The following is a 461,373-nucleotide window of genomic DNA, read 5'->3' on the forward strand; positions in this document are numbered from 1 at the left end:
AGGGCTATGGTATTCAAGACGATCCTGATGCTATCGCTCTATTTTATACCGCTTGCGCTGATCAGCTTTGGCGGCATTGATCAGGTATGGCAACTATTTTCGCTCTTTATATTAAGTGGCTTCGGAATGGCCGGCATCGGCATGGGCATTATGCACGATGCTCTGCATGGTTCTTACTCCAAACATAAGCGTGTCAATAAATGGATGGGATACACCATGAACCTCATTGGTGCCAGCGATGAAGTCTGGAAGCTGCAGCATAATGTATTGCACCACAGTTTTACCAATATCGATGAGCACGACGATGATATCAATGCGCCTTTCTTTCTGAGGTTTTCGCCCCACGCCAGGAAAAACCGGCTGCATTCCTTTCAGCATTATTATGTATGGTTCTTTTACGGTCTTTCGACCATTTCCTGGATCACCAGCAAAGATTTTATCCGGCTGAACCGGTATAAAAAAATGGGGCTCATCAAAGACAGCGCCACTTATCGCCGTCTGCTGTGGAAAGTCATCTTCTGGAAGCTCGTATATTTTTCCTATGTGCTCGTGTTGCCCCTGCTGCTCACGGCTTTTCCGGCATGGATCACTATTCTTGCATTTTTAAGTATGCATTTTGTGACGGGTCTTTGCATCTCACTGATATTCCAGACGGCCCACGTGATGCCCGATACCTCTTATCCGTTGCCCGACGGTGGCGGACACCTGGAGCATGAGCGATTGGTACATCAATTGTCTACGACCTGTAATTTTGCACCTCGGAGCAGGCTGTTTTCCTGGCTGATCGGAGGATTGAACTACCAGGTAGAACACCATCTCTTTCCACATATTTCTCATGTACACTACCGGCATCTGGCGCCGATTGTCAGACAAACCACAGAGGAGTTTGGTATTCCATACTACAGCTACCCAAGTTTCTTCTCCGCTTTGAAAAGCCATGGACTGATGCTACGCAAACTCGGTAAAATGGCCTGATCCAACAGGCCGGCGATTTACGTGAAGCGGCTCAACCATAGCGCTTCGCCTTACAACAATTCAAAACATTTAAAAAATTAACTGATGACATACATCATAAAAAAACAAAGACAAAACAGAGCGCCCCGACCATCGGGCAAAAAGAAAATGACCACCATTGATCCACGCTTACTGCCTTTTCGATCTGCCATCGAAAAGCCGGAAGCCTTTCAACCATCAGTGGCTTTTAGCGACATGAATATTCATCCGTTGCTCAAAAAAAATGTAATGCGGAAGGGATACACTTATCCCACGGAAATACAGGAACAAGCGATACAGGCCTTGATCGAAGGCCGCGATGTGATCGGCATTGCTGCTACGGGAACCGGTAAGACAGGCGCCTTCCTGCTGCCTTTTATTGAGCAGTTATTGGAAGACGGTCGTCAGACGGGACTCGTATTAGTGCCCACTAGGGAGTTGGCGCAACAGGTGGCGGAAGAATTCAGGTTACTCACTGCAGGCATGAATTTCCGTTCGGCTTGTTTCATCGGGGGCACCAGCATCAACCGGGATATGAGCCAGCTTTCAAAAAAGAATCAGTTGCTCATCGCCACACCTGGCCGTTTGATCGACCTGGTGAACAGAAGGGCCTTGTACCTGGATACGATCGATGTATTGATACTCGACGAGTTTGACAGGATGCTCGATATGGGATTTATCCACGATGTTAAAACCATTGTAGCACATACCTCACAGCGCCGCCAGACCTTGTTGTTCTCGGCTACCATGAACGCTTCACAACAAAAACTCATCAGCGATATCGTTACCGATCCGCTCGTGATCAACACCAATAGTGGTTCCGGCGCCAGCAACAATGTCGAGCAGAATATCCTGACACTGGCTCCTCATGAAGATAAAATGGATGTCCTTGTGAAGCTCCTGAACAGCGGCGATTTTGACAAGGTGATGCTGTTTGCCGAAACAAAAAGAACGGTTGATAAGATCAATAAGCAATTAACGGGAAGAGGTGTCAAATCCGATGTGATCCATGGCAACAAGTCCCAGAATTACCGTACCAAAGCCATTCAGCAATTCAAGACCGGCCAAACCCGCGTCCTGATTGCAACAGATGTGGCGTCGAGAGGGATCGATGTGCAGGATGTGACGCATGTGATCAACTTTCAGCTGCCGCAAACCATTGAAGCTTATGTGCACCGCATCGGTCGCACCGGCCGGGCAGGCAAGAAGGGCGTGGCTTATACCTTCGTCAATTAAAATTAAAAATATCTTGATATATTAAATAAAACTGATATTTTTGATGTATAGGTAAATTTTCTCATAAGTGTTAGTTTTGAAAAAGGGTTCCCGTTTTAACGGGAACCAATTTTTTTTACGCCGTTCTCAAACCCGGTAAGATCTGCTACGATGTGTGATGCCGGTCCCAGCCTGGCCGCAGCCTCAGAAACAGGTAAGCGCCGACCATCAGTACAATCAGGACAGCGACGCCCACCAGCTTGTAAAATATCGTGGCAGGTTCGCCATGCTCATCCAGTACCAGCAAAGGTAGGCGCGTAAAGATCTCAGCGGCAAACGCACTGTATAAGCCCACCACGCTCCAAAACATGAAGCTATAATGGGTAACGATCTTTTTGTTCCTTCGAAACATAGGCAGCATGCCCGCGGTGACTGTGGCCAGACTGATGAGCGCGAACACGTGAAAGACACCAAAGCCTCCAAATAATCCGAATAGTTTAAACGAAGTCACGTTGACGACCACCATACTCGCAAGGTATAAATACCCTAAAACCCGGTGCGATCGGGTACCTTTTCTTTTCACGAGCACGATAACGCCCAATACCAGAGAAAGGATGGCAGCGATCAGATGGACCTGCCCGATCGTGCTGTGAACAATTGGCGGGACAAAAGAAAGGGCAGCATCCTGGTCAAGCAAATGTGCAGCTAAGTGTATAGTTTCCATTAGCTGCTAAGATACTTAAAATTAAATAAAAATTTAATGTGATTTTGGTGGGGTGAGAGCCAGCTGATGCCCAAAAAGTCAACTGTTGATGCCTTATGATTTTTATCAGGAGATCAGTCGGAATCAAATTGATCTCGCTAGGCTTATTCTAGTGCCTTTACGTCAGATCGGGGATGCCCCGCCTGTACCCGCCGCGCCGCTACGGACGGGATCAGGCGCGGCAGGGTTCTTCATACACCAATAATGGGTTGGGCGTACCTACTTTCTAAGGTGTTTGCCGATAAATTCCGAAGGGACCATGCCGAACTGCTTTTCAAAGTTCTTGCTAAAGATCTTTGGCGAGTTGTAGCCCACGATTTCTGAAACCTCGTTGATATTATGTCCTTCGCCCATCAGCTTTGCAGCTTTCTTCAATCGCGTCAGGTTGATCAGGTCGTTCGGCGTCAGATCCGAAATGGCGCTGATCTTCCGGTAGAAGGTCGTGCGGCTCATGTTGAGGTAGCGGGCCAGCCGGTCTACATCCAGCTCCTGTTCCTGCAGGTGTTCTTCGATGATCTGGTTGACGGTTTCCAGGAATTTTTCATCGGCCTTTGTGTGAGCAATTGACTTCAGTTGTGCCACCGGCGAATTAGCAAAGTAATCTTTGATCTTGTTGCGGTTCGCCAGTAAGCTCGCGATCTGCATCTTCAGATGCTTAGGAGAGAAGGGCTTTTCAATATACACATCCGCGCCCAGCTCCAGTCCCTGCAACCTTGCTTTCAGCGTATTTTTTGCCGTCAGCAGCACGCAGGGAAGGTGACTCAGCTCCACATCCGACTTGATGATCCGGCAGAGTTCAAAGCCGTCCATCACCGGCATCATTACGTCGCTCACGATCAGGTCAATCACCTCCCTTCGCAACACTTCAAGCGCCGCCTGCCCGTTCACGGTTTTCTTAACCTCATACGTATCGCAAAGATTACTTTCTATAAAATCCAGGATTTCCCTGTTGTCTTCAACTAATAATATCACGGGTTTCACGGAGATTTGGTTTTAGGGTTTAAAGGAAGCAGCAGCCGGAATACGTTTTTGTCGGTCTCCAGCGGATCCACAGTGAGGCTGCCGTTATGCATTTCGGCCAGCGTACGGCTCAGCACCAGCCCGATGCCCGTGCCCGCCTGGCCTGACGTGTCTTTGATCCGGTAGAAGCTTTCAAATATCTTGTCGCGGTCTTCCGCCGGAATAATGAATCCATCGTTGACAAACCGCACCAGGTAGTAGTTTTCATCTTCCGCATCAGTCAAAGTAATTGTTACAAAGCTTTGTGCATACTTCACCGCATTATCGATCAGGTTATTGAATATTTTGTTCAGGGCTTCTTCGTCTGCCAGCGCCACAATGTCGTCTGCCAGGTCCACGGTATAGTTCAGCTGATGATGATCCGCAATCGGCTTGAACCGGGAAGTAATATCGCCGAGTAGCTCGGAAATATGCACCCGGTCAAAGTTGACGTGAAAGCCGTGCATTTCTATTTTCCTGAAATCAAGTATCTGGTTAGCCAGGTGCATGAGCCGGTCTGCGTTACGGCTCATCAGGTGGAGGTTTTTCGTGATCGGGGCCGATTCATCCACTTCGTCCATAATATTTTCCATCGGGCCCTTGATCAGCGTCAGTGGTGTTTTGATCTCATGCGCTACGTTGGTGAAGAAATCGATCTTGTCTTCATAATGTTCCTTCTCCTTTTCGAAAGCCATTTTCTCCAGTCTTCTTTTCTGGCGTTCTTTAGCCCGGTTAGAAAAAAAGCGGATCACCAGGAAGGTCACCAGCAGCAAGAACAATGTATAAGCCACATAGGCTTGCCATGTCAGCCACAGAGGAGGCAGTATTTCTATGTTTAAACGCGCGAGGTTGCCCGCAACGTCATCCGTATCCATCATGATCTTCACGATGAAGGTGTACTTGCCGGGAGGCAGTTCCGTATAATACGCTTTGCGGTTGCTCAGCAGGTAGTTCCAGTTGTTATCCAGTCCGATCATTTTATAAGCGTACCGGATGCTCGAAGGCGCGTTGTAATCCAGTGCGGCAAAATCAATGCTGAACGTGGATTGATTATAGTTGAGCTGTATATCTTTTGTATAGAGGATAGAAGCCGTAAGTGGTGAATGGTTTTGATTGATGGGAAGCTCTTCATTGTAGATCTGGAATCCGGTAATGTAGATGGGAGGGGAGTAGCTGGGCAGCGGAATCGAATCCGGGTGAAAGCTGATCAGCCCTTTTACACTGCCAAAATACATGTAGCCTCTGTTGTCTCTAAATGCCGAACGGTAATTGAACTGATCGGTCAGCAAACCCCGCGACCTCGTGAAGATCTTTACCTGGTTATTGGCGGGTGTAAAGCGAACCAGGCCTTTCGAGGTGCTCAGCCAAAGGTTCTTCTCATCATCTTCCAGGATCGTATAGATCACATTGGCCGGAAGGTTGTCCTTTGTCGTAAAGATCCTGACCGTGCTGTTGCGGGTGTTCAGCCGGCAAAGACCGCCTTCCGTAGCGAACCATACCAGGTGATCGGTGGTGTGAATGTAATTAATGGTATTGCATGCAATGCTCCGGTTGTTATGGATCGAAAAAAAATATTGCCTGGCTGTATGCCGTTCCGGATCATATTTAAAAAAACCGTTGCCATAAGTGCCGCACCAGATATAGCCGTTGGCATCCTGGCGCAGGGCGCGGTAAAAAGTCTTTGGAAGTGCCTGGATCTGTTCGAAAGCGTTTCGCCGCGGGGAATACATAAAAGCCCCTTTATCGGTACCGGCAATGATCTTTCCCTTTTGGGTATAAATGAGTGCGTCTACATAGTTGCTGCCTATCGAGCTTTCCAGGGTATTGTAGTTGTGCAATCGCCGGCCATCCAGGTTCAGCAGGTCCAGGCCATGGAGATAAGTGCCCGCCCACAAAGAGTCGCCGTGCACCAGCAAGCTTTGCACATTCGAATAAGAGATCGTTTCCTTTTTATCCGCCGGGTTAAAGTTGGTAAACGAGCCGGTAGAAAGATTGAGTTTGTTAAGGCCTGCATTTTCAGTAGCGATCCAGAGCATGTCATGCTGATCCTGCCTGATCTCGCCTACCGCGTAGCCGCTGATAGAACTGCCGCTGGTTTTAGGAAAGTATTTCTTAAACGCCATTTGCTGCTGTGAAAAATAATTGATGCCTCCAAAATAAGTACTGGCCCAGATCCCTCCCTGGCTATCCATAAACAGCGACTGCACAATGTTATCAGACAGCGAGTAGGGGTCTTCATATTTTTTGCCGACATAGTTATAACGGCCGGTAGATAGATCAATGATGTAGATACCGGTCTGGCTGGCGATCCAGTATTCATTCGGTGCGGTTTTCAGGATGTCCATCACGGTGATGTCCGTCCCGTCCGCGTTGTGGGTAAGCATGTTTTTGTAAGTCGAGTGGCGGCTGTCCAGCCATTTAAGTCCTTCATTCGAAGTGCCTACCAGGAACCGGCCGTCGCCGGTTTCGCAGATCGATTGGATGGACCGGGACACAATGGCTTTGGACTGACTGAACAGGTCATATACGTGATCAAAATTCCGGCTCATCTTATTGTAGCGCGCGACCAGCCCCGTTGCTGTGGCGATCCACAGCTCATTGTTCTTAGATAACGTAAAAGCGGTGACTTCTTTAGGGAAATCATAATGACCGAGTTGCCGGGTTTTCATGTTGTAACTATACACCACATACATGTTGATGTAGAAAACGTTGTCGCCCGAAATCGTTACGGCCTGGATGGCGCCGTTTCCCGCCAGCTCCAACTGGCTGAATTTTTCAGTGAGCTCATCAAATATGTACAACCCTTTTTCTGTACCGACCCATATTTTTTTATCGTCAGCTTCGGCCAACGCCACTACCGCATTACTGCCAATCGTAGTCGAGTCCATCGGGTCGTTCCGGAAGATCTTATAAGAAAGGCCGTCAAAGCGATTCAACCCATCCCTGGTGCCGAACCACATAAAGCCCAGTTTATCCTGCATCATACAGAGGACGGCATTATTCGAAAGCCCGTCTTCGACCTGGTAGTGCGTGAAATAATAAGATTGTGAAGAGGCGCTCCCGATACTGCACAACGAGAGGAGGATCCATGCCAAAAGCTTTGCTCTCATATGACTTAATCTGGCAGACAAAATACATAAATAATCACGCATTGTCTTCATCCCGCCACTGGAAAAAAGGGAAAATGAAACAATTAAGGAGATTAATGAAACAAAAAAGTCATGTTATGTTCAGCAAGAGAGGGAACATTGTACCTGGAAAAAAATAACGATTGTTTCGACCCACTAAATCGATTGCTATGATTAAAATTGATAATTACTACCATCAGTTGCCTGATGAAGAACTGTTCCTATTGGTAAAGAAGGACGACAATAAGGCGTTCAATGAATTGTACGAGCGGTATCGCCTCGTGTTAAAAGATAAAGCAGAGAAAATGCTTGAGTCACAGCAGGTGGCCGAAGACATCGTACAGGAGCTGTTTCTGAACCTGTATCACCGGCGCTACCAGATCGATATACAGGTGTCTCTTCGCAGTTACCTGTCAAAAGCGATCAAATTCAGGATCCTTAACGAATTTAGGTCCTGGGGCGTCAGGAGCAGCTATCGCAGGGAAATGAATAGTTTCTATGCGTCAGCTACTGCAGATAATAACTGCTACGACCTGGAGATGAAAGACCTCAATTACAGCATCCAGTCGACCATAGACACATTGCCGGACAAATGTAAAACGGCGTTCCTCTTAAGCCGTAGTGAGGAACTTTCTTACAAGGACATCTCCGGTCATATGGGTATATCCGTGAGCACGGTCGAAAAACATATCAGTAAAGCGCTGAAGATCTTAAAAAGCAACCTGCCTGTTTCTGACTTTTCAATCAATTAAAATATGAGGAATTTATTCAAGAACGCCTTACCCTTGTTGTGTATGGCTTTCAGCCTGTCTGCGGCCGCGCAGAAGCAATTGGTTGACTATGTAAGCACCTTGCAGGGCACCAATTCAAATTGGGGATTGTCCTACGGAAATGTCTATCCCACGATCGCTTTGCCGTTCCCGGTGCATTCCTGGTCGCCCCAAACCGGCAAGAACGGCGACGGCTGGAAGTATACTTACGACGCCACTACTATGAGGGGATTTCAGCAGGTGCATCAGTGCAGCCCCTGGATGGGGGATTATGGCGTATTCTCGCTGATGCCCGTAACCGGAACCCTGAAAGTTAAAGAAGAGGAGCGGGCTTCGGCGTTTCGTCATGAAAACGAAGTGGCGAAACCTTCTTATTATAAAGTCACTTTTCAGAATGGGATCACGACAGAGATCGCTCCCACGGAGCGGGCCGCGCACATGAGGTTTAGCTTCCCGGATGACAAAGCTTTCCTTGTGTTTGACGGCTACACCAAATTCTGCGACGTGACCGTCCTGCCTGAGCAACGCATGCTGACGGGCTATGTTACGAACGGGACTTTCATTCCCCAAGAGTTTAAGAATTACTTTGTGATACAGTTTGATCAGCCTTTTTCCGCATTCGGTACCTGGAGCGGAGCCGGAGACACCGTGTCCGCCGGGCGTTTGTCGCAGCAGGGTGAAAAATGCGGCGCCTACCTCCAGTTCAAAAAAGGAAGTAAAGTGCAGGTGCGGGTCGCCTCATCCTATATCAGCCCGGAGCAGGCCATTCGAAACCTGCAACGGGAGCTTGGCGGTTTTAAAAACTTTAATGATACAAAGCTGGCAGCCGATCGGGTATGGAATGAATTGTTGGGCCGCGTGAAGGTAGAAGGGGGATCAGAAGAAGATAAAGCCACTTTTTACTCGTGTTTATTCCGCGCCAATTTGTTCAGCCATAAATTTTATGATCTTAAAGAAGATGGGCAACCGTATTATTTCAGTCCCTACGACGGTACCATACATGATGGGTATATGTACACGGACAACGGCTTCTGGGACACGTTTCGCGCGCAGTTTCCATTAACCAATATCCTGCATCCCACCATGCAGGGGCGTTACATGCAGTCTTTGCTGGATGCCCAGCAACAATCCGGTTTTTTTCCGACCTGGTCAAATCCGGGTATGTCAGGCGTGATGATCGGTAATCATGCAATATCGCTGCTCACCGATGCGTGGATGAAAGGCATCCGCAACTTCGACCCTGAAGCAGTGCTCAAAGCCTATCTCCACGAGGTCACGAACAAAGGACCCTGGGGTGGTTCCAACGGCAGGGAAGGGCATCAGTATTGGTTCAGCCTCGGTTATATTCCTTTCAAGGAAGTTTCTGAGAGCGGCGCCAAATCGCTGGAGTATGCGTATGATGACTGGTGTGCCTATCAATTGGCAAAGGTAACCGGGCATCAGTTTTATGAAGATATTTTCAAAAGGCAGATCTACAATTACCAGTATGTTTTTGATACGTCAGTAGGCTTTGTAAGAGGCCGCGATAAAGAAGGCAATTGGGTGCCGGAAGATTTTGATCCGGTGGAATGGGGTGATCCGTTCACCGAAGGCAATCCCTGGCAGTGGAGCTGGTCCGTATTTCACGACATCAACGGCCTCATGCGCCTGATGGGTGGCAAAGACCGGTTCAATGCCAAACTGGATAGTTTGTTCAAGGCGCCCAATACCGTAAAATATGGGTCTTACAAACAGGAGATCCACGAGATGAAAGAAATGGTCCTGCAAGGCTTGGGTCAGTATGCGCATGGTAATGAGCCCGTGCAACATGCTGCTTATCTTTACAACTACTCAGGCCAGCCCTGGAAGTCGCAGCGGCAGTTAAGAACCATTATGAAGAAGATCTACAATGCTACGCCCAATGGGTTTCCCGGCGATGAAGACCAGGGCGAAACCTCTTCGTGGTATGTGTTAAGTGCGTTGGGATTATATGCCGTGTGTCCGGGAACTGATCAGTATGTGATCGGAAGTCCGATGTTCAAAAAGATAACCATCACGCTCGAAAATGGAAAGCAGTTTGAGATCCGCGCAAACAACAACAGTGATTCCAATGTATATATCCAATCCGCTAAACTGAATAACCAGGTTTATAACAAGAACTGGATCCGGTACAGCGACATTGCCAATGGCGGCGTGCTGGAGCTGGAAATGAGTGCGCAGCCCAACAAACAAAGAGGTATTGACGCCGATGCAGCGCCGTTCTCGGTATCGTTGGAGGATTAGAGGATGGTTGTTTATATCCACGTTTCCGTAGTTCCGAATTGCCCCGCGACCCGGTCTGACGGTCCACGTCTGACCGTTAGAAACGGAACTCATTTCTGCAATTTGTTCCGACGAAGCACAGCGCAGCCCCCGCCGGGAAGGTACGGACGGTTAGGAATCTCTTTGTGGGAGATTGCTCCGCTCACTCCATTTTATTTCGTTCGGTCGCAATGACGGAGTATAAGAATCTCTCTGCCCGCCGTCGTTCCGAATTGCCCCGCGACCCGGTCTGACGGTCCCCGTCTGACCGTTAAAAACGGAACTCATTTCTGCAATTTGTTCCGACGAAGCACAGCGCAGCCCCCGCCGGGAAGGTACAGACGGTTAGGAATCTCTTTTCGGGAGATTGCTCCGCTCACTCCATTTTATTTCGTTCGGTCGCAATGACGGAGTATAAGAATCCCTCTGCTCGCCGTCGTTCCGAGCGAAGTGAAACGGAGTCGAGGAATCTCGTTTTATAACGTTTCGAGCTACCCATTATCAGGGTTCAAATTGATAGGTCTTGCCGGTTGTCAGGCCTTTAAATTGATCCGTCCTGAAAGGCGCTAAAGGAAGCCCCGAGGGATGGTACAGATCCACTGATACCGGTTGACCGCACCAGAGATAACGTACTGCCAGCGGTGCGGACACCCCGGAACAGCGCACGACCAGCGTGCGTGCATCTTTCAGCTGCGCATCAGCCCAGTGGAAAACACTATCCTGTCCGGCCATCGCAAATCCTTTGATCACGCCATCCTTACTATTACATAACAGATCATTGTCAAAGCGGAGAATAACGCTGTCGCCCACAACCTGTATGGCTTTAAAACAAGGGCTGGTCGTGAACGAGTCCATGTGGTACGCCTTACTTAATGCGGTTATCGCAAGGCGTTCGCCCACCGCCAGCTTGTTGCGCGGGTGAAGATTATCCGATTCCCCGAGGTCTATCGTTACCGCCAGGCCTGTATTAGGCAACTGCAGTGCGGTGGCCTGCGCTTCACGTAGTTCCGCCCACTCGTTGTTTTCCGGCTCACCCGGTGCTTTACCCAGGTTAGGCAACTGTACGACGAGGAAGGGCAGATCTCCCTGTTGAAACGTCTTTCGCCAATCTGTGATCATCAGTGGCAGGAGCTGCGCGTATTCAGCGGCACGGCCGGTATTGGCCTCGCCCTGGTACCAGATAAATCCTTTAACCCCGAAACGGGCCAGCGGTGCAATGTTGGCATTATATAAAATCGTAGGCGTGCCGAATATATAAGCATTAGGAACAAGCGGCTTTTTAAATGTCGATGCATTAACGCTCACGCCTTTGCAGTATTTCCATTCGCCCGCAAAGAACGGGCTCCAGAACATATTATACATGCCGCCTTTTCTACCTGCATCAAACACGCGCACCACAACGATATTATCGCGCGGTTTCAGTATGCTGTCAGGCACAGTGTAGGTGTACATATTCATGTTGCCAAAGCCTTCACCAACCTGGTGGCCATTCACCCAACATATATTATAATCATCCACCTGCCCCAGGCTGACGGTAGCCCGGCCTGAAAAATCTCTTGGCAGGGAATCGAAGCTTCTCCTGAACCATACCGATCCGTCAAAATCCTTCAACTCATGATCCTCCCAATGAGAAGGCTGGTGCATGGTCTGCCAGTGGCTGATATCAGTGTCAGGCCGATACCATTGCTGTTCCAGTCCGGGATCATCCTTCAGATAATAATCCCGGCTCCAGGCTTCGCGGATGTTTTCAAAATCGTCCTTCATGGCCTGCATGCTTTTAGACGGTTTCAGATAGCGGTTGTAAAATGATTCAAACTGCGGCAGAGTCTTTACTGACTGATTGCTCATCCACTCTTCAATAGCGGTAGCGCCCAGGTTGCTGCTGATCAGGCCGACAGGCACGCCCAGGTGGGATTGCAGGTAACTTCCAAAATAAAAGCCAACCGCGCTGAATCCGTTCACCTGCTCGCGGGTAGCCACTTTCCAGCTGCCACCTTTCAGGTCTTCCTGTGGCACAAAATCGGTTCCGATGTCGACGCTGAACAGGCGGATCATGGCATTGTTAAAAGTGGCGGTATCAGGTTGAGGCTTTGACTCTTTTACAGAGAACTGCATGTTACTTTGCCCGCCGCAGATCCATACATCGCCAAATAGTATGTTGTTCAGCTCGATCGTATTTTTTCCGGAGACTAATATATTAAAAGGACCGCCGGCTGGTTGCGCAGGTAATGCGATCTTCCACCTTCCGTTTTTCGCCATGGTACGATACGTTTTGCCTTTAAATGTGACGGTAACCTTTTCCTGCTCATCGGCATAGCCCCAGACACTGCAGGGCTTATCGCGCTGCAGCACCATGTTATCTTGAAACAATACAGGAAGCTTTACATTGGCGTTTACAGAAAGGCAGGAAAGAAGAAAAGCAAGGGCAATCGTATATTTTAAGTTCATCTAAGTACTTTTGAAATATTAACTCGGTATCTGGTAATAAGGTACAGCAACACCGGATTTACCTCTATGCCCCTTTATATTTTTAACACCTGCGCAGGGAGATGGCGGTAACAATCAACTGGCGTGTCATGTACATTGCGGTTGCTGCCTTACAGATGCGTAGGTGTCTACCACAACCTCTAATAGTATGAAGAAAAGAAACGGTTTATTCAGCCTCGTCCTGGCCATCAGCATGAGCGCCTCCGCGCAGCTCCAACTGCCCGCGATCATAAGCGATAGCATGGTGCTGCAGCAACAGTCCGATGCTCCGTTATGGGGCTGGGCTTCGCCCGGGCAACGCGTTGAAGTCACCGGAAGCTGGTCAGGAAAAAAAGTGACCGGTATCGCAGATCAAAATGGTAAATGGATGGTAAAACTGGAAACGCCCAAAGCAGGAGGACCTTATCATATCAATATCAAAACAAACGAAACAAAAACAATCAACGGTGTATTGATTGGTGAAGTATGGATCTGTTCCGGTCAATCCAACATGGAAATGCCGGTCGAAGGCTGGGCTACTGATCCCATTAAAAATTCAGCTATTGAAATTGCCAACGCAGCTTATCCGGATATCCGGCTGTTCACCGTGCAGAAAGCGGTTGCTTTCAGTCCGAAACAAGATGTCACCGGCAACTGGTCTTCCTGTAATCCTTCGTCCGTCCGGTCGTTCAGCGCTACCGCCTATTTCTTCGCCCGAGAATTATACAAACGCCTCAAAGTGCCTGTAGCGCTGATACACACCAGTTGGGGCGGAACCATCGCCGAAGCCTGGACCAGCAAATCTGCCCTGCAAACGATGGGCGATTTCAACAAAGAGCTCGCGCAGATCGATTCTGTAAACGCTAATATGACCTCTATTCTCAGAAGCGACAGCATCGGCAACTTGTCCTGGAAAAAAGCCTTGTCCGACCTGCATCGGAAAGAGATAAGTCTGGATGATAACGCCGGCTGGAAGCCGATGCAATTGCCTACATTCTGGGAGAACGCAGGTCTGCCTGATCTTGATGCCATTGTGTGGTTCAAGCGAACGATTGATATTCCGCAGGAGTGGGCCGGCAAAGAGCTGAAGCTGGATCTGGGCCCGATCGACGACCGCGATATCACCTATTTCAATGGGATGCTGGTCGATAGTACCACCGGTGGTTTTGCCTGGGCAACCGAGCGTCAATACACCATTCCCGGCCACCTCGTGAAAGGGGGTACCAATACGATCAGCATCTGCGTCATCGATGATGGTGGCACGGGAGGCTTATACGGACATAAAGAGAAGCTGAAGATATATCCCGCCACGCAGGCTGCCGAAACCGGTAAAAGCCTCAGTGGTGAGTGGCTGTACAAAGTGGCTGCTGTAAAACCCGCACAGGTACTGAATACCTGGCCCAACCAGCCTTCCGTGTTATACAACGGCATGATCGCCCCGCTGATTCCCTATGCCATCAGGGGCGCCATCTGGTACCAGGGTGAGTCCAACGTGGGCAGGGCAAAACAATACGCAAGCCTGTTTCCGTTGATGATATCAGACTGGAGGCAACGTTGGGGTCAGCCATTTCCTTTTTATTATGTACAGATCGCACCGTTCAATTACGCCGGTGATCATACGCAAGCCGGCGCTTTAAGAGACGCACAAAGGCGGACGCTTGCTTCAAGTCCTCACACAGGAATGGCGGTGACGCTTGATATCGGAACAGCAGATAATATTCATCCTCCCAATAAACAGGATGTAGGCAAACGCTTGTCGCTTTGGGCACTGCATCATACCTACGGATTAAAAGACATTATATACTCAGGCCCTTTATATAAAAGCATGCAGGTGAAAGGTAACCAGGTTCTTATCTCGTTTAGCAACGCGGATAAAGGCTTGCGGTATGATGGCGAATCGCTGAAAGGTTTCGAGCTGAAAGATGCCAACGGATCCTGGAAGCCGGCGATCGCCGTGATAGAGCAGGGCAACGTTGTTCTTTCCAACCCTGAGATCGAAAAACCGGTAGCGGCCAGATATGCTTTTTACGACGACTCGCCGGGCACGCTGTTCAATGGCAGTGGTTTACCGGCCTCTTCTTTCACAACAGAGGCATTGTAACACAAACCGCGACTGACATTTTATAAAATAATCGGATGAAACTTTTCAACATTATTGCTTGCACCTGCCTGATCGGTAGTTGTTTCTCTGCTGCGGCGCAGCGCATTCCCGCTTTCCAACAGGGCGACCGGGTTGTATTTGTCGGTAACAGCATCACCCACGGTGGCCGTTATCATCAGTACATCTGGCTGTATTATATGACGCGTTTTCCGGAACGGCGTATTAAGATCATGAATGCCGGTATCGGCGGGGAAGTGGCCGGGCAGATGTACAAGCGGCTTGAAACTGATGTGTATGCTAAAAAGCCTTCCGTCATTGCATTGACCTTTGGCATGAATGACACGGGCTATTTCGAGTTTCTGCAATCGGACAGCACCAAAAAATCCAGAGAAAGACTGGATCAATCGTATCAATCCTACCTGCGGATCGACTCTTCCTTTAAAAAGCATCCTGAAAGCAAAAAGATCATTATTGCCGGTTCCCCTTATGATGAAACCAGCAAATTCGGACCTGATAATCTGTTCCCCGGTAAAAGTAAAGCCATGCTGGCGACGGCTGAGTTCCAGGAAGCCATTGCCAAAAAGGGCGGCTGGGGCTTTGTCGATTTCACGCGTCCTATGACGACCATCAATCAGCGTGAGCAGGCCAAAGATTCCACTTATACGCTGATCGGGAATGACAGGATCCACCCCGGTGTGGATGGCCATCTGATCATGGCTTACCTGTTCCTCAAAGCACAGGGGCTGCAAGGCCAGCCGGTAGCTGCTATGACCATCAATGTCGCTACATCCAAAACAGAAAAGGCGGATAACTGTACGGTAACGAATATCCGTACAGAAAGCGATGTCCTCCGATTTGATTACCTGGCCCGTGCGTTGCCCTATCCCGTGGACACAATGGCGACAGGCGAATGGAATGCCATGCCAAGGCGCGAAAGTGATGCCATGAAACTCGTGCCCTTTAATGAAGAGCTCAACCAGGAGCTGCTGCAGGTGAAGGGTTTGAGTACCAGCAAGCGCTATGCACTCGATATCGATGGGCAACGCATCGGTGTATGGAGTGGCAGCGATCTGGCATCGGGCATCAACCTCGCCACAGAACGCCGCACACCTCAATATGAGCAGGCAATGATCATCAAAAAACTAAATGAAGAGCGCTGGCAGATCGAGCGACGTTTAAGAGACTATGCCTGGATGCAATATGATTTTTTAGGCGACAAGGGATTGTTGCTGAAAGACGGTTTCGCCTCGATCGACACCATTTACGCGCATATCGACAATCCTTTTGTGAGAGGCAATTTTGATAATTACCTGAAAGCCCGATATCCCCAGGTGCGGGAAGCCTGGCAGCGCGAGATGGACCTGTTGACCGACCACATATACCAGATCAATCAACCCCGCAAACACGAGTTTTACATTCACGCTTTGTAAAGCGGATCGATATTCCGCTGCTGTTTTAAAAGATCATATCAATGACCCGAAACAGGATTATCTTATTTTTTATCGGAAGCATGCTGGCGCAGACCATTGCCGCGCAGGATGCGGGTCCGGCCCGTTACGTGAATCCATTTATCGGCGCCAGTACCAGCGCTGGCAAGGCAGGTATCTATCATGGCTTAGGCAAAACCTTTCCCGGCGCCACTACGCCTTTCGGAATGGTGCAGGTGAGTCCCAACACCATCACCGGGGGTGACAACGGATCGGGATATAGTTATGAGCACACGACCATTGAAGGATTTGCTTTCACACAAATGAGCGGTATTGGCTGGTTTGGCGACCTCGGCAACTTTTTAGTAATGCCCGCCACCGGACCGCTCCGAACGGCCGCAGGAAAACCGGGAGACCCGCCGGGCACCGGCTATCGTTCGGCCTATGACAAAACCAGCGAAAAGGCTTCGGCAGGTTATTACAGTGTCAGGCTTTCTGATCATAATATTCAGGTGGAAGCGACTGCCGCCGCGCATAGCGGCATGTTACGGTTTACTTTTCCGGCCAGCCCCACATCCCGCATCCAGATTGACCTGGCGCGGAGAGTGGGCGGCACTGCTACAAGGCAGTATGTAAAAGTGGTGGATGATCACACCATCCAGGGCTGGATGGAATGCACGCCGCAAGGCGGGGGCTGGGGCAATGGAGATGGCAAAGCCAACTACACGGTATACTTCCATGCCCGGTTTAGCAAACCACTGAACCATACAGGAGTTTGGAGCGCTGATATCCCGGACACGGCCAACCGGAAACGCGAAGCCGTGGAAAGTGATTATTATCAGCAAAGGATTGCCCATGCGGCTATCACTAAAAATATCCGGGAGCAGGAAGGCAAACATCTCGACGTCTACACAGCGTTTCCCACAGCGGCCGGCGAAGAAGTGATCATGAAAGCGGGGATCTCTTTTGTCAGCATGGAAGGGGCGAGAAAGAACCTGGACGCGGAGATCAGTGGTTGGGACTTTGAAGCCACGCGTCAAAAAGCCGTGGCGGCATGGAACAAGGCCTTGAGCGTGATCGATATTGAAGGCGCTTCAGCAGAACAAAAACATGTATTCTATACGGCGTTATATCACACCATGATCGATCCACGTATCGTCACGGATGTGGACGACAATTACAGGGGAGGAGATCAGCAGATCCACCGGTCGGAAGGTTTTAACAAACGTACAATCTTCAGTGGCTGGGATGTGTTCCGCAGCCAGTTTCCACTGCAAACGGTGATCAACCCCGGCCTGGTCAATGATATGATCAACTCGCTCGTGACGCTCGCCGATGAAACGGACAGCGCTTACCTGGAAAGATGGGAGCTGCTCAATGCTTACAGCGGTTGTATGTTGGGCAACCCCGCGGTTGTGGTGCTGGCGGATGCTTATGCGAAAGGTATACGCGGCTATGACCTGGAAAAAGCTTACCGCTATGCTGTCAATACCAATGAAAAATTTGGCAATGCCCGGCTGGGCTATGATCCCGGCAGCATCGCAAAGACACTGGAGTATGCCCATGCGGACTGGTGCCTGGCGCAATTAGCCAGAGGCCTTGGTAAAACAGCAGATGCAGCGCAATTTCAAAGGCGCTCGGGTTACTATAAAAACATTTGGGATTCCAGCCATCAGTGGTTTCGCCCGCGAATGGAATCCGGCGCCTGGGAGCCCTGGCCCGAAACCGGCCGCCTGACCGATTGGTACGGCACTTTCGAAACCAACCCTTATCAACAGGGTTGGTTTGTGCCGCATGATATTCCAGGCATGGTTAGCCTGATGGGCGGCCGGGATAAAGTGATAGCAGATCTTGAAGACTTCTTCAACAAGACACCACGTAACTTCATGTGGAATAGTTATTACAATCACGCCAATGAACCGGTGCATCATGTGCCTTTCCTGTTCAACCGCCTGGGCGTGCCCTGGCTCACACAAAAGTGGACACGTATCATTTGCGACAGCGCGTATCATAATTCCGTTGAGGGATTGGTAGGGAATGAAGACGTGGGGCAGATGAGCGCCTGGTATGTTTTAGCGTCAATCGGGATACATCCGGTATGTCCGGGCAGTACCGCGTTCGAGATCACCAGTCCCTTATTCAGCAAAAGCACGATCCGGCTTCCTGATGGAAAATCGTTTTCTATTATAGCGAAAGACAATAGTGCTTCGAATGTATATATTCAAAGTATGACCTTGAACGGAAGGCCTTATAAAAAAACAAGCATTGATTATTTCGATATTATGAAAGGCGGCCGCCTGGAACTCACCATGGCGGACCAACCTCCTAAATCATCTTCAAACCGTGGCAAATAAAAGAATAGGATTAGGAGTAGATGTGGGCGGATCCCACATCACTTCTGCGTTAGTGGATCTTAACACCAACGAGCTCGTACCGGGCTCCCGTTTTCGGGGTATGGTCAATGCCAAAGGATCGCTTGATGAAATCGTAGCGGCGTGGATAGGGGTGCTGAATCAATCCATCGCGATCAGTGAGCATCCCGTTGCAAAAGTGGGCATCGCCATGCCGGGACCTTTTGATTATGAAAACGGGATCAGTCTTATCAGGGGTAATGACAAGTATGATGCGTTGTACGGCGTCAACATCAAGCACCTGATATCCGATCTCTTGTCGCTGTCACCCGAAGCCATTTGCTTTTCCAATGATGCCGGTTGTTTTTTAAAAGGAGAGATCAGCTCTCAGCAAGGTGCTGCCTACAACCGTGTGATCGGGTTGACGCTGGGCACCGGACTGGGTACGGCTTTGTTTAAAGACAACCGGGCGGCAGATGCCAATCGCTGGTGTATGCCGTTTATAGACGGCATTGCCGAAGAATATATTTCCACTCGCTGGTTCACCAACCGGTTTTATGAGCTCACGAGTAAGCAGATCGCAGGAGTAAAAGAACTCACCGACCTGTATAATGCGGATGCATGTATCCCGGGGATCTTTGAAGAGTTCGCACAAAACCTGAGCCTGTTCCTTTCGATATGCGTCAAAGAAGACGAGCCTGAACTTATTGTATTGGGCGGCAATATTGCAAAGGCGAACCAGTTCTTTTTGCCCCGGCTGCAGGCCTTACTGCAGTTGAACGGCATCTATATCCCGCTGCAGCTGGCGACGAGGGGAGAAGACGCTCCGATCATCGGGGCGTTGGTATAGCAGATGGGCATTTGCCGGATTGGAAGCAGGTCGGACCGTTTATCCTATGGTCTGGCGGTTCCCTAAACGACCGTCATGGTGAGCGCCTGCCCGGCCCGCAAGGACGGGTAGCGTAGCGGAGTCCCCGCCGGGATGAATCCGTTCGGACGGGGAACCATCTCTTGTTGTTCCGGAGATTCCCCGACTCCGTTTCACTTCGCTCGGAACGACGGCGAGCAGAGAGATTCTTATACTCCGTCATTGCGACCGAACGAAATAAAATCGAGTGAGCGGAGCAATCTCCCACAAAGAGATTCCGCCCCGTCTGGGCGGGGCGCTTTGCTGCTTTACGGTGCTAATGACGTATTATTTAAGAGCATATAAATCAATTTTTATCTATCAATCGCTCCATCATTGATTTTGCAGAACTTTAGCAGGACAGGCGGCAGCAGACCCTTAACTCAAAAAGAAAGGACATTTTACCGCTGCGAATTATTGCCGCAGGCAACTTTGCGAACTTAACAGGTAAGAACAGGCAACATTCTTCGCGCTCTTTGCGGTAAAATTCGCAGCTTTGATTCACACGTCATGCCCCAATGATTTTGCTAGCAAGTACTTTAGTCGGAACAACGGAAAACAAGGTTTCGTTTTCAGCGGTCAGACGGGGACCGTCAGACCGGGTCGCGGAGTTTCCCCTCATCCAATTATCATAGCAACCCAATTTATCTTCCTGAAAGGTTCTTTACCTACCGCCCTGGCGGATGCTATAATTTGAAGGTATTAGTCCCGGGTTGAAGCGGGTAGGTCTTTTGTTTCCATATCAATGTACCGGTCGTGTTTGGCGGCAGCTGGATTGAGATCTGCCATTTACCCTTTTTTAGCTGGTACGATGTGGCCACTTTGCCTTCAGGGTGCGGTATCGAACCGCTGATATCAGTTATGTCGCCCAGGTGTGGCTCCACTTTTACTTTTTTAAATCCCGGTGCATCGCTGTCGATGCCTAACACGATCCGGAAAAATTCTATGTTCGGACTGCTACCCCACGCATGGCAATCAGAGCGGGTTTTATAAAGGTCCGGCTCTTCGGCCCAGGTCGTCAATCCCATCCTGATATTGTCGCGCCAGGTATCCAGCCATTTCACATAATCATTTCCAAGACCGCCTTTCACCAGGGCCTGGTGCAGATAATACTTGAAGTAGATTGTGCATTGCGTCAACGTCGAATCCTGCAGCAACCGTCGGCTGAACGCCGGTCGATCGTTTTCCTGAACCATATTTGTCAGCAAAGCCAGCGAATTGGCATGTTGAGAGAAATGACGCTTCTCTTCTGTATCCCCATATAATTGCCGTTGACTGTCCCAGTACTTTTTCCGGATGGTTTCCTGCAGCCGCTGTGCTTTTGCCGCATAGATCCGCGCCTGCTCCTGCGAACCGATAGCCGCTTCCATAGTGCCGGCCCATTGATAAGCGCTCAGCAATTGAAAATCAAAGACCGCTGAATTGCCGCCGGGGCCTTTGGGTGGTGCGCCCATGGACCAGTCTACACCGGGAGACCAGTCTACAAAGGTCCAGTAGGGCATATGTCCCAATGATCCGTCGGCCATTTCATATTTACTGAAGAAATCAAGGATCGCTCGGGCGCCCGTCAGTTTTCCTTTGAGAAAATCAGGGTCGTTCCGATACATCCAATAATCATACAACAGGCCGATATACCAGAGCGAGAATGTAGAGATGACCTGCGTGGTGCGGGTAGGATACCGGCTCAGGGTCACACCTTCCGGCAAGCGGGATTGGTCCATCAGGTCAAGCGCATAGCGGGCCAGGCGGTCATCACCGCTGTAGTAATAAGAGATCATCGCCTGGATCCGTGTATCACCGATATATTGCAGCTGCTCGTAATAAGGGCAATCCGTGTATGTTTCATAAGCATTGAGGCGCGCCGTGCGCCAGCCGATATCCAGTATCTGCCTGATCTCGCGATCCCCTGTATTCAATCGCGCCACCTGTTCAAAAGGATAAGCCGTAAAGGTGCCGTAGAGGCTGTCAATCGTTAAAGGCTCATCTTCCGTGCGCACCACCAGGCGCAGGTAACGAAAGGTTCTGAAGTTAAAAGGTGTAAAGGCCTGATGCGGCTGACCGTTAGATACCAGCGTATCTTTCAGTCCGCGGAATTCTTTTCCCTTCACTTCGTCGCGGTGTCCTTTTCCGGAACCCTTGCTATCAGAATGGGTATAAAGTGCTTCGGCATAACTCATGGACAAACCTGCTTTTTGTCCGCCACTAAAGACCAGTGTAGGGTAGGCATTCGTTTCATAGGTCTGGTCCAATAAAATAGTCACCTGCTGATGCGCCGGGATGGTGAGCGGGAAAACGGATTTGGAAGCGCCCGGTGCCTGCTTCATGCCCGAGATCTCGCGCACGACTGTGATGGGTTGGTAGGTCATCTCCCGTGGCGGAAGCGGTGACGGCACCAGCATATAACCAAACCCGTCTGAAAGTCCTTTCGGCTGACCGCCAAACAGGTGAACCGCCGCTTCCCATTTTTGATCGTCAAAACCAGGTCGGGACCATCCTGTTACCTGTTTGTTCATGTCGACAAACTGCCCGTTGACCGCTACAAAGCCGCCCCAGACGGGCTCATAAGAAAGATCGCGGGTACTTTTCCAGGAGTTGTTGGTGTTGATCATGTATTCTTTTTCAGTTGCTCCCTGCATGATGAAAGCGGCCCGCAGCGAGAGCTTCCATTCCGGCCGGTAATTCGATTCGTTCCAAACTACGGCGGCGATGCAATTGCGACCTTGTTTTAAGTAATGTGCGAGATCGATGGTCTCATAATTCCAGTTGTAAAAAGTACCCCGCGCAGGGCCCACGGATACCAGCTGATCGTTGACATATAACTTGTAACCGTTATCGGCTGACACATATACGGGAAAAGAGCTGCGGGCATCTTCCAGTATGATTTCTTTTCTGAAATAATATACCCCGTACCCGTCGCCGTTACCCGGCGTGTTCGCCGTGCCGATCCATTGGGCATTCCAAGGCTTTGTGGTACCATTAGCGCCGGGCTGACTAAATACAGTTAAGCTCGTAAATAAAAGGCTGATGATAGCCGGGAATAAATATTTCATATGTGAAAATCGTTTAATCGTAATGCGATCTGTCAGGGTCTATTTCAGGATGACCCTGAGTGTCTTCAGGCCGAAAGCCGGCATGGTGGTCGTAATCGTACGACCGGTCAGGGGGGCCGATGTCTCTTTGCTGCCGTCCAGTGCAATCCAGTCGGCTGATTGCACCGGAAGGTTAAGCCGTATCTTCTTTGTTCCTTCTTCTCCGCGGGCATTGTAAAACCTGGCAGTGAGCGTATCTCCATGAAGATTGCAGGAAGTAAGCTCCAGTCCTGTTCCTGATACGTCGATAAGCGATGTGATAGCCGACGACTGCTGTCCTTTCATCACCAGCAGCGGCTCGCCGATTCTCATTGCCTCCTTGTTCAGATCCTGCTGCCGCCAATCGCCTTCATGCGGAAGAATGGCATAACGTATCCTGCTCACGCCCTGAAGCTGGTAGGTGCCATCCCATAAGCCTTTGCCACTGTAGGCCATGGTAAGGGACAGCGGATAATCCGGTCCGTAGGAATAGCTGCTGGTATGGTCGGTAAAGAGCGCTACACCACTGTTGCTGCTGCTATCGTACAGATCTGCCCAACGGTAAATAATGTTGTTTTTAATGTCGTCCCAGCGATGGAAGAAGGTATGTTCGAGGCCGCTTTTAGTCACGTCAAAAGGCGCGTCTTTATAGAGTTGTGCCTTATTCAAAGACACCGGAAAAGACAGGTTCAGCTTGGCAGTATCGACATAAAACGCTTTGTAAGGGTCTTTGCTGTTGTAACCGCCGTGTTGCGCATGGGCGTCGCCGATTCCCTCGTTGTTCGTCCAATGGACGGCTGTTTCAAAATCGATACGCGGCTCGCCATTCGTCAGGGTGATGTATTGCACAAAATGATGTGCGCCCAGCTGGCCGGCTATTTTAATTTTTTTTCTGATCGGACCGTTCTCTACAACCGTGATCTCATTCTTTTGATCAGCAGAGGAAATCATTTTTCCCTGGTCATAGAAAAAGCCTTTGATCTCATTGAATTTCCTGGTGGAAGCCTTGTCAATGATATCTTTATCAGTTCGTTTAGCGACCAGGCTTTTGATGGTGCCGGTGACCGGGTCGAGCGTCAACGTGTACAGGTCCGTTTCGAACGAATGGGTTTTGTCGGCATTGGCGGCGGGTTGACGATCGGGCGCGTCGGTTGGCGTAGTTTGAATACGATAGGTGCGGGCGCTGGTTGCGGGTATATCTGCCGGAAAGAGCCATTCCACTGAGTCCGATCCGGCGCTTTGAATGATTTGAACCGGAACCTGCCGGCCTCCGCTCGTCAGGCTGATGTTGCCTTTGGCGGCACCCGAAGCTAACCGGATACTGACTATTTCTTTGCGATGAACGCCGGAAGTGTTAATAACCGTAATGCTTTTTTCGTCCGGGCGCACTAATTGCTGTTGGCTTTCCCGGATGATCGCATCCGCCAGCCGGTTGCTGGTTTCCAGCCATCGCATGGCGCGTCCATACCAATACAGCGGAACGATCCAGCAGTCATGATGTTGTGCCAGCAGCAGGTTGCGCCAGGCTTCATCTATCCGTTGGGCGGGTCTTTGATAACCCGCATATCGTTGTGCCAGCGCGCTCAGCTTTTCTGCCTGGATCAATTTCTGTTCCGTGGCGCGGACGCCCTGCGCGATCTGTTGCAGCCGCTGCGAGCCCCACATCAGGCTCACCTGTATGTCTTCCTGGCTCACGCGCCAATCCTCTTGCGGCTGACCGGCTACCTGGCTGAAATATTGATACCAGGTCATGTATTTCGTTGTTCCCTGATGTTTGCCCAGCCAGGGACCTGTTTTCCAGCCGGCGTCCTGTAGACACATGCCTACGGGGTTTTCAATGCCTTGCCTTTTGCTTGCTGAAAAGAACGCTGCTGAATTGGTCCAGGCGGCCGTCTGCCAGGTAGAAAAATCCACCAGCTCTTCCGACGTGTAGCGCGGCACTGTCGGAATACTGGTGCCATCGGGGCCCACCCAGTTCAACAGCTCACCGCCAAAGGCCCTGGTGTAGCCACCCCAGCAGGTATTGGGATTTTTCAATGACGCATATTTAAAACCGAATGATTTCAGGATCATCGGCAAGGCACTTGTGAAGCAAGGTTCTTCGGAAGAATAGGTGTCAAACCGGGCAGCCGGAAAATGTTCCCTGGTCTTTTTGATACCATATTCAAAATGACGGATGATACTTTCACCAGACACGTTGAAAAAATAGCTTTGCCCGTAAGCGGGGTTGACAAATTCGATCCTGCTGTTCATCGGAGATTGCTGTTCGTAAAAGGCTTTAAACCGCCGGTAGGCCTCGGGGTATCTGGCCTTCACGCTATCCCAGGTTTCCGGCTCTATTTCCAGGTTGATATTCCAGTCTTTTTTTTGATCCAGTTGCTGTAGGATAAAATCCGTAAAATTTTTAGGATAATGACCATAAATACCGCCATGATAGCCGTCGACAAAATAGGTGTTTTGCGCCCTCATATCTGTCGCAGCGCAAAAAAGCAGGATCACTGTTTGAAGTAACAGCCGTGCAAAGGTTTTCAGCCATGTACTGTTTTGCTTGAAGCCCGTCCGGTGGCTATCAGTCGGGAAAGGATAGGAGGCAGTGATAAAGAGAGAATGATAATTCGTACTTCGTTTCATATGAAGGTATACTCTTGAATACGGTCACGCTCATGCTTTGATCCCTCTATTTCCCGGGGCATTTTTTCGGGAAAATGAACGGAGTTCCGTCCTTAAAAGAAAAATACCGGAAGAGTAGCAGTAAAGATAAAAGAACGTGGCCTGGTTATGCACCGCCGCATCCTGTTTTTTGAGGATCCCGGGAGAAGTGGCCGGCTTACAGGTGAAGACGGCCCTGTAGCAATCCATGGTGTATGGGATATATCCCATCGCTAAAGGTTAGGCGCGTTGCGGTCGCAGAGATCGGGTAAGGAGGATGAATCCCGCGATAAGCATGCCCACGCTGACCAACTGTGCCTGTGTAAGGCCAACGGAAGGGATCACCGGATTGATCCGCACTGCTTCAACCAGGAATCTTTCGATACCGGCCATGAAGAGGTAAACGGCAAACAGTAGTCCCGGGCGCTTCGACAATCCGCGCCACTTCCAGAGCAACAGGAAGAGCAGGAAACAAACGATCGCCTCCCATAAGGAAGTGGTGTACACCGGCTGATCCAGCTGGTAGCAGTAGTTGCCCCAATCACATCGTTCCATGATACTCCCTTCCCGCGCCAGGTTGTGCGGGTACGTCGAAGCCCAGGCGCCATCCGGTATCCAGGAAACCGGCGGAGGTAGTTGTGCCATCCGGCCCCAGTCGCCATCACCGGAAACGTGGCAGCCAAGCCGGCCAATACAGTAAGCGATCATAAAGCCCGGTGCTACTGCATCCAGGATATAGATGGGGCGGATGTTGTGCACATGAAAGAATATATAGATGACAATAAACGCCGCTATCAAAGAGCCGTAAAAATTGATACCGGCCAGGGAAACTACATCGCTGATCGTAAGTGGTCTTGACGCATTTTCCAGCAGGTACAGGATCTTGCCGCCCACAATACCTGCGACCACGCAGAGCAACGAACAGGTACCGGTGTCACTGGCGGGCCGGATGCCTGCCGGTTTCCGGGGATTGATGAGGCTGGCTGAATGATCGTCAAAAGTACCCGCCGCCTCCTGTTCGGCCAGGTATCTTTTCAAAAAGTACCAGCCCGCGCCGAAAGACAGCGCAATAGACAACCCGAAAGTGGTCACATGATCGAGCAGACCCATCTCCAGGCCGGTCAGTTCGCGCAGCAGGTAATACAGCGTTGGATACAATCGTATTTGGTTTTTAGGGTGATCAGTTTTGTTATTGGTTTATTTTAACATTGCCTTGATGCGGACTTATGTTTGCTCATTGTCCATTGCCTATTGCTCATTGCCTATTGCCCATTGCTCATTGCCCATTGTTCACTGCCTACCACGCGCCGGAAACCACTTCCAATAAAAAATCAGCAATAAAAATAGATCAAATGGAGGTAACGCGGTTCAGAGGTTACTTACAAGAAGGAACAACGATAAACGATTCTTTTATATGAAAGTATTTAACCATGCAAAGCTGTGGGCAAAACTGGCTGTTTTGATGGTTGTCGCGTGGATCACCGTGGCAAGCTGCTCCAAAAGCAGGTTCCTGGAAGAGACCACGACTACCAATCTGAACGAGCAAACCGTCTTTAAAGATAGTGCCTATTCAGTCAGCTTCCTCAACAATATCTATTCCAATGTGGGATTTAGTTTTAGTCCCACCCGCTTTAATGATAACGGCGGACTGGATGCTGCTTCCTCCGAAGCCGATGTGCCCCGCGTAGGTGTGGCAGCCACTTCCAGGGGATTTGCAGACGGCTCTCTTACGCCGGCAACGGTTACCGATGATGCCTGGAGAATCTGTTACTCGCAAATCCGCGCGGTTAATATTTACCTGAAACATGCGCCCACTCTGCCCTTTGACGATTACCTGCGGAAAAGAACCGCTGCCGAAGCGCGCTTCTTAAGAGCGTGGTTTTATTTCACCCTGTTGAAGCATTACGGAGGGGTGCCGCTGATCGGCGATACAATATTCACCGATCAGGACAGGATCGCGGCCAGCCGGAACAGTTTTGAAGAATGCGTGAATTATATCGTGTCCGAATGCGACCAGGCAGCCGCCCAGTTGCCCGTGAGGCAACAGGGACTGGAATATGGACGCGCCGGCGCGGGCTCCTGCCTGGCTTTGAAAGCCCGGGTGTTGCTGTATGCCGCCAGTCCTTTATTCAACGGGGACAATGCCTTTAATTCAGGTGTGAGCGATCCGCTTAGATCTGCCATCGCGTATAAGACGGCAGTGAACGAGCGATGGAAGCAGGCAGCCGATGCCGCCCGGGTAGTATTGTCGATCGGGACGTTCCAGCTGTACAACACGACCAGCCAGGTGGCCGGTGTGACGATAGAACCTTTCAGAGATCTGTTTTACCGCCGCGTCAACAATGAATATCTTTTTGCCAGGATGCAAAGCGGCACCCGTGATTTCGAAAGCTGCTGGATGCCGCCCAGCAGGGGCGGAAACGGCTTTGGAGCTTATCCCTACCAGGAGCTGGTAGACGCTTTTCTGACCCGATCGGGCAAGCCTATCACCGCGCCCAATTCGGGATATAATGCCAGCCGCCCTTATGACAACCGGGATCCGCGCCTGGAACATACCATCATGCATGATTCTTCCCTGATCGTGCTCTATACTGATTTTATCCAGCCGATCATGGGGCAGCCACTGAAGCTGTATGTAGATGCCGGTGCTGATGCGGTGTTCAAACGCACGACGACGGGATATTATGTCAACAAAATGCTGAAGCCAGACATCGCCGGCAACTGTATCCATAGCACCGAAAGGTGCTGGCCTTTGATCCGGTTGGGAGAGATGTACCTCAATTTCGCCGAAGCAGAAAACGAATACCTCGGGCCCACACAGGATGTGTATGATGCGATCATCGCCCTGCGCAAACGTGCCGGCATCCTGCCTGGAACGGATAACCTGTATGGACTGACCGCGGGAATGTCTAAAGATGAGATGAGGACCGTGATCCGCAACGAAAGAAGGATCGAACTGGCTTTTGAGGAACATTGGTTCTGGGATGTCCGCCGCTGGATGATTGCGGCCGATACCGAAAATAAAACGATGCACGGCATGAAGGTGACCCGCAATGCCGGAGTGCCTGCCTTGTTCGAAACGTTCAACGTGCGCACGCGCAATTTCAGGAATGCCATGTATTTATTCCCGATCCCGCAAGGCGAGGTGGCCAAGTCTGCTTTGCTGCTCCAGAACCCTTATTGGAGCACCACGGGCAATTAGTACGTGGCCCGGGATTTTTAGCACAGACAAGATGCGGATCTGTGTATGTGATTTTCGAAGTTCTTTAAATAGCAATCCAAAGTCTCGTCGTTCCGAGCGGAGCGCAGCCACTTTCCCGTCGTTCCGAGCGCAGTGAAACGGAGCCCCCGCCCGGACGGTACGGACGGGGAGGAATCTCTTTACTGATCTGAGATTTCTCCACTCATTTTGCTTGGGCAAAATTCGGTCGAAACGACGTTCAGGGTTGGCAAACGGGAGTCTCGTCTTTCCGAGCGGAGTGAAACGGAGCCCCCGCCCGGACGGTACGGACGGGGAGGAATCTCTTTACTGATCCGGGATTTCTCCCCGTCCTTGCCAGGAATGAATCTTTCGGACTGGCGAATGGCTTCAGCCGGGCGGGCGCTCATTTTGCTTAGGCAAAATTCGGTCGAAACGAGGTTCGGGGCTAAATAATAATAATAACGCAGTATCATTTTTATCATACAAAAGTTTACAACCATCGATGAAATACGTTCAATCATTTTTGTTAGTCACTGCCGTTGTAGCATTGAGCTGGCTGATCCACTCCTGTACTAAGGAGTCTACCCGGCAGGTAGCAGAGTCCAATAAAAATATTTCAGGCACCTGGAAGATCGTGGGCGTAGTGCGGAACGGGGTCGATATCACCGCCTTTTTCGACTTCACCCGGTTCAACATCCAGTTTAAAGACGACGGCACTTATGCCATCACCAACCCGGTTCCTTTCGTGGTGTCGAAGAACGGTTCCTGGTCACTGGACGATCCCACACATCCGCTGCGTATCTCTTTCAGCCAGAGCGGTACTTCCGAAACTTTTACCAACGAATTCAACTACCCGGTGGTCAGCGGTAAGCGACGGATCATTCTCACGGGAGCTCCCGGCTGCACATCCAATACCTACCAGTATTCACTGGAACAAACACAATAACGATCAACCTTTTCAATTCCTTATATGAGCGTCCAATTGTTCAAAAAGAAAAATTCCTGGAAGTTTATCGTCATAGCGGTATTGCTGGGCCTTATTGTTGCCTGCAGCACCGATATCGTGACCATCGATCAGCCCTCAACGATCGATGCCGGCGAAACCCTGACCACGGTGGTGCATTGCAAAGTAGATGCCGCAGGGACCAACCTGGCTAAAACACTGGTGGTCGGATTCCTGGTACCTAAATCCTGGAACGCTGCCCGCAATACTTCAGTATTCTACACCTGCACGGCCCTGAGCGCCAATAACGAAAAGATGAGCCTGATGCCCGCATCTGAGCGCGAAACGAAAACCCAGTTGCCATGGGCTGAAGCGTTGATGCAGGACAAACGATATGCGCTGATGGGCAACCTGATCAACGACCTGGAGTGGGTCGTGTTCCGTTCTACTAAAACTTATGACGTAAATCAGAGCATTACGTTTGAAGTGAGGGTGGAGACCAAAGTGGGCGGGGCCAACATGCTGGTCAACCTGGGCTACTTTGTAGGCAACACTTCCAACGGACTGGAAGCACCCGGCAGTGACAAATATCACGATGGTAAATATGCACGGCTCACCGTGGAGAACGGCACGGGCGACCTGATCGATTTTGTCAATCCGCAGATCGCCATGATCGAATTATCCAAATCCACTGATAACGACATTCAGACGATATTCTATGACGGGGATCTGTTGACTACACCACTGAGTGACGAAACAGATATTTTTATCTGTGCCAAAGGATATACAACTACAGGACAAGTGATCGAGCGCTGCTCTGCTGGTAGCGAAAATGCCTTCAAGCCTGCGCCGGGCATCAAAAAATACCGTTTCGATTTCTGGCCGCGTGCCTTCTTCGGATTGCAGGAAAATCAAACACTCGAACGGATGGAATACTTTCTCATGAATACCGCAGGGACGGTAAAGGTAGGGTACGGAGGAAGCATCTCCCCGTCGGATCCGTTCAAATACACTTTTAATTGTCAATAAGCGGCGGACGGTCGATTTAACTATCAATACACAACTGAATACATTTATGCTGCAGTTAAAGTCTTATTATAAACAACTGGCTGTTTCTTTTCTGACCCTCCTGGTTTATCATGTCAGTACAGCCCAGGCACAGGAAGTTTTAAGGGGCAAGGTGGTCGACGAGTATGGCCACGGACTTGCCGGGATAGAAGTGCGCGAGCAATCGACCGCGAACCGCGTGGTAAGCGATGAAAACGGAAGTTTTGATATTGGCCTGACTGCCAACCGGACGTTGATCTTTTCGGGCCAGGGGTACAATACTGTTTTTTATACAGCTAAGATCCGGGAGCAGGAACTCATCGTCAGGATGGAACTGCAGTTTCTGCGCAAGGTCGATACCGTCGATGTGCTCTACGATAACATCAGGAAGGAGCTGTCGATCGGGGCGATATCTACCATTTATACGCCTCAGTTAGCTACTACGCCTGCCAACTTGTATGCCTACGCATTGCCCGGACGACTGCCCGGCCTGTATACACAGCACTACCAGGGCTTCCGGTCGTTTTCATCCACCAATGAGGCCAACTCTGTCAGCGATCTGGCGGGCGTATTGGCCAGGACCGGCCTGAACGCCTTCAGCGACAACAATGAAATAGGATTGAGACTGCGCGGACAGGCGCCGGTGGTAGTGGTAGACGGCATTCAGCGGAATATTTTTTCTCTGGATCCCGAAAGTATTGAAAGCATTTCCGTTTTGAAAGACGGTCTGTCTTCCATTGCCCTGGGTCAACGCAGCTCAAGAGGCGTGATGTTGGTAACGACCAAAAAGCCACAGATAGGCCCGCCGCAGCTGTCATTCTCTGCCCAGGTGGCCATGCAGGAGCCGGTAAAACGACCGAAGCCCGTAAGTGCCTTTGATTATGCTTACCTGGTAAACGAAGCCTTGCAAAATGAAGGACGCAAGACATTATACAGCACCGCCGATCTGGAAGCCTACAAGAGAGGGGATAATCCTTACCGGTATCCGGATGTGAACTGGTACGATGAGGTGATGAAAGAACGCGCGCCGATGTACCGGTATAACCTGAACCTCGGCGGAGGCGGCAGGGTAGCTCGTTACATGGTTTCGCTTAACTATATGAACCAGGAAGGATTGTTGAACACCTCAAATGCGGATGCCACCCTTCAGCAGGAGCGTTACCTGATCAATTCCAAAGTGGATGTGGATGTGACTAAATATTTCCAGGTGGGCGTGCAATTGTTCGGAAGAATACAGGATGGTAATCAGCCGGGCGCCACGTTGAGCGGCATCCTGGACAACCTGTTGCGGACACCGAACAATGCTTACCCGGTGTACAACCCGGACGGGTCTTTTGGGGGGAACAATTCTTTTCAGACCAACCTCAAAGCCTCACTTGATCATTCAGGTTACCAGATGAGCAACGAGCGCGATATCATGGCGAATGTGGATCTGAAATACAACTTCGATGCCTGGGTGAAAGGCCTTTGGGCAAAATTCAACGGGAACCTTTCCGTGCAGTCGGCCACGCTGACTGACCGGAGCCTCCGGGTGCCGGTATTCCTGATGCAGGTAAGCGATGGGGCAGACACGACCTACGCCCGGTACGGCAGTTCGAATGCACAGGTTAATAGTTTTTACGCGATCTCCAATGCAAGATACTGGTATGCCCAGGGGCAGATCGGTTACTCGAAGTCATTACCGGCGGGCCATTCCTTCACCGGTTCCTTCATGGCGGATATGAGAAGGTCTACGCTCAACTTCGACCTGCCCGGTACCGCTACCAACTATTTATTAAAAGGCAATTATAACTATCAGGAAAAATACCTGTTCGAAGCGGCGGTGAACTATAGCGGTTATGACCGGTACCCGCCCGGCAGGCAGCACGGCTGGTTCTATGCGGCAGGGGCCGGATGGAATATTGCCAAAGAAGATTTTATAAAAGACCGGATCGACTGGCTGAACCAATTGAAGTTGCGGGCCAATTATGCGCGTACGGGTAATGGTGTCGACAATTCCGGTTACTTTATATGGCGCCAGACATTTTCCCAGAATAACGATCAGACGGGCATTGCAGGCATAGACCACGTAAGAGCGCAGATCGCCATGGTGGAAAATGGTTTGGCCAACACGACCATCAGCTGGGAACAAGCCAATAAATTCAATGTCGGACTGGATATCGGTTTGTTCCAGGACCACCTGTTGCTGAACGCAGATTTTTATCGCGATGTGTATTTTGATCTGCTGCAGGTAAGGGGCGGAAACATTGCTTTGCTCGGCACCGCTTATCCTTCAGAAAATATTGGCAAGAACCGCTACTCCGGATCAGAGCTTTCTGTCACCTATCAGAATAATATCCGTTCGTTCAATTATTTCGTGACGGCTAATGCTTCTCTCGAACAAAGCAAGGCACTATTCATGGATGAGCAGCGCCGCGAATATCCATGGAATGAAAGAACCGGCTTCCCGGTGGCGCAGCGCTTCGGCTATATCGCCGACGGGTTTTTCCAGACCCAGGAAGAAGTGGACAACAGCGCGATCATTGCCGGCTATACAGTGGCACCGGGCGATATCAAATACCGCGACCTCAACAATGACGGTGTCATCGACCAGTTTGACATGACTGCGATCGGAACCACCAAACCCTTGCTATACTATGGTCTTAACACGGGCTTCAGCTACAAAGGCATTGGCTTCAGCATCTTGTTTCAGGGTGTGAAAAACAGGAACCTTTACATAGATAACTGGGATACGGAGATACTGAGGGCCAACGGGCAGGTATACGGGCAGATGTATGAGCAACTGTTGAACCGGTGGACCCCGGAGACTGCGACCACTGCCACTTATCCGCGCCTCAAAGCCAACGGTGGTTTTGGAGATGCCTATACACTCAGCAGCAGCACATTCTGGATGCACTCCGGCGACTACTGGCGGATCAAGAACCTGAACCTGCAATACACGCTTCCTTTCAGATGGACATCTGCTTTCAAAGTTGCCGGTATCACGGCCTTCGCCAACGCCCAAAACCTGTTTACCTGGGCGGCTTACGACCGCGTGGATCCCGAGGTAGGGTATGGCGCTTATCCGTTGCAAAGAGTGTACAACCTGGGTGTTAACGTAAAATTTTAGATCAGCTCATTAAAATATAAGTATATGATGAAGGACATGTTCAGTAAAGCGTTGATCGGGGGGGTGATATTACTGTGTTCCTGCGCTAAAAATATTGAAAAGGTTCCGCTGGAACTGACGACGATAGATTACATCTTTGATACCGGCGATTCACTGGGTGTGAACGCAGAGCGGTACCTCAGCGGTGTGTACAATACGCTGCCAAAGGGTTTTAACCGCGTCAGCTCAGACCTGCTCGATGCGGCTTCCGACGATGCCATATCTTCCGTTACGGGTAGCTCCGATGTGTTTAAGCTGGCCACCGGAGGATACAACTCATTCACGTTGCCGGAAGCGGAAAACGTATGGGCGAAATGCTATGCAGGCATCAGGAAGGCCAATATATTCATCAACAATATAGACCGGGTGCCGCTGAATAAAATGGTGGTGCCGGGCTTTCCGAAGAAACATGCTTATAAGGCAGAGGCACGGTTTATCCGGGCATTATTATATTTTGAATTGCTCAAACGCTACGGCGGGGTGCCGATCACCGGCGATAATGTGTGGGTATTGGGAGATGATGTGAAGATTCCGCGCAACAGTTTCGCGGAATGCGTCGATTATATCGTGGGCGAATGCAATACCATTGATGACAGCCTGCGCACGATCGCTCAGACCAAAGCGACAGCGGAATATCATTCCATCACGCGGGGCGCCTGCCTGGCCCTGAAGGCACGCGTGCTCTTGTATGCCGCCAGCCCGCTGTTCAACGGTGGCAATATCGCTTCCGGAAATGATAAGTCGGGCTATACCAATAATGATATCAATCGCTGGAAGCTCGCTGCTGATGCGGCTAAAGAGCTGATGAACCGCAACGAATATGCCCTGGAGCCGGCGCTATTTTCGGACATATTTATTACGGTAGACGGCGTGAACGGCAAGACCAATAAAGAAGTGATCCTGGCCAGGCTTGAAGGGCGCAGCACTGCGCTGGAAGTGGCGAACGGGCCGGTAGGTTACTCGCCCGGAACGGCAACCGGTTTTACCAGCCCCACGCAGGAACTGGTCGATGCCTTCCCCATGAAAAACGGGCTGGCGATCGATGATCCGGCATCAGGGTATGACATTGGCAATCCCTATGCAAACCGGGATCCCCGCTTCGATATGACGATTTTGTACAACGGCCACGCATGGCTCAATACCAGTCTCGAAACCTTTGAAGGCGGCAGAAGCCGCCCCGGCAACCTGAACGTAGAAACCCGTACAGGATATTATATGAGAAAGTTTCTCGGGCCTTTTGAGGCTACCAATAATTTCTCCGATCAGTTTCATGATTTTATCCTGTTCCGCTACGCCGAAGTGCTGCTCAATTTTGCGGAGGCGCGAAACGAATTCTCCGGCCCTGATGATGAAGTGTACCAGGTGTTGATCGACCTGCGCCAAAGAGCCGGTATTGACGCGGGTGCTGATGGGCGCTACGGGATAGGAACGGGTATGACCCAGGCGGAGCTGCGCGAAGCCATCAGGAACGAACGCCGGATAGAGCTGGCTTTTGAAGAGCATCGCTATTGGGACCTGCGCAGGTGGAAGATCGCTGAAACAGCCGTCAATACACCGCTGCATGGCATGAGCATCATTCGCGGTTCATCAGGACGACTGTCTTACACCGTTACGGAAGTCTTTAAGCCCGTCTTTGCCACCCGGCAGTACCTGTATCCAATTCCTTACGACGAAGTGGTGAAAAACCCCGGCATGGTACAAAACCCCGGTTGGTAAGCAAGCATCAAAACAAAACATTAAAACTGGTTAATAGCTTTATTATGCATCGTATTTATTTGTTGGCGATATACCTGTTCATTTCCGGGTCACTTTTTGCGCAGCAGAGAGAGATTTCGGGGATCGTAAAAGATAATATGGGACCATTATCCGGCGTGTCGGTTACTATCAAAGAAGGGACCGGAGGAACGACGACGGATGAGAAAGGCGCCTTTTCGATCCAGGCCGATATCAACAACACGCTGATGTTTACCCTGGTGGGCTATCTCACTTTTGAGATCCAGCCGGAACAGGACTCAACGCTGGAGATCACCATGCAATCCAACTCGCAGGGGATGGACGAAGTAGTGGTTGTGGGCTATGGCACCAAGAAACGTGTGACCAACACGGGAGCGACCAGCGCCATATCAGCCGAGGCCATCAGGACCGTGCCCACCGCTAACGTGCAAAACGCATTGACCGGAAGACTGCCTGGTTTCTTTTCGCAACAGCGGTCGGGCCAGCCGGGGAGGGATGCATCCGATTTCTTTATCCGTGGTATCAGCTCATTGAACCCGGATGGTAACAAACCATTGATCATTGTGGATGATATCGAATATACGTATGAACAATTATCACAGATCAACGTCAATGAAATTGAGAATATCACGATCCTGAAAGATGCTTCCACCACCGCTGTGTATGGGATCAAAGGAGCCAACGGCGTATTGATCGTTACAACCCGCCGCGGCGCCAGTGGCCGGCCCAAGATCAACGCGAGGGTAGAAGGGGGCTTACAAAGCCCGGTGCGAAAACTGAACTTCCTGAATGCTTACAACAGCGCCCTGCTTGAAAATGAAGCGTATACCAATGACGGACTCAACCCTCCCTTTACGCAGGAAGACCTGGAGCATTTCAGAACGGGCGACGATCCTTACGGCCACCCTGATGTGAACTGGTATACTGCTATTTTTAAACCGTTTTCTCTTCAAACCAATAACAACGTAGATGTTTCAGGAGGTAACGATATCATCAAGTACTTTGTTTCCGGCGGTGCATTGGTGCAGAACGGCGCTTTGAAAGACTTTTCCGATCCGCGCAATGAAGTGAATAATAATTATTATTTCCGGCGGTATAATTTCAGGAGCAACCTGGACATCAAAGCTTCCAAAAGCCTGTCTGTGCGCCTCGACGTAACGACCCGCTTTGGAGATGTCAACCAGCCGCACGCACAAAACATTGTTTCGGAGATCTACAATTTTCAAAAGATAAGACCTTATTCGGCGCCGTTCCTCAATCCCAACGGCAGCTATGCCTATGACCGGTACAATCCCGGTAACCTCGCGACTTTGAATGCGCGGCTGGCCAACAGCGGCTATCAGCGGGATAAACGAAGCGACTTCAACGTGCTGTTTGGTATTATCGAAAAGCTCGACATGATCACACAAGGCCTGTCGTTCAATGGCAGGATTGCTTATGCAAGTACAGAGCTGGCTTCACGGCAACTGTTCAGGGGCGGCGTATTCGAAGGGTATTCACCACCTTCTTATTACTATAATCCCGAGGACGGTAGTTATACGCTTGATCCAAGGGGCCAGTATCAGCTTTCCGGTTATACACTGGTTGGCGTCACGGATGCCTATAACAAGAATGTGAATCTGCAGGGTTTCCTGAATTATGACCGCACCTTCCAGGCGCATCATTTCTCGTCTTTATTGCTCTTCAACCGTCAGAGCTTTACCGATCAGAAGAACGCATCTGTGCCTAACAAGTTTCAGGGCTATAGTTTTAAAATAGGATACGATTACCTGCAAAAATATTTGCTGGACTTTAACCTGGGCTACAACGGTTCCGACAGGTTTAAGTCAGGAGAACGCTATGGCCTGTTCCCCGCGCTGGGCCTGGGCTGGAACATCAGCAACGAAAAGTTCTTTACGGTCAAAGCAATCAACCTGCTGAAGTTAAGAGGTTCTTATGGAGTTGTCGGATCGGATGTAGTATTCGGAAACCGTTACCTGTACAACCAGCAGTATCTCCAGGGCGGAGGTTATCCTTTCGGAGAAAGCAGCGTGGTGCAGTACCCCTCCGTGTACGAAGGCGATTTGGGCAATAACAACGTCACCTGGGAGAAAGCCAAAAAGCTTGACATCGGTATCGATCTGAATATGCTCAACGATAAGGTATCTATGACGATCGATTACTTCCGTGATATCCGTTATGATCAGCTGATCACGCGCGGGTCTATTTCGCAGATCCTTGGTGTGGGAACCGCCCGGTTCAACATGGGAGAGGTGCTCAATACCGGTTTTGACGGACAGATATCTTACCGGAACAATATCCGCGATTTCCAGTATAATATAACCGGGGTATTTTCTTATGCAAAAAACCGCATCCTCTTCCAGGATGAAGCCACACCGGCATTCCCCTGGCTGTTAAGGACGGGGCACCCTATCAACCAGACATTTGGTTACACCTTCCTTGGTTTTTATCGCGATCAGAACGACATCGACAACAGCGCCAGACCCCTGATCCCTGTGCAGCCCGGCGATCTGAAATACCAGGATCTCAATGGCGACAACGTCATTGACGAGAATGATATGGGACCGATCGGTAAACCCAATCTGCCCAATACCACCGCGGGCCTGACATTAGGTGCCAGCTATAAAGGTTTTAGTTTGAGCGTGCTGTTCCAGGGATCGTTCGGTTATAGTTTCTACGTAACCGGAACAGGCATAGAGCCTTTACAAAGCCAGTTCCAGCCCATTCACCAACTGCGCTGGACGCCGGACAACCCGGACGCCGCTAAGTTTCCGCGACTGACCACAAATTCCAGTTCGATCAACAGTCCGGCCGCCTATCCTTCCACCTTCTGGATGATCGACGCGCGGTATGTTCGTTTAAAGACGGTAGACCTCGGCTACCAGCTTCCTGCCAGGCTGCTGCCCTTCAGGATCAACAATGCCCGTTTCTACCTGAGCGCCTACAACCTGCTCACCTTTAACAACTATAATTTGTACCAACAAGACCCCGAGGTCACCAGCAACACGGCCGGCGACGCCTACATGAACCAGCGGGTAGTGAACCTGGGTTTGCAGGTAGGCTTTTAAAACCAGCGAACAAGAAATTTCTTTGCAACATCCACTTATGCAGGTAGTGGTTTATATTTACACGACCAGGCTTTATGCCTGGTCGTTTTGGTTGCAGGTATTAATGCGTGGTTGAAAAGCGGACTATATAGATTATAATGATTGACGTTTTATTCAGGTATCAATGCTTATGATGGGGTCGTATTTTAAAAATATGTTTAAGAGGGACGGATTAACATCCACCCGGGAGATCATTCGGTGGTGGAACAAAGGCAGAGGATTTCTAAACCTGATCTTATTTGCGGCTACCATTGTATATCTTGTGATTGTAATGTTTGTTTTTAAGAATGGTTGGATGTTTTTTCTACTGCCCCTGATTCTATTGATCTGGGGCGTTGCTAATATTCTTTTTTCAGCAGGGCTGGTTTATGAAATAATGGCTGCAAAGTTTTTTAATTCAACAAAAGACTTTGATCGGCTATCTCTCGAAATAAAGAAAACTACCTTAATAATTCTGATATTCACTATCATCATCCTTTTAGGGTGGGACTTATCGCTGCAATGAGATGTGCGATGTTTTCGTATATATGTACATATGACAATAATCGGGGGTTCGTGAATGGATTTACGACGAATCCGAAGCAGTGGGTATCAAAGACCCTTTTATTTATGGGACTAATTAAGAAATTGATAGGATTATACACTTTTCTCGGTGGTCTATTCTGTTTTGTAGCGTTGTTTACGACCTATTCGTGGCATGATCTATATATAGCTCTTGTTCCATTTATTATCGCAATAAGCGTTTTATTGTTTTATACACTCACCGGGGCGAACTACTTTTTGAATGACAAGTCTATTGTCGCGAAAAAATTGATGAGTATAACTTTGATGTTCCAAACCATACAGCTTTCTGTAAGTGGGTTTGTATTCAGGAATTATTACAGTGTGCCATACATCGCTATATATATGAATAGGGAAGGCGCCAACGCTGATTTTAAATGGTTTTCTTATCTGTTTGCAAATGGATATCAGGCACCGGATCAGAACTTTTCCATTTCGTTAAATGTAATGTCTTTTCTTATGCTGCTTATGTTTATAAGAAGAAATCAGATACAATAGCAGACAGTCAAGCCGCTCAAAGACGCTTCCCAAACGAATAAATAGATCTTTAACGCGCGCTATAAATCGCATTCACAACACCCGCGCAAACGATTGCACGAGGCTATTATCAAAATAATGTTATTTTTACCGTAATGTGGTAGCTACTATACTTATAGTAGCTACGTCAACTGCTTTGTAATAATCAAAAATGAGAGTCAGAAGGTCAATTACGGCTTGCCGTTAGTCATTGACCTTTTAGGTATATCCGTCTAACCTCATTATTCCGGCAGTTATCATTGAAAATTCATCCGACAGCCTCCCGTATGAGTAGTATATTGATACGCTTGAGGTCCACAATATCACATTGTCTTTCGTCGATAACAAGATAATGCACCTATGTTGAATGCTCATTATTCCTACCAACGGATAGGGTTCATTAAAACTAACTAACGATGACAACCATCACTACCTATTACAGTCAATACCGGGCCAAATTGATGGCCATTGCTTATCATTATGGCTATACCACCCAGGAAGCCGAAGACCTGGTCCACCAGCTCTTCCTTGATCTGATGCAGAAAGAGGTTGCGGATGACATCCGTAATCCCGAGGCCTTTTTAGTAACAGCTTTCAAACGCAGGCTGATAGACCATTTTAGGGCTCATGATAAAAGAAAAGTACATCATCTCTACGAAGAGATAGAAGTGCCTTCTACACAGGAAGTATTGGAGCGCCTGGAAACCGATGAACTGTTGATTGAACGGCTGACCGAGGCCTATAAAAAGCTGCCTGGCCGTTGCCGCCGCGTGATCTACCTTAAATATTACGGTGGATATTCCACCCGGGAGATCGTTGACAAAACAGGCCTCAGTCAGCAGAATGTTTATAATAACCTTTCCAAGGGGATTACCCTGCTGCGCAAATCACTCGGCGCCGGCGTAGAGCCTGCCAAGGTTGGATCGTTATTGTCCTTAATGTTCTGAAACTTTAGTCCGCAAGCCTCTGTTGGAGCCAGTCAAAAAAATCTCCAAAAAAGTTGTTAGGTTTTTCCTGCAACTCCGTCTTTACTGATAGTAGTTTCAAATGCTTATGATCTTTTCGGTGGAACAACTTGCTATTGATGATTCTTTTATTTCCTATTGCATGGAAAAGGATGACATGTCCATTCACCGGTGGAACGATTATCTGTTGCAACATCCCGAGCAACTTCAAACGATGCAGGAAGCTAAGGAGGTCGTGTTGGGTTTGAAGACCATGCTTCGGAAAAAACAAAACGAATTGTCAGCGCATGAATCAGACAGGTCACATGCACTGTATGTGCCGGACTACCAGGTTCCGGTAACTGAAGATAACACCGGCAAAAGCCGGATTAAAAGATGGATTGCTGCGGCTGTTGTTATCTCTTTCCTGGCATTGCCTGTGATTTTTTTTATGAGGGAAGAAAGCAGTCGGATGACAGATGACATGGCACTTACGCAAAAAATAAAGGGTCCCGCCGCCGCTCACAAAATGATCATATTGCCCGATGGTACTCAGGTGCGTTTGAATGCTCACAGTGAGCTCTCCGTCTCCCCGGAGTTTGGAAGCAAAGACAGAAATGTTTATCTGAAGGGAGAAGCCCTGTTTGATGTTGTTCATTTAAAAGCGCTTCCTTTTATTGTTCATGTGAAAAACTACAAGATCAAAGCGCTGGGTACTAAGTTCAACGTGAAAGATTACGATGACGAGCCTTTTAGTGAAACATCACTGCTGGAGGGGAAGGTGCAGATTGTGTTTGACAAAGGAGATAAGGAAGAAGTATATGAAACGCTTGCGGTCAATGAAAAGTTCGTCCTGAAGAAAGAAGAGGGTACATCCCCGGAAATAGAGAAGTTGGCTGCTATTGAGCCGATGGCCTATGATGATGCCAACAGGAACATCGAAACCGCCTGGACGAAAGGACTGTTGATTTTCGAAAATCAATCGCTTCATGAAATAAAAACCGTACTGGAACGCCAATTTAACGTTGTTATCAATATCCGGGACGAGGAAGTGGGTCATTACAGGTACACGGTCACTTTTGAAGATGAAGATCTGCAAACGATGATGGACATACTGCAAATGTCTTATCCCTTCCATTATACACGGACGGAAAACATCATCGTCATTACGAAATAGGCAAAAAAATGGGAAGAGATGGTGACCGCCACTCTTCCCGGTGAACATAAAACAGGAGTTGGTGAACTCCCACTTTCTTAATCAAACTAAAAGTATGAAAAAAAAGGCTTGTCCCCAAAAGCGGCCATTGCGGTTGCTTAAATCCCTGCTGTTTATGAAACTATTAATCGCGTTCACCCTATTATCAGGCATGCAGGCGCTGGCGTTTACCGGTGCCGGCCAGGAACATGTGAGCCTGGATGTTGAAAACGTTCGGCTGTCGAAAGTCCTGAGAGCGGTACAGAAGCAGACGACCTATCGCTTTGCCTTTAGTAACAAGGTGGTAGACGATTTTGGTACCGTTAATGTCAGAGTCGCCAATATGCCTGTGCTGGAATTATTGCCGCGGTTATTGAAAGGTACCGGGCTGGAATATGTGCAGAAGGGCAAAACGCTTATTGTCCTGAGAGAGAAAGATCTCGGCCAGGGCGCCACTTTCAACGGCAATCCGCTCGCAGGTGGGTATACGATTCATCAGCAAGCCGACATCGAAGTGAGCGGTTTGGTGACTGACAGTACCGGGGGTATTCTCAGCGGGGTTTCAGTATCGTTAAAATCAAAACCCAGTGTAGGTACGACAACCGATCTGAACGGACGCTATATATTAAAGGTGCCCGCCAATAGTGTGCTGGTATTTACTATGAGCGGCTATATGACCCAGGAAGTGGCAACAGGCGACAAAAACAGTCTGAGTTTGGACATTGTGATGAAAAAGGATGTGCAGTTAATGGAAGAGACAGTGGTAGTAGCTTTTGGTAATAAAGCCAAAAAGAGAGATTTGGTGGGTTCTGTAACCTCAATATCTCCCAGCGAGTTAAAAATTCCTGCAAGCAATCTCACTACTGCTTTACAGGGCAGGATTGCCGGAATGGTTTCATTTCAGCGCAGCGGTGAACCGGGCGCAGATAATGCAGACTTCTTTGTAAGAGGTGTAGGTACTTTTGGTACTAACCAACGTCCGCTGATTTTAGTGGATAACCTGGAGGTGTCGGCAGACGATCTAGCCAGAATACCATGGGACGACCTGGAAAGTTTTAGCGTTTTGAGAGATGCAACAGCCTCGGCCGTGTATGGTTCGAGAGGCGCTAATGGTGTTATTTTAGTCACTACTAAAATGGGTCAGGAGGGGCCAGCGAAAATTAATCTCAGAGCAGAGCAGCGCGTTTCAATGCCCACACAAAACTTAGAAATTGCCGATCCGGTAACTTTTATGATCATGAACCGTGAGGCTATTTTAACACGCGATCCTTTGGATAAAGACAACCAAAATGTGTATTCCCTGGAAAAAATTGATAGAACCAGGGCGGGAGACGATCCTATTTTATATCCTGCTGTAAACTGGCTGGATTTCATTACCAAAAGAGTCACAACAACAAGAAATTATAACCTGGGTATTTCCGGAGGAGGACAGGTAGCCACTTATAATGTAAGCGGAAATCTTACTACTGATAATGGCCTTTTGAAAATTGAACCAATTAATGATTTCAATAGCAACGTACGTTTTAATGTTTATAATTTACGTACCAATATCAATGTTAACTTAACAAAGTCTACCCGGATGGTAGCCCGCGCTTTGGCCAATATCCAAGATTACAATGGCCCGCCTTCATCAGGATCTGCAGCGTATGGTAATGCCTTGCGGTCAAACCCGGTCTTATTTCAACCTATTTATACTCCGCCGCCAAGTTTATCATATTTAGAACATCCAATGTTTGGAAATTTTCAGGAGGGTGGCTATTTAAATGCTTATGCAGAAATAGTACGCGGTTATTCGGAAAGAAGAAGAAGTAATTTATCTTTTCAGACAGAACTTTATCAGGATTTATCATTTATCACCAAAGGGTTAAAATACCGAGGGCTTTTAAATATTACTCGAAACGCCTATTTTGCTCAATCGAGAGTTTATAATCCTTTTTATTATACTCCTTTGTTAAATCCTTTTACCGGAGTAGTAGACAGTTTTCATGTTATTAATCAGGATGGAGGTACAGAGTATTTAGACTTTAACGCCGGAGATAGAAGCGTTGCTTCTATACTTTATGCTGAAAGCCAGTTTACCTATAACCGAACGTTTGGAAAACACAATATTTCCGGAATGGGCATAGGTACAATAAGAAGCAATGTGTCGACACCTACCAGCTCGGTAACGCTCATCAATACCTTGCCGTATAGAAATGTCAGCCTTTCTGGTAATGCTACTTATTCATACGATGACAAATATTATGCTCAATTTACATTTGGCTATAATGCGTCAGAAAGATTTGCCGAAAACTACCGATGGGGCTTTTTCCCATCTTTTGGCTTGGCATGGACGGCAGATAAAGAAAATTTTATGCAAGCGCTCAAACCTACAATTAACAGGCTTCGATTCAGGTTTACGCATGGTTTAGTTGGAAATGATAATATAAGCAATACACGGTTTTTTTATTTATCCGATGTGGATCTTTCTGCCGGAAACGGATACGCTTTTGGTTTACCAACCACAGGAACAGAATCTATTTCAGGTGTGTCTATCAGAAGGTATGAAAATCCTTTTGTACAATGGGAAATTTCAAGGCAAACGAATTTCGGAATTGACTTAAGCCTGTTCAACAGCGCCCTGTCTTTCACCGGAGATTATTATCGACAGTATAGATATAACATTGTTCAGACAAGGTCGATCCCTGCTTCCAATGGCCTGCAGGCTCCTGTATTAGCCAACCTTGGAAAGTATAAAAGTAACGGATTTGATGCTGAATTAACATATAATAAAAGTATAGGAAAAGACTTATGGCTTCAGGGGCGTGGAACGTTTACCTATGCTACAGGTGAATATGTCTTTTATGAAGAGCCGTCATATAAATATGATTACCTAAGTAGAATTGGACTAAATGCAAATCAGGTAAGGGGCTACATTGCTGAACGGCTTTTTATCGATGATGCAGAAGTAGAAAACAGCCCTGCTCAGCAATTTGGTGGAGAAGCTGTTTTAGGCGGAGATATTAAATATGTAGATGTAAATAAAGACGGAGTGGTGAATGCTGACGACATTGTACCCATTGGCCACCCCACCGTTCCGGAAATCAACTATGGTTTCGGGTTAAGCACAGGGTATAAAAATTTTGATATTTCATTCTTCTTCGCTGGTAATGCCCGGACCTCTTTGTTTATAAGGCCTTATTATAAAAGTGGTGACAATTATGGCGTTGCTCCTTTTGGTAGCGTTTCGGCTCCTAATTCAGTTTTGCAGGTATGGGCAGACAGCTATTGGTCAGAAGAAAATCAGGATATTTATGCACGCTGGCCACGGTTAAGCCAGACGCCAACACCAAACAATACACAAACCAGTACTTTCTGGATGAGAGACGGAAGTTTTTTAAGGTTAAAGCAGGCCGAGCTAGGATATAATATTAAAAAACTCACTTTAAACAAATATAAAGTAAAAAACCTGAGGCTCTACATAAGTGGAACCAACCTGTTCAAATGGAGTGCGTTCAAATTGTGGGATCCGGAAATGGGTGGAAATGGTTTAGCATACCCACTTCAACGCGTGTTCAATTTCGGAATCAATATTAACCTATAAAGTTTGTTTCGAACATCACCCGTCAACAGACGGATAAGTTCTCACAATAAAAAAGAAAGAAATGAAGCAGAAGAATATATATATACTATTAATATGGGCTGTACCTTTTCTATCAACAGTAGGCGCCTGCAAAAAGTTTTTAGATGTAGTTCCAGACAATGTACCAGTAATAGACCATGCTTTTAATCGCCGGACAGTTGCAGAGCGATTTTTAGCTACCTGTTACAATGATTTGCCTTCGAGTACATCAATAGGCTCTAATATTGGCTTTTTGGGAGCAGATGAATTTTGGCTAAGTTCAACAACCAACTATTCTTCATCATCGTATCCGGCATGGTATATAGCCATGGGCCAGCAAAACTCTAATTCTCCGCTTTTAAACTGGTGGGGCAGTAATGGTTCGGGCCAGTATTGGCAGGCAATATCAAATTGTAATATTTTTATAGAGCGTGTTCTCTCTGTGCCCGACATGCCTTTTGAAGAAAAACTTACCTGGGCAGCAGAAGCCAAAGTTTTAAAAGCGTATTATCACTTCTTGCTGGTAAGAGCTTATGGGCCTGTTATTATCAAAGACCAAAATATACCAGTATATTCAGAACCAAAGGAGTCGCAAATTCCAAGGTCTTCTGTAGATGAGTGTTTTGCCTATATTGTAAAAACAATTGATGAAGCTATGCCCGACCTGATGCCGGTGGAACAGCGGGGTAACCTGGATATAGGAAGAATTAATCAAATGGTAGCCAAGGCTATTAAAGCGCAGGTGCTTATTGAGGCCGCAAGCCCTTTGTTTAATGGGAATACAGATATGGTCGACTTGAAGGATAACCAAGGCAAGAGCTTATTCAATCAGGTATATGATGAAGCGAAATGGGCCGCTGCGGCAACTGCCTGTAAAGAAGCTATTGATTTTGCATTAGCTAATGGGAAAGTACTGAATCTTTGGACGCCGCCGGTAAACGTAAAAGTAAATTCACCATCCACCTACTACCAAATGAACTTACGTTCAGCAATCAGTGAGTCTGACCTTAATTCAGAAGCTGTGTGGTTCGATACAAGAAGCGTTGCTGGCGGAAGTTTTCAGGCCGCATTTACGCCAAGAGGATTTCATCCTCAAACATCGTCTAATGCTTCTATTTCTAGTTTTATGGGCGCAACGCTTAACATGGCATCAAAGTTCTATTCTAAAAACGGCGTGCCTATTGAAGAAGATGTAACCTATCCTTATTCATCAAGATATGACTTAGTAACTGTTCCAAATACAGACGAGTACAGGTATGATTTGCAAACAGGTTATAGAACTGTAAAATTCCATCTTGACAGAGAGCCAAGGTTTTACGGAACCCTCTCCATGGACGGTGGCCGTTACTTTATGATGTCTGAAGGCGATGACAATAGCGCACTTAACACTAATTATAAGCAAACAGGTAATATTAAACCTTTTAATGTGCAGAGCTATGGTGCCACCGGATATATGGTGAAAAAGTACGTCAACTATCAAAACTCTTACGGTGCAAACGCAGCTTACACCGCAAGGTCTTATGCTATTCCTTTTATTCGGCTTGCAGATTTGTATCTTTTGTATGCAGAAGCTTTAAATGAAAGCCAGGGGCCATCTGAAGAAGTATACACTTATGTTGACAGTGTAAGAGCAAGATCGGGACTGAAAGGAGTAGTAGAATCATGGGCCAACTTTTCTTCAATACCCAATAAACCGCTTAGTAAGGAAGGAATGAGAGAAATTATAAAAAGAGAGCGGACTGTTGAGTTTGCATTCGAAGGAAAGCGTTTTTGGGACTTAAGAAGATGGAAAGATGCTTTGTCGGAGCTTAACACATTAATAGAAGGATGGGATATTGCTCAAAAAGAGCCAGCTGCTTTTTACCGGCCTCGTCTGTTTTTCAACCGCATCTTTACAGTTAAGGATTACTTCTGGCCTATAAGTATTGAGGAATTGAGACGAAATTCAGAGTTGGATCAAACTCCTAGATGGTAATTGCTTACATAAAAGTGCGTAAAAACAAGAGGACTTATAAAAAACTAAAAATAAATACAATGCAAACTGATTTTTTAAGCAAAAAACAAATAAGCTATTTGCTGTTTTTGTTTTTTGTCTGCACATTTTTAGGGTGTAAAGAAGATATTGGTATAACGGTGAACCGAATTGGAGAAAAGCCACAACCGGTTGCTAATACACAGGTGACACCCATATCAGGAGGAGCTATTATTAAATACGACCTCCCCCTTTCCGAGGACTTGAGGTACGTGAAAGCTACGTATTTGTTGGACAATGGCATTAAACGAGAGACCAAGTCATCAATATACAAAAATGAAGTTTTGGTAGATGGATTTGGGGAAGAAGGAACTTATGATATTGAATTACGTTCGGTAAGTGTGGGTGAGGTAGAGTCTGATCCTATCACTGTGAAAGCAACTGTGCTTACTCCTCCACATCAATTGGTTCTCCAAAAGCTGTCTGAAGCAGGAAATATTATAAGTACATTTGGCGGCTTCAATCTTAAATATTTTAACGAAACAAAAGCCAATCTGATTATCAGAGTTATGAAAAAGGACTCTGTAGGCAACTGGGTACCTATACAATCCAAGTATACCAATTTTGAAACAGAAACAATTCGAATAAGGGGACAGGAAGCCGAACCAACAGAGTTTGGAGTATATATTGAAGATCGTTGGGATCATTTTTCGGACACATTTACCGTAAACTTAACTCCAATTGCAGAAGTGTTTATTAGTCCTCAGAATAATTTCAAGCGTCTTCCACTTCCTGGCGATGCTGGTGATCGCGGGGGAAGTTTCAGTTTTGCTGGTATATGGGATGGCTCGGCCACTAGCGGTTATCTATCAACAAATAGTGGTACCACACCCGTCGATCCATACTCTTCTGCTATCACTATTGACTTGGGTAGGCCTGCGTTACTCAGCCGTATGCAAATATGGGCTACTCGCTACACCAATATCTCAGACTGCTATGGTCCGGCGCATATATATGATTTTGAGATATATGGAAGCAATAGCCCCAACCCTTCGGGAGCTTGGGATAGTACCTGGACCAAGCTGGATCGGTTTGTAAGTGTGAGGCCTACCGGCTATGGGTTTGGAGTGCCAGCGACAACTGAAGAACAAAATGAATTAAGCAAAGGAGAAACTTATGAATTTACGGATCCTGTTGCATTTGAAAAGTTTAGATACATAAGGTTTAGGGTTTATGCCGGCTGGAACGGTGTTTATGAAAGTGTACCCACCTTCTTTTTGTACGAACTGTTATTATATGGCCAACTTTAAATATTTACAATAAATATGAAATGTGCATAAAATCAGCAAGCTAAATTATACTCCCGTCCGAACGGCATTCAGCTGGGCGGGCAAAGCGATGCCAATTTTCATGCGAATTCCATACGCCAGCTGGCGGACAAGTTCTGATTAAAGAAAAAAATAAAAAATAAACAGATGAACAAAATATTTTTTCTTATAAGTATTATAATCACCGCCGTGCTATTTACGGAATGTAAAAAGCCGGGAGACTATTACTATGCGCAATATTTAGAAGAAGCAGAAATCGCCCAACCAGGCAAGGTAGATTCTCTTCAGATTATGCCCGGGTATAACAGGGCTATATTGAGATTCCGGATACCACCGGACCGCAGGGTAAAACAATTTAAAATACAGTATAGCACCTCATTAAGTGCGGAAATAAAAACAACTACAACAAACGTGCTTTCGGCCGACTATGGGGAATACAAGGAAGTAGTGATCAACGACATTCCTGAAGCTACTTTGTTTGTGAAAGTTATATCGTTCGATGAAAAAGGTGACAGCTCTAATGTTGTAGAGTCTGTTGGTACCATTTATGGAGCGAGATATGAATCCTCGTTGGCTAATAGGATTTACAGAAATGTAACTATCGAAGAAGGCGTTAGAACAATCAATTTTCTGTCAGAGTCGGGTAGACCTATAGATACTTCTGGTGCCGTTTTTTATCCATTACAGAGAACATATATTAGCTACCCAACTCGCTCCGGAGGCCAGTCTACGGTAGAAATATCACCATACACAAACTCTGTTGCCGTACCTGATATTGCAGGTAAAGGTACCATTGCGTATCGTTCAGTATACAAACCAGTAGAAAATTCGATTGATGTTTTTAATACGAAAGAAGTGTCAAAGAATTATGAGTACGATCCTGTTGTTACAGTACTTTCTGTAAGTTCGCCAGCACAGCAGGGGTCAGTAGAGAGTTTAATTGATAACAATCCCAATACATTTTATCATTCCAAGTGGTCGTCTCCTACAGCCGCAGAAACATACCCTTTTACTTTTGTTTTTGGTATCGACAGAGCCATACCGCTAAGGGGAATGTATTTTAATGGCCGGCTTGGCAACAACAGGTTAGGTGATGCTAAGGATATTGAAGTGTTTACCAGCCTTGATAACGTAAACTATATTAGCCAGGGTACAACAACTTTACAGAGCACGGCCAACCGCATAGAATATACTTTTCCCAACGGGCCTGTAACGGCACAATATATAAAGGTGATTGTGAAGAATGGACATAGTGGAAACGCCTATGTAGTGTTTGGTGAAATGAATATACTGCAATAAGCAGGGGAGTGTTGCAAAGTTTGATAGTATGGCGATGAGGTTGGGTCGTTTACCGGTCTGCCGGTAAGGAAGAGCAAGCCAATAGAGACCATTTAAGCGTGAGATTCTTTTTCTCTCATAGTATCAAGCCGGGGGTGGCGTCCCGGTTTTTTATTTTAGCCCGCGGCAAAGAATCTATTTCGTTTCATAAGAGATGCTCAATAGAATCCGCGACCCGGTCTGACGGTCCCCGTCTGACCGCTTACTTTTCGATGCGCGTCCCGATAATAAGACTGGGCTCATTCCAACCAGCTCAATAGCCTTCCCCGACCCGGTTTAGCCGTCTCCATCTGACCGTTTAGAATTCCGCGATCCGGTCTGACGGTCCCCGTCTGACCGCTTAGAATTCCGGCGACCCGGTCTAACCGTCTCCATCTGACCGCTTAAAATCCCTCGACCCGGTCTGATGGTCTCCGTCTGACCGCTTAGAATTCCGTCACCCGGTCTGACGGTCCCCGTCTGACCGCTTTGTTGTACTTGGTGTTGCTCCCGCCCCTTCACGCCGGGCAGGCCCGCCTATGCTATTCGGGCAGGCCCGCCTGTACCATTCGGGCAGGCCCGCCTGTACCATTCGGGCAGGCGTTCGCCATGAAGAAAAGCACCCAATCGCCTTAGTTCGCCAATATCTTGCCCATGGCCGCTTCAAACTTTTGCGTCTTCTTTTTTTGAGCCTCGCTCAGTTGGTGCCGGTCAACCGGAGTTTTTTCGTCAGGGTCTTTCGAAAGGTCAAAGACTTCCCCTGTCCGGTACACCTTCCATTCCGTATCATGTATAAAAGTGCGGGGTTGTGCTTTTCCCCATCGCGGGTCATACGCACAAAAAACCCATTCCCGTCCCGGTACATTTTGTCCTTTCAGTTGAGGCAGAAAGCTCATGCCGTCCAATAGCAGCGAGTCCGGCCGGCCCGCTCCGCTGATGTCCAGCAGCGTTGGCAGGAAGTCGGTGAAATCCACCAGCTGGTGGTTTACGGACCCTTTTTTAGTAATGCCCGCCCAGTTCACGATCATCGGCACGTGCGTGCCGCGCCGCGTGGTCTGGCCTTTTCCGCCGCGGTAAGCGCTTCCCTGGAAATTTGAAGTGATCTTCGGACTGGTGCCGTTGTCTCCGATAAATAGAATGATGGTATGATCGTCAATCTTCAGCTCTTTCGTTTTATCCGATATGCGGCCCACGATATGGTCCATATACCGCACCATGTCTTTGAAATAACTGTTAGGCTGATCCGCCTCATTCACCGTTTGGGTCCAGGGTGTCCGTACAAAAGGGTCGTGCGTTAACACCATCGGGTAATAAATAAAGAAGGGAGCATCTGCATTGTTCTGCATGAACTGTTCGATATGATTCACGAAGATATCAGGGCCATATTTTTTATCCAGCTTCCTGGAAACGCCGGGCGCCGTGTATACGGTGGGACTGGCATAGCGCGACCCCAGCTCATCCACCTGCCAGAGACAATAATCATCAAAACCCGCATTTTGCGGCAGCGTCCCGATCTTACCGCCGGCCAGTTCGCGCTGGCCCTCGTTACCATAGAGCTGCCACTTTCCCGCAATGCAGGTGCGGTAGCCCTGCTGCTTCATCAATGTTCCGAATGTGGTTTCCTTCGGATCCAGCAAGCCAAAGCCAATATAGTTGCGGTGGTTGTATTTACCCGTCATCAATTGGTTGCGCGACGGCGTACATAAAGGAGTGGAGTAGCAGTTGTCAAATCGCATACCGGCCTGCGCCAGCGCGTCCAGCCTTGGCGTCATGCGGTCATCGTTGCCATTACATCCCAATGTTTCATAGCCCAGGTCATCCGCCAGGATCAAAATGATATTCGGCTTCTTCTGTGCTGTAGCCAGCAGAGAATACAGGCTCATGCAGATCAGGATACCTGCGTTCAGAAGAAATTTCTTTTTGTTGGAAAGAGCGGTCGTCATCAGACGATCCCCGGGGCGATCATCAAAAGCGTTTTGAGTGGGAACAGGTCCGGCGGACGGTTCAATGCAAGGGGGCATAGCTGACAATTAAGTATAGTTTTCTTTCAAGTTGTTTAGAGGCGCAGTTCTCAAAGTTACAAAGAACCACTTTCCTGTATCGGGCTTTTTCATAGACACGGGCAACGGCCTTAAGTTTATTCGGGCCACCAAAATATATTACATGATGATTTTTATTTATACTAAATTTTTATTATATTTATATTCTTTTGCTTGTTATTCAGCATTGTCACCCTTAAACGTATTAAAACATGAGAATCTTATCATTTATTTACCTCAGCATGGCACTGATGGTGATATGGTCCTGTCAGAAAACGGATCGTATGCCTTCGACTGATCATCAAAACCTGATCAGCAAACAAATTATCGGCGATACTATTATTCACCGACTGATGATTGAAGGACACCCCACTTATATCAATGAAGTCCGCGGCGAATACTACTTTTCGGACGATATCACCATTACCGGCGAGCAGTTTGCCCGGTTGAAAGCGCTTGCCGGTGGCACCTCCACCCAGGCGAGAGCCACCATTATGCAATCCCTGGTCAATATATGGCCCGATGGGGTGGTGTATTACGAGTTACCCGATCCGCTGGAACCTACTATCGCCAACGCTCAGAAAATAGCGAAATTTCCTGCTCTTCTGGCCTCTATTCACGCGGCGATGCATCTGATCTCATCCCAGACACCGGTCCGGTTTGAGTTAAGAAACGGTCAGCCGGAATATATCAAATTCGTTTCGTCCAGCGTAGACCGGTCGCCTTTGGGATTTACAAAAGGAAAAGTCAATTATGTGCGCATCTCTAATGCCCATCATGTGATCATCATCGCTCACGAGATCATGCATTCACTTGGTATCGCGCATGAGCAGTCCCGCTACGACAGGAACGATTACATAACCGTTCATGAAAACAACATACAGTCCGGTTATAAGCACAATTTCAATATTTACTGGGGCTGCGCTCCCCACGGAAGTTTCGACTTTGGGTCGATCATGATGTACGATTCCTATTCCCTTAGCAATGGAAACGGACCTTCCATGACCAAAAAGAGCGGTGCCACCTTTGGGTCTCAGAGAAACGAGTTGTCTGATGGGGACATCGCAGGGATTACCCATTTGTATAGCCCGTTCGATATAGAAGGCGCCCACCGGATCACCTCTCTTCTTCCCGGCGACAAATGCCTGGGGGTAGATGCCACCACGTCCGGCACGCCCGTGGTATTGCAGTCCAGGAGCACCAGTAGCAACCAATTGTTTTTCTTAAGAAAATCAGGCGAGCATGGATATTACCTGATCAGCCCGGCGAGCGATACCACCCAGGTCGTAACGCTGCAGGCGTCAGGGGATGCAGTCGAGCTGCAAAATTATACCGGCACCGATGCTCAAAAATGGCAAGTATTGAATTTGGGTAAGGACGGCTTCGCCTTTAGTCTCAGGGCACAGGGTGGTAGCCGCCTCGGAGTAAAGGATGGATCGACCACCGACGGTACATCTATCGTGGTGGGCCCGAACCTGTTTACCGACCGGCCGCACGATCAGCAGCGTTTCCGGTTAGTAAAACAAGAATAAGCCTTGTGGTGTCAACGAACATCCCATGCTGGCTTAAACCGGCTTAAAGACGGGGCTGTCCCGAAGGCAAAAGTTTTCACGCAAAGCGCGCAACGCATTCGAAGCAACGGCAATGATCCATAGCCTGACTTGCTTCGAATGCTTTGTTATCGTTGAGTGGAACGACGCTTTAGAGACAGCCTTGTTTTGTTGATAGAGGGACCGCGCGTTTACCATCCGCTCAGCAGGGTAGGGAACTATTGGGGCGCGGCAAAGACCTGTGTCCAATAGGCGCCTGATTTCGCGGCGCCCATTTCCGTCGCATTCTTATTCATGATATTGCGGCAGTGTCCGGCACTGTTGATCCAGCTATACATTACATCAGCTACCGAGCGCTGGCCCATCGCAATGTTTTCGGCATAGAAGCGCCAGCGGTAACCGGTGGCCGAGATGCGCGTGCCCGGGTTCGAACCCCGGCTGCCCGTATGGCTGAGGCGGTTCTGGCGGCTCATATAGGCGCTATGTCCTTCCGCGGCTTTTTCCAGCAGGTTGCTCCATTTTAAAGGCTTCACCGGTGGCATATAAGTGCCGCCACATTTACAACCTTTACTCCTGACCCGGTTGACAGCTTGCAGCAGGTCGCCGAGGTCGGCGGAGGAGCTACCGGCAGGCATCTGTCCGGAAGAGCAGCCTTGCAACAACAGCAGGGCAAAAACCAGGAGCGGGGCGAACCATTTCATATTTTACGTTTTAGGGAGGATTTTTGATCTTGTATGAAAATTCAATGCCAAAGATGAGGTCAGGCAGATGAACGGCGACATACGAGGAACCGTCATGGTGAGCGCCTGCCGGGCCCGCAGGGACGGGGAACGCTGTGCCCGCCCGGATGAATCCATTCGGACGGGGAGTCGAACCATCTCGCTGAGTAGGATGAGATTCCTCGGCTTCGCTGCGCTGCGCTCGGAACGACGGGAAAAAGTGACTGCGCCGCGCTTGGAACGCGGGAAAACTGGCTGCGCTCGTAACGACGACATACTAAAGGACCGCCGTGGCATCCGTAGCCATGCAACCGCATCTCTTATCAGTGCGCAAAGTCCAGCTCGTAATTGCCTTTGATCCGCTCCATCGGAGGATTAAAGTAGCCATATTTCAGGTCGGGAAACTCATCGCGAATTTCCTGCAGCAGCTGCTTCACACCCATGAATTCGCCGGTGTCGGCCACGCCGATCTTACCCAGGTACCAATCCGGATCGATGTTGAAATTGCGCCACTGGATCATCTTCAGGTTCGTGTCGCGGATCAGGCGGCGCAGGGCTTCATACTCCGCGATGCTGTCCGTCATTCCCGGGAACACGAAATAATTGATCGAGGTCCAGCCCCCAAAGCTGTCCACCACTTTCAGGCTTTCGATGATATCTTCAAACTGGTAGTTGTTCGGCCGGTAGTAGGGCATATAGATTTCGCTGCGCGCGCTGTTCGTGCTCACGCGGATCGAATTCAGGCCCGCCTCGCAGAGTCGTTTTACCGCATCGGGTTTAGACCCGTTGGTATTGATATTGATGCTGCCTTTATCCGTATGCTTACGGATCTCGATGATCGCTTTTTCAATCGTTTCCCACATCAGCAGCGGCTCGCCTTCACAGCCCTGTCCAAAGCTGATCAGCGGGAACGGTGCGGTTTCCAGGTGCGGCACGGTAAACTCGACGATCTCTTCAACCGAAGGTTTAAACTTCAGGCGATCCTGGGTCGATACGATTGTTTCCTCGTCCGGCTGAAGGGAGATACAGCCTACGCAATTGGCATTGCAGGCAGGCGACGCCGGCACGGGGCATTCCCACCGGCCCATAAAATAGTTTCTTGCTGCCGGGCAGTGATAGGTCAGCGCACAGTTCTCCGCCAGGTGTTTGACCAGCCGGTTGTGCGGGTAGGCTTTCATCAGCGAACTCACCCCGGTCTCCACTTTCTCTGTATTGAAGCCGCGGCATTCCTGCCGGATGTCCTGCTCAATACGCATGGCCGGCACATAAAATTTTTCGTTGAACCAACCCACCGCCGTGTAGCAAAACAGCGGAAGGGTGGGCGCATCGGGAGTTGTTTCAAAAGCGGCAATATAGAAACCGGTATGCGCGGGCGGAATAAAAGCCGCGACGGCCCATCCTTTCTCACAAAGCCGCATCTCGCCCGTCTTCACATCAATGCCGATACCGCGGCGACCGGGCAACTCGTACAGTGAACCACCTTCGGGCAGCTCGATCCATTCGTCCTCCGGAACCGGCAGCGCATCCCAGCCGGTGCGGCCTGTAACATACAGGGAAGTATCTTCAAAAATGTTTCCCTTTCCGTCAGAATATAAAATGTAAGGCGATTGATGTAAATGCATGAATGAATAGTATTATCGGGAGATGATGAGTAGCTGTCTTATGACCGTTGTCTAGGGTCTGCGAAGCTGCTCACTGCAAAATTCGTTAAATTCTGCTTCATTGACCGGATTATCCGGGTATTTGATGAGATGTTGATAGATCTTATTGTTCCGGAGGTCAATGGTGAGGATGTCATCCTTCAGGATCACCTGCTGCAGTTCGTCCCAGGAGATGCGTTTTTTAGGAAAAGAAGGATAGTTGACGCCTTCCATATCCACCTCTACCAACAAGCGTCTGCGGGACACCGCATATAATAACCAAAGCAGCAGATCAGCAAAGAACAACTGCGTCATACCGTGCCTCAGCCAAAAAATACCACTCGCCAGGATCAGGGTGCCTGCAAACTGCAATCTCCTGGAAGGCGACAAAAAACAGATCACCACAGCCAACGCAGCAATGATCGCCAGCGACAAGAGCAGCGCATTGGACGCGACAGCCGCACGCGCCGTCTGGTACGTCGCCAAACCCAGGATATTCAATAAGACGATACCCAGCGCAAAGGCAAAGTAGATCTTCAGTTTTTTATTAGGTATGATAAATCGGAACGGGGTCAATCACTACAATTATGTAATTCAAATATTTAGGTAAAAAATTATGAATTACTGGTTACTAATATATTGCAAAGTTTAAATAAAGCTCTTGCTCCTACGTTGGCGTTCCATTCCGTCTCGCCGACGCCCACTTCTACCAGGTCAAAGCCGATGATCTTCCGGCCGCTTTTCAACACTTCATGGAACAGGTAAAAGATCCGGTCCAGCTCGAAGCCGCCCGGCACCGGTGTGCCTGTATTGGGGCAAAGCTTCGGATCCAGTCCGTCGATATCAAAGCTGATATGCACTTTTTCCGGCAGCTTTCTTACGATCTCCTGTACAATAATGCGGAAGGTCTGTCCGCTAAACTGGCGCTCTTTAATATCTTGGTCAAAATAAGGAATCACTTTTTCAGGATATTGCTGGATATACTCCCATTCGTCCTGGCTGATATCGCGAACGCCCACCTGGATGATATTTTTGATCTGGGGGATTTCGTTCAGCGCATTGTACATGATGCTCGCGTGCGAGTAGGTGAAGCCTTCATAGCCCTGTTTCAGATCGCAGTGCGCATCGATCTGGAGAATCCCGTAGTCACCGTGCTTTTCAGCGAGCGCCTTGTACAGGCCCAGCGGTGTGCTGTGATCTCCGCCTACAAGCCCCACCAATTTATTTTTATCGAGTCGTTTTTTCGCTTGCTGATAAACCCAGTCGTTCAGGAAGATGCCACCTTCATTGACTTCACGGATCGTTTTACACATGAACTGGTTGGCCTCCAGTTCTTCACCGCGGGAGATATAGTCGATATACAACTCCGCCTCCCTTCTCAGGTAGGCGCTTCTCAGCTGCAGCTGCTTATCGACGGGAGTAACGTAGAAGCCCTTCTTCCAGGCATCAGGAAACAGCGGATCATACAGGTCCACCTGGAGGCTCGCCTTGCAGATCGCTTCGGGTGCCTTTGCGGTCCCCGAGCCGTAACTTACGGTCACTTCCCAGGGCACGCTTAATATGATCAGTTCGGAATTGTCTTCGGTACTGGGAAGTCCAAAGATGTTGTTTTCCGGGTTGCTTACTGCGTTTTGATCGAAATTCTTTAAATCTAACATCGCTCAAAATTCTTTTAAGGGGGTGCAAGATACATTGTTTAGCTCAATAAGCGAGCCTAAAACTCGGCGCCGCCGAAGGACGCGGTGGTGAAACTTAAATGAAGCGGGGATTCCAAAAGCAGGTAAGTTGGCTCTGGTCGCAAATAACAGCAGTTTTATAAAAAACCTCACAGGCATTCAATGTGCTGTGAGGTCTTTATTGTCCTTCTTGCTCCGTATCTTTATTTGATACAAAAACCGGGCCTATTTGCTTTTCAGCTTGTCTTTAAAGGCCATGCGAAATTTATCCACTTTCGGGCGGATCACAATTTTGCAATATGGGTTCTTGTTTTCATTGTTATTGAAATAGCTCTGGTGATAATCTTCGGCGGCGTAAAACCCGGAGAACGGCTTGATCTCTGTCACGATCGGGTTGTCAAACGCCCCGCTGCTATCTAAAGCTTTTTTATAGTATTCCGCTTTTTCTTTCTGATTATCATCATGATAATATACGCCGCTTCTGTACTGGGTGCCTACATCATTTCCCTGGCGGTTCAGGGTAGTAGGGTCATGCGTCTTCCAGAAAATTTCAAGCAGCTCGTCATACGACACCACCGCTGGATCGTATACGATCTGTAAGGCCTCTGCAAAGCCGGTATTGCCCGAGCTCACTTCTTCGTAAGTCGGATTTTTTGTGTGACCATCGGTATAACCGCTGGTTACTTTTTCAACGCCTTTTACGTCCTGGAAAATGGCTTCTGTGCACCAGAAACAGCCATTCGCAAAGGTGGCGGTATCTTTTTTATTGTCCATAGTTGAATTTTTGTGGTTAGGTCCGGCAAAGGTAACAGCTTCCAGCTTCGGATCCTTTTTTTGTGCGCAGGCGCCGAAAGCAGATAACACGATCAACAGGGTAGGGAGAAATAATCTTGACATCTTCGGGTTATTTTTAATATAACAATGAGGGGATCAAAAGGTTGATGGAGGAAATGTTAAGAAGTGGAGGGTCAGCCATGTCGATCTTTCCCGGTCCGGCGCATCGATGCAATCAGTGCAATCAATTCACGAATCGTATAAGGCCGAACGATCTCGTGTTAACTACCGCGTCCGACCCTGCCCGAATGGTACAGGCGGGCGTCCCTGTCTGACGCATCGATGCAATCAAAGCCACCAATTCACGAATCATATAAGGCTGAACCTTCTCCTCGAATAACAATGAGATTTCTCCCCGTCCGTACCGTCCGGGCGGGGACTTCGCTTCGCTACGCTCGAAACGACGATCCTAAGGTGCTTTTGGATAACGTGTGTCTTATATAATCCGTCATGGTGAGCGCCTGTCCGGCGCAGAAAGGACGGAAGCACGCATCAAACTTTTACTGTAGCGTTTCCCCCCTCCTTTGCCCGCCCGGCCATACCGTTCGGACGGGGAGAGGGGGCTAGGGGGCAAGGTCACCGGAAAAACCGCTACATCCCGCGAGCAAACAACTGTTTTAAATCGTATTTTTGCGGGTTTCTAGGAGTTTTACGTATGATGAAGTTATATCCGGAATCAGCAGTGGTGCAACTGGAGTTTGACAAGATCAAGGACCTGCTGGTTGCCCATTGTCAAAGTCATTTCGCGCAGGAGAAAGCCCGGCAGTTGCGCATCCACACCCATAAAAAATTTGTCGACACCGACCTGAGGCAAACGCATGAATTCAGGCAGCTGCTGACCAATGGCATTTATTTTCCCAATGATTATATCCTCAACCTCGCCCGCGAGCTGAAGCTGCTGTCCATTTCCGGCGCTGTGCTGCAGGGCGAAGACCTGGTGCAGATCCGCAAACTGGCCGAGAGCATCGAAAAGATCTTCCGCTGGTTCAACGAGGAAAGAAAGGTCGCTTATCCCGGTCTGCTCGAGCTGATCGATCATACTTATTATGAAAAAGCGATCATCGCGCTGATCGACGAGATCGTGGACGAACAGGGCCAGGTCAAAGACTCGGCTTCCGAAGCGTTGAAAGAGATCCGCCTCAGCCTGTACCGCAAAAGAACCGAACTGCGTCGCGTGTTTGATCGGATCATTTCTAAACTGAACAAGCAGGGATACCTGGCCGAGATCGAAGAGAGCTTTATGAACGGAAGGCGCGTAGTCGCCATCTTTGCCGAGTTTAAACGCGCGGTCAAAGGTGTGCTGCACGGCGAAAGCGACAGCCGCAAAACCACCTTTATCGAGCCGGAAGAGACGATGCACCTCAACAACGAGATCAGTGACCTCGAAAACCAGGAGCGCAAGGAAGTGTACCGCATCCTGCGGCAACTCACCGGCCGCCTGTCCGAGCATTCGGCGTTGCTTAATGTCTATCATGCAGTGTTGGGCGAATATGATTTTGCGCGCGCGAAAGCGAAATTTGCAGTCGATATCAATGGTGAATACCCGATCGTTCACGACAAGGCATTCGTGCACCTGGTCAATGCCTGCCATCCTTTATTATATCTCTATAATAAAAAAGCGGGCAAGCCTACCATCCCGGTATCGATCAGCCTCGACGAAAACCGCCGCATCCTGGTGATCAGCGGACCGAACGCGGGGGGAAAGACCGTGACCATGAAGACCATCGGTCTCCTGCAAATGATGCTGCAAAGCGGGCTGCTGGTGCCGGTGCACCCGTCCAGCGAATTCGGGATCTTCAGACAACTGATGATTCATATCGGGGACACGCAGAGCCTTGAGTTTGAGCTGAGTACTTATAGTAGTCACCTCATCCATATGAAACATTTTATGGAGAACGCCAATGGCAAGACCCTGTTCTTTATCGATGAGCTGGGAAGCGGAAGTGATCCGAACCTGGGTGGAGCCTTTGCGGAAGTGATCTTATTAGAACTGCTCCGAAAACATTCATTTGGAGTAGTTACGACGCATTACCTCAACTTAAAAGTGATGGCGGGCAAGACGTCCGGCGTGGTGAACGGGGCGATGGCATTTGACGAAAAAAACCTGCAGCCGCAATACCAGCTGATCGTGGGCAAGCCGGGCAGCTCCTATACTTTTTCAATCGCCGAAAGGATCGGGCTGGATAAGCGCCTGATCGAAAGGGCGCGCAGCCTGGTGGAGGAAGATCAGTACCGGCTGGATAAATTACTGAACCGGACAGAGCAGGACCTCCGCGATATTGCCAAGAAAGACAAGGAGCTGGAGCGCCTGATCCGCGAAAATGAACGGCTGCAAAAGGAAATGCAGCAGGTGATGGATAAGGAGCGCCACAAACAACAGGTGGAAGTGCTGCGCGAACAGAACAAGATCAGTGAACAGCGCATCGCCTACCTGAAGGATATGGAGCGGAAGCTGAAACAGATCACGATGGAGTGGAAGAAGGAAGACGACAAGGCAAAGCTGATCAAACAGATGACGGCCCTGCTCTTCAACCGCCCGGAAAGCAAGAAGGCCAGCAAAATGCAGAAGAAGATCGAAAGCAAATACAGCGAAGTGGGAGGGGAGATCTTCGTAGGCTCGAAGGTGAAGATGAAACGCAACCACCAGGTAGGAGAAGTGTTGGAGATCAAAAGTAAGCGCGCCGTTGTCAAGATCGGGCTGCTGCCGATGCAGGTGGAACTGAGCGACCTCGTGGTGGTCAGGGAAAATGCGGGGGATTGATTATCTTTCATTCAGACAACAAAAAGCCTGGGAAATCCGCATAGCCGCTGAACTTAAAAATTCTGAAGAATGATTGCCTGACATTTTCTAAATTTATGAAGCTTTTTACCGCAGCGTACGCAAAGAATACACAGCTTACGCAACGGGGAAAAGGAAAATATAATACATCCGGACAATGCCTCAACCCATTAAAAAAAATTCCCGCCGTAATTTTATCCAACGGGCCGCGGTGCTGGCCGCAGCAACGCCTGCGTTAACGACCCATATGGAAGCTAAAAAGCCCCAAATCATCCATCATGTATTTTTCTGGCTCAAAACGCCCGGCGAGGAAGCTCAACAAGAGCTGATGACCGGATTGGCCACTTTAAAAGCCGTCCCCCAGGTAAAAAAGTTGCTGATCGGGAAGCCCGCTTCCACCGAAAAAAGGGATGTGGTAGACAACAGTTTTCATGTGTCGGAGCTGATGTATTTCGACAGCGTGCAGGACCAGGACGCCTACCAGGTACATCCCATCCACAAAGCCTTCGTCGATCAATATAGCCATCTCTGGGAAAGGGTAGTGGTGTATGATATGGTGGTGGAGTAGGGCGCCGGCTTGGTACGTTTTTCTCAATAATTTTTAGATCAGCCTGTCTTGCCGTCTGCTGGCTTCTGTCAGCCAGGGTGAAACTCCTGTGTATATATGATAACAGGCGTTCCCGCCTGTCAGGCAATCAGACCTGTCCCGATCTTACGTCACATCGTTTAACAATATCTTATTAACGGCAGCTGCCGCCGTCTTCAAAATAGTGATAATTTTATTAGGACTACCGAACTGACTACACGGGGGTGCATAACATTTTTTTCTTTTTATGTGATTTTTTACCGCAGAGTGCGGAAAGATTTGTTCGCAAAGCTCGCAGAGTAGGACAAAAAGGTTATGCACCCCTACACGGAACACTGCTATAAAAGACCCGGATTTGACAATTTTTTATTCATAATCGGAGCCATCCGCCTGGCCATTGGCCGGTGAGCTTTTTTGGCACCGGATAAGAAATTGATTCTCAACCGGAGTTGTGACAAAATTTTTGTGACAATTTGAAACTGTCACAAAAAAATTGTCACAGAATTTTTTGAACAAAGCAAACTGTGCACAGATGAAAGACATCAGAAACACACTCAAATTGTCGCAGCAGGAGCTGGCCTTGCTGCTGAATGTATCGCGCAGCACCGTCGCCATGTACGAAAAAGGACAGCGCGACCTTCCCGCCCATGCCGTGGAAAAATGGCTGCAGGTGCAGCAGCTCTGCCGTGCCGGGTGCCACAAAAAACAGCTTCCCGATGAATCTGCGGAACCGGTGGTGAAGCAAGAGCAGCAACGCGGCCTCGCCAGCCTCGAAGCCCGTCTGCAAAGGGCTACAGCCGCTAAGATTGCGTTGCTGCAGCGGTTGTCCCGCCTCGAAAAACGCCACGGGCAACTCGTTCAACAGTTGCTGGTGCTCCGGTCGCTGATGCGCGAAGCCGTACCCGGATCCAGGCAGATGCAACTACTCAAAAACAGGGAAGAAGCGGCCATGTGGCAGATGTCTAAATGTTGCGCCGCACAGCAACAGATGGTCAGCTTCAAGTTGCAGACTTTAACCGCTCAGCAAAAGGCCGCCCTGGCCGGCAAGGTCATTTTACAATATGGGTGAACGTTAATGATTCTTGAAAACAGGCAGGTGCTGTTGGAAACGGCTATCCCGCGCAGTTAGTTTTGGATCATTGTTCACCATTTAAATTTTTTAAAAATGTTCAATTATTCTGTTACCCAATTGACAACCACCAACGACTGCGATGCAGTGTTAACCCTGGCTGACAACGAGAAAAAAGACCTGGAATGGAAAAAGTTCTCCATCGAGCGGCAAAAAGACCAGTATGCCCGCAACGCCATCAACATTGAGGCCGACCTCATCGCCCGGCGTGCGGAAAAGGACGCACTGGACACCGTGATCGCCAACCTCCCGGACGGCCCCACCAAAACGGAAAACATGACCAAGCGCACGAAAGTGGAGTACAGCATCTTCCTCCTCGAAAACCGCAAAACCAATTACGGCAACGTGGCCCTGCTCGAAAAGGAGTATGACCTGCAACGCATCCTCAGCGAGCTGGAGGAAACGGACGCCTTCATCCAGCAGGTAGAAGCGCGCAAAGCCACTTTATGAACACTTTCTCATCCCCACGAGCTGCCGGAAACGGCGGCTCTTTTTTGTTGGTGGTGGTGGTGGTGCGAGTGCGTTATATTATCCATTTGTAATGTTAAGGCATCATTCAGATTTTTGCGGACATTTTAGTTTTAGAGAAAGTATTCCTATTGATAACGAAAGCACTACTGAATCATGCTCTCTATCAAGCAGCATGACCTGTAACTTTTTGAATAATGGGAGGGTTAACTGAACCGGTTCGCGTTTTTTCTTTCTTTTTTCAGCATATCGGGAAATTCACCAAACGCCATAGATAATAGCATCTTGAAAAAGGGCAATGAGTAGGGCTTTGCTGAGATAAAACAACAAAGGCATTTAAAATTGAATATATTAAGTTATTTTAGAGGGCATATGCCATTACAGTCCGCAAAATGACTTCTATTGTCTTTTTTGATATTGAGCTAAGCACTACAGGCAAACAGTTGCTTGACATTGGGTGTATTTCATCAGATGAATCGGGTTTCCATAAAAACCAACCGCGCGAGTTTGAGCAATTTATAGCTTCATCTGATTTTATCTGCGGCCACAATATTATTGCGCACGATCTGGTTTTTTTGCAAACGTATTTTGGTAATGCTGGGTGGGGCCTAGACAGGGCTATTGATACTTTATTGCTTTCACCTTTATTATTTCCTAAGCAGCCCTATCATCACCTGCTGAAAGATGACAAGATCCAGACAGAGGAATTGAACAATCCTCTTAACGATGCTAAAAAAGCCAGGGATCTGTTTTATGATGAGGTAGCAGCTTTCGAGGCGCTGGACGATGCGTTTAAAGCTATTCTTTATGGACTTTTGCATGATCAGCGCGGCTTTAACAATTTCTTCAGGTATCTCCATTATAGCAATCCCCCAAACAAGGAGCAGCTACGGGACAGCATCGGCAATCGGTTCCAGGATAAAATCTGTAGGGAAAGCGATATCGGCTCGTTTATCAATACATCCCCTGCTGCCTTAGCCTATACACTATCGTTGCTGAATTGTGACGATCGTTTTTCCATCACACCTCCCTGGGTACTGAAGAACCACCCCGATGTAGAAAGATTACTTTTCCTGATGCGGAACAACCCCTGTGTCCAGGGGTGCGGGTATTGCAAATTGGCCCTTGATCCTGTACGTGCATTAAAAAAGTATTTCGGCTTTCCTGCTTTCCGCAAGTATGGCGATGAGCCGCTACAGGAACATGCCGTTGCGGCTGCTATCCGTGGGCGATCCATCCTCGCGGTATTTCCTACAGGGGGCGGCAAGTCCATCACCTTCCAGGTGCCTGCACTAATGAGTGGTGAAAATGCAAAAGCCCTTACGGTGGTGATCGCTCCCTTGCAGTCGTTAATGAAAGACCAGGTAGATAATCTGGAGAAAAAAGGTATTACGGAAGCTGTTACTATTAATGGCCTGCTCGATCCTATAGATCGGGGTAAGGCTATTGAAAGAATTGAACAAGGGTTTGCCAGTCTGCTGTATATTTCGCCCGAGTCGCTCCGCTCGGTTACTATCGAGCGATTATTGCTGAAAAGAAAGATTGCCAGATTTGTTATTGATGAGGCCCATTGCTTCTCTTCCTGGGGGCAGGACTTCAGGGTGGACTACCTATATATCGGGGATTTTATCAAAAATTTGCAAAAGAAGAAAGGGCTTGATCATATTATACCCGTATCCTGCTTCACGGCTACCGCCAAGCAAAAAGTAATAGAAGATATCAGGGCTTATTTCAAAGAGAAACTAAATCTGAGTTTAAACGTTTTTCGGGCCAATGCGTCCAGAACCAATCTCCATTACAGAGTTTATCGTAAAGACAACGAAGAAGAAAAGTACAACCAATTAAGAAGCATCATTGAGGCGAACGACTGTCCTGCGATTGTATATGTATCCCGGACAAAAAGAGCGTATAAGCTGGCAAAGAGGCTAGCTGACGATGGTTTTGTGGCCAGGCCCTATCACGGCAAAATGGACAAAGATGAAAAATCTGAAAACCAAAATGCCTTCATGTCCGGAGAAGTTAACATCATGGTCGCTACTTCGGCATTTGGCATGGGAGTCGACAAAAGCGATATCGGCACTGTAATCCATTATGACATTTCCGACTCCTTAGAAAACTATGTGCAGGAGGCTGGCAGGGCCGGCCGCGATGAAAACATTAACGCCGATTGTCATGTACTATTCAACGAGGAAGATTTAAACAAACACTTCATTTTGCTGAACCAGACAAAGATCAGCAGCAAAGAAATCAACCAGGTATGGAAAGCCATAAAAGAGTTGACAAGAAGCAGGGATAAAGCTTCCAATTCGGCACTGGAAATTGCCCGGAAGGCAGGCTGGGATGATGGCATCAAGGAAATTGAAACAAGGGTAATTACGGCCATTGCTGCCCTGGAAGATGCCGGTTATCTGAAACGGGGACAAAACATGCCCAGGGTTTTTGCTAACAGCATCCTCAGCAAAAATGCGCAGGAAGCTATTGATAAAATCAATTCCTCAGAAAAGTTCTCAGAAGCGCAGAAAGTGCACGCTGTGCGGGTCATTAAAAAATTGTTTTCTAGTAAAAGTAAAAGACTCTCCACCGAAGAAGGCGCGGAATCAAGAATTGATTATATCTCAGATCAGTTAGGAATAAGAAAAGAGGAGGTGATCCGGGTTGTCGAACTGATGAGAGAAGAAAACATACTGGCCCATACGAAAGACTTGACGGCCTTTATTAAGAGAACAGAGTCTGTCAACAAATCACTATCCGTCGTCGAAAACTTTAGAAAACAGGAAGATCTCCTATTGGCGCAACTAAAAGAGGGCGAAGCGGCATATCATCTGAAAGAGATTATCGAGCTGTTTATCCAGGCCGACATCAAAGACAGCTCGCTTAATAAGCTGAAAACGATCCTCAACTTCTGGGCGATCAAAAACTGGATCAAGCGCCAGAATCTCGAATACTCCAGGAATCATGTACAGATAGGGTTATTGATTGACAAAGCAGTATTTCGGCAAAAGCAGGAAAAGCGACATTGGATGGCCAAACTCATTACGGAATATCTGCATGAAAAAGCAGCAGCAATAGCGGGAGCTGATAAAATGCGGGAAGAAGTATTAATTGAGTTTTCAATACAAGAGCTAAAAGAGATGATAGAAAAAGGGCAGGGGATGTTTGCAGAAAAAGCCGAGATTGAGGACATCGAAGATAGCTTGTTTTACTTGTTGCGGATAGAAGCCATTAAAATTGAAGGCGGTTTCTTGGTGGTGCATAACAAACTCACCATCGAGCGGATCGAAAAGAACAACCGTATACAATATAAAGAAAATGATTATGAAAAACTAAAACAGTTTTACCAGCAAAAAGTACAGCAGATTCATATCGTAGGGGAGTATGCCAAAAAGATGATCCGCAACTATGAGGAAGCTTTGCAGTTTGTGGACGATTATTTCAGATTGAATTACACGTCTTTTTTATCCAAGTATTTTCCAGGCAGCAGACAAAACGAAATCAAAAGAACTCTTACACCTGAAAAATTTATGAGATTATTCGGGACACTCTCACCTGCTCAATTACAAATTATTAATGACTCAGTCAATCAGTATTTAGTAGTAGCCGCTGGGCCAGGGAGTGGAAAAACAAAATTATTGGTGCACAAGCTGGCTTCGCTGCTCTTAGCCGAAGATGTGAAACATGAGCAGTTGTTGATGCTTACTTTTTCCCGTGCTGCGGCCACAGAATTTAAAAAACGCCTAATAGAATTGATTGGTAATGCGGCCAGTTTTATAGAAATAAAAACCTTTCACTCTTATTGCTTCGATTTGTTGGGTAGGATTGGTAGCCTGCTGGAGTCTGACAACATTATACAAACAGCAGTAGCAAAAATAAGAGCCGGGGAAATGGAGCCTTTCCGTATTACAAAAGCGGTATTGGTTGTAGATGAGGCCCAGGATATGAACCAGGCAGAATACGAACTGGTAAAGGCTTTGATGGAGCACAATCAAGACATGCGGGTAATACTAGTGGGCGATGATGATCAGAATATTTACGGGTTCAGGGGTGCAGATGCAGCGCACATGCAAAACCTGATTACTGAAAAAGGGGCCGTTAAGTATGAACTAACCGAGAACTACCGGAGCAAAGACAATATCGTATCGTTGGCTAACCGCTGGGCCGCAACCATCAGCAAGCGGCTCAAGACGGAGCCTTGTTTTGCCAGCCAGCAACAACAGGGTCATATTCATTTTAGGCAGTATATCCATGATAATATCATTGTTCCGCTTGCCGGTAGCATCAGCTATGCAGCCCTATCAGGATCTACCTGCGTGCTCACGCAAACCAACGACGAGGCAATGCTACTCTCCGGCTTGCTATTGCAACAGGGCGTTCCCGCAAAACTTATCCAATCGAATGACGGGTTTAACCTGGGCAACTTATATGAGCTTCGTTATTTTTCGGACATGATTTACCTCAACGCCGATAGCCCGCTGATAACAGATGAGGATTGGGAAAATTCAAAACGCCGGTTAAATGTGCATATCACTAAGAGTGCCAGGAAGGAGCTGGCAAGCACCATCATTAAAACATTTGAAGAAGCAAATACCGCCAAAAAATACAAAAGCGACTGGAAGGCCTTCCTCTTCGAATCTAAAGTGGAAGACTTTGTGAGTATAGATACAGAAGTGGTGTATGTTTCCACCATTCACAAAGCCAAGGGGAAAGAATTTGATAACGTGTACCTGTTATTAAATCATTTTTTGCCTGGTACAGATGAGCATAAGCGGCAATTCTATGTGGCCATCACCAGGGCCAAGTCCAACTTATTCATACACTACAATGGCAACTATTTACAACAATTTTACATAGATGGGCTTGTGTCTGATGAAGATAGCAACGAATACCCTGAACCGCAGCAAATAGTGATATACCTTACGCTTAAGGACGTTCAACTATGGTATTTTGCGCAGGTTCAGCATCATATAAACAACCTTTTCAGCGGAGCATCGCTTCACCTGCTGGAGGGTGGATTGGCAAATTCCAACGGAGCGCAAATACTTAAATATGCACAAAAAATCAGGGATGTTTTGAGCAAGCATGCTGAAAGAGGGTTCAGGGTTGCAGCCGCCAAAGTGAACTTCGTCGTGTATTGGAAAGATGAGGCTAAAGGCGTGGAATCCAGAATAATATTGCCCAAATTACTGCTGAAAAAAGTTTAAATACTTTTTTTGTGTAGACATATACCCGACATGTGCTGGTGTAGTCTTCCGTGTTTTAGTCCGCTAAATTACGAAAATCAATGCCCTCCATCTATTTCCCTCAATCACTATCTCAAACCTCGCCTTTATTTCGTTTTTCATATCTGACAGTTTAAAATTAAATTATTCATTCTAATTCTTAACTGTTCTAAAAACACGGAAGGCTACAAAAATGATAAGGCTTCACGCGGGGCGTCACACAGATGCAACTGGAAAATCAGGATACCTATCAAGGCTATTGTAGAACTGGACCGGTATGCCTTGTACTAAAGCATCACATGCCATGAAGAACACAGATGCGCTGGCCGGTCGTTGGCAAGAAAAATAAAAGACAGCGAGCCGTATTTAATATTCATCAACACCTTAGTTGCAGCGTTGTAGCTGATGTCTGTGAGAAAGCTTTATAAATTTCTTCCGGATGCTTCGGAAATAAAAACATTTTTCTTATAATGTTCTCGCATTATGTTAAATATGCCGCCCTTTAAAAATTTGCCTTTTGTGTGGTGGGCAAAAACGCGCGAAGGATAGCAGCGGAAAGCCCGCAACGAAGCGCAGCGGAGTTAGGACTTGCAGCGGATAGCCTGACCCCGGTTAAAAAAACAAGGCGAGGCACAAGCCGCAGTTTTTTCTTGCCGGGGGCGCGCCCAAACACACAATAATGTGCGCCGCAATATGCCCGTAATGTGGCTTATAACCCAATCCTATAAGATCCCTGGGTGCTGCCGGTTAGCGGCGAAGCCGCGTTATTCTTTTAGCCTCTATTATTTTTTTAAAAGCAGGGGAAAGGCGCTAACCTGTAAACGGCCATAATGGATAGACGACCCTGTTCTATATTAGCGGCGCAGCCGCGCAAAGTTCTTTATTTATAAAATCAATAATGAGCTTTAGTTTTGTTTTCAATCTTTAATCTTTTAAGGTTTAACTAAAAATATTTCATTCGCATCTAATCCCTCCTTTACAAACAATTCGGGAGTATTTTCTTCGGTAATACCTTCAAGCATTAGTAAGGCTTTAGCCTGCTGAAATGCAGTTTTCACAGAGTTACCGAAACTAATTGAAGAATAAAATTGTGATGAAAATACTCTTGCTGCTTCATCACCGATAGAGGTATTCATGCCCACCGTCGCTTCTACAAATTGGGATACCGCCTCAGCTTGATTTTTGGAATAGCAAGTATTGAAAAATACCAGCCTAATACCATCACATGATGCCATCATTGTTTGCACGATTGCCTCCTTACTCACCAGCTTAGATTTACCGTCATGCGTCTGAAACACAATTTCATCTGCGTCTGAGCCGTGGCCACTAAAATGAACAACAGTTGGTCTGTATTCATTTAAAGCCTGCAGTAGATCCATTGGTTGAACAGCCCAGCAAGATTCCAATTTTACAGAATCTCTGTGTTTCGCTTTTTTTATCATTTCAGAAATAGCCCTTGCTTCTTCGTCAAGTCTAAGTTGTTGTTGATCTACAGGATTTGAGGCTAAGAACAGAACAATTATTTTCTCTGGTAACTTTTTCAATTCCTCTATTTCCCATCGAGTATTCAAATGTAATTGGTTATGCCGGGTTAAAGTAGAATTTATGTTTCTAAAGCTTCGTTGTTGCTCTTGCAATATTCGATCAGCTTCATTCTTCCTCTTTTTGTCAATCAAAATTTGTTCTTTGTCTATTTTATTTTGATAGTCAATTATTTCCTTACTTCTACTGGCAATTTTCGTTTCAATATCTGCTATTTTCTTTGTTACAGTTGCTACTTCCTTATGGTACCTATCTATTTCTCTTAGCTTAGAACTAATTGTGCTTTGCGAAGTGCTTCTCCTAACAGCGTCTGACGCTGCATTTATTTTTCTATTTAAATCAGATAATTTTACTTGTTCTTTAGCTTTGTCACCGGTCAGTTTTGCCAGGTCTTTTTGCTTAGTAACAAGAGTATTTCTGTAAGAGTCTATAATAGCCATGATGTAATCTTATTTGTTGCTTCTACAAAAGCCGCAAGAGTAGGGAGGCAACCCTTACCGGTCGTACTTTTCTCTTAGCTCCAGCTTTTTATTCTCGATTCTATGGCCCCTTCATTACGTGCAAAAATGGAGGTTAGCTCCTTTACTGTTTTGCCTTCGCAAAAAAGCAGCTCCAGCCGTTCATCGTCTTCCTGTGTCCAACGTTCGTAAGCGTTTTTATGCGCCTGTTGTTTTTGGGCTTTGGTATAAGTTTTCTTGCCTGTGCTCACCTTTTCCAAAATTCGCTCTTGCAATTCTTTTCTTCCTAAATCTACCATTAGGTACAATAGCTTTAATGTTTGGCAACAACCTCTTGCAATAGCATGCCCATATCATCATCAATACTTTTGCCGCTTGCCAACTTTATCATTAGCGCATTTAAATTCTTTGTTTCTCCTACATGTACAATTACGCCATCTTCTCTAAAATGTATACTGCCGCTTCATTAGCAAATTGATTAACCCATGAAGTATTTACCCCAATAGTTATTTGCTCCGATTCATTTATAAGCCGGTTTTCCAGTTCGTTCAAATATTGGTTAATTGCCTCTTTTGTCATTTCTGTTTTTTACTCCTTGGCTTCACTGATCCGTTTGTCGTAATACAACTGCACATTATCCGTAATAAAAACCTTCTTTGTTTCCTTAAGGTCAAAGCGGAACATCTCAACACTCTTAATTCTACTTATATCTTCAAGTGCAAAGGCTGGAAACAGCTCAAGCCTCAAACTGTTTTGGTTTTTATGCTCTGCCATGTTTTTACTTGATATAGGTAAGAAAAACTGGAAAACAATATTTGCAAAATGTATGAGCATTATGTATTCTGGTAGCTCTACATTTTCTTTCAGCGTACTTTTTGCTTTATATAAACTAACTGAAGGTGTAGTATAATATTTTGTTCGCAGCATATACCTGAAGGCTGTCCAAAACTGTCTTCCATCATCAATTGGCTTTTCCGAATTTAAGAAATCCAAATAATGCTCGTTAGATTTTAATTCTTCATTAGTTAAAAGGCAAATACCCATCTTTAGAAAAACCTTGTAAATAGAAAACGGCCGAAAGCTTCTTGTCCTAAAATTTATAGACATTGATCCTTCTTCATCATTGAATTCAAAGTCTTTTAAATTCATTCCAAAATCAAACCTACGTTCATTTCCTTGCGACCTGAGAATCGTAGATCGCTCAGCGGGAGTTTTAAAAGATTGAAAAACGGGTACTCCATTTTTTGTTTTTATATTAAGCAATGCGAGGTAGTGTTGAACCATTATGGCCGCATCGCTTTCAAATTTTTGAAACTTCTTATTGCATTCGTCACATTCGAAATTTGAGGTTAAATTATTCCTGCCAAACAATTCCGGAACTATGTGCGGTATTGTGTTAAAAGAGACGATGGGGTAGCCCTTATTGCAAAGTCTACATATCTTATCCGTTGGAGATTTTACAAATTTTACTGAAACATCACTAGCCTGTTTGTGTAAGTCATAGTGATTGAGGAAACTTTCCATTTTTATTCTTTTAGCTAAGCTTTAATTTATCAAATTGACGACTTTCAGGGACGCTTACATTATCACTCTTAAGATTAAGATTTTCTATTTCCTGAATTGCTTTTTCAATTTTTTTCATAAGATTACTAATTTACCAAACATCAATTATGAAGCCTTATCAAGATTGGTTTAGGTCGATGATTTCATATCGCATACCAGTCAAATCTGGTTTTAGAGATTCAATATTTATTTATGTTTGTGTTAAGTAGTTCTAGCTATGAATTCTGTTACACCATTAAGCGTTAATTGAACTTGTTGAATATTATAGTCTTGATATTTTCCGTGTGCTGCTTTATTGCGTAAATCGAGCCAGGCAGTCACATTTTTTTGGTCTAATTTATTGTAAACTTCCTTTTTTGCAAGCTCAGCATTTAATGTGTCTGCTTTTTTAGGAATATCTTTCCCATTCTTATTTTCAGATACATTTATATTTACTTTCTTGCATAAATTCCTTAAATGCTCTTCAAGTACACTTCCAATCATCACGGCAGCTGGATGTTCATATTTTTCATCTAATAGATGTTCAGCCATTTCAAGAAAATCTGTAAAAAGTTCTGCACTAATCAGATTCCTAATTGATCTAATCCAGCCTTTGTCTATTTCAATTTTTATTGAACTTAACAATCCTTTTCCTGCCTCAACACATTGCACAGAATTTTTTTTAACGGAGCTTTTGAAACTTTCATAATACGGATGTTTTTCTGAATAGGTAGATACAATAAAAGAAAGAGAAAATGTTTCAAATTTTTTATATAATTCAGGACTTACCCAATAGTAAACAAAAAAAGAGTCTTCGGTTTTGTATTCTGTTTTTAACGCTTCATCTGCTAAACTAATTGCATAATTTACCTTTTCAATCAAAATATTATTTAAGTTCATTGTCTTTTGTTTAAATTCTGCTAGACCGTAAATTTATCTACCATTCTTTTTACATATCGTCTTTCTCCTTTAACATTCTTGCGTATAGCAGACGGTGAAAGTAATCGCCAATACTTTTAATTATAACGCAATGTTGAATGCGAGTAATCATAATACATCTTTTCCATCCAATAGATGAGTTGAAGAAGCTACATGATGAAAAGATTGCTCCACATAAAAATTCTGAAATCGCTTCCACCGGTACTTTTAGTATAGCAGAAATTCACTGGGGTAGGGGAATGTCAATCATTCTTTTTGTTCCCCCGATATTTTTTGAAGGTTCCATTTGAAATTTGAACAGTACCTTGGTGGTAATCTCATACAATTGTTCACTATGGTCAATTCGATATGGCGTTCAGCATTTTAATCTGCTATAAATTTAATTGATTTTTACTTATTCAATTACGGAATTCCGTAAAAGCGCAAAAAAATCTAATGACAGTTAAAAGAATAATTACCGAGAATATCTTCTCATTTATCTAACAGGTGCCTCGGTTGGGGAAAGACAAAGTGCCATCATGGAAGTAGCCACGTTTATCGCAGGTAAAAGTCAATTCCCAGTAATGGATTTTTCGCAAAGTATTTTTTCTGCTCGTGCACTTCGAAAGCGGACTCAAAGACCTGATTGGCTCTTTCAAGTTCCGTTGGTGAGGGCTGGGTGAAATAGGAAATTGCCTTCTTTCGCCATTGCTCCAGATGATCAACACTTAAGCGCCTGATATTTTCGTTTTCATCAATCGTTCCGATCATAATATCTGCAATAGTCGTCCATTTCCCCACTTTGCTAAATAACCTCAACATGGATCTTTTTAAAGGGTAGGGGCCCTGAGCATAGATGTCCCTAGCTCTTTGCAGCACTTCTGCTGTCGCGGCATTGGCTAAATAATCAATAACTATATTTCGTATGCCTAAATATTCACTGCCCAGGTTTTCTAAAGCGAAGTCATAGGATTTGCTATTGGCTAGGTGTTTAAGTGCTAAAAATGCTGCCTTTCTTACTTTTATTTTATCGTCATTCAAAAAAGGTACAATCGTTGGTGCGAAGATTTTTCCTTTTGTTTCAGCCAGTCCGTTTAAAGAACCAATGATATTCGTCCTCTTTAAGAGGTTGTCATTGTAGATCGTGGCAAAGTCGGAGATTTTGTTCTTTAACTCATAGCGTGCAAAGTCGCGGATGGACGCAGCATTGTCCGATACAAACGGTAACACGACTTCCAAAAAGTCTGCTCTGCTTTTTAACTTGTAAAGAGTGTTTATTCTCACCCTGGCGGATGGGTCCATTAAAAGATGACCAATCTCAGTCTCTGCTAATTTATCGAAATGAACTAATGCAAAACTGCGGACCAGGAAGTGTTTGTCGTCTAAAAGTATTTTTAAGTCGCCGTGTGGGACATCATCGGCATTTACAATGTGCTTTGCAATTAAAATTCTTGTTTTACTGTTAAACGTTTTAAAGTCCTGGGTTACATACGATCTGTTTTCTACCAAGAGAAAGTGCATTATTTCGGCATGTATGGAGCTTAAATCGGCTCTTTCAACTGTTTGCAACCATTCAAAAATGGTCAAATGTTCAACGAGCGCTTTTATGAATGCTCGCTTTTTGAAATTTTTAATTTTTTCCAGTGCAACCTTCCTGACAGCCGGAACCCAGTCAGCTAGTCTATAAATAATAAATGCCATGCCATTTTCACTGTTAGTTTCGGCGAGCTTTTTTATCGCTTGTTCTCTAACATATCCGTTGCTATTCAGTGTAGCGATGGAATAGAGGTTTACACAATCTTCGGCTGAAAAGTTTTGATCATAGAAATCAAGGTCTGACATCGAAATGTCGCAATGTTTCAATGTATCATAATAACCGTTTTTAGTCTCTATTCTTTCTAACAGGCGGATTATTACTTTATAGGTGGTCTGCTGAATTTCTTTGCTATCATCCCCCAAAAATGGGATTAAATATTGAATGGCGCTCGGTTGTCGCAATTCTAAAATTTCATGCAAAGCTAGAAGTCGTTCTTCAAGGTTACCTTTTGTAAAAAGCCAACCTTGTTTCTTTTGTCCTACTATTTGTATGTAATTCCAAAGTTCCATTCAGTAGTTTTAGTTTTAAATTGCAGGTTCGTTCCGTTGTTAAGATTGACGCAGTTCCAGCGGTTCATCATCTTCGGATGTCCAGCGTTCGTAAGCGTTTTTATGCGCCTGTTGTTTTTCCGCTTTGGTATAGCTTTTTGTAGCAGTCTTTATCTTTTCCAAAATCCTTTCCTCCAATTCCTTCCTCCCCAAATCCACCAACAGGTACGATAGCTTTAAATGTTTGGCAACAACCTCTTGCAACAGCATGCCCATATCATCATCCATACTTTTGCTGCTTACCAACTTTATCATCAGCGCATTTAAATTCTTTGTTTCTCCCACATGCACAATTACGCCATCTTCTCTAAAAATGTATACTGCCGCTTCATTAGCAAATTGATTAACCCATGAAGCATTTACCCCAATAGTTATTTGCTCCGATTCATTTATAAGCCGGTGTTCCAGCTCGTCCAAATATTGATTGATGGCCGCCTTTGTCATCGTTTACATATTTTTTATGAGGGCGTGTCCCCGGTAAGGGGCGGCACTCCGCGCAGAATAAAAAGGACAACCACCAACCGCCCCATACCGGGGCCGGGCTATCCGCTTGTAGTCCTCGCCCCGGCTAAGGCCGTGGCTGTGGGCTACCGCTGCTATCCCTCACGCGGCGCTTCGTAGGCAAGCTTACCGGTAGATATTAATTCCGAAATACTATTGACAATAATGCAAGGGAAAAATATACTCAATAAGTAGCATTTTAATACAGCTTACAAGATTGGAGTATTTTTAAACTCTACCTTCTCTAGCTTTTTTTATTACCAAGTTCATATCTATTTCTATTAATCTTAGAGCTTCATTTTGCCTATTTAAAGAATCACTCATAGACAACAATGTTGGTTTGGGTATTTTACCTTTCTTGGCAAATTCATATAGTTCTTCCGAAAGATTTGCCTTATATTCTTCCGACATCATTTCAAGCCAAGTACCGTAAGTTACGTTTCGTTCTGGAAAAGCAATAGCATTTGAAGCATCAAATTCTTCTATAAATCCTCTTAGTTTTTCCTGTATTTTTTTTGAAAGAGATTGGTTTGACTTAAATAAAACTAAAAGATGCTTCCTTTCAGCTTTGATACTCTTGTCTACAAAATAAATTATTAGTGTTATAGCAACTGGAATAAAGAAATACCAAAACTCCCTCGTCTGTAAAATTTCCATAATCGTCAATATTGATGGTTTAACATCTTCTGTTGTCCAGCATTTAGCGTTTTTATACACCTATTGTTTCTCGGTTTTGCTATAAGTTTTCTTATCTGTGCCTATGTTTTTCAAAATTAGTTCGGCAATTTCTTGCTCCCAAACCTAGGAAACGCGACAAAAGTTCTCTCTTTTTTAAGCTGCTTGAATCACCTCTGCAATCTCATTTGCAATTTCCTCAACTGTGTAAGAGGCCGTATTTCTTGCTACCTTATCAGCCAATGATGGACTAAAATCTATAACTTCTTTTTTCGTGATGTCATGCCAAATAGGTAAAACAATTTGTTCCCCGCTCACAGACTTAGTAATGATTCCGTCAAGCTCATAATTTGTCCATCCCTTTTTTATAAAATTCTTTGATAGCACAACTATACCAAATTTACTATTTGCAAGTCCTTTGTCAATCTTTCTTCTTAAGCTATCACCTATTTTCAATTCAAATTCATCAAACCATACTTTTAAGCCTTGTTGCCGTAACGCATGAGCTAACGGTCTAACAACATCATCTTTATCTTCAGAAGCATGAGAAATAAATACATCATACTCCTTTTCATAATTATCATCAGTATCACCCGGCAAATAGTCATTCTTATGTACTAACGAAGGAACAGTTGACAAGGCAGGTTGCTTTAATTCGGGCAAAGCTCCCGGTAATATTCTTATTCCTGTCCGTACAGTTCCACGTAAGCCTTGCATATCAATTGTAACATGCCAATGTCCAGAGTTCGGAATTTGTAGTCGAACAGGTGATTGTTTTGCCAAACCGCCAAAGTATCTATGTTGCCTGCCATTGCGGTAATTTTGAAAATTTGAACTATCCATTAATCGAACATTGGCCGCACTTCCTGATAGTGTAATTTCAACAACTTGACCACGTTGTTTTTGGCCTAAATCATAATGAGTAAATTTCATTGCTAAACTATTTGACAATAAAATTACTACTAATATTAGTACGGTTATTAAGTATTAAATCGCTGTGGATAAATTGCAACGATTTCTCTTTATAGAAGTAAATGTTGATATAGATAAGTAAGAGGAAGAGGGCGGATTAGCCGACCTCGCTATTGTTTTCGATTATATTTTGAGTTTATCCAAGTATCAATAATTTGCTTATCAAGAAATTTGTTTGCTAGTTCATCCTTGGTTTCTGGTAGCTCTAATATTTCTATCGTGATTTGTATTCTGGACAATAAATCTTGATAAGCATCATCAGGTAAATTCAGTCCTGGTTTTTCCCGTAAGTCGTAAAGATATTTTTGAAATTTACCAGTGTATTCGTTATCTGTATAATCCTCATAACTTATGTTGTGCCATACCCAAACAGACCAGTCACACAATCCCTTAAATAACTTTTCATGAATATTTACAGGGAGCCAATTACTATTATCGGATAAGAGCCAAATCAGGCAATCAATTAAATCATATAATCTCGTTGACGGCCCTACGCCGCCACCATCTCCTGTAAAATAAAAACTCGAAATGGTAGAGGCTCTATATCTTCCAAAGTGTTCATCCCGCAATGCTACTTCTTCTAAGCAATTATGCCGGTTGTCATTACTTCCTTTTAAATATAATTGCTCAAAAATTCGCTCCATAAAATCTCCCATTCCTTTTATGGTTAATTGTGGAAAGTATAGAGCAGTATTACGTGGCTGTGCTATGCAAATTTCTTTTAAGCCGGGTTGGGAATTTATAAAGTTTATTACTTCATCAGGACGGGACAACTGGCTTATATCAAAAAGTTTTGCGTTTTCTCTCCATGACATTTGAAGTGCATTTTGTCCAATAAACTTTCCTCTATTAAAAGGTTCAAATCCCAGCCATGGAATAGTAAAGTTTAAATAATCATTTTCAAAAACTGTAGCGCCAGGATATTCGAGTACATCCAACCACCAATCATCAGTTAATATAGGGGGATTAAATCCTTTCGATATCAAATAATCTCTCGCAACAATTAATGTTGATCCTTTGGGATTGACTATTTTATCTATTTTTTGAATAACTTTCTCAATACCAATGCTTGATTGAATAGCAAGTTTATCAGCAAGGGAGGGGGAGTAGCTTAGTATATCCTGCTTTTCAATATTATGCCAAATTGGTATAATTAAATTATTTGAACTGTTTAGTTGCCTTTGAACAAGTCCATCCAATTCCCAATTTGTCCATTGCTTACTAAAAAAGTGTTTGCTTAAAATGACAATCCCAAACCTTGATTTAGATAGGCCAAAATCTATAGATTGTCGCAAGCTGTCACCTATTTGCAAAGAATGTTCGTCATACCATACTTCAATTCTTTGCGCTTGTAATTTTTCTGCCAGCTCTCTTACAAAATCGTCTTTGTCTTCCGATGCATGGGATATAAATACGTCAAAGTTCATTATGTTAAATCGTTAATCGATGTTACGCCAAGTTGTGCCAAACATTCTTTTTCATGCCGCTCAATTTCGTTTAACTTAAATTCCTCTTCCTCGCCAGTCAACGTTACCATAGCATCGTTTCCCACAACTGTATGGTCTTTCAATTTGTAAATTGAACATTCGCCAGCTACATGTAGTTTCAATTTTTTTGTGGCATCTGGAGTAATTGCAATGTTAAAGCCTTTTCCGTCAACTCTAACACTAGGATAAAGTACACCATCAAGTCCATGTTGGGTGGCTAATTCTGAAAATAAAGCAGAAATTAAATAATCATAATCTCCATTAATTTCCTGTTTGGAAAATTCATCTGCAAGAAACGCAGTAAATGCAAGTGACCGATCTGCAATTTCCCTCGGTGTTGATTGAATAAATTGTTTATAAGCTTCTGCTAGTTCTTTAGTGTAACTACTTTCCAATGCATACTTATCCTTCTGAATTATTGCAAGCAAATTAATATCTTCGTAAACCTGCCATCTACCAAACGATATTTTCTGATACCCGGATTTTGTTTTATCACGAAGCATAGGAATAGTTTCTGCTACACCGATTACTCTCATATTATCCAATTCGCCATCCGGTATTTTATCCGGAACAGTAGTTGCATAAAACATGGTCTGATTAGGTGTGCTGGCTCTTTGATAAGTGTTATTATATTCTTTAGGTTTAAAGGAATAATCACTTTTCTTTTCAAAACGTTCGCCATTATAATTTGGTCTTGCTCTCATAAGCGGTTTACCCTTATGGAAGGTTACAATAATATAACCTACTTTGCCCACTTGCTTAAAAAGTTCCAGAATATCTTCTTTTGGATAAGAGGATAAATCTAATTTCTGAAGTCGTTCAATTATTTCTTTAATCTCCATAGGTACCTGCAATTCTTTATTTCCCCTCAATCACTTTCTCCAACCTTGCCATTATTTCGGTATGCCCGCGTGAGGGATAGCAGCGGCATCCTTTTGTGGAGCCCTTCGGCAGGACTCAGGGCAGGCTGGGCGAAGCAAAAGATATAGCGGATAGCCCGACCCCGGCCCTGTGCTGATCTTGTGCGCGGGCAGGGCTGGGGGCACGCCCTAATATCATTTATTAATCAACTTCTTCAACTCCGCCATCATTTCATCCTTCTCCTTAATCATACGTTCATACAATGCAATTTTCTCTTCGTGCAGTTGAACTAATTTATCAATAGGATGAAAGGTACAATTGTAGTTCATCCCAACAGGGTTAGCCACTGCATTATCTTTAAAGTCGCTGAAAGTATTTGTAACAATACTAATCGCGTTCTCTTCATCAAAATTCTGAATCGCTTCTACCGGTACTTTCAGTATGGCAGAGATCTGTTGCAGTAGGGGAGTGTCGATGGTTTCTTTTTGCTCCAGCAGGGATACGCGTTGCTGGTTCCAGTCATCGCCCAGGTCGGCAGCAAGGGCATCCTGTTTTATACCCAGCATTTCGCGGAAACGTTTCACATTGCGGCCTTCGTGTATTTTATTGTTTGGCATAGTTTTATAAGTTGTCATAGGGCAAATTTACTTTATTCGTATCATAAACAGCGGCCTAAAGTTAGGTAAAAAACATATCAATTCTTGTGAAATGCATCTGTGCAGTTGTAGGAAACGGCTAAGGGGCAACCTTGCTTTGTATAAAAAAACAGACTATATGAAAACACCAAAACAATTGCCCCCATACATCCGCATCATAAAGCGCATGATGGTATGCAGCGAAACATTTCAATGCTGGAACGGCGGCACTGCCGAAGCGCCCATTATCTGGCTGGCCGGAGATACGCTTACAGACTTCGGCTTCAGGGATCGTGATGTGGTTGAAATTGATTGCCGGCAAGGCCGGCTTGTCATCACCAAATGCGAAGAACTAAAATCCTGACAAAAAAACATTTCCTATGACAACAACACCCAAAAATCCAAAGAAAACAAACCCCACACGGCGGCTTACCATTTGCCGCAAAGCATTTCCGCGCGAACTGCAATACATCAATCTCCCAAGCCTTAACCTCAGCGGTAAATGGTTGCAGGAAAATGGTTTTAAAATTGGTCATGTAGTAGATATTGCCTGTGAGAGTGGCAAACTTACCATCACCATTGCCCGCGAGCAAAAGTACGAGCAGCTGCAGGCGCTGTTTGAAAAAGAAAAAATCGGGATCGTTTAGAGGCTGTGATATTATGTTAAGTAATGCCAATGCCAACCTATGAGAACGCCGGTTCTCCTCAAACCAACCTGCCGAACGGGGCGGGTTGGCTTTTTGGCTTTAAGCTGCTACGGAGCCGTAAAGGGCCTTGAAAAAATGGCGTTAAAAAAATTACGCAGGAAGCCGTTAAGAAGCCGCCACTGTTTGAGCCTGCAGGCATCAAGCTTTATAACGCAGTCCTGCGGCGAGTTTGGCGGCTTTAGGCTTACCAGTAATTTTTAGCCAATTTTTTCACAGCCTTGATTTTTTGGTTCTTTTGCATCAAGGCAAAAGAACACATAGAAAAACTACGCGCAGCGCCAGCCTGGAAAAATGCAAATAAGAAAGCCGGCGAAGCGGCGCACATTGCATTTTTTACAGGCCAGCGTAGCGACCATGTTTTTAAAAGAAGCGTGGGCAAAAAAGGCAAAAATTTTAAAGACATAAACACGCTGTAGCGAAGTTGGCGCCCGTAAAATTTTCTGCGTAAGTTTTCCATTCAGCGCAGAAAAATTTTACCAGCCAACGCAGCTACACCAACGGCTATTTAGGCGCAACCCGGAGCGCAGCGGAGACATAATGTCAAATTAGCAGACATAATATAAATTATAGCTGACAAACGGCAGCCGTAAAGCCTCAACCTATTGCCGGACAAAACCACCGTTTTGTCCTATAATTTATATTATGTTAAATATATTTTTCGAAGGATCACTCCCTTTGCGCTCCCTACATTAGTTGGAATAGTTATTGCTTTTATCAAAACGTAACCATTTTGTAAAACCTTTAAACCCTACGATTATGCTCAGATGGTCTATTATTTTTCTGATTGTGGCGATTGTGGCTGCGGTCTTTGGTTTTGGTGGCGTCGCCTCCACAGCAGCGGGTATCGCAAAAGTTTTGTTCTTTGTGTTCCTCGTGTTATTTGTAATCTCATTAATATTCGGTAGACGAAGCGTTTAAATCGCTACAACTACCAACCAGTTACATGATTTGATTTAAAAGTTTAAGAGCCCCCTCCGGGTGGCCTTAAACTTTTTTGTGTTTTAAGGAAGATGCCCGGACTACCAGGTCTGAGTGAATCACAATTTGCCGGGCGGGCTCTGAATGACTCTTGTCCCTGATCTGCCCGATCAGCGTCCGCGCGGCGATCTCGCCCATCTCCACGCCGGGATAATTGATCGTGGTGAGCGACGGCTCTACCAAATGCGCAATCGCATCATTGTTGAAACCTACCACGGCCACGTCTTCCGGAACCCGGACGGATTGCTGCTTCAGCGTCCTGATGAACGATGCTGCTACAAAATCATTGGTGATAAAAGCGCCGTCGGGCGGCTCGGGTAATTGCAGCAGTCGCTGGGCCGCATCAATACCGGCCTGCTCGGAAAGGTTGTCTACTATCAATAACTGATCATCGGGCGACAGGCCTTTGGCCCTGAGTGCATCCTGGTAACCCCGGTGGCGCTCGGCATAGACATTGCGTTGCAGGCTGGACGTCACATGCGCAATGCGCCGGCAGCCCTGGCCGATGAGGTGTTGCGTGGCTTCGTAGCCGGATTGATAATTGTCGATGATCACGACCGTGTGATCTTCATTGGCTTCCACGCGGTCGAAGAACACGACGGGAACGCCTTTATCGCGGAACGGCAGAAAATGATCGTACTGGCGGGTGTCGAAGGATAAGGAAGCGATCAACCCGTCAACTCTTTTGTTGAACAGGTTCCTGGCGTTGGCCACTTCTTTCTCGTAGCTTTCGGCGGAATGGGCAATGATCAGATCGTACCCCGCTTCGGTGGTGATCTTTTCCACGCCGAGCAGTACGGAATTGGCGAAGTTGCTGTTGAGCTCGTGGATCATAAAGCCGATGGTCCGCGTTTCCTGCGTGCGCAGGTTGCGCGCAAAATGGTTGGTGCGGTAACCCATCTTTTCGGCAAGATCGAAGATCTTTTTGCGAGTTTTTTCGCTGACGAGCGGATTATTTTTTAGGGCGCGGCTGACGGTGGCGACAGAGATATTGAGCTCCCTGGCGAGGTCGTAAATCGTTACTTCTTTTCCTTGTTTCACGGAGGTGATGTAATTTTTGTCTAAAGTAACGAATTTCTTCCCGTCCCCCGCCAGAATGCGCGCCTGTATCCAGTCGGGCAGGCCGTGGCACCAGAAGATAATGATCGGTGGTTTCCCTTATTTTCCGTAAAGGGTTAGTAGGATCCACGGATCGGAAAGCGGTCAGACGGAGACCGTCAGACCGGGTCGCGAAATTTCTACAATATAAAAATGTTTGGCGGCGGTTCCCTCCTCTCCCTTTGGAGAGGGGGTTAGGGGGTGAGGTGGAGATTCCTCTCCCGTCCGGGCAGGCGCTCGGAACGACGGTGTCTGGGGCAGACAAATCAAACGAGATTCCTCGACTTCGCTCGGAACGACGAATACAAAAAATATTTACGAATCCCTTAGTTGCCGCTCGAGCAACGCCTTCCATTCCTGGTAGAGCGCTTCATACTGGTCGATATGCGCTGGCTCGCGGTAGCCGATCCGCTGCCGCTGTTCAAAAGCTTCGGACGCCTGCCTGAAGTAGCCCACGCCAATACCCGCGCCCAGTGCGCCTCCCACACTCCCGTCTGCATCGTAAAGCTCAACGGGCACCTGGGTAGCATTGACAAAAGCTTCGCTGAACAGGTCGCTCAGGAACATATTGGCCTTACCCGCCCGGATGACGGCGGGCTCCATCCCATTGCTGCGCATGATGTCGAGACCATAGCGAAAGGCAAAGGCGATTCCCTCCTGTGCAGCCCGGATCACGTGGGCATCGCGGTGTTGGTTGAGGTCGATCTGATGCAGATGAGCACCCACTATTTTATTGTTCAACATACGTTCTGCGCCGTTACCGAAGGGCAATACGCGCAGTCCTTCACTGCCTGTGGGAACAGTGGCGGCCAGTTGATTGAGTTGCGGATAATCGTGCTGACCGGTGAGGTTTTTGACCCACTTGTTGAGGATCCCGGTGCCGTTGATACAAAGCAGCACGCCGATGCGCGTCTGTTCCCCGTTATGATTGACATGAGCAAAACTGTTGACCCGGCTTTGCGGATCATAGGTAAGCGTATCGCTGACGCCATAGATCACCCCGGAAGTGCCGGCTGTGGCGGCTACTTCTCCCGGTTGTAGCACGTTGAGAGAAAGTGCGTTGTTGGGCTGATCACCGGCTTTGTAGGTCACGGGAATGCCGGGTGTAAGCCCCAGTTCTGCTGCCACGGATGCGGATAGTTGCCCGTGCGCTGAAAATACATCGCGTATCTCCGGAATGATGCTGCGATCGAAACCGAAATAATTCATCACCTGCTCTGACAATTGCTGCCGCGTGAAATCCCAGAAAATACCCTCTGATAAAGCGGAAGGCGTTGTGGTAGCAGTGCCCGTAAGCTGGTAAGCGATAAAGTCGCCGGGTAACATGATCTGCCCGATCCGCTCAAACAGTTCCGGCTCGTTGTCTTTGACCCAGGCCAGCTTGGCGGCCGTGAAGTTGCCGGGCGCATTCAACAAATGTTGCAGGCAATACTCGTTGCCGAGTGCATCGGTTGCCCGGTCTCCGTAAGGCACGGCGCGGCTGTCGCACCATATGATGCCGGGGCGCAGCACCTCCCCTGCGGCATCCAGCACCACGAGGCCATGCATCTGGTAAGAAATGCCAATGGCCCCAATATCTTTTTTGTCAAATGCTCCGCTGTGCGTCACCTTGCGGATCGCCTGCTTTACGTCACTCCACCATTGTTGAGGTGACTGCTCTGCCCAGCCGGGCTGCAAGGACAGGATATCGCGTTCAGCATCGGGGAACTGTGCTGTGGCAAATGTTTGCCGCGTTGCCCCGTCTACGACCGCAACCTTTATGGATGAAGTGCCTACATCAATGCCGAGTAGTAACATGGATGATGAATAAGTAACGAAATGTTGAGTTGGAAGTAGTCGATGGACCATAGACCGTGGCCATCGACTAACACGCTAAATAAATCGATTGATGATATTCTCCAGGTACTCCTGTCTGCCGCTGGTGACGGCGGGTTCGCCGGAGGCTACCGCGAGGTCGCGCAGCGCTTCGAGTGACAGCTCCCCTTCTTCAAAAGCCTTTCCATTGCCGCTGTCAAACGAGCGGTATCGATCGGAGCGTAATTGCTTGAAATCGGATTTAGCCAGGATCGCATCGGCCGTGACGAGCGCTCTGGCAAAAGTGTCCATGCCGCCGATATGCGCGTAGAACAAATCCGCCGGATCAGTGGAAGAGCGCCGGATCTTGGCGTCGAAGTTGATGCCTCCCCCCTGCAACCCTCCTGCCTGCAGGAAGATGAGCATGGCTTCGGTGAGCTCGTTGATATTATTGGGGAACTGATCGGTATCCCAGCCGTTCTGGTAGTCGCCGCGGTTGGCATCTAACGAGCCGAGCACACCTGCATCGGCAGCCACCTGGAGTTCGTGTTGAAAAGTATGTCCGGCCAGCGTCGCGTGGTTCACTTCTATATTGATCTTGAAATCGTCGAGCAGGTCCCACTGGCGCAGGAAGCCGATAACGGTTTCACAGTCGAAATCATACTGATGTTTGGTCGGTTCCATCGGTTTGGGTTCGATCAGGAACGTGCCTTTGAAACCATTCTTACGCGCATAGTCTTTGGCCGTATGCAGGAAGCGCGCGAGGTGTTCTTTTTCCCGCTTCATGTCGGTATTGAGCAGGGTCATGTAGCCTTCTCTCCCACCCCAGAAAACATATCCTTCGCCGCCCAGTTGGATGGTTGCGTCGATAGCGCCTTTGACCTGTGCCGCCGCGTGGGTCAGCACCTGGAAATCCGGGTTGGTGGCCGCGCCGTTCATGTAGCGCGGGTTGGAAAACACATTGGCAGTGCCCCAAAGGAGCCTGACGCCGCTGGCTTCCTGCTTCTGGCGGGCATAATCTACCAACGCCTGTAACCGCTGCTCGTTTTCCCGCACATCGCTGCCGAAGTCAACCAGGTCCACATCATGAAAACAGTAAAAAGGCAGGCCGAGCTTGGTGATAAATTCGAAAGCCGCATCCATCTTGTCTTTGCCGCGGGTTACCGGATCGCTTTGATGATTCCAGGGGAATACATGCGTGCCGGGACCAAACGGGTCGTTACCATCATTGCAGAAGGAATGCCAGTAGGCACAGGCAAACCTGAAATGATCTTTGAGCGTTTTGCCCGCTACCACGCGGTTTTCATCGTACCAGCGAAAGGCCAGCGGGTTGTCGCTTTCAGGGCCTTCATACGGTATGGGGCCAATTCCTTTGAAATATTCTGTTTGTCCTGATATTACCTTCATAATGATGAATTATACGTTTTAATAAGTAGATTTTGAGTATGGGCTTTTATCGAGCTTGCCTGAATTTATAATCACATAGATTCCCGAAATGGCAGCATACACCCTCATCCTTTCCATTTTTAATGAAAGCAAGAAAACGCCATTACTACCCCGCGAAATGCTAAATAGGGTCCTATGTTTTTGAATTAAATATAAGCAACCTTATCGTTAGAAAAAGCTGGAATGCAATATTAATGAATTATTGTAATCGGTTGCATTTTTAATTGTTTTATTTTGTTTGGTCTTGTTTTCTCAAAAAGACAGGGCCGTCTGTACCACATAAAAAAAGCCGCTCCATGCGGAGCGGCTATAATATCAATAATTGATTTTTTATCTCAACTTGCTGAAGGTATCATCCCATTTTTTCTCGAGAGCCGCAAATTTATCGCGGTCAGCGCCTTTGGCATCTTCGATCTTGATGGAATAATATTCGGCCAGGTTACCAGCGATGGCGCGGTAACTACGCTTTTGGTTGGCATCCAGGTTCGGCATTTTGGCGAACATGTCAGCTGCCTTTTCGTAGTTGTTCTTAGCCAGTTCGTAAGTATCGATATAGGCCTTTTTAGCGTCCGCATATTTTTGCTTATCTGCAGCGGTTGCTTTAGCACCTTTCTTAGTTACGTCGGTTTCTGCAGCAATCATATCATCTCTTAATTTTTCAGATTTCAGCAGGTAATGGTCGCCCATCAACAGGTAAGGCTGCATTTCTTCTGGCTTTAAGGAAGATGCTTTGTTCAACGCGGCCAGCATTTTAGTTTCTAATTCTGCTGCGTTACCCGGCATTACAGCACCCGCTTTCCTGGAATCCAGGGTATCGTAGATGATCTCGGCCAAAGTGATATTGGCTTTGTAATCTTCCGGATTGGCTGCTACGTGCTTCTCGAGGCTCGCTAAGCGCTCGGTGAAGTTGGAGCTGCTTCCTACCGCAAAATCCAGCATGGAATACGTGAAGAATTCACTTTGCGGATATAACTCTTTACCTAAAGCTTTATATTTTTCGAAGTTGGCATTATCGCTTTTCGTAGCGTAGTAACGCACAAGACCCTGGTATACGCTTTCGTAAGAAGCGTCATTGTAATTTTTGATCTTAGCGTCTGCTATACGGGTATAATACTTTAACGCATCATCGTCGTGCTTGGTATTTTCAGCCAACAAACCAGCGTAGTAAATAGCGGCAGTGTCCATTTGTTTGTTCATGATCTTTTTGCTGATCAATAACTCGGAATAGTCTACTGTCTTTTTGAATTTGTCGTAAGCTGTTTCGTATGCTTTGTTGTTGATGTCGTTGATACCCGCATTGAAGTAGGCGGCATACAGGTTGTACGGCGCATTTTTGTAAATAGGATCTTCGAGCAATTTCATATCCGGCTCCAGCTCTTTGTACTTAGCTAAAGCTGCATCAGCCTCTGCCCTGTTTTTTTCTGCTTCAGCTGCTTTGCTGCTGTCTACTGCCAGGCTCGCATATACTGCGGCTTTGAGAATATGGCCTTCCGGCTTGTTGAAAAACTTTTCGTTGGTGGAGTTCTTGTCAAACGACTCCTTTGCCTTATCTACCTGCCCTAAGGTTAAAGCGCCTTTAATATCATCATATTTCTGCGCAAAAACCCCCGTTGTAGAAAAGGCAGCAATTGTAGCAAGTAAAATCACTTTTTTCATGTATATATTTTTTTATTCTTTTTATTGCCTGCCCGGATGAACACCAGTCAGACGGGTTTTCTATTGATCACCTAAAATAGGCTGAAATAATCGTTTTATGCACGGGCAACCTTCCTGTCGCCATTTCATCCCTGAACGTTTTATTTTTCGAAGCAGGGTCAATGCGATCGGATGTTCTTGCACCACCACACAATGACTTGCTCTTCTGCGAAAGAAACGAAAACAGGACCATCGCGGTTGTCGGCTACGTATTTTTTATGTTTTTGTTGACAGTCGGCGGGTAAAGCTACCGTTATACCCTCTCATGTACCTATCTGTCTCTTTTACTGTACCATAAACGAAAATATGCCCCGCTTATTGTTTACGCCTCCGGCTCCGGTTCGCCGGGTTCTGCCTCCGGACTTTCAGGAGCTGCTGCTTCCGGTTGATCATCCGGTGCGGGCGTATCGCCGTTTTCGTCGGCCGGCAGGTCTTCATCTTCCAATTCCTGCTCATCGACCGTAGTGATGGCAGCGATCTCATCCCCGTCGTCGACCCGGATCAGCTTCACGCCTTGTGTAGCACGTCCTAATTCGCTAATTCCAGCCACCGGCATGCGAATCGTGATACCACTGCGGCAAGTAATCAGCAGGTCTTCATTCTCCGACACGTCTAACAGCCCCACTAATTTACCGGTTTTTTCGGTCACATTCAGCGTTTTCACACCTTTTCCTCCCCTGTTGGTAAAACGGTACTCGTCTACCGCTGTCCGCTTTCCGTATCCCTTCTCGCTGACAACCAGTACTCCCGGCGTATTTTCCGCGTTTGTTGGTACACAAATCATGCCTATTACTTCGTCATTTTCATCGTCTACTTCGATGCCGGCTACGCCGATAGCACCCCGTCCGGTGGACCGTACTTTCTCTTCTGAGAACCGGATCGCACGGCCGCTTTTCACAGCCATCATCACATCGCAGGTGCCATCAGTGAGTTTGGCTTCGAGCAGCTGGTCGCCTTCGACAATGGTAATCGCATTGACACCGGTCTGGCGGGGTCTGCTGAAGTCGCTCAGGCTCGTCTTCTTGATGATGCCTTTCTTGGTACACAACAGGATATTGTGTGCCTTTACGAATTCTTCATCCTTCAAATCTTTGATATCGATGATCGCGCGGATCTTATCATCCGGCGGCAATTGCATCAGGTTTTGTATCGCACGACCCTTACCGGTTTTCTCCCCTTCGGGAATTTCATACACATTGAGCCAGTAGCACCTTCCCTTTTCGGTGAAGAATAATAGCGTGTGGTGGGTAGAAGCGACGAATAAATGTTCGATATAATCCTCTTCCCTGGTTTTACCGCCGCGCACGCCACGTCCGCCGCGCTTTTGTGCGCGATATTCATCTGCGGAGGTCCGCTTGATATAACCCAGATGAGAAATGGTGATCACCACATCTTCTTCCTTGATCAGGTCCTTGATGCTTACTTCGTCGTTGAGGTAAGTGATCTCGGTGCGGCGCTCGTCTCCAAATTTTTGTTTGATCTCGAGCAGCTCTGTTTTGATGATGTCGAAACGCATGCTGGCGTTGGACAGGATCTCTTTGAGGTGCGCGATCAGTTTCATCAGGGATTCATACTCTTCCTTGATCTTATCGCGCTCCATGCCGGTGAGGCGTTGCAGGCGCAATTCCAGTATCGCTTTGGCCTGGATCTCATCGAGTCCCCAGCCTGCATTGATCAGGTTGTCTTTGGCTACTTCAGGAGTGGCAGAACTTCTGATCAGGCGGATCACTTCGTCGAGGTGATCCAGTGCGATCAGGTATCCCTGTAAGATATGCGCGCGTTTTTCGGCTTCTTTTAATTCATATTGTGTGCGGCGTACCACCACTTCATGCCTGAATTCTACGAACTCGGCGATCATGTCTTTAACGCTCAGCACGCGGGGACGACCCTTTACAATCGCCACATTGTTGATACCGAAAGAGGTCTGCAGATCCGTATGCTTGTAGAGCTGGTTGATCACCACGTTGGCGATTGCTTCGCGTTTCAGATCGAGCACCACCCGGGTACCGTCTTTATTGGATTCGTTGTTGACATGGACGATTCCTTCGATAACCTTATTGTTCACCAGTTCGCCAATGCGGTTGGTAAGCGCATCACGGTTCACCTGGTAAGGTACTTCTGTGATCACGATCTGTTCGCGGCCACTGGGTTTGGTATCGACCTGTACCCTGCCGCGTACTACGACCCTGCCGCGGCCGGTGTGCATACCGGCTTTGATGCCTTCCATACCGTAGATGATACCGCCGGTAGGGAAATCGGGCGCTTTGACATGCTGCATCAGTTCATCGATCGTGATGTCGTTGTTGTCAATATAGGCTACGCAGCCATCGATCACTTCGCTCAGGTTGTGGGGCATGATGCTGGTAGCCATACCCACGGCAATACCGCTGGATCCGTTAACCATGAGGCTGGGAATACGGGTCGGAAGGATGGTTGGCTCTTTTTCAGAGTCATCAAAGTTTAGCTGGAAATCGACCGTGTCTTTTTCAATATCGTCGAGCATGTGCTCGGCGAGCTTTTCGAGCCGCACCTCGGTGTAACGCATGGCCGCCGGTCCGTCACCATCCTGGTTCCCGAAGTTACCCTGGCCGTCGACCATCGTGTAGCGCATGCTCCATTCCTGGGCCATACGCACCATGGCATCGTATACCGAGCTGTCACCGTGCGGGTGGTACTTACCTAATACTTCCCCTACCACACGGGCTGATTTTTTGTAGGATTTGTTGGCATTTAATCCCAACTCATTCATCGCGTATAAGATCCTGCGATGTACCGGTTTGAGACCATCCCGTACATCCGGTAAGGCACGACCTACGATCACACTCATCGAGTAATCGATGTAGGCCGTTTTCATTTGCTCTTCTATGTTTACGGGAATAATCCGGTTATTATCCTGCGTTTCCTGTGGCTCCTGATTCTCTTCCATCTAATTAGTTCTAATCTTTAAGAAATTACAATAAAAATGGCGTTAACAACGCTCGCAAATTTACTCTTTTTAGCGCTGAAAACCGCTTATTGGATGAGGATTTTTCACCAGTTTATGCACCAAAACAAGACTTCAGAAAACCATGCAAACATGACCGGCGACTTGCCGGACCGATCTTGTAAAATGTGAAAGATAATGCTGCTAATTGACGGATGTTTTTTTGATATACAGAAGGACTGATCTGACCGTCCCGGTCTGATCAACAAATAGAACGCTCTGGCGGGGTGGGTACTTTGATCCGTCGTACGAGGGGCGTCCTTGCCTTTTGGCCTTATGGTTTCGTGACCGTAAAGGTGGATTCAGCCGTTACAAACAGAAGGATTGATCTGACCGTCCCGGTCTGATCAACCAGGCTGTGTGAAGCGTCCCCTTGTACGACCATGGTATTGCCTCCGGGCGACATAAATCACGGGTCGATTCTTCTATTTTACATCGTTACAAGCGAAAGTACTGATCAAGACCAGGTCGTCAGGTCAATCAGTGCCTGGGCGGCTTAATCCATAAAAAAAGCCGCTCCGGTATCGAAGCGGCTTGTATATTTTCTTTTTCGGAATTATTTAAGCTTGAAAGCTTTTTTAACTTTCGCTACGTGATCTAATTTTTCCCAGGTAAACAGCTCTACTTTCTTGGTCACCTTCTTTCCATCAGGAGACATGAATACTTTCTCGATGGTTTGAGGTTCCCGGCCCATGTGGCCATAGGCAGCCGTTTCGCTATAGATGGGGTTGCGCAATTTTAATCTTTGCTCGATGAAGTAAGGACGCATATCAAAGATATTCTCCACGATATTGCTGATCTCACCATCGGTCAGCTCCACTTTCGCTGTGCCGTAAGTGTTGACGTTGATGCTGGTGGGTTTGGCTACGCCGATGGCGTAAGATACCTGCACCAATACTTCGTCGCACAGACCGGCGGCTACCAGGTTTTTAGCGATATGGCGTGTTGCATAGGCTCCGCTCCTGTCCACTTTGCTGGGATCTTTACCGCTGAACGCACCGCCACCGTGCGCACCTTTACCTCCGTAAGTATCTACGATGATCTTGCGGCCTGTCAGACCGGTATCTCCGTGTGGCCCGCCAATAACAAACTTGCCGGTCGGGTTGATATGATATTTGATTTGGCTATTGAACAGGCCTTTGTATTGAGGATATTTTTTGATCACCCGTGGAATGAGGATGTTCTTGACATCTTCGCTGATCTTTACCAGCATGCGCTCTTCGGTATCAAAGTCGTCATGTTGGGTTGAAATCACGATAGCGTCAATTCGTACGGGTTTGTTATTGTCGTCATATTCCAGGGTTACCTGGCTTTTAGAATCGGGACGCAGGTATTTGATCTGCTTGTTCTCTTTTCTAAGTCCGGCCAATTCGATCAGCAAGGTATGGGACAGGTCCAACGCCAGCGGCATGTAGTTGGCTGTTTCGTTGGTGGCATAGCCAAACATCATTCCCTGGTCACCGGCGCCCTGCTCTTCTTTCTTCTTCCTGTCAACCCCCTGGTTGATATCGGAAGACTGTTCGTGGATCGCAGACAACACACCACAGGAATTGGCTTCGAACATGTATTCGCTTTTAGTATAGCCAATCCTGGCGATCACTTTACGCGCAATATCCTGAACATCCAGATACGCCTTTGACTTTACTTCTCCGGCCAACACTACCTGGCCGGTGGTTACCAGCGTTTCGCAGGCCACTTTTGATTGGGGATCAAAAGCCAGAAAATTATCAATCAGCGCGTCAGAAATCTGATCGGCTACTTTATCGGGGTGCCCTTCGGAAACACTTTCGGAAGTAAATAAGTAAGGCATGTGGGAGTAATGGGTTTATAGTCTATAAAATAAATCGGGTGCAAATATAGTGTCTGCACCCGTTTAAATAAAAAATTATAGTAAGAACGTTACTTGAGTTTCGAGTAAACGATCCTGAGCTTCATTCTCTGCGTCGGATGATTTCCTCCTCCGATGCGGGTGCGGCCAATACCGGCATAACCATAGAAACCCGACTGCGGTATCCGGAATCCAGCGTCAAGGACAGGTGTCTGGTCTCCCAGCTTCAACATGGTCGCCGCCGGCGCGTACAGCCGCATCATGTAATAAGGTACTTTGTCGGCCACCAGGTGCTGTACATAGCGGGTCAGATTGAAGCGCCATTGACGCACCCTGTTGCCATAAGGATCATTTTTATTAAAAAACGTTTGGATCGATGAGGTAGTGCTATAAAAGCTTTCATATCCTGTCAGTACATAACCGCCACTCTGGCCTTGCGAAACTCCAAACACGGAAGGCACTAATTTAAAGCGTCCTGCGGTAGAATCATAAACATCCAGGAACACATTCGGCGGTGCGTAAAATAAGGAATCGGACACGTCGTAAATACTTTCCATCTGAAGCTCGGCGAGATGCACGATGCTGTTGGGGAAATTGGGTAGTTGCGGGATCTTTACATTGGCGTAAGTACCGGGCGAGTTTTGAATATATACCACCTCATCCTGCATCTGATCATTGGCACCTGACGTCACTTGCGTGCCGCTGTAGTCCCGGTTGATATAGTTGGCACTTGCATTGCCCTGGTAGAAGGCAAGCGTGGCAACCGCTGTATCGATATCTGTCGAAGTAGTCGTGTTATTGTAACGATAGTAGACCGCTAGCCGGGTGTTAGATGAAGTCAGGTTCATCAACATGAGCGCGTTGCCCCCACCTACAGACTGCAACGCGAAGCCTTTGAATTTGGTACGGAACAAGGAATCTGAACTGTAAGCGTCATTGGCGCCGGTTGAATCGTAAGCCAGCAATCGCTGGCCAAAACTATTGTCCAGTTTGATGCGCAACTGATTCGCCACTTTGCCGGTATCAGGATAGTTGGGCTGATTCACCACTAAAATAGAATCGCTTAACGTTCTCGGAACAAAGGTCTTACTTCCTAAAATAGTGGAGGCGCTAAACTGACTGGTGGTCTTGTAGACGGAGTCCGCGCGAAATTCTGAAGATGCATCGATCTCAGATACCTGGATCGTCTGCGGGGTCAGGCTATCACCATAAGTATCGATATGATCAATCACCAGCACCACAGAATCCAGATACAAAGATCCGGGGCGGTTCTTGAACGGAAACACGCCACCGTTGGAAACCTGGAAGTAAATGCGGGCGTCGGTTTTTCCAAATACAGGGTCATTACTTATTGTACCCAGCAATTTGGGAAATGATGGATAGGCTCTGAAAGAATCAGCTTCTGCTGAGAAAATACCATTGTAAGTTTCTACAGTCAGTGTAGTATCAAACGTATTGATATTGTCCACCGGAGGGATCAGATCGGTACCCAGCTCCGTTGGAAGATTAATCTTGTTACAGGAAAAAAGAACAGCAATAGCGGAAACCCCTACCGCGAGCATCAATACTAAATGTTTCTTCACACAAATGATTTTGAAAGAGTTGATCCCGGTCGCTACCGGGAGGTAAGTTTTGCCAATTTATTCCGCAAGATCGTTATACAGTTGTAAATACTCTGTTAAATCAGAATCTTCTTTAAACTGTAAGGTCTTTTTACCCCTCACTTTGGTGAACTCAGCCAGTAACTTTTTGTCCACGTTGGGCGCCCCGAAAGTGATCGCGTCTGCATAAGTGGCCCCGCCACGCATTAACGCTACATTGGTTCCCTCTTTAAATGGTTCCAGGTCCTTCTCTTTGATCGAGGGATGGATCAGCGCTTTCGGTATAAAGCCTTTACCCAGCTTTTCCTTGAACGTGTTCTCACCTATAGTAAATACGATTTTGCTGTGCGCAAAAACAGGTTCTTTTTTATAGATCGTCTTTAAATAGGCGGGAATGAGTCCCGTCATCCAGCCGCTGCAATGGATAACATCCGGGCTCCAGCCAAATTTTTTTACGGTTTCCAGCGCTCCCTTACAATAAAAGACGGTTCTCAGGTCATTGTCCGCAAACCATTTGTCCTCATCATCGTGGAACAAGGTCTTTCTTTTGAACAGTTCCTCGTTTTCCAGGAAATATACCTGCAGGCGTGCGCTGGGCAGGGAAGCCACCTTAATCTGCAAAGGCATGTCATCATTATCGACCGTAACGTTGATGCCCGAAAGTCTTACCACTTCGTGAAGCCTGTGCCTGCGTTCATTGATCACGCCAAAACGCGGCATGATGCAGCGTACTTCAAAACCATTATCATTAGCTTTGATGGCGAGCTTATTCACAATTTCAGAAAACTCAGTCAACTCTAAATATGGGGACATTTCATTGGCTATAAATAAAATTCTTTTCTTTGTTGACATGCTTTAGCAATTTTTAAAGTGTGCAAAGTTACACATTTATGGGCAAACGGCCCTATATCCAAAAATTACGAATGAAACCGACCTGATAAAAGATTTCTGTTTTGATGCCAAAGGCAATGAAGATTTTAGTCATCAAAGGCCTGTTCTGTAGCGATCCCAACGATCGCTATGGGATTGTTCCCCATCCATACACATATACGAATGAAAGTATTTAAAAAGATCACCGATATCCGAAACTATCTGAGCGCCCGGCGACATGAAGGCCGCACCATAGGTTTCGTGCCCACTATGGGCGCACTTCACCGCGGGCACCTGCGGTTGCTCGAAGTGGCTAAAGAAGCATGCGACGTGGCAGTCGTCAGCATTTTCGTTAACCCTACCCAATTTAACGATCCGAAGGATCTTGATAAATACCCGCGCACAATCGACGCGGATATGATGGCGCTGACCCAGGCGGGTTGTGATGTGTTGTTTTACCCGGAAGTGAGTGAAATGTACCCTGCTTCTGAGGCTTCGAGGCATTATGAATTGGGGGCACTGGAAACGCTCTACGAGGGCGCCTACCGCCCGGGACATTTCCAGGGTGTTTGCCAGGTGGTCGATAAGCTGTTTGCTGTCGTTGAGCCCAACCAGGTGTTTTTCGGGCAGAAGGATTACCAGCAATGTATGGTGATCAAAAAGCTGATCGGGCTGACACCGGCGTTTGCGCAGATCCATATGGAAGTAGTACCTACTATGCGGGAAGCCGACGGACTGGCCATGAGCAGCCGCAACCTGCGTTTGTCGGGTGACGAGCGAAAGGTAGCGCCAACAATTTATGAGGCTTTGTTGTTGATGAAGCAGCACTTATCCGGCAGCCCGGTGACAGCAGTGATCAGGGAGGCGGCGCAGTTACTGGAAGAAAAAGGATTCGAAGTGGACTATGTGGCAATAGCCCATGCGGATACCCTGCAACCGGTTGAAGACGGAAATGGCCGACAACCGTTGATTGCCCTGGTGGCAGCACATATCGGTAGTGTACGCCTGATCGATAATCTTCCACTGTAACTTGTGAGGTTTTAAACAACCCCACAGGTCATGAGCTCTGACCGGTTGTTGGAAAGCTGCCTGAATTAAAATACTTTTGCGCATCAAAAAAAAGATCAGTCATGAATACAGTAAAATTAAAGCGGGTTAGCGGGGAATATGGTTTTGATACCATTAACGAAAACGGAACGGTTGTTAAAACAGATACCAATCCGCAAATGGGCGGACAGGAATATGGTGCCCGTCCGATGCAGCTTTTACTGAACGCGCTGGCCGCTTGTTCCAGCATTGACGTGATCAGCATTCTGAAAAAACAAAGGCAGGAAGTAACTGATTATGAAGTGACCGTGAATGGCGAGCGCGAACCCAACGTTGAACCCTCCCTTTGGAAAAATATTGAGATGATCTTCGAGATCACGGGCAACGTGGATGAAGACAAAGCAAAACGCGCTGTGGAAATTTCCATTACCAAGTATTGCTCCGTGGCGATCACGCTCGCGAAAGCCGGCGCCGTGATCAATACCCAGGTGATCATTCATCCGGCGAAGTAGCAGCCATTGCTCCTGCTCGCGCTTCCGTAAGCCGTACCGGTCTTACGCTAACAAAGTTCATCAGTTTTAAAAGTATTGATTTGAAAAAACAACTTCACCCATCTACCATAGCCGTACGCACGCAAACCGCACGCACCCAGCAAATGGAGCATTCGACGCCGGTTTTCCTGACCAGTAGTTTCACTTTCGACACAGCTGAAGCCATGCGCGCCGCATTTGCGGACGAGTCGGATGATAATATTTACAGCCGTTACAGCAATCCCACCGTGGATGAGTTTGCTCACAAGATCGCCTTGCTGGAGAAATGTGAAGCCGGATTCGCAGTGGCCAGCGGCATGGCAGCCGTTTTCAATTCCTTCATGGCTTTGTTGCAGGCGGGAGATCACCTGCTGTGCTGCCGCTCCATGTTTGGCGGAACAAATACGGTGGTAACCAAATTCCTGGGACGGTTCGGTATCGAATATACGCTGGTGGACGCAGCCGATATAGATAACTGGGAAGCGGCCATTCGACCCAATACAAAAATGCTGTATCTCGAAACGCCGACCAATCCTCAACTGGAGCTGATCGACCTGGAGAAAGCCGGTCAACTGGCGAAAAAGCATCAGCTGATCTTCAATGTAGACAATTGTTTCGCCACCCCGTTTTTACAAACGCCCGCTGATTTTGGCGCAGACCTGGTGATCCATTCGGCTACCAAATGGATCGACGGACAAGGCCGTGTGCTGGGCGGTGTGATTGCGGGTAAAAAAGAATTGATCGACCAGGTGTATTTGTTTTGCCGCAACTCCGGTCCTACCCTTTCCGCGTTTAATGCCTGGATACTGACCAAGAGCCTGGAAACCCTTGAAGTGCGCATCACGCGTCATTCCGAAAACGCGCTCAAAGTAGCGCAGGCGCTTGAAAAAAACAGCCAGTTAGAGTGGGTGAAATATCCGTTTCTCCCTTCGCATCCCCAGCACGACATTGCTAAGAAGCAGATGAGCGCAGGAGGCGGCATCGTTTGCTTTGAATTGAAGGGCGGCGTTGAAGCGGGACGAAAATTTATGGACAAACTGGAACTGCTGTCGCTCACGCCCAACCTGGGTGATTCCAGGAGCATTGCTTCGCATCCGGCCAGTACCACGCATTCCAAGCTGACAGACGAAGATCGTGCGAAAGTGGGTATCTCTCCCGGCCTGATCCGTATTTCAGTAGGATTGGAACATCCGGATGATGTGATCGCAGATATCGAGCAGGCATTAGCTCAATTGTAGGTTGGTCAGACAGGTGCCTTTACCGGTAATTTCCTGAAACATACATCCAGCTGTTGCCTTTCACATCGGTAACCTTCACGCACACTTTTACATCGGGGCGGATGGGAATCGAAGGTGAAGTGCTGATCAGTTGCTGGTGACCGAGATCAGGCGCCATGGTCCACCATTGATAGGCCACTTTGGCTTTCTGCTCCGGCAACTTTCCATTGTATTTATAAGTGGCGTACAGCTTGCCGCCCTTTTCGGTGATGTTCACCTGGCTGGCATAGGGAAGTTCCGGCATTGTGCCGATCTTATAGGCGGCTTTTACCGCTTTAAAATAAGCGTTTCTTTCCGGTGCCGACATGCTGCGCTCGATGAACATCGTTGCTTTCCAGTTAAAATCGGTGGAATTGGTTTCAATACCTACGCCATAGCCCAGGCGACGGCTCCAACCCCTGTTCGGTGTAGCCACCTCGCCGCAATACTCACCATTTAACCAGACCTGGGCGCGTCCCACGCCATCTTCTTCTTCAAAACGAACATGCAGAAACGCCAGCTCAAAGTAACGCAGCGGCACTTTTTGCTTCACGTAGGCATCTGCCTGCAAAGCCCGGATATCATTGATGCCTCCAAAACCAAGGTAATAATTACCCCAGCCGCTGATCAGCGCCTCCCAATCGGTTCCGGGTAATTTACGAAACACGATGGTTTGCTCTTCCGGGACGGGAAAGGGATTGTGATTATTCCGCGTCAGGATCTTATAATTGGCATTGGGCTGGTTCGAAAACACCAGTTCTTCATTTACAAGATAAGGCCGTGCAATGGTTGGCTGCGGAAGGCCCACGTAGGGCATGTCCGGACCTTTTAGTGCCTTGAGAAGGGTTACGTTTCCGTTACTATCCACAGACACACTCTTCGAGCTGTAATAGGCATCTACATAGTCGATGATCGGTTTATCAGTGGTGTCAGTCGCTGAACCGCTAATGACATTCAAACCGGGATACGATGAGATCCGGTCATTTGCGACCACATAACAGGCGGTCCAGAGTCCGGCGGCGAGGGCGGCGACGCGCAGCGTTTGTTGAATCATGAGTGAGGTCAAAGGTGATAAAAAAAATGGAATTCAGTGTAAACGAAATGACGTCTCCCCCTCGACCCGGTTTGACGGTCTCCGTCTGACCGTTCGGTAATCGATAAGATCATACCTAATGAATTTTAACCGTCACGCAATAGACGGGAACAGTTACCCTGTCGATTGGCTATGAAGGGTAGCTCGTTTGTTTTCTTCCTTAGCTTCGACCGTGCGAAATGCCGTGACGTGAGCGGCCTTCCCGCCCCATTGGCCGCTCAGGAGGCGTTACGACGATGACGCACGCTACCACTACTGCGTCTTCGTTATTGCTGTATGCGCGCCGAAATACGAAATTACCCCCGCATATATCCGCAAAAATCACCGTTTCCTGACGGGTATTTAGCTAAATTGCAGGGAATCTGTAGCCCGATGTTTGCCTTTTTAAACCGTTTTTGCTATGCAGCAGCTGTCTTGATCGTCTTGCTCCTTACGGAGATGCAGCCGGCATGGGCACAGGGCAACGCCAATCTTTCTTACAAACAATTATCTGTCAACCAGGGGTTATCTCACAGTGATGTGACCTCGATGGCGCAGGATCTCTCCGGACATCTCTGGCTGGGCACCCACAATGGCCTCAACCGGTACGATGGCCAGCGGATAACCGTTTACAAAAATAACCCTCTCGACGCCGGCAGCCTGCCGGACAACCGGATCACCGTTTTATTTGCCGACCGCTCGGGCAATATCTGGATTGGCACAGAACGGAAAGGCCTTTGCCGCTATGACAGCCGGTTGGAAACCTTCAGCAGGATCGACGCAGGCGGGACGCCGTTGTCGCAGGCCTGGATCACCGATATCAGGCAGGATAAAAAAGGAATGATCTGGGTGACGTCCAAGCGGGGACTGCTGTTAGGAATTACGCCCGGTGCCGAGCCGGAGATCTCGCATAAGATCCAGGTGCCCCAGTCTGACAAGCCGCTCAGTGTGTCCTCCATGCTGATCGAGGACAACAACAAGCTGTATCTCGCTACAGACAAGGGTCTTTACACCTGTTATCTGTCAGAAAGAACCATTAACAAAAGCAATTTCATTAACAATGACGCGGGTGTAATCAAACTCCTGAAGGATAACGCCGGAACGATATGGGTTGCGCGTCGTGACGGGCTTTACCGGATTGAAGGGCTTGAAAATGGTACGCTGGTGCAGCCGGAAATCAAAAAAGCGCCGCTCGAGGAGCCGATCGAAAAGATCGAATCCATCTTCCAGGATAAAAACGGCAGCCTTTGGATCGGTACGCTCAAAAGCGGGGTCTACCGGCTGCGCCCTCCCGCGGTGTCAACAGATTACAGCGTCCCCTGGAAGGTAGAGCATCCGCTAACTCATATAAATAATAATGAATTTACGGGTAGCTTCTTCAATATCAAGTGTTTCTTTGAAGATAAGTATGGGTTGCTTTGGGTGGGTACGGCCGGTGGCGGAGCCATTTATTCCAATTTGAAAAGCAAAATGTTCTACACCATTTCAACCCGGCTCTTCAATGGCAACAACCTGATCAACGATACCTATATCGGGTCGGTTTATTTTGAAAACGGGTCGTTGTGGATGGGCACGCGGAAAGGGCTTTGCGTGCTGGATGTGGCTTCAGGCCGCTCGCAGGTATTTCTGAAAGACCGCACCGTCAATGTAATCTACAAAGACCGCCGGGGCGTGTTCTGGGTCGGTTTGGCGGGAAGAAGCGATGGCCTGTGGCGGATCGACAGGACCGGCCCCGGATCTTACCGCCCTGTCGAATTCGGTACGAACGGACCGGTAAGGCTGAGCGCACAAAACGTGACTTCCATCACCGAAGATGATGCGGGTCAGCTCTGGGTATCGACCATCAACAGCGGGATCAATATTATTTCCGCTGATCGTAGCAAAGTGTTATACCTGCAAACGGCGCGACACAAAGGACTGCTCTCCAATAACATCAACAACGTTTATAATGATCCGCTGTTTCCCTACATGTGGATCTCCTATCGTGATAAAGGCCTGGCGAAAGTATCGGTGACAAACGGCTCATATATGATCACCAATTACCGGAACCAGGCGGGCAACGGCAGCAGCCTCAGCTCCAACTTTGCCTGGTCGGTGAAGCGCACCCGCGACTCCTCGCTCTGGATCGCTACGCTCGGAGGCGGCCTGAATAAAATGATTGAAACGCCGAAAGGCACGGTGTTCAAGCATTTCACGGTGGCCAATGGGTTAAAGGATAACGACATTGAAGCCATGGAAGAGGATGCGTATGGCAACCTTTGGCTGGCCGGTTATGGGTTGACGCATTTCAATACGAAGAACTATAGCACTACGTTCTATGATTATACAGATGGATTGCAAAGCAATGCCTTCAAAGTGGGATCGAGTTTCAAGGATCAGTTTGGACGCCTGTACTTCGGTGGTATCAACGGCCTGAATTACTTTGATCCCACGCGTATCGACAATGGCAGCACCGCACCCGATCTTGCTTTTACAGGATTGAGATTATTCAGCAAACCGGTTAACGTCGGTGAAGAAAAGAATGCGTCTGTTGTTTTACCGCGTGCGCTCAACTTTCTGGATACAGTCCACCTCACTTATGCGCAGAACGACTTTTCCCTGGACTTTGTAGGCATCCAGTTTGCCAATGCGCTCAAGATCCGTTACCGGTATAAGCTTTCCAACTACAATGAGGACTGGATCGAAAGCAGCTTTCCGTCCGCCAGCTTTGCTAAGTTAGAACCGGGCCGTTATGAGTTTTCGGTCTATGCGATCACGGGTAACAATGTGTCCAGCGCCGAGAAAAAACTGGTGATCATCGTTGAAGCGCCCTGGTGGTTATCCTGGTGGGCCTATGCCTTGTACGTGATAGCTGCCGCGGTTGCGCTTTATATTACTTTCCGGATTGTGAGAAGGGAAAATAAAATGAAGCGGGAACTGGCCATCGCGGAGAAAGAAAAGGAACTACAACAGGGCAAGCTGGAGTTCTTTACAAATATTTCTCATGAGTTAAGAACGCCCATGACATTAATCTATAGTCCGCTGACCGAGTTTCTTGAAAAAGGCTTCGACGCGAACTACAAAGAGAAGCTTTGGCAGATGTACCGCAATGCGCAACGGATCCTGTCTCTCACCAATCAGCTGCTCGATTTCAGGAAGATGGAGTCCGGGCACATGCAGCTTAGCGCGGTAGAAACCGATATTACGCGGGTCATTAACGAAATTTTCCTGGTGTTCAAAAGCAAGGCAGCTGAAAAAGGCATCCACTATTCTTTACAAATCGATCAGCCCGCACGGGTCTATTGCGACCGCGAAAAGATCGAGATTGTTTTCACCAACCTGCTCTCCAACGCTTTCAAATACACACCGGAAGGCGGACAAGTCAAGATGGAAGTGACCCTGGCCGGCGACCCGTTCCGGGATGCGGTGTACACGCAGGCTAAGGGCGTCAGCCTGTTGAAAGATCATTATCTCGAGGTCACTGTCAGCGACAATGGTTCGGGCATCGCCCCGCAGGAAATTTCGCGGATCTTCAACAGCTATTACCAGGCTTCGCAGGCGCAATCGCTTTCCACTACCGGAACAGGACTGGGCTTGTCCATTACCAAAGGCATTGTAGACATGCATCGGGGATGGATCGCCGTGCATAGTGTTAAAAACAAAGGTTCGCGGTTTACCGTGCGGTTACCTTTTGGTAAAGCGCATCTGCGCGATACAGAAATCGCCGGTCATCGTTTCAATCCTGATGACGTAGGCCGGTATGAAGACACCGGGATTTTGGAAGAGACAGACTTTGTGCGGGGGCAACCAGACCCCGGATCTGCCCGGGATTCGCTCCCCTGGCTTATTCCCGACGATAGCAGCGAGGGGCTCGCTGCCGTGGAAGTCAATAGCAGCGGTGATATTACACCCCTGTACCGGCTGCTGATCGTGGAGGACAACGTCGAGCTGCTGCATTACCTGCAGCAGACGCTGTCGGCGCAATACAAGATCGTTACAGCCAGGGATGGCAAAGAAGGCCTGCTCAAAGCGCGTCAATACCTGCCCGATATCATTCTCAGCGATGTGATGATGCCCGTCATGGACGGCATTGAAATGTGCCGGTTATTGAAAGCAGATCCCGAACTGAATTACATCCCGGTGATCCTGCTGACCGCACGGACCGCAGCGGTGTATGAAATTGAAGGGATCGAGACCGGCGCGGATGATTATCTCACCAAACCTTTCAACTTCCGGCTCTTAAAGGCCAAGCTCCAGAATTTTTTAACACAGCGGGCCCACGTGAAAGCCTATTTCAAAAGCCTGATGACCCTGCAGCCGTCGGATGTCCCGATCAATGTGGCCGACGAACAGTTTCTCAATAAACTCATGCAGCAAATCGAAGCCTCATTAACTGAAGAGCAGTTCAGCGTAAAAAAGCTCTCACAGGAAATGGCCATGAGCCAGTCGGCGTTATACAAGCGCATCAAAGACCTGACCGGCAACAGCATTGTGGACCTGGTCAAAAGTGTGCGCATCCGGAAGGCCGCGCAACTGCTGAAAGAACAAAACATGAAGGTCAACGAAGTGGCCCTCGAAGTGGGCATCACCGATCAAAAATATTTCAGAGAACAGTTCAGAAAATACTTCGGACAAACCCCTTCTGAATATATCCGGAAGTTCAAAGCAGACAATTCCCGGTAAAGCAGCTAAATCAACACGTTTTTACCGGAAAGTCCCTGTATTGATACGAATATTCCCCCTGCCTTGCGACACACCACCCGCTATTTTTGTGTCTTACTTACAAGTAAACTAACGATTCTATGCCTGAAAAATTTTCGAAAGCCCTTTTTGTAATGGTACTATTACAACTGGCTGCTATAACAGTGATGGCTCAAAGTAGCCTGGTCAGAGGATTAATCACCAATACCAGCGAGGAGCCTCTTCCCAACGTGACCGTTTCATTGCCGCGCACCGGCGCGACGGTGATCTCCACCGCCTCCGGACAATTTGAGATCGCCGCTAGGCCCGGCGACTCCCTGCAGTTTTCTTCCGTAGGGTACGAGAACCTGGTGTTCGTAGTGAAGAATACCGATGGATTACGTATCGAAATGGTGCCGCTGGCCAATTCCATGGAAGATGTGGTCGTAGTAGGCTACGGCACCCAAAAAAAATCAGACCTGACCGGTTCTATCGCAGGATTGAAAGCTACCGACATTGATCAATCGCGAAGCACGGACCTGATCACAGCGCTGCAGGGGAAGATCCCGGGCGCCCGTATCTTTTCCCAGTCCGGCGAGCCCGGCGCCGCCATGAATATCCAGATCCGCGGGATCAGTTCCCTGTATGGGTCATCCTCCCCTCTTTTTGTTATTGACGGGATACAATACGATATCAATTCCAACGAAATTTCCAGCTCCGGAAATGCCAATCTCGGCAGTAACGCCAACCCCTTGTCCATGCTCAACCCGGCGGATATCGAATCGATCGAAGTGTTGAAGGATGCTTCGGCCACGGCGATCTATGGATCGCGGGGTGCCAATGGTGTGGTGATCGTTACCACGAAATCCGGCAGGGCCGGGCAGTCCGTCACCAGCTACGACGGCTACCTGAGCTTCTCCAAAGCTGCTAACAAATTGGAGATGCTGAATGCCAGTGATTTTATCGATTACCAGCGGCTCGTCAATCCTCAATCCTCCCTGTTTTACAATGACGATGAAAACGGGGAGATCGACCTCAACAATCCTAAAGATCCATATGCCCTCCCTCAACATGACTGGCAGGACGAGATGATGCAACCCAGCCTCACGCAAAACCATAATGTCAGCCTCAGTGGCGGCAGCGGCAGAACGACCTACGCAGGCGGCGCCGGTTACCTGTATGAAGAAGGGATCATCAGGAATAATACGCAAAAACGATACACCATGCGCTTAAAGGTGGATCACGAAGCCAGCAAGAAAATCAAGGTCGGCATCAACATGAACACATCTTACACGGATCTTGACGGATCGATCAATACGGGACAGGCCAACGCCTGGAACGGTGTGCTGCAACAGCTGGTTACGGCAAAGCCGATCGATTATTTTGATTCTGATTTCGACGAAACGATCGGGTATGTGACACCCCTATCGATCATCGACAACCTGTATAAGAATACGGGAACCTTCAAATCGATCGGGAACGGCTATGTGGACGCCGAAATATTGAAAGGCCTGAAGTTGAACATTTCCGGCGGCGGTATCATCTCCAGCTCCAAAGGAAAAGAATTCTACTCCCGCCTCACCACCCTGGGTAACGCCAATAACGGTGTCGGTATCATCCAGGACCGCCGGAGCTTTAACTGGTACAACACCAACCGCCTGACCTACGACAAGAATATCAACGACAACAACCGGATCAATGTAATGGCTGCCTACGAGGTCAACGGTTACCTGTTCGAAAGAAGCATGATGAGAAACAATGAATACCCCGACGAGATCACCGGTATTGATGATATCAGCAAGGGAGCGATCGTAACGGGTCTGGCTTCAGAAAAATGGGTCAACAACCGCGTGTCCTGGCTGAGCCGGATCAACTATACGCTTCTAGACCGCTATCTCTTTACCGCCAGCTTCCGGGCAGACGGGTCAGACAAATTCGGTGAGGGCAATAAATATGGTTATTTCCCGTCCTTCGCATTTGCGTGGAAGATGGACCAGGAAAATTTCCTGAAAGAGGTGTCCCAGATCAGTGATCTTAAATTAAGATTAAGCTATGGAGCTACCGGTAACGAGCGGATCCCACCCTACTCTTACGCAGGCCGCATGGTGAATGCTTACTACGCCGAAGAAGGTATTTCTGCTTACGGACTGGCGCCTTCGACGTTGGCCAACCCGGCTTTGAAGTGGGAAACCACTACTCAATATAACGCAGGGCTAGACCTGGGCTTGTGGAATAACAGGCTGACGCTTACTGCTGATTTTTACCTGAAACAAACCAGGGATATGTTGCTGCCGGTACTGATCCCCTCTCAATCGGGCTACAAACAACAGTGGCAAAACATTGGCAAGATCGATAACAAGGGTATGGAGTTTCAGGTGACCTCGCAAAATATACAGCGTAAGGATTTGCAGTGGACCTCCAATTTCAACATCAGCTTCAACACGAATCAAATCCGCAGCCTTGGCTCGCTCGATTATATACCTGTTGTGATGGACAACGGCGTGATCACCAACCTGGGTCGTGTCAGCGTCGGGCAACAGCTGGGAACTGCCTATGGATACGAGTTTGACGGCGTGTACCAGATCTCCCAGTTCAACTGGCAGAACAACAGCGATCCCGCTATTCCTCACGGCGAGCGGACCTATACTTTAAAACCAGGCGAGGTAAACGTAGCGGGAACAGCAGTGTTACCGGGCTCTTTCAAGTTCAAAGACTTGAACGGGGACGGCATCGTCGACGAAAATAATGACCGCACTTTCATCTCCAATAGCCTGCCTAAACATTTCGGCGGCTTGAACAATACATTGAACTATAAAAATTTCGAACTGAATGTATTCTTCGAATGGTCTTACGGCGGAGAGATCTTCAACCTGGGAAAAGTGGCGCTCGAAGGACTGAGCAACAACAACAACATCTCGAAAGAATTTTATGAAAACCGCTGGACACCCGACAATCCCACCAATGAATACGGCGATTTCAGATCGAGCAACGGCTTGCCGGGCGGTAATACCACTTTCAGACTGTCCTCTTCCTATTACGTAGAAGATGCGTCCTACCTGCGTTTGAGGAACCTCACATTGGGCTATCAGTTGCCGAAAGACTGGATCGGACAGATCGGCGTGAAGATGGCAAGGATCTACGTGACCGGCAACAACCTCTGGTTGCTGACGCGCTATTCCGGCTATGACCCGGACATCAGCTACAGCGATCCGCTCTTTTCAGGATTCGACCGGATCTCTTACCCACGGGTCAAATCGTTCATTATTGGCGCCAGTATTAATTTCTAAATCAGCTATCATGAAGACTATATTATATATTATTTTGATCATTGCATTTTGTGGAGTGAGTTCCTGCAAAAAGAGCTTTCTCGAAGCAAAACCTTATTCTTTTATCGAAACAGAAAAGTTTTACAAAACCGCAGCAGATGCGGAATCCGCGCTGGTGGGCTGTTACAACATGATGAACAGTTCAGACTATGGAAGGATGTTTGGCGAAACCGTATTGTACCTGCTCAATGGAAGCAATGATGAATGTGTGACCCGCGCAGGAGTGGCCAATTCCATATCTGCTTTTGGCAACGGCTCCTACACGGCAGCAGAAACCGAATTAAAAAGTGTGTGGGAGGCTTTATATGCCGGCGTGAACCGGTGCAATCACCTTATCGCCAAGATCGATGCCATTGACATGAACGCCGGAAGAAAAACCGAGATCAAAGGAGAAGCTATTTTCCTGCGGGGATTTTACCAGATGTATCTCGCCCTGATGTTCGGCGCTGTACCGGTGAACACAACACCCGATCCGGACTTTTTCACGGCCAGGGCAAGTTTGCAGGAAGTATACCAGCAAATCATTGCTGATTTCACTATGGCGGCCGGTATGTTGCCCCCGAGAGCTGCCATTTCCGGGCGTGCCAACCGCTGGACAGCAGAAGGCATGCGCGCTAAGGTATATGCCTACCTGGCGGCCTGCAAGACCCATAACGTGGGCGCCGATCTCGATCTCGCACTGAATCATTTTACCTGGGTGGATGCAGACCTGATGTATGACAGCGTGTTGCAGGTAACCAACCGGATCATCAATGAAAGCGGTTATCAATTGACCGATCAATACAATTATTTATTTCGTGAAACGACCCGCCCCTGGCAATACGAAGAGTGTTTATTTACCGTGGAAGGCTCTTCCACGGCCACGAACAGCGTGGGCAACCGGCTCAACCAGGCATGGCTGCCCCAGGGCAACGTGAACACCCGCGGCGGCAGCGGATCCAAATGGTTTGTGCCAACCGCCGAAGTATATAACCGTTACAATGCAGCTGATGTGCGGAGAAAACAGAATCTCACCGGGAGCATCGCGGGCGGAGATAATGCACCGGTGGAAATGATTGAGGGTATCCGGTATTTTGTCCCTGCCGCCGCGGGCGTTAACAGTAACACCTATGGTATCGGTAAATACCGTTACAGGGATCCGGCTTTGAAAGCTATTCCGCCGTTCTTAAGTGATGGCGCTGTTCCTTTGCTGCGTTTTGCAGATATATTACTGCTCAACGCAGAAGCTTTATTCTACAACGGAGACGAGGCGGGTGCAAGAGCCATGTTGCTTCCCATTCGCGAGCGGGCGGTGTTCGGAACAACCACACCGGCGGCTACCTTAACGGCTGCTTACCTGAGAGCCAATTTTATTGATGAGCTGATCGAAGAGCGTTCGCGCGAACTTTGTTTTGAAGTGGGCATCAGGAGGTTCGACCTGATCCGTTTTGGCAGGCTGAATGAGGTCATCGAAGCGCTGCCGATAACCGGCGGGTTTCACAACATCAATTCCGTTCCGGTATTGAAAACAAACTGGCTGCCCTACAAGATATGGTTCCCGATTCCTACCGCCGAGCTGGATCTGAATAAAAACCTGGTGCAGAACTCCGGTTATTAACCAGAAGACAGACAAAGCATGTTATTTTTTCAGTTCACAATAAACGAATAAGGTTTTGCGGAGTCTAAGAGGCGGTGAATACCTGGACTGCAAACGCTGTTATAAGAAGCACATATGCGAAAACTGATAATCATAACGATGGGGCTGCTCCTGGAAGCGGGATTTTCATACGGACAAAAGACCAATGTGATCCTGATCGTGGCAGATGATCTGGGTTGGACCGACCTGGCTTGTTACGGGAGTGATTTTTATGAAACGCCGCGCCTGGACGCCTTAGCCAAAGGAGGCCTTCAAATGACCCAGGCTTATGCCGCCTGCACGGTTTGTTCTCCTACCCGCGCGGCCATTATGTCTGGTAAATACCCTGCACGCACACATATCACTGATTGGATCAAGGGCTACCAACGTCCCTATGCAAAGTTATCGCCGCCGGACTGGACCATGTACCTGCCCCTGGAAACAACCACCATCGCCGAGCTGCTGAAGACGAAAGGTTACGCCACGGCTTCGATTGGTAAATGGCACCTGGGACATGATGAGCAATATTATCCCGAACACCAGGGCTTTGACCTGAACATTGGCGGGTATTCCAAGGGTTCTCCCAATAGCTATTTTGCGCCGTATAAAAATCCGCGTTTGAAAGAAGGCCCCACCGGTGAACAACTGACCGACCGGCTTACAAATGAAGCGATCACCTTTATCCAATCACATAAGGATCAGCCGTTCTTTGTGTACCTTCCTTTTTATGCAGTGCATACGCCGTTAAATGCGAAAGAAGAGGATCTTGCTTATTTCAAAAGCCGCATCGATCACCAAAAAAATCACCAGAACCCGGTGTATGCGGGACTGATCAGGAACATGGACCGAAATGTCGGTAAGCTGATGGACCAGCTTCGCGAGATGGATCTGACCGATCGTACCCTGGTCATATTTACCAGCGACAACGGCGGGCTGATCGGCAACCGGGAAAACCGGGCCAGGCAGATCACATCTAACCTGCCATTGAGAGAAGGCAAAGGAACGGCTTACGAAGGCGGCACGCGCATTCCCGCGATCTTTTACTGGGATGGCCATATCCAGGCCGGAAAAAGCGATCAGCCCATCATCAGCATGGACCTCTATCCTACTATTGCAGCTGTTGCAGGCGTAGCGAAAGAAGACATGCCCCAACATGATGGCGTAGATCTGACACCATTCCTGTCAAACCGCAAAGGGCTGGTAAAAAGAAATCTGTATTGGCACTACCCGCATTACCATAGCCAGGGAGCCACGCCGTACAGCGCGATCCGCGAGGGCAATAAAAAACTCATCTATTATTACGAAACGGGAAAAAAGGAACTATACGATCTGGGCAAAGACCCCGGTGAACAACAAGATCTCAGCGCCCGGCAACCGGCCGAAACAGATAGATTATATTTGAACCTGCAGCAGTGGCTGAAACAAACTAAGGCGCAGCTGCCTGTGGCGAATGCCCGGTTTGATGCCAAAAGGCAATTTGAAAAAGGGCAAAGCCCGGAATAATATGACAACCCATAAAAGATAGTAATGACGCACAAGATCGCTACCAGATTAAAGACGACAATTATCCTGACCGGCCTTTTGGCCTTGAACGCACCTGCATCGCTGGCACAGACGGCTAAGAAGCCTAATATCATTTTCATCCTTGTAGATGACCTGGGTTATGGCGATGTCGGCGTATTTTTTCAAAACCAGAGAAAACAAAAAGGCGATAAAAGCGAGCCCTGGTTAGTAACGCCTCAATTGGATGAAATGGCCCGTGAAGGAGCCATGTTAACGGCTCATTATTGCGCCGCTCCGGTGTGCGCACCGTCCAGGGCTTCGCTGCTGACGGGCATGAGCCAGGGACATGCCAATGTACGCGACAATCAATTTGATAAAGCATTAGAAGACAATTACACCATGGGCAACGTGCTGCAGCTATCGGGCTACAGCACGGCAGCCATTGGTAAATGGGGCCTGCAGGGTAAATCCAAAAAGGTAGCGCCCGACTGGCCGGCCCATCCGCTGAAGCGCGGCTTTGACTACTATTTCGGTTATATCGCTCACGGCGATGGCCACGAGCATTATCCTAAAGAAGGCCTTTACCGGAGTCCTAAAAAAGTATGGGAAAATTACAATGAGATCAGTGATCAGTTAGATAAATGTTATACAGGAGATCTGTTCACAGCGGCCGCAAAAAAATATATCATCGATCATCGTAAAAGTAAAGATGCGTCCAAACCATTTTTCATTTACCTGGCTTATGATACGCCACATGCCGTGCTGGAACTTCCCACGCAAAAATACCCCGCCGGTGGTGGTCTTAAAGGCGGTGTGCAATGGTTGGGCAAGCCCGGCGAGATGATCAACACGGCTTCAGGGACCATCGATTCTTACATGTATCCTGAGTATGCAAATGCTACTTACGATCATGATAAGGATCAGGCTACGCCTGAAGTTCCCTGGCCAGACACCTACAAAAGGTATGCTTCTGTGACCCACCGTATAGATGACCAGGTGGGTGACCTGATGCAATTGCTGAAAGATCTCAAAATCGATGATAATACCCTGGTAGTGTTTACGTCGGATAATGGTCCGTCGCAGGAATCTTATCTCCCTAAAGAATATGTTTCTTACGAAGCTGACTTTTTCAACAACTTCGGCCCGTTCGATGGCATCAAAAGAGATGTTTATGACGGCGGACTGCGCGCCGCAACCATCGCCAGGTGGCCGGCCGCTATTCAACCCGGAACGGTTGTATCATCGCCTAATATATCTTATGACTGGCTGCCGACTTTTGTCGCAGCTACAGGGCAGCCCGCACCTGTAAGATGTGATGGAGTGTCCCTCTTACCGGCACTTACCGGCAAAGGCGCTGCGAACACCAGCCTGGTGTACTCAGAATATTTTCATCCGTCTAAAACGCCCGACTATACTGACTTTGCAGCAGCACACCGCGGCAGGAAAAGACAACAGATGCAAATGATCCGCATGGGAGACACCGTAGCGATCCGGTATAACGTGAAAACCGCCGGTGATGATTTTGAGATGTACCAGATCAATGAAGATCCGCAGCAGGCGAAAAATATCGCCGCGCAAAACCCGGCGCTGCAGGCCTATGTAAAAGAGCGGGTGCTTCAGATCCGCATGCCAGACAGCAGCGCTGCGCGTCCGTATGACAATGCTACCATACCGGCCGTTAAAGTATCCGGAGCGCTGAAGAACGGGGTGATGCTGAGCAGTTACGCCTGCAATACCCCCTGGATCCCGGATGTGAAGGGGTTGAAAAGAAGCGCGCAGATGACAGCCGCAACGCCGGGTGTATCCCGCGGAAGTCAGCCGTTGACCGTATCTGAAGGATATATTCATGTAAGTGAAGCGGGAAGCTATACTTTCAGGCTAACGGGCGCCGGTAAAGCTTTTCTGAAGATACACGATATTAAAGCGATCGACCAGGATTATACGCGTCATGATGGTGCAGCCGGAACAGTGACGCTGAAGCTGGCAAAGGGATACCATCCTTTCAGCTTTTATCATCTTGTTAAAAAAGGAACGAAGGGACAACAGCCCCAAATCCAATGGCGACGCGATAGCGGATCCTTTGAAACAATCTCTTCGAAATTATATTTCTATTAATTCCTGACACCTGATTGACCGGCCATTCCGGAAATGGAGGCTGTTAAAATTTAAACTGATCGAGCCGATAGTCCTCGTTTCGGCCTCATAAAAAAAGTAACAAAATGCGCATGAAAAAGACGCTCTACCTCTTATTACTCTTTGTAACCACCACCAGCTTAGCCCAACAAAAGCCCAATATAGTCTACATACTTGCAGATGATATGGGTTGGAAAGATGCCGGGTTTACGGGCAGTGACTTTTATCTCACGCCGAACCTCGACAAGTTAGCTTCGCAAGGCATGGTATTTACCAATGCCTATGCAGCTGCTGGCAACTGTGCGCCCAGTCGCGCCTGTTTTATCTCAGGTCAGTACACCCCCCGGCATGGCGTATATGCCGTATCCAGCACCAAACGCGGACCGGTGAAGCAAATGAGACTGGAGCCTATCCCCAATTCCGAGGAGGTGGCGCCATCTGTTTATACGGTTGCAGAAGGACTCCACGATGCGGGTTACAAGACGGCGATCTTCGGCAAGTGGCATTTGGGCAAGCGTGCAGGAACTTTGCCGCGTGATCAGGGTTTCGATGTAGACAGTTCCTTCAATCCGCCTACTGACGAGGATTTCAAGGAGACCAATGATCCCAAAGGCATTTACAAGATCACCAATGGCGCCTGTGAGTTTATGGAAAAGAATAAGGACCGTCCCTTCTTCATATACGTATCTCATCATGCTACGCACATGTCCATACAGGCCAGGAAGAACATGCTGGATCGGTTTAGCGAGCGGGAAGGACATCTTCAAAAGAATAAAAGATTTGCCGCAATGAACGCACAGATGGATGACGGCATCGGTATCTTGTTACAAAAAATTAAAGACCTCGGCTTAGAAGAAAACACGCTGGTGATCTTTACCTCAGACAATGGTGGTCTGCCCCAATCGCCGCAGGATCCGCTGAGAGGGTACAAAGGCATGTATTATGAAGGCGGCATCAGGGTGCCTTTCATTGCCAAATGGCCGAAGATAATCAAGGCCGGCACCCAACAAGCGACGCCGATCATCAATGTAGATATGTTCGCCACATTCATGGATATTACGAAGCAACCATTGCCCGCCGGGAAAATACTCGACGGAAAGCCATTGCTGCCTTTGTTTCAGCAACAAAACGCACTTACCGATCGTGCGATCTTCTGGCATTTCCCGGGATACCTGGACAAGCCGAACCCGGGGGCAAGGGACCAGGAATTCAGAAGCCGTCCCGTGTCCACGATCCGCAAAGGCGACTGGAAGCTCCTGTTACATCATGAAGAATGGGTACTGGACGGCGGACGTGCCAACGTGGCTAAAAATAACAGCATTGAATTGTACCATCTGAAAGACGATCTGTCAGAAACAAAGAACCTCGTCAATGCGAATCCTGCAAAACGGGATGAACTGTTGGATGAGCTGATGAAGATCATGGATCACACAGGCGCCAAAATGCCCGATCAGAAAAATCCTTTGTATAAGAAATAAACCGCGGCGTTTCATATCGCTCAGCTTCTCTGTTCGCAGCAGGTGCGATGACCCGGCTCAGAGATGATGCGTGTGTTTCTATGCAGTAGCCATTAAATATAAAACAGCTTCATCTTACGGACTTTCCGCATAAGACCGGAACAACCTCTAATACCAGACATGAGAGCGATCATTATTCTTTTATGTGCCCTGTGGCATGCCCATGCCGTTACCGGACAAACAGCGCCGGTCGAGGTCACGATCGATACAAAGCAAAAGCTTCATCGTATCAGTCCCGGCTTTTGGGGCACCAACTTTCTGTATTGGATCGATGATGATGCGTCGCTGGCTGATGGCCAGCTGGTCAAAGGCATCAAAGAAGCCGGTGTGAAGTTGCTTCGTTATCCCGGTGGCACCATCGCCGATAATTTTCACTGGCAGACAGCCACGCTCGACAATGTGCACATGTTCCCGTTTCAAAGCGGAGCCGCTGAAACCAACTTCGAAGAGTTTATTAAGGTATGCCGTCAAACGGGCGCTGAGCCTATGTGCGTTTTAAATACCGAAAGCTGGGCCATCAAAAAAGATATCAGTGGTGGTGCGCATGAAGCCGCAGAATGGCTGCGGTATTGCAGAAGCAAGGAGTACCGCGTAAAGTATTGGGAGATCGGTAATGAAACCTATTGGCACCCGGTGATGTCAGCGAGCGAATATGCAGACCTTGTAAACGTCTACGCCGACTCGTTAAAGAAGATCGATCCGGAAGTGGTGCTTGGGATCAATGGCCACTGGGATGTGAATTTTGTCGGCACCAAAGAACGGATCAAAAAAGGAATGCTCGACCAGGTGTTGCAAAATCGCAGGAATATCAGCGACATGAAGACATTTAAAAAGTATGAGTCATTCACCAAAGAACAAACTGAACTGCCCGTCACTAAAGGCGACGAAAAATGGTGGCATACGCTCGCAACCCGATGTGGCGCCAAGATCGATATGATCATTGTGCATTGGTATTTTGCGCCGTCGCAACTGGATATGGTTGCCGGTAAACTGAAAGAACTAAGAGGGTTATTAAGCAGCATCCATCCCAATAAGCACTACTTGTACAACATGTCTGAATTCAACGTCACGACGCGAACGCCCGAATCGTTCATGCATTTGACAGAGATGATGGGCCTGATGTTGCAATCAGGTTTCGATATCAGTACGGTCTGGCCGATGCGGATGGAATATAAAAAGCCTACCCTCTTTGATTTCCGCACCCACCAGCCTTCCATCTTCAACCAGATATTCCGCCGGCTTTCAGAAGATCTTACAGGGAGTCTCGTGAAGACCAATACGCCCGCGAACGTGCCGGCCTTTGCTGCCTGTGATGATCAGCAGACCACCCTTGTCCTGACCGGGAAGCGTATACAACAACCTACCGAGGTGACCGTGGACATACAAAGCGCGAAGGCGCCCGCCAATGCCAGCATCTGGCGGATCAGCGGAGCCGAATTCGATTATCAAATGAAGGAGACAACAACAAAAGTAGTATCAGGCAAGGCCCGCGTTACCCTCCACCCTTCCGAAGTCATTATCGCGGTATTTCAATAATATTAATAAAAAGCTGACATCATGTTACGATATAATTTGATCTCGTTATTTCTTTTGTTCCAACTACTGACCCATGCACAGGAACGGCCTAATGTGTTGTGGATGGTGTGTGAAGACATGAGCCCTTATCTGAGTTGTTACGGTAACAAATCCGTCAAAACCCCGCGGCTGGATGCGCTCGCGGCTAAGGGTATCCGCTTCACACGTGCGCATTCGAATGGCACGCAATGCTCGCCGTCCCGCTCTACGCTGATCTCGGGCATTTACGCGGTAAGCCTCGGCACCGACGTGCATCGCGAGAAGCGGCCCGTGCCTGCCGCCTTTTATTTTCCTAAATACTTAAGAGACGCAGGATACTATACCAGCAACAATAACAAGCAGGATTATAACAACCAGAAAACGCCGGCCAATGTGTGGAGCGAATCGAGTAAAACCGCCACTTACCTAAACCGCCCTGATAAGAAGCAACCGTTCTTCTCTGTGTTTAATTGCGGCATCACGCATATGTCGCGGGTTGCTACGCCTATTGCCGAAAGGAGCCCAAGAAAGGTCAAACCGAAAGATGTGAGCGTGCCGCCTTATATTTCCGATTTGCCCGAAGTGCGCGATGATATTGCCTGGAACATGGACGCCGTGGCACTGATGGACCAATGGATGGGTAAAAAGCTGGATGAGCTGGAAAAAAGTGGTGAGGCGGATAACACGATCATCTTTTTCTATTCTGATCATGGTGGAACGGTGCCGCGCGGAAAAGCTTATGTATACGAGACCGGCACCCAGGTGCCCCTGATCGTCTATTTTCCTCCGAAGTGGAAGCACCTGGCCGGTACGGCCCAGCCCGCCGTCAGTGACCGGCTGGTATCGTTCATCGATTTTGCGCCTACGGTTTTGGATCTGACGAAGACGCCACAACCGGGCTTTATGGTGGGAGCGCCGTTCCTGGGAGCAAAAGCAAAGGACGATCAGCCCGAATATTTGTTTACTTTCCGGGCCAACCAGGGGGATAGCTATTGTCCTTCGCGCGCCATCACGGACGGCCACTACAAGCTGATCTGGAATTATCAAAGCGCCTATCCCAACGGCACCCGCCAGGACTATCAATGGCAGATGCCCGCACAACAAGCATGGGACGTGGCCCATATCAAAAATCAAATCACCCATCCGCTCGAGAAAAGATTCTGGCTGCCTGTGCCCGCTTTTGAGCTGTATGATATTCAGAAGGACTCTTTAGAAACCCGTAACCTGGCCGAAACGAATGCTTATAAGCCGGTGCTCGACCGGCTGAAAGCACAGCTGAGCAGCACCGTAAGAAAGCAGAAAGATCTGGGTTTTATTCCAAGAGAATATCGTCACGATCTGCAGGAAGGCGGACCGCTGTATGAAGTCGTGAGAAAAAAGAATATCGATGTGGATCAGCAAATCACTGCGGCTGAAACGGCGTCGCTTAAAGATCCGGCGAAGTTGCCCGTGTTGCTGAATTATTTGAAACATAAAGATCCGGTCGTGCAATACTGGGGTGCCAGCGGTATCTGTGGCCTCGCTAAAACCGGCGGCATCAAGACCGTTCCGCAGGAAGCAGCCATGTTGCTTCAGTCGGGCAACAGCATCCCTGAGGTCAAATGCATGATCGCCGAATCACTGGTCTATACCGGCAAGGAGCAGCAGGGCCTGGCTTATTTATATGATCAGTTAAGTGCAGGGTTTGGTCCGGCGGCTGCCGCGCTCCAAAATGTTGGCGACAAAGCGGCGCCCTTAGTGGATGATCTTAAAAGCCTGTTATCAGCTAAAACAAAAAATCGGCATCGCTTCTATATCCGCTCCGTACTGATCAACTGCGGCGCCCTCCCCTACAGTGCTTTGTATGATCCTTCCGAGAAAGTCGCTGATTAAAATGCATGAATATGTTCTCATTAAAAATAATGACCCGACTGTTGGCCGTCTTGATGTGGTTCATGTTTTTCGTTACGGCGGCTCATGCCCGGCCCATCAACGGCCGGTCGGAGTTTGACCGTAACTGGTACTTCCATCTCGGTGACATCCCCAAGGCTTCCGCTGCGGGCTACGATCACAAAAAATGGCGCCTGCTTGACCTGCCTCACGATTGGAGCATCGAGCAACCCTTTGACCTGAACAGTCCCGCAGGCTGGCAGGGAGGCTATCTTCCCGGCGGTATCGGCTGGTATCGCAAAACTTTTGACTGGAAAAGAGATCCTGAGCAGCTGGTGTCCATCCAGTTTGACGGCGTCTATATGAACAGCGAGGTTTGGATCAATGGTCAGTACCTGGGTAAGCGTCCTTATGGTTATATCAGCTTTGAATATGAACTGACGCGGCATCTGAAGCAGGGAAAAAATGTGATTGCCGTGAAAGTAGATAACAGCCGGTTACCCAGCGGTCGCTGGTACACGGGCTCCGGCATCTACCGGCACGTGTGGATCAGGACTACACGCAAGGTACATGTTCCCCAATGGGGCATGTATGTTACAACACCCAAGGTAACAGCGGGCTATGCCGAAGTGGCGATCCGGACAGAATTGAAGAATGACGCCCGGCAGAAAAAGCCGATCCGTTTACGTACGACTATTCTTGCGCCCAACGGCGCTAAAGTGGCGGAGCAAACCAACCGGATGACGCTGGACACAGCGATCACCGCCTACCAGCAACAGATAAAGATCAGCGATCCGGAATTATGGTCGCCTGCCACACCGGTTCGTTATCAGATCCTTCAAACGATCATCGGCGAAGACCATACTGAAGAAACCTATGTAGATCACTTCGGGATCAGGACGATCCGGGTGAATGCCACCGAGGGGTTTGTGCTGAACGATCAGCGGTTAAAGCTGAACGGTGTGTGCAATCATCATGATGGAGGTCCGGTAGGTGCGGCTGTTCCGGAGGATGTGTTGTATCGCCGCCTGAAACTATTGAAAGATGTGGGGTGTAACGCCATAAGGACAACGCATAACCCTGCCGCGCCTGAGTTGTACACCATGTGCGACACGCTGGGCCTGATGGTGCTGGACGAAGCATTCGACGGATGGAATCAACCGAAAGCCGCCCATGATTATGGTCTTTACTTTAACGAGTGGTGGCAACAAGACCTGACTGATTTTATCAAGCGCGACCGCAATCATCCCTCAGTCGTGATGTGGAGCATCGGCAACGAGGTGCCTCAATTTAAAGCGGCTCTTCAAAAGCAGCTGGCAGAACACCTCAAGAGGTTGGATTCGACCCGACCCGTGACACAAGCACGCAGTGCGGAGGGAGATCATGTGGATGTGGTAGGTCTGAATGGAGAAGGCGAAATGCCGGGCGTATTGGAAGCCTTCCATAAAGAGCATCCTGACAAGCCGCTGCTGGGAACAGAGATCACGCATACGCTGCAAACCCGTGGTGTTTACGCTACTAAAACGGCTTACCGCACCCGCGATTTTCCCGCGCCCTGGGAAGCCGGCGTGAGCTGGGACCGGTTCAGGGATAAGGTCTTCCCTATTCCTGATCTCACACCTGATGAAGTATTTGATCACAACGCAAAATTCTATCAGTCGTCTTATGACAATGCTATTGTGAGGATCGGCGTCCGGGATCAGCACAACCGCACGATGCAGCTTCCCTACCTGATCGGCACCTTTCGCTGGACGGGCTTCGATTACCTGGGAGAAGCTACGATACAACCTGCGCGAACCGCAAACTTCGGTATCCTGGATCTCTGCGGATTTCCGAAAGATCATTATTACCTGTACCAGAGTTTGTGGTCGGAACGCCCGATGATCCATCTCTTGCCGCATTGGACCCATCCCGGCAAAGAAGGTCAGATCATCCCGGTGGTTGTCTACACCAATGCGGCGCAGGCCGAATTGTTTCTGAATGGGAAATCATTAGGCAGGAAGACCATGGGCGCTGAACACCAACTGGTATGGCTGGTGCCTTATCAGCAAGGCAAGCTCGAAGCAAAAGCGACGAACAATAACCGCGTCGTCGCTACGACTTCTGTCGCCACTGCGGCAGCCGCTACTTTGGTGAAGTTGCAAGCCGATAAACACAGGATCCGCGCCAACAATAAGGACGTAGTACATGTTGAAGTGGATATTACGGACGGGAACGGCACACTGGTACCGGAAGCAGATCACCTGGTAGTATTCGACATAGAGGGCCCTGGCCGGATCATTGGCGTTGAGAACGGCGACATCACGGATTTTTCGCCGATGAAAGCCAACCGGCGAAAAGCTTTTAAAGGCAAGTGCCTGGTGATGATCCAGGCTATGGATCAGCCGGGAACGATCCGCCTGAAAGCCAGTGCTGACGGCCTTTCTGCGCAACCATTGGAAATTGTATCAATGGGAAAAGCTGATTCCCCTAAACATTAAATGTGTTATCGGATCTGTCAATATCGTTGCAAGATTTAAACAAGCTCGTTCAACTAAACATAAACTGATGAAAAAGCTTCTTTTATTGCTTTGGATAAGCGCATTGTATATCCTGCCTGTGGCAGCTCAAAGTCAACCGGTCGAGATCGTTTACAAAAAGGTGGATACAACCGTCTTAAAAATGAAATTGTATTATCCGCCCGATTATCAAAAAGGAAAAGCCTACCCTGCTATTGTGCTCTTTTTTGGAGGCGGATGGAATAGCGGCAATATGGATCAGTTTGAAAATCAGGCGATATACCTGGCTTCGAAAGGGATGATTGCGATCACCCCCGACTATCGCGTGAAGAAACGGCAGAACACTACGCCGTTTGAAAGCGTTAAAGATGGTCGCTCAGCGATCCGGTATGTGAGAAGCCATGCGAAGGAATTGGGTGTCGATCCCGGTAAAATAGCGGCGGGTGGCGGTTCTGCAGGAGGTCATGTAGCCGCCGCAACCGACCTGGTGTCTATTGACGAATCCTCTGATGATCTCAATGTCAGTCCGCGTCCGAATGCACTGGTATTGTTTAACCCCGTATTTAACAACGGCCCGGACAATTATGGCTACGACCGTTTGGGTGAACGGTATCGAGAAATTTCTCCCTATCATAATATTAAAAAAGGTGCGGCACCCACCATTGTATTCCTCGGTACCAAAGACCACCTGATCCCCGTTAAAACAGCAAAAGACTACCAGGACAAGATGAAAAGCGTGGGCAGTCGCTGCGAGCTGATCCTGTATGAAGGCCAGGGGCATGGCTTCTTCAACTATAATAAAGGCAAGCCTTATTATGAGCAAACGCTGAAAGAAGCGGAAAGATTTTTGAAAGAGTTGGCCTATATACAATAAGAACTGTGGTGACCTAACGCGAACCGTGTCGATACGGATAAGAATCGCCGGACCGAAGTTCTTCGATGGAAGGTGGTTGGTTTACGCTCTTCCATCGTTCCGGGTTAAAAATTTGTGCTGCAAGAATCATTGGGGGGATGGCGTGTGATTCATAGCTGCGCATTTCAACGCAAAGCGAGCGAAGCATCTTGCCTGGCGTGCATAACATTTTTTCTTTTTATGTTATTTTTTACCGCGAAGTGCGCAAAGATTTGTTCGCAAAGCACGCAGAGTAGGAAGTTGTTTAACCTTTGAATGTTATTCAGCAGAACATTTAAAAATAATATCCTCATTCAAATTGAACCGAAGCGCCCGCCCGTGCCAGGACGGACGGGAAGAAATCCCACCTAACCCGGTCTGACGGTCTCCGTCTGACCGTTTCTGTACGCAAGCACCAATCCAATCATCGGATCAGAAAGCACCACCAGCTCCAGGAATGAGTGCGGGGCCGCTGAAGCCATAAAGACCGGCATGAAATATCGCTTTTATGGGCACACATGATCCGCCTCCATGCCTTTCGCAGCATGAAAAAAGTTGAAACAACGCCCAGCATAAAATGTTATGCACCCCTTGCCCGTTCTTATCCATTAAGTTCGCCAAAGTGGCCTTCGGCAAATATTTCGCAGCGATAAAAGCCGAAGAATCCTTCACCGCTAAGATCGCTCCACTCTGCTTCATTTTATTGCGCTCGGTCGCAACAACGATAACACAAAGCCATCTTACTTCCGCAGGTGAGAGATCTTTTGTCTTCTTCATAATCAAGCGATCTTCCCGTACTAAAACGAGTAGGTCCCCGATTGCAACTCATACACTTTATACCCCCCTTCATCCGGTAGCGAACGCACATGCGGCGTGTTCGCGGGAACAGACAATTGTTCACCGGCCGACAATTTCAGCAACGCCGTGGTGTTGGGCGGGACGACGATGTCCATGCTTAAGCGTTGATGACTGTCTCTCTTCCAGGCTGTCTGGATCAGGCCCGACGGCGCTCTGAAGCTGGCTTTCGCCCACTGTACCTTCGTTTGTCCCGGCGCTGGCGGCTGAATTATGAACCGGCTAAAACCGGGAGCGCCGGGTTGGATACCAGCAAGCCCTTCGACCATCCAGGCGCCGGGAAACAGGAAGGAACTGTGAAGCAGCGAATGCCCCGGCAGATCTTTCTCCCACATTTCCCAGATGGTCGTCGCGTCATTAGCTTTCATATAACCCCAGCCCGGATAATCTGTTTTAGAGATCATGCTATAGATCAGGTCATTCCTGTGCTCCTGTCTCAGCAATCGGAACAGCATGGCGCCGCCGGTGATACCGGCATGAATATGTCCTTTTCTTTTGTCCATGATCTCCTTTTCCAGGGAAGCCATCACGGCCGTCCTGAGCGCGTCGGGCACTACGCCTGCCAATAAGGCGATCGCCAGGTTGCCCATGGAGCCGTCAGAATAGGTATTATCCGCACGGTTAAAAAATTGCCGGTGAATCGAAGCGGCGGCGGCATCTGCCTTCTGCTGCCATTTTCGCGCATCCTCCGTTTTGCCCAATACATTGGCCACCTGGCAAAAAGTACGGAGGTTGAATACCCGGTAGCAATTGTTGAAGAACAATGTTTCGGGTTGGTCATTGTTCATTCCCTCGGCCGTAGCGCCCGGCCAGAGCCAGTCTCCAAGGAAATCCCATTCTCCGCCGAACCGTTGTAGTATATGATCTTTCACATGCGTTTCCAGGAATAGCAGCCAGTTGTGCATTAAGTCGTAATTATCAGACAACACTTTCTTGTCGCCATAAAATTCGTACATGAACCAGGGCAATGTAACGACGATGCCACCCCACCCGGGTCCGCCCCCGCCCCAATATGTCGGTGCTGTATGAGGCAATACGCCATTGTTAAAGATCCTTCCACTGGTGATTTTTTTCCGGGCATAGCTGGTATCATTCATATCGCCTACCATCGGTTCAGTGCCCTGCACGTCCCGCCAATCCTGCATCCACTTGGTGTAAAAAGCGCCTAATCCGTAATGATACATTCCTGTCTCGCTGGTCGCATGCGCATCGCCGCCATAGCCCATGCGTTCCCGCTGAGGGCAATCCACTACGTATCCGCCCAGGGAAAGGTTCTCAAAGGTCCATCGCACACGGTCGTATATCCAGTTTACCAAAGTATCGGAACATTCAAACTGCGTCACGTCGTCGTAAGCCGTTGTGATCATCCAGCCTGTGATGTCCGTCAGACGCGGCTCTGCGGTCACTCCGCGAATGGTGAGCCACCGGCCAGAGCTGTAATTAAAACGGTTCCGGAAGGTGCTTTTCCCATTCTTCCCCACGATCAATGCGTTTCTCATGTCGAACGTTCGATCCATATCTTTTCTTTCAGAAAAGGACATGTGCACCGTATCGCCGGGACGGGCCTGAAGCCGGAGCTCCGTCCAGCCCGCGAAGTTGGTTCCGAAGTCGACGCGGTAACTGCCATCATTTCTTTTTTCAATCGAGCGGGGTCGGATGATCTTTTTCCGTTGATTGGTCTCCACCATTTGCGCGGTAATCAACAGATCCGGCTCATATTCCACTGCGGCTTTCCAGGCGATTGGATTGTCAGACAATTGATTCCAAGTGGTGTCGGCGCGGGTATCATCCCATAACTCCCCGCCCATCTTACCAAACGACCATACGCCTAATAGTTTATTCGGACTGGGAGAAGTGCTCCAGGAGCGGTCGGTGACCAGTGAAGAGAACGGGGTGGCGTTAGGACCGGGATGCGCGTCTTTATAAAAGAAAGCCTGTGCATTCACCAGGGGCGTTGCAGGTCTGTCCCGATCGAGGAAGTAAGGTGCAAAAATCGACCACGACGCGCCGAGCCAAAGGCCGATAACGTTTTGGCCCGGCCTCAGGTAGGGCGCAATATCGTAGGCAATATAACGCGCTCTTTTCGTGTGATCGGAAGTCGCGGGCGCCAACACATCGGTGTGCACCTGCTTTCCATTGACATACAATTGATGATAACCAATAGAAGCAACATAGATAAAGGCGCGGCCCGGCCGTTCGGCCAGGCTGAATGTTCTGCGAAACCACGGATCCCAGATATTGCAGTCCTTATTATTGTTCACAAAGCGCTGCCCGTCGCCGATCCATTTTCCTTTCCAAAGCTGACCCGGCAGGACACCGGTAGTGAACAACGCCGGTTCGCTCCAGGCGGAAACCGCGCCGGACGCATCTTTCACCCGCACTTTCCAATAGTAGGTCCGGTCAGAAATCAGCGCCCGCCCTTTGTAAGCTACCTGCTGCGTTTGATGGCTTTCGATCCATCCGGAGTTCCAGACATCGGTTTTTTCCGGAGAAAGATGGCGCGGAGAGGACGCAACCACCACCTGCCAGGCTTGCTGACGGAACCCGAAAGCCATCGGGCCGCTCGCCTTTAATAACCAGCCGAGACGAGGCTGCTGCAGGTCAATCCCCTTCGGATCTTGGAGGTATTCGCAGGTGAGGTTATACGGCCGCAAAGGACCGGATGAATGCTCCGTTCCCACTGCGCATACAGTGTGAAGCAGGAGCGTCAGCCCCATGAATAGTAGTCGTTTTCGGGTGTGTAAAAAAGAGGATCCGGGCATTAGCCAACGTTTTTTTGGGTAAAGGGAACTCTAATTTACTTGATCAGGTTCAAATGCTTTACAGAAAGCGCGCGCCGGACGAGATATTTCAATGAATCAGACATCTTTATGCATATTATTTTCAGGATTTGCGCGGTTTTTTTTTATTTTCGAACGTTGGACTTACTAAACTAAGGTTCGCCCTTGCAGACCAGGTACTATTGGTAGCCCTCAAACTTTGAAATTAAACATTCATGATTTTAATTGTTGACGATCAGATAGAAAATATATATTCATTAAAAAGGTTACTGGAGTCAAAGAATTTTGAAGTAGATACGGCCTCTTCAGGAGAGGAAGCACTGAAAAAAGTGCTCAAACAGGATTACGCGCTGATTATTTTAGACGTGCAGATGCCCGGAATTGACGGATTTGAAGTGGCCGAAACCTTATCTGGTTATAGCAAAACGAAAGAAGTTCCCATCATTTTCCTGTCCGCAGTCAATACAGAAAAAAAGTTTATCACAAAGGGATACGCCTCAGGAGGTATTGATTACATCACCAAACCGGTGGACCCCGATATCCTGATGCTGAAAGTCAAAACGTTTCATCGCCTCTACGAACAAACCCTGGCCCTGAACGAGACGCAACGGAACCTGTTGCTTGAAGTGGAATCCCGCAAAAAGGCACAGCAGGAGCTGCACGATAAAGTAGAACATTTACATACCACCCTTGAAAGCCTGCCGCAGATCGCCTTCAGAGCGGATGCGTTCGGGCGGGTCAACTTTGTCAATAAAAGATGGTTCCAGTATTCTCCCTGTCCCGAAACCTTTCCTGAAACGCATCCTGATGATACATCGATGGAAACCGTGTGGAAAGACTGCATGAACAAAAGCCAGCCCCTGGAGCTGGAAGTGCGTATCAAAGAAGTAAAATCCGGTTTGTTCAGGTACCATCTTCTGCGCATGATCCCTGTTAAAAACAAAACAGGCATTAAAAGCTGGGTGGGCACTTTCACTGACATTGATGAACAAAAACAGGAAGAGCGGAAAAAAGATGAGTTCCTGAGTATCGCCAGTCATGAGCTGAAGACACCCCTGACGAGCATCAAGGCCTACATCCAATTGCTGCAGCGCATGGAGAGCAAGCAGCCGCAAAACCTGATGTCGGCTTATATCAGCCGTGCACATGACCAGGTAGGCAAGCTGGACAGCCTCATCGCAGATCTGCTCGACATTTCGAAGATCGATAACGGCAAACTGAAGATGAATAAACAGCCGTTTGACATGGAGCAGCTCATCCAAAGCGTTGTTGAAACGATCGGTTATACCACGAATCATCCGGAACTGGAAATAGAGCGAAAAGGGAGCGAGATCACGACACCGGTGGTAGGCGACGCGATCCGGATCGAGCAGGTGCTGATCAACTTCTTTACCAACGCGGTGAAATATTCGCCGGGCTCGAATAAGATCGTACTGCATACAGAAACCAGGGACCAGGAGGTCTACATTGGCGTTCAGGACTTTGGCATCGGTATTCCTGAACATAAAAAAGAACGCGTGTTCTCCAAGTTCTACCGCGTCGAAGAATCTTCCGTTCAGTTCCAGGGCCTGGGCATCGGCCTCTACATCTGCGCCGACATTATCAAGCAACACCATGGCACTTATGGGGTGGATAGCACCCTCGGCAAAGGCACCACCTTTTATTTTACCTTACCCATCAGCTAAAGGATCATGTCAAAAAAATTAATTCGGAAACTACAGGTCGGCTTCGGCATTTCGCTGTTGATCTTACTGTTAAGCTCGTCCGCCTCTTATATCAGTATCAAAAACCAGATGAACAACCGTACGCGGGTGATTCATACGCAGCAGACCATCAAATCGATTAACCAGATACTGATCGACCTTCAGAACGGGGAAACCGGTCAACGAGGATTCCTGCTCACAGGGAAAGAAAGTTTCCTCGAACCTTATTATCTCAGCGTACAGTCGCTCCCCCGCTCCATCGCTGCTGTCAAGGCGCTTACAAAAGACGATGCCCTGCAATCACGCCGGCTCGACAGCATTGAGCACCTCGTTAAGAAGCAGCTGGTTGCTTTGAATCTTCGCATCAGCCTGAAGAAAAACGGCGACGTGATCCGCGTAGATCAGTTAGAACAGGGCAAAGCCAATATGGATAGCTGCCGGTCACTCATCAACAATTTTATTGCAGATGAAACGGTGACGTTGGAAAAAAGCAGTGTCAAAATGCATAACAACTCCAACATCACGTCGATGTTTATTTTGTTTGCTGCTGCTGTATCCCTGTTTATCACGATCTATTTTTATATGCAGATCAGGGATGAATTCAGGAAGCGCGAGCGCATGCAGCAGGCACTGAAGGAAAAGGACGAAGATGTGACGCGGCGACTCAATATCATTCAGCACCTGGCTCAGAAAATAGCCAAAGGCGATTACTCGGTCAGGGTCAAAGACAAGGAACAGGACGACCTCGGCAGCCTGTCTGCTTCTTTGAATGACATGGCGGCCTCGCTGCAGTTATCATTCGAGCGCATTAATAATAACGAGTGGAAACAGTCTGGTCTGGCCATGCTCAACGAGATCATGGCGGGTAATAAAACCGAAGAGCTGATTGCGCGCGATACGCTGGATCACCTGGTGAAATATGGAGATTGTATGAACGGCGCGTTTTATCTTCTCGACAAGGGCGTGCTTGAATTACAAAGCGCTTATGCCCTCGAAGGACATATGAAGCAACAATATGCTTCTGGTGAAGGGATCGTGGGCCAGGTGTTCAAAACAAGGGAAATCAAAGTACTGAAAAATATACCGGAAGCGGACTTTGTTACCAGCTTCTCAGCCGGCCAGATCAAAGTAAGTAACCTCGTATGGTTACCGCTGCTGGTGAAAGGGCAATGCCTGGGTGTTATTGAATTAGGATCGTCAACACCCTTCGAATCGCTGGAGCTGGACTTCTACCAGGAGGCTGCACGCATCATCACACTCGAAGTGATCGCGGCGAAAGGAAGAAAGCAGGTACAGACCCTGCTCGAAGAAACACAAGCGCAGGCCGAAGAGTTGCAAACGCAACACTCAGAACTGGAAAACCTGAATACCGAGCTGGAAGCGCAGACACAGAAACTACAGGCTTCCGAAGAAGAGCTGCGTGTGCAGCAGGAAGAGCTGTTGCAATCCAACCAGGAGCTGGAAGAGCGGTCTAAACTGTTGGAGGAAAAAAACCTGCTGATTGCGCACCGCAATTCAGAGATACAGAAAAAAGCAGAAGAGCTTGCGTTGAGCACAAAATATAAATCAGAGTTTCTGGCCAATATGTCGCACGAGCTGCGCACACCGCTGAACTCGATCTTGTTGTTGTCGAGGTTGATGGTGGAAAACGCGGATGAAAACCTGAATGAGGACCAGATCGAATCGGCCAAAGTCATTCAGAGCTCCGGCTCAAGCCTGCTGAGTCTGATCGACGAAATACTGGATCTGTCCAAGATCGAAGCGGGCAAGATGGAGCTGGAATACAAACCACTGGAGCTATCAGAACTGAGAAGTGACCTCATGAATATGTTTGCGCCGATTGCGGAAGACAAAGGCCTGGATTTTAATATTCATATTGATCCCATTGCCGGCAGTAACCTGGTGACTGATAAGCTGCGTCTCGAGCAGATCCTGCGCAACCTGTTATCCAATGCGATCAAATTTACCGGCGAGGGTGCGGTGACACTTGATATCCTTCCTGATACGGAGGAACCCGATGTCATCCGGTTTGCTGTGACCGATACAGGAATCGGCATCTCTGATGAGAATCAAAAGATCATTTTCGAAGCGTTTCAGCAAGCGGATGGCTCCACCCGCCGCAAATTCGGCGGCACCGGGTTGGGTCTTTCCATCAGCAGGGAACTCGCGAGACTCCTGGGCGGAGAGATCAGCGTGCAGAGCGATCTTGGGAAAGGTAGTACGTTTACACTGATACTCCCCAAAGACCAACAGTCACGCCCGGCACAGAGAGCAAGCCGTCCGGCATCCGAGCCCGTTGAGGAATACATTAAGGAACCTGAGGTATCCTCTCAATCTGCTGAAGAAAATATTCTAACCGCGCTTGAGATCCCTGAAGATGTCAACGACGACCGCTATAATATCCGTCCCGGCGACAAAGTGATCCTGATCGTGGAAGACGATACCAATTTTGCCAAAGCGTTGCTCACCTATACGCATCGCCAAAACTATAAAGGAGTGATCGTGGTGAGAGGCGATCTCGCTGGCCAGGCCGCAGAGACCTATCAGCCGCTGGCGATCTTACTCGATATCCAGTTGCCCGTGAAGAATGGGTGGCAGGTAATGGACGAGATCAAGAAGAATCCCAAAACCCGTCACATTCCGGTGCATATCATGTCATCGATGAAAGTGAAAAAGGAAAGCCTGCTCAAAGGGGCGATCGACTTTATCAACAAGCCCATTGCACTGGACCAGATGGGACAGATCTTTACCAGGATCGAAGATGCGCTGAGCCGTAACCCGAAAAAAGTACTGATCGTAGAAGAGAATCCGAAACACGCGACGGCACTCTCCTACTTCCTGAGCAACTTTAATATCGTATCAGAAATTAAGAATAACGTGGATGACAGTATCCGGGCGCTGATGTCAGACAAGGTCAACTGCGTCATCCTGGATATGGGTGTTCCTGATAAAACCGGCTACGAAACGCTGGAAGCGATCAAGAGCAAGAACGGGCTGGAAGATGTGCCGATCATCATATTCACCGGAAAGAATCTTTCTCATGCCGAGGAAATGAAGATCAAGCAATATGCTGATTCGATCGTGATCAAGACCGCCCATTCCTTCCAGCGCATCCTGGACGAAGTGGGGCTGTTCCTGCACCTCGTGGAAGAAAGCAATATAGAGCCCGAGAAAAGAAATGTCAACCGGTTGGGGTCGCTCAACGAAGTGTTGAAAGACCGGACAGTCTTGATTGCCGATGATGATGTGCGCAATATTTTCTCGCTCACCAAGACCCTGGAAAATTACCAGATGAAGGTGATATCGGCTATCGACGGTAAGGAAGCGCTGCAGCAACTGAAAGATCATCCGGATACCTCGATCATTCTCATGGATATGATGATGCCGGAGATGGATGGCTATGAAACGATCGAACGCATCCGGAAGATGCCGGCTCATGCCAAACTGCCGATCATAGCGGTAACAGCAAAGGCCATGACGGGCGACCGGGAGAAATGTATCCGTGCCGGTGCATCAGATTATATTTCCAAACCAGTGGATAAAGACCAGCTTTTATCACTGCTGCGGGTATGGTTGTATGAAAATTAAAGACGAACGGAATGACGACGCAAAAGGGAAAATCCATTTTAATTATAGATGATGACAGCCGCAACATCTTTGCGCTGCAACTAACGCTTAAAGCGCGGGGTTACCGGTTCCGCTCCTGTCAGAGTGCAGCAGAAGGCCTGAAGTTCTTGCAGGACGATCCTTCGATCGGGTTGGTATTAATGGACATGATGATGGCTGAAATGGACGGGTATGAGGCCATCCGGATCATCCGGTCATCTGCAGGCTACAGCGATGTGCCTGTGATCGCGGTGACGGCCAATGCCATGAGCGGCGACAGAGAAAAATGTATGGAAGCCGGTGCCAGTGGCTATATATCCAAACCCATCGATGTGGACCGATTATTGGATATGATCAAAAAATGGTTATAAATGATCGACCCGGATATTGTCAAGGATGAGGAAATGGAAATACTTCTGAGAGACGTCTTTAGCCTTTATAATTATGATTTTACACAGTATAGCAAGGCATCTCTCAGGCGGCGGCTCAACCGCATTTGTATGATTGATAAGCTGACCAGCTTTGCGGAGCTGCGGTACAAGCTGAATAATGAGCCAGAATACCTTCCGAGGTTTATTGAAGAGATCACCGTGAACGTCACCGAAATGTTCCGGGATCCTCACTTCTATAAAACCTTGCGGGATCATATCCTGCCGACTTTGGGAACCTACCCGTTTATCAGGATCTGGGTCGCCGGTTGCTCCACAGGTGAAGAAGCTTATTCGCTGGCCATCTTGCTGAAGGAAGCCAACTTATATCATAAGTCGCTCATTTATGCCACCGATATCAACCCGGGCGTACTTGAAAAGGCATCGAAGGGCATCTTCTCGCGGAGAACCCTGGAGCAATACACGGAAAATTATACCCTTTCCGGAGGGAAGAAAGACCTGTCGTCTTATTATGTGTCACGTTATGATATGGTAAAATTCAATTCTGACCTGAGCGAAAAGATGATCTTCTCGACACACAACCTGGCGTCTGACTCTTCTTTTAATGAATTCCAGCTGATACTGTGCAGAAACGTATTGATCTACTTTGATAAAAATCTTCAGAATAAAGTGTTTAATTTATTTGACGATAGCCTTCAGTCCTTCGGATACCTGGCGTTGGGCGCTAAAGAGACGCTCCGGTTCTCTTCGATCGAACACCGTTACCGGCAATGTCACGATGAGAAGATCTGGAGGAAGGTCAGTTAATTAGGGGATATGATCAACCAAAATCAAACAGAGATCTTATTGATCGGCGGTTCTGCGGGAAGCATTACGGTCCTCCTGGAAATTCTTCCACGCCTGAATGACGCGCTTTCCTTTCCTGTGGTGATCATCCTGCACCGCAAAGCGTACCGGGAAAGTGCGATGGATGCTTTATTGGGTTTTTACAGCGCCCTGCCGGTAAGCGAAGCCTACGATAAATTGCTCATGGAAAAGGGATCTATTTATGTGGCACCGGCTGATTACCACCTTTTATTTGACAATAAGGAACAAGTGTCTTTGGATGTGTCTGAGAAAGTAAATTATTCGCGGCCCTCTATCGACATCAGTTTTCAATCGGCTGCACAGGTATTCCGGGAGCATACTACGGCCTTGTTGCTGTCGGGCGCGAACAATGACGGGATGGAAGGCCTGCGCTTCATTGCCGCAAAAGGAGGAACCATTCTCGTGCAAGACCCTACTACCGCCGAGTTTGACTATATGCCGCGGCAGGGCTTGTTGAACACCAATGTCAACGAGATCCTGCGGCCGAAGGATATGGCCCGGTTTATTAATCAGCTCAATTAGGTGTGTTTTGCGACTGAACACATTACCTGACGTTCTCCTCACCCTGACTGTTGAAGAGGCTTGTTCCTCTTCGTCGTTCCGACCGAGCGTAGCATAGTGGAGCGAGCGGAGGAAGCTTGTTATCAGGCACGAGATTTCTCCCCGTCCGTTCCGGCACGGGCGGGCGCTCATTTTGCTTAGGCAAATTCGGTCGAAACGACGTTTAGGGTCAGCCACCACTCGGAGTCTCGTCATTCCGACCGAGCGTAACACAGTGGAGCGAGTGGAGGAAGCTCAACCTCACCCCCTAACCCCCTCTCCGGGAGAAAGGGGGAACTGCCACGCTACAAATTGTCCAGGGAGGAATCTCGTTATGTTAAGAGATGGTTCGGCTCCCCGTCCGAATGGATGCATCCGGGCGGGCACTGCGTTTCGCTCACCATGACGGTCGCTTGGTCTAGTCGAAAGGACGATGTTGTCGGACTGCTTTCGACCATTTAACACCCTCTTTTGGCAACGGATCGGAGCGTAGTGTTCCCGTTCTTTTGGGGACAGGGAGGCATCTCGCTCACTACATCAACGAATCAACTCGTCAGGCCAGGCAACAGCTTTGCCAGTGGCTTTCCACACCGGCATTTGCGCGCCGCGGCGCTTCAGCTCATCCGTCCAAAGACGGGCCAGCTCTGCCACCTTTCGAGGTTGACTTCCGGACAGATCGTTGCGTTCGCTTAAATCGTTTTCAAGGTCATATAATTCCAGCTTGCGCTGTTTCATCAGGTAGATCATTTTCCATTTTCCATATCTCATGCCGCTCGACCATGCATATCCCTCGTCGTCCTGAGTCGTCCAGCGGTTTGGATAATGAAAGAGCAGGATGCGATCCTTCTGTTTAGTCGACGGGTTTAAAAGCACCGGCAGATAACTATTTCCATCAACAGCGGTTTTCTGCGCTACGCCTGCTACATCAAGTATGGTTGGGAAAAAGTCTTCAGCTGCTACATAGTTTTGAGTCCTTGCTCCCGGCCTGATCTTTCCCGGCCATTTCACGATCATTGGTATCCGGACGCCCCCTTCATAGGGAGAACCTTTACCTGCGCGCAAGGGAAGATTATGCGTGTTGCGCGCACCTCCCCTGCTGCTGTGCGTAAGTCCGCCATTATCTGACATAAACACGATCATCGTGTTCTTATCGATCTTTTGCTGCTTCAAAAAATCCATGATATCGCCGAGGCTTTTATCCATGCCTTCGATCAGTGAAGCGTAAGCTGCTTCAGTAGAATCAAGGCCCCTGGCCAGGTATCGATCCACAAATCTTTTATCGGGCTGAATGGGTGTGTGCACCGCATAATGGCCCAGGTAGAGAAAGAAAGGCTGATGGGTTTGAATGGGAAACTGCAGGGCCGCAATCGCTTTTTGTGTGAGCGCTTCTGTAAGAAACGTATCTTTTCCATAGAAGGCTTGCAAACCAGGGACCGCATTGTAAGTCATTTTGCCCGGCAGGTTACCGTAATGCTGCTCCCCGTAATAACTTTGCGGATGGCCCAATGAGGCGCCTGCAATATTGACTACGAACCCGAGGTTATAAGGATCACTGCCTGTCGTGCCAAGGCTACCCCAGTGTCCTTTTCCCACATGAATGGTAAAATAACCGGCATCCTTCAGCAACTGGGGCAAGGGCTTTTCGCAATAATAACTATTGGCTTCCTGCCGGACGCTCAATCCGTTAATATTCCAACCCGGGGGCGCCAGTGCTTCGTCCTTGAAGTCGCTCGGCTGGTTAGGTGTGATCGATGTCCAGTTAGTGATATGGGTACGCGCCGAGCTCATGCCGCTGATCAGGGAGGTTCTTGTTGGTGTGCACACGGAGTTCACATAGGCCTGGCTGAAAAGTAAACCTTCCTTTGCCATGCGCTTCATCCGGGGCGTGTAAAATTTCCGGTTGACCGGCATCAGCGAATCTCCAAAGGGCTGAGAGGTATCCATCCAACCCATATCATCCACCAGGAACAATATGATATTCGGTCGGGAAGACGGTTTGCTTTGCGAATGGGTAATAGTAAAGCTCAGGATCAGCAAAAGCGTTAGCGTACATCGAATCATCAGGTATTACTTTTTAGTAATATAAAAATACTCATCTTTTACCTAAAATTCCGGCGCAAACGATTGCTCAATGTCACAGGGTCTTCATGAATAAGGAAATGCTATCATTTGAAGATGATTCACCAGCGATTACATCGTGGCAAAGATCGTATTCATAGCATGGGGTGTTAGCGGCTTATCAAAGTAGTCTTTTATCAGGGCACAATCTTTAGCGCGTCTCTTGTCCCGGTCATCACAGGAAGAGGTAACCATATAAATATCGATACCTTTCACCTGGTCCGCGGGAAGCTGCCGGAATTCGCTCATAAACGACCATCCATCCATCACCGGCATCTTAATATCCAACAGGATTACATCAGGCAATAGCTCAGCCGGGTCTGTCAGCGCACTTCTTAGCTGCTGGATAGCGGCATATCCATTTTCAGTAACACTGACGTCCAGGTTGAACGGACTTAATTCGCACATTCTCCTGGCGATGATCTGCGCTATAGCATCGTCGTCGACAATTAATACTTTCTTTGAATTGATCATCTGGAGTCTGTTTTATATTGACGGCTGTTAGAGAATAATAGTTCTTTCGGCTTTTCGTAATGATAAATATATTTAAAAAGATTGGAAATGGAGTAAAAGGCTGTGAATCTTCTTTATCTCAGCCTGCTCTTTTCGTGACAAAGGCATACAAGCAGAAAAAGCTTATGTTCTTTGTATTGTTTACTCACAGGCAATACAGGTCTGCGGTTCAGGCGCGGCTAAAGAATGAACTCATGCCATGAGTGGGTTCATTATATTTCCTTTTGCTTACCAGGAAGGATGCTTCAAAGCATTGCTTTTCTTTTACCACAAACTTGGCGTTTGCCCTTTACTCGTTTTTTGAACATTCTATCAAAAATTGATATCATCAAAAAAATACTTTGACGTCCATCAATGTGATAGGATTGTCATTTTAACCTATCATAGAATCATCGCTTCTTGGCCCTGGATTTCTATTGTCGTTGAGGCATATAGCACATATTCATAGTCGTTTTTTGTCTTGTCAAACGATGCTGTTGACATGCTGATCTTTCGATCAAAAATGCGGCCTCATCAAAATAAACCCAGCCGGGATAGCAATACAGATGGCATATATGTTGTATATGTTTTTTCTTTAACTTTTTAAAAACCCAATTTATGAAATCAAACGTTTTGCTGCTTTTGCTTGCAGCCGGTACGATTGTCGGCTGCCAGGAAAAAGACCTGCTAGACGCAGAAGTCCATTCCAAACCAACTGCTGCCCGCAGTGCGGCCACCTCTGCTACAACCGGAACTGTCAGCGATGCAGACCTGGTCGCATACAAGCAGAGTGACCATAAAAAGGCCACCGGCTGGTATCTTGGTATTAACAGCGGGGACATCGCTACGATTCCGGACAGTATGGATATCGTTAATTTCTTCGGAGCCTTGTCCGGAACTGCGGAACAGAAAGCCATTGCTGTCGAGAAAATTAAAAGAATGCAGGCAAAGGGAACTAAATTCGTGTCAACCTTCTGGTTGAAGTGGAGTTCCGCTGCGCCTCCGGCTTCTACCTACAACGATCCTGAAGCCCTGGCAAAGAGAGTAAAAGGAATGTATGACGCGGTGAAAAGCTGGTCGCTAAACGGTATCTGTCTCAGCTTTGAAAACGGCATCATGTATGACATTCCCACGATGGAAAAATTCTTATTCGAGTTTGCAAAATACAGAAGTGATGATTTTTACCTGACGATCGAGACCAATCAATCGAATCTGGGCCTATCAGATGCCGCGTTGGACGTGATTGATATGATCTTTATTCAGGATTATTTCGGATCGATGTCGTCAAGCCATGCGAAGGTCGATCAGTTTTTAAAACGTGGCTTCCCGGGTAAAGACATCTTTCATATAGCCGCCGATTTTCAGGCAAGCTACAACAGCACGTCTACTTACAACGGGCCAAAACGTCTCGAAATATACTATAAAGACACTGCATTTGCCGCCAAGGTCGGAGGCTTCGGCGTGTATGGTATGCAATACGATGCAGGCTATAAATATTACCGGGACATGATCAGATACCTGAACCCCTATTGCTACGAGATTCCGAGTTGGGTAGACTATTCCCCGGGTGCCTGGACCAATAAGGATGCTTTAAGCTACGCCGGTTATCACAAATCAGAAGGCTTTCGCGTGGCAGGTTATAAAGATAATGGTAGCGAAATATTCTCGTTTTTACTTAGGAATGCTATACCTGGACAAAGCAATACGCTTACTTACCGGTTTTACTCATTGATTCCGCAAAACCCGGAATCGAACGAGGTGAAAGTGTATGTGGATGGCGTGCTGCTGCATCAGTTTAATACGGAGTATGGGAAACCGACGAATACAAGCCTTACGATTGATCACGGGTATAAAACCATTTCATTCACTCCTTTGACATCCACACCGGCAGTCAAAATTATCTGGACGACACCAACAGCTCCCGCTGCCGCCAGTGATGGCAAACTGGCAGAGTTTGTTTTGAATGGTGCTACAGAAAAAATATGTATTTAGACCAGTGTCAAATATCTCCGTTAAAGCCTTGCCTGTGCAAGGCTTTACTTTTGGTATCCTTTACCCAAAAAAATGAGTTGAATGATGTTAAACGCCCCATATCTTCAATAGCGGTCCTTCGCTTCCATAGAGGGGATCTTTTCCAGGCAGCGGTACTGAGCTGATCTGTTGATCCGCTTTGGGCCGCTCTTCGGGATGACCATAGTTCATATCAAAGTTGCGGCCGTCGGGATATCCGCCTACACATTTGATCATATCTTCTTTGCCCAGGTTTTTATGGGCCACTCCGGCCGGAATGACAAGCACATCACCCGCCACCACCGGCACTTGCTGACCATTGTCTCCGCCCAACAAAAGTGTGGTGTGCCCTTTCACGATACCCAACACCTCATGTGTGATACTATGATAATGATGAAAAGTGTGAATGCTGTCGCGCCAGTTATTGGTCCAGCCATTTTGCCGGAATAGTTTTTCAACATGCCGCGCTGCAAACAGTGAAGGAAGATCCATCGCTTTTTTATAAACCAATACCGGAAGCACGCTATTAGGAAAAATTCCCGTATCCTTCAGGAAATAGGTCTTGGGCTGTATCATAATTTTTGACATGTTGATAATAACAATTAGATATGGGCTGATGGGAACGTCCCATTTAAGTTACGATATTTATTCCGTATGCTCAATTTGAGCAGATAAAAATTTTTTCGCGTTGGCGCGGATGCCCTGCACCGGAACAATACCTTTATTCCGCATGTTGAAAACCGTTACGCGATGGTCAATTTTTTGAAACCGTTATACTTTGCTCACCCAAGCCCGGGCTTGAAAAGGTCACAGTCGCCTTGCCGGGTTGCCTTGTTGTAATATAAGCCGTTAAGCGTCCTCTAAAAGCACGCTGTCGGCCGTCGGTATAGTCGCCCATATCCGCGTTATTCGCGCTTTCCAGGCCCAATAGCCGGCCATTGCCTCCTACGCTGCAGGTAATCTCATTTTCGCCGTTCAACACCGGCCGGCCGTTTTTGTCCACAACTTCCAGCAGGATCTGCTGCACAGAACCCTCCTCCCCTTTTTCTTTCAGCGCGGTCACTTTCAGGGCCGCAGCCTTACCATGCGTCCGGACCGTGTAGTCTGCAGTGGTCTTGTCAGCTGCTCCTATTCCCTGCACTTTCAGCGTTCCGGCCTCGAAAGGAATATCCCAATAAATGATGCCAGTAGCGGGATCATACGGCTTTTCCTGACCTACCACTTTATCATTTAACAGCAACCGCGCTTTGGGTTGATTCGTATAGCACACCACGCGGATCAGCTGCCCTTCTTCATAGTTCCAGGATGACCAGGCGTCCATAGAAAGCTTTTCCGGGGCCTTTGCCTCGTTAGCCGTCAATACATCGCCGCTCGGGCTGGTGCTTGCTTTTCCCGCCTGCGGCGCGGGATACGTGCCGATATAAGCCATGGGCTGCCCGCTCCACAAAGATTGGCGGAAGTAGCCTCTCGGCTTAATGAAGCCGGCAAAATCGAGCAAACCGGAATAGAACCCGCGAGAAGGCCATTTGCCCGACTCGCCGAGGTAGTCGATCCCTGTCCAAAGAAACTGACCGAAAATATGCTCATGATCGGTCACGGCTTTCCAGGCTTTCAGATCATGCCGGTTTTCGCTGCCATAGATGACCCGCTTCGGATATTTTTTATGATCGCTGACATACCTGCTTTCCGTGTAGTTATAACCGGCGATGTCCAATGCAAAAGGATATTCCGTTTCGTTAGACATAGCAACGCCTGCAAGCCCTGCGGTCACGGGTCGCGAACGGTCATATCGCTTCACCACGCCGACCAGCTTCTTAGCAATGGTGCCCAGGCGCATCGCATCCGGTGCATCCTTTTTATATCCGCCAAAGATCTTTTGAGTGAAGCCGCTTTCTGAAGATCCGTTTAAGATCGGGTGCGAGTAAGGGTCATTGGGATAGTCTACCTCGTTCCCGATGCTCCAGGCAAAAATCGAAGGATGGTTACGATCCCGGCGTACCATGTCTGCCAGGTCCTGTTCGCCCCACTCTTTAAAAAAGTCATACGTACCCTGATAACCAGGCTTGCCTACATTCCAGCCTTCGATCCATTTGCGCTTGGGAAACTCCCACTCATCGAAGGCTTCGTTCAATACTAATATTCCCAGCTCATCGCAGAGCTCATACAAAGCAGTAGCCTGAGGATTGTGACTGGTGCGGATCGCATTGCAACCGATCTCTTTCAGGTTGATCAGCCTCCTGCGCCAGACATCTTTATACATAGCCGCTCCCAACACGCCCGCATCATGGTGCAGGCACACACCTTTCACTTTCATCCACTGGCCGTTGAGAGCAAAGCCTCTGTCTGCATCAAATGTAAATGTCCGGAAGGCTGATTGGATCCTGCCCGAATCCACGATCTTATGATCTTTTAACACTGTTGTCTTTACTGTGTATAACGAGGGATCGGACAAGCTCCAGAGCTTCGGATCCTGAACGGAGAGATCAGTCTTCAAAGTCTGCGCACTATTGGCTTTCACGGTGATCGTTTTCTTTTCAACAGCGATGCGGTTTCCACGATTGCCGAGCAGTTCGCTTTGAACGGTTACGCGCTGCGCATGTTTTGAATCGTTCTTTACAGTGGTCTCCACATGGAGAATGCCTTGATGAGCCTGCACTTCGGGATAGGCATAAACACCCCAGGCATCAAGGTGAACGGGGTTGGCCAGCACCAGCCATACATCCCTGTAGATGCCGGACCCGGTGTACCAACGGGAGTCTGCGCTCCGGTGATGATCCACTTTTACGAGGATCTCATTGTCCTGTCCGAACTTCACATAGGGTGTGATGTCGTAAATAAAAGATACATAGCCATTGGGCCGCTTACCTACGGATGCCCCGTTTATAAATACTTCACTACGGTTATACACTCCTTCAAAATAGAGATAGACCTTATCACGCTGCCGGGGAATGGACAGCTTCTTTTTGTACCACCCGATCCCACCCGGAAGATAGCCCATACAACTCGCGTTATCCGGAGACAACGGTTGCGCAACGCTCCAGTCATGAGGCAATGAAACCGATTGCCATTGGGCATCGGACCCGGGCCTGACCCCGGAAGTATCATCAGCATTCAGAACGAAGGTCCATCCGTCATTGAGTTTTTGAGAAGTTCCGAAGCCCGGTTGAGCATATGTTATCGCATTCAGGCAGCATAAAAAGAAGAAAGTTAAAAGGCGGGCAATCATATTTTATAGTTTGGAGAACAAAAAATTGACACCGAAAATAGGCATCCTTGGTTGAATGTTATCAAGAAAGATGAATTAATATATCTATACTGATTGAGAGAGGCCCCTGTCTTGTCGATTCTGCCAATGGCAACGGGCGGCGATCTATCTACTTCATGATCCTGATATGATATCTCATTTGATTAATGAGCGCATCATATGTTGATATCCGGAATCCATTAGGACCTGCTTAACAAATAATTAATCTGAATTGACTGTAACATTTTTCAATCCTTCGCGATTATAAAGTAGAAACGTCAGTAATCGCATTGATGATATTGTGATCAGGTTCATTAGAAGGAGTTGCACCGGCATGACGTTCACCATTGAAATCCTGCTATTCACCGACATTGTCCGTTGAATGAACCCATTGCTTATTGACGTGCGTAAAGAACCGGTATATGTTTGCAATATCAGAATAAACAACCCCGTCTGAACGCGGTTCATCCGGGCAAACAATAAAACATACAAATTAAAATCTTCTGAAATGAAAAACTTTATTCTCTCCGCCGCATTGTTATTGACTTTAAGCGCCGGCGCTTCCAATATGCCGGTAGACCCCGTAAGCGAAAAAGTGAAGCAGACCTTCAACCAGATCTTTAAGGATGCTGATAATGTTAGCTGGACCAACTCCGGTGCCTATAGTGAAGCCTTTTTTACAGTAGACGGTATCAAAACACGCGCTACCCTGGACGCCAAAGGCAACCTGATCCAGACGATCCGCTATTATAATGAAAGTAAGTTGCCCGCAAATGTATTGTACAACCTCAAAAAAGAATATCGCTCTAAAGAGATCTTTGGTGTTACTGAAGTGGCCAATACTCACGGCGTAAATTACCGTATCGTGCTTAAAGATGACAAACACTACACCCACGTCAACGTAAACAGCGCAGGCGATAGTGAAGTGGTTAAGAAATATAAAAGAGGTGATAAATAAGAAGCGCTGCGAACTGCTGTTAACGGCTGCAGAACGTTGGCAGGTTACACCCCTTCGGCCTTCAACGGCAAAGTGAAATAAAACCGGCTTCCTTTCGGATCCACACTTTCTACGCCGATGGTGCCATGGTGACCTTTGATAATTTCGCTGCACAAGTAAAGGCCGATACCAAAGCCCGATACCCTGGTCGTGTCTTTGTTATCGGCTCGGAAAAAGCGTTCAAAGATCTGTGCCGCGTCTTTCTCTGGTATGCCCGGCCCTTCGTCGGTGACACTAACCCTTACATAATCCTCGTATTTCTTACAGGCAACAGTAATGAAAGTGCCGTGTGGCGAATACTTTGCTGCGTTACTGATCAGGTTTTGGATCACCTGGAATATTTTTTCTCTGTCTGCCTCGATCAGGCAGGACGCCACCAGCTCAAAGTGCAGCTTGTGATTCACGATGGTCGCCCTTGCCTCTTCCTGCATCTCCGTCAGCAACAGCGCCATATCAAAATGCTGAAAGTTCATCGGCAATTTGCCCGATTCCAGCCTCGATACATCCAGGAAGCTTTTGATCAGGTTGGTCATCTTGTTCAACTGTCGATCTGTTCGCAGTAATATGTTACCGGTAAAATTATCTTCGTCTTTTTCTGCTTTTGTCTGCAGGATCTGTATGTAGCCGGTTGCAGAAGTTAAAGGTGTTTTCAGCTCATGACTCACCATGCTGATAAAATCATTCTTGCGTTGCTCATTCTCTTTGATCTCGGTAATATCTACCCCTGAAAACATATAACCGGCGAAAGTCTGGTTGGAGTTGAACCGTGGCACACCGCTCGCCATGACCCAATGCTCGCGGAGATCAGCTTTGCGAATGCGGAATTCACAACGCCAGTGCTCCTGCCGCTGGATGGCACTGAATAATGAGTGCCTCACCCTGTTTCTGTCTTCCGGATAAATAAGTTCCAGCCATCCTTTGTTAGCCAGTGCTGCCAATGGCTTCCCGGTGATTGTTGTCCAGCGCTGGTTAAAATAGATACCGTCAGCGAATTCGTCGGTGACGGCGATCAATACATCCACGCCCTCTGCCAGAGCCCTGAAGCGATGCTCACTTTCTGCCAGCGCCGCTTCTGCGTTCCGGATATCCGTGATATCGCGCGTCGTACCGGCTACTGCTTCCACTTCTCCATCGCCGTCAAGAACAGGTACAAAAATATAGTCGTAAATCCTGCGACCGAACACCGCATGCGGAAAGGACACTTCTCCGCGGATGGATTGCTTTGTTTCTTTCACCTGGTCAATTTCACGTTCGTGCATTTCAGCATGCCAGGGCTCGTATCCGTTTTCGAGTAATTTCTTTCCAATAGCATCATCCCAGCTTTTACCCCACATATCGAGCAGTGCCTGGTTAGCATAAATGAACCGGTAGTCCAGGTCGAATACATACATCAGGTCCGGCGTGCTCGAAGCAATCGTTTCATAAATTCTTTTCTGCTGTTCTGATTGCACTTTCGCGGTATGGAGGGCTTCCTCTGTTCTCCGGCGTTCTGTAGTTTCTGTGGCAGCGCCGAACCATTCCGTAACAATGCCATCTGTATTACTAATGGGAACGGCGCTTGTCAATAAACAACCTGTAGTACCGTCTGCCTTATTAAACGGGTGTTCTAACTGAAACGTCTTTTTTTCATTGATAGCTTCTGCAACCGTCTTTTTGAAAGCTGCCTGATCAGCTGCCGGTATGTATTGATCCAGCCATCCCGAACCGGGTTGATTTGTTCCTGGCAATAGGTCCCCTCCCTCTAACACCGTCATCACCGACCAATCGGCGCTCATGTTGAAAACGAGATCCGTTGTGGCAGAAATCAGTGCTTGCAGATGACTTTTCACTTCTGTCATGGGTATAGGGCTGTTGGGTTTACCGGTTCTTAATATATGATGCCGCCGATAAAAGTAACGTTATTTTGAACAAAAAATCGCACGGGGGCGAAAGGCTTTTTAGGAGCACCAGTGGCAGTGAATGCATCATTGGTAAGCAGCACCGCAGCTTATCAAAAGCAGCCGGCAAAGAAAGATGAAGCCGGTTACAAGAACGGTTTTTCTGTCTTCCGGGGAGAAGTCCAAACAGCTTCTATCAAACTGAATGGTAAAGCAGCAGCCTTGGATCAGGCAAACGAGCGCGTTGTAGCCGGTCGCAATACCGGAGCGTTCAGTTGCCTTAAATTAACAATAGTCTTTACTTCATTTCCTCTTTATTGTTATCAACATTTTTTGGTGCCCGGTTGACAAAGAAGAGAATCAGTATGATCAGTACAATAATAGTAGCAAGAATAATAACAAACATGATCTGAGTTTTATTGAACAGTTATGCAGTTGTCAGTTAAGTAATATTAATAAGCCTGCCTTAAAAGCACTTCGTTGAAGTCATTCCTTTAAGACAGGCTTAATATCGTTCTTAATCCGAACCCTGGGTTTTCACTATTTTATTATAGATACCCAGCAATAAAAACGGTGCAGCCCACTGGCCCACAAATAGTGCGCGGTGGTCCTGTTTCATGATCTTCAACGACAATGAGGCGGCCATGGAAGCCAAAGAGGCCCACAAATAAACGTCTGACGGTATTTTCGCAGTTTTATTTTCAATAGCTTCTGCTACTTTTCCTTCGGAATGATTAGACATAAGAATAGTGTTTTAAGTTAAAAAAAGAATATTTCGATGGTGATATAATGCTGAACCGGTCCTGTTTCAATCCTACGCCAGGACAAGAACGCAGGTCCAAACAGGGTGCCACCTTTGCCTGTCCCTTCCTGATAGATCATAATAATGCGCTTAAAGCAACCGGTTAAAAAGTGATCTTTCCTTACTGTTCGCCACGCCAATCGACCCTTTAAAACCTGCATAACTCCTTGTTTTCAATGCTTCATCAGCGGTCAGACAACTTGAGCGATGTATTCTGATAGATTCACGAAAGCGTAGGTACATTCAGCAATGAATAAGATTCGCACGGGTATTGGATCCATGATTATCGAAAGGTCGTGTGGAAATTCCCCAGTTCCGTATGGAGCTGTACAACTAATTACACATAATCGCTCCAAAGGAAAAGCAGTTCTCACGGGAGGTTCAGACAATCCCTTGTATACTAAGCATTAGAAAGACCGGAAAGGTAAATGGCACCAGCTTTGGAATGATCTGTTTACCCCGGACCTTATCTCCGGTTGGCTCTAAAGAGCAGACGACGCTTCAGACACAAGAACGATTATCAGGACAAAAAAATAAAAGATTATGTTTCATCATGTAAAAGACCTACAATTTAACGCCCGTGTTTCCAAACCGGATCCCAAGTTTGCCCGCATACTACTGGAGCAATTCGGAGGACCCAACGGAGAGCTGAAAGCGGCTATGCAATATTTCGTTCAGGCATTTCCCTGCAGGCAGGCGCATCCCGACAAGTACGATATGTTGATGGATATTGCGACGGAGGAGTTTAGTCACCTCGAGATCGTAGGCGCTACTATCCAGATGCTACTGGCCGGCGTAAGCGGAGAGCTGAAGCAGGCAGCCGACGAATCAGAGATTATGCAAACCATGAATACAACTTCCAAAGAAAGCTATATCCATGAAGCGATGATCAACCCTCAGTTTGGCGTGCTTTCCGGTGGCGGACCGATTCTTTCAGACAGTAACGGCAATCCATGGACGGCAGCCTACGTGACTGCCAATGGCGATCTTACCGTAGACCTGAGGTCCAACATGGCTGCTGAATCGAGAGCCAAGATCGTATACGAATACCTTATGCAATTCACCGATGATCCTTATGTGAAGGAAACCCTTAGCTTCTTAATGACCCGCGAGGTGGCGCATTTCCAGATGTTTGAAGCAGCGCTTGGCACCATACAGCCGAATTTCCCACCTGGCGTATTGCAAGGCGATCCACGCTACAGCAACCGGTATTATAGCCTATCCGCGGGCGAAAAAGCAAGCGGCCCCTGGAACGAAGGTCCGAGCACGCAGCTGAGCGAGGAATGGCAGTTTGAAGCCAATCCTATACAAAAAGTGCAAAGCACGGAAGGGCTTACTTCAGAAGGTATTGAAGGCACGGATCGTACGCCGGAGGAAGTAGCAGACCTTGAACAGGCGCTCGGCAAAAAGCGAAGCGAAGAGATCAATCAGGCAACTCCGACAGACTTTAATCAGTGGAGTACCTATTCAACAGATCAGGGCGATATGTCTTCTTTTTAATCACAGTCAAAATCGGTTGGATCAATTTAATCTATGTACGCCGGCGGTTCTTTCTCAAACATTTTTCAAGGATGTATCACGTGCAATAAATCCGTACGCCAGGGAATCATGGACAGCCTGTCCTACCCTACAGGTTTGTTATTGGCGATCAGTTTCGCATTCCTGGCGCTGGTGTGGTACTTATTATACAGGATAGCTACCCATCGCCGATCATCGGCCGACGCTCATCATCGACGCGTGGATCATGCTATAAAGCTCTTTTCCGCTTCCATCGCGCTGGGCATGGGGCTGGGCGGCTTCTTCGACGGTATCGTGTTTCATGAATTATTACAGTGGCACCAGATGGTATCGGTGAAGATAAAGCCCCTCTCGCTCACCGCGAAAAGCGTTAACATGTTCTGGGATGGCGTCTTTCATCTCTTTTGCTGGCTGGCTATCCTCGGCGGATTAAAATTGCTTTGGTCGTTAATGTCGGAGAAGGAGACGAACGGCGAAAGCACTTCCCTGGTTGCCGGGCTCTTGGGTGGGTGGGGATTGTTTAACGTAGCGGAAGGCCTCATCAATCACTACATCTTCAGGCTGCATCACGTGCGGGACAACAGTACTTCTCCCGGCGCCTGGAACGCGCTTTTTCTGGGATTCGGTTTATTGTTGATGGTATATGCGCATTTTATGTTCAGACAACAATTTGTCAACCGTACGAATTTGTTTCCGGGAAATATATCTTTCCGGAAGAGAACCTGAAGATGATCACTACCCCTTCCGTATCGACCTACTTGCTTCTGTTTCATTGATAAATTCCTAATACGGCAATTGTATACATGTTGCCGCTCCGACCCGTGACGGCCGGGCCTATGCTGTCATGCATCTTTCTCACTATCTAAAAAAACAAACGTTTACTATGGCTCAACAACCAGCGTTATTAGTGTTTTCGCACCTCAGGTGGAATTTTGTCTACCAACGGCCTCAACATTTGATCAGCAGATTTTCAAATGTATATGATGTGTTTTACGTCGAAGAGCCTTTGTACACCAGTGGCAGAGACCATATAGAGACTTATCGCGACGGAAACGTAACGGTAGTCGTACCGCATATTGATGAACACGCAGCGACGAGCGAAGCCTCCCGTCTTCAGCAATACATTACGCGCCTGATAAAGGAACATAATATAGACTCTTATATTTTCTGGTACTACACGCCTATGGCGCTGGAGTTTACCAGAAACTTCAATCCCGAACTCGTGATCTATGATTGCATGGATGAGTTATCCGCTTTTAAAAATGCGCCGCCACTTTTGCTGACGCTCGAACAAGAGCTGTTGAACCGCGCATCCATCGTGTTCACAGGCGGCAGAAGCCTTTTTCGTGCCAAGCAGCACCGGCACCCGAATGTACATTGCTTTCCCAGCAGTATTGACCGGGCGCATTTTCACAAGGCACGCGCGCCGCAGCCGGATCCCGCCGGTCAGGCGCCGATCGCGCATCCGCGCTTTGGCTTCTTCGGTGTGATCGATGAAAGGTTTGATACGCAGCTGATCGGTCAGCTGGCGCAACAAAGACCGTCCTGGCAATTTGTACTGATCGGACCGGTGGTTAAGATCGATCCGGAGCAGTTACCGAAACGCGACAATATTCATTATCTCGGTATGAAGAAGTATGACGAACTGCCCGCTTATATCAGCGGCTGGGATGTCGCCATTTTACCTTTTGCTTTAAACGAGTCAACGAAATATATCAGCCCTACCAAAACGCCGGAATACCTGGCCGCGGGTAAAGCAGTTATCTCTACGGCAATCGAAGATGTGGCGGATCCGTATGGCAAAATGGGCCTGGTGCATATTTCACACAGCGTGGAAGATTTCATTGCGCAAGCCGAAAAGGAACTGAACACTACTAATAAAGACAGAGACAGGCAAAGAGATGAATTCCTTGCCACGCAGTCCTGGGACCTGACATGGGAGGCCATGAATGCGGAGATTTCGAAATCCTTAACCCCATACAAAACCTCTACCATTTATGTTTGATTTTATCATCGTCGGGTGCGGATTCGCCGGAAGCGTGCTGGCCGAAAGACTGGCATCACAACTAGACAAAAAAGTCCTGATCATCGATCAAAGAAATCACGTCGGAGGTAACACTTACGACTACTATGATGAAGCAGGGATTCTGGTTCACAAATACGGACCACATATCTTTCATACGAATTCGAAACAGGTATTTACTTACCTGAGCAAATTCACCGAGTGGCGTCCCTACGAGCACCGCGTGTTAGCCAGCGTCGATGGCCAGCTGGTGCCCATCCCGATCAACCTTACTACTATTAATCAATTGTATGGACTGGACCTTTGCGCAGCAGATATGCCGGAGTTCCTGAGTAAGCACGCGGAAAAGATCAGCCCGGTACTCACTTCAGAGGATGTGGTGCTGAACAGCGTTGGACGTGAATTGTATGAAAAATTTTTTAAAGGGTACACCAAAAAACAATGGGATTTGGATCCTTCTGAACTGGACGCTTCTGTAACAGCGCGAGTACCGACGCGTATGAATAAGGACGACCGCTATTTTACAGATACGTTCCAGGCCATGCCCCGCCGGGGATACACGCACCTGTTCAATAATATGCTGTCGCATCCGAACATCCATATCATGTTGAATACAGATTTCCGGCAAATCAAAGATATCATACCACATAAGAAAGTGATCTACACGGGTCCTATTGATTGCTTTTTTGATTACCGGTTTGGCAAGCTGCCCTACCGGTCAATTGACTTTAAGTTTGAAACCCTGGACCAGACTGAGTTTCAGCCTACCGGTACTGTTAATTATCCTTTATCGAATATGTATACGCGGATCACGGAGTTCAAAAAGCTGACGGGTCAGAAGCACGACAAGACCACGATCGTATATGAGTACCCCGTGGATGAAGGAGATCCCTACTACCCTGTTCCGAGAAAGGAAAATCAGGCCTTATATATGAAGTATAAAAACCTTGCGGAGACAGTACCCAACGTTTACTTCACCGGGCGCCTGGGCACTTATAAATATTACAATATGGACCAGGTTGTGGCGCAATCGCTGGCACTGTTCAAGAGGATACAGGAGTTTAACTTCCTGCTGCCTTCTAACGGTAACGGTTCTGCGAATGGCAATGGCAATGGTAATGGTCTTGCTGCAACTTATGTACCTGAAAATGGTAAATATGAATAGAGACAACCCTTTCGGGAGTTTTTGGATGGGCGGTTTTGAATGTAGCGATCTTTTGAATATTCATGGAGAGCGGGTCGATATGCTGGCGTTGACGGGACACCTGGAACGTCTGGAAGAAGACTATACGCGGCTAAAGGATTTTAATATCCGTACGATCAGGGAGGGCATCCGGTGGAGCCAGGTGGAACGGCAGCCTTACACCTATCATTGGGATGAGGTGGAGCGGATGATCCGGGCCGCTAAGCAGCACGGTTTGCAGATCATCTATGATCTTTGTCACTTCGGTTTCCCGGATGACCTGACGCCGCTACATCCTCATTTTCCAAAACGGTTTGTAAGACTCTGCGAAGCTTTTATGGAGTTTTACCGGTCACGCTGGCCTGACGACACATTGATCATCACACCCCTCAACGAAGTAGGCTTCTTTTCCTGGCTGGCAGGAGAAGTGGCCGCCAGTTCGCCTTATACCATCCGCCACGGATGGGAAGTGAAGTACCACCTGATGAAAGCATACATCGCCGGGATGAGGGCAATCAAAGCGATCGACCCCACCGTGCGGTTTTTATGTGTTGAACCTATCATCCATGTCGTGCCTGATTCAGATGACGCCGTGTGGGTGCGGCAGGTGCAGGCGATCAATGAGGATCAGTTTCAATGTCTGGATATATTGTCGGGAAGGATCTGCCCGGAATTAGGCGGATCACCGGATTACCTGGATGTGATCGGCTTTGATTACTATTACGACAGCCAGTGGTTTCATCCCAGCAGAACCATCGCCCCCTGGAAAAATATCACGAGTGCCGCGGGATGCCGGCCGCTGAGCGACCTGCTCATCGCAGCTTATCACAAGTATCAACGGCCGGTTGTACTAAGTGAAACGAGCCACCCATTAGAAGACCGCCCGGAATGGGTAGAGATGGTGACAGAAGAATGTCGAAAGGTAATGACTGCCGGCATCCCGTTTTGGGGCATCTGCATTTACCCGCTGATTGATCGTCCGGACTGGAACCTGCCTAATCTCTGGCATCGCTCAGGTATCTGGGATATGGAGATTCGCGATACTTCGCTAACCCGCGTGCTGTATGAACCGTATGCTCAGGCCATAAAGGACTGTCAGAAAATATTGCCACTGAAAAATGTAGATACGGAACCAAAACCGACACAGGTGATTTCTATGTCGGTGGAAACTTTTTCAGGTATTAACGAGGACGATGCGGCAGAGAGCCTCGCTATCTGATCAACATTACCTGTTTTCCCTGCGTTGCCTGCGTTCCTCTTTCATTCGCTCACGGATGCCTCCTTCCACGCCCGGTGTCGGCATCGGCTTGTAGAGGTTGCCTGATGTGTCGGGTACCGGCGGCGTAATCTGCGCCTGGTATTTATGAACAATATCAGAGCCGGATCGTTCGACCAGGCGGGGGAAGATCCGGTGTGCGGTCACGATGAAGCTGGCTTTACCACCCACATGCCGCTCTCTTTTCAGGCTGAAACAGGCGCGTAAGATCGTGTTAATAGCTTTCTTTGGCGGATCCATAGCGATCATGCGCGGCGCATGGCCTGTATAAACACCTGCATGATCCCAGAGAGGCGTATCCAGCGCGTAAGGAAGAATGGTCACCACCCTGATGTTCCGATAGCCGCTTAAGCGCAGTTCCTGATAAAGCGTATTGCCAAGGGTTCGCACACCCGCCTTGGACATAGAGTAGGCTGCCTGGTAAGCGGTGGGAATTTCAGCTTCCACCGATGATATATTGATAAGCACTCCATAACCTTGTTGTTTGAACTGCTGTAAAGCCCGATAGCTGCCGTGCATTACCCCCTTTAGATTCACGTCTATCACGCGAAGCTGATCTTCCATAGGTGTTTCCCAGTAACGTCCCAGGACTGCAATGCCGGCATTGTTGATCCAGTAATCAATATGGCCATAGGTCTTTACAGCTGTGTCGAGCACTGACTGCATCGCTTTTTCATTACTCACATCGGCAACCGCAACAATGGCTTCACTGCCCCTGGCCAGGACTTCCTGTCTCACTTCTTCCAACGTAGCCTGGTTGCGGGCCACTAATACCAGCTTTACCTGATGACGGGCGGCTTCCAGCGCCACACCCCGACCTACACCACTCGAAGCTCCGGTGATTACCAAAACTTTCCCCGATAACTTTTTTTGTTTGGAGACGCCGAGCGGTCGCGTTGCGCAGGAATAGAATGCAATTCCTAAAAACAGGATCATAGTCCACCGGATGAGGCTTTTCATGTAAATCTTTTTATGCTTTATTGAGACTGAGGCGTTGATAAATAGAGTTGACTATCAGAACAGATCGCTTCAGAGAGCGACAGGCGTTGCAGGTTACGTCGATCTGCTGATGGTCCGGCAACGCGGGCCGGCATGAGATGACTCACAACAAGCATGCCTCAACTACAAGTCAACCGCCTTAGTGACGGATATTTCAAGGCTTTTTAATGCCTGTGTGTCTCTGAAACAAAAGTGTCGGGTCCAGACTGGTCTATCGAAAAGATTTTTGCGCTCTTTTTAAAAGATCGTTATGGCAAAGGCAAATCGTCCATCCGATTTTTTTCAATTGGTTGTCAAAAATTGATATACAAATCGGGCGGGTTAGATGGCTTAGTTTTTGACGCGCATAAGAACCGGTGGGACAGCAATAAATTGATCCAATGCCCTATCTAAACTCATGCGTATGAAACGCCCGATCCGTATCATTCCTTTATTGCAGGGATTGTATTATGTGGCCACAGCAGTGTGGCCGTTGTTACACATCGAAAGCTTTGCACTTGTTACCGGCGATAAAACAGATCTATGGCTGGTCAAGACGGTGGCTGTATTGTTGATACCTTATGGGGTACTCTTTCTATGGTGTGCAAAGCATTCTGCGTACCCGCGGATCGTTTCTGCAATAGCAATTGCATGCTCCCTGTTGCTGGCGGCTGTCGAGATTTACTATTATTTCGCGGGTGTGATCAGATGGGTATACCTGGCCGATGCGCTGTTGCAGCTACTGTTTACTGTCTGGTGGTTGTTTGATTGGATCCGGCGAGACCGGCCTCAAAAATGAATCCCGCTGCGTCGGTAAGACAAAGTAAAAAGAGGACCCTTGCCCTTCTTTTGACCGGACCGCAATATACCCCCCATGTTTCTTCAGGATCTGCGCGGTGATATACAATCCCAAGCCCATTCCCGGCCTGGCGTCCGACTCACTTACCGATACCCGGAAAAAACGGTCAAACACTTTTTCAAGATCGCCGGCTGGTATTCCCTGCCCCTGGTCGCTGATGGTTACGCGGACGCCCGACGCCTCCAGTTCCGTGCTTACCGTGATGGTAGATCTGATCGATGAATACTTGATCGCGTTGGACAACAGGTTGGTGATCACCTGTCCGATGCGCTCCCGGTCTGCAACGATAACGGGTAACTCATCAATACGCACATCAAACCGGTGACTGGTGATCCTCCTGATCTCTTCCACTCTTTCGATGATCAACTCGTTTAAATCTGTTGGTTCGAGCGAGAGCTGTAACTGTCCGTCCGAAATATTCGTTGCATCAAGCAAATGCCTTACCAGCGAAGTGAGCCGCGTGATCTGCGCATTCAATTGTTTGATCAGGTAACTGTTTTCCTGGTCTCCGGCTTCTTCCAGGCTTTCCAGGACAATCTCCGCATAAGCTTTCATGCTGGTGATCGGCGTCTTCAGTTCGTGACTGGCAATGCCGATAAACTCATCTTTTTGTTTAAGCGATTCTCTCAGCTGGAGCTCACTAAGCTGCAAGGCTTCCGTCAGTCGCTTCAGTTTATCGATGTCCGTGATCACGGATACCGATCCGACAACATCATCCTTTTCATCCCTGATGGGTATAGAGGCGACACGGGTCCAGATCTTATCTCCGTTATCGCCTACGAACTGCATTTCCTGGAAAGGATTCACGGGTTCTCCGCGCAACGCCCGGTTGCTCGGGTATTCGCTTTGTTCCAGCAAATTACCTGATGCATCATAAGCGATCCAGCGGTCGTGTTGCTGTTCATCGGCGGAATGCATTAAGCCTGTCGGGAAGAAACGTTTCATTTCTTCGTTCAGTAGCAAGAACCGGCCTTGCCGATCCGTAAATCCCAGGCCCACCGGAGATACGCGAAAAACACTGGTGAGCAATGCTTCGCTTTTTTGCAGTGCTTCTTCCACATTTTTTCTCCGGGTAATATCTACGATCACGGCCACGATCGACTTGATCTTATCATGCCCGTCCTTAATGCCAGACACGCTCACATTGGCCCAGAATTCGGTGCCGTCCTTCCGCATCATTCGCTTTTCAGATTCAAATGCAACGCCCTTTTCAATCAGCCGTTCAAACTTTTTCAGGGTCGCCGCTTTGTATTCGGCTACCGTCATATCAAGTACGTTGACACCCGTTCCTTCACCTTTTCGAAACCCGAACAGCCGCCTGGCCTTGTCGTTCAGAAAAGTGATATTACCTGTGAGATCCGAACGGAAAATACCCACACTCGTTTGTGATACAATCGCTCTGTTCTGGTCCTCGCTCTCGCGAAGTGCCTCTTCGGCTTGTGCCCGTTCTATGGCGGCGCAGGTTCTTTCCGCCGTTTCCTCTACGGTAGAGATATCATTCATTGTCCAGCGATAAGGAATGGCTTTCGCTACGCTAAGGCTGGCGACAGTCCGGCCCTGCTTCACCAGCGGAGCGCAGATCAGCGCACGAATGTCGAGTTTCTTATAATGCTCCAGGTGCTCACCTGTTTTCAATGATTCTTCCTCCATGTCGTTCACTACGATCATTTGTCCCGTCGCATAGGCTCGTGCCACTATCGGAAAGTCTGCAAAAGCGTGACGCCCCTTCATTCCGGTGGTGCTGCCAAAAACAAAATCACGTTCGATTACAAACTCCTTACTATCGCCTGGTATATACGTGTAGTAAGACCGGTCGGTCTGCAGGAATTGTCCTAACATGGCCGTTGCCACTTCCTGTATTTCCAGGGTGTGGCTCAACGACCGTAGCGCATCGCTCAATTTCAGCAGAAACGATTTTTTTTCATCGCTCTGACGGATGGCTATTTCGGCTTTACGGCGTTCGGTTACATCGCTAAAAATAATCGCTACCTGGTTATTATAATTTGTATCATTAGCCGGAAAAGCAATGACATCATACCAGGCACCACCCATCAGGGCCGTGGCGTAGTTCTCAAAATGCATCGCCTTGCCGGTTCTCGCTACTTCTCCATAAAGCTGAAACCAGCTGTCTTCATGGCTTGGCTGTAACTCCCGCATCATTCTCCCTACCGCGTTTTTGAGCCCGGTCTGCTTTTCGAACACCGCATTGGTTTCTAAAAACCTGTAATCAAATGCCTCGTCGTGTTCATCAAACAGCACATCGATGATACAAAAGCCCTGATCCATATTTTTCAATACCGCGAGGTACTTATCTGTAGCTCTTCGGGCCATTTCTTCCTTCAACCGGAGCACTTCGTCTTCTGCCTTTTTTTGCTCTGTGATATCATAGTAAGTGGTCAGTAAATAATTTCCTGCCTTGCGCGCGTGGATCTGCAGCTGAACGGAGACGCCGTTCTGAAGCATATCAGTCGCAAATTGGCGGTCAAGGTCCGATTCCATCACTTCTTTATAACATTGGAACAGTCCCGAACGAAATTGAAGGGGAAATGCTTCACTCAACCGTTGCCCCATCAGGGTTCGCCTGCCCAGGAAATTGAGCGCCTGATCACTGGCAAACAGGAATTCAAAATCCTGAATCTGGCCATGCTCATCCTTCACGCCTTTCAGCAACAGGATGTTGCTGGCTGTGTTGTTGATTACCGTTTCCATCAATTCCTGGCTTTCAGCAAGATGTGCCTCACAATCGCTGTCACCAGACCGGTCGCGCATGATCAGCAATACTTCCGCCACGCTTCCGTCCGCATCGCGGCGAAAGACCTGGGCGGCGACTGCCAGCAATGACCATTGCCCGCTCATAGTTTTGAAACGGTAAGTAATGGTTCGTTCTTCGTTGTCTTTCAGAGAAGAAAAATTGTGGTAGAATTGTTGCACGCGAGATAGATCCTCAGGATGCAAGAGGCGCAGGTATTGATCAAATGATACATCCCGCAGCTTTCCCGGAGGTAAAGCCCAGCGATTTAAACTGCTGCTGCTTGTATACATGAAACATAGAGAAGGAAGCGCAATGATCGTTACAATGACTGGTACGCCATGGGCTGCCCCATTCAGTAAAGAGGCTTGTCGGGTCTGGTTCACCTGGAACACCCCGTTGTGTTGATCATCAGCTTTATGCAGGTGCATGAAGTACATAATTGTCAGCTGCAGCACCTGTACAAGAAATATAGAGGGCGCATATACCAGTGCTATCAGCCAGTAGAATAATCACCTGGTCACGCCTGCTTTTGCAATCAGTCGATCCTTTATGGAATGACCGTGGTAACCGGGTGTGAATGACTATTCATGGCAAAAATGATGCTAAAACCACTGATTATTAGGGAACCGGAGGGCCATCAAACCAAGTGCGGCTGTTAGCGGGTCTGAAATGAGCGAGATAAATGGAAGGGTTGATCAGCAATTAGGCCGTGTATTCAACGGATTGAACCATATCAGATATAAAATCGATCTTAAATATTGGATCACCCGAAGATCAGAACAATAAATATTTTTTAACAGAACTCGTTTAGGAAATGTAGCTTTCCACCATGGATTTGAAGGAACGCGTATTGAATGGTTTTGAGATAAAGGCATCTGCTCCGCTATCAGTGACAGGATCCAGTGTGTGAGCCGACATCAGCAAGACAGGAATATCACTGATCGCTGCATCGGTTTTGATATTGCGGCACACATCCAGACCGCTGCCGTCGGGAAGCATAATGTCCAACACGATGACATCGGGCTTTTGCTTACTGATCACTGATACAAAATCAGCAAGCGTTGCACATAACGTTAATTGATAAAAGCTTCCCGTCAGGATCAGCCGGATCACTTCTCTGATATCTTCATCATCCTCAACAACTACTACTTGTTTCATTTCGTTTCTTTTACGCGGGTCTTGATACGGATTGAAATACTGCGGGCGCCTGACTTCCGCAAGAGATACGCCTTCTTTTAACAGGGACGAAAATAAATGCACGAACGTTGCTGTTTTTTCTTTTGACATTACCGGGGTTTAACCTTTTTGTAAGACTCCGGGAGTGAACTGACTGAAACAAGGAGCGGATATCGATCATCGTTAGGTGAACACCTGCTGCATGTTACTATTATTATCCGGTTAAGTATTAATGATTTCTCCACCATTGGGATGCAGCACCTGTCCCGTCATGTAGCTGTTATCATCGCTTGCAAGAAACAGGTAGCTCGGAGCTACTTCGTTAGGCTGACCGGGCCGCTTCATCGGCGTATCGCTGCCAAAGCTGGCCACTTTGTCTTCATCAAAAGACCCCACGATCAGCGGTGTCCAGATAGGGCCCGGTGCCACGGCGTTCACACGGATGCTTCTCTGTACCAGGTTTCCGGCCAGGCTCCTGGTGAAGGCTACAATAGCGCCCTTGGTAGCCGCGTAATCCATCAATGTCGTGCTACCACGGTAGGCGGTCACGGAAGTCGTATTGATGATACAAGCGCCTTCCTGCATCGAATCAACTGCGTACTTAGACATCCAGAAGCAGGAGAAGAAATTGGTCGAGAAGGTTTTATACAACTGCTCGGTGGAGATATGGGCCAGGTCCGGCTGCTCGGTTTGCGTAGCGGCATTATTGACCAGGATATCTAAACCGCCAAAGCTGGAGACAACGATCTCTATAACTTCTTTGCACGATTCTTCCCTGGAGATATCCGCTGGTATCAGGATACATCGCGCACCGGTTGCTTCGATCTCGCTCTTAGTGGCATCCGCGTCATCATCTTCATTTAAATAACAGATCGCCAGGTCGGCACCTTCGCTGGCAAACAGTAAGGCAACGGCTTTTCCGATACCACTATCCCCACCGGTGATAAGCACTCTTTTTCCTTCCAGCTTCCTTTCTTTTTTGACGGGTGTGGATTCGGGAACCGGTGTCATTGCCTGTTCCGTTCCGGGCATCGGCTGTTCCTGTGGTGGATTTACTTCTAATTTTGATTGGCTTTTAGACATAATGTATACTTTTTATGATTCAATTTATTTTTTGTCCGGCAAGAGAAAAGAGGCGGACACCTGTAAAAAGTCCGCCCCTCCTTGACCCATTCCAATTGTGTCAACCTTTGCCTGTTGTGGATGAACTGCTTGTTTAAACCATCCAATCAGCATCACAGCTGGTTGTAACCCGCTTTCATCTGCCTCCCCATCCGGCTGGACGACTAACACTGCTGATTGTTTTAGATGTGAAAACAACTAACCATCCAAGGTCATGCCTTTTATGATTTTATCAATATTTTTTTTCTGGTTTCCTGATGATTAAGAAGTTGCATCGATCTTAAAGGCCGGCGGTGTGACGCTCTTCCCCTTCCAGACCGCGCTTTGGGCAATTGCTTTTTCATTGATGGGCAAAAGATGCTTCACAGGTTCTACGGTCTTTAAAGGAAACAAGGCACCTGCTCCGGCAGTGGATTACAATCGTCTTGTGCCATAAATTCCACGTTTGTCGCATTTATTTCCCATCCCGCAACCGTTTCAGTGACCCCACAAGCAACAGGAAGCGTTGGCGAACTATTTGTTCGACTAAGACACTAAATCACTTCTATGTACAACATTGGTATTAATGCAGCGTTTCACGATAGTGCTGCCTGTTTATTGAAAGACGGTGTGCTCGTGGCGGCCGCAGAGGAAGAACGCTTCACCCATATCAAGCACGGTAAGCGGCCGGTGCCGTTTTCCACTTATGAATTGCCATTTCATGCCATTGATTATTGTTTGAAAACAGCGGGTATTCACCTGAAGGATATAGACGATTTCTCTTATTCTTTTGATCCGAACCTTTTACTGGAGGACACAAGGACACTGACGCTGCCTGATCAGACCGGACCGGATAACAGGCAGGCAGGGACACCGCCTTCATGGGACGCCCTGTTCCTGACCTACATTTATCACGGGCCGCGCTTTCTGATGGATGGATATCCGCATCATATCCGGTCGCGCTTCGAGGGCGCCATTATTCGCAGCGAGCAATGGAAATTTGTAGAGCACCATTTATCCCATGCCGCCAGCGCTTTTCTTCCTTCTCCATTCCAGGAAGCAGCGATCCTGGTTATTGATGGCCGCGGAGAAAAAGCAACAACCTCCTACAGCATCGGAAGAGGCAATGATATCGAAAGATTGTCCCAGGTGGATATGCCACATTCGCTGGGCATTCTGTACGAAAAGATCACTACCCATCTGGGATTTCTTCATTCCTCGGATGAATACCGGGTGATGGCGCTGGCCTCTTTCGGCCGCCCTGTTTTCCTATCTGAATTCCGAAACATGATCGAGATCCTGGAGGACGGCCGTTACCTGATCCATGAAAAAGACCTGAATACTTTCCTTGGGCCGCGGAGACAACACGGCGATCCGTTTACAGAACATCATTTTAATATAGCCCGTTCGCTGCAGGAAGTGTTGCAGGAAAAGGTGCTGGAACTTTGTAAATGGTTGCGGCAAACCACTGGTCTGAAAAAGCTGACCATGGCCGGTGGCGTTGCCCTCAATTGTGTGTTGAACTCATATATCCGGGACAGCGGCGTATTTGAAGACGTGTGGGTGCAGCCCGCTGCCGGCGATGCCGGAACAGCGCTGGGCGCCGCGATGTGGACCGCATCGCGCGAACAACCTGAGACTTCCCGTCCTTTTGAGATGAACCACGCATATTGGGGTCCCGAATTTAACGACGCAGAAATAGAACAGTTTTTAGAGCTCAATAAGATCCCTTATAAAAAGTTGGATCACGTGGCCCGGGATACGGCCGCACTGCTGGCCCAAAACCGCATCATCGGCTGGTTCCAGGGCCGCATGGAATACGGTCCGCGGGCCCTGGGCTCGCGCTCGATCCTGGCGTCGCCCATTGATCCAAACATGCAGAACCGCCTGAATATCCTGAAAGACCGGGAAGATTTCCGGCCCGTGGCGCCGGTGGTATTGGAAGCGCATGCGTCGGAATGGTTTGAGAACGCAAGGACCTCGCCCTACATGCTGTTTACCTTCCGGGTCAAAGACGATAAAAAGAGCCTGATCCCCGCTGTTACGCACGTAGACGGAACGGCAAGGATACAAACCATCAACCGCGCCCAGCATGCGGATTATCACGATGTATTGTCAGCGTTTAATGAGCTGACCGGCGTGCCGATACTGGTCAATACTTCCTTCAATTCATTGGGTAAGCCGATCGTGTGCCAGCCGAGGGATGCGATAGAATGCTTCTGGTCGACCCCGTTTGATGACCTGATCATTGGCCGTTATCACATCAGTAAGTCACCATTATAAACCTTCGTACCCATTCAATACTTTACCTTTTCACGTTCAAACACCGGCGCTATGAAAGAAGCAGACATCCTGGTTTCAGTTGTCATTCCGACCTATAACAGATCGGCCTATTTAACGCGATGCCTCGAAGCGCTCAGCGTTCAAAGCCTCGATAAGCGTTTGTACGAGGTCATCGTCGTCAATGACGGCCCTTTCCTGCCCTTGTCGCAGTATATCACGTCAATGCAGAAGCAGCAATTGATGAACCTTCATTACACCTGTCTGTCCCGGCATGCGGGTCCGGCGGCTGCGCGTAATGTAGGCTGGCAACGGGCGCGTGGCCCGATCATCGCTTTTACGGATGATGATTGTATACCTGACAGGGATTGGCTGACTCATGTTGTTAAGGCATTTCAGCATTCGCATTGTGATGTGGCGTATGGCCGTATTATGGTTCCGATCTCTGAACGGCCTACCGATTTCGAACGGGTTACGGCACGCCTGGAGGAGCATGTCTTTGTAACCGCCAACCTGGCTTGTAAGAGAGCCGCATTGGAAGCTATTGATGGTTTTGACGAACGCTACAAAATGGCCTGGCGCGAAGACAGTGACCTCGAGTTCGCATTTAGAACGGCCGGCATGGAGCCTCATTACCTGTCTCACGCCCTGGTGGTTCATCCAGTGCGCAATGCCAAATGGGGCGTTTGCATCAAAGAGCAAAGGAAGTCGATGTATAACGCATTGCTCTATAAAAAATATCCTTCTTATTATAAATTGTATATCCGGGACCGGATTCCCCTTACCTACTATTTCATCGCCTTCGGAGTTCTGGCGGCGCTGATCTTTGCACTGCTGCAACTGCCGGTGTTTAGTATGGTTTCGCTTGGCATTTCGCTGGTGATGCTGATCTGGCTGAGCTATAAGCGGCTGGCAGATACCAGTCACCGGTTGAGCCATGTGTCTGAAATGGTCGTGACTTCCGCCATCATTCCTTTCCTGTCGATCTACTGGAACTGGTATGGCCGGTTGAAGTTTAAAAATATCAAAGCACCGAATTAGGATTATGAATATCGTTATTTTCAGAGCGCTGAAGCTGGGGGACCTGCTTTGCAGTGTGCCGGCCTTCCGGGCATTGAGAAGATCTTTTCCAAAAGCGCATATTTCCCTGCTCGGTTTACCCTGGGCTTCAGGGTTTGTGGCGCGGTATCATGAATATTTTGACGAGTTCATCCACTTTCCGGGTTACCAGGGGCTGCCAGAACAGCCCTATGTGCCTGAACTCAGCGAACGTTTTGCAGGCGATATGCGACGCAGAAAGATCGATCTGCTTTTACAAATGCAGGGCAACGGCACCATTGTAAATGAAATGCTGGATCAATACCATCCGCGGTACCTGGCTGGTTTTTATCTGAAGGAAAACGGCACGGCCTATTCTAAAAATTTTCTCGAATACCCTGACCAACTGCACGAGATTCACCGGCACCTGACTTTGCTCAACTTCCTGAATGTTCCCCACGATGGAGATCATATCGATTTCCCTGTAACATCCGCCGATCAGGAGGAATTCGAGGCGCTCACCGGGATACCGGAAACGCCCTTCATTTGTATCCATCCCGGTTCTGCAGATAGCAGCCGGCAATGGCCCGTCACCCATTTTTCCCGGATAGCAACACACTTTGCAGAACGCGGATTTCATATTGTATTGACGGGGACCGGCCAGGAATCCGTCCTCACAGGAAAGATCAACGCAGTTTTAAAAAATAAGGCAACAGACCTTGCAGGTAGAACCACTTTGGGCAGCCTGGCCCTTCTTCTGCGGCGGTCTTCCGGCCTGATCTGTAATTGCACGGGTGTTTCGCATCTGAGCGCTGCATTGGGTACGAAAAGCGTTATCATTAGTATGGATGGTGAGCCACACCGGTGGGGACCCTTGAATCGGGAGCTGCACCATACTATTGACTGGCTGAAAACGAATGACTATCAGGCGGTACTTTCGGCAGCAAATGAACTTTTTCTGTAGGTGATCATTTCCTCACAAGCCTGAATTACATTGGCCACGCTGGCCGCCTCTCCCTCCCATTGATAGCGTTGTAAAAGCTCGGTGAGTATCCGGTTTTGACTGTGGAGCCGGCCGGGAACATCAAAGTACAGAACGCGTGCAGGGCTTCGCCAGGGCGTATGTTGCGGGTTGGTTTTGGCATAGGTCACTACTACTTTTTTCTGTAGCGCAGCTGCGAGGTGGATCGGAACGGAGTTCACACTGATGAGCAGCGCCGCCTCGTCGAGCAAGGCGATAAACTCGCCCAGCTCCAGATGGCCTGCTACGGATATGCATCGGTCATCATCGATCATTTCTGCAATCGTATTGGTGTAGGCCTGCTCTGCTTTGCTGCCGGAAATCAACAGTGTAATATCCCATTTTTTTAATGCTTCCTTCCCGATGGAGATCCAGTCGGCTGTGGCATATCTTCTTTTTTTATCGGCTGTTGCAGGATGCATCACCCAAATGGGTCGACGAGCCGATATACCGGCTTTCTTTAATTTTTCCTGCGATGATCTTTTTGAAGCAGCGGGATAAGATACGATTAACGAAGGGTCATGGTTATGAGCGCCCACCATCTTTACCAGGTCGAGGTCACGCTCTACCTGGTGGCGCACGAGGCTGAACGGTTCATCTTCCGGGAGCCAGTGGGTCAGCAGGTCATAGGGGTTCTCCCTGCAATAGGCCAATCTTACCGGTATACCTGCCATAAACGCCAGAAGGGCCGCGGGGAGCGGGTTCTGGCTGAACACCGTGAAGATGACTGCCATATCAAACTGCCGGGCGCGCAAGGTCGCTGCCAAAGCTTCCATAGAACAAGCGGTACCGGTATGTTTCACCCACGGCACATTGGCGGTGATCGTTTCGTCTATATCGAGAATAAACGGAGCAATGGGTGCCCCTTCGGAGGAGGCCAGCAATGTCACTGTCGCATTGAAGGTGGTCTTGAGGGCCCTGATGGCCGGCGTGTTCATGATAATGTCACCCATATTGTCGGGCCGGATACATAAGATGCGTTTGATTTTATCAGGACAAATCATGGTTGATCGTTTTCGTGGCAGCGCTGAGAATGATCTCCTGCGCTTCTTCAAAATCCGTTATCTCGAAGTCTGGTATTCTGAAAGGGCCCAGTTCCCATTGCGTCTCACCACCGCTGTTAAAGAGGATCGTTTGACAACCCGCCCTGGCGCCGGCTTCTATATCATCGAGGATATCGCCGATCATCCAGGACTGATCCAAGTCGATGTCATGTTCGCGGGCCGCATCGAGCAAAAGACCAGGTTGTGGCTTTCTGCAGGCGCAATGCGGATGCGATCTGTCACCGGCCTGGTGTGGGCAATAGTATACGCCGTCAAGGGATAGCCCCAACTCATCCATGTGTTGGCATACTTTCAGAAAATCCTGCTCCTGGTAATAACCCAGTGCGAGACCTGGTTGGTTGGACACGAGGATCAGTTTGTAACCCAGCTGTTTCATGGATTGCGCAAACGCTGCTACGCCGTGATTGAATTCAACCTTTTGTATATCGACATTATAGGGCACGTCTTTCAGGATCGTCCCATCTTTATCTAAAAATATGGCCGGATGTGTTCCCATGATTACATACTACTGGTTCCGAGACGGGGTAAAAAAATGGCTTTTTTCTTTTCCAGGGGAATCGTTCTTACAGGCACCTGCAGCACGGACTCCCTGTGACAGGTGGCGTCGTACAGGGCCGTTACACGTTCCGCAACGCGATCCCAGGTGAACAAAGTGCGCACGCGGGCCAAGCCGTTTTTGCCCATGCGCATGCGGGTGGAAGGGTCTTTGGCCAGTCGTAATATGGCCGCGGCTAAAGCTTCGGGATCTTCGGGAGGTACCAGCAAGCCGGTTTCTTTTTCTTTAACGCTGTATTGAATGCCGCCTACACGAGCACCGATCACGGCGGTTTCACAAGCCATAGCTTCCAGGGGCGTGATGCCGAAAGGTTCGTACCAGGGTGTGGTGACAAAAACGTCGGCAGCTGAGTAATAATACCGGAGCTCGTTCTGGCTCTTCAATCCTGTGAAGGTTACCGAACTGCTGAAATGATGATTGCGGCAGAGCTGCTGAAGACGGCGCAATTCAGGATTACTATCTTTCTCCCCGCCAACCACAACGAGGTGGCATCTAAGCCCGGTGGCGGCGGCGATCTTTACGGCACGAATGACGTTCTCGATCCCCTTCCTCGGCACGATCCGTCCGAGTTGCAATATCACGAAATCGTTGACCGAAATGTTTAAACGTTCGCGGCTCGCAGCTTTCCCCGCATTAAAAAAGCTACGGGTGTCTACGCCGCAGGGAACAATGGTGATCTTATGCCGGGGCGCTGAATAATGCGCCACCAGGTCTTTTTCATCCTGAGGGCATTCCGCAATAATGGCGTCGGCCTCATCGACTATTTGCTGTTCAATGGCGATCCGCTCTTTCGGAAAACCATCGCTGGCGCCCTGGTGCAATTGGCGAATCTTCCCCAACGCATGGAAGGTGATCACGAAAGGAATACCAAGTGCAGACTTCAGCTTCGTGGCGACATGGCCACTCATGAAAAAGTTGGCGTGTACGATGTCATACTCAATATTTTTTTCCGTTACATAGCTGATCATGTTATTGGCAAACTCGTCCATAAAGGGCAACAGTTGCTCCTTGGGCACGTATTTTTTGGGGCCTGCAGGCATATGGATCAAACGGATATGCTCACCCATCCGCAAGGTAAATGGCATAGACGGATCGTCCCAGCGGGTGTATACATCTACCTCCCATCCTGACCTGGCCAGTTCTTTTATTAATTCTTTTACATACACATTCTGCCCGCCACAATCCACCTGTCCCAACGATGCCAGAGGTGAAGCGTGGTCACTAATAAAAGCTACTCTTTTTTTCATGTGTTGATTTTTTTATGTTGTTTTTTAAGGTCACTTGAGCCCTGAGGCGCCCGGTCATTCATGAGCCAGCGATAAGTATTTATCGGGAATTAATGATTCAGCAGTGCTGCTTCATATTTATTGTTGATGCTGCGACAATGCTCGAACGCCTGTTCCCAATTACGGACAAACTGGTCCATGTTCCACAGGCTGCTGGCCGTTTCCCGGGCGGAACGGCCTATTTGCGCGGCATACCGGCGATCTTCCAGCAACTGTTGCATATGTGTGATCAATGCGTCTATGTCGGTGCTGATAAACCCGTTGCGTCCGTTTTCGATCGCCATCACCAGCTCGGTGGTTGCCAGCCCGACAACGGGCATGCCGGCCATCATGGCTTCGCACACCGCAAGCGCGAGGCTGGTGTGGCGCACGGGATGAAACAGGAACCGATACCGGTTGCGCACTTCCGGAAGCCGGGGATGCAATACTTCGCCTATGCCATGGCCCTCATTGCCCATTCCTGCCAGATCGATCGGCACGGACCGGGTCACCTGGCGAAACACATCCCACCCCAACACGCGTCCGCGCGACGGAAGGTGATTGATCGCCACAAAGCCTTTAGCCAGTTCCCCTGTATAAGGAATACTGGTTTCGGGAACGCCATGGGGTATCACCATGGTGGGTGTAGCATGATTATCCCACATGAGGCGGTTATATTGCGTGACATGCACAAGCAATATTTGCGGGTCGTTCACGTAATGAGGTGTGGTAGCCGCTCCGAGATGCGGCGTGTTATGTTCCAGGTAGATGCGGGGCAAGGTGCGCTGTCGTGAAGACAACACCTCAAACTGATCCTGCTGATAATTTTTAAATGACTGGTATAAGATGACATCAAAGTCCAGATCTTTCACACTGTCTGCGTCTACTTCGATGACATTGTCCCGGAAAGGAAAGGTTTCACCACGACCATAATAGCCTTCAGAGCGCTCCTCTTTTACCGGGATATAGATTTCTAAAGGGCCGAGAGAAAGATAATACAGGTAGCTTCCATGCACGTGCCAGGTAAAGATTTTGATCCTTCTGTGGTTCTGCAAATTCATGTAAGAGGGGCTTCAAAGATGAAGCCATGTCTTTAAAGCGCTTCAACGCATAGTTTGAACGCGTTTATTGTAGTCGAATTTGCCCAACTATGGTACTTTTTTTCTACGGATACAGGGCTCCCGTTGATCCGTTCAACATCGTCTCTCTGCGGAAAAACACAATCTTATCGCTTATAAAGCTATGTTTAATAGGGAAACCGGGTCTTTTGTGGTCACACTTACTAAAAGTAGTGAGGGACCGTTTTGTTTCGGCATAACTCTTGAAAATGATGAGAAAGCACGATGCGGGGTAACGTGAACGGAAGCAAGGTAAAGCGTCGGAGGGTGAGCCACAGCAGTATTAATGTCAATTAGTTCTACAGCATAGTTTTCGAAAAAACGGCTAGTTTCTACTAGCCGTTTTCATTTAAAACAAATGCCCATCACCGTTCAATGGCTACCGCCTATCGGGAAAGTGCTTTTGTGCAAAATGATTGAAATGAGTCCGATCAAAAGATCGTTTTGACTAAACGCTTCCCAAAAACGAGCGTCCACCCGTCAAGACGGACGGGGACAGGAACTCCGCTTCACTCCGTTCGTAATGACGGTGACTTAATGATGTCGTATTCCCATTAACGGTGCAACGCAAATTATTAACCCGGCATAACGGTTTTCTGTATCAAATAAAAACCAATACTCCGGTTATTTATACGGTGGAAATATATTTCGCGGTGATCAGCAGGTAGAGTGTACGTTCGGCCTTGGCATCATCGTAATTTTTTTTGATCAGCGTCTTAATCCGGTCATTTTTTAACTTAACAGCCAGCATCTGGAGAATCTGGAAAGAAGCCATTTCTATACTTTCTATATTTTGCAGATAGAATAAAATAGACATGTCCCTGAGCTCGTCATTATGACTGTGGAATTTAATGTCATGAAAAGAGTCTTCGATCAACCCTTTGAGTCCGCCTGCATCAGCTTTAGCGCTATTTACTTCAAGCAGCTGATAGATTTCGTCCATCCTTCCTATCTGCTTTTTCACCATCTCGATGGTTTCCTGGATGGCGTTTTTAAGATCCAGGAAATGAGCATGGTCCTGGATTTCGGGAAGCTCATCTACCAGGAGCGATTTTGCAGAATACACTTTATTAAGGTGCTGTATGAAAAATAATTCCAGTTCGTCGATATTGACGTTGATTTTTGGTTGCGGGGTCATGTAGTGCTATAATTTTATGCAATATACCGTTTTACTTCAGACAACAGGTTAAGAACATTAAACGGTTTGCTGATATAATTGTCTGCCTTACAGCCGTCTGCAATCGTTTTGAGATCATGTTCGGAAGACAAGAGGATGACGGGAACGCCTGAAGTACGCTGGTCGGCTTTCAGTTGTTTACACATCTCGGCACCGCCCCGCTTCACGCCGTTAATCCTGACGTCGAGCAAAATGAGGTCGGGGTGCAGCACGGAAATATATTCGGTGTCCAACGTCACCAGCGACAATACTACTTCATAACCCGAATCCTGAAAAATGATTTGCAGCAGTTCTAGGATATCAGCATCGTCATCGATCACCAGTATTTTTTTCATTTGCATAAAATTACACTTTATCGTCTAATTTGGCGGGTTAACAGTGAAAAATTAATGCTTCCTCAGTGACACGATCATCCGGCCCCTTCTTCATTCTGTGCTGACCAGCTGATCGATCATGGAATTAAAGACAAAAAAATGAAACGGGTACACGGCGTACCAGTAAAGTCTTCCGGCGATGCCGCTGGGCCTGAAGGTAGCTGTCTGCACAAGACGCTGTTGCTCATCAATCTTGAACTCCAGCCATGCTTCCCCGGGCATTTTCATTTCTGCAAATAACAGCAGCCGCTTTTCTTCCCTGCCGGAGTATAGCACCCTCCAGAAATCGACGGAATCGCCGGCTTCGAGCGCCTTTTTGCTCCGGCGGCCCCTGCTGATACCCACGCCGCCAAACAACTTGTCCAGCAAACCCCTGAGCCGCCACAATACGGAGGGCGAATACCAACCCGTTGCCCCTCCTATGCCGAAGATCTTATCCAAGGTTATATTTTCATCCGTGATCTTGCGGGTTTTCGTGTCCTTGAAACAGCCTTTATCGGGAACCTCGAGATATTGCCACACATTCCGGTCGTGAAAGGCATTAGAAAACGAATCGTACCAGCTGGAAGAGACGTCATCCTGCTCGATCTTGTCAAAAGCCAACCGGATGGCCGTTTCATAACTGATCAGCTCAATACCAAGCTGCTCTGCCAGCTGATTGGGGCGGGCTACTACATCCACCTTCATGCTTTCTACCAGGTTCTTTGCAAGGGTGTAACTGGTCGAAGTGATGAAGTAGAGCCAGTAAGAAGATAAACGCGGCGTGAAAACCGGAACGGTGATAATCCTTCTGCTAAGACCACGCACTTTGCCGTAGGTAAGTAACATTTGCTTATAGGTCAGGACCTGTTTCCCGGCAATGTCGAAATTTTTGTGGAAGGTAGACGGGTCGCCTTTTACGCGCGTTAAAAACTCAATAACGTTCCGGATGGCGATGGGCTGACACCGGGTCTCGATCCATTTGGGTGCGATCATAACCGGCAGCTTTTCGACCAGGTCCCGAATGATCTCGAAAGAAGCGCTTCCTGATCCCACAATGATGCCTGCCCGTAATGCGGTCAATGCATAGCGTTCACTGCTCAAAGCTTCTTCAACATCCTTCCTGGATTGAAGATGCCTGGACAATTTCTCTTCGTTGACAATGCCTGTCAGGTAAATCACCTGTTTCGCCTCCGTGGCTTCCAACGCCTTTCTGAAGTTCTCAGCACTTTGTTTTTCCGTTTTGCTGAAATCCCCGCCTTCGGCCAGCGAATGAATCATGTAATAGGCTACTTCAATATCCCGCGGGATGCTGCGAAGCGTTTCTGGCTTCAGGAAGTCGCATTCGATGACGGTAATATTCCCTTTAGCATTTTCGTACCGATCCGTATGTAAGCGCCGCTTGTCTCTCACAGCGCAGACAACCTGGTGCCCTTCTTTGAGCAACTGAATCAATAGTCTTTTTCCAATATAACCCGTGGCTCCGGTTAAAAGTATGGTCATTTATAGTATTAGTCAAAATCCCTGCCATCAAACGACCCGATCCAAGAGCTCTAACAAAGAGGTTTGTGCCCAGCCTAGTTGGAACCTGATCAATGTTGACCCTCAGCCGCTTTGGGTTTGGATTGCAGGGTTTGCAAAGCCTGGGTCAATTGATTCAGTCGTTCATGATAATTTCTGATTTGTTTGTCTTGCTCAATGATATACAGTGTGAGCTCTTCTATTTTCTTAAGCAGAAGCGCCTGGTTGTTTCCAAGTTCTATGCCTTTTTCGCCAACTTCTTTAGCGGATGGAATGCCAGGCAAATGCTTGTGATCTTTGATGAATTCAGCGGTCTCTGTTAAGGGTGCCAGTTGATAGGTGGAATCGAAGACGTAGTCGGGCCAACCCGATGATTGCAACTTCACTTTAATTTCCTCGGCGATAGCCTTACCACCCACTGCCAATTTGTATTGAGAAGGAATCGTTGTGGTCCCTACGCCAAGCGTCGACACATAACCGGAAGCGCCGGTTCCCTGAGAAACCCCGAGTAATGTTGCCACCGAGGGTTCGTTGCCATTGACCATCTCGAGGCGGGGGCCATAAAAATATTGGTGGTTCGTGGTGCTGTTATCATAGAATAAATAACTCCTATGAAAGATGGCTGTCGTTGTTGACTTAAATTTAAAATCGGTAGCGTTTAGCACTTTTACTCCGGTAGCGCCGTCGTAGATACCTCCCAGACTTACGGTGGACGTGTCACCGGAACCATGTATATAACCTACAAGCAGGTACCAGTGATTAAGTTTGGGTAAACCTCCAAACCAAAAATAAGGGTTACCCTGCGATACCCCTGCCAGGTTATTGACTAAAGCGGTGCCGCTGGAGCATCCGAAATAAGTTGTTCCCGAAGCTGACATCTTTTTTATCCATACGCTGAAACGATACATGGACTCGTGATTTATGCTAACCGGTGCTGCATTCCAGCCGCCGTCAGCGTTACCATCGCCTGAGGGAGCGGCTTTCCATAAAACAGCCCGGGATCCGTCAGAGGCAATGCCCCATTCCCGCGAATTCTCGCTTGCCAGGCCATTTACGTTAAATGATGTAGTTCCGCCGCTCCCGGGCACCCACTCCCCCACATTTAATAAATTTTGCGCGTTCGTGTCCATTGAAATGCAGAGACACAACAGGCCTATGGCCAAGAATGTTTTTGTAGTCATAATTTGTTGTTTAATGTATAAGGGTATTTTTTGATAGTGGTATCTTTAAGATCAGCCAATTCCTTTCTTACTTCCGTCAACGCGTCCCGGTAGCTGTTCATCTTCTTATCCTGCTCAATGATATACAGTGTGAGCTCCTCAATTTTCTTGAGCAGGAGCGCCTGGTTTTGTCCCAGCTCCAGGCCCTCCGCGGCCACTTCCTTTGCTGTCGGCACGCCGGGTAAGTGTTTGTTTGTTTTAATAAATTGTTCCGTTTCAGATAATGCAGGGAGTTCGTAGCTGGAGTCGAATACATAATCGGGCCAGGCACTTCCCGGGGCTTCCACTTTCAGTTCCTGCGCTCTTATTTTTCCTTTGACGGAAAGTTTTTCTGTCGGGGTATTCGTACCTATGCCTACATTGCCATTTGACTTAAATACAACCTTCTTATTGTCTACGTAAGCCGGAGTACCTAAATAAAAGCCTATTTCGGTCCCCCAGCTACCTTCGTCCGCCATGATACTAATGCCAGCACCACCTTTTCCTTCCTGGACATGTTTCCAGGAGGCGGTGAAGTCGTCGTACAGATTAGCACCAATAAAAACGCGATGTCTATTGTCAGTAGTTTGCAAGAAGCCGCCATACCCGCCAACCGGATCTCCTAATATGATGGTTGAATGATTTCCCTTGCTTATTTGTAATCCTATATTATTGGTGCCGGTCATTGGAGTTGTGGTGCCTATACCAATATTTCCGTTGTGGTTTATTCTCAATCTTTCTACACCAGAGGTTCCCATGGTAATGTTTTGATACCGATCTCCGGTGGTAGTCGTTGTCGTATAGCCCGAAAAATCAATAAAACTCTTGGTTCCGGCATTTGTGCCTCCTCCGGCGCTCAATCGTAAAAAACCATCATCGTAACTCGCCGCTGTCTTACTGATGCCGCGCAATTCACCAGGAATAGTACCGGCTGAAACGGCAGGACGCTCGTCAGTATTAGTCACCTCTGATTGAATTGAAACGCCGCCTTTAACGCTTAAATTTGTATTAGGGGCATTTGTTCCTATACCAACATTCCCTGACGCAGGGAACGTATTCGTTTGACCTATTACAATACTAGTAAGTAGACTTAAATAGCAGGTAGAAATTGTTTTTTTCATGGTTGCCTAACGATTACTATTTCTAATACGTTTTTGAGTTTTGTATTGTCGTTTTTTTGTCTTTCCGTTTTGTTTAGCTTCCAGCTCCTGCACCTGTTTCTTCAGATCGATAAGATGTAATGTCAGCTGCTCAATCTTTTTCAGCACTCTTGAGGCTTCTTACCTCTTCAGTCAGGCTTTCTAATTTCTTATCTTGCTCGATAATGTATAAAGTGAGCTCTTCAATCTTCTTCAATAAAAGCGCCTGGTTACTGCCCACCGAAATCCCCTGTTTACTGACCTCTTCGGCTGTAGGAACCTCAGGTAAATGACCCTTTTCCTCAATATATTGCGCCACCTGCTTTAACGGCATCAGGTGATAAGATGGTTGGAATACATAATCCGGCCAACCCGATGATTGGAGCTTAACCTTTAACTCTTCGGCAATGGCTTTGCCTGCTACAGCCAGCCTGTATCCCTCTGGAATGGATGCAGTGCCAATACCGACGCTTCCTCCACTCTGATTAGATTTAATGATCATCGTAAGAGAAGGTACATGAGTGTAGTTATTTCCATCCCAGTTTTTTGCCGTGTAAAACTGTATGTCAGATGTTCTGACATTTTCAGCATAACCGTAGGTCCCGGGTCGATCAACGAAGCGGATTTCCGAGGTTGGCACCGCAGATCTGATAGCATTTACGGTTGAATAGAAACTTAACGCCGGGAAATTATAAGAAACGGATTGCCCTGAGTAATTTCCTCCCATTATTTCAATACTGTTTTTATTGACACCAGCATTGATTGACAATCTCGATGTTGGTGCGCTCGTACCGATACCCACATCGCCCGTGGCATTTTCCATTATCAATTTTTGCCACGACTCCCATGAAGGTTGCCCGTATAAGCCTTGCCTGTAGTGAATCCCGGAGCCATTGAAAAATAGCTGGTAGTGCTTCCCTCCTGTTGCATCGGTCCAGGGTGCAACGGTGAGAAGTCCGCCAAACCTGCTGCTCACGGAGGGGCCACCGATGCTATCCCGCTCTTTGAATTCCGCTGTGACGCCTCTCTGATAGGCTCCCGGAAGCGCATTGGTCCCCCTCGTATCCTGCATCACCAGTCTCGTTGCATTTTGGCCTTGAGCAATAAAACCGGCCATCAACAATGTGAGGCACATAATCAGGGAAACAGTTTTTTTCATATTTTTTAGTTTTGGTTTCTCTTTCAACAACATTTATCCACCTATGCCGATGATCATCCGCTCACCCTTGAAGCTCACTACCAGCTGTATATCGTCGATCTTCACGATCCTGGTTTTGTCGTCCAGCTTGTCTGCAACACCCACGACCATGGTCTGGCCATTAAAAGTAATTAAGGCCGTTTTTTTTCTGGTGACAGGATTATAAATGTACCCGTTGTACTTGATCGAAGGAGGTGGCTCCTGCGGTGGTGGCGGAACATAAGCAGGCGGCGGCTGAGATTCAACAGCTGCGCTGTTAGCAGCCTGGTCCATAACCGTATCCTCTTCAATGATCATATCATTAGCAAAAGGGTCGCTGTATTCGGCAGTAAGTATATGGTAGGTGCTGTCCGCATCGGGCTTAACCACCGGTTTTGCGGTGGTTACCGGGACAGTGATATCATCGCCGCTCAGCCCTTTGATCACTTTATAAATAATCACCCCCCAGATCAGCGCTACCAATCCGAGTAATACATATTTTGTATTGGGGTTATTCTTCACTTGATGTTAATAATTTTATTGAATCGTCAATGTCCTCGGATTACTGTAAGGACTACCGGAACTACTGTTGATCGCCCTAACGCGCCATTGGTATTGCCGTCCGTTCTGCAGCTTTACTTTCAGCAAATTATCCGAAAGGATCGTATCCTCCACCAACACGGCAATCGAATCAAATCGCGGATGTACGATCTGTACCTGGTAATCTGCCAGGGAGGCGGTATGTTCCCAGGCAAACTGCTGTGTCGTATCAGCACTAACAGCATGATCCGTAGGCGCCACCAATATGATCCTTTCACGTGACAGGTCTTTCACCAGGACCTCTTCACAGCTGCACCAGCCCAGAGCTATCGAACAGAACAGACTAAACATTTTTATACGATCCCACATAACAGACTATTTTTTGATGGCGCCTGATCATCGAACAGGCGTTGCTTTTATTATTTTTTGCCAAAGGCAAACTTTGCGCTCCTGATTTGCGAAGCATATGACTCAACCTTTGCGACCTATCCGTGATCATCTGTCACTTTTTGAAATAACAAATGATTATTCTATTTTTTTATTACGTTCTGGATATATAAACTACACGTCAGCAAACCCTCTTCGTCCTGCGCAGCTTTTTGTTTCTGAAAGTTGATGGATGCGATCCTGCAGATCTTGTCTACCTGTTCCAATTGATGGATCAGCTGCAACATGCTTTTGAAATTCCCTTCAACCGTCATCATCCTCGTCCACACCCCCTGGCTACTCGACCCAAGCGGCTTGTATTCATTGAAATTCAGCCCGAGCTCATCACAGTTTAAATTAACCCTTGCAATGATATTGGCATCCATCACCCCGCTATCCAGTAAATACTGCGTTTTCCAGCTGTTGATCACGCTTAGCTTGGCATCATATACTGAAGCACTATCCTGCCTCAGGCTGCTTTGCTGCGCCAGAACGACATTCTTATTGTAAGTACTGATGGTGCTAAAAGTCTTTTTAAATGCCAGCAGGTAACAGACAAGAAACAAAGGCAATAACGACCAGAGCAATAACCTTAGTTTGCTCCGGTAGTCGTTCTTTTGCAGTATGTCAAACTTTTTCAACATATTATGATGTTAGCCTTCTGTCGTGATCTCGATGGTAAATGTCGCTGCCATCAGTTCAGCTTTATATAAATAGCTTTTCATCGCAGCGGCCTGGACTCCCGGAATATTTTTGATCGCACGGCTAAAAGTTTCTAATTCTGTCGGATCCATAGATATGCCTGATACCAATAGTTTACCCGTATTGAAAATAAAGTCGTTTACCCCCACGCTTTCCTGCAAAGGCGCCACCTGCAGATTAGTGAGGCTGACAGACGGCGGCACTAGAGCAGCTACACGGTCGATATAGAACCCGTTCCTGGATGCTTTATTCCAGCCAGACTTCATAAAAAAAGTATACGAAGAATCCAGCCGCGCATTTTCAGCCAGGTCATGATCCGCCCTGGCATTGGTCAAATCGTTCGTTTGTACCAGCTCTTTATTTTTATTGAAATAACTATTAAACACAAAAAAGTTGATCAGTAATAAAGCGAGGGTCGTGGTCAATACCGCCCAACCGCTAAATTGAAACAATTTATAATAAACAAAGTCCTTTTGCAGGTAGCTGATCTCATGGGTGGCGATATCACTGTGCACCCGGTCGGCCGGCGCAGATAATATTCCCAGTGCATTGCCCAGGGCCAGAATATGGTTGGTCCGGTAGCGGTCCTCTCCTATTTCCAGCTCATTGTAAGTGGCTTGCCCGTATTGCTGTTGCTTTACGGAAAGGATCGTCCGGTCGTTAACGCCCATATGAAGTGTGGGCGTATCTATTTCAATGCTCCATTTGTTGAGAAACGGAAGCACGGTATCGAGCGAACCGGTACCCAGGCTCAATGAGATCAACCGGATGCCGCAGGATGCCAGATCTTTTACCACCTGTTCGATAAAAGACTTCCGGGAAACGTACACGAGATGATCGACTTCTTCAATGTCGTGCACGGTGTACATAAAATCCTGGGGATTGGCGCCGGGAAACAGGTTATTGATCAGGTTATCGGTGGTCTTTCCCTTGTTGGATCTGAGCAAAATGCCTTTGCCATTGAGCGTCACCGCGACGGGAATATTTTTGGGCAGCTTTTCCGCGAGGTCTTTAAACGTGTGGATCCGTTCGAAGTGCTTTATCTTTTCAACTTTGCCTTTGGTAGCTTTCAGTTGAACTCCGGAAATGATCATGCTATCATCCTCCATAAAATGGATATCCAGGCCGATGGCCTGGCGAATGGTAATGATGTTATTTCGGATGTAGCGGAACACGATTAATTATAAATAATAGTAGGTCTTATAAATACGATCGACACCACTTTTGTATTGCGATTGGTCCTGGAACTGAACAGCCACTTCAGTACCGGTATGCGCGACAGGAACGGAATGCCGGATGAACTATCTCCTTTCTCTGTTCGCTCAATGCCACCCAATAATACCATATCATCATTCTTCACACGAATCGTGGAATTGAACTTACTGGTGGATGTGGGAGGCGGTGTATTGATGCTGGTTTCGGCAGTAAAATTGGTAATGTCCATCTCCATGTTCAGCGTCACGTCTTCATCCGCCGAGACAAACGGCCGTATCGTTAATGCCAGGTTGGCTTCTACGGGATAAAACTGCTGTGTTGTGATCACATTAGGCGTTAAGGAACCCACCGTATTTTGCGTAGATACCGCGTAATACCGCGTACTTCCGATGCTCAGGTTGGCGGCATGCCCATTGAGCGTCGACAGCTTCGGTGTTTGCCGGGCTTCTACATTTTCCAACTGCTCCATGGCCTGTAAAGTGACGTAAAAGCTGGGCGTCACATGACCCAGGTTGAAAACATTATTCAAACCGATCTGGTCAATAAAGCGGTTGATGCTCCTGGAACTCAACGTAAAGTCAAGTCCGTTTAAGATGCTGCCGCCCGGGAGAGGAATATTGGTTGAGTCTGTAGCCCTTACGACACCTGCTTTGACGCCGGCAGCCGTTGTCCGGCCTTTTGTTACATCCATAATGATCACCTCGATGGTCACCATGGGCACTTTACGGTCGATCTGTTTGACCAGGGATTCGATCTTGTTGATCTGGGGCTCAGATCCTGTAACCAGGAAAGCGTTCAGCTCGCTGAACTCTTTGATCGTCACATCTTTTTTCATATCATTAGGCAAAAAATATTCGAGGGAGTCTACACTGCGGTGAAATAACTGAACCAGGCGCTGTCCTTTGATGCCTTCAAAATTCCGCTCTCCGATCATGTACACATCATTCTCGCGGGCAAAGGAATAAGGCGTACCGAGCAACACTTTCTGAAGTGCCTGGGGATACGTTAGGTTGCGCGCTTCGGCGGTAACATTGCCAGCCAGCTCTGCATAGATAAAATACGCTACACCCGCCTGTTCGGAAATATTGCGCACCAGTTCCTTCAACGGCGTATTGGTAGCGCTGATGTTCAGCAATTTTTCATTTCCCACCTGTTCGGTATCGACAGATAACCGCCCCGGCGCATTACTATTGCCTTTAGGCAATGTGCGGGCAATGGTATAATTAGGATTGGAGCGACTGGAACCTTTGGTGACAAATTCTTCGTCTTCTGCCAGCGACTCCAGCACGTAAGTGCGATCATCGGTTTTAGTAAACTTTAATCGGTTGTGCCAATACATCATATCGATCAAACTCAGGGAAACTGCCCCCCTGCTGCATCTTGGGATCGGGATTATCTACGATATTTTTTTCCCCTCCCTCAAGCATTGAATAGCTATCGTAAACTGCGTTATAAGGAACGTCATCCTCTGTGATATAGTATCCGCTGTTATATTGGGGATGAGGCTGTTTAACATAGTCATTATAGCTTCCGAAGCTTTTGAAGTCCTGCCTTGTATCTGACCAATACCTCTGTTTTTCGTAGCCAAGTGTTATGTTTACGCCTGCCCAAACCGGAATGTTTACGGTCAATCCGGACTGTGAGGTGGAAATGTTTCCAGCTGAACTATTAGATATAGAAGCGCGTATACCACCAATATCAAATGAGGGTTTCCCGCCTGAACTTAATGAGGCGCCCAGGATAGAGCTATTAGTGGTTTTACTTAATTTACTATTAGGATTTGCTTGTGGGTCTCTATCTGCTACTCCTATTCCCCCGCCGATACTTCCACCAATAGATTGAAAATTAGTCGAAAGTCCTAGACCTATTGAACCAGTCAAACCGTTGTCAAAAGAAGTGCCGAAACTGAGCCCCAAATTACCATAAGGATCTCCCCAGGGAGAAACACCAACGCCAGCATTAGCAGATAAGGGAGAGCTTTTACCACCTAGTCCAACACCGATACCTATATATCCACCAACGCCAAATCCTTTGTACGTGTCATGGCCAAAAGTTAACGCAGCAGTAACCGAAGCAACATCATAGCCTAATCCTACGCCTAAAGTGGCAGTCCATTGCTCTCCTCCACTCCAATAATCTCTGATGGACCCATCCACACCATTCCAGTCATCCGGTATACCATTCACATTCCTGTTAATAGCTCCCGGATTTAATGTCCAACCTAAACCTACCCAACTTGCATCCAAATCGGGCTGGATGCCAGCATGATAAGACAAGGATAAAGGATATCCTCCTTCCGGTCCAGGCACCTCCAAAAGCGGCAAATTGTATGTAAACGAACCTGTGTTCAAATTCACCATATCCGTCGTATCTACCGGCTCGAAACTGGTTGCCTCCGGAGAAGTGGGGCCCGCCGTCAACGCATATGCCACACCCGGCGTAAAAGTACTGTTGGCTAACACAAGCAGCAAGGTTAACGCTGCTACTTTGTGTATCATAGATTTTCTCATCATTATAAACTGTTAGTGTCCGTTGTTATAATTTTGGTTTTCAGCGGTTGCCAGGTAGTTTAAACCGGGAACATCAGCGATAGCTGCCTTTTTAAAGTGAAACCGCAACGTTCCCGTTTCAAATCCACACTCGCCAATACTGATGTCAAAAGCTTTGGCTTGCTTTAGATCCTTCTTGTTAAAAATCAATAGCAAATTGTTGCCATCGCTCATACCATAGGTTTGGTCAAAAAAATAATCTGTCATCTGCAAAGTGTCTGTGTCGGATGTAGTCAGTTTGATATAATCATGCATCCGAAATGCTAATACCTGCACCATTTCACTATACCTTCCAAAACTTCCCAGCTGGCGAATAGCCTCTTTTCCATCTCTGCTGAATTTCGCTTTGAAGTAATAGTAGTCGCTGTATTTTTTTTCAAGCCGTTTAATGGTAGCACTATCCTTGTGTTCTTCATTGTTCAACTCTTGCAGCACCAACAAAGAAGACGGAAAAAACGATACCTTCACGCTGGTCCCATTGGCTTCTTGTTCTTTCACCAGTCCATTGTCCTTATCATTAATATATCCCAACAGTTCCTTCTCATTGAGCGTCGTGTTTTCCGCACGGCCACAAGCTGTTAAAAACAAAAGGAACAGATATATAAAAAAACGCGGTTGTTTATTTAGCCGGTACCACATACTCCTGGTTCAATTGTTCAACTACTTCGTCTGTAATGTCTAAATCAGTATCTGCGTAAGCAATATTACCGTTGGCAGCCACCAGGATCATTTTGTACCGGTGTTTTTTCCCGTATCGCTGTAAGAAGCTGTTAACGGTGGTCAATACATTTTGGGTTAATTGCTGTTCTTCCTGAGCTGCGTTCTTGTGAATAGCCGCCTGGTAATCCCGCAATTGTTTTTGTTTAGTGTTGATGAATTCTTTGGCAAGCTGCTTTTCTTTTTCGGTACCAATAGCCATCGACTTCTCATACTTCGTTATAGCATCCTGCACATCCTTTGTCAGAGAGTCTATGTTGGATTGCCAGGTTTTGTTTTTAGCGTCGTATTCTTTTCGCGCATTTGCCATTGCATTGTAGCCCGTCATCAATTTCGCTGAATCAATGTAAGCTATCTTCGATTGGAAAAAAAACAGGTAGCCCAGCAGGCACAGCACGATCAGCGATAGTATCGCAACGATCCATTTTACAGTTAGTCGTGTCATAAGTCTAAACATTGTGTTAGTCACACCAAGATCAAGAACTTACTAAAAAACAAATGAGGATTAGCAGTATTATTTTAAAACCCTCGTACCAGGCTCTCGTGTCCAAATCAATAAAGATAACAAGATAGGTTTGCAGTCAATTAGCGTTATAAGCAGTTACTTGTTATGTCTTGGTAATTCATTAAAGACAAAAATAAGGTTCATTTTTGATTATCCAAACTTTTTTAAAATCATCATAATTTCATAATCTGGTCTGATGGTTTGAGTATTCAATGAGTTTCCCCACGTATATTCTGATGAGAGCTGAGATAGCATAAAGGGTTGACACTACTTTGTTCAAACACCACCCTGCTGTTGGCTAAATATTGAATTTCCCCTTATACTCCACCCCCAGCCCTGGCAGCCCGTTATAAAGGATCTTGCCATTGTCATAATTGACGCCCGTGGCTACATCTTCTTCCAGGAGCAGCGGGCCGTCCATGTCCACATAATCCACTAACGGAGCGAGATGGGCGATGGCCGCAGAGCCGACGGTGCTTTCATTCATCGATCCGATCATGATCTTAAGGCCTAGCCGGCGTGCTTCGGAGATCATGCGCAAGGCGGGGGTAATACCGCTACACTTGGTAAGCTTAATATTGATCCCATGAAAATAAGAAGCGCATTTGGCGACATCCGTTTCGGCCACACAGCTTTCGTCGGCCATCAGGGGTAAAGCGGACTCCTGGTAAAGCACTTTCATGCCTTCTGCATCTTCTTTAGCCAGGGGTTGCTCTACAAGCTCGACGCCGAGGTCTTTGAGCCGCGGGATCAGCTGCAACGCGGTGTCCAGCGTCCAGCCTGCATTGGCGTCTACCCTCAGCGTGGCATCGGTGGTGGCTCTCAGCGCTTCTACAATGGAAATATCGTCCGCTGTGCCGACTTTGATCTTGTAAATGGGCCAGGGACGTTCTTTCAGTTTTGCTACCATCCTTTCAACCGAATCGATCCCGATAGTATAGTCGGTTAACGGACTTTTCGTGATGTCTCCCCGCCACATTTTATAAAGCGGTTTCCGCGATATTTTTCCGAAAAGATCCCAGGCGGCCATGTCCAGTGCGCACACGAGGAAGGGATTTCTCGGCAACAGGTGATGCAAAAAATGCCAGAACCGGTCGGGCTCTGTAAAAGCAAATTTTTCGATCATCGGTTTTTTCGCTTCGAGATCGGCCATCATCTCCGCAACCGAAATATTATAATAAGTAATCGCCGGAGCTTCCCCATATCCTTTGACGCCAAAATGTTCTAATTCCACGATCAGCGTGGGCTGATGCGTTTTGGTGCCTTTCGAAATAGTGAAAGGATGTCTGAATTTTAACTCGAACGGATAATAATTAAGCTTCACGATGCTGATTTTTGGTAGACCTTGTTGATGTGAGCACATACCTGGAAGATACCGCCCCGGAATAGCCTGAAAGATAGGATATTTCGTGATTCATTGATCATCCAAAAAACAATGGATCAGCACGAAGAATCATAAGTTTTAAGAACGGAGCCCCCATTCTTGAAGGGGGCAGGGAGGTTTTATCAACGAAATGCTTTGCTACAATATAAAAGCAAAAGCCACCGCGTAATGCAGTGGCTTTACTCTCGTTCTATTTAAATAAAATTAATGACCGTGGCCATCATTCGCGCTATGCCCTGCAGGCGCCTGGGGAGCCATCGCAGGATCCGTGTCACTTACTTTTTGTATCTCTACTTCAAAGTATAAAGCGTCGAATGGCTTGAACGGAGAACCCGGAGGTGGCGTGCTGCCATAAGCGAGGTAGCCGGGGATATAGATGACACCTTTACCACCTTCTTTAAACTGTTTCAGACCGTCTTCAAAACCCGGGATGCTGCCCATGGGTCCAGCAATTTGTGTTGTGAAACTGCTGTTCTGGAATGAACTGTCGGTAGCCAGGTACTTACCGTCATATTTTACGGTTACAAACTTTCCGTCTGCAATAGCTGCACCGGTACCGGGATTGTCTATCTTCACATAGACGCCTTTTGGCGTTTGGATATAACCAGTGATCCCCTTCTTAGAAAGGTAGTCAGTTACTTCCTTGTTTTGCTTGTCCACACCACCCGCTTTTTTCAGGGAATCGAGCTCGGCCTTCTGCTTCACTTCCATTTCAGCCTTGGAGCGTTTTGCTTCTTTCTCCATTTCTTTTTCGTAATCGGCACGGCCTAAACTGTCAGATTTGAATACCTCCAATACTTTATAAGTATACGTAATCTTATCTCCCTTTTTGAGGTAGGGCGGTAACGTAGCTTCCTGTACAATACCTTTTGTAATCAAAGAATCTACATACATAATCGCCACCAAACTGTCCCCTTTCTTCAGTTTTCCAAAAAGCTCCTGGGGATCATACATCGGCTGCCCGGCAGGCAAAGCCTGTACTTGTGTAAAAAAAGGCATCTTACCATAGGTGTCAGCCAGCAATGTGTCTCGGCTTCCGCTTAAGCCTACCGTCATGTTCATTTTCAACACATCGCCCTCCTCGGTGCTGTCTTTACTTCCGCCATCGTAGATCTTATATTTGATCCCGTTCGGGCTGGTCTCATAACTGTTACATGCAGTAAAAGTCACCGCTGCAAAAATGACCGCGGCTGCTACTTTTAAATGTTTCATTCGTTCTTTTTTATTGGTTCTGGTTGTTATCAGATAACCGGTATGATCAAAGTTTTCATTTGATAATTTAATCATACCGGTCCCTTTGTATCCTCGTTTACTAATTGAACATCCGCTTTGCTAATGGTTCAATGATGACTTTTATGCCATCTCACAACTTATTGCGGACCGCCTGGCATTTGCATCGGCATCTGCATTTGCTGTGGCATAGAATCGCTTACAGAAACGATCTCTACGTCAAAGTACATCGGTTGGTAAGGTTTGAAAGCGCCGCCCCTGCCGTCTTTTCCGTAAGCCAGGTAGCCAGGGATAAAGATCGTTCCTTTTCCACCTTGTTTGAATTGCTTCAGACCATCTTCAAAACCAGGGATAGAGCCACCTTTGCCTAATTCAACAGGAATTTCACCTGAATCGAATGTACTGTCGGTACCCAACAATTTGCCGGTATACTTCACTGTTAAGAATTTGCCATCTGCTGCCTGAGCGCCGGTACCTGCCTGGTCGATCTTCACAGTAGCTCCTAAGGGAGAGGTGGTAACGGTGTATCCTTTTGAAGTAACATAATCTTTCACCTCTTTATCCTGCTTTGCTTTTTCTCCGGATTTCTCTAACGCCGCAATTTCTTCTTTCTGAGTGACTGCATTGGCGGCTGCTTCGTCTGCATACACACCTAATACTTTAAAAGTGTACACAAGCTTATCACCTCTTTTCATAAAAGGAGGTAACTGCTGAGGGTTAGCCAGGCCTTTCATAATCAAAGAGTCTACATACATCTCAACAACCAGGCTGTCATCGTTTCTTAATTGTTTGAAAACAGCAATGGGGCTGTATGCATTTTCACCATCCGGAACGTCCTGGATAGGTATCACGATAGGCATTTTGTCATAAGTGTTTTCAACAACAGTATCTTTTGAGCCTTTGATACTGAAAGTAAAATGAGCTCTTACGGCCTGTCCGTTTTTTAATGAATCTTTACGATCGCCTTTGCCTTCAATTATTTTATACTGTAAACCGCCCGGGGTGGTTTTAAAATCAGCATTGTTCTTGCACGCCGTAAATGCTACTGCAACAAAAGCCAACGCGCCTAAGATTTGTGAACGTTTCATTGTTTGTTATTTGTTATTGTTGTTTAAGATATAATCATGACCTTGCATGGTCTGCCAGCAGATGCTCGTTTTCTTTCACCATTTCTTTGAAATAGGCCACTGTTTCCTGCAGGCTGTCCTTTGAATTTCCACCGGAGGCATTATAATGTCCGCCGCCATTGAAATACCGGCGCGCGAAAGTATTGCAATCAAAATCGCCTTTGCTTCTGAAACTCCACTTCCTTTCTTCGTCCCTGTCTATAACAAAGCCCACCATTTTAATGCCTTGCACGCTGAGCGGGAAATTGACCAGCCCTTCTGTATCGCCTGTTTTTATTTCATATTTCAGCAAGTCCTGTTTCGTAATTGCAATCAACGCTGTGTTGTATTCATACAGGAATTCCATACGGTTGCTCAATACATGACCGATAAAGCGCAGCCTGTTTTCCAGGAAATTGTCGAACAGGTTACTGTGCACCTGCGTATGATTCAGGCCCGCCTCCATCAACCGGGCCACCATCAAATGCACGGATGCATGGGTGGATGAAAACCTGAATGATCCCGTATCGGTAACTACTCCTGAATAAAGACATTCCGCAATGGCTGTATCGATCAAACGCTCATGCCCGCTTGCTACGATGAAGTCATACACCATTTCGCAGGTAGAGCTCTTTGTGATATCGCTTTTTCCGAAATTGAAACTCGGTGCATCGGGTTGCTCGTGATGGTCGATCAACACCTTCACACAGTCCAGCGCGGCCAGGGTGGGCGCCATCGTTTTGGTACGGTGAAAAATATTAAAGTCCAGGCAAAACAAATACTGCGCATCCTGCAGCACTTTTAACGATCTTTCCTGGTGTTTCTCGAAATTCAATACGCCTTCGCAACCCGGCATCCAGTTGAGCCAGCTGGCCCAATTGGTCGGAGAAATGACAGTAACCTCATGCCCCAGCTTCTTTAAAAAATTATACAAGGCTAAGGCTGAGCCCATTGCGTCCCCATCGGGCTTTTGATGCATCGTGACCGCCACCTTTGAAGGTTGCGCAAGCATATAAAATATGTCTGATAACGGTTTCATCACAAGAGGCGCAAAAATAGGCAAATTAAGCTCATCTGGAAACATTTAGTTTTTGTACCTTTGCGACCCAAAAAAAGAATATATGAGTAACCGTACATTTACGATGATCAAACCTGATGCGATGGAAAACGGGCATGCGGGGGCTATTTTAGATCGTATCACGAAAGAAGGGTTCAAGCTGGTCGCTTTAAAACTTACCAAGCTTTCTCCTGAAAAAGCTGGTGAATTTTATGCCATCCACAAAGAAAGACCTTTCTTCGGCGAGCTGGTAGAATTTATGAGCCGTGGTCCTATCATCGCTGCGATCTTGGAAAAGGAAAATGCAGTAGCCGCTTTCCGCGAGCTGATCGGAGCCACCAACCCTGCCAATGCAGCAGAAGGAACTATCCGCAAAGTGTTCGCTGCTTCAATCGAAGAAAATGCCATCCATGGAAGTGACAGCGATGAAAACGCCGCGATTGAAGGTGACTTTTTCTTCAACCATTTTGAAAGAGTATAAACACATTCGCTACAAGAAAAATAAAAGGCGGCCGGTTGGGCCGCCTTCTTTATTATAGCATGTTCTTACTTCCCTGCTTTGATCTGCTCGAGCAATGCAGCCAACTCCTTCACTTTGTCAGGGTGTTTCGTCGCCAGGTTGTTGCGCTCCCCTACATCATTTTTCAGATTGAATAATTGTGGTTCCGGCAAATTCCCCGTTTCGATATTGGTTAATTTCGGATGGGTATTAGCAGGTCCGTCATTAGGCGCAATATATTTCCACCCGTCTTTAACAATAGTAAGCTGGCGGACACCTTGCTGCACCAACACGGAACGACCTTGAGCAGATCTGCCTAAAAAGGCGTCCAGCGTATTTTTGCTGTCTGTGGCATCTCCTGCAGGCACCGGCTGATTCAACATTTTAGAAAACGACGCAATAAAATCGATCTGGCAAACCAACGCATCGGATACGGAAGGTTTTATTTTGCCTGGCCAGCTCACGATAAATGGCACCCGCGTACCTGCTTCCAGTGCGCTGTACTTTCCGCCCCGCAGAGGTCCCCAAGGGGTGTGGCCATTCAGCTGGGTCACGGCGCCATCCAGGTATCCATCATCCAGCACCGGTCCGTTATCGCTTGAAAAAATAATGATCGTGTTTTTATCCAACCCCTGAGCCTTGAGCTGTGTCATGATCTCTCCCACCGCCCAATCCAGCTGGAGGATAGCATCACCCCTCAAACCTAAACCGCTTTTACCTCTGAAAATAGTGGACGGCATGCGCGGCACGTGCGGTTCGGTCAGCGAATAATACAGGAAGAATGGCTTTGCCTTGTTGGTTGTGATAAAATCTTTGGCTTCCTGTAAAAAGGTCATGGGCAACTCTTCATCGGTCCATCGGGCCAACGTACCGCCTGTCATGAAACCGATGCGGCCGATACCATTAACAATAGTATTATTATGGCCATGCTCAGGAGTCGCCTTCAGTTTCAGCAATTCAGGATGCTCTTTACCGGTAGGTTCGTTACCGATTTTTTCTTTGTAGCTTACTGCAATCGGATCTTCAGGATCCAAAGCGACCACATGATGATTCCTGATGAAAACAGTGGGCACCCGATCTGCCGTTGCAGGAAATATAAACGAATAGTCAAAGCCGGTTTCGTTCGGTCCTGGTTTCAGTTCGCCATTCCATGCTTTCTCCACAGCATCGCCGAGGCCCAGGTGCCACTTCCCCACTATACCGGTGGTGTAGCCCGCCTTTTTAAACACTTTGGGCAGCGTGGTCTTGTCGGTGGGAATTATCAAAGCCGCATCACCGGGCAACACGCCTGTGCCGCTTTTACGCCAGGGATATTTGCCGGTCATCAATGCATACCTTGACGGCGTGCATGTGGCCGAGCTACTGTGCCCGTTGGTAAACCGGATGCCCTGTGCAGCCAGCTGATCGAGATGGGGCGTTTTTAATTTGGTGGCGCCATAACAGCTCAGGTCTCCATAACCCAGGTCATCCGCATAGATAAAAATGACATTGGGTTTATTAACCTGCGCACCAGCGAAAAGCACCGAATAAAGCAAAGCAACAACTAAAGAAATTTTTCTCATCTGTTTATTATTTATTGATTTTACTGTCATATGCCCGGAAGTATCGTTTTAGTTCTTATTCCACATCTGTTCCTACACTGCAGTTGGAAGGTGTTTTGTCTTATCAAGCAAATCTAAAAGCTATGTTGTCAAAAATAGTGTTTTATTTAAAGGAACTGAAGTCTTGTGCAATCGATTGATCGTGCAATGACAGCTGATTTCACCAAAGGATCATGTAAAACGTGGTAGTATATTTGTACGAAACAATCGACTTAGTGTATGAATGATCAGGAAATATTAGCCCATGTACAACGACTAATCCATCATCAATTTTCTGGTGAAGGTACCGGCCATGACTATTTTCATATTGAAAGAGTGGTTAAGACCGCTACAATAATAGCCCGGGAGGAAAAAGCTGATCTGTTCCTGGTTACATTAGCCGCCTGGCTGCACGACGTGGGTGACCACAAGCTGAATGGCGGTGTAGATAAATCGGCAGAGCAGATAGCAGCGCTGCTACAACCGCTGGGGCTGCCTTCTGAGACCATTGGTAAAGTGATCGATATTGTGTCACAGGTGTCTTTCAGTAAAGGAAAGACGGCTGAAACTATCGAAGCGCAGATTGTCCAGGATGCAGACCGGCTGGACGCAATCGGCGCCATAGGAATCGCCCGCGCTTTTGCATTTGGCGGCAGCAAGCTCAGGGAGATCCATCATCCGGAAAAACCTGCTGAAACAACTATCCAACATTTTTACGATAAGCTTTTGAGGCTGAAAGACAAAATGAACACCAGCACCGGCCGCGCAATTGCGGCAGGAAGGCACGAATACCTGGAAGCATTTCTGCAGCAGTTCTATAAAGAATGGAACGGCGAAAGTTAGCGGATCTTCGCGGACGCTAGGCTGTTTTAGGTCAACGGTATTTCACAAGTGAAGCACTCGCATGTCTGGATCGTTAAATTGTCAAATTTACTTTTATTCATTATTTTCGGCACTTAGTATAAAATGTTCATTCATGAAATTGGTATCAACGATTGCCCTCACGCTCCTCTTGCCGCTCCTCTCTCAAGCCAAACTCCGGTTACCCTGGTTTTTCAGCAATAATATGGTATTGCAACAACGGTCGAATCCTGCGATCTGGGGTTGGACGGATAAAAAAGGGTCGGTGTCGGTGGTGACATCATGGAATCATAAAAAATATACTGTACAGCCAGACGCCAGCGGAAAATGGAAAATAGCGGTCGCAACGCCGAAAGCAGGCGGTCCTTATGAGATTACCATCAGCGACGGTCAATCCATAAAGATCAAAAATATCCTGATCGGTGAAGTATGGATCTGCAGCGGACAGTCCAATATGGAAATGCCTTTAAAAGGCTTTCCGAATCAACCTATTTATCGATCGAATGATATTATTTTCAATTCAGATAATGATCAGATCAGATTGTATAATATTCCACGATCCACGCAACCTGCACCGTTGGATACGAGCAAGAATTACAGCTGGAAGATCTCCAACCCTGAAGACGTAGCTAACTTCAGCGCCACGGGTTATACTTTTGGAAAATTCCTGTACGACAAACTGAAAGTACCTATCGGATTGATCAATGTGAGCTATGGCGGGAGCCCCGTGGAAGCCTTTATGGACGCGGCTTCGCTCAAGGGGTATCCTTTTCAGCTGCCCGATCCGCATGATCAGTTGCGTTTAAGCAACAAGCTGCCAACGGTCTTATATAATGGCATGATACATCCCTTGCTGGGTTATGGCGTCAAAGGATTTATCTGGTACCAGGGAGAATCAAACGCTGACCGGCCTCAACAATATGAAACATTATTCCCTGAGTTTGTCAAAATGTTGAGAACACAGTTTGGCCAGGGCGATCTTCCGTTTTATTATGTTCAGATTGCACCATTTGATTACAACCGGAATAAAAAGACGGGCGATACACTTATTAACTCCGCCTTCTTACGGGATGCGCAGCGTAAAGCGCTGGATCAGATACCTAACAGCGGCATGGCGGTAACAATGGATATTGGAGACCGTGATTTCATTCACCCCCGTGAAAAACAAATCATCGGGAAACGCCTGGCACTGATGGCCCTGACCAATACTTATCAATACAAAGGATTTGTCAGCGAAAGCCCGGTGTATGAAGCCATGACCATCAAAAAGAATATAGTAACACTTCGCTTTAAGCATGCACCCATGGGACTTACCTCCTACGGCAAGCCTTTGACTCATTTCGAAATAGCCGGTGCGGATCAGCAGTTTTATCCGGCAACAGCGAAAATCGTAAACGGAGGCATTGAGGTGCAGGCCGCGAAAGTGAAGAATCCTGTTGCGGTGAGATACGCATTTGAAGATGCTGCGGAAGGCGAGCTCTTTAATACCGCGGGTTTCCCGGCTTCTTCTTTCAGAACAGATTACTGGCCGATAAAATTGGAAGTGAAGTAATGACGCAAAAGAGGTCTTGCGGGTAAGCAGAGGGCGATAGACAATAGGCAATAAGCAATGGGCAATGAGCAACAAGCAATGGGCGGGCGTCTTAAAATGATGATGGGTTATCGAGCGTTTTTATTCTTTACCATTATGCGTGAATTATGAAACAGGCTGTTGAATATATACTCCTACTATTTTTATCGACCAGCTCTCTTGTTGCATCGGCGCAGGACAGGAAGCTCGACACGTATAACGTGATATGGAACAGCCAGAGCACGCACGCCGGTGAATCCATGCCGGTGGGCGGCGGCGATATTGGATGTAATGTATGGGTTGAAAACAATGAACTGCTGCTGTATTTCTCCCAGAGTGGCAGCTTTGACGAAAATAATGCCTTCTTAAAAAGTGGGCGGGTCAGGCTGAAACTGTATCCCAATCCTTTTAACAATGCTTCTTTTAAACAGGAACTTATTTTGAAAGATGGGTACGTTCAACTTAAAGCTTCCAATGTGGCTATCAACGTTTGGGTAGATGTTTTTCAGCCGGTGATCCATATTGATATTTCAGGAAAGAAATCAATCCACGCGGAAGCAGTGTATGAGAACTGGCGATTGAACGATCGTTTGCAGAGAGGCAAGGAAAACAATGCCAACTCCTGGAAATGGGCATCGCACGTTCCCATTTATACGCGGCCCGATGTAGTAGGCTTTGATCGGAATGATATAGTGTTTTATCACCGGAACAATGATCCGACGGTATTTGATGCTACAGTGAAGCAGCAAGGATTGGACTCCGTGAAGCGGCGGTTATTTAACCCGCTTCAAAACCTGACCAGTGGCGGAATAATGCGGGGAGCCGATTTTGTCAGAGGCGATACGACCAGTGGCACCTATCTCAATACGTCTTATAAAGGCTGGAGCCTCGTCAGCAAACGGGCCGCTAAAAAACATTCGCTGAGCATTTACCTGCACCATGGACAAACTAACAATATCAGGGCATGGAAAGATCAGTTGAGTAAATTAACAAAGGGTCATAAGGCTGCACATGAAAAGACCGTCAACTGGTGGAACAATTATTGGAAGCGGAGCTTTGTCTTTATAAACGCCGGTACATCCCCAGCCACAGGTGAGGCCAGCAAAGACACTGCCTGGCAGGCAGGCCGCAACTACCAGCTGTTCCGGTATATGCTCGGGTGCAATGCCTATGGTGAATATCCCACAAAATTCAACGGAGGCTTATTTACAGTGGATCCGGTAATTACTGATAGCTCGATCAAAGGCACTCCTGATCACCGCAATTGGGGCGGCGGTACTTTCACTGCGCAAAATCAACGGCTCGTATATTGGCCGATGCTCAAAAGCGGGGATTCAGACATGATGAAGCCCCAGTTTGATTTTTACAACCGGATCCAGGAAACGGCGTTATTACGCTCGAAGATCTACTGGGGACATGACGGTGCCAATTTCAATGAACAGATAGAAAATTTCGGATTGCCAAATCCAACGGAATATTCCTGGAAGCGGCCGGCAAGCTTCGATCCGGGCATGGAGTATAACGCCTGGCTTGAGTACGAGTGGGATACTGTGCTGGAATTTTGTCTGATGATCCTTCAATCTCAATCTTACGCACGAAAAGACATCAGTGTTTATTTACCCCTGATTAAAAAGTCCCTGATCTTCTTTGATGAACATTATCAGTACCTGGCGAAACAGCGCGGCAGTAAAGCCCTGGACGGAAATGGGCACCTGGTCTTGTATCCTGGCTCCGGAGCCGAAACTTTTAAGATGGCTTATAATGCCAGTTCGACCATCGCGGCATTAGAAACAGTGACAACGGCGCTGTTGCAATTACCGGATACTCAATTAGACAAGACCGAGAGAGCCTATTTTGAAGGATTTTTAAAACGCATCCCTCCTATCCCTTTAATGAATTATCAGGGGAAGACCACCATTGCCCCTGCTATTGTCTGGAGCCGCGTTAATAATGTGGAGACGCCGCAGCTTTATCCCGTTTACCCCTGGGGGCTGTTTGGTATCGGAAAGCCGGGCCTTGACACGGCGCGCAACACTTATTGGAAAGACACGTTTGCTTTAAAATTCAGAAGTCATGTAGGCTGGAAACAGGATGCCATCTTTGCTGCCCGGCTTGGGCTGACAGCCGAAGCAAAAAGATTGACATTATTCAAACTACAAAATAGCGGCCGTCGTTTTCCCGCCTTCTGGGGGCCGGGCTTTGACTGGGTTCCCGACCACAACTGGGGTGGCAGCGGCATGATCGGTTTGCAGGAAATGCTGATGCAGACCGTTGAGGATAAGATCTATTTGTTTCCGGCCTGGCCCAAAGAGTGGAATGTGCATTTTAAGCTGCATGCACCCCAACAGACTACTGTTGAGGTGGAGTTGAAAGGCGGCGAGATAACATCTTTAAAAGTATTGCCGGAAAGCAGGAGGAAAGATGTTGTGGTGTTATGGTCTGATAACCGGCCCGGGTAATACGAAAAAAGCAAGCGTTTAGGAGACAGCTTACGCATAATATCTTTTCTTAATAATATGCGCTGTACGTATTCTAAAAGCAGGCAGAGCAGGAAGTTGTTGAACCTTTTGAATATTTTTCATCAGAACATTTCAAAATAATATCCTCATTCAAATCGAACCGAAGCGCCCGCCCGTGCCGGGACGGACGGGAAGAAATCCCAGCTAACCCGGTCTGACGGTCTCCGTCTGACCGTTTCTGTACGCAAGCACCAATTCAATCATCGGATCAGAAAGCGCTACCAGCGCCAGGAATGAGTGCGGGGCTGCTGAAGCCATAAAGACCGGCATGAAATATCGCTCTTATGGGCACACACGATCCGGCTCCACCCCTTTCGCAGCATGAAAAAAGTTGAAACAACGACCAGGATAAAAATGTGATACACCCAGTCCAAAAGCAGCCAATTAACTTTTAGTTTTTAATTATCTTTAATACCTATGATACAACTGCTTTATTTTTTTACGCTACATTTTTTGGCATGTGCTTGTTTGGCGCAAAAGCCATTTATTCCTGATGAGCATTATATGGCGCGATCAAAGGAGTCTTTCAGTTTATACGAGCAAAGGAAATACCTGCAATCCGGCCTCTCATACGACACGCTGTTTCATCAGTTCGGCGGAAGAGGATTGGAAGCAGACAGGTATAACGCCGCCTGTTCTTGGGCATTGGCGGGCAATAACGACAAAGCCTTTGATTATTTACAAAAGACGATTGAGCGTGACAACTATCACAATGTAGCACACCTTTCATCAGATCCGGATTTAAATACACTTCATGATGACAAGCGCTGGTCACCGGTGGTCCAGGCTGTTCAAGCGAATCAGGTAAAGGCAGAGGCCATGCTTAACAAGCCGTTGGTCGCCCTGCTTGACACAGTATTTCGTGAAGATCAGACTGACAGGAGAAATATACATGAGGTAGAAAAAAAATTTGGGTGGGAATCAAAAGCGATGGACTCTCTGTGGAGGAAAATAAATTTCCAGGATTCAGTGAATACGGTCCGTGTAACACAGATTATCGACAAGTATGGCTGGCCGGGCCCGGATGTGGTGGGCGAGCAGGGTGCATTAACCATCTTCCTGGTCATTCAGCATGCAGATTCATTGACGCAAGTCACCTATCTGCCCCACCTTAGAAAGGCGGTTAAAAATGGAAAAGCGCGCTCCAAAGACCTGGCCTTGTTGGAAGATAGAATATTAACCAAGCAAGGGAAAAAACAAATTTACGGTAGCCAGTTGCAAAACAACTCATCTACAGGTAAGAGTGAGTTTTTTCCTATTGAAGATGAAGCAAATGTCAACAAACGGCGGGCAGCCGTTGGATTAGAACCGATCGAAGACTACGCGAAGCGATTTGGCTTGCAATATACTCCGCCGAAAGAAGTGTCCGAAGAAAAAGATTCAATGAGGTAAGCACTTGGCTTGACATCCTTTACTTATTAAGTGTTGCTTCGATGCCTACCTCCTTCTGCCGCCGGAGTAGGTCATCGCCTCGCCTTTGCCGAAGCCAAAGCTCAGACCAAAGGTGATGAAGCGCCCCCTGTAACCTCGATTGTAGAGATAAAAATTTTGTCGGTCGGTTACAGACTCTGATATGCGGGACGCAAACAGATCGTTGACAGAAACATTCGCCACCAGTTTGCCTTTGAACAGCTTCTTCCTGAGGCCCGCATCCATGTAGGCAAAGCCTGAATTGACGGCGTTTACCGACTCAAAACCAGATTGGTAATTACCATTTAGCTCCAGGTCAAAATCTGCCGGCAACTCGATCTTTGATGTCAACCTGCCCGACCATTGATTACCATTGAAGTCAAAGTTCCTATCCTGGAACACACCTTTCCTTTTAAAGAAATTAAAATTAAAATCGCCGTTGAAGGACAACCAGCGGATGGGATCGTATTTACCGTTGAGCTCGATTCCCGTAGAAGCTCTTGTACCGATATTGTAAGGCTTATTCGTATTGACGTTGTTTTCAAAGGTGGACACATCTTCAATTACAGAAGTGGTGTACCTGTGATAAATACTCGAATTTAAAGTAGCCTTTGCGATTTTGAAAATACCGGTCAGTTCATAAGAATCGCTGTACTCCGGATCCAGGTCAGGGTTTCCTGTTGAGATGTTATAATTATCCCTCAGGCTCAAAAAAGGGTTCAGCTCCCACAAGCGGGGACGGTAGATCCGGCGGGAATATCCCAATTGAAGCGACGCGTCGCGGCTAATCTTATATGATGTATGCAGAGAGGGAAACAGGTTCGTATAATTACGATTGTTGCTCAAATTGGTGGTTTCCAAAAGTGTGGCCAGGCCCGTGTTCTCGACCCGCAATCCGGCCTTTATGCCCCAATGATCGCCTTCATAGCTTCCCGTACCATATACGCCCAATACTTTCTGATCAAAACGGAAGTTGTTGGTCAGCGCCGGGTTCACCACCCATTGCCCGTCTGCCAAATCACTAATAGCGTAATCGTTGCCGACTTCATTCATCAGGTATTGTGCGCCGGTCTCCAGGGTAAAACGGTCGTCGAACGGTTGGGTATAATCTAATTTAAAAGTATAGTTCGCCTCTTTGAAATCTGTTTCCGCCTGCTGATCGCTTTCATCGATTGTGCCTAAGGTAGCCACATTCCTGAAGACAGACGATTGGTCCTTACCAAAAAAGCTACCGATCGCGCTAGCCAGAAGCGTGTGCTTTTCGTTGTCTTTAAACTGACGTTCGTAATTCAATTCGTACTGCCACTTTGGATTCGTGGCCTCGGTGATCTCGGTTCTTTTCCATTGAGAGATCAGTGTATCATTGCGATAGAAACTATAGTTGGTTTCGGAAGGCTGGTCTTCTACTTCGTAAGCGAAATTACCAGAGAGCGTCAGTACATTCAGTTCATTGATATGATAATCGGTTCCCAGTGTGATGTTGTAAAACTTTTCGTTGCGATAATTCACTCCATCTGTAAGGATCTCAGAATTATTTTCGCGATCCCGGTTGATCCCTGAATCGTACCGGGGCAAAGAACGCCTGCCCAAGCCCAATTGCGTAAACAGGTTAAATTTATTGGTGCGCCGGTTCATACTGACACCGATGCTGTGATTGTCCGGAATACCCGTATTTACTGAGATGGAGCCGTTCAGATCCTTGCTTTGTTCTTTTTTCAGGATAATGTTTAGGATACCGGCGGTACCCTCTGCTTCGTATTTTGCAGATGGGTTCGTGATCACTTCGATGCGTTCGATCATATCTGCGGTAATGGTACCCAGTGCATTGCTGCTCTCGTCTGCCAAAACAGAAGGCTTTCCGTTGATCAGTATTTGCACGCCCGAATTACCGCGCAGGCTGATCTGTCCGTCGATGTTTACCATTACGGAAGGCACATTGTTCAGCACCTGCAAGGCGCTCATGCCCGTGGAGCTCAAATCCTGCCCCACATTGAAAACGCGTTTGTCTAATTTGAATTCAGTTGAAGACTTTTCCGCCCTGACGATCACTTCTTCGAGTGTTACATCAGCTTTAGCTAACAATATTTTACCAAGCGCAACACGCTGGTCAGTTACTTTGGGCTTTTTAAAAGTTTTCGATTTATAACCTACAAAGCTGATCTCAATGATGAGATTATCACCAGCCACCTGTACATCAAACCGGCCCAGGGAATCAGTATTCAAGCGTTGCAGTACATTTTGAGAGATGTTGTCCCGTACTTCAACCACGGCGCTGTTCAAAGGTTGTGCATTATCGCCGCCCCATACTTCGCCGGTGACGGTGGTTTGTGCATTACTAATTACTGAAATTAATAAAAAGGTAACAATGGCCGGTAATCTGAATATCATTAATCACTTCTGTTTTTAGGTGGTTCGCTGGTCAGGTGAAGACCCTCTCATCTATCGGTCGGACAGAGACCGTCAGACCTTGTTCGCTTTAATTGGCCAGACGGAGACCGTCTAGACCATATTCGTGTTAGACGCCAAAAATGAGTAATAATTGTGTTATCTGCCTGATAATATTACACTTCCCTCATAATGCATTACTCATCATTCGCAATTCACCACCTACTATTCATAATCATTATTGCCAAACTTTCACGTCTCCCACCAAACCCGCTTTCAACAAAGGCTTACCCTCCAGGATATTCAGCGGCGCAGTCGTCCAGGTGATGCGTTTGTCTTCGGGCAGCTTTTGATCACCGATGAGGCGATTGGCCCAGGTGTTGCTTACTTGTATTTCAATTTTGTTATTACCCGGTTTTACTGCCGTTGAAATATCGAGTTGATACGGTGGTGTCCATAGCGTACCACAATCCACACCATTGATCGTCACCGTAGCCATATTGAAGATGCTATCCACCGAAAGGAATACGGGCTTGTCGGGAACGATTTGTTCAATGGAAAACTGATTGGTGTATATTACCGTTCCTGAATAATATTTGATCGCGTTCTCGCTGTGTTCGCTCCAAGACGTTAAAGCCGGAAACGGGACTGGCGCTGACGGGCCACCGAAAGCGGTATCAAATTGCACCATCCAGTTATTATTAATGGTTGCAGATGCAAACGCTTTTGACCCGGCCACGTTCACACGAACAGTGGTTTTCTTGCTGCTGGTCACCGGGTAATCGGAACCATTGACTTGGGTCACTGCTTTGTTGCGGAATACCACGAATGCCGATCCATTGCCATACATCGTTAGTTTCAGGTAAGTGCGTCCGTTCTTTATCTCCCAATTGTCGATAGCCGAAATATTTCCGGTGACAGGATCAAACAGCTCCGGATGATAGCCCGAGACGCGAAAAGACAGATCCAGCTCCCGTTTTACATGATCCGGGTTAGATATAAAGTAAATATCAGAGCTGTCTACCTTACGATGCGTCCATGCAATGGCCCGTGCATTTGCGGTAGCGTCCAGATCTCTGGGCACACCCAGCTTTTCAAAGGTAGCTTCCTGGTAAGGCGTTTCGATGATGCGCCCCTTCCCTGTTGAAGCGAACAGCCCGCTCCATATTTTTTGCAGCTCAATATTCTTTTCTTTAAAGCCGATGGGTCTGATCGGTCGTTTGTCTATTAAAATAATAGCGCCCTCATTTTTCAATTGCAGGATCTTCCTGGCCACTTCGACAGACATTAACCCGGAATTAGGATTCATGAGCAACTTACGGGGGAATACAAGAATAGAATAGGAAGCCCCCGAAGGAAACTGCACTTTACCGTTGATCACCCTGGCCTGCAGCAACACATCGGGATTAAAGCAGTCGTATTTATATCCTCTCAGCGCATCGGTCCAGTCTTCCGGGTCAGCCATGTTGGCGGAATGAGTGACGCCTTCCGGAATCACACGCTGAGGTTGACCCATATTGTTGGTTCTTTTCTGCTCCGCCGTTACCCTTTCTTCGCCGAATATACCAGGCAGGGTGTGCACCAACCGGTCAGGCAAAACAGAGCGCCTCGGCACTTCTTCGCCGATAAAGACCGCTATGTCGGCAACCGGCTTTCCCTGTTGCAACAAGGCGGAAACCCTGGTGATATAATCGATCCAGGCGCGGCTTTGATCGTACCATATTTGATCCCGCTGGTAAAATAAACCGATGCTGCCCAACGTCATTCCCGGTTTCCGATCGACCCAGGGATTATGCGTATTCACATGGAAGATCGTACGATTGATGCCCAGAGCATAGTTCCTGTCGCCGATGGCTTTCAGATTGCCGGGATGCTCCGACCAGTTGATCTTTAAACTAGTAAACGATTCAGCCTGGACAATATTCTTCCCGTAAATATGTGCCGCACTGATGGCGTCGAACATATCATTGGGTTTATCATGCGTGGGACTATTCAGCCAGAATTCGCCGGTGGGATAATCAACCGATTTGAAATGCAGCAGTCCGTCGCTCACCATGGTGGGCGACACATTCTCCGCTGTAAATTTTAGCTGCTTTTTATCTGCAAGCTTTCGAAGTGTCACATAAAAAATGTCGTGTACCAGCTCTGCAATCGTTTCGCGTACATCATGCAGGATCTTCTCGGAGGTTGCCGCATCATTGACCGGAACACCGGTCATCACCAACAGATAAGGCATCAGGTCATATCCCCTTCTTTTCTTAAACTCCGACGCAAACTTTTCGCTCCAGTTCTGGCTTCCTGCCTCCCAGCTGTCAATATAAAATATCTTCAACACTTCCTTTGCCAGGCCCGGATCTGTTTTTTCAAAGGCTTTGGCAAACCAGTTATCATACTGCAGCCGGATGGCTTCCTGGCTGAACTTGTCACACTCCAACCCTTTAGCAGCGCCGCCGGTAGCATTGGTATGGCCGGTGGACGTGTGCCCTATTCTTACCACCACCCAATTGCCTGAAGCCGGCTTCCAGCGCAGCTTTCCTTTGTTGTCCATCTTAGAGGTCAGGTTGATGATCTTATTAAACGGAACAGCATTGCTGTCTGCCACCATGGCTGTCGTGGTATTTTCCGCCACCCGCCATATACTCCCGTTTTTCGTTTCGACCTGGTTGATCACCGGTTCATCGCTCAGGTAAATGCCTTTTACTTTCAACGATGGTTTCCATTTTGCACCATCGAGGTCTTCTGATCCCGCTTCAGTTCCGGCTTTATCATAAACAAAACGGAAATATTTTGCTTTGGTCTCAGGAATGGAAAAGGTATAATCTTCATCCGTGTCCTGCCAGCCATGACGAGGTGGCTGCAACCTCGTAATGGTATCGAACACAATCCCATTGTCACTCGACATAACGATCAACCGCTGTGCCTGGTACACTTTGCTATTGGTTCTTATGGTAAGCGAGCGTAAGGTAAAGGGCCTTGGATACTTGTATTGGATCCAGCAGGACACATCGCTTTTGAATGTTTTGGAATTATCGTCCCGGAAGGAAATATATTGCGCTTTTTCACCGGTGCTGGTCGTCACAGCGGGGATAAGCACCGTTTCATTGAAAGCGTTAGAGGAGTTGGCCGGATAGGCAAATACGGCTACATCTTTATAAAAATTTTCTCTTGTTTCCGGCTGCTCGAGTTGGATATCGTCGGCGTTGTCGGCTTTAACATAGGTCTTGGTCCACACTAACTTTTGCATGGACTGTTCCGGTTTGATCCACGGCCCACCAGCCAACGCAAAGCCATCACTCATATGAAACGCCAGCTCCAAACCCAGCCGCTTGCATTCTTTCATCGCATGATTGACCATCGTCCACCACTCCGGCGTTAATTGCCTTGCGGGTTTATGAAAGGGGATTTTGGCCACCGTATCATAAATACATACCAGGTAGGCCCCGGCAATCCCCACCTTTTTCATGCCTTCAAGATCGGCCGTAATTCCCTCTTTTGACACAGCAGCATGCATCCAATACCAAAGCACCCAGGGTCTGGCAGACTCAGGAGGGCTTTTAAAAACCGCCCCGAGGTCCGGCTGACTGGCCTTCTGTGCAAAACCAATCCCACTTATTGATAAACATATCGCAGCAATCCATAAAATTTTCAAACGCAAGTTCATTCACTTTTTTTAAAATTCAACCGGCCTCAGGTAAAAATGGTAGGTATACGTTCCCGGCCTGAGCTGGTATTTCTCGAGGGGTGCAGCAACGGGGCTCCAGCTATCGTTACCGCCCACACCCATCTGAACCAGATCAATGTTCAAAGTTATGGACTCCGCAGGTTTTAATTTATGCGTATGCTTTGCTTCAGCGATATTTTTTTCCGTGTAGGGCCAGGCACTCATGCTCAACAGGCTATCGGCAATGATCATCAGGCCAGACTTACTGCCCGACTTTGACAGGCTGAACCAGCGCAAGTCCGTCCGGTTACCGTTCTCCTGCGGCACAACGTAGGGCTCCATAAAATCATAAATATCAGCTTTATAAATACCAGCATCAAACGCGTAATTGCGGTCTATATAATTTTCTAATGGCCCGCGTCCGAAATAGTTAATGTTTGTAAAAGATTTATTGACACCGGTTTGCATGCCGATCCTGGGAATGTTCGGCAATCCAGGTACAGCGTTCAAGCTGTAACTCACTTTAAGGACGCCGGCTTTATCTACGGTGTACCATACGCGGACAGTGGCACTGTCATGGATCAGCTTATAAACACTGAGCAGACCAGGCATACCGTTGACAGATGTTGCTTTTACCGATTCGAGCTGCGGCGTATGCTCATACCATTGCTTTAATACGCGATGGGTCTTCCATCCTTTGCGGTCGTTGTCCGTCTGAGGTCTTGTAAAATGAGGTAATAAAGGTTGATTCAGCAGCTCTGTACTTCCTTTTTTATATGAGACCAAAGCTCCGTTTGACTTATCAACGGCAATGGAAATATCGTTTGTGTTTACAACAAACTCTTGTCCGTTATCGGTAAACGGTATAGCGGATCTTACCAGGTCCTTAATCACCAGCGGTGACAATGAAAACTGGTTGCTGGCAACGATAAAACCTTTCTTGGCCCAGGGTTGATCGTGCCGCGTAGTAAAACGGATCTGAGCATGATACTCTTTACCCGGCTTAAGCCGTGGCAGGTATTTTGTTAGGTTCAGTTCCGTGGAATCGCCCGCTGCAAGATTGATAGCACCTAGCGAATGGGTTGAAATCACCATCCCGTCTTCCTGAATAGCAATTGATGCAACATATTTATCGGCATTGATCACAGGGCTTCGGTTAACGATCCTGATCAATCGCCGGCTGCTGTCGCTCCATTCAGATTGCAGCGGCTGGAAGATCCGCTTGCATTCGTACATGGCTGCTTTAGGCCGTCCGTCAGCAGCTACAATACCTTTAATGGTAAAGTTGTCATAATAACGTTCGCCAAAATCACCGCCATACGCATAATAAGGCACGCCACTGGCTGAATCATATTTAACCAGTCCCTGATCTTTGAATTCCCAGATGCAGCCACCAATAACCCGCGGCAGGCTACGCCACTGGTCCCAGAACTCTTTCAGATTGCCTGCGCTATTGCCCATCGCATGCGCATATTCACAAAAGAAAATGGAACGATGATCCCGGTTGTCCTGATTGACCAGTAAGGGCGCTGTGTACAACGCAGGATACATCCGGCTGATCACGTCAATATAATATTGATCTCTGGGATTCTGAATGCGATGTGAGTGATCGTTGGATTTGAGATAGCGCGGATCTGAAGGATTGATATACCCGGAATCCTCAGGACTGCCCATCGCCGGTTCATAATGCAAGGGACGTGTCATGTCAAAGTCTTTGATCCATCCCGCCATGGCCGCATGGTTGGGGCCACTGCCGGCTTCGTTGCCCAGGCTCCACATGATAACGGACGGGTGATTCTTATCTCTCAACGCCATGCGCGCCACCCGCTCTATATAAGCCGCCGTCCAGCGCGGATCATGATCGAGCTTTCCGCCTAAACCATGTGTTTCATGATTGGCTTCATCGATCACCATGATGCCGTATTCATCGCAAAGGTCCAGCAGATAAGGATCTGACGGATAGTGGCTCAGGCGCACAGTATTGAAATTGAATTGTTTGATCGTCTTGATATCCTGCAAAATATCTTCTCTTGTCAACGCTTTTCCCCTGGTAGGATGATGGTCCGGGCGGTTGACACCGTATAAATAAGTTTCTTTCCCGTTAACCAGTAGCTTGCTGTCCGTCGTTCTGAATTCAATACTTCTAAAACCCAGCTTACTACTTTTAGCTTCCCATACCTTACCCGTACTGTCTTCCAGGCTGATGACCAACGTATATAAGTTAGGATCTTCAGTGCTCCATTTTAACGGATCGAAAACAGTGGTTTCTAACAACCCGAACTTTACCCGATCTAAACGCGGATGAATCTCATTAATGATGGCATCTGCGCTGATCTCCAGGTCCTTTTTGAATACAGGCCGATTCTCTGCATCGTACAAACCGGCCTTAACCACGAAGCCGGGCACTTCTGCCCCGGTGAGATTTTCCAGTCTCGGGCGAATGCTAAGCACCGCGTCTTTATAATTTTGATCCAGTTTTGCCTGGTAGAAGAAATCCGCAATACGCAGTTTAGGTTCGGCCATCAGATACACTTCGCGGTGGATGCCGCTTAAGCGCCACTGGTCCTGATCTTCGAGAAAGCTACCATCGCTCCAGTGGATGACCCAGACCGAAATAATATTTTCACCGTCCTTTAAGTAAGGCGTGATGTTGAACTCCGACGGCAGGAAACTATCTTCTGCATAACCGAGGAACTGCCCGTTGATCCAGACCTTATAAGCCGAACTCACACCTCCAAAATGTAAAGTGATATTCTTATCCTTCCAATCGGCCGGCATGGTAAAAGAGCGTTGATAACATCCTACACCATTGTAATCTTTTGGCACGAAGGGCGGATTAACGGGGCGGAACGGGTACACGGCACTTTTATAGATGGGTTTGTCATACCCTTCCATTTCCCAGCTGGAAGGCACGGGGATCTTCTTCCAACCGGAAACTTTTTGCCGGTAAAAATCCTTTGGCGCATCGGCTGGTTTCAGGGCGAAACTAAAATCCCATTGGCCATTTAAGGATAAGTACCTGCCACTTTTTTCCCTGTTACCTTGCAGCGCATCGCGCACGCTGCTAAACGAATAAGCCGTCGCGCGAGACAGATCCCGGTTGATACCACTAACCAAAGGATCTTCATAAGGCTCGGCGCGATAAACAGAAGGCGCCTGCGGAATGGCAGCAGGTGTCTTATCCACCAGCTGCGCCATGCAGCAGCAATGAGCCATTGCTAAAATAATAGTGCTTATTATCCTCATCATATTTCTTTCAAAAACTCGTCTTTAAAAGAAAAACCCCAGCCATGCCGGTCATGAGGAACCGCAAAACCATTATCTATATGGAGTTGATGATCGATCAACGGGTCGATCCAATCGAAGGACTCCGCACCTGCACCATTGTAAACGGTACATAACAGCGGCACATCGTAATCTTTGTAATAATGCGGCAACACGGGAATCTGATGCGCCTGTGCCAGGGCCGCGCTGTTTCTCCAGGCTTCCACACCGCCCAAACGCAGGATATCCGGCTGCCAGATGTCGATAGCGTTTAATTTGATCAGCTCGCGCAAAGGCAGTGTTGAATACTCCCGCTCTCCCATGGCCAGTGAAATGCCTGCCTGGTTCCTGAGCAACTGGTACCCCTGGAAGTCTGTATGATCGATAGGTTCTTCAAACCATTGAATGTTCAATGTCCGGGCCGCCCGCGCCAATGCCAGCGCATCTGGCACCTGCATGCCCTGGTTGGCATCCATCATAATACCAATGTCATCGCCCACTACTTCGCGAACTTTTGCTAAGCGCTCGAGATCTTCTTTCCAGTCGGGCTTACCCACTTTGATCTTGACCGCTCTGAAACCGCGCTTCTTATAGTTGGTAACCTCGTCCACGAGTTCATCGGTAGTATAAGACAACCAGCCACCGCTTCCGTAAACCGGTACTTTAAAATGATGCGCGCCTAACACTTTCCAGACGGGTTGCTCCAACGTTTTAGACCAGGCGTCCCACATTGCGATGTTGACGGCAGACTGCGCCCAGCGATTGATCCCTTCTTTACCAAAGTATTCGTTCGCTGCATCGATCTTATTAAATACGGTTACCGTATCGTAGACCTCCGCTCCTATGGCCATTTCAGCAATATCCTTTAATGCACCTGCTATGGCTTTGGGGCTATATTGAAAGCTTAGTAAATATGATTCTCCGACAACGCCGCTTTCCAGCTGCAATCTCAGAATGATAAAAGAGATTTCTGTGAGCGTATGCGTAGCATCGGCAATAGGTTTTTCCAGTTTCGCTTTCGCGGTAAATACGGAATATTGTTTAATTCTATTCATCAATGTCGTTTATAGTTAAATGTTGTTCCGGATGGATTAAGTAAATAACCGCTGATTTATCGGACCAGGGGCATCCAGACAGTCATATCCGTTTCTCCCCTGTTGGCCCACGCATAGTAAGGGATCAGTTTGATGTTTACAGATCTTTGTGCCGGGCTCACTTCTTTATACAGTTGGTTCGTCCAGTCACCATCGTTAATGAGCTTTGCCTGGCCGGTTAGCGCCATCACATGACCATTGGCTATTTGAGTGGCCACAGGTTTTAACTGAATATTAAACGGTATCGCTACATCGAATACTTTGTTGGTGGCCAGATCAGGCGATTCGATACAATACACGACAGGCCCCCGTTTGACGGCCACCTGGTTGCGTGTTTCCTCTACCATCGGGTTGGATTCTATCAAGGTAGCCGGCATGTCCAACACTAATTCGATTCGATCGCCCTTATTCCATTTTTGATCAAGGACAATATATTTTCCGCCGGTGACGGACCTGTTGATGGATTTGCCATTCACTTTGACCGACGCCTTTTTGCACCAGCCCGGAATACGCAAATGGATAGGCAACGGTTTAGACGGTGCCTCAGTTAGCGTGATATTCACGGCGCCATCCCATGGATAACTGCTTACCTGTTGTAACGCGATCGTACTGCCATCATTCAATTGGGTTTGAAGATGATTGCCGCCATACATGTTTACATAGAGGCCGTCATCAGCCACACTGTACATATAATTATTGACCTGTGCGATCGTGCGCACTACATTGGGCGGACAGCAGTTGGACTTGCCGATGTAGGGAACGCGGCCTCCTTCCCAACGCAGATGATAAGGATAGTCAACGGTATGCGCCAGCGGGTTGGTGTAGAAAAATTTGGTACCATCCATGCTGATGCCGCTCAATACACTGTTATACAAAGCCAGCTCAACAATGTCAAAATACTTTCCTTCGCCGGTTAGTAAGAACATGCGGTAGTTCCAGAGCACATTTCCAATGTTGGCACAAGTCTCATTATGCGCGCTGAAATTGGGCAGCTGGTAATCGCGACCGTAGGACTGATGGACTTTCTGCACCGTATCGGGCGTGTAGGAAGTTCCGTCAACAGATACTCCATCATACAACGCGCCACAGGCGCCGGTTACATACATTTTGGTATGCACCACATTGTTCCAAAGTGTGTCCAGGGTCTGAAGCAGGCTTGGATCGCCATCTTCGGCATAGAGATCGGCTACACCGGCCATTAAATAATTCGCCCTCACGGCATGTCCTACAATTCTTTTCATATCGCGAAAGGGCGCCCGGTCACTGTTATCGTCTGTGCCTTCTACCGTTCCACGGATGTCGATCAGCTTATTTAGCAAGTCGAGGTATCTTTTTTCCTGAGTAGTACGGTACATTTCGGCTAGCCCCATGTAATGAGAGGGGCAGATGGCGTTGCGGGCCTGTTCGGGTGTCGCTTTTTGGTAAAAGCTGATCAAAAAGTCGGACGCCTTCTTAGCGATCTCGAGCAAATCGGTTTTGCCGGTAGCCCTGTAATGCACACAGGCCGCGGTCATCAGGTGCCCGAAATTATACGCTTCAAAGCTCAGCTTGTCATCAAACATCTTTTGCTCACCTGTTTTTTTCTGCTCGATGAGGTTTTTGGTGTACATATAGCCGTCGGCTCTTTGTGCTTTCCCGATAACACCAACAGCTTCCTCCATCCATTGATTGAGCTGCGGATCTTTGGTGGAAGCATACAAAGAAGCAACCGCTTCGAGTGTTTTATAAAAATCCCCGTCGTGGAAAGACGGGCCGCGAAACCTGCCTTCCTGTAATCCGGCAGCAACCTTGAAGTTCTGAAACGAATAACAGATCGTATCGCTGGTGTACGTGCGCCAAAGGACAGGCACCATCGCCTTTTTGCAGACGTCAAAGCGCTCTGCCCAAAAGCCATCCGTCCATTGCACGTCGCCCAAACCAACGCTTGACAGCTTCGCAAATTTACTTCGGGAGGTATTGACCAGCCCGGTTTGTGCTGTTGCAGATATGCTGCAAAGGGCGGCCACGGTTATTAAAACTAGATTTTTCATATTCAATTTTTGTAGCGGATGCGAAGCATCTGGCTATTGTAATTTGTTCATCGGGATATCTGGTCTTGCGTTATCTTGAAAGAAGTTGTCATTTTCTTAAAATGTGAAATTTTTTGCTTTCTCTTCGATTCTGGTCAGACCGGGACGGTCAGACCAGAATCGCCCGTCATTCCTTCTTGTGGCGGTCAGACGGGAATCTCTCACATCGCCTGGTAGCTGATATTGTATTGCTTATTCTTTTCAATCGTCAGCTCATACACCCCGTTACCCTTGCTTCTGAAGCTGCCTTCATTAGAAACAGGCTTCTTTTTGCTTTTGATAATGAGCGTACCGGTACCTGCCGGTGCTGTTACTTTGAGGTTATTAGTGCTGCAATACAACTCAATATTTCCCGCCGGTGTGGGCACTTTTCCTTCCATCCATTTTAACCCGCCTAAAGCAGGCTCTACAGTGTAAGTGCTATAGCCTGCTCCGGTCGGCTTCACGCCCAGATAGTATTTCCCTAACAGGTACAACGGACTGGCACCCCAGGCATGACAAAGGCTCTTACCATATTTTCTGCCGTACATCGCATAATGTTCGGCACCTGATTTTTTAGGATTGTATTCTTCCCAAAAGGAAGTCGCACCCAGCTTTAACATGCCACCCCAATACGATTTCATTTCTTTGGTAACATAGTCCTGCTCGCCCAGTGCGCACATGGCCTCCATTTCATAGAACCGCATATAAGGCGTTGTGATCGGCGGCACCTTGTCGTTTAACAAAACAGATTTTTTAATGGCATGCTTCTGCTGATCATTCAGATAATCAAAGAATATGGCGAACATGTTTGCATAGCGGGTTACGTGGTCCGTCGGTTGGCCGTTGACATAACTGTGTACGATGGCCTGTTTTTGCTCGTTCCAATAGATATCAAAAAGCTTTTGCTTCACATCAGCAGCCAGACCTTTATACATTCCTGCATCTTCTTTTTCATTCACCAGGTCAGCGACCAAAGCCATAGTTTCCAGGCTGCGGGCAAACAACAGTTGTTCAAAGCTTACAGCACCTTGCTTGCTCAGCCCTTCCGCCCAATCAATAAATACCCAGTCGCCTGGCAATCCTTCAAGCAACCCGTCTTTGTTTCGACGTCCTAATACATAATTCATCAATGACTTCATGCGGTCATAATTGCTTCGAACAAATTCGGCATCACCACTGTAGAGGTAATAGTCATACACACCCAGGAACCAGTATAACGTGTAGTCCATAATGGTATTGATATGACTGGTGACCGGATCTTTTCCCCGCAACGCCAGCGTTGTGCGCTTCACTGTAGCGTTATCATTGGTCAGATAATAATTCATGAGATAGCTTTGGTAGGCATCCCCGCTCCAGATCCAGCGATCACGCTTGATACCGTCGATGAAAAACTCTTTAGTGCTCAGATGAAACGTGTATTTAGCCACATCATAGATACGATTGATTTCCTCATCATTACATTTGAAAGAGCCTTTATCCTGCAAGTCCGCATACTCATAAAGCATGGACACTTTCCCGAAACGAACAGAAGGTTCCGCTATAATATTGACATAACGAAAAGCCTTGGATAAACCAACGGTATAGTCGCCTGACTGCTGGTTGATATCGATCTTGTCATAGGTTTCGGTATGCGCGGTATCCATAGCTTCTTCGCGGCTTTCGCCGTAATAAATGGCCAGCTTGCCTTTTCCTTTGATGCCATGCAACCTGATATAGCCGAAAGTTTCCTTTCCAAAATCCACCACCGTACTATTCTTTTCCTTGTTCACAGCAACAGCTTCCATCGGTTTTGTCGGAAGCATAAAATCAGCCGGTAACTGATCGGGGTTATCAAAATTCCAAAAGCCGGCATTCATCCATTTCGTCGTCGATACATCTGATGTTTTCCCGGTCTCATCGATCCATTCTTTATCTTCGAATGTAACGAGCCAACTGCTGTCGCTGACTACTTTATTGCCCTGCACAAAGATGGCCGGCACCTGTTGCTGATTGAACACTTTGATATTGATCTTATGTTTGCCTGCCGGTACTGTGATTTTTTTTGGCGCACCTTCAAAGGCTTTTCCATCGAGCTTAACATTGTACTGACCGTCAACATAAATATTAACTTCCTCCGGTTGTGCCAGATCAAAGACTTTATGAAAATCGATCAGGGGATAATGATTATCGATCTTCCAGAAAGCCGGGAAGAAGGTACCCCGCTCGGTCCGGCGATTTTGCATTTGATTGGACAACCATATTTCATAATCTCCGGGATACCAGATCCAGGTTTGTGCGAAGCCGGTTTGCCACAAAGACATAAATAGACTAAGCAGAAAAAAGAATCTAATCTGATTACGACATGTTAACTGACGATCTATATTGAGTCGTACAAGAGTGCGACGCAAGGAAGACGCCATCTGCACTGAAGCCGGGAACATAATTCTTTCCATATATTGAGTTAATGAAATATTAAATACAAAGTGATCATGACCATAATTAATAGTCCCCAAACGATCTTTACCGTCCGCGTTGGCCGGGGAAGTTCGCGGTAGCTGATACCCACGCCACGCACCCCGTTTGTATCCGCGAGCGAGATAAGGACGGCCAGTACCATTAAAAGGACGAATATGTAAAACGATAATAACAGGTAATGGGGCCAGAAACTGTACCCTTCCGCGGGAAACACCCATAGATATAATACGCCGATGCCCAGGCTGATCACTGAACCCCAGGACAAGGTAAAGTTCACCGCGCGCCGCGTGGTGCGCTTCCAGAACACCGCCAGCAAAAACACTACGGCTAAGGAAGGCGCAATAAATCCTAATACCGCCTGGAACACGTCAAACAAATTCAGGCCTTTAATACTGTCGATGGCCAGCGCCATCAGTATCGCAAAGAAACAACCGGCGATCACCGTGATCCTTCCCATCTTTACGATCTGCTGATTCGTAGCATTGGGGTTGAATTTCTTCACATAGATGTCCGTTGTAAAAACGGTGCTTAAAGCATTCAGAGAGGAACCGATGGTTCCGACCAGCACAGCGATCAATACTACAATCACCAGCCCGTTCAATCCTGCCGGAAATAAATTCGTCACCAGGGTCATATAAGCTTCGTCCGGAGAATTAAGGTTGGGAAATAATTGAAAACAAACGATCCCCGGTATAATAAACAGCGGCAGCGACAATATCTTTAACCAGCCGATAAAACTAACGCCGAGCTGTCCCTGCTCCAGGTTGCGTGCGCCCAGCACTGACTGAACCATGGCCTGATCGGTACAAAAAAATGCAATGGCGGAAACAGGATAGCCCAACAATATGGCAGGCCAGGGATAGCTGGCGTCGGAAGCGGGTCGCACGAGACTCCAGTATTCTCGCGGTGTGTTGTTGTATAATGCACTGAAACCGCCTACTTTATTTAATCCTAAAATGCACAGCATGAAGGACACAATAATGAGAAGGATCATTTGAAATACATTCACGCGGGCAATCGCTTTTAATCCGCCTGCAAAGGCAAATAATCCCGCGAATAATACGAGCACGATCACCGACTGCCACATAGGGATGCCTAATATCTGCCTTACGAGGAAGCCACCCGCAAACAATCCCAGCGAAAGCCAGGAGATCAGGATTTTGATCAGTGCGTACCAGGCTAAAATATTCCTGGTGCCGTCTCCATAGCGTTGTCCCATAAACTCCGGCATGGTCGTGGCCTTACTGGCGAGATAACGAGGCGCAAAGATCATAGCCAGCAAAAAGAGAAATACAAAAGCATACCATTCGAAGTTGCCTGCTACGATGCCCGTAGAGTAGCCGATACTGGCAAATGCTAACAGCATGGACGGACCAACGTTAGTACCCCACATATTAAAACCAATGCTATACCAACTGAGCGACTTACCCGCCAGAAACAAGGTCTCTTCTTTCTTCTTGCTTCCAAAGCTGGCTTTGTATCCAATATATAAAAGGATTAAAAGATAAGCGGCGACTATTATATAGTCAATGGTTTCGAGCTTTTGTAAAATGTTGTTCACCTTTTATTTTAGTGTTTAGAATGTGAGACCTCTAATCCGTAGCGCTCCAATAATTCATCGGGCCGTACAGGCTTCCCCATTTTTAAACTTTCATCCATGGCCTGCAATAGGGCCACCGTGCCGATTCCTTCTTTCATATCAGGATAAGCAGTGAAGCCTTCCCGGATGGAGTCCACGAAGTATTCCAGGTAATTCTGATATTCACCGGCGTGATGGCTTTGCCCTTCAAAACGGAAATAATATTTTAATGTGCTATCTCCCCAGGTGATCACTTTTTCCTCGCCGGTTTTATCGGTAATAGCATAACGCAGCTCATGATAATCAGCCTGGCTGGCCCCTTCCGTCCCCCGCAATACCGTACTCATACCGCTTTCGCGCGCAGCAGGTTGAATCGGAGAAGTGTACACGCCGCTTACGCGAGCGATACGCCCGTCTTTGGCTTTAAAAATGAAATGCATTGTGTCCTCATTTTTCAAACCCGCGTTTTTACCATTGGCACTGATCATTCCATAGCCCATAACTTCTTCAATATCCGGCAGGTACCACCTGATAAAATCGACAGGATGGCTAAGGCCGCCGTATAACCATTTGAACGAATCTTCAAGCGCCCACTTTTTTTCCAGGAACCAGCGGTGGTCCGCATGGTAGTGACTTTCAACCGTAATCAGCTCTCCGATCGCGCCCGCCTCGAAATCTTTGCGTTGCCTTTTGGCCGGCTCAAAGAACCGGGAGCTTTGTCCGACGAAAACATTTTTGCCGCTCTTTGCCTGCAGCTCGAGCAAAGCCTTTGCCTCCTTCAGGTCATCGATAAAAGGCTTGGTGCAGATCACATGCTTACCATGCTCCAATGCCTGTGTAATATGTTTTGCGTGAAGATGATCCGGGGTATAAATAGCAATGATATCAATGTCGTCATCTTCCAGCATGCCTTCATACCTTGTTGTGTACGAATCAAAGTCAAATTCCCTGCAACGCTGTTGACAGGTCTTCTCATTAACATCGCAAAGTGTTTTTAAAGCCACCTTCTTGCTCTCCAACGCAGCACTGATCGTGCTTCTTCCCTCGCCGAGACCGAGAATGCCGATGACCAGCGCGGGCCTGTCGCCCTGTATTTCTTTATAATAATTCATATACCGATTTTGATAATTGCTTTCGTCAACCCTAGTCTATGGGCCATAGACTACTGGCCACCGACCTTTTTTAGAAACACCCAAACCTCTCCTTTTCGAGTTCCTTTTATTCCTTCCTGGTATTGTGCCATGACCTTGTTCCATTCATTCACTCTGGCATTGTTTTCCGTGGTTTTAGGATTGAGCTCATCCAATGTTTTTCCTTTAGGGATACTGATCACTAACATCAACTGGCGGCCATTTCGGAACATGACCAATCGCTGAAAGCCTGCATTGCAGAAACCTTTGGCAACTTCGGGCCATTTTTCAAATTGGGTGGCGTGATAGTCCAGGTATTCCTTTTGCCTTGCCGGATCTGCTACGAGGTTGGCGGTTAGAATGATATGCTGCCACTCCCTGGCCATGGTTGTGTCGGCGCAGCGGCTGCGATCAAACTGGTAATACAGATCATAATAAGGGCGCACTTCAAGAGCAGGGAATTCCTTTTTTAATTTTCCCTGGAACACAGAAAGGTCCTGGACCTTATCGAAAATCACGTAGCGATTGTTCCATTGGTAGATGCTGTTGGGATCAACATGATTCTTCTTCAGAAAGGCTTTCAATTTTACGAGATCAAGCTTTGCCTCGCCCACCACCAGTTCCACCAGTTCTTCATGTTCTGAGTTGATGGCTTGTTTCACCTGATCCGTAGTGCTTTCCCGCGCAAGGTGTTGGTAAGCCGGTTCAAGTCCAGCCTGAAGCTTTATCTGCTTGCTCACCTGGGGGCCATTGTTGCTCCAAATATTTCCCGGGCCGTTATTATTTTGAAGATATTTTTTTGAAGGCGTCCAGTTGTTTTTGATAGTGATATGTGACGAACCTTCATCCGTATACAAGTAGAACCAATGCGACGGAAGATGTGCATATGGCGCTTTAAAAACGCTGTCAATATAATTATCACTAATCAGTGATCCCTTCTGAGCGCTCAATGTGTAAATACCGGCACAATCATAGTTTTGTTTTCCGAAATGATGGATTTTATTGGCCACCACTTTATTATCCTTCATCACGTTAGGTTGCGGGCTCCATCCCCAACCCATGCTGATCCCGGAGTAATTCACATTTTCAATTTCATTGTGGGCAACGAGCGCATTCCTGGTGTAGCCCAGGCCAATGCCTACAGCGCCCCAATCTTCATTGGTCACATCAGTAATAAAATTATTGCTGATCTCAAATGATTCTGTTACGATTCTCTCGTCCCTGGGATTGTATGGCAAGTGGATCTCCGTCGCTTCGTCGGCAAAGACGCCCGCGAGGATGGCCGTTCCTCCGATATCCTTAAAAAGACTTCCCCGGATTTCGGATTTCTTAACACCCTGGTGAAAATCGACGCCCGTTGAAGCCATGTGCGCAAACCTGCATCCCTCAAAGGAAATATCGGTAGCGAAAAAAGTCTGAACCGCTGCTTCGGGCCGGGTAATCCAGGCCTGGTTTTCCAGGGTTGCTTTTTCCGGGGTGCCCGCTGGTCTCAATTTATAAGCATCCGTCATAGGCATTCCCGTCTGATGCGGCACATAGCCCACCAGCGACGGACGATACCAGGCGGTATGCTCAAAGGAAATATTTCTGAAACGGATATGAGATACGGGCGCGTCAGTTGTTCCCCGAACGATGACCAGGTTCTCCAACAAGGGCGCTGTAACCGTTACAGTATTCAGATCTTCGCCGGTGCGCGGCCAGTAGTAAATCTTTTTGTTGGCCCGGTCGGCATACCATTCTCCGGGCGCATCGAGGAACGCTGCGGCGTTGGACAGGTAAAAAGCGGAATTGCCCGTCTCTGAAGACAGCCAGGGCGCAGGCCACGGGTGTTCACTTTGAATACGGCTTTCCGGCTGGCGGAAAAAGAGTTGTGCACTGTCTCCATGGATCTTCATTTGTCGGATCCTTAACACCGCTATTTCCCACCATTGATGAATGAAGAACTCCATCCCGCTCACATCGTCAACGGCCACATCAGGTTTCGGAATGTGGGTGGTTTCATCTTTCTTGTTCCAGCTCAGGATACGTTTCATAGAGCCTTCGTTTGGCCAGCGGGCTCTCACCGCTTTAGCCTCACCGATCCATAACTGCCGGAAAGCCGGAAGGCCGTCAAGATCATCAGGCAGGTCAGCGACCCAGACGTGTCCTTTAGTATTCCCGGGCAACTCCTGTATGTTACCGTTCAGCTGTTTCCAGCCGGTGATGGGCACGCCGCCACTTATTATCACCTGAGCATTTTCTTCTGCTTCAATATAAGTGGGACTTTGAGTTGTTCCCGCATCTTCGGGCCTGAGCACGACCGGTTCGGACAACCGATATATACCCTCTTTGATAACGATGTGAATGGGTTTACCGGTAGCAGCATCATTTAGCCGTCTCGTTTCCCGCACTTGCCGCAAGGCCCCGTGCAAACTGGCTTTGGGACGCTCAATGGTACCCGGATTAGCATCGTTGCCATCGGTAGCTACATACACCTGGCTGCTGCTATCCGGCGCAAAGCACAATCCCGGTAATAGAAATAAGAAATGCAACAATCGTTTCAAGGGCAATAATTGTAAAAATAACAATTAGTAAATTTACCGAAGGCGCATTTGTATATCATGGTCGTTTTTACCGTTGTGATGGAAAATATTACTACTCCGTTTTTATGCTTATATTAAGCGGAAAATATCCGTAACAATTGCATAAGCTTATGTTTACAATTCCTTTACACGTTGCAGTTATTTTCGTATTCAAATTAATATTGATGAAGAATAGTCTACAACTGCTTTTTGCGGTGCTGCTTTCTGCAAGCGCCTGTCAGAAAAATGAAACACCCACCCCTCCCCAGGAAGAAACTTTGATCCATGAAGACCCTTCCAGCTTTTCAGAGATCGGACAAATAGATATCGGTGATACTGGAGCCGCAGAAATATCTGCGTATGACAGTGTGACCCAACGGCTTTTTGTAGTGAACAACGCCGTGTCGAATGATGGCGACGTTAACAAGATCGATGTGATCGATCTGAAAAACCCGGCAAACCCTGTTTATGTTACATCCATCAGCATGGCGCCATACGGCGGTGCGGTCAATAGCGTGAGTGTGCATAGCGGGAAACTGGCTGCGGCAATCCAATCCGTCACAAAAACGGACAACGGAAAGGTAGCAGTATTGAACACTACAGATTATTCAGCGATAAAGTCGGTGAGTGTCGGGGCTTTACCGGATATGGTAGTTTTCTCTCCTGATGGAAAATTCATACTGACAGCGAATGAGGGTGAACCCAACGCAGATTATACGATTGATCCGAAAGGAAGCATCTCTATTATCGATGTGAACAATAATTACACAGTGGCTACACTTTTCTTCGACCCGTTTGCCAACCAGGCAACCGCATTAAAAGCAAAAGGGCTCCGGATCTTTGGCCCGACCAATAACCCCGACTTCGCGTCCAATATAGAGCCGGAGTATATTACGGTCTGTTCAGATTCGAAAACGGCATGGGTCACCCTGCAGGAAAACAATGCCATTGCCAAAGTAAATATTTCCGGCAAAGCCATTACAGACATTTTTCCGTTAGGCTTCAAGGATTACTCTTTGCCTGGAAATGAAATCGATCCGACCAATGACGATAATCAATATCTGGCAGGGAGCTGGAAAGTGAAAGGCGTGTACATGCCCGATGCCATCGCGCTTACCGAGCATAACAATGTGCCTTACCTGCTGACTGCCAATGAAGGAGACGCCCGTGAATACGATGCTTATGAAGAAGCCAAAAGGATCGGGCATAAAGATATCGTCCTCGACCCGGCCGCCTTTGCCAACGCCACAGATCTCAAGAAGAATACAGCATTGGGCCGGTTAAATATGACCACCACTTTGGGCGATACAGATGGCGATGGAGATTATGATGAATTGTACTCTTTTGGTGCACGCTCATTCAGTGTCTGGAATGGCCTGAACGGAGCCCAGGTGTTTGATAGTAAAAACGAACTGGATCGAAAAGTAAACGAAGCGGGACTTTATGACGACGGCAGAAGTGATGACAAATCGATTGAGCCGGAGGGTATAGCCGTTGGAAAAGTGGGCAAGACGACCGTGGCTTTCGTCGGAATGGAGCGGGTAGACGCCGTGGCCATCTATGACATTAACGATCCTCAAAATCCTAAATTTTTACAGATCGTAAAAACCGGAGATGCGCCCGAAGGGGTTCTATTCATCCCCGCTAAGACCAGCCCTATCAAAAAATCGTTGCTGATCGTTAGCAGCGAAGACGATGGCATCGTAAAAATTTACGCTCCGAAATCACTCTAAGCAGCGCTAACTGAAAGCCACGGTACATCAGTATCGTGGCTTTTTGCGTTTGAGCCGGATGTCATGAGGAGCACCCAATAGAAACTTAGATTCTTCCAAATGACCGATTCCCTTCACTATTTTGTGCGAACGACCTTCTTTGTTAAGCTGCTTTTCAATACTAACATGCTTGTCATTGACAGCTTGTTTACCCTTTAAATTCAGGATCATCGTCTATGCATTTGCATTCATCGATTTATACGGCTAAATTGCACCTGCATAAACATAACTCATGCCTCCTGCAGACGATGACATACTGGAAGAAAGCCCGAAAAAATTTGACCGGGTGATTGCCATACTAACGCAGCTCCAATCGAAGCGCATAGTAAAGGCGCAGGATCTGGCAGACCGGTTCGGCGTGAGTCTCCGTACGATCTACCGGGATATTAAAACGCTGGAAGCCTCGGGCGTGCCTATCAGTTCCGAAGCCGGCATTGGCTATTCGATTGTAGAAGGCTACAAGCTACCACCCGTCATGTTTACCAAGGAGGAGGCAGTAAGCTTTGTGGCAGCAGAAAAATTAATGCAGCATTTCACGGATAAGTCCATCGGCACGGCCTTCCAATCGGCGATGTTCAAAGTGAAATCCGTGCTGCGGTGGGCTGAAAAAGACTGGATCGATATGCTGGATGGGCGTATTTCCGTACAGCCAAAAACTTCTCTGTTTAATAAAGATGTGCCGAATGCATTGGAAGTGCTGATGCATGGCATCGTTAATAAAAAGCAGGTGCATTTGCTGTATCATTCTTTTGACGCAGAAACACCCGTCAACCGGACGATTGAGCCTATCGGACTGTACCACGAAAAAGAGTATTGGTACCTGGTGGCTTATTGCCACCTGCGGAAAGAACACCGTAATTTCCGGTCGGATCGCATTCTTAAAATATCCGCATCCGACAAACCCTTCACCATGGAGCACAAAGAGCTTTCCTTTTATCTTCACCGGCCCGAAAGAAAAACACCACTGACCATCAGGATCCGTATAGACGCTTCATGCGCTAAGTACATAAAACAAAGCCGCAGTATGTACGGCTTTGTTTCGGAAAAAAGAACAGGAGACCATATTGAAATGCATTTTGAATATGCGGAGGATCCTGAATATTTTATTCGTTGGATTATCGTGCTGGCTGATAAATCGGATATTATCGAGCCGGAGTCCGTCCGGCTTCGCTTGGCGGAACTGGTGTCTCAGATCGGAGACCGGCTCCGGCAAGAGATCATCAAACATTAGTACCTGTCCCAGAAGAACGGAGGTTGGATCCCTAACGCTCTTAAATACACGTATCCCTGCGCACGATGGTGGATCTCGTTATCCATAAAATACTGGATGTTTTCGATGGCGGGAAATTTGTATTCGCCGAACAGGTTGATATCTTCATGAAACTTCTCGGGCGTAATCTGTGGAAAATATACATTGATCTGCTCGGAAGCTTCATCCCATGCCTGCAACAGATCAGCCTTTTCCTGGATTTGGGGCATAGCATCTTCAAATGGCTCGATCACGCCGGTTACGATCTGTTTCATACCCACGCCGGAAACCGTGATCATCTCTTTGCAAAGGTCTACAAAAGGTCTCATACCCCCGATGGAAAAGCTGAAAAGATCTTTTTCAGGGAATACTTCGATCACTTTCCGGGTGAGATTGCGGTGGCCCTGCCATGCTTTTAATAATTCGTTAGCACTGATAATAGGACGTTCGATAGTAGTTGTTGTGTTCATAACATGTGTTTTAGATGATTGAATACAACAAAGCTCGACAGGGGTAGTGACAACAGTATGTCAGCAGTAAAAATGTTTTTTTTAGCGGGCTAGAAAAAATATGTTGAAGCTAGTTCGAGCAGCATATGTTTTCAGATTTAGAATAGATGGCGTGTTAGTAACATACACCACCTTACAGGTTTTGAAAACCTGTGAGGTGGGATTAAGTAAAGGGCCTTTTAACTTATCGTTAAATTCACTTTTCGACCTAAACCAAACTCAATGAGCTTATAAAGCGTTGAGAGCTGAATATCGCTATGGCCATTCTCAATCCTGGAAATAAAACTTTTCTTTGCCCCTATTTTTTCAGCTAGCTGTTCCTGGGTAAGATTTGCCTGCTTGCGTTCTTCCTTGATCATTTCACCGATAGCAAATGATTTCGCTTTTATTTCAAAAGCAGTTCTTTTTTCCGACCCGATCTTACCATATCGCTCATCGAGATGTTGAGAAAAAGTTTTTATATTTTTGTCTTTCATTGCCATTTAATTATTGCTTCTTGTGTTAAAATATTCATTCATTATTCTTTCGGCTCTTTTTAATTCGTTCGGGGGCGTTTTTTGGGATTTTTTCTGAAATCCATTGAGCAAAACGACCAGGTGTCCTTTATCGAAACAACAAAAAATTCGATAGATATTGCTCTGGTGCTCGATTCTGATCTCAAAAAGTCCCTTTATGCCTTTGACGGTTTTAAAGAACTTTGACGGAATATGTTCAACTATTGAAATCATAAACAACACTTCATCGACTTTATCCTTCACATGAGGTTGAAGCGGTTCAAAAAAATCTTCAAAATACCTTTTGTAAAAGATAATTTCCCGAATGGTGTTCATCCGGCAAAGTTAACGAATAATGGATCGCATTGATAGGGTGTTTTTAAAATTATTCTGCAACCGCTAAAGTTTGCAGGGACCGGAATGGTCAGATAAGATATTAATAATTGGGCGATGAGTCCGTTGTAATAAAGAAAAAATGGCCCGGCGCCACAACCTCCGGCGCCTCAGGGTTTTAAAAACCTGTGAGGTAACATCAACGTCTGCCGAGACCTTGTCAGACCGGGACGGCCAGACAAGGTCTTATCATTTCACCAGTTCGTAGGTTTGCAGGGCAATTTCCAGTTCCTCGTTGGTGGGGATCACCATTATTTTAACAGCGCTCCCGGCTTTTTGAATCTCTACCGGCTCTTTGGGGTGATTCTTTGCAACATTAGCTTCTTCATCCAATTCGATCCCCAGACCAGAAAGGCCCCGGCAGGAATGCAGTCGTGTCAGGACATCGTTTTCACCAATGCCAGCTGTGAAGATGAGAACGTCGACACCATTGAGCACCGCCATGTAAGCACCGATATATTTCTTAATACGATGGGCATACATCTCGTAACACAGGATAGCGTTTTTGTCCCCTTCGTTGTACAGCTTGGTGATATCGCGTGCGTCATTGCTGCCGGCGATACCGAGCATACCACTTTGTTTATTTAGTATGTTCTTTATATCTTCTAATGGCATGTGCAACTCATCGGCCATGTGAAAAATAACAGAGGGATCTATATCGCCGCTTCTTGTTCCCATGATCAGCCCGGCCAGCGGCCCAAAGCCCATACTGGTTTCGACGCTTTCGCCTTTTTCATTGATCGCGCAAACGCTCGCGCCATTGCCCAGATGGATGGTGATCGCTTTGAGGTCTTTTTTGTTTAAATGTTTCCTGGCCTGTTCGTACACAAATTTGTGGCTCGTGCCGTGAAAGCCGTAAGCTCGGATGCGATCTTCATGATAAAATTTTTCAGGGATCGCATACCGGAAGGCTTTTTCAGGGATGGTATGGTGAAAAGCCGTATCGAAAACGGCTACCTGCACGGCGTTGGGAAAAGCTTTTTCAGCGGCCAGGATACCGGTAAGATTAGCAGGATTGTGTAATGGTGCAAGCGGAATCAACTCTTCAATAGCCTTCTTCACCTCGTCCGTCACCACCTGCGTTTGGGTATAATGTTCACCACCATGTACGACCCGGTGTCCTATTGCTTTAATGTCTTCCCGCTGCTGGATCACACCGGTTTCTTCATGGATCAATAAACCGGAAATCGCATCAAAAGCAAGCGTATGATCTTTTAACGGATCATCCAGCGTCTTTTTATATTCCTTATCATCCTTTGTCCAGGTATGACTGATATTGCTGCCAGGCATTCCGATACGCTCGGCCAATCCTTTCGCCAGTACCTGACCATTATTCACATTGATCAGCTGGTATTTTAACGAGGAGCTACCCGCGTTAATGATTAATATTTCCATGTTGTTGTTTTAAAGACGGAGGGAGAAAGACCGGAGTCGGAAAGTCCGAAGACGGAAGTCGGAAAAACCGTTTTATCGAAGCCAATCCGACAATCAGTGAAGCTTTGCCTGCTGACGCGCTCTTCAGACATCCGTCTTCCGGCCTCTGACTTTCTTTACCCATTCCCCGACTGTATCGCTGTGATCACAACGGTGTTGTAAATATCTTCTATTGTCGCTCCGCGGCTCAGATCGTTAATGGGCTTATTCAGTCCCTGCAACATTGGCCCCACCGCCAGGGCGCCTGTCTCACGCTGCACCGCTTTGTAAGTATTATTACCCGTGTTCAGATCCGGGAAGATCAAAACGTTTGCCTGTCCCGCCACCGGAGAATCGGGCAATTTGCTTTTACCTACTACCGGATCCACCGCGGCATCGTACTGGATGGGACCTTCGACTAACAATTCCGGTCTCTTTTCCTTCACCATCCTGGTAGCTGCTCTTACCTTATCCACTTCTGCCCCGCTACCGGAAGCGCCGGAAGAGTAAGACAACATAGCTATTTTGGGGGTCGTGATACCGAAGGCTTTTGCAGAATCAGCCGATGACATGGCGATCTCTGCCAACTGCTCGGCGGTCGGATTGGGAACAATGGCACAGTCGCCATACACCAACACGCGGTCGTGCAGCAACATAAAGAATATGGACGATACGGTATTAAAACCTGGTTTTGTTTTTACAAATTGTAAAGCCGGCTTAATGGTATGCGCCGTTGTATGGACGGCTCCCGACACCATTCCGTCGGCTTCGCCTTTAAACACCATCATTGTTCCGAAATAAGAAACGTCGAGCATCAAATCCGCTGCCGCCGCCAGTTCCAGCCCTTTCGACTTACGGAGTTCGTATAAGGTGTGATAATAATCTTCGTATTTTTCGCTGTTTTCAGGATCCACAATTTTGATCCGTTCGTCATCCCAATACAACCCGAGTTGCGTCACTTTTGTTTTGATCGACTCGGCATTACCCAATAAGGTCAGATACACGATCTTATCTTTTGCCAGATGAGAGGCAGCGGTGAGAATGCGGTCATCGGTACCTTCGGGCAGGACGATGTGACGTTGCATTTTCTTGGCCGTTACCAGCATATTGTATTGGAACATGCGCGGCGTGATACTTTCGGTTTTGACCGAATTGATCTTACGGTTTAATTCTTCGCCATCCACCGCCGCTTCGAACAGGTCGATGCATAGCTTGATCTTGTATTGATTTGCCGGGTAGATCCGGGGCTTAATATTCGCCACCTTATTAGCGGTTTCAAAAGTTCCGGTGGGTACGGCCAGGATGGGCAATGGTTTTTGTGTGCCGTCCATCAGGTTGACAATAGAACGTTCCGGCAAAAAGCCGCCCGACAAGACAATGCCCGCGACATTGGGATATTGCGGCGAAATATTAGCGAGCATAGAACCGACGATCAAATCGCCCCGGTCACCGGGTATCACACATACGCAATCATTTTGCATACGCGGCAAATAATTCGCCAACTGCATGCCGCCAATAATAGAGGTCTTTGCAACATTTTCTAATTTATCGGCCCCGAAAAGAATATGTGCTTTCAGGTGATCCGCTATTTCCTGCATAGAAGGTTTGGTCAGTTCATCATCGTTGGGGATCACTGATACCACGATCTCATGACGCAGGTGCTTGTCGATCTTTTGTTTGACTTCGTCGACGTTCTTTGTGCAACGGCTTACAAATAAACCTATAATATTAAGATCCTTGGCCAGGAAGGAGTGCACTTCTGCTACAACATTATGAACCAGGTTGGCGACAGTCGCAAAACTATCCTTGGTGACCAGTAACACCGGCATGGCCAGGCTTTGAGCCACCGAAGCATTGAAGTCGGCCTCAAATACAGACCCCTCTTCTTTGAAGTCACTTCCCTCCACCAACACGAAATCAAACTGCTCTTCTAATTTTTTATACTTATTGATAATTGTCTCGTAGACCTCGTTGATCTTGCCCTGATTTTCCAACTCGCTCAACTCAGCGCGGGTAAATGCATACGCATCTTCATACGCCATGTTGATCTTAAAATGCGTAAGTATCGTATCGATATGGTTGTCCTTTATATCCGTGGTCTCTATCAGCGGCTTGAAATAAGCCACTTTAGTAGTCGTACGCTGCAGCATTTGCATCAATCCGAGACTGATTAACAATTTGCCGCTTTGAGCGGTGGGTGTAATGACGTAAACGGAACGATTCATAATTTATATTAGGTAGATGACTGGTTCTTTTGACGCTTAGGTCAGACCGGGACATTTATTTGATGACCGTTGATTTTCAGGTCAGACCGGGACGGTCAGACCTGGGCGTCTGTCAGCTACCCTCTGTCACCTCTATTTAATAAGGGTAGCCGGGAAGTCGTGAATAGTTTCGCAGCAAACCTGCTCCATAACCTGCTTGAGCTGTGCTTTGAACATGGCGATGGTATGGTCGCCACCCTGCTTACCTAAGGCGCCTACGCCGTACATAAAGGGCCTTCCCATGAAAGTAAAGTCAGCGCCGCAGGCTAACGCGCGGCCAATATCGGGCCCGGAGCGCAGGCCGCTGTCGATCATCACTTTGTATTTACTTTTAAATTTGTCAGCGAGACCTTGCAAGGGTTTGATTGTGGATTCGCCGGCTTCGATCTGCCGGCCGCCATGGTTGGAAACAATGATGCCGTCTACACCAATATTGGCGCATATTTCCGCGTCCTGCTCGCTTACCACTCCTTTGATAACAAGCTTGCCCTTCCACTTATCCCGGATCGCGGCTACTTTATCAGCATCCACCCGGCCGGTAAAGGTAGCATTCATAAACTTGCCTAGTTGCTTCATGTCCATACCTTTTTTCATGTAGGGCTTCAGCGTGGCAAAAGAAGGAATGCCCACTCTCAGCGTCTCAATGCCCCAAACCGGGTGCAGTGCCGCCTGGATGAAATTGTTGATGGTCTGTTTGGGAGGCATGGATAAACCCGCTTTGATCTCGCGGTAGCGCAAACCAAAAGACGGCACATCGATAAGGACTACCAGGACATCACAGTTTACTGCTTCCAGCCGGCGCAGCAGGTCATCCCGCAGCTCGTTCTCGGTAGGGTGATACAACTGAAACCAGAACTTGCTTTCTGTGAGTTCGGCAATCCGTTCAATACTGCTTGTGGATACGGTACTTAATATATAAGGAATGTTATGCTTTAACGCTGCCTTTGCCAGGATTTCAGGCGCATTGGGCCACATCAACCCCTGCAGGCCCACGGGAGCAATGCCAAACGGAGCATCATAAGTATGACCAAATAATTCCGTGCGCATGTCTACACCGCTGTGCTTTTTTAAATATTGCGGCATGAGGAAGATATTTTTAAAATCTTCTTCGTTGCGCCAGACGTTCAGTTCTTCGTTGCAGCCGCCTTCGAGATAATCAAAAGCAAATTTTGGAATTCTTTTTTTTGCTTTACGCTTGAGATCCGTCACGGACGGATATTTAGTGTTATATAAAAATAAGTTCGAACTCATTCCGGCAAATTTAATTGTTCTGTGAACCTCGAGGGTTAATATATAAGATTTTTTTTGAAATCCAGCAGATGAATATGTGAGCCATCAGGACGGTAATAATGTTGCGCTCCCCCAGTGAGCCAGCTATATCGTCTTAATGGGTCAGACGGAGACCGTCAGACCGTGTCATTTATCTTCCGCCTGGAACACTTTCTTCAGATAGGCGACATTGGCTCCATAGTTATATCTTACATTGGTTGGCTGACGCGCGTCCCTGCTGCGTTCTACAACCAGCCAGCCGCTCCATTTCATTTTATCCAATACTTTTTTAACCTTATGCAGGTCGATCCCGGGATCATTTTCTAACCATACACTGTCCTTATTCGTCGCATGGATCATGGCTATATTTTTCCGGCCAAGGATCTTCATTTCTTTATACAGATCCCTGCCGCCTTTTAACGGATTGGAAAAATTGAAATAGATCCTGATCGCAGGTGAATGAATATCTTTGAGTAACCGCTTTTCCTCCTTGGCGGACAAAGACGTCTCGATGGCAATGACCACCCCGGCCTCCTCGGCCATTTTACCTGCTACTTTTAAACGGCTGATCACAGAGTCGCGTACGGATCGGTTCTTACTGATGTCGCACTGGATCCCCATGGGTAAAAAGGCAGTTTTTACATTCATCAGCTTCATGGTGGCGATACAATCAGAAACGGATCTTTCGTATTCCTCCCTTCCGCAAAAGGACTGTGCATAGTAGCCGGTCATTGCCAAAGAGAAAATTTCAATGCTATTTTCGTCCGCTGTTTTCATAAACTGTTGCCTGATCGAATCTGTCAGCAATTTATTGTCAAACGTCGGCCGGTTGCCTAAACCGCCCATGTCTACTTCCAATCCATCCGCATTCAATTCTTTAGCCAACGGGATGGCGCTTAACTTCTGGCGCTTTAACAGCATCAGGTCGATCAAGCCAATTTTATACCTTTCCTGCTGCCCGAAAACGGTGGAACCCGCTAACAGGCACAACATACAAAGGAGCGGAATTCTTTTCATCATTGTTTTGTAAAAAATTAATCAACAAAAAGAGCTGTAAGGTTTTCAAAACCTCACAGCTCTTTTACTAACGGATCGCCGCTTCGAACACTTTCTCCAGGTTGTCAAACCCCTTCACTGCATGTGCCGGAAGCCGTTCTCCCTTGTCCCCGAATACATACATATCACTCATCTTTTCGATTGTAATACCTGACTCGTCTATCTTTCCGTTTTTTTCAATCGCCGACAGGTCTAAATCAAGATGTTTAGCGATGAATCGGTAAACAGCTATTCTTTTATTGATACCAAAATCATGCTTTTCGTCAGGTAAATGCACATTCCCGACATTTTCTTCTTTCCCATACCAGCTGTACATTTTCTGTAAGTAAGGAAAATCATGCTCAGGCATCCTGTCGGTCCAGTCGCCCCCGTCAGACACCAGCAGTTGAGGATTAGGAGCCGCCATGGCAGCGAGTTCCAGGTTGTCAGTACCGCCGCCGCAAAGGAAAACCGGCATGCCACTTTCACAGGGACAGCCGCCATACATGTAAGACGATACCGATACGACCGGCGCGGATACTTTGATCCGGTCGTCAATGGCTGTCATCAACACCGTATGGCTTCCCCCACCCGATCCGCCGGAGATGCCTACGCGTGAAGTATCGGCCTCCTTTAAGGATAACAAATAATCTAAGATCCTGATAGCGCCAAGCGTCTGAATCGTTTGCGACAAACTTTTACGGTGGTCTTCATATTTAAACTGAAGGCCGGACTCTCCCCAGCCAAAAAGATCATAACTGATGGTGATAGCGCCCATTTTGGCTAATGCTGCACAACGGATCTGGCAATCTTTCCGGAACCGGTGGTCCTGCCAATGTCCGTCGGGATTGAGTATTACCGGTACCTTCCCTTTCAATTTTGCGGGCCGGTAAATAGAACCATTTACCCACACGCCTTTTAGAATTTCGATTGCAATATTCTCAACGCTATACCCTTCATGTTTTCGCCGCGGCGTGATGGTAGGGCGACTGATGGGATAAGCCGGAAGTCGCGACAACTGCAACGCTTCCATGATACAGGGACGCAGCACCTTTTTTCTCGCTTCCCATTCTGTCAGATTCTCGTATTGTGCCGCAATACGGTCCAGCTCTGCCCAACCTTCTTGTACCGGCCAGCGATAGTATTCGAACTCACTGACCTTGTATTTCTTGTCACTGCCGTCTGATTTTACTTTCAGATCAAACGGAGCTAATACGTTGCGCAATGTCTCATCGACATCGGTCCTGTATCTCCAGCGCGCATACTTCAACACCTTTCCGGCTACCAGTTTTTCATCGGCCCTGATCGTAACGCCATATTTCTCTTCAATATCTTTTAAGACATCTGTTAAGGGAATGGCATAAGCACTATCACTGTTCGACTGTGCCTGCGTGCGAAAACAGAAAAACCCGAGCAGCATTACCGACAGCATAAGAATGCGGGTCTTTGGCAAGCCCGGAAAAAACAGCGACGATCCTGATGACCTATAACCGGAACGATCAACCGAGCGTGGCAAAACCGATGATCTATATTCTGAAGTCTGGCTCATAATTATTATTTAAATGTTCAGCATATCTATTCTTTTTCCAGTGGCTATATAAAAGATCAGGCGCTAAAATGATTCAGGAAAAGCGGCCGGCCAGTTACCAATCAGTTCAAATCCGCGCCCAGACTGCAATAGCCGCCTGTTTCAAAACTACAATACCAGAAGAATTTATAGAATGATGGGCACCTCCATTTATATCGCTTATAAAAAATGATGCAATCAAATTACGCAAAGCTGCTGACTGATACAGGCACAATACCGAGGCGGTCGCACCAGTTTAAAAATTTGTCGTGCAAGGCGTCGACTTCTTTTTTCTGTTCGGGCGTCAGATGGAGGGCGTAGGCACGGCTTATGGTTCGCACGGGCAAACCTCTTTTTTGTAAAAAGTATTTAGCGCTCATAGGATACGCCACATGGATCATCGGGTCTACTGCTGAGAGCTCCTGTTGTAGCCACTGCACGTCTTCCTGCTTCCCGGGATTGTTGGCATTTTCAACCATCCACACCAATATTTCAGGATAGAAATTGCCAGAGATGGATGACATACCAATGGCTCCATGTTGCATGCTAAACATAGCATTGGGCGTATGTGCATCATAAAATTCTAACCGGTTGGGCACTTCTTTCAGAATGTCCAGTTTGGCGGACACATTTTCGTGCGTGATAGAAGTGTCTTTATGATAGATCAGGCGATCTGCCTGTATCAATTTCCTGAACACATCCGGACTGATAATACGTTTGTAAGGCGCCGGACACTCGTACATACCCAAAGGGATATCACCAGTCAGTGAGAACATCTTTTCAAAATTTTGCAGCAACACATCATCGCTATCTTCCACTTTGGCATAATGCCCTGTGATTAAAATCACCGCATTGACGCCGGTATCATAAATACGTCTGGTGAAAACTGCTTTATCTTCAATGGTCAGACCAAAAGATCCGGTTGCTACAACCGGTACGCGTCCATCCACATACTTAACGATATGTTGCGTGAGCTGCAGGCGCTCTGCTTCGCTGATGCTGAACATCTCACTGCTCAGACAATTGGCGAAAATCCCTTTCACGCCCGCTTCTAAATAAAAATCGATCAGGCTGTTGACGGCATCAAAGTCAATGTTGGCTTTCAGATCAAAGGGCGTGATCATTACAGGAACAAATTTTCCAGCAATCGTTTGCATTACTTTTTGCCATAAAGTTGATTTTTTTTACGGTCAAATCGATGTAGGAAAAAATTATTGTGATGGATTATTTTGCTACACCATCAAAACCTCATCCGCTGTATCCGCACCGCGTTGAGGATAGCCAGTAAAGCCACGCCCACGTCGGCAAACACGGCTTCCCACATCGTCGCCAGCCCTCCCGCGCCCAGCACCAGGACGATGGCTTTCACTCCAAATGCCAATGAAATATTTTGCCAGACGATCTTTTTTGTCTGCTTACCTATCTCGATCGCCATGGGTATTTTGCCCGGCTTGTCGTCCTGTATTACAACGTCTGCTGTTTCGATGGTGGCATCGCTTCCCAAACCGCCCATTGCCAAGCCGACATCGCTCAATGCGACCACCGGCGCATCGTTGACGCCATCACCCACAAAGGCGACGGTTTCATTTTTGGCTTTGAGCTCTTTCACTTTGTCGACCTTATCTTCGGGTAACAAATCACCAAACGCCTGCTTAATGCCGAGCTTTTCCGCAACATATTTCACCACTGTACTTTTATCGCCACTCAGCATGGTGACATTTACGTTGGCTTTTTTTAAACGGTTTACTGCTTCCTGTGCGTCTTCCTTGATGCTGTCGGCAATGGTCAGATAACCCACAAACTGTTTGTCATAAGCCACCGCGATCACCGTGTATACAATACTGGCGGGATCAACATCATACCTGACAGCATATTTATCCATCAGCTTGAAATTGCCCACTAAAAGTTCTTTTCCATCAACACTCGCCTTCAAACCATGCCCTGCAATCTCCTCAACATCCTGCAACGAGATTTCTTTATTGACGGATCCGACAAACTCATGAATGGCGGTGGCCACGGGATGGGTACTGTTGCTCTCCAGGGCGTTAACCATTTGCAGTATTTTATCTTTATCGACTCCATCATTAAAGACCACTTCCTGAACCTTGAAGACACCTTCGGTCATAGTGCCTGTTTTATCCATGACCACGTTCCGGATATTGGCCAGCAGATCCAGGAAATTACTGCCCTTGAATAAAATACCGTTTTTAGATCCGGCACCGATGCCACCGAAATACCCAAGCGGAATACTAATCACTAACGCGCAAGGACACGAGATCACCAGGAAGACCAGGGCACGATAGAGCCATTGGCTGAACACATAATCATCGACAAATGCAATAGGCAATACGCAAATAAGAACAGCTAACAAAACAACAATCGGCGTGTAGATCTTCGCGAACTTCCTGATAAATAGTTCGGTCCTGGCCTTTTGAGCTGTGGCATTTTGTACTAAGTCCAAAATCCTGCTGAGCTTACTATCGGTGTAAGCTGTAGTCACTTTCACCTGAGCTACCTTGTTTAAATTGATCATTCCCGCTAATACAGTCCCGCCCTTGGATTTGGTATCCGGCTTGCTTTCGCCGGTCAGTGCCGCGGTATTGAACGATGCCGAATCAGACAGCAGGGTGCCATCTAAACCTAACTTTTCGCCGGGCTTCAATTGGATGATCGCTCCTACCCTGACCGTCTCGGCTTTTACTGTTTTTAACTCGCTGTTTTCCCAGATGGTAACTTCGTCAGGACGCTGATCGATCAAGGATTTAATATTGGCTTTGGCCCTGGCAACGGCCAGTGTCTGGAACACTTCCCCAACAGCATAGAACAACATGACAGCGACACCTTCAGGAAATTCACCGATAGCAAATGCACCAATAGTAGCGATGCTCATCAGTAAAAACTCAGAGAACACTTCTCCGCTTCCAATGCTCTTCACCGCGTCTTTGATCACGGGGAATCCCACGGGAAGATAGGCGGCTACATACCACAAGACCCGAATCCAACCGGAGAACCACGATTGCAAAATCGAGTTATCAAACGCGATAGCTACTAACAGCAGCACAACGCTGATGATGGCCGGCATGAACATCTGAAGAGTCGTTTTGTCTCCAACAGCATGGTCGTGTCCATCGTCATCATGATGGTGGTCGTCGTGACCCCGCTTCCCGGAAGCCTTTTCTGTTTGTTCCAATTGATGATCTGAAACCGCATTTATTTTTTCTTCCTGTGTACAGCAAAGCTGCCTGCCTGCTGCATCGTATTTATGTTGATGTTTCATAATTTGACTGTTTTATTTTTTATGATCATTTCATATACAATCTGTCTTCCCACCATTTCGCCGGATTGTTAATGATATATCTGGCTATGTTCTGATAGGATCGCTCGTTACGGATAATATGTTCCCAATAATTCCGTTGCCATAATTTGCCATTGAACGCCGGCCAATTGTTGTTCTTAACTCCGCGGATATATTCATTGGTGGTCATCGTTTTAAACCACTGCACGACTTGCGGTACCGACGAACCTTGTCGGGGCGAACCTGGTTGGGGCGAACCTGGTTGGGGCGAACCCGGTTGGGGCGAACCCGGTTGGGGCGAACCCGGTTGGGGCGAACCCGGTTGGGGCGAACCCGGTTGGGGCGAACCTTCGTGTTCGCCCATTGGGCAGATACGGAGATCTGCCCCTACGACCCCTGCGATTTCGATGATACAATGAAAATGGTTGGGCATTACCACCATTTCTCTGCATTTGATCCCTGGAAATTTGTTTTGCAATTCGTTATACCATCGATCAATCATTCTTCCTGCCTCATTTAATTTCATCTCGCCATTGGCAACCTCACCAAACAAACATTGCCTGTCTTTCACACAAATGGTTATAAAATACAGCCCTTCCTGCGAATAATCGTATCCTTTTAACCGGATCGATCTGCGGTGATGAATGTTCGGATTGTAATTATTCATTTTTTTCTTTTAAAAAACGAATGCGTTTGAACTGGTTTGCAGGACACCCCCTGTGCGTTTACTCCATAAACACGTTAATGTGAATGCCCCTCACTTGTATTCAATGTCGCGTTGATGAAAAAGGCATCTTTCACTGCTATTTTTGCATCGGGATGTACTTCTTTTACAAATGTTACCGCGGTATACCCCATATCTGAAACCCCTTTTGCCACTTCTATCTTTTCGAAACTCACGTGCTTTCCGGCCGCATTTTGCTTTTCCTTTTCCTGATGTCCTTCACCTTCTTTGTGATCATGTCCTTCTTCCCCTTTGTGGGAGGTCCCGTCTTTATGATGATCTTCCTCCGCTTCTTTATCTGTTACTACGAATACATAATATTTACCATCTGCATTGACAATCGCATCATTGGGCACTGCAGACGTCGTCACATTATTCAGGCTCACAATGCCCGTGATGTTCATGCCATCGATCAATCCCGTTTTATTGCCGCGCACCTTGCAGTGCACTGCAATCGTTTTGCTTTCATTTTCAAAAGAGGCTCCGATGCTGAATACAGTGGCGTCATATTCTACGGTGGGATTGTTGGTAATCGTAAAATGAATCGTCTGTCCGACTTTAACCCTTGGAAGATCCTTTTCAAACACCTGCAGATCCAGGTGCAAAGAACTATTGTCTACCACTTCTATTACCGGCGAGGACACATCAACATAACTACCGATCTTGGTAAATACGTTGCTGACCGTGCCGCTTAAAGGACTGGTCACGACCAGCGCGGATCTCAGATTATCGTTGGATACGGAGCCGGGATTAATGCCCATCAATTGTATTTGCCGGTGCAGCGATGTCCTGCGGGTGCGCAGCGCATTGAGCTCCGCCGTAGCATTCTGCAGGTTCTTCCGGGCGCCGGCATTGCCCTCATTCAAGGTCTTTTGACGTTCCAGCTCCAGCTCCGCAAAAGTGATCTTGCTGCCGATGGTCAGATACTCTTCCTGCAACTGTATAAACTCAGGATTGACGATGGTGGCAATCACCTGGCCTTTTTTTACATAATCGCCGATTTGCACTTTCAGTGTTTTAATAACACCGCCGTACAGCGAAGTAGCATTCGCTTTGTTATTGTTGGGCACCCGCAGCATCCCGTTGGCTCTGATGGTTGCCGTCAGCTCCTTTTGCTCGATTGAACCGAGTTGTATACCCACCGTTTTTATCTGCTCTTCGGTAAGCGTGGCAATGGTGAGAGCTTCTTCTTCATGCGCGGCTTCGGCTTTAACTTCCGGTTTGGATGTATTTTCCTTTTTACTATCGCCACAAGCGGTTAGTGATATGGAAAAGGCAATAAGCAACAGGCCATTAACGATTGCCATTTGTATTCTGCTGATTGCTGAGTGCCTCTTGCTCATTATTACTTGATGTATATTAAGGTTCATTTTTATTTATTGATTAATGAATAAATATGGATAACTGATTGATTGACCTGCTGAATGCTTTTCAAATAACCCAACCGAATGTCAGTAGCGGTTTGTACCGCATATAGGTATTCGACATAGCTGATCTCACCGGTTGTATAACCCAAATGCGCAGCGAAGACAATAGCGTTGGCGTTGGGCAGGGCTTGTTGCTCGTAATAATTAAACTCCTGAAGCACTTGCTGATATTGATTGAGGCCGTTCTGGTATTGAGTCGCCAGCAGTTTTTGCTGCTGCTGCGCGTTGGCTTCGGCTGCCTGCTTCTTAAAACTCAACGACTGAACCCTTGACCTGGTCGCACTGAACAATGGAATACTAATGCCGATGTTGAAAGAATTGAAGCGGTTGCCGGCATCTAAATATTGCTCCTGGCCGTTGACCGTATGGAAACCAATTAAAGACTGATTGACATAACCCATAGTAAAGTCCGGCGCATTCTGTGCCTTCTGGACTTTGATGGATTGCCCCGCGATAACCGCCTCCTGGTATAAAGACCGGATCGCCGGGTGGTTGGCGACGGCTGTTTGATCCAGCAGATCGGTAACTTTCAAAGGCTGAAACCTTTCACCGGCAATGATTTCATACTTTTCTTTGGTATTCATCAAAGCATATAAACTTTCGTAAGCGTTTTTTAAATACATCTCGTTTTGCTTCAGCAGCAGATTGATCTCTCCCTTTTTGGCTTCAGCGGTACTGACGTCCACTTTCTTTGTATCGCCCGTCTTGTATCGAAGCTGCGCAACCCGGATGAACTCTTTGTATAAACTGTCCAGCTGCTGCAACTGCTTTTCATTATGCTGCAGGTACAGGATCTGATAATAGTAAGTTCGCACCTGCGTTTTCAGATCGAGCAGGGTCAGGTCTTTCTGTATTTCTTTCCCTTGTATTTCAGCCTGGAGCAGCTGCTTTTTTGCCCCGAACAATGTAGGAAAAGGAATCGTTTGAGCTATATCATAAGCCTGGTCAAAGGCTTTACTATTGTACTGACCCAGCTGGGCGTTCAGCTCCGTCTTTGGCATTTCCGTGGCTGTCTTTTTCAGGGCCTCACTTGCATGTATTTCAAGGTCGGAGGCCTTTATGTGGTTATTATTTTCAATAGCAATTTGTATCGCTTCATCGACGGTGATGGCGGTTGATGTTTGAGCGCGCGCGGGATTGCCATATGCAATAAGCAACAGGCAATGGGCAATAGTCAATAAGCAATAGGCAAAAGGCAGCTTTTTCTTTTTAATGATTGCTTGTTGCTGGTTATCCATGATCCTTCTATTTATATACTCTTTCATGTGTATATCTTTTGTTTTGCTTTTTGTCACAGGCCCGTCTGACCGAACGGGTAGAAAATTTTTATGGTCATTTCATGTTATTAATATTTGTCAGGATTGTTAATGATGTGATGCAACAGTTTGCCTACTTCACTATTGAGTCCATTTAACTGATGATATAACGTTTCGTCCACGTATGTACAGGCGAATGAAAAATCGATCCACACGCTTGTTTCTGAATTCTCTGCATCGCAGTCGGTTAATTTTGATATAAAATGAGCAGGATACCGCTTTTTCCGATAAGCTTCTGAAAGATTGGCACATACACTTCTGCTGCTCCGTCGTATCTGATCAGTTAAAGAATAGGTTTCTTCCCTGGGAAACGATTTACTTATCTCAAAAATCGACATAGCTTGTTCAAATGCCCTTTTATATAAAATAGTTTCTTTAAAATATAGCGCTCCCATTCCTGTTGTTTTAGCATTGTAAAATGGAATAAGCAACAGTCGCGTGAGCTATTGCTCATTACCTGTTGCCAATTGTGTACTTTCTTTTATTACCCTTCCACTAAAGATGATATACAACAGCGGCAACACAAACAATGTGAGAAACGTCGCCGTTATCAAACCGCCGATAACCACCGTTGCTAAAGGCTTTTGAACTTCAGCACCTGCACTGGTACTTAATGCCATGGGTAAAAATCCTAAACTGGCAACGGCAGCGGTCATCAACACCGGGCGCAGCCGGATCTTCGTTCCCTCGATCACTCTTTTGATCACATTATTCCAGCCTTCTTTCTTCAATTGGTTGAAGGTGCCGATCAGGACGATCCCGTTTAATACTGCTACGCCAAAGAGGGCAATAAAACCAATACCTGCGCTGATGCTGAACGGCATACCGCGAAGCAACAAGGCCAACACCCCACCAATCGCACTCATAGGAATGGCCGTGAATATCAGGGCGGCCTGTTTCATGGAATTGAATGTAAAATAGAGCAGCACAAAAATTAATAACAGCGAAACGGGAACAGCAATCATCAACCTGTTGCTGGCTTCCTGAAGGTTTTCAAACTGTCCGCCATAAGTGAAATAGTAACCCGGAGGTAGTTCGATTTCCTTGTTCAACTTTTGCTGGATGTCTTCTACCACGCTTTGCACATCTCTGCCGGATACATTAAAGCCGATAACGATCCTTCGTTTGCCTTCTTCCCTGCTGATCTGTTCGGGTCCCAGCTTATAATCGATCGAGGCCACCTGCGATAACGGCACCTGTATGCCGGTTTCTGTCGGAATCATGAGGTTGCGGACGTCTTCAATGTTATTACGATGCGCACTATCAAGTCGAACGACCAAATCAAATCTTCGTTCATTCTCGAAAACGACACCGGCACTTTTACCAGCAAAAGCGGTACTTAGGACCTCATTGACTTCTTCGACATTGATGCCATAATTGGCCAGCCGGGTCCTGTCATATTCAACGTTGATCTGCGGCAGCCCGCTCACAGCTTCCACCTGGGGCGTGGTGGCGCCTGTAACGGTTTGTATGATGGCAGATGTTTTTTCAGCATATGCTACCAGCGTATCGAGGTTTTCGCCAAAGATCTTCACCGCAACATCCTGCCGGATGCCTGTCATGAGCTCATTGAAACGCATTTGTATCGGCTGGTTCTTTTCGAAGTAGACGCCCGGTATTGCTTCGAGCTTCTCCATCATGGCATCCGCCAGCTCATCATAGCTTCTGTCACTCTTCCATTCGCTCTTTGGCTTCAGGATGATCATTATATCCGTAGCTTCCGGAGGCATAGGGTCTGTGGGCACTTCTGCAGCTCCTGTTTTGCCGACGACCATTTTTACTTCATCAAACTTCTTCAGGATCCTGGAAGCCTGCATCGAAGTTTCCAGGCTTTGGCTTAATGAACTTCCCTGTGGCAGTATACAATGAAATGCAAAGTCCCCTTCTTCCAATTGCGGTATGAACTCACCACCCATATTTTTGAACAGGAATAAGCAGATCGCAAATACACCCACAGTGATTCCGACCAACCAGTATTTTACACGGATCGCCTTCTGCAGCAAGGGCTGATAAACCCTTTGCAGCCGTTTCATCATTTTGTCTGAAAATGTTTCCTTATGTGACACTTTTTTCGACAGGAACAGGGCGCACATCATAGGAATGTAAGTGAGCGACAAAATCAGGGCGCCAAAGATGGCGAAGCTTACAGTTTGCGCCATCGGGCGGAACATTTTGCCTTCCACACCTACCAGCGTGAGAATCGGGATGTACACAATCAGGATAATGATCTCGCCAAAGGCAGCGCTGCTGCGTATTTTAGAGGCTGAGGTGAACACTTCCTGGTCCATTTCGTGTTGGGTTAGTCTTTGTGTGGCTTTGCGTAAGCCTAAGTGATGCAACGTCGCTTCTACAATGATGACCGCACCATCGACGATTAAACCGAAATCGATCGCTCCCAGGCTCATCAGGTTGGCACTTACGCCAAACACATTCATCATACCGAGCGCAAAAAGCATGGCCAGCGGGATGGCAGACGCCACAATTAACCCGGCCCTGAAATTCCCCAGAAACAGCACCAATACGAAAATGACGATCAGGGCGCCTTCAATCAGGTTTTTCTCGACGGTGCTGATGGCTCTTCCCACGAGATCTGTGCGATCCAAATAGGGTTCAATGACGATATCATCAGGTAATGATTTCTGGATGACGGGCAACTTTTCTTTGATGCGTTTGACCACCTCATTGCTGTTCTCCCCTTTCAGCATCATCACCACGCCACCCACGGCATCCACTTCTCCATTGTAGGTCATGGCACCGTACCTGACCGCGCTCCCAAACCGCACTTCGGCGACGTCTTTAATAAAAACCGGTACACTTCCACGGGAATCTTTTACGCTGATATTCCGGATGTCTTCAAGCGAAGTAACCAGGCCAATACCGCGAATAAAATAAGCATCGGGCTTTTTGTCTATATAAGCTCCTCCCGTATTCTCATTATTTTTCTCCAGCGCTGTAAAAATATCAGCGATACTAACGCCCATCGCCCTTAACCGGTTCGGATCGACGGCTACCTCATATTGCTTGAGCTCACCCCCAAAGCTGTTCACTTCTGCGATGCCCGGCGTTCCGTATAATTGGCGGGCGACAATCCAGTCCTGCATAGTACGCAGGTCTTTAGCGTCGTACTTATCTTCACTGCCTTTTTTAGGGTGCAGAATATATTGGTACACCTCGCCGAGACCCGTACTTACCGGCGCCATCTCGGGCGTGCCAATGCCCTTTGGAATTTTCTCTTCGGCCTCTTTCAGTTTTTCGCCGATCAGCTGCCGGGCAAAATAAATATCCACGTCATCGTCAAATACGACGGTGATCACTGATAATCCAAACCGGGATATACTTCTTACTTCTTCTATATCCGGGATATTGGCGATGCTCAATTCCACCGGAAAAGTAACCAGTTGCTCCACTTCCTGCCCGGCCAATGTGGGACAAACGGTGATGATCTGTACCTGATTATTGGTGATATCCGGTACCGCATCAATAGGTAATTTTGTGGCGCTCCACGAGCCCCAGATGATAAGAACCAGCGTCAGCACGCCAATGATCAGCTTATTTTTTATGCTGAATTTGATAATTGAATCTAACATAAGCGCTATTTAGTAAATCGTAACAGCAGATACCGTCACATTGGTTTTTTGAAAAAAACACGCATATACTGACCAGCAACATAACCAGCCTGTAATCCAGTATCCACTGAATAAATAATCATGAATCAGCAAGCCCTACCAGGCTAAACTGTCAAAGAAAGACCCTGAAAAAAGGGTATTGGAATGGGTCTAAAAATTAAGCGTTAGTCTTCGGCGGTTGCCAGATATTACCCCAAAAATCTACGGGTAATAGGATGTTTTTATATGGAGGATATGATTCACGGGTGTAGGTTATAGCAGGCGTCGAAAATTTCTGACGCTCAAAATTATTGGAAACAATGTGAAGACAACAAGCGCAATTACAAACGGGACTGCAGCCTTCGTCGGTATCATTCTCATTATGATCATCCGCGACAGCAGTTATTTGGTTGTAATCAGCACCATCACACGCCGTAGTACCCGCCAGACCAATCATAGGCAGGATCAGCAGGTATAAAGCAAATATGTAAGTGAACAGCTTCACAGCTGCAAAACTAACAGATCATTGTTTAGCCCGCAAAAAAATTACTGAAACATTATTGCAAAATAACATTTGTTAATCCACCACATTGTGCAACTTGCCGATGCCTTCAATCAGGATAACGACTTCATCTTCTCGGTTTAAAGTAAAGGACTCATCGGGAACGAGACAGGTACCGGTCATCAGAAAGGCGCCATGCGGAAAGCTATACTCGCGGTATAAAAAGTCTACCAGCTCCTGGTGACTGCGCTTCATCTGATCGATGGTGGTCTCAGCTGCATACACTATCTTACCTTCTCTTCTGATGTCAATGGCAATGCGGGTTGACGGAGCAATATTCTCATTTTCCCTCACAAGAATGCAAGGGCCTATCGATGCACTTGCGTCATATACTTTGGCCTGCGGCAAGTACAGTGGATTCTCTCCTTCTATGCTGCGACTGCTCATATCATTGCCGATCGTATAGCCCACAATTTTGCCGGATGCATTCACCACCAAAACCAGCTCGGGCTCGGGGACATTCCAGCTGCTATCTTGCCGGATACGGACCTTGCCGCCGGAAGGCACCACACGATGGGCATTGGCTTTGAAGAATAATTCCGGACGTTCCGCATAATACACTTTATCGTAGAAGGTAGCACCACCGCTTTCTTCGCTCTCCTCCATTCGCGCCACCTTGCTGCGCAGGTAGGTAACTCCTGCAGCCCAAACCTCCTGGGTACCTATAGGAACGCCTGTTGATTGAGCGGCCATCCAGTTGTCATCGCCCATTGGCGTGCTGTTTTGAATAGCATCGCTTAAGTATCGGAACAGGTCATCCTCGTTTAACAAATCGTTCCAGCTGGTATTGTCCAGTATATAATACGCACCGCGTTGTTCTGCGGTAATCTGGCCGTTCAGGTTATAGATCTTCATGGCGAATAGTTCTTTTCGATTTTAAAAATGTAAGCAATACGCCCGTTAAAAATATGGATAAAGTACCCACGACGATCACCATATTGATATGAAGCGCTGATTTAAAAGATGCATAGCTGGCCGGCAGCTTAGGAGAAAAAGTTAACCAAAGAATCACAACAATGCCGACTACCACCGCCGCAATCGCCTGGCTGCTGCGGGTCTTCCTGCTCATGATGCCTAACAGGAACAAGCCCAGCATACCGCCTGCGAAAATGCCGGATAGCTGCCACCAGATGTCCAGAACGCTTTTGATGCCCAGCATCGCCAGCCCGGTTCCTAATCCCATCAGGCCAAAAATAATGGTCGCTATATACAGCAATCGCAGCTCAGCTTTGCCGTGCAGATCGGGTTTGAAATAACGCTGATAAATATCCTTGGTGAAAACAGTGGCACAAGCGTTCATGCCGGAACTGATGGTGCTCATGCCCGCCGAAAGCACCGCGGCTATGATCAGGCCGAGAAATACCTTTGGAATTTTATACACCATGAAATGAGGCATCACTTTGTCGCCATAGTCTGCCGGTTGTAAAGTGGCCGCCAGGCTGTTGACCTGTTCGGCCGAAGCGCCGATGCCCAGCCGCTCCGCGGCCACCGCCTGCTTTAGGCCTTCAGTCAGCTCGGGATGCAATTGATAATAGGAGAACAAGGCAGCGCCGATGATAAAGAACAATAAGGACGCCGGCACATACATGGCGACACATAACCAGATCGATTTCTTTGCCTGTTTGGTATCGGTAGCGGTATGGTATCGCTGCACATAATTCTGGTCCATACCAAAATTATTGAGGTTAATGAAAAATCCGTATAGCAGCACCACCCAGAATCCTGACTGCGTAAAGTCGAGGTCCATTGTGCCCAGACTGAATTTATCATTGGTCTTTCCGATCCCATAAGCCTGCTCTATACCACCCGGAATTTCGCGCAATACCAGGTATAAGATCAATAAGGCTCCGAGCGTCTTCAAAATACCCTGTACCACCTCTGTCCAGATCACCGCTTCCATTCCACCCATCACCGTATAAATGATAATGCAAACGCCCATTACGATCATAATGGAAGCCATAGAAAAGCCGAGCAGCGCCTGCAAGCTCAGCGCCATGCCAAAAAATACGGAACCCATCCGCGCAAACTGCGTTAACACAAAACATATCACTGCATAGGTCCTGGCCCAGGGGCCGAAGCGATGCTCTAAATGTGTATAAGCAGAAACCTCTCCCGTGCTTCTGTAAAAGGGAACAAAATATTTGGCAGCAAAGAAAGCCGCTAATGGCATGGAAATACTGAACACAAAAGCATTCCAGTTAGACCCGAACGCTTTGCCTGGAACACCCAGGAAGGTATTGCTGCTTAAGAAAGTCGCGTAGATGGATAAACCGATGGCCCATCCCGGAATACGGCCGGAAGCTTTGGTAAACTGATCGGCGTTCTTATTTTTCTTGGAAAAATAAAAACCGATCCATACCATGCCTACCAGGTACAGCAATATGATTACCAGATCAATTATTGGGATATGCTTCACTTTTATTTTTTATATAACAAGGTGGTCTTCCGCGAAAACCCGTGAGGATTTTTAACTCACAGGTTTTATATATTAGTCATCCGTAACCACACCTTTCCGGGCGGCCATTTTACCGGGCCACTTCTTTTGGCTGATCTTAGTCAGCTTCAATTTCGACGGATCGATTTTTACATATTTGATCTTTTGCCTTCTCCAGGTGTACACGATGTGTACCATGCCATCTTTGCTTTGAATTACCGATGGATACGAATACTGGCTGATCGGCGAGTCTTCTAATACCACCGCTGCATACCAAGTTTTGCCATCTTTAGACAATGACACATTGAGCGGTGTGCGCGGTCCCTTGCCTCGCACCCAGCTGCTGTCGGGCAACACATGATTATATACCAGCAATTGCCGTCCGTCTTGTAAGGTCACGGCATCAGTCCCGGAGTTATTGTTGGGCAAGTCAAGCGCTGTCATTTCCGACCAGGTTTTACCACCGTCTTTACTCCAGCTTTGATAAATCACTGTATTGCGCGTGCGGCCGAGGGTCTGAAGGTCGCCATTTTTATATTTTAAAATAGAAGGCTGAATAGCGAGGAATTTTTTACCGTCATTGATAGGTGCAGACTTTGTCCATGTTTTACCCCAATCTTTCGTGTACTCAAAATGAACCCTCCAGCCATCTTTTTCGGTGCTGGACGGACAAACCAGCACACCATTGATCAACTCCGGTTTGTTCTTGATGGGCCCCAGGTATCCTTCTGGCAGCGCTTCACGTTCGCTCCAGGTATGCCCGTTGTCTTTTGACCGTTTGAGCCAGCCGGTCCAGCCCGCTACATTGGGTCCGATCTTGTAAAATAATAACAGCTCGCCGTTGGGCACCTGGTACAGGACCGGGTTGTAACAGGCATAGCGCAATGTGTCGTTCAAGATACCATCCGCGGCCATTGCAGGAGCCGACCATTGATCATTTTTGAGATGACTTGTCCAGATGCACACATCTTTATTGCCCTCTTTCGTTCCGCCAAACCAGGCCGCGACAAGGCCTTCGGGCGTTTCAACGATAGTAGCTGCATGGGATTGCGGAAAAGAGGCAGTATCGAAAATAAACTCGTCCACCAGGATGCCTTTTTTCCAGCGGTCTTCTTGTGCCGTGACGATCGTCACTGATAATAATAAACACAACGTTAATACAGGAATGCGTATCATATGATATTTTAATTTTTACCGGAAGATGGTTCCGGTTGATACAGATGTTTACTTTTTATTCTGTGCTGCTTTTTCAGCGTTTCTTTTGTCGACATAGTTCTTAAATAGCTGCCGCCAGTTGCGGCCGTTACTGTTTAAGTATTGTTCGCATTTGGTCTTGTAAATTTCGAAAATGGCGGAGATCTCTTTCATACTTTTATAATCGATGGCCTGCTCCCGCGCCTGCTTCAGATTTTTGAGGATCTCAGCGCGTTCTTTGTCGGTCAGATCCGGCACAATCGCTTCATAGCCCTTCAATGTGAAGGCGACCTTACCAATCGTATATTGATCAAGAATCGCTTCCACTTGTCCGGGAGAAAGCTCCGTCTTTAACACGCTCATTAAATTGTCGTGGACCGATCCAGGTTTTTGAGAACAATAAATCACTTCCCAATCCAGGTTGCTGAAAGCGTTGCCTGTCGCGGGATTGATACCTCCGGGATTTTGCTTAACCGGATGGCTGTTGTGCCAGTCTCTTACCGCTACCAGGTGCGTGGTGATGGCTTCTTCCACCTTCTTCGCTTTTGGTGCATCATTTAACTTCAGTTCAGCTACCCATTCTGCGGCCTTTTGCTGCTGCTCCCGGTTGTCCTGGGCGCTTACCCTTCCGGCGGCGATGGCTAACATTCCCATTAGCAGGAACATTATTTTTTGCTGTTTATGGAATATTGCCACACGCAACAAAATAGTGATTGGTAACACAGACACTCCACATTGCTGTCCTGACAGACTCATCTTTTTCCTGATCATATCCTTGTATTAATTCGTAAACTGATAATGACCGCTGCCGATCCTGTATACAGCGGTTCCGTTTTCATATTTTATAAAAGAAACGCCTTCTGATTCGCGCGCCTGCTTGCCCGATTCTTTGATGCTGTCGGGATCAGTTACAGGAATGTAAATAATCGCCGTGGCGTTGGCCGGTACATCGATCGTCCAATGGATCCGTGCTCCGTCACGTTGCCAACGGCTGTTGATCTTTCCGTACGCCGATTCGTAAGCTGCATCGACACTATCCAGACCGGCGCCAAATAATGGCTTCATCTCGATCTCCCGAAACCCGGGCTGAGCGGCTTTGATACCCCCCAGGTTTTCAAACATCCAGATCAGCAGATCACCGAGCAACATGATGTGATTCTGAGAATTCATTTGAGGATTGGCGGTATTGCCATTCCACAGCTCCCAGATGGTGGTGGCGCCATTCGCGATCATATAACCCCAGCTTGGATAAGTCGTGTTGGAAGCCAGCGTCAATGCTGCATCAGGCCGGCCGTTATCGGTAAGGCTTCGCATCAGCCATTGTGTGCCGATCACGCCTGTACTGATATGCATTTTATCAGCATTTAACTTAGCTATCATGTTATCAAAGACCTGTTGCCGTTTCGCTTCCGGAACCATTTTAAAATAGAGGGGCAATACATTTGCAGTAACCGTACCATTATCATAGCTCCCCCTGGTCTCATTGAAAAACGTTTTATTGAACGCCGCTTTTACTTTGCTCCGAAGCGCCGTGTAGGCAGCAATATCTTTAGTATTGCCGGACAGGTTGGCGAAGCGTTCCATGATCGTCAGGAGCTTGTAGTAGTAGGCTGTGGCGAGCAACTGACCTTCAGTCGTACGGGTACTGTCGCGCGACCGGATCAGCTCCAGGCTTTCGGGCGGCACACACCAATCACCATATTTATCTTTAGTAACAATGTAATCCTTCATGTACTTTTCTTTCATGTACATCATCCATTTTTTCATAGAAGGATAATGTCTGACGATGCTTTGCCGGTCACCAAACTGGTGATGCAGCATATCCGCCACCAGGATATAGGTACCGGGCCAGGTGACGTTATCGCTGTAATAATTCCAGAAGGCCGGCGCTACATCCGGTATAGCTCCTTCGGCCGTTTGTGACTGTTGAATATCATCCAGCCACTTGGCATATAATGAAGCATTGTTGAAAAGAAAGCTTTCGCCGTAAGCGCCCTGAGCGCGGTCTCCCAGCCAGGGCTGGCGTTCATTGCGCTGGGGACAATCCACCGGCACCCCTTTGTAATTGGAAGCGATGCCCCACCAGGCATTTTTTACGATTTGGTTGATCGTCTGGTTCGATGTGGTCAGCGCCCCGGTGGTGGCCATTTTATCATAAATTAAGTGTCCTTCAAAGTCACTGACATCAGGCACTCCAGGCCATCCGGACACCTCTACATATCTGAATCCGTGGTACACGAATTCAGGATGCCATGTTTCTTTTGCTGCGCCCTTTAATATATACCGGTCAGTGACCCGCGCATCCCTGAGATTGGCGACATACAGTGATCCATCTGTCTGAAGGCTTTCTGCAAATCGCAAAGTGACCGTATCACCCTTTTTGCCATTAACGTTGATCTGAATCCATCCCGCAAAGTTTTGTCCCATATCCAGGACATAAACATTATCCTTTAGTTTATTGATTGAGACAGGTTGTATCTTTTGCATCACTTTCATGGGTTGATGAGCCTGAGGCGTTATTTTACCCGCAGGGGCTTTGACAAGTTCCGGAGCCAGCCACTGATCGTCCCGGAATCCGGCAGAAGACCAGTCGCCCAGCTCTTTGTTGGCATCATATTCTTCACCATCGTATTCATTGTTCGTCCTGATGGGCCCATCAGCCGTGAGCTTCCAGCTATCATCAGAAATAATGGTCTTGTGCGAGCCATCTTCATAGATCAGGTCTAGCTGGAAAAGCATCTTAGGGTAACCAAAATTATTAATCTTATGCGGCTTATAGTCCTGGCGCATGGTGAAGAACCGGCCGTTACCCAGGATAACGCCGATGGCATTATTGCCTGTGGTGATGTGTTCGGTCACATCGAAGGTATTGCTCAGCACCGTTTTCCGGTAATCGGTAGGCGCGGGAGCCAGTACCTGGTCTCCGATTTTCTTGCCATTGATCTGCAGCTCATACATGCCCAGCCCGACAAGATTGACAAAGGCTTTCTTTATTTTTTTGGTATTTGAAAATTCTTTCCTGAAATACCGCGCTGACAGGCGTGACCATTGCGAGACGCTGTCCCATGGAAACGCCTTATCATATCCGATCCATCGCGCTTTCCATTCGTCCTGGCTTACGAAGCCCAATGTAAAAAACATGGGCTTGCTCCAGGCCACATCGCCTTTATTGGTATACACTTTTACTTTGGTATAATAGTATTTGTTGGCCTGCAGCTTACTTCCTTTGTAAGGAATCAACACCGCCGCATCGCTGTTTATTTTACCAGATGACCAAACGTCTCCCAGGCTTTTCTCTATATTGGCTTTGGAACTGGCCACGAGGATCTCGTAAGCAGTTTGTTTAACGTTTCTCTGATCGGAAACAAGTTGCCAACTAAAACGTGGATGCGCAGTAGCAATGCCGATGGGATGAGATTGTTGTTCGACAGTGAGTTGCTGTACCTGAAGCTGTGCCTGTGCCAGGAAAGTCAGTAACAGCAACCCGATCGCCCCATAATATTTTTTGTTTAGAAGCATACTATCTTGAATTGTTGGTCAGACCGGGACGGTCAGACCTGATATTGAAATTGTCCGTCAGACCGGGACGGTCAGACCAGGTACTGAAATTATTGGTCAGATTGAGACGGTCAGGCCTGGTACTGAAATTGATCAAATGGGAAAGATCAGAAGAAGTGCTGAAATTAAACCACAGCACTATCTTTAAAGCTCTTGCCGGATCCTTTTCATAATCGTAAAGAATATTATCTAACCCCATCGGGCCGGTGGTCTCCCGCGTTTGTGTTCTCGAGCCGATCGACGGAATGGCATTCATGAATGAAATATCACCGGAAGGAAACCAGGGCTCATAATTATGCCATGGATCGGTCTTCCAACGCGCTTTATACAGCCTGAGGAAAAGATCTTCTGTTTCGGTCGCTACGGTAAACTGCTGTTGACCGTTTTGAAAAACGCCGCTATAAAAATCAGCATAATATCCCTTAAACTCAGGATAGTTCCAGCTTTCCCCGGTTTCGGTATCGTTGTACTTTTTTTTCCAGACGCCAAACAAGCCGCCTTTCATCCGGTTCTTCCAGACGCGGTAGGGACCCTGGCCCAGGTAGGTCACCGACCTGATCTCATTTTCAGGCAGGTCGAAATTGATGCCCAGCATTTTTGTGTGCAGCGAATCGGGGAAATAATGCACTTCCAGTTTCACCCAGCCATTTCTGTGAATGGTCCATTCCAGGGTGTTGAAGCTTTTCTTTTTATCGTAGGAAGAACGGATCACTAAATTCTTCTCCTCGTCGTACCTGTAAGAAAGACCTGAGAAATTGGTAACGCCTTCCTGGATCACAGGCCCATTGGACAGCGGCACGATTCCTTTGGCATTACGTACCTCTTTTAATAATCCCTTTGTTGGATCCAATTCCAGTTCGACGTCTTTCACCTTCACGATCCAGCTCCCTTGCTGTTTGTTGAGGGTCACGTTGTCAACCGGCTTATCGCTCATTCTTAACTGTGCCGCTTTTCGTTCAGGCCTGGCAATGGGAAAGCTCCAGGTGAACAGCTCCTGCTGGTGTGGGTCTTTCACGGTGACGTACAACACATCATATGCGTTCCAGCCCGATGGCAAACTGATCTTTATAAAACCTTTGTTACCCGGCACAATATCTGGTGCAGAGACAGTTCCCCTGATCTCTTTTCCGCTGCCCGGATCAAAGCGCTTTAAGGTCCAGCTAAAGGAACATTGATTGGTATTGGTAAAATGATAACGGTTTTCGATGTTCAGTCTGCCGTCAAAGGCATCAGTGATTTCTTTTCTTTCAAAATACAGCGGGCTCCATATTTCTTTGATCGTAAAAAAGCTTCCTTCTTTTTCATGATGAGGTCCGACAATGCCATCGGCGCCGCGGTTCTTATCTGTATCGAGTGAATCATTTTTATCTTTTCTCACTACCGCCTGATCGGAAAAGTCCCAAAGAAAGCCTCCGGCGCTTAAAGGGTTCTGCCACATTTTGTTCCAGTAATCTTCGAGGCCTGCACCATGTCCACCATCGAACCATCCATGCAGGAACTCCGTAGGCATCACAATCTCAGGGCCGTTATCATAATTGCCCACACCATAATTGTATTGCCGGTAATGCTGGGTTTCAATGCCATTGTGTAATTGCCAGGGATGAATGACCGTCCTGCTCTGCAAGTCGTATTGACCAAACAAAGGATCCAAATCGGCATTGCTGCCCCCTTCGTTTCCATTGGCCCATAAAACGATGGACGGGTGATTGCGATCGTGCTCCACCATTTCTTTTACACGCATAGTCCCGATGGGCGTATCGTAATGCCCATGCCATCCGGCCAGCTCGTCGATCACATACAATCCCAGGGAATCGCATACATCGAGGAAATGGCCATCAGGGGGATAATGACTCATCCGCACGGCATTCATGTTCATCTGTTTGATGAGCAATACGTCTTCAACACTGTTCCGGTAACTGGTCGTCCTGCCGCTTTCCGGTCGGAAAGAATGACGGTTTACGCCTTTAAATTTCATTTTGACCCCATTGACATAGATGCCATCCCGCTGTTTCACTTCGATGGTTCTGAATCCTGTCTTCTTTGTAACCGTATGAACGATCCTGCCGTTTTTATAAATTGAAAAGACTGCCTGATATAAGTGAGGCGATTCGCTGCTCCATGGCTTTACCTGGTCAAACTTTATTTTAAAGCGAGCTATCCCATCCACAATTTCCCCCTGAAGGTCCCGTCCTACCGGGTTTTCATCCGTGTCCAACAATTGAACAGTGGCTTTATCAATCTTTCCTGACACATCTATTTGCGCCAGGAAAGCGCCGTCCATTTTGGCATCGATCGCAATTCCGGATATATGTGTTTGCGGCAATACTTCGAGCCATACCGGCCTGAAGATGCCGCCAAAGATCCAGTAATCTGCTTCGCGCTCCGCGGCATTAACGCTTTTGTTGGCCGAATGCTTATCGACCTTTACTTCTAAAACGTTTTCTTTTCCATATTTCAGCAGTGTGGAAATATTATATCTAAATGTATAAAAGGCTCCCTGGTGTTTGGGCCCGGCCTGCCTGCCGTTGATCTTTACCTCAGCATCTGTCATGACACCCTCGAAAACAATATTTGTCACTTTGTCTTTCCAGGACGCGGGCACGGTAAAGGTTGTTTTATACCATCCGCTTTCCTTGCCGCGGATACTATCTTTTGCAAAGCCATAATCATATTTACCAAAGCCCTGCAATTCCCAACAGGAGGGCACTCCTATCTTCGACCATTTACCGGCATTCGCACCTGCGGTACAGTAAAAATCCCATTGCACCATATCGTTATTGCCGCGGCCGCTTAAATAGCGCACTTCCGTCTGCTGGCTATTCACCGGCAACACACTACACACCAAACATATCAACAAAAGGCACCGTGCCATATTTAATGAAAATTTTCTATAATAGGGTTATTGGTTCTGAATGGAAGCGTGGGCAAACCCGCCGAATTCACCAGGTTGGGACGGGCATCTTCCCTCCAGGCAAACCGCACGGAATAAGGATCGTCAACCTCTTCTGCCGTCACATACACTTTATTATCCCTGATGGTGGCCGTAGCCTCATGATAATCTCCGTTTACATCTGCCACTTCAAATCCGCTCAAAGGGTTTCCATCCCTGCTTTTTAACCCTTCTCCTTTGTAAGCGAAATCGAAAACAAATGTTTTTCCTTCCCGCGAAGCAGACCGAAAAACCGGGCCCATCGGCGGCCGGTTGTTCAGCTGGTAGGTCTTGCTCAACGCGGCGTTGGCCAGGCGCTGGCCGACATCCCATTTATTCACCGGGTGCAGATCTGCGGGGTCATCATTCAGATCGATGGTCGCGATCATTGCGGTATTCGGGATACGAAGTACTGCTGATTGTGCTTCCCAAAACGCGGGCAGACTGTATACCGTAAATGGCCGGTCAGTCGCTTTAGAATAATAATAGGGCGCAATCTGTACATAATAGAACGGAAGATTCGGGCTAGCCCATTGTCTTCTCCAGTAATGGATCAGGGCTTTCATTTTGTAACTATAAGCGATCCGTTCGTTGAGAAAGCAGTTATTCTCGCCCTGGTACCAGCAAAACCCTTTCAACGCAAAGGGAATCAGCGGCTCGATCATGGTCGTATAAAATTTTCCTGCATCACTGCTGACGTGGCGGGATGAGTCGCCCTGGGGATACTGGAAAAATATTTCTCTAAGCAAAGCTTCTTTCGGCATCCAGGGTTCTATGCCACTTCCCGGAATGGCTGCGGAGATCACGCCAACAGGTACTTTGAGCTCAGCACTGAGCTGTTTGGCAAAAAAATATCCCACTTCTGAAAAATTGCGCAATGCAGGATCGGTTACCAATGACCAACCGGAATGGGTGGAGTCTGGCTGCATTTTTTTTCTTTCGACGAGGAATGTCCGGATGTAAGGATTATTGGCTTTTTCGAGCTCATCTACCGGCCAATCCGCGCCAGGCGGTGGCTGCAGCTTTTCGAGCTTGCGCATGGGGAACTCCATGTTGGACTGGCCTGAGCACAGCCAAACTTCTCCCACCAGCACGTTGGTAAGACTTATCTGATCGTTCGATGTAATAATATTGAGTGATGCGGCTTTGAACGTAGCTTTTAACGGATCAAGATATATTTTCCAGTTTCCATCTGTATCAGCTATTACCACTTTTGTCTGACCGCTGAAACTGACGGTGACTTTTTCGCCCGGATCGGCCCAGCCCCAAACAGGAACCGGCGCTCCTTGCTGCAGCACCATGTTGTGACCCAGGATCTTAGGCAACACCAGTTTTGCCTCAGCCTTCTGAAACAGCAATCCAATAAAAAACAAACCTATAACCCGACGTATCGTTAACATATTTTCCTTATGTGCTATAAATTACCTGTAATGCGTTTCAACTTTTTTGAAGCTGCTACCTTTTTACCATTGCTCCATACACTCAACCCTTTGCCCCTGCCATACTTTTTTCCCGTCTTATCCCAGATGATCGTAATGATCTTGCCGTGGTATAGAACGTTATCGAGACAGAACCAATCCCATGTTTTTGCGGGTAACAGGGGATGTACTTCTATTATATCATCAGCCCGCGGACGAAGCCCGACCAGACCAGAGATGATCAGATCGTTAAAAGTGGAGTGATTGTAATAGCGCCCGCGATCATCGTCTGTGAGCCACTTGCCCGTCTTTTCATCCATATATTCCCCAATATAAGGCTTACCATCTTTATGTTGGCATTGAACATATTTGGATAGCTGCGCAAAGTAATCTGATTTGTCTACCTGTTTTTGCTTTTGATGGTTGAGCAGATTAGCCATGGCGGTCAAAGTCTGCGAAGTAGCAAAAGGCCAGACCGCCCCGTCCCACTCGCATTTGCAGCATCCATGTGTACGGAATCCCGGATGACTTCTGTCTGCTGTGGTGATGCCCACAGGTGCGTTGAAATGCGCGGGATCCATCAAATGCTTCCATGCTACATGATACTTTACATCAGGCATATTGAAATACCAGGGAATAAAACCAATCTCTTCCATGACCTGGGCGAGCGTATCACCTTTTTCCTTTCTTACTTCGAAAAACTCACTGGACGCATTCCATAGTTTTTGCTGTACATCGGATTTGATGCTGTCCGCTTTCCGTGTATACCCTGCTGCGGCCTCCTGTTCGCATGATAACCGCGCGATCGCAGCTAAGGCCATCGCATTTCCATACATGTAGCCGTTGATGGAAGGTCTTGGATTTTTCTCCCTTCTTCCGCCGCTGATGGTTTCTTCCATTGCATCTCTTACATCATACTGCCAGAAAAGTCCTTTGGGATGGCGCTTCTCAGCCTCCCATGCTTTATAATCGTTTTTTAAGTCGGGATAATATTCATTTAAAAAAGAAGCATCTCCGTTCACGAGATAACGATTATAAATGGCATTGATATTCCAGCTACTGTAAAAACGCAAACGCTTGAGAGGCTTACCATCATTGCCCCGATACCAGATCCGCAAATTATCGTTCATGTATTTGGGGTCGTGCAGCCAGCGCGATTCATAAATGTGATGCCCCAAACCACTACTGATGAGATTATATTTATCCGCATAAGAACGCTGCACCAGGAACTCTGTGAAGGCATATCCCTGCTCTGTTTTTTTGATGTGCTTGCGCAAGGTCCACCAGCGGAAGTAAAATATTTCTTCAAAATCTTTATCAGGTGATTCGAACAAAGGAATATTTTTTTTCATCCAATCCCAGGACTCACTATTGGGTATGGCCTGAACAATGGGCTCATCCCCCATCGTATTGAACTTATCAACATAATACTTAAAGTTTTCGAATTTCAATACTGCGGGCTGTGCATAGCTATTCCCTGCTATCCATAATAACCCTGCGATAATCCAGTTTTTCAACCCTTTCATCCGTATTCTTTTTTATCCGCGGCTTCGCTCACCTGTCGCGGTGTTCTATATTTTATGATGAGTCGTATGACCATCCCTGATATCAGTCTCAAACTCCAATATCTACCGAAATTAACTACTTGAGCCTTTGAAAAACGAGCTGTCTTCAATCCTTTTTTGTAGTCTTCAGATAATGGATCCAAAAAGCGGCTTCCTTATCTTTCTCTCCCGCATTGGGCAGATCATACATCTGGTCGGTGGGCGTATCAGCGTTGGGAAAGCGCCTTACGCCACCGGTGCGAAACGAAATATGATGCACTTTGTGAATGGGTGCAAAAACAATGTTGCGGTTGGGCACACTGCCGTTGATGGAGACGGTATACAAACGTGTGGCTGTGTTCAGCTCGATCACAAAATCATACCGCTTGCCTGCCTGATACTTTGACAATCCCCTGTCGCGATAACCCGCTTTTGTGATGATGTTGCCGGTGGAATCGAAAGAGATCCTTAGACACGGAGTATTCTTTTCGTCCTGCACTTCAATATCAAGGCGGCCGATAGAGACCTGCTGAGGAGTTACACTAAACTCTATTTTCACATTACCGGATTGCGGAACAACACGCTCCGCCTTTGCCAGGTCAAACGGATCTGCATCTCTCAATGACAACACCTTTTTTCCTTTCACTTGTTCAATAGCTACCGGCGCCCAAAGCGGACTGTAGAGATTCCAGCTGATCAATTCTTCTCCGTCTTTTAATACATTAAAATCATCATCAACATCGGCGTCCACATTGCTTTTAACAGGCAATGGAATTTTTGCTACCCACATATCTTCTTTGTTCACGCTGTAAGACACCCACGCATCTTTACCTGGCGGATGACCATTCATTTCCTGGATGCCGCGCACATACTGAGGGCCATATGATTTGTAATTGCCACCGTAGCGCATGGAAGTGATTTCGCCGTTGACCAACAATAGGTTATTATATTTCAGGCCGTCATCGCTTACAGACAAGGCCAGGGGCCACCTGAATTCTGAAGGGTTGTAGACCGTCATATATTTTCCATCTCCGGTCTTTTGTCCCCAGATTTTTGCGTTGGAGTTAACAAAGCCGGGCGCCCGCATCGGGCTGTATTGCCAGGTTTTTCCGCCATCCGCAGACATACTGGTTAAGGCATTCTTCCAGAAGCCCACCACTCTTCCATCCGGCAAATGATAATAATTAAATGCTTTCAATTCTTTTTTTAGCGGGATCAGCGGATCATTCCTGTCCGCTTCCTCTACCCACTGTTGCATCTGCAACGGCTGTGCCAGCAGTTCGTCGCAGGCTGCTACGAAGGCTTTGTCTTTCGACTTTTTATAGAAAGGATAGCTGGTATTCTTTTCATTGAAATCATGATTATAACGGATAAAATAAACAGGGCCCAGACTACCATCTGCTTTGATCTCGCGCACCACACGGCCGATACCATTCCCATCATTGGGATCATCTTTTGGATAAAGCGCAATCCCATAATAACCTAAAGCCAGCAACCTGTTATTCTTTGCTACGTAAAAACCCATGCGCTGGTGCATGACGGCATCTATACTTTTAGCAACGGCCGTGTCTTCTTTCTTCCTGAAGCCATCGGGAATCCGGTAAACCGGGAAAAGATCGCGCGGCTCTGACCAATGATAGCCGTCTTTGGAAGTAAATAAATAAGTCGCGCCGGGAGCAATATGTTCACCAACGGGATTGCTGAGAAAATGCAGGTAGAAAGTGTTGTTCCAATAACAGAGCATGGGCTGGTGGTTATAAGTCCAGTTCATACCGCCCGCCCATTCCGGGTGTTCGCGGTTGGCGCGAAAGACCTGAATATTATGAACACCTACTGCCGGGGTCAGCTGCCCGTGGTGATAATCGACATTGGACAAGGCTTGTCCAACATACCGCGCGGTATCCTGTGCCAGCGCTGCACTACCACTTACTAAAAATATGATAACAAATTGAACGAGATTCCTCATGCTTTGACTCCTGTTATTTTTTACCTAACTGTTTCACTAATTTTTTTACCACTGTTTTTTCCACCGGAACGATGGTTCCGTGTTTATGCCCCCCGGGAATACGGATCTGATCGTTGATATTTTCGAAATGAATGAAATCCTTCGTGGCTACGGCCTCATATGTTTTTTTCCGATACGAATCGAAATAGATCAGCCAGCGATCTTTGACCTTTACCGTATTGGGACCTTCCGTAAAGTTTTCTGTAAATGGTGCGGAGATGTTATTCCAGGGTCCCATGGCTGATGTGCCAAATGCCACTTTAATATTTCGCTCAGGCCGCGTGTTGTCTTTCAACACCAGTACATAATCATTGGCCTTTCTTTTTACGATCTGCGCATCGATTACGCTGAATTTCGGATCAAGATATAAGCGAGCAGGGGTGAATGTCTGAAAATCCTTAGTGGTCGTAGCATAGAGCCGGTGGTTATTGCTGTCAGGCTCGATACCTCTTTCAAACCGGCCAGGGATGGTGGTGGCCCATACAATGATATACTGATCTTCCACATCGTCATAAAAAAGTTCAGGCGCCCAAACGTTTACCGCACCAGGCTCATGTTCCATAACCGGCACATGTTTTTGTTGGGTCCAATGAATGAGATCCTTGGATGAGGCGGTACCAAAACCTTTATCCTTTTGCCAGCTGCTGGTCCAGACGAGATGAAAAGTACCGTCAGGTCCCTGCACCATGGAAGGGTCGCACATCACTTGTTGCGTTCCTACTTCAGGCTTGAGAAACGTGGTATCAAAATCGGTCCAATGATAGCCATCATAACTATACAGCATCCGCAAACCGGCATCAGCCGGCTCATGGAAAGAAGTGAATAAATAAGCCTTATTGGAGCAAGATACCGCTGTAAATAAAATGGTCAGTAAGGCAAGGGCACATGATATTCTTTTTCTTTCCCTTTGAGCTTCTTTGTGTATTTTCTTTGAAGTCTTTGTGGTAAGAAAACACCATAAATTCAAAAATATTATGCGACCCATGGCAACGTACTTTTTCAATATCTTATTTTTATTTTATCGCATCGTTGTAAATCCTGTCAGACGGAGACCGTCAGACAGGATCGCGCTACAACCCCTCCAATATTAGTACCCAGTCATTTCCAGGTTGGGGATTCCCGGGCGGATTGAAGCTGATGATTCCTGATCTGGCTTTGAACTTAATTGCCTGCTCCCTACCATTTACAGGGCTATACCATTTCGCAGAAGAAGGCTTGAATCCCAACTTCGCGGCATTGATCTTGAAATTCCGCCCGGTATAAGTATAGACCATTGCATAATTTTCGCCTTTCGTAGCTACTATGTAATTATAGCGTTTCTGGCTATTGTCTGCAATGATCTCCTGTGCGGGTTTCCGGTCAAAATAACTGTACTTCAGCATCAGTTTTTTGAGATATTGCATCTGAAGAGCACCCGGCGCATGGATCGTTTCTTTCCAATTATTGAATACGCCAAAATTGGCATCAGCATCTCCCCTGCTATTGAATTGCATGATCGCATTTTCTCCGTAGGTATAACCGGCTCCGCCCGCAAATACACTCCAGTAGCCATACCTGCGCACATCGGCCGCTTTCCAGCGCGGTTGCAGACTGTCATGCAAACCATGAGGAATGTTTTCATAAGAAGGCTCCCCGTCTAACACAGGTTTCACCGGCTTCATGTTATAATCGGTCAACACGTATTTCCAGTTGTCCTCTCCGTGGCGATGCTTCTCTTTCATGCTGGTGTCCTGCGCATAGGTTCTGTGCCCGCTTTGAAACATGTTGAAATCCAGCCACGCTTTGTTATGAAACCAATCTGTGGATGAATAGCGACCGCGGGGATGATAGGTCATCAGGTGGCGCGGATCATATTTTTTGATCGTAGTCCCCAACGCCTCCCATACTTCAGGTTTTACATCACCTTCGATATCTCCGCCATTAAGCCAGATGATATTACTGTATTCTTTGAACCGCTCTGCTAAAAACTGTCCGTATTCTTTAGCGCGGTCGGCAGTCACCTTAACGTCTTTAGCGGCAGATCCCCACACGGGCACCATGGCCATGTAGATGCCCCGTTTTGCAGCTTCCTGCACCACGAAATCAACATGATCCCAGAAATCGTAAGCCGCTGCGTCGCTAAACCGATCGCCGGGCGTAACCACCGGCTTGCTGATATCTTCATCTTTCAGCGCATAATCGCCGTACACGTTTTTAGCAGCCAACGTATGCAACGTCATTACCTGTACTACGTTAAAGCCTTGTTGCTGGCGGGCATCGAGGTATTGGAGCGCTTCTTCGCGGCTACATTTTACAAGCAGCAACCAGCCGGTGTCACCCAGCCAGAAGAAAGGCTTGCCATCCTGTGTCTGAAAGAAGCGTTGGTTATCCGATATGGTAAGCCAGGGCAGCGATTGCTGTGCTGCAACTGATTTCGACAAAAAAGACAAAAAATAAAGTACTACAAATAATCGTTTCATGTGTTGCTGTTCATCTCGTTTATGGGCCGCGTATCGCTGATCAGGCAGGGAATCCGCATGAACGAATCATGGCCGGGCTTCATGTAGCCTGATCCGTTTTTATGTTGAAACCGTTCAACTTTTTGCTACAACCCGTTCGACCAATCATCTGAGCGGGCAAATTGACAGATAGCATGTGCTTAATTGAAAAACATATCTATGTGTTAAAAATAAATTCAAACAGCGTCATTGTTTTTATACCGCTCGGAATTATCGGGCAGGCAGAACATTACCCGTGTTAGGTCTTCAACATCCGGGGAATAGCCGGCTGCAATCATCAGACAACCAAGGTTGTTAGTATCTAAAATAAAACAGACGGAGGATAAAAAGTATAATTAACAATTATTTCCATCAAGATGGAAATTTATTCCATCCTAACCCTGTTTTCTTGTTATATGCCTCACTTAATAGCCATCTTTTTGCGAGATCCACCGTTGTAACGATGACCTTGGTATGCATAGCGAATATCACTGAGGATCAAATTTTTTTCGCCCTGGTGAAGGCCCGGCCAGCCCAGGAAGGGGAACGACAACAATGACGATCTCCTTTATTTATGTAACCAGATGATCACATCTTTCGAAGGCTTCTGGATTTGTACCGATTTGGAACCTTCAATCATAGTTGTAGCCGGTAGCAACTTTCCACTTTCCATATCCATAAAACGCAGCTTGTATCTTCCCGGATACCTGGAGAGATCCACTGTCGGACTATCACCGGCGCTGGTATATATGATCAGGTCTTCGCTTCCTGAAAGCCAATACTGATCAGCTACCTGCGATGAGGTCACGCGCGCCAACACTTTCAGGAAAGACGGATCGGTCTCTTTAGGTAACACCGGCAAAGACCCGCCAGCCAGGCAAACTGCCCATCCGTAGCGCTCGGCCCCATCACCAGAATACAGCACCGCTTTATCAGGGTATTGATCCCGGTATTCTTTTACTGCCCGGTACACCTGTTCGAAAGAAGTAGCCTTTGGCTTCAGCAGCCTCGCCCACTGGCGTGGCGCCAGGTTTTTACCGCCTTCCGGTGCATACACAGTACCATTAGCCTGGTAGTGCCAGTACTTGATGTCAATCACATTGACCACCGGTGCGTAGGAATGATTTTTCAGGATGGCATCCTGCACATCCTTGGTCGCGCTTAAAGCTATGATTTGTTTTTCTTTGTTGCTGCTTTCCCAATTCCTGATCGTCTCTAACCAAAACGCAACAAAATGCAGCGGCCCCGTGTATTCCTCGCTCGTAAACTGGATCACCGAACTATTGCCCCGAAAATTATTGAGGCATTGTTCGATATATTGCTGGTGCAATTTTTTACGAACAGGATTGGAAACATCGTAAAATTGTTCCCCGTAGAAAATGCGCTTATCACCGGCATAATGCACCGGTTCTACAAACCCTGTGTTGTTGATATTATTGGCCGTCCGCCAGGGGAAATCTGCATAATGTGCCCCGGCTTCAATAATGTTGTGCTGAAAATAATTCTGGTGCATCAGGATCGACCCGTTCTGAGCCGCCAGGGCTGCGAACCGCTTCATTCGCTCCCAATACCAGGTATTATATTTCGTCAGGTCATACTTACTGAGACCGTCCCAGGCGGAATCTTTTCCACTGCGGGCAAATGGCAATTCATAAAAGGGAGGCCACACATCACCATTCATCCGTCTTATCCGTTCATGATCGTCACGTCTTCTTTCATACCAAAGCCCATGGTGCTGATTGAGTGCAGCGATATTATTGACTTTCATCGAATCAATGACTTCTTCCAGGTCATCCGTCAACCCCGCTCCTACTCTGCCGGGCACAAAGCGTGTGATGGCTAACTTTTGTTTGGCTTGTTGCCGGTCCTTCGCTTCTACGCCTCCGCTCCACCAGGGCACTTCCTGTACCTTTCCGTAGACGAGGCTATGATCGCGTACATAAACGATTTTCCCATTTTCAATGACGATCCCTGTGGGAGGCTCAATAGTCCAACCACCGGAAGCAACGGGTTTTATTGTTCTTGCGTTTTTATGATCGGTAGCAATCGGAGATCGCGTTGCGGCTTGTCTGATCCATTCATCCATTGGAACGAGGGGAGTTCCGGCTTCCTTTGTGAGCTGTTGCGCTACTGCTACACTGGGACTGCTCGAGGCCTCTGAACCGATATCTAAAATGGCTGCCTGTTGGCTTACGTCTTTCTGCAACCTCTGCTGTAATTGCAGGTAATAAAAGCTCCGCGGACTCATGTGGTTATTGGATTCGGCCCAAAACCCTTTGCCGGCAAAGGCGCTCCAGGAACCATAGGACCAGTTCTGCGCAGTCGGTGGCCGGTCACAATCGATCAATGCTGCACTGCAATTCCAGAAAAAACAATTTGCGCCAGACCACCCGGCACCTTTGCCATCCTGGCCGCGGTTGCCTACCCTAATCGCATTGCCATCAACCTGTAGGACATCAAACAACACGCCTGAAGCCCACATACCGACAGTACCGCTAAAACTATAGGGCCGCTCTGAAACGCACTGTACAAAGGCATTGGGACCGGTAGCGGCATGACCTACACTATAATCATGATAACCATTTACCGCATAGCAACGCTGAAATAAAGTTTGTTGTCCGCGCGTAAAAAAAGTATTGCGCCGCTGTCCGCCGATCTCTGAAACCGGTTCGGTAGAGATACAATCTTCCACCGTAATTCTCTTTGCCGTTTCGTTGATGAATACTGCAGACCCGGCGAAATGCCTGAAGGATACCTGGCGCACCCAGGCGTCTTTTACGTTGGCGAAGGTGATCGCCATCCAGCGGTGTTGTTCATCCTTAGGATTGGCGCGGTCATAATCCGAAACCAGCGACAGATTTTCGACGCCAATATGATCAATGCGTCCGGGCCAATGGTATTGAGTAACCGTTCCACCCCCGTATTTCTTATCGAGCGCTGTAGTAACCGGAACGTCGATGGTAATCTGATTGCCTTTGATGGCTATGATTGTTCTATCGAAATACAGGTCAACATCGCCAGGCTTCCAGCCCAGGGCAGAGATACCTCCTCCGAAAGTTTCCGTACCTAATGCCGCGATCCATTCTTTGGTGGAGGGCCTTTTGATCTGTATCGCATCTCCGATTCTGAGACCGGTAGCACTGCGGACTTCAAACGATGTGGCTCCAACCGGAACATAGTCTTGTGCGATCTCAACTTCTGGTTGAGCCTGCTGATCCTCCTTACCCAAGATCCTGATCAGACCGTCTCGGTCGGCACCGGTTCCTTTAATGATGGTCTGCCCTTGTGCCCCGTATCCGCGAAGTACGATTCCGGAACTCTTGATCAGGAGCTGACCATTGACTTCATACATTCCTTTGGATAATAATACCGCGCCCCGAAAACCATTTTTGTCTAAAGGCATTTCGGCAACCCGGTCTATGGCGGTCTGGATCGTAGCCGTAGCATCACCTTTTATCAGCGGTACTACGACTTTCACCGGCACCAGAGGAATGCGCTCTTCCGATGCTTTGTAACCGCAATAGGAGTAATCAGGCACACGGTCACCGGTTATAGTATCTGCATTATAAATAATAGTGCCTTTCTCTACCTCTACCGGCAACACGGGCTTTACAGGCCTGGGCTTTTGTGCAAATACTGGCTGAGCAAGCAAAAAGGCCGCCATGATGCCAGCAGAGGATAACCACCGCCTGGCGCTGAAAAAGCAGCAGGTTGACCCGACCGCGGTTAAATATTTTTTTTCGTACTTCAAACGAAGAATCAATGATTACATTCCCGTCAGGGAACCGGTTAAAGATTAATATTGAAGAACACCCTTTGCAGGCTTAACGATTGCAATATCGACTAATCCATTCAAATAATTCTCAATATTGCTGTACCCGTTTTTAGCAATGGCCGCAGCATCGGCTGCCTTATTAGGGTTGAGCTTGTTTTTCTTTTCGTAATAGTCAGGCATGCCATCCTTATCGCTGTCCAGATACGGCGTGCCCTTATATTCAGGATAGCCACCTACCTGAGACGGATGGGTGATAATTCCTTTCTTGTAAGAGTCTTCCGGTAAACGGCGTTTAATAAACTGGCCGTGATAGGGCTTTGCATCCGGTGCCGTATAGATCTTTCCTGTTTGGACGGTTTGAACAATCCTTTTATCCACCGCGTCACGAACCGGCAAAGTAGCGCCTACATTCTTCAGCACGTAGTCATAGGCGTCTTTTGCAGGTAGTACCGTCACCTGCCCGAAATGCAAGGGCTTGTCTGTCCTGATGGAAGCTAGCAGATCCTGTGCCCCCGGTACATCCGGTTGCACACCGCCATCCCAGTTATCGGCGGTGACCTTCTCATTACCTTCAATAATATTACCGGCAACATAGGCTTTTCCAAAATTATTCTTATTAGCAGCATCCCTGCCGGATTCCGGTTTTAAGATCCGGTAGCTGATAGGCTCGTCGGCAGGTGTTATAGGACCGGGTTTGTAATAGTTGTTGATGAAGTTATAGAAAGACCGGTGGTCGCCCCCATCCGCCGTGCGGTTCCACCAATTGAAAACGACATTGTTGACGAAGTTGAAGTCGCCATACATTCCTACAGAAGGGTTACGGCTGATGTTGCTGGCCCAGAGATTGCGTGTGAACATGCTGTTCAGCCCGCCGATCGTACTGCCGAATGCGTGGTTGTAGGTGTCGAGCGCCTCCGAGAATATAGAATTCTGTATTGTGACATTCACGGTAGGCAGCTTTTCATCTTTGCCTCCCCGGTCATAGACATGACGATACATGCTCATATTTTCATCGAGGCCCCAGCTGGCTGACACGTGATCGATGATAATATTTCCGACACCGTTGCCGCCTAAAGCATCGTCCCTGCGGGTCACTTCGGTGCCGCCGCGCCTGAAGCGCATGAAGCGGATCACTACATCGTGGGTATCAATCCATACCGATTCGCCAGCGATGCAAACCCCGTCACCCGGCGCGCTCTGCCCGGCGATCGTTACATAAGGTGCACGAATACTTACCGGCGTTTTTAACTGTATGATACCTGCTACGTTGAAGACAATGATCCGGGCGCCACCTTGCTCGCAGGCCCAACGAAAACTGCCGGGACCGCTATCATTCAGGTTGGTTACTACCAGGACTTTGCCGCCACGCCCGCCAAAGCTGAATTTCCCGCCCCCTTCCGCACCAGGAAAGGCAGCCAGCTTTGCCTGCGGCAAATCAGAAGGCTTGGAAGCTGAGGGTATATAGGGCTTGCCTTTTGGGGCTTCCTGCTCGATGACTATCTGTGCCTCTGACCAGGCTTTCTCTGACCGAATCTTTTGTGCAGTAGCCACCGCCTCAGCTGAGTCTTCAACTGATTGAGGGATCACGGGATACTGCGCCTGCACTGCCTGCGCGCAGCAATAAAAGGTCACCGACAGTAACGTTCGTGTAATGTGTATTTTCATTCGTGTCGTTTATATTTTGTAAGGAGCTTGTTAAGTAGAGCGCGCGAAAACCTACTTCTGTCACGACGGCTATGTAAAAGAATATAACAAACATGATTTGCTGGCCGATAATAAAACTGACGCCCGCCCCCGTCCAACAGAAGAGGAGCAAAAGACTAAGTAAACTCCGACCTATTGATCATGATCTAAGTGCAACACCTACCCTCTTCGGCTTCCTAAGAATTAATATGCCGTTCGTTATTCTATTATTATTTCTTTGTCAGCGCAGGTACTACGTTATAAACGTTTACAAGGCTATTGAGATACTCTTCTATATTCGTATAACCAGATCTTGTTTTTGAAAGCATAGATGCGTCTGAAGCGTCGTTGGGATTGAAGCCTTTCTTTTTTTCATAATCGTCTGGCATGCCATCATTGTCAGAGTCCTTGTAAGGTGTGCCTTTGTATTCAGGATAGCCGCCCACCTGGGAAGGATCCGTAATGATTCCAATTTTGTAAGAGTCTATAGGTAAACGTCTGTGCTCAAATTGCGTTTCTGGCAGCTTCACGTTGGGCAAAGCTTTTACTACGCCTGTACGCGCCTGCTCCACGATCCTGGCGTCTACCGCATCTCTTTTCGGCAGCGTGGCACCGGCATTGCTAAACACATAAGTTTTTGCCGCTTCTGCGTTCAGTATGGTCAGCCCGGGCATGATCAAAGGTTTGGTTTGCTTCATATATCCCATATGACCTCCTACTCCGTTTTCGTCTTCTACCTGTACGCCTCCGTTCCAGTTATTTTTTGTCACTTCCGGATAACCCTCCATCACATTGCCATTCACATAAGCGCGGCCATATACATGGTAAGGCAATTTACTGCGCCCGCTTTCAGGCTTTAAGATCCGGTGGCCCACCGGCGTATTCTTCGGAGTCGCCGGGCCGGGTTTGAAATAGTTATTGATGATATTGAACTGGGCGCGATAATCGCCACCATCTATAGAACGATGGACCCAGTTGTACACTACGTTATTAACAAAGTTGAACACGCCGTTCCAACCTACAGACGGGTTTCTTCCGGCATTGTTGGCCCATAGATTGCGCATAAAGCTGCAGTTTTCGCCGCCTAGTGTGCTGCCAAATGCATGGTTCCAGGTATCCAGCGCTTCAGCAAAAATGGAATTCTGAATGGTGATGTTGACCGTACCGAATTTATCCTCAATCTTACCGGTGCTGTCGTTGTACATGTGGCGATACATGCTCATATTTTCATCCAGGCCCCAGGTAGCGGATACGTGATCGATCATAATGTTTCCAACGGGATTACCGCCGATAGCATCATCCCTACGCCCTACCCATGTCTCGCCTCTTCTGAAACGCATGTATCGGATGATCACATCGTGTGTATTGATCCAAACAGATTCACCCGCAATGCAAACACCGTCTCCGGGAGCTGATTGCCCGGCAATAGTGATATAGGGAGCGCGAATGATCAATGGTGATTTTAACCTGATGATCCCGGCGACATTGAAGACAACGGTGCGCGCCCCTCCCTGCTCACAAGCCCAGCGAAAACTTCCCGGACCATCATCATTCAGATTGGTCACTACATATACTTTACCACCCCGGCCGCCCTGTACAAATTTTCCACCGCCTTCTGCGCCAGGAAATGCAGGTATGCTGGCATGAGGCAATTCATCATAACGGGAGGCCCATGGAATATAAGGCCGCCCTTCGGTGGCTTGCTGTTTGATAATGGGGTAAGCAAAAGCCCACATAGAATCGGAATGTTTTTCCGCGCTTTCCATTAACTGTTTTGACTTCTCCTGGTCTTCTTTCGGGATTTTTGGATACTGTGCAAATGACGTTGACGAAATTGCTAATAAAGTTGCTCCTAAGACAAAGGATCGTTTCATTCGTAAATATTTATTCTTTAAGATGACCAAATAGAAACTTTGATGATCAATCTTCATTCCACTGATGATAAAATGAAAATCTAATCATGCTGGTTTCATTCTTATATTTTTAGTAGTAATCTATGACATTTTGCTTGTATATACTTTCTCAACCGACCTTTCAAAACAGGAATATTGAATACAGTGTATTATTTCCTGGTTTATCATCTTTTTAAAAATGCAAGCGAACAAAAAGAGACAGGATAAGAACTTATACAAGGGACATTAATGAGACGTCGTTACTAATGGAAAAATTGCACCACGATATGCCTTTTTTACAAACTTAACACACAAGAAGCAGACACAGCAATATAAACGTCATTTATACAATTATTTAATCTAAAAAGACGAAAGAGAAGTACGGCCTTCTCTTTCGTTTATGAATGTGGCGATTATTGTTTGTAGTTAAACGTGCCGGGCGCGCCGGAGTAATCTAACCAACCGATAGTTTGTGTAAGCCAGGGGTTGAGAGAAAGCGTCGCTGAGTTAAGGCCCGATACATAATAATTTTGTCTGAAATTTATTGTTAGCAGGTTTCCAGACTGGTCTCTGTCTACAGGCTGGTCCGTGCTTACTACAACAATATTGTTATCAAAAAAAGTTTTCAGGTTTTCTAATTGTGTTGTAAAATCGGCTGCATCCGGATCAACAGCAATAGACCCACGTGCAGCAGTCAGGGGATCAGCATTCGCTGACAAAACCGTTTTATACTGCCAATGTCTACCAGTACGGGTGGTACCATTAATTGGGGTAATACCCAGTTTAGCACAAGTTGTATTACCGGCACCGGCATCATCATTATATAACATCCAACGTTGTGCATCCCAATAGCGCTTACCCTCGTAAGCTAACTCCACCCGACGCTCATACAAGCAGGCTTCGATTGCAGCATATCTGGATCCTAATGACCCCAGGCCATAACTGTTTGCTGCTGGAATGCCTACCCTGTTACGCACTTTTCCAATGTAAGTCACAGCATTGCCTATATCACCTTTTGCAGCATAACACTCTGCAATGTTTAACAAAAGTTCGGCATATCGATACTCCATGATATCGGTTCCAGAGTATGCCAGACCGTCTACCGTACTGGCGCCTGGAGGATTGGTCATCTTGCGAACCACCGCCGGACTGTTAACCTGATTTCCATCACTATAACCTACCTTATTGCTGCCAAAATTCCACCTGTACAACCAAACGACACTATTAACGCTCGCTTCTTTAACCGGCCATTTCATTCCCGAAAAAGCGAATGTGCGATAGAAGCGTGGATCTCTGTTCATAAAGAAATGGGCAGAATCATATCCGTTAGTAGTGGTCGGGCGAGAGCCATCAGCAAGTGGAAAAAGATCGATCATTTCTTTAGGTGCTGAAATACCGCCCGCTCCTGTTTGACTGGTGAGCCGTATGCTTCTTTCCCATCCATTGCTATTTACACCTGAAGATGCTACTGTCTTAGACAACAGTTGGACCATAATAGCCTCTTTATTGAAAGCATTATCATTTTTATACCACATTTCTGCCCAGTCTTTAGCGGTTGTTCCGTATAGGCCATGACCAGAAGCGGTCAATGCTGTCTCTGCCGCAAGTCCTGCATCTAAAGCCTTTTGCCAACGATCATTACCAGGATTGTCCCAATCAGCATTAAATAACGGGCTGGCAAAAGTCAACAAGACACGACTCTTCATAGCCAGCGCAGCTCCACTGGTAAAACGACCATAATCTGCGGCGCCCCAGGTAGGAGGTAAAAGCATAGCGGCTAAATCCAGGTCGGCTACGATTTGATCCACTACTTCAGAAGGTGTAGCACGAGGATGCTGAATGGTAGGATCATCTGAGCTCGCGTTTTCAACGGAAGTAACGATAGGCACACCTCCATATACGCGCATCAGATCAAAATATTGAAGCGCACGTAAAAAATACATCTGACCTCTGGCCTTATTTTTAAAATCTTCAGATAGAGCTTGCCCCTTTCCGTCTATTTTCTCAAGTAAGAAATTAGCCGTCCGGATACGGGTATATGGCTCATTCTTTGGATTCGCAGCTAATGCACTACCAAAATATCCATCTGCCTGGTTCGAATTCACCAGTGTTTTTTGAGGATTGATCCAATCCGTAACAGTTCCTCCGATTTCTTCTGTGGATCTTGATCTTGTGTCATTGTAGGTTCCGACCAGTGATACGATGGGAGATCTGTAGGCGGCGAAATAATCAAAATAAAGACGATCAATGTACCAGCCGGTTAAAACTTCATTGGCGAACACACTCTCATCGTATTTATCAAAGCTTTTCATGTCTTCCAGGAAATCCTGTTTGCAGCCGGTTGTAAAAAGCGCAGCCATGATGAGGAAGCCAAATATTTTTATCTTTTTCATTCGTAAACTTTTATTAATTAATAGTCCGATCTTGAATGACCTGTTTTTTAAAATGAAGCGTTAATTCCTAAAGACCAGGTACGTAAAGTTGGATAGGCTACCTGAGGATCATCGTACATATTGCGGTATTTGTCCGGATAGGGGTTGTGCAAATCCCAAAGGTTAAATCCGGCTAAGCTTACACGAAGTCCATCCATTTTAACTTTCGCTGCGATGCTTTTGGGAACGGAATAACCAATTACCAGGCTACGAACGAAGCTTCTGAAAGATGATATTTGCCAGAAGTCCGACGCATATTGATTCTGGCTGTAGTACGCCAGGTTTGGCCATCTTCCGTTTACATTATCTTCGGCACTATACATATCGTTCAGGTAAGATGCATGCGACCAGAATAGTTGAGTCGATCCAGTTCCCTGATTGATGTAGTCGATACGATTGAACCCACCCCATGAACTTGCGATCTGCGTATTTAGCGTGAAAGCCTTCCATGATAAAGCGATATTGGTCGCTAACCCGAAAGATCTTCTTTTACCTAGCTGAGTAAAATCCTGGCCATCGTCTTGTATCCGGCCGTTCGGGCCGGCGATGGTTTCGTTCTCAGCATCCAATTGTCCGCCCAGATCCTGATACGCTAACATACCTTTCTTAATGCTTGATTTTTCTGTAAAATCAAAGTATGCGGGTGTAGTTCCGGCAGCGTTTGCAAGGTCTGTCAGGTATTTCCAGTAAGCGTCAATATCTGCATCTGTACGCAAAAGTCCGTCGCCCCCTTCATTCCCGGTCCAGGTACGGAATCCGTATTGAGGGCGAATAGTTGAGTAGCCCTCACGCTCTGTATATTCTGAGGGGTAATTGAATGCAACAGGAAGCCACTTGGTTATTTTGTTATCTCCTGTACCGAAGTTCACGCCGACACTGTAACCGAAATCTCCTGCCTGATCTTTCCATGTTGCGCTAAACTCAGAACCCCATGACTTAACAGCCGCAAAATTTTGCTCGGCAAAACCACCACCTACGGAGAAAGGCACCCCCACCTGGTTGGCAAGTGTAATTAACATGTCATAGTTATGATCCCAATACCTGTCGTAAGTCAGGGATAATCTGTTGTTCAAAAACGAGGCGTCTATCCCAATATTCTTTTTAATTGTTTCGTCCCAGGTCAAATTCGGGTTAGGTGTAGCATCGGGCGTCAAACCGGCTACTAAAAGCCCGCCGTTGTTGTTGCCGAAGCCAAGCCCTTTGTCAGCAGCATAAGCATAAGTTTGTGTCCAACGCCATGGCTTCACGTTGTCTTTACCCGTCTTACCAATAGACGCACGGAGCTTAAAGAAATTCACCCAGGAAATATTGTCATTGAACCAGTTTTCTTTGGATATGACCCAACCCGCCGAAACACCCGGGAAGAAGCCCCAGTAGTTTGCTGGCGAAAACTTGGTAGACGCATCTGAGCGGAACACAAATTGGAAAAGATATTTATTATCGAAATCATAACTTACCCTACCCAAGTACGCAAGGTTGCCACCCTCGGTTTTATACACATAGGTGTTTGAAGGGTTCAATGTTCCTGCGGAGGGCGAAGACCCGTTGTAAGCCCCCATGATCGGGCGGTCATAAATAATGAACTTCTTTTGATAGTTTAGCTGTCCTTTTTCTACCGAGGCCATTGCCGATATGCTGTGCTTTCCGAACTTATTATCATAATTGATGAAGAAGTTCGATTGTTCAACCTTTCCTATCTCGTCAGAATAGCGCACAGTAGACCGATTATCATTATTAGCTACCAGCCATTTAGACGAGTCTGAATATAAATGATATCCTAATTCATGATTGTTGGTAGCTGCAGCAAGTCTCAGGCCAAGCATGGCCTGCTCATTGTTAGCTGTTGAATAGTTAAGGCCATAAGAAACCCTTAATGCCAGGCCTTTGATAAAAGGTACATCATACTGAAGTGAAAAGTTAGTGTTGAAAGCCTGATCATCGTCCAAAGTGAATGATCCATTATTTAGTAATCCGAAATAGTTCCAGCCTTTGATATTATTCTGGCCGGCAGGACTTCCCTGAGACCTGTGTGGCCCTAAAGCGGGAGAAATATATTCAGTTACGCCATTGACTTCATATTGCCATGGAATATATTTAGGCATGTGAGCCAAAATAGCGTAGTCTGTTTGTTCAGATCCGGATCCGAAAGATCCGTCATTGATACTGATTTTGGTAAACGACCTTTCCACCTTTGATTTGTTGGCTGAAACAATCGCAGATAGCTTCAGATTATTAGCGACTTTCACATCCGTACCGGTTCTAAATGACCATTTGTTGTAATCCTGGCTGCCCAGATTGGGGCGTTGTGTGTAATAAGCCGCACTGGCAAAGTAAGTTGCCCTTTCTGCTCCTCCGCTTACATTCAACGAATGTTGCATGGCACCGCCCGGCTTCCAGGCTTCTTTTAACCAATCATAGTTTAAAGATTTCATCGCTTCCAACTCCGTTTCGCTGAAAAGAGACTTCACATCACTCCCATTTGCTCTAAAGAACCGGTTAGAAAAGATACCGTGCTCATAAGCGCTCATGGTTTTCCCAAAACTTACCGCATCGTTGAACTGAAATTTTCCTGCGTAAGAGATCTTCGGCGCTCCAATCTTACCTTTTTTTGTCTTTACGATGATCGCACCCTGTGATGCCCGGGCTCCGTAAATGGCTGCCGCAGCGTCCCGTAAAACTGTAATGCTTTCTACCTCATTTGGATCCAACACATTGAACTGATCCATGGTAGGTAAGCCGGTATTAGGATCTATCTGGATTACATCATCTATAATTACTAAAGGCAAGGGGCTATTACCATCTTTACTATAGCCAAACGTCTGGCGGATACTTAAAGTAGCATTATCACCAGGCCTCTGACTGCCGCCTGCAACGTTCAGACCAGGAATGGTTCCCTTTAATGCTTCGGCGATACTGCTTACCGGAAGATCCGCCACTCTCGCCATATCAACTGTGGCAACCGAACCTGTGATATCGCTTCGCCGCTGCGTGCCATATCCCACCACGACAACTTCATCCATGTTGACATTCAGCTTGATCATGCGAATATTTACCTCGCCGGACGCCGGAACCTTGATAGTTCCAAATTCATAACCAACATAAGTATACTCTAATGTTGCCCCGGTTACGGGAACATTCAATGTAAACTGTCCCTGCATATTGGAAACAGCGGTTTGAGGGCCCTCTTTCACCTTAATCGTTACTCCGGCTAGAGGGGCTTGAGTGGAATCGTCTACAACGGTTCCTTTGACAGTCCTGGTTTGCGCGTTTGCTTTGGCTGCAAGAAATGCAAATAGCACGAACAGGCACGAACATTTTAAAATGTGCTTAAAGTTCATATGACAGTTTGTTAATTAAGAAATGTGAAAGTGTACGTAACGTTTATTGAAGTTTCTGAGATTTAGTTCTTGCATTCCAGGCCTCCCGCTCTTTTTTCAGATCGTATCCACGCGCGGCCAGGTAGTTATTGATACGGCCTTTGTATTTTCCGAACCAGCCGTGTTTGGCATCGCTGGAACCGGCAGCCATGGCGTGTTCGCGGGCCTCTGCGAGCGCATTGTAAATGTAGTCCTTCTCCTCTTGTTTTAAAGAGGGAATCATGTCAAGGTGGGCTTTGTAAGTAATGGGCAATACGTTATAGGTTAATCCGTTCTTAACCTGCTCGATCTGCTCTTTGTTCAACTGTTTGGATAAAGAATTGACAAAACGCCTGTTGAGCGCCATTCGCTTTTCTTCTGAAGCAGCAACAATTTTTTCAACGGCTGCGTCCGCGGCGGCCTTGTCCATCTTTTTTGCTTTTACAGCGTCAATGGCTGATGCTTTTTCTTCATCGATCTTTTTGATAGCGACGTACTCCTGCGCGATCTTGTCTCTGACCTTATAAAATGCTGCAGAATCTTTAAGGCCAATGGGGGCAATGATCTTGTAGGCTCTTTCCTTTACAACGTTCAGATATTCGTTGTCGACATTCTGAGCGTTCAGTCCCGCTACAAAAAACAGGGACAAAAAAGGAAGGGCATATCGCTTTGAAAGTAGATACATGAGGGCAATCGTTTAAAAGGGAGATAAAGTTAGATGACACGGCAGCCTGTGACAATGTAAGGTTCCACTAAGGGACTGTAATATTTTACTAAACCTTGTTGCAACATATATTTTATATTGGCGTGAACAAAAAGGATGAGCCGGCGAAGCGGACGCCTCTTTTATATCAAATTTTATTGATAGATACCTGTCCATCGTTTTTCTAAAAAAGACTCGTTTTAAAGACCATTTACTTTGTCAGATTATCACTTTCCGCTTTCTTTTTTTCTCATCCTGCCGGTAAATAACATATAAATAATAGTCTTAAGTCATTTACTGTAAGAAACACGAGTTATTTTGGCGATACTACAACCATTTCTTTGGAAACATTCCTGGGCGCTGCATTTGAGGTATGAAACCGGCAACCCAAACAAGCAAATCGTCAAATAATATTACACAGCTTTAGAATCGTTTCTATTTCAAAAGTAGATCGGTAACAATTCAGTAACAATGCAAGGTTTGACTATGGAATGTAAAATCTTACTATTTAACGCAAACGATTGCGTTAGGTTTTTCGCATCAAAAAGCCGCCATTCGGGAACTTGGCGGCTTTAGACTGACCCTTAAATTTTACTGGATGTTAAGCGTTGTTGTTGCTACCGGCAAGCCTTTAACCTGTACTTTTACTACCGCCTTGCCGGGTTGTACCCCTTTGATCATAGCCAGGGCCATGCCCTTGTAGACGTGATGCCGGGCGTCGGTCATCGAATGCAGATCCGCCGGATAACCATTATCCATGCCTGCCACAACGGCCGGGCCGCTGATGGTTACCTTAACCAGGTGATCGGCATCAGGCACCAGGTTCCCTTCCTGATCAACCACCCTGATGGTTATAAATGCCAGCTCTTTTTGTTTCGCGCTGATGGTCGTATTTTCAACGGACAAGGCGATCTTTCTGGCGGCCCCTGCGGTGGGTATTGTCCTTGTCAATACCCGCTGGTTATTTTTATAGGATACTGCCTTCAACTCGCCAGGCTGGTAAGGCACCCGCCATAGCGCATGAAATGTAGTATCGCCTTTACTTTTTCTTCCCAGCGACCGCCCGTTTAAAAACAGCTCCACTTCATCCGCCTGGTTGTAGTAGGCTTTTATGTCCACCAACTGTCCCGGCTTCCAGTTCCAATGCGGATAAACATGCAATACCGGCTGCGTCGTCCATTCGCTTTGATACATATAATAAACATCTTTGGGAAAGCCAGCCAGATCGATAATGCCATAATAGGAGCTCCTGGCAGGAAACGGATAGGGAACCGGTTCACCGAGGAAGTCAAAACCGCTCCATACAAACAAGCCGGATACATAAGGATATTTTTTCACCTCGCGCCAATTGGTTTCATGAGAGACACCCCAGTAGGCCGCAACGTTGTCGTAGGCAGAAACACTGTAATCGGCATTTCCTTCAGCCACATATTTGAATTTGGAAGATGGCGGCCACAGGCGCAAAGAATCTGACGGCATATCGTAGTGTCCGCGACTGGCAAGGCCTGATACGTTTTCTGATGCGATCATCTTTACGCCGGGATAGTTCTTTTTAAAATCTTTGTAGGAGTCGATCTTATAGTTAAAGCCAACCACGTCTAACGCTCCTGATTGATAAATGTAATTTTTGGCGGGATCGCTTTCGCTCAGTGCGCAGGTAACCGGGCGGGTGGTGTCCAGGTTTTTCATAATGTCCACCAGTTGCCGGGTCAGCGTAATGCCCGTGGAATCAAACTGCTCGCGGATCTCGTTGCCGATGCTCCACATGAAAACAGACGGGTGATTCCTGTCGCGCAACACCATATGCTCCAGGTCTTTTTTGTGCCATTCCGGGAAATCCATAAAATAATCATATTTGTTTTTCTTCCTGGCCCACATGTCAAAACTTTCATCCATCACAAGAAAGCCCATTTCATCACAAAGATCTAACAGTTGTGCCGCCGGAGGGTTATGTGCCATCCGGATGGCGTTAACCCCCATTTCCTTCAGGATGCGGAGTTGTCTTCTGGCCGCCGACCTGTTGAAAGCCGCACCCAGCGCGCCGAGGTCATGGTGTTGACAAACGCCTAATATTTTCAGAGGCGCACCATTGAACGAAAACCCTTTATCGGCGTCGAAGTGAAAATAACGGATGCCAAAATTGACCGAGTATTGGTCTACTGCACGACCGTCCTGGTAGACCTGGGTCACGAGTTGGTACAGGCGCGGTTGAGCGGGAGACCAAAGCGCGGGCTGGTCTATTTCAAAATCCTGGTAATATTTTCCTTGTTGTTGCGTGGCAGCCTTAACCGTTTTTACCTTTTTACCTTGATGATCGAAGACCGTTGAAACGAAGGTTAATTTTCCTTTTCCTGATTGGTCTACCTCCAGCTGAACTTTGACCGCAGCACGATCCCGGCTCACCCGGGGTGTTGTGACAAACAGGCCCCAGTGTTTAATCGCCGTAGCGCCCGTGGTGACCAGGCGCACATCGCGGTAGATTCCGGAGCCGGTGTACCAGCGGGAATTGGGCTGCAGAGAATTGTCCACGCGAACTGCTATTACATTCTCTTGCCCGCGGGGCTTTAACCATTTTGTCAGCTCATACCGGAAAGCGGTATACCCGTAGGGCCATTTACCTAAATAATGACCATTAATCCAAACCTCACTGTTGCGGTGAATGCCATCAAATTCAATGTAGATGCGTTGCTGAGCGTTAGGATTGATGGTGAATGTCTTCCGGTACCAGGCAATCCCTCCGGGTAAAGCTCCGCCTGCGTTTCCCGCCGGGTGATTGGCATCAAATTTCCCTTCAATGCTCCAGTCGTGAGGCAGATCCAGTACACGCCAGCGTCTGTCATCATATAGGGCGCTGCTATAATTTTTGTCATCACCGGATTGGAATTTCCAGTTACCATTGAAATCCATAACCGACCTGGTTTGCTGTGCCTGCAAAGGCGAAGTCAGGTGGCACAGAAACATGAAGACGATGAACATTCTCGAAACTATTGTCATTTTCATTCCAGCTATTTTATTTTTTTCCAGAGGGTCATTGATAACCAGATCTTTCCGGTCATGACAGAAACCATGTTTGGTGATTATTTTAAGGACAACTGAGTCTTCAGGGCTATTTAAAATCTCAATTGACTTGTACCGCGGTCTTGCGACGTAGCAACGGCTATACCGCGGTTATCTTTTGCATCTACGGCGCAGTAAAAATGATAGACGACGCCTTTATGTTTCAGTACAAAAGATTTATGCGCATATTTTTTGTCGATGTCAATGGTGGAACGGATCAGGTCTGCGCCGTTCCAATCCGTCCAATGTACCAGGTCATAAGAACAGGCAAAGCGATTAAAAGTTTCTGTTTCTCTGCCTTTCCAAAAAGCGCCGAAATAAAACATTACCCACACATCCCCGATTTTCTGGATCATGGGATCGCCTGTAATGCCGCGGGAATGATGCACAACAGGCCCGTCCATAAAACGTTTCCAGCTTTTCATATCATCAGACACCGCCATACCGATCCGCTCATACCAACGTGTGGGCTTGTTATCCGGTAAAGAGTCTCCGACCGCATTGTAATACATCACAAACCGGTGACCGGTCAGCTTTGCCCGGTCCTCAATAATGTAGCTCTTGAACAATTTTCTCCGGTTTTCCCACCAGCGCACATCTTTGTCGGAGGAACTAAGCACGGGTTGTTCGAGGCGTTGCCATTCGAACGCATGCACAGGCTTTTTGGACGTGTAGGCAATACCAATCGACAAAGGTTCCGGCTCATAACCCGAAGACGATCCGCCAAAATACGACATCCAGTAACGACCTTTATATTTTTGAAGCGCATAATCACCACCCCATTGAGTGCTCACAAGCGCATTGTAGCCTGCTTTCTGACGCATGTCCCAACCTTGTTGGGTAAAAGACAACTGCCTCCCGAGGTGCTTCCAGTGAAGCAGGTCTTTACTGCTGGCCAGCCAGGTTTCATAGCCTTCTCCGTCGAAAGCGATATAGCTCATGTACCAGGTGTCCCACAACCGGTAAACCGTTGGGCAATCGATCTTCTTGCCCGAACCGGGCGGCAACAACACCAGCCCGTATTTATAGGGCGTTTTTACTTCTTCGTATACCTTTTGCATCTCGCTTTGGGGAACCGCTTCCGGCTGTGCGAGGCTATTCATTCCGGAAGTAACCAGCGCTATAAAAAATAAATACTTTTTCACTTGTATATTTCTGTTTGATCGGTCTGATGCCTGTGAGGTTTCTGAAAGCTGACAGGTATCAGGCCACTACTTTGTACTAAATTGATAGGCGCCTGAGCCTACTGTAACCGGTCCTTTGCGATATTTTTCAGGAAAATAAATAGTAGCGCGGCTATTGGGCGGCACAACCACATTCAGACGAAAAGTATCTGCTTCTATGTTCCAGTCCACCGCTATTAATCCGTTGACAGAGCGATACGAGGCTTTTGCAGATCGTATGTTTCCCACTGGTTGGGGCCGGATCTCGATATCCCGGTAGCCCACTGAACCCTTTGCCTGGCCAATGCCGCAAAGTCCCGTATAGAACCATTCCATCAGATGCCCCAGCATAAAATGGTTATTGGACACATTGGGCAAGGCTTGCCAGGATTCCGTCAGGGCCGTGGCACCCTGCTTCAGCTGGTAGCCGTATCCCGGTACATCGCTGTTATTGTTCATCGCATAAACAATATCCGATCGTCCATTTTGCTCCAGCACTTTCAATACATACCGGTAACCAATGTCTCCTGCTGTCAGCCGGTATTGATTCGATTGTATATCCTTCACCAGGTTATCAAGCACGGCGGCCTGGTGTTTCGGATCGACCAGTCCCATAAACAATGGCATCGCATTGGATGTCTGACTGCCGCTCCCATACTGCATCGTGGCTTCATGAAAAAATTCTTTGTTAAAAGCCGTCCGGATATTCGCAGCGATCTCACCGTAACGTTGCGCGTCCTCCTGCTTGCCCAGCTCCCCCGCGATCTGCTCCAGCAATACCGCATCGTAATAATAATAGGCCGTTGCAGTCAGGCCCATTGGCGTGAGCTGACTGAATCCCGGGCGTTCAGGTCCCAGATCATACCAATCACTCAGACCATGTCTTAAAATATAACTGCTGTCTTTGGTTTGCAGGTAGCCGAAATAGCGCTGCATGGTTACGTAATTCTCTTCCAGCAATCGCTTATCACCATTCCATTGATACATATACCAGGGAAAAATGATCGATGTACTCCCCCACTCGGGCGAGTCTCGGAAGTAACCATTGGCAAAATGCATTTCTGTGAACTCCGGAACGGTAGCGGGTATCAGACCGTCAGGTAATTGCTGCGTGCGTATATCGCGCATGATCTTATGAGCGAACGCGCTGATATCATAATTATGCTGAATCGCATTACCCATTAAATGAACCTGTTCCTGCCAGCCTAATTTTTCGCGGTGCGGACAATCTGTGAAGACGCTGGTCATGTTGCTATTGATAGCCCAAAGGATCAGGCGATGGGTTTTATTGAACAGGTCATCGGCGCTGAGAAAGGTTCCGGATGAAGGAGCGCTGTTGCGGATATGCAAGCCCTGTATGCGGACCAGGTTGGCAAATGCCCTTAGATTCTTATTATTTCCTTTGGGCTCCGCACCTTCCACCTGCAAATACCGGAAGCCGTAATAAGAGAAACGGGGCTGCCATGTTTCAGTGGCATCGCCTTTTAAAATGTACGTGTAGACGTGCGGAGCGCCCGTGTGCTTTTGAGCTACTGTTCCGCTCTCTGTCACCAGCTCGCCCGGATAGATCCTTATCGTATCGCCCTTTTTACCGCTTACTTCAATCGAAGGAATACCTGAAAAATTTTGTCCGAGATCATAAACCCACACACCCGGCTGAACGCGCTTTTTACTGACAGGGTTGAAGGTCTGCATCACTTTGACTGGCATGCCCAGCTGGGGCACCAGCTCCGGCCCGGTGGTCTCCAGCGCATTTTTCCACGAAGCATCGTTGTAACCCATCTTGTTCCAGCCGCGTGGCTCTTTGTTGGCGTCATAATCTTCGCCTCCGTAGATGCTGGAAAAATAAATGGGAGAAGGTGCCGTTTTCCAGGATCCGTCGGTAATAATGTCTTCCGAACTACCGTCCCGGTAACGGATGAGGATGCGGGCAATCATTTTAGGATAGCCATAAGCACCCGTCATCTTGCGGTAGCGCTCACCGGGAATATAATAAAATCCATTACCGAGCATCACGCCTAATGCGTTAGTGCCCTCCCTCAGTTGAGAGGTAATATCAAAGGTGACATATTGCGCCTGCTTGCTATACTGGGTCCAACCGGGATCCAAAAAGTGATCTCCCACTTTGGCACCGTTGATACTCATCTCAAAATGACCCAGACCGGAAATGAATACTGTAGCGGATTGCAGCGGCTTACTAATATCAATATCTTTTCTGAAAAGCGGCAACACATCCGGACGCTTGCCCCAGGCTTTAATACCATTCCCGTGCATTAAAGGGACATGCCGGTTACTATCCGGTAATACGTCGTAGGCAATCCATTTCGCACCCTTCCAGTCCCCGGCATTCAACAAACCCATTTGCCAACGGGCGATCTTGCTATAAGCGGATGATTGACTCTCCCCGTCCCAGATCATCACCTTCCAATAATAGGTCGCGGCAGGCTTTAACGATGCGCCGGCATATTTTACCTGGAAATTGTGCCTGCTTTGTACTTTTTTACTATCCCACATATTAGGCTGATCCTGCACCAGCAACATACTATCATCTGCGACCATGATACGATACGCTGATTGCTTCACGTTTCTTTCATATGCCTGGATCTCCCAGCTTAACATGGGATGTTCCAGGTCGACGCCCAAGGGATTGACCTGATACTCACATCGCGGATTTACGACGCGCAGCGCGAAAACCTGCGCCCGGACGGCGATGCAGGCTGTTAGCCAGAAAAGTATTAAAAGTATTCCTTGTCTCATTCGGTTACGTTTGGACAATATTAATCCTGTAAGCATTTTATTGCACATCGATGTTAGACACGATCAAACCATCCGCACCGCTGGCATTCAACCTGACCTTGTAATGACCCGCATTGATCATCGTGCTTGTATTGATAGTCATATAATTCCATTTTCCGGGCCGGGTATACTTAAAGGTTACCGGCTCTCCGACCAGTTTATTACCACCTATGTCGATCAATTCCAATTGCCCGTTCACCTCCTGTTCCGACGGTAGGTTATACTTAACCGTTATTGAATAGACATCGGCTACACCCGTTGCAACCGGCCAGGTGATCTCCGCCAGCTGGTTATTGATAATCACCGTACGTTCGTTACCTGCTATGACTTTCTTTTCTACGTTATCGTTGTGCATCGCTACATCAGACTTGTAAGAGGTGATTGGTTTCAGATCATAAGCCGGTTGCATATTCGTGGCCGGCACCAGCGCCAGCAAGCCCATGTCTTTGGAATGAATGGAGACCGCAGCGCCCTTGATGTACCGTTTCTTATACAAGCGATACACCTGTCTGGCGTCCGTGATGATGGAATCATTGAGCAGCTCAAATCCTGCAGGGGCCGCTGTCTTCGGTTGTTTTGCCAGGTATACATCCGCCGTATCATTCAACACAAAACGAATGTCGGCGCTTATGTCTTTATTAAATGAAATCCAATCCGCTCCAAAAACCAGCGGCGACAACCGGTGAAACTGAATGCTTTGATCATTGAAGGGCCGGTCGCCTTCGTCCAGCCACGCATTCAGCTGGCATCCCACGCCTTTAAGTCCTTTAACCGTTTCGAATGACTTCGCTGGTCGCACATTATTGTTTTCAGTCGCTACAGCTATAGCCGCTATCACGGCCTGACCGGATTTTACATGGGGGAACGATACTTCAATCATCCCGTGACGAACCTCCACCCAAACCGTCTTTTTTAAAGCGGCATTGACTCCCGCTTCTTTCCAGATATCCAGGTCTTTGATGACTACCTGGTTGTTGATGGCCACATCAAACAGGCGCATGCCGGCAGCATCCACGGATCCTCCCACACCCAGCCATGGCTCTGCAAAATAAAGCTCTACCTGGTAATGGCCGTTAGGAACGGGCAAGCGGTATTGCAGCTGGCCGAGGCCATACCGGAAGGTTTGAAATAATGTCCAATCCTTCGTGCCGCGTATAGCAGCATGGGTACGCCTTTGACTGGCAAAGTAAGGAGGCAGGTCCTTGAACGAAGCCGTCCATGAAACAGATCCGGCCAGCGTATCGTTGGCGGGTGAAGGCAATGCTTTATCCGCCCGCCATTGGTTGCCATGCGCGTCGGTATATTGATTTCCGCCGCAGTTGATGCGATAGATATAATGCAATGATGGTTGAGGCTTTAATAGCTCATCCTTGACAGGATATAAATTTTTAAGCCCGGGTGCCGGAGGCAGGTGATACAAAATAACGGTGTCCCTGGCAACAGGCTGGCCATCGACATAGCCGACCGCATACAGGACATTGTAGCGAATATTCTTTTGGCTAAATGTAAAATGGGTTCCAAAAGGACCTTTCTTTTGCTTGCCTAAAGAAACCTGATCCAGGTCGTTAAACAGCTCAACCTCGTCACAATTGGAATATACCATGATCGAATCTTTGATCCCTGGCTCCGTCCATCGGTTGGGCCAGGTATGCGACGCAATGTAGACCATCGGCTCTTTTGCGGCAGGAACATAATGACTTCTGAACATATAAAAAGCATCGGTCGGCTCTTCCCACGGCGTTAGCAGGCCTTTGTAATTCACCGGGCCCACCCTGTCCAGTTCCCGCAATCCCTCTCCGCCCTGCACGCGGCCGGGGTTATCATGTGACGTCAGCAGCCAAAAGAAATGCCCGGCCACACTATCTTTCACCCCTTTTGCAAGCCGTACCTTATTTTCCATCAATTGTGTAAAACGGTCTTCGCTCACCGGGCCTTGCTGCTGATAACCTCCTTTTGTATGAAGATCCAAAGTACGCCAGGCCCCATATTCTCCGACCAATACCTGGTCTTTCAGATCTTCGCCATACTTTTCCGGATCGCCACCATAAGTGCCGGTCCAGTTTTGAGGTACATCCCAGTCCGTTCCTTCTCCGCCGTTGCAGGTAGTTACCAGTCGCTGCGTTGCGGACGTGGGATCGAGCGAGCGGATCAATTGCGTGCACTCGGCGGCAAAATCTTTAGGCAGTTTACTTTCGTTCTGCAATCCCCACAATACCACGGAAGGGTCATTTCTTCTTTCGATTACCCATTCTATCAACAGCTGCTTAAAATGATTTCTGAATTCGGGCGTATCATACCAAACGTGCGCGGAAAGCTGCGTCCACCAAAGGATCCCCTGTTCGTTGAACCATTTTCCATAGCGTAGATTATGCGGCTGGTGCGCATCCCTGAACGCGTTGAAACCTGCAGCCCGCAACCATTTCAGGCGTGAAGCAATTTGTTCATCTGAAAAAGCGTGGCTGTTTCCCAGTAAATGCTCATATTCCGCAACACCATTGATAAATACCGGCTTCCCGTTGAGGAAGAACTGGTTGGACGGGGTATTCCAGCGAACCGTTCTAAACCCAAAATCGGTGACCAGCTCATCGACTGTTTGATGGTCGAGCTTTACGATCGTTTTGATGGTGTAGAGATAGGGATGATCTACCGACCATAACACGGGATGATTGACGCGGATATTGCGATTGGAAAGAAGCACGGAGTCGTTTCCTTTCATCCGAAAACGTTTCACGGCACGGGCAACGACACGATGGTTTTTATCGGACACTTCCTGTAAAACGGTCATCTCTTTTCCGGCATTCCGGCTATAATTCTGAATCGTGATATCGCTGTGCAATGATGCATGACCATCGGCAACATCCGCCCAGGCATGAACGCCGAAAGGAGTGATCCGCACTTCATTGGTGATCACCAGCGAGACGGGCCTGAAGATACCCATGGGCTGTGATCCTTCACTGAAGCCTCTTTCATCGCTGCAGCCGCCGCATACCCAGGGAAGATCTTTGATAAATGGCGGATGCCAGGCCCGGACCGCCAGCATATTTTCAGTTCCATCGGTTTTAATGACCTTCGTTACATCGATCGTAAAACTGGTTCTTCCGCCCGCATGTTCGCCCACTTTTTGTTCATTCAGGTAGACCGTTGCGTAGGAACCCACGCCCTCAAAAAACAGGAAGAACCGTTTTCCCTTTCTGGATTGACGAAGTGTTATTTTTTTGCGGTACCAGGCATCGCCATGTTTATTGCCATGCAGCAGCCGCCGGTAACCATAGTAGTCGTCCCAGTTATGCGGCACATCAACCTTTTTCCAATGACGGTCATCAAAGTTAGTGTTGAAAGCCGGGCGCACCGGCTGCTCATCATTCCCCGCCATCGTGCGCCAGTCACGGTTAAGGCTGATCTCTGATCTTACCTGGGACCGACTGGAACTCTTTTTGCCGGGCGCCACACTGGTCTGCGCGTTAAGCACGACGGTGATGAAGACCAGGAACATGCTGAACAGCACCTGAAACCGGCTCTTCGAGGCACGGCACCTTTTTATGAGTGAGTCTTTATTGTAACTGCTGCAACGCTCCATCAAAATGATAAATCTTGTTTTTTTGAGTTGGGATATGGACTTGGTGTTCCTTATATCTGATCGCAAGCTCCTGCCCGGCGAGTGACCTCACAGACACCGACTGCAGCTGTCCTTTATCCCAGGCAATGGTCAGCTCAAATCCGCCCCTGGCCAGTAAACCCTTGACCGTTCCCCTGGGTAGAGCCGCAGGCAGCGCGGGCAGCAGATCGATAGCGCCGGTATGACTTTGCAACAGCATCTCTCCCACTCCGGCGGCTCCACCAAAGTTTCCGTCTATCTGGAAAGGCGGATGCGCATCGAAAAGATTAGGATAACTGCCCGCCCCACCTTTTGCAGGACTCAACAACATCTGGATCAATTTATAAGTGCGGTCGCCATTCTTAAAACGTGCCCAGAGGTTGATCTTCCAGCCGAGACTCCAGCCTGTTGCCGCATCTCCGCGATAGATCAGCGATTGCCTCGCCGCCTTCATCAGGTCGGGCGTTTGTTCCCAGTTGATTTCGCTGCCCGGATAAACTGCCCATAAATGAGACACATGCCGGTGCTTATTAGTTGTATCGTCGACATCCTGCATCCACTCCTGCAGCTGTCCATAGCGTCCGATCTTATTGGGCGCGATCTGCTGGTATTTTGCAGCAAGCGTTTTACGTAAATCCGCATCGACATTGAGTATCTCGCCGGCTTGCACGACACTTTGGAAAAGATTCCGGATAATCTGGTGATCCATCGTCGGGCCTGCCACTAACCCCCACTGCTCGGGAGAGTTAGACGGCGTACTGATCAGGTAGCCTGTTTCCGGATCTTTGATCAAAAAAGAGTTAAAGAACAAGGCCGCATTCTTCATGATCGGGTAAGCGGTATCCTTTAGAAATTGCCAGTTTTGCGTGAACAGGTAATGCTGCCATAAATGATCACACAACCACGCGCCACCTGTCACCCAGATGCCGTGATTGGATGCATTGATAGGCGCTGTGCCGCGCCACAGATCTGTGTTATGATGCAACACCCAGCCAGGCGCCTTGTAATAAGCTTTTGCGGTCTGGCTTCCGGTCTCGGACAATTCGCGGATCATCTGGAATAAAGGCTGCTGCATCGGTGAGAGGTTCAACAGATCGGCCGGCCAGTAATTCATTTCTGCGTTGATGTTCGTGGTGTATTTGCTGCCCCAGGGCGGAGACAACAGATCGTTCCAGATACCCTGCAGATTAGCAGGTCGCGTGCCGGGCCGGGAGCTGCTGATCAGTAAATAGCGACCATACTGTACATACAAAGCCAGGAAGGCGGGATCTGTCGGGGCTTGTGCGAAACGATCCAAACGCCGATCGGTGGGCCACCTGGAAATAGCCGGATCGCTTTCACCGAGGTCGATAGAGAACGTACGAAAGTATTGCTGATATTCGGATACATGCCGGTCCAGGATCTGCTGCCAGCTTTTGCCCGAACCCTGCAACAGCGTCTTCATGGCTGTTTGAGCCGGCCGGGCTGAGATATCTTTGTAGTTGTTGTAATTGGTATTAACCGCGACACAGGCTGTCACTTCATCAGCGTCGCGAATGACGATTTCATTATCTACGATCGAGATATTACCGCCTTTCGTAGAAATGCGTAAATAGCTCATGCCTTTCAATGCTCCGTCCTTCACTTTTACTTCCATCGAAATGGTGTGACCATCCACTTTCTTAATCAAATAGGATGAGTGGGGACTGCTCAGCGCAGCAGTGAAGCTGATACTGTTCTTTTGGTCTGCGGTAAAATGAAATCCCAGCAGTTGATCCGCAGCACTGGCGATATAAGATCTTTTATAGCCGATTCCATTGTATTTGTAAGTGGTGGACGCGATGGCCTGATCCAGGTCTAAGGAACGCCGATAGTCACTCACTTTTGAAGGATCCAAATCGAAGCGGAAATTCAGATCGCCAAACGGCTGATAAGAGGCCTGGTATTGTCCCACCGCGGGCGTATCAGTACTCTGCACATAATATTTCCACTGACCATTCAAAGACACTTGATTGGCTTCACTCCCGCCAACCGGATAAATGCCAATCTTCTTACCGGCGTCTTTGTATCCCATGATGCCTCCCTTCCCGGAAAAGTTGAGCACCAGAATAGCAATAGTGTTCTTTCCCGGCTTCCAGGCATTTCCCGGGATCACATAATCCCTTGCCTCTACATTTTCCTGGGAGCCGATCAGCGTGCCGTTAATATAAGTGAAATCATACTCGGCAATTTTGTTGATATTCAGGCGCAGGTCTTTCCCTTTCCACTGCTCCGGCAGGTAGCATTCATACCTGAACCACACCGCGCCATCCATATCTTCGAGTCCTTCGGCTTCCCAGCCATCATAATTGGGAACAAAAATAGTTTTCCACGAAGCATCATTATAACCGGGTTGAGATGGGTTATTCTTCAACCTGAGCACCGACTTCATTTTGTTGATCCATGCGGTCCGGTCGCCTTCATCAGATTTCAAACCCATAAACTCACGGCCGGCCAAAGCTTCGGCTTCCTTTTGTTTACCAGCAAATAACAGGGTCCGTATGGAATCCAAATACTGGTGAGCGTCTTCCTTGTTGTAGTTTCTGGGATAACCTGTCCAGAGCGTTTCTTCATTGAACTGGACGCGGTCATCGGCAATGCCGCCAAAGATCATGGCGCCGAGGCGGCCATTACCAATAGGCAAAGCTTCAACCCACTGTTCTGCAGGGCGGTCATACCAGAGTTCCAGGTCCTGGGCTTCAGCCTGGCAAGCCGTCATTATTCCGGCGAGGGCAATGAGGGTATTCCTGAATAAAGGCATCATAACATTTTTTTACTTGCGTTTAATTTCTTTAGTGTCGACTTCTTTACCTACCAAGATCAACTCGTCTTCGAAGGTATTTTGTTTTAGCAGTATATGTTTGGTGCCAGCTCCGGTAATTTCGAGGTATCGTTTCGTTTCCTGGAAAGGCCAGGCATTTTGAAGCAGCACTTCTTTATTATCATGTAGAACGATCACCGCTTTATCTGCCAGGGGCTTTGCGGTCTCAAGACTATTAATGAGCAACCGTTCTACATGATCGGTCTTTAAAGCGCTTCCAACGGTGGTGTTTACCCGCACGTGATGAAGCTGTATGTCTTTCGCATTCCTGATAGTAATACCGCGTTGTGCTTCAAACACGACATCGTGCAAACTGATCTCGCTTACAGGCATTTCTTCAATGCCGTTGATATACATAGCTTCATTGGTGTAGGCGGTGATATTGCTTAACCGGATATTCCGAAATTGCGGCGTACGCTCGGAAACGGGTTCCGGCGATGACTTTGCATATTCCATATCCATAACGATGGCCTGGTCCCGTATATTTTTCATCACGATATTATCCACCCGGATATCTTCCACCACACCGCCACGGCCGCGAACGGTCTTCAGACGGATCCCTCTGTCGGTACCATCAAATACACAGTTGCTGATGGTGATCTTTTTGACATCCCCGCTCATTTCACTACCAATCACTACCCCTCCATGACCGCTCAGCATGGTACAATTAGTAATGGTATAGTTTTCTGCGGGCCGCGCTTTCGATCTTCCTGGCTGGTCTTTCCCGGATTTGATGGTGATGCAATCATCACCGACGCTGATAAAACAGTCACTGATGCGGACATTGCTACAGCTCTCGGGGTTAATGCCATCGGTATTGGGAGCCAGTCTTTGAGGATTGATAATCGTTACGGCATGAATGGTTACATTGTCACAGAATTCAGGATTGACGGTCCAGAAAGGCGAATTGCGAATGGTGATCCCTTGTATCAGGACATTCTTGCAATACATTGGCTGAATAAAAGGCGGTCTTAGAAAACCGCGTTGCATTTGTTTCGGATCATCAGGCAGCAAGATGTTTTTATTTTTTTCGTCGAACAGCTGCTGCCACTTACTTCGGGGTTGATCCTTTTTATATCCTTCTACAAAATCCCACCATTTTTTCCCATGACCATCTATGATCCCTCTTCCAATGATGGCAATATTTTCGGCTTTATAAGCGTAGAACAAAGGTGAGAAGCTGGTTACGTCAACGCCTTCATAACGACTTTCGACCATGGGCAAATAATCATCAAAGTCATCGCTGAAATGCAGTTCTGCACCGGCGTCTATGAAGATGGTGATATTACTTTTCAAATGAATAGGCCCTGTAAGATATTTTCCCGCCGGGAAATAAACAGTACCTCCGCCCGCTTTGACAGCGGCATCGATCGCTTTACGGATCGCAAGTGTTGCCTTGGCGCTGCTGTCTTTTTTCGCGCCGTAGCGGGTAACATCATAATATTGTTGTGCCCGGCTGGTACCGGCAATAAACAACAATAACATTAAAACGGGAATTAGCTTTTGCATTCGTTTAAATTTAGAGGGCATGTCGATGCTATTTTTCAATCTGTTCTCTAATGACCTGCGTCGGGCATACGCAATTCATTCTTATCAAAAAAGGCCGGGCGTTACTCAAATAACCAATCCACCTGCTTCCGGTTGCCGCTCTCATACAGCCCGGCATCATACACTTTGAGCGGCGCATCTGCGTCAATAAACCCGAGGATCACAGCTGCTCCCCTGGCTAGCTTCAAGGTGTTGGTGCCTGGCTTAAATTCGTAGCTATGCACGTGAAGTTGCGGCAAACCAGGCAGGATCATGGCATTGGCGATCCGCGTATCAGCCTGTCCATAATCGTTGGCCGTGGCATTGGTTTCTAACTCCGGTTGTTTGAGGTAAGTGGTATCAAAGCTGAACGCCGCTTTCTGGGGCTTAAAAAATCCGACCAGTACCTTGACGCTCTTCTTATTGCTAAAGGTGATCGTAGTTCCTTGCTGCACCTGGTCTTTAAAGGAAGTTTGCAGACCGCGTAAGCCTCTTAACTCCGGCGCGAACGCTTTCATGCTTACGGCAGTGTCGGCAAAAGGATGAGATAAACTATCGACAACGTAAAACGCAGGCTGATTCGTGAAGGTAACGACCGCATTCTTCAGAGGTTCCACCTTCGCCACTGCGCCTGGCTTAATATTGCGCAGCGAATCTAACCTGCTTTGAAAAACCTTCAGTTCGCTGGTGAACACCGGCAACAGCGCTGTCCAGTCCTTGTACTTCCCGCCGGCGCCGGACATCGGAATCTTTCTCGCGCCGGTCTGCATGCTATTCGCATACAAATAACTGCCCCTGGTCAGAGCTTCCAGTTTCCGGTACCAATCCACACTTTGTTGCAGCAAGGGCAAAGCGTTTTCAAGGTCATTGAGATCATTGGAATATTTATAACGCAATACCAGCAATGCCGCTTCTGCCTTTGATGCATAGTGATAGGCCAAAGCGCGATAGCTATACACATCATTTTTAATGCGTGCCAACTCTGCCTGGTTTTTTGAAGGATCTTTAATTTTTTCGATCGCCTTCACGGCGGCATCACTATGTTGCCTCACATCATGGATGACCTGAACCGGCGTTTCGCCGACGTGCTGCTTACCATTCCATTCTTTTTCTGCATATTCGGCAAGGGATTCCCCTTCTGGGCTCTCAGCTTCGTATAACAGGGTGAACAGCCCATACCGATACGGGTTGATCAACTGGGTCATGAGCATGCCCAGGTTCAGTGTCTGCCGGTTGCCATCGGTAATCCCGAAGCGTCTCAATAATTTCGGAGCGATCTCCCCTGTTTCTTCATATGCACGGAGGATCTGCTGTCCCTCGTCCGGCGATATACCAAACTGACCGGCCAGGCTGTGGCTCCAATAGGCTACCTCCTCAGCGCGTTTCCTTTCTGCTTTCCAGGCGTAGCGGCTCCAGGCCTTGTACCACAGCCAATCTCTTTCGATTTGCAGCAGTCTCTTCCCTTTAACACTGTCCGCTGCATAAGGCCAATCCCAGTAGGAAGCCTGTGGATATAAATGCAGTCCGTTTCCACCCAGCACCTCATGCATACCGATAACACTTTCCTGGATGAACCTGGGCGAACCATAACGGAACGGTTCGAGGTTGGCGAGGATATGAACGTTTTCAATATGCACATTACCCTGCTTGCTTAAGGTCTGATGCAGCTCCGCCCATTTGCCTCGCGGGGTTTGATAGGTGAGCGCTTCGCCATTGAACTTGGCCATCGTGTATAAATTTTTATACGACGGCAGCGCTGCTTTCATTACGGCGGGCGCGTCGGTATCGTGTGCGCGCAGTACGATCGGTGGTTCTGCGGTCAGTCCGGCGGCTTTCATACCATTGCGGACGCCGGGAATGATCGTTTGGGTGAACCATTGAATATCATCATTACCTACGCCTTCCATGGCTTCTCCCAAACAAACGAGCAAACCCACGTTGGGATATTTTCTTACGAATTCGGTAATAGATTTTTGGGTGTAATCTGCGATTACCGGAATGATAGGGCGCTCACGCTCCTGCGTTTTCAGGCCATGCTTTTCAGCAAAAGGTTTTGATACAATAATATTATAAAACATCTGGATGACCCAGATACCACGCTTGTCGGCCTCAGTGGTCAGGAAGCGATAGATATCTTCATTCTTTTTGAACGTCTCATCATCCACTTCTACGGCGTACGGGTAGTCCTTCAGTTTTACCAGCGATGCGAAAGGATGACCGTTCCACAAATACAGGGAGTTCATCCGGTTGGCGGCCATGGAATCTAATACCTGGAGCCACAGCTTCTTGTCATAAAACCATGGAAAAGTTTCTTCAGTATACGGATATTCGTATACGGTTCTGCCAGGCAGGTAATAGGGCTTTTGTAATCCGATACAGGCGCCGCGCAGCACCATCTCCGGTGCGTCGGTCAGGTTTAACTGCGTAGGTAAAGTTTTCGTTTCAGCGAGCTGATCTGCCAATTCCAGGCAGCCATATAAAACACCTGAAGGATCAGCACCGGTGATGCCTATCGTGTTGTGGTCTCCTTGAATGGTAAAGCCCTCTTTATGGAGCTGCGGGTTAAAGGCACTTTTGATCACGATGGTCAGGTTGTCGGGCCGGGCTTTCCTTTTGCTTGTCAGTGCCACCTTATATCCTGACTGCTCGAGCTTTGTTTGTAACACATTAGCGCCGTATACGGCACGCGGTTGATGGGCTAACTCATTTATCAGGATCACTTCACGGGCCGTTGATCCAAAAGATCTGTGGGCTATCAGGAAAAAGAAGAACAGACTCACGACACGTACCATCGTCGATACGTTTTTATTGCTATAAAAAATCATCAATTAATATCCCCCCTTTTTGATTGCTGACATAGGCTGCTTCTACACAGGCCATGGTCATCAACGCATCGTCAATACTATTTTCCGGTTGTGGTATGATGCCGGCTTTGGCCAGCTGCATCTGGTGCATGGTGCCCATGAAGGCGTGGGGAAACCAGGTCCCTTCGATTGCCCGGGTCTTCCATTCCTTATCTTCTTCAAGAAGGATGTATTCGAAGACATCGGGCACACCATGCGGATAATCGATCAGCGCTCCAAACCTGATCTTGATGGCGCCGGCCGTCCCTTCAATCTTTACATAAGACTCCTGGTTTTGATACCCATACTGATGATTATGGTTAGTATGGATCGTAGCCCTTAGCCAGTCGCCATAATCCATAATAATATTGGATCGCGCAGAAGCCAGCTGTGCCGCTTCCGGATGTTTAAAGGTGCGGGCATATATTTTTTGGGGATTGCCAAAGAACGAGCGCGCCAGGTCTATATAGTGGATGCTATGATAAAGGATCTCCATTCGTTCTTTGGTGAAGAGGAAATCCCAGAGATTCCAGGGGGTATGTACGTTTACATATACTTCCAGGTCGGTTACTGTGCCCAGTTTGCCGGCCGCAATCATCTTTCTTGCTTCCGTGATGAAGGGGGCAAAACGCATCTGGAAATTTACACCGGCGATCATATGTTTACCATGAGCCAGCTCATGAATGGCTTTTGCTTCTTCCAGGCTTTCGCCATAAGGCTTCTGAATCAGTACTGTGGCCTTTTCCGGTAACAGCTTCAGTACAGGGATGATCTCCGAAGCAGGCAGCGCGACATCATAAATCACTTCCGTTCCCTTGTCTGCTACCATTTCTTCTACACTTTCATATACCCGATCAATGCCGAATGGTTTGGCCAGGGCCATCGCCTTTTCCTTGTCACGATCGAGGATGCCTGTCACGGGAAATCCCGCTAATTGATACGCGGGCAGATGTGCGTTGGCAACGATGCCGCCAGCGCCAATGATACATATCGGTATGCCGGGATTGTCTTTTATCATATCAGGCTCCTCCTAAATAGTTACCATAGGTCAATACTAATACCGCTGTTAACAGGATAATGAGCGCAAATGCCAGCGCGCGGCGCGTGATCTTCCTGGTGTTTTTCCACTCTTTCAAAGCCAATCCTACCAAAGAACTGAAAAATACTAACAAGATCATATGTATCGCCCAGCTGGAAAATTCATACTTACCCAATCTTACATGACCCAATCCATAAAAGAAGAACTGGCCATACCAGAGAACCCCCGTGATCAATGCCATCAGGTAATTGGTTCCTAACGGATGATGCGCCGCTGTTCTGTATTCTGAGAACGTCCGGTTTTTTATATGAACCCATAACGTATAGACGAGCGTCGTGACAAAGGCGCCTGTATTGGAAAAAATATATACGACATTCACCTGGAAGTTACCCGCTCCGTATTGAGCTGCAATATCAGAAATAGGTTTTCCTGCATTGATGGCAAAGCCATAAAATGCAGACAGGACGCCGGCTAACAGGCAAAGCGGTAGTCCTTTTTTAAAAGAGAAACCTGTCTGGCCCTGAGCCGCATCCTTTTCTTTTAAACGTCCGGCCCAGCCACAAAAAGCGATGCCCGCCGCTCCCAATAAAACCCCTGTGAGGATCCATTGTCCGCCGTGGCCGCTCAATGCATCGCCTAACGTCCCATTGATCATCGGGGGAACGAGTGTCCCCAGTACGCAAGAGATACCCACGGAGATCGCATAGGTCAGGGAAAAGCCGATATAACGGATAGCCATGCCAAAAGCGGTGCCACCAATGCCGTAAGCCATTCCCAGCAGAAAAGCATTGCGCATGGCGGATGCCGGAGCCTCTGCCAGTACCTGCCCCAACGAAGGGATGGTAATAACAGCTACAACCAGGGGAAGCAGTAACCAGCATACGGAAGCCTGGGCCAGCCAGTAAGTTTGCCAGCTCCAGCCCTTGACCTTTTTCTCCGGCGTATAACAAAGTGCGGCGGAAGAGGCACCTACTCCATGAAAAAAAATACCCCAAAACAATTGCATGTGTATTCGGATTATGGTCTGTTCGGGGCAATATGCCCGGAACAGGATTATACATTCAAATTATAAAACGACACGGCGTTGCCGGCGAATATCCGTTGGCTTGCATCGGCAGGTACCAGCTCAGTGATCACTTGCTGATAGACCTCCCAGGTGGCTGCGTAATCGATGCCTAATAAAGAAACGGGCCAGTCACCACCGCAAAAACAGCGGGCTGTCCCAAAATGATCCAACGCAAAACCAACATAGGGCCTGATGGTGGCTGCGGAAAAAATATCTTTGCCGGCGGTGGTACCCAAGCCGGATATTTTGACATAAAAATTCGGATGTTCAGCAGCCGTCTTCATCAGGGTACCCCATTCACCAAACTGTTCGCCCGAGCTGATAGGCGGTTGGTTCATATGGTCAAATACCATTTTCAGTCCCGGTACCAGTTCGGCTACCCGAAGCGCGGTCCTGATATGCGCGACAGAAATGCCGACCAGGTCGAACGGCAAACCATGGCGCGCGAGTAGACCTAAGCTCTCGACAACAGCAGGCTGCAGCAACCATTCGGCGTCAGGCTCATTGTGGATCAAATGACGAACACCTTTAAAATAAGGTTCTTCAGCTACAAAGGTTCGCAATAACGTTTCCACCCGCTGCGGCTCCATGAGCGGCAGCCAGCCCACGACTCCTTTGATCCAGGGATATTCATTCGCTGCTTCCAGCATCAGTGCGGTATCTTCCAGTGTGTTATCTGCCTGAACCAGGATCCCCGCATCCACAGCTGTGGTCTTGCGCGGTGCTTCCAGATCAGCTAGCGCATAATCTTTTCGAAGCAGCCCGGGAGCGCCGTTCAACCAATCGTAAGCCGATCGTTGCAAATTCCAGATATGTACATGTGTATCGATGATCATATGAGCTTAACAATCATTTAATCAGTTATCAAAGCAAATTAAAGAGAAAGCGTCTATTTAATGCCGATCATTTTCGTCTTGACAGCCATGTTAAATTTTTTTTCAATAGCATCGTTATGTTCTCCCAAACCGGGGGCACCCTGATCGCTGGTCAGCACCGCGCCATCCACTCTTACCGGCGATCTTGTTGTTTTAACAGCAATACCATTGCTGGTTCTGACGATCACCTCCATGTCCAGCGCCTCGTACCCTTCTTCCTGCGTCAGCTGCTGGTAATCGAGCACCCTGGAGCACCATACACCTAAGGGCTCGAGTAATGCTAACCAATAGGACGTTGTATGGTTCAGAAGGTGGCGTGCCAGGATTGATTTTATTTCATCCCTTTTATCAAACCAGTCTTTTAGATCCGTATACCGGGTCAGTTCTTCACAACCGATCCAACCACCCAGCTGCACGATATCCGCCATTGCAATGGTGATGTAATCGTCCTTTGTTCTATAAATACCATATGGCGCCGCCACATAAGCATGACCGCTATTGACCGCACTTCGCTGCGGCAGTTGTCCGCCGTCGTTGAAATAGCAGGTGAGCACCTCAAACTGGAAGTCGAGCGCACTTTCTAACATACTCACCTGTACGCACCCCCCTTCACCCGTGACACCCCGGCGATACAGGAGTGATAAGATACCCTGCGCCAGGTGGGCACCGGCCAGCATATCCACTACCGATACGCCCATCGGCGTAGGCTTGGCGTGGCTGCTGTTGTTCAGCCAGGCAAGGCCGGATATGGATTGCAATAACAAATCCTGCCCGGGTAAGTGTTTCCAGTGCCCCTCTTCGCCGTATCCGCTGATCTGTGCATACACTGCCGAAGGATTCAGCTTTTTGACACTTTCATAATCAAAGCCCAGGCGCTCCATCACGCCCGGACGGAAATTGTGCATGACGACGTCTGCCTGCCCGATCAGTTTCCTGATCTTGGCGGCATCTTCCGCATTTTTAAGATCTGCTGTATAGCTTTTTTTGTTCCGGTTGATTGCGTGAAAGATCGAAGATTCACCGTCAATAACGACGTCAGACACATACAATTCGCGGCAGATGTCGCCGGTGCCCGGTTTTTCGATCTTTACGACTTCCGCGCCAAAATCCGCCAGGCATAATGAGGCCGACGGACCGGAAAGGAACTGGCTGAAGTCAACTACTAATATATCCTGCAGTAATTTCATTGGCTGCTACTTAATGAAAATTCATGTTTGATATTCCCGGTATGCTCCCCTAACTGCGGAGCAGGCCGGCTGGAGCTAAGGCGTTGGCCATCGATCCTGATGGGACAACGGGTAGTGAAGTAATCCTGTCCGCCTCCCATAATAATTTTATTTTGCATGTCCAGGCTTTTATACAAGTCGGTCTGGATCAACGCATGCCAATTGTTTACATCGGAGGCCCACAAGCCCAGTACCAGCAGGCGTTTCAGCCAGTACCCGGTTGAATTTCCTGCTAACTGTGCGGCTATGATTGCCTTAATTTCATCCCGCTTTTCAAATACATCGCCCGCTGTGTATTGGCCCAGTTCGGAGCTTTCCAACGCTTCCTGTAATGAGGGCAGGCTCATCATAGCCAGTGCTATATATCCGTCTTTCGTTTTATAAATCCCGTATGGCGCGCCCAGCAAGGGATTGCCGTTGCTCACTTTGCTTCGTTTGATCCCGCGCCCGCTGTGGTAATGGGTAGTGAAAAGTTCAAACTGAAAATGAACGGCTGATTCTAACAAGCTTAGCTCTAAGCACGCTCCTTTTCCGGTTTTCTGGCGTCTGATCAGGGCGGCTAATATGCCTTGCACCGCATGGATACCGCAAATGCTGTCGATGATAGACAATCCGAAAGGCATCGGCCCATCGCCATCATCACCGGTAGTATATGTGAGTCCGGAAAGGGACTGAACCAGCAAATCCTGTCCGGGCTTGTTTCTCCACGGCCCCTTGGTGCCATAGCCGGTGATTTCGGTATAGATCATGCGCTCATTGATCGACTTCACATCCTGGTAAGAAAGACCGATCTTTTCCATCACACCGGGCCTGAAATTATGAGTAAGGATATCGGCTTTTTCAATCAGCTTTCTGACCATTGCCAGATCAGCGGGATCTTTGAGATCTGCGGTGAAACTTTCTTTACCCCGGTTGATAGCATGAAAATTTAAGGCATCGTCACCGATCCACAAATTCTTTACCGCCAGTTTCCTGCAGGGATCGCCGCCGCCAGGACGCTCTATCTTGATCACACGCGCCCCCAGATCGGCCAATCTCAACCCGGCGGAAGGCCCTGAAAGATACTGGCTGAACTCAAGTACTATTAAACCTTTTAATGGCAAAAACATCAGGCTAAACTTTTGGTAGATTTTTCAAGTGATTCGCGATAGATCTCGTTGAGCTTCTGCAATACCAGGCGCTCGCTGTTCTGTTTGCCTGATAAATATTCCTGTACGTACGTTCCGGCCTCATCCTGGAAATGCAAATAGCCGTGGTAGCGCGGCCGTTGGAAGCCGTTTTCCATCGCCGGCAATACGTTATGGAAAAAGTTATGGGTCAGTTGATTATTCAGTTCATTTTTCCAGGCCTGCAGATGACCGGGCTGCCCTTCATTATAAGTGTAACCGTTTGCCTGGAACGCGGGACCGCAAACCATTGCGGCAAAATCCACCGCTTCTGTTTTATGTTTGGAGAACGCAGATACAGCGAGGCCAGTGCCTCCAATCGTCGTTTTTAATCGCTGACCATTATAGCTGACTACATCGGCATAGGTCAGGATATTCCTGGCATAACCGTGCCGGGAATAGTTGGTATATCCGTAAGCAAACGGACAATACCAGTAATCATCACTGTTACTCATTTCCTCTGCCACGGCGATTGGATTTTTCTCAAACATGGACCGGTCCACGGATGCATATAATTCCTTCATGGTCTGAAGCGCTGCAGTGCCCACCGTTTCGTTGATCACTTCGGTAGTGTTGTCAAACGGTTGAGCGCCATGAACGATGCAAAAAGTATAAAAGTTCATCAGCAGATCGATGGGAATAGCCGGAACGGCGACGCGACCTGCCTTTGCAAGCCCGATGAGATCTTGCCAGGTCTGCGGCACGCCTACCTTAGCCGCGTCCAGCAGGTCTTTCCGGTAACTGGCCGCGGGTGTGGCCGCATCAATGGCCAAGGCCCACTGATGGTTATCATAATTATAGCTGGTATGAGACGTGCCTACACTGTTGTTGAGCTGATCGGTAAGATAAGCTTCCGGCAAATATTCATCAAGCGGCAACACACAACGCGTTGCAGCGGCAGTGCCTACCCAGGGATGATCAATGATCAACAGATCATATGATTCTGTCAGCTTTTCAATGGGGTAATCGGCAAACTGTTGCAGGCTCCGTTTATGCCATTGTATTTCGACGCCGGGATGCAGTTCGTTGTATCGTTGAGCAGCGGCGAGTAATGGCGTGATCCCGCGGCTATGATTCCAGGTTATTCCTTTTAAAATAATATCAGACATCAGCAGTTTTTTTTTGAACTAATAACAAGTGCTCGCACACCATCACGACCTCATCTCTTTGATTCAACACTTCTACTAATTCGCTTACTATTCCGTAGGCTGGTTTTTTATGATCTTTTTTGTCTTTGATGGTGACGCGTGCCTTGACCGTATCGTTGATGTAAACAGGCTTTGTAAAACGTAGCCTTTCGTATCCATAGGTCATGGCCACTTCGTTGATGACACCGGCACATAATCCTACACCAATGCTGAAGATCAGTGTACCGTGCGCAATACGGCTTTTGAATGGCTGTGTTTTGCACCATTCTTCATCCATATGATGGGGATAGAAGTCACCCGATTGTCCTGCATGTAATACAATGTCTGCATCAGTAATGGTGCGGCCGGTGGTTTTCCGGGTATCTCCAATAACAAAGTCTTCGTAATATATTTTTACACTCATATGGCAAGCCTTTTATCGCGAGTCGAAATTAGACCAAGACCCTTCCTTAAAAAATGTGATGTTTCACTAATATGATGTAAGATTTTCCTGAACGAAGTGTTGTGGCCCAGGCGGCTTTTTTTCATTCAATGGATTAATAAGCTACGATTTGAATGGGCCAGAACCTGATGAATCTATGCCTCGAATGCCTTTAGATCGAATGCACGCTAAGCGGCTTATACAGAGCAAAAGGATGAGATATGCATACGTGTCAGAGCAGGACGACCGCCCGAGCCGGTACGGACGGGGTCAGACCAAACCTGTACCAGGCCGGCTCGATCGTCTATTACCTCTCTAATCTTTATGGCCCGCACCCATCCTGGATAAAAATGGAACATCCGCCGCGTCAATGTATATTTGTTTTAATACGAATACTTATTTTTACCAGAACATCGAACTGAAATGAAAAATACTTTAATCCTTTTGTGGTTTATCGGGTGCAGCTTATCAGCCACCGCTCAATGGCTCAATCCGGTAAAGGAAAATTTAAGTTTTAGCGCAGGCTACGAGAACCGCCTGGAGGACTTTAACTGGTCCATCGCAGGCAATCCGGACGGCACTAATCCTAATATTTTATCGGAGGTTATATTCAATAAAATCCGGGCCAAAGGCTTTTATGTAAATGGAAGATATAATCTATTTGACAGGTTAACGATCGAAGCGAGTTATAAAAGGCTGTCGACCTATGAGGGAAATGCCACTGACTATGATTATTCAGAAGACAATAGGAAAGCGCCCTCGGTCCAATTACACCTCAATAGTAACGAGGGCCATGTCTTTACAATACAAACCGCTGCTTCTTATCGCGTGTTCAAGCACAAATGTTTTGAGATCAAGTCTGGAGTGGGTTATATTAAAACAGAAGAACGGTTCTATTTGCTGGATGATGAAAATCCTAAGTTAAGAACCACCTACAAGGCTAAATGGAGAGGCCCTGGCTTGCTTCTAACCGGAGGATGGATGAGCCCGTTTAGAATAAGTTTGAATGGCGCAATCTCTTATTATTTTTTCCAATACAGAGCCAGGGCCAACTGGAACCTGATAGAAGAGTTCCGGCATCCGGTTAGCTTCCGGCATTGGGCGAATGGAACGGGTGCCAATCTTAACGCAGATGCCGGTTTTCACTTCACTCAAAATTTTTCAATACACGCCGGCTGGAACTTTTCAGACTGGAGAACAGGTAAGGGCCTGGATCGCTTGTACCTTATTAGTGGCGAAGAGCCAGAAACGCGGCTGAATGGCGTATTTAAAAGAAACTCAGGTTGGCGCTTTACCGCGAGATACACTTTTTAAACAGTACTTACAGTGCTGGCGCTTTACCCCCCTTGGCATTCTCCCAGGGAATAAAAGCACCGAGCGTGCCGCGGAACCTTCTGAACCGGCCTTCACGCTCGACGATAGAACGAAAATCTTCTTTAAATGCTGACGCCGGATTAATATTCCACTCCTGGCTGGTGATCTTTTTCAACGTATCTACCATAAACGGAATATGCTGAATAGGCGTAGCAAATCTGCGCCTTGTGAATCTTTGGGTTAGAGAAGATTGAAACGGATCCGTCACCAGCGCAATGGTCTTGAACCCTTCTTTGCGGGCCAGCTCGTAAGAGTAATAAATATTTTCGGTGCTGTGTTCTGCCTGGGTTTCATAAAATATATTAGAATCAGGAACCCCCAGTTCCTTAGCATATAACCCCATGATCCTGGCCTCATAGTACGGAGAATACACCGCGCCTCCCGAAAAGATGATGTTCCTGATAATTCCTTTTTGGTAAAGGAAGTTGGCCCACAAAACGCGGCCTTTCATGATAGAATCCCAGCGATCGTTATTGAATGGCACACCTGGAACGATCGCAGCGTCAAAAGTCTTGTTATTTTCGATCACTTCGCGGAACAAGCGCGCAGGCCTTTTCCGATAAGAGATACACCCGATCAAACCAGTAACGATCATCATCAGGAGAATAGCTTTGTACATATGCTAATATAACAAAGTTGCTCAACTTTTAATATACGAAAACGACGCTCGTGTATATCGTTAACTGAAGCCTAACGCAGATCCGCAACATATCAGGCTTCTATACAAAGCCAGAGCTACGTCAATATCCCGGAACATGTGCCACCTTCCCTGTAAAAAAGAGGCTGTCAAAGTATCTTTCTCACCCCCGGGGAAATAAGGATCCATCACTTTGACCGTTACGCCACTTCCTTATTTCTCTATACTAGTTTGAGATGTCTACCGACAGCCTCTTCTTAATAAACAATAAAACAAACATTAATGCATGGCCGCGCTCATATCCACGGGCTCTTTCTTTTTCCTGTTCCTTACCATCAGAATAAATGGTATACAGATAAGAAACAAAACACCGAGGTATAAAAACACATCCATATAAGATAACACCGTTGCCTGTTTGGTGACCGTGAAATCAAGCGCTTTATACGCTGAATTCAGTGCCACGTCAGGCGACATGCCTTTCCCGATAAAGTTTTGTTGCATGCCCAGCACCCTTTGTTGTACATCCAGGTCGTTGACATTCAGGTTGGAGATCAGGTCATTCCGATACAATCCATTCCGGTTGCTGATAAAAGTAGTGATCGCCGCCACGCCAAACGATCCCCCGAGCTGTCGCATCATCCCTGTAAACGCGGCTCCCTGGCCGATCTGCTGTCCTTTCAATGTTGAAAGCGCCATGGTTGTAATCGGGATAAACAATAAGCTCAATCCAATACCCCTTACGATCAGCATCCAGAAGAAATTGTCCTGTCCCGTATCCGGTGTAATGATCTTATACCCCCAGAAACTGTACACGAAAAACAGCAAGAGTCCGGCGGCCACCATGTATTGCTGAGGTATGCCTTTTGATATCAGTCTTCCCACAATAGGCATCATAAACGCCGTTGTAAGTGAAGCTGGTATCATCAGCATTCCCGATTGATACGCCGTCCAGCCAAGCAAACTCTGCGTATACAGCGGAATGATGAAGGTCGATCCGTACAAGCCAAAGCCGAGGATAAAGGACATCACCGTACCGATCCGCAGGTTGCCATTTTTAAGCACTCTCAGTTCCACGATCGGGTTCTTATAAGTAAGCTCCCGCCAGATAAAGAAAAAGAGTCCGAAAACCGCCAGGGCCGTAAATACCACGATCATTGTGCTTTGAAACCAGTCTTCTTCATGTCCGCGCTCAAGGATAAATTGTAAAGAACCTACGGTCAGCGCCAGTAAAAAGATGCCTAACCAGTCGATCTCGCTGGACTTTTTCTTTTCAGCATATTTAGGACTGCGTATAAATTGCAGGGTCAGCAATACCGCTATGATACCTAACGGGATATTGATATAGAAGATATAAGGCCAGCTGAAATTGTCGACGATATATCCTCCGAGGGGTGGGCCTAAAGTGGGTCCTACAATGACACCGAGTCCATAAATCGCCTGGGCCATACCACGTTTTTCGGCGGGATAAGATTCTGTAATAATCGTCTGCGAGGTTACGAGCAAGGCACCGCCACCAACACCTTGCAGGAACCGGAATGCTACCAGTTCCCAGATGCCGGTGGCATTACCACACAAAAAGGAACAGACTGTGAACAGGGCAATGGAGAACGCGAAATAGTTTCTTCTTCCAAATTGTTGTGATAGCCAGCTCGTCATAGGCACGACGATCACGTTGCCTATTGCATAAGCTGTGATCACCCAACCTACTTCCGACAGGGTGGCGCCCATATTCCCCTTCATATCATTCAGCGCTACGTTGACGATGGTGGTATCCACAATCTCCAGCAGGGCGCAGACGATCGCCGTGAGCGTCACAATGAAGCGGCGAAAGCCATATTCTACCAATGAATTTTGATCTTCCATTTCTTTAGCTATTAGTGACCACGGTCCATCGATGACAGACCGTGGCCTATCGAATTAATTCACGTGCACATCTACTACCACGTTCATACCGGGTCTCAGCCTGGACAGTAAAGAGTCCTTCTTGTCAGTGAATTCTATTTTAACGGGTAACCGCTGTACCACTTTCACGAAGTTGCCGCTGGCATTATCCGGAGGCAATAAAGCGAAACGCGCGCCGGTTGCGGGAGAAAACGAGGTCAGCACTGCATCAAATTCCTTCTTAGGAAAAGCGTCCACGCTCACCGATACCTTTTGACCTTCTACCATTTTAGACACCTGAGTCTCTTTAAAATTGGCGATCACCCACTTGTCATCATTCAATACGATGCTGAACAACTGGGCACCCGCCTGGATAAACTGACCCACCTGCACCGGCACCTTCGATACCACGCCACTTTCAGCAGCCGTGATCACCGTATATCCTAAATTCAGTTTTGCGTTCTCTACTTCTACTTCGCGCTGGCGGATACTGGACCGTGCGATAGATGCCTGCTCTGAACTCGCATTCACCTGGCCTTTCACTACATCCGTCTGTGCCGCTGCCTGGTTTCTCTGAGCGATCAGTACCTGCAATTGTTTGTCTGCGGATTGTTTCGCAGCGAGCGCCTGCTCGTATTGTTGCTGCGTGATCGAATGATCCTTGATCAGGTTTTCATACCGCGTCAGGTCTTCACCTGTACGCCATACGTTCACCTTAGCAGCTTCTATCTGGGCGTTAGCCGTCGCAACTGCCGCTGCAGCAGTTCCAATATTTTTATTGGTAGCCGCAGTGCTGGCCTGTGAAGACACCAGGTTGCTTTTAGCTGTACCCAGCGCCGCTTCTGCTTGTTCTAGCGCCATTGTCAGGTCGCGTTTGTCCAATACCAATAAGGTATCGCCCTTATGCACAAACTGGTTGTCTTTCACACGCACCTCACTTATATAACCAGAGATCTTTGAAATGACCGGGCTCAGGTTGGCTTCGATTTGTGCATCATCCGTTTCTTCATGATGCTTGCTATGAATGTATCGGGTCACCCCGAAATAACCGCCCAGCACGATCATAACGATCAGTATGATATAAAATACGGGGCTTTTCTTTTTCTTCGTTGTTTGGGGTTGTTCTGAAACGGGTTCTTTTGTTTCCATGATTGTCTTATTATTTATAGCTTAACGAGTAAAGTGTTTTTTATTGATAAAGCGTTCCGGTGGTCTGCAATAACTTCCTGTAGGCCAGGGCCGCATCTGCCCGTGCGTTCAGCACATTGATCCTTGTGGACAACAATGCCACGTTGGCATCCAGCAGATCTGTAATGGTCACCAGGCTGTTGTCAAATTTGTTTTTAGTGATGCGATAATTTTCGGCAGCCTGCGCCAATGCCTTCTCATACACCTCAATTTTTCTTTTGGCAACAAAAGCGCGCTGATAGTCTTCATTCACACTTAACCTGATATCATCTGTGAGCAGCGCCTGAGACGCAGCCAGCTGCGTTTCACGTGCCCTGGACTGTTTTAATACTGCGTTGCTTTTCCATAGGTTTGCCAGGTTATATTGAATCCCGATCCCCGCATTCACGGCGTTAGTGACTGTCAAAAGCTTAGGAATGTCTGCGGCAACATAACCTCCGGTGAGGGCCAGAGTGGGCCAGTTTTCAGCTTTTGCAGCTTTAGTGCCTAACACGGCTGCCTTTTGCTGGTATTCGATCGCTTGTATATCCTGGCGATGTTGCAGGGCCAGCTGCTCGTATTCATTGAAGGTCCTGGCATCCACCTGCTGATCGATAAAGGAAGAATCTACCCGGACTACCGTGTTTTCAGGCAATCCCAACAGCAGGTTCATATTCACATTAGCGATATTGAAATTATTCTCAGCCTCGAGCAACTGCAATTCGGTATCTGAGGTTTGCAGTTGTGCTTTCAGGCGGTCGTTCCGCGCAATGATGCCATTATTTTCCATGTTCAGAAAGTCGGAATCCCGCTTTTGCGAAACCGCAAGGTTTTCTTTGATCACGCCCACCATTTGCGACGCCTTGAATAAATTCACATAGGCCTGGGTGATATTATAAGCCACGGCATTCTTATCACTTCCCGCGTTCAGTTTCGCCGCTTCCAGGAGATACCTGGCCGACTCAATACCGTATTTAATTCTTCCGCCCGCAAATAAAGGCAATGAAAAATTAGCCATTCCGTAAGCCGCCTGGTTTACCTTAGGAGCGGCGCTTTGCGGCGCACCCGCTTCTGAAGCCGTTCTTAAATTGACATTCGCATTGGTCAGTCTCAGGTAGCTACCGCTGACCTTCAGATCGGGTAACTGCTTATTTTTCGCTTCATCGATCGCCGCCGCCGCTTCTACAATTTTGGCATCGTCGATTTTAAGGTTCTTGCTGTTAGCAATGCCCAGCTCCAGCGCCTCTTGCAGGCTCAACTGTTTTGCATCCTGAGCCGTTGCTCCCAAATGCGCCACCAACAGCGCAGCGGCAAAAGCCCAGGTTTTAATTTTTTGATTCATATCCTAAAATGTTTTTGGTAATGAGTTTAAGATGATCTTTTACCTTTTCGAAATACATATCATCAGTCATGTCCTTGGCTGATTTGGATCCGGAATAGCGCGCATATAATTCCTTATTGAGCAGTGCGTGCATGATCGTACCTGTGATGGTAGTCATAAAAAACAGCGGGTCTACGTCAGAGGTTATCGCACCGGATTTTTTTCCTTTCTCCAGCAATTCCTTGAAAAATGTGGCATAAGTCTCTTTAGACTTGTGTAAGAACCGCATGACACTTTTGTTTTTATTAGTGGCCTGCTCAGCCAGGATCACATAATAAAATTTAGTGTTCGACTTCACCCGGTCGATATAGCCGGATAAGGCCTTTTCGATCATTTCCACGACGGATAGCGACGAATCTTCAGCGATGTCCTTGATATAGGCCAGCCCTACGTTCATGCGCATCTTGAAGAGCTCCTCCATTAGCTTGTCTTTCGAACCGAAATAATAGGAGATCATTGCTATGTTGATATGCGCCGCTTTGGCGATATCCCGAACCGATGTTGCATCAAATCCCTTTTCTGCAAACAGCGCTTCCGCTTTCTCTAATATGTATTCCTTTTTTGTCATTGCGACCACAAAATTAAACACTTGTTTAATTTAATCAAACATTTGTTTAACTTTATTTGCTTCCAGAGAAAAGATATTGATTAAAGTCAAAAGACAGGGGGATTGTCAGACAGCATTGAGGACTTTAATAATCCGTAATCATCGGTGTATTCGTGGCAATGCTTCGCTGTTCGAGGGTATCCTCGGATCTTTATCTCGTCAGGCCGGGGACACCCCGCCTGTACCATTTGGGCAGGCCCGCCCGCGCCGGTACCGACGGGGTCAGACGCATCATTCGTGCATTCGTAGCGAAAAATTAATTCAATCCATACCGGTGCTTGTACCGCTCATACAACTGAGTTTGCTTGTTATCGAGGTTCACCCTGCGGCCTTGTATCAAGGCATCGGTAACAATGCTGGAAGACATATCAAGGATATCGCCTTCACAGATAACAATATTAGCATCTTTACCAGCCTCGATAGAACCGGTTTGCTGGTCAATGCCGAGTATTCGCGCGGGATTGATGGTAATGGCTGCCAGTGCCTGCTCTTTAGTAAGCCCGTAAGCCGCTGCTGTGCCCGCATTGAAATCCATGTTGCGGTATCGCGCATTATCTGAATTGTCGTTGATCGCGAATAACACCCCCGCTTTCTGAAGCATAGCAGGTGTTTTAAATGGCTGGTCAATATCGTCGTCCTGCATGATCGGCAGGCTGTGCAGGGCATCGAGGATGACCGGAATATTATTCTGCTTTAACAGATCAGCCACCAGGTAGCTGTCCGCACCACCCACCAACACTACATTGATATCAAACTTCTTCGCAAAGTCGACCGCCACTAATATCTGCCGGGCAATATCGGCATGCACAAATAGTTTTTGCGTTTTCTCAAACAGTGGACGCAGGGCTTCGAACTTCAGATTAATCGCCTCTTTCCTGCTGGACTTCAGGTAAGCCTGAGCTTGTTTGAAAAAAGACTCCACTTCCTCAACGGTTTCAATCCCGTTTTTGATGGGATCGCTTTCGGCGTCGGAACTACCAGAGCGACGAGGCGAGCGCATCAGCATCGGCATGTTGAGGTGCATCCCGTTATCCGCTTTGTAAACAGCATCCTGCCAGGTCCAGGCGTCCAGCTGGACTACAGAAGACGTACCGGTCAGCAAGCGCCCTTGCGGCACCACACAAGCCAGCAAAATGCCGTTCGCCCTCAGGGTATTGATGATCTTAGAATCCGTGTTGTAGGCTACCGCTGATCGTACCGATGGATTGTAGTTCCCTAACTCAAAATAGTCATTACTACCACGAACGCCGCTGCCGATTTCGGAAAGCCCCAGGTCGGTATTGGGCAGAATCAATCCGGGATACACATTTTTACCGGTCGCATCGATAACAGTCGCATCAGCGGCTGCAATATCGGAACCAACCTGCGCGATCTTCCCGTCTTTGATGAGCACGGAACCGTTGTTGATTACCGGGCCCGCTGCGGTGTGGATCGTGCCATTTTTAATCAGGATACTGCCGGTTTGCGGTGGCGCGGGATACACATCATCCTGCGCAAAAACACCCGCACTGACAGAGAAAAGTATAATAGAAAGAATGTTCTTTAGCATAGCTTATAATTTATCCTCGTAAGAATCGATTTCAAGAATTCCGGTGTGCTGCTCGTTGTCTTCGCAGTGCAGTATCACCTGGGCCGTAGGTTTGGCGGGCACGGTAGGCGCACCGGATTTAGAGGCGGCCAGCATTTTTTGCACCAGCCGATTGCGTTCTGTGCTGATCAGCTTTCTTTTTTCCAGGTCTTTGTCCCGGTCAAAGTAAACCGTACCGTCCACAATTGTATACAGCGCCTTCGCATAGATACTCAGTGGATTTGCGTCCCACAACACCACATCGGCGTCCTTCCCTACTTTGAGACTTCCCACCTTATCTTCGATATGTAATGCTTTTGCGGGATTGAGGGTCACCATTTTAAAAGCGTCTTCTTCGCTGACGCCACCATACTTAATGACCTTAGCGGCTTCCTGGTTCAGACGGCGCGCCATTTCAGCGTCGTCGCTGTTGATACAAACATTTAAGCCCATCCGGTGCATCAGCGCCGCATTGTAAGGAATAGCATCCTGCACTTCCGTTTTGTAGGCCCACCAGTCCGAGAAAGTGGAGACATGGGATCCGTGCTTTTTGATCTCCGGCGCCACTTTGTATCCTTCCAGTATATGTGTCAGCGTATTCACCTTAAATCCGTATTCATCGGCCGTAGTCAGCAACGCTAATATCTCGCTTTGAATATAACTGTGGCAGGTGATGAAGCGTTGATCATTCAGGATCTCTACCAATGCATCCAGCTCCAGATCCCTGCGAACGGTTTTATCACCGCTTTTTATTTTCGCCTGGTAGTCCTTCGCTCTTTGAAAGGCATCTGCCAGGATCGACTGCACACCCATGCGGGTATCGGGGTAGCGGATATTTCCCTGTGGCTGCGCCGTTCTTTTCACGTTTTCCCCAAGGGCAAATTTGATAAAAGGATCGGCTCCCTTAAACTTCAATCCTTCGTCATCCGCGCCCCATCTTAGTTTGATGAGCTGGGTCTGACCGCCGATCGTATTGGCCGAGCCATGCAGGATATGCGAGGTCGTTACGCCGCCGCTCAACTGCCGGTAGATATTGACGTCATCCGGGTTTAGGTTGTCGCCAACGCGCACTTCAGAAGTGACGGATTGAGCGCCTTCGTTAATGGAGAAGGCCGCAATGTGTGAGTGTTCATCGATAATGCCCGGCGTTACATACTTTCCGCTGCCATCAATCACCCTTGCTCCTGCGGCGCTGATATTTTGCCCGATCTGCGCGATCTTCCCTCCTTTCAACAGTACGTCCGTATTCGCCAGCCTGCCCTCTTTTTCATTGGTCCAAACGGTGGCGTTCCTGATAAGAATCGTTTCCTGTTTCGGCATCTCTTCATTCCCGTAGGGAGAAAAAGGGTAACTCACGATAGCCTGTGGCTTGCTATACTTTGAAGCGGCCGTATCTTTTTTTGACACGGTCTCTTTAACGTAGTTGGCTACCCAGGTCACCGGCTGACCGTTATTATCAGCGCCTACGCCCTGCCAGCTCTTGCCGTAATCCACCCCGCTTAAGCGGTACAAGGATCCGGCCTGGGTTGCGCTAAACGTGGAATCCTTCTTGCCGGAAGCCGCTTTGGCAGCAGGTTTCAGGGAGAAATTGATCGACACCAGCGTACCATCCGATTTAAACTTCGTGGTTAAAGTATCCTTTGAGATCAGTTGCGCCTGGCTATTGCTTTTTACATCGAGCGTATATTCAGAAACGCCTGATGCGCCGGTAATGGTTAGTTTATATTGACCAGCCTGTTCCCTGCTCGCTTTGGCTTTCACATCATAGCGCTCGCCGTTCACCCAGTTTTCAACGATACTGGTCTTCTCGTCAAAAATATCACCTGTAGTGATCAGGAAATTCGCGATCTTCCCTGCTTCGATCGAGCCCACTTTGTCGTCGATCTTTAACAAGGATGCCGGTGTCGCAGTCAGTGCAGCCAGTGCCGTTTTTTTGCTCAGGCCATAGCTGATCGCTTTGCGCAGAGAGGGCCAGAAGGTCTTAACGTCCTTCAGGTCGGCAGTGGTCAGGGCAAAAGGGATCTTCGCTTTTTCGAAGGCGGCAGCGTTGCCCGGAGCCAGCTCCCAATGTGCCATATCCGATACTGATACAAAGCGTGCATCCATCGGATCCTCAATTTGCTGGGCTTCCGGGAAGTCCAGCGAAAGAATATACGCCGCTTTTGTCCCTGCTATTTCCCTGATCCGCTGGTATTCATTGTCGCCGCCTTTAATAATGTATTGTACACCGAATTCATCACCGATCTTATCGGCCCTGATGTCGCTCCACTTGTCGCCGGCCTCAAACACCTGCGGAAGTGCGCGGTTATTATTCCATGCTTCCAGCGATTTGTTGATCCCTTCTTTAGCGGGTTTATTTGCGGCATACCAATCCGCATCAAGGAAGGTCTGTCGCAACAAGGCCACGCTGCCCATCATAGAGGTAGGATAAGATTGCGTGGAAGTGCCTTTGCTGAAAGAGTAAAAAGAGGCTGCCTTGTCCCTGATGATGTTGAGATTTTCTTTGTCGTCAGACAAGACCACTGCCACACCGGTGCCGCGCGCGATCCCGTCTTTCTGGTGGGTTACCACGGCGCCAAACCCTTGTGCCCGCAAGCTTTCCGCTTTTTTCGTATCGGTTGAGAATAATTCATACCCGTTCACTTCACTTTTAATGGCCTGGTTCCAGTTGAAAGGCCCTTTCGTATTGGTGGACAACTGTTGCGGACCGAAGAAGGAACTGCTTCCCCCGCTGCGTTGCGGTACCGCGATCCCGTAGTCACTGTAGATGTCGATAAAAGAAGGATAGATCATCTGCCCTTTACAATCGATCACTACGGCACCCTCAGGAACGGAGGCTTTTCCGACCGAAACGATTTTACCGTCTTTGATCACCAGGGTAGCATTATCAAGCTGCGTACCCGCGTCCTTAACGATCGTGGCGTTGGTGAAAGCATAATATTTAGTTCGTTCGTCTGAGATACCGTTGACGGGATAGGTTACCTGGGCTTGCAGCTGCGTACAACAGGCAGCAATACAAAAGGCGGAGAGCCATTTCTTCATTAGCATCAAATTTTCTGAAAAATATAAAAATAAATCGAAAGCCAGGATTCAAATTACATGCGGGTTGCGGTGCGGGAAACGATCTCCGGCATGCAGGGCTTCATGATATAGCGACATTCCGCTACGGGGTGGATCAGTGATCGGGCCTAAGAAATTCAATAAAAAAGTGCAAACCGGAATACGGCTTGCACTTTCTATAGATCAGTTCAGTTATTATAAGCTTTCGCCTAATTGGCTCATATCAAGACCTTCCGCTTCTTCTTCTTCGCTCACTCGTAAAGGCGTGATCAGATCGGTAATTTTTAAGATGATCATTGTCATAATAAATACCGCTACCAATACACCGATCGCCACCAGCAAGTGGGTAGTGAACAGCTTGGTCTCACCAAAGAACAGGCCTTTATCTGCAACAGCCGAGTTGATACCAGGACTTGCAAACACCCCTGTAAGGATCATACCTACGAGACCACCTACACCGTGACAAGGGAATACATCCAGTGTATCATCAATGCTGGTGCGGGTTCTCCATTCTACCATCAGGTTGCTCACGATCGCCGCTACTACACCAATCACTAATGCGTGTGCCAGGCTTACAAAACCAGCAGCCGGAGTGATCGCTACCAGACCTACTACAGCACCAATGCTGGTTCCCATAGCAGAAGGTTTTTTACCTCTCAATGCGTCAAAGATGATCCATGCAAAAGCTGCAGCACCTGAAGCTACTGCTGTTGTGGCCAGCGCAATAGCTGCCAGGTTATTAGCGCCCATGGCAGAACCGCCGTTGAAACCAAACCAGCCAAACCACAGCAGACCCGTACCTAATAATACATAAGTGATACGCGCAGGCTTCATTTCCTGGTCGGTTCTTTTTCTTAAATAGATGGCACTCGCTAAAGCGGCTACCCCGGCGCTCATGTGAACCACCGTTCCACCCGCGAAATCAAGTACACCCAGGTTGAATAAAAATCCTTCCGGATGCCAGGTCATGTGAGCCAGCGGTGCGTAGATGAATATAAAGAACAAACAAATAAACAGGATATAAGAAGTGAAACGAACGCGCTCAGAGAAAGCACCTGTTACCAGGGCCGGCGTGATGATCGCGAACTTCAGCTGGAAGAAAGCAAATACGGCCAGTGGCACGGTAGGTGCCAACGACCAGGGCTTACCATCCAGCACCCCATTCATAAACATGAAAGTGGAAGGGTTACCGATAAAACCTCCGATATCGTCCCCAAAAGCCAGACCGAATCCGAATACCACCCAAAGGATCGACACGATGGCCATACAAATAAAACTTTGTAACATTGTGGAGATCACATTTTTCTTTTTAACCATGCCTCCGTAAAAGAACGCCAGGCCCGGTGTCATGATCAATACAAATGCAGCTGAGGTGAGCAGCCAGGCCGTGTCGCCGGTATTAATGGCGGGATCGGTGGGGCTCTCGACAGGATTGTGGCCCATGAATAAGCTCAGGACAGTTACTAACACAAGCAGTAGAAAAGGAACAATAGCCAGTTTTTTGGTCATGTGCATAATTGTAGAGGTTTTATATTAAAAAAATAAATAATAACTATTATTTCTTGTTAAAAAGCTATTATTTATCCAAAAATATAGATTTTGGTTTGAAATAAATTGTACTATTGATAATTATTTTCAAATATATTTTATCATAATATGAAGATTATCAGAGCGGATGTGCGTTTTGCCGGGCAGATCAAGGACATTTATGCGCCTTTTGTTACAAACGGGTATGTCACTTTCGAGACAGAAGTGCCGAATGATGAAACGTTTACGCAAAGAATCGTTCACTATAGTGCAAAATATCCCTGGCTTGTGATGGTAGCGGATGGCCAGGTGCTGGGATATGCCTATGCATCTGCCTACCGCGAGCGCATCGCCTACCAATGGGCCGTGGAATGTTCGGTCTATGTGAGCCCCGGACATAAGAAAAAGGGCATCGCTTCTAAACTATACAACGCCTTGTTCGAATTGCTTAAAGCGCAGGGCATCTATAAGGTTTTTGCAGTGATCACAGTTCCGAATGAGGAAAGTGTGGGTTTTCATGAACGTTTCGGCTTTAAGTGGTTTGCTACCTACACGAATGTGGGATACAAATCGGGCAAATGGTGTGATGTGGGTTGGTGGGAATTGATATTGCAAGAGCCTGGTGGAACACCTCCCACCCCTCCGGTTCCAGCGCCTGAATTGGATCCGGATCTGGTCGAAGAGATATTGAAGCGGTACAGCGGGTAATGGCAGTAAAAAGGAATCGGGATATCTTAACTCCGTTCGCACATGTTTGATGGGGTCGATGCCTAATCAATCTTCAACACAACGAAATTCCTCCCCACCCGTGCCGTTCGGGCGGGGGTCCGTTTCACTGCGCTCGGAACGACGAGACCGGCCGCACCGTCTCATTCTTTTTATTTCACCGGCGTCACGCCGGGATAGACTTTCAAAGCCTGCTCCAGGCAATCCATCGCTTTATCGATCGCTTCCCTGTTGATGACGTAGGCCAACCGGATCTCATTGCGACCCAGGCCGGGCGTAATGTAAAAGCCTGTAGCAGGGGCAAACATAGCCGTCTGGTTATTGTAGGAAAAGTCCTCCAGCATCCATTGGCAAAAACGGTCCGCATCATCGATCGGAAGCCGCGCTATCGCGTAAAAGGCACCTCCCGGATTAGGACAGAACACGCCTTCAATCTTATTAAGTCGGCTGACCAACAGATCGCGCCGGGCCATGTATTCCGCCTTTGGTTCGTCAAAAAAATGATCAGGCAGATCCACCGCCGCCTCTCCCAACACCTGCTCCAGGCCGGGCGGACTCAGGCGGGCCTGCGCAAATTTCAACACCGCGTCATACAGGAACTTGTTTTTGGTCACCAATGCACCAATACGTGCACCGCAGGCGCTGTATCTTTTGCTGATCGTGTCCAGCAGCACAGCATGCTCTTCCAGGCCCGGAAGCTGCATTACACTGGTATGCGGCTCGTCGCCATAACAAAATTCGCGGTAGGCTTCATCGCTGAAGAAGTACAGGTCATTTTTTTTACAGATCGCGCCAAGCGCGGTCATTTCTTCTTTGCTATATAAATAGCCCGTAGGATTGTTGGGCGTACACACCAGGATCGCTTTGGTTCTTGGTGTGATCACTTTTTCAAACTCACTGGGTGGAGGCAGCATAAACCCGTTATCAATCGAAGATCGGATCGGCACTACGTTCACGCCTGCTTCGCAGGCAAAGCCAATATAATTGGCATACAGCGGCTCGGGTATGATCACTTCATCGCCGGGATTCATGCAGGCGAAAAAGGAAAAGATAATGGCTTCGCTGCCACCGGTCGTGATCAACACCTGGTCATACGTCACATCAAAACCTTTATCCGAATAATACCCTGCCAGCTTGCGGCGATAGCTTTCGTTACCCGCGCTATGACTATATTCCAGTATCGGCATATTGAGATTCCGCACGGCGTCCATAATGGCCGGAGGCGTTTCAATATCCGGTTGCCCGATATTCAGGTGATAAACGGTAATTCCCTTCTTTTTAGCAGCTTCTGCATACGGAACCAGCTTTCTGATCGGAGAAGCCGGCATCTGAATACCACGTTGCGATACGGTAGGCATTATTAATTGGAAAGTTTTAGGTGTTGAAAAAATGAACCCCTCCAAGAATCTGAAGGGGCTTAAAAAAAGAATATACTGAAATTTATTTTTTAGCTACCACTTCGCCGGTAAAGTAGACGATTTTTGGCTCGTTGTATCCCGCCAGGTAAATCTCTACATCTTTATTAACAGGTCCGGCGCTGGGCGCACTATAAGCAACTTTAATTTTACCGGTCTTGCCAGGCATGATAGGCTCTTTCGGCTTTTCAGGAACGGTACATCCGCAACCGGCCATCACACTTTTCACTACCAATGGCTTTTTGGTCTGGTTAACAAACTCCATATAAAAAGTAACAGGCTGCCCCTGAGGCACTTTACCAATGTCGTACTTTTCTTTAACCATGCTGATAGCCGCATCTGCTGAAGTAGCAGCGTTTTTAACACTTGCTGTCTGCGCATTCACCATATTCAGAGAGAGCGCAAAAAAGAGCGATAGGATAAGGCCGATTTTTTTCATGTGTTTACTTTTACTGTTTTCTTTGTCACATATGATCCGCCAGGTTATTGTCGTTACAGACCGTAGGCTGATAGCATGTGTTTATTTTATTGGTTGATCCAGGTGAAACATTATCAGATAAAGCAAATCCTGAACCAAGTTGCTTTGCTACGTGAAGAACAATCGGCCACAACAATTGTTCGATAATGGTCCGTCTTTCTTCCTATTGATCAAAGCAGGCACAAAAGTATTTAAAAAGATGGAACATCCCGTGGTAAAGTTGCATTAAAAATGAATAGTTTATTTTTTAATAAGGCGAATCCGCTTCATTGTCAACAAAACGAGATTCCTCCCCGCCCGTACCATTCGGGCTGGGGCTTCGTTTCACTTCGCCCGGAACGACGAACCTGAAACGACCGTCATGGTGAGCGTAGCGGAGCCGAACCATCTCATCCCCATTGAATGAGATTTCTCCCCGCCCGTACCGTTCGGGCGGGCGCTCGCTTCACGTTGTTACGCTCGGTCGAAACGACGGGTAAAACGTGCTCCCTATGATCGTCATGGTGAGCGCAGCGGAGCGGAGTCGAACCATCTCATTCCCATTGAACGAGATTCCTCCCCGCCCGTACCGTTCAGGCGGGGGCTTCGTTTCACTTCGCCCGAACGACGAATAATAATTTTACGTCACCCCAAACCAACACCTCTCTCACATCCCCCTTCGCCCCTGGCTTTTACATTTTGCAGACATAACACGTATACTAAAATGTTGATTAATACGTTATATTCACATATTAACGCATCTACCTATTTTTGTCGAATGGATATATTACACTCCGGACCTTCAGAGCCGAATGAAATGCTGTCTTTTGAGAAGTTTAAGGACGGTGTTTTGCATGACTACTACGTAACTTGCCTCAGCCGTGAAACCAGTCTTCTTTCCCGTAAAGAAGTCCTCACCGGTAAAGCCAAATTTGGAATCTTCGGGGATGGAAAAGAAGTGGCCCAGGTGGCTGCTGCCAAATTTTTTAAACCGGGTGACTGGAGAAGCGGGTATTACCGCGACCAGACCATGATGTTCGCCATGGGCGAGTCTACCCCCCAACAATATTTCGCGCAGCTATATGCTGATGCTGACCCACAGCGGGAGCCTTTCAGTGCCGGCCGACAGATGAACTGCCACTATACCAGCCGCAACGTAGAGGCAGACGGCGAGTGGGCCAACCTCATGGAGATCAAAAATACCTGTACGGATATGTCTTCCACCGCTTCGCAGATGCCGCGGTCGGTCGGTATAGGTCTGGCTTCTAAATTATTTCGCGAGGTAGACGATCTCAGGCAGTTCAAGCACTTATCCGACAATGGTAATGAAGTCTGCTTCTGTACCATCGGGGATGCTTCCACCAGTGAAGGACACTTCTGGGAAGCCATCAACGCCGCCGGCGTATTGCAGGTGCCGCTCGTGGTATTCGTGTGGGATGATGGCTATGGCATTTCTGTTCCGCGGGAATACCAGACCACCAAGGGCTCTGTTTCCAAAGCATTAAAAGGTTTTGAAAAAGAAGAAGGCACCAACGGCTTTTATATCGCAGCGCTCAAAGGCTGGGATTATATGGGCATGGTGGAAGCTTTTGATGAAGGCATACAATTAGCACGGCTCACGCATACGCCCGTAATCTTTCATATCGAAGAACTGACACAGCCGCAGGGGCACAGTACATCGGGCAGTCACGAACGTTACAAGACCAGCGACCGCCTTTCCTGGGAAAAGGAAAGAGACTGCCTCACCAAGATGAAGGCCTGGATCCTGGAAAATGCATTAGCCGATGAATCGCTACTTGAAAAGATCGAGCAGGACGCACGGCAAAACGTCAAAGAAGCGCGGGACAAAGCCTGGAAAGAATACCAGGCGCCTTTACGGGAACTCACGCAAAAAACCAGCGAAGTGATCGAAGCACTCGTGCCCGATAACCTCGAGCATGAAGACGAGCTGCGGAAGATCGCCAAAGACCTGAGGTCTTTAAGAGAGCCGCTGCGCAAGAACAGCCTGCAGAGCCTGTTTAAAGCGCTGCTGTTGTGTGGCGATAAGGCCACCAGCGAAGCAACCAATTATCATGCTGAGCTGCAGAAAGAAGGCAGCACGGTCTACAATACCTATTTATATGATGACGGGCCCAAAAGCGCACTGCGCGTAACGCCCGTAGCGCCGGTCGTGACCGAAGCCTCTCCCTCGCTGAACGGCTACCAGATCATCAACCGTTATTTCGACGGCGTGTTTGCCAGCAATCCCAAGGTCATTGCTTTCGGTGAAGACCTCGGACAGATCGGTGATGTGAACCAGGGCTTTGCCGGACTGCAAAAGAAATATGGCGACAAAAAAATATTTGATACCGGCATCCGCGAACTGACCATTATGGGCAAGGGCATCGGTCTGGCTTTAAGAGGCCTGCGTCCGATCGCGGAGATCCAGTACCTCGATTACCTGGTCTACGGATTGCAGCCGCTGACAGATGATGTGGCGTCCTTGTTTTACCGCAGCGGCGGCAAACAAAGCTGCCCGCTGATCGTGCGCACCCGCGGCCACCGCCTCGAAGGGATCTGGCACAGCGGTTCGCCCATGGGCATGATCATTAATGCCGTAAGAGGTATGCATGTTTGTGTGCCGCGCAACTTCGTGCAGGCAGCCGGTATGTACAACACTTTATTACAAAGCAATGACCCCGCTATCGTGGTCGAAAGCCTCAATGGCTACCGCCTTAAAGAAAAGTTACCCGATAATCTCAACGAGATCGCCGTGCCACTGGGCATTCCGGAGATCTTAAAAGAGGGAACGGATATCACTATCGTGAGTTACGGCTCCACCATCCGCGTGGTGCAGCAGGCCATGAAGCTGGTTGAGCGACTCGGCGTCAGCTGCGAGCTGATCGACGTGCAGACCCTTCTGCCTTTCGACCGGAACCACATGATCCTTGAATCATTAAAAAAGACCAGCCGCATTGTATTTGTCGATGAAGATGTGCCCGGCGGAGCTGCCGCTTACATGTTCAACAAAGTGATGGAAGAGCAGGGTGGCTATCGCTACCTCGATGTGGCGCCGCGCACCATTACGGCTAAAGACCACCGTCCCGCCTATGGCAGCGACGGTGACTACTTCAGCAAGCCCAACGCCGAAGAAGTAGCGGCCGTACTGATCGAAATGATGAAGGAATAAAGAATAGCCCGCTATCCGGATCAGGGTTGCCCCTCTCCCCCGGCCGCACCATATACCTGACCATTGGCAAAGCTGGCATCGCTGGCCGCCAGTTGCACAAAAATAGAAGCCAGTTCTGCCGGTTGACCGGGCCTTCCCAACGGTGTTTGTCCGCCAAACTGTTGCAGCTTCTCCTGCGTAGCGCCGCCGGATACCTGCAAGGGCGTCCAGATGGGGCCGGGCGCCACACCATTCACGCGGATGCCTTTCGGTCCCAGTTGCTTCGCGAGCGATTTCACATAATTCATCGTAGCCGCCTTCGTCTGCGCATAATCATACAGGTCGGGAGACGGATCATAGGCCTGTACCGATGTGGTGCCGATGATCGCCGAGCCCGGTGGCAGGTGGGGCAGCGCCGCTTTAATGATCCAGAAAGGCGCGTAGATATTCGTTTTCATCGTCCAGTCAAACGCTTCGTTGGTGATATCCAGGATCGACTGCTTCGCCTGCTGTCGCGCGGCATTGCAGACCAGGATATCCAGTCCGCCCAACCCTGCGACTGCCTTTTGCACCAGCTCACGGCAAAATGCTTCATCCCTCAGGTCACCGGGAATCGCCACCGCTTTGCGTCCGGCCGCCTTGATCAGGGCCACCACTTCCTTCGCGTCCGGTTCTTCTGTAGGAAAATAATTGATCGCCACATCCGCACCCTCGCGTGCATAGGCAATCGCTGCGGCACGCCCGATGCCCGAATCACCGCCCGTGATCAGCGCCTTGCGGCCTTGCAGGCGACCCGACCCTTTATAGGTTTGCTCGCCGTGATCCGGCTTTGGTTTCATCTCGCCTGCCAGGCCCGGCCAGGGCTGTGACTGGCGTTCAAAAGGAGGCTTTACATATTTTTTCGTGGGATCTTCCAGTCCGGCTGCCGGGGTTCCCGAAGAAGCCGACTGACCATATACCGGGTCGATCGCCGCGGCGGCCAGTCCCGTACCCAAGCCCATCAGGGCTTGTCGTCTCGACATGATATTCTCTTTTTTCATTTGTTGTTTTTTTATGTTTTTAATGGTCACATAGCAAACGCTCAATCATCATCTTTTTGGGTACGAAGAGCTTTTATCGCTCCTTTCATAGATCTGTTTTTATTGTATGCTTATTATTTATTTGTTGCTGTATCAATGTTCGTTAGTCTAACATTCATCATCCGACTGTTACGGTGAGCTTGCCGCGGCCCCGCCAGCCGAAGGGCTTTTCGCCGCACTACCAACGACCCGGTTGATATATGCCTGCAGCGTCGTCCGCCCCTTCACCACACCGCTCACCGTAGTGCCCTGTTCAAACGCCCGCAGGCTTACGGCTGTCATTCCCGCGTAGGAAGCGGCCGCTTTTTCCGAAAAGCCGATCGCTTTGAAAGTGGCTTCCCATTGATCTTCCGGGATCACAGTCACCGTCACCGGACGGTTCAATGCCGTTGAAAAGGCATCAGCCACGTCTGCGGGGCTGTATCGTTCCGGTCCTTCAATCGAATGCAGGGTGCCCTCTTCCTGTCCCGTCATCAGCCGCGCCCCCAGCTCGCCGATATCCTCCGGTGCCACCATGGGCATTTTTATCTCAGCGGGGTAAAAAGACATCAATTCACCGCGCTCGATCACTTCGGGGAGCAAACCCACCCAATTGCTCATGTAGTAAGCCGGGCGAATGATATGATGCGGGATGCCCAATGCGGCTACGGCCTGTTCCAGCTCGTACAACACGCCCAGGTCACCGATACCGGTACCTTCCTGCGCGCCCATGGTAGATTCTAATACTACTCTTTTCACACCGCTGTCTTTCAAGGCTTCCGCCAGCGAATGGGCCGTGCGACGTTCGGCTGTGTCCGTATCCGTTGAAGGATCTGCGGGCGGGTTCAGCAGGAAGACCGAACTGCCTGTGCGGAAGATCTCGCGTAGTGCGGCCGTGTCTTTTACATTCGCCACGGCCAGTTGTGCGCCCTGGTTCTGCCAGGTCACAGCCTGTTCGGGGTTGCGGGAAATGATGGTTACGGGTTCATGCTGTTGTAATAAGGCCCTGGCTACGGCTGACCCTACCCGGCCGGTGCCTCCGGTAATGATATGCATGGTAATCGGTTTTGAGGGTTTACATGATGCAGGCGCCGGAGATGGAAGGCCAGCTGGCCGGAGCCTGCATTAAGGCAGGTACAATTACCATGCCTCGCGTGGGTCAGGCCAACAGCTCATCTTATTGGAGATCAGCCATGCGGAACATAAAAGCCGATGACGCGTCATATTGAAAAGCAGCTTACAGTAAAGGGGCTTAGGCGGGTCTGGCAAAAACGTCTATCTGCGCTCCTCCTGAAAATATCCGTATACCGCGTGTAGGAAATGGCGCATCAGGCGCAACCATAAAAGCAGCTGCACCCGGTCTCTCAGCAAACGGCCGTCATTGAACAGGTTGAGTGTTCCCGGCTCCATCCCCGGAATGAACCGGTTGAAATGGGGACTGTTGGAGATCGCCGTCGCAGACAACAACAGCGGGTTCAGGAGTGCCGGAAGACTGACGCAGCGAACGATATCAGCGATCCGGGCATATTCTATGCTGTGTTGATCTACAGGCGGCCAGTCACAGCCGGGATAGTGATGCAGCTCTTCACCAAACAGCTTCCAGCAACTGTTGATCAGAACAAACAGGCGGGCAGCCGTGACAGTCGACCGCCCCCTGGTTTGCCGCCACTCGCCCACCCGGTATTGCTGCATCAGGCGGGGAAGTTTCAGGAACTCCCGGAAGGCGGTGCGGTCTTTCAGCTGGCCGAGCCAGAGCAGGATCCCATAGGTAAGGACTTCTTCGTCATGATTAGTGAATATGATGCGAAACGCCAGGACTGCCTGGTCGCTTGTGATGCTCATGGGTTCCGGGTCATGATTGTTTGTGTTGCGTTCGCTTTTGGTTGCCATATCAGTTAGCAATTTTTAAACGAAAAATGGAAAACCGGCCATCAACGGCCTTTACAGACAAATGCGTCTTCATGGGTCAGCCGGTTTTCCTCTTATCCTTCATCGTGTAAATCAAACGCAATTATTGTGGTATCCCACCTGTTTTGTCTTGTAATTTACAGTTATGAAACAGTATTTTACCTAAATTTGACCCTGGATGATCATTTAGCTATAACACTTACATTTGTGCTTATGACCAGTACCAAACATCCCAAAAAAATTCATGAAGGACGTAATGTGAAGCGTATCCGGGAGATGCTGGATATCAAGCAGGAAACCCTGGCATACGAATTGGGTGACGACTGGAACCAACAGAAAATATCCCTCCTAGAACAGAAAGAAACGATCGACATGCCCCTACTCCAACAATTATCCGATGCCTTAAAAGTTCCTGTAGAAGCCATACAGAACTTCGATGAAGAAAAGGCGGTGAACATTATTTCGAATACATTTAATACAAATGACAGCGCCATCGGCCTTATCATCCATAACCATAATCCTATTGATAAAATCATCCAACTGCACGAGGAAAAAATGGCTTTGTATGAAAGGATGTTGAAAGAGAAGGAGGAGATGATGGCGAGGTTGGAGAGGCTGATGGAGAAGTGATATAGAACGCTTATTTATCGACCAATGGCATACGAGTGTTTTGTTAAATAGACGATTGTAAGGCTACCTGCAAATGATGTAAGTAAAAGACTTACTCCAAATACCTACGGCTTATGTGAAAATACACTAATAGTTTATCCCCGACAAATATTATCTTACAATATGAAGTTTATCCGTATAAAACTAATCTAAAAGTACTTAATGACCATTGATCAATATTTAGACAAAATAAACCAACGCTACAAGCTTGGAAACTCCACAGAACACTCATTCCGCGGCGATCTACAGCAATTAATAGAGAGTTTAATACCTAATATTAGCGCCACTAACGAGCCCAAACGGCAAACCTGTGGTGCGCCGGATTACATCCTGACTAAAAAAGATGTACCTGTTGGCTTTATTGAAGCCAAAGACATTGGCGATAAAGATTTAGACGGGACTAAGAAAACGGGAAATAAAGAACAATTTGATCGCTATAAAGCGTCTCTTGAAAATTTGATCTTTACCGATTATTTAGATTTTCATTTATACCGTAATGGTGTCTTTGTTACAAAAATTGCCATTGGAGAGATTGCTGGAAACCAGATCAACCCAATTCATGAAAACTTTTCTTCTTTTGAAAATTTAATCAAGGATTTTGCCACGCACATCGGCCAGACCATCAGAAGCCCGAAGCGATTAGCGGAAATGATGGCAGGTAAAGCACGTTTACTTTCTGATGTTATCGAAAATGCCTTGACAAGTGATGAATTAACAAATGAGAATAGCACATTAAAAGATCAAAAAACCGCTTTCAAAGAAATATTGATACACGACATAACGCCCAAAGGGTTTGCCGATGTATATGCCCAAACTATCGCATACGGCCTGTTTGCCGCACGTTTACATGACCCAACATTGCCCACATTTAGCAGGCAGGAAGCCGCTGAACTGATCCCCAAAACCAACCCGTTTTTGCGCAAGCTGTTTGGCTATATTGCCGGCCCCGATATAGACGACCGTATTAAATGGATCGTAGATAGCCTGGTGGACATATTTTTAGCCTGCAATGTAGAAGATATCTTAAAGAATTATGGCAGAGGCACAAAAACCGAAGACCCCATCATTCATTTTTACGAAACTTTTTTAACTGAATATGATCCTCAGATTCGTAAAAAAAGAGGTGTTTGGTACACGCCTGCACCGGTAGTAAATTTTATTGTACGTGCCGTAGATGATATTTTAAAAACAGAATTTGACTTACCACAAGGATTGGCAGATACCAGCAAAACGAAAATAAAGCGCAGTATCGAAACAAAATCTACTTCCGATATGCGCAGCAAGATAAGAACTGAAATAGTGGAAGAAGAGGTCCACAAAGTTCAGATACTTGACCCGGCAACAGGTACAGGCACTTTTTTAGCGGAAGTGGTAAAACAAATACATAAAAAGTTTGAAGGACAACAAGGCATTTGGAGTAACTATGTAGAAAAACATTTATTGCCCAGGCTAAATGGTTTTGAACTGCTGATGGCAAGCTATGCGATGGCGCATTTACAGTTGGACTTGTTATTGACTGAGACAGGTTACAAACCAAGCAGCAACCAGCGGTTGCGTGTGTACCTCACCAACAGCCTTGAAGAAAGTCACCCGGATACAGGAACGCTTTTTGCGAACTGGCTAAGTACTGAGGCCAATGAGGCTAACAGGATTAAACGAGATACACCTGTATGTGCATTATCGGAAATCCGCCGTATTCAGTTAGTAGCACGAATAAAGGCGAATGGATAGAAAAACTGATTAGCGATTACAAAAAAAATTTAAATGAGAAAAGCTATAATTCCCTTTCTGACGATTATGTAAAATTTATACGCTACGGTCAACATTTCATTGAGAAAAATGGAAATGGCATTTTAGCATTTATATCCAATAATAGTTTTATTGATGGTATTGTTTTCAGACAAATGCGAAATAATTTATTGCAATGTTTTGATTTTTCCTACATTTTTGACCTACACGGCAATTCCAAGAAAAAAGAAACTGCTCCAGATGGAAGTGCTGACCAGAATGTATTTGACATTATGCAAGGTGTCTCAATCAATATTTTTGTGAAAACAGGAAAGAAAAAAGCCAATCAATTAGGAAAGATTCTTCATTTTGATTTGTTTGGAAAAAGAGATTTTAAATATGACTTTCTAAATCAAAACAATCTAAAAACTATTAACTGGCAACAACTACAATTTGATGATAATAATTTCTTTTTTGTTCCAAAAGATTTTGAACGGAAAGAAGAGTATGAAAAAGGAATTAAGATTGATATACTTTTCCCAACAAATAGTGTAGGAATTGTAACGTCAAATGATTCCGTTCTAATTGGTTTTAATAAAGAGGATTTAGAAAACCAAATTGTTGATTATTACAACATACAAGTTAACAAATCATTGCTTATGCAAATGGATTATAGAACATTTGATAAGAGATTTATCTACTATGACACATCTTTAATTGACAGAGCACGTGATAAAGTAATGAAACATTTATTGAAAGATAATATTGCTTTAAATATTCCTAAGCAAGCAATTAAAGGTTTCAAACACACTTTTGTTGGTAATAATCCTTGTGATAAGAATTTTATAGATTCAGCAGGACAATTTGGTGCTGGAAATTCATTTCCACTCTACCTCTACCCCGAAAAGACCAACCAAATAACAACGGATATTAAGCCCGAAAGAATCCCCAACCTAAATATGGATATTGTGGCGCAAATAGCTAAGGGTTTAAATATAAAATTTGAAGCGGAAGACAATGTCAATGTGAAAGATGTGATAGAAGGGCTACCTCTCCATTTCGGCTCTGAAAATTTATTAGATTATATCTATGCGGTATTGCATTGCCCAACCTACCGCGAAAAATATAAAGAGTTTTTAAAGATAGATTTTCCACGAGTACCTTATCCGAAAGAACCCAGTCAATTTTGGAGATTGGTAAATAAGGGTCAACAACTCAGGCAATTGCATTTGCTCGAAACTCCGGTAGTGGAACAATACATAACGCAATACCCTATAGATGGTGATAATATGGTGCATAAGCCTGTTTATAAAGATGGGAGTGTTTACATTAACGATACGCAGCACTTTACCAGGGTGCCAGAGGTTGCTTGGAATTTCTACATCGGTGGTTATCAACCGGCTCAAAAATGGTTGAAAGACCGCAAAGGAAGAGCATTAGAGTTTGACGATATTTTGCATTATCAAAAAATAATTGTGGCGCTTACGGAAACCGATAAATTAATGAAGGAGATTGATAAGATAGGTTTTGAATGATATTTTAATGAACTATAAATTGACTGACTTTGAAAAAAGTAACTTACTTAATTGGTGCGGGAGCAAGTGCGGAAGCTTTGCCTGTAGTTAATAGGCTTACTAATAGGTTTAAATTTTTTTGCAGTCATTATGAGGAATATCTACGAGCAGCTCATGGGAATTCGACCGATGACAAGAAAGAGCGCAACCTTTTAATTGAAAAAATAGAGCAACACCAAACAGTCGATACATACGCCAAAAAGCTCTATCTTAAAAATAAAAATTTAGATAGTAATCAAGAATATCAATATTTGATCAATCACCTATCTGCATTTTTTATTTACGAGCAGCTAAAGAAAGTAAAGGGGGATAGTTTTGTATATCCACTTTTTGACAAGAGACCAGAATCCGGAGGATATTTTGGAAGCACGGAAATTATAAATGGTAAGACTTGGATAGAGAATTTAAGTAAAGAAGAAGAACAAGGAATAAAAAATTACATTTTAAAGGATTTGGACAGAAGATACGACTCCTTTTTTGCTAGTGTGCTTACACATAATTCAAAGGGAGAAATATCGATGCCTGATGAAATAAGTATTATTTCCTGGAATTATGACTCACAACTCGAAAAGGCGTTTATGAATATTGCGGATATTCCTTATGATACTGCACTCGATAGATTAAATTTCGTGGGATTATCAGAAGGGGAAACATATAAGCAGAACCAATTTTCATTCATAAAACTAAACGGAACGGCGGCATTCAAAAGGGATAGCGGTCGTTTTGGAGATATATTCGATTACGGCAAGCATGTATTAAATAAGGGGTCTTTTGATATGTTTAAGAGCATTTTGTCGTCCCCTCGAAGTACACATGTTAACTCCCTCCGATTTGCGTGGGAAGATTCCAAGGTTGCTAAATATGCTATAGACTCTGCCCAACAAGTCTTAACCCGCAGTGATATCATTGTAGTTATCGGGTATACCTTCCCGTATTTTAATAGAGAGGTGGATAGAGAAATATTTTTAAACGTGAACTTGCGCAAAAAAAATCAAGGACCATCAAAATCAGACTATCAAAAATTATATATACAGGCCCCCAGCGAAAATATCAATTCGATCATTAACAGATTTGAGAGTGTTATACCTGATGCTGTAGTTGAGCCTTTTACGGAAATAGAACAATTTTTGATCCCTAATGAATTGTAAGCTTTCGAAGCGGTGTCCTTCAACCTCCCCTCCCCCACCTTGTAGCCCGATGCCCCACCTCTGAGCTCCGTTACCGCACCGTTTTGCTCCGTTCATTCACCTCAAAGCTAAGCCGGCGCAGGTTGCAGCTCGGTTCGCGCAGGTTTTACCTCGGCCAGCCCGGCAAAAAGGTTCGCCGGGGCAGCTTTTTGCTTCATCAACCAACCTTTGAGCCTGGACAATCGGGCTTTTTGCCCGAACCATCTGGCCTTGAGCTGCGTGAACCGAGCTCGGGGCTCCATAAACCGGGGTTTTAGGTGGGTGGATATATGCTACAGCAATTCCTGACATAAAAAAAGCCTCCCGAAGGGAGCTTGCTGCTTCATAAAAATGGTGGTCTGCCATGCTGGCCGTGGAGGCTACGCTTCGGGTGAAGGTGTTGCAGGTGCACCCTGCCCTACCGGCCCGATACCGGCAAAGCGCTCGCGCAATTGCTCGTACAAGGTTTTGGCGCCCGGTACACCACTGTTGGCTGCCGCACTAAACATTTTGTAGACAGTCAGCGCATTGGTATACGCTTCGCTGCCTGCGAGCATTTGTGTGTCGGACAGTTTTTCGGACAATTGATGCGTCAGCATCACCAGCTCATCCAACGCCTGGAAAAGGGCCAGGTCGTTACTGATCTCCTGCGGGTTGACAAAGGAGGGTAATAATTGCGGGTTGTTAACGGCTGCCTGTATGGCATCTTCTGTAAACACTTTGTTGCTCACGCTTATTTTAGGCAGGCTCATACGCTCGGTTGGCGTGAGCCCCACCAAAAAAGGCAGGGCTTGATAAATGCCGGCAATGGCATCCTTTACAGTTTGTACAGTTTCCATAGATACGGTCGCGTTCACGCGGTTGTTCATAATGTTGCTCATAGCATGTGTTTTTTATATTTTGATAAATAATAGACGGTAGTGAAGACTGCGCGTACGCAGGAGTATTTGCCGGGAATATTTGTAGGATGGTGTTCATTAGTCAGCTCTGGTTGGTTCTGGTTACGAATTCAACAGTAAATTACTACAAGCGGGGAATGAATGGATCAGGGGTAGATATAAAATAAAGTTAAGAAGTGGAGCGCCGGGATGGACGGTGGGCTGAACATTGAACGAGATTCCTCGGCTGCGCTGCGCTCGGAACGACGAAAAAGAAGCTGCGCTATGCCCGGAACGACGAGTACTAACAAACGTCACGGTGAGCGCCTGCCTCGCCGAAGGGGGGGGAAGCATCTCCTTAAGAAAAGCGAGATTCCTCCACTACGCTGCGCTCCGGTCGGAACGACGAATGCGAAAGCTGCGCTGCGCCTGGAACGACGAAAAAGAAGCTGCGCTATGCCCGAAACGACGAGTACTAACAAACGTCATGGTGAGCGCCTGCCTCGCCGAAGGGGGGAAAGCATCTCCTTAAGAAAAGCGAGATTCCTCCACTACGCTGCGCTCCGGTCGGAACGACGAATGCGAAAGCTGCGCTGCGCCCGGAACGACGAACCGGAGCGACCGTCATCAAGAGTGCGTGCCTCGCCCAAAGGGCGGGAGCAACGGGGAGTCGAACCATCTTCCTATGCCCCGTCATTGCGACCGAACGAAATGAAATGGAGTGAGCGGAGCAATCTCTTTGAACTACTTAATCGTAAAGAGATTCCTCGGCTCCGTTTCACTTCGCTCGGAACGACGAATGTGAAAAGCTACGCTCCGCCTGGAACGACGTTCCCCCTTCCGGGGGAGCGGAGGCACAAAGTCTCTTCTACCCCACCGCCTCATGCGTCAGCGAATCGTTCACCGTTCTCCAGATGCCTAACGGGTTTTCATTTTTCAGTTCGTCCGGCAACAAAGCATTGTCCCAGTTCTGAAAGGCGACCGGCCGGGCAAATCGTTTGATGCCATCCGCTCCTACCGAAGTGAAACGCGAGTCGGTGGTGGACGGGAAAGGTCCGCCGTGCTGCATGCTCAGGCAGACTTCTACCCCCGTGGGCACCCCATTCAGGATCAATCGGCCGCAGAGGTTCTGCACCGTATCGACCAGCTCCTGGTGATCCTTAATATCGTTGGTCGTGGCCATCAGCGTGGCGGTTAACTGTCCATCAATATGCTGCGCCACTTCGGTCATCTGCTGCATATCGCGGCATCGGATGACGAGGGAATAAGGTCCGAACACTTCCTGGTGCATTACCGGATTTTTCATGAACGCTTCGCCGGTGGCGGTGACGATCGTGGGAAGCGCCTGGTCTTCCCCGGGCGCTATGCCAGACACAGCGACAAGCTCAATATCTTTTTGTGCCAACGCCAGTAGCCGCTTGCTCTGGTAATTTTTACTGATCCCTTCGTTGAGCATGGTCGCGGGAGCGACGGTTTTGATCTCATCCGATAAGGTGGCCACAAACCGGTCGAGCTCCGGGCCGGCAATACCGATCAGCAAACCGGGGTTGGTACAAAACTGTCCTACGCCTACTGTGATAGACGCCGCGAAGCTCTTAGCTACTTCGGCTGCCGACTCCCTCATTTTTTCGGGTAACAAAAAGACGGGGTTGATGCTGCTCATTTCAGCAAAAACCGGTATGGGCGCTTTGCGCTGGTTGGCCCAGTCGAATAACTGTTTACCCCCTACAAAGGACCCGGTGAACCCGACTGCGCGGGCATAGGGATGTTCTACCAAAGCCTGTCCCACGTCGAACGAGCGGCCATGCACATGGGAGAATACTGCGGCAGGCAGCTGGCACTCGGCCACGGCCTTGCTGATCGCCCCGGCGACCAGCTCACTGGTTTGTTCATGCCCCGGGTGCGCTTTTACGATCACCGGGCAACCGGCCGCCAACGCGGTAGCGGTGTCTCCGCCCGCGGTGGAATAAGCAAAGGGAAAGTTGGCAGCGCCGAAGACAACGACGGGGCCCAGCGGCACCAGCATTTTGCGGATATCCGGCCTGGGTGGCGTTTTGCCGGCAATCGCCGTATCGATGCGGGCTTCCAGCCAGTCGCCTCTTTCGCAAGCATCGGCGTAGGAATTTAACTGGAATATTGTCCGGGCCCGCTCGCCTTTGAGCCTCGCTTCGGGGAGGTTGGACTCCTGCGCGGCGATGGTGATCAGCTCATCGCCCAGCTCTTCTATCTGGCGCGCCACGCAGCGCATCAGTTCGGCGCGCTGGCGAAGCGAACATTTTCTATAGACCCGGAAAGCGGCCCAGGCGTTATCCATCACATCGTTGATCTGAGGGATGGTTGCGTCTTTAAACTTCATCTTGTATTCAGAATTTATTCATTTAATTAGAAAGTGGCATTACATTCTTTGACAGGTTGATGAGATGGCCCAGTTTCTCGTCCCTTCGGGCCGGGCAGGAATCTCGTTCAACGACATGAGATGGTTCGGCTTCACTCCGTTCCCCGTCCCTTCGGGCCGGGCAAGGCGCTCACCATGACGGTCGTTCGCATTCGTCATTCTGACCGAAGTGAAACGAAGCCCCCGCCGGGACGCTACGTGCCAGGCAGGAATCCCGTTCAACAACATGAGATGATTCGGCTTCACTCCGTTCCCCGTCCCTTCGGGCCGGGCAAGGCGCTCACCATGACGGTCGTTCGCATTCGTCGTTCCGACCGAAGTGAAACGAAGCGCCCGCCAGAGCGACCATCGCTGCCTCCTGACACCAGCATCATCAGCTTACCTGAATATCCACGGTCACCCGTTCTTCTTTGAAATAATCGAAACCCTGCTTCATCGTCCGGCCCGGCCAGAAATAAGTGGCAGACAACTCGTCGATATCATACTGCACGCCGTATAAAGTAACAAAGTTCTTTTCAATTGAATTGTTATATAAAGGAGGATGCAGGAACTTATTTCTTACCTCGTCCCGGGAAATGGCCTGCGTGCGGATCACCTGGTCGAGGAACTGTTTGCGTTCCCGCGTCAGGGTCAGCTCCTCGTAGGCCAGCCATTCAGCGGCCTGCTGATGATTGGTGGCAACCCTTTCCCCGTCGACATAAGGCGTTTCTCCCGCCGACAGGTACACCGTTTGATAAGCCCCCGCCTTGTCGATCAGGGTAATGTTATAGCTCATGTGGGAAGGGATGCGCTGCAGGCAGGACACCGCCTCGGCCGTAGTCGCGCAGGTCTCCAGGATATAGCGCATGATCAGCGGTATACCGAATCCGGAGGCATTGCTGTTCTTGCCGCCAAACGTGAGCGAGATGGCCAGGCCATCGGCATTGATCCCGTCCAGCAACCCCCAGTTACAATCAGAAGTCCCAATCACCGGTTTGAGCCAACGGGTCCTGAACACATTCCCTTCAAACCATTTGGGATTGTAATCATAATTTCGGATCAGTGAGTAGGGCGCCGTATTCCACGCGACCTGTGTACAACCGCTCATAAACACCGGCGGATTGTACATACTCAGGTAACGGGCGACGACATCTCCCCCACCCGCCAGCCGGACGACTTCGTCATACACAGGCCTTAATTCAGGCATGTGCTGTTCCAGTTGCTCGACACAAGTCAGGTAACCCGGACGCGCCCGCCCCCCTTCCTGCAAATACCATTTTTTATAATAAGGCCAGGATTTGTTGAAACATTGCTGCCACTTGGCGCCAGGCTTATCTTCTTCCACGTTATTAAGAGAAACGAGCATACTTACATCATTTTAAAACCGCCGATCTCGGCTTCGATCGCGGGTCGCTGTGCCGCGCCCGGATCGATTGCGGCATACTTGCCTTTCATGGCGCTGATCCATTGCTTTGCGCGGTCTTTGAGCTCGAAATCATCCGTCATCAAACGACCCCGGAGTACCAGGATGCCCATGTCTGCGCCTTCGTACAGGTAATCACCTTTGCGGGTAATTCTCAAAAAGAATGCCTCGTTTTCATTCTCGATCGCGCGGCGGTGGGTGTCCATCCGGTCATAGACGAACTGCCCGTCGGGCTGCTGGCGCCAGATGCCGGATTCGGGCGCTTCGGTCACGATCTTCACATTGTCTTCGGTATACTTGATTACGAGCTGACACCAGTCATCGATATTTTCTTCCTTAGCCCAACGCGCGTTGATGGCGTTGACGCTGATCTTGTAGGGCTGATCCATCCACTCGAGCAGGTGAAACATAAACAAAGGCATATCGGCCAGCGCAAACACCGCATGGTTGGTAATGGAACTGGCCCCCGTGATCCTTGGATTCAATTCGCCCAGGTAGATCTCGTTATTGTCCTGGTCGATCAGGAAATCCAGTTCGAAGTAGCCCTTATACCCTTCTTTTCTTAACTGGTCGCCAAAAAGCTGCGTGTATTTCCGCGCTTTGTCGCGTATCGACTTAGTGAACGCCCCTGCATAGATCTCGTTGCCACACCAGCCACCTTTGTAAGGCGTCAGCTCTTTAAATCCTACAAGCTCGGTCATCAGCGGCGCTACCACGGTTCCGTGTTGGGTTACGCAGGCTTCAATAGCAGAGCCGCGGCAATTGATGCGCTTCATTACTTTCACTTCTTTCTCCGCCTGGATCTCGTCGGCATATTTATCATAGCTGGCTTCATCATTGACGAAGAAAGTGGTGTGTCCCGAATCTCCGAAAGGCAACTGGATCACGAGGTCGGTGCCTAATGATCTGGCCTTTTTGAGCAGGTCGGCATAGGAAGAAATTTTGGTGAGCACATAAGGCACACAGGGAACGCCTGCTTTTTCCGCAATGCGGTTGGTATTAACCTTATTGTCCATGAAGTTGCGCATTTGCGCAGAAGGGAAACAGACTTCGAGGTTATTCTTTTTGGCCAGCTCCTCGGTTCGCTCATCAAACATCAGGAACAAGGCTTTTCCGCCTTCGCCCCGGCTTTTGATATACTCGACCACTTCTTTATGTTCTAACAGGTAGTTGTTGATGTCTTCGATGCTGGTAAACTCTTCATGCGGCAGCTCTTCCTTGGGTGAGAACACGTTGGGGTGCTTGCCGTCAAAGCATTCGATATAGCAAATGAACCTGAATTTCCGCACCCACTCATCGGCACCCAATAGATTAAAATTGGTGGCACTGATAAAATAGATCGGCTTTTCATTGCGGTAGAAAAACCGGCGGATCTCGGATATTCCGTTTAAGACTTCTTTTCCTTTGCTGTTAGCTTTTGTGGTTACTTTATTTGGCATAAGATTATTTTTAATAGTGAATGATTACAATCCGCTCATGGCGCTGGCGCCCATCATGGCGGTGGCGGTCTTCTTCCGGTTCAAGGCACTTTGGGTGAAGATGCGAAGGCCCAGCTCATCGCGGTAGCCGTGAATTTCTTTTACATCGAGATTGATAAAGAACTCGATAATCTCTTTGCTCACAACCTGGCCGGGAACCAGGATCGGGAAGCCCGGCGGATAAGGAATAACAAAGGAGGCGGACACGATCTCCCGCCCGCTTTCGAGCGCTTTTTTACAGTCTTCCCGCTTGATGAACTCGCATTTGGTTTCATCATACGATAAAAAATAAGCCTCGCGGATATTACCGCCCGGCACGCCGGGTACGGCCTGGAAGGAACTGTGGAAATGACTGAAATCGGGCAGCGGCGGCAGGTCTTCGGTCAGCGACCTGATATTATGATCGACGATCTTCAACTCTACCGCGCTCATGGCCTTCCGCTGTTCATCCAGCTGATCGGCGATCCTTAACAGCACGCTGATCAGGTAGGCCACGGAGCTTCTCGTGGTCCCGATATTGGTCATAAATAACACGGAGTTCCTCGAAGTCTTGTTGATCTGGATACCGAACTGATCCATGAGAAACAAGTTCTTGAAAGTGTCTCCATCGACCCCGGTGCGCCCGATAAACAGGTTGATCTTGGTAGGATCCAAGACGAACTCGTCATGGCGCCAGGCCTCTTCCATCAGCGTCCAGCCGTCTTTGGGATCGAAGTATTGAACGATTCCGGATTTGCGGTACTCCTCGGGAATATTGTTTTCCACGGTCAGGATATCGAAATACTTCTTTAACTGGGGATGCGTGACGATCTTGGAACGGAGCACCATGGCCATTTCGATGCTTCGCTCTACCATTTCATACCCTTCAAACATGACCTGCCTGCGACCTGCGTCGAGCGAGGCCAGGATCTGGTAAGATGGTGAAGTGGAAATATGCGTTTTGTAAGCTTCATGAAATGAATCCTCGGCTTTGCGCTTGAACAGCTCGTCGTAGATATGGATCATAGAGCCCTGGCGCAGGGAGCTGAGCGTTTTATGCGTGGATTGCGTTGCATACACCCTGATCTTTACCCGGTCCGGATCCGGCATCGGTTTGGGGTTGTCGGACTTTTGGTTGGCCTCATATTCCTGGCGGTACGCTTCGCTCCGGTATTTTTTGTGCAGCAACCGGGCGGAATACATGGCCGTGCGCTGCTTGTAGATCGGCGTGAAGCCGGCAAAGGCAAACCAGGCCTCATCCCAGAGAAAGATCATATCGGGTTTGATGGCCAGCACTTCGTGCATGACCTGCTGCACATTGTAGACGATGCCGTCGAAAGTGCAATTGGTAAGCAGCAGCATTTTAACGCTGTTGAGCCGCCCGGCCCTTTTCAGCTGGAGCAGCTTGTGCTTGATCTCCTTTAAAGGCACGGCGCCGTACATGCTGTATTTCTCTACCGGGTAAGAATCGAGGTAAACCGGCAACGCCCCGGACAACACCATTCCGTAATGGTGCGACTTATGGCAATCGCGGTCGATGAGCACCAGGTCTTCGGGCTGCACTAGCGCCTGGAGCACGATCTTATTGGCGGTGGAAGTACCGTTGGTGACAAAAAAAGTGTTTAAGGAACCATACGCTTTGGACGCGAGCTCCTGCGCCTTTTTTAACGGGCCGGTGGGCTGCAACAGAGAGTCCAGTCCGCCGGTAGTGGCGGAGGTTTCCGCCAGGAAAATATTCCTCCCGTAAAAATCGCCGAAGTCCTGCAGCCAGGACGACCTGAAGATGGAGTTCCCCCTGGAAATGGGCATGGCATGAAAGACGCCGGTAGGCTTCTTGCTATAATCAACCAGGGCCGAGAAAAACGGCGTGCTGTAGCGCTCTTTTACGGAGTGCAGGATGCTCAGGTGGATCTCCTGCAGGTTTTCTGTGCGGTAGAACACGCGCTTGAAATAATCGAGCGTGCTGTCGTCCAGCTGTGACACGGCGATATCGGACACGTAGAACAGATCGATTTCGGGACGCAACCATTTTATGCTCTTGCCCAGGCTTAACCCGGCATCTGCCTCTTTGGACTCGTCGACCTTCGCGGTGTCTAATCCTATAATAAATGAGTCGATGGCGGTCAGGTCTTCCGCCGACTTCCGGGGAATACCGGACCTGATGATGGCGGTTTGAATATTGGGATTGAACAGTAACGCGATGAGCGCATCCTCCATGCTCGACAGGAAGATGACCTCGTATTTGAACTGCTCGTTCTCATTCTTTAATTGCTCAAACCGTACTTGTAGCCGCTCTTTCTCCTCCGGCGTAATATCATCTACCACGATCACTTCGAAGTAGTTTTGCTTTTTAGGCTTCTGCAGCTTTTCATCGCCGAGCATTTTCCTTCTTTTCTCCTCTGTTTCGGTGGCGGTCCTGTTAGAGCGGTAGCTTTCGCTTACCAGCGAGCGGACTACTTCAGAAACGGAATGTGCAAAGGCCACGTACTGCCCCTTTTCGTACATTTCTTCGAGGTTCTGGATATACCGCAGACCCGGGTAAGCGAAATAACGCTCGATGGCTTTGAGCACCGTCAGTGACTGTGATAGCCGGTCGGTAAAAGCATCAGAACCCGTCAGCCGAAAGTCGTTTTTGGACAACTGCCTGGCGGCTGACTTGAGGTTATTCCAGGAATCGCTGCGATATTGCGCGATATTGAAATAGTCTTTTGCTCTGAATTTGGGTGTATAAATCGTTTCTTTCAGCATGTATTAGTTTTTAGAATGAAGTGCCATTTTATTACCCTCGCTGTCGATGAACAGGGCGAAATATCCGGCGTTTTCATTGATCATTTGTTTGGGCAACAGGATCCGCCCGCCCGCTTCTTCGATCCGGTTGAGCACCAAGTTGAGGTCGTCGCCCCCGTTTAGATAGATCAACAGCCCTCTGTCACTCGGCGCTGCGCCTTCTCCGTAGATGATGGCGCCGGAAGGTTCTGTTTTGCCAGGAAAAAAAGCCATGGAATAGCCGTTCATAAAATTGGTCTCCATCTGTATTTGAAAAATCGTGTTGTAGAAGTGTACTGCCCGCTCAAAATTCAGCGCCGGTATTTCAAACCAGGTGATGAAACTGTCGTTGGTTACTCCTTCTGTCGTCTTTGTTTTATTTGATTTGGATCTTTTTGTCGGTGATTTCATCCGTGTTTGTTTTAAGTTTTCTGAATGGTGTGATGAAACGCGGTATACCTTCCACCTGCGTGAAAGAATGTACACGAGCGTTCATCTCTTGTCGAAGGGGGTGCTGGTGTCTTAGAATGGTCTGCCTGCACCCTCAGCGGTTAAGCTGATGTGCTTTCCCAAGCTACTTGGAATAGTCGGGCGCGGACGGATCGGTCAGCGCCTTTTCGATTTGCGCCATGCGGACAGGCTTAGCCAGTGGTCCCAGCTTGTCCAGCTCGGGGTATCTTGTTCCGTTCTGATAAATATCAAATACCACCCTGCGGTCGCGGAAGCTTTTCAGCGGCTGGCCAAGGCGTAACAAGCCATTCTCGCGGCTGCGCTTTACGCGCTCGAGATCGATTTCAATCGGCATGAGCTCAGGGCCCGTGCTCGCCTGGTATAAGACCCTTCCATCGGGCCCGCAGATAATGGAGCGGCCGGTGCCTCCCTCGCCCAGTCCGTTAATATCAAAAACATAGCACTGGTTGGTTGCCGCCGTTGACTGGACCAGGGCCAGCTCTATATCCCGGTCAATGGTGCCCGTCAGGGTCGGATGGATGATCACCTCAACCCCGTTAACGGCCATGGTACGGGAAGTTTCGGGGAACCACATGTCGTAACAGATGGAGATACCAAACTTGCCGATCTCGGGAACGTCCCACATGAGGAACTGATCGCCACCGGTAACCCCGGCCTCGTAGGGATAGAAAGGAAACATCTTATCATACCGGCCCACGATTTCTCCCTGAGGATTGATGACAATGGCGGTGTTGAAGATCTGGTCACCCCGCTTGTAAAACATGCTGCCGGGCACCAGCCAGATGCCGTACTTTTTGGCAATCTCCTGAAACTCTGCCTCGTCGTTGTTGGGGCAGGTCTCCTGTGCGTAATAAGTTAAAGGTCCGTAGGCACACAGCTCGCTGAGCACAACCATTTGTACCCAGGGGTAGACGGAACACATAACGTCGATCTTGTGTTTCATCAAAGGGATATTTCTCTGACTGGCTGATACATGCATTTGGATGCCTCCTATAGAAAATGGCTTCATTAGTTTTTTATTTGATTGTTTAATGGTTGAATCGTCCGCCTGACCCGTGCGGACAAGTCCAAAGGACTTTTTGTTTTGGTTGGGCCAGAGAAATCGCAGCAGGAATAGTCACTTTTCTCAACCGGATGGATCCTGCGCACAGGACGTCGGTTGTCCGTTGGTTAGGTCTGATCTTATTTGAAGATTCCCGGCAGATCTCATCGTGCCCGGATCTTTAGTGTTCCGGACCTTTTGCTGATCTTATGAGACCGTTAGTTGTTCCAGCTCTTCACTGATGATATCAAGTCCTTTGTGTAACAGGTCCTCGCTGATCACCAATGGTGCCAGGGTTCTCAATACATTTTTGTGCACACCGGAAGAGATGATGACCAAGCCCCTTGCGACACAGGCTTTGACGAGTTGAGCACAGAGCTCATAATCCGGCTGCTGAGGATCCTTGTCTTTGACAAATTCCATGGCCACCATGGCCCCGAGCCCTCTTACATCGCCGATTTGCGGATACTTTTCTTTTAAAGCATTGAAGCGTTCCCTAATGACCGACCCCACGTTTTTAGCTTTTTCATTCAGCCCGATATCTTCCATGTATCGGATGGTGGCAAGAGACGCCGCACAGGACAAGGGATTGCCGATATACGTGCCGCCGATGGTGCCCACCGCCGCGGCGTCCATCACTTCCTGCTTTCCGACTACCGCGCCGATCGGCATGCCTGATCCCATGGACTTGGCCCAGGTGGACAGGTCGGGATAAACACCATAATGCTCAACTGCTCCCCATGCGGCCGTTCTGCAGAAGCCCGTTTGCACCTCATCGAAAATTAACAGGATGCCATATTGATCGCAGATCTCCCTTAAGCCCTTGATATACGCTTTGGGGGCAACGGTAAACCCGCCTTCTCCCTGCACCAGCTCGATGATGATGGCGGCTACATCTTCATGCCGCACATGGGTTTTGAAAAATTCCTGCAGCCTGCGGAGCTCATCGGCTACGAAAGCCGCTTCGGTTTTCCCGTTTCCTCTTTTATAAAAGTCAGGATAATCGATCCGGTAGACTTCGGGTGCAAACGGACCGCAGCCGCTGCTGTAAGAAGTCCTGGAGGTTAAGGTCATCGCCATCATGGTGCGGCCATGAAAGGCACCGGAGTAACAGATGACGGCCTCTCGCCCGGTCGCCTGCCGGGCGATCTTAATAGCGTTTTCTACGGCTTCAGCGCCGGTATTGACCAACATCGTTTTGGCGGTGCCTCCGTGCGGGAACAGGCTGTTGAGCTTTTCGCATAAAGCGATGTAAGGCTCGTAGGTGACTACATTGAAACTGGTATGAATGTATTTTTGGGCCTGGTCTATGATGGCATCGATAACGGGTTGGGGACAGTGGCCTGCGTTAATAACCCCGATGCCGCCGGTGAAGTCGATCAGTTCGTTGCCGTCTACGTCAATAATTGTCGCCCCTTTTGCAGATTGTACGGTGGCCGTATTGAAAATGCCTACGCCATTGGCCACGGCTTTCTTCCTACGCGCTAACAGCGCTTCACTTCCTGACTTATTCATCAAACTAATTTATTTATGGCGTTGCTTTTTTAATTTTTTATCAACGCGTTACGAAATCATTGACACGCCGCGGTTTCTCCAGGGAAAACGCGAACGATCTGTTTTAAAAATTAGTTTAGAAGGAGGTGAAAATGTGTTGCACAACCGTCCCATCAGGGAATAGTATGATGCACTATCCGAAACGATACGAGGCAGCTAGCAGCAACATTTGTTTTGAATCATTGACGGTGCGGAGACCATCAATTTATCGGTAGGTATCAGATCAGTTTCGATGATGCGATGTGCGAATATAAGCATATTTTGTTGAAAAGCAATAAAATAAATTGAAAATTTTCAATCGAAGGGGGCGTCTGTTGTAATTTTTCGAATGGGACACCAGAAGAGCCCCTCCCCGCCCGTACCGTTCGGGCGGGGACTCCGTTGCTGCCCTGCGCCCGGAACAACGACGGGAAAGACCACATCGCGCCTGGCCTCCGTTTGGAACAACCGAGGATAAGAAGGCCCTTGCACTACGCTGCGCTTCCGTTGCTCCAGGCCGGACAGGTGCCCGGAACGACGATAGGCTCACGATACTGTTGCTCAGTTAATTTATCGCCTCAACTTCAACGCGTTCCGGTAAGGATATCCGTCGAAAGGCGGATTGGGCTGCATTACTCGGGGATCTTTGGCTTTTCGCAGTTCGGCTTCCAGCTTTTGCAGCAACTGTTTTTTGACGCTGGCATAAGCGGGGTCATCCGCCAGGTTCCTAACCTGGTGGGGGTCGGTGCGGAGCTGGTACAGCTCAACCGCCGGTCTTTTGGCAAAGGCCAGGTTATAATAAGGAGCCACTTCAGCATCGTCGCGGTGCTCCATCAGGTAAAATTTTGTAGGACCGTCATCACAGTCGGAAAAGGATTCCATGGGATGGGTGCTGTTGTCGGGAACTCCAACGGGCCATCGTTCGGGTTTAAAATTTTTGATCAGCAGGTAGTCCTGCGTGCGAATGGCTCGGGCCGGATACCCATTTAAAGACGGACGCTCCTGCCCGGGCGTGTGGCGCTCCCGTCCAAACACCACCTGTGCCCGCTTTGCCGCTTCGGCTCCGGGATCGCCGGCCTTGATGATCGGCAATAAGGACTGACCGGTCATAACGGATGGCACTTTCACTCCGGCCGCCTGCAGAAAGGTGGGCGCCAGATCGGTCAGGGACACGATACCGTTGAAAACGCTTCCTTTTTTGATTTTCGCCGGCCAGCTCACGACTAATGGAACGCGGGCGCCCCAGTCGTACAAGTTGGCTTTGCACCTGGGAAAGGGCATGCCATGATCGCCGGTGACGACCACGATGGTATTATCGAGCTCGCCCAGGCTATCCAGTAGGCGCAGCGCCTGAGCCACATCGCGGTCGAATCGCTGCACTTCCCAGTAATAATCTGCGATGTCACTACGGATTTCCGCTGCGTCGGGATAAAAATCAGGAAGCGCCACCTGCTTCAGGTCCATCCCGGACGCCACCCCGGAGCCTTTGTCGTAGGGCCGGTGCGGATCGGTGGAGCCGAGCCAGAAGCAAAACGGTTGGCCAGCCGGTCTGGCTTTCATGAATTCGCCAAAACCCGACTGGTAAACTTTTCCCGCCGGGTTTTGATTTTGATATCCGCCCGGTTTGAGATCGCCCGGGCCCCAGGCCTTGCGCCAGGACCCGACAAAATAGCCCGCATCCTGCAGTATCAAAGGGTATACCGGTATCTCGGGGCTAAGTGTCGACCACAGATTGGCGCCCTCCCCCAACCGGAAAAAATACTGCCCGGATAGCACGGCGCCGCGGCTGGGCGTACACGATGGGCTGGACACAAAAGCCTGCTGGAACAAAACCCCGTTTTCCGCCAATCCGTCAAAGGCAGGTGTCTTGACCAGTTGGTCTCCGTACACACCGGCATGAGGCCAGCCCCAATCGTCGGCGATGCAGAAAAGAATGTTGGGCCTGGAAGATTGTGCGGCAGCCACCAAAGGAAGGATCACAGAGACAAAAAGGTACAAGCGTTTCATCGTTTAAGTTTATGTGCGGGAATTGGACCCGTGTTATTAATGCGGGTTTAAAACCGGTGTTGTGTTCAGTGTTTAGTTTTATGCCGGTAAAGTTAGGAGTTAAAAGAGTGTCGCCCTTTAACAAGGCGAGGCAGGATTTTCTCTTACAGGATCAACCTGACATTCTTTTTGAAACGTTGAGGCGACTGCTATCTCGGAAAGACGATTCAGTGCCATTGTAGCTGATTACCGGGGGCCGGTATACTTTGAAAGAGCGCTGTTCTGCTCATCTGACAAAACGGGCGTTCGATTGATTCCCGGGTCGAAACCATTCTTGTAAGATCAAGCTGGAAGCGCACAGAACTTCGGTTAATATTATTATTAAATCAATATAAAACTCATAATATAATTTATAATCAATTATTTAATACGAATTATTCTTTAAGCTCCCTGACAAGACGCATGCTTCCAAAAAAATAATTTTGCGTAGTCAAATAACTACATATATATTTGTAGTCAAATAGCTACACAATGAATTTAAGACGTGATGTATTCCAGGCCATAGCGGACCCGACCCGGAGAGCGATCCTGGTTCTGGTGGCTTCGAAGGCCATGACAGCCGGGGCGATTGCGGCGAACTTTGATACTGCCCGACCGACGGTGTCCAAACACCTGCAGATCCTAACCGAGTGCGATCTATTACAGCAGGAACAAAGTGGACGAGAAATCTATTATCATTTTAACGCACTAAAAATGAAAGAAATATCAGACTTTATTGAACCTTTCCGTAAGATGTGGGACGACCGCTTTAATCATCTGGAGGCGTTAATGAAAAACTATCAACCCAAAAATTAAAAGGATATGGAAAGAAAGACCCAGGTGCACGCTGAGGCCGGTAAGCAGGAGATGCTGATCACCCGCCAATTTGATCTCCCGGTAGCCTTGCTGTTCAAAGCCTATGAAGACCCGGAGATCGTGGCACAATGGATGGGAACAAAAGTGGTGAAACTTGAAAATAAGCCGCACGGCAGTTGGGCATTTGAAACATCGGACCCATCGGGAAACGTTGTGTTTCGCGCCAACGGTACCATCCACGAATTTATTCCCGGCGAAAAGATCACGCGCACATTTAAGATGGAGAACAGCCCGTTCGACGTACAACTGGAATTCCTGGAGTTTGCCGCCCTCTCTGACACTACCAGCGAACTACGTATGCATATTGTGTTCAGAACCGTAGCGCTCCGCGATCAGCTCCTTCAGATGCCATTTGCCGGAGGGCTAAATATGGCGCACAACAGATTACAAGAAATTTTAAGTAAATAATCACAAATGATTATTAACCAAATATTTATAAATAATAAAGTAAATTTTTACTTTAATAAAAATAATCAATGGAGTGAAGCTGTCGCAGCGTTAAGAGGTATCGTATTGAGTTGCGGTCTGGAGGAAGTGTTGAAATGGGGATGCCCCTGCTACCTCTTTGAGGGACACAATGTGGTGCTGATCCACGAATTCAAGTCGTATTGCGCGCTGTTGTTTTTCAAGGGTGCTTTATTGAAAGATCCCGAGGGCATCCTGGTGCAGCAGACCAAAAACGTGCAGGCGGCCCGCCAGCTCCGGTTTACCAGTCTTAAGGAGGTACTGGAGCAGGAAGCGGTGATCAAAACTTATATCTATGAAGCGATCGCCGTAGAACAGGCCGGTCTGAAAGTGCCGATGAAAAAGACCGCGGCTTTCGAGATGCCGGAAGCGTTCCGCAAAAGACTGCAGGCAAACCCATCCTTGAAGAAAGCTTTTGAGGCGCTGACGCCCGGTCGCCAACGGGCCTACCTGCTCCATTTTTCACAGGCCAAACAAGCGAAGACGCGTGAGGCGCGCATCGAAAACAGCGAAGCCCGTATCCTGGAAGGAAAAGGCCTCAGCGACTGAGTCACGCAGCAACTACGTCTACCCATCCTGTCGTATTTTTAACCACGGAGACCTCAAAGAAAATGCACAGAGAAGGGAAAAATACCGTGCCGCCATCATCCGTTATCTATTTATCATCATAAAAAAAATTTACCTTGAACCATCAACCCTCCCCTCCGTCCAAAGCAAAGCGGATCACTTATTGGATCGCTACCGGGTGGCTATCGCTCGGCATGGTGTCTACAGGGCTTGTCCAGCTGCTTCAAATGGAAGAAGAAACCCGGAGCATGCAAGCGCTCGGCTACCTGATGTACTTTTTGATCATCCTGGGCGCCTGGAAACTTTTGGGCGTCGTGGCGGTGCTGATTCCGCGCTACCCGTTGTTGAAAGAGTGGGCCTACGCAGGCTTCTTCTTTTCGATGTCGGGCGCTATCGCGTCGCATCTTTTTGCCGGCGATGGCTTGGGCGAGATTGCCCCGCCCCTGCTCCTGCTGGTACTGACGATCGTTTCCTGGGCCACAAGGCCGGCCGGAAGAAAACTGGTTATCCATTAATTTTGAACTTCTGTAAATGATTGAGCCATGAGCCAACTAAAAAAATTATCGGCAGGCGACACTGCCTCCCTGCTGCAAACCCTGAAATCACGTTTTGAAAAGAACCCCGGTCGTCACAAAGGGATCGACTGGCAACAGGTGGAAACCCGGCTGAAAGCTGCCCCGGCAAAGCTGTGGTCGTTGAACGAAATGGATATTACCGAAGGGGAGCCGGACGTGATCGGACAAGACGCCAGCGGCGCCCTCCTCTTTTGCGACTGCTCGGCGGAAAGCCCGAAGGGCCGCCGAAGCATTTGCTATGATCATGAAGCGCTGGAATCGAGAAAGGAACATAAGCCGAAACACAGCGCCCTGGGGATGGCAGCAGAAATGGGCATTGATATCCTTACCGAGGAGCAATATCGCCACCTCCAGGAATTGGGGCACTTTGACACAAAAACATCGAGCTGGATCGCCACGCCCGCCGCCATCCGCGACTTAGGCGGCGCCTTGTTTTGCGACAAACGCTATCAGCATGTGTTTACTTATCACAACGGCGCTGAGTCGTATTATGCTGCCCGGGGGTTCCGGGGGATGTTGAAAGTGTGAGTGCTGAACAGCGATTGAAAGATTATGCATGACATTCACCTCCTGACAATATATTGAAATTGTCAGCAAGTATCGAGCAGGCCCAACGCTACAACTCGACTGCGAGCAGTTCTGCGCCCAATTTATGAAGGGAGGTTTCGATTTTTTTTATCTGAGCCGGGCGTGGTTTGCGGTAACCGGTGGAATAGTGCTGTAACTGTCGCTGATTGATGCCGGTTAATCGTTCGAGAGCGGAATTGGAAAAGATACCTTTATAATAATTTAAGAGGCTCTCTACGTCATATTTATAAATGAGTTCGTAAGTGCCTTCAGCATACGGAAACTGGCCCAGTTCTTTCAGCGTATTAATGGAGGCATCTACATCCTTTTTACAGTCCTGCACGGTCGCTCCCCCACCCGTGATGGCTAATTTGTCGCTTTCCGCGTAAGCCCAAAAGAAGCCGTCGCTACTTCTTTCTATTATAATTTTAATTTTTTTCATTGTTCGCTTTTAAGACGCTACAGGTTGTCGGCAAGTGAAAATGATTTCGAAAGACCTATCAAAGATTCATCAGCTTGCGCAGCTTTAGCTCTAGTCCTTTACCCATCTCCTTACTGCCGTGATTGGGTACCGCAACTTGTACTTTCCCCTTGACATAAATCTCGTGACTCCCTTTTCCTGCCCTAAGATAGACCCACCCTTTGCGCTTGATTTCTCTAATAAACTCACTTGATTTCATAGGCAGGGAATAGAAAAGGTTTTGTAAAGATAGTATTTCTACTACTATTTTGATATGATGTGTTTTTTCACAGGTATAAGTTAGTCAAGCTGGTCAGGTTTTCCGAAAGTTATTTTGCATCTCCTGAAAACAAAAAAACCCGCAAAAAATGCGGGCTTCTGTTTCGGGAGGTCTCGAGCGGATTCGAACCGCTGTACGAGCTTTTGCAGAGCTCTGCCTAGCCACTCGGCCACGAGACCTTTTTTGTATTCCTGATCTGCCAGCCGGCAAACAAGAGACCTTTTTGAAGGCTTGCAAAAATAGGGTATTTTTGATAACTTTTTCACATTTAACGATCAAATTTTATGAACAGGATTGCAGAAAGTGAACTGATATTGAACCAACGCGGCGCCGTTTATCACCTGGACCTGCGTCCCGAGGAAATTGCAGGAACCGTAGTAACCGTGGGCGATCCTGACCGTGTGCGCGAGTTCAGCAAATACTTCGATGTGATAGAGGTGCAGCGGCAGCATCGGGAGTTTGTCACCCGCACCGGGATCATCGGCGGCAAAAGACTTACGGTGCTTTCTTCAGGGATCGGACCGGATAATATTGACATTGTGATCAACGAACTGGACGCCCTGGTGAATATCGATTTTGAAACGAGGACGATCAAGGAACAACTGAACTCCATTAACATCATTCGTGTGGGCACGTCGGGGTCTTTACAGGCAGACATCGACGTGGATGCATTTGTTGCTTCGACGCATGGACTGGGAATCGACAACCTGCTTCATTTTTATCTGCAGGAACAAAATGGCGAAGAGGCGCAACTGTTGCAATCTTTCATCACACATGCGCAACTAAAAGGTGAGCCTTATATCACAGGAGCAGCCCCTTCCCTGCTCAAACACTTTACACAAGGCTTCCACCAGGGCATTACAGTGACCTGTCCCGGCTTTTATGGCCCACAGGGACGGGTGCTACGGTTAGGCATCAGCAACCCCAACCTGATCGACCGGTTGACAGACTTCCGCTTTGGCCAGCATCGCATTACGAACTTTGAAATGGAAACTTCAGCAATCTACGGCCTGGGCAAACTACTGGGCCATCATTGCCTGGCTCTGAACGCCATCGTAGCAAACCGGGTGAACAAAACGTTCAGCAAGGATGGGAAAGCCGCCGTGGAAGGGCTGATCCGGAGGTTCCTGGAAATATATGTAGCGAACATTTAAAAGGCATCGCTGTTGTGAAGAGGGTCAGACCGGGACGTAAACATCAGATCATTATCGGAAGATACGGTAAGAATTATTGGTCAGACCGGGGGCGGTCAGACCATTGTAGGAAAGTGAGGACCTGGTCAGACCGGGACGGTCAGACCAAGTCGTGAAAGTCAGACCGCGATCAGAAATTTAAAAAACCAGTACGCAACGCTGTAAGGTTGCACTATATTCGCTTCAGACAAAGAACAATCAATTATGCGTTTTTATAAATACCAGGGAACAGGAAATGACTTTGTGATCGTTGATAACCGTGCGGTGAATCACAGCACTTTGTCGCAGGACAAGATCCATCGTATGTGCAACCGCCGATTCGGGATCGGTGCAGATGGGTTTATGTTGTTGAACAATAAGCCGGGATATGATTTTGAGATGGTTTATTTTAACGCGGACGGCCGGGAAGGCAGTATGTGTGGCAACGGAGGGCGGTGTATCGTTCGCTTTGCTCATGATATCGGTATTGACAGAAGCCACTTTAAATTTCTGGCGGTAGACGGTGAGCATGTGGCTAATATTGAGAATGGACTGGTGTCTTTAAAAATGAGCGATGTGGATCGTGTCGATCACCAGGGCACACATGCGTTGCTCAATACCGGTTCACCACATTATGTAAAGCAAGTGGAAGGACTTTCAGACCTGAATGTCTTTGAGGAGGGACGTAAGATCCGTTATAGCGACACTTTTCAACAAGAAGGCATCAATGTCAATTTTGTGGAAGTGGTGAATGAAAACCAGCTTAAGGTGCGCACTTACGAACGAGGCGTGGAAGACGAAACATTCTCCTGTGGTACAGGCGTGACGGCTGCTGCACTGGTTTTTTATCAACAGGAAACCGGACCCAACTCGATCGATATCGAAGTGCTGGGCGGAAAGCTGAACGTTAGCTATAACCGCAATGCAGATGGATCTTATAATGATATCTGGCTCAAAGGCCCGGCAGAAAAAGTCTATGAAGGCATTTTATCTTTTTAACAGCCGGCCCTTCCCTTTTTGCGTTTAATTTTCTTTAGCTTACATACTTCATGGAAACAGCAATCACTTCGATCAACCTGCGCGTGTATGGCGTGTTGATGAACGATCAAAAGCAGGTACTCGTCAGCGACGAACGTATTTACTACAATAACCTGGAGGTGACCAAGTTCCCCGGAGGCGGTCTTGAATTAGGGGAAGGCACTATTGACTGCGTCATCAGGGAATGCAAGGAAGAGATCGGCATTGACGTAGAAGTGGTAGATCACCTCTACACAACGGATTTTTTCCAGCAATCCGCTTTTAACCCCGAACACCAGATCGTGTCTGTGTATTACCTGATCAGGCCACTGGAAGCCCTGGCGGCATCCGTCAACAATGGCACAGCAGTATACCCCGCCGAAGTTGCCGAAATTTTCAGACTGGTAGATTGGGACTATTTCAATGAAGATGTGATGACGCTGCCCATCGATAAGGTAGTAGCGCGCATCCTGAAACAGCGGTATTAACCTTTTTTGTCACCGTCATCCATCAGCTTTTGCGCCAACGGTTCAGGCTTTAATTCGCTCTCTTCTTCGGGATGATCATGCACAAATTCGTTCATGTAGATATCATAAAGCACGATCAGGTAGCTCAATAATAACGGGCCGAAAACAAGTCCCACAAACCCAAACAAACTCAATCCTAATAATACCCCCATGATCGTAATAACCGGGTGGGTATCTCCAATCCTTTTTAATAGTGTGATACGGGCTACGTAATCAACGTTACCTGTGATGACGATATGATATAATAAAAGCAGTGTAGCATTTAATGTATCGCCGGTGGCAAACATATAAATAGTCACAGGCACCCAGACGATCATCGTTCCGACTACCGGGAAGAACGCACAGACCCCCGTCAGGAAGCCATATAATCCCCAGTCTTCCACTCCGAAAATCGCATACCCTACCGTCGCCACTACCCCTTGAATAATAGAGATCAGTGGTATACCCAGCGCATTGGCGATAACCACTTTCTTGGTCTCGTCCGACAGCATTTTTACATTGCGGCGCTTTAACGGAACGGCTTTGCTCAGATATTTTTCGATCTCGGAACCATTGTACAGCATGAAGTACAGAATAAACAGCATGATGGCCAGGTTGGATACGAGGTTCAAAGTGCTGTTCAATATTTTCGGCACAAAAGCAGTGATCTTGTTGACAGCGTTAGACAACGTATTTTCAGAAATCAGGTTGAAACCGACCTTATTCTGAATCACATTAATCGTTTGCTTTGCCGAATTTAATATTTTAGTAGGATCTTCTAATACCGTATTGATCTTCGGACTGATCAGCGTGACTGCCAGCGTGATAGGAATGCCAACCACAATCAGGTAAAAGACAATAAAGCCCATCGCTGTCCAGCCCTTCTTCCATTTTTTGTTGTACACAAAGTTGAAATACTTTTTCCGGCTGACAATGTATAACGTGAAGGCACCAAGGAGACCAGGAATAAAGGTTACCAGCTCTGTGATTACGGTTACGATGAGGAGCAGGATGATTGCGAGGATCAAGATCTGCTTGATGCGCTCGTTAAATAGTTTTTGAGACATAGACTAAGTAGGATCGGCTTTTATATTATAAAGATATATGTTTAATACTTAATAAAAATCATACCAATCGTAAATATCAAACGGATAAGTGTGCATCAGAAGGTGAGATAAACCTGTAGGTGGATCTCTGATTGATTATCCGGGGCGTCGTCTAAAGTCCTGGCGTATTAAGGGATAGATACTTCCGCGATCACAGGCAGATGGTCCGAAGCATAAGTTTCGTTCACCACTCGGTGATTTTTGATGGTAAACGCGGAAGCCGGTTTGACTGCTATAAAGTCAATCGCCTTTTTAGGATTCAAAACTGGGATCGTTGGCGCGCAACCGGTGCAGGTTCTTTTAAAGTGCTGATCGAGCAGGCCAATTACCTCGCTGTTTTCTTCTGCGTTGAAATCGCCGGCGATCAACAGGGGCAGTGCTGCTTTCTCTGTGATGCGGTTGATCTCCCGGATCTGCAACAACCGGTTTACTGAAGCACGTCCCGCATCGAGGTGGGTGCTGCCCACCATCACTTCTTCTCCTCCGGGCAGCGTTAGGATAGCAGTCGCTAACACGCGCGGCTCGCCTTTAACCGTAGAATCCATGGGGAGCTTATAGGTCTTCATTTCTTTCAGAGGATAGCGCGACAGGATAGCGACGCCGTAATCTCCGCCATCGTGATCGATCGCTTTGGCAAAATAGAACGAGGTAAGGCCCGTTTTAAGCGCCAGCTCCGCTGCCTGGTTGATCTTGCCGCTGCGGCCGGTGTTTACATCCACTTCCTGCAATGCCACTACGTCCGGGCGTTCCTTCTTGATCGCTTTCGCTATGGCGTCTACATCGATGAGATCGGGTTTGGACGGCGGGTTGCAATGGTGAATATTATAACTCATCATTCTCAACGTTTGCTGTGCCCGTGCATGGTTGGCAGAAGCGCCCAAAAAAGCGGCTGCTAAAAGGATGTAAAAAGAAAGCTTCATGATCAAACGGTTTAGACCTATTAAATGTATGCGTGAATTTTTAAAACACAACAAAAGTATTGGCATTTGTCTATTTTTGATCATTATCATTTTGTATTGTTGAGCACTTATGAGCAATTTAATAGAACGTCACCAGCATATTATCGAACTGATCAAGAAAGAAGGCAGCATTAAGGTTACAGATCTTTGCCAGGACCTGAACGTGTCGTCGGTTACTATCCGGAAAGATCTTCAATTCCTGGAAGATAAAAAGATGCTGTTTCGCACGCATGGTGGCGCTACGCTTACGAATCCTTACATAGCCGACCGGCATGTGGACGAAAAAGTAACGCTGCAGGCCGGTGAAAAACAGCGGATAGGCGAATATGCCGCCCGGCTGGTGGAGCCTAATGACTGCATCCTGATTGCTTCCGGCACTACTGTACAATTTTTCGCGCGCAATATTTTTGCGAAGGAGGGATTAACGGTGGTGACTTCTGCGCTGAATGTGGCACTGGAACTGATCCATCACGAGGGAGTGGAAGTGATCCAATTGGGCGGGCTGATGCGCAAGACCTCGGCTTCTGTGACAGGCATGTATGCAGAAACGGTATTACAGGATTTCTCCTGCAGCAAACTGTTTCTCGGCGTTGACGGCATCGATCTCGATTTCGGGCTCACGACTTCGAATATGATGGAAGCTTTGCTCAACAAGAAAATGATCGGAGCTTCCCAAAAAACGATTGTACTTGCCGATTCCAGCAAGTTTGGCAAACGCGGGTTCGGCAAGATCTGCGAACTTGACGATATTGAGCAGATCATTACCGATAGCAACATATCTGAACGAACCGTGGCAGCCCTGGAATCGATGGGCGTGGAAGTCACGATCGTGTAGTGCTCAGCGCTGAATGCCGTATCAGTCTTTATTGACCGACCGGTATTTCACCGGAGGCATTCCGGTCACCTGCTTGAATCTTTTTGAAAAATAATAAGGATCATCAAAGCCCAGGGTGAGCGCGATCTCCTTGATCGATTTATCGGTAAAGTCTAGTTGCTGGCAGGCCTGCTGGATCTTCATCTGCATGAAATAATCCATCGGCGCATAACCGGTCTTTTGCTTGAACAGGTTGGAAAACCTGGATACCGAATAGTTAGAATAATTGCTGATGTCCTTCAGTGTCAACATTTCGGTGACATGTTCCTGCATATACAATATAGCATTATCAACACAGTCATTTTTGACACTTTGCGAAGAAGGATGATGCCGGGAGTTGTAAATAAATAACGACAAAAACTGGGACAGGCAAAGACTGGCAAACCAGAGGTTGTCGAGACTATACCCTAACTCCAGCGTCTCGTACATCTTGCCAAACAGCGAGGCCGCTTCACCATTGTCTTTGATATGTCGCGGCTTAAAATGTTCTTTCACAGTATGCAGGCTGTTCATATCAGGCAAGCAGTTGCCTCCGAAATGCACCCAATAAATACTCCAGGGATCGTGTGCCGAGCTGGCATAAGCATGTTCTACATTTTGAGGCAATACAAAAAATTCATTGGGACCTACCTCGTACTTTTCACCGTTGAGCTCGTACCAGCCGTATCCATCGACACAATAGAAAAGAAAATTTTCATTCAGCCCGTGACGGCGGCGGGTAAGGTGATTTTTGGCCTTCGGATAAAAACCTAAGCTGGCAATATAGAGATTATTTAAAAGCGGGTTGGTAAGCACCACAGATTTCAACACGGGCCGGGGAATCTCAATACGCTGGCGCCCGACACCATACCATATATTTTTATGAGAACCTTGTTTGATTTCGTCCATGTTCATTCCGGCAATAAAGATGCAACAATAGTTTTCCTGACCGTATGCGGTCTAAATTAACGCATTTTGCACAACGATCATTATGCGCGCCTGACATTTTCTGAGGTGAGGCCATAACAACCGGGCACAAGCGCCTGTTTCGCTAACAGATCGTGCTGCGTATCACAAGCATCCGCCCAATAAATGTTGAATATCTGTTTATTCAGCCATGTGGAACCCACTCAGAAAAGGCAGCTACAACTTTTCAGTGGCAGCCGACTGCCGCTTCTTTTCAAGTGCGGTCTGAATGGTTTGGACCAGGTCGTCCAGGTCGAAGGGCTTCGCGAGAAAATATTCAGCGCCGGCATTATTAGCCAGTCTTGAAATCTCGCTGTTGGCTGAAAAATAGATAACCGGGATATTGCGCAGAGCCGCTTCCTGTTTTAGTTCCCGGGTCGCTACGATACCACCGTTGGGGGGGATCCAGTTGTCCATAAAAATGACATCCGGTGCACTCTCTTTCACTTTGGCAACTACGTCCTTGCAATTAGAGAAGGTGTTCACGCGCCAGCCGTGATCCTCCAACACATACTTACAGATGGATAAAATATCCTCATCATCATCAAAAATGGCCACACCTGCAATTTGCTCGCTCATAGTAATTTAAAACAGTAAAGTTAACAATTAAAAGTGATGAATGCCATTATGGAACAACCTTTGCGAACTGGGCGGTTAAGGGCATTGCAAAAAAACAAAGTTATAGTTAATTGCTATGCGTAGAACGGGCAAACCGATTTACTTTTGCTTTTTTCCGAAAATTACAGCTGATGAAGATTCCCGGTTTATTTGCGATGATCTGCCTTTTTCTTTCCTGCAACCAGGAAGCCAGGGTTCTGCCGATCCTGGGCGAACCGATGGTTGAGGGCGGAGACACTACCTATCCCAGGATACCTGATTTTTCCCTGATCGACCAGGATAGCAACGTCATCACCCAGCAAGATCTGAACGGCAAGATATACGTAGCAGATTTTATCTTCCTCTCCTGCCCCACTATCTGCCCGCGAATGACGGGCGAGATGAAAAATGTCTATACCACCTACAAAGAGGACCCGCGGGTACAACTCATCAGCCACACCATCGATCCCGAACGCGACACAGTCGGCCGCCTGAAAGCGTATGCCACATCTTTAGATGTTGATGCTTCCAAATGGCATTTCCTGACCGGTAATCAGGATAGCATCATCCACCTGGCTGAAAAAGCTTATTTCGCAACCGCTTACCCGGACAGCACTTCTCCCGGCGGATTCGCGCACAGCGCGGCTTTACTGCTGATCGATCCGAACAAACATATCCGCGGCGTTTATAACAGTACCGATCCAAAGGAAACGCAACGCCTCATAAATGATATACAATTATTGTTGAAAGAAATATTTTAATCCTACTTTTGCCCCGCCTTGAAAAAGTTTCTATCCATATTATTGATCATCACCTTCGTTTTACAGAGCGGTAGTCAACTTTGGATACTGGCATCTTTTTACATCAACCGGGACTACCTCGCGGCCAACGTCTGTATCAACCGGTTTGATCAGATTCCTGTCTGTAAAGCATCCTGCGTACTGGAAGCTCAACTGAAAGCCGACAACGAACAACAGGAAAAATTACCCGACCTGAAAGTAAAAGAGATCACCTTATTCGCACCCCAATTTTTAGAATCAGCACTTCATCCGATTACTTCGCAGGTGCAATCATCTTATCCTATTGAAACCGGGAATTTTATCCCTCAAGGTTTTCTAACCCAGATCTTCCACCCTCCCTGCCTTCTTTCCTGATATTATTTTCCATAAACGGATCCGCCTGCGAACCTGTTTACGAACTTTCGTTTACAAACCTGAAAACGACGGTATCGTACAAGTTAAAGTCCGCACGGGCAGAGCGTTGTCGCTGGTCACCGTCGTATTAAAGTAAAATGCCCCAACAGATGGGCTCGAAGCGCATCGTGCCAACGAAAGGATCCCGTATGGCAGCATGGATTAGTCAGCACTACAGCGACCGATCCCTCATCCCCATTGCCTTTTATTATTTTCTACACACATCTAAACAATAAAAATGAAACACAATATATTATTTCTGACCGCACTCGTACTGTTACTACAAGCTTGTAAGAAAGACACTATCGAACCGGGCTTTGATGAAAAGAACCTGGCTTCTTTATCTGTAGAGTTTGATAATGTAGCGGGAGGACAAAACCTTGTACTGAATACCGGCAATTATAAAAACGCAGCCGGGGAAAACTATACCATTGAAACGCTTAACTATTATATCAGTAATATCAAAGTAGCTAAGGGCGACGGCACGACTTATGTGGTACCCCAGGACAGTAGCTATTTCCTGATCGATGAAGCCGCCCCTGCATCCAGGTTTGCAAAAGTAAATGTACCAGAAGGCGATTATACGCAACTCACCTTTACCCTGGGTGTTGACAGTCTCAGAAGCACTATGGACGTGAGCGAGCGCACGGGCGTTCTTGATCCTGCAGCTGGAATGTATTGGGGCTGGAACAGTGGCTATATTCATTTTAAAATGGAGGGCAGCAGTCCCCAGGCCCCGGAGGATCCCACGGGTGCGCATAAATACCGTTGCCACATCGGTGGATTCGGAGGTTATTCTAAAGCTACGCTTAACAACACGAGAACCGTCACGCTCGATCTCCGCGCCCGCGGTATTGCACAGGTGCGAAGGAGCCGTAATGCCAATATTCATTTGTTTGTAGATATCGCCAAAGTGTTTAGCGGCGCAACGAATATTAGCATTGCAGCGAATCCGTCCATCATGAACGCCAACGAAGTGAGCGCCAATATCGCCAACAACTACGCCACCATGTTCACGCATGATCATACTGAAAACTAATCACTATGTATCGCAAGCAAAGTATCGTCATGCTGACGATCCTGTTGATCGTCAGTGCATGTAGCAAATACGATGATGTGGTCGAACAATTATTCCCGGGATTTAAAAGGCCGGCTCATTTTCCCGAGCCGGCCTATAACCTGGCTGAGAACCCTGTCACGAAAGAAGGGTTTGAGCTGGGCCGGAAATTGTTTTACGATCCGCTGTTGTCCCGGAATAATACCATCAGCTGCGGCAGCTGCCATATACAGTCTTCTGCTTTTACACAGCATGGACACGACGTGAGTCACGGGATTGACGACCGGCTAACGCGCCGCAACAGCCAACCGATCATGAACCTGGCATGGAGCACCAGCTTCATGTGGGATGGCGGTGTGTTTGACATGGACCTGCAGCCGGTGGTACCGATCACGGCTCACGAAGAAATGGATGAAACACTGGTTAATGTGGTCGCCAAGCTGCAGTCGGATGCGGGTTACCCCTCCCTGTTTAAAAAGGCCTTTGGCAGCGAGCAGATCAGCAGTGCTGTTTTCCTCAAAGCGCTGTCGCAATTCATGCTGATGTGTGTAAGCGCAGGAAGCAAATACGACAGCGTGATGCAACATAGCGCGGGCGTTAACTTCACCGCTCAAGAAGCCGCAGGCCGGCAGCTCGTCCAACAGAAATGCGGCAGCTGCCACTCCGAGCCATTGTTCACCAACAACGGGTTCCGAAACAACGGGATCGGCATTGGCCCCAATAATGATCAGGGACATTATGAGGTAACATTGGATCAAACTGATCTTTATACGTTTAAAGTGCCCAGCCTGCGCAATCTCCGGTACACGGCACCTTATATGCACGACGGAAGATTCTACACGCTTGAAGCGGTACTGGAACATTATAGCAACAACGTACAGGATTATCCCAATGTAGACCCTATTCTAAAAAACAATATTCCGCTTACAGCCGTGGAGAAGCAACAGATCCTGGCTTTTCTTAACACGCTTAACGACCGCAATTTCATATCTGATCCCTTATTGGCAGAACAGTAGCGCATTCAAACGGAACAAGCGGTTCGAACGACATTAGCGAATACAAATAAACAGTATACATGAAATTTTTATTGCTCATATTCATTACAGGTCTCCTGTTATGCTCCTGTAAACAGCAGCAAAATCACGAAGAGCACGATCATGATGGACACATGAAACCAGCCCTGCCAAAAAAAGATTCAGTCAGCAATCACCGGCAGGCACTTTCCCGGCTGGCTTTGGCTTCAGACAAGGATACCGTCTGCGGCATGTCCTTGTCAGGTGGTGTTGCTGACACTGCCGTCATCGACGGTCGCATTTACGGGTTTTGCTCGGCGGGGTGTAAACAGGAATTTATCCAAACCTTAAAAAGATAACTATGAAATATTTTAAAACTACTTTCCTTTTGCTGGTCATTGCTGTATCACCACTGATGACCAAAGCCTGTGACATATGCGGCTGCGGTGGTGGCAACAGCTATATCGGCATCTTGCCTGACTTTCATAAACATATTGTCGGGATCCGGTACCGCTACAACGCGATGCTCTCTCATGTCGGAGTTGGTGGTGCGATTTCGTACCTGACCACCCGCGAGCGCTATCATGTGACAGAAGCCTGGGGCGGATGGAATATTACAGATAAGGTGCGGATCATGGCATCAGTCCCTTATAGTTTTAACGAAAAAGTGAACCAGGGCGAAAAGAAAAGCAAAGACGGCATCGGCGACATATCGGTGGCCGGTTTTTATCAACTTCTGAACAGCAGGAATACCATCACCTCAGGGAACGATCGTTCCAGATTGCTTATCCAAAGTCTGTGGCTGGGCGGCGGCGTGAAGCTGGCGACGGGGCAATACAACCCATCTGATAAAAGCAGTACGGGTCAATCGACAAACCTGTTTCAATTAGGAACCGGCAGCTACGACTTTAACCTGAATGCGATGTATGATATCCGGCTCCAGGATGCGGGCATCAATATCAACTCAAATTACAAGATCAACACGGCCAATCGATATGAGTACCGCTACGGAAATAAGCTCAGCATCAACTCCCAGGCTTATTATAAGTTTCGCACGAAAAGCAATATCATGATAGCGCCCAACGCCGGGGTGCAATATGAAACCTCCGGAACCGACACCGATGAAGACATTAACGTAACGGTATCCGGCGGCAGATTGTTATCGGGGACGATCGGGTTGGAGACGGGTATCGGAAAATTTGCAGTGGGCGCCAATTTCCAGACGCCACTGTCGCAGCGCCTGGCGAACGGCATTGTAAAGGCGGAGGATCGCTTTATGGTTCATGTGGCCATTGCCCTGTAAAGCCGTCCATTTTTTGACATAAAAAAATTATGCAAACAGGTTTCATAATTAGAAAGAATATCTCTATTTTTGCCGCCCATTGGCGGGGTAGCTCAGGTGGTTAGAGCGCAGGATTCATAACCCTGAGGTCATGGGTTCAACTCCCATCTCCGCTACTGTTGGGAGAAAGTCCCAAATTCATTGAGGGCTGTTCAACTTTGAGCAGTCCTTTTCTTTTAATATCAATACATTATGGCTAAACGCAGGATGTAGTTTTGTGGTTCGCCCAATTTTGCCGTCGAAAGATAGGGAGCGGGAGAACCAGCTATTAACCGCAATCTGTTGACGGGCCAAATCCCAACTTAAAAAGGTTCGTTAAATAAGGTAAGAGATCCTTTTTTATCTTTTCATATCGCTCAGCACCGGTATTGAGATCTGCAAGCTGAGTTTATAGTCGGCTCTCATCCGACTTTAATCGGCCCATCACCTTAGCAAAAGTTTGGGTACTTACCGGTGTCAATAATTGCTGCTCCTCAGCTCTTAATATTTTCTCTTTGGTTTTCTGCAACTGCAGCTTGACACGCATCAGGTCTACAGTATCAAAAAAGCTCAAATTATTACGATGAATAATCTGGGCTTTTTTGTTGCTGCCCCTTTGCGTTGCCAATTCATTTTTATTTTTATAGTGCTCATCTTTCACACTTTCAAACATCACTCCGACAGCCTCTGTCTTTCGACCGTCTCCGTAACAAATACTATTCTTCGCAAAGAAAATAATCACGTATCACATCAGACCCGCCTACGCTCGATACCCTTTCGGAATCACCACCGCACATAAAAAAAGCTTCACATTTCTGTGAAGCTTTTGCGGACTGGACGGGTCGCGTCCGGACCCACGTAAGTAATTATAAATCAATATTAAGTTAAAGAACTGTGGGGCAAAATCTTAATCTTCCCCTATTTTTAGCTTATTGAGCTTGTCCACTAATGACTCATATTTTGCCAACACTGAGCGAAGCTTCTTGTTATCCGGGGCAAACATTGCCTCCTTTGGGTCGTCGCCCAGGATGTAATAAGGATTAACGCCCATTTTGAAAACAAGAGCCGCAATAAAGCCCTGTGTCAGCTCCTTATTCCGACCGACCTCAATGGCTTGAACTGCCTGGTACGACATGCCCAGCAATGCGGCCATGTCTTTTTGCGTCAGGCCTTTGGCTTTCCTAATTAATAATATTTTTTCAGCTATTGTCATTAAGATTAGTATTTGCATGCGCTCAGGGATTCAAGATCATCCCATCAGCACCGGTCCCTTTCACTTCAAAAAGTCAACTAAAACTATCTTGTCGGTAGAGTCCAGGTAAATCCATGCTGCCCGTCTGATCCCTTCCGATGCGTACTCATGATACACTGAATAGTATCTATTCAGTACCGAATCGGGATTAGGCATGACGGTTTGGAATGTCACTTCCTCACCCCAAGCGGGTGCTGGGCTTATGTGGTCATAAATTTCCCTAAGTGTGAACGAATCTTCAATAGTCAATAACTCCTTTTCTGTTGTTTGCACCGGCTCATAAGACTCAAGTGAAATTTTACCAATATTAAAAAGGTGCGTTTTGATATTCTCTTGTAAGGAGCTCTTCGCTGGAACCTTTTCATCACCGCCCGAGCAGGATGTGAAAATAACCAGTACTAAAACAGTTAAGTATGTGATATTTTTCATTTGGGCATCATTGTTTTACCAAGTATTTTTATTTGAATTTATGCCGATTCTGCTTCTCCACGCCCTTTAGACCCGGAATGACTCGCCATGTGCTTACTATCCGAAGCCAGAGCTCTTTTTAAGCTTTCGTTTTGCGCTTCCAAGTACTTAACCCTGTCCGTAAGATATTCTAGGGTCGAAACTGGAATAATGTCCGAGTGAGATTCTTTTGAATCCTCCAACACAGTGGTTGCATTTTGCAACCTTGCTTCTTTGTATAATTCGATTCCTTTTAGAAGTTTCAAACTGCCGCCTTTAGACAGGTTCTGAGTAATGGATTTTTCAGAATAACCCAATGCATCCTCAATCATGGCCCGGGAATGTCCATGATCCTTTAGAAATTTTAAAATAGATTCTATCTTATTTTTTAAATCGGTCAATTGAAATAATCAATTTGTTATAAATTATTAATTGGCCAGCCGCACATGAACACCGAGCGATGCTTCCTTAAGAGAATGATAACCTACGGATATCCCTATTGCGCCGCCAAAGTAATATGCTACATATCCACCAAATCCTCCAACTGTCCGTTTACTTTTTACGTAGTGATAAGAATCATCAGTAAAGCGACCATCCAGATAATTCGTGTAGTACTTTCTATACCCGACTGACCCAACTATCCCAAGCGCAATAGAATTGCTTAAAAATCTCTCAAAAGTACCATCTATTGTTTGCAGATAATCTCCGGTCCCAGACTGAGTGTCACCATAATTGGACAAACGCTCATTTACAGACTTTCCTTTTTGTCCATTTTGCTGCGATGCAACTCCTAGGGAGAAGGCATTCTTGCCTTTAACATAGCCTAATCCGCCGTGCGCAGTTTTATTGGTTGAATAAGCGATGTAAAAGGAAAACCCTCTATCAGCTTTATCCGATTGCCCGAGGCAGATGGTTACGGCTAATAACATGGCTTTGGAGAGAAGTAACCTAAAAAGCATAATCTGTTTTGGTTTATATAAAATTTGGAATTTATCGAATGTACTTGGTTGTTAAAGTTTAAATTGCAATATTAGCGAAATCAGAGCGATCGCTAACGATGCAACAGATATTATGAGAGGGATTCTATATCGATGCGTGTCTAATTTCTCACTACGCCTCTTTTCCCGCGATTCTTCAATAAGCTTTTTTGCTTTCGCATGTGCCTTTGAAGTTTCCTTATCTCTCTTTTCTTTTTCCTTTGCCGCCTTCTCCCTGGCGTCAACCATATATTTATCCATGATTCTATGATCATTGCTGTCGGTCGTTAATTTTGGCATCATACAAAATAATTTTAGGCTCCCTAAGATAGGATTATTTCACCGGATCCAAAACAGCCTCCTCAGTGCCACCAACATCTCAAACCTGCAGCTGGCGACCAGATCGCTCATTTCTTTGTTTTTTAAGAGCTCGATATTTTCTGCCACGAACTTCGCTGCATCATTATGCGTCGTGTCCGCGTCTATCTTCACAACCTTCGGAATATTAATTCCAGAAAAGAATTTATCAAGCTGGGAAATTTTTACTTGGGATGGTCTCATGGCTATGAAGGACAATGCTCCCGTTTTTAAATGTGGGAACTGATTGCTTATAGGATTTTTTCTTTATCGTAAAAAAATGGCAAGGCTATGTCTCAACTTCTCTTAAAGTTTAAAAGGTTGAGTGAGAGATTCAGTAACTGTCACTGGGAAGCCGAACACATAAACTGCGCCGGTAGCTTTCAATATTAAATTTCCACTTTTTATAGTGTCCATTTTTACTTTCCCAATTAGCTTGATTTGATAAGCGCCGTTTTCTTCTACGATACTTTCAGTAAAAAGAACCACCTCTTTTTTCAGAGGTATTTTCGTTGAAAACTTTTTATTCAATATAGGTAAATTCCCTATAGGCGTTGAAAGTTTGACTTGTACTGTAGCGGTAAGTGTTTGCTTGGGCTCGTCGTATTTGCCTACTACTTTTGCGGTGAGTTTAAAGTCGTTCACATTCGACTTTCTTTTTTTGGCTGCCTTTACAATAATAGGTTTTGGTAAAGGGCTTGCTTTTTGTGTAGCCATAGTTGGTTGTGTTAAGTTGTTAAAAATTATCTCATAAATAGCCTTGCCACAAATCGAAAATATCAATAATTATTTAAATTGACTCTTAATTATTTGAAAGTCAGCCTAAATCAAGCCAGTGGTGTCTTTTGTGCGTCGAAAAAGTAGAGGCTGCGTCAATCTACTTATGATGGTTCCTAAAAACAGTTGAAAGTGCTAATTTAGTGACAGGAAATTAAAGTTTAAAACTCGTCCCTGGTAATCTTGCCGGGGGCTATTTATTCAAATGATTTTCATAAAAAAGTTAGATGTTAAGCTTCGGTAGTCTTGCCGGGGCTTTTTATTTCATCAAAAGTTTTAAATTAGCTAGTGAATAATCTTCGAGAGTTCGCGCTGGTATTCTTGCCGGCGCTTTCTTAATTAAGCAAACCGCATTGGATCCTTTTCCTGATCAACTTTTTCCTCAATGTTCTCCTATAGCTTTTCCCCTAACTGATGCGTGCTTTATTAATTATCTGACGCCTCAAGCCCTCGCTGCTCAAGTAACTCATCCGCCGCAGCGCATGTTTCATAATCGTCGCGTTTAAGCGCACGGAGAAATAATATAATTAGGGATAGATCCGAAAGGTCAGCGGCCTTTAAGTACGGTATTCGTTGATCTTTTGGTAGATTACTAACGGTACGACCAATATGATCCGATAGGTCGTAATATTCTATCTGGCTCGCTTTACTGGATAGGTATTTTGGATTTGGTATGTCTAGCATTTGATCGGTTTAGTCAATCAAATATATAAAAAATAAAAATCATTTTTTTCGGATTGATTTTAATACGCAATAAGCAGTTTCCTAAATGAGCGCTTCCACGGTACGCTCTAGAATATTTTAAGAGCGGATACCGGTATGCAAATGGTTATATGCCCAACCAAGTAACAGACAAGTGTAGAAAAATATTTATATATATCATTTTATGAATTTATATATTTTTCATATATTTGACGGAATAGGTTATTAGAGTAGTAACATCCCCTGGTATTCTTACCGGGGGATGTCATTTCACTACTTCAACGCCTTGACTACGTCAATCCCAACTTATAACAGTAGAAAACGTTACCTTGGCTTATGTACAAATTGCATTATTTAAACATATTCGCCTTGATATTCTTATCGAGGCGTTTCATTATTTAATATTTTAGCTCTCAACTAGTAATAGTCCAGCCCTCGGCATTTTGCCGTGGGCATTTTTTAGGGATATTTTCATCTGAAAGTGAAAATATTTTTTATACGTTTTTGCAAAAGGTTGCAGACATTCCAGATCTACATATCAATGAGAGGCTCGCCTCTCAATGAATGTTATTGCGTCGCTATATATCGATTTCAAATCACTTCAATGTTCTTATATTTGAGAATATGTTATAATTTAGAAAATTGCCCCTGGTATTCTTGCTAGGGGCTTCTATTTTGAGGACAAAAGGCACTAAATTAGTTGGGTGAATTAATTTCATTGAGAGTTCGCACCGGTATTTTTGCCGGCACTTTTTTTAATGCAATAAACATATAAGTGGGTATATTTGAGTAGCACAAAGGTTACCCTTTCCCACAATAGTAGTTGGACGTTTTCATAAGTAATAGAATGCTCTTTCTATCCGATAATTATCAAAACGGCTTCTTTATCTCAGCTCTAAACCTAGAAAATGGCTATTCTATCGAAAAATTTAGCCTGCCCATCGAATCGCTTACATTATTAGTCGTGTTGTGAATAGCTTTGTAAACAACGGCCCTGAGGTTCTGCATCAAACTTAATTTTTAAATAAAAAGAACAAAATCAAAGCAAACTTTCTCGGTTGCAGGATTGAAAATATGACCATATTCATTCAACTATTCTAAACTATAATTCATGAACAGCTATCAAGCAAAATCCCTTTTCTTTTTGTTATTTGGTTTTATCAGCTTCGCGTCAATTGCTCAAACAACGAGATACGTAAAACCTGCGCCGACCGGCACGGGTGATGGTTCCTCTTGGGCTAATGCCTCTGCCAGTATACAAACGATGATCACTGCATCCGCTGCGGGAGATTCCATCTTTGTAGCAAAAGGCACTTACACCCGCACGTCGGGAACCTTTCTCCTGCGTATGAAGGAAGGCGTAAAAATCTATGGAAGTTTCCAGGGCACTGAAACTTCTTTGAGTCAGCGCGTCATCGGAACGGCCGCCGCTGACAGTAGTCGCCTGAACGGCAACGGCAGCCCGACGATCAGCAATAACACTACGCTATCAACAGCTGCTGTACTGGACGGGTTTTTTCTGACGAATACTACTGCCAGAAACATAGAAAACAATCTGGGTGGTGCCACTTCTGTTCATGGTGATGCCAGCTTCAGTAACCTGATCATCGCTAACGGAAGAGGAGCTACCGGTGCCGGTATTTATAACGCCTATAGCAGCCCGACCTTCGCCAATGTGGTATTCAGAAATAATGTTGCTACCAGCAACGGTGGAGCGATGTATAACATTAACGCATCAAGTCCCACTTTAAACAACGTCACTTTTGAAAATAATTCCAGTTCGGCAAATGGTGGCGCTATGTTTAACCAGGGTGGCGCAGGTCCTTCAGACCCTATTCTTACTAATGTTATTTTCAGAAATAACACGGCTGTCGCGGGGGGCGGTATCTACAATAACAGCACCAGCCCCACTTTAAACAGTGTGCTTTTTGAAGGCAATACAGCCGGAAGAGGGGGCGGTTTATATAACTACCTGAATGCTAACCCTGTCTTAAATGATGTTAGAGTTATTGGAAACACAGCAACAGATGCAACCGTCGGTTATGGTGGCGGCGGTATCATGAATCATTCGGCTCGCCCTACTTTAAACCGTGTCTTTGTCAGCGGCAACAGATCGGCTTCGGAAGGAGGCGGTATTTCCAACAGGGACAATGCCTACCCCACCTTGAATAACGTGGTGATCAGTGGAAATTACAGCGCAAGAACTGGGGGTGGTATTTACGTTACGACCAGCAATTCAGGCGGAAGCCTTACACTTACCAATACCACCATCGCCGGCAACTATGCTGCAACAAGCGGCGGTGGTATCTATAACGGAACAAGTGTTGCAACCTTTCAACCCCAGATCAGGAACACCATTGTGTATGGCAACAATGCTACCACAGGCCCGAATGTGATCAATTCGTCCAGCATGACCTTCACCAGCTCTTTGGTACAGGGTAGCGGAGGCAGCGCTGCCTGGGCAACCGGCTTTGGTACCAATGGAGGAAACAACATCGACGCTGATCCACAGTTCGTCGCGCCGGTGCCTGCCACTACCGCGGGACCTACTACAGAAGGCAATTATAGCCTGCAAGGGCCCAGCAGTCCGGCAAACGATGCGGGCTCTAATGCCTATTCCAGCAATTACGGTACTACCGATATTTCCGGAAACCCCCGCGTACAAAACAGCATCGTGAATATGGGTGCTTACGAAGCATTTAACGTAGCACTTCCCGTGAAATTTGGCAGCCTGTCGGCGAGGGTGCAGAACAACATCCTGACCGTCAACTGGCAGTCACTTACTGAAACCAATAATGATCATTTCGAAATTGAAGCTTCTGCCGATGGCAAAAAATTCACTAAGATCGGAACAGTTGCTTCAAAAGCCGTTGATGGCAATTCAGATGCGAGCTTAAACTATGAAGAAAGTGTATCGCTTAATGGTGTTGCCATAGCGGGCGCTTCCCTTCTTTTGTTTTTTGCTGGAGGCTTGTTCAGAAAAAGAAAACTTTTATTTTCATTCCTGCTGCTGATTTCTATTAGCTCAATCCTATACAGTTGTACTCGTTCTAAAGATGCAATCTCGAGCTATGAAGGAAAAATATATGTCCGTGTTAAACAAGTGGACAAGGACGGCAAAGCAAGTTATTCACAAGTAGTTTCAGCGATAAGATAATTCTCTAACAGATCCTGTTGAAGCACAAAACCCAATGGTTTTGTGCTTTTTACGTAGCTATTCTTGCAAGGTTTTGGCATGTAGTTTAGGCAAAGATGATAAATACGCATGGAACTTCCGGAAGCTTAACGGGATCCTAACGAGGAAAGCTAGTGTTCTTGTTTAAAGCCGTTCAACGTAGCCAGAGATTAAGAAGGCTGATAAAAGCTACGATTTAATGAAAATAAAACTGTAAATTAGTGCGAGCTATACCTGTCTATAATAGAGTATGCTTCTTTATCCCTCAACTACGTTGAGGGTTTTTAAATTCTGCTCTAGTTAGGTAATGGGAAATTACATGATTTTTGATTTCCAAATCACCGTGCGTAACATGTATCAAAAATCAATACTAATTGTCGACGACAATAAATATATTCTTGACGCGATGCAACTTATTTTCGAAGCAAAGCCTTTTCAAATTTTCCCATGCAAAACGATGAAATGTTTTAGATCAGAAATTGGAAAAAAGATGCCAGATTTAATTTTACTGGACGTTCAGTTACCTGATGGAAACGGTTTAGATCTATGCAAGGAATTGAAAGAGCGGTCAGAGACAAAGCACATTCCCATAATCATGTTGACTACATACCGGCAGGAATCAAATGGTACTTGTTACCCCGATGCATATATTGAAAAGCCGTTTAATTTAAGCACATTCGAAAAGACAGTTGATAGATATTAAGATGGGAGCCCGATTTAAGTTGACACTGTAGCGATCCTTTAGGCTTTACTCAGCTTATTCAGCCAGCCTACATAACATTGCCCAATTTCGACGCCTCCTGCCTGAGTTTATCCTGTTTCAAATGCAGATAGGTTTCAATCGTCTTTTTTGACTTTACACCCAGCATCGCCATGGCCGGCCGGTCCTCAATCCCGGCATCGACTATTAAACCGCCCATGGTGTGCCTCCCAACGTGGCTCGTGAGATTCATCGTGATTCCGACGTGCGCCGCCAAAATTTTTAGATGATTATTAAATGTGGTCCGATAATTTTTGGCGCTCACCGGCGGCAACTTGTATTCAATAGCTTTCTGAATGTATCGCCGCTGGCGATCTGTTGTAAGGGGAATGTTGGCCGTGTTGTTATGGCGCCTGGTCTTGTGCGGATTGAACTGGAGATCACCGACATCATTAAAGAAGCAGTCATCGAGAATCATTGCGTCTGAAATACGCATGCCGGATACACACATGGCAAGGAATCTCCAGCCGATGGCTTTGGCCTTATAAGAAAGGTTGACGTTCGTTAGAAGTAAATTCTCAATAGCATCTACCTGCTTAATGTCAAGCCATTTGATATTATCCAGGTTCTGTTCGTAGGATCCGACATCAAACTTCTTAAAAGGATTTTCATCAGGAATAATAACATCTGCTTTTATAGCCTCATTATAGACCATCCTTACAAACCCCAGGGCTTTCCAGATACTGTTTTTCTCAAGATGCGAGTGATCCTTTTTTTTATAACCATGCTGAAGCCATACTTTATACTTTTCGAGGAATGAGACAGTCACCTGGTTGAAATGCAATACCGGCACGTAGATCTGCATTCGTTTAATCTCATCACGATATCTGCGCTTGGTATCCTCGGAATATTCCTTTCCATCCTTCAATCTTTTCGTATTGATTATGTGTTCGGCAAATTCATAAAAGTTTTCAAACGCAGAGTTGCTTTTGAGATACACGGAAAGCACGGATTCGTTAATAGGTAGCCCGAATGTTTGACGCTTTAATACGAAAGTCGTGTGCTTCACAATCCGACTATCCAGGATAGCGTTGATCATGTTGGCATTGGCGGCCCCGGAAGACAATCTCCGTTTTTTGGGGTCCCAATCAGACTTGCTTACTCGGTGACGGATCTTATCAATTCCGACATGTTTGCGTTGGTAATCTAAACGGATGTAAAGGCGGCATAGGCCAGCTTTGTTAGGAGCGCTGAGCTCCGGATAAATGTTAATAGCTTCCATAAATTTTTCTTTAAAAAGTGTGGAGCACGCGTGGAGCAGTTGTGGAGCAAAACGTATAACATTTTACTATTTACGCCTACTTATGCGCACTTAAACTTACGGGGGCTATCTCCCTTTAATGCAGAAAGTCAGCGATTTACGCTGACTTTCAATACACTTCTTTTGAAGAAGGAGCGGACTGGACGGGACTCGAACCCGCGACCTCCGCCGTGACAGGGCGGCATTCTAACCAACTGAACTACCAATCCGTTTCAAATTGGGAGTGCAAATATAATCGCTTTTTGATTACTGCCAAACATTTTTAAAAAAACTTTGAAAGTTATTTATTTTGGTTGCATGAATCTGCTGTCAATACTGGAAATGCCCTATACCAAACAACAGGCAAACGAGATCGTTCACTGGGTGGGCAAGGATCAAAAACGTTTCAACCAACTCCTGAAACTTTTCTTAGAAGGCGATCAACGGATCACACAGCGCGCTTCCTGGCCCCTGAGTTATTGCGTAGCCAATCACCCCCCGCTGATCAACAAACATTATCCCCTGCTACTTGCCGAACTCAACGCCGGCAACCGGCCGGCAGCTATCCGGAGAAATATCTTACGCGCGTTTGACCAATTGGAGACATTGCCCGAAGTGCATCACGGAACAATCATGGATGCCTGCTTTCGTTTTATCTCTGATCCTGATGAAGCCATCGCGGCCCAGGCATTCGCATTAGGCATCTTATCCAAACTGGGTAAAGTGTATCCTGAAATACTACCGGAGCTGCACACCATCATCGAGATGCGCCTGCCTGATGCAGCGCCCGCTTTTATCTCACGAGCCAAAAAGATCATTCGTCAGCGAAGCTCATGACCGGCACCTTGAAAAAGACCCTTTAATACAGTTGGTCTTTTTCAGAATGCCAATACAATGCAGCACTCACTGGTCAGGTATCAGGAAAACAGCCTTCGGCGCTTTTATATGCGTAATAAAACTTTCTCTGTTAAAATCCATCAAATATTTATCAAATTTTAGGGTTTTAGATACCTATACATTTACATTTGCGGCTTAAAAAAAGTAGCATCTTGAGACGATACATTATTCCTCTTTGCCTGGCTGTATTATTGTTCGGTTGTAAATCTGAATCTGCTGAACCCAAAGTGACCCGTACCGACTCAGTTTTTGTAAAACTTCCGCCCCCGGAAAAAATACCGGAAGCGGAGCTGGCTACCTACACCAACCGGCTCAGTCATCTCTTCGATCAAAAGCTCATCAATCGCAATTTTAACGGGGCTATCATCGTTGCCAAAGGAGGAAATATTGTCTACGAAAAATATATAGGCTTTACTGATCCCAGAGCCAAAACGACACCGATCACAGACAGCACTTCCTTTCACCTGGCATCGACCAGTAAACCTTTTACTGCCGTCGCCATCCTGAAGCTGGTGCAACAGAGCAAGATTCACCTGGATGATGATATGACGCGCTTCTTTCCTGCCTTCCCCTACCCCGGCGTCACCGTCAGGCATTTGCTGAGCCATCGAAGTGGCCTGCCCAATTACCTGTACATAATGGAAGACAAAGAAAAATGGCCGGCCAGCCAAATGGTCTCCAACCAGGATGTGCTCGACTTTATGATCAAATACAAACCCGATCTCAGCTACAGGACGGGTACGCATTTCAGCTATTGCAACACTAACTATGTATTGCTGGCTCTGATCATCGAGAAGATGTCGGGAAAGCCTTATCCGCAATACATGGCTGAGACGATATTTAAGCCGCTCCGCATGGACCATACATTTGTATACACTCCTACTGACAGCGGCCGGGTGATCATGTCTTACAAACCATCAGGCGCTTTATGGGACCAGGACATCTTTGATCATACTTATGGCGATAAGAATATTTACAGCACGCCCCGCGATATGCTGAAATGGGATGCTGCTTTATACACCAAGCAATTTATCCGGCAATCATTGCTCGACTCAGCTTATCAACCGATGAGCAATGAAACACCGTCTACGCACAACTACGGATTAGGGTGGCGCATGCTAACCTTATCCAATGGCAAAAAGGTCATCTATCACAACGGTAAATGGCATGGCTTTAATCCGGCCTTCGCCCGTTTACTGGATGAAAAAGCGGTGATCGTTATACTGGGCAATCAATACAATAGTAATATCTACACAGTGGCAAAGTATGCTTATAATGTTTTTGGTGATTATCTGCAAAACGATCCGTTTGTAGACGAAGAAGCTACCGCTCCGGCGCCGGTGATAGTTCCTAAAAAGGTAACCAAACCTCCGGTAAAGAAAGCAGCGGTCAACTCTAAAGCCAGGCCCCAATCGCCTGCCAGAAAGACTTCGTCCAAAACAACGAAGCCCTCATCCAAAAAGACAACGACCACTTCCAGAAAATCTTCCACGAAAAAGAAAGCGTAATAGACTGACTTCATCGGCTTCGCCGGTCTCGTTGGTCTAAAGCATACCGTGGCTGTCTTCCCGTAAAACCAGGTGCACCTTAAAGAGAGAAACCTTTTACCTTTATGGGTATAAAGCACTTGTATGAAACTGCTGACAACAGAACAGATCAAAGCCTGGGATACATTTACGATGCAGCATGAACCGATCGCTTCAATCGACCTGATGGAGCGCGCGGCCGGCGCCTGTGTGGACTGGATTATGAGGCGTTACGCTCACCGCAGCTTTGTTATCGTGTGTGGCAGCGGTAACAATGGCGGCGACGGATTGGCCATCGCCCGCCTGCTTCATCAGGGCGGACACAGGGTGCAGGTGATTCTTTTAAACAATCCGGGCACCGGTAGCAGTGACTTTACGACTAATTACCAACGGCTGACCGGCTTACCCGCTATTCCCATTAATCAATGGCAGGCAGGCGGTTCCTTATCCCTATCAAAAGATGACGTTATTATAGACGCTTTGTTTGGAACAGGTTTAAACCGTCCGCTTGAAGGACTGGCGAAACAGTTAGTCGAACATCTTAACCGCCTGACACAAGATATCATATCCATCGATCTGCCTTCCGGGCTTCCAAACGATCGGTCAGTCCGGGGATGTACGGTGATCAACGCACAACACACGCTCACCTTTCAATGCCTTAAAATAGCCTTACTGTTACCTGAAAACGAAAAGCATTTCGGGCAGGTACATGTATTAGACATTGGATTGCATCCGGGATATCCGGCCACGATCGACACGCAGTTCGAGCTGGTCAATGCCCAGCTGGTGGCTTCCTTGACCAAACCCCGCAACGCTTTTTCCCACAAAGGAACTTTCGGGCACGCGTTGATCATTGCCGGCAGTTATGGTAAAATGGGCGCAGCCGTATTATCCACCAAAGCTTGCTTGCGTAGCGGCGTCGGTCTGGTTACTATACATGTACCTTCCAACGGCGTGGACATCCTGCAGATCAGTGCGCCGGAAGCCATGTGTCGCATTGACACCGACACCAACATTGTTACTAACATTGAGTATGATCTTACACCTTACGCTGCCATTGGTATTGGCCCGGGCATTGGCACAGCACCGGCAACCGAATCAATGGTATTGAATCTGATCCGCGATCACGCAAAGCCCCTGGTGATCGATGCCGATGCATTGAACATTTTGTCGTCGCAACAGGAAGTACTGTCAAGTCTGCCGCCACAAACGATTCTTACACCACATCCCAAAGAGTTTAGTCGCCTGTTTGGCGATCAAAAAGATGATATGGAACGAATCAACAACGCTTTGCAACAGGCAAAGGAGTTGTCTGTGGTCATCGTGTTAAAAGGTCATCACACGCTTATTGCAACGCCTTCTGGCAAAGGCTATTTCAACACTACCGGGAACGCTGGTATGGCCAAAGGTGGAAGCGGCGATGTACTGACCGGAATCCTTACCGGGCTGCTGGCGCAGGGTTACACGCCCGAAAACGCAGCTATCATTGGCGTTTATCTTCATGGGCTGGCTGGGGACAATGCCGCTGCTCAGCATGGGATGACGGCTATGACCGCGGGAAATATCATTGAAGCGCTGAAACATCCTTCACTGTAAGCCAGGTCATAATTAGAAATGCAGGGTGCATAACATTTTTTCTTTTTATGTGATTTTTTACCGAAAAGCACGCAGAGTAGGAAGTTGTTTAACCCTTTGAATATTTTTCAGCAGAACATTTCACAATAATATCCTCATTCAAACTGAAGCGAAGCGCCCGCCCGTGCCGGGACGGACGGGAAGAAATCCCAGCTAACCCGGTCAGACGGAGACCGTCAGACCGTTTCTGTACGCGAGCGCCAATCCAATCATCGGATGAGAAAGCGCTACCAGTGCCAGGAATTAGTGCGGGGCCGCTGAAGCCACAAAGACCGGTATGAAATATCGCTCTTATTGACACACATGATCCGGCTCCGTCCCTTTCGCAGCATGAAAAAAGTTTAAACAGCGCTCAGGATAAAAATGTTATGCACCAAAAAAATGCAACATAGTTGCGTTTTCACATACAATTACCTAACTTTGCCTCCACAATCGAAAAAGTATGAAATCGTCAAATTACGATGTGATCATTATCGGAGGCAGCTACGCAGGTCTTTCGGCAGCTATGTCTTTGGGCAGGTCTTTAAGACAGGTGTTGATCATTGATGAAGGAAAGCCATGCAACAGGCAGACACCTCACTCTCACAATTTTCTTACGCAGGACGGTGCCACACCAGCAGCTATCTCAGCGCTGGCGCGGGAACAAGTGGCTTTGTATCCGTCGATATCCTTACTGGAAGACATCGCAACAGACGGCCGGAAGTGGGACGATGGTTTTGAGATTATTACTGCGGGCGGCAAAAAGATCTACTCTGAAAAGCTCATTTTCGCAACAGGCATTAAAGACGAGTTACCGGCCATTGATGGGTTGGCGGCCTGCTGGGGTATATCCGTCATTCATTGCCCTTATTGCCATGGGTACGAATTCAGAAACGCGCCTACAGCGATCATGGTGAAAGGCGAGCGGGCCATGCACCTCGCTTCATTAGTCCGCAACCTGACGGACCAACTCACGATTTTGACCAATGGTCCATCCGAGTTCACTGCTGAACAGTCAGACCTGCTGCAACGCAACCAGATATCGGTGATTGAGCAGCCCGTCCGCAAGATCGATCATGAAAATGGACATGTGAAACAGGTCCATTTCGATGGCGCCGATCCCGTTTCTTTCGAAGCGATTTATGCAGCTGCGCCATTCAGTCAGCATACAACTATTCCGGAATCGCTGGGATGCTCGCTTACAGAAAACGGTCACATCAGCGTGGACAATTTTCAGAAAACAGCTGTGGCGGGCGTGTATGCCTGCGGTGATTGTGCCAGCCCCATGCGCGCCGTGTCCAACGCCGTAGCTACCGGGAACCTGGCAGGTGCGATGGTGAATATGGAGCTGGCCAACGCCCGGTTTCATCAGCAATAATATCATTATTATAATCTATGATGTATGATCAAGGAATAGATTTTATCTATAAGACAATCGGAAAATACAATGAAGATTTACAGCCATTCCTTTTGTACCAGCTCCTGAAATGAATACTTTTGCGCGGCATAAAACGATCGCTGCCATTGAATGAACCTAACATTTAAATTTTATTCAACATGGCATTAACAGGTAAAAAAGCCCCGCACTTCATTTCAGGTGCAGTTATTAACGGAGAAGAGATTGTTGACAATTTTTCCCTCGACCAGTACATCGGAAAGAAACACGTCATTCTGTTTTTCTACCCTAAGGATTTCACCTTTGTATGTCCTACAGAGATTCACGCCTTCCAGGAAAAGCTGGCTGAATTCGAGAAAAGAAACACCGTTGTGATCGGATGTTCTACCGACACCGAAGAAACACATCTTGCATGGTTGAGCACGGCTAAAGAAAACGGAGGCATTGAAGGCGTGACCTACCCGATCATCGCTGATGCATCCAAAGTAATTTCAATGAATTACGGCGTGCTGGCAGGAGCTTATTCTTTTGACAGCGAGAGCGGCCAGTGGTCTTTCAACGGCGCGCCCGTGGCTTATCGCGGCACTTTCCTGATTGACAAAGAAGGTATTGTAAGGCACGAATCAATCAACGATCTTCCATTGGGACGTAACATCGACGAATACCTCCGCCTGCTGGACGCCCAGTTGCATGTCGAGAAATTTGGCGAGGTATGTCCTGCCAACTGGGAAGAAGGTGAAGAGGCGATGAAAGCAACCAACGAGGGCGTTGCTGAATATTTTTCAAGAAACTAAAACAGAGCGATATGTTAATAGAGTTAGAAAGTGATAATCTTCAGGAAATTGTTGCCCAACATCCTAAGGTGGTGGTACAGTATTCTGCAGGATGGTGTGGAAACTGCCGCCTGATGAAACCTAAATTTAAAAGATTGTCGGGCGAGCATGAGCCGGTTGTGTTCGTGATAGCCGACGCGGAGAAGTTTCCCTTGAGCCGCAAACTGGCGTCGGTAAACAACCTGCCAACATTTGCAGGATTCAGCAACGGATCGCTGCTCAGCCAGGTGCAAACGAATAAAGAAGAACAATTAAAAACACTTATCCATGAAGTTACCGGTAATTAGACAGATACAACGCCACTGTTCTCCTGAGCAAATTGAGCAGACGATTGTGGTGTTGGAAGCTATCAGCGAAGCTTCATCGCTTAAAGAAACAGAGCTGGATGTGATCGGCGAGCTGATATCCAATTGCTGCGGTGCGATTGAAGTGCACGAAATGATCGCCGCAGGGCAGTCTGAAAAAGATGCGCTCAATGGCTTTATGAAAAAAGTCATGAGTTCCATTGACTGATCGATTTAATCCCCCATTGTCCCATACATTACAGTAAGGCCCGCTTCCGGCGGGCCTTCACTTGTATATAAAGATCTTAAACTAATAACATTCTCACTTCTTATTAAAGGAATCCAACGAGGTAACGCAACAGATCCAATCGTGGCAATGTGTTATCAAGACCTGAAAGGCCCACCTGATTATAAACTACGCCACCAGCGTTTACTTTTTAATATTCCATTCAGCAGGCGCTTTAAAGGTTTTACGCCCCTGGCCATAGGGAGGCACCTGAACAGAGCTTTTTATCTCGTCATAGGGTTGTACCAGGTTTGCCAATTCGCGGTATTTGTCGGGGTTGGCATTGCGGACATTCTTCTTTTCAAAGGGATCCGTTACGATATTGTACAATACATCTTCGGTATGCTTCATCTTTTCATTGCCGCTATTGGCCTTTACGATCTTCCAGTCTCCGGAGATCAAACTACCATGTCCGAGGTAGAGATCGCGCATAACCGTTTGCCGGTTCTTTAAAGAAGTAAGAATATTCATGCCATCTTTCTTTTTGCCGGCGGAAGCTTGCACACCGGCTACCGCACACAGCGTGGGCAACACATCTACATAACCACAAAGCTGCTCACTCTTCCATCCGCCTTTGAAACCGTCAGGCCATTTAATCACGGCTGTCGCGCGCACACCGCCATCCCATTCCTGGAATTTCTCGCCTTTCAGATCGCCGCTGCTGCCCCCCGCATTAGGCTCTGCACCATTGTCACTTTGAAACAGCACCAGCGTGTTATCTTCCACCCCTGCTTCTTTCAGGGCAGCGAGGATGCGCCCGATGCCGTCGTCCATGCAACTGACCATCGCTGAGTAGGTTTGACGACGGGTATTACCGTGCCCCTGTTCTTTCGGGCCTTTTGCATCAAACGTAGGTTTGGACGGATCAAAGCCATATTTCAGCAGATCTGCTTTCTTCGCCTGCAGCGGCCCGTGAGGCGCATTGTAAGCGATGTACAGAAAAAACGGTCCGTCTTTTTTATATTGCCTGATACACTTAACCGCTTCATCACTAATCAGGTCTGTCGAGTAGCCCTTATCATAGCTGGTATTCCAGTCATTATGCCAATCCAGCTCCCCCTCCCTTTCATGCGTGAAATAATCGATAGCGCCATTATAGTGACCATAAAAATGGGTGAATCCCCTGCTTAAAGGAAGATACTTTCTTGCCGAATGTCCCAGGTGCCATTTCCCGATCGCGGCGCGGTTTTTATAGCCCGCATCGGCCAGGTACTGGGGCAAAAAACGTTCTGTAGTATCGATGCCGAAATCCAGCCAGGGAGCAATAACATTATCACGCAATCCAAAACGCTCGGGATACCTGCCAGTCATCAGGCCGGCGCGCGTGGGAGAACAGATCGGTGATACATAGTACCTGTCTAAAACAACGCCTTCCTTTGCCAGGCGGTCGATATGGGGTGTGCGAATATCACTGTTGTGAAAACCCACATCGCCCCAACCGAGGTCGTCTGCAACAATCACTATAATATTCGGCTTCTGTTGCGCGTGAACAGCGAATGTGCCCAGGCTCCATAGCAGCATAGCTGTCTTTAAAAAATGTTTCATCCGTTTATATTTTTCTGCTTTATGTGTTCTTGAATCCGCAAGACCCCAAAACCACTCATCAGCTTTCATCTACGAGCCGTTGGGGCGGGTTCATTCTGTATGAACCTTAATCATTTTTTCTTCGCCGGAACATCGTTTGCGAGGAGCTCGTCTACGCGGCCAAAATCTCCATCCTGGAACTTTTCCAGGAATTCACTGGGCGTTAATTTGAACTGTTGTATGAAACAGCGTGAAAAATAGGAAGGCGAGTTAAACCCGGTCTTGTAGCCCACTTCGGAGATATTGTATTCACCGGAGATCAGCAACTTCGCGGCCATCCGCAATCGCACCAGGCGGATAAATTCATTCGGCACATGACCCGTTACCGCTTTCACTTTCTTGTGCAATGTGGAGCGGCTCATCGACATCTCGCGGCTCAGCTCTTCGACGGACAACCGGTAATCATCGATCCTCGCTTCTACAATGCCCGTGATCGTTTCAATAAATTTCTTATCGTGGGTATTGGTGGTGATCGTGCCGATATCCGCAAGAGGCTGCTGATTAAATTTCTCCTTCAGGCGGTAGCGGGTCTCTAAGAGGTTCCTGACCAACGCCGTAATATGTTTCCATTTGAAAGGCTTGACCACATAGGCGTCGGCCCCGCTTTCTATCCCCTGCAATTCAGAATCGCTGTTGCCTTTTGCCGTCAGCAGGATCACGGGAATATGACTAAAGTCAATGCTGTTCTTGATCTTAGTGCATAAGGTCATCCCGTCCATTTCGGGCATCATCACATCTGACAACACCAGCTCCACCGGCTGTATCTCTAATATCTTCAGGGCTTCCACGCCGTTGGTAGCTGAAAAGGTATGATAGCCTTCCCCTTTAAAATTAGTGACGATGAAGTCCAGCATATTAAGATCGTCTTCTACGATCAGAATGCCGGGCTTAGCCTGATCAGCACCGGCCTCATCCGTTTCTTCAAGAACGGGCGCTTGTCGCTGTTCGAAGGGTATCGTGAGGATAAAGGTCGTCTGTGTTCCAGGCCTGCTTTCCACATGCAAAGCCCCTTCATGCTTTTCTGCCAAGGCCTTGGCGAGTGATAGCCCGATTCCGGTGCCACCAATATTTTTGATCTTATGTTCCGGCGACGACACTTTGAAGAAAGGTGTAAATACATGTTGCAATTCTCCTTGCGGAATACCTACACCGTCGTCTGAAACGCAGACAGACACTGTCTTTTGCGCTTCCTGGTGTGCATCGGGCAGGCTGATCTTTATCTCAACATAGGACTTCGCAAATTTGAAAGCATTGATCAGCAGGTTGCTCAATATTTTTTGAAGTGCTTCCGCATCGGCATTCACATGAAGCTGGTTGGCCTCGGTAGACATATTGAAGCGGATACCCTTTTGAGAAGCAATCGGTGAAAATCTTGAATACAATGATTGAATATAGGACACCAGCTCCAGCCGTTCCTTTTTTATCGTATAGATATCGCTCTCAATACGCCGGAAATCGAGCAACTGGTTCACGAGTGTTAAGAGTCGTTGCGTATTCTGCTCCATCACATTGAGCTGCTGCACGGTTTCCGGCTTGTTCTCAATGGTCAGCAACTTCTCTAACGGCGCCATGATCAGGGACAAAGGCGTCCTGATCTCGTGGGCCATTGTCGTAAAGAAATCAATCTTTTGCTGATAAAACTCGTGCTCCTTCTGTGCTTTCAGGCGTTCGAGCCGGATCACATTTTTATGCTGCTCTCTTCTCTTAAAATAATTTTTAAGCAGCCAGACCCCTACCGCGATCAATACCAGGTACAGGATATAAGCGAAGGTGGTCCGGTAAAAAGGAGGCTTCACCGTAACTTTTATAGCAGTGACCGCGTCGTTCCAGTTGCCATACACGTCTGTGGCCTTCACTTTAAAGGTATAGTTACCCGGCGGCAGATTGGTATAAGTCGCGTTACGCTGCGTACCAACGGCGTTCCAGTTATCATCAAAGCCTTCCATTTTATAAGCATACTGGATCCTGTCGGGATCGGTATAATTTAATGCGGCGTATTCGAAACTGACAACAGATTGGTTATGCGCTAATGTTACTACATCAGCATATCCCGGTGACTGGGCCAGCGGCGACTTCTTCTCACCGAAGGCTACCTCGTTATTGAACAACTTGAAATTGGTCAGCACGAGGTTGTTTTCGTCTGGCACCAGCTTTAACTGGCTGGGATAGAAAGTGCTGAACCCGTTGATACCGCCCATTAACATCCTTCCGTCAGATCCGCAATAGTAGGCATTGTAATTATAAAGCCGGTTATTGAAGTTTCCAGAATTTGCAAAAGATAAAACGCGGAATGGTTCTTCCGAGAATTTAAGGATACCATCGTTGGTGGACAACCATAATCCGCCGGCTTTATCCTGCAGCACGCCAAATACTACGGAAGCCATTCCCGGCTTTCCCATAAAGCTGGTGAAGGATTGTTTTTTAATGTCGAATTTATTCAACCCTCCTCCATCTGTTCCCAGCCAAAGGTTGCCCACGCCGTCATCATGCAAGGAGATGACGCGGTTGGAGCTGATGGCGGAATTTCCCGTTGAATACCGGACCCAGCCGGACGTACCGGCTTTCCTGCAGACAATACCATTCTCGTAAGTCGCCACCCAGATATTACCGGGCAGGTCTTCATACACTTCGTAGATACAGCTGTTCTGCAGGTCCATCCCCGTGATCCTTATAAAAGCATCTTTTTCTTTATCGTAAAGATTCAGGCCTTTGACGGTGCCTACCCAGATATTGCCGCTGCGGTCTTCATTAATGGTATAGACACTGTTACTGCTTAGAGAACTAGGGTCGGCTACATTGCTGGTATAACGCTTAATCTTCCCCGTTTTAAGATCGATCACATTAAGGCCGCCACTGAAAGTACCCACCCACAGATTGCCGGATCTATCCTTATACAACGCATGAATGTTGCTGTAGGACAACTTCTCCTGCTGGGGACTGAAAGGATATCTTTTGAATTTGCCCGTATGAGCGTCAAAATAGTTGAGGCCGCCATTTTCTGTGCCTACCCAGAAATAACCAGGCTTGTCTTCCAAAAAACAGCTTACAGCTTTTCCTGACAAGCCATCCGCAGCGCCGGTATGATAATAAAAATTGAAACCCGGACCACCTTCCGTGAAATAGTTAACACCGCCAAAAAAAGTCCCTACCCAAATGCCGCCTTCGCGGTCGGGATAGATTGAATAGACCGCATTATCGCTGATACTGAACGGATCATTGGTGTTATTGGTATAGTATTGAAAAGTATCCTGCGCAATATCGAGCACGTTCAATCCTTTTTCAGTGCCGACATACAATTTGCTCCCATCGGGCTGATAGATGGCGCGGACAATATTATCGCTGATAGCACCCGGTCCGCCCGCTTTGTAGGTTTTGAAACGGCGTTCTTCCTTATTCCAGCAAACAAGGCCACCTGATAATGTTCCTACCCAGATATTACCGCGCAAGTCTTTGTAAAGCGATAAAATAAAATTACTGGAGATATGCTGATCGGTCGTCCCGGCTTTAATATTGGTTACCGCGCCGGTTTTCGGGTTCAATATATCAACACCTTCACCAAACGTACCAATCCAGATATTGCCGGCATCGTCTTGCTGCAATCTCCTTACCTGGTTATTGGAAATAGCCCGTTGACCGCCATTCTTATGGTAATTAAAAAAATGATTTCTCGATGGGTCATACCGGTAAAGCCCGCTGCTCCTGGTTCCTACCCACATCGTGCCTTTATCATCTTTGATGATGGAAAAGATCAGGTCACTGCCTAACGCTTTAATTTTTGTAAACCGGTCCTTCACCAGATCCAGCACATATAACCCATCTTCTGTTCCTACCCAAAAACGCGTACTGTCGTATCGGCATATGGAATGGATAAAGCTATTACCCGATGTGGGTGACGGATTCATCCGGGCCTGGTATACTTTGAAAGTATGCCCGTCAAAACGATTGAGTCCGTTCTTGGTCCCGAACCACATATATCCTTTATCGTCTTGTATGATGTTCCATACCGTGTTGGACGACATGCCGTTGTTGACGCTATAATTCCTGAACAACACCTGCTGGGCCGTAGTCGCTATGCTGATGGCCATAGCCAACAAGAACAGCAGGGGCCATTTTTTGAATGCTCCTTTATCAAGCGATATCGTTGTTCCCGGCTTCAAGCGTTGAAGGGTTTAGGCTTTTTTCTTTTTAATTTTTACAGCATGTGTATTGGGAACTTCGGCGTTCACTTCTTTTTTCCAACGCTCCAGGGCTGCTTTTAATTCTTTTACTTTTTGTGGCTGTGCGGCAGCGATATCGTTTTGTTCAGAGGGGTCTTTGGACAAATCATACAGCTCCGTTTTTCCATCCGCGTAAAAATAAAGTAATTTATAATTCCCCATCCTTACAGCGCTGCACATTCTTGGCACCCACTTACCGGTTTCAGAAGGATAGTGCCAGAATAAAGCATCTCTTCCCTCCCATGGCTGTCCTTTAAACACTTTTAAAATGCTTTTTCCGTCTACCATGTTGCCCGGCTTATTTTTAGTTCCGGCCATTTCCAAAAATGTAGGATAGAAATCAATACCACAAACGGGTGTGTTAGACACGCTGCCGGGTTTGATGGCTGCAGGCCAGCGCGCGATCAGGTTTTCCCGGATCCCCCCTTCATACAACCATGATTTACCCAGCTTTAAAACGCCATTGTTGGCAAAGCCCGCTACCCCACCGTTGTCTGAAAAGAAGATCACGAGCGTGTTATCTTCCAGGCCATGCTTCTTCAATGTTTTTAAGATGCCACCAACGCCGCTGTCAATGCTTTCAATCATAGCAGCCAGGTAAGGATTGTCGCCGTGTTTACCTTCATGACGGTTATTGTCGGGTGCATCATATGTTCTGGCAGCTGCGCCGGCTCCGTACTTTGTGTCAAACTTGTCCCTGTATTTTTTTACCAGGTGTTCGGGTGCGTCCAACCTGGTGTGCACGCTGTAGAAAGACAGGTATAGGAAAAACGGTTGATCTTTATTGCGCTCAATAAAACCAGAGGCCTCTTTACACTGGCGATCGGTCAGGTATTCGCCCTCTTCTCCGGTATCAAAAGTGGCTACTTTGTCGTAGGGATAAAAATAATCTCCGTCAGCAATATACTTGGTTTCAGAGCCAATCACTTCATGAAAACCATGTTGTTGCGGGTTGCCGACAGGATTTTTAAACTTTGTATCCAGGTGCCATTTTCCCACGATGCCCGTGTGATATCCTGCATCTGCCAGGGCTTCATTTAAAGTGTAATACTTTGCCGGGTCGAGATAGCGCGGTGCTTCGTTATCCAGGAAGTCCGTGATCCGGATGCGGGCCGGGTATTGTCCGGTAATAAATCCTGCACGGGCGGGCGAACAGATGGGCGCTGCGGAATAAGCCTGCGTGAAGCGCATACCTTCTGCCGCCAGCTGGTCCAGGTGCGGTGTTTCATTGAATGTGTTGCCATAACTACCCAACTCGGAAGAGCCGAGATCGTCTGCAAGTATGAATATAATATTGGGCTTTTTCTGTGCCTGTAACGTCAGTGAAACAAGGGTTAGCAAAGAAAGAAAGAAGGACCATTTAATCAGTTTCATTCGTAAATATTTATTGATTTTATCGATCTGATCTTCACCGGATCGATGGGTTTCGGGATAGTATCTTTTGATGATCACATATGGAACAACGGAATCATTGTGCTTCGTGATCGTGCAGGCTCAATTCTGTTTTGAGCAATCCTGCTGTTATTTGTTTTTCTTCTTTTCGTAGTGAATATCCATGGAGGCGCCGGTATCTCCCTGTTGCTCCATCCATTTGCGAAGCTGGGCCGTGTATTCGCGGATAGTGGTTTTATACTTAGGATCATCTGCCAGGTTATTCAACTCGTAAGGATCTTTTTTAAGATCATAAAATTCAACGGCCGGATGATGAACGATGCGATCGATCAATTGCTGATCTTTTTTATTGCCGGCTGCCTGCGCCACCCATCCATGCCAATAGCTATCTTTTTTATTGGGATTCATCATATACTTGATATGATAATTCTTGTCAGGAGTCAGATTGAGCAGCAACTTATATTGTGTTGTTCTGATACTGCGCATCGGGTAAGCAGGCCCCTCGGGTATATTGTTGTGTATACCGAATGCGTAATCACGGGCTTTGATTGACTTATTTTTAAGAACCGGTAAAAAGCTCTTACCGTCCAAAGAAGCGATGGGTTTCCCGCCGGCAATATCTACGAAAGTCGGTGTCACATCTTCGTACTGCACGATCGCTTCTGTTTGCGTTGCGGGCTTCACCACGCCCGGCCAGCGAACGATCATTGAGCTTTTCTGACCCGCGTCCCAGAGCGTCCATTTACCGCCCGGGAACTGCGCGCCCTGTTCGCCCAGGAATATGAGGATGGTATTTTTGTCCTGGCCGGTTTCTTTCAGCAGATTCATAATATCTCCCACCTGGTTGTCCAGGCGTCTTACTTCTGCCAGGTATTTCCGGAACTGCTCACGCGTCTCTTTGGTATCCACCCAATGAGGCGGCAGCTGCAACTGATCTGCATTGAATTCAGACGGATCGCCTACGGTCCAGGGTGCATGAGGATTGATGCTCATAACAAACAGGCAATACGGATTTTTTTGCCTGGTGATAAACTGGCGGATATCACTGAGCTGATAATCGTCGGTAGGCGCCACACAATTGGGCTGAAAGCCTTCAATAAACTGAAACGGGAAGACGGACTCCGGTTTCGTGCTATGATTTTTACCGGTCAACGCCACGGTGTAGTCCAGGTCGCCTAAATAATGGCAAACGCTTTTCAGGTTATCGAACACACCTTTGTGGTTTTGAAAAGAACCGTGCCTTGCGGGATACAAACCCGTGAACAGCGACGCTCTTGTCGGCACGCACATGGCTTCTGAAGCGATCATATGGTTGAACAACATGCCTTCAGAGGCCAGCTGGTCAATATGCGTGGTTTTCAGGTTTTTACCTCCGTAACAACTTAGCTGCCGGGAATCCAGATCATCAGCCATGATCACCACTATATTGGGACGATCCGTTCCCTTCTGAGCCAACGACACCAACGGAAAGCAGATCAATAACCAACTTAAATATCTAACTATCATACGCTAATTTTTTAATACTTTATTTTTCAGTTCAGGCGCCACCGTTTTAAATGGAAGGCCCAGTATATTGCTGATCAGGGCAGACATATCCGTCAGCGCCAGGTGGTCAACCGTTGCACCGGATTTGAACGAAGGTCCCTGACCAATAAAGCCGGTGAATAACTCGGGCATGCGTGGATCATGGCCATGAGAGCCATTGACCGCTTTGCGGGCCCTGATCAACGGCCCATCAGTATTGCCGTTCAGAGCGGAACCATTGTCTGCGGCCAGCGCCAGCGCTACTTCGGGATTGACCCCCATCTTATCCAGTTCCGCGCGTTCAATCACCCTGAAATATTTTTGATCTGCAGCGGGAACGTCCCTGAGGAGCTGCATCACCTGCTTCAGCGTTTGCCGGTCATTTTTGTCTTTCAGATATAAGAAAGCAGATCCACCCGTGGAAAGAAAACGCGCTTTCCAATCATTATCATTGATCAGTCCGGCTTTTTGCAATAAAGTGTTGGGGGCAATATTGCGTTTCACTGAAACAAAACCATGATCGCCGGTGATGATCACATCCGTATTGCTAAGCAAGCCCGCCTGTTCGTAAGCAGACAATACACTACCCAACATACTGTCGATTACCGATAACGCATGCTGTACCGCTTCACCCTCGCGTCCGACATCATGCTGCGCATGATCGAGCCCGATAAAATGAACTGCCATCAGCTCCGGTTGTTTGGTCTTGATGATGTAGGCAGCCATCTTACCAATGGTCTTATCCATATGATCGTGGTTGAAATCTTTGGGCGATAAGGTGCCGATGGACGGCTGCATTTCATCCAGCAAACCGGCCGGCGTTACAAAGGGTTTGGTCACCGACAGCTGATCGGTTTTTTCGTCGTTATCGGCGCGTCTTACAGGGAAATTATAATCGATAGGCGCACCTACGGTTACGGGCCACATCACGGCGCCAGATTTCAACCCTGCTTTTCTAACTGCGTCCCAAATCGTGGGTACTTTGATTGCACTTTCATCCCAGTACCAGGCACCATTCTTTGAATCAAAGGGCACATTGTAATAAATACCATGACGTCCAGGCAATTCACCGCTAATAATCGAGGTGTGAGACGGATAGGTCACCGAAGGAAACACGCTGCTTACGCCATCGGCGGACACGCCTTTGCTTTGTAAACCTTTAAGCACCGGCGCTTTCCACATCTCATTTTTGTAGAAGTCTGGCCGGAAGCCATCAATACTTACCAGGAGCACATGCTTTTTCTGAGCAGAAGCAAGGCCCGGGATCAACAGACTAAGAAACAACAATCGTCGTAACATATCACTAATTTTTTACGGTGTTCAGTTCAACATCATCCACCCAAAGCTTATCACCAGCTTTCAATGTGCCGAAATAAAGCGCCAGCCGGTAATTACCATCTTCGGGCGCCGGGCTTGACACAAAGCGATAATTTTTGAGGGCATTTCCTGAATGAATATTTTCGTTAAGGATCTTTTCAGCATTTCCTCCCGCTTTTTCGAGGCGGGCAAAATACGCCGCTGTACCGGCCGCTTTCGCTTTGAATTTTATTTCGAAGCGTTCACCTTTTTTTACAGGAAAGGTCCAACTCATATTGACGGCCGCTGGCTTGTTGCCAGGCTTTTTCATAGTGATCAGCGCCGACTTCTTCCCGGAGATCCTGGCCGTCTCATCGATATTAATGGTTGCAACTGCATCGTCCGCCACTTTCACACCCCACCCGCCGAGGTTATCATCGAAGCTGCCGTTAATCACGCGCCGGTAGGCCCTCATTCTCACATTGTACTCCCGCGTGTCCAGCGGAAAGGCGCCGATGCTGTGCGCCCACTGATCCCAATCCTTATACATCTGCTTCACACGCTCGGGATGCTGTTGGCTGAGGTCATGCATTTCGGTGGGGTCTGCGTCCATGTCGTAAAGCTGTAAAGCCGCTTCATCAAACCGGTGGTCCTCTTCTGTCTTGGCAACGAGTTTCCATTTGCCATCCCGCAGCGCGATATTGGCTTCGTGTTCCCAATATACTTTCCCGCGATGATTGGATTGAGCAGTGAAGTGGGGCAACAAGCTTTTGCCCTGCATCGGAACAATAGTGTGACCTTTGAATTTAGCCGGGTAAGTGGCACGCGCCACATCGGCGCAGGTGGCCATAATATCTGTCAGATGACCATACTCTGTAACGAACTGATCATTTAGTTCTTTTTTAACGCCGTTGGGCCAGTGCACGATCAGGGGTGTTGCGATACCGCCTTCGTGTGTAAAGTGCTTATACTCTTTGTACGGCGTGCTGCTGACGTTGGCCCAGTTGATGCGGTAACTTTCAAAAGTGGCTTCGGTACCATCGACCGCTTTGCTTTTGCCGCTGCTGATATATTCGGCGCAAGCCCCGTTATCACTCAGGAAAAAAATAAGTGTATTATCTAATTGTCCTGCTTTTTCCAGGCTCGCTACGATCCGGCCGATACCCTGGTCCATGATATCGATCTGCGCCGCATAGATCGCCATGCGCATGCTCATTTCTTCTTTTTCTTTTTCACCGATCGAAGTCCAGGCAGGTATTTTTTCGTCACGCGGCGTCAGTACTGCCTTTTCATCAAAAAGACCGATCTGCTTCTGGCGCTGGAATCGTTCCTCCCGGATGGCATCCCATCCTTTACGGTAGGTGTTTTTATATTTTTCGATCACCTCTTTCGGTGCATGCAGGGGCCAGTGAGGCGAGGTATAAGCCACATACATAAAGAATGGCTGATCGCTCTTGGCTGCGACATGATCTTCGATATACTTCACACTGGTGTCGCTGATAGCGTCTGTGAGGTAAAAATTTTCAGAAGCTTTATATCTTTTGTTATTGCTGTAGATGACCGGTGTATAATAATTGGCACCTCCGGGGATAATACCAAAATACCTGTCGAATCCACGTTGTACCGGCCAATTGTCCGTCACATAGCCATCGATCTTTCTTTCATTAGTGAGGTGCCATTTGCCGGTCATGTAGGTGCTATAGCCAGACGGCTTCAACACTTCTGCAATCGTGACGCATTGATTGTTCAGATCGTCCTGGTAAGCGGGTGTGCCCAGATCGGCCGCCGCCATCCAGCCCATGCCCGCCTGATGCGGATAAAGACCCGTAACCAACGAGGCCCTGGTAGGGCAACAGCGTGCAGCGTTATAAAATTGTTTGTAGCGAAGACCTTCTTTGGCCAGCTGATTCAGATGAGGCGTTTCCACCTCTCCACCATAACAACCGATATCTGAAAAGCCCATGTCATCGGCCATGATAAGAATGATATTAGGTCGCTGCTTTTGCTGCGCACTGGCATGCAAGGAACTGATGAACAGCAAGAGGGTAATGATACGGATCTGCATTGTGCTTTTAGACCTTTGATTGAAGAGGAAGTTTAACAGGTGCCGGATTTTATAACACGCTGTTGTTGCCATTACCGGGGCCAAGATTTTACCTTAATTACAGGTGTTACTCAGTCTCAAAACTATATTCCGTTGCATCAAAACAAAAGAACAGGTGCCAGTGAATACTTCGCACCTGCTTTTGCTACCGGGGCTCCGGAGTTGTTATTCAGTCGTTGCTAAACATGAATTAGGGTGCTACTGTTTTCGTGGTGATCGTGGCTTCATGATAATTGGTCTGGGCCACCCATTCACCGTTTGTGTTTTCTATCGTTCCGCTTTTCTGATCCAGTGCCGAAACATGAATCAACCCCTTCTTACCATTGGCGGTTTTGAAAAGGTACACTTTGCCATTTTGCAGACGCACCACGTCTGACGTAGGGTCGCTCAACGAAGTAATGGGTCCGGCATTCACCTGTGAAATGGCATTGTACTCCGCAGGTGTCAGCGTCGTCAATTCAAATTTGGCGCTCTGCAAACCATCCATGGTCAACAAGCCGTTGGCGGCGCGTTGAGCGGGATTCACTAACGCAGGAACTGCGGTGGTTCCTTCGGAAGGAATGACTACATCTCCCAGACTAAAGTCAATTTCATTTTTATATTGCGCATGTCTGCGCATATATGCCCGACCAGACAACCAGGAAGCAAAGTACGGACCGTAAAAATTTTCTACCGTCTCAATCTTGTTGGAAGAAGAAAATACTACTGACGGCGTGATCTTTACCACCAGGTTTTTCTCATACACACGTCCGAGCGTATCTGTTACTACCACTTTAATGCAGCGGTTTTCCGACAATTGAGGAACGGTGTAGCTGGTCGAATAATTGCTTTGTCCGTTTTCAAAAGAACGCGCGGTCTCTGTGATGAGTGTATCTCGGTTGCCGGTGCGGGCATCAGCAGTGTAGATCTCAAAAGCGCTGATCACCGGGCTATTAGCCTGAACATCAATGGTAGCGTTGTATTGGGTCACTCCTTTATCGACCTGCACAATACCACTGTCCCCTCCTTGCTGGAAGGCAATTCTGATATCGGGTGTGAAATTAACGTCTTCAATCTCTTTACCGCAGGAGCTTATGATCATCGTGATCCCTAAAACCAATAACAGGTAAATATTCTTTTTCATTTGTACTTGTTTTATTATTCTTTAATGGTCATTTCTATTTTAAAAACTGATCTGATTTCCTTAGTTTAATAACCAGGGTTCTGGAATATCAATGGTGCATTGTTCACTTCGTCCACGGGCAACGGGGATAAATTCATCCGCTCGTTGTAGCTCCTTCTGTCCAGCGTTACTCTTACAAATTGTCCGTTACGGATCGCAATGCCCACTGCGGGTTTGTTCATCACGGTACGCGCGATCTTCCACCGGCGGATATCAAAAAAGCGGTGTTCTTCGAAGCACAATTCTATGCGACGCTCTTTGCGGATCCTTTCTCGCAGCGTTGCCTGCGTGAAGTCGCCCGCATTAAGCGGATTGGTGATGCCGGCCCGTTCGCGGATCCTGTTGAGTTGAGCTACAGCTTTTGCTCTGCCATTGGCGTCATTCTCTGCTTCGTTAATGGCTTCGGCATAATCTAATAAGATCTCAGCATACCGCATCATTACAAAGTTCATAGAAGTGGTTCCGCCGCTGCGATGATCGATCCGATCGTCCAGGTATTTCACCAGGAAGTAACCGCTGCCCCAGTTATTAGGTGTGCGAATGTCCACCTTTGCGGGAGCTTTATTGACAATCGGCCAGGTAGCGCCGTGATATAAGATGGATTGATAAAAACGCGGATCGCGATTCTTGTAGGGCGCCTGCTCGTCGTAGCCTGAAGCCGGATTGATGATAGGGCTGTTGTCTGCATTGTATCCCACAATAGGTTCCGATCCATCGGCCATGTCATAAGCATCGACCAGCCATTGTGTAGGCACAGTAGTCAGCTCTTTATTGACATTCCAGGGGTTAAACGCCGGGAACAGGTTATACAGGTCATTGGTCGGATCCCGCAGGTAGACCAGTATATTTTCGGCATTGACACGCTCATTAAAATAACGCGAATAACTTTTGTCGGCTTCTCCGGGAGCTACATAGAGGCTATGCAGACTTCTGCTATCGGCATAGGTGATCAGGTCGAGCGCTGCCTCGGCTGCCTGAGCCCAGGTGACGCCGGATTCCTGGAATAAAGGACTTGCGGCATACAACAAGGTTCTTGCCTTGTATCCCATAGCTGCTGTTTTGGTGATCCTCCCGTACTCAGAACCCTCCCAACGGTCGGGCAACACACCGTCTTGTGATAATGCATCAAACTCACCCACTATAAAATCAACGGTGGTTCTCAGATTTTCTCTTTTGGTAGAGTCGAATCCGAACGGATCCGTAGGCTGTGTAGTGAGCACTAACGGCCCGAACCATTTGAATAGTTCAAAGTAATAATATGCGCGCAGGAAACGGGCCTGGTTAGCACTGCTGGTTTTTTCCTCTTCCGTCATCGGACATCTGTCGATATTAGCCAGGAAAATGTTCGCATTCCGTATAGCTCTGTAAAAGAAAGTCCAGGGATGCGCCAATACTACCGGGTTGCTGGTCCCGGAAATAGACCCTGTAATGTATTTTTGTATACCGGGGGAGATACCCGCATTACGGGTGGTATTACCAGCTCCGTCGTCGGTGGCATTATCGAGCATCGCGACAGTGACATTCATATCAAACAACTGGGAAAAGCTTCCGCTGTTGTTATTAGAAACCTGCCTCATTTTACCATACAGATCATAGAGTGCCCTGCGGGTGTTTTCCACGTCGGTAAACACCTTCTCGTCGGTAAGCTCATCGAGGTCGGTGCTGTCCAGCAGCCCGTCCTTATTACAGCCCAGGGTAAGCGTGGCCATTATAATTGCTAAAAAATATATCTTTCTCATTTCTTCTCTTTTATTTCTTTAGAATCCTACGTTTAATCCGAAATTGACAATGCGCTGTTGCGGGTAGAACTGACCCGAGTTCCGGTCGGGATTAGACTCCGGATCCACGCGCTTTACTTCATCCCATGTCAGCAGGTTGAAGGCATTTGCAAACAGGCGCACGGATGTCAGCGGTAACCTCCGGTATAAAGCTTTAGGAAAAGTATAACCCACCTGAACGTTTTTCAACCTCAGGTACCGACCGTTTCTCAACCAATAATCAGACAAATAATAGTTCTGGTTATTTCCATCCGATTTTTGAAGAAACCTTGGGTATGTCGCGGTGAGTGCCGTCTCGGGCGTCCAGCGGTTATAATGTTCTTCAAAGTAATTACCCCAGCTGTTATCCCACCCTAAGTCACTCACCATATACACAGAACTGCGGGCCGCACCCTGGAACAACAGACTCAGGTCAATGCCTTTATAAGATATACCTGTCGAAAGTGAATACGTGATTTCAGGAACGCCGGTATAGCCTATTGCAGTCTGATCGTTCTGATCAATAACACCATCCTGGTTGATATCCTTATACTTCATATCGCCCGGCGCAAGATTTGATAAACCAAACTGTTGAGGCGAAGCTGCTATTTCTTCGTAGGACTGGAAGAAGCCGTCGAATTGGTAACCGATGAACTGGCCAATTGAGCGGCCGGTCGCTAACATATAATCGTAGGGCTGGCTGGCTTCACTCATTTCGACGATAGTATTCTTGGCGTAAGAGTAAATAGCTTTCGCGAAATAGTTGATCCCTGAAGGCAACTGCTCCTGCCATCCCAGTTCCAGTTCATAACCTTTGTTATCGACCACACCTAAATTTTCGGGCGGCAAGCTGTTAACACCGGCGGAGATCAGGTAGCGTTGCGGTATCGTGAGGATATCTGTTCTATGTTCTTTAAAGATATCAGCATTGAAGCTCAGGCGTGATTTTAACCAACGGGTTTCGATACCCAGGTTGTATTTGGTGGCTGTTTCCCAAACGACGTTTTCGTTCGCCAGACGGCCTTGCTGGAGACCGGTGATATCCGGGTTGTTGGTTTCTCCGAAGGAATAAGAGGATCCGTTCACATAGGTGGAACGGTAGTAATAAGAGAAGCCTCCTAATTTATCATTACCTACCTGTCCGAAAGAACCCCTCAGCTTCATAAAATTGAGGGCCTGGGACCCTGACAGGAACTTTTCGTTGGAAAGCACCCAACCCAACGACAGTGAAGGGAATAGCTGGTATTGGTTACCTTTTGCAAAACGGTTAGAACCATTGTATCCCATGTTCACTTCGAAAAGGTATTTGTTGTCGAAGTCGTAGTTCAGTCTTCCGATCAGCGCCTGGTAAATATGAGGCACATAAGAATACTGGCCTCCCGGAGTTGACTCCGAATTGAAGTTGCCCAGGATCACCCCGGAAATATTGTGATGAATACCGATGGCTCCTTTATAACGCAGCGCCAACTCTACATATTGACCAAATACAGCAGACACTTTACCGGAACCCTGGCTGGGTAACACACCATTCAGTCCCTGCAGATAAGAACTGTCTTTCGGATTGAATGAATAGAGATAGGGTCTCCATTGCATGCCGCGCCAGTTGCTCCAGTCTACATCAAAGGAATAACGACCATCCACTGAAAGTCCTTTAACCAGCTTTCTAAGGTTGTAGTTGAAGGTGAACGCTGTTTGCAATTCATTACTAAAATCGGAACGGAAACCCGTGTTGGCAATGGTCACCAAAGGATTCTGCCGCCACACGCCAGTGGCCCCGGCAAAGCTACCATTCGGGTTCATCAACGGGAAGGCCTGGGGCGCATTGCGATAAAAAGCAGCAAACAGACGGAGGTTTTCCGCACCGCTGCTTAAGCCGTCATAAGTGGCCGGACGGTTTTCCTTTTTGAACAAGTAGGCCATGTTCACGCCCAATTTCAAATCTTCGCTCAACGTGATGTCGAGGTTGGAACGGGTAGTAATCCTGTTGAAATAGTAGGATGCGTCATATTCTTTGGGTGTCAATGCCCGGTCTACATCCGGCGACAATTCGATCAGCCTTTTAAGGATCGGCTTTTCTCTTAACTTGTCAACATCGGCTTCAAACATCCCTTGCTGATTGAAGTAACCGGCCGACACATAATACCTGATCACCTTGTTACCTCCGGTAATATTGATATTGTATTTCTGTTGCGTACCAGGTTTGGTAAACGTTTCGATAAAATCATTATCAGGATGGGTGAAAGGGCTATTTTGCGTCCGGTATAGATAATTATCATACTCAGAAACCGGAAAGTTACTGGTGTTTGACAGGATGGAAGGATCTAAACCCACGTTAATCGTACCCTCGCGCTGAAATAAAGAAGTGGTTTCAGCGTCCAAAGCATTGGTGAGCCGGTTAAAGTTGGTAACGCCATACTCGGCACCAAAATTGATCTTTGACTTTCCGGCTGCTCCCCTCTTAGTGGTCACGAGTACCACACCGTTCGCACCACGTACACCAAATACCGCCGTAGCTGAAGCGTCTTTAAGAATGGATACACTCTCAATATCATCGGGCTCTATCTGGCGGAAATCTCTTTCTACTCCATCGACTAACACAAGGGGATCAGAGTTATTAAAAGTAGCACGCCCCCTGATGAACAAAGCTGCATCGTCCTGTCCCGGACGACCGCTCGACTGCCTGGTGACCAACCCTGGCACACGGCCTGTCAGCGCGTTGGTCACGCTTGACACCGGCGCTTTTTTAATATCGTCACCACCGACATTGGATATTGCTCCGGTTACCGACGCCTTGCGTTGAGTACCATAGCCGACTACCACTACCTGGTCAAGATCTTTCGCTTGCTCTTTCATGTTCACTTCAATACGCTGCGTGCCGCTCACGCTCACTTCCTGTTCTTCGAAACCAATGATGGAAAACAGCAGTACCGCGGGTTTCGTGTTGTCCAACGAAATCCTAAATATGCCGTTCTCGTCTGTCATCGTGGCGTTAATAGCATCCTTCTGCGCTACCGACACACCTGTCAGCACTTTTCCTGCATTGTCTCTCACCACACCGGTCACCGATTGCTGGGCATAGCTCTGCAGAAAGGATAGAAATAATAGTGTTACTAAAAAGACTTTTCTCATAATATTTTTATTTGTCGCAATTACCATCCTGGATTTTGAGTTATTTGTGGAGAGATCATTGTTTCTTGTAAGGGTATCGGATGTAAATACATTCTGGGCTCAAAGCGGCGCAATCCGTCGGCTGTAAAGTAGCTGGCGGTCAAAGCGGTGCCCACCTGTTCGATACGGATACCGGTAACGGGTTGATTCAATTCATCGCCATCCATCCAGCGTCTCAGATCGAAATAGCGTTGCTCTTCGAATGATAATTCAACACGTCGCTCATCCTTGATCTTCCGGCGCATGGTGGCAACATCTGTCACATTGATCAGGTACTGATCATTGGCTTTGAATCCTGCCCGTGTACGCACCCGCTGCACGGCTGCTTTGGCCGTGAGTCCGAAATTGAGCGGATCTGCATCAGGCCCATACGCTTCGTTCATCGCTTCGGCATACAGCAAAAGAATATCGGCCAGGCGGATCACGGGAAAGAGGTGAAAAGCCGTGCCCGGATTGGCCTTAGAGAAATCGATATTGAAATCTAAAAACTTTCTCAGGTAGTAGCCGGTATTAGTAGATCGATCGGCAACGATATTCAAGCCGTCGATCGTAGCGCCGGTCCCTACCTTAGTCTGGATGGCACCCAGTGCACCATAAGCAGCACCGTTGAAGCCAACTGTAGCGACAAGGCGCGGATCACGGTTTTTGTATTGTGTGCTCAAATCACTATCAGTATAATCCGCTCCGTTGGACATGGTAAACGCATCTACAAACTCCTGTGTGGGAACAGTACCCCCACCCTGGTTCCTCGAAAGCGTTGGCGGGAACTGGCGGTTCTCCAATCCATTGGATTTGGCAGCCGAAACGAATATGATGTATTCACTGTTGGGTGAAGTCACAAACAGCCGCTCGTAGTTGGCATGAAGCGAGTACGCATCACCGCCACTGGCAGTCTTTAAGTTGATCACATCCGCACAAGCCGCTGCAGCAGCCTCCCAGCGACCCTGAATATCGGACGGAGCGGCATTGGTATAACCTGTCAGCGCGTTGCCGTTGCCGCTTCGGTTGAAGTAAGGGCTCGCAGCGAAGATCAAGGTCTTTGCCTTAATGGCTAAGGCCGCACCTTTGGTCATACGGCCAAACCCACCATTACCGCCTTCTGGTGTAACATTGAGATAGTTGGCTGCTGAATCACAGAGACTCATAATATTGTTTACACACTCTGCAAATGAGCTGCGTTGTTTGGAAGACAGTTCAGGGTCACCCAGCGTGTAATATTTATTAATGATGGGATAACCTCCGTAGTGACGCAACAGATCGAATTCGTACAAAGCGCGAAGGCAATACATTTCACCAGAATAAATATTCTTAATGGCGATGACATCCTCTTCACTTTTGTTGTTCAATACCAGGTCGATCTCCGACAGGCTTTTCTGTACAAACAATGCCTGCCTGATGCCCTGGTAAGAAGCATCCCAGCAACTTTCTACCGGGTTATTGGAAGTGATATAAGCCCGGGAAAGACGATGGATCGTAGAGGTGTTGATCGTGCTCATACCATCGTCGGTAGCCGCATCCAGGAAAGAGCCGGAGATCCGGTTGAAGCCTCCCTTCAGGTAGGAGTAGGCCTGGGTAATAGGCTTCTCATAGCTGGCTTCCATGGAAAACACATCTATCGGCTGTGCCCAGTCATAAGGCTGTTCATCCATATAGTTACAGGATGAAAATGCCAGCATTACCAGGGCCGTATTTATGTACTTTTTCATTCGAAATATTTTATTGATGTTAGTCGAACATTTTTCCTGATGATCAAAACTTCTGCTATCCTGTGTGTCGTATTGAAACATTTTTATCATCCTGGTTTTTATTCGCATACTGTTTTAATAATGCTTTTAAAATCTGACAGAAAGACCCAGACTGACATTGCGGGTCAGCGGCATGGAATTGGATGCACCATTGTCTTCCGGATCCAGCGGGCTGTCGTTGTTGGACCATACATACAGGTTGTAGCCGTTGGCAAACAACTGCAGGTTTTTGATGAACGAGTTGCCCAACATTTTTTGCGGAAACTGGTAAGAAAGCTCCACCGTCTTCAGGCGCAGGTAACTGCCGTCCCTCAACCAGAAAGAAGAGTTCTGCGTATTGTTGACGTTGGAATTGATGGTTGAAATATTAGGCATCGAAGCATCGCGGTTTTCTGGTGTCCAGTAGTCCAGCTGATGTTCGTATATCGTTCCGTTAGCCAAAAACGGATAAGCTACTTTCCCGCTAAGCATCTGCGTGGTGCGGGCAGCGCCCTGGAACAAGACCATCAGCCCAATCCCTTTATAAGACAGCCCGGCATTGATTCCATAGAATACATTGGGCACATTACCATAGCCTAAAGGCACCTGGTCATTTCGGTCAATTAGTCCGTCACCATTGATATCCTTGTATTTGATATCGCCCGGTTGCACTTCAGAAAACGTTTGTTTGGGTGATGCGGCTATTTCCGCTTCTGACTGGAACAGGCCGGTAGCTACATAGCCTCTTCTGATACCTCTTGGAAAACCGGCGTCCTGCAGCCAGTAGTAAGGTTCCTGGATCTCTCCTGTCTTTACGTTTTCATTGGCAGAGAATGAATAAGTACCACCCAGCCTGTAACCGAAGTCACCAACGGTAGACTTCCACATAGCAGCCATTTCATAGCCTTCAGAAAACATCTCCCCGATATTTTGCTGTATGGTAGCGACCGTTCCTAATAATGAAGTCACATTATTATTGACCATATACATATCGGACCTTCGGTCTTTGAAATAATCAAATGAGTAGCTGAACCGGTCATCAAACAAACGGATGTCGGTACCGATATTCAGTTGTTTGGCTTTCTCCCAGGTCAAACCAGGGTTAGCGAGGACATCTTCCACAAACCCCGGGCGGGCATTCATTGCATTGCCAAACCAGTATACATTACCCACTTCATTTAAGCGCGTTCTGAACTGGAACTCTGAGACGCCGCGCTGGTTGCCTATTAAGCCATAAGATCCTCTTACTTTGAAATACGATACTACGTCTTTAACAGGTTCAAAGAATCGTTCATTGGATATGGTCCAGCCCACCGTCGCTACAGGGAAGAAACCAAATCTTTTACCCGGAGCGAATTTGTACACTCCATGATAAGAACCCGTAAGATCCAGGTAATATTTGTGTTTGTAATTGTAACCTAACCAGGAACCGATTGTCTGAAAACGGCTGGGGATCGAAGTTTGGTTGTCAAATTCATATTGATTGTAAAAAGCCGTTGCGGAAACATGGTGATCGCGCAGCGTCTTATCGTAAGACAACTGGAAGTCCAGGGAAGTTCTGGCTTCGCTGGCGCGGTCGGTAATTCCATTATCCATTTGCTGGTCCGTACCCGTCCTGCGGAGGCTGGTAGAGTTAAAATCTGATAAGTTGTAATAAGCAAACGGCTTGTTTCTGCTGGTCACGGCAGCAGTGTAACTATCCATCGACAAGAGCGCTGATGCAGTTAAGCCTTTAGTGATGAACGCCAGATCCTGTGTCAGCTTGGCGCGGAACGAGCCGTAAACCCTGTTGAAAATAGAATATCCGTTGCGGTTTAGTAAAGCCCATGGATTAGCGACCAGATCGTTACCAGCGGTGATACGGCCATTGATACCTCTTACGATGTTGCCGTCCTGATCGGTGTATTGTCCGTTATCGACATAATAAGGCGGGAATGCATTAGGAGGTGTGGTCACCAAAGCATCATATGCAGCGTAGGCATCACCTCCGGGGCGGTTTTGTTTATCGTACCAACCATACAGATCCAGGTTGAGCAAAGTGGTATTCGTTACGTCCACCTCGAGGTTGGAGCGGATATTATACCGGCTGGTCGTGTTATTGGTACTGTAGGAAGATTCTTCATCCGTTACAAACATGCCTGCCTGCTTTAAGAATCCGCCATTGATGAAATAGCGGGTGCGGTCCGATCCACCGGAAATGCTCAGGTTGTGGCGTTGCACCCAGTTGCTTTTCTTAAAGTAGTTATCTCTCCAGTTCACATCGGGATAAAACTCAGTGTTGACGCCCTCCCGGTTGCGATACTGGTTCAGGTAATTTTGTGAGTACATTTTGGACGCATCCAGGCCGTCATATTTAATGGCCTCATTGTATTGCTCGGCATAACCCAGCGCGTCAAGAGATGTCAGCATGCCCAATGGCTTCTGGTTGATCATTTGTGTGGTCAGTTCCACGGTGGGCTTTCCCTTCTTCCCTTTTTTGGTATTCACGAAAATGATACCGTTGGCGGCGCGGGTGCCATACAGGGCCGACATAGAGGCGTCCTTTAAAACCGTGATCGATTCGACCTCGTTGGAACTCAGCACACCAAACTGTCTTTCCTGCCCATCCACCAGGACCAAAACGCCTTCCGCATTCGTGCGGATGCCGCGGATCCAGTAATCTGCCGCCTCATTCACCGTTCCCCCGGAAGTCTGGATAGAAAAGAAGCCGGGGACCAGGCCAGACAAGAGATTGGTAAGATTAGTGACAGGAAGATTTCTCAGTTCATGGGCCGTAATGGTGTAGGCCGAACCGTTGAAGTCGGCGACACTCACCTTTTTATACCCCAGATCAAGCGTATCGCTTTGCTGGGCTTTCGAGATGAATGGTATACACCATAAAAAGAGCGTCCCGAAGCGGTAGAACAGATTTTTTTTCACTCGCATTATTTTCATCCGTGTTTGTTTGTTTTTTATAGCTGATACCTTCCCGTAGCAAAACGGTCGGGAACTCCGCGAACATCTCACCGTGTGAGAAGATGGATCATGCTTTGTTTTATCAGCTTGTTTAATTTCAGTTGGGCTGTAAAAGCGGTCTGCAGGCCAGGCCATACATATTATATAGGCAGGGCTCTTTTTGGGGTAAAATTTAGTTGACGAGCATTGTGATTGGTTTAGATTGAATGGTCATGGGCTGGCACCGCCGGCCGTCGTTAGAAAGCTTATTTATCATATGTAAAAAATTTAAACGCCGTTTTTTAACCTGCTTCGAGTGTTCCTGACTCAACGAAAGGGCGTCATGATATCGGGTCTATCAGCAGTTATCCCGTGCACCGGGCGATCCATTGCAGACAGTCCTTTCCCATTCGGATACCTATCCGTTGTTAATAATAAATAGCACTTACTATTCTGGTAAACGTTGGTCTCGACAAGCAATAAACAGCAGTTGCATAGCAATCTCTTTTATTGCGTCCAAGATACCATCAGAAATGAAACAGCACTTTAACTATTGTGTCAGAATTTGTCAATTTTGTCTTACAACAGCTGATACGGGGCTTTTTTCTTGTATTCACGCCTTGTTGAGCTGTAAGTGGATACCGTTCAATCATATCAGACTATTGGGTTTAGGCCGGTAAAGATAAGATTTAATATTAGTCTACCATAATAATAGACTAATAAATTTGTGATCCAGTAATTTCTTTGATCCCGTTCTTGTTTTAGAGAGCTGATCACCTTTATTATAGTAATACGGGTGATCGATACACAATGTTAGTCACCGGGTTTTACCAAATCATGTACATAATTTTACGAAATAGTTAATAGTGACGGACCTACAATTATTCAAAATTTGCCGACAAATTTATCAGTGCCAAAACGCCATTATACTTATCTTGGCACCAAAAGTGATTGCCATATGAACCTGCTCTCTAACACTTTACGTTTTGTTGTTATCCGGCGTTTATTAGCTTTCCTGCTATTGATTATAGCTGGAAGACAGGCGGCTGCGCAAAAGTTAAATATTATTTATATACTCGCTGATGACCTGGGTTACAGCGAACTCGGCTGCTACGGGAACACATTCAATGAAACACCTTTCCTGGACCGGATGGCTGCAGACGGCATGAGATTTACGCGGTTTTATGCAGCAGCGCCTGTTTGTTCGCCCTACCGCGCGGCCTTGATGACAGGGCAATACCCGGCAAGGTTAAACATTACTGATTACCTGCGCCCCAATTCAGCGCAACACCTCCCGCTCTCCCATACTACGCTGGCCGAGATGTTGAAAGCTAACGGGTATCATACGGGCATCGTGGGAAAATGGCATCTTTCAGGATATGTAAAGGAAGGAGCTTCCGAAGAGACCCTCCCCGACCAGCACGGTTTTGACGAGGTGCTGGTAAGTGAAAACCGAGGCATAGCCGAAGGCGCTTATTTCTGGCCCTATTTCTGGAACCGCGAGATCAAAAAGAAATTACCCGGCGCCCACGAGTACCTGACGGATCGCCAACACGAGGAAGCACTGGAGTTTATCGACAGAAACAAGGATCAACCCTTTTTCCTGTATTTAAGTCATTATGCGGTCCACACGGCAGTCCATGGCAAACCTGAGCTGGTAGCGCATTTCCGTGACAAAAAGGGAGCAGGCTCCAGTCCGCCCCGGCCTAAAAACAAAAACGATGATCCCTACCAACCAAACGGCACCGGAACCTGGGCCAAGGAAAACAATCCCCACCTGGCAGCGCAGCTGAAAGTAGTGGACGAAGGTGTCGGTGCCATTCTCAATAAACTAAAATCACTGGGGCTTGATAAAAACACTTTGATCATCTTTACCAGCGACAACGGCGGCGAAACACGTGTTACCAATAACGCGCCGCTGAGAGCCGGTAAAAGCAGCCTCTACGAAGGCGGTGTGAGGGAGCCCTTTATCATCTGGGGGCCTGGCATCAAAAAAGGAATGGTCTGCGATCAGCCGCTGGTCAACTTCGACATCTATCCTACTTTCAGGGAGTTGCTCCATGCCAGAAATAACGGGCAGCAGCTGGACGGACAGTCCTTTGCCCGGCTGTTGAAGAACCCCCGCGGGCAAATGCCTTCGCGGCAATTGTACTGGCACTACCCGTTGGATCAGCCTCATTTTCTCGGTGGCAGATCGGCAGGGAGTATCATCGACGGGAAATGGAAACTGATTGAGTTCTTTGACGATCATACGAATGAGCTATACGACCTCAGTAAAGATCCAGGCGAAAAAAACAACCTTGCCGCTCAATACCCACAATTAGTCAGTCGACTCAAAAAAGATCTTTCCAACTGGAGGAAAGAGGTGGGTACAGAAGCGCCGAACCATTGATCATCTTCACTACATTTGTTTTACTATGCATAAACTTTTATTGATACCGATAGCATGCCTGCTATTCTCCACTTTGTCTTGCCAGACAGCCACGTCGAAAAAAGAAACGACGTATACCAATCCCTTAAACGTTAAGTTTGGAGATCCTTATGTGATGCGTGCTTCTGATGGCACTTACTATATGTACGGTACCGGCGCAGGCGCCAAAAAAGGGTTTGCCGCTTACTCTTCCAAAAACCTGGTAGATTGGAAAGAAGAAGGACAAGTGTATTTTGGTAATAACCCCAACGGATGGGGACTTCATTCTTACTGGGCGCCGGAAGTGTACGAGCGTGATGGTAAATATTATATGTTTTATAGTGCGCAGTGGAAGGTAAACCCGACCAATGAAGAAGAGAACTTTAAGATTGGCGTTGCCGTAGCCGACCGTCCAACCGGACCTTTTATTGATATGCAGAACAAGCCCCTGTTTGATCCGGGCTATCCCATTATTGACGCCAACGTATTATTTGCGGCTGATGGCAAGACCTACCTTTATTATTCGAGATGTTGTTATAAGCATGCGGTGGAAAGTGAAGTGGCTACCTGGTCCAAGGAGAAGGGATGGTATGATGAAATTGAAGAGAGCTGGGTTTATGGCATTGAAATGAAGCCAGACTTCAGTGGCATAATCGGAGCGCCTGTGTTGTTATTGAGACCGCCGGTAAAGATGGATGATCAGCAGGCGGAATGGGAAAGCCGCTCGGTTACTTCAAAAGAAGTGAACCGGCGCTGGACAGAGGGCTCTTATATTTTCAGGAACGGGGATACCTATTATATGATGTACTCTGCCAACTACTTTGGCGGAAAAAATTATGCGGTAGGTTATGCGACTTCTAAAAGTCCGTTGGGTCCTTTTACAAAGGCGGCTAATAATCCTGTGCTCCAAAAGAATACGGCTGAAGGCGGCATTGTAACCGGCACGGGGCATAACAGCGTAACGGTTTCTCCTGACGGGAAAACCATGTTGTGTGTGTATCATGGCCGCACCAGCAAAACCGGAGACGAGCGCGTGGTGTTTATTGACAAGATGGAGGTCAATAAGAACGGCATTCTTACGGTAGAAGGTCCTACAACAGAGGCGCAGCCGATGCCGTAATGGTGCGTATAAATTTACTGCCACGACTACTCGAATACTAATCCCAACTCATGATGTCCGGGAATAAAACCGCATCAGGGCATTCGTGTATTCGTGGCTTTATCAACGCGTCAGACCGAGACGCCCTCGCCCGTTCCGGTACGGACGGGGTCAGACGCGTATTCGATCTAAAGATATCCGTGGTTTGTTTTCGCAAACCGATATCGATCACTTCTTATTCCCGGAACGGATCTCTTTGATACGTTCCCTCATCTCCTGGAGCAGCAATGGATAACCGCCCAGCGGCATATTGCCATGGTCATACCCGTCCAGTTCAAAAAGCTTTGACCGCGTATGCCCCACCAGTTTCATCATTCTAAACCAATAAGCGTTTTCTTCGTAGCGCCCCATCATCTCCAGCTCGCGATCGCCGGTGAGAATGATAGTGGGCGGCGCGTCTTTCCTGACATGATACAGCGGTGCCATTGAATCGATTACCGGCTTCAGTGCATCCACACCCCGCTCCTGCCTTACAGTAAAATGCGTGATCGCCTGGCTGCTGAATGATACCAATGCTGCCACGCGGTTTGCATCAATGTCGTGCTTAGCCAGGTAATGTTTATCCAGCGTGATCATCGACACCAGGTAGGCCCCGGCAGAATGGCCCGACAGGAATATGAGCCGATCGCTCCCGCCATAATTCTTAATATGTTTAAACACCCAGGCCACAGCCGCGGCGGCATCCTCGATATAGACCGGCGCCTTTACGTTGGGCGACAAGCGATACTCGACCGTTGCAATAGCATATCCTTTATTCTTCAAAGGCTCCGGAAGATCCCGATGGCCACCGGTAATACCGCCGCCATGAAACCAGACGATAGTGGCGAAATCCTTTACGCCTTCCGGGTAATAAAGATCCAGCACGCACATCGAATCTTTATAACGATCATTCCTGTAACTATCGGCAGGATAATATTTCACCGCATTAACGGTACGATAAGAAGATTGGGCAACCGCCGTTGCAGTAATGAACAGCGGCAATAAGAGCACTAATATTTTTTTCATAACCGGCTTGATTGAATCCGGCTAAGATAGGAAATATGATCTGCCAAAGCGATAAGCGTTCTGTAAAATTGATAGCTCCGACTATCACTACTTTACCAAGAGGAATAACCCTGTTTGAGATGGGATAACAGCTTCATACTTTCCGCTGAACTTCCCCAAATCTTTCCTGTTATAAATATCCCTCACAGCTACCGTTCCTTTAAGGTTCAGATCGGAGAAATGTAGCGAGATCTTTTTAGCGGCGGTCTTGTCACGATTCAATAGCAGCACGCCATAAGCCCCGTCCTGTAAGCGTTTTGCCCAGACTTCGGATGTGCCATCCTTTTTGATCTTCCGGCCCTGCTCTGTAGGAACCTGGTTAACGGCAATGGCTTCTTCGTTAGTAATGATGTCTTGTTCTTCTGCAGACATATGTCTCGGATCATTCCCTAAAAACAGAGGAGACGACATGATACACCATAATGCGAAATTGACCTTTTGCTGCTCGATAGTGAGGCCTTTGTTGCCGGTTACCAGCATATCCGGGTCGTTCCAGTAACCGGGCCGGGCAAAAGCGGCCCATTTATTATTCTCGTCTGCAATGGTCATCACACTCAAATGAGGTTTACTATCCGGGTCATCAAATGTGGCGCCACCACTGCCCTGAGAGTTGATGTCGCCGGTGGTGCGGCCCATATTGGTCAGGGTTGGATACCAGTCGTAGAACTTGTAAACGCTGGCACTGTACAATATATCACGGCTATTCTCCCGGATCAGCCTGGCCCAGGTTGCATATGCCTTGTGTAAATTGGCAGTATCCTTCCACCCTGCAAACCATTCAGGGCTTCTTCTTTTCTTCTTGTTGGGATGCTCCACCAAGGCAAAGCGACACCTGTCGAGTTTGATAAAATCAATCCCCCATTCGTTCAACTGTTGCATCTGTACGGCTTCGTGGCCCCAGCCACCCACTTTATCACCACCACAGTCATGCGAACCCGGCACAATATGAAGTCCAAATTTCAAGCCTTTCGAATGCGCATAATCTGCCAGGAATTTCATTCCGCGGGGAAACTTCGAACTGGCCACCAGCCTGCCTTGCGCGTCCAGCGCTGTGTCGCGCCATCCACCGTCGACCACTACGTAGTTGTACCCGACTTTCTTGAGGCCCTTAGCTACCATAGCATCGATCACTTCGATGATAAGCTGTTCGTTGATGTTCGGCTTGCCAAAATAGTTCCAGCTGTTCCAGCCCATGGGCGGCGTTTGCGCCAGGTGCTTTTTTTGAGCAAAAGATGCCAGTCCTGCCAGCAGGCAGAGCGCGAGTAATCCTTTTTTCATTTGTCTGTTTTTTGCTTGCAGCCTTGCTGCGATTTTTCTTAAACAACGCCGTAACATTTCCTGGCCTGAAAAACATGATTACGGGCAATTCATGTATGGCTATTTTTTGGCTTGAAAGTCAATGATGATGATTGCTTCTGGAAAAAAGGGCATACACTTTTTTAGACTTGCTTCTTATCGCAGAGCACGCAAAGAATACACAGTGAAAGGAAAATATTATGCACCTTGAAAAAGCAGTCATCCGCCATTTCAAATACAATCGTTATACTAAACTATTTGATCCATTGATACAGGGAGAAGTCGAAGTCCACATCCTGCGTCGCTCCTTTGGCCTCTACCGCGATGCGGTTGTTCCAGGGTTTTAAAAGATGTATATAAGATGAGAGATTGATATCGTCATAATGTCTCTTAATCCGCACCTGGTCTTCACTCCACACCAACTCGCCATTGATATAGATCTTGACATCGCCTGATGCATATAGCTTCAGTCCTAATCCATCCGGTATCTTCTTGCCAAAATCAACATCCTGGTAAGCAAAGAGGTCACTACCTTTTTTCATGGCAATGGGTTGCTTCCCTTTGGCAAACTGCGTGGGAGCGGTCAGCCAATCGGCCGATGGCTGCTGCGCCGAAGAAAAGATAAAAGGCCGGTCCATTTCTGTCCGTTGATTTACCCATAAAATACGGCCCTCCGCTTTTTCATATGCCGGTTGATGCAGGCGACCGAGCAAGGTTTCAGGGATCTTCACAACTTTGCGGTCATAAGTGATCAGACCGTTCACTTCACCTTCTACATCAGTGGTCTGCGTATAAATGGCTGCCGATAAACCGCGCTTCACCATCAGTGACAGATTGTGCATCAACTCTGTATATTCCCTTACCAGGACCGAATCTTCGGTGTAGGTTTTATAGCCCCAGTTTCTTTTGTTAGGATCCCAGATATGATCCCTGACTACCAGACCAAGACCACCAAACTCGCCCAAAACCATGGAACGCCCAGGGTTCAGGCCTACCACGCCCATACCCGGACCGGGATACTGATGCACATCCATCACATCGCCGACACCGCGATCCGTCCAGCCGCTGGGAGAATTGACCAACCTGGTGGGGTCATATTTTTTAGTCCATGCAGTAATGCGTTTGGTGTCGTATTGCCCCCAACCTTCATTGAAAGGCACCCACATCACAATAGACGGGAAAAAGCGCAGGTGGTCCATGATCGCTTTCCATTCCAGTTCAAACTGGACGGCAGATTCTTGTGGACGAACCCAGTCTTCTTTGTCTTCATGCTGTACATGTGAAGGATGATTTGGCCAGAGAAATCCCGAGGGCATGTCCTGCCACAGCAGCATCCCGATAGAGTCCGCCATATAATAATAACGGGATGGTTCCACTTTAATATGTTTACGAATGGTGTTAAAGCCCATTTCTTTCAGCTTAACAACATCGTACATCATAGCTTCCTCCGAGGGCGGGGTTAACAGACCGTCCGGCCACCAGCCCTGGTCCAGCGTTCCCAGGTGAAATACCGGTTGATTGTTTAGCGCCAGTCGCATATACCCGTTTTCATCCTTCATCATATTGATCTTGCGCATCGCAAAATAAGTGTTGAACTGGTCGACCAGCTTGCCTCTTTTCTTAATGGTTACCGTCGTGTGATACAATTCCGGAGTTTCCGGGGTCCACAATTTAGCATCCGGGATCGGCATTACGAGGCTGTTATGATAAGAGAGCGTAGTGTCTTTTATCACTTCATTCTTATTCCTGATCACAATATTCAACTGATGAGAACCGGTCATATTTTCGGATCTGAAATTGAAATACACCTGACTGCGGTCCACGTCCGGCACGGGATATACTTCTGCTACATGCGCCCTGGTAACGGGTTCGAGCCATACGGTTTGCCAGATACCGGAGACGGCCGTGTACCAGATACCTTTAGGGTCGAGCGATTGCTTGCCGCGCGCCTGCGTTTCTTTGTCGGTGGGATCCCATACCGATACAACCAGTTCCTGTTGTCCTTGCTTTTTTAAAGCAGATGTGATATTGAACTGGAAGGGATCTGATCCGCCTTTATGCGTGCCTAATAATTTTCCGTTGAGCCATACCCTGGTTTCCCAATCGACAGCATCAAAATGAAGGATCACATCTCTATCGCCCCAGTTTTCGGGCACCGAAAAAGTTTTGCTATACCAAAGCTCCTGTTCCGGAAGCAATGGCTTACCCACGCCGGACAGCGAAGATTCGACACCAAACGGCACCAATATCTTCCCCTGATAAGAAGCTGGCCGGGCAGCGCCCCTGTTCTGAATGCTGTAGTCCCAGAGACCGTTCAGGTTCTGCCACTCCTCCCGCTGCAGTTGCGGCCTGGGATATTGCTGCCAGACATTTTCAGGAGTGACTTTTTCACCCCATTGGGTAGTTAGTCGGGATGTAGCGGGAACATATGTTTGTGCAGCCGACCCTATGGAGATCAGTAACAGCGCACTGGCAAGAAATTTAAACATTCAGGTGGTTTTTAGATGAGCAAATTAAAAAATACTGTGTCGCCGGTTCTTTCACATTTGTCTTTATTCGTGTAAAAATTGTGGCAAAATGCAGGCCAGCAGCGGCTAACGCCGTCATTATTTTCGTAAGGCCTTCCTGATTTCTTTCAACGCTGCAGCTTCCATGATCTGATAACCCTTCGCATTGGGGTGAATACCGTCGCTGGCCAGATCCTTTTGCATACCGCCGTTGGCATCGCGCATTAAGGTGTTATAATCAATATACCCCAAGCCATTCTCTTTTGCATACTGCATGATCGACCGGTTCAGCGCGTCGACCTGAGCAGCCGGATCTTTCACTTCGGGCCTCCAGGGAAACGCAGCTGCCGGAAGAACGGAGGTGAGGATCACTTTTAGGTGGTTCGCTTTAGCGATGGATGCCATCGAACGGATATTGTTAAGCGTAAACTGCGGATCGTAATCGCCGGTGTTCAAGGCGATATCATTGGTTCCGGCATTGATGATTACCAGTTTCGGATGCAGGCTGATGACATCCTGGTAAAAACGCAGCAACATCTGGGAGGAAGTTTGTCCACCGATCCCCCGCCCTACATAATTATTAGAAGCAAAGAAAGCAGAATCATGGCGCGCCCACCCTTCTGTAATAGAGTTACCGATAAAAACGACATCCGTTTTCTTTTTCGCATCCAACAAAGCCTGGTTAGCTGCAGCGTATCTTTTCAGGTTAGCAAACTCCGTAGCCTTTTGCCCAGACACTGCCACAGTAAACAAAGTACATATAGATAAAATTACTATTTTTTTCATTGCTGATGATTTATTGATTTAAAGTTTAAAGGTCGACAGATGCAACGATGGCCCGATGGGCTCATCCCCGATCTGACCATCGCATATTGAAAGTTACCATTTTTATAACCTTCCGGTGATAATATTGCCACCGTCAAACGCTCCGCTAATGCTGTAGAAGAAACAGAACCGCGAGGTATGCCAGCCGCTGCTATTTTGCACTGCGCCGGCTGGGCGATTGCAAAATCAACTGAAGCGCTGCTTCCATTTGCTTTACCTGGTCCGGATTGGAAGCAGCTATATTGGTTGCCTCTTTCCGGTCTTTTGACAGATCAAACAATTGCGGCTGCTCCATCAGCCCGGTAGCGATATTTTTATGGACCATCCAGGCCGGCGTAGGTTTAGTTTGAGGCGCTATATACTTCCATTTATTATAACGCAGTGCCATGGTATATGATTCTTCCAGCATCCAATCGCGTCCCTGGTTGCTCTGACCAGTTAAGGCTTTCAACAAGTCATAGCTATCCGGGGCTTCATCCGGTTTCAGATCATAACCCAGCATTTTCGCAAAGGAAGCGTAAAAATCCACCTGGCTGATCAATGCATCACTAACACCCGGCTTCACTTTTGCCGGCCAGTACAGGATCGTAGGCATGATCGTGCCCGCCTCATAGGCGCTGTACTTTCCGCCTTTATAGCCACCTGAAGGATCATGATTGCCTACGAGCTTTTCCGCCTGATCGTGATATCCGTCGTCAAGCACAGGCCCGTTATCGCTGGTGAAGAGCACGATCGTATTTTCAGTAAGACCCTGTTCCTGCAATATTTTCATCAACTGACCAACCGACCAGTCCATCTGCACAATAGCATCTCCCCTGGAGCCCATGCTGGTAGCGCCTTTGAACTTCGGGTTCGGATCCCGCGGCACATGGATGTCCGCAAAAGAAAAATATAAAAAGAAAGGATCTTTCTGATGCTGGCTGATAAAAGACTTCACCTTATCCAGGAAAACGAAAGGAATTTCCTGGTCTTTCCATAAAGCAGATTTGCCCCCGGTCATATAGCCGATCCTGCTGATGCTGTCGGTAATGGTATTGCTGTGTTGTGTATCGGCGCCGAACTTCAGCAGGTCAGGCCGTTCCAGCCCGGTAGGCCAATTTCCCACTTTTTTATTATAATCTACGATGATCGGATCATCGGGGTCAAGATGGGCTACTTTGTAATTTTCAACATACACCGTAGGCACCCGGTCCAGAGTCGCAGGGATGATGAAGGAGTAGTCGAAGCCGATTTCAAGCGGTCCGGGCTTCAGCGTCCCGTTCCAGTCGGGTGTTCCATCGCCTAACCCCAAATGCCATTTGCCAATTACCGCTGTAGCATAGCCGTTATTTTTGAACATGCCGGCAATGGTCGGTGTTCCGGGCGGGATGAGGAGCGGCGCGTCTCCCGGCAAAATGGCAGCGTTGTTTCTAAAAGCATAACTGCCCGTCAGCAAAGAATACCTGGAAGGCGTGCAGGTAGATGCCGTACTGTGTGCATCCGTGAACCGGATACCACCTTCCGCCAACCGGTCTACATTGGGCGTGCGCACGGCGGTCGCTCCGTAACAACTCAGGTCGCCAATACCCAGGTCGTCCAGATAAATGATAATGACATTAGGCTTAGATACGGTATCGGCGGGCTTTTGCGCGTTATTACAAGATTGAAAGAAGATCAACAGCAAGGCAAGGGCGCAGAAGGACAAGCTACGTTGGGTCATGAAATAATGATAAGTTTTTAAACTATAGATCTCAAACACATAGATACATAGAAATGGGCAATTGCGCAAGAGTGGTAACAGGAACCCATCGTTTCTTTATTTCTATAAAAGCTATTTTAAAGCAACTGCCCGTCTTAACAATGTAAAGGTCACGTTGCCATATAACGATCCCTCACGATTGGTCAGGCAGGTTGTCAACCAACCAACAGGCTCAACCGAAAACGATCCGGCACATTACTAGTACAAATCACCACCGAATAAAATGTAAGCAATAAGTAAAGTAATAAGCACATTAAACAGCTGGGCTCCTAAAAATGCAAAGACCGGTTTCCGGTTCTGAACGCCTACCAGGTCTTTAAAATTGGTTTCAAGTCCGATACAGGTAAATGCCAGCGCAAACCAAAGCCCCTGCAGGCTTTTCAGCGGCGCTTTCACCTGCTGAACCGTCTCCGTGTCGATCACAAAAGAAAATACGAGAGATGCAATCACAAAACCTATGACAAACTTGGGAAAGCGTTCCCATATCAGCTTCAGCGTAGGCTTTTCAGACACGGCCTGGCTGCTGGCGGTCTTCGCATAGGTCCAGTAAATGGAAATAGCAAAAGCCGCAAAACCCAGTAATACGTTTTGAGAAAACTTAACGATCGTGCTGATCTTTAAAGCGGCTTCTCCTACCAAAGATCCCGAAGCCGCTACCGCGCCCGTAGTATCGATCGTGCCGCCGAGCCAGGCACCGGTAACTTCCTGCGAGAGGCCCATCCACTTTGCCAGCCAGGGCATAACGATCATCATCGGCACGGCAGTGATCAGCACCAGCGAAACCACCAGTGACAATTTTTTAGAGTCGCCTTTGATGGCCCCGGATGTAGCAATGGCGGCAGACACGCCACAAATAGATACGGCGCTGGACAACATGATCGAAAGTTCTTTATCGACCTTCATCTTCTTGCAAAGCCAGAAAGAAAAATACCACACAGATAACACGACAGCTAAAGCCTGGATCAATCCCAGCGAACCGGCTTTCAGCACATCTGAGAAGAGCACGCTCGTCCCAAGCAGCACAAGACCGATCTTAACGAAAAACTCCGACGAAAGCGTATCCTTGAGCCAAACCGGAAGGTTGAAAAAGTTCCTCATGACCAATCCGATGGCGAGACAGAAGATGACAGTTTCGAGGTTCAACACCTGTATAGCACTGTTTCCGCCGATAAAAGATGCAACAAATGTCAATACATAAATCACAGGAAAACTTTTCAGTATAAATGAGAAGGACTTCCCCGTGAGATAAGCTCCAATAATGGCGATCAGGTAAACGAAAAGAAATTGTATGCCTGCCTTGTAGAAGTTGGCAGCAGTAAAAACGGAGTCCGAAAGATCGGCAGTTCCTTTCCAGTTAAGTTTTGGCGCATCGATGAATATCCCGAATATGGCAAGTGTGATGATGATAAAACCAAGCACCACAACACCCCAGTCTTCTGACAGAAGCGCCGGCTTTTTGTCCATTGTCATTCGCCAAATATAACAGATTCCCGCAATTCTTTACACCTCCGAAGTTCGAATTATTTAACAAAGGACGAATCCCTCATCCCGAAAGACAAGACCGGTAATTGCTACGATACTGTATCCGTTACCGCAAGGGTTTAAACCATCTGCCCCTGCATAAACGACGTCGAGGTATCCGAAACCGAACTGCGATAAATGGTGTATTTCGACTCGGGGCTCAACATTTCCATTAGCTTATTGCGGTGCGTATCGTTCTCGAGATCAAAAATGACGGAGCGTTTGTCATGGCTGATCGAATTTCTATGTGCGCGGGCATTAGCCAATGCGTCATAGTCGGTGATCATCAGGGAGAGTGCTTTGTGGTTATTTAAGGTGGACGAAGGAGCTTCATAAGTCTGGATCACAACGAATCTTCTTTTCAGGGCTCTTAAAACATCTATCTCTCCGGGTTCAAAAAGGCTAAAGTGCTGAAACATTAATTTTATCTTTATTATTCTGATTTCAGTATACGCAAAAGGCAAGCCATATTTTACACCATCTTTACTTTCCCACATCTTATTCTTAGAGATCACCGATGAGTGTGGCGACAGGCGTGTAAATATGGGGCATCCGGGACAATTAATCCTCAAATTCTAATCAAATTTTAATATATGGCGCGGGATTTGTTAATATTTTAACACGAAAGCATTGTTGTAAGCCCGAACCTGATATATTCTTTCTGACAATTTATCATTAAACCCTATACAATGGCTGTGGAAATCGTTAACTGGGTAGAGATCCCGGTAAGAGATATGAAGCGCGCAAAGCAATTTTACGAAAATGTATTTCAGTTCAAGATCGTCGATCTTACCATTGGAGACGATGTGTGTCCGTGCCTGCCCGACACTTCGGGCGAAGGCTACTGCGGCGCGCTGGTAGAATACGGGAATGCCAGGGAGCAGAACAACGGCTCTCTTGTTTACCTCAAAGCAACCGGTGATATAGACGGCCTGCTCAAAAGGGTTCAATCGGGCGGCGGCAGCATCATCTCCAATAAGAAGCAGACCACACCCGGAGCCGGTCACTTCGCGATCTTCCGGGATACTGAAGGCAATATGCTTGCGTTTCAGGGCGCCAGCTAAAACCATTTTATGGTAGCGGTCTAATAATGATCTTTTTCCTTCTCCCCCATTTTTAATTGTAATGAGCCTCCGTTGGTCACCTCTTTAAAAGAGATGAAAGGCTGATGTAGCTCACGATTTCCCAACGCCATAGACTGAACAAACGGACGCTCCGCACCATTGTTCTCTGCGTTGATCGTAAATGTGCGTCCCTTATAATATTGCGGCGATAGCTGGATCGTGACCTTTTCGAATAGCGGACTGCCGATACCGAAACGGGAATCGCTACTGGTAAGACCTTTGATGTCAAATAATCCCATGGCCGACATGACGTACCAGGCACCTAACTGCCCCTGATCCTCATCCTGCCCAAACCCATATCCGTGCACACCTTCCGTTCCATAGAATTGATTACAGATCGATCTCACCCATTTCTGTGTTAAAGATGGTTTTCCGGAATAGTTGAACAGCCAGGAAACATGCAGGTTCGGCTGGTTGCCGTGATTGTACACACCGCCAATGCCTGCAAAGGCATCAATGGTGGCGCCACCGCCAAACAGGTTCTTTTCTGATGCCATGAAGATGCTGTCCAGCCGGTTATTAAATGTGGACGCTCCCATCTTCTGAATAAGGCGCTCAATATGATGCGGAACAAAATACGTGTATTGCCAGGCATTACCTTCCTGGAAGCCGCGCCAGGGCTGGGATGGATCAAAGTTGCTGATGAATTCCCCGTTAGCGAGCTTGGGACGAACGAGCTTTAATGCGGGATCATAGATGCGTTCCCATGCACGGGACAAGTCAGTCAACTGGCGATAATCTTTTTCTTTTCCCAACTGCCTGGCCCACTGTGCCACCGCATAGGAACTGAAAGCATATTCCAGCGTATGCGACGCAGAAAATTGCCAGCGTTCACCGCCTGCCGTTCCACTGTCAAGATGATTGACATATCCATATTTAATGAACCGATCCAGGTCGGCCTTTCCGGCTCCGAATGGTCTGTCGCGCCATTCCAGCTCATTTTTCCGCGCCGCGGCATAGGCCGTATTTATGTCGAAGTCTTTAATGCCGCACAGATAAGCGCTGGCGATCACCAATCCCACAAAGTTTGTTCCGACTCCCGACACATATCGGCTGCAGGCAATGCCATCGCCCAGCCATCCGGCGTCTTTGTAGACCAGCAGCTGGCTCTTTACCAGGTCCGAGTAATATTCCGGATAAGCCAGGGCCCACAGCTGTGTCAGGTTCCAGTAAGCACCCCATACAGCATCCGTATTATAATGATTATGCAGCGGCTTCCCTGCTTTGTCCAATGGTATCTGTCCCACCGACCCGTCATTTTTAGGATAGGCGCCGTTAACATCGCTGGCCAGTCCCCTGCCCAGCAAAGCGTGGTAGAGACCGGTATAGAATTTAGTCTGATCCTTGGCTGCACCTCCTTCTACCTGTATGCGGCCAAGGTATTGGTTCCAGGCGGTATGAGATCGGCGCCGCGCTTCGTCAAAGGAAAGATTCCTCGCCTCGGCTTCAAGATTAAGCCGGGCATTCTTTACCGACGTATAGGAAAGTCCAGACTTCACGGTAATGGATTCCCGGTCTTTTGTATTAAACGTTAAATAGATACCTGCACCTTTACCCTTCGCCTGTCTTAAGCCGGCTTTAGCAGCGGCACCGTTAAATGCACCGTAAGAAGCGGGTCGCTTACTGATCTCAGCAGAGAAATACATGGTTAACGTAGCACCGTCCTGGTATTTGTTGATGTAGACCGGTGCGGTCGTCACCCATCCCTCTACCCTTCCCTCCGGCGTAAGGTGCACTTCCGCATCCACCACTTCACCGCTTTCGCCTTGCTGGTTACCAATATCGAAAAGGATATGTGCGGCTTGGGATTGCGGATAAGTGTACCGGTGAAAAGCCACGCGGTCAGTAGCCGTCAATTCGGCCCTGATATTATAATCCTTCAGGTTTACGGAATAATAACCTGCCGAACTTTGTTCTTCTTTCCTGTCAAACCTCGACCTGTAGCCACTTTCAGGATTTTCCCGGCTGCCGGGAACGGTCTGAAGCGCTCCTGTCGAAGGCGCGAACACCACACCTCCAACCTGGAATTCATGAAAATTCGGGAAGCCCTCTATCGTGGAATCGCGGTAATCATAACCGGTCGCTTCCCAGCCATGCACATTGCCAAAGCTGCCATTGGTGGAAGGTGCCGGCTTAGCCATACCAAAGGGCATGGCACCCGGTGTAAAGTGAAACCACCGGCAATGTGCGGTACCGATATAGGGGTCTACCCACTGCGTAAGATCTTTCTGCGCCAACAGCGACAATGACCCAGTCAACACCAGGATCAAACAGCCCATTCTTTTGATCATTTCTTGCATTCGTAATGTGTTTTTTTTATATCGGTCTGATGAGGATCGATAGTGGAATATCATGTTTCAATAAGTCATAAGAAGGTTCTGATCAAACCAACTCCTGCCTGCGTAAAGCGTGCGCGGCAGCACCAAATAAGCAAGCCGTTTCGCCGAGCCCGGATACACGGATCGGGACATAGGGAAAAGCATGCGCTACAAATCGTTTAACCGCGGGTAAAAAAAGCCCCTGAGCTTTTGAAATATTGCCGCCCAATATCACCAGCTGCGCTTCTTCTATACCTATAAATTGCACCAGGAAATCCGCGAGGTTATATCCAAAGGTCTGAAACAGCTGCACCGCTACGCGATCTGAACCGACTAACATCGTCAACGCTTTTACATCCGGCAGCTGGCGCCCGGTGCGTAGCTGATACTCCCTGACAAACCATCCTGAACAAAGATACTGTTCCGCAATATTTCCTTTAAAGGGCAAGGACCAGAGATCAGCGCTATATGCCGTGCCGTTCTTATACACAGCCGTGCCGAGGCCTGTACCCAACGTAACGCTGATCGCTTTGGCCGAAGGCGAAACAACGGTATCTGCTGCATACACTTCTCCCATCATAAAGCACGCGGCATCATTGGAAAAAGAGAAAAGCGCTTCATCAATGCCCAATCGCGCTGCCAGCAAGCTTTTGATCGGCAGGCCATACAAAGCATCATACTTTCCCTGGTTATTCATATAGCTGATCCCTTGCTCGTAATCGAAAGGGCCGGGCATGGCAATACCCACTTTGGCGATCGCATGGTCGCCCGCCGCCTGTTGAAGCGCATCCGCCCATCTCTTGATGACTGCGTCTGCAGGCGCACTGGCATCTACGGGCAACCTCACCCAGGACTGATCCACGAGGCGACGGGTTGCGGTATCAACAACGGCGGCTGTAATATGCGATCCGCCAATATCGGCCGTTAATATAAAATGATCCTTTTTCAAAATGTTCCTTCTTTCTCTATTAATAACTGCTTAGAAAATATTTTTTTATGATCCGACTATTAAGTGGCCGGTTCCTGGAGCCATTCCTTTTCAATCTCTTCGAGTGATTTACCCTTTGTTTCCGGCAACATTCTTAATACGACTACAAACGCGATCAGACAAAACGCGGCAAATATCCAAAAGGTCGCAGGCGTGCCTAAATACTTCAGCATGATGGGTGTCAGCTGACCCACGATCGCATCGGCTATCCACATCACCATGATCGAAAGGGCCATCGCCCTGCCCCGGATATGGCCTGGAAATATTTCAGAAGCAACCACAAACTTTAAAGGCCCGATGGAGAAGGCAAAACAAGCCAGGAACAGCAATACACTGATCAAAATGAGTATCGACGTGGAAGCGCCACTGGCAAAGCAGATGCCGGTAAGGACCAGAGCAATCGTAGCGCCCAAGGTTCCATAAATATAAAGTGGTCTTCGTCCCAGCGTGTCTACCTTCCATATCGCCAGCAATGTAAAAAGCATATTAGCAACTCCAAACACTACCTGGCTCATCAATGAATTGTTCATGGAAACACCTGCATTGTTTAAGATACTCGGGCCATAGTAAATGATGGCGTTGATGCCACTGAACTGCGAAAACAAGGGCAGCAATATCCCAACGATCATCGCCTTCCGCCAGCGCCCCTTCCAAAGCTCCCGATAAGAGATTTTGGCCTTATCTGTATTGTTGCCTGAAGAACGAACGGTTTCCAGGTTTCCCTCATGTGTATATCGTTGCAGGATCAGGAGTGCTTCTGACGACCGGCCCTGTTGGAGCAGCCAGCGCGGGCTTTCGGGCACAAAGAACATGCCCGCGACAAACAATAAAGCCGGAAAGGCACCTACAAGTAACATTCCGCGCCAGACATCATCCACAAAAACACCAGCCAGCAGCGTATCACTATTTCCACCGGCGTGAGACTGGCTATATTGCAAGAGAAAAGCATTACTTAAATAAGCGCAAAGGATCCCGAGTGTCAGTGCGAATTGATAAAAGGTCACCAACCTGCCGCGTGTTTTTGCGGGCGCTATTTCAGAAATATAAAGCGGCACCAGGTTGGACGCGAGCCCAATACCAACCCCTCCGATAAAACGGTAAATAAATACGGCTGTCAGGCTCGGGGCGAAACCCGCTCCTATTGCGGACACCAGGAAAAAGATGGCAGAAAGGAACATCGGCTTTTTACGACCCCAACGATCGGACATCTCTCCTGAAACTGCTACACCGGCTATGCAGCCGACCAGGGCAATGGTAACAAACCATCCTTCTGCCACCGGAGACAACGCATACTTTTCCTGCAGGAAAGGCAGCACCCCCGACACTACGGCCATATCAAACCCGAATAAAAACCCGCCTAACGAGACCACCAGTGTGATCAAGAGAACGGACGATTGTTTATTAACTGTTGGCATTGCTTATCGTTTTTAGGAAAGTGTTATTTCACAGCCTCCTGGTTGGCCGACATAGAAGGTGGCGCATCCTGGGGACGGGCGCCCCATTGTTGGTTAGGCGTTGGCCCCATATTCAAGGTCAATGTCCCACCTTTCACTAGTTCATCGTGATAGAACCAGGGCTTGTTAAGCGGCCGGCCATTCAATTGCGCGGATTGGATGTATTTATTTTTTTCAGAAGTGTTGTTCGCAATCACGGTGAATTTTCCGCCGGGATAGTATTTCGGATCTAACTGAATGGTTACTTTTTCAAACAGCGGACTGCCGATCTCATAGAAAGGTCTTACCGATGCGCCGCCATCGGTCTGGAAGAGCCCCATAGCCGACATCACAAACCAGGCGCCCATCTGACCTTCATCTTCATCCCCGAGCCAGCCATGATAGGGAGTCGCGCCGTAATACTGATCCATGATGGCTCTCGTCCACTTCTGGGTCAGCCAGGGTTTGCCGCTGTAATTGAACAACCATGCGGCCTGCATATTGGGCTGGTTGCCATGATTGATGGGCACCAGATCATAAAGGTCACCGTCTGCATTGAAGTTGAATTGAGCTGACTTTTGAAAACCCTCGTCCAGCCTGGCATTGAAAGTGTCGCGGCCCATCAGGTTCAAAATACCCTGCACATCATGCGGGTTGAAGAAGCTGTACTGCCAGGCGTTTCCTTCCAGGTAACCCGGACCGCTGAAGCTGGTACAACAATAGGGCGACCAGTCTTTTACCCACGAACCATCACGATTCTTCATCCGGATATATTTCACTTCGGGATCAAAAACATTTTTGTAATTGGCGGCACGCTTGATGAACTGGTTATAAACGTCTTTTTTACCAAGCGCTTTGGCGTATTGCGAAACGCACCAGTCGTCGTAAGCATACTCAAGCGTATTGGAAACCTGCCCTTCTTCGTTGGGCACATAACCGAGCTTCATATAAGATTCAAAAAAGCGATTACCGGCAAAGCCATTCTCCGGTGTTACCACACCCGGCGTAGTTTGCTGGTGCACCAGCGCTTTCAATGCGAGGTCTTTATCAAAATCACGAATGCCTTTCTGATAGGCGCCCACGATCAAAGCGATCTCATGAGACGCTTCCATGATACCGGAATACTCAATACCAGCGGGCCCTTTGGGAAGCCAGCCGCCGGTTTTGTAGATCTCGAGCAGCGAATGCACCCAATTGCTCGTCAGGTCAGGGTTGACTAGCGCCCACAACTGGTTCAGGTTCCAAAAGGTGTTCCATAAGGCATCACTTCCATAAATGGGCCTGTCCGGATCGACCTGGCGTACTTTTTCATTAACATCAACATATTTACCATTCACATCGCTCCAGGTGGTGCGGGCCACATAGGAACGGTAGAGGTTGGTATAAAATTTCTTTTTATTTTCTTCGCTTCCTCCCTCCACACGGATCTTGCTTAGCAGCTGGTTCCACACTTTTCGTGCGTTGTCTTTCACCCCATCAAAGTTCCAGTTGAACGGATTCAACTCCGTCTCCAGGTTTAACCTGGCCTGATCGATACTTACGAGCGAAATCGCCGTCTGCATCAACAAGACCTCGCCTTTTTCCGGGCTGAAATCTGCAAAAGCGCCACTGCTTCCTTTGGCTTTAAATTCTTCTACATCACGCGTCACCTTACCGCCTTCCCAGCCGCCGAAGCCTTCAATGGGTTTATTGAAGCGGATCACAAAGTGTACAGTGTACTCGTTCCAGCTCCATTTCTGTTTGGAATAGCCTTCGATCTGCCGGTCAGAAACCTTGGTAAACACTGCATCCTGTATTTCTGCCGTGTTCTCAAAAGGTATATCCAGGTCTAGTAAGATATGTGCTTCCTGCGATTCGCCGAAAGTGAAGCGGAAGAAGCCGCTGCGGGTATTACTGGTCATTTCAGTATGGATATTTCCATTCATCAGTTTCACCGCGTAATAGCCCGGACTAGCCTTTTCCGTTTCTTTATAAATGCGCGAACGGTAACCGGTGGTCCACCCCGTCGTAGGTCCATCTGCCGGTCCTCTCCTTGTATTCAACACCCCGACTGTAGGCATCACGGAAAGTCCTGCCATCGTCCATGCGTGAATATGACTGAAGCCGCCGACATTGTTTAAGCTATATTCATAGCCCGACTTCCAGACACCGCCCTGGTTATCCGGACTCAGCTGCACCATACCCCAGGGCATGGTGGCGCCGGGATTGAGCATCCACCGCGACTCTGAAGTACCGAGCAAGGGATCGGCATAGTCGACGGGCAGCTTTTGCTGGGCTTTAAGCGTCAGGCCGGCAAAACCGGCGAGGGCAAGAAATGTTAGTATCTTTTTCATTCTTGAAATATTTAGGGCTGTTCTGCTTATCGATCAGCATGCGAATAACACCGCTGTATCAAAAGCAGATGATGATTTAAAGGGTCTGTACAGACGCATCAATCATTGATTCAGGCGTCCGGGGCTTTTAAATGATCTATATTTTCTTTGATAAAAGCTTTCACCACTTTGGCCGTGCCATTACCGGCATTGGTCAATGTATAGCTACCTGCAGCGGCAGGAATGACAAAGGTTTCAGCATATTGAAACACCTGTGTCACGCCATTGACCTGAACCTGCACCGTATCTCCTTCCACGAGCATCAGCACATTACAACTATCGTCAGTAGACATTACAACAGAGGAGGCAAACTCTACCCTTTGCACATCGTAAAAATGATGAGAATGCGTGGGCAAATGATAAAGCTTCCAGTCCTCACCGGCGTCCTGAACAGATGGCTTAGAGATCAACTGCTTTTTAACGACGTCGCCTTTGTAATCGAACCGCAGGTTTTTGAAAGCATGGTCAATATTGATGGCGCGCGGTTCGCCGTTTAAATCCAGGCGAAGCCAGTCATACATCTTAAACGTAAAAATATAAGGGGTTGAGCTGATCTCAAGGACAAGATTGTTTTTACCGGCGCTGTGCACCGTTCCGTTAGGAATAAGGAAGAGATCATGTCGCTGCGCATCAAAGGATTGAACATATCGATCCATGTCCACTTTTATATTTTGTGCACGGCTCTGCTCAAGCTTATTCCGGAAGTCCTGGGGGTCTACATCTTCCCGGAAGCCGAGATATACCCTGGCCTCTTCTTTACAATCAAGAATATAATAAGTTTCATCCTGTGTGATCCGTTCGCCGAAGTGTTCACGGATATAAGGCAACCTTGGGTGACACTGGATCGAAAGATTACCACCATCCCAGGTATCCAGGAAGTCAAAGCGGATGGGAAATTCGGTACCGAAGAAATCCGCATGTTTACCTAATACATTCCTTGCATCAGCCAGCATCAAAAAATCAAAGGAAAGCTCCAGCAGGTTGCTGTCACTTTCAAAGACAATCCCATTTTCAGGAACAATCAACTCGAAAGACCAGGCATAGTTTACTTCATTTTTGTTAAGATGCGGAATCCGCTCCTTCATCCATTGACCACCCCAGGCCCCCGGCTCAAACCAGGGCCTCACCCGGAAGATCGTCTGGCTCAATTCTTTTAACGTGCGGTTGATATAAAATGATTCAGACCACGAGATGGTATGCTGCCATTGCGCATCTGCAAAGACGGCTACCCGCTTCATTAGTTTTTGCTTATGCGTGTTTAATAAAGGCCAGTCAACAAAGTAGGCCCTCTTGTACATCGCCGACGCGTTGTCCAATTGGTCCGTACCAATATTCGTGACCGATCCCGCCCGCATGCGATATTGTATTTCATTTTTAGGGACGTCTATGTAGATAACGGAAGCCTGTTGTTCCAGCAACCCCGCGCCCACACCCATGGTGATGGCCCGGCCATCGCGGCGTGTGGCCTTATCCGCTTCGAACCGCTGAACATCGAACAAGGAAGACAGTTCGTGAGGACATTTGGTACCCCACACGGAATCCCGTTCACCGAGGTAAGGCGCTACCAGCGCTTCAATTTCCGTCGAGGGTTTAAGATAGTGTTTTGCATCGATCCATTGAACCGTCACTCCCATCGTTTGAAAGGCGGTCTCCAGGCCGTCCTGCACTTCTTCCCAAAACACACCATTGGCCCCGTCTATTGCCACCGTGCCTTTGTCGAGGATCCAATGCGCCAGGCTTTCATATCCCGTTCTGATAGCGCCGGAACCTAAGGTATGATAAGGATAAATGGTGTAGTCGGAGCGATTGTTGAACTCCTGAGGAATTTGCTGCGGCATTAGTGGTTGGTTGCTTTTTCTTGCCTGCTCACGGGTGTTGGTCCATTGGGTCTTCTCGTTTAAACTGTCCATCGTACTTTCAGATTTTTTCTTGGAATTGATCATTGCTTTTATCTGTGAATATATGTATCGAAAATATTGTCTTGTTTTTCTTATTATGTTAAGGCTTCAGGGCTACAACGAAGCTGTTTTCAGATCGTTTGTTGTCATCCTTCATACCGATGATCTGTAATGACTTCCGAATTTAACGCTTGTTCTTCTTTCTGAAAGAAAATATATCATTTCGGAATTCTTTGATGGGTCAGGGAATATCGATGGATTTGACTTCATTATAATTATAAGGTCTTCCGTTATTAGGATAAGTGGTTCTTGCCCCTACACGCAGGTGCCACGTACGCTTGCCAGGCAAGGCGCCGCCTGTTGTCGTAATGGTCAGCGTTTGATCGAGCAGGTCGTTTCCTGCCGTGCCGCTGAATGACCGCCGATTGGAATAACGGGCGTCAAAATTGTTATTCCCGGCATATTGAAAGTTGTTGACGTAAAGATTGATGTCTGTCACGTTCAATTGAAAGTCCGGATGGGCTGTACCGCGGGTAATACGCACTTTTACCGTTACCGTCCCGTCAGGGTTCAATACGGGCGCTCCTTCCCAGACAATTCTCAGGAAAGGCTCAACGGTAAAGTTCACTTCGGTAGTGCCGCCCTTCACTTCAACCGTCTGGCTTTTATCAACGGGGCTGGCACCGTCCTGCACCAAAGGAACAAACGCGCCATCGGCTGAAATCTTGTAAGTGCCGGCAAATACTTTGGTATTGACATAAGTGCCGTCCTGCATCGTGGCCAGGTACATCGGTGTGGGATTATCGCTCCAGCTTAACTCGCGCAATTCGATGCGGGTGCCAATACCATTTTCACCCGACACTTCACTTTGCACGTTTTCGCCGGTGGTGGCATCAATGATGCGTCCTTTCAGCGTTTGATCAGGCGCATCATAATTATCCAGCTTGGAACAACTGCATAGCGATAATATGCAGCTGGTGATTAATAAGAATATATTGCGTTTCATTGTAGTCTTTTTATTTTAAGTGGAACCGATTTATAATGAAGTGCTTTAATAGCCGGGGTTTTGAACCAGGTTGGGATTCTTGCTAATAGCGGAAGCGGGTATGGCTTCATAATACCACCTGGAATCAAAAGTGAAACGTGCATTGCGCTCATCGGTCCGGTCGTCAAAAAAATACTTCCCTGCCCCGGCGGCATAGAATGGCATCAACACTCTGTATAGTCTTGCATTCTGCTCCTCATCGATGATGCGCCAGCGCTTCAGATCCCAATATATTTTATGTTCAAAGGCTAGCTCTTTGCGGCGTTCCTGACGTATGACGTTGATATCTTCAATCGCTGTCAATGCAGGCACACCGGCTCTTTCGCGGATCTGGTTGATATGGCTGAGGGCCGCCTGGAGATAGGTCGCTCCCTGACCTGCTGCGTATAATTCATAAGCGGCTTCTGCAGCATTTAATAAGACCTCTGCATAACGCAATTCGATCCAGCTTTGATCCGAACGGTTGGTAACCACTTCCGCCGTGGGCTTGTTGGGGTTGAGGTACTTCCTGACAGAAAAGCCGGTGATGGAACCGCCCGGGCCATTGGCAGCCAGGTTTGTGAAAACACCACTCAGACCGGCCGGGTTCATTTTCGTACCATCCGGTAATTCGTAAGGCGTCTGCAGCGCACTCGCTGAGCTTACAATATTAGTGGTAGGATAATTGATGGTGGAGCCTGGCGGGATCAGCTTATTGATACCACCCGAAGTGCTCCCGGTATAAATACCCCTTCTGATATCAATGACCTGACCTTTGAACACATCGCCGGGAAAAATGATCGTTGCCCTGAGCCTTGGCTCCGCGTTGGCAAATAAAGACATCGTGTTATCATACAAGATATATTGACCATTGGCGTCACGCGTGCGCAGGTGTCCGCTGGCATCGCGGGGCAGTCCTTCAAACATTTCAACGAAATCAAGTGTGGGGTTGGTTTCCGAAGAATAATTACCACCAGGACCCTCCAGTTGCTTGGGCACACTCAATGCGTCGTACCCGTGCACCGCGTCGGGATATTTATATTGTCTGACGAATATATTTTCAGGACTGGAAGCATCGAGGAAAGTGTTGACATAATTCTGAAACTGTGCTTCGCGGTCTGTAGCCGACCAGGCTTTTTTGTATAAGCTGTATTTTCCATTGAGTAGCTGCGCGGCGTCGTAGCTTTCTTTGAAATAGATAGCGGCTTTGGCAGCAGGTATGCCGCACAGGCGCTCGCTGCCATTAGTTAATTGAATGGCATTATACTTAGCAATCGAACCTGCATACAACATGGCCCTGGATAGAAAGCCGGCAGCCACATACCTGTTAACACGGCCGGGAACGCTGGTTTCGGGCAGGTTTTCGTAAGCAAACCTGAGATCGGTCGCCACAAAATCCCATACTTTTTCTTCGGAAGACCTGGGAATCCTTAGCTCTTCGACACTTTCAGTTATATCCCCAATCGACTGGTCCGGATCGGTTAGGAGGCGATCGACAATCGGAACTCCGCCGTATCGCTTTACCAGCGCGAGATAAGTAACGGCCCTGATGAAGCGTACTTCCCCGGTCCAGTATTTTACCTTTTCAGCGGAGAAGTTGCCGCCATAGCCGGGCAGCACTTCAAGAAAATAATTACATTCCCTGATCAGGTTATACGCCTGGCTCCAATAGCCAAAAGCGCCATTAGCGTTGCCCATATCCCGGCTCAGCGCTTCGCCGGTAATGCCTGCGAAAGAACCGATCACAAAGGAATTGAAACCGAGTGTGGGTGAATATTTGAAATCTTCAATAGGCATTACGCTGTAAATACGCGCCATGTAAGCAGTAATACCCGCTTCGCTGTTAAAGATGTCCTTATCTTGTATCACATTCAGTGGCGGCACATCCAGCTTTTCGCAGGCAGATAAAGCCAACAACATGGAAAGCCATAATCCTGTAATACATCTTTTCATTTTTAAAAATTGGCGCGATCCTGCGTAACTCTCGCCGGAAGGGCGTTCCATGCAGATCCGATAGCTATTTGTTGAAATCTTCATGTCGTATATTTTAATGGCAGCAGGGCTGCAATTTGATCGAATGATTAACGGATGTACTTATATAGTTATCTATGATTTTAAAATTGAATATTCAGACCGAAGGTCAGTTTCACATCGATCGGGTATAAATAACCATACTGACTGGAAGGATGTTCCGGATCTAAATATTTCAGTTTGGTAAACGTCAAAGGGTTATAACTATTCGCATATACTCTGACCGCTTTAAGACCATTGCCTTTGAAAAACCGCTTGGGAAGCGTATATCCCAGCTCGACCGTCTTCAGGCGCAGGTACGCCGCGTTGGAGGCGTTAGCGAGCGTATTGGTATAAGGTACCGTTCCGGTATAAGCATAATTGCCCGGTATCCATTCCGTATTGGGATCGTAAGGATCGGCGGTGGGATCGGCCGGGCGCCAGCGATCCATGAATTGTTCTAACGCACCACCACCAGCCCATAGCGGTGTATTCAATTGTTCGAAATAAGAAACATACACTTTACCGGCGCCGCTCCAGGTCATGTTGAGATCGACTCCTTTGTAAGATCCACTCAATGTCAAGCCATACGTCACCAGGGGTAAACCGGCCATGGCAATAGGATGATTATCCTGCGTGCTGATCTGTCCGTCACCATTCCAATCCTCGTAGATATAATCTCCTACTACCGTATTGCGCGGAACATAGAAAGGATTATTGGCGATCTGGTCATAAGATTGAAATTGCCCCGGCGATCCATATCCCCAATAGATATTGTTCCACCGGTTTTGCGTATATGTGCTGTTGTTCCAGTTGAGATAAGAATTACCGGCACGTGCGGCCACCTGCGTGGTATTCATCGTGCGGGTATAACCAAAGACACCGCGCACATTATAATTGAAACTTCCAATATGGTTATCATGCGTCAACTCGAACTCAAATCCTTGCGCCCTGTCGCCGTTCAGGTTTTCCTGTGGCAGTCCCACGCCCACTTCTTCGGGCAGTGTAAGCGCGCGCGTGGCCAGTAACCCCGTTCGTTCGCGATTGAAATATTCTACCGTCAATCCCAGCAATCCCCGCCAGGCCTGCAGATCCAGGCCTACGTTGAACATCCGGGAAGTATACCAGGACAAGAGCGGATTGGCCAACCCTTTGCCCTGGGCACCGTTGACGAACACGCCGTCAAATACGGAACCGCCGGGCAACGAAGTGGGATTGCCGGATACCGGATAAGTATAGCCACTGACGAACTGGTAGTTGGAAGCGTTCTCATCTCCCATTTCTCCGTAAGACCCGCGCAACTTCAAATTGCTGATAAACGAAAGGGCATCGCTGTTTCTGAAAAAAGGTTCTTCGGAAATACGCCAGCCCAGGAATCCCGCAGGGAAAAAGCCCCACTGGCGTTCGGGCGCAAACTTGGAAGATCCGTCTTCGCGGAAAGAAAATTCAGCCAGGTATTTGCCTTTGTAATCGTAGGCCAGGCGGCCCACCCAGGATGCATTGATCGTCTTGTATAAATTGCCTGCATTGGTGCCTCCTTGCTGGTTGGTGCTGACACCGGCCAGCAGCTGATCTACAGGAAGCGCCAGTTCGCGCTGTGCAAAAAAGTTATCGCCGCTTCTTACGGCTCTTTCGTACAGCAACAAGGCTGTCACATTATGCTTTCTGGCAAACGAGTGATTATAATTTACAGAAGCCTGCAGCAAAGTGGAAGGAAACTCGGCATAATCCCGCCTGATAGTAGAAGGCGTCTGCTGCGGCACGGGGTTGTAAGTGTCTGTGCTGGCATCGTAGTTATACAGGTTATACGATTTCATATACACCTTATTGTTGTTGTCATTGAAATCATAGCTGTATAGTCCTTTCAGGCTCAGCCCTTCGACAAAAGGCAGCTGGTAAGTCAGGCTGGCAGAGGACTGAAACCATTTATTGGTCTGGATCATGTAGCCATTGACATCGGAACTGGCATGCGCTACGCCATTGAGATTGCTCGGTACGTTGTTCAGGTATTCGGGATTATTATTTGCATAAATATTCTGGATCGGCGGCTGATACCATAAACTTCTGAATACATACCAGGGCGATATATAAGGCTGGTTTTTGCGATCAAGGATGGCGTTCAGGTTGAGATCAAATGTCAGGTTGTCTGTGATTTTGGAGCTAACATTGGAACGGATGTTATATCTTTTATAATCCACGTCATCACTTTTGAAAAAGGCATCCTGCGAGGTATAACCCAGCGAGATGAAATACGAAGAACGGTCGGTACCACCCGTAGCGCTGATATCATGTTGGGTGAAGGGCGCTGATTTGCGGATGATGGCGTCCTGCCAGTTAGCAGCGGTGCGGGTTCCGTTGCGATAGGCTTCAAAGTCTTCTTCGGTATACAGCGGCGTTCCCCCGTTAATGTTGTGCATGCGTTGCTCATTCACCAGGGTCATATAATCGAATATCCCTACGGGCTCCGGAAGACGCGATGGAAACTGCAGGCCGTAGGTACCGTTATAGGTCAATTGCATAGCGCCTTTCTTCCCCTTTTTCGTGGTAATGAGCACCACGCCGTTGGCAGCACGAACTCCGTAAATTGCGGCGGAAGCGTCTTTGAGGACAGAGATCGATTCTACATCCGCGGGATTGATCCGGGTGATATTGTTGCGTGGCACTCCGTCGATCACGACCAGTGGCGCTCCCAGGCCGCGGATATCAAAGGCATTATCGAAACTTCCCGGTTCGCTGCTGTTTTGAACCACCCGTAAACCGGGCACTTTACCGGTCAGCATATTCTGGAGATTCTCATTTTTCGTGGTCACCACCTCATCGCCGGTAATGGAAGATACGGCGCCAGTTACGGTGGCTTTCTTCTGCGTACCGTAGCCGATCACAACAATGTCTTCGAGCGAATTATTGGTGCTGGCGAGCTGTATTAATACCGAATCGGTGGCTTCGAGCAATACTTCTTTTGGCTGATAACCAACACGGCTTATCACCAGGTGCTGACCTGTCTGCGCCTGCACCAGGAAATAACCAAGCGTATCAGTAGTACTGCCGGCGTTGGTTTCTTTTACCATCACGGTTGCGTCACTTACCGGACGCCCATCTTCGCGAACGACCCGTCCATTGACCGTTTGGGCATCAGCATCAAAAGCATGACCCAAGCAAACACTCAGGAGCAGCAGGAAGCTTAATGTCTTTGATCGGGACACAAGCGTCTGGCGGCTGTTGCGGAAAGATCCGCGACTGGAGGCAAAACATTTCATGATCAGGCCCGGGAGCGGAATCTCATGGCGGAGATATAAATTGTTGCGAGGCGGTGGAACATTTTTTTTCATCAGCGTATCGTTATTTTTTTTAAAGGCATTCGCCAACCTGTTCCTATGGAAGCGGAGGGCTAAGAACTTTGCGCATCATTGATCCTGCAAAACAATATGCGCGGCTATGTTCGTTATTACCATCGTCGATCGGGCAATTAATTATTGATCCATCCTATGACTGCTTCAGATGCGCAACCGGCTCATTCCATTCGTTCTTTCAAATCGGGCTATCCTGCAATTTGCCTTCCTATATGTACAAACATATGTACATTTAATTGTTTGACAAAATATTTATTTTTGTAAAAAACTAAATGAAGCTTTCACTCGATCATAAAAATCATATTCCTCTTCATCTTCAGGCGGAACAACTGCTTCGCGATCTGATCAAAAAGCCGGAATACATCAACGGCAAATTCCTGCCGAATGAAGTAGACCTGGCTAAGCAGCTCGCTATTTCAAGGACTACGTTGCGCCAGGCGTTGAACAAACTGGTTTATGAAGGATTGCTGATCAGGAAGAAAGGCGTAGGAACCAAGGTGGCCGAGGCCACGGTCAGCTCAAAATCAAACAACTGGCTGAGCTTTTCGCAGGAAATGCAGGCGCGTGGCATACCGATCAAAAACTATGAATTGCACCTGAGCTGGGAATCTCCTGATGAGACCATTGCGAACTTTTTCCAGATCTCTATGGACAAAAAAATCCTGAAACTGGAACGGCTGAGAGGCAGGACTGACGCGCCTTTCGTGTACTTCATCTCCTATTTCCACCCCCGCGTGGAGATGACGGGAGATGAAGATTTTAACCGCCCGCTGTATGAGATGCTGGAATCCGTTCATCACATTATTGCGACGTTATCAAAGGAAGAGATCAGTGCGAAACCGGCCCCGAAATTTATTGCAGACAAACTGGAGATCCCAACCGGCGACCCCATCCTGTTCAGAAAACGGTTTGTGTATGACCAGGGAGAACGGCCCATTGAATACAACCTCGGTTATTACAAGGCAGACTCGTTTGTCTACACGGTAGAGAGCCGGCGCGACGTTCCCTAAGGCAGGGTGTCTTTATAGTGCGCCGCCAGCGCCTGTAACCGGGCCTTTAACGAACGGACGGTACCGGCCATTCGCGGGTTTTGATACAGGTTGTGCATCTCTTGCGGATCATGTTTCAGGTCATACAGTTCCCAGGAGTCAATGGCTCCGTAAAAATGAATGAGCTTGTACCTGTCGGTGCGGACACCGTAGTGCCTGGTGAGACCGAAGGAAAGTTCATAGTAATGGTAGTAAACGTCTTTTCTCCATGAAGCGTCTCTTCCTTTTTCAATTAGTTGACGCATCGAAGCGCCCTGCATATCACGAGGGACCGGTATGGAAGCCCAGTCGAGCAAAGTGGGGGCTATATCCAGGTTTAACGTGAACTCCGGGATCCGCCTGGGTTTCCGGATACCCGAAGGGTAACGGATCAGCATCGGTGTCCGAAAAGACTCTTCGTACATAAAGCGTTTATCATACAAGCCGTGTTCCCCGAGATAGAACCCCTGGTCGGACATATACACCACGATGGTGTTGCTATCCAGCTGCTGCTCTTTGAGATAATCCAGCACCCTTCCTACATTATCATCAACCGACCGGATACAGCGCAGATAATCTTCAATATAGCGCTGGTACTGGAACCGCACGATCTCGTCCTTTGTTGTCAGCTTCCGGAAAGCGATGCTGTCTTCCCTGAACCCCTGGTCCCAGCGTTGTTTCTCTTCGGGTGTCAGCCGCTCTATCTCGCGCTGGTACTCGTCCGGCGCCCATTCATTGATTGTAGACACAGGACAATCAGCACAAGCGATCTTACTGTCATACCGGATGTCGAGGTCGTTGGCCACGGTGATATGCTGGCGCTGTAAGGCTTCCCGGTCTTTATAGTCGTCATAAAAGTTACCGGGTAACGGGTATGTTTTCTTATTGAACGAATCGAGATAGGATAAAGGCGGCATCCAGTTGCGATGCGGCGCTTTGTGTAAGAGCATTAAACAAAAAGGATCATTCTTATTGGCGTCGATCCATTGCAGTGACAGATCGGTGATCACATCGGTCACATATCCTTTATAGGTCGTGTCCTTTCCCATCTTGATAAATGGCGGATTATAATAATGTCCCTGTGCAGGAAGAATGTTCCAATAGTCAAAGCCGGTGGGATCGGACCAAAGGTGCCACTTGCCGATGACGGCGGTTTTGTAGCCGTTGCGCTGCAAAATTTTCGGCAGGGTTTCCTGTGCGCCGTCGAAAAAAGTACCGTTGTCTCGCAGGCCGTTGATATGCGAATATTTACCTGTGAGAATCACAGCCCGGCTGGGACTGCAGACAGAGTTGGTCACATAAGCCTGGTCCATCACCACGCCTTCTGCTCCGATCCGGTCAATGTTTGGTGTTTGGATCAGTTGCGGATTGTAGGCGCTGATCGCCTTATAGGCATGATCATCCGAAACGATCAAAATGATGTTAGGCTTTTGCTCGCGCTGCTGAGCCTGTCCTATCAATCCGGTGCAAAGAAGGAAGGTCAACCATGATACAAAATACTTTGACGGCAAGAATCTGTCTATTTTCATATGTACATACATTTGAACATAAAAATAGGAAGATTAGTGCGTCCAGCCAAGCGCTCGTCTTTTGCCGCTTCCAATGCAGCAGTATCAGCAGCCCAAAATCGTTACCACAACAAGGCTGCACCGAACACGCCGGCACTGTCGCCTAATTGAGGCTTGCAGATGGGAGTAGTAATGACGCCGCTGTTAAAAATATATTTCTTGATTCTCTCATAGCCTTCTGTGTACAGCAAGTCAATGTTTCCTACTCCTCCGCCAATGATGATGAGATCAGGATCGATGACGTTGATAAGAGTGGACACGGCCTTACCATAATATTCTAACAGGCGATTGATCACGGCAGACGCATGCTCATCAGCCCCCTGCAGGTGTTGTTCGAGGATTTGGTTGAGCTTCAGATCGCGACCCGTCCATTCTTTATACTTGTTTTCGAGCGCTGGCCCTGAGATCACTGTTTCCACACAACCCCGCTTACCGCAATAGCAAAGCGCGCCTTCTTCTTCCAGGATATTATGCCCCCACTCTCCTCCCAAACCGTGATGTCCATTGATAATGCGGTGATGCACGATCAGGCCGCCTCCCACTCCGGTCCCCATGATAATACCAAACACCACTTCGGCATCGGGATATGCTCTGCCCGCGCCCATCCTGCATTCCGCGAGTGCAAAGCAATTGGCGTCGTTGGCAATACGGACAGGCACCTGCAGCAATTGCTCAAGGTCTTGTTGCATGGCGCGGCCATTCATGGAAGTCGTGTTACAGTTTTTCATGGTCTGGCTTCGCGGCTCCAACACACCTGGCGTGGCAAATCCAACGCGTTCAGGTCTTTCATTGAGCTGAAGCGCTACGCTATCGATTAATCTTTTCACCTGTGCCAGGATATGTTCATACCCCTTCTCTGCTTCGGTAGCAATACGCTCCCTGGCCTTGATCTCAAAATTGTCTTTGTCTAATACCACGCATTCGATCTTTGTTCCTCCCAGATCGATACCCCATGTGTTCATTGGTCTGATCAGTTTTAAATTTTAAAGCATTTTATACCTTATTTCCCGGTAGTAATGATTAATTCTTTGCCCTGCTGCAGCGCCTGATGCGGAATCACGTACCCATTGATTTTTTTCCCGCCATAAGTGATGTTGGTGATACGTTCGCCATCGCCTTTTTTAATAATGATAAAAGGCTTGCCATGCAGGTTGAACACTACCTTATCAAAAAGCGGTACGGTCACCAGGTATTCCGGATCAGCGGGAGAATAAGTATACAGTCCCAGCGCGTTTAAAGTGTACCAGGAAGACATTTCACCCGCATCATCCATTCCTGAATACGCAAGCCGTTCGGGCCCCATCCGGTAGTAATGGTTCAATATTCTATTGAGCAATCGCTGCGCCTTTTCCTGCTTGCCGATGAAGTAATATAAGTAAGGAGCGCTGTGTCCCGGCTGGTTTCCATGACAATACTGACCGATAAATGTCGTCAGGTTATGCGCTTCATATCCTTTCCAGGGAATGGTGAACAGCGAGTCGAGCTTCTTCTCAAATGCAGCTTTACTGGGATACAAAGCGATGAAGGCCTGCGGATCATGCGGTGCAAAGAAAGTGGACTGCCAGCCATTGGCTTCGCGATACATATATTCAAAGTAAGGCTGTTCGGGGTTGAACGGTGTGATCCAATCCCCATTGGCAAGGCGGCCACGCATCAATTGCGTGGTTGGGTCAAAGAGGTGCTTATAACTATCCGTCCGTTGCATCAGTTTTTTATAGTTCGCCTGGTCGCCCAGCGCTTTTGCCAGCAATGCGGTGGCATAGTCATCATAGGCATACTCCTGTGTTTTGGTCACCGCTGCCTTTGCTACTGTTTCCAGCTTCGGATGTTCTACATCCATTTCAGAGATCCAGCCGCGTTCCATGTATTCTTGTAAATGGGGCCTTCCTCCTTTACCTGGTATGAATGCATTATTCAATAAAAGCTTATACGCTTTTTTGACATCGAAATCTTTCAGCCCGCGCAGGTAGCTGCCTGCGACGAAAGCGGAAGCATGATCGCCGTGAAAGAAGGTAGGCATATATCCTTTGATCTCGCCACGGTCTGTAATGGATTTGATCACATCCATTGTAACATCAGGAGATATCATACCGAGCAGGATCAGCTTATTGCGATAATCATCCCAGAAAGAAGGATCACTGTAATAACGGAATCCCTTATTGACGATATCTCCTTTGGCGTTTCTGAATTCACCATTCACATCGCTTAACAATATCGGCCAGAGAAAGGACCGGTAGAAAGTGGAGTAAAAGGTTTCTTGTTGATCGGGGGTCCCACCGGTGACCTGTATCCTGGATAGCAATTGATTCCATTTTGTAGTGGCTTCCGTTCTCACCTGGTCGAAGGTTTTGGAAAGCATTTCAGCCTCCAGGTTCTTTTTCGCGTTCTCAACGCTGACATAGGAGAACCCCACTTTCATTTCCAGTGCATCATTACTCTTGTCATCGTCTAAAAAGTCGACGATACTGACTACCGCGTCATCCTTCTTAAGCGGTTGCACGTCTTTGACCTTATAGTTGGTCACGGCATAAAAGTAAAAAGGCACACCCGTCCTTTGATACCCGGAAAAGCTGTATTCACCGTCTTTATTGATCTTCCAGTCATTTACATGCTCGTTGGACCGGGCCAGATCCGCAAGGATCTTTTTATCTTTTCCCTTTTGATAAGTATACTTATGAAAGGCACATCGTAAAGTAGAAGTAACTTCTGCATTGATACCATATTTCTCCAGGTAGACCTGGTAGTAGCCAGGGCTGGCTGACTCGTTGGTATGTTTGTAGGTAGAATAATAGGTCTTCGGATCTACATCGCCGCTAACCGCCACCAGCGGCACATAACAAAGATTCCAGTGTCCTTTGCTCGTGTGTGCAAAAGCATACACCACTGTGTCTTCATACTGGTAGCCTGATCCACTGCGCCACATCGTTACCGGCGTCACCTGCACCATCGCATTGGGTAAAGTGGCACCGGGGTAAGCTTCTGCTCCCCAGGCCCTGCGCGTGGGCTGATAGCCAAGATCGGCGCTGTCCCAGAGCGTAGTCGTTCCAATGAAAGGGTTCACCAGGTCGGTTAGCCTGGAAGATGGCTGCTGCGCCGCGCCAACAACAACGGCAAAGGTCAAAACGGTGGTCAGATAGAAGGCGGCCGTTGGCCTCAACACTTTTTTCATTTAACTGGTTATTTTCTTTTAATGGTCGAACAGGACCTGCGATAATTATTTTTCATGTTTAATGAAATATCGAATCATCCGGTTTCATGCTTCAGATATTTACGGATGGGGTCGGCCGGTTCCTTGTCAGATCGACGGTGAGCCAATCGCACCTCCATCCCAAAGCTTACGGGGCTTAACTTTATAAGACGCTCAAAGATATGTGTATCCACTCATTTGATCGGTCTTTCAAGAGCAGGACCCTAAGCGTCATACCACTACTGCACTAATAATATTGAAGTTGTTAACCCTATTTTTACGACATAGCAACATTAGTCAATGTGAATGCCATAACCCTTTATCTCCGAAAGATACAGGCAGGCGCATCGCCTGGTAACTTTCATCTCGTCCTTGCTACCCGCTTCAACTACATCCGATCGAAAAGTATTCGAAGCATTCACTTCAAAGTTTATATATCCTGGTAGCCTTTATTTAACCAGGCCTTCTTTTTGCAAGGTGGCCATCGCTTCTATCGTTGTGACGGCGCTGATAGCCGATCGTAAATCACCCCAGGTTTCGGTGTCGCCGGGATTTTTCCACCAGGTATAACTGAATTTTATAGCAGGCGTTTTTTGCGTGCCTGCTGTCCAGAGATAAGTCGCGTTATGCTGAAGGAAATCGATATACCGGGCGCGGTCCTCTGCCGGGAGCTCAGGCATGCGGATCAGCAGTGTAAAGTAACGAACGAAGATGCCTTTGAACAGGTTCACATCATGTCCCGCCCCGCTTCCGGACTGCTCGCCCCAGTCGGTCATCACACCGTATGTGCGATTGATATTATGCGTGATGTGGTAATTGGCGATCCTGATAGCGTCGTCTAAGTACATTTTATCTTTCGTGATCTGGTACAGCTCGATGGCTGCACCGAGATAAGTACCTACGTCGTAAGAATAATCATGATTCTTATCAGTGATGTTTTCAAACACGCGGCCGGACGATAAAATGGTCCTGTTATATTTCATCCAGTCGTAGATGCGCTTCGCCCATTCGAGGTTATTGAAGCCATCGTTTTGTTCATCGGGATACTTTTTATACCTGCGCGCCGCAATGATGGCAGCGGGCCCATTCGCAGGGATGCCTTTTGCCTCTCCCAGGTCATCTGATGACTTCCGCCACTTAATGCCGCCCCCATCGAATTCGGTCCAGCCTTTGGTGATCCATTGCCAGAGATCCCTGGCAGATTGGGCATAGCGATTATCACCCGTCGCTTCCAATGCGCGCAGATGTGCCAGTCCATGCCAACCCATGTCGTCATAATATTCGTTTTCCCAGTTATCGCTATACCAGTTTTTCTGTCTTACGCCTTCATAAAAGTCGTAGATCGCCTGCTGATAGCGGTTGTCCTTCGTCCGGATCCAGGCATCTACCAAAACGTCGAGGCCATGCGCTTCGGGCCAATAATCATTCCAGGCAATTTGTCCTTCAAATGTATTATTGAATACGTGTTCGGTTGCGTTCCAATACCTGTCGACAAACGCTTCTGTGGCACTGTCGGCCGCTGCTTCCCAATTGACCTTATAAAACCGGGTCGCCGTTGTATCTTCCTCGATATAGGCATCTTCATATTTTGCACAAGATGCTACAGCCAGGACCATGATTGAAAAAAATATTCTTTTCATCGTATATCAGTTGCTTTTTATTGGATCGAAGGAACGCCTGCTGAGAGACCGATTTGTGCACATCAACAAGCGTTTCATTCTTACCTGTTTTATGGGCCGGATAACCGGCTATTGTTTGTCCAATCAATCTAACCGGTCTGTTGGTTAAGGCGAGGCTGCATCAAAACACCTCTCGGCTTTGAAGCAACCACGCTTTGCCGGCACTAATTTTTCTTAACGATATGCGTGTAAGGAGCGCCACCTTGTAATTTAACGGTCACGGTTACATTCGCACCATCCATTTCACCGGCAAACTTCCATTTATCATCCCATTGTGTTGTGCGATCCAGCAGCTTAACGTAATAGTAAGAAGCTGGAGCGTCAGCGCCGGGACGGCTGTCTGTCGGATTGAGCGCGCCGAACTGCGCAGTTCCGGATGCCGTTTCCATTTGCAGCTTATAACGCTCATCCCTGCCCCATGACTCCTGTCTGAAAGTAACCAAACCGGTGCCGGACCATACACCTAATCCGACGTAGGGAAGATCAATGATTACTTTATTTTCAGGGCTAAAGAATACACCCATCTTCGTGATCCTGGTAGTGGACACACCTTTGTTGGTAAAATCAAGTGTGATCCGGTAAACCCCTGTCTGATCTACATCGGATGTTTCGCTGTTATCAGCGTCTGCCAGCTTGCCTTCGGCGTTGATATAAAAATGTTCGGGAGTGCCTGAATTCCTGTCCGTAAAGGAGAAAGCACCTTCCTGATCCAATCGCGTATAGATTTCAAATTTACCATCCCCTGTCTTCTGCATCAGTATTGCCTTTGACAGATCATCGCCTGTTTCGGTAGCATCGCCGGTGATATATACATTTTCTGGAATCACCTCGAAGCCTTCCAGGCGTTTCACTGTGAGCTTACTTTTTTGAGGACATACGGCAGAGCTGATGCCCCTCCAGGAAACGACAGACCAGAAGATCGTGCCGGTTTCCCCCGTTGGAATCCCCGCGGCTGAACAAGCCTTATTGATATCCAGGTGGGTAATGCGGGCATACAATTCTTTGCCGGTGTTGTCTGATACGATCCTGTAAACAGGATTATTCAGATCAGACTCTTTGTAAAACACTACTTCATAAGACACCAATTGCCCGTCCTGCGCGTGGCTCGGCGCCCATTGAAAGAGGACGTTGGCGCCGTTCTGTGTGCTCAGGGTGAGCTGCTGGTTTTCCACCGGTGCATAAAGAGATTCGACTGCCGTCACCTGCGGATCTTTGTATTCCATATCGTCTTTAGCACAGCCGGCAACGACCAGCAGGGCAAAGCATGAAAAAATAAGTTGGTTGATTAAAGTATTCATTTGCTTGTTATATTATAAGTGAACTGAAAATCGTTATTGAAACTTAATAGCCTGGATTATTGGGCAACAGGTTCTTATTCAGATCCATCTGCTCTAATGGTACGGACCACAGGTAATCGCGGTTGTTGTTGAATTTAAATTCATCCACACGCAGATACCCACCGTCGATACCGGCATCGGAACCGCCGAGCTTGAACCCGTGCATAAATCCTTTCAATACCTGCTCGCCGATCTGCCAGCGTTTGATATCGTACCACCTTAACCCTTCGAACGCCAGTTCTACGCGACGCTCATTCCTTATGATCTCCCTGATCTGAGCCTGGCTTTTGGCCGCAGGATAATCGAGCGCTACTGCTGCTGTAAATCCGGCCCTGGAGCGGATCGGCCTGATGGTCTGATCCCATTCCTGCTGCGTGATCCTGGCCAGCTCATTGCAGGCTTCTGCATACATCAGAAGCACATCTGCATAGCGAAACATGATGATATTAAGCCCCGCCTGCATATTGTCTCCCATGTCCCAGTCATAATATTTGCGAACATAGTAGCCGGTCTTGGTTTGCCTGTCAGCCGCACTGATATAGGAATCGGCAGTGCCCGAACCTTTCGCCGTGCGAATCGTATTGGTCGTGCCGTCTTTATTCAGCCACGAATAATTGTCATACACGACGGTGGCAGACAAACGCGGATCGCGGTTCACATAAGGATTGTTTTCGTTGTAAGACGGATCTCTGTCGGCTCCTTTCACGGGCAGTCCATTCATCGTCAGGTAAGCGTCCACCAACTCCTGCGTGGGATTTTGCGAAGACAAGCCTGCTCTTTTGGTAATGGGCGCCATCTGGCTCATATGTGACCAGGTTTTCAGATTGGGCACATAAGTGATGTCCAGGATCACTTCTTCGTTATACTCATTTTCAGGGGTGAACAGACGCAGATAGCTTTCTGCTCTTCTCGCCGGGAACTGGTATAAGCTGTAAGACCCATACGTGCCCTGGTCATTGATCAGTCGTCCTGCATATTCCTTGACTTTCGCATAATTGTTTTCATACAAATAAGCCCGGGCCTGGAATGCACAAGCCGCTCCCACCGTGATGCGGCCACGCTGCGCTTCGGGCAGATCGCTGCGCTTAGGCAAATGACCATCATTGATGATATCGTCCAGCTCCGTATGGATAAAATTCAATACCTCTTCTTTGGGCGTCCGTTTCACCGCATAAGATTCATCAAGCGTAGGCTCGGTGGTGAAGAAAGGCACATTGCCGTAATAGTTTACTAACCGGAAATAGATGTAGGCCCTGATAAAACGGATCTCATCGATCATGCGCTGCTTCAAACCCTCGTCCATACCTGGCACACGGTCGACATTTCTTAAAAAAACGAGGCAGGTTTTAATACCTCCGTAGGCATTGCCCCATTCTCCGTTAAAAAGACCGAGGGCGGGGGTCGCTTCGCCCCTGCGTATGGTTCTGGGGTCGCTGGCGCCATAAGTCTGGATGAGATTGTCGCTAAGGAATTCATCCCGCCACATCATGTCGGCACTGTACATTTGATTATAGGCCATATTCATGACCAGTTCTGCCTTTCCTGAGGAAGTCCAGTAATTATCTTCTGTAAAGCGATCGATGGGCGCAATATCCAGTTTCTGACACGAGTGCAGGAAAAAAGCCCCTGCAACTATCAGTATGATGTATATATTTTTTTTCATCGTTGTAGGTTTAATATTTTAAAATTCTGCATTGATACCAAAGCCATAATATTTAAGCGTCGGATAATTACGCCCGCTGTTGGCACCGCTGGCTCCCATATTATTATTAAACTCTGATGATTCCGGATCGATAAAAGAATTCTTCGAGAACGTAAGCAAGTTCTGGGCGTTGACATAAGCCCGTAGACGCCCCAACCCAATCTTTTCAGCCAACCTGGCCGGGAGTGAATAACCCAACTGGATATTTTTCAACCGGATATATTGACCATCCAGGATGAACACATCTGAACCACGTCCCCAGTTATTAGAAAAAGATGAAGAGGCGTCGTCAGATAAACGCGGATAACGTGCATCCGTGTTGGTAGGCGTCCAGGTGTCTAACTGATGTTGAAACATCACCGGGTACCAGGCACCATGATGGAAGGGCACATAAATATCACCACGCAGTGACTGCTTACGGCTTCCTACTCCCTGTATTAACATGGAGAGATCAAAGCCTTTATAATCGACATTGTAAGTAAAACCGAAAGTATAATGAGGGAAAGCATCACCAAGATAATAACGGTCCTGATCATCGATAACGCCGTCGTTGTTGCGGTCTACGAACTTCAGATCGCCCGGCTGCGGTGTCACACCGATGGGTATGGCCGAATTTTCGATTTCGCTGTAACTCTGGAAAAAGCCATCCGTCTTCAGGCCATAATAGCCCGCAATGGGTAATCCTTTTCGGGTTACATAACCAATGTTATCCCTGGTATCGATCTGCTCATTCCCAAGATCGATTACTTTATTCTGCGTATTTCCTATGTTGAAAGAAAAGGCATGATTGAAGGCAGCCGTGCGTAACCGATAGTTGATCGTAGTTTCCCAACCCCTGTTTTCCATCGTGCCAATGTTAACATCGCCTAATGCAGTACCGTATACGCTTGGTGTTACGGGCCTGCGGAGGATATCATTGGTTCGCTGATAAAAATAATCCATCGTCACCGTTAACGCATTTTTCAGGAAGGTCATATCCAGACCTGCATTGTAGGTATTAACACGCTCCCATCTCAGGTCCGGACTTGCCTCCTGGAAACCTGTCCCGGACACGGCGTTATTGTTAAAGCCGGCGGCGTTGACATAAGCGGTGTATGTGGTGAAGTATTGAAAGTCATTAATTTCCTGGTTGCCCAGGATACCCCAGGAACCACGCAATTTCAGATCACCGATATGATCGCGGTAGGATTTCAGGAACGACTCTTCTGACAACCGCCATCCCAGCGATACGGACGGGAAGGTACTCCACCTGTTATTCGCAGGAAAGCGGCTCGACCCATCTGTGCGGAGCGTTACCTCTCCATAATATCTTTCGTCGTAATTGTAGTTGACTCTTCCAAACACAGACTGTATCACGCGTTTAAGCGTATTGTTGACTTCTGTCCGGCTATTATCAAAGACAGTTTCTTCCTCGCCGTCTGAAATGGGAATACCCAGATCGGGGTCAGTGAACATGGTCTTCACGTCAATCCCGCGATTGGTCAACACTTCCTGCGATACCCCGGCCATAGCCGTAATGCCGTGCTTACCCAATTGCTTATTGTAATCCAGGAGAAACTGGGCGTTGATAAAGGCGCCCTTGAATGCATAGTTCTCGGTTTCCCTGTTTGCATTTTCAAACCTCGCAGGTTCTGTGTCTTCCGGTGAGTTATAAAGCGGGAATTGCAATCTCCGGATGAAACGCCAGTTGGAAGTCATATCAGCGCCAAATACACCACGCGCTTTCAGATCATTGGTGATCTTGAAATCGAGGGAGGTTCCGATGTTGATCCAGTCATTATTATGCCGGTTATATCCGCCCAGCTCCAGTGGGGCAGCGGCATTTACGCCGATCGAACTGATAATATACCTGCCGTCCGCTGTTCTCGGCGCGTTATAATAATATTTAGGTGTCCGGCTGGCATCTGCAATTTTAAATCCGCCATTGGCCTCGTCTCCTTTACTGTCATTACGGGCATAGCCGAGGATAAGATTTACTTTCAGACGGTTGATCTCTGTGGTCAGCTTACTCCGCAGGTTATATCTTTTAATGCCGTAGCCGGGTCCGATAAAATTGCTTCCCTGCTCATAGTAGCCGCCCGATACCATATACGTAGTATTAGCCGATCCGCCAGAAACACTTACATCATAGGATTGCTGAAGCGCATCTTTAAATATATAGTCCATCATCCATTCTGCATCTCCCTTATCCCTGAGATCCTGGATCTGCGCCGGCGTAAAAGCGGGTGTCTTACCGCCATTTGCCAATGCCACATTAAGCATTGTGGCATTCTGCCATCCATCGAGTGGCTCGTATAAAATATCAGCCGTTTGCACACCGACAGAACCACCGATACGTACCTTGGGCTTCTGGTTTTTACTACCCTGCCGCGTGGTAATCAATATAACCCCGCTGGCCGATCTGGAACCGTATATCGCTGCGCTACCCGCGTCTTTCAATACGGAAATATTAGCGACATCATTAGGATTCAGTTTATTCATATTATCCGCATCGGATATCATTCCATCGATGATCACTAACGGCGTATTGTTGGTAGTGGTTTTAATACCCCTTATATTAATGTTCAGGGTATTATCATTGGGGTTCATGCTTCTTTGCTGTATGATGAGGTTGGGAGATGCTCCCTGCAGGGCCTGCGTTAGATTGGCCACCGGCCTGTTTTCTATCACTTTGGAAGTGATCTGGTCTACAGCACCAATGATATTTTTACGGGTAGTGGTACCATAGCCGATCACGACCACTTCGCCCATCAATCCGTTTCCCTCTTCCATCACTATATTGTGATAGATGGCAGAGCCGGCCAACACCGTAAGATCCTTGTAGCCGATGTGTGAAAATAATAAGCTGTCTTCGGGATTACAGTCAATCGAGAATGTACCATCACTGGCGGTAATGGTCGCTTTGCTGGTCGTAGCAACGGACACACTAACACCGCTTAACGTCTCACCTTTATTGTTCTTTACCACCCCCGTGACGTTGGTGATGGCAGCGGATTGCCCGGTGGTGTTTTGTGCATGCGTTGATAGCGCTATACCTGAGAAGCCTGTCCATAACAACAAGCTGACCAGGAGCAGTCTGGGTATTTTTTCAATCATATTTTGTTTCGTTTAATTTTTTCATTGCATAACTGGTTGAGGGTTGCATGATGCACTCGGGCGACCGGCATTGATGCTGATAAGAAAAGACCGACATATGGCTACTATTTTAGTGTTGTCAGGTAAAAGCCTCAGCGATGTACCAGGTTTTTTTGGCAAACGGATTCCTATCCGGATATGGATATAGTTCACAGCACGGGCCGTTACTATAAATACCAGGTCCAAACCATTTTCCAGAAATCATTGAAGCATAAGGGCTTTAATAATCACATGGCACTTTCGTTACAAGCTTTTTACCCGTTTCAGGGCAAAATCGTTTTTGCTTTCCAAAAATAGGAAAGTTTCCGAATTAAAAAAATAGAATTTGAAAGCAGGCCTTTTTTAAAGAAGCAATCGCTGATCCCCGAAAGGGTTCTAAAGTTATGAGAGGACGAGCCTATGGAGAAAAGCGGCTATGCGTTTTGAGATTGCAATGCGGCACCATAATAGTAACGGTTCTTACCTGCACCTTTCCGCGCATTTTGAATGGATAACCCGGAAAAAAAACCACCCGGTTCAAACCGTTGACGCAACATGAAAGGCATGGGCGGCTATGGTACGATTAGTCATTTGAAAGAAAAGCGACACCGCTGACCGATAAAACTTTATGTAAAACACTCGTATAAAAAATATTCACCGATTGGTGTATTTTATACAATTTTCACCCTACATTTGCTTATGCCTTATCCTATAATGATATCTCTGAAGTTGGGTCGTTGCAAACCTTTAATTCAGTTCTTGTAAAGCTTGATGTTTTCTAACATGGCGTACCTGATCTTAGTTTACCTGAAAGAATCTTTGAAACTCGCTATGTTGGGCAGCTGAGTTGCTAACCTATTTTTATCTTTTATAAAGACAGGCCGGCATCAGCTGCCCTTTTTCCGTCCCGGTCAGCTTCCCATTACTCATTCATCACATTTAAACAACGACATTGAGATATCCGTCCAGATGGATGATCGCCCGGGAATTTCTTTCCAGCTTAAATGATCCATCACCATCCTGTCTCAGACGCAGCCTCTCTACAGCGCTCAAAAAGGGAATTTCATGGATGTCAACAACCGCCGCTAAAAAAAACTTCTATCATGGCGATCTACGCCATAGTAGAAGTTTTATCATTAATGAGTTCATAGGATATGGTCGGGACGAAGATATGATCTTTTTTTATAAAATAACACTAAATAGTGAATTTTTTTTATCCCCCCATAACCATGAACCTTATAAAGGTATTGTCACTTGTTACCGCCCTCATTTAAAATGGATCTGAAGGCGCTCCTGATCTGAGTGGTTGTCAACCCGAATTTTGATAAAGAGGTTTGAAATTCTTCCACCAGCGTTTCGATGAGCGCCTGTATCTGTTCGAAAGATTGCAACAGCGTGATAGTAAACCTCACTCCCGAGTGGTTTTTGGATACGGCGGGGAATATCCCGAGATTCACCAGGAAGCCCCGCTCCATCATGCGTCCCATCAAATCATACGCCATCCCGATCTTCGAAGTGCCTATGAAAAATATCGCCGATCCGGGATTGGATATGATGGGAATATCTGTTTCCGCCAATAATGAGTAGGCATAGCGGATCCTTTGGTTCAGCGCGTCCTGCAGGGAATAGATCTCGTCCGTTAAATGAATATGGGCTGAGGCCATGGCAGCGCCCAGGGTAGCCGGTTGCAGCGGACCGGAGGAATTGAACGGCGCGGCACAGGTCCGAACCTTCTTTGCCAGTTGCTTTTCGGGGAATGCCAATATGCCTCCGCCCGTTGCAAACCCTTTGGCCATTGAAGAAGCGACTATCATTTTTTCATGGATGTCCCGCTCACCCATCGCAAAACCTCTGCCCCGCGGCCCCATGATACTCATTCCATGCGCGTCATCTATATACGCGTGAAAGGCCCCGTATTGTTCGAGAAGTGCATATACATCGTTGATCGGGCAACGATCGCCAAACATGGAGTAAATTCCGTCGGCAAAATACCACACGCGCTTACAGGTCGACCGGAGCTGGCGGATACGCTCTTCCAGCATATCGATGCGGTTGTGTCTCAAAACCTCAAAGTGGACATTTGTATTGGCCCGAAAGACGTTGATACCGCTGAGAACGGAATTATGGAGCTGCTGATCCGCGATCACCGCATCACCCGCATCCAGCACCACAGGGATAGCCGCCAGGTGCGCCAGCGTAGTAGTCGGCGCAACCAGGCACGTGGTGTTGAATATCGTGCTTACAGCTTCCTCCAATTGTTCATATAATTCAATTGACACATAAGCCCTCGATTCTGAGAACTGGGTACCAAACTGATGAATGGCATCGATCGCCCCTTGTTTCAGACGGGTATCGTGTTCCAAGCCCAGATAACTACAGGAAGTAAAATTTAAAAGGCTGGCCTCATCGATGGTAATCCGATTCTCCTGGTTTAAAGCGCCGCGTTGCACCAGATGTAGCAGACCTTTATCGACAGCACCGGAAATAGCTTCATTAATCGCACTCAATAGACTGCTGTGACTCATAGCAATTAGGTTTAAAAGGGTAAAACAAACACGCAGTCAAGATACTACAAAATCACTATCCGGTAATATTTACAAACCGGCTTTTTGATTTAAATCTATTTTTAACCTATAAGCGTTATGAACCCGTAACCGGTATCTTTATATCAATCGGAAAGGAAAAAGGAAGGGCCTGTCGGCACGTAAAGTGCTGATGAAGATAGGTGATTTTGATAAGGTCTGTAAAAAAAGAGGACTTACAAATGGATCAGCCGGCTCATACCTTAACTTTCGGATACTTATACGTGAGGGTCAAGAGGCGTTCAATAGCTTTGAACAGGCGCTCTTTTCCGACCGCGGTCGACATATCGATGCCACACATCGTACTGCCGTTCGTTTTTGCGTGCAACACGGTGTAGTAGATAGAAGCAACGAGGATCGCCATCGTGGCCCGGAAATCTACCTCTGTGTTGTCGAAAATATCAGCCGCCTTGTCAAAAACTTTCTCGCCCAGCTCTTCCCGCTCGTCAGAAAGTGCCCGGATCGTGCGGTTCTTTTCTGATATCCCCCACAGAACGATCTTCTGCATCTCGGTCGATTTGAAAAAGTAGTCAAAATCATTCCTGAGCAGCGTCAACATGAATTCCTTACTGATAGGGGGAAGTTCGATTTCGCTCCCGTTCGCCAATTTTTGCTCCTCAATTTTCCAAAAGTCGACATGGTTGAGATAGGCTTTGATCAGGCCGTTGAGCCCGCCAAAATAGTCATAAATCAGTTTTTTAGACACCCCGGAAACAGTCTCTACCTTGTTGATCCGGATGTTTTGAAAACCCTCTTTAACAAGAATTTTACCAACGGCGGCTATAATCTTCTTCTTAGTCCGCTCCTTGTTGTAAATTTCTCCTTTATGCGTTTTCCTTTTCATGGACGCAAGATACGCATTCAAACGCTTGTAAATATCATACCCAGCCGATGTATCATCCAAAACCAGGTAATCGTAAGTGATTATGTTAGAAAATCTTAATGTAACAGCAGCTGCACTTTTGTGCGCAAGGATTCTAAAGTAAAGGGCTTAATGATGCTATCGTCTGCACCTGCGTTTTTGGCCAGTGTTACAATATTAGGGTGGGCCGACAACATCAGTACCGGTACGTTTCTTAAAGACTCGTGTCGCTTAATATAAATGCAAATATCGAGTCCGTCAGCGCCCGACAATTGCTTATCCAGAATCAAAAGATCGGGTGGCTCCACCTCGCCGCTCAAAATAGTTTCCGCATTCGTGAGCGTGGTGATCTGATAGTCGTACTTCTTGAAAGCGATCTCAAAAATATCGCGTATTGCTTCGTCATCCTCAATTAAAATAATGCGTTTCATAATCCTGGTTATTTTTTATAAGGAATCCGGAAGAAAAAGGTGGATCCTTTACCCTCTTCGCTTTGCACAGTAATACTGCCCGCATGCTTCCTTATGATTTGCGCCGTAATATATAAGCCTAAACCCATTCCGGGAAATGTATGCATATTATTGGCTGTAACCCGGAAGAACCGGTCAAAGATCTTTTCCACCTTATCTTCCGGGATGCCATAACCTTCGTCCGTCACGCTTACTTTCACCTCCTTCTCTCCTATCACTTCTGAAGAAACAGTGATCCTGGAATTTTTCGGAGAATATTTAATGGCATTGGAGAGCAGATTCGTGACCACTTGCCCGATACGCTCCCGGTCCGCAATAACCGGGGGCAACTCCTGCAGTTGCAGGTCGAAACTGTGATTGGAGGTTCTTTTGATTTCCTCCACCCGCTCCAGGACCAGCTCATTAAGATGAATCTCTTCGGTTACCAGTTCCAGCTGCCCTTCTGATATGCGGGTCGTATCGAGCAGATGCCGGATCAGGACGCTGAGCCGGTCGATCTGCGAATTCAGCCGTTGAAGCAGTTCGATATCATCTTTATTGCCAACCTCTTCGAGACGCTCCTGCACAATTTCGGAGTAGGCTTTAATACTGGTCACGGGTGTGTTGAGTTCGTGGCTGGCGACACCGATAAACTCATCCCGTTGCTGTAACAATTGTTTTAATTTCTGCTCGCTTTTGCGCAAGGCTTCTTCAACCCTGGCACGCTCCACAGCGGACCAGGTACGATGAGCGGTTTCTTCGGCCAGGGCGATCTCTTCGCGTGTCCACTGCCGCGTGGTGGATTGATCCAATACTAATACACTCATGAGATTGCCTTCACGGATCAGAGGCAGGGACAATAACGCCCTGATGTCTTGTTCTTCATACAACGCCTTTTCTACCTCCGGGAGGCGCAGGTCGGTGGAGGTATCATTTACCGCCACGGTTTGTCCTGCGTCCGATTCCGCTACCACGTAGGGACCGAAGTCCGAAATGTTCAAATGCATAACGGGCGCTGATGCGCGTTCTTCACCCGAGCGCTTTTTCAGCTGGTCATTGATAGAGCCGGGCTCGTAATAAAATACCCGGTCTACCAGTAAATGTTTTTTGATCACCTCTGCCGATGTTTGCTTAATCTCCCCTGGCGCTGTAAGCGGCCTTAATGCGTCGCTGAGCTGGACCAGGTAAGTTTGCCGGGCTTCATTGGCACGCAGTGTTTCCTCCGCTAATCGTTTTGAAGTAAGATCACGCATGATCTTTACATACCCGATCGGGCTCCCGCTTTCATCGCGGAGCGGATGTACGAGACCCGATCCCCAAAAGCGGCTACCGTCCTTGCGCAAATGCCAGCGCTCATTCTCTGCACGACCCTCCTCCAGGGCCATTGACGCCTCACGCGCAGGATCATCCCTTTCACGGTCTTCAGGAATAAATAAGACATCCCCTTTCCTTCCCATGATTTCTTTCTCATCATAACCAAACATATTTTGTGCTCCGATATTCCAGGTATTCACGCGCCTGTCAAGGTCAAATGTAAAGATCGCATAATCGGTAGCGCTCTCCAGGATGTAACGGCGCCATTCTTCGGCGGCACGCAAGGCCTTTTCAGCTTTCTTGCGATCAGTAATATCAATGAAAGAAATGACCACTCCTTGTATCCTGTCTTCATCGGTGCGATAAGGCGTTAGCCGGGTAAGATAAATGCGGCCATCTATAGTTTCCATTTCCTGTTCCATCCCGTGAAGGCTTTGCAGCACTTTTTCTGCACTCCGCACCAGGTTGTCTTTTAGTAGCCGGTTGGTGATATCAGAGATCGGGCGGGCCTGATCAGCCGGGATCAGGTTAAATATATTACAGGCGGCGGGCGTGAAAAGCACTACGCGGAAGGCGCGATCCAGGATGATGGTACCAAAGTCGGTGGAGTTAATAATATTCCGCAGGTTATTGCTGGTAATGCTGGACTCCTCGACCTTTACTTTTAGTTCCTGGTTGACGGTGCTTAATTCTTCGTTGATACTTTGTAGTTCCTCTTTGCTCGTTTCAAGTTCTTCGGTGGCCGACCGCAGCTCTTCATTCATCGCCTGCAATTCTTCATTACCGGCTTTCAATTCTTCGGCTGCAAACTCGTGCTGTTCATTGCTGCTCCGCAGTTGAGCCTTCAATCGCAAGACTTCCTCTTCCAGGTGGCGGCTTGCCGGCTCGTCGGCTGTCAACACGTAAGGTCCTTCCTGCACCTGCTCGGAGATCGGTTCGAAGATGACTAATAAATATCCCTGAGGAACCGTCTCCGCCCGTTCGGGCACAGGTCGCACATGGATATTCAGGGTTTGAACATAGTTATCTATCTGCGTCTTTAAACCTAAGGCACTGATCGCCGTTTTACGTTGCCCGGCCTGGTAAAGGGCGTTGCGTACTTCTACACGAAGGTCCTCATGTACCACATGCAAAAGATTCTGGCTGGGCTCACCTCCTACAAAATTGAGATAGCGGACGGCGTGTTCACTGATGTGTAAAATATTGTATTCTTCATTAACGATCAAAGACGGCGGGGCATATAATTCCACCATTTGTTGATGTAATTCCCCAAATGAGATACGACTCGGATTGCGCGGCCGCGGAGCCACTTTGACGGGCAACTGGGGCAATTCAACTTTGGGAATACTTTCCGGAACAATGATCGTCCGCGACACCACCGGCCTGCTTTGCCATATATGTTGCTCGCGGTTGTAGGCGCTGAAAAGGTCGTTGGCGCCATCAACGCTCTCCGATGAACCGAGCAACAAAAAGCCGCCCGGTCTCAATGCAAAATGAAAAGCTTCAATAACCCGTTCCTGCGCTGCCCTGTTGAGATAGATCATCACATTGCGGCAACTCACCAGGTCAATCCGCGAAAACGGAGAATCTTTTAAAAAGTTATGATTGGCAAACAGCACTGTTTCGCGTAATTCCCGTCGCACGCGGTAGCCTTCACCGTCTTTGGTAAAATACCGGTTCAACCGTTCCTGCGAAATATCGGCTGCGTCGTTCAGCGTATAAAATCCCTCGCGCGCCACTGCGATAGCGGCCTCATCAATATCCGTAGCGAATATCTGGATCTTGGGTGCATCTACTATACCCATCGTCAGATCGGAACAGATCATGGCGATGCTGTAAGCCTCTTCTCCTGTTGCACAACCGGCCACCCAGATCCTCAGGTGATCCTGGGCGGATTTCTTTTCGATGATCTTGGGCAGGAGCGTCTTTTCCAGCTCCTCGAACGGTGCGCCATCACGGAAAAAGTTGGTCACCGAGATCAACAGGTCTTTCAGCAGTGCATAGACTTCCTCGGGATGTTGTAATAAGAACTGTGAATAGGCCGATAAATGCGGCAGGGCGCGGACATGGATCCGGCGTTCAATGCGACGCAGTAATGTAGGCAATTTATAATTGGAAAAATCATGACCGGTTCTCAATTTCAGCTCTATCAACACAGAACGGAGCGCCTGCTGATCCTGTTCTTCGCGGTCTTTCGGCTCTTCAGGTATATGAATAGTGTTAAGAGAATCCCGATAGGCTATAATCTTGGCAGGCATCGCTGCAATATTCAGCACTTCATCCACCATATGGGTAGCAATGGCGTTGCGCGGCATCTCGTTGAACTCGGCTTCCCTGGGGTTTTGTACAAACACGGCACCACCCCGCTCTTTGATGCGTTTCAATCCCATCGATCCATTAGCGCCGGTGCCGGAAAGTACGATTGCTACTGATTGTCCGTCGTTGGCATCAGCAAGAGAACGGAAAAAAATATCTACAGGCGCGCGCCTGTCTGCAATATTCATATTGACATCTACAGCAATATGCCCGTCTTCTATGCGAAGATGTTTGTTCGGCGGAATGACATACACCGTATCTGGCTCGATCTTTACCTTTTCCACCACCTGGAATACAGGCATATTGGTAGACTGCTGCAATACTTCAGCCAGGCGACTGTCATGATCCGGAGAAAGATGCAGGATCACTACGTAGGCTATACCCGATTGGACCGGCGTTGCGTCGAAAAAAGACCGTAAAGCCTGTACTCCCCCCGCCGACGCGCCGATACCCACAATCAGAAAATTATTCATTCGATATTAAATTATAGTGCATCCCGGAAACCCTGCCGGATCTGCACCGGAGACAAATATAACAACAGGAGCTCTACAGAACCCCCATTATTCACATTTTTAAAGTGATCACAATGCATCGGATTCAATACGTTCATTGTTAAGGTGTTCATTGGAACTCACCAGCTCTTTCAGTATTTGCAGACGCCTGCCCGCCTCCTTTGCTTTTTCAAAATATTTCGCCGCAAGCTTGGGTGCATTGCGTTCTGCATAATGATCGCCTGTTTTGTTCAGCATCATCACGCTTTCCTCTATGCTCCTGATTACGCTCCAGAAGCCGTTTTCAATGGATTCAGTAATACTGGAAAGCAAGGTGTCTGAAGAATAGGCATGCCCGGTATGACATCGGTAACGGGTCCGGCCTCCTTCCTGAAGAGAAAACAGCACTCCATGACATTCAGGGCAAGAGAAAGAGGAAGGATGTCCCAGCTCCCTGATCTCCTCTGCGGCAGCCTTATCGCCTTTCGCTACGCGGATTTCCTGTTGGATTTTTTTATTTTCTTCCATAGTTAAATTGACAGGGTCTGGAGTGACAGCATCTTGTTTGGTACAGAGCTCGCTTAGTAATAACGAGATCTCAGCAGCGGAAGTACAATAATCTACAGCTACTTCCCTAAGAGCATTTTCCGGCATGGAAGATACGGCTGCATCCATGGGATGCTGAACAATAGCTGTGCCCCCGAAATACTTCACCAGCCACAAGCCCGCAGTGCCATCATCCAGTGCGCCTGAAAGTATGATGCCAATAACCTTCGGACCATATACATATGCAGCAGAACGAAACAGCGGGTCAATGGCCGGTCGGAACCGGTTTTCGCGCGGACCGGATGTAACCCGTATGCGCCCGGATTCGAGCATCAGGTGCCGGTCCGGCGGCGCTACATAAATACGTCCTTCTTCAATAGCCATTCCATCGACCGCATTCATAGCAGGTAACGTATTAAATTTATTAAGTACGTCCGGGAGGATACCCGTGGCATCAGGGCTCATATGCCAAACAATAAAGATACTGGCTGGCAGATCCTGCGGTAATCCCGCTACCAATTCCTGCAGTGCCTCGAAGCCACCTATTGATGCACCGATAACGACAATATTTTTTTTATTCATGCTTATTTGTGGCTTACTTGATAAAGATTCACTGGCTATTGTTTCACGGGTAAGGCTCAAAAACAGTACCAGCTATCCTCCGGAAGGACTGCTGATCAACAATGGGTTGGTAGTGTTAAAAATGCATGCTTCCTATCATCTGAAATCACGCGAGGGAAACAAGCTGCTTTGAATCATTTTTTTAGCAGGCGCTCTGCTCCCATCCGGGGAATGGAGTGTGCCATCTTTTTCATCAGCACGGCAAAGTGCTTGTACCTGGGGGTCCGCTTGTTGTTGTGGCACTAAAGCACGCAGGTAGGACGATCCATTAAAACATTTTTTTACTACGACATGGATCACAGATCCCTCCCGTTGCAGTTTACCGGAAACCACGAGCAGCCTGGACTGCAGTATTTCTTTGCGGTAGGCTTCAAATAAATGCTTAAATACTACGAGGTTCGACGTGCCGGTCTCATCCTCGATAGTAATGAAACAGATGCCTGATGCAGTGCCTGGCCGCTGCCTTACCAGTACCAATCCTGCTACTTTTACATAAGCGCCATCCGGCAAAGTGCTGAGGGTTGCGGTTGAAATAATATGATCCTGCATCAATTGTTTTCTGATAAAGCTTACAGGATGGGCTTTGAGAGATAGTGTGGTGCTGCTGTAGTCCTGCACCACATGTTCTGCTGCTGTCATTTCAGGCAGGGAGACAGGTGTTTCTAAAGTGCTTTCTGAAGGCAATCCTTTGAACACACCTTCCGGGTGATCGGCAAGGGCGCTGATCTCCCATAATGCTTTTCTTCTGTCCAGGCCAAGCGAACGAAAGCTATCGGCATCGGCCAGTTTTTCCAGGGCAGCAATGGATAGGCCTGCATCCAGCAACTCGTTGATATTGGTGTACGGTTTTTTTCTTGTTGTTACCAGCCTGTTCATTTCGGCTTCGCCAAGCCCTTTTACCTGCCGGAATCCCAGCCGCAAAGCACAATAGGCGCCTTCCTTTTCTTCAAGGGTATTATCCCATTGCGAATGATTGATGTCTACAGGGCGCACGACCACTCCATGATCCCGCGCATCTTTAACGATTTGTGCAGGCGCGTAAAATCCCATTGGCTGGCTATTGAGCAACCCTGCTGCAAACACATCAGGATAATGACACTTGAGCCAGCTGGATACATACACCAACAAAGCAAAGCTGGCCGCATGACTTTCGGGAAAACCATAACTACCAAACCCTTCCAGCTGCTTGAAGACACGCTCTGCATATTCCGGTGCGTAACCGTTTTTCACCATGCCGCCGATCAGCTTATCATGAAACTGCTTCACCATTCCCTTTGCCTTAAAAGTAGCCATGCTCCTGCGCAAGGCATCGGCTTCAGCAGGTGTAAAGCCTGCCGCTACAATAGCGATCTCCATGGCCTGCTCCTGGAAAAGCGGAACCCCCAACGTTCTTTTCAATATTTCTTTTAAAGCTTCGGAGGGATACGAAACTTCTTCCTCATTGTTCCTGCGGCGCAAATAAGGATGCACCATGTCCCCCTGTATAGGTCCGGGTCGGACGATTGCTACTTCAATGACCAGGTCATAGAATTTGCGAGGCTTCAACCGGGGCAGCATCGACATTTGCGCACGGCTCTCAATCTGGAAGACACCGATGGTATCTGCACGGCAGATCATGTCGTATACTTTTGAATCCTCCTGAGGGATATTGGCCAATGTCAGATCCAGACCATAATGTGCTTTGGCCAGGTCAAAACATTTCCGGATGCAGGTAAGCATTCCCAGGGCCAGCACATCTATTTTTAACAGGCCCAGCGCGTCTATATCATCTTTGTTCCATTCAATATTGGTGCGGTCTTTCATACGGGCATTGAGAATAGGACACAAATAAGACAACTTGCTTTGTGAAATAACGAATCCGCCGGTATGTTGCCCCAGCTGTCGCGGGAAACCGATGTATTGCCGGGTCAGCTCCAGCACTTTCCGCAGATGCGGATCATCCGGGTTCAATCCTTGCTCGCGTACACGTTCTTCCCGGACACCTTCACCATGCGTGCCACTGCAGCCCGCCAACATATCGATCATATCTGTGGAAAGCCCCATGGCCTTCCCTACATCTCTTACAGCACCTTTGTAGTGCACCTGTGTCACTGTAGCCACAATGCCCGAACGGTCGCGGCCGAATTTTTCATAGATGTATTGCATAACTTCTTCGCGACGCTCATGCTCAAAATCAACATCGACATCAGGCGGCTCATCACGGGCATCCGACATAAAGCGGGCAAACAATAATTTAAACTGCGAAGGATCTACAGAAGTAATGCCCAGACAATAACAGACCACCGAGTTGGCAGCAGAGCCACGTCCCTGGCACAGGATCTTGTTGTTCCTGGCAAACTGTACAAAATCATAGATCGTCAAAAAGTAAGCGGCATAATTTTTACGCTTCATGAAATCCAGCTCATATTCGATAGACTGCCTGATCTTTTCAGGGATGTCACCTTTAAATCTTTCTGCAGCGCCTTGCCAAACGAAGTAAGCTAACTGCTCATCGGGCGTACGTCCTTCCGTCGTAATCTCCTGCGGGTACACATATTTTAATTCATCTAAGGAAAAATGACAGGCTTCAGTGATGGCCTGTGTATGGGCAATGGCATCGGGATATCCGCGAAACAGGCGCAGCATCTCTTTTCCAGGTTTTAAGAAACGCTCTGCATTCTGACAAAGCAGGTAACCCGCATTATAAATGGTACGCTTTTCCCGTATGCACGTAAGGATATCCTGCAATTGCCTGCGTTCTGCATCATGGTAATGCACATCATTAGTGGCCAGTAAAGGGATGTGATAGGCATTGGACAGTTGTGCCAGCCGGTAGCATTTTTTTATATCATCCCCCTGGTAGGAACGTGTAGCTGCCAGGTACACTTGTCCTTTTAATTGTTGGCCATACTCCTGTAAAGACGCTTTGAAAGCATCATCATAATCAAAGTCTGCATTCAATCGGGCCGGCGGCACGACAGCAAATAATATTCCTTCCTGGTGCGCATATACATCGGATTTATAAAGCTGGCACTTCCCTTTTTCTGTACGCATGTTACCCGTAGTCAACAGGTGAGACAGGCGGGCATAAGCATTCAAATCGGTGGGATAAGCCAGCAGCGACGGGCCATCCTGCAAATCAAGGCAGCAACCTACAATGATGCGGATGCCGCTGGCTTTGGCCGCAGTATGTGCCCGAACCACACCAGCCAGTGTATTATGATCAGTGATCGCAATAGCCGTATAACCCAATGCGGCGGCCTGCGCTACCAGCTCTTCAGGATGAGAACCTCCGCGCAAGAAGCTGAAATTGGTGGTAACCTGTAATTCCGTATATCGCATGATCCTGATGTTAGTTATCGTGAGTTCTGAATTTTCCTTATCATAAATTCCATTCAAGCTGCGTCATCCAATAGCTATCGAATTCAAAGAATCCGACCAAGAAGGAGAAAAAGGCATCTCCCTTGGCTGCGTCCGGCATGACGGTGTTGCGCGTTTAGTATCCAATACAAAGACCCAAAACTCACATTCGTCAAGCAAAATATCCATGAAGAAACCAGCGATGGGGAGCCTTGCCGTCATAATGCCCCAGGCGAAACAGCCAGTAGCGGGCGCCGGTTTCATCTTCAACCACGTAATAATCCCTGTGCTCTCCATCTGCCAGCCACCATTCCGTTTCGATGCGCTCGGGTCCATCTGCTTTTTTGATGGTATGCAGCTTGCCCTTGTGCCGGAAATGCATGGGAGGATAATCAGGTATGGGCGCCGCTACCTGCACAGGCTCCGGATGTGCCAGCAACCGCACGGGTCGCGGGCGATCGGGCCAGGTGGTCGCAGGCTGCTCTCCAAGATGAGCCGCCTCTTTGAAAGACCGTTCGGGCCAGTAATGTTCATCGGGCAAATAGCGATGCACTGTGCCGTTACCCAGTTTGCCCGTTAACTGATCCAGCAGTTCCGCCAACCGCTGATCACTTAAAGTGCTATGATGCCACAAAGCTTCCTGGGAGGGTTGCACCTTTTCTGCCAGGGACGCTTCAAGTGTGAACAGCTCAAATCCCAGGTCGGGCTGCAGCTGATCAATTTTCAGTTCGAAGAGTTTAAAAAGATGTGCAGGCTGATGTGAAGGCAAATGTGTGCCAATGCCGATGGATTGCACCTCATGATCTATCCGCCATGCTTTGAAGGTTGCTTTGCGCAAACCCTTGCCTTCCCCCGCCAACCGGGCACAAATCGTATCCAGCAATTGCTGCAGGGCTTGCTCAATGCCAAAGCGCGTGGTAACCGGTTCCAGGCAGGGCAACCGTTCCAGGAAAGGCTCTACAGGTTGCAAAGGCAATAATGGCGCTGCTTTCCGGCCTAACGCCTGAGCGATACGCTCTGGCAGGCTCTTGCCAAAACGACGTCTTAAGATCGAAGAGGGCATATCTATAAACTGACCGATCGTATACAACCCGAGCTTGTGTAAACGATCGACGATATCCGCTTCCAGCCGCAATGCAGCCGGAGGCAATGCAGACAAGGCGCTATGCTCCTGACCGGCTGGCACAATAGTGATCACCTCTTTGCCATATCTTGCCAGGGCCCAGGCAGTGCCCATGCTTCCAGCCATGGCGATGCGGTTGGTATAGCCCCAGGCATTTAACCGTTTGTGTATATCCTGGAGATACCGGCTCTCGCCACCCCAGAGATGTGTGCATCCGGTGGCATCTAAAAGCAATCCGTCCGGAGGATCGGCTGCCACAAAGGGTGTAAAAAGAACCCCCCAGCGTCCCAGACCGGTCAATAGCTGCTGGTCTTTGCCAGGCACATCTTGTATGACCTCCAAATCAGCCACCAGCGCTCTCGCATCTGCAACGGCCATGCCGGGATGAATGCCCTGTTCCTGCAGGGATGGAGCGATAGCTGTGATACGCATGCGACCATGATCAGGAGCGGCCAGGACAAAGGGCATGTCTTTCAGCTCCGGCCGGCGGCGGATCATTCCTTCAGCAATCAAATGCGGAAACGATATGGAAACAAACCGGCTGCGCATACTAACTTATTTTTCTTACAGGTATTAACGGAGCAACGACAGCGGTATCCGAAGGGATCGTTTGGAAACGTCCGTGCTGCCATACCAGCTTCCAGCTACCCATATTGCCGCCCCGCACTTTCAGCAGGTCCACGTTCCAGCAGGGAAGCGTGACGCCGGGTAAAAAACGGGAATAGTAACTGGGTGCGGCGCTGATCTGCCACCTGCTGACAGCTGCAGTGGGATGCAGGTTGCGATTGGTACGCAATACAAAACCGGTTACACCACTCTTTTCAACAGCGAGCTGCAGTCTGCGGGAAATAGTGAAATCGAGATGAGGCATCTCGCTGACTACTGCTGATAGTCCATCCATTTGCAGACAGGTTTCCATTGCCCAGCAGATATCCTTTTCTTTTTTTGCATGAATAAAAAGAATACGATCAGGTTCGAGGCCGAAGCTGGTAAACCCCGGGGGAAACAGCATCCGATCTGGAGAGATCCACACGGCGGGGCCGCTGTTATGCATGAGCCCGCTAAGGATGCCTGCAATGAAACCGGTAGTAGCCGCTGTTGAAGCAACAGAACTGGTTACATACTCATGCACGGCCCCCGTAGGAAATACCTGTTGAGGGAATGCCTCCAGCACAGGCCCTAATGTAGGGTTGGCCTGCGACTGAGCTGTAGCAGGCTTCTGCCCCTGCATGCGGAAGATCTCCTGCCGCAACTGCGCGATGGTATCGTCTAATACAGCTCCCATCACACAAAACTAATACTAAAATATTTAGCAAAATAGATGATAAAAATATTAGTATTATAAACGTGTGATTCTGAACAAAACCGCCCTGGAAAAATTTATGCACATCGCTCTACCGCTTTCATAATACTATTGAAAGCAATAAGAAAGCTGTATCAAAAGTGAGAAATTGACATCCGTCCGTGCCGGTATGCCCGCCTTCTCCTTTTTAATACAGCTTCTTTTATCAAAAAATTTTACAGAAAAAGTTACTTTTCCAAATCTACTGAAAGCACCTTGCTGTAACTCTTTCCACCATCGATATCTACCTGGGCAATGCGTATATACCATTTGCCATTAACGTCGACATCAGGACCATCTGCTTTGCTGCAAGACATGATTCCAAATACACCTACCAGCAGGGTCATAGCTAACCACTTCCTGTTTTTTCCGGAGCAGCACAACAATCCTGCTACCAAGCCCGCGCCTAACAAGGCGGCCATTGCCGGATGATCTGCGCTAAGGCTGAATTGATAATCGATCGGGGTGTCAGAATTGCCGTCTTGAGCCACAGATTTTACGGTACCGATCTCTTTGAATGTTTTGCCATCTAAAGAAGCTTCAACTACAAAATGATCATTGTTGGTTTCAGCCAGGGTTTGCCAGGTTACAGATAGTTCATTGTTCTTAACAGATGCGGCTATCTTTCCGAAAACAACAGGCAAGCTAAACGAAGAACATTCTGCCGGAATCGTCAGGCCCGGTGAACTGTAGTCCAGCTGCCAGTTGGATTGATCCATAAGTGCGGCCCTGATGGTAGCAGGAGTAGCTCCAGAGCCGATGCCCGAACAATTATTGAACTTTCCTGAACTAGGTGTTACGGTTCCATTAGTAGTCCCGGTGTAGAACGCATCTGTTCCTCCTGTTAATCCCGGTGGCATCAGCGAAGAATTGGGGCCCGTGGCAGAGCCCTGGTTCCAGTTGGCTGTGCTGCTGGTTTGCGCATAAAAATAGTTAAGGCCCGCGATCATGGTTAAACCGGTACCGGTAATCATACCATTAGAACTTTGAAAAGCAATTACCTGATCCCCAACATTGGATAAAGACAGACCATTGGCTGAAGATCCTTCTGTAAGCACCACGCTTCCGTTGGGAGTGGATTGGTCGTTATCAGGATTGTACACACTGGCCGTAAGCCCTAAGATAAATATTTCTGTTCCCGCTGGCAGCGCACTTCCACTTGTCCATGTTACGGTAGACTCTGTACTTCCCGCACCTTGCCAGGAGGAGCCTCCCTGGTATCCCCTGTCCGTAAAGCTGATCCGGGTTCCGGCATCAATGTCTCTTAGTAAGACAAAGGAAAATATATCTCCTGCACTGGCCGGGGGGTTAGAATTGTAACCGGTGAATGCCAGGTCGCCGGCGGTAAGTGTAGTTTGAGCTTTTACAAAGAAAGTAGTTAGCATTAATAGTGCTGTGAGCACTAAGTCATTTTTTTTCATGTTTAGTAGTTTAGAGGCCGGCAAAGAAAGGAGTAATCAGCAACCTGACAAACTATTCAACAAATAAAAAAAGTTTTATACGCCTTTTATACTAAAAACGATTAAGCGAATGTTATCAGCAACAGATCATTCACAAGTCATCTGTCAGCAACTTAAAAGAAGGTAAGCCTCTAATTAGAGCTCTATACTTTAACCATTATGCTTCAGCTTCATCACCCGGTTACTATTCGGTGATAATCACATCAGCGATAACCGGCAGGTGGTCCATGTCGTTCAACCGGGTATAGGGAGCCGACACTTTCATGATCTTAATATTTTTGCTGGTGATGATGTTGTCGATATGTCGATTGGGGCCGTCTTTCATCCGGTCCAGCGCTACGCCGCCCGAAGCCGTAACAAACCACCCCTGGTGCCCGCCATTAGCGATATTGAAGCCAGCGGCAGGGAAGCGTAATATTTCAGCGTCTGAAGAATTGGTATCGCCGAAACAAATGAAATACTCATATTTTTTCAATTCAGTAATCAGGGCATCCAGGGCCGCCGCATGTCCCTTCGCCTGCCAGGGAATATGTGTGGAAATAATTTTTACGGTCTTCTCTCCCAACTTCAGATCCGCGATCAACGCATAGTAATCTTCAAACCAATATTTCTGCCGAAGATGGGTAAGATGATAATGGGTAGCAATACCATTATAGATCCAGGTGTGCTCGTCGCCAAAATAAATATTATTATAATAAGGCTTTAGCAGCTCATCCGAAGCTATGAATGTGCTATCCTGGTCAAAATACCGATTCCACTCCTGAACAGCTAAAATGTCGAGACTTTGCTCGCCGATCCAGCTTTTCCAGTTTAGCAGTTCCTGCCGGATGAATTTGCCGGTCACTATGGTATCTTTAGGATATTGGGCTTTTCCGCGCACTTCCAGTCCACCCTTCATTCCCTGATTAAAATGCCCGACATTGTAGGTACCTACTCTTAATTTAACAGGAAAGGGATGTGAAGATTGCGCTGCTGCGTTGCATGCAGCACAGATGCATGCCATTAAAAAAAACAGATTATTTCTCATATTTTTCTATCAGTGATCATTAGTCTAAAATCGGTGTAATGGCCGGTTCGATGACCTGAAGCATCCGGTCAAACCCAATATCGTTGGGATGTGTGCCGTCTGTTGTTCCTTCATGATCTTTGCCCAGCAGGTTGTCGCCCGGGATGAAATAAAGGTTTTCAACGCCCTCGCGTAATAGTTTTTGGTACTCTTGTCGTGCATTGTCATTTTGGCGCTGCACATACTGCTTCACTCCTGTGTCGAAATTACCGTTCTCGCGCACGACGCTCTGGATCATAATGATCGGCGCATCCGGGTGCCTGGCTCTGATAGCTTTGACCATATAATTAGTTCTTTCGGCAATCTGTTCAGGCGAAGGATTCGCAAAGCAATCAAGTATAAAAGCATCGGCCGGTATAGTGGCGACCATATCAGCTACTTCTTTTTCCATTTTACCGCTCCCGCTCAACCCGAGGTTGATAAAATGGATACCCATGCGCCTGGAAAGCCTTGCGGGATAGGCCATTCCGGGCCTGCTGGCTGATGCGCCCTGCGTGATACTTGATCCGTAGATCACGACGCGTTTGCTAAAAGGGTCAGCGCCGGAAGCGATCCGGTAGCTGCTATCGATCCCAATAGAAAGGCTTGTTATCTCGTCGTACAAAGGCAGGTATAGCAGGCATTCTTTCTCTCCTGGTTCCATATCCTTGACCATCACAAATTCGTTGCAGACGCCGCCGGGTCTGCCAACGCCTGCAAACTCCCACCGCCCGTTCCTTTTAATGTACAGATCCAATCCCTTGCTCGCGATAGCAGTCATGTTATTGCCTGTCTTAGCGCTGCTGACGCACCATTTGGCTGCAATGCGCGGACTGTTGGTAGTAAAGCTGATGACCAGTCCTGCGCTGTGTGTCAGCAGCCTTTTAATGCCGGCAGAGAAGCCCGGGTGGGCGCTGGTATCAATACGATGATAATTCTGCAAAGGAAACGCCTGTCCGATCCGCTTCAGCGAAGCAGCATCGGTATAGACCAGTGGGGCGTTCCGGCCGGGTTGAGCATGCAGCAACAATGAGTGAAAACTACAGGCCGTCAGAAATAATATCTTCCACATATAATTATGATTTGATTAAGGGGCTTTGAAAATGCTTTGTCTGCATTTCCTGACAGCAATGTCAACATCGAACGGAAAACAATATACAAAATCTATCGGGCCGCCTGGTTTGCAAAGATTCTTTAAAGCCCGTTTCCTCCGGTATGCTCGCTATTGGCTTTTGATAAACTCATAAGCGGCCTGCAGGTGATGATATTGTGGCCGGATCAGGCCAATCCTTGGATTGTTGAGATCGCTGATGACCAGCATCGTGAGCGAGATCGTAACAAAATAAATGATCGGCACCAGGTAATGAATACGGCTTCTTATCCCGTTCATAAAACCGACCAGTAATGCGATAAGCCATGATACTACGATCAATAATACCATGATAAATACCGGCGTCCGTTCATAGTTGGCATAGGCGTACAAGGTAACAGCCTCCATGATTTGCGCGAAATAATCGGCAATCTTATTGGCGGTGGCGGCCTGCTCGGGGGTGGCCTGGGCTTTGAAGGCCCTTAGCCTTACCCAGTAAGCATCACTTAATTTTTTGGCCTTACCAAAGGTGGTCACATCGCCTGTTTGTTCGTAAGCCAGCTGGCTATGTAAAAAGGCCGTCAGCATAGTTTGTGTATAGCGGTGCATCGAATCGGGCAGCTCCCGGCTGTAACGATACAACATATCAATATTGTTGACTTCGCGATGCAGATTGGCTGACCGCTCTTTGTGGGCATTACCGGCTTGTAAAAAAGTAAAGGAAATGATCAGACCGAAAATACTGATAATGGCATTTTCTACACCTGAATGTTCCCAGCTGCGCTTCTTTTGATAAACATGGCCATACCGGAGGCCGAGCATTAAAAACACGAATAGCAGCAGCACATAAGGCACCATCCACCACAGGGAGTTCAGCATGGTATCAATCGGTTTAGATTTTAGTCAATGATTTAGAGGATATTTCCAACCGAATATACAAAATGATCCCCTATTGCGAATGGGTGTGAGAAGGAAGTGTAATAAAAGAATGCCAGGAATCCATAAATAATGTTCCTTGTATCTTAAAGCGATCACTTATAAGAGAATAAAAGTCGGTCAACGCTTGAAGCGGAAGGAATGAAAAATGAACGCGACGCACTCACGAAAAAGCAAAAAATGGGTCCGTTCGTTCGAGTATTCGCGGCTCTATCGGGCAGTGAATTCAGGAATAACTTCTAACCTCGTAAAGATTGGAGCTGCTGAGCCGGGAAGCAAACGGCAACGCTAAGACAATGACGGCGCCTCAGAACTTTCAACATGGGGCAGATCGGTGTCAAAAAAAATTATTCGCTGTATATTACTGGAATTGAAATAATTACTTAATTTCAAACACCCGAAATTAATCACCTCAAACCAAAAAATCATGGGACAAACAGGAAAGTCTTTATTATCATGGGAAGGTAAGGTTGCTGACCATCCTAAACCTTTCGGACAAACCACTCAGATTACAGAGCATGTCAAAATCGAAGACCTTATCGAAGTCGAAAAAAACATTCTTAACCTGCTGGAATCATTAGACGAAAAGATCTCAAAGCTGGAAGAAAATAAACAGAAGTAAGTAACGACAAGCAAGAGAGGATTACATGGTACAGGACCCAATTTGACAGGTGAGGTCCCGCGGCTTCTTTTGTCATTTAAGTAACGGGCACATCCCTGTACATTGTTTATCACTGATCCACTTTAACTGATTGCATTATGAGCCCTATTCCCATAGAAAGATCCTATTCCCTGGAAGCTGCTGAAGCTGCATTGATACAGGAGCTTGACCGGCTAGGGTATCATTATGAATTTGAGTTAGCGGGGAGCAGTATTCACACTTCGAAATGTGTTATTACTGACAAAAAAAGCGGTGGCTTTTGTGCGTCGGGAAATGGTAAAGGATCGCTACAAGCCTCACGCATCGGGAGCTTGTTTGAAGCAACGGAACATTTATTTTCGCGTCATGATCTGATCCCTTCGGATCAGCTTACTTACATAAATAGCCTGGATTTTTGTCGCAACAACCCGATGTGTAACACCCTTCCCTTAGCAACTCTAAACACTCCGAATCCTACCAAAATCCCTTTTCTTAAATACCAGGCGGTGCATGGAACGCAAAGTTGCTATTATCCTCTGGCGCTGTCTTGTCCGGGCTACATCGACGCGCTCCTGAAAAACGATGGTTTGAAACAGCAGGATACATTCAACTATCGGCGCCTGGAACAATACTCGTCTAATTCAGGAACAGCCATCGGCATGAATGCCGAAGAAGCGATCATTCATGGACTCCTGGAATGTATTGAAAGGACGTCTTTGTCCGGATTCCTCACCACTACATTTCTGCTTAACAGGAAAGACCGGCTTCGAATCGTTGATCCGCAGGGTTTGCCGGAACAGGTGGCGGCGGTCTTTCATCAAACCATGAAAGAGCTGAAAAGCAATTTAGTTATCGTAGAAATGCCCAATCAGTTTGGTATTCCAGCTTATTGCACCTGGATGGAGCAGGATGAATTTGAAATCGGGATAGCCGGCTACGGCTGCTCTCTTTCGATTGATCATGCCATCCTCAGAAGTTTATACGAGGTGGCTCAGTACTTTTTGTTGAGCAAGCATATTTTTGGATTTGATTGGCTCCGGAACAAAAGCGAAAAAACGTTACAACAATTAGAAGGGCTTCCTTTGCATCAGGATTGTGCCCGCTTTGATTTGAGATCAAAATTCAAGCAGCTGGGTTGCGAAGTGGTTGGCTATCAAAAGCTACCCCGGGTCGATTTCAGCCTCGACCCTACTGAATATCTTGCCCAACTAACGGATATTATTTATCGTCATGGTCAGATCCCCTTCGCCACTCAGCTCAACACCATTGGCTCGGGGATCCAGGTCTTTCATACTTTTGTCACGGGAGAAGACAGGTTCTTCAACGTAACCAACGGAAAATCAACTTTTCCCGCCATTTTATAAATATCACAGCTACAAAATCGCGAACAAAAACCAGGGCTTCGCTGTTTGCTACAGTATCCCCGGTTAAACAGGCAGCTTTCGCCGTATCCTGATTATTTAAATAAAATTGATATTTTGCAGCATGACCAGCCTCTATCTCACTTCACTGAATTCCGGCAGTAATGGCAATTGCTATTATATAGCTAATGATCAGGAAGCGGTATTAATCGATGCCGGCCTGTCCTGCCGCGAGACGGAGAAAAGGATGGACCGGCTGGGGCTTGCCATGAATAAAGTGAAAGCCATATTTATCTCGCATGAACATGATGATCATATTCGCGGACTGGAGGTGTTGTCCCGGAAACATCAGCTACCGGTGTACATATCTTCCGACACCTTGCGCCATGCAGGGCTAAGGCTCGATCCGCAGCTGGTGAAACCCTTGAGTACCGCCACCCCTGCCCGGATCGGGTCGCTCGTGGTGAAAGCTTTTCAGAAATTTCATGATGCGGCAGACCCGCATAGCTTCACGGTGGAGAACGACCATACCTGTATCGGTATTTTTACAGACATCGGAAAGGTTTGTGATAATATCAGCATGCATTTTAAGAGATGCCACGCTGCCTTCCTGGAAGCGAATTATGATGAAGCATTGCTGGAGAACGGCCGCTATCCCTACCATCTTAAAAGAAGGATCCGCGGCGGACGTGGCCATTTGTCTAATAAAGAAGCGCTGGACCTGTTCCTGTCTTGCAGACCGGCGCACATGAGTCATTTATTTTTGTCGCATCTTTCTGCCGACAATAATCATCCCGACCTGGTGCGTGATCTTTTCCACAGCCACGCAACGTCGACCCATATCGAGATCGCATCGCGCTACCAGGAAACCGCACTGTATGCTATTTCCGGCGCGCCCTCTTCATTGACTATCACCGTACCATTGAGGCTGCAGCAGCTGAGCCTGTTTTAATGGACTCAACCCGTGTGCGGATACGGTTGCACGTTTGCCTTTATTTGATCAACATTAAAGAAGCGCTTATCATGTTGACGCCACGGAAGGAATCGAACCTTCGTAAAAGGTGTTGCAGACCTCTGCCTGACCACTCGGCCACGTGGCTCTCTTTATTACATCTTGAGAATCAGTTGGCGGTCCTTCACTTTCTTTACATGAAACTGAATTGCGGGCTGGTCTTTGTATTCAATAAAGACCCTGAAGGGCGGATGTCCCCAGGCTTTGAAGCGAAAAGACCCGTCTCGCTCGCTCAGCGCTTCTTCCATGCCCTTAGCGGTATATATCAGCGCGCTTTTGACCGGCGCCCTGTTGTCTTTGTCCACCACCAATCCTTCGATCAGGTAATGACCGGGACGACGCTCGCTGTTGATCATGCAGGAGTATAAAACGACCGAACTGAAAAGAAGAATATATTTTAAAATCATAACCTGTAATTTATTTTTGATCGTTTCGTAGCAACGTTACTCTGGTTTCGGGTGCAGGTGTTTTCCCAAAACGCGGAGGCGGCTTCATGCAACATGATAGCGCATGGTAAGCACCACCGGTATTCCGTTTGCCAGGAATGGTGTAAGCGCCTGAAAGCATTGCCAGCACGATCATCCAGCGAAGCTTCCATATGATCTTCAGGGTATTCATGATATCCATATGCAGGATTTTAAATTTATCGCACAGGACCTTGCTCCTTACTGCCATTGGGATGATGTATGAGCTTATTATTGACATCATACCGGTCGATCAACGGATAGAGCCGGTTCTTTTCCGCCTGCTCATCAAATAATTGCTTCAGCTCTTTTAATTTCTGCGGATACTTTTTAGCGAGGTCTGTCCGCTCGTTAAAATCCTCATTTAAATTATACAAGGTCCAGACATCATCTTCATAGCTGGTTTTAGGAATCGACTTATCCTTTGCAAAGTGAAAGTCAATAGCATCGGGGCTGTGCGCAGCACCGGCCTTCCAGCCATCTTTATAGATGGCGCGCGAACCGAAAATGTAATAATGTTGAAGCGTATGCCTGGAGGCTGCCGTAGCATTGTTCAGGGAGTAGGCTAAGGATGTGCCCTGAATGGTATCCTGCCGAATGCCCCGGATGGTCTCAGGTGCAGAGATGCCGGCTATTTCCAGTGTGGTCGGCAGGATATCGATCACATGTCCGTATTGATTACGGATGCCGCCCTTGTCTTTTATAAGCCTGGGATAATACACAATGAGTGGATTGTGGGTTCCGCCCTCTGACTGCGCATCCTGCTTCCAGTCTTTGAACGGGGTGTTGGTGGCCTGTGCCCAACCTAAAGGATAATTGGTCTTGGCTGCCGCGGTGCCGATTGAGTCCGTCCACTGAAGATTTTGCCTCAGGTACGTCTCTTCATCGGTGTTGGATACATTATTTTTTTCAGGGAGGATGACGCCATCAGCAGTACCTTCTTTGCTGGCGCCATTGTCGCCTACTATCACATAGATCAGTGTATTTTCTTCTAGCCCGCTTTCCCTTAAATAATTGACCAGCCTGCCGATCTGGTAATCGGTATAGGTGAGATACCCGGCATACACTTCGAAAAATCTTGCGAACAACTTCTTTTCTTCAGAAGAAAGGCTATTCCAGGCTTTCACTCTTTTGTTACGCTCGGGTAGTTGCGCGTATGAAGGAATGACCCCCAACTTTTTCTGATTGGCTAATACTTTTTCCCGGTACACATCCCAGCCTTCATCAAACTTTCCTTTATACGGATCGCTCCAGTATTTATCCACCTGGTGCGGCGAGTGGGTAGCGCCGGGTGCGTAGTACAGGAAGAAGGGCTTATCCGGCGCATTCTTTTTTTGTCTTTGCATGTAAAAGATAGCCTTATCGGTGATCTGTTCGTTCAGATGCCTTCCATCAGGCGCTACATGCTCATTGTCGTTTACCAGGTCAGGCTGATACTGATCGGTAGCAGATCCGAGGAATCCAAAAAAATGTTCAAATCCTTTCCCGACAGGCCATCTGTCAAACGGGCCGGCGTCGGTAGCCTCTTCATCCGGTGTGATTCCATATTTACCAACGGCGAAAGTGTTATATCCATTATCCCGCAGAATTTCTGCGATGGTTCCGCTGGAGGAAGGAATTCTTCCGTCCCAGCCCGGAAACCCTGCTGACATGCGGATATGCGAGAACCCGCCCACGTGCACAAAGTGGCTGTTCCTGCCGGTTAACAAAGCAGACCGTGTAGGCGCACAAATAGCAGCAGTGTGAAAATTGGTGTAGCGAAGCCCGTTATTGGCCAGTCTTTCCAGCGCAGGCGTATGTATGAGGCCCCCAAATGCGCTCGCAGCGCCGTAGCCCACATCATCCAATAATATTAAAATGATATTGGGTGCCTCCTTGGGCGCTTTGGTTACCGGCGCCCACCACTCCCGGGACTCCTGTAAGGTCTTGCCGATCTTACCCTGGAAGGTGGATGGATCCGATTGAGCTTTTGCATTTTGAATGACAAAAGCAGTGATGCTGATGGTGAAGAGCTTTCTTAACATAATGTAGCGGTTTAATGTTTTTATTATTGCCATCCCGGGTTTTGATGGCCCTGCAACAGTTTATTATTATCGATCTCTGATTGAGGAATTGGATATAGATAATTCTTTTCAGTTCCGTTGGTTTTACCAACGGCATACAATGATTTCAACAAGATGCCATTACCGCTGGCATCTTTCTGCCTGATCAGATCGAACCATCGCTGGTACTCAAATACGAGCTCGAGCCTTCTGTCGAGATAAACAGAATCCCTGAACTGATCTTTGGTTAAACCTGCTGTGAGCGCGGGCAATCCGGCTCTCGCCCGCACCCGGTTCAATGATTGATAGGCTTTGGTGGTGGGCCCGTTCAGCTCGTTCTCGGCTTCCGCGTGGATGAGCAGCAGATCTGCATATCGGATAATAGCCACATTGGAAGCGGATTCGGATAGTGTTGCCTGCGCATCCGGATCCCATAGTTTATTAAAGAATGGTGTAGAGTCCTTTGGTACCGCGGGATTGTTGATGGGCAAAGCGTACCTTTTACCGTTGGTCGGGCTGGTGAAAAACCGGACGAAGGTGACATCGCGTCTTTTGTCTGCAGGCTGATACATTTTATAAATGCTGTAAAAATTGTCATCGCCTTTTTTATAAAACCGGACCATGTGCGCATAGTTTCCTCTCAGCCCCGGCACGCCGCTAAGAATCGTTCTTGATGTTTCACTATTTCCCTGTCCTAACGAATTAGACTTAAATTGTGCGCTGAAAATATGTTCCACACCGTTTTTAAAAGCGGGGAGAAAAACCCGCTCGTATTGCTCCACAAGGTCATACCCATACGTTCCCGTGCCTCCGTCTTTAGGACTTAGCGCCTCTTCAGCGATCTTCACTGCGGCCGCGTATTTGGATGTTATCTTCAAAGGCAGCGACGCTTCTGTGAGGTATACCTTTGCCAGCAAAGCCCTGGCAGCGCCCGCTGTTGCCCTTCCTATATCAGTGCCTGAATATCCCGCCGGCAACACAGCGGCAGCTTCCTGTAAATCCTTTTCGATCTGGGCATAGACCTCCTGTGCAGAAGCGCGCGCGATGGCATACTCGCCCGGAGTGACGTATGTCTGGTAGGTCGTGATCAGGGGAACGCCGCCATATAACCTGACCAGGTTGAAATAATAGAGCGCCCGCAGAAACTTGGCTTCATGGATCAACCGCTCACGCAGGTTGGCGTCAAAATCAATTTTCGGAATTTTATCCAGGGCAACATTGGCCTTCCTGATCGCTGCATAGTGCTGCTGCCAGATCTCATAAATGCGGAGATTGGAAGAAGAGGCTGACTGCACGGAAAGCGAGCGCACATCGGCATTGGTCGCGCCCGGGCCGGGATCTTCATCATCACTTCCCATATTCATTCCCGTGTTGAATAAAGTATTGTAAGGTGTTTGTCCGCCTGAATTCAGCAAAAAATAAACGGCGTTGACCGCGGCTATCGCATCTGCCTGCGTTTTATAGAACTGGTCTTCGGATATAAAAGACCCCGGCTCCTCTTCCAGGAATTTGTTGCATGATAGCAAAAGGAGCGTGAGACTGAAGAAAACTAAGTATTTCATTTTGTTTCAGATTATAAAGTGAGTACGAGTCCAAGTTGTATGGATTTGCTGTTCGGGTATACCCCGTTGTCAATGCCTTTGGAGATCAACGATTGATTATTGACACTTACTTCCGGGTCGTACCCGGTATACTTTGTCCACGTAACTAAATTCTGCGCGGAGCCATAGACTTTGAGCGATTTGATACCGCTGTTACCGAAAGCCTTTCTACGAAATGTGTAGCTTAAAGAGATATTTTTTAAGCGCAGGTAAGAAGCGTCTTCGATAAACCGATCGGATATGGTAGCTGCCGGATCCTGGTAAGCCGCTTTCACATCAGTCCGGGTGTTTGAGGGTGACCACCGGTCTAACAATGCTGTAGATCCATTGGTGTAACCTGTGGCCAATTCCAGGTTATTCCGGTTTTGATTATATATTTTTCCTCCAACAGAAGTTTGCAGAAAGAAGGAAAAATCAAAGTCTTTAAAAGAAAAATTGTTCGTCAATCCGGCAGTAAAATCCGGTTGGTTGGATATGACTACCCGATCCTCTGCCTGGGTGATCAATCCATCGCCGTTAATATCTTTATATTTCTGTCCACCCGGATTTTTATTTTGCTGGGGGGTAAGCGGTGCATCGCCCGCCTGTATAACGCCATCCGTCTGGTAAGCGATAAAAGATCCTACGGGATACCCCACCTTGATAATAGAAGGTTGAGCGATATTAGGTATGATCTGCTCCAGGCCATCGCTTAAGGCCACGACTTCGTTGATATTTTTAGAAAACACCCATCCCGTCTTCCAGGACAAAGGGCCCTGGAGATTCACAGAATGAAGCGCCAGCTCTATCCCCTTATTGGTGACCACACCTATGTTTTGATAGATCGTCGCTGCCTGCCCCCCGGTAAGCACAGCCAGGCCGGAAGTGCCGGGAACAGTGAGATCCAGCAAAAGATCGGAGGTTCTCTTATAATAATAATCCGCCACCAAAGTCAGGCGGTTATCCAATACCGCCAGGTCGATCCCTCCATTAAGCTGGAATGTTTTTTCCCAGCTGAGATTCGGGTTGGGAACGGTCACCGGCGCATATCCATGAACAGTGGCATTTGAAAAATTGTACCTGAAGTAAGCCAACTGAGAAAGCGATTGATAGGCCGGGATACTTTGGTTGCCGGTTGTTCCTGCGCTCAGGCGGAGTTTCAGCTGCGAAAACAGCGTATTGTCTTCCAGGAATTTTTCATTCCGGATATTCCACGCAAACGCTGCGGAAGGAAAATACCCCCACTTGTTATTAGCACCGAATTTGGAAGATCCGTCCGCACGGAAGGAGACCGTAAACAGATACCGGGAATCATAGATATAATTGAGGCGGCCCAGGTAGGAAGCGAGCGCCCAGCTCACATACGAGGAAGCGGGCGTGCGGCTCGTAATACCATTTCCAATATTATGATAAGAGGTTTCGTCCGTAGCAAATCCTGCCGCTTCTGCGATCGCACCTTCTGTTACCGATCGCTGCGCCATGAAGCCGGCGACAGCGTTGATCTGGTGTTTATCATGGATCGTTTTATCATAACTAAGTGTATTTTCGTTTAACCAGTTTAAGGTGTTCAGCGTGCCTATCTGGGCGAGCCCCTGCAGGTTCAGTCCTTCTGCTGTCGTATTGGGCAGGTAGCGGTTTTGCTTATTATCGACCAGGTCTGCCCCTACCAGCACTTTCGCCTTCAAATCATCGGTCAGCTTGTACTCTGCAGACACATTTCCTAAGAAACGATTGATATTATTTTCGTTGAGCTGATTGTACAAAGAGTTGATGGGATTTTGCAGGGAAGACTCGAAAGGGCTGTACAGGATAAAGCTTCCGTCATCCTGGTAGACGGGTAGCGAAGGTGGCGTCAGCAATAAGTTACCGACAACTGCTGTGGGAGCAATATAGGCCTTCGACCTGCTAAACAGCATACTCGCTGTCACGTGCAGGCGGTCATTGTAATCATGCTCTACATTCAACCTTCCGGATAATCTTTTAAAATCGGTATTCTGCAAAATACCCTGCTGATCAAAATAGCTTAACGATAATGCCAGCCGCGTCCTGGCCGTTCCCATTGTAAGCGCCAGGCTGTGGTTTTGCAGGGGCGCCCTGCGGAAAGCCGCCGCCTGCCAGTCTGTACCGGCTCCTGAAGTATCCAGCTCATACCCGATCGTGGCCGGCAGCGACGCCGTCTTACCGGAATTGGCTGCAGCATCTTTACGCAGCGCCCACCATTCTGCAGCGTTTAATAGCGGGATCGTTTTCGTCACTTCCTGGATGCCGTAATACGCATCATACGTAATAGCGCTTCTGTTCTTCGCTCCTTTTTTTGTGGTGATGATCACTACGCCGTTTGCACCGCGGGAACCGTAAATGGCAGTGGCTGAAGCATCTTTCAATACGTCAATATTTTCAATATCGGAAGGATTGATGGTTGAAAGCGGGTTGATGGCAGAGCCTGTATTCACGCCGGCGTCCACCAGGCCATAATCAGTGTTAACCGGGAAGCCATCAATTACATACAGGGGATTACTTCCTGCATTGATGGAATTATTACCCCGGATCTGCACACTTACGCCACCGCCCGGTTGTCCGCTGGTTTGCGTCACCTGCACACCTGACACAGCCCCCTGCAGCAGGCGCTCTACGGAAGATACGGGCTGATCTTTGACCGCCTGCGGAACAGAAGCCACCGCTCCGGTTACATCACTTTTTTTCTGTGTGCCATAGCCTACCACCACGACTTCGGACAGATCCTGGTTGACCGGCTCTAAAGCAATACGTACAGGAAGGGAATCAGTTACTTCAACTTCTTTAGACTTATATCCTACAAAGCTTATGATCAGTACGTAGGGAATGGATTGCCCGGTTTTCAGCTTGAATTGTCCTTTCTTATCAGTAGAAGTCTGGTTGGTCGTTCCTTTGATATTCACGGTGGCGCCGTCCAGCGGATGTTTGTCAGCACTATCGAACACCGACCCATCCAGGATCGAATTGATCAACGGCTGCGGCTCATCCTGCGCCCGGGCAGCGTGCTGAGCCAGTAATACAATAAGCATGAAGCAAAAAACCTTCACCGGTTTTTTGAAATAGAAATGGATCATGATGATAATCATTAAGCGCACTCTGCTATGGAGTGCTATTTTGAGATGAGATGTAAAAAAGAGGTGCCGGGGATCAGCTACAACAGCAACGGCATGTAGACACAGCAGTTGCCGACAGGACTTTTAAAGTGCACATCACATGGGGTGAAAGATCATCATAGCAGGCTAATTGCAAAGGAATTTGCGTTTTTTTCATACCTTTAATTTGTTAAGAAAAATGAATTAATATGTTGTCACAGATGTATTAAAAAACTTAACATCTTCGGAAGCGTTGCCGCGCTTCCGTTTTTTGTTGAAGCTGTTTTGAGAATGATTAAGAGCGTGAGATACCGGCTACCACAGGAACCATGAAAAGCCAGCGCGAGCGCGCTTTAACATCGGTCTGCACGGGCCATCCCTTGTAATACTGTTACCGTATTTTTTGCTACAGTCGACATGTTGAAATGATTACTTCGGTTTAGTGATTGTGTAAATGATAATGCAAAATTAGAAACATCTTTTAGTCTACCAAATAAATAGACTAATATTTTTTGAAAAAATTTTCCCGCTATTTTTGCATGGTCTATAAAACAAGTAGACAAACAAAACCGATTAAAACCCCTCCTCTATGCAGTTCAATTTTATCGCCTTCGCTATACCGCTGTTTCTCTTTTTTATTGCCTGGGAATATTACTACACCAGGAGAAGCGGTAAAAATTTTTATCAATATGCCGAATCTGTTGCCAACATCAACGTGGGCATTGCAGAAAGATTGCTGGACGTCCTCACGACCGGGTTATTTTTTTACCTCTTCGACTATGTATACCGGAACTACGCTTTGTTTGATATCAAGGCCGGCCCTGTTACCTGGATCGTGTTGTTCTTATTAACCGATCTTGTGTGGTATTGGTACCACCGGCTGGCCCATGAGATCAATATTTTCTGGGCGGCGCATGTGGTGCACCATCAAAGCGAAGATTTTAACTATACCGTCTCTGCCCGCATCACCGTTTTCCAGGCGGTGATACGAAGTGCGTTTTGGTGCGTGCTCCCCTTCCTGGGATTTCCCCCGCTCATGATTTCGACCCTGCTGCTGATACACGGGCTATATCCTTTTTTTATACACACACAGGCCCTTGGCAAATGGGGATGGCTTGAAATCATATTGGTAACGCCCACACATCACGGCATACATCATGCATCAAACCCTGAATACCTGGATAAAAATTACGGCGATGTGCTGATCATTTGGGACAAACTATTTGGGACTTTCGCAAAAGAAGATCAACGCATCACCATCCAGTACGGACTGACTCAACCGTTGAAAAGCCACAGTTTTCTATGGCAGCATTTTCATTTTGCACTTGAAATCATCTGGAATTGCTACTATGCCAAAGGCTGGCGTGGCAAATGGCGGACGCTGTTTGGTAAGCCTGATGACCTTGACCCAAGATACCGTGCGCTTCTGGAGCGCCAACTCCTTAGGTACAAGAAAACAAAGAGTGCTCCTACTCCGGCGATGAGACGCTATGTTTCTTTCCAGACAGCGCTTTCGTTAGTGGTATTATTCCTCGTATTGTTATTAGAGCACTATTTATCCGCGACATCGATCTTGCTGTTCTCCACGTTTATCATGATCAGCCTGATCAACAGCGGAGCCATATTGGATCAAAGAAGCTGGATCACTTACCTGGAGATCGACCGTGGCTGCCTGCTGTTTATAGCTCTTTATTATTTTTTCCCTTCCCAGTTCACCGCTATGCTCCTCGTGGCCTTTCTTATCATTGGCATTACCTACTTAAGCGATATCAAGAAATTTTATCTGCAGGTGCTGTACAACAGGTAGCACATGCAACGGCTGGTTACGGATACCTCAAACGTTGTATCGCTTCCGCAAGTTCTTATTCACGCCGACCTCAAGAGAGACTGCAGGTTCTGCTCTTTACCCTGGATCTTTATCATGGCTTTTTAGGAGGAATACAAAATTTTAACACCTGTAAAACATACCATATAGAATGTTTTTAATATATTTGCAGGCATGGATCAGAAGCTGAAGTCTGAACAAAGCAGGCAAATCATTACTGACGCTGCGTTTCAGTTGTTCTACAAAAAGGGCTTCCACGCGACCAGCATCAATGATATCATGCAAAGCACTCCATTGTCTAAAGGAGCGTTTTATCATCATTTCGCAAACAAGGAAGAGGTAGGCGTGGCGGTAATTTCTGACACGGTCTACAGGCGCATCTACGATAACATGATCGCGCCATTATATGACGACAAAAGCAGCATAGATATCTTAAAGAACGTCTTTTCCAGGCGTATCCGATCTTTCTCAAAAGAAGAAAAGAAATTAGGCTGTCCGCTCAATAACCTCATCAATGAAATTGGCAACGGACAACGCGCCTATCAGATAGCGCTAAGAAGAATTATAGAAGAGTGGAAAGCAGCCCTGGTAGCCCTGATTGAACGGGGAAAACGAGCCGGAGAGCTCCGTAAGGACATCGTTCCTCTTTCAGTTGCCGTGTACCTGATCAGTGCCTTTGAAGGCATCAGAGGTATCGGGAAACTGTATGACGGCAACCAGATCTTTGATGACTACGTGTCCGCTTTGAAAACATACATTCATTCATTGAATTAAACCGGGACAGGTAAACTGCCTCAACCGGCCAGCACAAAATTTAGTCTCCTGCAGGGATCGATTTTTCCGGGGACATTTTTTTAACCAAAAACATTCTATTCAGAATGTTTTATTAAACATGTAAATATGAGAAAAGACAGAAGAAGTTTTTTGAAAAGATCAGCAGCCCTCGGGTTGAGTAGCGTTACTGTTTCCCAAATGGTATTCGGCAAGGACAAACAAGGGGAACAGCAAACCGAATTTCACAAACGACCTAAAGTCCTCTTTTTCGATGTCAATGAAACGTTGCTGGACCTAACGGCGATGAAAAAAAGTGTCGGCGCGGTTCTTAACGGAAGGGATGACTTATTACCACTCTGGTTTACTACCATGTTGCAATACTCACTGGTTACCACCGTTGCCAGGCAGTATGAAGACTTTGCGGTGATAGGAGCGGCTGCGTTACGAATGGTTGCGGCGAACAACAACATCCGGCTGAGCGAAGAAAAAGCGAAAGAGGCCATCATCGGGCCGATACGTACATTGCCCCCTCACCCGGAAGTAAAGACATCATTGGCTCAACTGAAAGCAGCCGGCTTTAAAATGGTTTCTTTCACCAACTCATCGAACAAAGGAGTACAAGCTCAGTTTGAACATGCAGGTCTGCTTAGCTTTTTCGATGAAAGACTCAGTGTGGAAGACATTGGAAAATATAAACCGCATACTGATGCTTATGATTGGGCGTCCCGCAAGA

The 461,373-nt window shown here is 47.7% G+C and carries 321 protein-coding genes and 4 tRNA genes (1 of these 325 cut by a window edge); 107 read left to right on the forward strand and 218 right to left on the reverse strand.

What is annotated here, in order from left to right; genetic code table 11:
• Nucleotides 1-6 precede the first annotated feature (6 nt).
• Both ACU37H_RS00550 and ACU37H_RS00555 read left to right on the forward strand, forming a co-directional pair.
• Nucleotides 7-975: a fatty acid desaturase family protein gene (locus tag ACU37H_RS00550; protein ID WP_472702400.1), complete on the forward strand. Its 969-nt coding sequence runs from the start codon at nt 7-9 to the stop codon at nt 973-975.
• Between the two features lie 84 nt (nt 976-1,059).
• Nucleotides 1,060-2,229: a DEAD/DEAH box helicase gene (locus ACU37H_RS00555; RefSeq protein WP_472702401.1), complete on the forward strand. Its 1,170-nt coding sequence runs from the start codon at nt 1,060-1,062 to the stop codon at nt 2,227-2,229.
• Nucleotides 2,230-2,374: 145 nt separating this feature from the next.
• On the opposite strand, the gene ACU37H_RS00560 is transcribed toward ACU37H_RS00555, so the two are convergent.
• From ACU37H_RS00560 to ACU37H_RS00570, 3 genes are all read right to left on the reverse strand, one after another.
• Nucleotides 2,375-2,932 (reverse strand): DUF2306 domain-containing protein, encoded by a 558-nt coding sequence (locus tag ACU37H_RS00560; RefSeq protein ID WP_472702402.1) that lies wholly within the window; start codon nt 2,930-2,932, stop codon nt 2,375-2,377.
• Between the two features lie 258 nt (nt 2,933-3,190).
• The gene (locus ACU37H_RS00565; protein ID WP_472702403.1) at nt 3,191-3,952 is read right to left on the reverse strand and encodes a response regulator transcription factor; all 762 of its coding nucleotides are present in this window, start codon (nt 3,950-3,952) and stop codon (nt 3,191-3,193) included.
• Nucleotides 3,949-7,080 (reverse strand): ligand-binding sensor domain-containing protein, encoded by a 3,132-nt coding sequence (locus tag ACU37H_RS00570; protein WP_472702404.1) that lies wholly within the window; start codon nt 7,078-7,080, stop codon nt 3,949-3,951. Before ACU37H_RS00570 ends, ACU37H_RS00565 begins: the two co-directional genes overlap by 4 nt.
• A gap of 188 nt (nt 7,081-7,268) precedes the next feature.
• On the opposite strand from ACU37H_RS00570, the gene ACU37H_RS00575 reads away from it, so the two are divergent.
• A complete protein-coding gene (locus ACU37H_RS00575) occupies nt 7,269-7,850 on the forward strand; it encodes an RNA polymerase sigma-70 factor (protein WP_472702405.1) in 582 nt (193 codons plus the stop codon).
• Nucleotides 7,851-7,853: 3 nt separating this feature from the next.
• Nucleotides 7,854-10,130: a GH92 family glycosyl hydrolase gene (locus ACU37H_RS00580; RefSeq protein ID WP_472702406.1), complete on the forward strand. Its 2,277-nt coding sequence runs from the start codon at nt 7,854-7,856 to the stop codon at nt 10,128-10,130.
• Between the two features lie 519 nt (nt 10,131-10,649).
• Here ACU37H_RS00580 and ACU37H_RS00585 read toward each other — a convergent pair.
• Nucleotides 10,650-12,596, reverse strand: coding sequence for a sialate O-acetylesterase (locus ACU37H_RS00585; protein WP_472702407.1), 1,947 nt, complete (start codon nt 12,594-12,596; stop codon nt 10,650-10,652).
• A 187-nt stretch (nt 12,597-12,783) separates the two neighbouring features.
• On the opposite strand from ACU37H_RS00585, the gene ACU37H_RS00590 reads away from it, so the two are divergent.
• From ACU37H_RS00590 to ACU37H_RS00605, 4 genes are read left to right on the forward strand one after another with little or no spacing between them, the layout of a single operon-like run.
• A complete protein-coding gene (locus ACU37H_RS00590; protein WP_472702408.1) occupies nt 12,784-14,715 on the forward strand; it encodes a sialate O-acetylesterase in 1,932 nt (643 codons plus the stop codon).
• Between the two features lie 35 nt (nt 14,716-14,750).
• Complete coding sequence (locus ACU37H_RS00595) at nt 14,751-16,145, forward strand: SGNH/GDSL hydrolase family protein (RefSeq protein ID WP_472702409.1); 1,395 nt, start codon at nt 14,751-14,753, stop codon at nt 16,143-16,145.
• A 41-nt stretch (nt 16,146-16,186) separates the two neighbouring features.
• Nucleotides 16,187-18,496 (forward strand): GH92 family glycosyl hydrolase, encoded by a 2,310-nt coding sequence (locus ACU37H_RS00600; RefSeq protein ID WP_472702410.1) that lies wholly within the window; start codon nt 16,187-16,189, stop codon nt 18,494-18,496.
• Nucleotides 18,486-19,343, forward strand: coding sequence for an ROK family protein (locus ACU37H_RS00605; protein WP_472702411.1), 858 nt, complete (start codon nt 18,486-18,488; stop codon nt 19,341-19,343). Before ACU37H_RS00600 ends, ACU37H_RS00605 begins: the two co-directional genes overlap by 11 nt.
• 743 nt (nt 19,344-20,086) lie before the next feature.
• On the opposite strand, the gene ACU37H_RS00610 is transcribed toward ACU37H_RS00605, so the two are convergent.
• The 3 genes from ACU37H_RS00610 to ACU37H_RS00620 all read right to left on the reverse strand — a co-directional run bounded on the left by ACU37H_RS00610 (nt 20,087) and on the right by ACU37H_RS00620 (nt 26,275).
• Nucleotides 20,087-22,450, reverse strand: a complete 2,364-nt coding sequence (locus ACU37H_RS00610) for an alpha-L-rhamnosidase-related protein (RefSeq protein ID WP_472702412.1) — start codon at nt 22,448-22,450, stop codon at nt 20,087-20,089.
• A gap of 39 nt (nt 22,451-22,489) precedes the next feature.
• Nucleotides 22,490-25,099 carry a glycoside hydrolase family 38 C-terminal domain-containing protein gene (locus ACU37H_RS00615; RefSeq protein WP_472702413.1) on the reverse strand — a complete coding sequence of 870 codons (2,610 nt, stop codon included), beginning with the start codon at nt 25,097-25,099 and terminating at the stop codon, nt 22,490-22,492.
• A 258-nt stretch (nt 25,100-25,357) separates the two neighbouring features.
• Nucleotides 25,358-26,275 carry a prolipoprotein diacylglyceryl transferase gene (locus tag ACU37H_RS00620; protein ID WP_472702414.1) on the reverse strand — a complete coding sequence of 306 codons (918 nt, stop codon included), beginning with the start codon at nt 26,273-26,275 and terminating at the stop codon, nt 25,358-25,360.
• Between the two features lie 256 nt (nt 26,276-26,531).
• Here ACU37H_RS00620 and ACU37H_RS00625 point away from each other — a divergent pair, with 256 nt between their 5' ends.
• The 12 genes from ACU37H_RS00625 to ACU37H_RS00680 all read left to right on the forward strand — a co-directional run bounded on the left by ACU37H_RS00625 (nt 26,532) and on the right by ACU37H_RS00680 (nt 49,714).
• Nucleotides 26,532-28,319, forward strand: coding sequence for a RagB/SusD family nutrient uptake outer membrane protein (locus tag ACU37H_RS00625; RefSeq protein WP_472702415.1), 1,788 nt, complete (start codon nt 26,532-26,534; stop codon nt 28,317-28,319).
• Nucleotides 28,320-28,821: 502 nt separating this feature from the next.
• The gene (locus ACU37H_RS00630) at nt 28,822-29,265 is read left to right on the forward strand and encodes a DUF5004 domain-containing protein (protein ID WP_472702416.1); all 444 of its coding nucleotides are present in this window, start codon (nt 28,822-28,824) and stop codon (nt 29,263-29,265) included.
• Nucleotides 29,266-29,289: 24 nt separating this feature from the next.
• A complete protein-coding gene (locus tag ACU37H_RS00635; protein WP_472702417.1) occupies nt 29,290-30,291 on the forward strand; it encodes a DUF4961 domain-containing protein in 1,002 nt (333 codons plus the stop codon).
• A 46-nt stretch (nt 30,292-30,337) separates the two neighbouring features.
• Complete coding sequence (locus ACU37H_RS00640; protein WP_472702418.1) at nt 30,338-33,418, forward strand: SusC/RagA family TonB-linked outer membrane protein; 3,081 nt, start codon at nt 30,338-30,340, stop codon at nt 33,416-33,418.
• Between the two features lie 24 nt (nt 33,419-33,442).
• Nucleotides 33,443-35,173, forward strand: a complete 1,731-nt coding sequence (locus ACU37H_RS00645; protein ID WP_472702419.1) for a RagB/SusD family nutrient uptake outer membrane protein — start codon at nt 33,443-33,445, stop codon at nt 35,171-35,173.
• Nucleotides 35,174-35,217: 44 nt separating this feature from the next.
• On the forward strand, nt 35,218-38,259 hold the full coding sequence (locus tag ACU37H_RS00650; protein ID WP_472702420.1) for a SusC/RagA family TonB-linked outer membrane protein: 3,042 nt from the start codon (nt 35,218-35,220) through the stop codon (nt 38,257-38,259).
• Nucleotides 38,260-39,791: 1,532 nt separating this feature from the next.
• The gene (locus tag ACU37H_RS00655) at nt 39,792-40,322 is read left to right on the forward strand and encodes an RNA polymerase sigma factor (protein ID WP_472702421.1); all 531 of its coding nucleotides are present in this window, start codon (nt 39,792-39,794) and stop codon (nt 40,320-40,322) included.
• Between the two features lie 100 nt (nt 40,323-40,422).
• The gene (locus ACU37H_RS00660; RefSeq protein WP_472702422.1) at nt 40,423-41,496 is read left to right on the forward strand and encodes a FecR family protein; all 1,074 of its coding nucleotides are present in this window, start codon (nt 40,423-40,425) and stop codon (nt 41,494-41,496) included.
• A gap of 415 nt (nt 41,497-41,911) precedes the next feature.
• Complete coding sequence (locus ACU37H_RS00665; protein WP_472702423.1) at nt 41,912-45,097, forward strand: SusC/RagA family TonB-linked outer membrane protein; 3,186 nt, start codon at nt 41,912-41,914, stop codon at nt 45,095-45,097.
• Nucleotides 45,098-45,158: 61 nt separating this feature from the next.
• Nucleotides 45,159-47,090, forward strand: coding sequence for a RagB/SusD family nutrient uptake outer membrane protein (locus ACU37H_RS00670; RefSeq protein WP_472702424.1), 1,932 nt, complete (start codon nt 45,159-45,161; stop codon nt 47,088-47,090).
• Nucleotides 47,084-48,397, forward strand: a complete 1,314-nt coding sequence (locus tag ACU37H_RS00675; protein ID WP_472702425.1) for a DUF4959 domain-containing protein — start codon at nt 47,084-47,086, stop codon at nt 48,395-48,397. Before ACU37H_RS00670 ends, ACU37H_RS00675 begins: the two co-directional genes overlap by 7 nt.
• A gap of 165 nt (nt 48,398-48,562) precedes the next feature.
• Complete coding sequence (locus ACU37H_RS00680; protein WP_472702426.1) at nt 48,563-49,714, forward strand: DUF4998 domain-containing protein; 1,152 nt, start codon at nt 48,563-48,565, stop codon at nt 49,712-49,714.
• Between the two features lie 650 nt (nt 49,715-50,364).
• Here ACU37H_RS00680 and ACU37H_RS00685 read toward each other — a convergent pair.
• Entirely contained in the window at nt 50,365-51,753 is a 1,389-nt protein-coding gene (locus tag ACU37H_RS00685; protein WP_472702427.1) for a sulfatase family protein, read from the reverse strand.
• 230 nt (nt 51,754-51,983) lie between these two features.
• On the opposite strand from ACU37H_RS00685, the gene ACU37H_RS00690 reads away from it, so the two are divergent.
• Complete coding sequence (locus tag ACU37H_RS00690) at nt 51,984-53,303, forward strand: M12 family metallopeptidase (protein ID WP_472702428.1); 1,320 nt, start codon at nt 51,984-51,986, stop codon at nt 53,301-53,303.
• A 236-nt stretch (nt 53,304-53,539) separates the two neighbouring features.
• On the opposite strand, the gene ACU37H_RS00695 is transcribed toward ACU37H_RS00690, so the two are convergent.
• From ACU37H_RS00695 to msrA, 5 genes are all read right to left on the reverse strand, one after another.
• A complete protein-coding gene (locus ACU37H_RS00695) occupies nt 53,540-54,022 on the reverse strand; it encodes a CAP domain-containing protein (RefSeq protein ID WP_472702429.1) in 483 nt (160 codons plus the stop codon).
• 341 nt (nt 54,023-54,363) lie between these two features.
• Nucleotides 54,364-55,662 (reverse strand): radical SAM family protein, encoded by a 1,299-nt coding sequence (locus tag ACU37H_RS00700; protein WP_472702430.1) that lies wholly within the window; start codon nt 55,660-55,662, stop codon nt 54,364-54,366.
• Nucleotides 55,663-55,713: 51 nt separating this feature from the next.
• The gene (locus ACU37H_RS00705; RefSeq protein WP_472702431.1) at nt 55,714-56,256 is read right to left on the reverse strand and encodes a hypothetical protein; all 543 of its coding nucleotides are present in this window, start codon (nt 56,254-56,256) and stop codon (nt 55,714-55,716) included.
• A 38-nt stretch (nt 56,257-56,294) separates the two neighbouring features.
• Nucleotides 56,295-57,338, reverse strand: coding sequence for an agmatinase family protein (locus ACU37H_RS00710; protein WP_472702432.1), 1,044 nt, complete (start codon nt 57,336-57,338; stop codon nt 56,295-56,297).
• Nucleotides 57,339-57,581: 243 nt separating this feature from the next.
• Nucleotides 57,582-58,253 (reverse strand): peptide-methionine (S)-S-oxide reductase MsrA, encoded by a 672-nt coding sequence (gene msrA, locus ACU37H_RS00715; RefSeq protein ID WP_472702433.1) that lies wholly within the window; start codon nt 58,251-58,253, stop codon nt 57,582-57,584.
• 595 nt (nt 58,254-58,848) lie between these two features.
• Here msrA and ACU37H_RS00720 point away from each other — a divergent pair.
• The 5 genes from ACU37H_RS00720 (at nt 58,849) to ACU37H_RS00740 (ending at nt 68,350) form a co-directional block, all read left to right on the forward strand.
• Nucleotides 58,849-60,951, forward strand: a complete 2,103-nt coding sequence (locus ACU37H_RS00720; protein WP_472703323.1) for an endonuclease MutS2 — start codon at nt 58,849-58,851, stop codon at nt 60,949-60,951.
• Nucleotides 60,952-61,126: 175 nt separating this feature from the next.
• Nucleotides 61,127-61,537 carry a Dabb family protein gene (locus ACU37H_RS00725; protein ID WP_472702434.1) on the forward strand — a complete coding sequence of 137 codons (411 nt, stop codon included), beginning with the start codon at nt 61,127-61,129 and terminating at the stop codon, nt 61,535-61,537.
• 550 nt (nt 61,538-62,087) lie between these two features.
• Entirely contained in the window at nt 62,088-62,624 is a 537-nt protein-coding gene (locus tag ACU37H_RS00730) for a helix-turn-helix domain-containing protein (RefSeq protein ID WP_472702435.1), read from the forward strand.
• A gap of 96 nt (nt 62,625-62,720) precedes the next feature.
• Nucleotides 62,721-63,134 carry a hypothetical protein gene (locus tag ACU37H_RS00735; protein WP_472702436.1) on the forward strand — a complete coding sequence of 138 codons (414 nt, stop codon included), beginning with the start codon at nt 62,721-62,723 and terminating at the stop codon, nt 63,132-63,134.
• Nucleotides 63,135-63,544: 410 nt separating this feature from the next.
• Complete coding sequence (locus ACU37H_RS00740) at nt 63,545-68,350, forward strand: RecQ family ATP-dependent DNA helicase (protein ID WP_472702437.1); 4,806 nt, start codon at nt 63,545-63,547, stop codon at nt 68,348-68,350.
• 950 nt (nt 68,351-69,300) lie between these two features.
• Here ACU37H_RS00740 and ACU37H_RS00745 read toward each other — a convergent pair.
• The 12 genes from ACU37H_RS00745 to ACU37H_RS00800 all read right to left on the reverse strand — a co-directional run bounded on the left by ACU37H_RS00745 (nt 69,301) and on the right by ACU37H_RS00800 (nt 80,104).
• A complete protein-coding gene (locus tag ACU37H_RS00745; protein ID WP_472702438.1) occupies nt 69,301-70,350 on the reverse strand; it encodes a CHAT domain-containing protein in 1,050 nt (349 codons plus the stop codon).
• 74 nt (nt 70,351-70,424) lie between these two features.
• Nucleotides 70,425-70,667: a hypothetical protein gene (locus ACU37H_RS00750; RefSeq protein WP_472702439.1), complete on the reverse strand. Its 243-nt coding sequence runs from the start codon at nt 70,665-70,667 to the stop codon at nt 70,425-70,427.
• A 130-nt stretch (nt 70,668-70,797) separates the two neighbouring features.
• Complete coding sequence (locus ACU37H_RS00755) at nt 70,798-70,947, reverse strand: hypothetical protein (RefSeq protein WP_472702440.1); 150 nt, start codon at nt 70,945-70,947, stop codon at nt 70,798-70,800.
• A 9-nt stretch (nt 70,948-70,956) separates the two neighbouring features.
• A complete protein-coding gene (locus ACU37H_RS00760; RefSeq protein WP_472702441.1) occupies nt 70,957-71,892 on the reverse strand; it encodes an HNH endonuclease in 936 nt (311 codons plus the stop codon).
• A gap of 240 nt (nt 71,893-72,132) precedes the next feature.
• Complete coding sequence (locus ACU37H_RS00765) at nt 72,133-72,810, reverse strand: hypothetical protein (protein WP_472702442.1); 678 nt, start codon at nt 72,808-72,810, stop codon at nt 72,133-72,135.
• A 573-nt stretch (nt 72,811-73,383) separates the two neighbouring features.
• On the reverse strand, nt 73,384-74,934 hold the full coding sequence (locus ACU37H_RS00770) for a HEAT repeat domain-containing protein (protein ID WP_472702443.1): 1,551 nt from the start codon (nt 74,932-74,934) through the stop codon (nt 73,384-73,386).
• 39 nt (nt 74,935-74,973) lie between these two features.
• Nucleotides 74,974-75,417, reverse strand: coding sequence for a hypothetical protein (locus ACU37H_RS00775; RefSeq protein WP_472702444.1), 444 nt, complete (start codon nt 75,415-75,417; stop codon nt 74,974-74,976).
• A 285-nt stretch (nt 75,418-75,702) separates the two neighbouring features.
• Nucleotides 75,703-76,131 (reverse strand): hypothetical protein, encoded by a 429-nt coding sequence (locus tag ACU37H_RS00780; protein WP_472702445.1) that lies wholly within the window; start codon nt 76,129-76,131, stop codon nt 75,703-75,705.
• A gap of 174 nt (nt 76,132-76,305) precedes the next feature.
• A complete protein-coding gene (locus tag ACU37H_RS00785) occupies nt 76,306-77,082 on the reverse strand; it encodes a DUF1883 domain-containing protein (protein ID WP_472702446.1) in 777 nt (258 codons plus the stop codon).
• A 149-nt stretch (nt 77,083-77,231) separates the two neighbouring features.
• Nucleotides 77,232-78,548: a TIR domain-containing protein gene (locus ACU37H_RS00790; RefSeq protein ID WP_472702447.1), complete on the reverse strand. Its 1,317-nt coding sequence runs from the start codon at nt 78,546-78,548 to the stop codon at nt 77,232-77,234.
• Nucleotides 78,548-79,450 carry an RES family NAD+ phosphorylase gene (locus ACU37H_RS00795; RefSeq protein WP_472702448.1) on the reverse strand — a complete coding sequence of 301 codons (903 nt, stop codon included), beginning with the start codon at nt 79,448-79,450 and terminating at the stop codon, nt 78,548-78,550. The genes ACU37H_RS00790 and ACU37H_RS00795 overlap by 1 nt, the downstream gene beginning before the upstream one ends.
• Nucleotides 79,451-79,663: 213 nt before the next feature.
• The gene (locus ACU37H_RS00800) at nt 79,664-80,104 is read right to left on the reverse strand and encodes a helix-turn-helix domain-containing protein (protein ID WP_494407576.1); all 441 of its coding nucleotides are present in this window, start codon (nt 80,102-80,104) and stop codon (nt 79,664-79,666) included.
• A gap of 139 nt (nt 80,105-80,243) precedes the next feature.
• Here ACU37H_RS00800 and ACU37H_RS00805 point away from each other — a divergent pair, with 139 nt between their 5' ends.
• On the forward strand, nt 80,244-80,468 hold the full coding sequence (locus tag ACU37H_RS00805) for a hypothetical protein (RefSeq protein ID WP_472702450.1): 225 nt from the start codon (nt 80,244-80,246) through the stop codon (nt 80,466-80,468).
• A 16-nt stretch (nt 80,469-80,484) separates the two neighbouring features.
• Nucleotides 80,485-80,751, forward strand: coding sequence for a SymE family type I addiction module toxin (locus tag ACU37H_RS00810; RefSeq protein ID WP_472702451.1), 267 nt, complete (start codon nt 80,485-80,487; stop codon nt 80,749-80,751).
• Nucleotides 80,752-80,995: 244 nt separating this feature from the next.
• Here the strand turns inward: ACU37H_RS00810 and ACU37H_RS00815 are convergent, their stop codons facing one another.
• Nucleotides 80,996-81,268 carry a hypothetical protein gene (locus ACU37H_RS00815; protein WP_472702452.1) on the reverse strand — a complete coding sequence of 91 codons (273 nt, stop codon included), beginning with the start codon at nt 81,266-81,268 and terminating at the stop codon, nt 80,996-80,998.
• Nucleotides 81,269-81,567: 299 nt separating this feature from the next.
• Here ACU37H_RS00815 and ACU37H_RS00820 point away from each other — a divergent pair, with 299 nt between their 5' ends.
• Nucleotides 81,568-81,729, forward strand: a complete 162-nt coding sequence (locus ACU37H_RS00820) for a DUF1328 domain-containing protein (protein WP_472702453.1) — start codon at nt 81,568-81,570, stop codon at nt 81,727-81,729.
• A 66-nt stretch (nt 81,730-81,795) separates the two neighbouring features.
• On the opposite strand, the gene ACU37H_RS00825 is transcribed toward ACU37H_RS00820, so the two are convergent.
• The 8 genes from ACU37H_RS00825 to ACU37H_RS00860 form a co-directional block, all read right to left on the reverse strand.
• Complete coding sequence (locus ACU37H_RS00825; RefSeq protein ID WP_472702454.1) at nt 81,796-82,830, reverse strand: LacI family DNA-binding transcriptional regulator; 1,035 nt, start codon at nt 82,828-82,830, stop codon at nt 81,796-81,798.
• Between the two features lie 372 nt (nt 82,831-83,202).
• Entirely contained in the window at nt 83,203-84,684 is a 1,482-nt protein-coding gene (locus ACU37H_RS00830) for a xylulokinase (RefSeq protein ID WP_472702455.1), read from the reverse strand.
• A 75-nt stretch (nt 84,685-84,759) separates the two neighbouring features.
• A complete protein-coding gene (gene xylA, locus ACU37H_RS00835; protein WP_472702456.1) occupies nt 84,760-86,088 on the reverse strand; it encodes a xylose isomerase in 1,329 nt (442 codons plus the stop codon).
• A gap of 369 nt (nt 86,089-86,457) precedes the next feature.
• Nucleotides 86,458-87,783 (reverse strand): hypothetical protein, encoded by a 1,326-nt coding sequence (locus ACU37H_RS00840; protein ID WP_472702457.1) that lies wholly within the window; start codon nt 87,781-87,783, stop codon nt 86,458-86,460.
• A 361-nt stretch (nt 87,784-88,144) separates the two neighbouring features.
• Nucleotides 88,145-90,748, reverse strand: a complete 2,604-nt coding sequence (gyrA, locus tag ACU37H_RS00845; RefSeq protein WP_472702458.1) for a DNA gyrase subunit A — start codon at nt 90,746-90,748, stop codon at nt 88,145-88,147.
• Between the two features lie 613 nt (nt 90,749-91,361).
• On the reverse strand, nt 91,362-92,615 hold the full coding sequence (metK, locus tag ACU37H_RS00850) for a methionine adenosyltransferase (RefSeq protein ID WP_472702459.1): 1,254 nt from the start codon (nt 92,613-92,615) through the stop codon (nt 91,362-91,364).
• An 89-nt stretch (nt 92,616-92,704) separates the two neighbouring features.
• The gene (locus tag ACU37H_RS00855; RefSeq protein WP_472702460.1) at nt 92,705-94,216 is read right to left on the reverse strand and encodes a DUF4270 family protein; all 1,512 of its coding nucleotides are present in this window, start codon (nt 94,214-94,216) and stop codon (nt 92,705-92,707) included.
• A gap of 57 nt (nt 94,217-94,273) precedes the next feature.
• Nucleotides 94,274-95,086: a glycogen/starch synthase gene (locus tag ACU37H_RS00860; RefSeq protein WP_472702461.1), complete on the reverse strand. Its 813-nt coding sequence runs from the start codon at nt 95,084-95,086 to the stop codon at nt 94,274-94,276.
• Between the two features lie 201 nt (nt 95,087-95,287).
• Between ACU37H_RS00860 and panC the strand changes: the two genes are divergently transcribed.
• From panC to ACU37H_RS00875, 3 genes are all read left to right on the forward strand, one after another.
• Nucleotides 95,288-96,133: a pantoate--beta-alanine ligase gene (gene panC, locus ACU37H_RS00865; RefSeq protein ID WP_472702462.1), complete on the forward strand. Its 846-nt coding sequence runs from the start codon at nt 95,288-95,290 to the stop codon at nt 96,131-96,133.
• Nucleotides 96,134-96,234: 101 nt separating this feature from the next.
• Nucleotides 96,235-96,663 (forward strand): OsmC family protein, encoded by a 429-nt coding sequence (locus ACU37H_RS00870; RefSeq protein ID WP_472702463.1) that lies wholly within the window; start codon nt 96,235-96,237, stop codon nt 96,661-96,663.
• 80 nt (nt 96,664-96,743) lie between these two features.
• The gene (locus tag ACU37H_RS00875; RefSeq protein WP_472702464.1) at nt 96,744-97,919 is read left to right on the forward strand and encodes an O-succinylhomoserine sulfhydrylase; all 1,176 of its coding nucleotides are present in this window, start codon (nt 96,744-96,746) and stop codon (nt 97,917-97,919) included.
• 19 nt (nt 97,920-97,938) lie between these two features.
• Here ACU37H_RS00875 and ACU37H_RS00880 read toward each other — a convergent pair whose 3' ends face one another.
• Nucleotides 97,939-98,991, reverse strand: a complete 1,053-nt coding sequence (locus ACU37H_RS00880) for a hypothetical protein (RefSeq protein WP_472702465.1) — start codon at nt 98,989-98,991, stop codon at nt 97,939-97,941.
• Nucleotides 98,992-99,402: 411 nt separating this feature from the next.
• Between ACU37H_RS00880 and ACU37H_RS00885 the strand changes: the two genes are divergently transcribed.
• From ACU37H_RS00885 to ACU37H_RS00930, 10 genes are all read left to right on the forward strand, one after another.
• Nucleotides 99,403-103,671 (forward strand): hybrid sensor histidine kinase/response regulator transcription factor, encoded by a 4,269-nt coding sequence (locus tag ACU37H_RS00885; RefSeq protein WP_472702466.1) that lies wholly within the window; start codon nt 99,403-99,405, stop codon nt 103,669-103,671.
• A gap of 119 nt (nt 103,672-103,790) precedes the next feature.
• Nucleotides 103,791-106,955 (forward strand): SusC/RagA family TonB-linked outer membrane protein, encoded by a 3,165-nt coding sequence (locus ACU37H_RS00890; protein WP_472702467.1) that lies wholly within the window; start codon nt 103,791-103,793, stop codon nt 106,953-106,955.
• Between the two features lie 10 nt (nt 106,956-106,965).
• Nucleotides 106,966-108,591, forward strand: a complete 1,626-nt coding sequence (locus ACU37H_RS00895; protein WP_472702468.1) for a RagB/SusD family nutrient uptake outer membrane protein — start codon at nt 106,966-106,968, stop codon at nt 108,589-108,591.
• Between the two features lie 114 nt (nt 108,592-108,705).
• A complete protein-coding gene (locus ACU37H_RS00900; protein ID WP_472702469.1) occupies nt 108,706-110,112 on the forward strand; it encodes a sulfatase in 1,407 nt (468 codons plus the stop codon).
• A 24-nt stretch (nt 110,113-110,136) separates the two neighbouring features.
• Nucleotides 110,137-112,227, forward strand: coding sequence for a sulfatase-like hydrolase/transferase (locus ACU37H_RS00905; protein ID WP_472702470.1), 2,091 nt, complete (start codon nt 110,137-110,139; stop codon nt 112,225-112,227).
• Nucleotides 112,228-112,337: 110 nt separating this feature from the next.
• Nucleotides 112,338-113,723, forward strand: coding sequence for a sulfatase (locus ACU37H_RS00910; protein ID WP_472702471.1), 1,386 nt, complete (start codon nt 112,338-112,340; stop codon nt 113,721-113,723).
• 159 nt (nt 113,724-113,882) lie between these two features.
• Entirely contained in the window at nt 113,883-115,298 is a 1,416-nt protein-coding gene (locus tag ACU37H_RS00915) for a hypothetical protein (protein WP_472702472.1), read from the forward strand.
• A gap of 21 nt (nt 115,299-115,319) precedes the next feature.
• Nucleotides 115,320-117,188, forward strand: a complete 1,869-nt coding sequence (locus ACU37H_RS00920) for a sulfatase-like hydrolase/transferase (protein WP_472702473.1) — start codon at nt 115,320-115,322, stop codon at nt 117,186-117,188.
• A gap of 11 nt (nt 117,189-117,199) precedes the next feature.
• Nucleotides 117,200-119,665 (forward strand): glycoside hydrolase family 2 TIM barrel-domain containing protein, encoded by a 2,466-nt coding sequence (locus ACU37H_RS00925; RefSeq protein WP_472702474.1) that lies wholly within the window; start codon nt 117,200-117,202, stop codon nt 119,663-119,665.
• Nucleotides 119,666-119,732: 67 nt separating this feature from the next.
• The gene (locus tag ACU37H_RS00930) at nt 119,733-120,557 is read left to right on the forward strand and encodes an alpha/beta hydrolase (RefSeq protein WP_472702475.1); all 825 of its coding nucleotides are present in this window, start codon (nt 119,733-119,735) and stop codon (nt 120,555-120,557) included.
• A gap of 450 nt (nt 120,558-121,007) precedes the next feature.
• Here the strand turns inward: ACU37H_RS00930 and ACU37H_RS00935 are convergent, their stop codons facing one another.
• Together ACU37H_RS00935 and ACU37H_RS00940 are read right to left on the reverse strand one after the other, a co-directional pair.
• Entirely contained in the window at nt 121,008-121,352 is a 345-nt protein-coding gene (locus ACU37H_RS00935; protein ID WP_472702476.1) for a hypothetical protein, read from the reverse strand.
• 20 nt (nt 121,353-121,372) lie between these two features.
• Nucleotides 121,373-124,147: a family 78 glycoside hydrolase catalytic domain gene (locus ACU37H_RS00940; protein ID WP_494407577.1), complete on the reverse strand. Its 2,775-nt coding sequence runs from the start codon at nt 124,145-124,147 to the stop codon at nt 121,373-121,375.
• Between the two features lie 278 nt (nt 124,148-124,425).
• On the opposite strand from ACU37H_RS00940, the gene ACU37H_RS00945 reads away from it, so the two are divergent.
• From ACU37H_RS00945 to ACU37H_RS00965, 5 genes are read left to right on the forward strand one after another with little or no spacing between them, the layout of a single operon-like run.
• Nucleotides 124,426-125,895, forward strand: a complete 1,470-nt coding sequence (locus ACU37H_RS00945) for a hybrid sensor histidine kinase/response regulator (RefSeq protein ID WP_472702478.1) — start codon at nt 124,426-124,428, stop codon at nt 125,893-125,895.
• 6 nt (nt 125,896-125,901) lie between these two features.
• The gene (locus ACU37H_RS00950) at nt 125,902-129,501 is read left to right on the forward strand and encodes a response regulator (protein WP_472702479.1); all 3,600 of its coding nucleotides are present in this window, start codon (nt 125,902-125,904) and stop codon (nt 129,499-129,501) included.
• 11 nt (nt 129,502-129,512) lie between these two features.
• Complete coding sequence (locus tag ACU37H_RS00955) at nt 129,513-129,890, forward strand: response regulator (protein WP_472702480.1); 378 nt, start codon at nt 129,513-129,515, stop codon at nt 129,888-129,890.
• Nucleotides 129,891-130,715, forward strand: a complete 825-nt coding sequence (locus ACU37H_RS00960) for a CheR family methyltransferase (RefSeq protein ID WP_472702481.1) — start codon at nt 129,891-129,893, stop codon at nt 130,713-130,715.
• A 9-nt stretch (nt 130,716-130,724) separates the two neighbouring features.
• On the forward strand, nt 130,725-131,297 hold the full coding sequence (locus ACU37H_RS00965; RefSeq protein WP_472702482.1) for a chemotaxis protein CheB: 573 nt from the start codon (nt 130,725-130,727) through the stop codon (nt 131,295-131,297).
• 555 nt (nt 131,298-131,852) lie between these two features.
• On the opposite strand, the gene ACU37H_RS00970 is transcribed toward ACU37H_RS00965, so the two are convergent.
• On the reverse strand, nt 131,853-133,376 hold the full coding sequence (locus tag ACU37H_RS00970) for a sulfatase (protein ID WP_472702483.1): 1,524 nt from the start codon (nt 133,374-133,376) through the stop codon (nt 131,853-131,855).
• Between the two features lie 129 nt (nt 133,377-133,505).
• Nucleotides 133,506-133,907, reverse strand: a complete 402-nt coding sequence (locus ACU37H_RS00975; protein WP_472702484.1) for a response regulator — start codon at nt 133,905-133,907, stop codon at nt 133,506-133,508.
• A gap of 636 nt (nt 133,908-134,543) precedes the next feature.
• On the opposite strand from ACU37H_RS00975, the gene ACU37H_RS00980 reads away from it, so the two are divergent.
• Nucleotides 134,544-135,917: an EndoS/ChiA family endoglycosidase gene (locus ACU37H_RS00980; RefSeq protein WP_472702485.1), complete on the forward strand. Its 1,374-nt coding sequence runs from the start codon at nt 134,544-134,546 to the stop codon at nt 135,915-135,917.
• 87 nt (nt 135,918-136,004) lie between these two features.
• Here ACU37H_RS00980 and ACU37H_RS00985 read toward each other — a convergent pair whose 3' ends face one another.
• Both ACU37H_RS00985 and ACU37H_RS00990 read right to left on the reverse strand, forming a co-directional pair.
• Nucleotides 136,005-136,523, reverse strand: a complete 519-nt coding sequence (locus tag ACU37H_RS00985) for a cupin (protein ID WP_472702486.1) — start codon at nt 136,521-136,523, stop codon at nt 136,005-136,007.
• A 166-nt stretch (nt 136,524-136,689) separates the two neighbouring features.
• Nucleotides 136,690-139,161: a glycoside hydrolase family 2 TIM barrel-domain containing protein gene (locus ACU37H_RS00990; protein ID WP_472702487.1), complete on the reverse strand. Its 2,472-nt coding sequence runs from the start codon at nt 139,159-139,161 to the stop codon at nt 136,690-136,692.
• A gap of 526 nt (nt 139,162-139,687) precedes the next feature.
• Here ACU37H_RS00990 and ACU37H_RS00995 point away from each other — a divergent pair.
• Nucleotides 139,688-140,137, forward strand: coding sequence for a hypothetical protein (locus ACU37H_RS00995; RefSeq protein WP_472702488.1), 450 nt, complete (start codon nt 139,688-139,690; stop codon nt 140,135-140,137).
• Nucleotides 140,138-140,181: 44 nt separating this feature from the next.
• Here the strand turns inward: ACU37H_RS00995 and ACU37H_RS01000 are convergent, their stop codons facing one another.
• The 3 genes from ACU37H_RS01000 to ACU37H_RS01010 all read right to left on the reverse strand — a co-directional run bounded on the left by ACU37H_RS01000 (nt 140,182) and on the right by ACU37H_RS01010 (nt 142,935).
• Entirely contained in the window at nt 140,182-142,014 is a 1,833-nt protein-coding gene (locus tag ACU37H_RS01000) for a PAS domain-containing sensor histidine kinase (RefSeq protein WP_472702489.1), read from the reverse strand.
• A 556-nt stretch (nt 142,015-142,570) separates the two neighbouring features.
• Nucleotides 142,571-142,795: a hypothetical protein gene (locus ACU37H_RS01005; protein WP_472702490.1), complete on the reverse strand. Its 225-nt coding sequence runs from the start codon at nt 142,793-142,795 to the stop codon at nt 142,571-142,573.
• 17 nt (nt 142,796-142,812) lie between these two features.
• Nucleotides 142,813-142,935: a hypothetical protein gene (locus ACU37H_RS01010; protein ID WP_472702492.1), complete on the reverse strand. Its 123-nt coding sequence runs from the start codon at nt 142,933-142,935 to the stop codon at nt 142,813-142,815.
• A 463-nt stretch (nt 142,936-143,398) separates the two neighbouring features.
• Here ACU37H_RS01010 and ACU37H_RS01015 point away from each other — a divergent pair, with 463 nt between their 5' ends.
• The 5 genes from ACU37H_RS01015 (at nt 143,399) to ACU37H_RS01035 (ending at nt 148,798) form a co-directional block, all read left to right on the forward strand.
• Entirely contained in the window at nt 143,399-144,355 is a 957-nt protein-coding gene (locus ACU37H_RS01015) for a manganese catalase family protein (RefSeq protein WP_472702493.1), read from the forward strand.
• 108 nt (nt 144,356-144,463) lie between these two features.
• A complete protein-coding gene (locus ACU37H_RS01020) occupies nt 144,464-145,099 on the forward strand; it encodes a DUF2243 domain-containing protein (RefSeq protein WP_472702494.1) in 636 nt (211 codons plus the stop codon).
• Between the two features lie 157 nt (nt 145,100-145,256).
• On the forward strand, nt 145,257-146,378 hold the full coding sequence (locus ACU37H_RS01025; RefSeq protein WP_472702495.1) for a glycosyltransferase: 1,122 nt from the start codon (nt 145,257-145,259) through the stop codon (nt 146,376-146,378).
• On the forward strand, nt 146,371-147,561 hold the full coding sequence (gene glf / locus ACU37H_RS01030) for a UDP-galactopyranose mutase (protein ID WP_472702496.1): 1,191 nt from the start codon (nt 146,371-146,373) through the stop codon (nt 147,559-147,561). The genes ACU37H_RS01025 and glf overlap by 8 nt, the downstream gene beginning before the upstream one ends.
• Nucleotides 147,554-148,798: a glycoside hydrolase family 1 protein gene (locus tag ACU37H_RS01035; RefSeq protein ID WP_472702497.1), complete on the forward strand. Its 1,245-nt coding sequence runs from the start codon at nt 147,554-147,556 to the stop codon at nt 148,796-148,798. Before glf ends, ACU37H_RS01035 begins: the two co-directional genes overlap by 8 nt.
• 6 nt (nt 148,799-148,804) lie before the next feature.
• On the opposite strand, the gene ACU37H_RS01040 is transcribed toward ACU37H_RS01035, so the two are convergent.
• On the reverse strand, nt 148,805-149,815 hold the full coding sequence (locus ACU37H_RS01040; RefSeq protein WP_472702498.1) for an SDR family NAD(P)-dependent oxidoreductase: 1,011 nt from the start codon (nt 149,813-149,815) through the stop codon (nt 148,805-148,807).
• 442 nt (nt 149,816-150,257) lie between these two features.
• Here ACU37H_RS01040 and ACU37H_RS01045 point away from each other — a divergent pair, with 442 nt between their 5' ends.
• The gene (locus ACU37H_RS01045) at nt 150,258-150,632 is read left to right on the forward strand and encodes a hypothetical protein (protein WP_472702499.1); all 375 of its coding nucleotides are present in this window, start codon (nt 150,258-150,260) and stop codon (nt 150,630-150,632) included.
• Here ACU37H_RS01045 and ACU37H_RS01050 read toward each other — a convergent pair.
• The 3 genes from ACU37H_RS01050 to ACU37H_RS01060 all read right to left on the reverse strand — a co-directional run bounded on the left by ACU37H_RS01050 (nt 150,573) and on the right by ACU37H_RS01060 (nt 155,703).
• Complete coding sequence (locus tag ACU37H_RS01050; RefSeq protein ID WP_472702500.1) at nt 150,573-153,872, reverse strand: PAS domain S-box protein; 3,300 nt, start codon at nt 153,870-153,872, stop codon at nt 150,573-150,575. The two genes, ACU37H_RS01045 and ACU37H_RS01050, sit on opposite strands and share 60 nt — an antisense overlap.
• A gap of 379 nt (nt 153,873-154,251) precedes the next feature.
• Nucleotides 154,252-154,602, reverse strand: coding sequence for a response regulator transcription factor (locus tag ACU37H_RS01055; RefSeq protein ID WP_472702501.1), 351 nt, complete (start codon nt 154,600-154,602; stop codon nt 154,252-154,254).
• 240 nt (nt 154,603-154,842) lie between these two features.
• Nucleotides 154,843-155,703: an SDR family oxidoreductase gene (locus ACU37H_RS01060; RefSeq protein ID WP_472702502.1), complete on the reverse strand. Its 861-nt coding sequence runs from the start codon at nt 155,701-155,703 to the stop codon at nt 154,843-154,845.
• 585 nt (nt 155,704-156,288) lie between these two features.
• On the opposite strand from ACU37H_RS01060, the gene ACU37H_RS01065 reads away from it, so the two are divergent.
• Genes ACU37H_RS01065 through ACU37H_RS01075 form a run of 3 tightly spaced genes read left to right on the forward strand, consistent with a single transcriptional unit; the run spans nt 156,289 to nt 160,003 of the window.
• Complete coding sequence (locus ACU37H_RS01065; RefSeq protein ID WP_472702503.1) at nt 156,289-158,004, forward strand: carbamoyltransferase family protein; 1,716 nt, start codon at nt 156,289-156,291, stop codon at nt 158,002-158,004.
• Between the two features lie 51 nt (nt 158,005-158,055).
• Nucleotides 158,056-159,042: a glycosyltransferase family 2 protein gene (locus tag ACU37H_RS01070; protein WP_472702504.1), complete on the forward strand. Its 987-nt coding sequence runs from the start codon at nt 158,056-158,058 to the stop codon at nt 159,040-159,042.
• A 4-nt stretch (nt 159,043-159,046) separates the two neighbouring features.
• Nucleotides 159,047-160,003, forward strand: a complete 957-nt coding sequence (locus ACU37H_RS01075; RefSeq protein WP_472702505.1) for a glycosyltransferase family 9 protein — start codon at nt 159,047-159,049, stop codon at nt 160,001-160,003.
• Here the strand turns inward: ACU37H_RS01075 and ACU37H_RS01080 are convergent.
• The 22 genes from ACU37H_RS01080 to ACU37H_RS01185 all read right to left on the reverse strand — a co-directional run bounded on the left by ACU37H_RS01080 (nt 159,964) and on the right by ACU37H_RS01185 (nt 182,015).
• Entirely contained in the window at nt 159,964-161,064 is a 1,101-nt protein-coding gene (locus ACU37H_RS01080) for a glycosyltransferase family 9 protein (RefSeq protein ID WP_472702506.1), read from the reverse strand. The genes ACU37H_RS01075 and ACU37H_RS01080 overlap by 40 nt on opposite strands.
• Nucleotides 161,051-161,620 carry a D-glycero-alpha-D-manno-heptose-1,7-bisphosphate 7-phosphatase gene (locus ACU37H_RS01085; RefSeq protein WP_472702507.1) on the reverse strand — a complete coding sequence of 190 codons (570 nt, stop codon included), beginning with the start codon at nt 161,618-161,620 and terminating at the stop codon, nt 161,051-161,053. Before ACU37H_RS01085 ends, ACU37H_RS01080 begins: the two co-directional genes overlap by 14 nt.
• Before the next feature lie 2 nt (nt 161,621-161,622).
• Entirely contained in the window at nt 161,623-162,927 is a 1,305-nt protein-coding gene (locus ACU37H_RS01090) for a glycosyltransferase (protein ID WP_472702508.1), read from the reverse strand.
• A gap of 89 nt (nt 162,928-163,016) precedes the next feature.
• Nucleotides 163,017-164,006, reverse strand: a complete 990-nt coding sequence (locus ACU37H_RS01095; RefSeq protein WP_472702509.1) for a glycosyltransferase — start codon at nt 164,004-164,006, stop codon at nt 163,017-163,019.
• Between the two features lie 685 nt (nt 164,007-164,691).
• On the reverse strand, nt 164,692-165,201 hold the full coding sequence (locus tag ACU37H_RS01100; RefSeq protein WP_472702510.1) for a DUF892 family protein: 510 nt from the start codon (nt 165,199-165,201) through the stop codon (nt 164,692-164,694).
• Between the two features lie 14 nt (nt 165,202-165,215).
• Nucleotides 165,216-165,575 (reverse strand): response regulator, encoded by a 360-nt coding sequence (locus ACU37H_RS01105; protein ID WP_472702511.1) that lies wholly within the window; start codon nt 165,573-165,575, stop codon nt 165,216-165,218.
• A 90-nt stretch (nt 165,576-165,665) separates the two neighbouring features.
• On the reverse strand, nt 165,666-167,096 hold the full coding sequence (locus ACU37H_RS01110) for an SDR family oxidoreductase (protein ID WP_472702512.1): 1,431 nt from the start codon (nt 167,094-167,096) through the stop codon (nt 165,666-165,668).
• An 89-nt stretch (nt 167,097-167,185) separates the two neighbouring features.
• Complete coding sequence (locus ACU37H_RS01115; protein ID WP_472702513.1) at nt 167,186-168,295, reverse strand: hypothetical protein; 1,110 nt, start codon at nt 168,293-168,295, stop codon at nt 167,186-167,188.
• Nucleotides 168,292-169,278, reverse strand: a complete 987-nt coding sequence (locus ACU37H_RS01120) for a hypothetical protein (protein ID WP_472702514.1) — start codon at nt 169,276-169,278, stop codon at nt 168,292-168,294. The genes ACU37H_RS01115 and ACU37H_RS01120 overlap by 4 nt, the downstream gene beginning before the upstream one ends.
• Nucleotides 169,279-169,564: 286 nt before the next feature.
• Nucleotides 169,565-170,611, reverse strand: coding sequence for a hypothetical protein (locus ACU37H_RS01125; protein ID WP_472702515.1), 1,047 nt, complete (start codon nt 170,609-170,611; stop codon nt 169,565-169,567).
• Between the two features lie 33 nt (nt 170,612-170,644).
• Entirely contained in the window at nt 170,645-171,151 is a 507-nt protein-coding gene (locus ACU37H_RS01130) for a hypothetical protein (RefSeq protein WP_472702516.1), read from the reverse strand.
• A gap of 15 nt (nt 171,152-171,166) precedes the next feature.
• Nucleotides 171,167-171,538, reverse strand: a complete 372-nt coding sequence (locus ACU37H_RS01135) for a hypothetical protein (RefSeq protein WP_472702517.1) — start codon at nt 171,536-171,538, stop codon at nt 171,167-171,169.
• A 161-nt stretch (nt 171,539-171,699) separates the two neighbouring features.
• Nucleotides 171,700-172,239 carry a hypothetical protein gene (locus ACU37H_RS01140; RefSeq protein ID WP_472702518.1) on the reverse strand — a complete coding sequence of 180 codons (540 nt, stop codon included), beginning with the start codon at nt 172,237-172,239 and terminating at the stop codon, nt 171,700-171,702.
• A 9-nt stretch (nt 172,240-172,248) separates the two neighbouring features.
• Complete coding sequence (locus tag ACU37H_RS01145) at nt 172,249-173,472, reverse strand: hypothetical protein (protein WP_472702519.1); 1,224 nt, start codon at nt 173,470-173,472, stop codon at nt 172,249-172,251.
• Between the two features lie 2 nt (nt 173,473-173,474).
• Entirely contained in the window at nt 173,475-174,854 is a 1,380-nt protein-coding gene (locus tag ACU37H_RS01150) for a type II secretion system protein GspD (protein WP_472702520.1), read from the reverse strand.
• A complete protein-coding gene (locus ACU37H_RS01155; RefSeq protein ID WP_472702521.1) occupies nt 174,820-176,010 on the reverse strand; it encodes a hypothetical protein in 1,191 nt (396 codons plus the stop codon). Before ACU37H_RS01155 ends, ACU37H_RS01150 begins: the two co-directional genes overlap by 35 nt.
• Nucleotides 176,011-176,034: 24 nt before the next feature.
• Nucleotides 176,035-176,649: a hypothetical protein gene (locus ACU37H_RS01160; RefSeq protein WP_472702522.1), complete on the reverse strand. Its 615-nt coding sequence runs from the start codon at nt 176,647-176,649 to the stop codon at nt 176,035-176,037.
• A gap of 31 nt (nt 176,650-176,680) precedes the next feature.
• Nucleotides 176,681-177,223, reverse strand: coding sequence for an OmpH/Skp family outer membrane protein (locus tag ACU37H_RS01165; RefSeq protein ID WP_472702523.1), 543 nt, complete (start codon nt 177,221-177,223; stop codon nt 176,681-176,683).
• 358 nt (nt 177,224-177,581) lie between these two features.
• Nucleotides 177,582-178,607, reverse strand: coding sequence for a dipeptide epimerase (locus ACU37H_RS01170; protein WP_472702524.1), 1,026 nt, complete (start codon nt 178,605-178,607; stop codon nt 177,582-177,584).
• Between the two features lie 264 nt (nt 178,608-178,871).
• Nucleotides 178,872-179,879: an FKBP-type peptidyl-prolyl cis-trans isomerase gene (locus ACU37H_RS01175; RefSeq protein WP_472702525.1), complete on the reverse strand. Its 1,008-nt coding sequence runs from the start codon at nt 179,877-179,879 to the stop codon at nt 178,872-178,874.
• A gap of 158 nt (nt 179,880-180,037) precedes the next feature.
• The gene (locus ACU37H_RS01180; protein ID WP_472702526.1) at nt 180,038-180,985 is read right to left on the reverse strand and encodes an FKBP-type peptidyl-prolyl cis-trans isomerase; all 948 of its coding nucleotides are present in this window, start codon (nt 180,983-180,985) and stop codon (nt 180,038-180,040) included.
• 34 nt (nt 180,986-181,019) lie between these two features.
• A complete protein-coding gene (locus ACU37H_RS01185) occupies nt 181,020-182,015 on the reverse strand; it encodes a DHH family phosphoesterase (RefSeq protein WP_472702527.1) in 996 nt (331 codons plus the stop codon).
• A gap of 109 nt (nt 182,016-182,124) precedes the next feature.
• On the opposite strand from ACU37H_RS01185, the gene ACU37H_RS01190 reads away from it, so the two are divergent.
• Nucleotides 182,125-182,541 carry a nucleoside-diphosphate kinase gene (locus ACU37H_RS01190; RefSeq protein WP_472702528.1) on the forward strand — a complete coding sequence of 139 codons (417 nt, stop codon included), beginning with the start codon at nt 182,125-182,127 and terminating at the stop codon, nt 182,539-182,541.
• A gap of 65 nt (nt 182,542-182,606) precedes the next feature.
• Here the strand turns inward: ACU37H_RS01190 and ACU37H_RS01195 are convergent, their stop codons facing one another.
• Nucleotides 182,607-184,121 carry a sulfatase family protein gene (locus ACU37H_RS01195; RefSeq protein ID WP_472702529.1) on the reverse strand — a complete coding sequence of 505 codons (1,515 nt, stop codon included), beginning with the start codon at nt 184,119-184,121 and terminating at the stop codon, nt 182,607-182,609.
• 258 nt (nt 184,122-184,379) lie between these two features.
• Here ACU37H_RS01195 and ACU37H_RS01200 point away from each other — a divergent pair, with 258 nt between their 5' ends.
• The 4 genes from ACU37H_RS01200 (at nt 184,380) to ACU37H_RS01215 (ending at nt 190,481) form a co-directional block, all read left to right on the forward strand.
• Complete coding sequence (locus tag ACU37H_RS01200; protein WP_472702530.1) at nt 184,380-184,982, forward strand: HD domain-containing protein; 603 nt, start codon at nt 184,380-184,382, stop codon at nt 184,980-184,982.
• Nucleotides 184,983-185,115: 133 nt separating this feature from the next.
• Nucleotides 185,116-186,552, forward strand: coding sequence for a sialate O-acetylesterase (locus tag ACU37H_RS01205; protein ID WP_472702532.1), 1,437 nt, complete (start codon nt 185,116-185,118; stop codon nt 186,550-186,552).
• Between the two features lie 146 nt (nt 186,553-186,698).
• Complete coding sequence (locus ACU37H_RS01210; RefSeq protein ID WP_472702533.1) at nt 186,699-189,029, forward strand: DUF5703 domain-containing protein; 2,331 nt, start codon at nt 186,699-186,701, stop codon at nt 189,027-189,029.
• A gap of 477 nt (nt 189,030-189,506) precedes the next feature.
• Entirely contained in the window at nt 189,507-190,481 is a 975-nt protein-coding gene (locus tag ACU37H_RS01215) for a DUF6624 domain-containing protein (RefSeq protein ID WP_472702534.1), read from the forward strand.
• Between the two features lie 45 nt (nt 190,482-190,526).
• Here ACU37H_RS01215 and ACU37H_RS01220 read toward each other — a convergent pair whose 3' ends face one another.
• From ACU37H_RS01220 to ACU37H_RS01260, 9 genes are all read right to left on the reverse strand, one after another.
• A complete protein-coding gene (locus ACU37H_RS01220; RefSeq protein ID WP_472702535.1) occupies nt 190,527-192,887 on the reverse strand; it encodes a TonB-dependent receptor in 2,361 nt (786 codons plus the stop codon).
• 235 nt (nt 192,888-193,122) lie between these two features.
• Nucleotides 193,123-196,545 carry a glycosyl hydrolase gene (locus ACU37H_RS01225; protein ID WP_472702536.1) on the reverse strand — a complete coding sequence of 1,141 codons (3,423 nt, stop codon included), beginning with the start codon at nt 196,543-196,545 and terminating at the stop codon, nt 193,123-193,125.
• Nucleotides 196,546-196,554: 9 nt separating this feature from the next.
• On the reverse strand, nt 196,555-199,794 hold the full coding sequence (locus ACU37H_RS01230; RefSeq protein WP_472702537.1) for a glycoside hydrolase family 2 TIM barrel-domain containing protein: 3,240 nt from the start codon (nt 199,792-199,794) through the stop codon (nt 196,555-196,557).
• Entirely contained in the window at nt 199,791-200,864 is a 1,074-nt protein-coding gene (locus ACU37H_RS01235; RefSeq protein ID WP_472702538.1) for a mandelate racemase/muconate lactonizing enzyme family protein, read from the reverse strand. Before ACU37H_RS01235 ends, ACU37H_RS01230 begins: the two co-directional genes overlap by 4 nt.
• Nucleotides 200,865-200,920: 56 nt before the next feature.
• Nucleotides 200,921-202,933, reverse strand: coding sequence for an aceric acid hydrolase (locus tag ACU37H_RS01240; protein ID WP_472702539.1), 2,013 nt, complete (start codon nt 202,931-202,933; stop codon nt 200,921-200,923).
• 200 nt (nt 202,934-203,133) lie between these two features.
• On the reverse strand, nt 203,134-205,254 hold the full coding sequence (locus ACU37H_RS01245; RefSeq protein WP_472702540.1) for an alpha-L-rhamnosidase-related protein: 2,121 nt from the start codon (nt 205,252-205,254) through the stop codon (nt 203,134-203,136).
• 140 nt (nt 205,255-205,394) lie between these two features.
• Nucleotides 205,395-206,969, reverse strand: a complete 1,575-nt coding sequence (locus tag ACU37H_RS01250; RefSeq protein ID WP_472702541.1) for a sodium:solute symporter family transporter — start codon at nt 206,967-206,969, stop codon at nt 205,395-205,397.
• A gap of 8 nt (nt 206,970-206,977) precedes the next feature.
• Nucleotides 206,978-208,099: a Gfo/Idh/MocA family protein gene (locus ACU37H_RS01255; RefSeq protein WP_472702542.1), complete on the reverse strand. Its 1,122-nt coding sequence runs from the start codon at nt 208,097-208,099 to the stop codon at nt 206,978-206,980.
• A gap of 50 nt (nt 208,100-208,149) precedes the next feature.
• The gene (locus ACU37H_RS01260) at nt 208,150-210,660 is read right to left on the reverse strand and encodes an L-rhamnose mutarotase (protein WP_472702543.1); all 2,511 of its coding nucleotides are present in this window, start codon (nt 210,658-210,660) and stop codon (nt 208,150-208,152) included.
• 203 nt (nt 210,661-210,863) lie between these two features.
• Between ACU37H_RS01260 and ACU37H_RS01265 the strand changes: the two genes are divergently transcribed.
• Nucleotides 210,864-212,411, forward strand: a complete 1,548-nt coding sequence (locus ACU37H_RS01265; RefSeq protein WP_472702544.1) for a choice-of-anchor I family protein — start codon at nt 210,864-210,866, stop codon at nt 212,409-212,411.
• Between the two features lie 271 nt (nt 212,412-212,682).
• Nucleotides 212,683-213,681, forward strand: coding sequence for a helix-turn-helix transcriptional regulator (locus ACU37H_RS01270; protein ID WP_472702545.1), 999 nt, complete (start codon nt 212,683-212,685; stop codon nt 213,679-213,681).
• Here the strand turns inward: ACU37H_RS01270 and ACU37H_RS01275 are convergent.
• From ACU37H_RS01275 to ACU37H_RS01505, 47 genes are all read right to left on the reverse strand, one after another.
• The gene (locus ACU37H_RS01275) at nt 213,678-214,169 is read right to left on the reverse strand and encodes a DinB family protein (protein ID WP_472702546.1); all 492 of its coding nucleotides are present in this window, start codon (nt 214,167-214,169) and stop codon (nt 213,678-213,680) included. The genes ACU37H_RS01270 and ACU37H_RS01275 overlap by 4 nt on opposite strands.
• Before the next feature lie 218 nt (nt 214,170-214,387).
• On the reverse strand, nt 214,388-214,684 hold the full coding sequence (locus tag ACU37H_RS01280) for a helix-turn-helix domain-containing protein (protein WP_472702547.1): 297 nt from the start codon (nt 214,682-214,684) through the stop codon (nt 214,388-214,390).
• 6 nt (nt 214,685-214,690) lie between these two features.
• Nucleotides 214,691-215,038: a type II toxin-antitoxin system RelE/ParE family toxin gene (locus tag ACU37H_RS01285; protein ID WP_472702548.1), complete on the reverse strand. Its 348-nt coding sequence runs from the start codon at nt 215,036-215,038 to the stop codon at nt 214,691-214,693.
• A 246-nt stretch (nt 215,039-215,284) separates the two neighbouring features.
• Nucleotides 215,285-216,490, reverse strand: coding sequence for an acetate/propionate family kinase (locus tag ACU37H_RS01290; protein ID WP_472702549.1), 1,206 nt, complete (start codon nt 216,488-216,490; stop codon nt 215,285-215,287).
• Between the two features lie 155 nt (nt 216,491-216,645).
• Nucleotides 216,646-218,733 carry a phosphate acetyltransferase gene (gene pta / locus ACU37H_RS01295; protein ID WP_472702550.1) on the reverse strand — a complete coding sequence of 696 codons (2,088 nt, stop codon included), beginning with the start codon at nt 218,731-218,733 and terminating at the stop codon, nt 216,646-216,648.
• Nucleotides 218,734-218,865: 132 nt separating this feature from the next.
• On the reverse strand, nt 218,866-220,023 hold the full coding sequence (locus ACU37H_RS01300; RefSeq protein ID WP_472702551.1) for an alpha-hydroxy acid oxidase: 1,158 nt from the start codon (nt 220,021-220,023) through the stop codon (nt 218,866-218,868).
• 165 nt (nt 220,024-220,188) lie between these two features.
• Nucleotides 220,189-221,061, reverse strand: coding sequence for a sugar phosphate isomerase/epimerase family protein (locus ACU37H_RS01305; protein ID WP_472702552.1), 873 nt, complete (start codon nt 221,059-221,061; stop codon nt 220,189-220,191).
• A gap of 64 nt (nt 221,062-221,125) precedes the next feature.
• Complete coding sequence (locus tag ACU37H_RS01310) at nt 221,126-222,508, reverse strand: alpha/beta hydrolase family protein (RefSeq protein ID WP_472702553.1); 1,383 nt, start codon at nt 222,506-222,508, stop codon at nt 221,126-221,128.
• Nucleotides 222,509-222,846: 338 nt separating this feature from the next.
• Nucleotides 222,847-223,800 carry a dihydrodipicolinate synthase family protein gene (locus ACU37H_RS01315; protein ID WP_472702554.1) on the reverse strand — a complete coding sequence of 318 codons (954 nt, stop codon included), beginning with the start codon at nt 223,798-223,800 and terminating at the stop codon, nt 222,847-222,849.
• A gap of 83 nt (nt 223,801-223,883) precedes the next feature.
• A complete protein-coding gene (locus ACU37H_RS01320) occupies nt 223,884-225,920 on the reverse strand; it encodes a heavy metal translocating P-type ATPase (protein WP_472702555.1) in 2,037 nt (678 codons plus the stop codon).
• Between the two features lie 25 nt (nt 225,921-225,945).
• Nucleotides 225,946-226,605, reverse strand: a complete 660-nt coding sequence (locus tag ACU37H_RS01325; protein ID WP_472702556.1) for a transposase — start codon at nt 226,603-226,605, stop codon at nt 225,946-225,948.
• 74 nt (nt 226,606-226,679) lie between these two features.
• Nucleotides 226,680-227,969, reverse strand: coding sequence for an efflux RND transporter periplasmic adaptor subunit (locus ACU37H_RS01330; RefSeq protein WP_472702557.1), 1,290 nt, complete (start codon nt 227,967-227,969; stop codon nt 226,680-226,682).
• 65 nt (nt 227,970-228,034) lie between these two features.
• On the reverse strand, nt 228,035-229,354 hold the full coding sequence (locus tag ACU37H_RS01335; protein ID WP_472702558.1) for a TolC family protein: 1,320 nt from the start codon (nt 229,352-229,354) through the stop codon (nt 228,035-228,037).
• Nucleotides 229,355-229,434: 80 nt separating this feature from the next.
• A complete protein-coding gene (locus ACU37H_RS01340; RefSeq protein ID WP_472702559.1) occupies nt 229,435-229,800 on the reverse strand; it encodes a four helix bundle protein in 366 nt (121 codons plus the stop codon).
• Between the two features lie 48 nt (nt 229,801-229,848).
• Nucleotides 229,849-232,992, reverse strand: coding sequence for an efflux RND transporter permease subunit (locus tag ACU37H_RS01345; RefSeq protein ID WP_472702560.1), 3,144 nt, complete (start codon nt 232,990-232,992; stop codon nt 229,849-229,851).
• 196 nt (nt 232,993-233,188) lie between these two features.
• Nucleotides 233,189-233,467, reverse strand: coding sequence for a DUF6660 family protein (locus tag ACU37H_RS01350; protein WP_472703324.1), 279 nt, complete (start codon nt 233,465-233,467; stop codon nt 233,189-233,191).
• 120 nt (nt 233,468-233,587) lie between these two features.
• Nucleotides 233,588-234,427, reverse strand: a complete 840-nt coding sequence (locus ACU37H_RS01355; protein WP_472702561.1) for a fumarylacetoacetate hydrolase family protein — start codon at nt 234,425-234,427, stop codon at nt 233,588-233,590.
• Complete coding sequence (locus ACU37H_RS01360) at nt 234,414-235,988, reverse strand: sodium:solute symporter family protein (RefSeq protein WP_472702562.1); 1,575 nt, start codon at nt 235,986-235,988, stop codon at nt 234,414-234,416. Before ACU37H_RS01360 ends, ACU37H_RS01355 begins: the two co-directional genes overlap by 14 nt.
• A 72-nt stretch (nt 235,989-236,060) precedes the next feature.
• On the reverse strand, nt 236,061-237,182 hold the full coding sequence (locus ACU37H_RS01365; RefSeq protein WP_472702563.1) for a sialidase family protein: 1,122 nt from the start codon (nt 237,180-237,182) through the stop codon (nt 236,061-236,063).
• Nucleotides 237,183-237,230: 48 nt separating this feature from the next.
• On the reverse strand, nt 237,231-237,866 hold the full coding sequence (locus ACU37H_RS01370) for a DUF3826 domain-containing protein (RefSeq protein ID WP_472702564.1): 636 nt from the start codon (nt 237,864-237,866) through the stop codon (nt 237,231-237,233).
• Nucleotides 237,867-237,980: 114 nt separating this feature from the next.
• Nucleotides 237,981-240,719 carry a glycoside hydrolase family 78 protein gene (locus ACU37H_RS01375; RefSeq protein WP_472702565.1) on the reverse strand — a complete coding sequence of 913 codons (2,739 nt, stop codon included), beginning with the start codon at nt 240,717-240,719 and terminating at the stop codon, nt 237,981-237,983.
• Between the two features lies 1 nt (nt 240,720).
• Nucleotides 240,721-243,630, reverse strand: coding sequence for a glycoside hydrolase family 2 protein (locus ACU37H_RS01380; RefSeq protein ID WP_472702566.1), 2,910 nt, complete (start codon nt 243,628-243,630; stop codon nt 240,721-240,723).
• Between the two features lie 2 nt (nt 243,631-243,632).
• Nucleotides 243,633-245,087 (reverse strand): sialate O-acetylesterase, encoded by a 1,455-nt coding sequence (locus ACU37H_RS01385; RefSeq protein ID WP_472702567.1) that lies wholly within the window; start codon nt 245,085-245,087, stop codon nt 243,633-243,635.
• Between the two features lie 14 nt (nt 245,088-245,101).
• Entirely contained in the window at nt 245,102-246,631 is a 1,530-nt protein-coding gene (locus ACU37H_RS01390) for an MGH1-like glycoside hydrolase domain-containing protein (protein WP_472702568.1), read from the reverse strand.
• A gap of 145 nt (nt 246,632-246,776) precedes the next feature.
• On the reverse strand, nt 246,777-248,615 hold the full coding sequence (locus ACU37H_RS01395; RefSeq protein ID WP_472702569.1) for an exo-alpha-sialidase: 1,839 nt from the start codon (nt 248,613-248,615) through the stop codon (nt 246,777-246,779).
• Nucleotides 248,616-248,628: 13 nt separating this feature from the next.
• Entirely contained in the window at nt 248,629-249,657 is a 1,029-nt protein-coding gene (locus tag ACU37H_RS01400; RefSeq protein WP_472702570.1) for a glycoside hydrolase family 43 protein, read from the reverse strand.
• Nucleotides 249,658-249,724: 67 nt separating this feature from the next.
• Nucleotides 249,725-251,113 (reverse strand): glycoside hydrolase family 140 protein, encoded by a 1,389-nt coding sequence (locus ACU37H_RS01405; RefSeq protein ID WP_472702571.1) that lies wholly within the window; start codon nt 251,111-251,113, stop codon nt 249,725-249,727.
• A gap of 586 nt (nt 251,114-251,699) precedes the next feature.
• Nucleotides 251,700-254,795 (reverse strand): DUF6298 domain-containing protein, encoded by a 3,096-nt coding sequence (locus ACU37H_RS01410; RefSeq protein ID WP_472702572.1) that lies wholly within the window; start codon nt 254,793-254,795, stop codon nt 251,700-251,702.
• Between the two features lie 132 nt (nt 254,796-254,927).
• Nucleotides 254,928-256,571: a pectate lyase family protein gene (locus ACU37H_RS01415; RefSeq protein ID WP_472702573.1), complete on the reverse strand. Its 1,644-nt coding sequence runs from the start codon at nt 256,569-256,571 to the stop codon at nt 254,928-254,930.
• A gap of 248 nt (nt 256,572-256,819) precedes the next feature.
• Entirely contained in the window at nt 256,820-258,463 is a 1,644-nt protein-coding gene (locus ACU37H_RS01420; protein ID WP_472702574.1) for a polysaccharide lyase, read from the reverse strand.
• 431 nt (nt 258,464-258,894) lie between these two features.
• On the reverse strand, nt 258,895-260,874 hold the full coding sequence (locus tag ACU37H_RS01425; RefSeq protein WP_472702575.1) for a RagB/SusD family nutrient uptake outer membrane protein: 1,980 nt from the start codon (nt 260,872-260,874) through the stop codon (nt 258,895-258,897).
• Between the two features lie 47 nt (nt 260,875-260,921).
• A complete protein-coding gene (locus ACU37H_RS01430; protein WP_494407578.1) occupies nt 260,922-264,251 on the reverse strand; it encodes a SusC/RagA family TonB-linked outer membrane protein in 3,330 nt (1,109 codons plus the stop codon).
• A 43-nt stretch (nt 264,252-264,294) separates the two neighbouring features.
• The gene (locus ACU37H_RS01435; protein ID WP_472702577.1) at nt 264,295-264,954 is read right to left on the reverse strand and encodes a DUF3826 domain-containing protein; all 660 of its coding nucleotides are present in this window, start codon (nt 264,952-264,954) and stop codon (nt 264,295-264,297) included.
• A gap of 609 nt (nt 264,955-265,563) precedes the next feature.
• On the reverse strand, nt 265,564-267,972 hold the full coding sequence (locus ACU37H_RS01440; protein WP_472702578.1) for a glycoside hydrolase family 2 TIM barrel-domain containing protein: 2,409 nt from the start codon (nt 267,970-267,972) through the stop codon (nt 265,564-265,566).
• Nucleotides 267,973-268,082: 110 nt separating this feature from the next.
• Nucleotides 268,083-269,174 (reverse strand): glycoside hydrolase family protein, encoded by a 1,092-nt coding sequence (locus ACU37H_RS01445; RefSeq protein ID WP_472702579.1) that lies wholly within the window; start codon nt 269,172-269,174, stop codon nt 268,083-268,085.
• 66 nt (nt 269,175-269,240) lie between these two features.
• On the reverse strand, nt 269,241-271,949 hold the full coding sequence (locus ACU37H_RS01450; protein ID WP_472702580.1) for a family 78 glycoside hydrolase catalytic domain: 2,709 nt from the start codon (nt 271,947-271,949) through the stop codon (nt 269,241-269,243).
• A gap of 37 nt (nt 271,950-271,986) precedes the next feature.
• Nucleotides 271,987-275,565: a malectin domain-containing carbohydrate-binding protein gene (locus ACU37H_RS01455; protein WP_472702581.1), complete on the reverse strand. Its 3,579-nt coding sequence runs from the start codon at nt 275,563-275,565 to the stop codon at nt 271,987-271,989.
• On the reverse strand, nt 275,540-278,365 hold the full coding sequence (locus ACU37H_RS01460) for a glycoside hydrolase family 95 protein (protein ID WP_472702582.1): 2,826 nt from the start codon (nt 278,363-278,365) through the stop codon (nt 275,540-275,542). Before ACU37H_RS01460 ends, ACU37H_RS01455 begins: the two co-directional genes overlap by 26 nt.
• A 9-nt stretch (nt 278,366-278,374) precedes the next feature.
• The gene (locus ACU37H_RS01465) at nt 278,375-279,931 is read right to left on the reverse strand and encodes a glycoside hydrolase family 28 protein (protein ID WP_472702583.1); all 1,557 of its coding nucleotides are present in this window, start codon (nt 279,929-279,931) and stop codon (nt 278,375-278,377) included.
• A gap of 101 nt (nt 279,932-280,032) precedes the next feature.
• Nucleotides 280,033-282,741, reverse strand: coding sequence for an alpha-d-galacturonidase (locus ACU37H_RS01470; protein WP_472702584.1), 2,709 nt, complete (start codon nt 282,739-282,741; stop codon nt 280,033-280,035).
• A 19-nt stretch (nt 282,742-282,760) separates the two neighbouring features.
• On the reverse strand, nt 282,761-283,810 hold the full coding sequence (locus ACU37H_RS01475; RefSeq protein WP_472702585.1) for a Gfo/Idh/MocA family protein: 1,050 nt from the start codon (nt 283,808-283,810) through the stop codon (nt 282,761-282,763).
• 1 nt (nt 283,811) lies between these two features.
• Entirely contained in the window at nt 283,812-284,837 is a 1,026-nt protein-coding gene (locus ACU37H_RS01480) for an L-rhamnose/proton symporter RhaT (protein WP_472702586.1), read from the reverse strand.
• Between the two features lie 47 nt (nt 284,838-284,884).
• Nucleotides 284,885-285,733, reverse strand: a complete 849-nt coding sequence (locus tag ACU37H_RS01485; protein ID WP_472702587.1) for an amidohydrolase family protein — start codon at nt 285,731-285,733, stop codon at nt 284,885-284,887.
• A gap of 53 nt (nt 285,734-285,786) precedes the next feature.
• Complete coding sequence (locus ACU37H_RS01490; RefSeq protein ID WP_472702588.1) at nt 285,787-286,959, reverse strand: CaiB/BaiF CoA transferase family protein; 1,173 nt, start codon at nt 286,957-286,959, stop codon at nt 285,787-285,789.
• Nucleotides 286,956-288,107 carry a CaiB/BaiF CoA transferase family protein gene (locus ACU37H_RS01495; RefSeq protein ID WP_472702589.1) on the reverse strand — a complete coding sequence of 384 codons (1,152 nt, stop codon included), beginning with the start codon at nt 288,105-288,107 and terminating at the stop codon, nt 286,956-286,958. The genes ACU37H_RS01490 and ACU37H_RS01495 overlap by 4 nt, the downstream gene beginning before the upstream one ends.
• Entirely contained in the window at nt 288,107-289,273 is a 1,167-nt protein-coding gene (locus tag ACU37H_RS01500) for an ABC transporter substrate-binding protein (protein WP_472702590.1), read from the reverse strand. The genes ACU37H_RS01495 and ACU37H_RS01500 overlap by 1 nt, the downstream gene beginning before the upstream one ends.
• Nucleotides 289,266-289,715, reverse strand: a complete 450-nt coding sequence (locus ACU37H_RS01505) for a MaoC family dehydratase (RefSeq protein ID WP_472702591.1) — start codon at nt 289,713-289,715, stop codon at nt 289,266-289,268. Before ACU37H_RS01505 ends, ACU37H_RS01500 begins: the two co-directional genes overlap by 8 nt.
• A 441-nt stretch (nt 289,716-290,156) precedes the next feature.
• On the opposite strand from ACU37H_RS01505, the gene ACU37H_RS01510 reads away from it, so the two are divergent.
• Nucleotides 290,157-291,047, forward strand: a complete 891-nt coding sequence (locus ACU37H_RS01510; protein ID WP_472702592.1) for a hypothetical protein — start codon at nt 290,157-290,159, stop codon at nt 291,045-291,047.
• A gap of 7 nt (nt 291,048-291,054) precedes the next feature.
• Here the strand turns inward: ACU37H_RS01510 and ACU37H_RS01515 are convergent, their stop codons facing one another.
• From ACU37H_RS01515 to ACU37H_RS01550, 8 genes are all read right to left on the reverse strand, one after another.
• Nucleotides 291,055-291,726, reverse strand: coding sequence for a YdcF family protein (locus ACU37H_RS01515; RefSeq protein WP_472702593.1), 672 nt, complete (start codon nt 291,724-291,726; stop codon nt 291,055-291,057).
• A 297-nt stretch (nt 291,727-292,023) separates the two neighbouring features.
• Nucleotides 292,024-293,607 carry a DHA2 family efflux MFS transporter permease subunit gene (locus ACU37H_RS01520; protein WP_472702594.1) on the reverse strand — a complete coding sequence of 528 codons (1,584 nt, stop codon included), beginning with the start codon at nt 293,605-293,607 and terminating at the stop codon, nt 292,024-292,026.
• Between the two features lie 54 nt (nt 293,608-293,661).
• Nucleotides 293,662-294,774 (reverse strand): HlyD family secretion protein, encoded by a 1,113-nt coding sequence (locus ACU37H_RS01525; protein WP_472702595.1) that lies wholly within the window; start codon nt 294,772-294,774, stop codon nt 293,662-293,664.
• A gap of 40 nt (nt 294,775-294,814) precedes the next feature.
• Entirely contained in the window at nt 294,815-296,134 is a 1,320-nt protein-coding gene (locus tag ACU37H_RS01530; protein WP_472702596.1) for a TolC family protein, read from the reverse strand.
• Nucleotides 296,118-296,741 carry a TetR/AcrR family transcriptional regulator gene (locus ACU37H_RS01535; protein ID WP_472702597.1) on the reverse strand — a complete coding sequence of 208 codons (624 nt, stop codon included), beginning with the start codon at nt 296,739-296,741 and terminating at the stop codon, nt 296,118-296,120. Before ACU37H_RS01535 ends, ACU37H_RS01530 begins: the two co-directional genes overlap by 17 nt.
• A 295-nt stretch (nt 296,742-297,036) precedes the next feature.
• A complete protein-coding gene (locus tag ACU37H_RS01540) occupies nt 297,037-298,329 on the reverse strand; it encodes an amidohydrolase family protein (protein ID WP_472702598.1) in 1,293 nt (430 codons plus the stop codon).
• 3 nt (nt 298,330-298,332) lie between these two features.
• The gene (locus ACU37H_RS01545; RefSeq protein WP_472702599.1) at nt 298,333-301,389 is read right to left on the reverse strand and encodes an amidohydrolase family protein; all 3,057 of its coding nucleotides are present in this window, start codon (nt 301,387-301,389) and stop codon (nt 298,333-298,335) included.
• Between the two features lie 213 nt (nt 301,390-301,602).
• Nucleotides 301,603-302,916 (reverse strand): ammonium transporter, encoded by a 1,314-nt coding sequence (locus tag ACU37H_RS01550; protein ID WP_472702600.1) that lies wholly within the window; start codon nt 302,914-302,916, stop codon nt 301,603-301,605.
• A 147-nt stretch (nt 302,917-303,063) separates the two neighbouring features.
• On the opposite strand from ACU37H_RS01550, the gene ACU37H_RS01555 reads away from it, so the two are divergent.
• Nucleotides 303,064-303,642 (forward strand): GNAT family N-acetyltransferase, encoded by a 579-nt coding sequence (locus ACU37H_RS01555; protein WP_472702601.1) that lies wholly within the window; start codon nt 303,064-303,066, stop codon nt 303,640-303,642.
• 170 nt (nt 303,643-303,812) lie between these two features.
• Here the strand turns inward: ACU37H_RS01555 and ACU37H_RS01560 are convergent, their stop codons facing one another.
• Nucleotides 303,813-305,018 (reverse strand): pyridoxal phosphate-dependent aminotransferase, encoded by a 1,206-nt coding sequence (locus ACU37H_RS01560; protein ID WP_472702602.1) that lies wholly within the window; start codon nt 305,016-305,018, stop codon nt 303,813-303,815.
• Nucleotides 305,019-305,100: 82 nt separating this feature from the next.
• Nucleotides 305,101-305,514 carry a DUF1573 domain-containing protein gene (locus tag ACU37H_RS01565; RefSeq protein ID WP_472702603.1) on the reverse strand — a complete coding sequence of 138 codons (414 nt, stop codon included), beginning with the start codon at nt 305,512-305,514 and terminating at the stop codon, nt 305,101-305,103.
• Between the two features lie 796 nt (nt 305,515-306,310).
• On the opposite strand from ACU37H_RS01565, the gene ACU37H_RS01570 reads away from it, so the two are divergent.
• The gene (locus tag ACU37H_RS01570) at nt 306,311-308,701 is read left to right on the forward strand and encodes an alpha-ketoacid dehydrogenase subunit alpha/beta (RefSeq protein WP_472702604.1); all 2,391 of its coding nucleotides are present in this window, start codon (nt 306,311-306,313) and stop codon (nt 308,699-308,701) included.
• 20 nt (nt 308,702-308,721) lie between these two features.
• On the opposite strand, the gene ACU37H_RS01575 is transcribed toward ACU37H_RS01570, so the two are convergent.
• The 3 genes from ACU37H_RS01575 to ACU37H_RS01585 form a co-directional block, all read right to left on the reverse strand.
• Nucleotides 308,722-309,720, reverse strand: a complete 999-nt coding sequence (locus tag ACU37H_RS01575) for an SDR family oxidoreductase (protein ID WP_472702605.1) — start codon at nt 309,718-309,720, stop codon at nt 308,722-308,724.
• A gap of 168 nt (nt 309,721-309,888) precedes the next feature.
• Nucleotides 309,889-310,794 (reverse strand): NmrA family NAD(P)-binding protein, encoded by a 906-nt coding sequence (locus tag ACU37H_RS01580; protein ID WP_472702606.1) that lies wholly within the window; start codon nt 310,792-310,794, stop codon nt 309,889-309,891.
• A gap of 219 nt (nt 310,795-311,013) precedes the next feature.
• A complete protein-coding gene (locus tag ACU37H_RS01585; RefSeq protein WP_472702607.1) occupies nt 311,014-311,628 on the reverse strand; it encodes a hypothetical protein in 615 nt (204 codons plus the stop codon).
• A 231-nt stretch (nt 311,629-311,859) separates the two neighbouring features.
• On the opposite strand from ACU37H_RS01585, the gene ACU37H_RS01590 reads away from it, so the two are divergent.
• The 4 genes from ACU37H_RS01590 (at nt 311,860) to ACU37H_RS01605 (ending at nt 316,765) form a co-directional block, all read left to right on the forward strand.
• Entirely contained in the window at nt 311,860-312,276 is a 417-nt protein-coding gene (locus ACU37H_RS01590) for a helix-turn-helix domain-containing protein (protein WP_472702608.1), read from the forward strand.
• Nucleotides 312,277-312,477: 201 nt separating this feature from the next.
• Nucleotides 312,478-314,046: an adenine methyltransferase gene (locus tag ACU37H_RS01595; RefSeq protein ID WP_472702609.1), complete on the forward strand. Its 1,569-nt coding sequence runs from the start codon at nt 312,478-312,480 to the stop codon at nt 314,044-314,046.
• On the forward strand, nt 313,986-315,578 hold the full coding sequence (locus ACU37H_RS01600; RefSeq protein ID WP_472702610.1) for a type ISP restriction/modification enzyme: 1,593 nt from the start codon (nt 313,986-313,988) through the stop codon (nt 315,576-315,578). The genes ACU37H_RS01595 and ACU37H_RS01600 overlap by 61 nt, the downstream gene beginning before the upstream one ends.
• Before the next feature lie 29 nt (nt 315,579-315,607).
• Nucleotides 315,608-316,765 (forward strand): hypothetical protein, encoded by a 1,158-nt coding sequence (locus ACU37H_RS01605; RefSeq protein ID WP_472702611.1) that lies wholly within the window; start codon nt 315,608-315,610, stop codon nt 316,763-316,765.
• Between the two features lie 107 nt (nt 316,766-316,872).
• On the opposite strand, the gene ACU37H_RS01610 is transcribed toward ACU37H_RS01605, so the two are convergent.
• The 10 genes from ACU37H_RS01610 to ACU37H_RS01655 form a co-directional block, all read right to left on the reverse strand.
• Nucleotides 316,873-317,046 carry a hypothetical protein gene (locus ACU37H_RS01610; RefSeq protein ID WP_472702612.1) on the reverse strand — a complete coding sequence of 58 codons (174 nt, stop codon included), beginning with the start codon at nt 317,044-317,046 and terminating at the stop codon, nt 316,873-316,875.
• A gap of 117 nt (nt 317,047-317,163) precedes the next feature.
• Nucleotides 317,164-317,664, reverse strand: a complete 501-nt coding sequence (locus tag ACU37H_RS01615; protein WP_472702613.1) for a hypothetical protein — start codon at nt 317,662-317,664, stop codon at nt 317,164-317,166.
• Between the two features lie 865 nt (nt 317,665-318,529).
• Complete coding sequence (locus tag ACU37H_RS01620) at nt 318,530-320,017, reverse strand: aldehyde dehydrogenase (NADP(+)) (protein ID WP_472702614.1); 1,488 nt, start codon at nt 320,015-320,017, stop codon at nt 318,530-318,532.
• Between the two features lie 412 nt (nt 320,018-320,429).
• Nucleotides 320,430-321,401: a C45 family autoproteolytic acyltransferase/hydrolase gene (locus tag ACU37H_RS01625; protein ID WP_472702615.1), complete on the reverse strand. Its 972-nt coding sequence runs from the start codon at nt 321,399-321,401 to the stop codon at nt 320,430-320,432.
• Between the two features lie 2 nt (nt 321,402-321,403).
• Complete coding sequence (locus ACU37H_RS01630) at nt 321,404-322,897, reverse strand: biotin carboxylase (RefSeq protein ID WP_472702616.1); 1,494 nt, start codon at nt 322,895-322,897, stop codon at nt 321,404-321,406.
• Nucleotides 322,898-322,921: 24 nt separating this feature from the next.
• A complete protein-coding gene (locus ACU37H_RS01635; RefSeq protein ID WP_472702618.1) occupies nt 322,922-325,663 on the reverse strand; it encodes an aminotransferase class I/II-fold pyridoxal phosphate-dependent enzyme in 2,742 nt (913 codons plus the stop codon).
• 3 nt (nt 325,664-325,666) lie between these two features.
• Nucleotides 325,667-326,092: a VOC family protein gene (locus tag ACU37H_RS01640; protein ID WP_472702619.1), complete on the reverse strand. Its 426-nt coding sequence runs from the start codon at nt 326,090-326,092 to the stop codon at nt 325,667-325,669.
• Nucleotides 326,093-326,255: 163 nt separating this feature from the next.
• On the reverse strand, nt 326,256-327,161 hold the full coding sequence (locus tag ACU37H_RS01645) for a carbon-nitrogen hydrolase family protein (RefSeq protein ID WP_472702620.1): 906 nt from the start codon (nt 327,159-327,161) through the stop codon (nt 326,256-326,258).
• Between the two features lie 240 nt (nt 327,162-327,401).
• Nucleotides 327,402-328,709, reverse strand: coding sequence for an aspartate aminotransferase family protein (locus ACU37H_RS01650; RefSeq protein WP_472702621.1), 1,308 nt, complete (start codon nt 328,707-328,709; stop codon nt 327,402-327,404).
• Nucleotides 328,710-329,297: 588 nt separating this feature from the next.
• Nucleotides 329,298-330,734: a sulfatase family protein gene (locus tag ACU37H_RS01655; protein WP_472702622.1), complete on the reverse strand. Its 1,437-nt coding sequence runs from the start codon at nt 330,732-330,734 to the stop codon at nt 329,298-329,300.
• A 510-nt stretch (nt 330,735-331,244) separates the two neighbouring features.
• On the opposite strand from ACU37H_RS01655, the gene ACU37H_RS01660 reads away from it, so the two are divergent.
• The 5 genes from ACU37H_RS01660 (at nt 331,245) to ACU37H_RS01680 (ending at nt 333,763) form a co-directional block, all read left to right on the forward strand.
• The gene (locus ACU37H_RS01660) at nt 331,245-331,568 is read left to right on the forward strand and encodes a metalloregulator ArsR/SmtB family transcription factor (RefSeq protein WP_472702624.1); all 324 of its coding nucleotides are present in this window, start codon (nt 331,245-331,247) and stop codon (nt 331,566-331,568) included.
• 6 nt (nt 331,569-331,574) lie between these two features.
• Complete coding sequence (locus tag ACU37H_RS01665) at nt 331,575-332,036, forward strand: SRPBCC family protein (protein WP_472702625.1); 462 nt, start codon at nt 331,575-331,577, stop codon at nt 332,034-332,036.
• A 6-nt stretch (nt 332,037-332,042) separates the two neighbouring features.
• On the forward strand, nt 332,043-332,642 hold the full coding sequence (locus ACU37H_RS01670) for a YdeI/OmpD-associated family protein (RefSeq protein WP_472702626.1): 600 nt from the start codon (nt 332,043-332,045) through the stop codon (nt 332,640-332,642).
• Nucleotides 332,643-332,776: 134 nt separating this feature from the next.
• On the forward strand, nt 332,777-333,175 hold the full coding sequence (locus ACU37H_RS01675) for a DoxX family protein (protein ID WP_472702627.1): 399 nt from the start codon (nt 332,777-332,779) through the stop codon (nt 333,173-333,175).
• Nucleotides 333,176-333,202: 27 nt separating this feature from the next.
• Nucleotides 333,203-333,763: a DUF4256 domain-containing protein gene (locus tag ACU37H_RS01680; protein ID WP_472702628.1), complete on the forward strand. Its 561-nt coding sequence runs from the start codon at nt 333,203-333,205 to the stop codon at nt 333,761-333,763.
• Nucleotides 333,764-333,851: 88 nt separating this feature from the next.
• On the opposite strand, the gene ACU37H_RS01685 is transcribed toward ACU37H_RS01680, so the two are convergent.
• The 3 genes from ACU37H_RS01685 to ACU37H_RS01695 form a co-directional block, all read right to left on the reverse strand.
• On the reverse strand, nt 333,852-334,244 hold the full coding sequence (locus ACU37H_RS01685; RefSeq protein WP_472702629.1) for a hypothetical protein: 393 nt from the start codon (nt 334,242-334,244) through the stop codon (nt 333,852-333,854).
• Nucleotides 334,245-334,302: 58 nt separating this feature from the next.
• Nucleotides 334,303-334,482: a type II toxin-antitoxin system HicA family toxin gene (locus ACU37H_RS01690; RefSeq protein ID WP_472702630.1), complete on the reverse strand. Its 180-nt coding sequence runs from the start codon at nt 334,480-334,482 to the stop codon at nt 334,303-334,305.
• Between the two features lie 168 nt (nt 334,483-334,650).
• Nucleotides 334,651-334,721, reverse strand: a tRNA-Cys gene (locus tag ACU37H_RS01695).
• A gap of 105 nt (nt 334,722-334,826) precedes the next feature.
• Here ACU37H_RS01695 and ACU37H_RS01700 point away from each other — a divergent pair.
• From ACU37H_RS01700 to ACU37H_RS01710, 3 genes are all read left to right on the forward strand, one after another.
• Nucleotides 334,827-335,696: a nucleoside phosphorylase gene (locus ACU37H_RS01700; protein WP_472702631.1), complete on the forward strand. Its 870-nt coding sequence runs from the start codon at nt 334,827-334,829 to the stop codon at nt 335,694-335,696.
• 243 nt (nt 335,697-335,939) lie between these two features.
• Entirely contained in the window at nt 335,940-336,713 is a 774-nt protein-coding gene (gene dapF / locus ACU37H_RS01705) for a diaminopimelate epimerase (RefSeq protein ID WP_472702632.1), read from the forward strand.
• A gap of 50 nt (nt 336,714-336,763) precedes the next feature.
• Nucleotides 336,764-337,219 (forward strand): NUDIX domain-containing protein, encoded by a 456-nt coding sequence (locus tag ACU37H_RS01710; RefSeq protein WP_472702633.1) that lies wholly within the window; start codon nt 336,764-336,766, stop codon nt 337,217-337,219.
• On the opposite strand, the gene ACU37H_RS01715 is transcribed toward ACU37H_RS01710, so the two are convergent.
• Nucleotides 337,216-338,304, reverse strand: coding sequence for an AI-2E family transporter (locus ACU37H_RS01715; protein WP_472702634.1), 1,089 nt, complete (start codon nt 338,302-338,304; stop codon nt 337,216-337,218). The two genes, ACU37H_RS01710 and ACU37H_RS01715, sit on opposite strands and share 4 nt — an antisense overlap.
• Before the next feature lie 167 nt (nt 338,305-338,471).
• Nucleotides 338,472-339,263 (reverse strand): endonuclease/exonuclease/phosphatase family protein, encoded by a 792-nt coding sequence (locus ACU37H_RS01720; RefSeq protein WP_472702635.1) that lies wholly within the window; start codon nt 339,261-339,263, stop codon nt 338,472-338,474.
• A gap of 109 nt (nt 339,264-339,372) precedes the next feature.
• On the opposite strand from ACU37H_RS01720, the gene ACU37H_RS01725 reads away from it, so the two are divergent.
• A complete protein-coding gene (locus ACU37H_RS01725) occupies nt 339,373-340,137 on the forward strand; it encodes a DeoR/GlpR family DNA-binding transcription regulator (RefSeq protein WP_472702636.1) in 765 nt (254 codons plus the stop codon).
• Nucleotides 340,138-340,158: 21 nt separating this feature from the next.
• On the opposite strand, the gene ACU37H_RS01730 is transcribed toward ACU37H_RS01725, so the two are convergent.
• Together ACU37H_RS01730 and ACU37H_RS01735 are read right to left on the reverse strand one after the other, a co-directional pair.
• Entirely contained in the window at nt 340,159-341,070 is a 912-nt protein-coding gene (locus ACU37H_RS01730) for an AraC family transcriptional regulator (RefSeq protein WP_472702637.1), read from the reverse strand.
• Between the two features lie 228 nt (nt 341,071-341,298).
• Complete coding sequence (locus ACU37H_RS01735) at nt 341,299-341,700, reverse strand: response regulator (protein WP_472702638.1); 402 nt, start codon at nt 341,698-341,700, stop codon at nt 341,299-341,301.
• A gap of 170 nt (nt 341,701-341,870) precedes the next feature.
• Between ACU37H_RS01735 and ACU37H_RS01740 the strand changes: the two genes are divergently transcribed.
• From ACU37H_RS01740 to ACU37H_RS01770, 7 genes are all read left to right on the forward strand, one after another.
• The gene (locus tag ACU37H_RS01740; protein WP_472702639.1) at nt 341,871-342,479 is read left to right on the forward strand and encodes an SCO family protein; all 609 of its coding nucleotides are present in this window, start codon (nt 341,871-341,873) and stop codon (nt 342,477-342,479) included.
• An 18-nt stretch (nt 342,480-342,497) separates the two neighbouring features.
• Nucleotides 342,498-342,872 (forward strand): hypothetical protein, encoded by a 375-nt coding sequence (locus ACU37H_RS01745; RefSeq protein WP_472702640.1) that lies wholly within the window; start codon nt 342,498-342,500, stop codon nt 342,870-342,872.
• A gap of 277 nt (nt 342,873-343,149) precedes the next feature.
• Complete coding sequence (locus tag ACU37H_RS01750) at nt 343,150-343,950, forward strand: MbnP family protein (protein ID WP_472702641.1); 801 nt, start codon at nt 343,150-343,152, stop codon at nt 343,948-343,950.
• A gap of 5 nt (nt 343,951-343,955) precedes the next feature.
• On the forward strand, nt 343,956-344,984 hold the full coding sequence (locus ACU37H_RS01755) for a cytochrome-c peroxidase (RefSeq protein WP_472702642.1): 1,029 nt from the start codon (nt 343,956-343,958) through the stop codon (nt 344,982-344,984).
• Between the two features lie 59 nt (nt 344,985-345,043).
• Nucleotides 345,044-345,340 carry a hypothetical protein gene (locus ACU37H_RS01760; protein ID WP_472702643.1) on the forward strand — a complete coding sequence of 99 codons (297 nt, stop codon included), beginning with the start codon at nt 345,044-345,046 and terminating at the stop codon, nt 345,338-345,340.
• Between the two features lie 2 nt (nt 345,341-345,342).
• Complete coding sequence (locus ACU37H_RS01765; protein ID WP_472702644.1) at nt 345,343-346,284, forward strand: transporter; 942 nt, start codon at nt 345,343-345,345, stop codon at nt 346,282-346,284.
• An 81-nt stretch (nt 346,285-346,365) separates the two neighbouring features.
• Nucleotides 346,366-346,439 (forward strand) — tRNA-Met (locus ACU37H_RS01770).
• Nucleotides 346,440-346,711: 272 nt separating this feature from the next.
• Here the strand turns inward: ACU37H_RS01770 and ACU37H_RS01775 are convergent.
• From ACU37H_RS01775 to ACU37H_RS01810, 8 genes are all read right to left on the reverse strand, one after another.
• The gene (locus ACU37H_RS01775) at nt 346,712-347,044 is read right to left on the reverse strand and encodes a hypothetical protein (protein WP_472702645.1); all 333 of its coding nucleotides are present in this window, start codon (nt 347,042-347,044) and stop codon (nt 346,712-346,714) included.
• Nucleotides 347,045-347,209: 165 nt separating this feature from the next.
• On the reverse strand, nt 347,210-347,515 hold the full coding sequence (locus ACU37H_RS01780; protein WP_472702646.1) for a helix-turn-helix domain-containing protein: 306 nt from the start codon (nt 347,513-347,515) through the stop codon (nt 347,210-347,212).
• 60 nt (nt 347,516-347,575) lie between these two features.
• Nucleotides 347,576-347,983 (reverse strand): hypothetical protein, encoded by a 408-nt coding sequence (locus ACU37H_RS01785; RefSeq protein ID WP_472702647.1) that lies wholly within the window; start codon nt 347,981-347,983, stop codon nt 347,576-347,578.
• Between the two features lie 38 nt (nt 347,984-348,021).
• Nucleotides 348,022-348,402, reverse strand: coding sequence for a hypothetical protein (locus ACU37H_RS01790; RefSeq protein WP_472702648.1), 381 nt, complete (start codon nt 348,400-348,402; stop codon nt 348,022-348,024).
• A gap of 27 nt (nt 348,403-348,429) precedes the next feature.
• Nucleotides 348,430-348,960, reverse strand: coding sequence for a hypothetical protein (locus ACU37H_RS01795; RefSeq protein WP_472702649.1), 531 nt, complete (start codon nt 348,958-348,960; stop codon nt 348,430-348,432).
• A 51-nt stretch (nt 348,961-349,011) separates the two neighbouring features.
• Complete coding sequence (locus ACU37H_RS01800; protein WP_472702650.1) at nt 349,012-349,281, reverse strand: hypothetical protein; 270 nt, start codon at nt 349,279-349,281, stop codon at nt 349,012-349,014.
• 36 nt (nt 349,282-349,317) lie between these two features.
• Nucleotides 349,318-349,470 carry a hypothetical protein gene (locus ACU37H_RS01805; RefSeq protein ID WP_494407579.1) on the reverse strand — a complete coding sequence of 51 codons (153 nt, stop codon included), beginning with the start codon at nt 349,468-349,470 and terminating at the stop codon, nt 349,318-349,320.
• A gap of 171 nt (nt 349,471-349,641) precedes the next feature.
• The gene (locus ACU37H_RS01810) at nt 349,642-350,052 is read right to left on the reverse strand and encodes a hypothetical protein (RefSeq protein WP_472702651.1); all 411 of its coding nucleotides are present in this window, start codon (nt 350,050-350,052) and stop codon (nt 349,642-349,644) included.
• Between the two features lie 1,873 nt (nt 350,053-351,925).
• On the opposite strand from ACU37H_RS01810, the gene ACU37H_RS01815 reads away from it, so the two are divergent.
• Both ACU37H_RS01815 and ACU37H_RS01820 read left to right on the forward strand, forming a co-directional pair.
• A complete protein-coding gene (locus ACU37H_RS01815) occupies nt 351,926-353,971 on the forward strand; it encodes a beta strand repeat-containing protein (protein WP_472702652.1) in 2,046 nt (681 codons plus the stop codon).
• A gap of 424 nt (nt 353,972-354,395) precedes the next feature.
• Nucleotides 354,396-354,692, forward strand: coding sequence for a response regulator (locus tag ACU37H_RS01820; protein ID WP_494407621.1), 297 nt, complete (start codon nt 354,396-354,398; stop codon nt 354,690-354,692).
• A gap of 67 nt (nt 354,693-354,759) precedes the next feature.
• Here the strand turns inward: ACU37H_RS01820 and ACU37H_RS01825 are convergent, their stop codons facing one another.
• Together ACU37H_RS01825 and ACU37H_RS01830 are read right to left on the reverse strand one after the other, a co-directional pair.
• Complete coding sequence (locus ACU37H_RS01825) at nt 354,760-355,971, reverse strand: tyrosine-type recombinase/integrase (protein WP_472702653.1); 1,212 nt, start codon at nt 355,969-355,971, stop codon at nt 354,760-354,762.
• A gap of 174 nt (nt 355,972-356,145) precedes the next feature.
• Nucleotides 356,146-356,219 (reverse strand) — tRNA-Asp (locus ACU37H_RS01830).
• An 88-nt stretch (nt 356,220-356,307) separates the two neighbouring features.
• Here ACU37H_RS01830 and ACU37H_RS01835 point away from each other — a divergent pair.
• From ACU37H_RS01835 to ACU37H_RS01865, 7 genes are all read left to right on the forward strand, one after another.
• On the forward strand, nt 356,308-356,826 hold the full coding sequence (locus ACU37H_RS01835) for a HEAT-like fold family protein (protein WP_472702654.1): 519 nt from the start codon (nt 356,308-356,310) through the stop codon (nt 356,824-356,826).
• A 212-nt stretch (nt 356,827-357,038) separates the two neighbouring features.
• Nucleotides 357,039-358,394 (forward strand): serine hydrolase domain-containing protein, encoded by a 1,356-nt coding sequence (locus ACU37H_RS01840; RefSeq protein WP_472702655.1) that lies wholly within the window; start codon nt 357,039-357,041, stop codon nt 358,392-358,394.
• A 123-nt stretch (nt 358,395-358,517) separates the two neighbouring features.
• Nucleotides 358,518-360,008, forward strand: a complete 1,491-nt coding sequence (locus ACU37H_RS01845; RefSeq protein WP_472702656.1) for an NAD(P)H-hydrate dehydratase — start codon at nt 358,518-358,520, stop codon at nt 360,006-360,008.
• A 481-nt stretch (nt 360,009-360,489) separates the two neighbouring features.
• Nucleotides 360,490-361,404, forward strand: a complete 915-nt coding sequence (locus tag ACU37H_RS01850) for an NAD(P)/FAD-dependent oxidoreductase (protein WP_472702657.1) — start codon at nt 360,490-360,492, stop codon at nt 361,402-361,404.
• 179 nt (nt 361,405-361,583) lie between these two features.
• Nucleotides 361,584-362,216: a peroxiredoxin gene (locus ACU37H_RS01855; protein ID WP_472702658.1), complete on the forward strand. Its 633-nt coding sequence runs from the start codon at nt 361,584-361,586 to the stop codon at nt 362,214-362,216.
• Nucleotides 362,217-362,227: 11 nt separating this feature from the next.
• Nucleotides 362,228-362,542, forward strand: a complete 315-nt coding sequence (locus ACU37H_RS01860; RefSeq protein ID WP_472702659.1) for a thioredoxin family protein — start codon at nt 362,228-362,230, stop codon at nt 362,540-362,542.
• Nucleotides 362,523-362,768 carry a DUF6952 family protein gene (locus ACU37H_RS01865; RefSeq protein WP_472702660.1) on the forward strand — a complete coding sequence of 82 codons (246 nt, stop codon included), beginning with the start codon at nt 362,523-362,525 and terminating at the stop codon, nt 362,766-362,768. Before ACU37H_RS01860 ends, ACU37H_RS01865 begins: the two co-directional genes overlap by 20 nt.
• A gap of 201 nt (nt 362,769-362,969) precedes the next feature.
• Here ACU37H_RS01865 and ACU37H_RS01870 read toward each other — a convergent pair whose 3' ends face one another.
• The 11 genes from ACU37H_RS01870 to ACU37H_RS01920 form a co-directional block, all read right to left on the reverse strand.
• Nucleotides 362,970-364,370 carry an arylsulfatase B gene (locus ACU37H_RS01870; protein ID WP_472702661.1) on the reverse strand — a complete coding sequence of 467 codons (1,401 nt, stop codon included), beginning with the start codon at nt 364,368-364,370 and terminating at the stop codon, nt 362,970-362,972.
• Nucleotides 364,371-364,480: 110 nt separating this feature from the next.
• Nucleotides 364,481-368,566 carry a hybrid sensor histidine kinase/response regulator transcription factor gene (locus tag ACU37H_RS01875; RefSeq protein WP_472702662.1) on the reverse strand — a complete coding sequence of 1,362 codons (4,086 nt, stop codon included), beginning with the start codon at nt 368,564-368,566 and terminating at the stop codon, nt 364,481-364,483.
• A gap of 12 nt (nt 368,567-368,578) precedes the next feature.
• A complete protein-coding gene (locus ACU37H_RS01880) occupies nt 368,579-370,000 on the reverse strand; it encodes a sulfatase (protein ID WP_472702663.1) in 1,422 nt (473 codons plus the stop codon).
• Between the two features lie 147 nt (nt 370,001-370,147).
• Nucleotides 370,148-371,524, reverse strand: coding sequence for a sulfatase family protein (locus ACU37H_RS01885; protein ID WP_472702664.1), 1,377 nt, complete (start codon nt 371,522-371,524; stop codon nt 370,148-370,150).
• Nucleotides 371,525-371,527: 3 nt separating this feature from the next.
• Nucleotides 371,528-372,841: an alkaline phosphatase family protein gene (locus tag ACU37H_RS01890; protein ID WP_472702665.1), complete on the reverse strand. Its 1,314-nt coding sequence runs from the start codon at nt 372,839-372,841 to the stop codon at nt 371,528-371,530.
• A 4-nt stretch (nt 372,842-372,845) separates the two neighbouring features.
• A complete protein-coding gene (locus ACU37H_RS01895; RefSeq protein WP_472702666.1) occupies nt 372,846-374,975 on the reverse strand; it encodes an arylsulfatase in 2,130 nt (709 codons plus the stop codon).
• A gap of 157 nt (nt 374,976-375,132) precedes the next feature.
• Entirely contained in the window at nt 375,133-376,065 is a 933-nt protein-coding gene (locus tag ACU37H_RS01900) for a hypothetical protein (RefSeq protein WP_472702667.1), read from the reverse strand.
• 65 nt (nt 376,066-376,130) lie between these two features.
• Complete coding sequence (locus ACU37H_RS01905; RefSeq protein ID WP_472702668.1) at nt 376,131-377,843, reverse strand: RagB/SusD family nutrient uptake outer membrane protein; 1,713 nt, start codon at nt 377,841-377,843, stop codon at nt 376,131-376,133.
• An 18-nt stretch (nt 377,844-377,861) separates the two neighbouring features.
• Entirely contained in the window at nt 377,862-380,990 is a 3,129-nt protein-coding gene (locus ACU37H_RS01910; protein WP_472702669.1) for a SusC/RagA family TonB-linked outer membrane protein, read from the reverse strand.
• A 20-nt stretch (nt 380,991-381,010) separates the two neighbouring features.
• Nucleotides 381,011-382,735 (reverse strand): RagB/SusD family nutrient uptake outer membrane protein, encoded by a 1,725-nt coding sequence (locus ACU37H_RS01915; protein WP_472702670.1) that lies wholly within the window; start codon nt 382,733-382,735, stop codon nt 381,011-381,013.
• 126 nt (nt 382,736-382,861) lie between these two features.
• Nucleotides 382,862-385,687, reverse strand: coding sequence for a SusC/RagA family TonB-linked outer membrane protein (locus ACU37H_RS01920; protein WP_472702671.1), 2,826 nt, complete (start codon nt 385,685-385,687; stop codon nt 382,862-382,864).
• Nucleotides 385,688-386,645: 958 nt separating this feature from the next.
• On the opposite strand from ACU37H_RS01920, the gene ACU37H_RS01925 reads away from it, so the two are divergent.
• Nucleotides 386,646-388,079: a sulfatase gene (locus ACU37H_RS01925; RefSeq protein WP_472702672.1), complete on the forward strand. Its 1,434-nt coding sequence runs from the start codon at nt 386,646-386,648 to the stop codon at nt 388,077-388,079.
• Nucleotides 388,080-388,104: 25 nt separating this feature from the next.
• Nucleotides 388,105-389,217 carry a glycoside hydrolase family 43 protein gene (locus ACU37H_RS01930; RefSeq protein ID WP_472702673.1) on the forward strand — a complete coding sequence of 371 codons (1,113 nt, stop codon included), beginning with the start codon at nt 388,105-388,107 and terminating at the stop codon, nt 389,215-389,217.
• Nucleotides 389,218-389,424: 207 nt separating this feature from the next.
• Here ACU37H_RS01930 and ACU37H_RS01935 read toward each other — a convergent pair whose 3' ends face one another.
• The 7 genes from ACU37H_RS01935 to ACU37H_RS01965 form a co-directional block, all read right to left on the reverse strand.
• Nucleotides 389,425-390,261, reverse strand: a complete 837-nt coding sequence (locus ACU37H_RS01935) for an alpha/beta hydrolase (RefSeq protein WP_472702674.1) — start codon at nt 390,259-390,261, stop codon at nt 389,425-389,427.
• Nucleotides 390,262-390,348: 87 nt separating this feature from the next.
• Nucleotides 390,349-391,578: a glycoside hydrolase family 27 protein gene (locus ACU37H_RS01940; protein ID WP_472702675.1), complete on the reverse strand. Its 1,230-nt coding sequence runs from the start codon at nt 391,576-391,578 to the stop codon at nt 390,349-390,351.
• Nucleotides 391,579-391,850: 272 nt separating this feature from the next.
• Nucleotides 391,851-394,085: a glycoside hydrolase family 2 protein gene (locus ACU37H_RS01945; protein ID WP_472702676.1), complete on the reverse strand. Its 2,235-nt coding sequence runs from the start codon at nt 394,083-394,085 to the stop codon at nt 391,851-391,853.
• 117 nt (nt 394,086-394,202) lie between these two features.
• Entirely contained in the window at nt 394,203-394,889 is a 687-nt protein-coding gene (locus tag ACU37H_RS01950; RefSeq protein WP_472702677.1) for an SGNH/GDSL hydrolase family protein, read from the reverse strand.
• Between the two features lie 190 nt (nt 394,890-395,079).
• Complete coding sequence (locus ACU37H_RS01955) at nt 395,080-396,627, reverse strand: sulfatase family protein (protein ID WP_472702678.1); 1,548 nt, start codon at nt 396,625-396,627, stop codon at nt 395,080-395,082.
• A 237-nt stretch (nt 396,628-396,864) separates the two neighbouring features.
• Nucleotides 396,865-398,136 (reverse strand): YeiH family protein, encoded by a 1,272-nt coding sequence (locus tag ACU37H_RS01960; protein ID WP_472702679.1) that lies wholly within the window; start codon nt 398,134-398,136, stop codon nt 396,865-396,867.
• 131 nt (nt 398,137-398,267) lie between these two features.
• Nucleotides 398,268-398,606, reverse strand: a complete 339-nt coding sequence (locus ACU37H_RS01965; protein WP_472702680.1) for a hypothetical protein — start codon at nt 398,604-398,606, stop codon at nt 398,268-398,270.
• Nucleotides 398,607-398,876: 270 nt separating this feature from the next.
• Here ACU37H_RS01965 and ACU37H_RS01970 point away from each other — a divergent pair, with 270 nt between their 5' ends.
• On the forward strand, nt 398,877-399,251 hold the full coding sequence (locus tag ACU37H_RS01970; RefSeq protein ID WP_472702681.1) for a VOC family protein: 375 nt from the start codon (nt 398,877-398,879) through the stop codon (nt 399,249-399,251).
• Nucleotides 399,252-399,271: 20 nt separating this feature from the next.
• Here ACU37H_RS01970 and ACU37H_RS01975 read toward each other — a convergent pair whose 3' ends face one another.
• The 8 genes from ACU37H_RS01975 to ACU37H_RS02010 all read right to left on the reverse strand — a co-directional run bounded on the left by ACU37H_RS01975 (nt 399,272) and on the right by ACU37H_RS02010 (nt 414,683).
• Nucleotides 399,272-401,611 carry a GH92 family glycosyl hydrolase gene (locus tag ACU37H_RS01975; RefSeq protein ID WP_472702682.1) on the reverse strand — a complete coding sequence of 780 codons (2,340 nt, stop codon included), beginning with the start codon at nt 401,609-401,611 and terminating at the stop codon, nt 399,272-399,274.
• Between the two features lie 82 nt (nt 401,612-401,693).
• Complete coding sequence (locus tag ACU37H_RS01980) at nt 401,694-402,578, reverse strand: ROK family protein (protein WP_472702683.1); 885 nt, start codon at nt 402,576-402,578, stop codon at nt 401,694-401,696.
• A 59-nt stretch (nt 402,579-402,637) separates the two neighbouring features.
• Nucleotides 402,638-404,032 carry a sugar porter family MFS transporter gene (locus tag ACU37H_RS01985; RefSeq protein ID WP_472702684.1) on the reverse strand — a complete coding sequence of 465 codons (1,395 nt, stop codon included), beginning with the start codon at nt 404,030-404,032 and terminating at the stop codon, nt 402,638-402,640.
• Between the two features lie 23 nt (nt 404,033-404,055).
• The gene (locus ACU37H_RS01990) at nt 404,056-406,383 is read right to left on the reverse strand and encodes a GH92 family glycosyl hydrolase (protein ID WP_472702685.1); all 2,328 of its coding nucleotides are present in this window, start codon (nt 406,381-406,383) and stop codon (nt 404,056-404,058) included.
• A gap of 110 nt (nt 406,384-406,493) precedes the next feature.
• On the reverse strand, nt 406,494-408,332 hold the full coding sequence (locus tag ACU37H_RS01995) for a class I mannose-6-phosphate isomerase (RefSeq protein WP_472702686.1): 1,839 nt from the start codon (nt 408,330-408,332) through the stop codon (nt 406,494-406,496).
• A 229-nt stretch (nt 408,333-408,561) separates the two neighbouring features.
• On the reverse strand, nt 408,562-409,326 hold the full coding sequence (locus tag ACU37H_RS02000) for a DUF3823 domain-containing protein (RefSeq protein ID WP_472702687.1): 765 nt from the start codon (nt 409,324-409,326) through the stop codon (nt 408,562-408,564).
• Nucleotides 409,327-409,371: 45 nt separating this feature from the next.
• Nucleotides 409,372-411,381, reverse strand: a complete 2,010-nt coding sequence (locus ACU37H_RS02005; protein ID WP_472702688.1) for a RagB/SusD family nutrient uptake outer membrane protein — start codon at nt 411,379-411,381, stop codon at nt 409,372-409,374.
• A gap of 77 nt (nt 411,382-411,458) precedes the next feature.
• The gene (locus ACU37H_RS02010) at nt 411,459-414,683 is read right to left on the reverse strand and encodes a SusC/RagA family TonB-linked outer membrane protein (RefSeq protein ID WP_472702689.1); all 3,225 of its coding nucleotides are present in this window, start codon (nt 414,681-414,683) and stop codon (nt 411,459-411,461) included.
• Between the two features lie 293 nt (nt 414,684-414,976).
• Here ACU37H_RS02010 and ACU37H_RS02015 point away from each other — a divergent pair, with 293 nt between their 5' ends.
• Nucleotides 414,977-415,714, forward strand: coding sequence for a GntR family transcriptional regulator (locus tag ACU37H_RS02015; RefSeq protein ID WP_472702690.1), 738 nt, complete (start codon nt 414,977-414,979; stop codon nt 415,712-415,714).
• Here ACU37H_RS02015 and ACU37H_RS02020 read toward each other — a convergent pair.
• The 19 genes from ACU37H_RS02020 to ACU37H_RS02110 form a co-directional block, all read right to left on the reverse strand.
• Nucleotides 415,711-417,261, reverse strand: a complete 1,551-nt coding sequence (locus tag ACU37H_RS02020) for a sulfatase family protein (protein ID WP_472702691.1) — start codon at nt 417,259-417,261, stop codon at nt 415,711-415,713. The genes ACU37H_RS02015 and ACU37H_RS02020 overlap by 4 nt on opposite strands.
• Nucleotides 417,262-417,362: 101 nt before the next feature.
• A complete protein-coding gene (locus ACU37H_RS02025) occupies nt 417,363-418,262 on the reverse strand; it encodes an ROK family protein (RefSeq protein WP_472702692.1) in 900 nt (299 codons plus the stop codon).
• Between the two features lie 38 nt (nt 418,263-418,300).
• Nucleotides 418,301-420,469, reverse strand: a complete 2,169-nt coding sequence (locus ACU37H_RS02030) for a GH92 family glycosyl hydrolase (RefSeq protein ID WP_472702693.1) — start codon at nt 420,467-420,469, stop codon at nt 418,301-418,303.
• Nucleotides 420,470-420,936: 467 nt separating this feature from the next.
• On the reverse strand, nt 420,937-422,127 hold the full coding sequence (locus tag ACU37H_RS02035; RefSeq protein WP_472702694.1) for a glycoside hydrolase family 76 protein: 1,191 nt from the start codon (nt 422,125-422,127) through the stop codon (nt 420,937-420,939).
• Between the two features lie 203 nt (nt 422,128-422,330).
• The gene (locus tag ACU37H_RS02040) at nt 422,331-423,464 is read right to left on the reverse strand and encodes a SusE domain-containing protein (RefSeq protein WP_472702695.1); all 1,134 of its coding nucleotides are present in this window, start codon (nt 423,462-423,464) and stop codon (nt 422,331-422,333) included.
• 43 nt (nt 423,465-423,507) lie between these two features.
• Complete coding sequence (locus tag ACU37H_RS02045; protein ID WP_472702696.1) at nt 423,508-425,166, reverse strand: RagB/SusD family nutrient uptake outer membrane protein; 1,659 nt, start codon at nt 425,164-425,166, stop codon at nt 423,508-423,510.
• 18 nt (nt 425,167-425,184) lie between these two features.
• Complete coding sequence (locus tag ACU37H_RS02050; protein ID WP_472702697.1) at nt 425,185-428,301, reverse strand: SusC/RagA family TonB-linked outer membrane protein; 3,117 nt, start codon at nt 428,299-428,301, stop codon at nt 425,185-425,187.
• A 1,268-nt stretch (nt 428,302-429,569) separates the two neighbouring features.
• A complete protein-coding gene (locus tag ACU37H_RS02055) occupies nt 429,570-430,844 on the reverse strand; it encodes an aminotransferase class I/II-fold pyridoxal phosphate-dependent enzyme (RefSeq protein ID WP_472702698.1) in 1,275 nt (424 codons plus the stop codon).
• 253 nt (nt 430,845-431,097) lie between these two features.
• Nucleotides 431,098-431,745 (reverse strand): TetR/AcrR family transcriptional regulator, encoded by a 648-nt coding sequence (locus ACU37H_RS02060; RefSeq protein ID WP_472702699.1) that lies wholly within the window; start codon nt 431,743-431,745, stop codon nt 431,098-431,100.
• A 95-nt stretch (nt 431,746-431,840) separates the two neighbouring features.
• Nucleotides 431,841-432,194, reverse strand: a complete 354-nt coding sequence (locus tag ACU37H_RS02065; RefSeq protein ID WP_472702700.1) for a response regulator transcription factor — start codon at nt 432,192-432,194, stop codon at nt 431,841-431,843.
• Between the two features lie 8 nt (nt 432,195-432,202).
• Complete coding sequence (locus ACU37H_RS02070) at nt 432,203-436,315, reverse strand: CheR family methyltransferase (RefSeq protein ID WP_472702701.1); 4,113 nt, start codon at nt 436,313-436,315, stop codon at nt 432,203-432,205.
• A 108-nt stretch (nt 436,316-436,423) separates the two neighbouring features.
• Entirely contained in the window at nt 436,424-437,461 is a 1,038-nt protein-coding gene (locus ACU37H_RS02075; RefSeq protein WP_472702702.1) for a chemotaxis protein CheB, read from the reverse strand.
• Nucleotides 437,462-437,596: 135 nt separating this feature from the next.
• Entirely contained in the window at nt 437,597-440,821 is a 3,225-nt protein-coding gene (locus tag ACU37H_RS02080; RefSeq protein ID WP_472702703.1) for an error-prone DNA polymerase, read from the reverse strand.
• A gap of 190 nt (nt 440,822-441,011) precedes the next feature.
• The gene (locus ACU37H_RS02085; protein WP_472702704.1) at nt 441,012-442,511 is read right to left on the reverse strand and encodes a Y-family DNA polymerase; all 1,500 of its coding nucleotides are present in this window, start codon (nt 442,509-442,511) and stop codon (nt 441,012-441,014) included.
• Between the two features lies 1 nt (nt 442,512).
• The gene (locus tag ACU37H_RS02090) at nt 442,513-443,247 is read right to left on the reverse strand and encodes an ImuA family protein (RefSeq protein WP_472702705.1); all 735 of its coding nucleotides are present in this window, start codon (nt 443,245-443,247) and stop codon (nt 442,513-442,515) included.
• A 245-nt stretch (nt 443,248-443,492) separates the two neighbouring features.
• The gene (locus tag ACU37H_RS02095) at nt 443,493-444,725 is read right to left on the reverse strand and encodes a hypothetical protein (protein WP_472702706.1); all 1,233 of its coding nucleotides are present in this window, start codon (nt 444,723-444,725) and stop codon (nt 443,493-443,495) included.
• Nucleotides 444,726-444,948: 223 nt separating this feature from the next.
• The gene (locus ACU37H_RS02100) at nt 444,949-445,791 is read right to left on the reverse strand and encodes an endonuclease/exonuclease/phosphatase family protein (protein ID WP_472702707.1); all 843 of its coding nucleotides are present in this window, start codon (nt 445,789-445,791) and stop codon (nt 444,949-444,951) included.
• A 19-nt stretch (nt 445,792-445,810) separates the two neighbouring features.
• Nucleotides 445,811-446,881 (reverse strand): SGNH/GDSL hydrolase family protein, encoded by a 1,071-nt coding sequence (locus ACU37H_RS02105; RefSeq protein ID WP_472702708.1) that lies wholly within the window; start codon nt 446,879-446,881, stop codon nt 445,811-445,813.
• Between the two features lie 150 nt (nt 446,882-447,031).
• Nucleotides 447,032-447,778: a bestrophin-like domain gene (locus tag ACU37H_RS02110; protein ID WP_472702709.1), complete on the reverse strand. Its 747-nt coding sequence runs from the start codon at nt 447,776-447,778 to the stop codon at nt 447,032-447,034.
• 484 nt (nt 447,779-448,262) lie between these two features.
• Here ACU37H_RS02110 and ACU37H_RS02115 point away from each other — a divergent pair, with 484 nt between their 5' ends.
• The 3 genes from ACU37H_RS02115 (at nt 448,263) to ACU37H_RS02125 (ending at nt 450,788) form a co-directional block, all read left to right on the forward strand.
• Nucleotides 448,263-448,457 (forward strand): hypothetical protein, encoded by a 195-nt coding sequence (locus tag ACU37H_RS02115; protein ID WP_472702710.1) that lies wholly within the window; start codon nt 448,263-448,265, stop codon nt 448,455-448,457.
• 137 nt (nt 448,458-448,594) lie between these two features.
• The gene (locus ACU37H_RS02120) at nt 448,595-449,839 is read left to right on the forward strand and encodes a YcaO-like family protein (protein ID WP_472702711.1); all 1,245 of its coding nucleotides are present in this window, start codon (nt 448,595-448,597) and stop codon (nt 449,837-449,839) included.
• A gap of 121 nt (nt 449,840-449,960) precedes the next feature.
• Nucleotides 449,961-450,788, forward strand: coding sequence for an MBL fold metallo-hydrolase (locus tag ACU37H_RS02125; protein ID WP_472702712.1), 828 nt, complete (start codon nt 449,961-449,963; stop codon nt 450,786-450,788).
• A 77-nt stretch (nt 450,789-450,865) separates the two neighbouring features.
• On the opposite strand, the gene ACU37H_RS02130 is transcribed toward ACU37H_RS02125, so the two are convergent.
• The 6 genes from ACU37H_RS02130 to ACU37H_RS02155 form a co-directional block, all read right to left on the reverse strand.
• Nucleotides 450,866-450,936, reverse strand: a tRNA-Cys gene (locus ACU37H_RS02130).
• A 7-nt stretch (nt 450,937-450,943) separates the two neighbouring features.
• Complete coding sequence (locus tag ACU37H_RS02135; protein ID WP_472702713.1) at nt 450,944-451,255, reverse strand: hypothetical protein; 312 nt, start codon at nt 451,253-451,255, stop codon at nt 450,944-450,946.
• Between the two features lie 10 nt (nt 451,256-451,265).
• On the reverse strand, nt 451,266-451,475 hold the full coding sequence (locus tag ACU37H_RS02140; RefSeq protein ID WP_472702714.1) for a hypothetical protein: 210 nt from the start codon (nt 451,473-451,475) through the stop codon (nt 451,266-451,268).
• Between the two features lie 16 nt (nt 451,476-451,491).
• Nucleotides 451,492-453,336: an arylsulfatase gene (locus ACU37H_RS02145; RefSeq protein ID WP_472702715.1), complete on the reverse strand. Its 1,845-nt coding sequence runs from the start codon at nt 453,334-453,336 to the stop codon at nt 451,492-451,494.
• A 23-nt stretch (nt 453,337-453,359) separates the two neighbouring features.
• Nucleotides 453,360-454,916: a RagB/SusD family nutrient uptake outer membrane protein gene (locus tag ACU37H_RS02150; RefSeq protein WP_472702716.1), complete on the reverse strand. Its 1,557-nt coding sequence runs from the start codon at nt 454,914-454,916 to the stop codon at nt 453,360-453,362.
• 11 nt (nt 454,917-454,927) lie between these two features.
• Nucleotides 454,928-458,023, reverse strand: coding sequence for a SusC/RagA family TonB-linked outer membrane protein (locus tag ACU37H_RS02155; protein ID WP_472702717.1), 3,096 nt, complete (start codon nt 458,021-458,023; stop codon nt 454,928-454,930).
• Nucleotides 458,024-458,630: 607 nt separating this feature from the next.
• Between ACU37H_RS02155 and ACU37H_RS02160 the strand changes: the two genes are divergently transcribed.
• From ACU37H_RS02160 to ACU37H_RS02170, 3 genes are all read left to right on the forward strand, one after another.
• The gene (locus ACU37H_RS02160; RefSeq protein WP_472702718.1) at nt 458,631-459,848 is read left to right on the forward strand and encodes a sterol desaturase family protein; all 1,218 of its coding nucleotides are present in this window, start codon (nt 458,631-458,633) and stop codon (nt 459,846-459,848) included.
• 192 nt (nt 459,849-460,040) lie between these two features.
• Nucleotides 460,041-460,640 carry a TetR/AcrR family transcriptional regulator gene (locus ACU37H_RS02165; RefSeq protein ID WP_472702719.1) on the forward strand — a complete coding sequence of 200 codons (600 nt, stop codon included), beginning with the start codon at nt 460,041-460,043 and terminating at the stop codon, nt 460,638-460,640.
• A gap of 126 nt (nt 460,641-460,766) precedes the next feature.
• Nucleotides 460,767-461,373 carry the 5' portion of a haloacid dehalogenase type II gene (locus tag ACU37H_RS02170; protein WP_472702720.1) on the forward strand. The gene runs 194 nt beyond the window's last position, so the window shows 607 of its 801 coding nt (coding positions 1-607); the start codon lies at nt 460,767-460,769; the stop codon falls past the right edge of the window.

This window comes from Niabella sp. ZPM-14 (genome assembly GCF_055693045.2).

Coding starts and splice junctions, on each gene's coding strand:
- ACU37H_RS00550 (WP_472702400.1), top strand. CDS start 7: ATGGTATTCAAGACGATCCTGATGCTATCGCTCTATTTTATACCGCTT.
- ACU37H_RS00555 (WP_472702401.1), top strand. CDS start 1,060: ATGACATACATCATAAAAAAACAAAGACAAAACAGAGCGCCCCGACCA.
- ACU37H_RS00560 (WP_472702402.1), bottom strand. CDS start 2,932: ATGGAAACTATACACTTAGCTGCACATTTGCTTGACCAGGATGCTGCC.
- ACU37H_RS00570 (WP_472702404.1), bottom strand. CDS start 7,080: ATGAGAGCAAAGCTTTTGGCATGGATCCTCCTCTCGTTGTGCAGTATC.
- ACU37H_RS00575 (WP_472702405.1), top strand. CDS start 7,269: ATGATTAAAATTGATAATTACTACCATCAGTTGCCTGATGAAGAACTG.
- ACU37H_RS00580 (WP_472702406.1), top strand. CDS start 7,854: ATGAGGAATTTATTCAAGAACGCCTTACCCTTGTTGTGTATGGCTTTC.
- ACU37H_RS00585 (WP_472702407.1), bottom strand. CDS start 12,596: ATGAACTTAAAATATACGATTGCCCTTGCTTTTCTTCTTTCCTGCCTT.
- ACU37H_RS00590 (WP_472702408.1), top strand. CDS start 12,784: ATGAAGAAAAGAAACGGTTTATTCAGCCTCGTCCTGGCCATCAGCATG.
- ACU37H_RS00595 (WP_472702409.1), top strand. CDS start 14,751: ATGAAACTTTTCAACATTATTGCTTGCACCTGCCTGATCGGTAGTTGT.
- ACU37H_RS00600 (WP_472702410.1), top strand. CDS start 16,187: ATGACCCGAAACAGGATTATCTTATTTTTTATCGGAAGCATGCTGGCG.
- ACU37H_RS00610 (WP_472702412.1), bottom strand. CDS start 22,450: ATGAAATATTTATTCCCGGCTATCATCAGCCTTTTATTTACGAGCTTA.
- ACU37H_RS00615 (WP_472702413.1), bottom strand. CDS start 25,099: ATGAAACGAAGTACGAATTATCATTCTCTCTTTATCACTGCCTCCTAT.
- ACU37H_RS00625 (WP_472702415.1), top strand. CDS start 26,532: ATGAAAGTATTTAACCATGCAAAGCTGTGGGCAAAACTGGCTGTTTTG.
- ACU37H_RS00630 (WP_472702416.1), top strand. CDS start 28,822: ATGAAATACGTTCAATCATTTTTGTTAGTCACTGCCGTTGTAGCATTG.
- ACU37H_RS00635 (WP_472702417.1), top strand. CDS start 29,290: ATGAGCGTCCAATTGTTCAAAAAGAAAAATTCCTGGAAGTTTATCGTC.
- ACU37H_RS00640 (WP_472702418.1), top strand. CDS start 30,338: ATGCTGCAGTTAAAGTCTTATTATAAACAACTGGCTGTTTCTTTTCTG.
- ACU37H_RS00645 (WP_472702419.1), top strand. CDS start 33,443: ATGATGAAGGACATGTTCAGTAAAGCGTTGATCGGGGGGGTGATATTA.
- ACU37H_RS00650 (WP_472702420.1), top strand. CDS start 35,218: ATGCATCGTATTTATTTGTTGGCGATATACCTGTTCATTTCCGGGTCA.
- ACU37H_RS00655 (WP_472702421.1), top strand. CDS start 39,792: ATGACAACCATCACTACCTATTACAGTCAATACCGGGCCAAATTGATG.
- ACU37H_RS00660 (WP_472702422.1), top strand. CDS start 40,423: ATGCTTATGATCTTTTCGGTGGAACAACTTGCTATTGATGATTCTTTT.
- ACU37H_RS00670 (WP_472702424.1), top strand. CDS start 45,159: ATGAAGCAGAAGAATATATATATACTATTAATATGGGCTGTACCTTTT.
- ACU37H_RS00675 (WP_472702425.1), top strand. CDS start 47,084: ATGGTAATTGCTTACATAAAAGTGCGTAAAAACAAGAGGACTTATAAA.
- ACU37H_RS00680 (WP_472702426.1), top strand. CDS start 48,563: ATGAACAAAATATTTTTTCTTATAAGTATTATAATCACCGCCGTGCTA.
- ACU37H_RS00685 (WP_472702427.1), bottom strand. CDS start 51,753: ATGCCCCCTTGCATTGAACCGTCCGCCGGACCTGTTCCCACTCAAAAC.
- ACU37H_RS00690 (WP_472702428.1), top strand. CDS start 51,984: ATGAGAATCTTATCATTTATTTACCTCAGCATGGCACTGATGGTGATA.
- ACU37H_RS00695 (WP_472702429.1), bottom strand. CDS start 54,022: ATGAAATGGTTCGCCCCGCTCCTGGTTTTTGCCCTGCTGTTGTTGCAA.
- ACU37H_RS00700 (WP_472702430.1), bottom strand. CDS start 55,662: ATGCATTTACATCAATCGCCTTACATTTTATATTCTGACGGAAAGGGA.
- ACU37H_RS00710 (WP_472702432.1), bottom strand. CDS start 57,338: ATGTTAGATTTAAAGAATTTCGATCAAAACGCAGTAAGCAACCCGGAA.
- msrA (WP_472702433.1), bottom strand. CDS start 58,253: ATGTCAAGATTATTTCTCCCTACCCTGTTGATCGTGTTATCTGCTTTC.
- ACU37H_RS00720 (WP_472703323.1), top strand. CDS start 58,849: ATGAAGTTATATCCGGAATCAGCAGTGGTGCAACTGGAGTTTGACAAG.
- ACU37H_RS00725 (WP_472702434.1), top strand. CDS start 61,127: ATGCCTCAACCCATTAAAAAAAATTCCCGCCGTAATTTTATCCAACGG.
- ACU37H_RS00730 (WP_472702435.1), top strand. CDS start 62,088: ATGAAAGACATCAGAAACACACTCAAATTGTCGCAGCAGGAGCTGGCC.
- ACU37H_RS00735 (WP_472702436.1), top strand. CDS start 62,721: ATGTTCAATTATTCTGTTACCCAATTGACAACCACCAACGACTGCGAT.
- ACU37H_RS00740 (WP_472702437.1), top strand. CDS start 63,545: ATGACTTCTATTGTCTTTTTTGATATTGAGCTAAGCACTACAGGCAAA.
- ACU37H_RS00745 (WP_472702438.1), bottom strand. CDS start 70,350: ATGGCTATTATAGACTCTTACAGAAATACTCTTGTTACTAAGCAAAAA.
- ACU37H_RS00750 (WP_472702439.1), bottom strand. CDS start 70,667: ATGGTAGATTTAGGAAGAAAAGAATTGCAAGAGCGAATTTTGGAAAAG.
- ACU37H_RS00755 (WP_472702440.1), bottom strand. CDS start 70,947: ATGACAAAAGAGGCAATTAACCAATATTTGAACGAACTGGAAAACCGG.
- ACU37H_RS00760 (WP_472702441.1), bottom strand. CDS start 71,892: ATGGAAAGTTTCCTCAATCACTATGACTTACACAAACAGGCTAGTGAT.
- ACU37H_RS00765 (WP_472702442.1), bottom strand. CDS start 72,810: ATGAACTTAAATAATATTTTGATTGAAAAGGTAAATTATGCAATTAGT.
- ACU37H_RS00770 (WP_472702443.1), bottom strand. CDS start 74,934: ATGGAACTTTGGAATTACATACAAATAGTAGGACAAAAGAAACAAGGT.
- ACU37H_RS00775 (WP_472702444.1), bottom strand. CDS start 75,417: ATGACAAAGGCGGCCATCAATCAATATTTGGACGAGCTGGAACACCGG.
- ACU37H_RS00780 (WP_472702445.1), bottom strand. CDS start 76,131: ATGGAAATTTTACAGACGAGGGAGTTTTGGTATTTCTTTATTCCAGTT.
- ACU37H_RS00785 (WP_472702446.1), bottom strand. CDS start 77,082: ATGAAATTTACTCATTATGATTTAGGCCAAAAACAACGTGGTCAAGTT.
- ACU37H_RS00790 (WP_472702447.1), bottom strand. CDS start 78,548: ATGAACTTTGACGTATTTATATCCCATGCATCGGAAGACAAAGACGAT.
- ACU37H_RS00795 (WP_472702448.1), bottom strand. CDS start 79,450: ATGGAGATTAAAGAAATAATTGAACGACTTCAGAAATTAGATTTATCC.
- ACU37H_RS00800 (WP_494407576.1), bottom strand. CDS start 80,104: ATGACAACTTATAAAACTATGCCAAACAATAAAATACACGAAGGCCGC.
- ACU37H_RS00805 (WP_472702450.1), top strand. CDS start 80,244: ATGAAAACACCAAAACAATTGCCCCCATACATCCGCATCATAAAGCGC.
- ACU37H_RS00810 (WP_472702451.1), top strand. CDS start 80,485: ATGACAACAACACCCAAAAATCCAAAGAAAACAAACCCCACACGGCGG.
- ACU37H_RS00815 (WP_472702452.1), bottom strand. CDS start 81,268: ATGGAAAACTTACGCAGAAAATTTTACGGGCGCCAACTTCGCTACAGC.
- ACU37H_RS00820 (WP_472702453.1), top strand. CDS start 81,568: ATGCTCAGATGGTCTATTATTTTTCTGATTGTGGCGATTGTGGCTGCG.
- ACU37H_RS00830 (WP_472702455.1), bottom strand. CDS start 84,684: ATGTTACTACTCGGCATTGATGTAGGCACTTCATCCATAAAGGTTGCG.
- xylA (WP_472702456.1), bottom strand. CDS start 86,088: ATGAAGGTAATATCAGGACAAACAGAATATTTCAAAGGAATTGGCCCC.
- ACU37H_RS00840 (WP_472702457.1), bottom strand. CDS start 87,783: ATGAAAAAAGTGATTTTACTTGCTACAATTGCTGCCTTTTCTACAACG.
- gyrA (WP_472702458.1), bottom strand. CDS start 90,748: ATGGAAGAGAATCAGGAGCCACAGGAAACGCAGGATAATAACCGGATT.
- metK (WP_472702459.1), bottom strand. CDS start 92,615: ATGCCTTACTTATTTACTTCCGAAAGTGTTTCCGAAGGGCACCCCGAT.
- ACU37H_RS00860 (WP_472702461.1), bottom strand. CDS start 95,086: ATGTCAACAAAGAAAAGAATTTTATTTATAGCCAATGAAATGTCCCCA.
- panC (WP_472702462.1), top strand. CDS start 95,288: ATGAAAGTATTTAAAAAGATCACCGATATCCGAAACTATCTGAGCGCC.
- ACU37H_RS00870 (WP_472702463.1), top strand. CDS start 96,235: ATGAATACAGTAAAATTAAAGCGGGTTAGCGGGGAATATGGTTTTGAT.
- ACU37H_RS00880 (WP_472702465.1), bottom strand. CDS start 98,991: ATGATTCAACAAACGCTGCGCGTCGCCGCCCTCGCCGCCGGACTCTGG.
- ACU37H_RS00885 (WP_472702466.1), top strand. CDS start 99,403: ATGTTTGCCTTTTTAAACCGTTTTTGCTATGCAGCAGCTGTCTTGATC.
- ACU37H_RS00890 (WP_472702467.1), top strand. CDS start 103,791: ATGCCTGAAAAATTTTCGAAAGCCCTTTTTGTAATGGTACTATTACAA.
- ACU37H_RS00895 (WP_472702468.1), top strand. CDS start 106,966: ATGAAGACTATATTATATATTATTTTGATCATTGCATTTTGTGGAGTG.
- ACU37H_RS00900 (WP_472702469.1), top strand. CDS start 108,706: ATGCGAAAACTGATAATCATAACGATGGGGCTGCTCCTGGAAGCGGGA.
- ACU37H_RS00905 (WP_472702470.1), top strand. CDS start 110,137: ATGACGCACAAGATCGCTACCAGATTAAAGACGACAATTATCCTGACC.
- ACU37H_RS00910 (WP_472702471.1), top strand. CDS start 112,338: ATGAAAAAGACGCTCTACCTCTTATTACTCTTTGTAACCACCACCAGC.
- ACU37H_RS00915 (WP_472702472.1), top strand. CDS start 113,883: ATGAGAGCGATCATTATTCTTTTATGTGCCCTGTGGCATGCCCATGCC.
- ACU37H_RS00920 (WP_472702473.1), top strand. CDS start 115,320: ATGTTACGATATAATTTGATCTCGTTATTTCTTTTGTTCCAACTACTG.
- ACU37H_RS00925 (WP_472702474.1), top strand. CDS start 117,200: ATGTTCTCATTAAAAATAATGACCCGACTGTTGGCCGTCTTGATGTGG.
- ACU37H_RS00930 (WP_472702475.1), top strand. CDS start 119,733: ATGAAAAAGCTTCTTTTATTGCTTTGGATAAGCGCATTGTATATCCTG.
- ACU37H_RS00935 (WP_472702476.1), bottom strand. CDS start 121,352: ATGAAGAAGACAAAAGATCTCTCACCTGCGGAAGTAAGATGGCTTTGT.
- ACU37H_RS00940 (WP_494407577.1), bottom strand. CDS start 124,147: ATGGGGCTGACGCTCCTGCTTCACACTGTATGCGCAGTGGGAACGGAG.
- ACU37H_RS00945 (WP_472702478.1), top strand. CDS start 124,426: ATGATTTTAATTGTTGACGATCAGATAGAAAATATATATTCATTAAAA.
- ACU37H_RS00950 (WP_472702479.1), top strand. CDS start 125,902: ATGTCAAAAAAATTAATTCGGAAACTACAGGTCGGCTTCGGCATTTCG.
- ACU37H_RS00955 (WP_472702480.1), top strand. CDS start 129,513: ATGACGACGCAAAAGGGAAAATCCATTTTAATTATAGATGATGACAGC.
- ACU37H_RS00960 (WP_472702481.1), top strand. CDS start 129,891: ATGATCGACCCGGATATTGTCAAGGATGAGGAAATGGAAATACTTCTG.
- ACU37H_RS00965 (WP_472702482.1), top strand. CDS start 130,725: ATGATCAACCAAAATCAAACAGAGATCTTATTGATCGGCGGTTCTGCG.
- ACU37H_RS00970 (WP_472702483.1), bottom strand. CDS start 133,376: ATGATTCGATGTACGCTAACGCTTTTGCTGATCCTGAGCTTTACTATT.
- ACU37H_RS00975 (WP_472702484.1), bottom strand. CDS start 133,907: ATGATCAATTCAAAGAAAGTATTAATTGTCGACGACGATGCTATAGCG.
- ACU37H_RS00980 (WP_472702485.1), top strand. CDS start 134,544: ATGAAATCAAACGTTTTGCTGCTTTTGCTTGCAGCCGGTACGATTGTC.
- ACU37H_RS00985 (WP_472702486.1), bottom strand. CDS start 136,523: ATGTCAAAAATTATGATACAGCCCAAGACCTATTTCCTGAAGGATACG.
- ACU37H_RS00990 (WP_472702487.1), bottom strand. CDS start 139,161: ATGATTGCCCGCCTTTTAACTTTCTTCTTTTTATGCTGCCTGAATGCG.
- ACU37H_RS00995 (WP_472702488.1), top strand. CDS start 139,688: ATGAAAAACTTTATTCTCTCCGCCGCATTGTTATTGACTTTAAGCGCC.
- ACU37H_RS01000 (WP_472702489.1), bottom strand. CDS start 142,014: ATGACAGAAGTGAAAAGTCATCTGCAAGCACTGATTTCTGCCACAACG.
- ACU37H_RS01005 (WP_472702490.1), bottom strand. CDS start 142,795: ATGTCTAATCATTCCGAAGGAAAAGTAGCAGAAGCTATTGAAAATAAA.
- ACU37H_RS01010 (WP_472702492.1), bottom strand. CDS start 142,935: ATGATCTATCAGGAAGGGACAGGCAAAGGTGGCACCCTGTTTGGACCT.
- ACU37H_RS01015 (WP_472702493.1), top strand. CDS start 143,399: ATGTTTCATCATGTAAAAGACCTACAATTTAACGCCCGTGTTTCCAAA.
- ACU37H_RS01020 (WP_472702494.1), top strand. CDS start 144,464: ATGGACAGCCTGTCCTACCCTACAGGTTTGTTATTGGCGATCAGTTTC.
- ACU37H_RS01025 (WP_472702495.1), top strand. CDS start 145,257: ATGGCTCAACAACCAGCGTTATTAGTGTTTTCGCACCTCAGGTGGAAT.
- glf (WP_472702496.1), top strand. CDS start 146,371: ATGTTTGATTTTATCATCGTCGGGTGCGGATTCGCCGGAAGCGTGCTG.
- ACU37H_RS01035 (WP_472702497.1), top strand. CDS start 147,554: ATGAATAGAGACAACCCTTTCGGGAGTTTTTGGATGGGCGGTTTTGAA.
- ACU37H_RS01040 (WP_472702498.1), bottom strand. CDS start 149,815: ATGAAAAGCCTCATCCGGTGGACTATGATCCTGTTTTTAGGAATTGCA.
- ACU37H_RS01045 (WP_472702499.1), top strand. CDS start 150,258: ATGAAACGCCCGATCCGTATCATTCCTTTATTGCAGGGATTGTATTAT.
- ACU37H_RS01050 (WP_472702500.1), bottom strand. CDS start 153,872: ATGCACCTGCATAAAGCTGATGATCAACACAACGGGGTGTTCCAGGTG.
- ACU37H_RS01055 (WP_472702501.1), bottom strand. CDS start 154,602: ATGAAACAAGTAGTAGTTGTTGAGGATGATGAAGATATCAGAGAAGTG.
- ACU37H_RS01060 (WP_472702502.1), bottom strand. CDS start 155,703: ATGTCTAAAAGCCAATCAAAATTAGAAGTAAATCCACCACAGGAACAG.
- ACU37H_RS01065 (WP_472702503.1), top strand. CDS start 156,289: ATGTACAACATTGGTATTAATGCAGCGTTTCACGATAGTGCTGCCTGT.
- ACU37H_RS01070 (WP_472702504.1), top strand. CDS start 158,056: ATGAAAGAAGCAGACATCCTGGTTTCAGTTGTCATTCCGACCTATAAC.
- ACU37H_RS01075 (WP_472702505.1), top strand. CDS start 159,047: ATGAATATCGTTATTTTCAGAGCGCTGAAGCTGGGGGACCTGCTTTGC.
- ACU37H_RS01080 (WP_472702506.1), bottom strand. CDS start 161,064: ATGATTTGTCCTGATAAAATCAAACGCATCTTATGTATCCGGCCCGAC.
- ACU37H_RS01085 (WP_472702507.1), bottom strand. CDS start 161,620: ATGGGAACACATCCGGCCATATTTTTAGATAAAGATGGGACGATCCTG.
- ACU37H_RS01090 (WP_472702508.1), bottom strand. CDS start 162,927: ATGAAAAAAAGAGTAGCTTTTATTAGTGACCACGCTTCACCTCTGGCA.
- ACU37H_RS01095 (WP_472702509.1), bottom strand. CDS start 164,006: ATGAATTTGCAGAACCACAGAAGGATCAAAATCTTTACCTGGCACGTG.
- ACU37H_RS01100 (WP_472702510.1), bottom strand. CDS start 165,201: ATGACCCCGCAACCAAAAATCAACGTCAATATCGACGAACTGGAATTA.
- ACU37H_RS01105 (WP_472702511.1), bottom strand. CDS start 165,575: ATGAAAAAAATACTGGTGATCGATGACGATGCTGATATCCTAGAACTG.
- ACU37H_RS01110 (WP_472702512.1), bottom strand. CDS start 167,096: ATGACCATACTTTTAACCGGAGCCACGGGTTATATTGGAAAAAGACTA.
- ACU37H_RS01115 (WP_472702513.1), bottom strand. CDS start 168,295: ATGACTACAAAAACATTCTTGGCCATAGGCCTGTTGTGTCTCTGCATT.
- ACU37H_RS01125 (WP_472702515.1), bottom strand. CDS start 170,611: ATGAAAAAAACTGTTTCCCTGATTATGTGCCTCACATTGTTGATGGCC.
- ACU37H_RS01135 (WP_472702517.1), bottom strand. CDS start 171,538: ATGTGGGATCGTATAAAAATGTTTAGTCTGTTCTGTTCGATAGCTCTG.
- ACU37H_RS01140 (WP_472702518.1), bottom strand. CDS start 172,239: ATGTTGAAAAAGTTTGACATACTGCAAAAGAACGACTACCGGAGCAAA.
- ACU37H_RS01150 (WP_472702520.1), bottom strand. CDS start 174,854: ATGATGTATTGGCACAACCGATTAAAGTTTACTAAAACCGATGATCGC.
- ACU37H_RS01155 (WP_472702521.1), bottom strand. CDS start 176,010: ATGATACACAAAGTAGCAGCGTTAACCTTGCTGCTTGTGTTAGCCAAC.
- ACU37H_RS01165 (WP_472702523.1), bottom strand. CDS start 177,223: ATGACACGACTAACTGTAAAATGGATCGTTGCGATACTATCGCTGATC.
- ACU37H_RS01175 (WP_472702525.1), bottom strand. CDS start 179,879: ATGAAACATTTAAAAGTAGCAGCCGCGGTCATTTTTGCAGCGGTGACT.
- ACU37H_RS01180 (WP_472702526.1), bottom strand. CDS start 180,985: ATGAAACGTTCACAAATCTTAGGCGCGTTGGCTTTTGTTGCAGTAGCA.
- ACU37H_RS01185 (WP_472702527.1), bottom strand. CDS start 182,015: ATGCTTGCGCAACCTTCAAAGGTGGCGGTCACGATGCATCAAAAGCCC.
- ACU37H_RS01190 (WP_472702528.1), top strand. CDS start 182,125: ATGAGTAACCGTACATTTACGATGATCAAACCTGATGCGATGGAAAAC.
- ACU37H_RS01195 (WP_472702529.1), bottom strand. CDS start 184,121: ATGAGAAAAATTTCTTTAGTTGTTGCTTTGCTTTATTCGGTGCTTTTC.
- ACU37H_RS01200 (WP_472702530.1), top strand. CDS start 184,380: ATGAATGATCAGGAAATATTAGCCCATGTACAACGACTAATCCATCAT.
- ACU37H_RS01205 (WP_472702532.1), top strand. CDS start 185,116: ATGAAATTGGTATCAACGATTGCCCTCACGCTCCTCTTGCCGCTCCTC.
- ACU37H_RS01210 (WP_472702533.1), top strand. CDS start 186,699: ATGAAACAGGCTGTTGAATATATACTCCTACTATTTTTATCGACCAGC.
- ACU37H_RS01215 (WP_472702534.1), top strand. CDS start 189,507: ATGATACAACTGCTTTATTTTTTTACGCTACATTTTTTGGCATGTGCT.
- ACU37H_RS01220 (WP_472702535.1), bottom strand. CDS start 192,887: ATGATATTCAGATTACCGGCCATTGTTACCTTTTTATTAATTTCAGTA.
- ACU37H_RS01225 (WP_472702536.1), bottom strand. CDS start 196,545: ATGAACTTGCGTTTGAAAATTTTATGGATTGCTGCGATATGTTTATCA.
- ACU37H_RS01230 (WP_472702537.1), bottom strand. CDS start 199,794: ATGATGAGGATAATAAGCACTATTATTTTAGCAATGGCTCATTGCTGC.
- ACU37H_RS01235 (WP_472702538.1), bottom strand. CDS start 200,864: ATGAATAGAATTAAACAATATTCCGTATTTACCGCGAAAGCGAAACTG.
- ACU37H_RS01240 (WP_472702539.1), bottom strand. CDS start 202,933: ATGAAAAATCTAGTTTTAATAACCGTGGCCGCCCTTTGCAGCATATCT.
- ACU37H_RS01245 (WP_472702540.1), bottom strand. CDS start 205,254: ATGTCTTTGTGGCAAACCGGCTTCGCACAAACCTGGATCTGGTATCCC.
- ACU37H_RS01255 (WP_472702542.1), bottom strand. CDS start 208,099: ATGAATTATTATAAAGAAATACAGGGCGACAGGCCCGCGCTGGTCATC.
- ACU37H_RS01265 (WP_472702544.1), top strand. CDS start 210,864: ATGAAGAATAGTCTACAACTGCTTTTTGCGGTGCTGCTTTCTGCAAGC.
- ACU37H_RS01270 (WP_472702545.1), top strand. CDS start 212,683: ATGCCTCCTGCAGACGATGACATACTGGAAGAAAGCCCGAAAAAATTT.
- ACU37H_RS01275 (WP_472702546.1), bottom strand. CDS start 214,169: ATGAACACAACAACTACTATCGAACGTCCTATTATCAGTGCTAACGAA.
- ACU37H_RS01280 (WP_472702547.1), bottom strand. CDS start 214,684: ATGAAAGACAAAAATATAAAAACTTTTTCTCAACATCTCGATGAGCGA.
- ACU37H_RS01285 (WP_472702548.1), bottom strand. CDS start 215,038: ATGAACACCATTCGGGAAATTATCTTTTACAAAAGGTATTTTGAAGAT.
- ACU37H_RS01290 (WP_472702549.1), bottom strand. CDS start 216,490: ATGGAAATATTAATCATTAACGCGGGTAGCTCCTCGTTAAAATACCAG.
- pta (WP_472702550.1), bottom strand. CDS start 218,733: ATGAATCGTTCCGTTTACGTCATTACACCCACCGCTCAAAGCGGCAAA.
- ACU37H_RS01300 (WP_472702551.1), bottom strand. CDS start 220,023: ATGAGTTCGAACTTATTTTTATATAACACTAAATATCCGTCCGTGACG.
- ACU37H_RS01305 (WP_472702552.1), bottom strand. CDS start 221,061: ATGATGAAAAGAATTCCGCTCCTTTGTATGTTGTGCCTGTTAGCGGGT.
- ACU37H_RS01310 (WP_472702553.1), bottom strand. CDS start 222,508: ATGCTGTCGGTAATGCTGCTCGGGTTTTTCTGTTTTCGCACGCAGGCA.
- ACU37H_RS01315 (WP_472702554.1), bottom strand. CDS start 223,800: ATGCAAACGATTGCTGGAAAATTTGTTCCTGTAATGATCACGCCCTTT.
- ACU37H_RS01320 (WP_472702555.1), bottom strand. CDS start 225,920: ATGAAACATCAACATAAATACGATGCAGCAGGCAGGCAGCTTTGCTGT.
- ACU37H_RS01325 (WP_472702556.1), bottom strand. CDS start 226,605: ATGAATAATTACAATCCGAACATTCATCACCGCAGATCGATCCGGTTA.
- ACU37H_RS01330 (WP_472702557.1), bottom strand. CDS start 227,969: ATGGCAATCGTTAATGGCCTGTTGCTTATTGCCTTTTCCATATCACTA.
- ACU37H_RS01335 (WP_472702558.1), bottom strand. CDS start 229,354: ATGAAAGAGTATATAAATAGAAGGATCATGGATAACCAGCAACAAGCA.
- ACU37H_RS01340 (WP_472702559.1), bottom strand. CDS start 229,800: ATGGGAGCGCTATATTTTAAAGAAACTATTTTATATAAAAGGGCATTT.
- ACU37H_RS01345 (WP_472702560.1), bottom strand. CDS start 232,992: ATGTTAGATTCAATTATCAAATTCAGCATAAAAAATAAGCTGATCATT.
- ACU37H_RS01350 (WP_472703324.1), bottom strand. CDS start 233,467: ATGATTGGTCTGGCGGGTACTACGGCGTGTGATGGTGCTGATTACAAC.
- ACU37H_RS01355 (WP_472702561.1), bottom strand. CDS start 234,427: ATGAAGATCTATAACCTGAACGGCCAGATTACCGCAGAACAACGCGGT.
- ACU37H_RS01365 (WP_472702563.1), bottom strand. CDS start 237,182: ATGATACGCATTCCTGTATTAACGTTGTGTTTATTATTATCAGTGACG.
- ACU37H_RS01370 (WP_472702564.1), bottom strand. CDS start 237,866: ATGTTCCTGCTAATGGGAATGTTAGCCATCGCCGCCGGAAGGGTAAGC.
- ACU37H_RS01375 (WP_472702565.1), bottom strand. CDS start 240,719: ATGCTTCTAAACAAAAAATATTATGGGGCGATCGGGTTGCTGTTACTG.
- ACU37H_RS01380 (WP_472702566.1), bottom strand. CDS start 243,630: ATGGCACGGTGCCTTTTGTTGATATGTTTGGTGTGTAGTGTGTTGCCG.
- ACU37H_RS01385 (WP_472702567.1), bottom strand. CDS start 245,087: ATGTTAACGATACGTCGGGTTATAGGTTTGTTTTTTATTGGATTGCTG.
- ACU37H_RS01390 (WP_472702568.1), bottom strand. CDS start 246,631: ATGAAAGGGTTGAAAAACTGGATTATCGCAGGGTTATTATGGATAGCA.
- ACU37H_RS01395 (WP_472702569.1), bottom strand. CDS start 248,615: ATGAGGAATCTCGTTCAATTTGTTATCATATTTTTAGTAAGTGGTAGT.
- ACU37H_RS01405 (WP_472702571.1), bottom strand. CDS start 251,113: ATGAAACGATTATTTGTAGTACTTTATTTTTTGTCTTTTTTGTCGAAA.
- ACU37H_RS01410 (WP_472702572.1), bottom strand. CDS start 254,795: ATGGCGGCCTTTTTGCTTGCTCAGCCAGTATTTGCACAAAAGCCCAGG.
- ACU37H_RS01415 (WP_472702573.1), bottom strand. CDS start 256,571: ATGAAAATACACATTACACGAACGTTACTGTCGGTGACCTTTTATTGC.
- ACU37H_RS01420 (WP_472702574.1), bottom strand. CDS start 258,463: ATGAAACGATCCTTTGTCTTAGGAGCAACTTTATTAGCAATTTCGTCA.
- ACU37H_RS01425 (WP_472702575.1), bottom strand. CDS start 260,874: ATGAAAAAGATAAAAATATTTGGCTTCCTCATCATGGCTGCGCTTTTT.
- ACU37H_RS01430 (WP_494407578.1), bottom strand. CDS start 264,251: ATGAACTTTAAGCACATTTTAAAATGTTCGTGCCTGTTCGTGCTATTT.
- ACU37H_RS01435 (WP_472702577.1), bottom strand. CDS start 264,954: ATGTATCTACTTTCAAAGCGATATGCCCTTCCTTTTTTGTCCCTGTTT.
- ACU37H_RS01440 (WP_472702578.1), bottom strand. CDS start 267,972: ATGAAAATGACAATAGTTTCGAGAATGTTCATCGTCTTCATGTTTCTG.
- ACU37H_RS01450 (WP_472702580.1), bottom strand. CDS start 271,949: ATGAGACAAGGAATACTTTTAATACTTTTCTGGCTAACAGCCTGCATC.
- ACU37H_RS01455 (WP_472702581.1), bottom strand. CDS start 275,565: ATGGAGCGTTGCAGCAGTTACAATAAAGACTCACTCATAAAAAGGTGC.
- ACU37H_RS01460 (WP_472702582.1), bottom strand. CDS start 278,365: ATGATGCCTTTATTCAGGAATACCCTCATTGCCCTCGCCGGAATAATG.
- ACU37H_RS01465 (WP_472702583.1), bottom strand. CDS start 279,931: ATGCAAAAGCTAATTCCCGTTTTAATGTTATTGTTGTTTATTGCCGGT.
- ACU37H_RS01470 (WP_472702584.1), bottom strand. CDS start 282,741: ATGGTACGTGTCGTGAGTCTGTTCTTCTTTTTCCTGATAGCCCACAGA.
- ACU37H_RS01475 (WP_472702585.1), bottom strand. CDS start 283,810: ATGATAAAAGACAATCCCGGCATACCGATATGTATCATTGGCGCTGGC.
- ACU37H_RS01480 (WP_472702586.1), bottom strand. CDS start 284,837: ATGCAATTGTTTTGGGGTATTTTTTTTCATGGAGTAGGTGCCTCTTCC.
- ACU37H_RS01485 (WP_472702587.1), bottom strand. CDS start 285,733: ATGATCATCGATACACATGTACATATCTGGAATTTGCAACGATCGGCT.
- ACU37H_RS01490 (WP_472702588.1), bottom strand. CDS start 286,959: ATGAAATTACTGCAGGATATATTAGTAGTTGACTTCAGCCAGTTCCTT.
- ACU37H_RS01495 (WP_472702589.1), bottom strand. CDS start 288,107: ATGTTTTTGCCATTAAAAGGTTTAATAGTACTTGAGTTCAGCCAGTAT.
- ACU37H_RS01500 (WP_472702590.1), bottom strand. CDS start 289,273: ATGTCTGATATTATTTTAAAAGGAATAACCTGGAATCATAGCCGCGGG.
- ACU37H_RS01505 (WP_472702591.1), bottom strand. CDS start 289,715: ATGAGTGTAAAAATATATTACGAAGACTTTGTTATTGGAGATACCCGG.
- ACU37H_RS01510 (WP_472702592.1), top strand. CDS start 290,157: ATGAAAAATACTTTAATCCTTTTGTGGTTTATCGGGTGCAGCTTATCA.
- ACU37H_RS01515 (WP_472702593.1), bottom strand. CDS start 291,726: ATGTACAAAGCTATTCTCCTGATGATGATCGTTACTGGTTTGATCGGG.
- ACU37H_RS01520 (WP_472702594.1), bottom strand. CDS start 293,607: ATGGAAGATCAAAATTCATTGGTAGAATATGGCTTTCGCCGCTTCATT.
- ACU37H_RS01525 (WP_472702595.1), bottom strand. CDS start 294,774: ATGGAAACAAAAGAACCCGTTTCAGAACAACCCCAAACAACGAAGAAA.
- ACU37H_RS01530 (WP_472702596.1), bottom strand. CDS start 296,134: ATGAATCAAAAAATTAAAACCTGGGCTTTTGCCGCTGCGCTGTTGGTG.
- ACU37H_RS01535 (WP_472702597.1), bottom strand. CDS start 296,741: ATGACAAAAAAGGAATACATATTAGAGAAAGCGGAAGCGCTGTTTGCA.
- ACU37H_RS01540 (WP_472702598.1), bottom strand. CDS start 298,329: ATGCTAAAGAACATTCTTTCTATTATACTTTTCTCTGTCAGTGCGGGT.
- ACU37H_RS01545 (WP_472702599.1), bottom strand. CDS start 301,389: ATGAAGAAATGGCTCTCCGCCTTTTGTATTGCTGCCTGTTGTACGCAG.
- ACU37H_RS01550 (WP_472702600.1), bottom strand. CDS start 302,916: ATGACCAAAAAACTGGCTATTGTTCCTTTTCTACTGCTTGTGTTAGTA.
- ACU37H_RS01555 (WP_472702601.1), top strand. CDS start 303,064: ATGAAGATTATCAGAGCGGATGTGCGTTTTGCCGGGCAGATCAAGGAC.
- ACU37H_RS01560 (WP_472702602.1), bottom strand. CDS start 305,018: ATGCCTACCGTATCGCAACGTGGTATTCAGATGCCGGCTTCTCCGATC.
- ACU37H_RS01565 (WP_472702603.1), bottom strand. CDS start 305,514: ATGAAAAAAATCGGCCTTATCCTATCGCTCTTTTTTGCGCTCTCTCTG.
- ACU37H_RS01570 (WP_472702604.1), top strand. CDS start 306,311: ATGGATATATTACACTCCGGACCTTCAGAGCCGAATGAAATGCTGTCT.
- ACU37H_RS01575 (WP_472702605.1), bottom strand. CDS start 309,720: ATGAAAAAAGAGAATATCATGTCGAGACGACAAGCCCTGATGGGCTTG.
- ACU37H_RS01580 (WP_472702606.1), bottom strand. CDS start 310,794: ATGCATATCATTACCGGAGGCACCGGCCGGGTAGGGTCAGCCGTAGCC.
- ACU37H_RS01585 (WP_472702607.1), bottom strand. CDS start 311,628: ATGGCAACCAAAAGCGAACGCAACACAAACAATCATGACCCGGAACCC.
- ACU37H_RS01590 (WP_472702608.1), top strand. CDS start 311,860: ATGACCAGTACCAAACATCCCAAAAAAATTCATGAAGGACGTAATGTG.
- ACU37H_RS01595 (WP_472702609.1), top strand. CDS start 312,478: ATGACCATTGATCAATATTTAGACAAAATAAACCAACGCTACAAGCTT.
- ACU37H_RS01600 (WP_472702610.1), top strand. CDS start 313,986: ATGTGCATTATCGGAAATCCGCCGTATTCAGTTAGTAGCACGAATAAA.
- ACU37H_RS01610 (WP_472702612.1), bottom strand. CDS start 317,046: ATGGAGCCCCGAGCTCGGTTCACGCAGCTCAAGGCCAGATGGTTCGGG.
- ACU37H_RS01615 (WP_472702613.1), bottom strand. CDS start 317,664: ATGAGCAACATTATGAACAACCGCGTGAACGCGACCGTATCTATGGAA.
- ACU37H_RS01620 (WP_472702614.1), bottom strand. CDS start 320,017: ATGAAGTTTAAAGACGCAACCATCCCTCAGATCAACGATGTGATGGAT.
- ACU37H_RS01625 (WP_472702615.1), bottom strand. CDS start 321,401: ATGCTCGTTTCTCTTAATAACGTGGAAGAAGATAAGCCTGGCGCCAAG.
- ACU37H_RS01630 (WP_472702616.1), bottom strand. CDS start 322,897: ATGCCAAATAAAGTAACCACAAAAGCTAACAGCAAAGGAAAAGAAGTC.
- ACU37H_RS01635 (WP_472702618.1), bottom strand. CDS start 325,663: ATGCTGAAAGAAACGATTTATACACCCAAATTCAGAGCAAAAGACTAT.
- ACU37H_RS01640 (WP_472702619.1), bottom strand. CDS start 326,092: ATGAAATCACCGACAAAAAGATCCAAATCAAATAAAACAAAGACGACA.
- ACU37H_RS01645 (WP_472702620.1), bottom strand. CDS start 327,161: ATGAAGCCATTTTCTATAGGAGGCATCCAAATGCATGTATCAGCCAGT.
- ACU37H_RS01650 (WP_472702621.1), bottom strand. CDS start 328,709: ATGAATAAGTCAGGAAGTGAAGCGCTGTTAGCGCGTAGGAAGAAAGCC.
- ACU37H_RS01655 (WP_472702622.1), bottom strand. CDS start 330,734: ATGAAACGCTTGTACCTTTTTGTCTCTGTGATCCTTCCTTTGGTGGCT.
- ACU37H_RS01660 (WP_472702624.1), top strand. CDS start 331,245: ATGAATTTAAGACGTGATGTATTCCAGGCCATAGCGGACCCGACCCGG.
- ACU37H_RS01665 (WP_472702625.1), top strand. CDS start 331,575: ATGGAAAGAAAGACCCAGGTGCACGCTGAGGCCGGTAAGCAGGAGATG.
- ACU37H_RS01670 (WP_472702626.1), top strand. CDS start 332,043: ATGATTATTAACCAAATATTTATAAATAATAAAGTAAATTTTTACTTT.
- ACU37H_RS01680 (WP_472702628.1), top strand. CDS start 333,203: ATGAGCCAACTAAAAAAATTATCGGCAGGCGACACTGCCTCCCTGCTG.
- ACU37H_RS01685 (WP_472702629.1), bottom strand. CDS start 334,244: ATGAAAAAAATTAAAATTATAATAGAAAGAAGTAGCGACGGCTTCTTT.
- ACU37H_RS01690 (WP_472702630.1), bottom strand. CDS start 334,482: ATGAAATCAAGTGAGTTTATTAGAGAAATCAAGCGCAAAGGGTGGGTC.
- ACU37H_RS01700 (WP_472702631.1), top strand. CDS start 334,827: ATGAACAGGATTGCAGAAAGTGAACTGATATTGAACCAACGCGGCGCC.
- dapF (WP_472702632.1), top strand. CDS start 335,940: ATGCGTTTTTATAAATACCAGGGAACAGGAAATGACTTTGTGATCGTT.
- ACU37H_RS01710 (WP_472702633.1), top strand. CDS start 336,764: ATGGAAACAGCAATCACTTCGATCAACCTGCGCGTGTATGGCGTGTTG.
- ACU37H_RS01715 (WP_472702634.1), bottom strand. CDS start 338,304: ATGTCTCAAAAACTATTTAACGAGCGCATCAAGCAGATCTTGATCCTC.
- ACU37H_RS01720 (WP_472702635.1), bottom strand. CDS start 339,263: ATGAAGCTTTCTTTTTACATCCTTTTAGCAGCCGCTTTTTTGGGCGCT.
- ACU37H_RS01725 (WP_472702636.1), top strand. CDS start 339,373: ATGAGCAATTTAATAGAACGTCACCAGCATATTATCGAACTGATCAAG.
- ACU37H_RS01730 (WP_472702637.1), bottom strand. CDS start 341,070: ATGAACATGGACGAAATCAAACAAGGTTCTCATAAAAATATATGGTAT.
- ACU37H_RS01735 (WP_472702638.1), bottom strand. CDS start 341,700: ATGAGCGAGCAAATTGCAGGTGTGGCCATTTTTGATGATGATGAGGAT.
- ACU37H_RS01740 (WP_472702639.1), top strand. CDS start 341,871: ATGAAGATTCCCGGTTTATTTGCGATGATCTGCCTTTTTCTTTCCTGC.
- ACU37H_RS01750 (WP_472702641.1), top strand. CDS start 343,150: ATGAAACACAATATATTATTTCTGACCGCACTCGTACTGTTACTACAA.
- ACU37H_RS01755 (WP_472702642.1), top strand. CDS start 343,956: ATGTATCGCAAGCAAAGTATCGTCATGCTGACGATCCTGTTGATCGTC.
- ACU37H_RS01760 (WP_472702643.1), top strand. CDS start 345,044: ATGAAATTTTTATTGCTCATATTCATTACAGGTCTCCTGTTATGCTCC.
- ACU37H_RS01765 (WP_472702644.1), top strand. CDS start 345,343: ATGAAATATTTTAAAACTACTTTCCTTTTGCTGGTCATTGCTGTATCA.
- ACU37H_RS01780 (WP_472702646.1), bottom strand. CDS start 347,515: ATGACAATAGCTGAAAAAATATTATTAATTAGGAAAGCCAAAGGCCTG.
- ACU37H_RS01785 (WP_472702647.1), bottom strand. CDS start 347,983: ATGAAAAATATCACATACTTAACTGTTTTAGTACTGGTTATTTTCACA.
- ACU37H_RS01795 (WP_472702649.1), bottom strand. CDS start 348,960: ATGCTTTTTAGGTTACTTCTCTCCAAAGCCATGTTATTAGCCGTAACC.
- ACU37H_RS01800 (WP_472702650.1), bottom strand. CDS start 349,281: ATGATGCCAAAATTAACGACCGACAGCAATGATCATAGAATCATGGAT.
- ACU37H_RS01810 (WP_472702651.1), bottom strand. CDS start 350,052: ATGGCTACACAAAAAGCAAGCCCTTTACCAAAACCTATTATTGTAAAG.
- ACU37H_RS01815 (WP_472702652.1), top strand. CDS start 351,926: ATGAACAGCTATCAAGCAAAATCCCTTTTCTTTTTGTTATTTGGTTTT.
- ACU37H_RS01820 (WP_494407621.1), top strand. CDS start 354,396: ATGCAACTTATTTTCGAAGCAAAGCCTTTTCAAATTTTCCCATGCAAA.
- ACU37H_RS01825 (WP_472702653.1), bottom strand. CDS start 355,971: ATGGAAGCTATTAACATTTATCCGGAGCTCAGCGCTCCTAACAAAGCT.
- ACU37H_RS01835 (WP_472702654.1), top strand. CDS start 356,308: ATGAATCTGCTGTCAATACTGGAAATGCCCTATACCAAACAACAGGCA.
- ACU37H_RS01845 (WP_472702656.1), top strand. CDS start 358,518: ATGAAACTGCTGACAACAGAACAGATCAAAGCCTGGGATACATTTACG.
- ACU37H_RS01850 (WP_472702657.1), top strand. CDS start 360,490: ATGAAATCGTCAAATTACGATGTGATCATTATCGGAGGCAGCTACGCA.
- ACU37H_RS01855 (WP_472702658.1), top strand. CDS start 361,584: ATGGCATTAACAGGTAAAAAAGCCCCGCACTTCATTTCAGGTGCAGTT.
- ACU37H_RS01860 (WP_472702659.1), top strand. CDS start 362,228: ATGTTAATAGAGTTAGAAAGTGATAATCTTCAGGAAATTGTTGCCCAA.
- ACU37H_RS01865 (WP_472702660.1), top strand. CDS start 362,523: ATGAAGTTACCGGTAATTAGACAGATACAACGCCACTGTTCTCCTGAG.
- ACU37H_RS01870 (WP_472702661.1), bottom strand. CDS start 364,370: ATGAAACATTTTTTAAAGACAGCTATGCTGCTATGGAGCCTGGGCACA.
- ACU37H_RS01880 (WP_472702663.1), bottom strand. CDS start 370,000: ATGAAACTGATTAAATGGTCCTTCTTTCTTTCTTTGCTAACCCTTGTT.
- ACU37H_RS01885 (WP_472702664.1), bottom strand. CDS start 371,524: ATGATAGTTAGATATTTAAGTTGGTTATTGATCTGCTTTCCGTTGGTG.
- ACU37H_RS01890 (WP_472702665.1), bottom strand. CDS start 372,841: ATGTTACGACGATTGTTGTTTCTTAGTCTGTTGATCCCGGGCCTTGCT.
- ACU37H_RS01895 (WP_472702666.1), bottom strand. CDS start 374,975: ATGGCAACAACAGCGTGTTATAAAATCCGGCACCTGTTAAACTTCCTC.
- ACU37H_RS01900 (WP_472702667.1), bottom strand. CDS start 376,065: ATGAAAAAGAATATTTACCTGTTATTGGTTTTAGGGATCACGATGATC.
- ACU37H_RS01905 (WP_472702668.1), bottom strand. CDS start 377,843: ATGAGAAAGATATATTTTTTAGCAATTATAATGGCCACGCTTACCCTG.
- ACU37H_RS01910 (WP_472702669.1), bottom strand. CDS start 380,990: ATGAGAAAAGTCTTTTTAGTAACACTATTATTTCTATCCTTTCTGCAG.
- ACU37H_RS01915 (WP_472702670.1), bottom strand. CDS start 382,735: ATGAAAAAGTACATAAATACGGCCCTGGTAATGCTGGCATTTTCATCC.
- ACU37H_RS01920 (WP_472702671.1), bottom strand. CDS start 385,687: ATGAAAATAATGCGAGTGAAAAAAAATCTGTTCTACCGCTTCGGGACG.
- ACU37H_RS01925 (WP_472702672.1), top strand. CDS start 386,646: ATGAACCTGCTCTCTAACACTTTACGTTTTGTTGTTATCCGGCGTTTA.
- ACU37H_RS01930 (WP_472702673.1), top strand. CDS start 388,105: ATGCATAAACTTTTATTGATACCGATAGCATGCCTGCTATTCTCCACT.
- ACU37H_RS01935 (WP_472702674.1), bottom strand. CDS start 390,261: ATGAAAAAAATATTAGTGCTCTTATTGCCGCTGTTCATTACTGCAACG.
- ACU37H_RS01940 (WP_472702675.1), bottom strand. CDS start 391,578: ATGAAAAAAGGATTACTCGCGCTCTGCCTGCTGGCAGGACTGGCATCT.
- ACU37H_RS01945 (WP_472702676.1), bottom strand. CDS start 394,085: ATGTTTAAATTTCTTGCCAGTGCGCTGTTACTGATCTCCATAGGGTCG.
- ACU37H_RS01950 (WP_472702677.1), bottom strand. CDS start 394,889: ATGAAAAAAATAGTAATTTTATCTATATGTACTTTGTTTACTGTGGCA.
- ACU37H_RS01955 (WP_472702678.1), bottom strand. CDS start 396,627: ATGACCCAACGTAGCTTGTCCTTCTGCGCCCTTGCCTTGCTGTTGATC.
- ACU37H_RS01960 (WP_472702679.1), bottom strand. CDS start 398,136: ATGACAATGGACAAAAAGCCGGCGCTTCTGTCAGAAGACTGGGGTGTT.
- ACU37H_RS01965 (WP_472702680.1), bottom strand. CDS start 398,606: ATGTTTCAGCACTTTAGCCTTTTTGAACCCGGAGAGATAGATGTTTTA.
- ACU37H_RS01970 (WP_472702681.1), top strand. CDS start 398,877: ATGGCTGTGGAAATCGTTAACTGGGTAGAGATCCCGGTAAGAGATATG.
- ACU37H_RS01975 (WP_472702682.1), bottom strand. CDS start 401,611: ATGCAAGAAATGATCAAAAGAATGGGCTGTTTGATCCTGGTGTTGACT.
- ACU37H_RS01985 (WP_472702684.1), bottom strand. CDS start 404,032: ATGCCAACAGTTAATAAACAATCGTCCGTTCTCTTGATCACACTGGTG.
- ACU37H_RS01990 (WP_472702685.1), bottom strand. CDS start 406,383: ATGAAAAAGATACTAACATTTCTTGCCCTCGCCGGTTTTGCCGGCCTG.
- ACU37H_RS01995 (WP_472702686.1), bottom strand. CDS start 408,332: ATGGACAGTTTAAACGAGAAGACCCAATGGACCAACACCCGTGAGCAG.
- ACU37H_RS02000 (WP_472702687.1), bottom strand. CDS start 409,326: ATGAAACGCAATATATTCTTATTAATCACCAGCTGCATATTATCGCTA.
- ACU37H_RS02005 (WP_472702688.1), bottom strand. CDS start 411,381: ATGAAGATTTCAACAAATAGCTATCGGATCTGCATGGAACGCCCTTCC.
- ACU37H_RS02010 (WP_472702689.1), bottom strand. CDS start 414,683: ATGAAAAAAAATGTTCCACCGCCTCGCAACAATTTATATCTCCGCCAT.
- ACU37H_RS02015 (WP_472702690.1), top strand. CDS start 414,977: ATGAAGCTTTCACTCGATCATAAAAATCATATTCCTCTTCATCTTCAG.
- ACU37H_RS02020 (WP_472702691.1), bottom strand. CDS start 417,261: ATGAAAATAGACAGATTCTTGCCGTCAAAGTATTTTGTATCATGGTTG.
- ACU37H_RS02025 (WP_472702692.1), bottom strand. CDS start 418,262: ATGAACACATGGGGTATCGATCTGGGAGGAACAAAGATCGAATGCGTG.
- ACU37H_RS02030 (WP_472702693.1), bottom strand. CDS start 420,469: ATGAAAAAAGTGTTGAGGCCAACGGCCGCCTTCTATCTGACCACCGTT.
- ACU37H_RS02035 (WP_472702694.1), bottom strand. CDS start 422,127: ATGAAAAGAATATTTTTTTCAATCATGGTCCTGGCTGTAGCATCTTGT.
- ACU37H_RS02040 (WP_472702695.1), bottom strand. CDS start 423,464: ATGAATACTTTAATCAACCAACTTATTTTTTCATGCTTTGCCCTGCTG.
- ACU37H_RS02045 (WP_472702696.1), bottom strand. CDS start 425,166: ATGAAAAAAAATATATACATCATACTGATAGTTGCAGGGGCTTTTTTC.
- ACU37H_RS02050 (WP_472702697.1), bottom strand. CDS start 428,301: ATGATTGAAAAAATACCCAGACTGCTCCTGGTCAGCTTGTTGTTATGG.
- ACU37H_RS02055 (WP_472702698.1), bottom strand. CDS start 430,844: ATGAGTCACAGCAGTCTATTGAGTGCGATTAATGAAGCTATTTCCGGT.
- ACU37H_RS02060 (WP_472702699.1), bottom strand. CDS start 431,745: ATGAAAAGGAAAACGCATAAAGGAGAAATTTACAACAAGGAGCGGACT.
- ACU37H_RS02065 (WP_472702700.1), bottom strand. CDS start 432,194: ATGAAACGCATTATTTTAATTGAGGATGACGAAGCAATACGCGATATT.
- ACU37H_RS02070 (WP_472702701.1), bottom strand. CDS start 436,315: ATGAATAATTTTCTGATTGTGGGTATCGGCGCGTCGGCGGGGGGAGTA.
- ACU37H_RS02075 (WP_472702702.1), bottom strand. CDS start 437,461: ATGAATAAAAAAAATATTGTCGTTATCGGTGCATCAATAGGTGGCTTC.
- ACU37H_RS02080 (WP_472702703.1), bottom strand. CDS start 440,821: ATGCGATATACGGAATTACAGGTTACCACCAATTTCAGCTTCTTGCGC.
- ACU37H_RS02085 (WP_472702704.1), bottom strand. CDS start 442,511: ATGCGCAGCCGGTTTGTTTCCATATCGTTTCCGCATTTGATTGCTGAA.
- ACU37H_RS02090 (WP_472702705.1), bottom strand. CDS start 443,247: ATGGGAGCTGTATTAGACGATACCATCGCGCAGTTGCGGCAGGAGATC.
- ACU37H_RS02095 (WP_472702706.1), bottom strand. CDS start 444,725: ATGAAAAAAAATGACTTAGTGCTCACAGCACTATTAATGCTAACTACT.
- ACU37H_RS02100 (WP_472702707.1), bottom strand. CDS start 445,791: ATGAGAAATAATCTGTTTTTTTTAATGGCATGCATCTGTGCTGCATGC.
- ACU37H_RS02105 (WP_472702708.1), bottom strand. CDS start 446,881: ATGTGGAAGATATTATTTCTGACGGCCTGTAGTTTTCACTCATTGTTG.
- ACU37H_RS02110 (WP_472702709.1), bottom strand. CDS start 447,778: ATGCTGAACTCCCTGTGGTGGATGGTGCCTTATGTGCTGCTGCTATTC.
- ACU37H_RS02115 (WP_472702710.1), top strand. CDS start 448,263: ATGGGACAAACAGGAAAGTCTTTATTATCATGGGAAGGTAAGGTTGCT.
- ACU37H_RS02120 (WP_472702711.1), top strand. CDS start 448,595: ATGAGCCCTATTCCCATAGAAAGATCCTATTCCCTGGAAGCTGCTGAA.
- ACU37H_RS02125 (WP_472702712.1), top strand. CDS start 449,961: ATGACCAGCCTCTATCTCACTTCACTGAATTCCGGCAGTAATGGCAAT.
- ACU37H_RS02135 (WP_472702713.1), bottom strand. CDS start 451,255: ATGATTTTAAAATATATTCTTCTTTTCAGTTCGGTCGTTTTATACTCC.
- ACU37H_RS02140 (WP_472702714.1), bottom strand. CDS start 451,475: ATGGATATCATGAATACCCTGAAGATCATATGGAAGCTTCGCTGGATG.
- ACU37H_RS02145 (WP_472702715.1), bottom strand. CDS start 453,336: ATGTTAAGAAAGCTCTTCACCATCAGCATCACTGCTTTTGTCATTCAA.
- ACU37H_RS02150 (WP_472702716.1), bottom strand. CDS start 454,916: ATGAAATACTTAGTTTTCTTCAGTCTCACGCTCCTTTTGCTATCATGC.
- ACU37H_RS02155 (WP_472702717.1), bottom strand. CDS start 458,023: ATGATCCATTTCTATTTCAAAAAACCGGTGAAGGTTTTTTGCTTCATG.
- ACU37H_RS02160 (WP_472702718.1), top strand. CDS start 458,631: ATGCAGTTCAATTTTATCGCCTTCGCTATACCGCTGTTTCTCTTTTTT.
- ACU37H_RS02165 (WP_472702719.1), top strand. CDS start 460,041: ATGGATCAGAAGCTGAAGTCTGAACAAAGCAGGCAAATCATTACTGAC.